This is a genomic window from Lentzea cavernae (assembly GCF_014653695.1).
Lineage (GTDB): Bacteria > Actinomycetota > Actinomycetes > Mycobacteriales > Pseudonocardiaceae > Lentzea > Lentzea cavernae.
In genome coordinates this window covers 1-377,560 of record NZ_BNAR01000008.1, presented here as the reverse complement: position 1 = coordinate 377,560, position 377,560 = coordinate 1, and the positions used below count along the sequence as shown (strand labels likewise).

At 69.3% G+C, this 377,560-nt stretch carries 379 protein-coding genes, 8 tRNA genes and 1 riboswitch; of the genes, 188 read left to right on the top strand and 199 right to left on the bottom strand.

From position 1 onward, the window contains the following. Positions 1–241 precede the first annotated feature (241 nt). Positions 242–1,231: a LacI family DNA-binding transcriptional regulator gene (locus IE307_RS27050; protein ID WP_191302152.1), complete on the bottom strand. Its 990-nt coding sequence runs from the start codon at positions 1,229–1,231 to the stop codon at positions 242–244. Between the two features lie 111 nt (positions 1,232–1,342). Between IE307_RS27050 and IE307_RS27045 the strand changes: the two genes are divergently transcribed. From IE307_RS27045 to IE307_RS27025, 5 genes are read left to right on the top strand one after another with little or no spacing between them, the layout of a single operon-like run. Beyond that, complete coding sequence (locus tag IE307_RS27045; protein ID WP_191302151.1) at positions 1,343–2,596, top strand: ABC transporter substrate-binding protein; 1,254 nt, start codon at positions 1,343–1,345, stop codon at positions 2,594–2,596. Continuing rightward, positions 2,593–3,462, top strand: a complete 870-nt coding sequence (locus tag IE307_RS27040) for a carbohydrate ABC transporter permease (protein WP_229905095.1) — start codon at positions 2,593–2,595, stop codon at positions 3,460–3,462. The genes IE307_RS27045 and IE307_RS27040 overlap by 4 nt, the downstream gene beginning before the upstream one ends. Then, positions 3,459–4,280: a carbohydrate ABC transporter permease gene (locus IE307_RS27035; protein WP_191302150.1), complete on the top strand. Its 822-nt coding sequence runs from the start codon at positions 3,459–3,461 to the stop codon at positions 4,278–4,280. Before IE307_RS27040 ends, IE307_RS27035 begins: the two co-directional genes overlap by 4 nt. 31 nt (positions 4,281–4,311) lie before the next feature. Next, positions 4,312–5,418 carry a glycoside hydrolase 5 family protein gene (locus tag IE307_RS27030; RefSeq protein ID WP_229905094.1) on the top strand — a complete coding sequence of 369 codons (1,107 nt, stop codon included), beginning with the start codon at positions 4,312–4,314 and terminating at the stop codon, positions 5,416–5,418. A gap of 6 nt (positions 5,419–5,424) precedes the next feature. Then, entirely contained in the window at positions 5,425–8,334 is a 2,910-nt protein-coding gene (locus tag IE307_RS27025) for an alpha-mannosidase (RefSeq protein WP_191302148.1), read from the top strand. A 2-nt stretch (positions 8,335–8,336) separates the two neighbouring features. Here the strand turns inward: IE307_RS27025 and IE307_RS27020 are convergent, their stop codons facing one another. Both IE307_RS27020 and IE307_RS46965 read right to left on the bottom strand, forming a co-directional pair. Further along, on the bottom strand, positions 8,337–9,404 hold the full coding sequence (locus IE307_RS27020; RefSeq protein WP_229905093.1) for an RNA-guided endonuclease InsQ/TnpB family protein: 1,068 nt from the start codon (positions 9,402–9,404) through the stop codon (positions 8,337–8,339). Between the two features lie 10 nt (positions 9,405–9,414). Then, positions 9,415–9,510, bottom strand: coding sequence for a helix-turn-helix domain-containing protein (locus tag IE307_RS46965; protein ID WP_229905092.1), 96 nt, complete (start codon positions 9,508–9,510; stop codon positions 9,415–9,417). Positions 9,511–9,615: 105 nt separating this feature from the next. Between IE307_RS46965 and IE307_RS27015 the strand changes: the two genes are divergently transcribed. The 4 genes from IE307_RS27015 to IE307_RS27000 all read left to right on the top strand — a co-directional run bounded on the left by IE307_RS27015 (position 9,616) and on the right by IE307_RS27000 (position 13,928). Continuing rightward, positions 9,616–10,515 (top strand): glycoside hydrolase family 18 protein, encoded by a 900-nt coding sequence (locus tag IE307_RS27015; RefSeq protein WP_191302147.1) that lies wholly within the window; start codon positions 9,616–9,618, stop codon positions 10,513–10,515. A 116-nt stretch (positions 10,516–10,631) separates the two neighbouring features. After that, positions 10,632–12,092 carry a PKD domain-containing protein gene (locus IE307_RS27010; RefSeq protein WP_191302146.1) on the top strand — a complete coding sequence of 487 codons (1,461 nt, stop codon included), beginning with the start codon at positions 10,632–10,634 and terminating at the stop codon, positions 12,090–12,092. A gap of 13 nt (positions 12,093–12,105) precedes the next feature. Continuing rightward, entirely contained in the window at positions 12,106–13,569 is a 1,464-nt protein-coding gene (locus IE307_RS27005; protein WP_191302145.1) for a PKD domain-containing protein, read from the top strand. Positions 13,570–13,751: 182 nt separating this feature from the next. Beyond that, complete coding sequence (locus IE307_RS27000; RefSeq protein ID WP_191302144.1) at positions 13,752–13,928, top strand: hypothetical protein; 177 nt, start codon at positions 13,752–13,754, stop codon at positions 13,926–13,928. Between the two features lie 69 nt (positions 13,929–13,997). Here the strand turns inward: IE307_RS27000 and IE307_RS26995 are convergent, their stop codons facing one another. The 3 genes from IE307_RS26995 to IE307_RS26985 are packed head-to-tail and all read right to left on the bottom strand — an operon-like array spanning position 13,998 to position 17,949. Further along, on the bottom strand, positions 13,998–14,960 hold the full coding sequence (locus IE307_RS26995; RefSeq protein ID WP_191302143.1) for an ABC transporter substrate-binding protein: 963 nt from the start codon (positions 14,958–14,960) through the stop codon (positions 13,998–14,000). 12 nt (positions 14,961–14,972) lie between these two features. Beyond that, positions 14,973–16,925 carry an ABC transporter permease gene (locus IE307_RS26990; RefSeq protein WP_191302142.1) on the bottom strand — a complete coding sequence of 651 codons (1,953 nt, stop codon included), beginning with the start codon at positions 16,923–16,925 and terminating at the stop codon, positions 14,973–14,975. A gap of 1 nt (position 16,926) precedes the next feature. Continuing rightward, positions 16,927–17,949, bottom strand: a complete 1,023-nt coding sequence (locus tag IE307_RS26985; RefSeq protein ID WP_229905091.1) for a quaternary amine ABC transporter ATP-binding protein — start codon at positions 17,947–17,949, stop codon at positions 16,927–16,929. 238 nt (positions 17,950–18,187) lie between these two features. Between IE307_RS26985 and IE307_RS26980 the strand changes: the two genes are divergently transcribed. Continuing rightward, positions 18,188–19,126, top strand: coding sequence for an ABC transporter substrate-binding protein (locus tag IE307_RS26980; protein ID WP_191302140.1), 939 nt, complete (start codon positions 18,188–18,190; stop codon positions 19,124–19,126). Between the two features lie 9 nt (positions 19,127–19,135). Here the strand turns inward: IE307_RS26980 and IE307_RS26975 are convergent, their stop codons facing one another. Beyond that, positions 19,136–20,890, bottom strand: coding sequence for a hypothetical protein (locus IE307_RS26975; RefSeq protein WP_191302139.1), 1,755 nt, complete (start codon positions 20,888–20,890; stop codon positions 19,136–19,138). A gap of 19 nt (positions 20,891–20,909) precedes the next feature. Here IE307_RS26975 and IE307_RS26970 point away from each other — a divergent pair, with 19 nt between their 5' ends. After that, on the top strand, positions 20,910–21,671 hold the full coding sequence (locus IE307_RS26970; RefSeq protein ID WP_191302138.1) for an alpha/beta hydrolase family protein: 762 nt from the start codon (positions 20,910–20,912) through the stop codon (positions 21,669–21,671). Positions 21,672–21,746: 75 nt separating this feature from the next. On the opposite strand, the gene IE307_RS26965 is transcribed toward IE307_RS26970, so the two are convergent. Together IE307_RS26965 and IE307_RS26960 are read right to left on the bottom strand one after the other, a co-directional pair. After that, entirely contained in the window at positions 21,747–22,277 is a 531-nt protein-coding gene (locus IE307_RS26965; protein WP_191302137.1) for a hypothetical protein, read from the bottom strand. Positions 22,278–22,452: 175 nt separating this feature from the next. Then, positions 22,453–22,526, bottom strand: a tRNA-Pro gene (locus IE307_RS26960). Positions 22,527–22,589: 63 nt separating this feature from the next. On the opposite strand from IE307_RS26960, the gene IE307_RS26955 reads away from it, so the two are divergent. Then, positions 22,590–22,660: transfer RNA gene (locus tag IE307_RS26955), tRNA-Gly, on the top strand. 51 nt (positions 22,661–22,711) lie between these two features. Here the strand turns inward: IE307_RS26955 and IE307_RS26950 are convergent. Continuing rightward, positions 22,712–23,260 (bottom strand): NAD(P)-dependent oxidoreductase, encoded by a 549-nt coding sequence (locus IE307_RS26950; protein WP_191302136.1) that lies wholly within the window; start codon positions 23,258–23,260, stop codon positions 22,712–22,714. 57 nt (positions 23,261–23,317) lie between these two features. On the opposite strand from IE307_RS26950, the gene IE307_RS26945 reads away from it, so the two are divergent. The 3 genes from IE307_RS26945 (at position 23,318) to IE307_RS26935 (ending at position 24,498) form a co-directional block, all read left to right on the top strand. Further along, entirely contained in the window at positions 23,318–23,617 is a 300-nt protein-coding gene (locus IE307_RS26945) for a winged helix-turn-helix transcriptional regulator (RefSeq protein ID WP_229905090.1), read from the top strand. Next, entirely contained in the window at positions 23,614–23,949 is a 336-nt protein-coding gene (locus IE307_RS26940; protein ID WP_191302134.1) for a VOC family protein, read from the top strand. The genes IE307_RS26945 and IE307_RS26940 overlap by 4 nt, the downstream gene beginning before the upstream one ends. Before the next feature lie 174 nt (positions 23,950–24,123). Continuing rightward, positions 24,124–24,498 carry a histidine triad nucleotide-binding protein gene (locus IE307_RS26935; protein WP_191302133.1) on the top strand — a complete coding sequence of 125 codons (375 nt, stop codon included), beginning with the start codon at positions 24,124–24,126 and terminating at the stop codon, positions 24,496–24,498. Here the strand turns inward: IE307_RS26935 and IE307_RS26930 are convergent. Continuing rightward, the gene (locus tag IE307_RS26930; RefSeq protein ID WP_191302132.1) at positions 24,495–25,103 is read right to left on the bottom strand and encodes an MBL fold metallo-hydrolase; all 609 of its coding nucleotides are present in this window, start codon (positions 25,101–25,103) and stop codon (positions 24,495–24,497) included. The two genes, IE307_RS26935 and IE307_RS26930, sit on opposite strands and share 4 nt — an antisense overlap. Beyond that, the gene (locus tag IE307_RS26925) at positions 25,100–25,765 is read right to left on the bottom strand and encodes a 2-phosphosulfolactate phosphatase (RefSeq protein WP_191302131.1); all 666 of its coding nucleotides are present in this window, start codon (positions 25,763–25,765) and stop codon (positions 25,100–25,102) included. The genes IE307_RS26930 and IE307_RS26925 overlap by 4 nt, the downstream gene beginning before the upstream one ends. Positions 25,766–25,792: 27 nt before the next feature. Between IE307_RS26925 and IE307_RS26920 the strand changes: the two genes are divergently transcribed. Both IE307_RS26920 and IE307_RS26915 read left to right on the top strand, forming a co-directional pair. Beyond that, positions 25,793–26,254, top strand: a complete 462-nt coding sequence (locus tag IE307_RS26920; RefSeq protein WP_191302130.1) for a ribose-5-phosphate isomerase — start codon at positions 25,793–25,795, stop codon at positions 26,252–26,254. Further along, positions 26,254–27,054 carry an Fpg/Nei family DNA glycosylase gene (locus tag IE307_RS26915; protein ID WP_191302129.1) on the top strand — a complete coding sequence of 267 codons (801 nt, stop codon included), beginning with the start codon at positions 26,254–26,256 and terminating at the stop codon, positions 27,052–27,054. The genes IE307_RS26920 and IE307_RS26915 overlap by 1 nt, the downstream gene beginning before the upstream one ends. Before the next feature lie 57 nt (positions 27,055–27,111). Here the strand turns inward: IE307_RS26915 and IE307_RS26910 are convergent, their stop codons facing one another. From IE307_RS26910 to IE307_RS26890, 5 genes are all read right to left on the bottom strand, one after another. Further along, a complete protein-coding gene (locus tag IE307_RS26910; RefSeq protein ID WP_191302128.1) occupies positions 27,112–27,840 on the bottom strand; it encodes a hypothetical protein in 729 nt (242 codons plus the stop codon). Between the two features lie 57 nt (positions 27,841–27,897). Further along, complete coding sequence (locus IE307_RS26905; RefSeq protein ID WP_191302127.1) at positions 27,898–29,112, bottom strand: GNAT family N-acetyltransferase; 1,215 nt, start codon at positions 29,110–29,112, stop codon at positions 27,898–27,900. A 41-nt stretch (positions 29,113–29,153) separates the two neighbouring features. Then, positions 29,154–30,506, bottom strand: coding sequence for an aldehyde dehydrogenase family protein (locus tag IE307_RS26900; protein WP_191302126.1), 1,353 nt, complete (start codon positions 30,504–30,506; stop codon positions 29,154–29,156). Positions 30,507–31,019: 513 nt separating this feature from the next. Further along, positions 31,020–31,865 (bottom strand): DNA-3-methyladenine glycosylase family protein, encoded by an 846-nt coding sequence (locus IE307_RS26895; protein ID WP_191302125.1) that lies wholly within the window; start codon positions 31,863–31,865, stop codon positions 31,020–31,022. A gap of 58 nt (positions 31,866–31,923) precedes the next feature. Next, complete coding sequence (locus tag IE307_RS26890) at positions 31,924–32,532, bottom strand: mycothiol-dependent nitroreductase Rv2466c family protein (protein ID WP_191302124.1); 609 nt, start codon at positions 32,530–32,532, stop codon at positions 31,924–31,926. A 161-nt stretch (positions 32,533–32,693) separates the two neighbouring features. Between IE307_RS26890 and pepN the strand changes: the two genes are divergently transcribed. From pepN to IE307_RS26875, 3 genes are all read left to right on the top strand, one after another. After that, a complete protein-coding gene (gene pepN / locus IE307_RS26885; RefSeq protein ID WP_191302123.1) occupies positions 32,694–35,255 on the top strand; it encodes an aminopeptidase N in 2,562 nt (853 codons plus the stop codon). A 79-nt stretch (positions 35,256–35,334) separates the two neighbouring features. Beyond that, positions 35,335–36,435: a barstar family protein gene (locus IE307_RS26880; RefSeq protein ID WP_191302122.1), complete on the top strand. Its 1,101-nt coding sequence runs from the start codon at positions 35,335–35,337 to the stop codon at positions 36,433–36,435. Further along, positions 36,432–37,082: a GNAT family N-acetyltransferase gene (locus IE307_RS26875; RefSeq protein ID WP_191302121.1), complete on the top strand. Its 651-nt coding sequence runs from the start codon at positions 36,432–36,434 to the stop codon at positions 37,080–37,082. Before IE307_RS26880 ends, IE307_RS26875 begins: the two co-directional genes overlap by 4 nt. Before the next feature lie 45 nt (positions 37,083–37,127). Here the strand turns inward: IE307_RS26875 and IE307_RS26870 are convergent, their stop codons facing one another. From IE307_RS26870 to IE307_RS26860, 3 genes are read right to left on the bottom strand one after another with little or no spacing between them, the layout of a single operon-like run. Beyond that, the gene (locus IE307_RS26870; protein WP_191302120.1) at positions 37,128–37,607 is read right to left on the bottom strand and encodes a DUF5130 family protein; all 480 of its coding nucleotides are present in this window, start codon (positions 37,605–37,607) and stop codon (positions 37,128–37,130) included. After that, positions 37,594–37,839: an aa3-type cytochrome oxidase subunit CtaJ gene (gene ctaJ / locus IE307_RS26865; protein ID WP_191302119.1), complete on the bottom strand. Its 246-nt coding sequence runs from the start codon at positions 37,837–37,839 to the stop codon at positions 37,594–37,596. The genes IE307_RS26870 and ctaJ overlap by 14 nt, the downstream gene beginning before the upstream one ends. A gap of 20 nt (positions 37,840–37,859) precedes the next feature. Further along, positions 37,860–39,029, bottom strand: a complete 1,170-nt coding sequence (locus tag IE307_RS26860; protein ID WP_191302118.1) for an MFS transporter — start codon at positions 39,027–39,029, stop codon at positions 37,860–37,862. A gap of 303 nt (positions 39,030–39,332) precedes the next feature. Between IE307_RS26860 and IE307_RS26855 the strand changes: the two genes are divergently transcribed. After that, positions 39,333–39,836, top strand: a complete 504-nt coding sequence (locus IE307_RS26855; protein ID WP_191302117.1) for a DUF2345 domain-containing protein — start codon at positions 39,333–39,335, stop codon at positions 39,834–39,836. 20 nt (positions 39,837–39,856) lie between these two features. Here the strand turns inward: IE307_RS26855 and IE307_RS26850 are convergent, their stop codons facing one another. Beyond that, positions 39,857–40,429, bottom strand: a complete 573-nt coding sequence (locus tag IE307_RS26850) for an HNH endonuclease (protein ID WP_229693928.1) — start codon at positions 40,427–40,429, stop codon at positions 39,857–39,859. 247 nt (positions 40,430–40,676) lie between these two features. Between IE307_RS26850 and IE307_RS26845 the strand changes: the two genes are divergently transcribed. The 4 genes from IE307_RS26845 (at position 40,677) to IE307_RS26830 (ending at position 45,874) form a co-directional block, all read left to right on the top strand. Further along, complete coding sequence (locus IE307_RS26845) at positions 40,677–42,773, top strand: prolyl oligopeptidase family serine peptidase (protein ID WP_191302115.1); 2,097 nt, start codon at positions 40,677–40,679, stop codon at positions 42,771–42,773. A gap of 92 nt (positions 42,774–42,865) precedes the next feature. Further along, complete coding sequence (locus IE307_RS26840; protein ID WP_229905103.1) at positions 42,866–43,699, top strand: mechanosensitive ion channel family protein; 834 nt, start codon at positions 42,866–42,868, stop codon at positions 43,697–43,699. A 141-nt stretch (positions 43,700–43,840) separates the two neighbouring features. Continuing rightward, complete coding sequence (locus tag IE307_RS26835; RefSeq protein WP_229905088.1) at positions 43,841–44,224, top strand: globin; 384 nt, start codon at positions 43,841–43,843, stop codon at positions 44,222–44,224. 57 nt (positions 44,225–44,281) lie between these two features. Then, positions 44,282–45,874 (top strand): glycoside hydrolase family 13 protein, encoded by a 1,593-nt coding sequence (locus IE307_RS26830; protein ID WP_191302112.1) that lies wholly within the window; start codon positions 44,282–44,284, stop codon positions 45,872–45,874. Between the two features lie 58 nt (positions 45,875–45,932). Here IE307_RS26830 and IE307_RS26825 read toward each other — a convergent pair whose 3' ends face one another. Together IE307_RS26825 and IE307_RS26820 are read right to left on the bottom strand one after the other, a co-directional pair. Continuing rightward, positions 45,933–46,559 carry a DUF8010 domain-containing protein gene (locus tag IE307_RS26825; protein WP_191302111.1) on the bottom strand — a complete coding sequence of 209 codons (627 nt, stop codon included), beginning with the start codon at positions 46,557–46,559 and terminating at the stop codon, positions 45,933–45,935. After that, a complete protein-coding gene (locus tag IE307_RS26820) occupies positions 46,552–46,983 on the bottom strand; it encodes an acyl-CoA thioesterase (protein ID WP_191302110.1) in 432 nt (143 codons plus the stop codon). Before IE307_RS26820 ends, IE307_RS26825 begins: the two co-directional genes overlap by 8 nt. A 93-nt stretch (positions 46,984–47,076) precedes the next feature. On the opposite strand from IE307_RS26820, the gene IE307_RS26815 reads away from it, so the two are divergent. Continuing rightward, positions 47,077–47,574, top strand: coding sequence for a DUF2975 domain-containing protein (locus IE307_RS26815; RefSeq protein WP_191302109.1), 498 nt, complete (start codon positions 47,077–47,079; stop codon positions 47,572–47,574). A 133-nt stretch (positions 47,575–47,707) separates the two neighbouring features. Here the strand turns inward: IE307_RS26815 and IE307_RS26810 are convergent, their stop codons facing one another. The 4 genes from IE307_RS26810 to IE307_RS26795 form a co-directional block, all read right to left on the bottom strand. Further along, positions 47,708–52,645, bottom strand: coding sequence for an NAD-glutamate dehydrogenase (locus tag IE307_RS26810; RefSeq protein WP_191302108.1), 4,938 nt, complete (start codon positions 52,643–52,645; stop codon positions 47,708–47,710). A 382-nt stretch (positions 52,646–53,027) separates the two neighbouring features. Next, on the bottom strand, positions 53,028–57,257 hold the full coding sequence (locus IE307_RS26805; RefSeq protein WP_191302107.1) for a hypothetical protein: 4,230 nt from the start codon (positions 57,255–57,257) through the stop codon (positions 53,028–53,030). 18 nt (positions 57,258–57,275) lie between these two features. Next, positions 57,276–58,952 carry an energy-dependent translational throttle protein EttA gene (gene ettA / locus IE307_RS26800; protein WP_191302106.1) on the bottom strand — a complete coding sequence of 559 codons (1,677 nt, stop codon included), beginning with the start codon at positions 58,950–58,952 and terminating at the stop codon, positions 57,276–57,278. Between the two features lie 274 nt (positions 58,953–59,226). Beyond that, complete coding sequence (locus IE307_RS26795; protein ID WP_191302105.1) at positions 59,227–59,640, bottom strand: single-stranded DNA-binding protein; 414 nt, start codon at positions 59,638–59,640, stop codon at positions 59,227–59,229. 236 nt (positions 59,641–59,876) lie between these two features. Between IE307_RS26795 and IE307_RS26790 the strand changes: the two genes are divergently transcribed. From IE307_RS26790 to IE307_RS26780, 3 genes are read left to right on the top strand one after another with little or no spacing between them, the layout of a single operon-like run. Further along, positions 59,877–60,491, top strand: a complete 615-nt coding sequence (locus IE307_RS26790; protein ID WP_191302104.1) for a TetR/AcrR family transcriptional regulator — start codon at positions 59,877–59,879, stop codon at positions 60,489–60,491. Further along, positions 60,484–61,407 carry an ATP-binding cassette domain-containing protein gene (locus IE307_RS26785; RefSeq protein WP_191302103.1) on the top strand — a complete coding sequence of 308 codons (924 nt, stop codon included), beginning with the start codon at positions 60,484–60,486 and terminating at the stop codon, positions 61,405–61,407. The genes IE307_RS26790 and IE307_RS26785 overlap by 8 nt, the downstream gene beginning before the upstream one ends. A gap of 9 nt (positions 61,408–61,416) precedes the next feature. After that, positions 61,417–62,214 (top strand): ABC transporter permease, encoded by a 798-nt coding sequence (locus IE307_RS26780; RefSeq protein WP_191302102.1) that lies wholly within the window; start codon positions 61,417–61,419, stop codon positions 62,212–62,214. On the opposite strand, the gene IE307_RS26775 is transcribed toward IE307_RS26780, so the two are convergent. Next, positions 62,211–64,142: a bifunctional copper resistance protein CopD/cytochrome c oxidase assembly protein gene (locus IE307_RS26775; RefSeq protein ID WP_191302101.1), complete on the bottom strand. Its 1,932-nt coding sequence runs from the start codon at positions 64,140–64,142 to the stop codon at positions 62,211–62,213. The genes IE307_RS26780 and IE307_RS26775 overlap by 4 nt on opposite strands. Positions 64,143–64,177: 35 nt before the next feature. On the opposite strand from IE307_RS26775, the gene IE307_RS26770 reads away from it, so the two are divergent. After that, the gene (locus IE307_RS26770) at positions 64,178–64,702 is read left to right on the top strand and encodes a hypothetical protein (RefSeq protein ID WP_191302100.1); all 525 of its coding nucleotides are present in this window, start codon (positions 64,178–64,180) and stop codon (positions 64,700–64,702) included. On the opposite strand, the gene IE307_RS26765 is transcribed toward IE307_RS26770, so the two are convergent. Beyond that, a complete protein-coding gene (locus tag IE307_RS26765) occupies positions 64,680–65,843 on the bottom strand; it encodes an MFS transporter (protein ID WP_191302099.1) in 1,164 nt (387 codons plus the stop codon). The two genes, IE307_RS26770 and IE307_RS26765, sit on opposite strands and share 23 nt — an antisense overlap. 72 nt (positions 65,844–65,915) lie before the next feature. On the opposite strand from IE307_RS26765, the gene IE307_RS26760 reads away from it, so the two are divergent. Both IE307_RS26760 and IE307_RS26755 read left to right on the top strand, forming a co-directional pair. Further along, complete coding sequence (locus IE307_RS26760) at positions 65,916–66,995, top strand: LacI family DNA-binding transcriptional regulator (RefSeq protein WP_191302098.1); 1,080 nt, start codon at positions 65,916–65,918, stop codon at positions 66,993–66,995. Between the two features lie 129 nt (positions 66,996–67,124). Further along, positions 67,125–67,197, top strand: a tRNA-Arg gene (locus tag IE307_RS26755). Between the two features lie 294 nt (positions 67,198–67,491). Here the strand turns inward: IE307_RS26755 and IE307_RS26750 are convergent. From IE307_RS26750 to IE307_RS26730, 5 genes are read right to left on the bottom strand one after another with little or no spacing between them, the layout of a single operon-like run. Continuing rightward, positions 67,492–68,277, bottom strand: a complete 786-nt coding sequence (locus IE307_RS26750) for a DUF6339 family protein (RefSeq protein ID WP_229905102.1) — start codon at positions 68,275–68,277, stop codon at positions 67,492–67,494. Continuing rightward, complete coding sequence (locus IE307_RS46960; protein ID WP_229905087.1) at positions 68,277–69,173, bottom strand: hypothetical protein; 897 nt, start codon at positions 69,171–69,173, stop codon at positions 68,277–68,279. The genes IE307_RS26750 and IE307_RS46960 overlap by 1 nt, the downstream gene beginning before the upstream one ends. Continuing rightward, entirely contained in the window at positions 69,170–71,221 is a 2,052-nt protein-coding gene (locus IE307_RS26740) for a hypothetical protein (RefSeq protein ID WP_191302096.1), read from the bottom strand. Before IE307_RS26740 ends, IE307_RS46960 begins: the two co-directional genes overlap by 4 nt. Next, positions 71,221–72,222: a PD-(D/E)XK motif protein gene (locus IE307_RS26735; protein WP_191302095.1), complete on the bottom strand. Its 1,002-nt coding sequence runs from the start codon at positions 72,220–72,222 to the stop codon at positions 71,221–71,223. The genes IE307_RS26740 and IE307_RS26735 overlap by 1 nt, the downstream gene beginning before the upstream one ends. Beyond that, positions 72,219–74,930, bottom strand: coding sequence for a Z1 domain-containing protein (locus IE307_RS26730; RefSeq protein ID WP_229905086.1), 2,712 nt, complete (start codon positions 74,928–74,930; stop codon positions 72,219–72,221). Before IE307_RS26730 ends, IE307_RS26735 begins: the two co-directional genes overlap by 4 nt. Positions 74,931–75,106: 176 nt before the next feature. Between IE307_RS26730 and IE307_RS26725 the strand changes: the two genes are divergently transcribed. The 3 genes from IE307_RS26725 to IE307_RS26715 are packed head-to-tail and all read left to right on the top strand — an operon-like array spanning position 75,107 to position 77,073. Further along, the gene (locus tag IE307_RS26725; protein ID WP_191302094.1) at positions 75,107–76,222 is read left to right on the top strand and encodes a DNA cytosine methyltransferase; all 1,116 of its coding nucleotides are present in this window, start codon (positions 75,107–75,109) and stop codon (positions 76,220–76,222) included. Positions 76,223–76,227: 5 nt separating this feature from the next. After that, positions 76,228–76,677, top strand: a complete 450-nt coding sequence (locus IE307_RS26720; RefSeq protein WP_191302196.1) for a very short patch repair endonuclease — start codon at positions 76,228–76,230, stop codon at positions 76,675–76,677. 12 nt (positions 76,678–76,689) lie between these two features. Continuing rightward, entirely contained in the window at positions 76,690–77,073 is a 384-nt protein-coding gene (locus IE307_RS26715) for a hypothetical protein (protein ID WP_191302093.1), read from the top strand. Here the strand turns inward: IE307_RS26715 and IE307_RS26710 are convergent. Beyond that, complete coding sequence (locus IE307_RS26710) at positions 77,049–77,849, bottom strand: NmrA family NAD(P)-binding protein (RefSeq protein ID WP_191302092.1); 801 nt, start codon at positions 77,847–77,849, stop codon at positions 77,049–77,051. The genes IE307_RS26715 and IE307_RS26710 overlap by 25 nt on opposite strands. 88 nt (positions 77,850–77,937) lie before the next feature. Here IE307_RS26710 and IE307_RS26705 point away from each other — a divergent pair, with 88 nt between their 5' ends. After that, on the top strand, positions 77,938–78,699 hold the full coding sequence (locus tag IE307_RS26705) for an AraC family transcriptional regulator (protein WP_191302091.1): 762 nt from the start codon (positions 77,938–77,940) through the stop codon (positions 78,697–78,699). Here IE307_RS26705 and IE307_RS26700 read toward each other — a convergent pair. After that, a complete protein-coding gene (locus IE307_RS26700) occupies positions 78,656–79,561 on the bottom strand; it encodes a LysR family transcriptional regulator (protein WP_191302090.1) in 906 nt (301 codons plus the stop codon). The two genes, IE307_RS26705 and IE307_RS26700, sit on opposite strands and share 44 nt — an antisense overlap. A gap of 53 nt (positions 79,562–79,614) precedes the next feature. Further along, positions 79,615–80,397 carry a DUF3152 domain-containing protein gene (locus IE307_RS26695; protein WP_191302089.1) on the bottom strand — a complete coding sequence of 261 codons (783 nt, stop codon included), beginning with the start codon at positions 80,395–80,397 and terminating at the stop codon, positions 79,615–79,617. 80 nt (positions 80,398–80,477) lie between these two features. On the opposite strand from IE307_RS26695, the gene IE307_RS26690 reads away from it, so the two are divergent. Together IE307_RS26690 and IE307_RS26685 are read left to right on the top strand one after the other, a co-directional pair. Further along, positions 80,478–81,143 carry a response regulator gene (locus IE307_RS26690; protein WP_191302088.1) on the top strand — a complete coding sequence of 222 codons (666 nt, stop codon included), beginning with the start codon at positions 80,478–80,480 and terminating at the stop codon, positions 81,141–81,143. Continuing rightward, positions 81,140–82,870, top strand: coding sequence for a sensor histidine kinase (locus tag IE307_RS26685; protein WP_191302087.1), 1,731 nt, complete (start codon positions 81,140–81,142; stop codon positions 82,868–82,870). The genes IE307_RS26690 and IE307_RS26685 overlap by 4 nt, the downstream gene beginning before the upstream one ends. Here the strand turns inward: IE307_RS26685 and IE307_RS26680 are convergent. Next, the gene (locus IE307_RS26680) at positions 82,833–83,645 is read right to left on the bottom strand and encodes an NAD(P)/FAD-dependent oxidoreductase (RefSeq protein WP_191302086.1); all 813 of its coding nucleotides are present in this window, start codon (positions 83,643–83,645) and stop codon (positions 82,833–82,835) included. The two genes, IE307_RS26685 and IE307_RS26680, sit on opposite strands and share 38 nt — an antisense overlap. A 50-nt stretch (positions 83,646–83,695) precedes the next feature. Between IE307_RS26680 and IE307_RS26675 the strand changes: the two genes are divergently transcribed. Further along, entirely contained in the window at positions 83,696–84,256 is a 561-nt protein-coding gene (locus IE307_RS26675; protein WP_191302085.1) for an XRE family transcriptional regulator, read from the top strand. A gap of 7 nt (positions 84,257–84,263) precedes the next feature. After that, positions 84,264–84,533, top strand: a complete 270-nt coding sequence (locus tag IE307_RS26670; RefSeq protein ID WP_191302084.1) for a DUF2277 domain-containing protein — start codon at positions 84,264–84,266, stop codon at positions 84,531–84,533. Here the strand turns inward: IE307_RS26670 and IE307_RS26665 are convergent. Then, positions 84,530–84,745 (bottom strand): hypothetical protein, encoded by a 216-nt coding sequence (locus IE307_RS26665; RefSeq protein WP_191302083.1) that lies wholly within the window; start codon positions 84,743–84,745, stop codon positions 84,530–84,532. The two genes, IE307_RS26670 and IE307_RS26665, sit on opposite strands and share 4 nt — an antisense overlap. Positions 84,746–85,102: 357 nt before the next feature. Between IE307_RS26665 and IE307_RS26660 the strand changes: the two genes are divergently transcribed. Further along, positions 85,103–85,753: a hypothetical protein gene (locus IE307_RS26660; RefSeq protein WP_229905085.1), complete on the top strand. Its 651-nt coding sequence runs from the start codon at positions 85,103–85,105 to the stop codon at positions 85,751–85,753. 229 nt (positions 85,754–85,982) lie between these two features. Here the strand turns inward: IE307_RS26660 and IE307_RS26655 are convergent, their stop codons facing one another. Then, on the bottom strand, positions 85,983–86,633 hold the full coding sequence (locus tag IE307_RS26655; protein ID WP_191302082.1) for an HNH endonuclease family protein: 651 nt from the start codon (positions 86,631–86,633) through the stop codon (positions 85,983–85,985). 72 nt (positions 86,634–86,705) lie between these two features. Then, positions 86,706–87,656 carry a methionyl-tRNA formyltransferase gene (locus tag IE307_RS26650; RefSeq protein ID WP_191302081.1) on the bottom strand — a complete coding sequence of 317 codons (951 nt, stop codon included), beginning with the start codon at positions 87,654–87,656 and terminating at the stop codon, positions 86,706–86,708. Between the two features lie 93 nt (positions 87,657–87,749). On the opposite strand from IE307_RS26650, the gene IE307_RS26645 reads away from it, so the two are divergent. Together IE307_RS26645 and IE307_RS26640 are read left to right on the top strand one after the other, a co-directional pair. Continuing rightward, the gene (locus tag IE307_RS26645) at positions 87,750–89,000 is read left to right on the top strand and encodes a lysine N(6)-hydroxylase/L-ornithine N(5)-oxygenase family protein (RefSeq protein ID WP_191302080.1); all 1,251 of its coding nucleotides are present in this window, start codon (positions 87,750–87,752) and stop codon (positions 88,998–89,000) included. A 10-nt stretch (positions 89,001–89,010) separates the two neighbouring features. Continuing rightward, the gene (locus IE307_RS26640; protein WP_229905084.1) at positions 89,011–90,546 is read left to right on the top strand and encodes an amidohydrolase; all 1,536 of its coding nucleotides are present in this window, start codon (positions 89,011–89,013) and stop codon (positions 90,544–90,546) included. On the opposite strand, the gene IE307_RS26635 is transcribed toward IE307_RS26640, so the two are convergent. Together IE307_RS26635 and IE307_RS26630 are read right to left on the bottom strand one after the other, a co-directional pair. Continuing rightward, on the bottom strand, positions 90,524–90,835 hold the full coding sequence (locus IE307_RS26635) for an ArsR/SmtB family transcription factor (protein ID WP_191302079.1): 312 nt from the start codon (positions 90,833–90,835) through the stop codon (positions 90,524–90,526). The genes IE307_RS26640 and IE307_RS26635 overlap by 23 nt on opposite strands. A gap of 39 nt (positions 90,836–90,874) precedes the next feature. After that, entirely contained in the window at positions 90,875–91,735 is an 861-nt protein-coding gene (locus tag IE307_RS26630) for a hypothetical protein (protein WP_229905083.1), read from the bottom strand. A 100-nt stretch (positions 91,736–91,835) separates the two neighbouring features. Here IE307_RS26630 and IE307_RS26625 point away from each other — a divergent pair, with 100 nt between their 5' ends. Then, positions 91,836–93,308, top strand: a complete 1,473-nt coding sequence (locus IE307_RS26625) for a CYTH and CHAD domain-containing protein (protein WP_191302078.1) — start codon at positions 91,836–91,838, stop codon at positions 93,306–93,308. Positions 93,309–93,415: 107 nt separating this feature from the next. Further along, the gene (locus tag IE307_RS26620; RefSeq protein WP_229905082.1) at positions 93,416–94,906 is read left to right on the top strand and encodes a beta-N-acetylhexosaminidase; all 1,491 of its coding nucleotides are present in this window, start codon (positions 93,416–93,418) and stop codon (positions 94,904–94,906) included. Here the strand turns inward: IE307_RS26620 and IE307_RS26615 are convergent. Beyond that, on the bottom strand, positions 94,903–96,240 hold the full coding sequence (locus IE307_RS26615; RefSeq protein WP_191302076.1) for an aldehyde dehydrogenase family protein: 1,338 nt from the start codon (positions 96,238–96,240) through the stop codon (positions 94,903–94,905). The two genes, IE307_RS26620 and IE307_RS26615, sit on opposite strands and share 4 nt — an antisense overlap. 92 nt (positions 96,241–96,332) lie before the next feature. Between IE307_RS26615 and IE307_RS26610 the strand changes: the two genes are divergently transcribed. Genes IE307_RS26610 through IE307_RS26575 form a run of 8 tightly spaced genes read left to right on the top strand, consistent with a single transcriptional unit; the run spans position 96,333 to position 102,485 of the window. Next, a complete protein-coding gene (locus tag IE307_RS26610) occupies positions 96,333–97,793 on the top strand; it encodes a GAF domain-containing protein (RefSeq protein ID WP_505744283.1) in 1,461 nt (486 codons plus the stop codon). A 58-nt stretch (positions 97,794–97,851) separates the two neighbouring features. Continuing rightward, positions 97,852–99,126 (top strand): FAD-dependent oxidoreductase, encoded by a 1,275-nt coding sequence (locus tag IE307_RS26605; RefSeq protein WP_191302074.1) that lies wholly within the window; start codon positions 97,852–97,854, stop codon positions 99,124–99,126. Then, positions 99,104–99,646, top strand: a complete 543-nt coding sequence (locus IE307_RS26600) for a ribonuclease FAU-1 family protein (RefSeq protein WP_191302073.1) — start codon at positions 99,104–99,106, stop codon at positions 99,644–99,646. Before IE307_RS26605 ends, IE307_RS26600 begins: the two co-directional genes overlap by 23 nt. Beyond that, positions 99,643–100,230 carry a nucleoside/nucleotide kinase family protein gene (locus IE307_RS26595; RefSeq protein ID WP_191302192.1) on the top strand — a complete coding sequence of 196 codons (588 nt, stop codon included), beginning with the start codon at positions 99,643–99,645 and terminating at the stop codon, positions 100,228–100,230. The genes IE307_RS26600 and IE307_RS26595 overlap by 4 nt, the downstream gene beginning before the upstream one ends. A 46-nt stretch (positions 100,231–100,276) precedes the next feature. Then, positions 100,277–100,822: an RNA polymerase sigma factor gene (locus IE307_RS26590; protein WP_191302072.1), complete on the top strand. Its 546-nt coding sequence runs from the start codon at positions 100,277–100,279 to the stop codon at positions 100,820–100,822. Then, complete coding sequence (locus tag IE307_RS26585; RefSeq protein WP_191302071.1) at positions 100,819–101,532, top strand: hypothetical protein; 714 nt, start codon at positions 100,819–100,821, stop codon at positions 101,530–101,532. Before IE307_RS26590 ends, IE307_RS26585 begins: the two co-directional genes overlap by 4 nt. Positions 101,533–101,542: 10 nt before the next feature. Continuing rightward, positions 101,543–101,827: a DUF6412 domain-containing protein gene (locus IE307_RS26580; RefSeq protein WP_229905080.1), complete on the top strand. Its 285-nt coding sequence runs from the start codon at positions 101,543–101,545 to the stop codon at positions 101,825–101,827. A 40-nt stretch (positions 101,828–101,867) separates the two neighbouring features. After that, positions 101,868–102,485, top strand: a complete 618-nt coding sequence (locus IE307_RS26575; RefSeq protein ID WP_191302070.1) for a YidC/Oxa1 family membrane protein insertase — start codon at positions 101,868–101,870, stop codon at positions 102,483–102,485. On the opposite strand, the gene IE307_RS26570 is transcribed toward IE307_RS26575, so the two are convergent. Next, on the bottom strand, positions 102,467–103,993 hold the full coding sequence (locus IE307_RS26570) for a PucR family transcriptional regulator (protein WP_191302069.1): 1,527 nt from the start codon (positions 103,991–103,993) through the stop codon (positions 102,467–102,469). The two genes, IE307_RS26575 and IE307_RS26570, sit on opposite strands and share 19 nt — an antisense overlap. A 92-nt stretch (positions 103,994–104,085) precedes the next feature. Here IE307_RS26570 and pruA point away from each other — a divergent pair, with 92 nt between their 5' ends. Together pruA and IE307_RS26560 are read left to right on the top strand one after the other, a co-directional pair. Next, a complete protein-coding gene (gene pruA, locus IE307_RS26565) occupies positions 104,086–105,711 on the top strand; it encodes an L-glutamate gamma-semialdehyde dehydrogenase (RefSeq protein ID WP_191302068.1) in 1,626 nt (541 codons plus the stop codon). An 87-nt stretch (positions 105,712–105,798) separates the two neighbouring features. Next, positions 105,799–106,722 carry a proline dehydrogenase family protein gene (locus tag IE307_RS26560; protein WP_191302067.1) on the top strand — a complete coding sequence of 308 codons (924 nt, stop codon included), beginning with the start codon at positions 105,799–105,801 and terminating at the stop codon, positions 106,720–106,722. Here the strand turns inward: IE307_RS26560 and IE307_RS26555 are convergent. Further along, positions 106,702–109,116 carry a hypothetical protein gene (locus tag IE307_RS26555; RefSeq protein WP_191302066.1) on the bottom strand — a complete coding sequence of 805 codons (2,415 nt, stop codon included), beginning with the start codon at positions 109,114–109,116 and terminating at the stop codon, positions 106,702–106,704. The two genes, IE307_RS26560 and IE307_RS26555, sit on opposite strands and share 21 nt — an antisense overlap. 185 nt (positions 109,117–109,301) lie before the next feature. Here IE307_RS26555 and IE307_RS26550 point away from each other — a divergent pair, with 185 nt between their 5' ends. The 4 genes from IE307_RS26550 (at position 109,302) to IE307_RS26535 (ending at position 113,267) form a co-directional block, all read left to right on the top strand. Further along, positions 109,302–110,945 (top strand): bifunctional 3'-5' exonuclease/DNA polymerase, encoded by a 1,644-nt coding sequence (locus IE307_RS26550; protein WP_191302065.1) that lies wholly within the window; start codon positions 109,302–109,304, stop codon positions 110,943–110,945. 113 nt (positions 110,946–111,058) lie between these two features. Then, entirely contained in the window at positions 111,059–112,441 is a 1,383-nt protein-coding gene (locus tag IE307_RS26545; protein WP_191302064.1) for a carbohydrate-binding protein, read from the top strand. A gap of 56 nt (positions 112,442–112,497) precedes the next feature. Continuing rightward, positions 112,498–112,569, top strand: a tRNA-Val gene (locus IE307_RS26540). Between the two features lie 47 nt (positions 112,570–112,616). Further along, complete coding sequence (locus tag IE307_RS26535; protein ID WP_191302063.1) at positions 112,617–113,267, top strand: helix-turn-helix domain-containing protein; 651 nt, start codon at positions 112,617–112,619, stop codon at positions 113,265–113,267. Here the strand turns inward: IE307_RS26535 and IE307_RS26530 are convergent. Next, complete coding sequence (locus tag IE307_RS26530) at positions 113,249–114,076, bottom strand: hypothetical protein (protein ID WP_191302062.1); 828 nt, start codon at positions 114,074–114,076, stop codon at positions 113,249–113,251. The two genes, IE307_RS26535 and IE307_RS26530, sit on opposite strands and share 19 nt — an antisense overlap. A gap of 147 nt (positions 114,077–114,223) precedes the next feature. Here IE307_RS26530 and IE307_RS26525 point away from each other — a divergent pair, with 147 nt between their 5' ends. From IE307_RS26525 to IE307_RS26510, 4 genes are read left to right on the top strand one after another with little or no spacing between them, the layout of a single operon-like run. Continuing rightward, the gene (locus IE307_RS26525) at positions 114,224–114,649 is read left to right on the top strand and encodes a hypothetical protein (RefSeq protein WP_191302061.1); all 426 of its coding nucleotides are present in this window, start codon (positions 114,224–114,226) and stop codon (positions 114,647–114,649) included. 16 nt (positions 114,650–114,665) lie between these two features. Then, positions 114,666–115,241: a DUF3558 domain-containing protein gene (locus tag IE307_RS26520; protein ID WP_191302060.1), complete on the top strand. Its 576-nt coding sequence runs from the start codon at positions 114,666–114,668 to the stop codon at positions 115,239–115,241. 4 nt (positions 115,242–115,245) lie between these two features. Then, the gene (locus IE307_RS47485) at positions 115,246–116,586 is read left to right on the top strand and encodes a PPE domain-containing protein (protein ID WP_191302059.1); all 1,341 of its coding nucleotides are present in this window, start codon (positions 115,246–115,248) and stop codon (positions 116,584–116,586) included. A 9-nt stretch (positions 116,587–116,595) separates the two neighbouring features. Next, complete coding sequence (locus tag IE307_RS26510) at positions 116,596–117,375, top strand: ESX secretion-associated protein EspG (protein ID WP_191302058.1); 780 nt, start codon at positions 116,596–116,598, stop codon at positions 117,373–117,375. A gap of 3 nt (positions 117,376–117,378) precedes the next feature. On the opposite strand, the gene IE307_RS26505 is transcribed toward IE307_RS26510, so the two are convergent. The 7 genes from IE307_RS26505 to IE307_RS26475 all read right to left on the bottom strand — a co-directional run bounded on the left by IE307_RS26505 (position 117,379) and on the right by IE307_RS26475 (position 124,637). Continuing rightward, positions 117,379–118,539 carry a lactate 2-monooxygenase gene (locus IE307_RS26505; protein WP_191302057.1) on the bottom strand — a complete coding sequence of 387 codons (1,161 nt, stop codon included), beginning with the start codon at positions 118,537–118,539 and terminating at the stop codon, positions 117,379–117,381. A gap of 33 nt (positions 118,540–118,572) precedes the next feature. After that, the gene (secD, locus tag IE307_RS26500; protein WP_191302056.1) at positions 118,573–120,723 is read right to left on the bottom strand and encodes a protein translocase subunit SecD; all 2,151 of its coding nucleotides are present in this window, start codon (positions 120,721–120,723) and stop codon (positions 118,573–118,575) included. 43 nt (positions 120,724–120,766) lie between these two features. Beyond that, complete coding sequence (locus tag IE307_RS26495; protein ID WP_191302055.1) at positions 120,767–121,090, bottom strand: hypothetical protein; 324 nt, start codon at positions 121,088–121,090, stop codon at positions 120,767–120,769. After that, positions 121,090–122,040: a tetratricopeptide repeat protein gene (locus IE307_RS26490; protein WP_191302054.1), complete on the bottom strand. Its 951-nt coding sequence runs from the start codon at positions 122,038–122,040 to the stop codon at positions 121,090–121,092. The genes IE307_RS26495 and IE307_RS26490 overlap by 1 nt, the downstream gene beginning before the upstream one ends. A 45-nt stretch (positions 122,041–122,085) precedes the next feature. Beyond that, positions 122,086–123,513, bottom strand: coding sequence for a rifampin monooxygenase (gene rox, locus IE307_RS26485; RefSeq protein WP_191302053.1), 1,428 nt, complete (start codon positions 123,511–123,513; stop codon positions 122,086–122,088). Between the two features lie 139 nt (positions 123,514–123,652). Next, entirely contained in the window at positions 123,653–124,045 is a 393-nt protein-coding gene (locus tag IE307_RS26480; protein ID WP_191302052.1) for an NUDIX hydrolase, read from the bottom strand. A 10-nt stretch (positions 124,046–124,055) separates the two neighbouring features. Beyond that, entirely contained in the window at positions 124,056–124,637 is a 582-nt protein-coding gene (locus IE307_RS26475; RefSeq protein ID WP_191302051.1) for an FMN-dependent NADH-azoreductase, read from the bottom strand. An 82-nt stretch (positions 124,638–124,719) separates the two neighbouring features. Between IE307_RS26475 and IE307_RS26470 the strand changes: the two genes are divergently transcribed. Then, on the top strand, positions 124,720–125,193 hold the full coding sequence (locus IE307_RS26470; protein ID WP_191302050.1) for a MarR family winged helix-turn-helix transcriptional regulator: 474 nt from the start codon (positions 124,720–124,722) through the stop codon (positions 125,191–125,193). Here the strand turns inward: IE307_RS26470 and IE307_RS26465 are convergent. After that, a complete protein-coding gene (locus IE307_RS26465; RefSeq protein WP_191302049.1) occupies positions 125,190–126,377 on the bottom strand; it encodes an NAD(P)/FAD-dependent oxidoreductase in 1,188 nt (395 codons plus the stop codon). The genes IE307_RS26470 and IE307_RS26465 overlap by 4 nt on opposite strands. Positions 126,378–126,469: 92 nt before the next feature. Between IE307_RS26465 and IE307_RS26460 the strand changes: the two genes are divergently transcribed. The 3 genes from IE307_RS26460 to IE307_RS46945 are packed head-to-tail and all read left to right on the top strand — an operon-like array spanning position 126,470 to position 129,647. After that, positions 126,470–126,754, top strand: coding sequence for a hypothetical protein (locus IE307_RS26460; RefSeq protein ID WP_373306040.1), 285 nt, complete (start codon positions 126,470–126,472; stop codon positions 126,752–126,754). A 53-nt stretch (positions 126,755–126,807) separates the two neighbouring features. Next, the gene (locus IE307_RS26455) at positions 126,808–128,307 is read left to right on the top strand and encodes an AMP-binding protein (RefSeq protein WP_191302047.1); all 1,500 of its coding nucleotides are present in this window, start codon (positions 126,808–126,810) and stop codon (positions 128,305–128,307) included. 29 nt (positions 128,308–128,336) lie between these two features. Then, a complete protein-coding gene (locus tag IE307_RS46945; protein ID WP_229905078.1) occupies positions 128,337–129,647 on the top strand; it encodes a helix-turn-helix domain-containing protein in 1,311 nt (436 codons plus the stop codon). Positions 129,648–129,872: 225 nt separating this feature from the next. Here the strand turns inward: IE307_RS46945 and IE307_RS26445 are convergent, their stop codons facing one another. Continuing rightward, complete coding sequence (locus tag IE307_RS26445) at positions 129,873–131,111, bottom strand: helix-turn-helix domain-containing protein (RefSeq protein WP_191302046.1); 1,239 nt, start codon at positions 131,109–131,111, stop codon at positions 129,873–129,875. Positions 131,112–131,139: 28 nt separating this feature from the next. Between IE307_RS26445 and IE307_RS47325 the strand changes: the two genes are divergently transcribed. From IE307_RS47325 to IE307_RS26435, 3 genes are all read left to right on the top strand, one after another. Further along, positions 131,140–131,274, top strand: coding sequence for a hypothetical protein (locus tag IE307_RS47325; RefSeq protein WP_268250409.1), 135 nt, complete (start codon positions 131,140–131,142; stop codon positions 131,272–131,274). 118 nt (positions 131,275–131,392) lie between these two features. Further along, entirely contained in the window at positions 131,393–131,881 is a 489-nt protein-coding gene (locus IE307_RS26440) for a PH domain-containing protein (protein ID WP_308436402.1), read from the top strand. Further along, on the top strand, positions 131,878–133,428 hold the full coding sequence (locus IE307_RS26435) for a PH domain-containing protein (protein ID WP_229905077.1): 1,551 nt from the start codon (positions 131,878–131,880) through the stop codon (positions 133,426–133,428). Before IE307_RS26440 ends, IE307_RS26435 begins: the two co-directional genes overlap by 4 nt. Here the strand turns inward: IE307_RS26435 and IE307_RS26430 are convergent. Beyond that, positions 133,407–134,342: a GlxA family transcriptional regulator gene (locus IE307_RS26430; protein WP_191302045.1), complete on the bottom strand. Its 936-nt coding sequence runs from the start codon at positions 134,340–134,342 to the stop codon at positions 133,407–133,409. The two genes, IE307_RS26435 and IE307_RS26430, sit on opposite strands and share 22 nt — an antisense overlap. Before the next feature lie 77 nt (positions 134,343–134,419). Here IE307_RS26430 and IE307_RS26425 point away from each other — a divergent pair, with 77 nt between their 5' ends. After that, positions 134,420–135,679, top strand: a complete 1,260-nt coding sequence (locus IE307_RS26425) for an MFS transporter (RefSeq protein ID WP_191302187.1) — start codon at positions 134,420–134,422, stop codon at positions 135,677–135,679. Here the strand turns inward: IE307_RS26425 and IE307_RS26420 are convergent. Further along, positions 135,611–137,122, bottom strand: a complete 1,512-nt coding sequence (locus IE307_RS26420) for a helicase HerA-like domain-containing protein (RefSeq protein WP_191302044.1) — start codon at positions 137,120–137,122, stop codon at positions 135,611–135,613. The two genes, IE307_RS26425 and IE307_RS26420, sit on opposite strands and share 69 nt — an antisense overlap. Positions 137,123–137,194: 72 nt before the next feature. Between IE307_RS26420 and orn the strand changes: the two genes are divergently transcribed. From orn to IE307_RS26405, 3 genes are all read left to right on the top strand, one after another. Then, positions 137,195–137,800, top strand: coding sequence for an oligoribonuclease (gene orn, locus IE307_RS26415; protein ID WP_191302043.1), 606 nt, complete (start codon positions 137,195–137,197; stop codon positions 137,798–137,800). Between the two features lie 65 nt (positions 137,801–137,865). Continuing rightward, positions 137,866–137,938: transfer RNA gene (locus IE307_RS26410), tRNA-His, on the top strand. 58 nt (positions 137,939–137,996) lie between these two features. Beyond that, positions 137,997–139,622 (top strand): ABC-F family ATP-binding cassette domain-containing protein, encoded by a 1,626-nt coding sequence (locus IE307_RS26405; RefSeq protein WP_191302042.1) that lies wholly within the window; start codon positions 137,997–137,999, stop codon positions 139,620–139,622. A 4-nt stretch (positions 139,623–139,626) separates the two neighbouring features. Here the strand turns inward: IE307_RS26405 and IE307_RS26400 are convergent, their stop codons facing one another. Beyond that, entirely contained in the window at positions 139,627–140,781 is a 1,155-nt protein-coding gene (locus IE307_RS26400) for a L,D-transpeptidase (RefSeq protein WP_229905076.1), read from the bottom strand. Positions 140,782–141,050: 269 nt separating this feature from the next. On the opposite strand from IE307_RS26400, the gene IE307_RS26395 reads away from it, so the two are divergent. After that, positions 141,051–141,124 (top strand) — tRNA-Lys (locus tag IE307_RS26395). Positions 141,125–141,242: 118 nt separating this feature from the next. On the opposite strand, the gene IE307_RS26390 is transcribed toward IE307_RS26395, so the two are convergent. The 4 genes from IE307_RS26390 to IE307_RS26375 form a co-directional block, all read right to left on the bottom strand. After that, a complete protein-coding gene (locus IE307_RS26390) occupies positions 141,243–141,965 on the bottom strand; it encodes a mycothiol-dependent nitroreductase Rv2466c family protein (protein ID WP_191302040.1) in 723 nt (240 codons plus the stop codon). A gap of 20 nt (positions 141,966–141,985) precedes the next feature. Then, entirely contained in the window at positions 141,986–143,182 is a 1,197-nt protein-coding gene (locus IE307_RS26385; protein WP_191302039.1) for a trans-sulfuration enzyme family protein, read from the bottom strand. A gap of 70 nt (positions 143,183–143,252) precedes the next feature. Continuing rightward, positions 143,253–144,152, bottom strand: coding sequence for a pyridoxamine 5'-phosphate oxidase family protein (locus tag IE307_RS26380; protein ID WP_191302038.1), 900 nt, complete (start codon positions 144,150–144,152; stop codon positions 143,253–143,255). A 4-nt stretch (positions 144,153–144,156) separates the two neighbouring features. Next, a complete protein-coding gene (locus tag IE307_RS26375; protein ID WP_191302037.1) occupies positions 144,157–144,537 on the bottom strand; it encodes a DsrE family protein in 381 nt (126 codons plus the stop codon). Between the two features lie 145 nt (positions 144,538–144,682). Between IE307_RS26375 and IE307_RS26370 the strand changes: the two genes are divergently transcribed. Further along, positions 144,683–145,627 (top strand): PDR/VanB family oxidoreductase, encoded by a 945-nt coding sequence (locus tag IE307_RS26370; protein ID WP_191302036.1) that lies wholly within the window; start codon positions 144,683–144,685, stop codon positions 145,625–145,627. A gap of 3 nt (positions 145,628–145,630) precedes the next feature. On the opposite strand, the gene IE307_RS26365 is transcribed toward IE307_RS26370, so the two are convergent. Then, complete coding sequence (locus IE307_RS26365) at positions 145,631–146,197, bottom strand: TetR/AcrR family transcriptional regulator (protein WP_191302035.1); 567 nt, start codon at positions 146,195–146,197, stop codon at positions 145,631–145,633. A gap of 48 nt (positions 146,198–146,245) precedes the next feature. Here IE307_RS26365 and IE307_RS26360 point away from each other — a divergent pair, with 48 nt between their 5' ends. From IE307_RS26360 to IE307_RS26350, 3 genes are all read left to right on the top strand, one after another. Beyond that, positions 146,246–146,599 (top strand): MerR family transcriptional regulator, encoded by a 354-nt coding sequence (locus IE307_RS26360; RefSeq protein WP_191302034.1) that lies wholly within the window; start codon positions 146,246–146,248, stop codon positions 146,597–146,599. A 108-nt stretch (positions 146,600–146,707) separates the two neighbouring features. Next, on the top strand, positions 146,708–147,904 hold the full coding sequence (locus tag IE307_RS26355) for an MFS transporter (protein WP_191302033.1): 1,197 nt from the start codon (positions 146,708–146,710) through the stop codon (positions 147,902–147,904). Between the two features lie 129 nt (positions 147,905–148,033). Continuing rightward, the gene (locus IE307_RS26350; RefSeq protein ID WP_191302186.1) at positions 148,034–148,708 is read left to right on the top strand and encodes a class I SAM-dependent methyltransferase; all 675 of its coding nucleotides are present in this window, start codon (positions 148,034–148,036) and stop codon (positions 148,706–148,708) included. Here the strand turns inward: IE307_RS26350 and IE307_RS26345 are convergent. Continuing rightward, positions 148,689–149,282 carry a TIGR03086 family metal-binding protein gene (locus tag IE307_RS26345; protein ID WP_191302032.1) on the bottom strand — a complete coding sequence of 198 codons (594 nt, stop codon included), beginning with the start codon at positions 149,280–149,282 and terminating at the stop codon, positions 148,689–148,691. The genes IE307_RS26350 and IE307_RS26345 overlap by 20 nt on opposite strands. A gap of 46 nt (positions 149,283–149,328) precedes the next feature. On the opposite strand from IE307_RS26345, the gene IE307_RS26340 reads away from it, so the two are divergent. The 3 genes from IE307_RS26340 (at position 149,329) to IE307_RS26330 (ending at position 151,939) form a co-directional block, all read left to right on the top strand. Continuing rightward, the gene (locus IE307_RS26340; protein ID WP_191302031.1) at positions 149,329–149,769 is read left to right on the top strand and encodes a MarR family winged helix-turn-helix transcriptional regulator; all 441 of its coding nucleotides are present in this window, start codon (positions 149,329–149,331) and stop codon (positions 149,767–149,769) included. A gap of 9 nt (positions 149,770–149,778) precedes the next feature. Then, positions 149,779–150,969: an amidohydrolase gene (locus IE307_RS26335; protein WP_191302030.1), complete on the top strand. Its 1,191-nt coding sequence runs from the start codon at positions 149,779–149,781 to the stop codon at positions 150,967–150,969. Between the two features lie 163 nt (positions 150,970–151,132). After that, positions 151,133–151,939 carry a hypothetical protein gene (locus tag IE307_RS26330; RefSeq protein ID WP_191302029.1) on the top strand — a complete coding sequence of 269 codons (807 nt, stop codon included), beginning with the start codon at positions 151,133–151,135 and terminating at the stop codon, positions 151,937–151,939. A gap of 69 nt (positions 151,940–152,008) precedes the next feature. On the opposite strand, the gene IE307_RS26325 is transcribed toward IE307_RS26330, so the two are convergent. Next, entirely contained in the window at positions 152,009–152,635 is a 627-nt protein-coding gene (locus IE307_RS26325; protein WP_191302028.1) for a TetR/AcrR family transcriptional regulator, read from the bottom strand. Between the two features lie 99 nt (positions 152,636–152,734). Between IE307_RS26325 and IE307_RS26320 the strand changes: the two genes are divergently transcribed. From IE307_RS26320 to IE307_RS26310, 3 genes are all read left to right on the top strand, one after another. After that, the gene (locus IE307_RS26320; protein ID WP_191302027.1) at positions 152,735–154,207 is read left to right on the top strand and encodes a flavin-containing monooxygenase; all 1,473 of its coding nucleotides are present in this window, start codon (positions 152,735–152,737) and stop codon (positions 154,205–154,207) included. 25 nt (positions 154,208–154,232) lie between these two features. Beyond that, positions 154,233–154,841: a lysoplasmalogenase family protein gene (locus IE307_RS26315; protein ID WP_229905075.1), complete on the top strand. Its 609-nt coding sequence runs from the start codon at positions 154,233–154,235 to the stop codon at positions 154,839–154,841. 78 nt (positions 154,842–154,919) lie between these two features. Beyond that, a tRNA-Lys gene (locus IE307_RS26310) sits at positions 154,920–154,993 on the top strand. Positions 154,994–155,445: 452 nt separating this feature from the next. Here the strand turns inward: IE307_RS26310 and IE307_RS26305 are convergent. Further along, complete coding sequence (locus tag IE307_RS26305; RefSeq protein WP_191302026.1) at positions 155,446–158,394, bottom strand: AfsR/SARP family transcriptional regulator; 2,949 nt, start codon at positions 158,392–158,394, stop codon at positions 155,446–155,448. Positions 158,395–158,546: 152 nt separating this feature from the next. Between IE307_RS26305 and IE307_RS26300 the strand changes: the two genes are divergently transcribed. Beyond that, on the top strand, positions 158,547–159,740 hold the full coding sequence (locus IE307_RS26300) for a glycosyltransferase family 28 protein (protein WP_229905074.1): 1,194 nt from the start codon (positions 158,547–158,549) through the stop codon (positions 159,738–159,740). Continuing rightward, positions 159,737–160,084, top strand: coding sequence for a hypothetical protein (locus tag IE307_RS26295; protein ID WP_191302025.1), 348 nt, complete (start codon positions 159,737–159,739; stop codon positions 160,082–160,084). Before IE307_RS26300 ends, IE307_RS26295 begins: the two co-directional genes overlap by 4 nt. Here the strand turns inward: IE307_RS26295 and IE307_RS26290 are convergent. From IE307_RS26290 to IE307_RS26280, 3 genes are all read right to left on the bottom strand, one after another. Further along, entirely contained in the window at positions 160,028–162,133 is a 2,106-nt protein-coding gene (locus tag IE307_RS26290; protein WP_191302024.1) for an ATP-binding protein, read from the bottom strand. The genes IE307_RS26295 and IE307_RS26290 overlap by 57 nt on opposite strands. A 6-nt stretch (positions 162,134–162,139) precedes the next feature. Beyond that, positions 162,140–162,769, bottom strand: coding sequence for a helix-turn-helix domain-containing protein (locus IE307_RS26285; protein WP_191302023.1), 630 nt, complete (start codon positions 162,767–162,769; stop codon positions 162,140–162,142). Between the two features lie 328 nt (positions 162,770–163,097). After that, the gene (locus IE307_RS26280; RefSeq protein WP_191302022.1) at positions 163,098–163,751 is read right to left on the bottom strand and encodes a fasciclin domain-containing protein; all 654 of its coding nucleotides are present in this window, start codon (positions 163,749–163,751) and stop codon (positions 163,098–163,100) included. A gap of 176 nt (positions 163,752–163,927) precedes the next feature. Here IE307_RS26280 and sigK point away from each other — a divergent pair, with 176 nt between their 5' ends. Genes sigK through IE307_RS26265 form a run of 3 tightly spaced genes read left to right on the top strand, consistent with a single transcriptional unit; the run spans position 163,928 to position 165,644 of the window. Beyond that, complete coding sequence (gene sigK, locus IE307_RS26275) at positions 163,928–164,527, top strand: ECF RNA polymerase sigma factor SigK (protein ID WP_191302021.1); 600 nt, start codon at positions 163,928–163,930, stop codon at positions 164,525–164,527. Further along, positions 164,524–165,246: an anti-sigma factor gene (locus tag IE307_RS26270; protein ID WP_191302020.1), complete on the top strand. Its 723-nt coding sequence runs from the start codon at positions 164,524–164,526 to the stop codon at positions 165,244–165,246. The genes sigK and IE307_RS26270 overlap by 4 nt, the downstream gene beginning before the upstream one ends. A 47-nt stretch (positions 165,247–165,293) precedes the next feature. Then, entirely contained in the window at positions 165,294–165,644 is a 351-nt protein-coding gene (locus IE307_RS26265) for a VOC family protein (protein ID WP_191302019.1), read from the top strand. On the opposite strand, the gene IE307_RS26260 is transcribed toward IE307_RS26265, so the two are convergent. Continuing rightward, positions 165,634–167,292, bottom strand: a complete 1,659-nt coding sequence (locus tag IE307_RS26260; RefSeq protein WP_191302018.1) for a methyltransferase — start codon at positions 167,290–167,292, stop codon at positions 165,634–165,636. The two genes, IE307_RS26265 and IE307_RS26260, sit on opposite strands and share 11 nt — an antisense overlap. A gap of 18 nt (positions 167,293–167,310) precedes the next feature. Continuing rightward, complete coding sequence (locus tag IE307_RS26255) at positions 167,311–168,459, bottom strand: 4-hydroxybenzoate 3-monooxygenase (RefSeq protein ID WP_229905073.1); 1,149 nt, start codon at positions 168,457–168,459, stop codon at positions 167,311–167,313. 216 nt (positions 168,460–168,675) lie between these two features. Here IE307_RS26255 and IE307_RS26250 point away from each other — a divergent pair, with 216 nt between their 5' ends. From IE307_RS26250 to IE307_RS26240, 3 genes are all read left to right on the top strand, one after another. Then, positions 168,676–169,680: a fatty acid desaturase family protein gene (locus tag IE307_RS26250; protein ID WP_191302017.1), complete on the top strand. Its 1,005-nt coding sequence runs from the start codon at positions 168,676–168,678 to the stop codon at positions 169,678–169,680. 370 nt (positions 169,681–170,050) lie between these two features. Beyond that, complete coding sequence (locus IE307_RS26245; protein WP_191302016.1) at positions 170,051–171,304, top strand: hypothetical protein; 1,254 nt, start codon at positions 170,051–170,053, stop codon at positions 171,302–171,304. 51 nt (positions 171,305–171,355) lie between these two features. Beyond that, the gene (locus IE307_RS26240) at positions 171,356–172,057 is read left to right on the top strand and encodes an SDR family oxidoreductase (RefSeq protein WP_191302015.1); all 702 of its coding nucleotides are present in this window, start codon (positions 171,356–171,358) and stop codon (positions 172,055–172,057) included. Between the two features lie 3 nt (positions 172,058–172,060). On the opposite strand, the gene IE307_RS26235 is transcribed toward IE307_RS26240, so the two are convergent. From IE307_RS26235 to IE307_RS26210, 6 genes are all read right to left on the bottom strand, one after another. Beyond that, positions 172,061–173,257, bottom strand: coding sequence for a cytochrome P450 (locus IE307_RS26235; RefSeq protein WP_229905072.1), 1,197 nt, complete (start codon positions 173,255–173,257; stop codon positions 172,061–172,063). Positions 173,258–173,272: 15 nt separating this feature from the next. After that, entirely contained in the window at positions 173,273–174,055 is a 783-nt protein-coding gene (locus tag IE307_RS26230; RefSeq protein WP_191302014.1) for an ABC transporter permease, read from the bottom strand. Then, positions 174,052–174,987: an ATP-binding cassette domain-containing protein gene (locus IE307_RS26225; protein ID WP_191302013.1), complete on the bottom strand. Its 936-nt coding sequence runs from the start codon at positions 174,985–174,987 to the stop codon at positions 174,052–174,054. Before IE307_RS26225 ends, IE307_RS26230 begins: the two co-directional genes overlap by 4 nt. 10 nt (positions 174,988–174,997) lie before the next feature. Beyond that, positions 174,998–175,840, bottom strand: a complete 843-nt coding sequence (locus IE307_RS26220; protein WP_191302012.1) for a DUF4097 family beta strand repeat-containing protein — start codon at positions 175,838–175,840, stop codon at positions 174,998–175,000. Between the two features lie 68 nt (positions 175,841–175,908). Then, entirely contained in the window at positions 175,909–176,430 is a 522-nt protein-coding gene (locus IE307_RS26215; RefSeq protein ID WP_191302011.1) for a ribbon-helix-helix protein, CopG family, read from the bottom strand. A gap of 85 nt (positions 176,431–176,515) precedes the next feature. Next, entirely contained in the window at positions 176,516–177,178 is a 663-nt protein-coding gene (locus IE307_RS26210) for a nitroreductase (protein WP_191302010.1), read from the bottom strand. A gap of 96 nt (positions 177,179–177,274) precedes the next feature. On the opposite strand from IE307_RS26210, the gene IE307_RS26205 reads away from it, so the two are divergent. Continuing rightward, a complete protein-coding gene (locus IE307_RS26205) occupies positions 177,275–177,877 on the top strand; it encodes an FMN-dependent NADH-azoreductase (RefSeq protein WP_191302009.1) in 603 nt (200 codons plus the stop codon). On the opposite strand, the gene IE307_RS26200 is transcribed toward IE307_RS26205, so the two are convergent. From IE307_RS26200 to IE307_RS26170, 7 genes are read right to left on the bottom strand one after another with little or no spacing between them, the layout of a single operon-like run. After that, the gene (locus IE307_RS26200) at positions 177,874–178,332 is read right to left on the bottom strand and encodes a MarR family winged helix-turn-helix transcriptional regulator (protein ID WP_191302008.1); all 459 of its coding nucleotides are present in this window, start codon (positions 178,330–178,332) and stop codon (positions 177,874–177,876) included. The genes IE307_RS26205 and IE307_RS26200 overlap by 4 nt on opposite strands. Positions 178,333–178,342: 10 nt before the next feature. Continuing rightward, a complete protein-coding gene (locus tag IE307_RS26195) occupies positions 178,343–179,131 on the bottom strand; it encodes a TIGR02452 family protein (protein WP_191302007.1) in 789 nt (262 codons plus the stop codon). A gap of 43 nt (positions 179,132–179,174) precedes the next feature. Continuing rightward, positions 179,175–180,161 carry a glycoside hydrolase family 113 protein gene (locus IE307_RS26190; protein WP_191302006.1) on the bottom strand — a complete coding sequence of 329 codons (987 nt, stop codon included), beginning with the start codon at positions 180,159–180,161 and terminating at the stop codon, positions 179,175–179,177. Between the two features lie 52 nt (positions 180,162–180,213). Further along, positions 180,214–180,639 carry a universal stress protein gene (locus tag IE307_RS26185; RefSeq protein ID WP_191302005.1) on the bottom strand — a complete coding sequence of 142 codons (426 nt, stop codon included), beginning with the start codon at positions 180,637–180,639 and terminating at the stop codon, positions 180,214–180,216. 2 nt (positions 180,640–180,641) lie between these two features. Further along, on the bottom strand, positions 180,642–181,883 hold the full coding sequence (locus tag IE307_RS26180) for an SLC13 family permease (protein ID WP_191302004.1): 1,242 nt from the start codon (positions 181,881–181,883) through the stop codon (positions 180,642–180,644). Positions 181,884–181,916: 33 nt separating this feature from the next. Further along, positions 181,917–182,372, bottom strand: a complete 456-nt coding sequence (locus IE307_RS26175) for a (2Fe-2S)-binding protein (RefSeq protein WP_089922073.1) — start codon at positions 182,370–182,372, stop codon at positions 181,917–181,919. A 13-nt stretch (positions 182,373–182,385) separates the two neighbouring features. Then, entirely contained in the window at positions 182,386–184,599 is a 2,214-nt protein-coding gene (locus IE307_RS26170) for a xanthine dehydrogenase family protein molybdopterin-binding subunit (protein ID WP_191302003.1), read from the bottom strand. 111 nt (positions 184,600–184,710) lie between these two features. Between IE307_RS26170 and IE307_RS26165 the strand changes: the two genes are divergently transcribed. Then, positions 184,711–185,538: a DUF4082 domain-containing protein gene (locus IE307_RS26165; RefSeq protein ID WP_191302002.1), complete on the top strand. Its 828-nt coding sequence runs from the start codon at positions 184,711–184,713 to the stop codon at positions 185,536–185,538. On the opposite strand, the gene IE307_RS26160 is transcribed toward IE307_RS26165, so the two are convergent. Beyond that, entirely contained in the window at positions 185,528–185,962 is a 435-nt protein-coding gene (locus IE307_RS26160; RefSeq protein ID WP_229905100.1) for a MarR family winged helix-turn-helix transcriptional regulator, read from the bottom strand. The two genes, IE307_RS26165 and IE307_RS26160, sit on opposite strands and share 11 nt — an antisense overlap. A 60-nt stretch (positions 185,963–186,022) precedes the next feature. Between IE307_RS26160 and IE307_RS26155 the strand changes: the two genes are divergently transcribed. Then, a complete protein-coding gene (locus tag IE307_RS26155) occupies positions 186,023–186,394 on the top strand; it encodes a nuclear transport factor 2 family protein (protein ID WP_191302000.1) in 372 nt (123 codons plus the stop codon). Here IE307_RS26155 and IE307_RS26150 read toward each other — a convergent pair. Beyond that, entirely contained in the window at positions 186,360–187,883 is a 1,524-nt protein-coding gene (locus IE307_RS26150) for an ABC-F family ATP-binding cassette domain-containing protein (RefSeq protein WP_191301999.1), read from the bottom strand. The genes IE307_RS26155 and IE307_RS26150 overlap by 35 nt on opposite strands. Before the next feature lie 145 nt (positions 187,884–188,028). Here IE307_RS26150 and IE307_RS26145 point away from each other — a divergent pair, with 145 nt between their 5' ends. After that, positions 188,029–188,721: a class I SAM-dependent methyltransferase gene (locus IE307_RS26145; protein WP_229905071.1), complete on the top strand. Its 693-nt coding sequence runs from the start codon at positions 188,029–188,031 to the stop codon at positions 188,719–188,721. Here IE307_RS26145 and IE307_RS26140 read toward each other — a convergent pair. Beyond that, entirely contained in the window at positions 188,624–189,619 is a 996-nt protein-coding gene (locus tag IE307_RS26140) for a DUF418 domain-containing protein (protein ID WP_191301997.1), read from the bottom strand. The two genes, IE307_RS26145 and IE307_RS26140, sit on opposite strands and share 98 nt — an antisense overlap. Positions 189,620–189,750: 131 nt before the next feature. Here IE307_RS26140 and IE307_RS26135 point away from each other — a divergent pair, with 131 nt between their 5' ends. Together IE307_RS26135 and IE307_RS26130 are read left to right on the top strand one after the other, a co-directional pair. After that, entirely contained in the window at positions 189,751–190,845 is a 1,095-nt protein-coding gene (locus IE307_RS26135; RefSeq protein WP_229905070.1) for a sensor histidine kinase, read from the top strand. Further along, positions 190,842–191,474, top strand: coding sequence for a response regulator (locus tag IE307_RS26130; RefSeq protein ID WP_191301996.1), 633 nt, complete (start codon positions 190,842–190,844; stop codon positions 191,472–191,474). Before IE307_RS26135 ends, IE307_RS26130 begins: the two co-directional genes overlap by 4 nt. Before the next feature lie 2 nt (positions 191,475–191,476). On the opposite strand, the gene IE307_RS26125 is transcribed toward IE307_RS26130, so the two are convergent. Both IE307_RS26125 and IE307_RS26120 read right to left on the bottom strand, forming a co-directional pair. Next, positions 191,477–192,778 (bottom strand): purine-cytosine permease family protein, encoded by a 1,302-nt coding sequence (locus tag IE307_RS26125; RefSeq protein WP_191301995.1) that lies wholly within the window; start codon positions 192,776–192,778, stop codon positions 191,477–191,479. Positions 192,779–192,884: 106 nt separating this feature from the next. Beyond that, positions 192,885–193,517, bottom strand: a complete 633-nt coding sequence (locus tag IE307_RS26120; protein WP_191301994.1) for a hypothetical protein — start codon at positions 193,515–193,517, stop codon at positions 192,885–192,887. A gap of 270 nt (positions 193,518–193,787) precedes the next feature. Here IE307_RS26120 and IE307_RS26115 point away from each other — a divergent pair, with 270 nt between their 5' ends. The 4 genes from IE307_RS26115 to IE307_RS26100 all read left to right on the top strand — a co-directional run bounded on the left by IE307_RS26115 (position 193,788) and on the right by IE307_RS26100 (position 202,034). After that, positions 193,788–195,677, top strand: coding sequence for a DUF2075 domain-containing protein (locus IE307_RS26115; protein WP_191301993.1), 1,890 nt, complete (start codon positions 193,788–193,790; stop codon positions 195,675–195,677). A gap of 138 nt (positions 195,678–195,815) precedes the next feature. Continuing rightward, positions 195,816–197,207 (top strand): TIGR02677 family protein, encoded by a 1,392-nt coding sequence (locus tag IE307_RS26110; protein ID WP_229905068.1) that lies wholly within the window; start codon positions 195,816–195,818, stop codon positions 197,205–197,207. Beyond that, positions 197,204–198,268, top strand: coding sequence for a TIGR02678 family protein (locus IE307_RS26105; protein ID WP_191301992.1), 1,065 nt, complete (start codon positions 197,204–197,206; stop codon positions 198,266–198,268). Before IE307_RS26110 ends, IE307_RS26105 begins: the two co-directional genes overlap by 4 nt. Further along, positions 198,261–202,034, top strand: coding sequence for a TIGR02680 family protein (locus IE307_RS26100; RefSeq protein WP_191301991.1), 3,774 nt, complete (start codon positions 198,261–198,263; stop codon positions 202,032–202,034). Before IE307_RS26105 ends, IE307_RS26100 begins: the two co-directional genes overlap by 8 nt. Here IE307_RS26100 and IE307_RS26095 read toward each other — a convergent pair. Genes IE307_RS26095 through IE307_RS26085 form a run of 3 tightly spaced genes read right to left on the bottom strand, consistent with a single transcriptional unit; the run spans position 202,018 to position 205,999 of the window. After that, positions 202,018–202,539: a DUF6998 domain-containing protein gene (locus IE307_RS26095; protein WP_191301990.1), complete on the bottom strand. Its 522-nt coding sequence runs from the start codon at positions 202,537–202,539 to the stop codon at positions 202,018–202,020. The genes IE307_RS26100 and IE307_RS26095 overlap by 17 nt on opposite strands. Then, a complete protein-coding gene (locus IE307_RS26090; protein ID WP_191301989.1) occupies positions 202,536–203,684 on the bottom strand; it encodes an exonuclease domain-containing protein in 1,149 nt (382 codons plus the stop codon). The genes IE307_RS26095 and IE307_RS26090 overlap by 4 nt, the downstream gene beginning before the upstream one ends. Before the next feature lie 32 nt (positions 203,685–203,716). Next, entirely contained in the window at positions 203,717–205,999 is a 2,283-nt protein-coding gene (locus tag IE307_RS26085; protein WP_191301988.1) for a helix-turn-helix transcriptional regulator, read from the bottom strand. A gap of 84 nt (positions 206,000–206,083) precedes the next feature. Between IE307_RS26085 and IE307_RS26080 the strand changes: the two genes are divergently transcribed. Then, positions 206,084–207,136 carry a cytochrome P450 family protein gene (locus tag IE307_RS26080; RefSeq protein ID WP_191301987.1) on the top strand — a complete coding sequence of 351 codons (1,053 nt, stop codon included), beginning with the start codon at positions 206,084–206,086 and terminating at the stop codon, positions 207,134–207,136. Here IE307_RS26080 and IE307_RS26075 read toward each other — a convergent pair. The 3 genes from IE307_RS26075 to folP are packed head-to-tail and all read right to left on the bottom strand — an operon-like array spanning position 207,093 to position 209,203. After that, the gene (locus IE307_RS26075) at positions 207,093–207,377 is read right to left on the bottom strand and encodes a hypothetical protein (RefSeq protein WP_084401906.1); all 285 of its coding nucleotides are present in this window, start codon (positions 207,375–207,377) and stop codon (positions 207,093–207,095) included. The genes IE307_RS26080 and IE307_RS26075 overlap by 44 nt on opposite strands. Before the next feature lie 48 nt (positions 207,378–207,425). After that, a complete protein-coding gene (locus tag IE307_RS26070) occupies positions 207,426–208,364 on the bottom strand; it encodes a hypothetical protein (RefSeq protein WP_191301986.1) in 939 nt (312 codons plus the stop codon). A gap of 14 nt (positions 208,365–208,378) precedes the next feature. Next, positions 208,379–209,203: a dihydropteroate synthase gene (gene folP, locus IE307_RS26065; protein ID WP_191301985.1), complete on the bottom strand. Its 825-nt coding sequence runs from the start codon at positions 209,201–209,203 to the stop codon at positions 208,379–208,381. Between the two features lie 62 nt (positions 209,204–209,265). On the opposite strand from folP, the gene IE307_RS26060 reads away from it, so the two are divergent. The 3 genes from IE307_RS26060 to IE307_RS26050 all read left to right on the top strand — a co-directional run bounded on the left by IE307_RS26060 (position 209,266) and on the right by IE307_RS26050 (position 211,262). Next, the gene (locus tag IE307_RS26060) at positions 209,266–210,339 is read left to right on the top strand and encodes a DUF2786 domain-containing protein (protein WP_191301984.1); all 1,074 of its coding nucleotides are present in this window, start codon (positions 209,266–209,268) and stop codon (positions 210,337–210,339) included. Between the two features lie 91 nt (positions 210,340–210,430). Further along, a complete protein-coding gene (locus IE307_RS26055) occupies positions 210,431–210,913 on the top strand; it encodes a hypothetical protein (protein ID WP_191301983.1) in 483 nt (160 codons plus the stop codon). 76 nt (positions 210,914–210,989) lie between these two features. Then, the gene (locus tag IE307_RS26050; RefSeq protein WP_191301982.1) at positions 210,990–211,262 is read left to right on the top strand and encodes a GlsB/YeaQ/YmgE family stress response membrane protein; all 273 of its coding nucleotides are present in this window, start codon (positions 210,990–210,992) and stop codon (positions 211,260–211,262) included. Positions 211,263–211,819: 557 nt separating this feature from the next. Here IE307_RS26050 and IE307_RS26045 read toward each other — a convergent pair. After that, positions 211,820–212,647, bottom strand: a complete 828-nt coding sequence (locus IE307_RS26045; RefSeq protein ID WP_191301981.1) for an SWIM zinc finger family protein — start codon at positions 212,645–212,647, stop codon at positions 211,820–211,822. Continuing rightward, entirely contained in the window at positions 212,640–215,615 is a 2,976-nt protein-coding gene (locus IE307_RS26040; protein WP_191301980.1) for a DEAD/DEAH box helicase, read from the bottom strand. The genes IE307_RS26045 and IE307_RS26040 overlap by 8 nt, the downstream gene beginning before the upstream one ends. Positions 215,616–215,645: 30 nt before the next feature. Between IE307_RS26040 and IE307_RS26035 the strand changes: the two genes are divergently transcribed. Then, the gene (locus IE307_RS26035; RefSeq protein WP_191301979.1) at positions 215,646–217,112 is read left to right on the top strand and encodes an aromatic amino acid ammonia-lyase; all 1,467 of its coding nucleotides are present in this window, start codon (positions 215,646–215,648) and stop codon (positions 217,110–217,112) included. Positions 217,113–217,193: 81 nt separating this feature from the next. Then, entirely contained in the window at positions 217,194–218,153 is a 960-nt protein-coding gene (locus IE307_RS26030) for a zinc-binding dehydrogenase (RefSeq protein WP_191301978.1), read from the top strand. A 344-nt stretch (positions 218,154–218,497) separates the two neighbouring features. Here IE307_RS26030 and IE307_RS26025 read toward each other — a convergent pair whose 3' ends face one another. Beyond that, positions 218,498–218,782: a MoaD/ThiS family protein gene (locus tag IE307_RS26025; RefSeq protein WP_191301977.1), complete on the bottom strand. Its 285-nt coding sequence runs from the start codon at positions 218,780–218,782 to the stop codon at positions 218,498–218,500. Beyond that, on the bottom strand, positions 218,779–219,858 hold the full coding sequence (locus IE307_RS26020) for a WD40/YVTN/BNR-like repeat-containing protein (protein WP_191301976.1): 1,080 nt from the start codon (positions 219,856–219,858) through the stop codon (positions 218,779–218,781). Before IE307_RS26020 ends, IE307_RS26025 begins: the two co-directional genes overlap by 4 nt. Positions 219,859–220,006: 148 nt before the next feature. Between IE307_RS26020 and IE307_RS26015 the strand changes: the two genes are divergently transcribed. Continuing rightward, complete coding sequence (locus IE307_RS26015) at positions 220,007–221,695, top strand: acyl-CoA dehydrogenase family protein (RefSeq protein ID WP_191301975.1); 1,689 nt, start codon at positions 220,007–220,009, stop codon at positions 221,693–221,695. On the opposite strand, the gene IE307_RS26010 is transcribed toward IE307_RS26015, so the two are convergent. Next, positions 221,692–222,318, bottom strand: coding sequence for a TetR/AcrR family transcriptional regulator C-terminal domain-containing protein (locus tag IE307_RS26010; protein WP_191301974.1), 627 nt, complete (start codon positions 222,316–222,318; stop codon positions 221,692–221,694). The two genes, IE307_RS26015 and IE307_RS26010, sit on opposite strands and share 4 nt — an antisense overlap. 68 nt (positions 222,319–222,386) lie before the next feature. Between IE307_RS26010 and IE307_RS26005 the strand changes: the two genes are divergently transcribed. Beyond that, positions 222,387–222,827 carry an ester cyclase gene (locus IE307_RS26005; protein WP_191301973.1) on the top strand — a complete coding sequence of 147 codons (441 nt, stop codon included), beginning with the start codon at positions 222,387–222,389 and terminating at the stop codon, positions 222,825–222,827. On the opposite strand, the gene IE307_RS26000 is transcribed toward IE307_RS26005, so the two are convergent. From IE307_RS26000 to cspE, 5 genes are all read right to left on the bottom strand, one after another. After that, the gene (locus IE307_RS26000; RefSeq protein ID WP_191301972.1) at positions 222,824–223,723 is read right to left on the bottom strand and encodes an asparaginase; all 900 of its coding nucleotides are present in this window, start codon (positions 223,721–223,723) and stop codon (positions 222,824–222,826) included. The genes IE307_RS26005 and IE307_RS26000 overlap by 4 nt on opposite strands. Then, the gene (locus IE307_RS25995; protein WP_191301971.1) at positions 223,704–224,471 is read right to left on the bottom strand and encodes an amino acid ABC transporter permease; all 768 of its coding nucleotides are present in this window, start codon (positions 224,469–224,471) and stop codon (positions 223,704–223,706) included. The genes IE307_RS26000 and IE307_RS25995 overlap by 20 nt, the downstream gene beginning before the upstream one ends. Beyond that, a complete protein-coding gene (locus tag IE307_RS25990) occupies positions 224,471–225,085 on the bottom strand; it encodes an amino acid ABC transporter permease (protein ID WP_191301970.1) in 615 nt (204 codons plus the stop codon). The genes IE307_RS25995 and IE307_RS25990 overlap by 1 nt, the downstream gene beginning before the upstream one ends. Next, on the bottom strand, positions 225,082–225,960 hold the full coding sequence (locus IE307_RS25985; protein ID WP_191301969.1) for a glutamate ABC transporter substrate-binding protein: 879 nt from the start codon (positions 225,958–225,960) through the stop codon (positions 225,082–225,084). Before IE307_RS25985 ends, IE307_RS25990 begins: the two co-directional genes overlap by 4 nt. A 110-nt stretch (positions 225,961–226,070) precedes the next feature. Next, complete coding sequence (cspE, locus tag IE307_RS25980) at positions 226,071–226,277, bottom strand: transcription antiterminator/RNA stability regulator CspE (protein WP_191301968.1); 207 nt, start codon at positions 226,275–226,277, stop codon at positions 226,071–226,073. Positions 226,278–226,514: 237 nt separating this feature from the next. Here cspE and IE307_RS25975 point away from each other — a divergent pair, with 237 nt between their 5' ends. Beyond that, positions 226,515–226,730, top strand: a complete 216-nt coding sequence (locus IE307_RS25975; protein ID WP_191301967.1) for a hypothetical protein — start codon at positions 226,515–226,517, stop codon at positions 226,728–226,730. Positions 226,731–226,762: 32 nt separating this feature from the next. After that, complete coding sequence (locus tag IE307_RS25970; RefSeq protein ID WP_191301966.1) at positions 226,763–227,509, top strand: hypothetical protein; 747 nt, start codon at positions 226,763–226,765, stop codon at positions 227,507–227,509. A gap of 172 nt (positions 227,510–227,681) precedes the next feature. Here the strand turns inward: IE307_RS25970 and IE307_RS25965 are convergent, their stop codons facing one another. Beyond that, positions 227,682–228,764 carry a sugar ABC transporter substrate-binding protein gene (locus IE307_RS25965; RefSeq protein ID WP_308436400.1) on the bottom strand — a complete coding sequence of 361 codons (1,083 nt, stop codon included), beginning with the start codon at positions 228,762–228,764 and terminating at the stop codon, positions 227,682–227,684. Positions 228,765–229,008: 244 nt separating this feature from the next. On the opposite strand from IE307_RS25965, the gene IE307_RS25960 reads away from it, so the two are divergent. The 5 genes from IE307_RS25960 (at position 229,009) to IE307_RS25940 (ending at position 235,021) form a co-directional block, all read left to right on the top strand. Beyond that, positions 229,009–230,709 carry a S8 family serine peptidase gene (locus IE307_RS25960; RefSeq protein ID WP_191302179.1) on the top strand — a complete coding sequence of 567 codons (1,701 nt, stop codon included), beginning with the start codon at positions 229,009–229,011 and terminating at the stop codon, positions 230,707–230,709. Between the two features lie 167 nt (positions 230,710–230,876). Beyond that, positions 230,877–231,593, top strand: a complete 717-nt coding sequence (locus IE307_RS25955) for a helix-turn-helix domain-containing protein (protein WP_191301964.1) — start codon at positions 230,877–230,879, stop codon at positions 231,591–231,593. A 52-nt stretch (positions 231,594–231,645) separates the two neighbouring features. Next, entirely contained in the window at positions 231,646–233,106 is a 1,461-nt protein-coding gene (locus tag IE307_RS25950; RefSeq protein ID WP_191301963.1) for an alpha/beta hydrolase, read from the top strand. Positions 233,107–233,298: 192 nt separating this feature from the next. Continuing rightward, a complete protein-coding gene (locus tag IE307_RS25945; RefSeq protein ID WP_308436399.1) occupies positions 233,299–234,087 on the top strand; it encodes a chitosanase in 789 nt (262 codons plus the stop codon). 145 nt (positions 234,088–234,232) lie between these two features. Beyond that, on the top strand, positions 234,233–235,021 hold the full coding sequence (locus IE307_RS25940; protein ID WP_308436398.1) for a chitosanase: 789 nt from the start codon (positions 234,233–234,235) through the stop codon (positions 235,019–235,021). 59 nt (positions 235,022–235,080) lie between these two features. Here IE307_RS25940 and IE307_RS25935 read toward each other — a convergent pair whose 3' ends face one another. Together IE307_RS25935 and IE307_RS25930 are read right to left on the bottom strand one after the other, a co-directional pair. Then, positions 235,081–238,011: a glycine--tRNA ligase gene (locus IE307_RS25935; RefSeq protein WP_191302176.1), complete on the bottom strand. Its 2,931-nt coding sequence runs from the start codon at positions 238,009–238,011 to the stop codon at positions 235,081–235,083. Positions 238,012–238,129: 118 nt separating this feature from the next. After that, the gene (locus IE307_RS25930) at positions 238,130–238,678 is read right to left on the bottom strand and encodes a hypothetical protein (RefSeq protein WP_191301962.1); all 549 of its coding nucleotides are present in this window, start codon (positions 238,676–238,678) and stop codon (positions 238,130–238,132) included. Between IE307_RS25930 and IE307_RS25925 the strand changes: the two genes are divergently transcribed. The 4 genes from IE307_RS25925 to IE307_RS25910 all read left to right on the top strand — a co-directional run bounded on the left by IE307_RS25925 (position 238,650) and on the right by IE307_RS25910 (position 242,699). Next, the gene (locus IE307_RS25925) at positions 238,650–240,071 is read left to right on the top strand and encodes an LCP family protein (protein ID WP_191301961.1); all 1,422 of its coding nucleotides are present in this window, start codon (positions 238,650–238,652) and stop codon (positions 240,069–240,071) included. The genes IE307_RS25930 and IE307_RS25925 overlap by 29 nt on opposite strands. 116 nt (positions 240,072–240,187) lie before the next feature. Beyond that, a complete protein-coding gene (locus IE307_RS25920) occupies positions 240,188–240,673 on the top strand; it encodes a helix-turn-helix domain-containing protein (RefSeq protein ID WP_229905067.1) in 486 nt (161 codons plus the stop codon). Positions 240,674–240,751: 78 nt separating this feature from the next. After that, positions 240,752–241,999, top strand: a complete 1,248-nt coding sequence (locus IE307_RS25915) for a MurT ligase domain-containing protein (RefSeq protein WP_229905066.1) — start codon at positions 240,752–240,754, stop codon at positions 241,997–241,999. Continuing rightward, positions 241,992–242,699, top strand: a complete 708-nt coding sequence (locus tag IE307_RS25910) for a type 1 glutamine amidotransferase (protein WP_191301960.1) — start codon at positions 241,992–241,994, stop codon at positions 242,697–242,699. The genes IE307_RS25915 and IE307_RS25910 overlap by 8 nt, the downstream gene beginning before the upstream one ends. Here the strand turns inward: IE307_RS25910 and IE307_RS25905 are convergent. Then, on the bottom strand, positions 242,665–243,240 hold the full coding sequence (locus tag IE307_RS25905) for a TetR/AcrR family transcriptional regulator (protein ID WP_229905097.1): 576 nt from the start codon (positions 243,238–243,240) through the stop codon (positions 242,665–242,667). The two genes, IE307_RS25910 and IE307_RS25905, sit on opposite strands and share 35 nt — an antisense overlap. A gap of 115 nt (positions 243,241–243,355) precedes the next feature. On the opposite strand from IE307_RS25905, the gene IE307_RS25900 reads away from it, so the two are divergent. Next, positions 243,356–244,825, top strand: coding sequence for a flavin-containing monooxygenase (locus IE307_RS25900; RefSeq protein WP_191301959.1), 1,470 nt, complete (start codon positions 243,356–243,358; stop codon positions 244,823–244,825). On the opposite strand, the gene IE307_RS25895 is transcribed toward IE307_RS25900, so the two are convergent. After that, on the bottom strand, positions 244,826–245,860 hold the full coding sequence (locus IE307_RS25895) for a zinc-dependent alcohol dehydrogenase family protein (RefSeq protein ID WP_191302172.1): 1,035 nt from the start codon (positions 245,858–245,860) through the stop codon (positions 244,826–244,828). It lies immediately after the preceding gene. Positions 245,861–245,969: 109 nt separating this feature from the next. Between IE307_RS25895 and IE307_RS25890 the strand changes: the two genes are divergently transcribed. The 3 genes from IE307_RS25890 (at position 245,970) to IE307_RS25880 (ending at position 248,605) form a co-directional block, all read left to right on the top strand. Beyond that, a complete protein-coding gene (locus tag IE307_RS25890; protein WP_191301958.1) occupies positions 245,970–247,109 on the top strand; it encodes a carboxylesterase family protein in 1,140 nt (379 codons plus the stop codon). After that, a complete protein-coding gene (locus IE307_RS25885) occupies positions 247,106–247,864 on the top strand; it encodes a class I SAM-dependent methyltransferase (RefSeq protein ID WP_191301957.1) in 759 nt (252 codons plus the stop codon). The genes IE307_RS25890 and IE307_RS25885 overlap by 4 nt, the downstream gene beginning before the upstream one ends. 126 nt (positions 247,865–247,990) lie before the next feature. Next, entirely contained in the window at positions 247,991–248,605 is a 615-nt protein-coding gene (locus IE307_RS25880; protein ID WP_229905065.1) for a TetR/AcrR family transcriptional regulator, read from the top strand. Here IE307_RS25880 and IE307_RS25875 read toward each other — a convergent pair. Continuing rightward, positions 248,602–248,823, bottom strand: coding sequence for a DUF3618 domain-containing protein (locus IE307_RS25875; RefSeq protein WP_191301956.1), 222 nt, complete (start codon positions 248,821–248,823; stop codon positions 248,602–248,604). The genes IE307_RS25880 and IE307_RS25875 overlap by 4 nt on opposite strands. 109 nt (positions 248,824–248,932) lie before the next feature. Between IE307_RS25875 and IE307_RS25870 the strand changes: the two genes are divergently transcribed. Beyond that, a tRNA-Leu gene (locus tag IE307_RS25870) sits at positions 248,933–249,006 on the top strand. On the opposite strand, the gene IE307_RS25865 is transcribed toward IE307_RS25870, so the two are convergent. Next, positions 249,004–250,089, bottom strand: a complete 1,086-nt coding sequence (locus IE307_RS25865) for an ATP-binding protein (RefSeq protein WP_191301955.1) — start codon at positions 250,087–250,089, stop codon at positions 249,004–249,006. The two genes, IE307_RS25870 and IE307_RS25865, sit on opposite strands and share 3 nt — an antisense overlap. A 302-nt stretch (positions 250,090–250,391) precedes the next feature. On the opposite strand from IE307_RS25865, the gene IE307_RS25860 reads away from it, so the two are divergent. Next, a complete protein-coding gene (locus tag IE307_RS25860; RefSeq protein WP_229905064.1) occupies positions 250,392–251,006 on the top strand; it encodes a DedA family protein in 615 nt (204 codons plus the stop codon). 471 nt (positions 251,007–251,477) lie between these two features. On the opposite strand, the gene IE307_RS25855 is transcribed toward IE307_RS25860, so the two are convergent. After that, on the bottom strand, positions 251,478–252,524 hold the full coding sequence (locus IE307_RS25855) for an FAD-dependent oxidoreductase (protein ID WP_191301954.1): 1,047 nt from the start codon (positions 252,522–252,524) through the stop codon (positions 251,478–251,480). Between the two features lie 94 nt (positions 252,525–252,618). Here IE307_RS25855 and IE307_RS25850 point away from each other — a divergent pair, with 94 nt between their 5' ends. The 5 genes from IE307_RS25850 to IE307_RS25830 all read left to right on the top strand — a co-directional run bounded on the left by IE307_RS25850 (position 252,619) and on the right by IE307_RS25830 (position 256,378). Then, positions 252,619–253,365 carry a hypothetical protein gene (locus IE307_RS25850; protein ID WP_229905063.1) on the top strand — a complete coding sequence of 249 codons (747 nt, stop codon included), beginning with the start codon at positions 252,619–252,621 and terminating at the stop codon, positions 253,363–253,365. Positions 253,366–253,372: 7 nt separating this feature from the next. Next, positions 253,373–254,401, top strand: a complete 1,029-nt coding sequence (locus IE307_RS25845) for an LLM class flavin-dependent oxidoreductase (RefSeq protein WP_191301953.1) — start codon at positions 253,373–253,375, stop codon at positions 254,399–254,401. Between the two features lie 337 nt (positions 254,402–254,738). Continuing rightward, positions 254,739–255,266 (top strand): hypothetical protein, encoded by a 528-nt coding sequence (locus IE307_RS25840; protein WP_191301952.1) that lies wholly within the window; start codon positions 254,739–254,741, stop codon positions 255,264–255,266. A 22-nt stretch (positions 255,267–255,288) separates the two neighbouring features. Further along, entirely contained in the window at positions 255,289–255,756 is a 468-nt protein-coding gene (gene bcp / locus IE307_RS25835) for a thioredoxin-dependent thiol peroxidase (protein WP_191301951.1), read from the top strand. A 283-nt stretch (positions 255,757–256,039) separates the two neighbouring features. Beyond that, positions 256,040–256,378, top strand: coding sequence for a DMT family transporter (locus tag IE307_RS25830; protein WP_191301950.1), 339 nt, complete (start codon positions 256,040–256,042; stop codon positions 256,376–256,378). Between the two features lie 21 nt (positions 256,379–256,399). Here IE307_RS25830 and rdgB read toward each other — a convergent pair whose 3' ends face one another. Further along, positions 256,400–256,999, bottom strand: a complete 600-nt coding sequence (gene rdgB, locus IE307_RS25825; protein ID WP_191301949.1) for an RdgB/HAM1 family non-canonical purine NTP pyrophosphatase — start codon at positions 256,997–256,999, stop codon at positions 256,400–256,402. After that, entirely contained in the window at positions 256,996–257,760 is a 765-nt protein-coding gene (gene rph, locus IE307_RS25820; protein WP_191301948.1) for a ribonuclease PH, read from the bottom strand. Before rph ends, rdgB begins: the two co-directional genes overlap by 4 nt. Positions 257,761–257,809: 49 nt before the next feature. Here rph and IE307_RS25815 point away from each other — a divergent pair, with 49 nt between their 5' ends. Further along, positions 257,810–258,304 carry a DUF2231 domain-containing protein gene (locus IE307_RS25815; protein WP_229905062.1) on the top strand — a complete coding sequence of 165 codons (495 nt, stop codon included), beginning with the start codon at positions 257,810–257,812 and terminating at the stop codon, positions 258,302–258,304. Here the strand turns inward: IE307_RS25815 and IE307_RS25810 are convergent. The 4 genes from IE307_RS25810 to IE307_RS25795 are packed head-to-tail and all read right to left on the bottom strand — an operon-like array spanning position 258,262 to position 260,771. Further along, complete coding sequence (locus IE307_RS25810; protein WP_191301946.1) at positions 258,262–258,678, bottom strand: OsmC family protein; 417 nt, start codon at positions 258,676–258,678, stop codon at positions 258,262–258,264. The genes IE307_RS25815 and IE307_RS25810 overlap by 43 nt on opposite strands. Next, positions 258,675–259,442 carry an MBL fold metallo-hydrolase gene (locus IE307_RS25805; protein WP_191301945.1) on the bottom strand — a complete coding sequence of 256 codons (768 nt, stop codon included), beginning with the start codon at positions 259,440–259,442 and terminating at the stop codon, positions 258,675–258,677. The genes IE307_RS25810 and IE307_RS25805 overlap by 4 nt, the downstream gene beginning before the upstream one ends. Before the next feature lies 1 nt (position 259,443). Then, positions 259,444–260,193, bottom strand: coding sequence for a glutamate racemase (gene murI, locus IE307_RS25800; RefSeq protein ID WP_191302168.1), 750 nt, complete (start codon positions 260,191–260,193; stop codon positions 259,444–259,446). Positions 260,194–260,204: 11 nt separating this feature from the next. After that, positions 260,205–260,771, bottom strand: a complete 567-nt coding sequence (locus IE307_RS25795; RefSeq protein ID WP_229905061.1) for a rhomboid family intramembrane serine protease — start codon at positions 260,769–260,771, stop codon at positions 260,205–260,207. A 78-nt stretch (positions 260,772–260,849) separates the two neighbouring features. Here IE307_RS25795 and IE307_RS25790 point away from each other — a divergent pair, with 78 nt between their 5' ends. Further along, a complete protein-coding gene (locus tag IE307_RS25790; RefSeq protein ID WP_191301944.1) occupies positions 260,850–261,710 on the top strand; it encodes an SMP-30/gluconolactonase/LRE family protein in 861 nt (286 codons plus the stop codon). On the opposite strand, the gene IE307_RS25785 is transcribed toward IE307_RS25790, so the two are convergent. The 8 genes from IE307_RS25785 to clpS form a co-directional block, all read right to left on the bottom strand. Continuing rightward, positions 261,700–262,284, bottom strand: coding sequence for a maleylpyruvate isomerase mycothiol-dependent enzyme family protein (locus tag IE307_RS25785; protein ID WP_191301943.1), 585 nt, complete (start codon positions 262,282–262,284; stop codon positions 261,700–261,702). The two genes, IE307_RS25790 and IE307_RS25785, sit on opposite strands and share 11 nt — an antisense overlap. A 95-nt stretch (positions 262,285–262,379) precedes the next feature. Then, entirely contained in the window at positions 262,380–263,330 is a 951-nt protein-coding gene (locus IE307_RS25780; protein ID WP_189158898.1) for a PLP-dependent cysteine synthase family protein, read from the bottom strand. Positions 263,331–263,338: 8 nt separating this feature from the next. Then, on the bottom strand, positions 263,339–263,611 hold the full coding sequence (locus IE307_RS25775) for a MoaD/ThiS family protein (protein ID WP_030479225.1): 273 nt from the start codon (positions 263,609–263,611) through the stop codon (positions 263,339–263,341). Between the two features lie 31 nt (positions 263,612–263,642). Beyond that, entirely contained in the window at positions 263,643–264,053 is a 411-nt protein-coding gene (locus IE307_RS25770) for a M67 family metallopeptidase (RefSeq protein ID WP_268250407.1), read from the bottom strand. An 85-nt stretch (positions 264,054–264,138) separates the two neighbouring features. Next, positions 264,139–264,435, bottom strand: a complete 297-nt coding sequence (locus IE307_RS25765; protein WP_191301942.1) for a hypothetical protein — start codon at positions 264,433–264,435, stop codon at positions 264,139–264,141. A gap of 17 nt (positions 264,436–264,452) precedes the next feature. After that, the gene (locus tag IE307_RS25760; protein WP_191301941.1) at positions 264,453–265,364 is read right to left on the bottom strand and encodes a P1 family peptidase; all 912 of its coding nucleotides are present in this window, start codon (positions 265,362–265,364) and stop codon (positions 264,453–264,455) included. Then, positions 265,361–265,918: a DUF2017 domain-containing protein gene (locus IE307_RS25755; protein WP_191301940.1), complete on the bottom strand. Its 558-nt coding sequence runs from the start codon at positions 265,916–265,918 to the stop codon at positions 265,361–265,363. The genes IE307_RS25760 and IE307_RS25755 overlap by 4 nt, the downstream gene beginning before the upstream one ends. Further along, entirely contained in the window at positions 265,915–266,214 is a 300-nt protein-coding gene (gene clpS, locus IE307_RS25750; RefSeq protein ID WP_030479230.1) for an ATP-dependent Clp protease adapter ClpS, read from the bottom strand. Before clpS ends, IE307_RS25755 begins: the two co-directional genes overlap by 4 nt. A gap of 79 nt (positions 266,215–266,293) precedes the next feature. On the opposite strand from clpS, the gene IE307_RS25745 reads away from it, so the two are divergent. Next, positions 266,294–267,577: a nicotinate phosphoribosyltransferase gene (locus tag IE307_RS25745; RefSeq protein WP_191301939.1), complete on the top strand. Its 1,284-nt coding sequence runs from the start codon at positions 266,294–266,296 to the stop codon at positions 267,575–267,577. 1 nt (position 267,578) lies between these two features. After that, the gene (locus IE307_RS25740) at positions 267,579–268,118 is read left to right on the top strand and encodes an isochorismatase family protein (RefSeq protein ID WP_191301938.1); all 540 of its coding nucleotides are present in this window, start codon (positions 267,579–267,581) and stop codon (positions 268,116–268,118) included. Here the strand turns inward: IE307_RS25740 and IE307_RS25735 are convergent. The 4 genes from IE307_RS25735 to IE307_RS25720 all read right to left on the bottom strand — a co-directional run bounded on the left by IE307_RS25735 (position 268,115) and on the right by IE307_RS25720 (position 271,112). Continuing rightward, positions 268,115–268,771 carry a hypothetical protein gene (locus IE307_RS25735; protein WP_191301937.1) on the bottom strand — a complete coding sequence of 219 codons (657 nt, stop codon included), beginning with the start codon at positions 268,769–268,771 and terminating at the stop codon, positions 268,115–268,117. The two genes, IE307_RS25740 and IE307_RS25735, sit on opposite strands and share 4 nt — an antisense overlap. 125 nt (positions 268,772–268,896) lie before the next feature. Continuing rightward, entirely contained in the window at positions 268,897–270,075 is a 1,179-nt protein-coding gene (wecB, locus tag IE307_RS25730; RefSeq protein WP_191301936.1) for a non-hydrolyzing UDP-N-acetylglucosamine 2-epimerase, read from the bottom strand. A 66-nt stretch (positions 270,076–270,141) separates the two neighbouring features. Then, positions 270,142–270,333 (bottom strand): LAXTG motif-containing small protein, encoded by a 192-nt coding sequence (locus IE307_RS25725; RefSeq protein ID WP_191301935.1) that lies wholly within the window; start codon positions 270,331–270,333, stop codon positions 270,142–270,144. Positions 270,334–270,347: 14 nt separating this feature from the next. Next, entirely contained in the window at positions 270,348–271,112 is a 765-nt protein-coding gene (locus tag IE307_RS25720) for a choice-of-anchor protein CoaP (RefSeq protein ID WP_191301934.1), read from the bottom strand. Between the two features lie 296 nt (positions 271,113–271,408). Here IE307_RS25720 and xrtP point away from each other — a divergent pair, with 296 nt between their 5' ends. From xrtP to IE307_RS25685, 7 genes are all read left to right on the top strand, one after another. Then, positions 271,409–271,927, top strand: a complete 519-nt coding sequence (gene xrtP, locus IE307_RS25715; RefSeq protein ID WP_229905060.1) for an exosortase P — start codon at positions 271,409–271,411, stop codon at positions 271,925–271,927. Beyond that, complete coding sequence (locus IE307_RS25710) at positions 271,924–273,294, top strand: XrtP-associated glycosyltransferase (protein ID WP_505744281.1); 1,371 nt, start codon at positions 271,924–271,926, stop codon at positions 273,292–273,294. The genes xrtP and IE307_RS25710 overlap by 4 nt, the downstream gene beginning before the upstream one ends. 98 nt (positions 273,295–273,392) lie before the next feature. Continuing rightward, positions 273,393–273,965, top strand: a complete 573-nt coding sequence (locus IE307_RS25705) for a biotin transporter BioY (RefSeq protein ID WP_229905059.1) — start codon at positions 273,393–273,395, stop codon at positions 273,963–273,965. A gap of 10 nt (positions 273,966–273,975) precedes the next feature. Next, positions 273,976–274,638, top strand: a complete 663-nt coding sequence (locus IE307_RS46940) for a nucleotidyltransferase domain-containing protein (protein WP_229905058.1) — start codon at positions 273,976–273,978, stop codon at positions 274,636–274,638. A gap of 16 nt (positions 274,639–274,654) precedes the next feature. After that, positions 274,655–275,461 carry a TIGR04222 domain-containing membrane protein gene (locus IE307_RS25695; protein ID WP_308436405.1) on the top strand — a complete coding sequence of 269 codons (807 nt, stop codon included), beginning with the start codon at positions 274,655–274,657 and terminating at the stop codon, positions 275,459–275,461. A 168-nt stretch (positions 275,462–275,629) separates the two neighbouring features. Next, on the top strand, positions 275,630–276,013 hold the full coding sequence (locus tag IE307_RS25690; protein WP_191301932.1) for a hypothetical protein: 384 nt from the start codon (positions 275,630–275,632) through the stop codon (positions 276,011–276,013). A 36-nt stretch (positions 276,014–276,049) separates the two neighbouring features. After that, on the top strand, positions 276,050–278,053 hold the full coding sequence (locus tag IE307_RS25685; RefSeq protein ID WP_229905057.1) for an ATP-dependent DNA helicase: 2,004 nt from the start codon (positions 276,050–276,052) through the stop codon (positions 278,051–278,053). Here IE307_RS25685 and IE307_RS25680 read toward each other — a convergent pair. From IE307_RS25680 to ctaD, 8 genes are all read right to left on the bottom strand, one after another. After that, positions 278,022–278,618, bottom strand: coding sequence for a DUF8817 family protein (locus IE307_RS25680; RefSeq protein ID WP_191301931.1), 597 nt, complete (start codon positions 278,616–278,618; stop codon positions 278,022–278,024). The genes IE307_RS25685 and IE307_RS25680 overlap by 32 nt on opposite strands. Positions 278,619–278,666: 48 nt before the next feature. After that, a complete protein-coding gene (locus IE307_RS25675) occupies positions 278,667–278,939 on the bottom strand; it encodes a hypothetical protein (protein ID WP_191301930.1) in 273 nt (90 codons plus the stop codon). A gap of 8 nt (positions 278,940–278,947) precedes the next feature. Further along, complete coding sequence (locus IE307_RS25670; protein ID WP_191301929.1) at positions 278,948–279,253, bottom strand: helix-turn-helix transcriptional regulator; 306 nt, start codon at positions 279,251–279,253, stop codon at positions 278,948–278,950. 10 nt (positions 279,254–279,263) lie between these two features. Beyond that, complete coding sequence (locus tag IE307_RS25665; protein WP_191301928.1) at positions 279,264–279,836, bottom strand: DUF8817 family protein; 573 nt, start codon at positions 279,834–279,836, stop codon at positions 279,264–279,266. A 22-nt stretch (positions 279,837–279,858) separates the two neighbouring features. Beyond that, positions 279,859–281,241: a phospholipase D-like domain-containing protein gene (locus tag IE307_RS25660; RefSeq protein ID WP_191301927.1), complete on the bottom strand. Its 1,383-nt coding sequence runs from the start codon at positions 281,239–281,241 to the stop codon at positions 279,859–279,861. A 30-nt stretch (positions 281,242–281,271) separates the two neighbouring features. Next, positions 281,272–281,892, bottom strand: coding sequence for a peptidyl-tRNA hydrolase (locus IE307_RS25655; protein ID WP_191302161.1), 621 nt, complete (start codon positions 281,890–281,892; stop codon positions 281,272–281,274). A 56-nt stretch (positions 281,893–281,948) separates the two neighbouring features. Then, positions 281,949–283,163, bottom strand: coding sequence for a phosphoserine phosphatase SerB (gene serB / locus IE307_RS25650; RefSeq protein ID WP_191301926.1), 1,215 nt, complete (start codon positions 283,161–283,163; stop codon positions 281,949–281,951). A gap of 81 nt (positions 283,164–283,244) precedes the next feature. Further along, positions 283,245–285,032: an aa3-type cytochrome oxidase subunit I gene (ctaD, locus tag IE307_RS25645; protein WP_191301925.1), complete on the bottom strand. Its 1,788-nt coding sequence runs from the start codon at positions 285,030–285,032 to the stop codon at positions 283,245–283,247. Positions 285,033–285,165: 133 nt separating this feature from the next. Between ctaD and IE307_RS25640 the strand changes: the two genes are divergently transcribed. Both IE307_RS25640 and IE307_RS25635 read left to right on the top strand, forming a co-directional pair. Continuing rightward, positions 285,166–285,681 (top strand): DUF305 domain-containing protein, encoded by a 516-nt coding sequence (locus tag IE307_RS25640; RefSeq protein ID WP_229905056.1) that lies wholly within the window; start codon positions 285,166–285,168, stop codon positions 285,679–285,681. Between the two features lie 16 nt (positions 285,682–285,697). Beyond that, positions 285,698–286,492 carry a phosphotransferase family protein gene (locus IE307_RS25635; RefSeq protein WP_191301924.1) on the top strand — a complete coding sequence of 265 codons (795 nt, stop codon included), beginning with the start codon at positions 285,698–285,700 and terminating at the stop codon, positions 286,490–286,492. Between the two features lie 62 nt (positions 286,493–286,554). Here IE307_RS25635 and IE307_RS25630 read toward each other — a convergent pair whose 3' ends face one another. The 3 genes from IE307_RS25630 to IE307_RS25620 form a co-directional block, all read right to left on the bottom strand. Beyond that, positions 286,555–286,743 (bottom strand): hypothetical protein, encoded by a 189-nt coding sequence (locus IE307_RS25630; protein WP_191301923.1) that lies wholly within the window; start codon positions 286,741–286,743, stop codon positions 286,555–286,557. A 15-nt stretch (positions 286,744–286,758) separates the two neighbouring features. After that, complete coding sequence (locus IE307_RS25625; RefSeq protein ID WP_191301922.1) at positions 286,759–288,015, bottom strand: aKG-HExxH-type peptide beta-hydroxylase; 1,257 nt, start codon at positions 288,013–288,015, stop codon at positions 286,759–286,761. Between the two features lie 191 nt (positions 288,016–288,206). Next, a complete protein-coding gene (locus tag IE307_RS25620; RefSeq protein ID WP_191301921.1) occupies positions 288,207–288,359 on the bottom strand; it encodes a hypothetical protein in 153 nt (50 codons plus the stop codon). A gap of 158 nt (positions 288,360–288,517) precedes the next feature. Between IE307_RS25620 and IE307_RS25615 the strand changes: the two genes are divergently transcribed. Beyond that, positions 288,518–289,315 carry a FadR/GntR family transcriptional regulator gene (locus IE307_RS25615; RefSeq protein WP_191301920.1) on the top strand — a complete coding sequence of 266 codons (798 nt, stop codon included), beginning with the start codon at positions 288,518–288,520 and terminating at the stop codon, positions 289,313–289,315. A gap of 81 nt (positions 289,316–289,396) precedes the next feature. Then, on the top strand, positions 289,397–290,551 hold the full coding sequence (locus tag IE307_RS25610) for a hypothetical protein (RefSeq protein WP_229905055.1): 1,155 nt from the start codon (positions 289,397–289,399) through the stop codon (positions 290,549–290,551). 1 nt (position 290,552) lies between these two features. On the opposite strand, the gene IE307_RS25605 is transcribed toward IE307_RS25610, so the two are convergent. Both IE307_RS25605 and IE307_RS25600 read right to left on the bottom strand, forming a co-directional pair. After that, positions 290,553–291,596, bottom strand: coding sequence for a hypothetical protein (locus IE307_RS25605; RefSeq protein ID WP_191301919.1), 1,044 nt, complete (start codon positions 291,594–291,596; stop codon positions 290,553–290,555). A gap of 9 nt (positions 291,597–291,605) precedes the next feature. Next, positions 291,606–291,773: a hypothetical protein gene (locus tag IE307_RS25600; RefSeq protein WP_191301918.1), complete on the bottom strand. Its 168-nt coding sequence runs from the start codon at positions 291,771–291,773 to the stop codon at positions 291,606–291,608. A 116-nt stretch (positions 291,774–291,889) separates the two neighbouring features. Here IE307_RS25600 and IE307_RS25595 point away from each other — a divergent pair, with 116 nt between their 5' ends. From IE307_RS25595 to IE307_RS25575, 5 genes are all read left to right on the top strand, one after another. After that, complete coding sequence (locus tag IE307_RS25595; RefSeq protein WP_191301917.1) at positions 291,890–292,873, top strand: LacI family DNA-binding transcriptional regulator; 984 nt, start codon at positions 291,890–291,892, stop codon at positions 292,871–292,873. Positions 292,874–292,982: 109 nt separating this feature from the next. Then, positions 292,983–294,320: an ABC transporter substrate-binding protein gene (locus tag IE307_RS25590; RefSeq protein ID WP_191301916.1), complete on the top strand. Its 1,338-nt coding sequence runs from the start codon at positions 292,983–292,985 to the stop codon at positions 294,318–294,320. Continuing rightward, entirely contained in the window at positions 294,321–295,178 is an 858-nt protein-coding gene (locus tag IE307_RS25585) for a carbohydrate ABC transporter permease (RefSeq protein WP_191301915.1), read from the top strand. Continuing rightward, positions 295,175–296,008 (top strand): carbohydrate ABC transporter permease, encoded by an 834-nt coding sequence (locus IE307_RS25580; RefSeq protein WP_191301914.1) that lies wholly within the window; start codon positions 295,175–295,177, stop codon positions 296,006–296,008. Before IE307_RS25585 ends, IE307_RS25580 begins: the two co-directional genes overlap by 4 nt. 11 nt (positions 296,009–296,019) lie before the next feature. Further along, the gene (locus IE307_RS25575; RefSeq protein WP_191301913.1) at positions 296,020–297,501 is read left to right on the top strand and encodes a glycoside hydrolase family 13 protein; all 1,482 of its coding nucleotides are present in this window, start codon (positions 296,020–296,022) and stop codon (positions 297,499–297,501) included. 58 nt (positions 297,502–297,559) lie between these two features. Here IE307_RS25575 and IE307_RS25570 read toward each other — a convergent pair whose 3' ends face one another. Genes IE307_RS25570 through IE307_RS25555 form a run of 4 tightly spaced genes read right to left on the bottom strand, consistent with a single transcriptional unit; the run spans position 297,560 to position 299,725 of the window. Beyond that, positions 297,560–298,435 carry a hypothetical protein gene (locus tag IE307_RS25570; protein ID WP_191301912.1) on the bottom strand — a complete coding sequence of 292 codons (876 nt, stop codon included), beginning with the start codon at positions 298,433–298,435 and terminating at the stop codon, positions 297,560–297,562. Further along, positions 298,432–298,770 (bottom strand): type VII secretion target, encoded by a 339-nt coding sequence (locus IE307_RS25565; RefSeq protein ID WP_191301911.1) that lies wholly within the window; start codon positions 298,768–298,770, stop codon positions 298,432–298,434. The genes IE307_RS25570 and IE307_RS25565 overlap by 4 nt, the downstream gene beginning before the upstream one ends. A gap of 4 nt (positions 298,771–298,774) precedes the next feature. Beyond that, entirely contained in the window at positions 298,775–299,239 is a 465-nt protein-coding gene (locus IE307_RS25560) for a YbaB/EbfC family nucleoid-associated protein (RefSeq protein WP_191301910.1), read from the bottom strand. Further along, positions 299,240–299,725 (bottom strand): DUF6346 domain-containing protein, encoded by a 486-nt coding sequence (locus IE307_RS25555; RefSeq protein WP_191301909.1) that lies wholly within the window; start codon positions 299,723–299,725, stop codon positions 299,240–299,242. A 276-nt stretch (positions 299,726–300,001) separates the two neighbouring features. On the opposite strand from IE307_RS25555, the gene IE307_RS25550 reads away from it, so the two are divergent. The 9 genes from IE307_RS25550 (at position 300,002) to IE307_RS25510 (ending at position 308,355) form a co-directional block, all read left to right on the top strand. Further along, a complete protein-coding gene (locus IE307_RS25550) occupies positions 300,002–300,763 on the top strand; it encodes a DeoR/GlpR family DNA-binding transcription regulator (RefSeq protein ID WP_191301908.1) in 762 nt (253 codons plus the stop codon). 84 nt (positions 300,764–300,847) lie between these two features. Next, entirely contained in the window at positions 300,848–302,182 is a 1,335-nt protein-coding gene (locus tag IE307_RS25545; RefSeq protein ID WP_191301907.1) for an ABC transporter substrate-binding protein, read from the top strand. A 1-nt stretch (position 302,183) separates the two neighbouring features. Beyond that, positions 302,184–303,116, top strand: coding sequence for a carbohydrate ABC transporter permease (locus tag IE307_RS25540; RefSeq protein WP_191301906.1), 933 nt, complete (start codon positions 302,184–302,186; stop codon positions 303,114–303,116). Continuing rightward, complete coding sequence (locus tag IE307_RS25535) at positions 303,113–303,913, top strand: carbohydrate ABC transporter permease (RefSeq protein WP_191301905.1); 801 nt, start codon at positions 303,113–303,115, stop codon at positions 303,911–303,913. The genes IE307_RS25540 and IE307_RS25535 overlap by 4 nt, the downstream gene beginning before the upstream one ends. Continuing rightward, entirely contained in the window at positions 303,910–304,899 is a 990-nt protein-coding gene (locus tag IE307_RS25530) for a zinc-dependent alcohol dehydrogenase family protein (protein ID WP_191301904.1), read from the top strand. The genes IE307_RS25535 and IE307_RS25530 overlap by 4 nt, the downstream gene beginning before the upstream one ends. A gap of 119 nt (positions 304,900–305,018) precedes the next feature. Beyond that, positions 305,019–305,243, top strand: a complete 225-nt coding sequence (locus tag IE307_RS25525) for a hypothetical protein (RefSeq protein WP_191301903.1) — start codon at positions 305,019–305,021, stop codon at positions 305,241–305,243. Further along, entirely contained in the window at positions 305,222–307,096 is a 1,875-nt protein-coding gene (locus IE307_RS25520) for a sensor histidine kinase (RefSeq protein ID WP_191301902.1), read from the top strand. Before IE307_RS25525 ends, IE307_RS25520 begins: the two co-directional genes overlap by 22 nt. Then, positions 307,093–307,737 carry a response regulator transcription factor gene (locus IE307_RS25515; protein ID WP_229905054.1) on the top strand — a complete coding sequence of 215 codons (645 nt, stop codon included), beginning with the start codon at positions 307,093–307,095 and terminating at the stop codon, positions 307,735–307,737. Before IE307_RS25520 ends, IE307_RS25515 begins: the two co-directional genes overlap by 4 nt. Before the next feature lie 72 nt (positions 307,738–307,809). Beyond that, positions 307,810–308,355 carry a radical SAM family protein gene (locus tag IE307_RS25510; RefSeq protein WP_191301900.1) on the top strand — a complete coding sequence of 182 codons (546 nt, stop codon included), beginning with the start codon at positions 307,810–307,812 and terminating at the stop codon, positions 308,353–308,355. On the opposite strand, the gene IE307_RS25505 is transcribed toward IE307_RS25510, so the two are convergent. Genes IE307_RS25505 through IE307_RS25495 form a run of 3 tightly spaced genes read right to left on the bottom strand, consistent with a single transcriptional unit; the run spans position 308,342 to position 310,332 of the window. Next, positions 308,342–308,515 (bottom strand): DUF397 domain-containing protein, encoded by a 174-nt coding sequence (locus IE307_RS25505; protein WP_191301899.1) that lies wholly within the window; start codon positions 308,513–308,515, stop codon positions 308,342–308,344. The genes IE307_RS25510 and IE307_RS25505 overlap by 14 nt on opposite strands. Continuing rightward, positions 308,490–309,413 (bottom strand): helix-turn-helix domain-containing protein, encoded by a 924-nt coding sequence (locus tag IE307_RS25500; protein ID WP_191301898.1) that lies wholly within the window; start codon positions 309,411–309,413, stop codon positions 308,490–308,492. The genes IE307_RS25505 and IE307_RS25500 overlap by 26 nt, the downstream gene beginning before the upstream one ends. Further along, positions 309,397–310,332, bottom strand: coding sequence for an asparaginase (locus tag IE307_RS25495; protein WP_191301897.1), 936 nt, complete (start codon positions 310,330–310,332; stop codon positions 309,397–309,399). Before IE307_RS25495 ends, IE307_RS25500 begins: the two co-directional genes overlap by 17 nt. 23 nt (positions 310,333–310,355) lie before the next feature. On the opposite strand from IE307_RS25495, the gene IE307_RS25490 reads away from it, so the two are divergent. Next, on the top strand, positions 310,356–310,868 hold the full coding sequence (locus IE307_RS25490; RefSeq protein ID WP_191301896.1) for a GNAT family N-acetyltransferase: 513 nt from the start codon (positions 310,356–310,358) through the stop codon (positions 310,866–310,868). A gap of 60 nt (positions 310,869–310,928) precedes the next feature. Here IE307_RS25490 and IE307_RS25485 read toward each other — a convergent pair whose 3' ends face one another. The 6 genes from IE307_RS25485 to IE307_RS25460 form a co-directional block, all read right to left on the bottom strand. Then, positions 310,929–311,606 carry a polysaccharide lyase family 7 protein gene (locus IE307_RS25485; RefSeq protein WP_191301895.1) on the bottom strand — a complete coding sequence of 226 codons (678 nt, stop codon included), beginning with the start codon at positions 311,604–311,606 and terminating at the stop codon, positions 310,929–310,931. Positions 311,607–312,103: 497 nt separating this feature from the next. Continuing rightward, on the bottom strand, positions 312,104–312,670 hold the full coding sequence (locus IE307_RS25480) for a 1,2-dihydroxy-3-keto-5-methylthiopentene dioxygenase (RefSeq protein WP_191301894.1): 567 nt from the start codon (positions 312,668–312,670) through the stop codon (positions 312,104–312,106). Beyond that, positions 312,667–313,263, bottom strand: a complete 597-nt coding sequence (mtnB, locus tag IE307_RS25475; RefSeq protein WP_268250406.1) for a methylthioribulose 1-phosphate dehydratase — start codon at positions 313,261–313,263, stop codon at positions 312,667–312,669. Before mtnB ends, IE307_RS25480 begins: the two co-directional genes overlap by 4 nt. After that, on the bottom strand, positions 313,260–313,916 hold the full coding sequence (mtnC, locus tag IE307_RS25470) for an acireductone synthase (RefSeq protein ID WP_191301893.1): 657 nt from the start codon (positions 313,914–313,916) through the stop codon (positions 313,260–313,262). Before mtnC ends, mtnB begins: the two co-directional genes overlap by 4 nt. Then, positions 313,913–314,914 (bottom strand): s-methyl-5-thioribose-1-phosphate isomerase, encoded by a 1,002-nt coding sequence (locus IE307_RS25465; RefSeq protein ID WP_191301892.1) that lies wholly within the window; start codon positions 314,912–314,914, stop codon positions 313,913–313,915. Before IE307_RS25465 ends, mtnC begins: the two co-directional genes overlap by 4 nt. Further along, positions 314,914–316,014 (bottom strand): acyl-CoA dehydrogenase family protein, encoded by a 1,101-nt coding sequence (locus IE307_RS25460; RefSeq protein ID WP_191301891.1) that lies wholly within the window; start codon positions 316,012–316,014, stop codon positions 314,914–314,916. Before IE307_RS25460 ends, IE307_RS25465 begins: the two co-directional genes overlap by 1 nt. Before the next feature lie 140 nt (positions 316,015–316,154). Here IE307_RS25460 and IE307_RS25455 point away from each other — a divergent pair, with 140 nt between their 5' ends. The 3 genes from IE307_RS25455 (at position 316,155) to IE307_RS25445 (ending at position 319,415) form a co-directional block, all read left to right on the top strand. Continuing rightward, positions 316,155–316,358, top strand: coding sequence for a cold-shock protein (locus tag IE307_RS25455; RefSeq protein ID WP_030479286.1), 204 nt, complete (start codon positions 316,155–316,157; stop codon positions 316,356–316,358). A gap of 753 nt (positions 316,359–317,111) precedes the next feature. Further along, positions 317,112–318,308: a PI-PLC domain-containing protein gene (locus tag IE307_RS25450; protein ID WP_191301890.1), complete on the top strand. Its 1,197-nt coding sequence runs from the start codon at positions 317,112–317,114 to the stop codon at positions 318,306–318,308. Between the two features lie 30 nt (positions 318,309–318,338). After that, positions 318,339–319,415 (top strand): aminotransferase-like domain-containing protein, encoded by a 1,077-nt coding sequence (locus IE307_RS25445; RefSeq protein ID WP_229905053.1) that lies wholly within the window; start codon positions 318,339–318,341, stop codon positions 319,413–319,415. Here IE307_RS25445 and IE307_RS25440 read toward each other — a convergent pair. Continuing rightward, positions 319,381–320,205: a glycosyltransferase family 2 protein gene (locus tag IE307_RS25440; protein WP_191301888.1), complete on the bottom strand. Its 825-nt coding sequence runs from the start codon at positions 320,203–320,205 to the stop codon at positions 319,381–319,383. The genes IE307_RS25445 and IE307_RS25440 overlap by 35 nt on opposite strands. A 91-nt stretch (positions 320,206–320,296) precedes the next feature. Between IE307_RS25440 and IE307_RS25435 the strand changes: the two genes are divergently transcribed. The 6 genes from IE307_RS25435 (at position 320,297) to IE307_RS25410 (ending at position 324,281) form a co-directional block, all read left to right on the top strand. Further along, on the top strand, positions 320,297–320,875 hold the full coding sequence (locus IE307_RS25435) for a TetR/AcrR family transcriptional regulator (RefSeq protein WP_191301887.1): 579 nt from the start codon (positions 320,297–320,299) through the stop codon (positions 320,873–320,875). After that, positions 320,872–322,194, top strand: coding sequence for an FAD-binding oxidoreductase (locus IE307_RS25430; protein ID WP_191301886.1), 1,323 nt, complete (start codon positions 320,872–320,874; stop codon positions 322,192–322,194). The genes IE307_RS25435 and IE307_RS25430 overlap by 4 nt, the downstream gene beginning before the upstream one ends. 9 nt (positions 322,195–322,203) lie before the next feature. Further along, a complete protein-coding gene (locus IE307_RS25425; protein WP_191301885.1) occupies positions 322,204–323,028 on the top strand; it encodes an alpha/beta fold hydrolase in 825 nt (274 codons plus the stop codon). Positions 323,029–323,103: 75 nt separating this feature from the next. Beyond that, a complete protein-coding gene (locus tag IE307_RS25420; protein ID WP_191301884.1) occupies positions 323,104–323,553 on the top strand; it encodes a MarR family winged helix-turn-helix transcriptional regulator in 450 nt (149 codons plus the stop codon). After that, positions 323,550–323,945, top strand: a complete 396-nt coding sequence (locus IE307_RS25415) for a DUF5313 family protein (RefSeq protein WP_191301883.1) — start codon at positions 323,550–323,552, stop codon at positions 323,943–323,945. Before IE307_RS25420 ends, IE307_RS25415 begins: the two co-directional genes overlap by 4 nt. A 6-nt stretch (positions 323,946–323,951) precedes the next feature. Next, complete coding sequence (locus tag IE307_RS25410) at positions 323,952–324,281, top strand: hypothetical protein (protein WP_191301882.1); 330 nt, start codon at positions 323,952–323,954, stop codon at positions 324,279–324,281. Here the strand turns inward: IE307_RS25410 and surE are convergent. The 10 genes from surE to IE307_RS25360 form a co-directional block, all read right to left on the bottom strand. After that, a complete protein-coding gene (gene surE / locus IE307_RS25405) occupies positions 324,244–324,999 on the bottom strand; it encodes a 5'/3'-nucleotidase SurE (protein ID WP_191301880.1) in 756 nt (251 codons plus the stop codon). The genes IE307_RS25410 and surE overlap by 38 nt on opposite strands. 4 nt (positions 325,000–325,003) lie before the next feature. Next, positions 325,004–325,864 carry a 1-phosphofructokinase family hexose kinase gene (locus IE307_RS25400; RefSeq protein ID WP_229905052.1) on the bottom strand — a complete coding sequence of 287 codons (861 nt, stop codon included), beginning with the start codon at positions 325,862–325,864 and terminating at the stop codon, positions 325,004–325,006. A gap of 103 nt (positions 325,865–325,967) precedes the next feature. Beyond that, on the bottom strand, positions 325,968–326,153 hold the full coding sequence (locus IE307_RS25395) for a hypothetical protein (protein WP_191302200.1): 186 nt from the start codon (positions 326,151–326,153) through the stop codon (positions 325,968–325,970). A 24-nt stretch (positions 326,154–326,177) separates the two neighbouring features. Beyond that, positions 326,178–327,908, bottom strand: a complete 1,731-nt coding sequence (locus IE307_RS25390) for a beta-N-acetylhexosaminidase (RefSeq protein ID WP_191301875.1) — start codon at positions 327,906–327,908, stop codon at positions 326,178–326,180. A 46-nt stretch (positions 327,909–327,954) separates the two neighbouring features. Then, the gene (locus IE307_RS25385) at positions 327,955–328,764 is read right to left on the bottom strand and encodes an ECF transporter S component (RefSeq protein WP_191301873.1); all 810 of its coding nucleotides are present in this window, start codon (positions 328,762–328,764) and stop codon (positions 327,955–327,957) included. Then, positions 328,761–330,317 (bottom strand): ABC transporter ATP-binding protein, encoded by a 1,557-nt coding sequence (locus IE307_RS25380; RefSeq protein ID WP_191301871.1) that lies wholly within the window; start codon positions 330,315–330,317, stop codon positions 328,761–328,763. Before IE307_RS25380 ends, IE307_RS25385 begins: the two co-directional genes overlap by 4 nt. After that, positions 330,314–331,345 (bottom strand): CbiQ family ECF transporter T component, encoded by a 1,032-nt coding sequence (locus IE307_RS25375; protein ID WP_229905051.1) that lies wholly within the window; start codon positions 331,343–331,345, stop codon positions 330,314–330,316. Before IE307_RS25375 ends, IE307_RS25380 begins: the two co-directional genes overlap by 4 nt. 58 nt (positions 331,346–331,403) lie before the next feature. Then, a complete protein-coding gene (locus IE307_RS25370) occupies positions 331,404–332,189 on the bottom strand; it encodes a hypothetical protein (protein ID WP_191301869.1) in 786 nt (261 codons plus the stop codon). After that, the gene (locus IE307_RS25365) at positions 332,186–332,590 is read right to left on the bottom strand and encodes an SCO2322-related protein (RefSeq protein WP_229905050.1); all 405 of its coding nucleotides are present in this window, start codon (positions 332,588–332,590) and stop codon (positions 332,186–332,188) included. Before IE307_RS25365 ends, IE307_RS25370 begins: the two co-directional genes overlap by 4 nt. 8 nt (positions 332,591–332,598) lie before the next feature. After that, positions 332,599–333,837, bottom strand: a complete 1,239-nt coding sequence (locus IE307_RS25360; RefSeq protein WP_191301865.1) for a prenyltransferase/squalene oxidase repeat-containing protein — start codon at positions 333,835–333,837, stop codon at positions 332,599–332,601. 45 nt (positions 333,838–333,882) lie between these two features. Next, a riboswitch (adenosylcobalamin-variant (AdoCbl-variant) riboswitch) is annotated at positions 333,883–333,954 on the bottom strand. A gap of 91 nt (positions 333,955–334,045) precedes the next feature. Between IE307_RS25360 and IE307_RS25355 the strand changes: the two genes are divergently transcribed. Further along, positions 334,046–335,614 carry a DUF6461 domain-containing protein gene (locus IE307_RS25355; protein ID WP_191301863.1) on the top strand — a complete coding sequence of 523 codons (1,569 nt, stop codon included), beginning with the start codon at positions 334,046–334,048 and terminating at the stop codon, positions 335,612–335,614. Here IE307_RS25355 and IE307_RS25350 read toward each other — a convergent pair. The 10 genes from IE307_RS25350 to IE307_RS25310 form a co-directional block, all read right to left on the bottom strand. Then, complete coding sequence (locus IE307_RS25350) at positions 335,595–336,683, bottom strand: FAD-dependent monooxygenase (protein ID WP_191301861.1); 1,089 nt, start codon at positions 336,681–336,683, stop codon at positions 335,595–335,597. The genes IE307_RS25355 and IE307_RS25350 overlap by 20 nt on opposite strands. 92 nt (positions 336,684–336,775) lie before the next feature. Further along, complete coding sequence (locus IE307_RS25345; protein WP_191301859.1) at positions 336,776–338,908, bottom strand: terpene synthase family protein; 2,133 nt, start codon at positions 338,906–338,908, stop codon at positions 336,776–336,778. 143 nt (positions 338,909–339,051) lie between these two features. Next, positions 339,052–339,600 carry a Uma2 family endonuclease gene (locus IE307_RS25340; protein WP_191301857.1) on the bottom strand — a complete coding sequence of 183 codons (549 nt, stop codon included), beginning with the start codon at positions 339,598–339,600 and terminating at the stop codon, positions 339,052–339,054. 545 nt (positions 339,601–340,145) lie between these two features. Continuing rightward, on the bottom strand, positions 340,146–343,061 hold the full coding sequence (locus tag IE307_RS25335; RefSeq protein ID WP_191301855.1) for an AfsR/SARP family transcriptional regulator: 2,916 nt from the start codon (positions 343,059–343,061) through the stop codon (positions 340,146–340,148). Beyond that, the gene (locus tag IE307_RS25330; protein WP_191301853.1) at positions 343,052–343,642 is read right to left on the bottom strand and encodes a nitroreductase family protein; all 591 of its coding nucleotides are present in this window, start codon (positions 343,640–343,642) and stop codon (positions 343,052–343,054) included. Before IE307_RS25330 ends, IE307_RS25335 begins: the two co-directional genes overlap by 10 nt. A gap of 40 nt (positions 343,643–343,682) precedes the next feature. After that, complete coding sequence (locus tag IE307_RS25325; RefSeq protein WP_229905049.1) at positions 343,683–344,210, bottom strand: DUF742 domain-containing protein; 528 nt, start codon at positions 344,208–344,210, stop codon at positions 343,683–343,685. Next, positions 344,207–344,605 (bottom strand): roadblock/LC7 domain-containing protein, encoded by a 399-nt coding sequence (locus IE307_RS25320; RefSeq protein ID WP_191301851.1) that lies wholly within the window; start codon positions 344,603–344,605, stop codon positions 344,207–344,209. The genes IE307_RS25325 and IE307_RS25320 overlap by 4 nt, the downstream gene beginning before the upstream one ends. Next, a complete protein-coding gene (locus IE307_RS25315) occupies positions 344,602–346,692 on the bottom strand; it encodes a sensor histidine kinase (protein ID WP_191301849.1) in 2,091 nt (696 codons plus the stop codon). Before IE307_RS25315 ends, IE307_RS25320 begins: the two co-directional genes overlap by 4 nt. Beyond that, a complete protein-coding gene (locus IE307_RS47740; protein WP_433203837.1) occupies positions 346,692–346,802 on the bottom strand; it encodes an MFS transporter small subunit in 111 nt (36 codons plus the stop codon). The genes IE307_RS25315 and IE307_RS47740 overlap by 1 nt, the downstream gene beginning before the upstream one ends. Then, positions 346,799–348,253 carry an OFA family MFS transporter gene (locus IE307_RS25310; protein WP_191301847.1) on the bottom strand — a complete coding sequence of 485 codons (1,455 nt, stop codon included), beginning with the start codon at positions 348,251–348,253 and terminating at the stop codon, positions 346,799–346,801. Before IE307_RS25310 ends, IE307_RS47740 begins: the two co-directional genes overlap by 4 nt. Before the next feature lie 297 nt (positions 348,254–348,550). Between IE307_RS25310 and IE307_RS25305 the strand changes: the two genes are divergently transcribed. Next, on the top strand, positions 348,551–348,967 hold the full coding sequence (locus IE307_RS25305) for a DUF485 domain-containing protein (protein ID WP_191301845.1): 417 nt from the start codon (positions 348,551–348,553) through the stop codon (positions 348,965–348,967). 3 nt (positions 348,968–348,970) lie between these two features. Then, positions 348,971–350,551 (top strand): monocarboxylic acid transporter, encoded by a 1,581-nt coding sequence (locus IE307_RS25300; protein ID WP_191301844.1) that lies wholly within the window; start codon positions 348,971–348,973, stop codon positions 350,549–350,551. Here the strand turns inward: IE307_RS25300 and IE307_RS25295 are convergent, their stop codons facing one another. The 6 genes from IE307_RS25295 to IE307_RS25270 form a co-directional block, all read right to left on the bottom strand. Next, entirely contained in the window at positions 350,552–351,745 is a 1,194-nt protein-coding gene (locus IE307_RS25295; protein ID WP_191301842.1) for an FAD-dependent monooxygenase, read from the bottom strand. It abuts the gene before it with no gap. Positions 351,746–351,849: 104 nt separating this feature from the next. Further along, positions 351,850–352,497 (bottom strand): response regulator, encoded by a 648-nt coding sequence (locus IE307_RS25290; RefSeq protein ID WP_191301840.1) that lies wholly within the window; start codon positions 352,495–352,497, stop codon positions 351,850–351,852. After that, a complete protein-coding gene (locus IE307_RS25285; protein ID WP_229905048.1) occupies positions 352,494–353,882 on the bottom strand; it encodes a sensor histidine kinase in 1,389 nt (462 codons plus the stop codon). Before IE307_RS25285 ends, IE307_RS25290 begins: the two co-directional genes overlap by 4 nt. Continuing rightward, on the bottom strand, positions 353,882–354,370 hold the full coding sequence (locus IE307_RS25280; protein ID WP_191301837.1) for a phosphatase PAP2 family protein: 489 nt from the start codon (positions 354,368–354,370) through the stop codon (positions 353,882–353,884). Before IE307_RS25280 ends, IE307_RS25285 begins: the two co-directional genes overlap by 1 nt. A gap of 102 nt (positions 354,371–354,472) precedes the next feature. Further along, positions 354,473–355,015, bottom strand: a complete 543-nt coding sequence (locus tag IE307_RS25275) for a DinB family protein (RefSeq protein WP_191301835.1) — start codon at positions 355,013–355,015, stop codon at positions 354,473–354,475. Further along, complete coding sequence (locus IE307_RS25270) at positions 355,012–355,725, bottom strand: hypothetical protein (RefSeq protein ID WP_191301833.1); 714 nt, start codon at positions 355,723–355,725, stop codon at positions 355,012–355,014. Before IE307_RS25270 ends, IE307_RS25275 begins: the two co-directional genes overlap by 4 nt. A 57-nt stretch (positions 355,726–355,782) precedes the next feature. Between IE307_RS25270 and IE307_RS25265 the strand changes: the two genes are divergently transcribed. The 3 genes from IE307_RS25265 (at position 355,783) to IE307_RS25255 (ending at position 357,670) form a co-directional block, all read left to right on the top strand. Further along, positions 355,783–356,748 (top strand): prenyltransferase/squalene oxidase repeat-containing protein, encoded by a 966-nt coding sequence (locus tag IE307_RS25265; protein ID WP_191301831.1) that lies wholly within the window; start codon positions 355,783–355,785, stop codon positions 356,746–356,748. A 35-nt stretch (positions 356,749–356,783) separates the two neighbouring features. After that, positions 356,784–356,972 carry a hypothetical protein gene (locus IE307_RS25260; protein ID WP_191301829.1) on the top strand — a complete coding sequence of 63 codons (189 nt, stop codon included), beginning with the start codon at positions 356,784–356,786 and terminating at the stop codon, positions 356,970–356,972. Between the two features lie 179 nt (positions 356,973–357,151). After that, positions 357,152–357,670 carry a DinB family protein gene (locus IE307_RS25255; protein ID WP_191301827.1) on the top strand — a complete coding sequence of 173 codons (519 nt, stop codon included), beginning with the start codon at positions 357,152–357,154 and terminating at the stop codon, positions 357,668–357,670. On the opposite strand, the gene IE307_RS25250 is transcribed toward IE307_RS25255, so the two are convergent. Beyond that, positions 357,671–359,251: a sulfatase-like hydrolase/transferase gene (locus IE307_RS25250; protein WP_191301825.1), complete on the bottom strand. Its 1,581-nt coding sequence runs from the start codon at positions 359,249–359,251 to the stop codon at positions 357,671–357,673. It abuts the gene before it with no gap. Between the two features lie 78 nt (positions 359,252–359,329). Between IE307_RS25250 and IE307_RS25245 the strand changes: the two genes are divergently transcribed. Further along, the gene (locus IE307_RS25245; protein ID WP_191301823.1) at positions 359,330–359,992 is read left to right on the top strand and encodes a RibD family protein; all 663 of its coding nucleotides are present in this window, start codon (positions 359,330–359,332) and stop codon (positions 359,990–359,992) included. Here IE307_RS25245 and IE307_RS25240 read toward each other — a convergent pair. Continuing rightward, the gene (locus tag IE307_RS25240; RefSeq protein ID WP_191301821.1) at positions 359,973–360,374 is read right to left on the bottom strand and encodes a DoxX family protein; all 402 of its coding nucleotides are present in this window, start codon (positions 360,372–360,374) and stop codon (positions 359,973–359,975) included. The two genes, IE307_RS25245 and IE307_RS25240, sit on opposite strands and share 20 nt — an antisense overlap. Beyond that, positions 360,367–361,101, bottom strand: coding sequence for a CDP-alcohol phosphatidyltransferase family protein (locus IE307_RS25235; protein WP_191301819.1), 735 nt, complete (start codon positions 361,099–361,101; stop codon positions 360,367–360,369). Before IE307_RS25235 ends, IE307_RS25240 begins: the two co-directional genes overlap by 8 nt. Before the next feature lie 41 nt (positions 361,102–361,142). On the opposite strand from IE307_RS25235, the gene IE307_RS25230 reads away from it, so the two are divergent. Both IE307_RS25230 and IE307_RS25225 read left to right on the top strand, forming a co-directional pair. Continuing rightward, on the top strand, positions 361,143–362,126 hold the full coding sequence (locus IE307_RS25230; protein WP_191301817.1) for a zinc-dependent alcohol dehydrogenase: 984 nt from the start codon (positions 361,143–361,145) through the stop codon (positions 362,124–362,126). Further along, on the top strand, positions 362,113–362,805 hold the full coding sequence (locus IE307_RS25225; protein WP_191301815.1) for a creatininase family protein: 693 nt from the start codon (positions 362,113–362,115) through the stop codon (positions 362,803–362,805). Before IE307_RS25230 ends, IE307_RS25225 begins: the two co-directional genes overlap by 14 nt. On the opposite strand, the gene IE307_RS25220 is transcribed toward IE307_RS25225, so the two are convergent. Genes IE307_RS25220 through IE307_RS25205 form a run of 4 tightly spaced genes read right to left on the bottom strand, consistent with a single transcriptional unit; the run spans position 362,722 to position 365,816 of the window. Beyond that, the gene (locus IE307_RS25220; RefSeq protein WP_191301813.1) at positions 362,722–363,681 is read right to left on the bottom strand and encodes a lysylphosphatidylglycerol synthase transmembrane domain-containing protein; all 960 of its coding nucleotides are present in this window, start codon (positions 363,679–363,681) and stop codon (positions 362,722–362,724) included. The genes IE307_RS25225 and IE307_RS25220 overlap by 84 nt on opposite strands. Beyond that, entirely contained in the window at positions 363,681–364,460 is a 780-nt protein-coding gene (locus IE307_RS25215) for a class I SAM-dependent methyltransferase (protein WP_191301811.1), read from the bottom strand. The genes IE307_RS25220 and IE307_RS25215 overlap by 1 nt, the downstream gene beginning before the upstream one ends. Continuing rightward, on the bottom strand, positions 364,457–365,428 hold the full coding sequence (locus IE307_RS25210; protein ID WP_229905047.1) for a glycosyltransferase family 4 protein: 972 nt from the start codon (positions 365,426–365,428) through the stop codon (positions 364,457–364,459). Before IE307_RS25210 ends, IE307_RS25215 begins: the two co-directional genes overlap by 4 nt. Further along, positions 365,406–365,816, bottom strand: coding sequence for a 6-pyruvoyl trahydropterin synthase family protein (locus tag IE307_RS25205; protein WP_191302155.1), 411 nt, complete (start codon positions 365,814–365,816; stop codon positions 365,406–365,408). The genes IE307_RS25210 and IE307_RS25205 overlap by 23 nt, the downstream gene beginning before the upstream one ends. Positions 365,817–365,908: 92 nt before the next feature. Between IE307_RS25205 and ribA the strand changes: the two genes are divergently transcribed. Beyond that, a complete protein-coding gene (gene ribA, locus IE307_RS25200) occupies positions 365,909–366,544 on the top strand; it encodes a GTP cyclohydrolase II (RefSeq protein WP_191301807.1) in 636 nt (211 codons plus the stop codon). Between the two features lie 38 nt (positions 366,545–366,582). Next, positions 366,583–367,764, top strand: a complete 1,182-nt coding sequence (locus IE307_RS25195; protein WP_191301805.1) for an amidohydrolase family protein — start codon at positions 366,583–366,585, stop codon at positions 367,762–367,764. On the opposite strand, the gene IE307_RS25190 is transcribed toward IE307_RS25195, so the two are convergent. Genes IE307_RS25190 through IE307_RS25180 form a run of 3 tightly spaced genes read right to left on the bottom strand, consistent with a single transcriptional unit; the run spans position 367,722 to position 369,303 of the window. After that, positions 367,722–368,666 carry an NAD(P)-dependent alcohol dehydrogenase gene (locus tag IE307_RS25190; RefSeq protein ID WP_191301803.1) on the bottom strand — a complete coding sequence of 315 codons (945 nt, stop codon included), beginning with the start codon at positions 368,664–368,666 and terminating at the stop codon, positions 367,722–367,724. The genes IE307_RS25195 and IE307_RS25190 overlap by 43 nt on opposite strands. Further along, positions 368,666–368,827 (bottom strand): helix-turn-helix transcriptional regulator, encoded by a 162-nt coding sequence (locus IE307_RS25185; protein WP_191302154.1) that lies wholly within the window; start codon positions 368,825–368,827, stop codon positions 368,666–368,668. Before IE307_RS25185 ends, IE307_RS25190 begins: the two co-directional genes overlap by 1 nt. A 53-nt stretch (positions 368,828–368,880) precedes the next feature. Next, the gene (locus tag IE307_RS25180) at positions 368,881–369,303 is read right to left on the bottom strand and encodes a hypothetical protein (RefSeq protein WP_191301801.1); all 423 of its coding nucleotides are present in this window, start codon (positions 369,301–369,303) and stop codon (positions 368,881–368,883) included. A 149-nt stretch (positions 369,304–369,452) separates the two neighbouring features. Here IE307_RS25180 and IE307_RS25175 point away from each other — a divergent pair, with 149 nt between their 5' ends. Next, positions 369,453–370,301, top strand: a complete 849-nt coding sequence (locus IE307_RS25175; protein WP_229905046.1) for a serine hydrolase — start codon at positions 369,453–369,455, stop codon at positions 370,299–370,301. Positions 370,302–370,454: 153 nt separating this feature from the next. On the opposite strand, the gene IE307_RS25170 is transcribed toward IE307_RS25175, so the two are convergent. The 4 genes from IE307_RS25170 to IE307_RS25155 are packed head-to-tail and all read right to left on the bottom strand — an operon-like array spanning position 370,455 to position 372,675. Continuing rightward, positions 370,455–370,814 (bottom strand): VOC family protein, encoded by a 360-nt coding sequence (locus IE307_RS25170; protein WP_191301799.1) that lies wholly within the window; start codon positions 370,812–370,814, stop codon positions 370,455–370,457. Then, positions 370,811–371,158 (bottom strand): MmcQ/YjbR family DNA-binding protein, encoded by a 348-nt coding sequence (locus tag IE307_RS25165; RefSeq protein WP_191301797.1) that lies wholly within the window; start codon positions 371,156–371,158, stop codon positions 370,811–370,813. Before IE307_RS25165 ends, IE307_RS25170 begins: the two co-directional genes overlap by 4 nt. Positions 371,159–371,202: 44 nt before the next feature. Then, positions 371,203–371,745 (bottom strand): DUF6939 family protein, encoded by a 543-nt coding sequence (locus IE307_RS25160; protein WP_191301794.1) that lies wholly within the window; start codon positions 371,743–371,745, stop codon positions 371,203–371,205. Positions 371,746–371,784: 39 nt separating this feature from the next. Then, positions 371,785–372,675 carry a DMT family transporter gene (locus tag IE307_RS25155; RefSeq protein WP_229905045.1) on the bottom strand — a complete coding sequence of 297 codons (891 nt, stop codon included), beginning with the start codon at positions 372,673–372,675 and terminating at the stop codon, positions 371,785–371,787. A 22-nt stretch (positions 372,676–372,697) separates the two neighbouring features. On the opposite strand from IE307_RS25155, the gene IE307_RS25150 reads away from it, so the two are divergent. The 4 genes from IE307_RS25150 to IE307_RS25135 all read left to right on the top strand — a co-directional run bounded on the left by IE307_RS25150 (position 372,698) and on the right by IE307_RS25135 (position 377,516). After that, on the top strand, positions 372,698–374,092 hold the full coding sequence (locus IE307_RS25150; RefSeq protein WP_191301790.1) for an aminotransferase-like domain-containing protein: 1,395 nt from the start codon (positions 372,698–372,700) through the stop codon (positions 374,090–374,092). Positions 374,093–374,159: 67 nt separating this feature from the next. After that, complete coding sequence (locus IE307_RS25145; RefSeq protein ID WP_191301788.1) at positions 374,160–374,594, top strand: Fur family transcriptional regulator; 435 nt, start codon at positions 374,160–374,162, stop codon at positions 374,592–374,594. Between the two features lie 18 nt (positions 374,595–374,612). Further along, a complete protein-coding gene (gene katG, locus IE307_RS25140; RefSeq protein ID WP_191301786.1) occupies positions 374,613–376,832 on the top strand; it encodes a catalase/peroxidase HPI in 2,220 nt (739 codons plus the stop codon). A 57-nt stretch (positions 376,833–376,889) separates the two neighbouring features. Further along, positions 376,890–377,516, top strand: coding sequence for an amidohydrolase family protein (locus IE307_RS25135; protein WP_191301784.1), 627 nt, complete (start codon positions 376,890–376,892; stop codon positions 377,514–377,516). The last annotated feature ends 44 nt before the right edge of the window (positions 377,517–377,560 follow it).

The following is a 377,560-nucleotide window of genomic DNA, read 5'->3' as shown; positions in this document are numbered from 1 at the left end:
TCGGGGACAACTCCACGCTCTTCGTCCGCTTGACACCCCTACCTGCATGTGGCCCGCTCTTGGTACGACTTGGGACGAAACCACCACGCCAACGCAACCAACTAAGCAACGCGCATCCGCCCAACGCAACAGGCGTGCCATCAACCCGCCGACGGCGCGGGCCCGGTTTCGGATCAGATTGGCGGGGTCTGGGGCAGAGCCCCAGGAATCAGCAGGCACGGACCGCCCGCAACCCAACCACCTACGGACGCGAAGGCGCCCCACTACTCCCCCGAACAACCAACTCCGGCAACACATCCTCAACATCAGACGGCAGGGCCCCACCGATCACCGCCACCAAAGCCCGAGCCGCCCGAGCCCCGAACGCGAACGTGTCCCGGGACAACGCCGTCAACCGCCCGTGCTGACACAGAACCGAGTCATCCCAAGCCACGATCGACAACTCAGATGGCACCGCAACCCCCAACGAGGCAGCAACCTCAGCCCCAGCCACCGCCATCACGTCGTTGTCATAAACGATCGCCGTAGGCGGCTCGCCCAAGGACAACAACTCCCGAGTAGCCACAGCCCCGGACTCAGCCGTGTAATCCCCAGCCACCACAACACCGTCCACAACGGACGAAGAAAACGCGGCATCCCGCCGAACCGTGTGCAACAGGGAAGACAACCCGGCCACCCGGGCAATCCGCCGATGCCCCAACGACTTCAGGTACTCCACCACAGAAGTCATGGCCGCGTAGTCATCAGCCCAGACAGACGCGAGCGACCCGTGATGCCCGGCCCCGCCCACCACCACGGCCGGCAACCCCAGCGAGGACATCAACTCGACCCGCGGGTCCTCGACCAGCAGGTCCACCAGGAACACCCCGTCGACCCGGTGCTCGGCCCACCACCGCTGGTACAGCGCGATCTCCTCGTCGCGAGACGCCACCACCTGCAGCAGCAAGGCGCAGGACATCTCGGACTGCATCCCGGCGATCAACTGGAAGAAGAACGCTTCGTCGCCCAAGGCGCGGGGCGGCCGCACCAGCACCAGGCCCACCGCGTCGGCGGAGGCGGACGACAGCGCGCGGGCGGTGACCGACGGTCGGTAGCCCAGGGACGACGCTACGTCCAGCACGCGGGCGCGGGTCGAGTCGGACACGCCGGAGCGGCCGTTCAGCGCCAGCGAGACGGCGCCCTTGGAGACGCCTGCCGCTGCCGCGATGTCCTTGATGGTCGGCCTCTTCACCACACGCTCACCGCAACCGCACCCTGTCCAGAACCAGACAACAAGACGTTCGGAGGCTAGCCGGAGATAAACCGGTTTAGCTAGGGTCCGCGAGCAAGGAGGTGGGTGTCAATGAAGAGGCGCACGTTCCTCGCGGGCCTGGCGGCGGTGCCCGTGGCGGGATGCGGACTGTCCGGCACGTCCAGCACCAACACGGCGACCAACGGCCAGGTCACGGGTGAGATCACGTTCCAGACCTGGTCCCTCAAGCCCAAGTACACCGACTACGTCAACGGTGTCGTCGACGCTTTCCAGAAGCAGCACCAGGGCACCACCGTGAAGTGGGTCGACCAGCCCGCGGACGGGTACCTGGCGAAGGTCATGGCGGACGCGAGCGCGGGGAGTCTTCCCGACGTCATCAACGTGCCGCCGGACCTCAGCTTCCCGCTGGCCAAGGCGGGGCAGCTGGTCGACCTCGACGAGAGCCTGAAGGACGCCAAGCCCGAGTACCTCGAGAACGCCTGGCAGGCGTTCGAGATCCCCGGCAAGGGCGGGTGCTACGGCTTCCCCTGGTACCTCAACACCGGGCCGATCTTCTACAACAAGGCCCTGTTCAGCCAAGCGGGCCTGGACCCGGACAAGCCACCGACGAACTTCAAGGAGCTGGAAACCCAAGCCCTCAAGCTCGCCGAGAAGAAGGTCGCGATCCTCGGTCAGACCCCGAGCATCGCCGATTTCGGCCTGTACGGCGTGAAACTCTTCGAGAACGACAAATTCACGTTCAACGAGCCCAAGGGCGTCGAGTTCGTCGAGAGCTACAAGCGCATGTACGACGCGGGCGCGCTCATCCCCGAGGCGCTCACGCAGAACTACACCGGCGCCGGCGCGAAGTTCATGGCGCAGCAGACGGCGCTCAACCCCGGCAGCGCGTACGACCTCGGCAAGTTCAAGACCGACGCTCCCAGTCTCTACGCGAACATCGGCATCACCACGCCCATCACGAACACGGGCAGCGCCAACATGTTCCTGCACGGCGTGAGCGTGCCGAAGAGCAGCAAGAACCAGGCGACGGCGCTGGCGTTCGGCCGGTTCCTCACCAACGCCGAGAACCAGGTGAAGTTCGCCAAGCTCGCGTCGATCTTCCCCAGCACCAGCAAGGGCGGCGACGACCCGTACTTCACCACCGAGGACGGGACGGACGAGGCACGGGTCAGGGTGGCCGCGGCCAAGCAGCTCAAGACCGCGGTGAACTACACGCCGGTGCAGTTCAGCGACCAGATGCGCGAGGCGCTGCTCCAGCAACTGGCCGACGCGATGCTCGGCAAGAAGTCGCCGAAGCAGGCACTGGACGCCGCCGTCGACGAATGCAACAGGCTGCTTAAGTGACGCACCGCCCGTACACGCCGTGGCTGTTCCTGGCTCCAGGACTGGCCATCTGCCTGCTGTTCGTGATCTTCCCGTTCCTGAACATGATCGTGCTCGCGTTCACGGACGCGAGCGCACTGGGCGGCGGTCAGTTCACCGGCGTGGAGAACTTCGCGCGGATGGTCCAGGACCCCAAGTTCTGGGCCGCCGCGCGCAACAGCCTGCTCTACATGGCGGGGGTCGTCCCGCCGCTGGTGCTGTTGCCGTTGCTGATCGCGATGCTCGCGCAGAAGATCGTGCCGGGCATCGGGATCTTCCGGACGGCGTTCTTCACGCCGGTGATCGCGTCCACGGTCGTGGTCGGGCTCATCTGGACGTGGCTGCTCGACAGCCGCGGCCTGGTGAACAACCTGGTGGAAGCACTGGGCGGCAGCAGGATCGGGTTCCTGACCGACTCGACGCTGCTGCTGATCAGCTCGATGGTGGTGACGGTCTGGCGCGGCCTGGGCTACTACATGGTGATCTACCTGGCCGCGCTGGCGAACGTGCCGAAGGACCTGCACGAGGCCGCGATGGTCGACGGCGCGGGACCGGTCAGGAGGTTCTGGTCGGTCACCGTGCCGAGCCTGCGCCCGACGATGGTGCTGGTCGCGGCGCTCAGCGCGGTCAACGGGTTCCGCGTGTTCTCGGAGATCTACCTGCTCTCGGGCGGCACCGGCGGTCCGGGCGGGGCGAGCACCACGCTGGTCATGCTCATCCAGTCGGTCGGCCGCGGCCTCACCGGTGAGGTCGGCTACGCGTCGGCGCTGAGCGTGGTCCTGTTCGTGATCCTGCTGGGCCTGCTGCTGGTCACCCTGAAGCTCAACCGCAGGGAGGACCAGCTGTGAAGCGCGCCCACGCCTACCTGGCCCTGCGCTACCTCGGGCTGCTCGCCATCCTCGCGATCAGCATCGGGCCGTTCCTGTGGCAGTTCGTCACGAGCATCAAGGGCCCGAACGAGGACGTCTTCGTCCCCGACTTCATCCCGGACGACCCGACCTTCGGCAACTACGCGGCCGTGGCCGACGTCGTGCCCGTCTGGTCGTTCGCGCTCAACTCGCTCGGCGTGGCCAGCGTCAACGTCATCACGAACTGCCTCGGCGCGGCCATGGCCGGCTACGCATTGGCACGGTTGAAGTTCCGAGGACGCCGCTTCGCCGCGGTGATCTTCGCGAGCAGCATCCTGGTGCCGTTCGAGGCGATCATGATCTCGCTTTTCCTGGTGATGCGCGGGTTCGGGCTCACCAACACGCTCACCGCGGTCGTGCTGCCCGGCGCGATCGCCGCGCTCAACGTCCTGTTGCTGCGCAACGCCTTCCTCGCACTCCCCGCCGAAGTCGAGGAAGCCGCGATCATCGACGGCGCCAACGCGTGGCAGCGCTTCACCCGCCTCGCGCTGCCGTCGGTGAAGGGCACGCTGGTCGTGGTGGCGCTGTTCTCGTTCATGTTCAGCTGGGACGACTTCCTGTGGCCGCTCATCGTCCTGAGCGACCAGGAGAAGTACACGCTCACCATCGGCCTGGCGTACCTCCAGGGCACGTTCGTGCAGAACCAGCGGCTGGTGGCGGCGGGCACGATCATCGCCGTCGTCCCGCTGATCCTGCTGTTCCTGTTGCTGCAGAAGCACTTCTTCCGCGGAGTGGGAGAAGGCGCGATCAAGGGCTGACACCCCGAGGAGCTCAACCTTGCGTTTCGGCGTGAACTACACACCTTCCCAGGGCTGGTTTCACCACTGGCTCGACTTCTCCCTCGACGACGTCAAAGCCGATTTCGAGTCCATCGCGGGTCTCGGCCTCGACCACGTGCGGGTGTTCCCGCTGTGGCCGGTGTTCCAGCCCAACAGGGGCCTCGTCCGCCCGAAGGCCGTCGAGCAGCTCGCGCAGATGCTCGACGCCGCCCACGACACAGGGCTCGACGTCCAGGTCGACGTCCTGCAGGGCCACCTGTCCAGCTTCGACTTCTACCCGTCGTGGGTGCAGACCTGGCACCGCCGCAACATCTTCACCGACCCCGACGTGATCGACGGGCAGCGGTTCTACGTCCGCACACTCGCCGAAGCACTCAAGGACAAGCCGAACTTCCTCGGCTTCACCCTGGGCAACGAGGTCAACCTGCTCACCGAGTCGAACCCGTGCTCGCCCGAGCAGGCCGGCGAGTGGATCGACGTGCTGCTCGCCGAGTGCGAGGAGGCCGCACCTGGCCACCCGCACGTGCACTCCGAGTACGACGCCGTCTGGTACGAGATCGAGCACGCGTTCCTGCCGGAGCACGCGGCCACCAAGGGCGCGATGACGACCGTGCACTCATGGGTCTTCAACGGCACCGCGCAGCGCTACGGGCCCATGTCCCCAGAGAGCGTTCATCACGCCGAGTACCTCGTCGAGCTGGCGAAGGCGCACGCGAAGGACCCGCAACGGCCCGTGTGGCTGCAGGAGGTCGGCGCCGCCCAGCCCGAGATCAGCGCCGAGCAGGCGCCGCGGTTCGCTGAGCAAACGCTTGCGAACGTGCTGACCTGCTCGAACCTGTGGGGCATCACGTGGTGGTGCTCGCACGACGTCGACCGTGCGTTGGTGGACTTCCCCGAACGCGAGTACGAGTTGGGGTTGTTGACGACGGAACGCAAGGTCAAGCCGCTCGGCGAGGCGATCGCCCGGATCGTGCGCGAGGCAGTGCACGAGCCGGCCGGCCGCACGCCGATCAAGCTGCACGGCGACCGGCCCTCGTGGGGACCGGGCGGCGCTTTCTTCGAAGAGTGGATGAGCCTCGCGCGCGACGGCGTGCGGGCCTCGATCGAGCTGGGGTGACGAGACGTGCACGACGAACGCGCGCTGCTGGAAGAACGACTCAACCGCACGCTGAAGGAACGCATCCGCCCGGCCGTCTACGGCGAGACCGCGCCGCTGGAACTCGCCGTCTGGACGGTGCCGGACGAGCCCGTCCCCGTCGCTGAAGCCCTCGGCGCCACCTACGAACCGGCCCAGGTCGGCGACGCCTGGGGCGCGCCGTGGAGCACGAGCTGGTTCCGGCTGACCGGCAGCGTCCCGGAGGCGTGGAAGGGAAAGCAGGTCGAGGTCGTGCTGGACCTCGGCTTCACCCACCCCGGCCCCGGTTTCCAGTCCGAGGGCCTCGCCTACACCGCCGGCGGGATGCCCATCAAGGGCATCGAGCCGCGCAACACCTACCTGCCCGTCGACGGCCGCGAGGTCCTGTTCTACCTCGAGGCCGCGGGCAACCCGACGATCCTCGACTTCCACCCGTTCCTGCCGACCACCCTGGGCGACAAGCAGACGGCGGGCACCGAACCGCTGTACAAGATCCTCAAGGCCGAGCTGGCGGTGTTCCAGCCGCAGGTGTGGCACCTGATGCTCGACATCGAGGTGCTCCAGAGCCTCATGAAGGAGCTCCCGGACCACGACCCGCGCCGGCACAAGGTCCTGCACGCGCTGGACCGGGCGATGGACGCGCTGGACCTCAACGAGGTCGCCGCGACCGCCGACCTGGCCCGCGAGGAACTGGCCGGGGTGCTGGCGCTGCCCGCGAACGCCTCCGCGCACAAGGTCTCCGCCATCGGCCACGCGCACATCGACTCCGCCTGGCTGTGGCCGCTGCGGGAAACGGTCCGCAAGTGCGCGCGCACGTTCTCCAACGTCACCAAGCTGATGGACGAGTACCCGGACTTCTACTTCGCGTGCTCGCAGGCCCAGCAGTACGAGTGGATGAAGGACCACCACCCGCACGTCTGGGACCGGGTCCGCGAGAAGGTCCGCGGCGGGCAGTTCGTGCCGGTCGGCGGCATGTGGGTCGAATCGGACACGAACATGCCCGGCGGTGAGGCGATGGCCCGCCAGCTGGTGCACGGCAAGCGCTTCTTCCTCGACAACTTCGGCGTGGAGACCGAGGAGGTCTGGCTGCCGGACTCGTTCGGGTACAGCGCCGCGCTCCCCCAGCTGATCAAGCTGTCGGGCTCGCGCTGGTTCCTCACCCAGAAGCTGTCGTGGAACCAGATCAACAAGTTCCCGCACCACACGTTCTGGTGGGAGGGCATCGACGGCACGCGGATCTTCACCCACTTCCCGCCCGTCGACACCTACAACTCGTCGCTGTCCGGCGAGGAACTCGCGCGCGCCTCACGCCAGTACGCCGAGCACGCCAAGGCCTCGCGCTCCCTGGTGCCGTTCGGGTACGGCGACGGCGGTGGCGGCCCCACCCGCGAGATGATGGAGACCGCCCACCGCGTCGCGAACCTCGAAGGCTCGCCGACGGTGAAGGTCGAGCCGCCGCGCGAGTTCTTCCAGGCCGCGCAGGACGAGTATCCGGACGCACCGGTGTGGGCGGGAGAGCTGTACCTGGAGAAGCACCGCGCCACCTACACCACGCAGGCCAAGACCAAGCAGGGCAACCGCCGCAGCGAACACCTGCTGCGCGAGGCCGAGCACTGGTCCGTCGCCGCTGCCCTGCAGGGCGCCGACTACCCGTACGACGAGCTCGACCGGTTGTGGAAGACCGTGCTGCTGCACCAGTTCCACGACATCCTCCCCGGCAGCTCGATCGCCTGGGTGCACCGCGAGGCCGAGGCGACGTACGCCCGCGTGGCGTCGGAGCTCAAGGCCCTGACCGCCCGGGCCATCGACGCGGTGAAGGGCGACGGCGACGACGAGCTGACGTTCGACGTGCTCGGCGGCGACGCGCCGGAACCATTCGTCGCACCGGTGGACGGCGTGCTGGACAACGGCCGCCTGCGCGTCACGATCGACGCCGACGGCATCGTCGAGTCCATTCTGGACCTGGAGGAGGACCGCGAAGTCCTGCCGCCGCACGGGTTCGCGGGCATGCCGCAGCTGCACCGCGACAACCCGAACCAGTGGGACGCCTGGGACATCGACCCGTTCTACCGCAACTGGAAGGCCGACCTGATCCCGTCCGAACGGATCGACTCGGAAGACGGCGTCGTGGTCAGGGCGAAGTTCGGCGACTCGGTGCTCACCCAGACCATCCGGCTGCGCGAAGGCGCCAAGCAGGTCGACTTCGACACCGAGGTCGACTGGCAGGAGCGGGAGAAGCTGCTCAAGATCGCGTTCCCGCTCGACCTGCGCGCCGAGGTCTCCACCTCGGAGACCCAGTTCGGGCACCTGCACCGCCCGGTGCACACGAACACCTCGTGGGAGGCCGCGAAGTTCGAGATCTGCGCCCACCGCTACCTGCACGTCGGCGAACCCGGCTACGGCGTCGCGGTGGTCAACGACTCGACCTACGGCCACGAGGTCACCCGCACCACCCGTGACGACGGCGGAACCACCACGACCGTGCGCCTGTCCCTGCTGCGCGCACCGAGGTTCCCCGACCCCGAGACCGACCAGGGCGAGCACCGCTTCCGCTACGCCCTCGTGGTCGGCGCGGGCATCCCGGAGGCGATCGACGCCGGGTACCGCATCAACCTGCCGCCGCAGACCGTCCGGGGCTCGCAAGCGCCAGAACCGTTGGTGCGCACGGACAACCCCGCGGTGAGGGTCGAGGCCGTGAAACTGGCCGACGACAGGTCGGGCGACGTCGTCGTCCGGCTCTACGAGGCGCACGGCGGCCGTGCCCGCGCCTCGATCAGCACCTCCTTCGCCCACACGGCGATCCAGGAGACCGACCTGCTCGAACGGCCCCTGGCCGAGCAGTCGGCAGAGGTGGTGCTGCGCCCCTTCCAAGTGATCACCCTGCGATTCACGAGTTGACTTCACCTCCGCGCATGGAGACGGGAGGCCACGACCCTCACGGGTCGGGCTTCCTGTTTCGCAGGCAACCGCCTCGCCGGCTGTCGCCGGGTTGGTCTCACGTCGCCTCCACAGGCAGCAACCGCCAGCCCGGCGGCCAGTACGTTCTTCGCCGCGTTGACATCACGGTCATGCGCCGCGCCGCAGCCGTCACACCGCCAGTCACGAACGTTCAACGGCATCGACTCGGCTTTCTGCCCACAGGCCGAGCAGATTTTGCTGGATGGGAACCATCTGTCGACCGCGATCACCGTGCGGCCGTACCACTGAGCCTTGTACTCCAGGAAGGCGCGAAAGTCGGACCACGCGGCATCCGACATCGCTCTTGCCAGCTTGCCGTTGCGCAGCATTCCGGACACGTTCAAATCCTCGATCACGATCGTTTGGTTCTCACGAACGAGTCGAGTGGACAGCTTGTGCAGGAAGTCGCGTCGGCGGTCCGCGATGCGCGCGTGGATCCTCGCCACCTCGCGCCTCGCCTTGTCCCGGTTCGCCGAACCCTTCGTCTTCTTCGCCAGTCGCCGCTGAGCCCTCGTGAGCTTGGAACGCTCACGTACCTCGTGCAGGGGGTTGCTGACCTTTTCACCTGTGGACATCGTGACGAGCGACGAAAGGCCGACGTCGACACCTACGGCAGCGTGGATCACCGGGTGAGGGGGAGTGCTCGTCTCCACCACAAGAGAGATGAACCAACGACCGGCCTGGTCACGCGACACCGTGACTGTTTCGGGAGCGCTTCCCTCCGGGAGCGGACGCGACCAGCGAATTGCAAGCGGTCGATCCATCTTGGCCAAGGTCAACTCACCGTCACGCCAGCTGAACCCCGCCTTGGTGTACTTCGGCGAAGCACGGGACCGCCTGCGGGACTTGAAGCGCGGATAGCTCGGTCTCTTGCCGAAGAAGTTCGCGAACGCGACGTGGAGGTGTCGAAGCGACTGTTGCAACGCGACCGCAGAGACCTCGTTGAGGAAGCTCAACTCCTCGGTTCTCTTCCACTTGGTGAGCATGGCCGAGGTTTGAGCGAAGTTCACGCTGCGTTGCTCACAACGCCATGCCTGTGCACAACAGCTCATCTTGCTGCTGAGCAGTCGGGTAGAAGCGGTACTTGTACGCCCGCTTCAGCAGTTCAGCCGGCACATCTCACAACGTATTGCAAAGCAACGTGGACGCGGACCTCGGGTGTCCACACCGGACTTTCTCCAAAGGCTGAAGAACCCTGCAATTCAACCGATGGGAGTTTCGATGAAGAAGCTGTTCCTCGCCCTGCTGCTGGTGGCGCTCGCCGCGCCACCGGCCCAGGCGGCCACCCAGAAGCGAACCGTCGTCTACTACCAGACCCAGTACAGCAACGGCGCGACCGGAACGTACGTCTCGCCCAAACCCCTGCTCGACCGCGGCACCGGAGTCACGGACGTGCTCGTCGCCGCGATCCACCCCAACGACAACAGGATCGTCCACCTCAACGACCACCCGCCGTCGCACTCGCGGTACACGCAGATGTGGCAGGACCTCGCCGCGATGCAGTCCCGCGGCGTCAACGTGATCGGCATGGTCGGCGGCGCCGCGCAGGGTTCGTTCCAGCGGCTCGACACCCAGTTCGACACCTACTACCCGCTGCTGCGCGACACGATCCGCACCTACAAGCTCAACGGCGTCGACCTCGACGTCGAGGAGCGGATGTCGATCGCGGGCATCCGGCGCGTCATCGACCAGCTGAAGACCGACTTCGGCACGAACTTCATCGTCACGCTCTCCCCTGTCGCCTCAGCGCTTTGGGGCGGCGGCAACCTCTCCGGCTTCAACTACGAGGAGCTGTACCGCAGCCACGGCTCGAAGATCGCGTGGTTCAACGGCCAGTTCTACAACGGCTGGGGCAACGCCGGCAGCACCGCGCACTACGACCAGATCGTCAGCCGCCGGGTGATCCCGGTGAACAAGGTCGTGCTCGGCGTGCTCACCAGCACGGCCAACGGCGGGTCGGGCTACGTGACCATGACGACCCTGAAGAACACCGTCACGAGCTTGAAGACCAAGTACACGAACTTCGGTGGTGTGGCGGGCTGGGAGTACTTCAACTCGCTGCCCGGCGGCACCACGGAGCCGTGGAGGTGGGCGGCGGACGTGACGGCCATGCAGAAGTAGGCCGAACAGAGCAATTCAGGCCGGGTGTGCAACGAACACCCGGCCCGAAGCGATCTAGGGCCGGGGAACCTCCGGCCGTTCGGAGGCTGGGGTCTGGGGACTTGGGGGAATTTCGCATGCCTTCTGCAAGGTCAGTGGTGGTCGCGGCCGCCGTGCTGACGGGGGTGCTGGTGCCCGGTGTGGCACACGCGGCACCGCCGTCGAACGACGACTTCGGTTCGTCCACGCAGGTCACCGCACTGCCGTTCAGCGATCAGCAGGACATCGCCGGCGCGACGAGGGCACCGGACGACCCGTACTGGTGCCAGACCTCCGTCGAACGCTCGGTCTGGTACTCCTACACCCCCGCCGAGGACGTGCTGCTGCGCGCCACTACCGCGGGCAGCAGCCAGAGCATGATCATGTCGGCCAACACGGGCCTGCGCGGTGAGCTGCGCGGTGTGGACGAGGCGTGCAGCACCGGCGCGACGTCGCCGATCACGTTCCGCGCCAAGGCCGGCACCACGTACCAATTCGCCGTCGGCAGCGGTGGCGGCACGCTGAAGTTCTCGCTCGACCAGGTCGCCCCGGCGGCCAACGACGACTTCGCCCAGGCCCAGCCCGTCACGCTGCCGTTCACCGCGCAGCCGGACGTGACCGTGGCGTCCTTCGAGGCCGACGAGCCCGAGTCGACCTGCGTGTACGAAGAGCAGCGGGCATCGGTCTGGTACTCCTACACGCATTCGGGCGAGGCGCTGTCCGTGGTGCCGAAGGTCCAGGGCAGCACGGCCGCGGTCACCGTGTACTCCGGCTCCGACATCACGAGCCTCAACGAGGTCACCTGCGCCGACGGCAACGTCGTGCAGCGCGCGGTCTTCCGGGCCGCTCCCGGCACGACCTACTACCTGCGCTTCACCGCCGCGCACCGCAACTACCAGCCGATCTCGGTGAGCTTGACCGAGGCGCCGCCACTGCGGCCGTACATGGGCCTGAGCGGCGACGGGAACACGGTCTACAGCGACATGGTGTTCAACGCCGACTCGAACGGCGACATCGACGGTGAGCTGACCGCGGAGTGGGACTTCGGCGACGGCACGACGCTCCCGGCCCAGCAGGGTCCTGTGCACCACCGGTACCAGGCAGACGGCACCTACCAGGTGACCTTGAAGGCGACCTCGGCCGACGGCCGCACCGGCACCGCCTCCGGTGAGGTCAAGGTCGAGACCCACGACGTGGGCATCACCAAGTTCGCCGTCCCGACGTCCGCGCGGGCGGGCCAGAGCAAGCCGATCACCGTGCACGTGGCGAACACGCGGTACCTCGAAAAGGCCACCGTGACGCTGTACCGGTCCAACGGTTCGTCGTGGACCGAGGTCGGCAAGTCGACGCTCGACGTCCCCGCGCACCCCACGCGCAAGGTGCAGTTCCCGTTCTCCTACACGTTCACCCCCGAGGACGCGGCGTTGGGCAAGGTGTCCTTCCGCGCGGTGGTCACGCTGCCCTACCCGGCGCAGGACGCCCGCAAGCTGGACAACGAGGTCATCGCGATCGCCACGACCGTGCGTCCCGCCGCCGTGACCAACTCGGCCATGAACTGACCTGGGGGACAACATGAGGATCTTCATCGCCGCGGTGACGGCCGCCCTGGCCACCGCGCTGCTCCCCGGTGTCGCGCTCGCAGCGGCTCCGCCCAACGACGACTTCGACAACGCCACGACGATCACCGCGCTGCCGTTCAGCGCGAAGACGAGCACCGCGGGCGCCACCAAGTCCACCGACGACCCGACCGCGTGCCACTACTGGGGCGAGTCGACGGTGTGGCTGCGCTACACCGCGCAGGAGAACGGGTTCCTGCGAGCCTCGACCTCGGGCGGGCCCGCCTTCGGCGTCTACACCGGCAGCCGCGGCGCGCTCGCGCTGGTTCCGGGCGCCTGCAGCTACAACACCGGGTTCTCCGCCGACGTGTTCCCGGTGACCGCGGGCACGACCTACCACTTCGCGCTCATCGAGAACTACGCGTGGAACGGCCGTGAGTTCGGCTTCGAACTCACGACGATCTCCGCTGCCGCCAACGACAACCAGGCGTCGGCGGCGGTCACCGGTTTCCCCGCGACGCTCGAGGGCGACCTGCGCCGGGCGACCGCTGAGCCGGACGAGCTCACGGCGAGTTGCGGACCCGACGCCGGCCAGTCCGTCTGGTTCCGGTACACCCCGGACCGCACGCGCTCGGTGCAGCTGAAGCGGACGGGCTACTCGTCCCCGGTCCTGAACGTCCGCCGTGCGACGGACCTGTCCGAAGTGGACTGCGCGGGCACCTCCGATTACCAGGGCCTGGTGTTCACCGCGACCGCTGGGCAGAGCTACCTGATCCGAGTCGCCCAGGGCGTCGAGGACGCGGGCCAGTTCGAGCTGAGCCTCGCGAACGCCCCGGCCATCAAGCCCGTGGCCGACCCGAACCCCGAACAGCCGTCGATCTTCGACGACATCACGTTCTCGGTCGGCTCGGGCGACCCGCTCGGCAAGCCGCTGGTGAGCGGCGAGGTCCAGTTCGGCGACGGCGCCACCGCGCCGATCACCGACTCGGAGACCGTCCAGCACCGCTATGCCAAGGACGGCAAGTACACCGTCCGCGTCACCGGCACCACGCAGGACGGCCGGACCGGCAGCTCCGAGCAGGTGCTGGAGGTGGCGACGCACGACGTCAAGCTGTCCGGCCTGTCCCTGCCGGCCACGGCCCGCGCGGGCGAGACCAAGCGGATCAAGGTGTCGGTCGGCAACACCCGGTACGACGAGAACGTCCGCGTCGCCCTGATGCGCAAGTCGGTGCACGGGTACTACGAGGAGGTCGGCTACCTGACGCAGCGCGTGGCGGCGTCGCCGTCGGGCAAGGTCGAGTTCCCGTTCGCCTACACCTACACCGCGGCTGACGCGGCGGCGGGCGAGGTCACGTTCAAGCTCGTGGCGTCGCTGAACAACTACGACTACGACGACGCGCAACCGGCGGACAACGAGATCATCGCCGTCACGACGGTGCGCGCGGCGGCCAAGACGACCGCGAACGCACGAATCAGCTAGTCCCAGAACGACCAGAGCCCTCCTGCCACGACCCCTCAGGTCGTGGCAGGAGGGCTCTTTCGTCTGCTCACCGCCCCGGAGTAAGGGGTTCGCGGCGATGCCTTAGGTGATCGTCCGATGTGAGGCCCCACCCCTCAGGAGCAATCTCATCGTTGTCAGCAACGGACTGAGGAGTGAGTCAGATGGAGTGGACGCCCGAGGCGATCAAGGCGGAGATGGACTACCGGCAGGAAGCGCTGCGGGAGGACGCCCGCCGCGTCCAGGAGTACTACCGCAACGGCGGGAAGCCGCGGTCGTGGTGGCACCGGATGACGCACCGCCACGAGCCTGAGGTCCCCGCCGGGCCCCGGGCTGCGTGATGCCGGAAACAGCGAAGGGGGTGTGGTTCCTCTCGTCCAGGAACCACACCCCCACGACCCGTTGTCAGGTCAGGCCTTGGGCAGCCACGCCTTGACCTTGTCGGCGTTGGCGTCCGCCCACTTCTTGGCGGCGTCCTCGGGCTTCATCTTGTCCTCGGCGATGTACTTCGCCACGGTGTTCTGGTCCTCGTTGGTCCACTTGAAGTTCTTGACCAGCTGGGCGGCGGGACCGTTGGCGTCGGCGAACTTCTTCGACACGATCTTGTCGAGGTCGTAGTCGGGGTAGTCGCAGGCGATCTTCTCGGCGTCGGCGTCACACCCGGCGGCGTACGGGGGCAGCTTCACCTTCTCGAGCTTGACCTCGTTGAGCAGCCACTGCGGCGAGTAGAAGTAGCCGATGACCCACTTCTTGTCCTTCTCCGCCTGGCGGAAGGCCTGGATCAGCGCGGTCTCGCTGCCGCCGTAGACGACCTTGAAGTTGAGGTTCAGGTTCTTGACCAGGGCCTCGTCGTTGGTCACGAACGACGGGTCGCCGTCGAGCAGCTGGCCCTTGTCGCCGGACTCCGAGGTCTTGAACTTGTCGGCGTACTTGTTGAGGTTGTTCCAGTCCAGGATGTCGGGGTGCTCCTTGGCGAGCCACGGCGGCACGTACCAGCCGATCTGGCCCTTCACGCCAGTGGAACCCGCGCTGACGGCCGTCTTCTGCTCGTCGATGTACTTCTTGCGCAGGTCGTCGTGGCCCCAGTTCTCGACGACGGCGTCGACCTCACCGGTGCCGAAGCCCTGCCAGGCCACCTCTTCCTTGAGCTCCTTCTTGGTGACCTTGCACTTGAGCTCCTTCTCGGCCACGTACGCGAGCACGGCCGCGTTCGCCTCGTAACCGACCCACGGGTTGATCGCGAGGTTGAACGTGCCGCAGTCGCCGGTCGCACCCGAGGAGGTGTCACCGACCTTGGCGCCACCGCAACCAGCCAAAACCACGAGAGCCACGAGCCCTGCGCTCACGGTTCCCAGCACGCTGTGCCTAGCCACTTTCCGAACCTCCTAGTTGGTCCACCGCTTGGCGGCCGCCTGGGTGAGGCGGTCGAGCATCACGCCCAGCACGACGATCGCGAGACCGGCCGCGAGCCCCTTGCCGTACAACTGGCCCTGCGAGAACCCGGCCACCACGTCGTAGCCGAGCGCGCCGGCGCCGACGAGACCGCCGACGACGACCATCGAGAGCACGTAGATCAGTCCTTGGTTGGCGGCGAGGGTCAGCGCCCCGCGGGCCATCGGCAGCTGCACCTTCACGATCGTCTGCCAGGAGCTCGACCCCAGCGCGGTCGACGCCTCGACCGTCGCGGGCGACACCGCCCGGATGCCGTCGGCGATGATCTTGATGGCCACCGGCGCCGCGAACACCACCGCGGCGATGATCGCCGTGAAGCGCGACGCGGAGAACAACGCGAGGAACGGCACCAGGTAGACGAACGCGGGCATGACCTGAGCCGCGTCGAGGACCGGCCGGATGACCCGGTCGGCGCGCCTGCTGCGGCCCATCCAGACACCGACGACGATCCCGAGCGCCATCACCAGAACGGTGGCGACCAGCGTGGACGCCAGCGTGATCATCGAGTCCTGCCACAGGCCGGTCGCGATCAGCAGGGCCACGCACACGGCGGAGACGATCGCCGACCGGACACCGCCGATCATGAACGACAGCACCGTGATCACCAGCGCCACCAGGAACCACGGCGACTCGGCCAGCAACACCTGCAGCGGGTTGATCAACGCGAACGTGACGAAGTCCTTGAAACCGCCGGTGAGCACCGGAAGCGAGTCCTGCGCCCACTCCGTCACGGCCGTCGCGCCCTTGTTGATCGAGCTCCCGATCTCCACGTCCGACTGGAACTCCGCCGCCCACAGGTAGGTGTACGACAGGTACACGCAGACGGCCGTCACACCGGCGCCACCGAACAGCGCCCAGCGCGGGAGCGTGCGGCGCTCCGACGCGGCGGCGGTCGTGACGCGGTCCAGCACGATGGCCAGCACCACGATCGCGAGGCCCGCGTTGAACGCCGTGCCGACGTCGAGGGTCTGCAACGCCTTCACGACGGTCTTGCCGAGCCCCGGCGCGTCGATCAGCGCGGCGATGGTGACCATGGCCAGCGCGGCCATGATCGTCTGGTTGACGCCGAGGACGATGGTCTTGCGCGCGGACGGCAGCAGCACCTTCACGAGCGTCTGGTTCCGCGTCGCGCCAAGGGATTCGCTCGCCTCGACGGTGGTGCGCGGCACCGAGCGGATGGCGTGCGCGGTGATCCGGATCGCCGGCGGGGCGGCGTAGATCAGCGTCGCGATCGTCGCGCTCGCCGGGCCGATCAGGAAGAACAACGTCAACGGCGCCAGGTAGACGAACGTCGGCATCGTCTGCATGAAGTCGAGCACCGGCGTCAGCACGCGGTTGGCCCGGTCGGACAGTCCCGCCCAGATCCCCAGCGGAATGCCGACGAGCAACGAGATCACGACCGCCGCGAGGGTGAGCGAGAGCGTGTCCATGCTCTCCTGCCACAGACCCTGCAGGCCGAGGAACACGAAGCCCGCGACGGCGAGCAGCGCGATCCGCCAGCCGGCGACCGCGAGGCTGACGAAGCCCGCGATCGCGACCACGCCGAGCCAGCCGATCACCGGTACGGGCCTGCCGAACGACGGCTGCGCGATCAGGGCCTGGACGAAGGTCACGAACTCGTCGATGACGAGCCGGATCTCGTTGAAGAAGTACAGGAACACGGGGTTCGAGTTCCTGGACGCGCCGACGGCGTCGTTGACGTCGTTGATCCACCGGTGCAGCGGGGTGAGGTCGGCGGCACCGAGCGAGAGCGTCCAGGTGTCGCGCAACACCACCCAGAGCACCAGCCAGGCGAGGACGATCCCGCCGAAGATCAGCGACTTCCGGTGCCGGAACAGGCGCGGTGGCTGCTGCGGGGCCGCGGTGACGGCGGTGACGGCGGCCATGTCACGCCTCCCCGGCCACGACCCCGAGGATCTCCTCGTTCGCGACCACACCGAGCAGTTCGCCGTCCCGCACGACCTTCACCGGCTTGTCGGCGCCCAGCACGCTGCGCACCGCCTCCCGCACAACGGTTTCCGGCGCCAGCTCGGGGCCGTCGAGGTCGTCGTCGGGCCGCGGCGGACGCATGATCCACTTCAGCGTCAGCACGTTCGAGCGCGGCACGTCCTTCACGAAGTCGCGCACGTAGTCGTCCGCCGGAGCGCCGACGAGCTCGTCGCCGGTGCCGACCTGCACGACCTTGCCGTCGCGCATGATCAGGATGCGGTCGCCCAGCTTGAGCGCCTCGCTCAGGTCGTGGGTGATGAACACCATCGTCTTGCCGACCTCGCGGTGCAGCCTGATGACCTCGGACTGCATGTCGCGCCGGATCAGCGGGTCGAGCGCGGAGAACGGTTCGTCGAAGAACAGGACGTCGGGGTCGCCCGCGAGTGCGCGCGCGAGACCGACGCGTTGCTGCATGCCGCCGGAGAGCTGGTCGGGATAGGACTTCTCGTAGCCGGCCAGGCCTACTAAATCGATTACTTCCTGGGAGCGCTCCCCGCGTTTCACGCGCGGTACCCCGCGGATTTCCAGGCCGTAACCGACGTTGTCGGCGACGGTCCTGTGCGGAAGCAGACCGAAGTGCTGGAACACCATGGAGAACTTGTTCCTGCGCAGGTCGCGCAGACGTTTCGCGTCCGCCTCGAGAATGTTCTCGCCTTCGAACATGATCGTGCCCGCGGTCGGTTCCACGAGCCGCGTGAGACAACGGACCAGTGTGGACTTGCCCGAACCGGACAATCCCATCACCACGAACATCTCACCGGGAGCGACGTCGAAGTCGACGCCCCGAACTGCGGCAACAGCGCCGGTGCGGTCCATCAACTCCTGCCGCGACAACGCTTTCAGCTCGTCCGAGGCCGCCACTCGCGGTGCGTTGGGGCCAAACACCTTCCACAGGTCCCTGACCGAAATCACGGGATCCACGCCACACCACTCCGACCTGTTGCGGACTGCGCACACCGTTTCTCGATGCGCGACAGCATTGACCTTCGCACGAGTACGGTCAAGGGCTGATACAAATCTGATCCTTTGTGGACAACCGGTCATCCCATGACTTGACTCCGTCTGATCGATCGGGAAAAAGTGCGGTGAGCGGTCTTCTGCACCGCTCTTCCCCTCCGATGAGGAGCTGTTCGTGCAAGCCCCCAGAATCGCTCTCGCAATGACGCTCGTGTTGACGATTGCCGGATGTGGCGGCGGATCAACGGCATCGCCGCGATCCAGTTCGGCGGCACCGACCGAGCCCTGCGACTCCATCACCATCGCGGTCAACCCGTGGGTCGGCTACGAGGCGAACGCGGCGGTCGTCGCGTACCTCGCCGAGAAGCGACTCGGCTGCAAGGTGACGAAGAAGGAGGTCGACGAGCAGACGGCCTGGCAGGGCCTCGACTCCGGCGAGATCGACGTGATCCTCGAGAACTGGGGTCACGAGGACCTGAAGCAGAAGTACATCGACGAGAAGCGCACCGCCGTGCGCGTCGGCCCGTCCGGGAACAAGGGCGCCATCGGCTGGTACGTGCCGCCGTGGATGAAGAAGGAGTTCCCGGACATCACGAACTGGCAGAACCTCAACAAGTACGCGGACAAGTTCAAGACCGCGCAGTCCGACGGCAAGGGCCAGGTGCTCGACGGCGACCCGTCGTTCGTGACCAACGACGAGGCCCTGGTCAAGAACCTGAACCTCAACTACAAGGTCGTCTACGCGGGCAGCGAGGAGGCCAGCATCAAGGCCTTCCGCCAGGCGCAGGAGAAGAAGACGCCGCTGATCGGCTACTTCTTCGAACCGCAGTGGCTGCACCTCGACATCGAGCTGGTCAAGATCGACCTGCCCGAGTACACGGCGGGCTGCGACGCCGACCCGGCCAAGGTCGCCTGCGACTACCCGCGCTACGAGCTCGACAAGATCGCGTCCAAGAAGTTCGTGGACAAGGGCGGCCCCGCCGCCCGGCTGGTCCAGAACTTCCAGTGGAGCAACGACGAGCAGGACACGGTCGCGTCGTTCATCGCGAAGTACAAGATGTCGCCGGACGAGGCGGCGAAGCGCTGGGTCGAGGCGAACCCGGACCGGGTCGACGACTGGCTCACGAAGGCGAAACCGTAACTAAAGGCCTCAACTCGTGCCCCGGGACCACCACTTCTCGTCCGGGCCGGAGATGTCCTCGACGCTCAGCCTGCGCACCGACCCCGCCCGCTTGAGCCGGGCCACCAGCTGATCCGCGCGTTGCGCGAGCCGGCGGTAGATCTCCACGGCGGAGGTCTCCTGCCGGCTCTGCCGCCTTTCGACGGTGCGCCAGTTCCCGAGGAACTCGAGCGTCAGGTCCGCGACGGCCTGCCCGGCGTGCGCCGTCAGCGTGTCGGCGGGCGAGGCGAACCGTCCCGCGTGGAACGCCAGGTTCCTGGTGACGTAGAGCCACTCCAGCAGCGCCGCGGCGGTGTCCTCCTGTTCCCGCAGCCAGGCGGCGAGGACCTTCGAGTCCGCGAGCCTGCCGCGCCACAGTTCCGCGAGGTCCTGGACCAGACCGCCCTCGCTCTCGGCGAGCGCGGTCAGTGCCTTCTGGGCAGCGTCGAGCTCCGCGGCCGGGCGGTTGTGCGGGGTCAACACGTCCAGCCACGCGTCCACCGACTTCAGGTGGTGCTTCACGCCGGTGGTCGGCACGTGCGCGTCGAGCGGTTTGCGCAGTTCGGTGTCGTGGGTGGTGACGACGACGTGCAGGCTGACGAGGTGCTGCCGCAGCATCTGCAGCGCACAGCCCTTGGCCAGCCACGCGATCTTGCTCGGATCGAGCCCCGTCGCCTCCAGCGCGCTCCACGCGAGCCCGGCGCTGGCCATCGGCGCGTCGACCTGCCGTGCCAGGTTCGCGACCCGCATCGCACTGCGCAGCTCGGCCGGCCAGTGCGCGGTGAGCGGATAGGCGTTGCCGACCGTGCGCTGGTGCTCGGTGCCGCGCGTGACCCGCCCACCCGGCCCGCTGACCTGCCAGAGCGGCGCGATGTGCAGCTCGGTGAGCCGCTCCCCCGCCGCGTACTGGTCTAGCACCTCGCTCAGGACCCGCCGGCCGCGTTGCGCGGCGGTGTGCACGTCCGCGGCCTCGACCGGCAGCCGCACCAGCACCGACGACCCGGTGACGGCGCCCTTGAGGAAGTCGTCCTTCGGCAACATGGTGCGGTGCAACGGTTCCTGCCGCGCTTGCGGCAACAGCTCGTCCAGGTGCCGGAGCACCCGCGCGCCCCGCACCACGAGCGCCACGACGTGCCGCTGCTCCCGCGGCCACAACACCTCGGCCAGATCACCGGGCTTCTTCAGCCACCGCAACAGGTCCGTGCGGAGATGCCGGCCGTCCCGCCCGTGCACCGCCACGACCACCGCGACCTCGGCGATCATCCTGGCGCGCAGCGGAAGCGCGACACCGTTCCACAGTGGAGCGATCCACCCCTTCACGGCGTTCTCGAGCGCCACCGGGTCGAGCTTCGCGGCAGCCGCGGCCGTGACCTGCGGATCGAGCTTCTGCCCGTCTTGGACGATGGCCGCGTCCACGCTCTTGAGAACCCTGCGCGCCTGGGCGAGTTCCCCGGCCCCTCCGTGCACGTACGCGGGTTTCGCCGCGTCCACGCACGCCAGCGAGGTGGTGACGACGCGCCGCAACAGGTTCCACCGCGGCTGGTCCTCCGTCGCATGGCTCTCCAGCGCCGTCCGAGCCCGCGTGACAGCGAGAACAGCACTGTTGAGACCGGCCACGTGCTCACCGAGGTGCGCGTCGGGGTCGAGCGCGCGCAACACCCCCTGCAACAGCGCCCGCTGCCCGCGATCGAGCCCGGCGTCGTCGAACGCCCGCCGCAGCCGGCCGTCGAGGTACTGATAGCGCACGTGACGCACCATAGAGGGCATGGACAACCGGAAAGCGGTCTTCGAGGGCATCGACGGCCAAGCACTGGCGGGCCGTCTCGAACTGCCCGCCGGTGACGTGGTGGCCACCGCCGTGTTCGCGCACTGCTTCACCTGCGGCAAGGACTCGGTGGCGGCCACGCGCATCTCCCGCGGGCTCGCCGAACGCGGCGTGGCCGTCCTGCGGTTCGACTTCACCGGCCTCGGCCAGTCCGACGGCGACTTCGCCAACACCACGTTCACCTCCAACGTGGACGACCTCGTCTGCGCCGCCGGCCACCTGCGCAACACCATGGGCGCCCCGAGCGTCCTCATCGGACACTCCCTGGGCGGCGCGGCCGTCCTCGCGGCCGCACACCAGATCCCCGAGGTGCGCGCGGTCGTGACGATCGGCGCCCCGTTCGACACCTCCCACGTCGAGCACCTCCTCGGATCGTCCAAGGAGCAGATCGAGGCCCACGGCGTGGCCGAGGTGCTGCTGGCCGGGCGTCCGTTCCGGATCAGCAACGGCTTCCTGCACGACATCAACCAGCAGAACCAGACGGCGTGCATCTCGGGCCTGGACCGCGCGCTGCTCGTCATGCACTCCCCGCAGGACGACACGGTGGGCATCGACAACGCCCGGCTCGTCTTCGACTCGGCCCGCCACCCCAAGTCGTTCGTGTCGCTGGACGGTGCGGATCACCTGCTGACGGATCGGGGGGACGCGGCTTACGTGGCGGAGGTGCTCACGGCGTGGGCGAGCCGCTACCTGGTGAGGTGAGCCGAGTCGGCTCGATGTCCCGCGCGCGGACCAGGACATTCCTGCCGCGCGCGAGAACGGTCTGTGCGGCTGGCCCTAGCCGAAGATTCCAGCGAGTGCGGTCTCGTACTCCTTGGCCTGAGTCGGCGTCAGCTGCTTCGACACCCGGACCAGCACGCCCCCGGCGACGTAGTCGTACTCGGCGAGCATCGGCGTCTGCTTGCCGAAGGACTGGATGTAGTCCATGCGAGCCTTGGCCGCGGCCGCGTCGGCGAACACCTCAACTCCTCCGCCCCGAAGGGTGTCGTTCTCCTTGGTGATCGCCACTTCACCTTCTTCGGCGATGCGGGTGTCGGTGAACGCGGTCTTGGACGTGTAGCCATTCGGTCGTCCGAGCAATTTGTTCGGGTCGTCCTCGGGCGTGAAGACCTTGGTCAGCTTCAGACTGGGAACCTTCTGCGCCAGCGCATTGGTGACTTCCTCAGCTGTCTTCGGCGTCGCGGGCTTGTTCTCGACCGGGGCGACCGGTGCATCGGCCGTGCCGGTGGGGCTGTTTGTCGCCGGTGAGCCGCACGCGGTCGCGGTGAGCAAGGTAGCGGCGAGGAGACCAGCGGCAATGCGGTTCATGGGAGATCCTTCGTCGAGCGAAGGTCGATCGTTACCCGGCGTGTCCCCTCCTGCCCGCAGCAGGACATGTGACTGGACAAGGCGGATTCACCGCCAATGGCACCTAAGTGGATGAGTACGGATCAGGGCCGGCACTCCAAGCGGAGATGCCGGCCCTGATCCGTACTGACAACCGTCGGGGCGACAGGATTTGAACCTGCGACCCCCCGCTCCCAAAGCGGGTGCGCTACCAAACTGCGCCACGCCCCGGTTGCAACCAGCTTACCGCCACCCGCTAAGGTAGTGCCTGCAGCCCCTGAAGAGGGGCGGCATGCGGGCGTAGCTCAATGGTAGAGCCCTAGTCTTCCAAACTAGCTACGCGGGTTCGATTCCCGTCGCCCGCTCTGACGAAGGCCCGAGTGCGTCGCGCACTCGGGCCTTTCTCGTGAGTCAGGTCACGCGGATGCGACGCCGATCTGGGTGCGCTGGTGTGCGGGGCGGTCGATCTCGTCGGCCACGGCCAGGGCGAAGTCCTCGTAGGTCAGTTCGTCGGACGGGTCGACGGCGCTCAGGCGGTAGCGACCGGTGGGCGTGCCGCCGAAGTTGCCCGCGGGGCTCATCACCAGCCAGTCGGCGTCGGAGGCGGCCAGCACGTCGACGCCCGCCGCGTGGCCCAGGCAGAACGGCTTGAACTCGGCCGGGAAGTCCGGGGTGTCGATGACGCGCACGCCCGGTGCGGTCTCCATGAGGGTGTAGATGCCGATCACGATGATCCGGCCTGCGCCGGACTCGACCAGTGCGCGGGACACCTCCGCGTAGAACTCGGCCGGGTCGCGGGAGAGGTCGACCACGGCGCTCACCGCGATGTCGTGGCCTGCTGCCACTTCCGCCCGCACACCGGGGTCGCGGCCGATCCTGGTCACCTCGTGGCCGCGGGCCTCTGCCGCGGCCGCGATCTGCCTGCCCGCCTTGCCGGATGCTCCGAAAACAACGATCTTCGCCATGGGCGCGAAGGTAGGGTCCTGGTGGCCGGTTCCCGCAACGATATCGGGGGTGAGCAGGTGGAATGCACGCACGAGCTGCCGTACCGGATCGGTGACAAGTGGACCGCGCACGTGCTGCGGGCGTTGCAGGACGGCAGGCGCCGGTTCACCCAGGTCCGGGCCGAGATGCCCGGGGTGACGCCGAAGGTGCTCGCCGAGACGTTGCGGGCGATGGAGCGCGAAGGGACGGTTTCGCGCGAGGTGTTCGTGGAGAACCCGCCGCGGGTCGAGTACGAGCTGACCGCGCGGGGGCGCAAGGTGCTCGGACTGCTCGACCTGTGTTGTGACTGGGCCCGAGAGAACCTGGTGGATACGTGAGGCTGCAGCAGATCGTCGTCGACAGCAACGACCCGGGCAAGCTCGTCCGGTTCTGGGCGGAGCTGCTCGGGGGTGAGCCGGTGAACCGCGAACTCGGGTGGGCGCACGTCGAACCGCCCGGTGGCGTGCGGATGTCGTTCCAGCCGGTGCCGGAGCGCAAGGACGTGAAGAACCGGCTGCACCTCGACTTCGAGGTCGACGACATCGAGGCCGCGGTCGTGAAGGCGGTCAGCTTGGGCGCCACCCGCGAAGGCGTGGTCGTCACGGACGAGCAGGGCAGCTTCCAGGTCATGCGCGACCCGGAGGGCAACGAGTTCTGCTTCGTGCGCTGAGCACCCAGCGGCTTCGAGGAAGCCGGGGGAACTAGTGGACGGCGCGCCAGAGCGCCTCACCGAAGCGGATCGCGAGGACCACGAGCAGCACGCCGATCGCGAAACTGATGAGGCACCGCACGATCACCCGCAGATTGGCGCCCTTCACGCGGCCATGATTCATCGTCGGCGGGCATGAACGACAGGGTCCATCGGTACCAATACGATGCGGGCGTGACCGACTGCCTGTTCTGCCGCATCGTCGCGGGCGAGATCCCGGCGACCGTGGTGACGGAGACCGACACGACGCTCGCGTTCCGCGACATCGACCCCAAGGCGCCCACGCACGTGCTGGTGATCCCCAAGGAACACCACACGGCGATCGGCGACGTCGACCCGGCGCTCGCGGGCGAGATCCTCGCCACCGCGCACCAGGTCGCGAAGGCCGAGGGGGTCGACGAGTCCGGGTACCGGCTCGTCTTCAACACAGGCAGGGACGGCGGGCAGACCGTCTTCCACGTGCACTGCCACGTCCTCGGTGGGCGCGGCCTCACCTGGCCTCCCGGCTAGCCCTGCTCTGGAACGGCCATCTCCCGCACGAACCGGGCGTCGACCGGGTTCCCGTGGCCGGGCACGACGATCCGCGGGTCCAGCTCCAGCAGCCGGTCGAGGACGTGGCGCCAGTTCGACGGCGTCGCGTCCGGACCTGCCTGGGCGGGAGCGCCCTGCTCCACCAGGTCGCCGGCGAACACGACACCGGCGTCCGGCACGTGCACGACCACGTCGTGCGAGGTGTGCGCGGGGCCGAAGTGGTGCAGGTCGACGCGGCGGCCGCCGACGTCCAGGGTGACGGTGTCGCGGAACGTGTGCGTGGGCGCGACGAGCCTGCCCTCGAACGGGTCGTCGTAGTACCGGGCGCGTTCGGCGAGCAGGCTGTCGTCCACAACGCAGTCCTCGTGCGCCCACACCTCGCACGGCAGGAACGCCTCGGTCGCCAGCACGTGGTCGAAGTGGTTGTGCGTCAACACGATCCGCGACGGACGGACCTCGCACGCCCACGCGGGGTCCATGCCCGAGTCCACGAGCAGCGACTCGCCCGCCCCGGTGACGAGGCCGAGGGTCAGGTCCAGCTCGGTGTGCCGCCGGACGAACACGCCGTCCGCGATCTCGATCACCTCAGCACCCCGTCGACCAGGACGGGAACCGCGCTGCTCACGTTGACCTCGACGGCGAGGGCGACGTCGGCGGCGTGACCGTTCTCGATCAGCTCCCGCCCCGACCCGCACTCCCGCACCGCGGTCACGACGTCGGTGTGCCGGAACGCCGAGGCCGCGAGCTGGGCCTCCGGCGACGCCGTGCCGTTCAGCGCCGCCAGCACCGCGCCCGCGCCCAGGTGGTCCTCGACGCACGGCCGGAGCGGTCCGAACTCGCGCGGGCCGGACTTCAGGACGTCGAGCCCCCACCGTTCGCCGCCGGGAACGACACCGATGGTCTCGCCCAGTTCCCGCGCCCGCCGCGCGACCGCCTCGGCGTTGCGCAGGCACGCCGCGAGCACGTGGGCTCCGGTCTGGCCGGCGAGGGTGCAGAGGTTCGAGCCGTTCGGCGACGGCAGCTCGACCAGCCCCGTCGCGCCGACGAGCGACGCCGGTCGCAGCGTCCGGCCGGAGGCGGGTCTCCACCGGGACGGCCGCACCTGACCACCGTTGCCGACCACCAGGTCGACGGACGTCGTGAACGACAGCACGTCGACGACGACCAGCACGTCGCAGTCCCTCAGCGCCTCGACGCCCTCGGGCCCCCACTCCAGCCGCAGCCGGTACCCCTCCTGGCTGAACACGCGCCCCAGCGTGCCAGACTCCGTGACGTGCGCGTTTATCTGGCAGCAGACCACGCGGGCTTCGAGCTGAAGTCCCACCTGTCCACGGCCCTCACCGAGCAGGGGTACGAGGTCGTCGACGTCGGTGCCCACTCCTACGACGCCCAGGACGACTACGTGTCGTTCTGCGTCGACGCCGCCGAGAAGGTCGTGGCCGACCGCGCCGGTGGCGGGGACGCCCTCGGCGTCGTGATCGGCGGCTCGGGCAACGGCGAGCAGATCGCCGCGAACAAGGTGAAGGGCGCTCGCGCCGCGCTGGCGTGGAACGTCGACACCGCGCAGCTCGCCCGCCAGCACAACGACGCCCTGCTCGTCGGCATCGGCGCTCGCCAGCACACGACCGAGGAGGCGACCGAGATCGTGTCGGCGTTCCTCCGGACGTCGTTCTCCGGCGAGCCGCGCCACCAGCGCCGCATCGACCAGGTCAGTGCCTACGAGACCAAGGCCTGATGCCCGAGGGCCACACGCTGCACCGCCTCGCGCGGCTGCACCAGCGCCGGTACGCGGGCAGGCTCGTGTCCGTCTCCAGTCCGCAGGGGCGCTTCGCGGCGTCCCTCGTGGACGGACGGAAGCTCGTCCGCGCCGAGGCGCACGGAAAGCACCTGTTCCACGTGTACGGCCCGGACGCGATCGTGCACGTCCACCTCGGCCTGTACGGCACGTTCACCGAGTCGCCGCTGCCGGTCCTGCTGCCCGTGGGCCAGGTCCGCATGCGGATGACCGGGGAGACGCACTGGACGGACCTGCGCGGCCCGACGGCGTGCGAGGTGCTGAACAAGGCCGAGGCCAAGGCGATCCGCGACCGGCTCGGGCCAGATCCGTTGCGCCGCGACGCCGACCCGGACCGCGCCTACGAGCGGATCATCCGGTCGAAGCAGTCGCTGGCCGTGCTGCTGATGGACCAGAGCGTCCTCGCGGGCGTCGGCAACGTCTACCGCGCCGAGGTGCTGTTCCGGCACAACGTGAACCCGCTGCTGCCCGGGAACAAGGTCAGCCGGGAGCTGTGGGACGCGATCTGGGCCGACCTCGTCGTGCTGATGAAGGACGGCGTGAAGGTCGGGCAGATCAACACCGTGCGCCGCGAGCACATGCCCCGCGCCATGGGCCGTGCGCCGCGCATGGATCGGCACGGCGGTGAGGTGTACGTCTACCGCCGTGCCGGGGAGCCGTGCTTCGTCTGCGGCACCGAGGTGCTGACCACCGAACTGGCCGCTCGCAACCTCTTCTGGTGCCCTGTCTGTCAGCCCTGATTTTTGGGGTGGGGTGGCTTTGGAGGTGCGGCTGGAAAGTGCTCAGTTGATGAGCACTTAGAAGTCGAAGCCGCCCATGTCGCCGAAGTCGAAGCCTCCGGCGTCGCCCGCGTCGGCGACGCTGCCCATGTCCCCCATGCCGGCGTCGCCCATGCCCATGTCGCCCATGCCGTAGTCGCCGACACCGTGCATGCCGGAGAACATGGCGTCCATCAGCAGGAACGTGCCCACGCCCCATGCGCCGGCCACGAGCGCGGGCTTCCACCACGGCTCGGAGTACCAGCCACGCGGCACCGGACGTCCGGCGACCATGCCACCGGGGTAGTAGTAGGGCGTGCCCGAACCGGACTGCGGCGACGCGGCGTACTGGTGGCCCTCGACGCTGACCTGGCGGTCCTCGCTGACGGCACCGGCCTGCTTCTGGGCCGCGCTCTCGGGCAGCGCGGGGCCGGGGTCCATGTCCATGGCCTGCCGGGCCGCGCGCACGTAGTGCAGGCCTTCCATCGCGGTTTCGGTGACCAGCTTGGCCTGCGGGATCGTGCGGGCCTGCTCCATCTGCGAACCGGCGGCGGTGAAGCGCTCGGACGCGTCGGCCATGGCCTGCGTCGCGGCGGCGTTGCTGCCGGTGAGGCTCATCACCTGCCCGCCCAGCCGCTCGACCCACCGGCGCGCTTCCGCCTTGGCGTCGTCGAGCTCCCGCGCCTTGCGCGCGTTGCTCTGGCTGACCAGGTAGAACACACCCGCGACCAGCAGTACCAGCACTACGACCCACACGATGGTGCCCACGGCTTTACCTCCCACAGCAGGTAATCGGTCAACGAGCGACCACGGCCGTGAGTTCCGTCAGAACACCTCGGGGCAATGTGGCTCACGTGTGCCGAGGAACGCCATCGTCAGCGCGTCCACGTGTCCTGGCGTGTGCTCGACCACGCGGTGTGCATGCCTGAGCACGGAAAGCCGTGCACCGCCGAGGAAAGCACTGCCGAGCGCGGCGACGTCCAATGACACATCCGCCGAGTCCTCGGTGCGCGTGACCGTCGCTTCACCGCCCTTGACCGTGAAGCGCCAACGGCCGGAGTTCCACGGGCAGAACGAGTCCTCGACCTCCAGCACGCTGTCCACATCGGACGAATACGCGCGCAGCGGAAGCGCACGGTCGACGTCGACGATCCGCACCCAAAGCGCGTCGGAGGCCTCGCGGCGGACCTTCCGCGGGTTGTCGACCATGTGCAGGATCGGGTCGTCCCAGGCGGTGTAGAAGGAGACCTTCGACGCGAGGTCCATGTCCAGCACGAACCGGTACAGGTCGGCGTAGGCCTGATCCGTCTCGCAGACCAGCTCGCGCACGTGCAGCTCGTTGGCCGGGCCGGTCGGGTCGCCCTCGTACTTGACCCGGAACACCACGTAACCCTCGGGGTGCAGGCAGTAGCGGTAGGACGTGAGCCCGCCCCGGTCGACCTCGCGGTCCCCGAGCTGCACGTCCCAGGTGTGCTCGACGCGGCTCAACCAGCCGACCTTCGTGCGCCACACCCGTTCGTAGAACTCGCGCATGACCGGCAGCGCTTCTTCCCGCGACACCTGACGAACTCGTGCGTCACTGATGTGCACGTTGGGATGAAACGGCATACGCGTCGGCATGGTGAGCATGGCGATGCTCGTCGTGTACTCGCCGTAGCCGTACCGGCGGTAGATCGAGCCTTCGGACGCCCACAGCATCGCGAGCGCCTCACCGTTCTCGTGCATGCCGTGCAGCTGCGTCTTCATCAGCAACGACGCCACGCCACGACGCCGATGGCCGGGCTTCACCCCCACCACCGTCACCGCGCCCGCCGGCACCTGGCGGTCACCGGGAACCGTGATCTCGCGACTCAGGATCCCGGCGGTGCCGATCATCTCGTCGCCGTCGAACACCGCGTGCGCCCTGTCCGGTTCGAGGACCTTGAGCCATCTGCTGTCCTCCGCCGTGGGGTCGCCGAGGAACGCCCAGGCCATCACCCCCTGGAACTCCGGGAGGTCGGATTCGGTGATGGTCCGGATGCTCAACGCCGAGTCAGCCATGCCCGCAGTGATACGCGGGTGCGGCGCGACTCGCAGCCCAATTACCGCTGGACGGACTTGACCTCGCAGAACTCGTCCAGCCCGAACCGCCCGAACTCGCGGCCGGTGCCCGACTGCCGGTAGCCGCCGAACGGCGCGCTGGTGTTGAAGGCGGCCGCGTTGATGTCGACCTGCCCGGTGCGCAGCTTCCTGGCGACACGCAGGGCGCGGTCGGTGTCCGCGGAGAACACGGCACCCGCCAGCCCGTAGATGGTGGAGTTCGCGATCCGCACCGCGTCGTCCTCGTCGGTGTACGGCATGACCGACAGCACCGGCCCGAAGATCTCCTCCTGCGCGATCGTCATCTCCGGCGTCACGCCACCGAACACCGTCGGCGTGACGTAGAAGCCCTGCGGCAGAGGGGCTTCGGGCCCGCCGGCGGCGAGCGTCGCACCTTCCTCCACACCCTTGCGGATGTAGGCGACCACACGATCGCGCTGCGCCTTCGACACCGCCGGCCCGATGCGGGTCGTCGGCTCGGCCGGGTCGGCGGAGACGTACTTCTTCGCCGCCTGGACGGCCAGCTCGACGGCCTCGTCGTGACGTTCAGCGGGCACCAGCAGCCGGGTCCACGCGCTGCACGCCTGACCGTTGTTCATGAACGAGTTCGCGACCGCGATCTTCACCGCCCTCCCGAGGTCGGCGTCGTCGAGCACGACGCACGCCGACTTGCCGCCCAGCTCGAGCGCCACCCGCTTGACCGTCTCGGCGGCCACGGCCGACACCCGCCGCCCGGCCTTCGTGGACCCGGTGAACGACACCATGTCCACGTCCTCGTGGGCGGCCAGCGCCTCGCCGACCACCGGCCCGGTGCCGTGGACGAGCTGGAACACCCCGGCCGGGGTGACCGCGGTGATGATCTCGGCGAGCAGGTCGGCGGTCCCGGGCGCGAGCTCGCTCGGCTTGAGCACCACGGTGTTGCCCGCGGCGAGCGCCGGAACGACCTTCGCGATCATCTGCTGCAGCGGGAAGTTCCACGGCGTGATGGCGGCGACGACCCCGACCGGCTCGCGGAAGACCAGCGAGTTGCCGATCTCCTCCGGCTCGAAGTACCCGTCCTCCAGCACGGCGGCGACCCCCTCCGCGATGGCGATCGGGTTCGCGACCTGCACCTTCTGGCTGAAGGTGAGGGGCGTGCCCATCTCCCGGGTCATGGTCGCCGCGAGCTCGTCCGCGCGGTCGCGCAGGCCGTCGACGATCGCCCGGACGGCCTTCGCCCGCTCGTCCACCGAGGTCTCCGACCAGGCCGGGAAGGCCCTGACCGCTGCGGCGACGGCCGCGTCGACGTCGGCCGGTGTGCCCTCGGCGAGCGTGCCGACGACTTCCTCGGTGGCGGGGTTGACGACCTCGATCACGAGAGCCCTCCAGGTGGATGTGACACCACTGCGCTGACAACTCGCCAGCCTGTCACATCCGCTGGCGGCGGTCACGTCGGAGTAGTGGGCGGTGGGACTTCGGGGTGGTGTGGGGCGCCGGTTGGAGAGGAAGGGGCGCGAGGGTCGGAAGGGAAAGCGGCGGCGTGAGGCGTGGGTTGGTTAGGACAGCGGCAGCGAGAAGCGGGTGTGGAAGCAGCGGCAGCGAGAGGCGTCTGGCGTGCGGAAGCAGCGGAGAGGCGCCGGGCGTGAAGAAAGCGGCAGGGACGCGCCCGGTGCGGGAAAAGCAGCAGGACGGCACCCGGTGCGAGGAAAACGGCCGGGAGGCGCCGGGCGTGCGGAAGCAGCTGCGAGAGGACGCGGACCTCCGGGTGAGGCAGCCAAGGATGAGACCACAGGCTCCGGGTGAGACTGCCAAGGACAAGGCACGGGCCCGAGAGGGACATGGGCCTTGAGCGAAAGCAGTCAAGAAGGAGCCACGGGCCTATGGAAGGCTCACCGGACCGCAGCCGCCATCGCACCTCCCAGCCGCCGCTCCCGCAGCACGCGCAGGTGCACCGACGCCCACGTCCGATACGGCCGCCACGCCTCGGACACCTCGGCCAACGGTCTGCCGTACCGCTCCGCCACCTCGTCGGTGAGACGGGACTCGTTGTGCGGCACGGCGTCCGGAGCGTTCGCCCCGCGCAGCACGACCAGCTCGGCCGCGAACGGTCCCAGCCCCTTGACCTGCTGCACCGCCAGCACGGCGGCCGCCGGTTTCATGGCGCGCAGCGTCACGCCGTCCAGCAGGCCCTCCAGGGCGGCCTCGGCCACGGCCCGCAGGTACTCGGCCTTGCGGCCGGGCAGGTCCAGGTCGAGCGCCAGCAGCTCCGCGGGGGCCGGGAACACGCCGTCCCGCAGCAGCGAAGCCTTCAGCGCGGCCGCCTGCGACATCCGCACCCGCTGCGCCAGCACCGACCACGCCGCCGCCTCGTACGGCGAGTAGAACCCGCAAGGACGCAAGCCGGGCAACGAGGCTTGGGCCTCGGCGATCACGGGATCTCGCGCACCGACGTCGGGCCACGCCCGCCCGTCGACGTCCAGCGACAGGAACCGGCACACCTGCGCCGCGGCCAGGTCGAGATCGCCGGTGCCGGACAGCGACAGGACGGCAGTGGCGCCGTGCTGGGTCACGGAGACCGCGGCACGGCGCCACTCGCCTTCGACCAGGAACACCGCCCGCAGCGCCTCGCTCGAGTGCGCGGGCAACGCGGACGGTGTGAAGCCCTCCCAGAAAGCACGGGAGGTCGCCAGGGACCAGGGCCCCTGGACTGCGATTTCGACGCGGTGGTCTGCCATGTCGAAAACGCTAGCGAGCACCCCCGACAGAAAACTCGGCCGAGGAGCCCGGGAGACCTCAGCTGAAGTCCAGGTCACCCGTCCGAGTGCGCTTCAGCTCGAAGAAGTACGGGTAGCCGGCCAGCAGCCGGGCGCCGTCGAAGATCGTGCCCGCCTCCTCGCCCCGCGGGATCTTCGTCAGCACCGGGCCGAAGAACGCGACGCCGTCGATGTGGATGGTCGGCGTGCCGACGTCCATGCCGACCGGGTCCATGCCGCGGTGGTGCGAGGCCCGCAGCGCCTCGTCGTACTCGGTCGAGGTCGCGGCCTCGGCGAGCTCGGCGGGCAGGCCGGCGTCCTCGAGGGCCAGCGGGATGACCTCGGAGAAGTCCTTCTTGCCCTCGTTGTGGATGCGCGTGCCCAGCGCGGTGTAGAGCTTCGGCAGCACCTCGTTGCCGAACTTCTGCTCGGCGGCGATGGCGACGCGGACGGGACCCCACCCGTGCGTCATGAGCTCCTTGTACTGCTCGGGCAGGTCACGGCCCTCGTTCAGCACGGACAGGCTCATCACGTGGAAGCTCAGGTCGATGTCGCGGACCTTCTCCACCTCGAGGATCCAGCGGGAGGAGATCCAGGCGAACGGGCAGAGAGGGTCGAAGTAGAACTCGACCTTCGCCTTGTCGGTCATGCGTGCCCCTTAAGTCACTGTGAGCGGTTATCGCCCCATCAGCCCAACCAGATCACCCCGTCATCTCTTCCCGTGTGCCGGTTCCGTGATTGGATGCGGGAGTCATAACCATTCCCGACGACGTCAGCGCGTAACCAAACGCGTGGCAGACGAGGTGACCAGTGGCCGCGCCCAACCTCACCCGCGACCAGGCTCAGGACCGTGCTGAGCTGCTGGAAGTGGAGTCCTACCGGATCGAGCTGGACCTGACCGACGGCGGCGGAAAGCCGGGTACGGACACGTTCCGCTCCACCACCACCGTGGTGTTCCGCAGCCGGACTCCGGGTGCTTCCTCGTGGATCGACATCGTGGCGGCGACCGTGCACCGCGCTGTGCTCAACGGAAGCGAGATCGACGTCTCCGACTACCGCGAGGAGGACGGCGTCAAGCTGCCGGACCTCGCGGAGACCAACGAGCTCACCATCGAGGCCGACTGCCGGTACATGAACACCGGCGAGGGCCTGCACCGGTTCGTCGACCCGGTCGACGGCGGCGTGTACCTGTACTCGCAGTTCGAGACCGCGGACGCCAAGCGCATGTTCGCGTGCTTCGACCAGCCCGACCTCAAGTCCGTCTACTCCATGAAGGTGACGGCGCCGCACGACTGGAAGGTCATCTCGAACGGCGAGATCACCGCCACCGAGCCCGGCGAGGGCGGTGCGGACGTGCACACGTTCGCCACCACCAAGCCGATGTCGACCTACATCGTGGCCCTGGTCGCCGGTCCGTACGCCGAGTGGCGCGACGAGTTCGTCGAGGGCGACTTCACGATCCCGCTGGGCATCTACTGCCGTGCCTCGCTCGCTCCCCACATGGACCACGAGCGGCTGTTCACCGAGACCAAGCAGGGCTTCGGGTTCTTCCACAAGGCGTTCGGGGTGCAGTACCCGTTCGGCAAGTACGACCAGTGCTTCGTGCCGGAGTTCAACGCGGGCGCGATGGAGAACGCCGGCTGCGTCACGTTCCTCGAGGACTACGTCTTCCGCAGCCGCGTCACCCGCTACCTCTACGAGCGCCGCGCCGAGACCGTGCTGCACGAGATGGCGCACATGTGGTTCGGCGACCTGGTCACCATGCGCTGGTGGGACGACCTGTGGCTGAACGAGTCGTTCGCCACGTGGGCGTCCGTGCTCGCGCAGGCCGAGGCCACCGAGTACCGCCAGGCGTGGACGACGTTCGCGAAGATCGAGAAGTCGTGGGCCTACCGGCAAGACCAGCTGCCGAGCACGCACCCGGTCGCCGCGGACATCTCCGACGTGCAGGCGGTCGAGGTCAACTTCGACGGCATCACCTACGCCAAGGGCGCCTCGGTGCTCAAGCAGCTCGTCGCGTACGTCGGGCTGGAGAACTTCCTGGCGGGCCTGCGGGTCTACTTCGCCAAGCACGCCTGGGGCAACGCCACGCTGGCCGACCTGCTGGGCGCGCTGGAGGAGGCGTCGGGCCGCGACCTGTCGTGGTGGAGCGCGCAGTGGCTGGAGACGACGGGCCTGAACCTGTTGCGCCCCAAGTTCACCGTGGACGCCGACGGCAAGTTCACCGAGTTCGCCGTGCTGCAGGGCGGCGCGCGTCCGGGTGCTGGCGAGCTGCGCACGCACCGCATCGCGATCGGCGTCTACGACGACGACGGCTCCGGCAAGCTCGTCCGCACGCACCGCCACGAGCTGGACGTCACGGGCGACCGCACCGAGGTCCCCGAACTGGTCGGCGTGCACCGCGGCAAGATCGTGCTGGTCAACGACGACGACCTCACGTACTGCACGATGCGCCTGGACCCCGACTCGCTGGCCGCGCTGATCGACCACATCTCGGACATCGCCGAGCCGCTGCCGCGCACGCTGTGCTGGTCGGCCGCGTGGGAGATGACCCGCGAGGCCGAGCTGAAGGCACGCGACTTCGTCGACCTGGTGCTCGGCGGCCTCGGCTCCGAGACCGAGGTCGGTGTGGTGCAACGACTTCTGCTCCAGGCCCAGACCTCGCTGTCGTCCTACGCGGACGACTCGTGGCGCGCGGAGGGCTGGCGCCGGTTCGTCGCCAAGGCCCTCGAACTGGCGCAGGCGGCCGAGCCGGGTTCCGACCACCAGCTGGCGTTCGTGAACGCGCTGGCCTCGTCGGTGCTCGACGACTCCACTGTGGACGTCCTGCGCGGCTGGTACGACGGTTCCGCGGTCCTCGAGGGCCTCGACGTCGACACCGACCTGCGCTGGCGCCTGCTGCAGGCGCTCGTCGCGCACGGCAGGGCGGACCTGCCGGAGATCAACGCCGAGGAGGAGCGCGACCCGACCTCCACCGGCCACCGCCGTGCGCAGTCGACGCGCGCCCTGCGCCCGACCACCGCGGCGAAGGACGAGGCCTGGGACCGCGCCGTGAACGACGACGACCTGCCCAACGCGGTCAGCGAGGCGATCATCGCGGGCATCTCGCACCCCGGTCAGAAGGAACTGCTCGCGCCGTACGTCGAGCGCTACTTCGCCGACGTCAAGGGTGTGTGGGACCGCCGCTCCTCCGAGCGCGCGCAGTCGATGGTCGTGGGCATGTTCCCGGCGTGGTCGATCGCGAAGTCCACTGTGGAGGCCGCGGACGCGTGGCTGGCCGACGAGCACCCGCCGGCCCTGCGCCGCCTGGTGTCCGAGGGCAGGGCGGGCATCGTGCGCGCGCTCGCCGCGCAGGAGTTCGACCGCTCCTGACGAGCTGAAGTGGAAGCCCCGCAATGCGTTCGCGCGTTGCGGGGCTTTCGCGTAGCTTCGGGCGGCCTGGGGAGGTTTCTTGCCGCTGCCGATTCGCTACGAGGTCGTGCGCCACATCGAGGGTTACGACGAAGAAGTGCTGGTCCGGGCCGTCGACGCGGACGGCCTGTTCACCGGTGAAGTGCTGCCGGACCGAGAGCTCCTGGTGTTCCGCGGGGTCCTGCCGGAGACCGCCGCGCGGTTCGGCGAGCTCGTCGGGTTCGACGTGTACGACGGCCCGCACCACCTGCAGAGGTGGACGTTCGAGGACATTCACGTCCACGCTGTGACACCGGACGGCGAGGTGTTCGCCTCGGCATCCCTGTTGTGCCAGTCCTACTTGTTCGATCCGCTGCCCGACGTGGTGACGTACTGGCTGCTGGAGCCGGGGACACTGGATCGTGAGTGCACCTCCATCGACGGTTTTCCCCGCAAGGGGCACGACTACCGCGTCCATTGGCCTCCCGTGCGGCTCATCGGGTGCGAGGTCGCCGAGCCGACCAGACAGGTCATCGAGAGACCGCATCTGTGGGAGGGCTACGCGGAGTACCTCCGCGCACTGGACGTCCACGGCGACGAGCTGGCCACCGTGCCGTTCGGCCTGGACATCACCGACGTCCGGCGGTCACCGCTGGGTGCCGGGCTCCTCGACCTGACGTTCGCCCAGACTGCGCACTTCGTCGAAGGAAGGACGTTCCCGAAGGCCGGCTGGCGGCCGGTGTGGGAACTCTGGCGGGAGAGCGTTCCGGCCGAACCCGGTCTGTGGTCGCGGTACGGCACCGAGGGCCGATCGGCCTGGCTCGCACTGCTGCGTCACGGCGACGACCGGCCGCAGGGGTGGGGCGGCGGGGGTGTCTTCCACGTCGACGGCAGGCACGTCACCGACACGCCGAGCCTCTACCTCGCGCTGAACGAGGGACTGCTCGGTCCGGGACGTCTTTTCGGACGGACGTACTGGGAGGTGGAGGAGCACCTGCGTCTGTTGTGCTGCGGTCCAGTGCCCGGCGACACCACCGTGGTGTGGCACCACTCCGACGTCGCTCGTCACGCGGTCGCCGAGGAGTTCGACTGGATCGTGGCAACTCTGCGGCTCCACGTCGACCTCGTGCTCGAACCGTCCACATCAGAAGGAGAAGCATGATCGGCGAACTGGTGGAGCGCTGGCACCGCGGCTGGATCGCGGCCGACGGGCTGACGTCCGAGCACCGCGACGGCTACCTGGTGGTCCACGTGAACCGGCCGCACCGGGTGTTCGAGTGGATCGCGACGGACGACGCGGAGACCGCCGCGATGGCCACGATGGTGGCGGCCGCGAGCGAACCGAGCTGGCTCAGCGTCCCCACGCACGCGCCCGAGAAGGTGGTCGCGGACGTCGAAGCGGCGGGCATGATCGTGGCCCGGCCGGACGAGACGTTCATGCGGCGTGCGCTGGCGGGCCATCCCGCGCCGGAACCGCCCGCGGGCTACGAGGTGGAGGTCACCGGGGGCCCGGTGATCGGGGTGAGGGTGCTGGCGGACGGTGAGGTGGCGGCCAGCGGGTTGATGGCCGTGGTGGGCCGGGATGCCGTGGCCCACCGCATCGAGACCGCGGAGGCACATCGGCGGCGGGGGCTCGGCAGCGTCGTGATGGGCGCGCTGATCACGGAGGCACTGGACCAGGGCGCGGAGACCGGGCTGTTGTTCGCCTCCACCGCGGGCGTGCACCTGTACCTCAAGCTGGGGTGGGAGAAGATCTCCGACCTCGTGGTGGCCCAGAACGCGGCCGCGCGGGACGCGGTCAGCGCGTAGAAAACGCCCCCGGCGCGGTGCCGGGGGCGTTCTCGAGAACGATGATCAGGAACGCGGTGCGGTGCCCGCCTGGTCGGTCAGCATGCGCAGGCCCGACACGAGGCCGCCCGCGAGGTCGCCCTCCTTGAAGGACGCGACCATGCTCATCACCGCGAGCTTGGCGCCGCGGTCGGCGAGACGGCGGTGGGACTCCTCGCCCGTCACGACCTCGACGACGCGCTCGCCCGGCGACACGGCCACGAGGACGTGGTGCGACGGGCGCTCGGTGGAGCCGTGCAGCTCCTGCGCGCGCTCGTGGGCGTTCGAGCCGAGCTCGCCCAGGTACACGCTGAAGTCGAGGCCCGTGGTGCGGCTGGAGAGCGTCAGCGCCTCGTCCAGCTGCGCGAGCTGGGTCGGCGTGAACGGCAGCTCCGGCACGTGCGGCTCGTACATCTTCGCCGCGGACACCCGGCCGCTGTTCGTCACGACGGCCCCGAGGGGCAGCGATGCCGGGTCGACGGCCTCGATCGCCTTACCAGTTGCCACGTGCGCCTCCCTTGGCGGTCGAGCCCGCGGTACCGGGCTCAGCGGCGCTGTGGTGCTCCGCGCTCAACCCAGCGGGGTTCGCGCTCCACCACACCGGGGCGTAGCCCCACTCCTGGCCGGGCCGGTACCGGGGAATCCGGGTGGCCTTTGGCCTCACCGTCAGCAGCGTGATCACGCCGTAAATGGCCAGCGGGATCAGCGCGAAGACGAGAACGGTCTCCACGATGGTCACGGCGGGTACGGTAGCCGAACTCAGCCGCGCACGAGCGGCCGGGCCAGCAAGATCGCGGTGAATCCCACGATCGAGCCCGCCACGACGTAGACGGTGCCGAGCGACGTCGCCTCGGCCAGCGGTCCGGCGAGGCCCGCACCCAGCGGGGACAGGCCCCAGGCGAGCACCCGATAAGCACTGGTCACACGGCCCATCATCGGGCCGGGCGTGAGGCGTTGCCGCCGGGTCGCGGACAGCACGTTCCACCCCGCGGACGCCAGGCCGAACAGCACGCACGCGAACACCGCCACCACCAGCAGCGGGGTGAGGCCGAACAACGCGAACGCAGCGCCGAGCACCGCCAGGAACCCGACCATGACCCGGCCGGAACCCCACCGCCGCGCGAGCCGCGGGGAGAGCCAGGCCCCTAGCAGAGCTCCGGCCGCCATGGCCACGACGAGGAGCGGAACCACCGGTTCGGCGAGACCGAGTACCTGGATGGAGTAGAGCGCCAGCACGGCGTTGATCGCGGCCGCACACAGAGCTGTGATTGCAACGGCAACTACCAGTGACCGCAGGCCCGGGGTCCGCAGGAGGAACCGCGCCCCCTCGGCCAGTTGCCCGCGAAGATCACCCTCGGACCGTTCCGCGGCGACGTCCGGCACGCGGGACGCGAGCACCGCGGCGGCGACGAACGAGAGCGCGTCGAGGGCGAAGCAGGCGGCCGGGGCCCACCAGAACAGCGCCGCGGCGGCCAGCGGGCCGGCGAGGTCCATCCCGACCGTCTCGACCGCGACGAACCTGCCGTTCGCCGCCTCCAGCCCTCCAGGGCCCGCGAGCTCGACCAGCAGCACCTGGGACGCCGAGTCCGCGAACGTCTCCGCGGACGTCAGCACGAAAGCCGTGGCGCACAAGACGACCACCGTCGCGTGTCCGGTGTGGACCGCGAGCGCGAGCACTCCGGTCACCCCGGCGCGCAGCGAATGCGCCACCACGACAACGTTTCTGGGTCTCCAGCGGTCCACAAGGGCGCCGGCGGGCAGCGCGACGAGCAACCAGGGCAGCGTCAGCGCGACGGCCACAGCGGACACGGCGAGCGGACTGCGCGTGCTCGCGGCGGTGAACAAGGGCAACGCGACGACGCGCACGCCGTCGCCCGCGAGCGACACCGCCCAAGCCCCGGTGAGCGCTCGAAAACCCCGTTCGTGCACGCCTTTTGCCCTATGACGCACATCACGTTCCACCAGATTGGACACTACAGAGCGTGTCCATACCGGCCAGTAAGGCCAACGAGTGCTCTCGTGCGGCGCAGCGGTTACACCCGGTCAGGCCTCACCCGGTCGGAGGCGAACGGGTGCCGGTTTGGGGTCTTGTTCCCGGATCACTCACCTCCTAGCTTTTCACCTATACGGGTCTTGCGCACCCGCCCCGAACGAGTTGGAGGACACAAAATGTTCACGATGACCCCCTCCCAGGCCGTGACCTTCACTCTTCCGAGCTACAAGGACGACTCAGTGCGTATCACCGCCAGTGACTCCGTCCGGATCACGATGGACGACTCCGTTCGGATCACCGCCTCGGATTCGGTGCGCATCACGGCGAGCGACTCCGTCCGCATCACGATGAGCGACTCCGTGCGCATCACCGCGAGCGATTCGGTCAGGATCACGTGCGCCGACTCCGTCCGGATCACGGCCCACGACGACTCCGTCCGGATCACCGCTCAGAGCGATTCGGTCAGGATCACCGCGCACGACGACTCGGTCCGCATCACCATGGACGACTCCGTGCGCATCACCGCACACGACGACTCGGTCCGGATCACGGCGCAGCAGGACTCAGTCCGCATCACCGCGCATGACGACTCGGTGCGCATCACGGCGCACGACGACTCCGTGCGCATCACGGCACAGCAGGACTCCGTGCGCATCACCCTGGACGACTCGGTCCGCATCACCGCGCACGACGACTCCGTGCGCATCACGGCACGCCGGGACGACTTCTCCCTCGCGGCCTGACCCGGCGCGGACGCGGCAGATCAGGCCGCGGGTTCACCCAGGTACGGCAACCACTGAGGATCAGCCTCGGCCACCCCGGCGAGCAGCCGCCAGTGCGGGCCACGCGGCGCCGCGGGAACGACGCGCAGCCGCCAGCCCAGCTCCGACAGCAACTTGTCCGCCTTGCGGTGGTTGCACTTCGCACAGCAGGCGACGCAGTTCGTCCAGGTGTGAGGTCCGCCACGCGAACGCGGCACGACGTGGTCGATCGTCTCGGCCCGCCCGCCGCAGTAGGCGCAGCGATAACGGTCGCGGTGCATGAGCCCGGCACGGGTCATCGGCACACGGCCGCGATAAGGCACGCGCACGTAGGAGCTCAGCCGGATCACGGACGGCACGAGCACCTCGGACTTCGACGAGTGCAGCACCAGCCCGGAAGCGTCTCCGTGCACGACTTCGGCTTTCCCGCAGACCACGAGGACGACCGCGCGGCGCAGTGACAACGCCGTGAGCGGCTCGAACGTGGCGTTGAGCAGCAGGACCTTGCGTCTTCCCCAGGGGAAAACCGCCGGCGTCGGACCGGGACCTCCCCCATCTCGATCCCCATCCGGCACGACCCGCAGCTCGGGCTGATTTCGGCATGGGGGGACCGTCGGCGCCGCCTCGCCGTGCAGCGAGCCGCCGATAGGGGTCGGTTGTCGGTCTGGCACGCGACACCTCCACCGGTTCAGCCATAGGAGACCACACTTACCAGGAAAAAATCACGTGTGATAAGTGACGTGTCACGGATGCGTGATCGAACCTGGGGTGAACCAGCTCCCTATCGGAGATGGTTTTCAAGAGCCCGCTACCCTTGACAAGGTGACAGAGGCCCCTTCCACTCCACTGCCTGCGACGATCACCTACCCGATCGCCGAGCGGCTAAACCTCACCGAGCAGCTCCACGGGCGCGACGTCGCCGATCCGTACCGCTGGCTCGAGGACACGGCAGACCCCCGCACCGCGGAGTGGTCGCAGGCGCAGGACGTGCTCGCGCGCTCCTGGTTGGACGCGATGCCCGGCCGCGAGCGGCTCGACGCCCGGCTGAGGGAGCTGATGCGCACGGGATCGGTGTCCACGCCGAGCTGGCGCGCCGGCAGGGCGTTCTTCACCCGCCGCGGCCCCGAGCAGGACCACCCCGTCGTCGTGGTGCGCGAGACCGACGGCACCGAACGCGTGCTGCTCGACGTGAGCGCGCTCGACCCGTCCGGCAGCACCACCCTGGACGGCTGGTCCCCCAGCCTCGAGGGCACGCGCCTCGCCTACCAGGTGTCCGTGGGCGGCAACGAGCACTCGCTGCTGCACGTCATCGACGTCGAGACCGGTGAGCTCGTCGAGGGTCCCATCGACCGGTGCCGCTACTCCGCGATCGGCTGGCTGCCGGGCGGCGAGGAGTTCTACTACGTCCGCCAGCTCGACCCGGCGCTGCTGCCCGAGGACGAGAAGCTGTTCCACCGCCGCGTGTGGCGCCACCGCGTCGGCACGGACCCGGAGACCGACCTCAACGTGCACGGCGACGGCCAGGCGCACACGTTCTACTACACGCTGAACGTCTCGCACGACGGCCGCTGGCTGGTCGTGAGCGGTGCGCCCAGCACGATGAAGCACGACTCCGTGTGGATCGCGGACCTGCACGGCACCGGTGAGCTCAAGCCCGTGATCCTGACCGAGGAGGGCGTCCAGTGCTCGGCGTCCGTCGCGCGTGACGGCAGGCTCTACCTGCACACCAACCACGGCGCGCCCCGGCAGCGCCTCTGCGTCGCCGACCCCGCGAACCCCACCGAGTGGACCGAGCTGATCGGCGAGGAACCCGACTCGGTGCTCGACGGCGTGCGCTGGCTCGACGGAGACCTGGTCGTCCTGCGCACCCGGCACGCGGTGTCCGAACTGCACCTGCACGACGCCACGACCGGCGCGCACAAGCAGGAGATCCCGCTGCCCGGCACGGGTTCGCTGCACGGCATGTCCGTTGTGGACCCCCAGACGCCCCACGACCAGGACACGCTCTGGTTCGGGTGGACGGACTTCGTGACGCCGCAGTCGGTGTTCCGCTACTCCAGGGCCACCGGGGAGACGGTGCTGCACGAGGCCGCGCCTGGTCGCGTCGAACTGCCGGCCGTGACGACGCAGCAGATCGCGTACTCCTCGAAGGACGGCACGACGGTCCGGATGTTCGTCGTGAGCGGCGAGCAGAAGCCCGACCTGCCCCGTCCCGCGCTGCTCACCGGCTACGGCGGCTTCGCGATCGGCCGTGGTCCCGGCTACAGCGCGACCACGCTGGCCTGGGTCGAGGCGGGCGGCGTGTGGGTGCACGTGTCGTTGCGCGGCGGCGACGAGGAAGGCGAGGACTGGCACGTCGACGGCATGCGCGCCAACAAGCAGAACGTGTTCGACGACTTCCACGCGGCGGCGGAGCGCCTGGTCCGCGACGGGTGGACCACGCCCCAGCAGCTGTCGATCATGGGAGGCTCCAACGGCGGTCTGCTCGTGGGCGCCGCGCTGACGCAACGCCCCGAGCTCTACGCGGCCGTGGTGTGCTCAGCGCCACTGCTCGACATGGTGCGCTACGAGAAGTTCCTGCTCGGGCGGCTGTGGGCCGACGAATACGGGAGCGCAAGCGTTTCCGAGGAACTGGGCTGGCTGCTCTCCTACTCGCCTTATCACCAAGTGGTAACGGACGTTGAGTACCCTTCTGTGTTGTTCACGGTGTTCGAGTCGGATTCTCGTGTGGACCCCAACCACGCCAGGAAGATGTGCGCGGCACTGCAGCACGCTTCGTCAAGTGATCCGACCAAGCACCCCGTGCTGATCCGCCGCGAGACCGAGGTCGGTCACGCCGGACGATCGGTCAGCCGGACGGTGGCTCTCGCCGTGGACCAGCTGACGTTTCTCGCGAATGCCACAGGCATGGAGTTGTAGGAGGGCACCACCACGTGATGGCCACGAGTCCCGTGGACGACATCTCGAACAGGACCGCGCAGGCGGTCGGCTTCTTCGAGAAGTACGGCCCGATGATCCTGGCGGGCGCGATCAAGATCGTGGTGATCCTGATCGCCGCCTTCATCCTCCGGGCCCTGCTCCGCAAGGTCATCGACCGGATCACGATCCCCGGCAAGGAGGGCAAGAAGCCGGGGCTGCTCAAGCCGTTGCGGGAGCGCGCGCCCCAGGCGCTCGGAAACCTGATCTCCGAGCGCCGCGAGCAGCGCGCCCGCACGATCGGCTCGGTGCTGAAGTCGATCGTCACGATCCTGATCTTCGGAATCGCGTTCCTGGAGATCATGATCGTGGTCGGGCTGGACATCACGCCCGTGCTGACCTCGGCGGGCATCCTGGGCGTCGCCATCGGCTTCGGCGCCCAGAACCTGGTGAAGGACTTCCTGTCCGGCATGTTCATGCTGCTGGAGGACCAGTACGGCGTGGGCGACGTCGTCGACCTCGGCCCGTCGATCAGCGGCACCGTCGAGGCGGTCGCGCTGCGCACCACCACGATCCGCGACACGGGCGGCACCGTCTGGTACGTCCGCAACGGCGAGATCCTGCGCGTCGGCAACTCGTCGCAGGGCTTCGCGGTCGCCGTCGTCGACCTGCCGCTGAGCTACGGCGCGAACCTCGCCGAGGCCACCGCCGTGCTGGAGCGCAAGGCCGCGGACGCCGCCGAGAAGGAACCGCTCAAGACCGACATCACGGCCAAGCCCGAGGTGCTCGGCGTGGAGAAGTTCACCGTCGACGGCATCACCCTGCGGGTCACCGTGAAGACGCGTCCCGGCCGCCAGTGGGCGGTGCAGCGCAACCTGCGCGCGCAGCTCATGCCCGCCCTCGAGGACGCCGGTTTCACCGCCAAATGAGTTCAAACGCGGGCGCCGGGTGAGTTAGAACACCCATTCGAGACGATGATCACCCGGCGTCCTGCCAGTTCACACCCCTATGACACGGCCAACACCCGGGGCGGCCTGCGCCCGGTGGCCCGCGTGAGTCAGGATGGGTGTGTGGGAAACCCCGTGAGCTTCTTCGAACAGGTCGGTGGCGAGGAGACGTTCCACCGCATCGTCGCGCGCTTCTACGAAGAGGTGAAGTCCGACGAGGTCCTCCGCCCCCTCTACCCGGAAGAGGACCTCGGACCAGCGGAGGAGCGGTTCCGCCTGTTCCTGATGCAGTACTGGGGCGGCCCCCACACCTACTCGGACAACCGGGGCCACCCGAGGCTGCGGATGCGCCACATGCCGTTCACGATCGGTCTGGTCGAGCGGGACGCGTGGCTGCGCTGCATGAGGATCGCCCTCGACGAAGCCGGTCTGGACGAGGCTCACGACAAGCAGCTGTGGGACTACATGGAGATGGCGGCGAACAGCTTGATGAACAGCCCGTCCTGAGCGCCCATCACCCGTTCGGGTCCTTTAGCAGCGAGACGAATGGCAGGATGACCCCCCGTGCGACGATCCTCCGACCTCAGCCCCGAGATCGCCGAAGAGGCCGCCTGGTGGCGTGACGCCGTCTTCTACCAGGTGTACGTGCGCTCCTTCGCCGACTCCAACGGCGACGGCGTCGGCGACCTCGAGGGCATCAGGTCCCGCCTCGGCTACCTGGAGCTGCTCGGGGTCGACGCCCTCTGGCTCACCCCGTTCTACCGCTCGCCGATGGCCGACCACGGCTACGACGTGGCCGACCCGCGCGACGTGGACCCGCTGTTCGGCGACCTGGCCGCGTTCGACCGGCTGGTGGCAGACGCGCACGAGCACAACATCCGGGTGACGGTCGACCTGGTCCCGAACCACTCGAGCGACCTGCACGAGTGGTTCCAGGAGGCGCTGCACGCGGGCCCCGGCAGCATGGAGCGCGCCCGCTACGTCTTCCGCGAGGGCCGCGGTTTCGACGGCTCGCAGCCCCCGAACAACTGGACGTCGGTCTTCGGCGGTCCCGCGTGGACCCGCGTGCCGGACGGCCAGTGGTACCTGCACCTGTTCGCGCCGGAGCAGCCCGACCTCAACTGGGAGCACCCGGAGGTCCGCGCCGACCTGGAGCAGACCCTGCGGTTCTGGCTCGACCGCGGCGTCGACGGCTTCCGCATCGACGTGGCGCACGGCATGGCCAAGCCCGAGGGCCTGCCGGACATGGACATCCGCCCGCAGGCCCCCGGCGTGCTGTCCGACGACGTGCACGACCCGCGCTTCGACAACGACGGCGTGCACGAGATCCACCGCATGATCCGCAAGGTCCTGGACGGCTACCCCGGCACCATGGCCGTCGGCGAGATCTGGGTGAAGGACGACGAGCGCTTCGCCGCCTACGTCCGTCCCGACGAACTGCACCTGGGCTTCAACTTCCGCCTGGTGCAGGCGGGCTTCGACGCCGACGCGGTCCGTTCGGCGATCGAGCACTCGCTGGCCGCGGTCGCCCCCACCGGTACCCCCGCCACGTGGACGCTGTCGAACCACGACGTGGTGCGCCACGTGACGCGGTACGGCGGCGGTGCCCCCGGTGAGCAGCGGGCCCGCGCGATGACGCTGGTCGAGCTGGCGCTGCCGGGCGTCATCTACCTCTACAACGGCGAAGAGCTCGGCCTGCCGAACGTGGAGCTGCCGGACTGGGCCCTGCAGGACCCGACCTGGGAGCGCTCCGGGCACACCGAGCGCGGCCGTGACGGCTGCCGCGTGCCGATCCCGTGGGAGGGCACCAGCCCGCCGTTCGGGTTCTCCACGGCCGTGAACACCTGGCTGCCGCAGCCGAACGAGTGGGACCACCTCACGGCCGAGGCGCAGCTGGAGGACCCGGGCTCGATGCTCTCGCTGTACCGCGAGGCGCTGGAGCACCGGAAGTCCAACGCGGGCTTCGCCGGTGAGGAGCTCGAGTGGTACGGCGCTCCCGCCGGCTGCTTCGCGTTCCGGCGCAAGGGCGGCGGCCTGATCTGCGCCCTGAACACCTCGGGCGCGTCGGTGCCGCTGCCTCCCGGCAAGGTGCTGCTGTCGTCCGGTCCGATGGACGGCGACCAGCTGCCCCCGGACACGGCTGTCTGGCTCGTCTGAGTCTCCGCATGGAAGAGCGCCCCGGAACCTGGGTTCCGGGGCGCTTTTCGTTCGTGCGTCAGACGATCAGCGGCAGCATGGAGTGCCGGCGCCGGACCACGGCGCCGAAGCGTGCGTCGATCCGCAGCCACGAGTCGGTCGCGGTCACCCGGACCTCGCCGTCCTCGCCGAGGAAACCCATGCCCGACAACGCGAACAGCACGCGCAGCGGGATCTTGACGTCCAACCCGGACCCGCTGACCGTCAACACGGTCTGGTCGAGCAGCGAAGCCGGCGGCGTGCCCTGCGGCCCGGTGTTCTCCCGCGCCACCTCGACGCCTTCGTCGGCGATCTTCGCGACGACCTCGACGGGCAGGTGGTCGACCAGGAGCCAGCCCTCGGTGGGCGGCAGGGCCGTGCGCCACATCAGGTCCTTGGCCGGTCCGGGGTCGATGCGCTCGTCGCGCATGACCGCGAGCCCGGTCAGCAGCTCCGATCCGGACACCGTGACGTCCGCCGGATTCGCCTGTCCCGCAACGGTTCGCGTGGCGAGGGCGTCGAACGGCGTGGCGATCCACGCGTCGAGCATCTCCTCGTTGCGGTTGCGCAGCCGCACCACGGACTGCGCGTCGAGGCGCACCGCCCGCGCGGCGAACGCCCCGAGGTCGTCTCTCTCGGCCGCGTCGGCCAACACCAGCTCAGGCACCGTTTCCCCCTGCCCGCCACCCGGCGAGAAAGTCGCGCTCGGCCTCGGTGAGCCGACGCGGTCGTGCTGTCGTCACGTTGAAGGGCGCCATGAGCGTCTCCGCCTTGACCACCACCGGGCTGTTCACGTCGCGGCTGCCGCGCACCACGTAGTCGAGCGTCAGCGACGCGGACTTCAGTTCCCGCACCGACATCTCCACCAGGACGTCCTCACCGGTGAACACGATCGGCGCGAGGTACTCGACCACGAGCTTCGCCACGACCATGCCCTCGGCCAGTTCCTTGACCCCGTGGCGGGCGGCTTCGGTGAACAGCAGCTCGATCCGGGCCTCTTCGAGCAACGTCACCGTTTTCGCGTGGTTGACGTGGCCGAACGCATCCATGTCCGACCATCGCGGTCGCACACCAGTGACGAAGACACCCATGCGGGGACCCTACCGCTCACGAGTGGGCGAACCTTCACAGGACCTCCACACCAGCCGATTGAAAATCGATAGGCAGCTCTCGATACTCGATTCATGACCCGCGCACTGGTGTTCTTCCTGCAGGCACTGCTCGCCTTCGCGTTCCTCGGTGGACTGTTCGCCCAGGTCGTGGTGATCCCGGGGACCGCGGCGAACGAGGTCGAGAACTTCCCGCCGTACGAGTCGGTGCGGGTGCCGTTCGTGGTGTTCGCGATCGTCTTCATCGCCTGCCTGCAGGTCCTGGCGGTCGCGCTCGGGGGGATGCTGCAGCGGGCGGGTGAGGACACCGTGTTCGAGTCCGGCGCGCTCACGTGGACGAACGTCGCGATCGGCGCGATCACCGCGGGCGCCCTGGTGCTCGCGACGCTGTTCGTCTACGTCACGTTCGCCGAGATCCCCTCGCCCGCCGACGGCATGGAGGTCCTGGGGCTGTGGATGGGATCCGGCGCCGGCACCGTCGCGGCGACCGGTGTGGCGCTGCTCGTCGTGGTCGGGCGGAAGTGGCTCGGCAGGGCGATCGCGCAGCGCGCCGAGTTGGAGCAGGTCGTCTGAGACCGAGTCGGTGTCGTGGAGGGGATTCCAGGGCACCCGCGACACCGGGGCGTCGTGGAGGGGATTCCGCGGCGCCGCACAAGACCGGGGGCGCCGCGGAGAGTTCCGCGACGCCCCCGGTTCCTCGTTCCTGCTACCTGACCATGCTCCGCACCTGACGCGCGGCAACGGACAGCGTCGCCAGGTCCAGCTGGTGGACCCGGTTGATCTCCTCGAGCGCACCGCGCGAGCGGGCCAGGCGGGAGGCGTTGGCCTGCTCCCACTTGGCGATCTTCTCGCTCGCCGTGTCGTCCTCGTCGCTCGCCCGCAGCACGTCCACCGAGATGGCCCGCAGCGACGAGTAGAAGTCGTCGCGGAGAGCCAGGCGGGCCAGGGCGTGCCAGCGGTTGCCGCGCTCCAGGCTCGTCACCGAGTCCAGCATGTGGTCGATGTCGAGGTGGTCGGACAGCGCGAAGTACAGCTCGGCCGTCTCGCGGTGCGAGCGCTCCGGCCCCGCGCCGCCGGTCGGGCCGAACTCGCGTTCGGCCAGCTCGGCGATCTCGGTGACGTCGAACAGGCCGTACATGTAGAGCAGCGCGGCCACCTTGCGGGCCAGCTCCGCCGGGACGCCCTGTTCGACGTACCGGTCGGCCTTGCCCGCGACCACGTCCAGTTCCTTGCCCTGCAACAGGTCGAAGGCGTACGGGCTGAGCTCCTCGACCACGCCGCGGAAGCGGTTGATCGTGGACCCCACCGCGAGCGGCTGCGGGCGGTTGGACAGCAGCCAGCGCGACGCGCGGTCCAGCAGGCGGCGGGTCTCGAGGACCATGCTGTCCTGGACCTCCGTCGGCACCGCGGTGTCCAGCGCCTCGATCTCGCGCCAGATCGACGGCAGGTCGAAGACCTGGGTGACGACGGCGTAGGCGCGGACCGCGTCCGTCGCCGAGGCGCTCATCTCCTCGGCCAGGCGGAAGGCGAAGGAGATGCCGCCACCGTCGACGACCTCGTTCACGATCACCGTCGTGATGATCTGCCGCGCCAGCGGGTGGTTCGGGATCGCGGCGCCGAAGCGTTCGCGCAGCAGGCTCGGGAAGTAGTCCGGGAGCTTGCGGGTGAACGTGTCGATCGTCGGGATGTCGCTCGCGAGCAGCTCTTCCTTCAGCGTGAGCTTGGTGAACGCGAGCAGTGTGGCGAGCTCCGGCGAGGTGAGGCCCTGGCCGGCCTTCTCCAGCGCCTTGAACTCCGCCACGCTCGGCATCGCCTCCAGCTTGCGCTTGAGCGCGCCGCGGGCTTCGAGATCAGCCGTGAGGCGGGCGTGCACCGACAGCATCGGGGCCGCGTGCGCCCGGCTGACGCCGAGGACGTTGTTCTGCGAGTAGTTGTCCGCCAGCACGAGCTCGCCGACCTCGTCGGTCATCTCGGCGAGGACCTCGTTGCGCTGCTGCTGCTCCAGCGACCCCTCCCGGACCAGGTGGTCCAGCAGGATCTTGATGTTGACCTCGTGGTCGGAGCAGTCGACACCGGCGGAGTTGTCGAGCGCGTCGGTGTTGACCTTGCCGCCGTTGCGCGCGAACTCGATGCGACCTCGCTGGGTCAGACCCAGGTTGCCGCCCTCGCCGATCACCTGGACGCGCAGCTCACTGCCGTCCACGCGGATCGTGTCGTTCGCCTTGTCGCCGACGTCGGCGTGCGACTCGGTCGACGCCTTGACGTACGTGCCGATACCGCCGTTCCACAGCAGGTCGACCGGCGAGAGCAGGATCGCCTTCTTGAGCTCGGGCGGCGACAGCTTGGTGACGCCCTCGGGAAGCCCCAGGGCGACGCGGGCCTGCTCGGAGATCGGGATCGACTTGGCCGTGAGCGGGAAGATCCCGCCGCCCTCGCTGATCAGCGAGCGGTCGTAGTCGTCCCACGACGAGCGCGGCACGGTGAACAACCGCACCCGCTCGGCGAACGACGTGGCCGCCACCGGGTTCGGGTCGATGAAGACGTGCCGGTGGTCGAACGCCGCCACGAGCCGGATGTGCTCGGACAGCATCATGCCGTTGCCGAACACGTCACCGGACATGTCGCCGATGCCGACGACGGTGAACTCCTCGGTCTGCGTGTCCACGCCGAGTTCGCGGAACGAGCGCTTCACGCTCTCCCACGCGCCCTTGGCCGTGATGCCCATGGCCTTGTGGTCGTAGCCGATCGAGCCACCCGAGGCGAACGCGTCGCCCAGCCAGAAGCCGTAGCTCTGGCTCACGCCGTTCGCGATGTCGGAGAACGTCGCGGTGCCCTTGTCCGCCGCCACGACCAGGTACGTGTCGTCGGCGTCGTAGCGCACGACCTGCGGTGCGGGCACGACCTCGTTGTTGATCAGGTTGTCGGTGAGGTCGAGCAGGCCCGAGATGAACATCTTGTAGCAGGCGATGCCCTCGGACATGAAGTTCTCGCGGTCGATGCCGGGGTCGCCCGTGGGCGGGACCGGCTTCTTGACGACGAAGCCGCCCTTCGCGCCGACCGGCACGATCACCGCGTTCTTCACGGCCTGCGCCTTGACCAGGCCGAGGACCTCCGTGCGGAAGTCCTCGCGGCGGTCGGACCAGCGCAGGCCACCGCGCGCGACGCTGCCGAAGCGCAGGTGCACGCCCTCGACGCGCGGCGAGTACACGAAGATCTCGAACTTCGGCCGCGGCTGCGGCAGGTCCGGGATCGCCTGCGGGTCGAGCTTGACCGACAGGTACGGCCGGGCGTTGCCTTCGGCGTCGCGGAAGAAGTAGTTCGTCCGCAGCGTGGCGTTGATCAGCGTGAGCAGGCTGCGCAGGATGCGGTCCGCGTCGAGGCTCGTCACGTCGTCGATCAGCTTGCCGATCTCGGTGACCATGGTCTCGGTGTGCGCGGCCCGGTTCGCGTCGCTGAGCGCCGGGTTGAACCGGGCCTCGAACAACGCGACCAGCGCGATCGCCACGCTCGTGTGGCTGAGCACGGCGTCCTCGATGTAGTCCTGCGAGTACGGCGTGCCCGCCTGGCGCAGGTACTTCGCGTACGCGCGCAGCATCGCGGCCTGCTGCCAGGTGAGCCCGGCCTGCAGCACCAGCGAGTTGAACCTGTCGACCTCGGCCTCACCGCGCCAGACCGCGGCGAACGCGTCCTGGAACCGCACGCGCACGCCGTCGAGGTCGGCCTCGGAGAGCTGGGCCAGCGCGGCCTTGTCGATGCGCAGGCCGAAGTCGTAGATCCAGCACTGCACGCCGTCCTCGCGCGCGATCTCGTACGGCCGCTCGTCGACCACGATGACGCCCATGCGCTGCAGCATCGGCAGCACGTCGGACAGCGTGATGCCCTCACCGGTCACGAACAGCTTGAAGCGCCGCTCGCCCGGTTCGGCGTTCTCCGGCACGTAGAAGACCATGTCGAGGTCGCCCTCGACGAGCTTCTCGATGCGCCGGTAGTCCTCGAGGCCCGTGGCGGCGTTGAAGTCCTCCTTGTAGGCCTCCGGGAAGACCGAGGCGAACCGCTGCCCCTGCTCCGTGGCCGACTCGGCGCCGAGTGCGTCGCCGCCGACGGCCTCGACCATGCGGTCGTCCCAGCTGCGGACGGCCTCGGCGAGCTTGGCCTGGATCGCGTGGACGTCCGGCTCCAGCGTGCGCGCCGGTTCCGTGTGCACCATGAAGTGCACGCGGGCCAGCGCGGACTCGCCGATGCGCGCGCTGTACTCGAGGTTCAGCCCGCCGAGCTCGGCGAGCAGCACCTCCTGCATCGCGAGGCGGCTCGTCGTCGTGTAGCGGTCGCGCGGCAGGTAGACCAGGCACGAGAAGAAGCGGCCGAACGGGTCGCGGCGCAGGAACAGCCGCAGCCGGCGGCGTTCCGCGAGCGCGATGACGCCCGTGGTCGTCTGGTAGAGCGTGTCGGCGTCGACCGAGAACAGCTCGGTGCGCGGGTAGTTCTGGATCACCTCGAGCATCCGCTGGCCCGAGTACGACTGCAGCGGGAAGCCCGCGCGGTGGATCACCTCGCGCACGCGGCGCTCGATCACCGGGATGTCGAGGACGTCCTCGTGCAGCGCGGTGGTGCTGAGGATGCCGAGGAACCGGTGCTCGCCCGAGACGTTGCCCTCGGAGTCGAACGTCTTCACGCCCACGTAGTAGGGGTAGACGCTGCGGTGCACGCTGCTCTGCGCGCTCGCCTGCGTCAGCACCAGCAGCTCGGGGCTCAGGGCCTGCGCGCCGTTGTCCGGGCCCGCGGTGAGGCTGCGCGCGGCGAGGCTGTCCTGGCGCAGCACGCCGAGACCGCTCGCGAGCACGGCCCGCAGCGCCGGTTCGCCGTCCTCGCGCACCAGCTCGTACTGCCGGTAGCCCATGAACGTGAAGTGCCCGTCCGCGAGCCACTTGAGCAGCTTCGAGCCGTCGGTGGTGGCCTCGGACGAGTCCTTCTCGAGCTCGTCGGCGAGCTGCAGCGCCGTGGTGACCATGCGGTCGGTGTCCTCGACGACCTCGCGGACGTCGGTCAGCACCGTCTGCAGGCGCGTCTCGAGCTCGCGGGCACGATCGGGGTCGGTGATGAGGTCGACCTCGATGTTCATCCACGACTCGGCCAGCGCGTCCGCGGGCGGATCGGCCGGATCGGCGGTCGGCAGCACCTCGGTGCGCGCGCCTGTGACCGGATCACGCCGCACGACGACGATCGGGTGCACGACGCGCTGCACCTGCACACCGGCGCGCGTGAGCTCGGACGCGACCGAGTCGACGAGGTAGGGCATGTCGTCGGTGACGACCTGCACCACGGTGACAGGACACTGCCACCCGTCGGCACTGCGCGTCGGGTTGAGGATGCGCACCGCGGCGCGTCCGGGGACGCGGCTCTCGGCGAGCTGGTAGTTCGACCGCACCGCACCGACCAGGTCCACCGGGTCGTCGTCGTTGACTTCCTCGGCGGGCACGTGGCGGTAGAAAAGGCGGATCAGGTCAGCGAGTTCGGGGGCATTGGCGGCGGCCCGTTCGATCAGCTCGTCACGGACCTGCTCAGGACTGGCCGTTGGACTGCCATCACCCGCGGCGGGGGCCGCGGAGACGTCGTCGGTTCGGGTCGGGGCTCCAGTCGAGGTCATCTTCAGGCGACTCCACGCTATCCGGCACCTCTGTGTGCCGGGTCCGGCCCCACCATAGATGGGGTGGCGGGAATCACCGGCAACGGGAGGTGCTCTGACGGACCACTGAATCGTGGGCTGAATCGAGTCACATCATCAGTGGGGACAAGGCTTTCCGCATCCGTGGACGCGACGGGACGGCGGCTGTCTCCACCAGCCCCCGCGCCCCGCCGGTCCGCACATTCATCCGATCATGGGCTCCACGACGGCGTGACCACCGTGGAACCGCCGGACGTCACCGGCCCGCCCGCCACTGGTCACCGCCCGGCCGCTCACGCGACTCCCGGCCCTGCGTCCCGGCGAACGGGGTTGGGCAAGGCTTGAGGTGTGGCCCTGGCCACCCTCACCGCCCCGGCAGCGTCCAGCCGGGAGGCCCGTCCCCCCGGAAAGGACGAATCGGGCCGGTCGTCTCGGTGTCCGGTGCCACCGGGATGATCGGCCCCGTCTTCTCCTGCTCGGACTCCTGTGGGAAGGCGGACGGCCGGAACAGCGGGTCCGGGTTCTCCCCCGAAGCGCCCTGCTGCGGCCCGAACCGGTTCGCCCCGAACAACGCCTCCGAGCTGAACGGCGACTGCGCCGCCGGGTCCTGCCCACCGAACGCCGCGCCGGAACCGAGCGCCGCCTCCGACGAGGGCGTGACCCCGGCCGGCCTGTTCAGCTGGACGATGTACGACGCGCCCGACCCGAACAGCGTCTCCGCGGACGGCCCGTCCTCCGACTCGTCCTGGGACCGGCTCGTCCGGAACAGCGACTCCGAGCTGAACGCCGTTCCCGCCCCCGGATCCGAACCCGTCCGGACCTCGGCGGCCGCGCCGAACGACTCGTCGGTCCGGAAGTCGGTGGGGGCGCCGAACGGCTCGCCTGACCGGAAGTCGGTGGCCGTGCCGAACGACTCGCCTGGCCGAAGGTCGGTCGCCGTGCCGAACGACTCGCCTGGCCGAACGTCGGTCGCCGTGCCGAACGACTCGCCTGACCGGAAGTCCGCGGCCATGTCGTGCTCACCGGGCCGGAAGTCAGCGCCCGTGTCGTGCTCACCCGGCCGGAACGCCGAGTCCTCGGGCGGCTCGGCTTCAGCGGGGCGGTCCGGCAGGTCCGCGGTGGCGGCCTGGCCCCCGGTGTCGACGGCTGACCAGTCCGGGGCCGTCAGGTCCGAGGCGTCGAGCTGTTCCTCGTCGGAACGGCGGCCGGTCTCGTAGGCGACCAGTGCTTCGGCCAGCAGGTCGGCGAGGCTCATCTCGCTCGGCCTGCGGCGGCTGCTGGGGCGGCCCGTGCGGTCGTCGGACTCGGGACCCGTGCCGTTGGCCGGTTCCCCGCCCTCGGGCTTGGTGGCGAAGAAGTCGTACGGCGCGACCGAATCGGACTGCGCGTCGGCGCCGGAACCCGTCTCCACCGACGTGGCGGGGTCAGAACCCGGCCCCGTGCGATCCGCGGACCGGCCGGCCTCCGAGCCATGACCGAAATCCGTGCCGTAGCCGGAATCGGTGTTGCCGCCCGACCCCGTGCCGTAGGTCGACTCGAGGCTGTAGACGGGCTGGGCACCGAAGTCCGGCTGGGTGCCGAAGGTCGGCGTGGAACCGAACGACTGGCTGCCGAAGCCCGACTGGGTGCCGAACGAGGACTGCGCGCCGAAGCTGCTCTGACCACCGAAGGCCTGCTCGGTCCGCGGTTGCGCGCGCACCGGGGTCGTGGGGACGTCCGACGGGTCGTCGTCGACGTCCGCCGAACTGAGGAAGCTGGTCGACAGCAGGTCCGGTTCGGGAGCCGGCGGGATCTCGTCCGGAACTGGCACGGCCGGAACCGGGTCCGGCACGGGCGCGAGCGGCTGCCTGCCGGGCTCCGGGTCGGGGAGCTCCTCGGGAGCCGGAGTGGGGATCGACGCGGCGGGTTTCGGCTTCGGCGTGCTGAAGTCGAGGCTGCTGAAGTCGAGGTCGGGGAGCTTGCGCTCGTCCGGGTCGGCTTCGGAGGCGGGGAAGCCCCCGGCCGGGGTGTGCAGCGGGTAGGCCGGTTCGTCGACGTGGGGACCGAAGTCCGGGGCCGCCGGCGGACGCGAGAACGCCGCGGCCAGACCGGAACGCGTGCCGCCGTCCGCGTTGTTCTGGTCCGCGAGGCGCTCGGCGCGGCTGCGGGTGCTGGAGTCCGCGAAGTAGTTCGGCGACGCGTCTTCCGCCTGGCCGTTCTGACGCGGGCCCGACGGGGGTTCGACCCGCCACGACGGCGTGTCGGACTGCTGTTCGGCATCGCGGGCCCGGCGGCGGCCACCGGCCCGCAGACCCTGGGCCTTGAGCATGTCCAGCACGCTTTCCGGCTGCGAATTCGACTCGTCGTCGCGCGCGGCGGCCTCCGCACGGGCGGCTTCCTCGCGTTCCACGGCCAGGCGGGCGACCTCCTGGTGCGCCGCCTCCTGCCGGGCGACGTCGCGGCGCACGGCTTCCTGGCGCGCGGCCTCGCGGCGGATCTCCTCCTGGCGCACGGCGTCGAGGCGAGCGGCCTCCTGGCGAGCCGCGTCCAGCCGAGCAGCTTCTTGCCGCGCCGCTTCCACCCTGGCGGCTTCCTGGCGTGCCGCCTCTTCACGGGCGGCTTCCTGACGCGCGGCTTCTTGCCGTGCCGCCTCTTCGCGAGCGGCTTCCTGACGCGCGGCCTCTTGCCGTGCCGCCTCTTCGCGAGCCGCTTCCTGACGCGCGGCCTCTTGCCGTGCCGCCTCTTCGCGAGCCGCTTCCTGACGCGCGGCCTCTTGCCGTGCCGCCTCTTCGCGAGCCGCTTCCTGACGGGCCGCCTCGTGCCGCGCCGCCTCTTCCTGGCGGGCGGCCTCCTGGCGGGCGGCCTCCTGGCGGGCCGCTTCCTGGCGCGCGGCCTCCTCGGCGGCCTGGGCTTCGCGTTCGGCCTGGGCGCGTTGCTCGGCGCGGGCCTGGCGTTCGGCCTCGATCTGGCGGCGGGCCTCGCGTTGCAGCTCCATGAGCTGCTGCTCGACCTTGCGCTTGCGTTCCTGCTCGACGGTCAGCTGCGGCTGCTGTTCCGGCTCTTGCGGCGGCGGCTCGGGCGCCGCCGGTGTGATGGGGATTTCGGCGATGGTGGTGGGCCGGTCGTCGTCGATCTCGCCGGCGGCCACGCGGGCGGCGCGTCGCCGGCCGCTCACCATGGCGCCCGCGGAGGCGATCAGGCCCGAGGCGGGGACGGTGCGGTCGGAGGGGGAAGGGGAGGAAGAAGGCAGGGGTGCGGGTGGCGGTTCCACGGCTTCCGGGGTCTTGTCATCGGGCTCGCCGAACGGCTGGACCATGCGCCACCGGTCGGCGGCGTGTTGTCGTGCCGCGGACAAACCTTCCACGGTCATGTCTTCGGCAGCGCGCCGAGCGCGCTTGACCATCGGCCCGTCGCCCTTGCGGACCTGGACCGGGCGCCACTGCCGGAGTTGTTGCTTCAGTGCGGCGGACAGCACGCCGTCGGTGACCACCTGCATGCCCTCGACCGGCCTGAGCACGCTCGCGAGTTGCTGGTGCAGGTCGGCCGGCTGGCGGTGGACACCGGAGAACTCGGCGGCGAGCCGTGCCCTCACCGCGTAGACGGCGCGGGCGCGGCGGCGTTCGGCGGCGTGGGCGGAGCGCAGGTTCGTCAGCGCGTCGGCCAGGTCGCCGGACACCTCGTGCACGTCGGCCAGCGCGAGCAGGCTCTCCGCCAGCAACGTGTCGAGCTGGTGGCGTTCGGCGCTCGCGACGGCCTCGCGCAGCATCTCGCGGGCCAGCCCGACCCTGCCCGCGGGCAGGTGCACCCGCGTGGCCAGGGCCAGGCGCAGCCAGCCGGTGGCGGACGCCGAAGGCGCGCGCACCGGCCGGTCGAGCAGCGGCGCGCCGACGGCACTCGCGTCGAGCAGGCGGTTCGCGTCCATCAGCGCGAGAGCCAGTTCCAGCGTGAGCCGGCCCAGGCCCTGACCGCTGTCCGCGTCCGGGTCGGAGAACCTGCTCAACAGGTCGAGGCCCTCGCGCGCGGCACCGATGGCGGCGGCTATGTCGCCCCACCGCCGGTGCTGAGCCGCCTGCACCGCGCGGATCTGGCCGCGCAGCAGCAGCCGCGTGTCCTCGTCGAGCGTCGTGTCGGCGACGTAGAGCTGGTCGGCCTCGGCGAGCGCCCGCGTGGGTTCGTCGCCGCGCCCGACCGTCACGAGGCATTCGCTCGCCTGCACCAGGGCCGAGGCCCGCAGTTCCGCGGGCACGTCCGGTGCTTCCAGCACCGGCGTGACCGCCGCGAACCCCGTCAGCGGTGCTCCCACGGACCGTGCGCACGCCGCGAGCTCGACCCGCAGCAGCCACCCGGTCTCGTGCTCACCGGCGACCTCGGCGGCTTTCAGCGCGTCGATCGCCCGGTCGGCGAAGCGGACGCCGCGGCCCACGCGGTTGCCCGCGAAGACCACCAGCGACTCCGCTCGCAGGCGGTCGGCCTCGTCGCGGCGGGCCGAGGCGAGCGCGACCGCGCGCTCACCCAGCACCAGAGCGAGCTCCGGTGCGCGCCAACGCAGCATCCAGGCGGGCACGACCAGCGTGCTCACCTCGACGTTCGCCTGCGTCTCGCCCCTCGCCGCCACGACGTCGCCGTTGCCCTCTCAGTCCCGTGTCAGCTTGCGGTACGTGACACGGTGCGGCCTCGCGGCGTCCGCACCCAGGCGCTCGAGCTTGTTCTTCTCGTAGCCCTCGAAGTTGCCCTCGAACCAGTACCACTTCGACGGGTCCTCGTCGGTGCCCTCCCACGCGAGGATGTGCGTGGCGACGCGGTCGAGGAACCACCGGTCGTGGGAGATGACCACGGCGCAGCCGGGGAACTGCTCGAGAGCGTTCTCCAGCGAGCCGAGGGTCTCGACGTCCAGGTCGTTCGTCGGCTCGTCCAGCAGGATCAGGTTGCCGCCGAGCTTGAGCGTGAGCGCGAGGTTGAGGCGGTTGCGCTCACCACCGGACAGCACGCCCGCGGGCTTCTGCTGGTCCGGTCCCTTGAAGCCGAACGCGCTGACGTACGCGCGGGACGGCATCTCGACGTTGCCGACGTGGATGTAGTCGAGTCCGCCGGACACGACCTCCCACACGTTCTTCTTCGGGTCGATGCCGCCGCGGTTCTGGTCGACGTAGGACAGCAGGACCGTCTCGCCGACCTTCACGCCGCCGGCGTCGGGCTGCTCGAGACCGACGATGGTCTTGAACAGCGTCGTCTTTCCGACGCCGTTCGGGCCGATGACGCCGACGATGCCGTTGCGCGGCAACGTGAACGACAGGCCGTCGATCAGGACCCGGTCGCCGAAGCCCTTCTTGAGCTTGTCGACCTCGACCACGACGTTGCCCAGACGCGGGCCCGGCGGGATCTGGATCTCCTCGAAGTCGAGCTTGCGGGTCTTCTCCGCCTCGGCCGCCATCTCCTCGTAGCGGTCGAGACGCGCCTTGGACTTGGCCTGGCGGGCCTTGGCGCCGGAGCGCACCCACTCCAGCTCGTCCTTGAGGCGCTTCTGCAGCTTCTGGTCCTTCTTGCCCGAGATGGCGAGGCGCTCGGCCTTCTTCTCCAGGTAGGTGGAGTAGTTGCCCTCGTACGGGTGGGTCTTGCCGCGGTCGATCTCGAGGATCCACTCGGCGAGGTTGTCCAGGAAGTACCTGTCGTGGGTCACGGCGAGCACGGCGCCGGTGTACTGCGCGAGGTGCTGCTCCAGCCACAGGACGCTCTCCGCGTCCAGGTGGTTGGTGGGCTCGTCGAGCAGCAGCAGGTCGGGCTTGCTCAGCAGCAGCTTGCACAGCGCGACACGGCGGCGCTCACCACCGGAGAGCTTGGTGACGTCGGCGTCCGGCGGCGGGCAGCGCAACGCGTCCATCGCCTGGTCGAGCTGCGAGTCGATGTCCCACGCGTTCGCGTGGTCGAGCTCCTCCTGGAGCTTGCCCATCTCCTCCATCAGCTCGTCGCTGTAGTCGGTCGCCATCAGCTCGGCGATCTCGTTGAAGCGGTCCAGCTTCACCTTGATCTCGCCCAGGCCCTCCTGGACGTTGCCGAGGACGGTCTTCTCCTCGTTGAGCGGCGGCTCCTGCTGCAGGATGCCCACCGTGTAACCGGGGGCAAGGTAGGCCTCGCCGTTGCCGGGTGTGTCCAGCCCCGCCATGATCTTGAGCACGCTCGACTTGCCGGCGCCGTTGGGACCGACCACACCGATCTTCGCGCCGGGGTAGAACATGATCGTGACGTCATCGAGGATGACCTTGTCACCGTGCGCCTTGCGCACCTTTTTCATGGTGTAGATGAACTCGGCCATGGCGGCGATCGTAGAGCGGTGCCCAGAGGCTCCTGACCTCGGTCGCCGACAAGCAGGCGCCCACCCCCGGATCGAGCGTCACGCGACTCGGTGACCAGCCCGTTCCGTTCGAAGGTGAACAACTCTCGGCGATCGGTCCTCAGCGGCTCCGACCTACGAACTTCCCTCCTTCTTCGTGTTTCGCAGTACGTACATCTTCTCCGGCGCGCGGTGCCCGATCGGGTGGGTTCCCCGATATACGGCACCTGTTTGCCCCGAACGGATCAAGGTGGTGTCAGAAAGGGACGGGTTCCTCGGCGAGGTCCTCCCCGGCTCGCGGTTCAACGAGCGGGGCGGAGCCGAGTGACTGCACCCGGCTCAAGTCCAGTCCGACGTGCGACGCGTCCAGGTTGAACGCCTGCCGCTTCACGTCGTCCTTCTCGTAGGTGCGCATCCGCAGCTTGCCCTGGACGATCACGGGATCACCCTTGGACAGCGTGGTCTTCACGCTGTCGGCCAGCTTGCGCCAGCACGAGACGCCGAGCCACAAGGTCTCGCCGTCCTCCCACTCGCCCGTCGCCGTGTTGTACCGGCGCTCGGTGGAGTTGATGCGGAAGAACGCGTGCGTCTTGCCGTCCTCGCCGTGCTTGTACGTGATCTCGCTGACGACGGTTCCAACAACGGTGATCAGGGTGGAATTCCAGGACATCGGGCTTGCCTCCAGGTCGCGGGGGTTCGGGGTCCAGGTTGCTCCGGAGGCGGGTGGTGGCGGCGGGGCGGACGCGGATCTGTGGACAACTCGCGGGTTGTGGACAGGTCGAGATCTTGAAGCCCCTCGGACCGCCGAATTGTCAGGGCCGCGTGCTAGGGCGCTGCTGGAGCCGCGCGAGTGAGTGAGCGCCCACTCATTGACATGAGTGAGTACTCACTCATACAGTGGCGGACGTGTCAGAGGAACCACGCCGCCGCCGCGCCCCCGCGATGAGCCCGGAAGACCGCCGCGAAGCGATCGTCCAGGCCACGCTGCCGCTCGTCGTCAAGTCCGGTGCGAACGTCACCACCAGCCAGATCGCCGCCGCGGCCGGCATCGCGGAGGGCACGGTGTTCCGCGTCTTCAAGGACAAGGCGGAGCTGCTCGACGCGGTCATCGAGCGCGCGCTGCTCTCCGACGACGAAGTGGCCGCCATCAACGCGGTCCCCTCGGGCCTGGCGTTGCAGCAGCGGCTGGTCGTGGCGGTCAGCTCGGTGCTCGGCTACCTCGACCGCATGTGGGGCGTCATGGGCGCGCTGCGCGAGTCCGGCTGGCACCCGGACCACGACGACAAGACGAAGCACAAGGGCCCGCCGGAGGGCATGCAACGGATCTCCACCGCCGTCGCGGGGATCTTCGGGGACGCCGAGATGCGCACCACCCCCGAGCACGCCGCCCGCCTGCTGCTCGGTTTCGTCTTCACCAACCGCCTGCAGGGCAAGGGCTTCGGCGAGACGACGGTCGACCCCGAGCACCTCGTGGAGCTGTTCCTGCACGGCGCACTCAAACCAGGGGGGAAAGATGTCTGAGTTCATGATCGAAGCTCACGACGTGAGCAAGAGGTTCGGCGACGTGAACGCCCTCGACGGCGTGAGCGTGACAGCGAAGAAGGGCTCCGTGTTGGGCCTTCTCGGCCACAACGGCGCCGGCAAGACCACCCTCGTCAACCTCCTCACCACGATGCTGCCGCCGTCGGGCGGCAGCGCGAAGGTCGCGGGCTTCGACGTGGTGAAGCAGAGCCACGAGGTCCGCAGCCGCATCGGCCTGACCGGCCAGTTCGCCGCAGTCGACGAGCAGCTCAGCGGCCACGACAACCTCGTCCTGATCGCCCGCCTGCTCGGCGCGAGCCGCAAGCAGGCCCACGCGCGTGCGGACGACCTGCTGGAGCAGTTCGACCTCACCGACGCCGCCAAGCGCAACGCCAAGACCTACTCCGGCGGCATGCGGCGCCGCCTCGACTTGGCCGCGTCCCTGGTCGGCAACCCCGAGGTGCTGTTCCTGGACGAGCCGACCACCGGCCTCGACCCGGCCAGCCGCCTCGCGATGTGGGAGATCGTCGAGAAGCTCGTCGCCGACGGCACCACGGTGCTGCTCACGACCCAGTACCTCGACGAGGCCGACCGGCTCGCCGACTCGATCACCGTGCTGTCCCACGGCAAGGTCGTCGCGTCCGGCACCTCGGCCGAGCTCAAGGCCCAGGTCGGCCAGCGCACGGTGACCGTCACGCTCGACTCGGTGTCCGAAGTGGACACCGCACTGAAGGCCATCGGCTCCGTGGGTCTCAACCCCGTCGCGGAAGGCCTCACGCTCACGACCCCCGTCAGCGCGTCACGCGACCTTGCGACGGTCGTGCGCGCGTTGGACGACAACGGCTTGGAGGCGCACGAAATCGGCCTCAAGGAGCCCACTTTGGACGACGTCTACCTCACGCTCGCCGCGAACTAGGGGGAAATCATGGCGACACTGACCTGGCACGGCAGCAGCTACCCGACGCAAGTGCTGGTGCTGACCGGCCGCTCGCTGCGCGCACTGCTGCGCACGCCCGCACTCGTCTTCTTCAGCATCCTGCAGCCGTTGATCATGCTGACGCTGTTCAGCCAGATCTTCGGCAGCATCACGTCCACGGCCAACTTCCCGCCGGGCATGAGCTACATCAACTTCCTGCTGCCCGCGATCCTCGTGAACACCGCGATGCAGTCCTCTCTCGCGTCCGGCATCGGGCTCGTGCAGGACATGTCCAACGGTGTGCTCGCACGGTTCCGTTCGCTGCCCATCCGCCCGAGCACGGTCCTGTTGGCACGCAACCTGTCCGACGCGGTCCGCACCGCGTTCCAGCTGGTGCTGATGATCGCGTTCGGCGTCCTGGTCTTCGGGTTCCGGCCCGACGGCGGCATGCTCGGCACCCTCGCCGCGCTGGGTCTCGCGTTGATCGTCGGATGGGCGCTGAGCTGGGTGTTCATCGCGATCGCCGCCTGGGTCCGCAAGGCGGAGCTCATGCAGACCGTCGGCTTCCTGGCGATGTTCCCGCTGATGTTCGCGTCCAGCGCGTTCGTGCCGGTCAACGGTCTGCCCGGCTGGCTGCAGGCGATCGCCAAGGTCAACCCGCTGACCTACGCGGTTGACGCCGCCCGCAGCCTGGCGCTCGCCCACCCTGTCACGGGAGTGGCCGGCGCGCTGGTCACGAGCGGCGTGATCGCGGCGGTCGGAGCGTTCTTCGCGGTCCGCGGGTTCCGCAGGCCGCTGTCGGTCTAGTCCTTGCCGGCCATCTTCCGCAGCATCGCGTTGTAGGCCTCGAGGTCGGCATCTCCATCGGTGTCGGCCTTGCGGTCCAGCCGCTTCGCGTCCCGGCCGTCCTGCCGCGCCCACTGCGTGAGCAGGGCGACCATGACGACCAGCAGCGGGATCTCCCCCGCCGCCCACGCGATGCCGCCGCCGAGCCGCTGGTCCTCCAGCAGGTTCTGCACCCACGGCAGCGCGAGGCCCCGGTAGAACTGCTCGCCGATGACGGTCGCGGAGCTCATCAGGATGACGCCGAAGAACGCGTGGAACGGGATCGACGCGAACAGCAGCCCCAACCGGCCGAGCGGCGGCAGCTTGTTCGGTGACGGGTCCACGCCGATCACGGGCCAGTAGAAGACGTACCCGGCGAGGATGAAGTGGGCGTTCATCGCGATGTGCGCCCAGTGGAACGGCAGCGCGGCCTCGAAGAGCCCCGAGAAGTACAGGGCGTAGAAGGAACCGACGAACAACGCCAGCGCCACGAAGGGGTTCGTCAGCAGCCGCGCGACCGGTGACTGCACGAAGGCCAGCACCCACTCGCGCGGCCCCGGCACCTCCTTGTTGACCGGCAGAGCGCGCAACGCCAGCGTGACCGGCCCGCCCAGGACGAACAGGATCGGCGTCAGCATGGACAGCACCATGTGCGCTTCCATGTGCACGCTGAACATCGCCGGCGAGTACCGGCCCATGCCCGACGACGTCGCGAACAGCAGCGAGAAGCACCCCAGCAGCCAGGCGACGGTCCGGCCCACCGGCCACTTGTCACCGCGCCGGGTCAGCCTGCGCACGCCCAGCGCGTACAACGCGGCGAGGGCCAGCGCGGCGGTGCCGAAGATCAGGTCGAAGCGCCAGTCGAACAGGATGGCCGCGAGCGTGGGCGGCCCGTCGAGGTCGTAACCGATCGCGAGCTCGACTCGGCTGGGCAGTTCGGTGCTGCCGCCGGGAGGGGGCGTGCGGGCGAGCGCCACGGCCAGGCCGATGGTGAACATCATCAGCAGGACTTCGAGACCAGCGAGCTTGAGCAACGCGTGCGGCCTGCCGTCGACCACGCCCTTCACGCCGCGTTCGCGCTGGAAGTAGCCGAACACGCCGAGCACCAGCAGACACGCCAGCTTGCCGAGCGTGAGCCAGCCGTAGGCGGACGTCAGGAGATCGGCCGGTGTGATGCGCACGAGCGCGTTGACCACGCCCGAGACGGCCATGACGATCCAGCAGACCAGAGCGATCTTCGAGAATCTCGTCGCGGCGAGCGGGAGGTGCGCGCCGCCACGCCTGCCGTGCGCGAGCAACGCGATCAGTCCGCCCACCCACAGCACCGCGGCGACGAGGTGGAACAACAGGCTGTTGGTCGCCATGTCGTGCGAACCGCCGGACGACGAATGTCCCGTGACGGCGACCGGCACCAACGCGAAGATGGCACCGAACAGCAGGACAGTCGTCCATCCCCACGACAGCACCAGACGGCAGCCCAGTGCCAGCAGAGCCACGATGATCGCCGTCAGCAGCCACGCCTTCGACTGCTCCAGCAGCATCGCCGTCGCGATCATCTGACTGAAGGTGAACGAGCTCACCGGCCGGTCGATCGCGGCCGCCGTGGTGAACGGCACGGACAGCAGTGCACCGACGAGCCACACCAGCGCGAACCACCCGGCGGTGCGCATCGCCGCGTAACCGTCCGCTGCGAGCGTGCCGGACTTCTGCGGTGGCACGAGGAACGCCGCCAGGAGCAACGAGCCGATGGTCACCACCGCACCCGTCTCGGTCAGGACCCGCACGATCTGCACCCCGACCGGGGGGTTGCTCTCGAACGAGCTCAGCGCGACGGCGGCGAGGGCCGCCACCGCGAAGCCGATGACGACGAGGGGCACCAAACCCGTTCTGGTGGAGCGTTCGATTGGCACGCCCCGGAGCCTACGACCCTCTAGTGTTGCCCCGTGTGAGACGTTCTCTCCTCCTCCTGTTCGTGCTGGTCTCGCTGACCGGCTGCGCGTACTCGGTCCAGGGCGAACCCGTCGCGGCGCCACTGCCGCCCCTCGCCATCGCGACGCCGCGCAAGACCGCCGGCGTCGACCCGTGCTCGCTGGTGACGGAGAAGGACCTCAAGCCGCTCGGCACGCTCAAGTTCAAGCCCGTACCGCGGACCGAGCTGGCGAACTCGTGCCTGTTCACGCTCAACGAGGGCCCGTACGTGATGGTGGCGGTGCCCTACCGGTCGTTCGACGAGTCGAAGAAGTCCCAGACGGACGGCCGTGAGATCGAGACCGCCAAGCACGCCACATGGCTCAGCTGCTCCCGGCCGTCCACGGACAAGGACATGGTGTGCACGGCCACCATCGCCGTGACGCGCGAAGAGTCGTTGCTGGTCGCGATCGGCATGGGCGGCGACGCCACCGAGAGCAAGGCGAGCAAGGCGCTGGAGCCGATCCGCCAGGAAGCGCTCAAACGGATGCCGCCTGCCTAGCCGCCCTCCTGGCCAGCAAGGTCGTCGGGATGATCAGCGCCGTGACGAGCGCCACGAACCCGAGCGACACCACGAGTGAGCTGACGTGCGCGAGTCCGCCCACGATCGGCGGGCCCGCGAGGAACCCCGTGTAGGCGATGGTCGTCACCAGCCCGAGCTGACGTTCGCCGCCGCTGCCGTCGGCGCGTTTGCCAGTCTCGCTGGCCAGGTCCATGACCACGGGGAACGAGAACGCGAGCCCCAGCCCGGCCAGGCCGAACCCGACGTACCCGGCCACCGGCAGCGGGACCACCACCGCGAGCGCCAGACCCGTCGCGGCGAGACCACCTCCCGCGGCGAGCAGGCGGTGAGGGCCGAGGCGGCGTTGGATCGGCTCGCCGAACCACCGTGCGAGCCCCATCGTGACCGAGAAGCCCGCATAGGCGTATGCACCCGCCGCGTCACTCATGCCGCGTTCACGGACCATGAACAACGCCGACCAGTCCGCCGCCGCCCCTTCCGCGATGGCACTGCACAGCGCGATGCTCGCCAACAGCCAGAGGACTGGACTCTTGAGCACGTTCGCGCGTTCGGTGACTTCTTCCCTATAGCGCTCCCCTACTCCTCCGGGGATCTTCTTCGCGATGAGCGCGGTCACCAGTGCACCGGCGAACGCCACTAGGAGGAAGTGCTTCATGAGCGTCCAGTGCGCATGAGCGGCGGCGGCACTGCCCAAAGACCCGATGAGACCGCCAACGCTGAACCCCGCGTGGAACTGCGGCATCAACGGCCGCTGCAACGCGCGCACGACGACGACCGCGGCCATGTTCATCGACACGTCCATCGCGGCAATGCTCGCGCCAAGCGCGACAAGACTGAGCCCGAGTTGCAGCGGTGACTGCGACAACGCGAGCACGGGCAGAAGCAGCGGACTGAGGAGGCTGCTCCCTATCAGCACCCCACGCGACCCGTAGAGCGCGCAGACCCGTGCCGCCAACGGCGCCGTGAAGGCCAAACCGATGCTCGCCCCGAGCAACGCCAGCCCGAGACTGCCGACCTCCGCACCGACCTGCTCCGCGAGCGCGGGCACGCGGGAGGCCCAGGTGCCGAAGACAGCGCCGTTCAACAGGAACACGACGAACGTGGCCAGGCGTGGGGACATGGCCTCCAGCATGACTGAAGCGCTTCAGCAGCGCCAGCGGGCAGGGTGCGATCTCTCGCCTACGATGCGTGAGTGGACTCCGACCGCCGACGCAGGCCGACGCTGGACACCGTCGCCGCGGCCGTAGGGGTCTCCAGGGCAACGGTGTCGAACGCGTACAACCGGCCGGACCAACTGTCGTCGTCCCTGCGCGAACGCATCCTCGAAACGGCACGCACCCTCGGCTACGCGGGTCCCGACCCCGTGGCCCGCTCCCTGGCCACCCGCTCGTCCGCGGCCGTGGGCTTCATGCTGCCGGAGGGCCTGTCCGGCGCCTTCTCGGACCCGGCCCTGTCGATCGTGCTGGACGGCCTCGCCCAGACCGTCGACGGCCACGACCACAGCCTCGTCCTGATGCCGGGCGACGCCACAGGCGGCCCACGCCCGTCGATCGTCTCGCGCGCCCAAGCGGACGTGATGGTCGCCTACTCACTCCCCGACTCCGCCCCGGCCCTCGACGCCGTGGCAGCCCGCGGCCTGCCGCTGGTCGTGATCGACCAGCCAGTCCTGCCGGGCTCAGCGCGAGTGGAGGTGCAGGACTACGCCGGCACCTCCGCAGCAGCGTCACACCTCCTCGAACTGGGCCACACCCGCTTCGGCGTCCTGACGTTCGCCCTGCACCCGGACGGAGCATCAGGACCGGCCTCCCACGAGCGCCGTTCGGCCGTGCCGTTCCGCGTGAGCCGCGACCGCCTCGGCGGCTACCTCGACACTTTGGAAAAAGCAGGGGTGGAACCGGACAATGTCCCGGTGTGGGAGGCGCGCGGCAGTGATCGCGAACTCGGACGTCTGGGCGCGCGGTGGCTACTCACCCGCACGCCCCGCCCGAGCGCGCTGCTGTGCGCATCGGACCAACTCGCCTTCGGCGCCCTCCAGGCAGCCCGCGATTTGACGCTGACCGTCCCAGGCGACATCTCGGTCGTCGGCTTCGACGACGTCCCCGAAGCGGCCTACAGCGACCCCCCGCTGACTACTGTGCGTCAACCCCTGACAGACAAGGGCCGCCGAGCAGGCGAACTGGCCCTGAAGTTACTGGCCGGGGGCAGACCGCCCAGGCCCACGAGACTCGTCGTTTCCCTCGTGAAGAGAGCCTCAACGGCCCCACGGACGTGATCTGAGTCACGTTTAGACTGTTTTGATCACCCGTTTGGTCGTAGGGCGGAAACAGTCGATCGACTCCGGACGATGTGTCCGGTGGGGGCACCGGTGGCCACGCGTCGTGGTCGTCTGCGCACCCCTCCAGCCTCTGTAGCTCAGTGGAGAGAGCGAGGGACTTCTAATCCCGAGGTCGCAGGTTCGAATCCTGCCAGGGGCGCTGGAACATGCGGCCGCTGACCTGCACTGACAGGTCAGCGGCCTTCTTCTTGGTCGAGCTTGTAGTTGATCTTCGAGGCGTCGGAGGTGCGGCGCATGGTGCGAGCTATCGCCACGGTCGCACCTTGGCCGGCCGGAAGGCAGACCTCAAACTCGGCAGCACCAGCCGAACTTGTCACGGCGCAAGGCCTTGCAGGTAGATCGTGGCCCTACATCGGTCACGTCGGTTACGACGTCGGAGCGGCCTGTGACGGCTCAGTCGACCAGCTAGGCAGGTCAGCCGCCTCCTTTGTCTTCACACAGCGGCGAGTGTGTGCTCCTGCTGCTTCTTCGCCTGCACCGCCTGAACACTCTCGTGAGCGGCACGCGACAGCTCCGCGTCCAGGTGGCGATCCTCCATCGCCTCGAAGCACATGAACGGAGCAAGCCGGAGAAGACGTTTGAGGAAGTCGCGGAGGACCTCTCGCTCGTTCGCGCCACCGCGGTCCAGACCGCCCCACACCCGCAAGATCGCCTTGACCAGGTACGGACTCCCGCCCAGCGCTCGGCGACGCGCATAGATCTGGTCGAACGCGGCTTCACCCAGGATCGTCAGTGCCGAATGGGGGTCTTGCTCGCTCGGGTCGTGCACGAGGTGAGCTCGCCACCAAAGTCGGCCGAAGACGTGGCGAGTGATGTCCGACGCCTGCACGCGATCGCGTGGCGGGCCGGGGTAACGCCAGTAGGCGACGTCCGGGAGCAGGACGAGTGAGAGGAACGCCCAGACGTCGCCGGAGGCGGCTTCCGCCGGTACCAATCCCATCTCACCGTGCAGCATCCTTGCCAGCGCCAGGTCGAACCTGGATCGAGCGGATTGATCCGGCTCTCCCGGATAGCCGGCTTCAGTGGCCAGTGCGACCACCTTCGCACGCAGTTCGGCGAGCTCCGGGGCACCGACCCGATCGCCGCCTGTCGCGACGAACACCGCCGAGAGGTGAGTGGTGTCATGGCGGGCGGTCAGTTCGGGAAGGCCCAACTCGCGGTAATCGGCGTAGAGCGACTTGGCGTGCCAGGACAGGAGACGGGGGTACAGGCGACTCATCACGCCTCCTCAAAGATGCTGACAGCGGCCTGGATCTCGGTCGCGAAGAGGTTCGGGGACTGTTCACGTCGTTGGCGCAGGTGCTGGACGGACATGTGCGGGAACAGGTTCTCCAGGAGGCTTTGGAGTGTCGCGCCCAGGCTGTCCTCCGCGTACTCGCTGTCATGATTGAAATCGGGGTCTGCCAGCGCGTGCTCGATCATCGTCCTGGCGATGTCCGCGTACGCAGCGGCCAGGTACACCTTGTCGATCGGGCGAGGTGACGCGGCGTTCTGGAACGCAGTGACCACCGGCTTCTTCCGCTCGTTGACGAGCAGGAGCAAAGCACCCATCGTGGCGGTGTTCAGTTCTTCGCTGAGCTGCACGTGCCATGCGGAATCGGTGGGAAGCTGTGTGGCCTCGAAGTCGACCACCGCGATGGGGAACTGCGGCGCGTCGCCCTGGAGGTAGAGCGTCCGCGTGTGCGTCCACAGGACTGAACCACCGCGACGGGGACTTGCGATCGCGCCGGTCTCGCGTGACTCCGCCAGGACCAGTTGGGTGTCGAGCGTCAGCAGCCCTCCCAGCTGAGTGCCGGACAGTTCTACGTCGAGTTCGACGGTGTGCGCGCCTTCCCCGGACAACGGGACGCGCTGGGCCGTCCCACGGAGGCCTGATCCTGTCGCCGTCCACACGACGACGAGCGACAACTTCGCATCAGGGGTCAACCCGGTCGACGCGTGCACGGCGTCGAGATCGACGTGAACCTCGTTCCTGAGGTGAAGGCTCATCTGGTAGTCCCAGTCGGGCAGTGCCTCCGGCAGTTCGAATCCTTCCCCGTCGACGACGAGGACCCACTGTTGGGCTTTGACGGCCTCGTCGCCCGGCGTGCGGAAGGGAAGTGCTCGACGACTCACCTCGCGACCTCCGCTCGCTTCACCGCGACGCCGATCTCCGTCACCGTGTCAGGAGCGGGAACGACCAACAGCCGCCAGATGTCCGGACCGCCCGAAACAACGAGGCTGCTCGTGCGGTCGAACAACCCGTTCTCGTTCTCCCACCCGAAGAACTCCGGCCGAGCCGCGCCGATCGGGGGATCGGTCTCTCTCACACCATTGCCCGGCAGGAGGATCGAGAGCTGGGGCGATAACTGCTGTGTGCCACGCACAGGCAGACGGAACTCCTGCACGAGAACGACCTGTCCGTCACGGTCGTCGTAGTACGGCTCAGCGACGTAGTGCACCTTCGGGCGTGCCGCCGGCGCCTGAGGCGGAGGAGCAGCGGGGAGCGTGCCGGCCAGAGACTGCCAGCCAGGCCGCTCGTCGTGCACCGTCGTGTCGTGTGGAGGTCCGGTCCGATCATCCGAGACCCCGTGTTCACGGTGCTGGTGACCGTCGTCCCCTACGGACACGTCGGCCGCGGGGTCCGCAACCTGCGTTGAAGGTGTGCTCACGAAGGTTTCGTGCTCTTCGACGTCCCATTCGGCGTCCTCGTCCTCGGTCTGGACCGGGCCGGGCTTGGCCTTCCCGAAGCGCAGACCTCCTCCGATTCCCCACGATCCGGTCACCAGGCTGGAGAACTCCCGGCTCGCCGCTCCCAGCGGAACCTCCGCACCGGGTGACTTGACCTTGTCGTTGATCGCGACAAGCGCGTCGAGCTTCTCCTTCAAGCGGGTGAAGGTGACCTTCACGAACGTCTTGTTGTGGCCCTCCAGCGATTGCCATGCCCAGGCGTCGTGCGTGGGCGGTTCGGAGGCCGCGAACGTCGCGTCCATGTCCTCCGTCGCGCGGAACACACCGGCGTAGGACATGTACTCGGCCGAAGGCTTCGGCCCCTGGTGGTAAGTGACGACGAGTTCGGCCGTCCGCATCAGGCAGACGTGGTGCACGGCCTTCTCGATCCCCATACCGGAAGCGGCCGCGGTGGGCTCGGACGGCAGGACGAGCCGCTTCTCCAACCCGAGCCTGCCGAGCACACGTTTCGGCTTGTACGACTCGAGCACATGCCCCTTGTCCGAGGAGCACATGTTCTCGTAGGCCTCTACGAACATGTCGATCGGTTGAGTGGTTCGCGGATCGGGTACCACGACCGCAGACCCCTGATGCCTCACCGAGAACGACATGGGGGGCCGCCCGTTCGCGGTGGGCAGCATCTTCGGCCACAGGTTCCACAGGATGGTGTCGGCCAGGTAGCTCGTGGCCTCGTGCGGAGTGCGGTCGCCGAACTCGGGATCGATCACCACGATGCTGGTTCCGGTCTCGTCGGCCTCGAACGCGCGCAAGCCGAGTCTGTGGGCCATCACTTCGGCGTCCGGCCCGGTCAGAGGCTCGACCACGTCCCCCTCGTTGTTCCCCCACCAGTGCCGACCCGTGTAGCGCGTGGCCTTGTCGCCCTTGCCTTTGACATGGCTTTGCCAGAGCGCGCATCCGATGAGCCGGGTCTCGAAGCCTTCGTCGACACGGCACCGGGTGTGCACCAGCACGGCGCCGGACTTGGCGATGAGGTAGAAGATGCCCTTGCCGAATCCGAAGGTCCCACCTCCGAGCGCGGTGTCCCGCGGCTCCCCGATGTTGCGCACGAACGAGACGAAGTCGTGGTCCTGGGTGACCGCGCTGTCCGCTCGTGTCGGACCGCCGAGCCCGCTCGTCCCTCGATCCGAAATGGTCAGGATGTCGATCGTCGGTGCCGATAACGACGCCCTGAGAGGGAGGTGTTCTGTTCGAGGCGCTTCCCGCAGGAGTTCCTCACGCCAGACGGGGGCGTGAGCCGCGCTGATCGTCTGGTAGTCGATGCGGTAGTCGACTGCGCGGTCGGAAAGCCTGGCGTCCCAACTGTTCTGAGCCGACTCCCGCACCAGAACCGTCAGGAGGTCCAGCTCTGGCCGACCGAGCTGGTTGCGAATCCCTTCGGCCGCGCTCGCGCCATCAGGCGGAAAGGGCTGCGAGTACCACGCGACGTCGTTCATCAGTCCCCCCGAAGGATCTCGACAAGGCGGGCGTCGATCTGAGACTTGTCCAGCGGCTGTGTCATGACCGTGTCCAAGTCGATCGTGTAGTGGACGTCCCGGACCGGTTCGGGAATCGAGTCGGAGCGGACCCGCGGGAACGAATCGGTGATCTCGTACCACCGTTCCTCTTCGACGGTGAACCGAACCTCGCGGTACAGATCGGTGTCCCCCAGGTGGTAGCCCACCATCGACAACTTGGCGACGAACCCGCTCTCGTCGTCGGCAAGACGTCTGATCTGGTCGATCAGATCCACCAGCCGCAGCCCTTGCCCCTGCGATCGGGCGAGTCTGAACCACACCAGGTGGAGATCGCCTCCCTCAGGCGCTTCGAGCTGCGCGGTGCCGTGGACGCGGAATCGGCGCTCCTCCTGAGCCAGCGACGACTTCACCTCGATGGCATGAGGTTCCGCGAGGACGTCGTGCCTGGCACCTGTGGGTCCGAGCCACCAGTCGGTAGCGGTCGGCCACGATTCCAGCAGTCGACGAAGTACGACGAGTTCGCCGAACAACCCGGCCAGTTGCTCGGGACCGAGCTCCCCGGACGACTTCTGGAACAGGGCCCGCCATCGATCGAGAACCGAGTAAAGGGTCTTCAACGGTCGATCGGGTGTCCCTTGAACGGCTTGAAGCACATCTCCGCAAAGCCCTGTGAACACATCGTCGAGATCGGTGCGCGTGCAACACAGATCGGCGTATCGCACGTAGGAATCGCTGTCCTCAAGTGCGCGCTCTCGCAGACTCAGCGCCGACCCCTCTCCTCTCGTCCGCACGCGCTGGCTCGAGGACAACGGCACGAGCAGATGGCGACGACCTTCGTGATCGACGCCCACGTTGAGGTGGCCGTTGTCCGACTCGGACGGGAGTTCAGAGGTTCGGACCTTGTTCGGCGCGGAAGCGGCTTGTTCCTCCAGAGCGCGCCAGTGCTCGTCCAGCAACGCTCGGAAATCGTCGGCCGTCACCTCTCCTCCTCGTAGAGAACGGTGAGGTCCTCCTCTTCGATGTCGACCTTGGACAGGTCAGCGCTGACATAGGTCCACTTGACCGCGTTGTCCTGACCGCTCGGCTTGGGGAACACCAGTCCCACCCCGATCGCGTCCTCGACCAGGCCGAGCGGATCGCGCGACGCCTCGGTCTTCTTGTGGGGCGTGGAGTTCTTGTCGATCGCATAGAGGACGAGAAGTCCGGTCGACGGTAGCTGCGCGCGCCGAAGGTCCACTATCTGCGTTTCGGTGAGATCGCTCGCGCTTCCGGTGAACCGCAGATCGATGGCTGCGTCCCGGCGGCTCATCAACGTCTTGATGTCGACAGTTCCATCCGTGATGGCGCCTCGCAGCCGAGCACGCGTGTTCTGTCCGACCTGAACGTCGGGTGTGAACTCGAACATCCTGGTGTCCGGTCTGCCCAACGGGTTTCCAACGATCGCGACGTTCCATCGCCGTAGCGCGGACGCGGACGTGATTCGCCTCTTGATGTAAGCGGTGATCAGGCCCGTGTCGCATTCCTGGGACCGTTCGTGGAACCGGTAGGACGCGAGGAACTGCAGAATGCGTTCGTGTGAAACGCCCCTGAACAGGAACCGTCCTGAGGTCGTACCGGACTCCGGGGTCACCTGATCGGCGATCGAACCGGAGATGAGCTCCCTGGCCGCTCGCTGGTTGTTCCGCAGCCACTCCGGGTCCGTCTTGAAGTACCTGGTCTGAATGCGCTGGCCACCGTATGCGAACTCGGCCTTGACCGCGTCCCTCATCTTCGCCGCGGCGGTGACCCTCAACTTGGGATGGGTCCTGAGCCGCACCGCGAACTGCATCGGCGTCTTGTCCTCGACCATGTAGACGTCGATGTCACGCCGCATCTCGTTCTCGACGGTGGCGAGGTGGCGGAACCAGTCGCGGAGTTCGTCGGTCATCCAGATCCGAGGCAGGTCGGCATAGCCGTTGCGGTAACCGAACCAGCGGCCCATCTGCAGCAGCGTGTCGTACGCCGAGACGGCCCGCACGAAGTAACTCACCGCAAGACCCTCGAGGGTGAGACCGCGGGACAACGTGTTGCCGCCGACCGCGATGGCCGTTACCGGGCCGTTCTCGTAGTCGAGCCTGTCCTTGCTGCTGGAGTTGTCCATGACGATCTTGCAGGAGCGGATCGCCTCGGCCAACACCGGCTCGAGTTCGCTGAACTGGAGCGCGCGCTCACCGAACAGCGCGGCGTCGACCCTTCCGGTCTCCTTCTCCCAGATCGCTTGGAACTCGTCCAGCAGGTCCTGCTCACCCGCTTCGACCGCTCGCAGGCACTTCTCCCGAAGTCCTCGGAGCGGTGGTCCGAAACTGTTGTGCACCGACGTGTTCACACTCGTGTGGATCAGCATGGTGCAGTGGGCCTTGCCCTTGCCTCGCACACGTCGAGCCGCTGTGGTCAACCAGAAGTAGAGGATCGCGTCACGAAGGCTTCCCGAGATGGTCGGCATGAAGCCGTCGACCTCGGTCTTCGAAGCAGGCCGAACCAGGTGGACCTCGCCGTCGGGCACGTCGCGGATCATGTCGTGGCCGTCGAAGACGTCCTCGGGATCTTCTCCGTCCAGCGCATCGCGTCCGAAGAGCACCTCGGTGCCGAAGTGTCCCTCCGGTTGCGGGAGGTTGACGATGAAGTCCTTCGGATAGAGGTCCTCGGGCACCGACGGGTCGATCAGGAGGTTCGCGAACGGCGTCGCCGTGTAGCCGACGTACGCGGACTTCGGCAGCCGGTTGAGGATGCGGCAGATCAAGGGGTTGATCGTGCCGGTCGCGACGGTCGCCTGATCCGCCTCGTCGTCGATGATCAATGCCGGGGAATCGCGCAGGTGCTCCTTGGCCGACGCCAGCCACTGGTCGAACTTCTCCAGCACCGTCCGGTTCTTCTTGATGACGCAGAGCACGTGCTGTTTGTTCGCCGTGGCGAAATACGCGGCGGCGTTGGCAGGCGGGTAGAAGTCCTTGTCCGGGTCGGTGAGCTGCATCCAGCCCGACGGGTTGGGCTTGACCAGTTGCTGTTCCAACCTCAACTGCGTCTGCCTGCGCAAGCCGTTGTGGATACCCGCCAGCACGATGAACAACTTGTATCCGCGGTCAGCCGCTTTGGCCATGACCGCGGTGAAGTTCGTGGTCTTGCCCGATTGAACGTATCCGACGACCAGTCCGCGAGTGGAGAACGCTTTTTCCTTGGGATGACTGAGCATCGAGACGACCTTGGTCGACGCCGCGTCGAGATTCTCGATCGACGAGTCGGACCAACCGTCTTTGGCCAGCAAGCCCTTGATGGCGGGCCAGCACTTGTCCTTGGGGCGAGGCCCGGTGTACCAGGTGAAACGATTGCCGAGGACCACCGATCTCGGCTCCTCGCGCTCCTTGATCTTGATCGTCTCCTGCTCGTGGCGATCCCTGACCTGCTGCAGCAGCTCCTGGTCGCCGTTGAGGATCTCCATGTGCCTGATTGCCTCGTCCGGTGTCACGGACTCCAGCAAATGCAAGAAGACCTCGTACACCTGATCGAGCTTGGACGACACAGATCCTCCACCGGTGCGGGCAGAACGCGTTTCTGCAGGCACTTTTGAGCGAATTCGCTCCAGGCCCCTCATCTGCCAAGTAACATCTACGATCGCACAAGGCGAGCCATTCGTTACTCGAATCGCCACCATCTGGCCACAACTGGCCTCAGATGGAGTACAAGTGGACACCGTCCGCGATCTCACGCCACACCGGACAGTCGCACTAGGAGTGCCGACTCCGGCCGGCTAGCATGTGAACACAGGTTCGATCAACTGGTCGAGCCCGGGTCGCAGCGACCTCACCGGCTACGCAGAGTTGGAGCTCGATGTCCGATCGGTCCAGAGCCAGCGCGAAGACGCCACCGCTCAAGGTGATCGATCTGTTCGCTGGGTGCGGTGGCCTGTCCGAGGGGTTCCGCGAGTCGGAGCGGTTCACTCCCGTCGCCGCCGTCGAGAAGGATCTCTACGCCGCGGCGACGTACGCGGCGAACTTCGGCGAGGAGCACATCTACCAGGGCGACATCGCGGACTGGGTCAAGGGCGATCTGCCCGAGGCCGATGTCGTCGTGGGAGGCCCGCCGTGCCAGGGCTTCTCCAACCTCGGCGCCAAGCGTGAGGACGACGAGCGCAACGATCTGTGGGAACGCTACGTCGACACTCTGGTCAAGGTGAGGCCGAAGGCCTTCCTGCTCGAGAACGTCGACCAGTTCCTCAAGACGAAGCAGTTCGACGCGCTGCGGAAGCTGACTCAACGTGGTGGCGAGCTCAGCGACTACCGCATCGACTTCGGCATCCTGCGGGCAACGGACTACGGATCGTCCCAGCTCCGTCGACGTGCGATCGTGATCGGCACGCACCGCGACGTGGAGCAGATCCTGCTCCCGGCCGTCCAGGTCGCGCCTGAGGCGTGGCCGACGGTCAAGGACGCCATCAGCGATCTGAATCAAGCGGTGCCCGAGGCGCTGGTCGACCTGCCGCCTGGCCGCGAGTACGAGGTCTTCGGCCGTGTGGTCCCCGGTAAGTACACCGCGAACGAACTGCACATCACACGGAATTACCAGAAGCTGTCGAGAGATCGGTTCGAAGCGATCCCGGAAGGCGGGAACCGGTTCAACCTTCCCGATCACCTGAAGGCACCGTGCTGGATCAAGCACACGACCGGGTCCGGTGACGTGATGGGCCGGCTGAGGTGGGACAAGCCGTCGGTGACGATCCGCACGGAGTTCTTCAAACCCGAAAAGGGTCGCTACATCCACCCGACCGAGAACCGCGCGTTGACCCACCACGAAGCCGCCAGGCTGCAGGGATTCCCCGACACGTTCGAATGGTGCGGCCCCAAGCTCGAGATCGCGCGCCAGATCGGAAACGCGGTGCCGGTGCAGATGGCTCAATACCTCGCAGGGCACATCGCGAATGGTTTGGCCGACCGCCCGGCCGAGTGACCGACATGAGCATCGAACGTCCGACGAAAGCGGCCAACACCGGGGTCCGTCGCAGCATGCAGGGCAACAAGAGCCGCGACACGAAGCCGGAGTTGGCGATCCGCAGGCTGCTGCACGCGCGCGGCCTGCGCTATCGCGTCTCCCACCGACCTCTTCCTGGGGTTCGCCGGACCGCGGACATCGTGTTCACGCGACTCAAGGTGGCCGTGTTCGTCGACGGCTGCTTCTGGCACGGATGCGAGGAACACCACACCGTCGCGGCGACCAACGCGGCGTACTGGGCCGAGAAGGTTCGCCGGAATCGGGAGCGTGACCAGGAGACCGATCAGCTGCTGCGCGATGCCGGTTGGCTGCCGGTCCGGATCTGGGAACATCAGGACCCGCGGACTGCCGCAGAGCAGATATCAACTCTCGTCCAGTCGTCGGCCGAGCGCGGCGAACGACCGGGCCCCTGAATAATCAGGACCGTGGACAAGACGCGGTTGGGCACCTGGCTGGTCGTCGGCGTGCTCGTGGTGCAGACGGTGGCGAGCCTGCTGTGGAACCCCGGCGGCTCGCTGACCGGCATCGCCCTCGCCTTCAACGCCGTGGCCGCGGTGTCGGTGTTCCTCCTCGCCAGGAGAGGCGGCACGGCCGCCTGGGTGGTGGCCGGGTGGTGTGCCGGGTTCTTCGGGTGGCACGTGCTGGGGCTGGGTGAGCTGGCCGGCTGGTGGACGACCGGGCTGGAGACCGCGTTCCTGGTCGGGGACGCGTACCAGGTGTCGGTCGTCTACCAGGCGGTGCTGGCTACGGCGGCCGGGTTTGCCGTGCACCTGTTGTTGCCTCGTCAGCGCCAGGTTTCCGAGACGTAGGTGTCGAAGCTCTTGGCCGGGCGGCCCAGGAGGCGGGGGATGTCGTCTGTCGGGTTGGTCATCAGGCCGTTGCGCATGCCTTCGAACATGCCGTTCAGCTCCGTGGCGACCTCTTCGGGAAGCCCGTGGGACAGCAGGGCTTCGCGGTATTCGGCTGGGGTGAGTTCGGCCAGTTCGATGCGGCTACCGGTGGCCGCGGAGATCTTGGCCACCGCTGTGGTGAACGTGATGGATTCCGGGCCCGTCAGGTCGTAGGTCTGGCCCGCGTGGTCACCGAGCAGGGCGAGGGTGGACACTTCGGCGATGTCGTGGACGTCCACGAAGGGTTCTGGGGTGTCGTCGACGGGGAGGGAGAGGCGGCCTGCCTTGATCTCGGGGTGCCAGACCTGTTCGGAGAAGTTCTGGTTGAAGTTGTTGGCTCGCAGGATGGTCCAGGGGATGGGGCCGGAGCGGACGGCGTGTTCGGCTGCGTGCATGCCCTGGAAGATTTCTGGTGGGGTTTTGTCGAGGCCGCGGCCGGAGAGCAGGACGAGGCGTTGGACGCCGGAGGTTGTTGCCAGTTCTACGAACGGGGTGGCGGCGGACGGGTCTTCCGGGGCGATGACGTAGGCGGCTCGCACGTTCTGCAGGAACGGTTTCCAGGTGGTGTGGTCGTTCCAGTCGAAGCCGGTGGCGCGGGAGGCCTTGCGGGTGGTCGCGCCTGCCGCTTCGAGGGAGTGGACCACTCGGCGGCCCGTTTTGCCGGTGGCGCCGAGCACCAGGATCTCTTGGGTCATGGGGGTAGCCAACCGGGCGGGTGGGCGGGCGGGCCATTGGCGAGAGTTCATCGATGATGTTCGATCGTTCGGGCCGTATGTTGGGGGTATGGAGCCGTTCGACGAGCTGTTGCGCGGGATGCGCGCGGATGGTGCTGGGGTGCGCCGGACCGAGGTGGCCGGGAGTGCGGTGTTCGGCGGGCTCACGTTGTGCGCGGTGGCCTCGGGGGAGGTCGAGGTGCTGGGTGAGGTCGCGCGGGCCGGTGATGTCGTTGTGGTGCAGGGATCTGTTGCGGTGCGGGGGCGTGCGACGGTGGTCAGTGGCACGTACGACGTGATGGGGGCGGTGGCGCGGAAGCTCAGTGACATCCTGCCGAAGGCGCTGGTGGTGGGTGGGGAGAGCGGGTGTGCGGAGTTCTACTCGAGCATCGGCACGGGTGGGCCCGGTGTGGTGGCCGATCGGTTGCTGGACTGGCTGATGGTCTGTTCGCTCAAGGAGTGGTTCGACCGCGAGCACGGGGACGGGTGGCTGGGGGCTCGGGCGGACGCGGTGGTCGGGCCGGTCCTCAGGGCGATGCACGCGCATCCTGAACGGCCTTGGACGCTCGCGTTGCTGGCTCGGGAGGCCGGGGTGGCGCGCACGACACTGGCCAGCAGGTTCGCGAGGCTGGTCGGGGTGCCGCCGCTGACGTACCTGACGGAGTGGCGGATGGCCGTGGCGGCCGATCTGCTGGCCGAGTCGTCGGCGACGGTGGCGTCGGTGGCGCGCAAGGTCGGGTACGCGGACGCGTTCGGGTTCAGCGCCGCGTTCAAGCGGGTGCACGGGTTCAGCCCCAGCGCGTGTCGCAGCCGGTGCGCCGAGAGCGCGTGACGTCGACGCAGCACCGGACGAAGTCGCAGACCGCTTCGCCGGCGTCGGGCAGCCACGCGACGGCCACCTCGCTGGGGCTAACGCCGGTCACCGGGACGTAGACGATGTCCGGGCGGGAGTGGAAGTGCGGTGTGGACGCCGGGACCAGGGCGATGCCGTGGCCGCCGGCGATGGCGCCGAGGAACTCGTCGGGATGTTCCGTCACGGCGCCGACGCGGACCTCGTGACCGTCCCTTTCGGACAACGCCAGCCAGTGTTCGCGCCAGGTTCCTTCGAGGGCGGGGGCGACGATGACCGGGTCGTCCCGGAGTTCGCGGAAGTCGACCGAGGGGCGGCCGGCCAGCGGGTGGGCGGAAGGCAGTGCCACGCAACGAGGTTCGCTGAACAACGTCCGCACGCCGAACGACTCGTGGCCGGGGAAGGGCAGTCGCAGCAACGCGACCGGCACCTCCGCCGCCGCGAGGCCTGCCGTCGGGTCCGACCAGGGGGCCTGCCGCAGGTCGACGCGCCAGCCGGGGCGGAGTCTGCCGAACGCCGTGACGATGCCCTGCGTCGCGTCGTTCGCCGCGCTGGCCAGGAAACCGACGCGCAGCACGCGGGCGGTGCTCCTGGTCTCGCGCACCGCCGCGTCCCAGCCCGCGAGCACCGGCGGCACGCGCGCGGCGAGGGCGTGGCCCGCCTCGGTCAGCGTCATCCCGGTGCTTGACCGGGTGAACAGCCGCACGCCGAGCTGTGATTCCAGGTGCTTGAGCTGTTTGGTCAGCGACGGTTGTGACACGAAGAGCCGGTGCGCCGCGCGCGTGAGGTTGCCCTCCTCCGCGATGGCGGCGAAGTACCTCAGCAGCCTCGTGTCCACGTCCATGCGGCCAGGTTATGGAGACGGACATCAACCACAAGTGAGCACAGGCCACGAAATCACGGGTACGGCCACCCGTTCGGCGTGCACACCTTGCCGTCCCGCGGGATGACCGCGCCCTGCGGAACTCCGCCGGTGATGCGGACGATCTCGTCGTTGGCCACGCCGAACGTCTGCTGCATCATCACCGGCGCCGGACCACCCGCGACGGAACAGGGCGCGTGCCCCTGTCCGAACGCGTGCCCGACCTCGTGGTTGACCACGTACGTGCGGTAGGCGTCCAGGTCCGGCAGGAACGCGACCGCGCCGCGGATCCAGCGGGCCGCGCTCAGGTGGACGAGGTTGCCGTCACGGCACGAGACGTCGACCGGGATCTCGAACCCGCAGACCGCGCGCGCCGTCCGCTGGGACGTCAGCCGCACCCGCACCGAGGCGGCACCGGAGACCCGCTGCACGGAACGCTGGCCGCGCGCCGTCCAGCCGCGCGGGTCGGCCAGGGTGGCGTCCACGAACGCCGAGAAGGCCTGCTCGTCGACGGTGATGCCGTCCTCCACCTCGACGGCGTAGGTGCGCAACGGGCCCGTACCGACGACCGGTCCGTTGCCCGGCACCACGTGGAACGTGCCCGCGCCGGCGACCGGGAACTCCGGGCCGTCGGGCAGGTCCGAGCTCGACGCGTACACACGGGGCGGCGGTGGCGACGAGGACGGCACCGGAACAGGCGTCACCGACGAGGACGTGGTGGCCGGAGCCGCCGCGGGGGACGTTTCGCCAGCCAACTGGGCCGTCGTCAGCAACACGGCCGTCAGCCCGACGGCCACCAGAGCCAGGTGCACCTTCATGACGGCAACGCTCGCCGGAACTGATGAAGAACCTGTTTGCGTTCCGCTTGACTGCCGTGAAGGCCTGCATACTTCGCACTGTGTGTGCCCACATCCTCGTCGCCGAGGACAACGTCCACCAGGCGGAACTCGTCCGCCGGTACCTCGAGCACGACGGGCATTCGGTGGTGGTCGTCCACGACGGACGGGCGGCGATCGACGAGACGCGGCGCCGCAACCCCGACCTGCTGGTCCTCGACGTGATGATGCCGCTGGTCGACGGGATCGACGTGCTGCGCGCGGTCCGGACCGAGTCGGACGTGCCGATCGTGCTGCTCACCGCCCGGTCCACTGAGGACGACGTGCTGCTCGGGTTCGACCTGGGCGCCGACGACTACATCACCAAGCCGTTCCGGCCGCGGCAGATGGTCGCGCGGGTGCGGACGATCCTGCGGCGCACCGGCCGTGCGCGCGAGACGAACGCCGCGGTGCTCAAGGTCGGTGATCTGATCGTCGACCCGATCCGGCACGAAGTGCGCATCAAGGACGAGCTGGTGAGCCTCACGCCCGCCGAGTTCCGACTGTTGGCCAAGATGGCCGCACAACCGCAACGCGTGTTCACGCGCGAGCAGCTGCTGGACGACGGGTTCATCACCGCGCGCACGGTCGACGTGCACATGATGAAGCTGCGTCGCAAGATCGAGCAGGACTCACGGCGGCCGGAACGCCTCCTCACCGTCTACGGCATCGGGTACAAGCTCGTATGAAAAGCCTCCTCGTCCGGTTCTTCCTGTTCTCCCTGGTGATCGCGGCCTGTTCGATCGCCGTCACGGCGTGGCTCGCGAGCCAGGCGACGACCGGCGCCATCCGGCAGGAGCAGGGTGAGGCGCTCGAGACCGACGCCGCGATCGTCGACGAGCTGGTCAACTACGCGGCCACGCACAAGAACTGGGCGGACGCGAAGGCCGAGGTGGACGAGCTCGCGCGGAAGTACGACCGGCGCATCGCGCTGGCCGACCGCAACGGCAGGAAGCTCGTCGACACCGGTACCGAGAGCGCACCGCAGCTGCCCGTCACCCCCAGAGCGGTGGTCGATCCGCTCAACGTCAACGGCAAGATCGATCCGCGGGCGGTCGGGCCGTTCAAGCTCACCGACGACGAGTACCGGACCTTGCACGCCTACTCGGCGCAGCTCACCGAATGCAACAGCTTCATCACCATCGTGGACGCGCCCAACGGCAGGCCCCGGCTGTCCAACGACCAGCCCGGCAACCTGTCGAAGTGGGAGGACTGCAAGGTCGGCGACCGGCTGTACACCCTCACGGCCACGGAGACCGCCGCGTACGAGGAACTGCAGACCCTGTTCACCAAGTGCATCGCCGTGCGGGAGGGCGATCCGTCCATCATGGACAAACCGCCGAGCAGGGTGACGTTCGACTGGGAGGTCATGGCGGTGCGCGACTCCCCGCCGGACGTGGTGGGCTGCATGGACACAGCGCGCCGCGAGCAGCTCAAGCCGTACGTCGCCGAGCCGGCGCAGCTGTTCCTCACCCCGACCACCGGCGACGAGCCGCAGACGATCGACCTCTCGACGACCGGCACCACCCGGATCACGCTGGTGGCACTGGGAATCCTCGCGATCGCCGGGTTCGCGTCCTGGGTCACAGCGACCCAGCTCGTGCGGCCGATCCGCGCGCTCACGGCGGCCACCAAGCGCACCGCGGAGGGCGACCGGACGGCACGGGTCGACGGCGGGGCGGGCGAGATCGGCGAGCTGGCCAAGTCGTTCAACGCCATGTCGGAGAAGCTCGCCGAGACCGAACGGCAGCGGCAGGCGATGGTCAGCGACGTCGCCCACGAGCTGCGCACGCCGCTGGGCAACATCACCGGCTGGCTGGAGGCGACGCAGGACGGGCTGGCCGAACCGGACCCGCACCTGATCGGCATGCTGCTGGAGGAGTCCCTTCTGCTGCAACGACTCGTGGACGACCTGCACGACCTCGCCCAGGCCGACGCGGGCACGCTGCGGCTGCACCCCGAGCCGATCGCGCTCGACGACGTGGTGGACCAGGTCGTCAACGCGCAGCAGAACCGCGAGATCCTGCTGCGCGCCGAGACCACGCCGGTGCACATCAGCGCGGACCCGGTGCGGTTGAGGCAGGCGCTGGGCAACCTCGTCGCGAACGCCGTCCGCTACACCCCGCCGGGCGGCGAGGTCGTCGTGAAGCTGTTCCAGGCCGACGACAGGGCGGTCATCGAGGTGGCTGACACCGGTACCGGCATCGCGCCCGAGGACCTGCCGCACGTCTTCGACCGGTTCTGGCGGGCCGACAAGTCCCGCAGCCGCCGCACGGGCGGCAGCGGGCTCGGGCTCGCGATCACGCGGCACCTCGTGGAGGCGCACGGCGGCTCGGTGTCGGTCCGGAGCACACTCGGGCAGGGCTCGACGTTCCGGATCAGCCTGCCGGCAGGAGACCCAGCAGATCCATGTTGATCATCCCGGCGGCCTGCGCGCCCTGAGCGGCGGCGACGATCACGATGGCCGCCGGGTCCGTGACGTTGCCCGCCGCGTAGACGCCGGGGACGCTCGTGCGGCCCTTCGCGTCCGTGCGCACGAACCGTCCGACCATGGTCTCCTCGGTTTCGGCGCCCAGCGCCAGCAGGAACTCGTCGCGTGGCTTCATCGGTGCGGAGTACACGAGCGCGTCGGCCGGCACCCGCTTGCCGTCGGAGATCACGGCGACGAGCCGGTCGTCCTCGACCTCGACGGAGTCGACGGACGGGACGTGCGTGACGTCGTCCGACCACTGCCGGACCAGCGCCACCTTCATCTCCTCGCCGAACACCACGAGCTTCTGGTCGCGGACCTCGTAGCCGTGGCAGTACGGGCAGCCGAAGACGTCACGGCCCCAGCGGTCGCGCAGGTTTTCCGGCACCTCGTCCACCAAGCCGGTCGCGAACAGCAGGCGCTGGGCGTGCACCGTGCGCTCACCCAGTTCGACCGCGAACCCTTCGTCGGTCTTCGTCACACCGCGGACTTGGTCGTGGACGATCTCTCCGCCGTATCCCTCGACCTCGGCCCGTCCGTGCTTGAGCAGCTCCAACGGCGAGAAGCCGTCGCGAGAGAGGTAGTTGTGCATGTGCGCGGCCGGGGCGTTGCGCGGCTCGGCACCATCGACCACGAGCACGCTGCGGCGCGCCCTGGTCAGCATCAGAGCGGCGCTCAGCCCGGCCGCTCCCCCACCAATGATCACCACTTCGTAGGTCATGACCCAAGACTGCGGTCGACAGTCCAGTTTTGGCAAAGTAAGTTGCCGTTATGGCAACAACCGTGGGACAACGGCTCGCCGCGCTGCGAGCGGAGCACGACCTGACGCTGGCGGCGTTGTCCGAGATGACGGGCATCTCCAAGTCGACGCTGTCGCGGCTCGAGACCGACCAGCGCAAGCCGACGCTGGAGCTGCTGCTGCCGTTGTCGCGGACCTACCAGGTGACGCTGGACGACCTGGTGGGCGCGCCCGTGGTGGGTGACCCGCGCGTGCGGATGAAGCCGCGCGAACTCGACCACGGGCGCGTCGGCATCCCGCTGACCAGGTCGATCGGGCCGCTGCAGGCGTGGAAGATGATCCTCTCCGACGACGACCTGCACGAGCCGCGCGTGCACGAGGGCTACGAGTGGTTCTACGTGCTGAGCGGGCAGATCCGGCTGCGGCTCGGCGACAAGGAGGTCGTGCTGCGGGCGGGCGAGGTGGCCGAGTTCGACTGCCGCCAGCCGCACGCGCTGTGCAGCGCCGACGGCCGGCCCGCGGAGATCCTCAGCCTGTTCGGCAAGCAGGGAGAACGCATCCACACCCGCGCGGCGCCGCCGAACAGGTCATAGTGGGGGCATGTGCCGAAACATCCGGGTGCTCCACAACTTCGAACCGCCCGCCACGTCCGACGAGGTCCAGGCCGCCGCGCTGCAGTACGTGCGCAAGGTGGGCGGGTCGGTCAAACCGTCCGCGGCGAACCAGGCCGCGTTCGACAAGGCGGTCGCGGCCGTGGCGGCGGCGACGCAGGAACTGCTCGACGCGCTCGTGACGACGGCGCCGCCGAAGGACCGCGAGGTCGAGGCGGCGAAGGCGAAGGCCAGGTCGGCGGAGCGCTACGGGCGTTAACGCCGTTCGCGGGTCTCGAGGTACATGCAGATCAGCTTGGCCGCGACACCCGCGGAGCCGACGATGAAGGCCTGGTCAGGACCGAGCGTCACGGCGATCGCCCACAGCAGCAACGCGATCAGCACGAGGATCACGGTCACCTGGGCGGCGTGCGGCCAGTTGCCGGGGTGGATCTGCCACCCCGCCGGCTGCCACGCCTGCGGAACTTCCACGTCACCCGCCCTATCGGGTGAACGCTCCGCCTTGACCGTCATCGTGCTCCCTCGCCGTGATTCTTCCTGACGGACCCTATTCTCCCGAGTTGATCTTTCACGGAGTGTTACTTCTGCTGGTCTTGCGGTGAGCGTTCGGTGAGCGTCGGCGAACGGCAGACGAACGGTAGTGCGCGTGATCGGTTGCCGGTCCGTCACTGTCCGTTCGCAGATTGCGACCGAGGTCGCAACTGTGCGTGTCACCTGTTCGAGTGACTGTTCACAATGCGTGACCATTGGACCGTTCGGAGCAGCGCAATTTTTGTCAGACCCCTCGGATAACGTCAGGTGAAGCTCGCGGTACGAGGGGAGAAAACGTTGCCGGACAACAACGTCAGCGTCACCGCACTGTCGTTCACCGAGTACGTCATGAGCGGCCAGCGTGGACGCATCAACATCGTGTCGGAACAACGGGGGATGTACTTGGCCTCCGACACCAGGGTGTGCGGGTTCTACAACCCGATCCGCGACGCCATGCGACGAGCGGTCAACTCGACCGAGCCCGAGATCGAGCTCAAGAAGGCCGTCATGAACGCCAACCGCACCGGCCAGCCGCGGGCGTTCGAGGAGATCGCCGACGGCTTCCTGCCCTGGCTGACGGCGTTCAAGGCGACCGGCGTACCGGTGGAGGGGGCCACCTACCGCGCCGGCGAGCTCACCTTGAAGGTGCGGCCGCACCTCGGCCTGCGCAAGAAGGACGGCACGACGTACGCGGTGCTCGTGCACACCAAGGAGGTGCCGCTGACCAGGGAGGCGGCGAACGTCGGCCTGCGGGTCCTGCAGCACACGGTCGCGGACACGCTGCCCGGCGCCGTCCCGATGGTGCTCGACGCACGGCGCGGCAAGGCGTACCAGATGCCGGCGCGGACCAACCTCGGCAAGCTCGACGTGCTGATCGCCGCGGAGGCGATGGGGTACGTGACGCACTGGAAGCTGTCCGGCCTGTTCGAGTCCGTCCAGGTCGGGTAGGAGAACCGGCGACGCGCCCGGTCCGGGGGGAGCGGGCGGTGTCGCCGGTGCTCAGGGGGAGCAACGACGCGGTCCGTCTCAGGGCTGTGTCGTCAGCACCGAACAGGGGGCGGTGTCGCGGAGCACGGACCTCATCACGCTGCCGGGGGGCACGAGCCCGGGCTGTCCCGGGCCGCTGCCGGAGAGTGCGTGAGGTTCGTGTTCCCTGCGAACGCGGTTTCCGCCCTGCCTAACAGGTCTTGAGCAGCGTGGCCAGGGCGTCGTGCTCGGCCTGGTCGACGGTCAGCTTGTAGCTGATCTTCACGGCGATCCAGTGCTGCGCGTAGGTGCACCCGTACGCCGCGACCGGCGGCTTCCACTTCGCCGGGTCCTGGTCGCCCTTGGAGCGGTTGGACTTCGCGGTCACCGCGAGCAGCTGGATGCCGCCGAGGTCGTTGGCGAACGCCTTGCGCTGCTCGTCGGTCCACTTGTCGGCGCCGGAGCGCCACGCCTCGGCGAGCGGCACGGTGTGGTCGATGTCGACCTCGCCGGCCTCCTTGATCACCACACCGTCGTAGACGCTGTTCCAGGTGCCGGAGACCGCCTTGCAGTCCTTGTCCGACTTCACGTCGGCGCCCTGCTTCTGCAGCACGATCTCCCTGGTGTCGCAGGAGTTCCCCTGCGAGGCCCAGTGCGGGAACCGGTCGCGGCTATAGCCCGCCATCTTGCCCTCGGGCGCGATCGCGAGCGCGCCGAGATCGGACGAACCGGCCGGAGCGGACCCGGTCGGCACGGGCGTCGCAGGCGGGTTCTCCTGGGAGGACTGGAGATTCGTGAGGTACCAACCCAACGCCACGAGCAGCACGAAGACCACCAGTGACGTCACCGCCGCGCGATTCATGCGCCAATGATCGACCATGCTGATCACGGACCGGTCACCCGGTCCGTGATCAGCGTGTCGAACCGGTGTTCGCTACTGGGGACGCGAGGTCAGGTAGCCGCCCATGTGCTTGAAGTACTCGTGGGCCTCGAGCTCGGTGCCATCGGCGGTGCGAACCTTCTTGACCAGCAACGCCTTGCTCTTCCCGCGCCGCGCCTCGGTGCCGGCGACGACCGTGACGCCGTCGCCCTCGCGGTAGAAGATCCGGCCGGGGGTGCCGCCGTAGACCTCGGCGGAGACGTCCGCCTCGATGATCTCCAAGCGCTGGCCGCGGTGGAAGCAGAACGCGCTCGGGTACGGCGCGCACTGCGCGCGCACCAGGCGGTCCAGCTCCTCGGCGGTCCAGGTGAAGTCGATGCGCAGGTCCTCCTCGGCGCGCTTGTGGAAGAACGAGGCCTGCGAACGGTCCTGCTTCCGGAAGTCCGTGCGGCCGGACGCGATCTCGGCGAGGCCGTCGACCGTGATCGGGCCGAAGAGCTCCAGCGTCTTCTCGAACAGAACCGCGGTCGTGTCGCGCGGGCCGACGGGGACCGAGCGCTGCAGCACGATGTCGCCGGCGTCGAGGGTGTCGTCCATCATGTGCGCCGTCACGCCGACTTCCTTCTCGTCGTTGAGAAGCGCCCAGATCAACGGCGAGAAGCCCGCGTACTTCGGCAGCAACGAGTCGTGCACGTTCAACGTGCCGTTCTTGGGCAGCGCGAAGACCTGCGGTGGGATCCACGTCCGCCAGTTGCAGGCGACGATCACGTCGGGCTCGGCGGCCTTGAGCGCGTCGAGCAGCTCCTGGTCCTCCGGGCGTTCGCGGACGAGGACGTCGACGCCGTTCTCGCGGGCCAGGTCCTCGACCGAATCGCTCCAGACCTTCTCGTACGCACCCTCACCCTTGGGGTGGGTGACCACCAGGACGACCTCGTGCTCGGACGCCAAAAGTGCCTGCAGGGTGCGATGACCCCAGGTCTGGAACCCGAACATGACGACCCTCATGGGGGTGTCCTCCTTCATTCCGGTGCGATACGGTCAGGCTAACCTAACTGACGGCTTGCCAAGGTAGCTTAGGCTGCCCTAAGTTCGGGTCTCATGCATCCGATCTACGACATCGTCGGTATCGGGTTCGGTCCCTCGAACCTGGCGCTCGCCATCGCTCTGACCGAGCACAACGAGCAGGCCGAAACCCCCGTCACCGCGGTGTTCCTGGAACGCCAGCAGGCGTTCGGCTGGCATCGGGGCATGCTCCTGCCCGACGCCACCATGCAGGTGTCGTTCCTCAAGGACCTGGTCACCATGCGGAACCCGGCCAGCCGGTTCTCGTTCCTCTGCTACCTGCGGGACCGCGACCGGCTGATCGACTTCGTCAACCACAAGAACCTGTTCCCGCTGCGCGTCGAGTTCCACGACTACTTCGAGTGGGCCGCCGCGCAGGTCGACGACCTGGTCTCCTACGGCACGGAAGCCGTTGGCGTGGAAGCGATCCACGACGACCTGTTCGAGGTGACGACGGCCACGGGTGACGTGTACCACGCCCGCAACCTCGTCTTCGCCACCGGACTGCGGCCGACCGCGCCGGACGGCATCGAGCTGTCGGACCGCGTATGGCACAACAGCGAGTTCCTGCACCGAGTGGGCGGTTTGAAGGATCCGAAGCGCTGCGTCGTCGTGGGCGCCGGGCAGAGCGCCGCGGAGGCCGTGGCGTACCTGCACCGCGAGTTCCCCGGCGCCGAGGTGTGCTCGGTGTTCTCCCGCTACGGCTACTCCCCCGCGGACGACAGCTCGTTCGCGAACCGGATCTTCGACCCCGAGGCCGTCGACCACTACTACGACGCCCCGGTCGCCGTGAAGCAGCGGTTGATGGACTACCACCGCAACACCAACTACTCCGTGGTCGACGTCGACCTCATCGCGCAGCTCTACCGCACCGAGTACCAGGAGAAGGTGCTGGGCACCGAGCGCCTGAAGATGATGAAGATGACCCGGCTCGTCGCGGTCGAGGAGTCGGCCGACGGCGCGCGTGCGGTGATCCAGTCGCTCGTCACCGGCGAGCAGGAGTTCGTCGACACCGACCTCGTGCTGCTCGCCACCGGCTACGACGAGGCCGCACCGGTGCTCGGTTCACTGGAGGCGAGCTGCGAACGGGACGAGAGGGGCCGTCTCGTCGTGGGCCGCGACTACCGCCTGCAGACGTCGTTGCGCGGCGGCATCTACCTGCAGGGCGGCACCGAGCACTCGCACGGCATCACGTCGTCGCTGCTGTCCAACGTCGCGGTGCGGTCGGGCGAGATCCTGACGTCCGTGCTGACCAACACTCCTGTGCCGGTCCTCGCGACGGCGTAGAACTCACGGGGTGGAACTCGATCTGAAGCTGACGGGCTGCCGGGCGATCACGATGGACCCGGCACGCCCCGCCGCGCACACGATCGGCATCTGGCAGGGCCGGATCGCCGGGCTGGACGAGCAGGTGGCCGGCCTGCCCGCCGCCGAGACCGTCGACCTGGGCGGTGCCGTGGTGCTGCCCGGCTTCATCGACGCCCACACGCACCTCGCGTGGAACGGCCGCCGCACGATCGACATCACCGGCCTGGCGTCGGTCGCCCTGGTCCTCGACCGGCTCGCGGACGCGCCGGGCACCGGCTGGATCGAGGCGTCCGGCTACGACCGGCGGATCATGGACCGCCCGCTCACCGCCACCGACCTCGACCGGGTCAGCGGCGGCAGGCCGGTGTACGTGGCCGACCTGTCCGGGCACGCGTGCGTCGTGAACTCCGTGGTGCTGCGGCAACTTCCCGAGATCACGAGCGACGGCTGGCTGACCGAGAACGAGCAGTTGGCCGCGCGCACGTTGCGATTGCCGTACTCGCTCGACGAGATCACCGCCGAACTCCAGGCGAGCGCGCGGCAGGTGCTCTCCGAGGGCGTCACGATGTGCGCCGAGGCGGGCATCGGCGCGGGGCTGATCGCCAGCAGTCCTCTCGAAGCGGCCGCGTACCAACGCGCCCGGCTGCCGATCCGCGTGCAGCTCATGGTGTCCGCGCACGTCCTGCACGACGTCGCCGCCGATCCGGCGGACGGGATCCCGCGCGCGATCGACCTGGGCCTGCACACGGGTTTCGGCGACGACATGCTGTCGTTGGGCGCCATGAAGTTGTGGACCGACGGCGGCATGATCGCGCGCACGGCCGCGTTGACCGAGCCGTACGCGGGAACGGACAACTCGGGTCAGCTCGCCGAGTCCGAGGAGTTCATGCGGGCGGCGATCGTCGACGGCCACCACGCCGGGTGGCAGCTCGCGATCCACGCGATCGGCGACCGCGCGATCGACTTCACCCTCGACGCGGTGGCCGAGGCACAGCGGCAACGCCCGCGCGCCGACACGCGGCACCGCATCGAGCACTGCGGTCTGGTCCGTCCCGACCAGCTCGGCAGGATCGCCGAGCTGGGCGTGGTCCCCGTCGTCCAGCCGACGTTCTTGCACGCCTACGGCGACGACTACAGCGAGATCATGGGCCCCGGACGGGCGCCGTGGATGTACCGCGGGCGCTCGTTCCTCGACCACGGGATCACCGTCGCGGGCAGCTCGGACCGGCCGGTCGCGGACGGGGCCCCGTTGCGCGCCATCGAGTTCATGGTGCGGCGGCGGTCGACCGGCGGCCGGGAGGTGGGTCCGGGCGAGGCGGTCACCGTCGAGGAGGCGATCCGCGCGTACACGCTCGGCAGCGCCTACGCGTGCCGCAAGGAGGACGTGCTGGGCAGCCTCACGCCGGGCAAGCTCGCGGACCTCGTCGTGCTCGGCGACGACCCGCGCACGAGCGACGCGATCGCGGAGATCCCGGTGCTGGCCACGATGGTCGGCGGCACGCTCATGCCTCAGCGATCTTCTTGATCGCGGCGAGCCTCCGGTCCCACTGGGAGGCGAGCGAGGACATCCACGTGGCGGTGGCGTCGAGCGCGCTGGACCGGACGGAGAAGTTGTTCTCCCGGCCGGCGCGTTCGGAGGCCACCAGCCCGGCCCTCTCCAGCACGGCCAGGTGCTTCACGATCGCCTGCCGGCTCACCGGCAGCTCCCCGGCGAGCGTCGACGCCGAGACAGGGCCCTTGGCCGCCACGAGGTCGAGCACCCGCCGGCGCATGGGATCCGCGAGCGCGGCCAGCACGTCGTCGACCTGACTCACCCGCACACCCTTTCTGCAACCCGTCGGTTGCAGAACAGGCTACTGCAGGTGGAAGGTCGCGGCCAGCGTCGTGAGGCGGTCGGTGATGTCGGCGTGGACGTTCGCGCGGCGCACCCAGTTCTGGCTGCCCGACGCGGCGGACGGCGGCGTGCCGAGCGGCGAGACCGCGTCCGTCACGCCGTACTCCAGCCGGTAGGCGAGCACGGCGATCGCCGACTCGAGCCAGAACGACGGGTCCGGCGTGGGGATCTCGCCCAGCCCGACGCGGAACCACACGGGCATGCGCGCGTACTGCCCGAGCGCGTCGGAGATGCGCCGCGCGGCCGCGTCCCCGATCTCGTCACGGGCCTTGGCGCCCGCGAGCACGGCCTCGGTGCGCCACTCCTCGCCCGCGGCGTCCTCGTCGGCCTCCAGCCGCTCGGCGGCCCGCTGCGCGCTCGCCTCGTTCGCGTTGATCAGCCACTCCATCTGGCGCACCTCGTGCGACAGCGCGTCCCGCTCGAACCGCGGCACCCGCCCACCGTCCAACTTGGACCGGGCGTCGTCGCGGCGGGCCTTGAGCCCGTCGAACTCGAGCACCTCCTGCCGCAGCGCGACGCGTGCCGGGTCGGCGAGGATCTCCTGCTCGGCGTCCCACGCCCTGCGCAGCGCCTCGACCAGCGGCGCGATGTCGCCGGCGACGGCGTCCAGGTCGGCCAGCGGTCCGTCGCCGGCACCGGACAACCGGCGCTCCAGCACCACCAGCCGGGCGGAGACGCGCTCGAGTTCGGCCGTGAGCTGACCGACGTGGCTGATCAAGGTGGCGATCTGCGGCTCGACGACGTCGAGCCGTTCCTTCTCCGTGGGCACCCGGCCAGCGAACCGGACCTTGAGGACCGCGAAAAGCGGGTACCCGGCCATTACACGCATTAGAGGCGTGGTTCCGCCCGCCCGTGGAGCTCACTCTCACGCACAGTCACCACCCTGGGTGAACCCGGACAAAACGAGGTATTAATAGAAAATGGCGACCTCCGTTACTGAGACCGAACGCAAGTACGAGGCCCCATCGGACGCGAGTCTGCCGGACCTCACAGAGATCACCGGTGTGGCCACCGGGCCGGAGGAGTTCGACCTCGAAGCCACGTACTTCGACACCGGCGACTACCGGCTGGCGCGCGCCGGCGTGACCCTGCGCAGGCGCGTGGGCGGACCGGACGAGGGCTGGCACCTCAAGCTCCCGGCGGGCGGGGACTCCCGGCAGGAACTCCACGTTCCCCTGGGCCGCACGGTGAAGAAGCCCCCGAAGGACCTGTCCTCCCTGGTCCGGGCCCACACCCGCGGCCAGTCCCTCACCCCGGTGGCGGAGATCCGCACCAACCGCCGCCGCTGGCAGCTCAGCAACGGCAGCGGCGACATGCTCGCCGAGGTCGTCGACGACGTCGTCACCGCCCAGACCCTGGGCTCCTCCACCACGACCACCTCGTGGCGCGAGATCGAGGTGGAACTGGGCGAGAGCGGCGACCGCGAGCTCCTCGACACCGTGGAACGCCACCTGGGCGACGCGGGCATCGTCCCGTCGTCATCGAAGTCCAAGCTCTCCCAGGTGATCGGTGTGAAACGGGACTCCGGCCCCGCGCTGGGCAAGAAGCCGACCGCGGGCGACGTGGTCCTCGCCTACCTCTACGAGCAGCGGGCCGCCCTGCAGAACCAGGACCCGCGCGTCCGCCGCAACGAGGACGACGCCGTCCACCAGATGCGCGTGGCGACCCGCCGCACGCGCTCGGCCCTCCAGGCGTTCGGCAAGATCGTCGACCGCGAGCGGACCCGCGCGCTCACCGACGAGCTGAAGTGGCTGGCCTCGGTCCTGGGCACCTCCCGCGACCTCGAGGTCCTCCGCGCGCGCTTCGAGGACGGCCTGCACGCCCTCCCGCCGGAACTGGCCCTGGGCGACGTGGCCGCGCGCATGACCCGTTACTTCGCCCCGCTGGAGGCCAAGGCGCACGAGGACTCCGTCGCGGCGCTGGACAGCGACCGCTACTTCGCCCTCCTCAACGACATCGACGCGCTGCTCGCCTCGCCCCCGTTCACCTCCGCGGCCTCGGGCAAGGCGAAGGACGTCCTGCCGAAGCTCGTCGAGAAGGCCCGGCACCGCCTGGACGTCCGCATCAAGGCGGCGCTCGCCGAGAACGACAGCGACGAGCCGTTGCACGAGGCGCGCAAGGCGGGCAAGCGCCTGCGCTACTCGGCCGAGGTGGCGGAACCCGCGCTGGGCAGGCACGCCAAGGCCCTGCGCAAGCGCGCCAAGGACGTCCAGACGCTGCTGGGCGATCACCAGGACTCGGTGGTGGCCCGTCCGGTCCTGCTGGAGCTGGGCCGGGGCGACGAGAACGGGTTCACGTTCGGCCTGCTGTACGGCGCGGAGGTGGAGCTGGCGCACAAGACCGAGGCGGCTCTTCCCGCGCTGTGGCACAAGTTGAGCAAGGAACACCTCTGAGGCGCCGCACGAGATTGGTCTGAACCTTGACACCGGAACCCAGCCCCTGAAACGGTGATCGAACGCCGCCACCAGCAGCGGTGGTGATCGCCGGATCAGGAGTGCTGGTGTCCGAGACAGCTGACGTGACCACCCTGCAGGAGCTGCTCCCCCAACCGGTCCGGGTGCGGCCGAAGCCGGGAGTCACGTTCACCCTCACGCCGTCGGCCACGATCCAGGCGGACACCGAGGACGCCCGCCGACCCGCGGAGCTGCTGGCGGAGATCCTTCGCCCGTCCACCGGTTACCCGCTGCCGATCGAGACCGGCGCGACCGGCGTCGTGCTGACCGGCGGCGCGGACGAGAAGACCGGTGCCGAGGGCTATGAGCTGGACGTCACGACGACCCAGGTGGTCATCCGCGCCAACTCCGCGGCCGGCCACTTCAACGGCGTCCAGACCTTGCGCCAGCTCCTGCCCGCCGAGGTGGAGGCGAAGACCGAGCAGCAGGTCGCCTGGACCGTCCCCGGTGTCGCCGTCCTCGACCACCCCCGGTTCCACCACCGCGGCGCGATGCTCGACGTCTCCCGGCACTTCTTCACGCCGGACCAGGTCAAGCGCTACATCGACCAGGTCGCCGCGTTCAAGATCAACTACTTCCACCTGCACCTGACCGACGACCAGGGCTGGCGCCTGGAGATCAAGAGCTGGCCCCAGCTGACCGAGATCGGTGGCGGCACGGAGGTGGGCGGCCGCACCGGCAGGCTCTTCTACACCCAGGACGAGTACCAGGACCTCGTCGCCCACGCGGCGGCCAGGGGCATCACGGTCATCCCGGAGTTCGACATGCCGGGTCACACCAACGCCGCCCAGGCGAGCTACGCCGAACTGAACGCCGACGGCGAGAAGCGCCCGCACTACACCGGCATCGAGGTCGGCTTCAGCTCGCTGGCCATCCACGAGGACATCACCTACAGGTTCGTCGAGGACGTGATCCGCGAGATCGCCGCGATCACGCCCGGCCCGTACCTGCACATCGGCGGCGACGAAGCGCTGACGACCTCCGACGCGGACTACGCGACGTTCATGAGCCGCGTGCTGCCACTCGTGGAGAAGCACGGCAAGACGACCGTGGGCTGGCACGAGTTCATCAAGACCAGCGAGGACGTCCGGACGATCCCGCAGTTCTGGGGCACCACGACGACCGACGCGAACGTCGCGGCGGCGGTCGAGCGCGGGCACAAGGTCATCATGTCGCCGGGGAACCGCGTCTACCTCGACATGAAGTACGACGAGGACACCGAACTCGGCCTGAAGTGGGCGGGCCTCGTCGACGTGAAGGACTCCTACAGCTGGAACCCCGGCGCGTACCTCGACGGCGTGACCGAGGAGGACGTGCTCGGCATCGAAGCTCCACTGTGGACGGAGACCGTCACCACCCCGGCCGACGTCGAGCACCTGGCGTTCCCCCGGCTCCCCGTGGCCGCGGAACTCGGCTGGGCGCCGGCGGACGTCCACGACTGGGACCGCTTCGCCCCGCGGCTCGGCGCACAGGCGCCGCGCTGGAGGGTGCAGGGCATCAACTTCTACGAAAGCCCCCAGGTGCCCTGGAAGGGCTAGAAATAGCCCTGCCCGCGGTTCGAGTAGTTGACCACCAGGTGCTTCACGCGGCGGTACTCGGCGAGCACGGCGGTGTTCGCCGGGTAGGCGTAGTAGTTGTTGACCCACACCCGTTCGGCGCGCAGGTCGTGGCCGACGTTGTGCGCCAGTGCGACGTCGCGGCTCCAGATGCCGGCGCCGAGCTGGGCGGTGGCCTCGTTGGCGATCTTCAGCGCGTCGTCGCGGTCGTCGAACCTCGTGACCGACACGACGGGGCCGAGCACGTCGTCGGCGAACACGGCCGAGCGGTGGTCGCCCTCGAAGATCGTGGGCTGGACGTAGTGGCCCGAGGCCTCGCCGCCCGTCACCAGGCGCGCGCCCTCGGCCTTGCCGCGCTCCACGTACGCAAGAACTCGATCGCGCTGCGCAAGACTCACGACAGCGCCGACCATGGTGTCCGTGTCGAGCGGGTCGCCCACGCGCAACGCCTGCGTGCGCACGGTCGCGAGGTGCAGGAACTCCTCGTAGACGGCGGTCTGGATCAATGCGCGGGACGGGGCGGTGGCGATCTCGCCCTGGTTGGCCGCGAACATCACGAAGCCCTCGAGGGCCTTGTCCAGGAAGCTGTCGCGCTGCGCCGTGACGTCGGCGAAGAAGATGTTCGGGCAACGGCCGATGACGACGGGGTGGTCGTCCGAGCCGGTGACGACGTTGACAACGCCGGGCGGCAGCAGGTCGGCGATCACGTTCATCAGGACGTGGATCGAGGCCGGCGTCTGCAGGGCGGGCTCCAGGACCACGGCGTTGCCCGCGGCGAGGGCGGGAGCGAGCACGCGGCAGGCGTTCATCAGCGGGAACGTCCACGAGACGCGCTCGTGCACCACGCCGACCGGCTGGTACGAGCGGTAGTCGCAGGTGTTGCGGCCGAGCTGCTCGACCTCGCCGTTCTCGGCGCGGATGACGGCGGCGTACTGGCGGAACAGCTCGATCAGCATCGGCACGTCGGCGACCAGGGCCTCGCGGACCGGCTTGCCGTTGTCCCACGTCTCGGCGACGGCGAGTTCGGTCGCGTGCTCCTCGATGCGGTCCGCGATCTCGCACAGCACCGTGGCGCGCTCTCGGGGCGTGGTGTTGCCCCACGCGCGTGCGGCGCCACTGGCCGCGTGCAGTGCACGAGCGCGGTCGGCGTCGGTGCCGCGGGCGACCTCCGTGAAGACCTCACCGGTCACCGGCGTGACGTTCTCCACGTACTCGCCGTTCACGGGCGACACGTGGTCGCCGCCGATGAAGTGGTCGTACCTCGCTCGGTACGCGACCACGCTGCCGGGCTGCCCCGGCGCCGCGTACTGCGTCATTCTCGACTCCCTGCCAGAGACGGCCCACCGCAAGGACGGGGTGGGCAAAGTGAGAAAGTAGGCAGCAGAACGTTGCATGCTCGTTGCAAGCCGTGGATGGATCAGTGACCCACGAACCCGGGCAACACGCACTGTTGCTGAGCCGAGTCAGAGATGCCGTGTTGAGTGGTACTCACACGGTTGATTTGCCACGCTCAGTGATTTCCGCGTCGTGGCAACGGTCACTCGCCGCCAACGTCGATCCCGACCTGCACACCGCGCCGACCGTGTTCGCCGCCGACGAGCTCTGCGATCTGCGCGAACGGCATCCGCTGCACCCGACGCTGCCGTCGCTGCGCGAGACGCTGCTGGGCTTCGCGGAGGAGGCCGGGCACATCATGATCGTGGCGGACGCCCAGGGCCACATCCTGTGGTGCGAGGGCTCCAGGAACACCCGCAGCTACGCCGAGGACGTCGGCCTGGCGGAGGGAACGCTCTGGTCAGAGGGTGCGGCGGGGACGAACGGGATGGGCACCGCGCTGGCGGTGAACTCCCCCGTCACGGTCCACTCGGCCGAGCACCTCGTGCGGACCTACCACCACTGGACCTGCGCGGCGAGCCCCATCCGCGACCCCGACACGGGCACCACGATCGGGGTCGTCGACCTCAGCGGCCCGATCGAGACCGTCCACCCCTCGATGGTGGCGCTGGTGTCCGCCTCGGCCCGCCTCGCCGAGTCGGAGATGCTCGCGCGGATGCACTCGCAGGACGAGGAGCTGCGGTCGCGCAACATGCGGCACCTGATCGCGTTGCGCGGGGAACCGGGCGCGCTGCTCAGCCGCACGGGCAGGGTCGTCGCGGTCGAGCCGTACGGGTTGCTGCCGTCCCGCGTCGACGTCTCCGCGGACCGGGTGGAGCTGCCGGACGGCCGGGAAGCGGTGCTGGAACCGCTCTCCGACGGCTACCTGCTGCGCATCCCCCGGCAGCGGCACGTGCGGCGCAGCGTGCTGTCGCTGTCGTTCCTGCTGCCGGAGCCCAAGGTCGTGCTGGACGGCCGCGAGGTGCCGATCTCGTTGCGACACGCGGAGATCCTGTGCGCGCTGACGTTGCAGGGCAGGCTCACGGCCGACCAGCTCGCGCTGCGCCTGTACGGCGAACGCGGCAACCCCACGACCGTGCGCTCGGAGTTGCACCGGCTGCGCGCCCAACTGGGCCCCGACGTGCTCGCGACCAGGCCGTACCGGCTCACGGCGGACATCGAGGCGGACTTCCTCGCGGTGAGGGCCGCTCTGACGGCCGCCGACGTGCCGGTGGCCGTCTCCCGCTACCGCGGCTCGCTGCTGCGCCGCTCCGAGGCACCCGTCGTGCTGGCCGAGAGGGACGACCTGGCCACCGGCGTGCGCAAGGCCGTCCTGCAGCGCGGCGACGCGAACGCGCTGTGGACGTTCACCCAGACCGACTCGGGCGAACACGACGTCGAGGCACTGGAACAGCTGGTCAGACTGCTGCCGCCGGACGACGTGAGGCTCGCCCTCGCCACCGCGCGCCTGCGGAGGCTCGGGCAGGACGATTGACAAGTCTCGAAAACTGAATATCTTCCTTGCTAAGAGACTTAGTGGAGGGGGAGTTGTCATGCGCGTGCTCATCATCGGAGCGGGGACCGGAGGCCTGTGCCTGGCGCACGGCCTGAAGAAGGCCGGCGTGGGCGTGGCCCTGTTCGAACGCGACCGCACACCGCGGAGCATGTTGATCGGCTACCGCGTCGGGATCAGCCCCGACGGCAGCAAAGCGCTGCACAGCTGCCTGCCGCCGGACGTGTTCGCCGAGTTCGTCCGCACCACGGCCAGGCCGCCGAAGCACATCGTCATGCGGACCGAGAAGTACAAGGAACTGCTGGTCGGCGAGATCGACACGGAGCTCGACGACAGCCGCAGCGAGAAGTCGGTCAGCCGGATCGCGATGCGCACGGCGCTGCTCGGCGGCCTGGACGACGTCGTTCGGTTCGACAAGTCGTTCCGGCACTACAGCCACAACGACGACGGCACGGTCACCGCGTTCTTCGACGACGGCACCTCCGAGACCGGCGACGTGCTGGTGGGCGCGGACGGCGCGCAGTCCAAGGTGCGCAGGCTGCGCCTGCCGGACGCCAAGGTCGTCGACACCGGCATCACGTCGATCGCGGGCAAGCTGCCGCTGACCGACGAGACCGTGAAGCTGCTGCCTCCGCTGGCCGACGGCGGCATCACGCTGCTGTTCGGGCCGCAGGGCGAGTTCGTGATCATCCACGTGATGCGCTTCGACGGCACGGGGATCGAGGACGACTACATCATGTGGGCCTACGCCTCCGCGCACGAGAAGTTCCCGGACATGAAGGGCATGAGCCCGGCCGAGCTCAAACAGGTCGTGCTGAACATGACCCCGAGGTTCCACCCGGACCTGCGCAGGATGTTCTCGCTGGCCACTCCCGAAACCGTGTTCCAGATCAGGGTCCGCACGTCCGAGCGGCTGCAGCCGTGGGAGCCGAGCAACGTCACGATGATCGGCGACTCGGTGCACCTCATGACCCCGGGCCGCGGCATCGGCGCGAACACGGCGCTGCGCGACGCGGAACTGTTGTCCCGCAAGCTCGCCGAAGCCCATCAGGGCAAGGACGTCGTGCAGGCCATCGGTGAGTACGAGCGGGAGATGGTCGAGTACGGGTTCCAGGCCGTGGAGGCGTCGCGCGAGATGATGGACGGCCGCAGCCTGGCCCACAAGCCTGTGATCGGACGGGTCGTGTCGGCGTTCTCGCGGACGTTCCTGCGCGTGACCAACGCCGTGCCGCCGCTCAAGCGGAAGATGATGGCCGAGGACGCGGCCGAACGTGATCACGTAAGTTCGGCGCATGAGGTTGTTCGCGCCGGGTGAGGTCGTGGTGCGGCGCGAGGTGCTGCACGGCAAGGTCTGGTCGGAGATGCCGACGAGAGTGGTCGTCGACGAGCCGGGGCTGCTCGCGGTGTTCGTGGAGCCGGGCACCCGGCTCACCTACCCCGACCACCACCACCCGCACCCGTGGGACACGCCGACGCGCGGGTTCTGGCGCGGCCACGGCAAGCTCATGCTGCACCGCCCGCAGGACGCCTACTCCGTCGACCTGTTCTGGAAGGGCGAGGACCGCAGGTTCGGCAACTACTACCTGAACCTGCAGGCGCCCTACCGGCGCGTCGAGGACGGGTTCGAGACGCTCGACCACGCCCTCGACTACACCGTCGCCCCGGACGGCACCTGGGCGCAGCGCGACCTGGACGAGTTCGAGGAGCAGGTCGCGTCGGGCAAGTACTCGGCCGCGGAGGCCGGGGAGATCCGGGCAGAGGCGCTCAAGATCGAGAAGATGCTGGCGTCCGGTGAGATCTGGTGGGACACGGCCTGGGCGGCGTGGACGCCTTGAAGGTGCGGCCGCTCACGTTCGACACGCTCGTCGCCGAGATCGTCGGCCAGGTGTCGAAGGTCGACGGGCGGGTGCGCGTCCTCGTCGACGGCGCACCCGCCGCCGATCCCGGCAGGCTCGCGGACGCCGTCGTGGAACCGTTGCGCGCCTTGGGCCGCGCGGTGCGGCGGGTGTCCCTCGAGGACTTCCTGCGCCCGGCGTCGGTACGCCTGGAGCACGGCCGCACCGACTCGTACTCCTACCGGCACGACTGGTTCGACTACAAGGGACTGCAACGCGAGGTGCTCGACCCGGCGATGGACGGCAGGGTGCTGCCGTCGTTGTGGAACGCCGCCACCGACCGCGCCAGCCGCGCCGAGTACGCAGACCTGCCGGAGAACGGCGTCGTGCTCGTCGACGGCACGTTGATGCTCGACCGCTGGTTGCCGGCCGAGCTGACCGTGCACCTGTGGCTCTCCCCCGGTGCTTTGAAGCGCAAGACCACCGAGGAGTGGACGCTGCCCGCGTTCGACGACTACGACCCGGCGGCCGACCTCTTCGTGCGCTACGACCACCCGGAACGGCCAGGTCTGGTCGAGTCGTGAACCGACCGGCTCTCTGCGGACATGAGTGGAGCAGAGAGGAGGGTCCGTGACCGACGAGGAACTCTGGGGGCAGGTCCGGGCCGGCGACGGCGAGGTGTTCGGGCAGCTGTTCGAACGCCACGCCCAGGCCGTGTTCGCCTACTGCCTCCGCCGCACCGGCACGTGGGCCGTGGCCGAGGACCTGGTGTCCGTGGTGTTCATGGAGACGTGGCGCAAACGCGCGTCCGTGACGGTCGACGGGTCGCTGCTGCCGTGGCTCTACACCGTCGCACTGGGCGTCACCCGCAACCACCAACGCGCCCGCAACCGGTACAAGGTCGCTCTTGGCAAGGTTCCGCCGCAGCACGCGGACGACGACCACGCCGACGACGTGGCACGGCGCGTGGACGCGGAGGCCAGGACCAGGGCCGTGATCGCGGAACTGGAGAAGCTGCCCGCCGGGGACCGGGAGGTGCTGGAGATGTCCGCGTGGTCGGACCTCAGCCAGGCGCAGATCGCCCAGGTGCTCGGCATCCCGGTCGGCACGGTGAAGTCCCGACTCGCTCGCGCGCAACGCACCGTGCGTGGCGCATTGGTCGAGGAGGCACTGTGATCAAGCCCGACGTCCCGCAGATGGACCCGTTGCGGCTGCAGGTCCGCAAACACGCGCTGCTGAACGAGATCAGCTCGAAGCCGTCCCGCCGCTGGTGGCGCTTCGCCGTGCCCGCGACGGCGCTCGTGGCCGCGGTCGCCGTGACGATGGTGTTGTGGACGCCGACGAACCCGAACGCGTCCGCGTCGTGGACGGCCGAACCGAGGGCTCCCGGCGCGGACACCGAGGCGGCGGTCGCGGAGTGCCGGGAGATGATCGAGGAGGGTGACCGGCGCGAGAAGCCGCCGAACTTCCCCGAGGCGCCCACCGAGGTGTCGGTCGTGGACCAGCGCGGGATCATGACGCTGGCGCTGTTCACCGGCCCGCAGAGCGAGCTGATCTGCCGGCACGTCCAGGGCGGCTACACGAGCCTCACCGGCAGTGGGCGGGCCGAGGGCCTGGAGCAACTCGGCGACGAGTTGTTCAGGTCGTTCGGCGCCAGCATGCACTCGGAGCGCAACGGGCGGAACCCGACGCGCATCTTCAGCGGCATGGTGAGCCCGAAGGTCGGCAAAGCCCTCATCCAGACCGAGGACGGGCTCAGGGTGACGGCGACCATCGGTGAGGGCTGGCTGCTCGCGTGGTGGCCGAGCAAGGAGGACGCGACCCTCATCACGTTGTACGACCACCAGGGCAACGAACTCGGGACTCGACCAGCCATCGTTCGGTAGTCTGCGAGGCATGTGGCGGCCGGAGACCAAGCAGCGGGCGATGCTCGTGCTCGCGGTCTTCCTGCCTGCCCTCTACGCCTTCACGCTGTTCTCGTCTCCGACCGAGGTCGTCGCGGCCGTGACCGCGCTCGCCCTCGCGTTGATCGTGGTCGTCGCGCTGGTGCCGCTGTCGGTGGCACCGGCGCGGTCGCTCTCGATCCGCGAACGGGCCCAGCGCACGGCACAGCTGCGTCTGCGGAACCCTGACGCAGCAGGAAAATCCCGTCCCCGAGCACCGGGATGCCGGACGTTCTGACACGTCCGCACGTCCCCAACTCAAGACGGAGAAACCTCCCTTGTTCGCTGACCTGGGCGCCGCCCTGGCGAGCTTCGGCATGCCCGCGCTCGCCATCGTTCTGTTCACGATCGTCGTGCGGCTCGCGCTGCACCCCTTCTACCGCGCGGCCGTGCGCGGCGAGAAGGCCAAGGCCAAGCTCGCGCCGGAGATCCAGAAGCTGCAGAAGAAGTACGGCAAGGACCTGATGCGGTTCTCGGAGGAGTCGCAGAAGGTGTACAAGCGCAACGGCGTGTCGATGTTCGCCGGCATGCTGCCGATGCTCGCCACCGTCCCGTTCTTCATGGTCATCTACCAGGTGGTGACGACGCCGAACCCGTTGCTGGAGGGCACGTTGTTCGGCATCTCGCTCGGCACGCACTTCACGTCCGGGTTCGCCTGGGTGTTCTTCGTGCTGTTCGGTCTGCTCGCCGTCGTCGCGTATCTGACCGTGAAGTGGCAGCAGTCGCGGATGACCACCACGCCTCAGCCGGGGTTCATGACCGGGCTGATCAAGGTGCTGCCGTTCGGGACGATCCTGGTGGCCGCCTACCTGCCGCTGGCCGCCGGGTTGTACCTGCTCACCACCACGACGTGGACGATCGCGGAACGGGCGCTGCTCTACCGCATCCTGAGCTGAAGCTGGGCGATGAGCCGGACGAGCGGGTCGTCCAAGTCGAGGTCGATTCGCTTGAGCCGGTACCTCAACGTGTTGGGGTGCACGTGCAGTCGCTCTGCTGCCGCGCGCACGTCACCCAACGCGTCGAGGTAGGCCAGCAGTGACTTGGCGAGTTCGGGGTCGAGAGCGTCGATCCGCGGGTCTCTGATGCGCGGGTTGTCCTGCAGCAGAGCCAGGATCTCGCTCACCAGCACCTGGGAGCGGACGTCGGCGAGCGTCGCGACCTCGGCGTCGAGGTCGCGGGCCATCGCGTCCAGCACGCGTTCGGCCTCCTGGCGGGAGACCTGCGCGTCGTCCAGTGTGGACACCGTCGAGCCGACCGCCGCCTGCACCGCCGTGTGCAGGTGGCGGCGTGCCGTGGTGACGATCTCCCTGGTCAGGCTGAGGAGCTGGGCGTTCGGGGCGAGGTCCGGCAGCAGGACGTAGGTGCGTCCGCCGGACTCGCTGACCAGCGCGCTGCGCCGGTACGCCGCCGCGTGCACGGAGATCAGGCCGGTCATCTCGGCGCGGCGGAGCTCGTGTTCGCTGCGGTCGCCCTCGGCGCTGCGGACCGCGAACACCACGACGGCGGCGGGCTTCTTCGGGTCGGCGCCGATCTGGCCCGCGACCGTGGCGGCGTCCATGCGGCCGGTGAGCAGGGCGGCGAGGAGGTTCTCGCGGAACCTCGACGTGGGCTGGTTGCGCTGCTGGATCAGATGAGGGGCGGTGACGCGGGCCGCGCCGAGCAGCGCTCGTTCGGCCTGCGCGGTCAGCGGCTGGTCGCCCTCCTGCACCCAGATCGTGCCGAGCGGTTGCTGACCGGCGTGGATGCCGACGGCGATGCGCCTTCGGATGCCCAGCTCGGGGCGTTCGTCGATGCGCACGACCTCTTCGCCGGAGCGCAGCAGGTTGTAGACGCCCCACTCGCGCAACATCTTCAGATAGGGCTCGGGGCCCTGGCGGCCGAGGATCGACAGCCGGCGCAGTTCGTCGACCTCGTCGGACGAGCGGGAGTAGGCGAGCACGCGGCTCGCGGTGTCTTCGATGCTGACGATGCCGCCGGTCAGGGTGGCAATCGTTTGCGCGAGCGCGAACAGGTCGCCGAGCACTTCGCCGTCGTCGGTGGTCGTGGTCAGCACGCCCTTGGCCAGCGACTCCAGGTGGCCCCAGCGGACCTCGGGCCGGACCTCCAGCAACGCCACGCCCGCGTCGGTGGCGGCCTGTTCGAGGGCCTGGGAGCTCTCCTTGACCGCGACGGCAGCCGCTTTCGCCCGCCCTGCCGCCCTGATCAGCGGCAACGCGGCCCTGCCACGAGCACCGATCAGCAGGGCGAGATCACCTGCGGCGACATCGGGCGGGTCGTCCGGGTCCATGATCGCGACGTCGCGCACGACCACCTCCAGGCCACCGGGGGCGACCTGCAGTTCGACGAGCGGATCGCCGAGCGCGATGAGAACGTGGCGGAGACTCGACACTGTTCGATCGTACATCTGACCTGGTGAATCTTGGCCTGTTGAACAACCGAGGCCAGGTCGTGCGGACTTACGGTTTGCGTACCGAACAAGCCCATAAGGAGTTGCGAGTGGACGCGGTCACCCAGGTTCCCGCCCCGGTCAACGAGCCGGTCCTGCAGTACGCCCCCGGCACCCCGGAGCGCGCGGAGCTGCAGGCCAAGCTGGTCGAGCTGCAGAAGGAGCCGCTCGACCTGACGCTGACCATCGGCGGCGAGCAGCGCATGGGTGGCGGTGAGCGTGTCGACGTCGTCCAGCCGCACAACCACCGCTCGGTCCTCGGCACGCTGGCCGGTGCGACCCAGCAGGACACCGTCGACGCCCTGGCCGCGGCCCGCGAGGCCGCCCCGGCGTGGCGCGCGATGTCGTTCGACGACCGCGCGGCGATCATCCTGCGTGCCGCCGACCTGCTCGCCGGCCCGTGGCGCCAGACGCTGAACGCGGCCACCATGCTCGGCCAGTCGAAGACCGCGATCCAGGCGGAGATCGACGCGGCCTGTGAGCTGATCGACTTCTGGCGCTTCAACGTGCAGTTCGCCCGCACCCTGATGGCCGAGCAGCCGATCTCCTCCCCCGGTGTGTGGAACCGCACGGACCACCGCCCGCTCGAGGGCTTCGTCTACGCCATCACACCGTTCAACTTCACCGCCATCGCCGGCAACCTGCCGACCGCGCCCGCGCTGATGGGCAACGTGGTGCTGTGGAAGCCGTCGCCCACCCAGTCGTTCGCCGCGCACCTCACCATGCGGCTGCTGGAAGAGGCGGGCATGCCGCCCGGCGTCATCAACCTGCTGCCCGGTGACGGTCTCGCGGTGTCCGAGGTCGCTTTGAACTCCCCCGACCTCGCGGGCATCCACTTCACCGGCTCCACGCCGACGTTCCAGAAGCTGTGGGCGCAGGTCGGCGCGAACATCGCCAACTACCGCTCGTACCCGCGCATCGTCGGCGAGACCGGCGGCAAGGACTTCATCCTCGCGCACCCATCGGCCGACCCGGACGTGCTGCGCGTGGCCATGATCCGCGGTGCTTTCGAGTACCAGGGCCAGAAGTGCTCCGCCGCGTCGCGCGCCTACGTGCCGCGCTCGGTGTGGAACAAGATCAAGGACCAGTTCCTAGCCGAGGTCGACGCCCTGACCTACGGCGACGTCACCGACTTCTCGAACTTCGGTGGCGCGGTGATCGACCGCCGCTCGTTCGACAAGCTCTCGGGCGTGCTGCAGGCCGCTCGCTCCGACTCCTCGCTGGAGATCGCTGCTGGGGGCACGGCGGACGACTCGGACGGCTTCTTCGTTCGGCCGACCGTGCTCGTCGGCTCCGACCCCACGAACTCCGTGTTCACCACCGAGTTCTTCGGTCCGGTGCTCGCGGTCCACGTCTTCGAGGACGCCGACCACCTGACCGTGCTCAAGCAGATGGAGAGCGCGGCGCCGTACGGCCTGACCGGCTCGATCATCTCGCGTGACCGCACGGCCGTGGCGCACGCGCAGGAGGAGCTGCGGTTCGCCGCGGGCAACTTCTACGTCAACGACAAGCCCACCGGTGCCGTCGTGGGCCAGCAGCCGTTCGGCGGCGGGCGCGCGTCCGGCACGAACGACAAGGCGGGGTCGGTCCACAACCTGCTCCGCTGGGTCAGCCCGCGCTCCATCAAGGAGACGTTCGTGGCCCCCACTTCTCACCTCCACCCGCACCAGGGCTAGATCCGGCCCTTCTGAGTGAGGGGAACGTCGTTGCGCCACAAGCACTTCGACGTTCCTCTCACCTTTCACACCCCGAGGACGTGAACCATGTTGCGCTCCAGCCTTCTTTTCGCGGCCCGCAACGCGAGCGCCCGCAAGCTCGTCGAGTCGACGCCGCTGACCCGGCCCGTCGTGAACCGGTTCATCGCCGGTGACGACGTCTCCTCCGCGATCCGGGCGACCGCCGAGGTGCTCGCGGACGGGCGTCTGGTGACCCTGGACCACCTCGGTGAGGACACCTTCGAGGAGTCGCAGGCCAACGCGACCGTCGAGGCGTACCTGACGCTGCTGTCGCGGCTGGAGTCGCACGGGCTCACCGAGGGCGCCGAGGTGTCGGTGAAGCTGTCGGCCGTCGGTCAGTCGCTGGCCGTCGACGGCGAGAAGATCGCGCTGGAGAACGCTCGTCGCATCTGTGCCGCCGCCGGTGTCGTCGGCACGACCGTGACGCTCGACATGGAGGACCACACCACCACGGACTCCACACTGAGCATCCTGCGTGAGCTGCGGGTGGACTTCCCGTGGGTCGGCGCGGTGCTGCAGGCTTACCTCAAGCGCACCGAGCAGGACTGCCGCGACCTCGCGTACGCCGGTTCCCGCGTGCGGCTGTGCAAGGGCGCCTACCAGGAGCCCGCTTCCGTTGCGTACCAGGACAAGCACGACGTCGACCTGTCGTACGTGCGCTGTCTGAAGGTCCTCATGGAGGGTCAGGGCTACCCGATGGTGGCCTCGCACGACCCGCGGCTCATCGCGATCGCCGCCGACCTGGCGTCCGCCCGCTCGAAGGACTCCTACGAGTTCCAGATGCTGTACGGCATCCGGCCCGAGGAGCAGCGCCGCATCGCCGCCGAGGGCAACCGCATGCGCGTCTACCTGCCGTACGGCGACGAGTGGTACGGCTACTTCATGCGCCGTCTCGCGGAGCGTCCGGCCAACGTCGCGTTCTTCGCCCGCTCACTGCTCACCAAGAGCTGAGGCCGTCTCCAGGGCGAACTGCAGCTTCACCGGCTCGCCCGCCTCGCGGAGGATCTCGACCGCGCGGTGGGTGAGCTGGAGTGCCTTCTCCACCTCGTACCTCGTCTCCGCGCACAGCTTCCCGTAGATCGTCAACGCGTCGGCGTACCCGGCGTGCCGGTCGAGCTCGAGCCCGGCCAGGTGCCACAGCACCACGGCCGTGTGCGCGGTGTTGCGCGCTTCTTCCTTCCGTTCCGCGCCGCGGAGTCTGCACACGTGCTGCTGCAGAGCCGAGAGGTAGACGGTCGGCGCCGTCCTCGCCTTCAGCGTCGCGCAGGCGCCGACCGCGAACTCCGACATCCCCACGGCACGGACGTGGTGGTCCGATTCGGACAGTGCCCTCGCCAGGTTCTGCAGCGGTGGCACCAGTTGCGCGCCGAAGTACTCGACGAGTTGTGATGGCAGGCGGTGGCAGACGTCGAGGCACTCGTCGGCGGTCTGCAGCGCCCGATCGTCCTGGTCGCGCAGGAGCTGCTGCCGGGCCAGGATCGCCAGCGCGACCACGAGGCCCGCCTGGTTGCGGACCAGGTCGCAGGCGACCAGTTCCCGGTACACCGCAACGGCTTCCTCGGCCGCGCCGACGTCACCGACGACCTGGGCGACGTTGAGCAGGGCCGCGCCGAGGCCCTTGCGGTCGCCCGTCTCGCGCCAGAGCATCACGGCCTCGCGGGCGGTGAGCGCGGCGTCGACGTCGTCGGCCAGCTCCAGCAACGCCTTGCTGCGGTGCGTCAGCGCTTCGGCCAGCTCCTTGCCGAACGCGGCGGGGTTCACGACGGCGAGGCGGCGGAAGAGGTCGACGGCCTCCTTCAGCGTCTCGCTCGCGGCCCCGGCCCTGCCCAGGTCGGTGAGCATGGTGCCGGCCGCGACGAGGTTGCGGGCGAGCTCCGGTTCGAAGCGCGGGTCCTCCTGGGCGATCACCCGCCAGTTCGCGATGGCGAGCTGCATCGACTCGGCGGCGTGCTGCTTGTCGCCCTCCACGTGGAAGCGGCGGGCCATCGCGGCGGCGACCCTGGCGAAGTCGGCGCGGAAGAGCGCCGGGTGGTTCTTCGCGAGCTCCTGGAAGAGCCGGGTGGCGCGGCTGATCGCGGTCATCGCCTCCTGCTCGTGACCGAGCGCCTGGTAGCGGTAGCTGATCTGCTCCAGGGCCGACGCGAGCTGCGGGACGGTCTCCGGGTCCTCCTCCGCGATCTCGCGCCAGAGGCTGATCGCCTCCTCGGAGACGGCGAGCACCTCGTCGTCGCGCTGGGCGTTGATCAGTCTGAGCCCGAGGTCTCCCAGCGCGTCCGCGAGCAGCGGCCGGTTCTCCCGGTCCTGTTCCACGAGCTCGCGGTAGCACGCGACCTCGGAGCGGGAGGCCTCGACGGACTCCTGGCGCAGGCCGCAGACCATCGTGCGGGCGCTGAGCATCCCGTACATCTCGGCGCGGTCGAGGACGTCGCCGGCGCGCTCGACCAGCCGGCGGGTGAGGATCGACGGGAGGGCGTCGGTGGCGAACCGCTCGTCGCGGAAGACCTTGCGCGCGATGGCCTCCAGGGTGGCGGGGGACCCGATCTCGGCGGCGATGCGGAGGCTGTCGCGGGCCATGTCCCGCACCACCTCCGGGTCGCCCGTGATCAGCTCGTCGAGCCTGGGCCTGAGGTTCGGCCACCTGAGGGCGGCTCGCGCCAGCAGGTCCGGATCCGGGCTGTCCGGGGTGGCGACCGCCAGGTGGTCCTCGGCGATGCGGCCCGTCCTGCGGCCGTCGTCGCGCCCGAGGAGCTGCCGGACGAGCTGGGTGCGGTTCACGTCGCACGGGTCGCCGTGCACGGCCGTGAGCGCGGCCATGTGCAGGTCGAGGACCGTCTCCCCGGCGATGTTGGGCGGCGGCTCGTCCGGGGCGGTGACGTCGAGCTGCTTGGCGAAGTGCTGGCAGGCGAGCGTGAACGACTCCGCGCGGTCGTCGAGCGTCGGGGCCAGCTCGAGCGCGGTGACCTCGTGGTCGAAGTCCGCGATGCGCTGGCGGGTGGAGGACCACCACCAGCCCGTCGTCCTCGCCGCCAGCAGCACCCGCGTGCGCGCCGGGCCGTCGCGCAGCGTGTCCTGCAGCTGCCGGAAGACGGCCTGCCACGGGAGGCGGTCGGCGTCGTCGATCACCAGCAGCCTGCCGTGCTCGGCGTCGGCCCAGTGCTCGTCCCGGAAGTGCTGGAGCAGTCTCGTCTTGCCTGCGCCGGCCGGGGCGTGCAGCAACACGGACGCCCGGGGCGCGGGGCTGTCACGCCAGAGCGCGAGTGAGTGCGACTCGGATTCTCTGCCGTGGAAGGGGACCACCTGATGGGTGGGATCCAGCAAAGCGGCGACGCTGAGTGCTCGGTCCACCACTTCATAGTCGGTCGCAGGGGAGGTCCGGGGTAGCAAGACCACACCATCGTGGCCTTTTCCCGTTTTTCCTTCACACCATTGCTGACTGGCTTGGAGGAGCTCCACCGGTTAGCGGGGCCCTGCAAACGTTTCCAGTTCAGCCTCCGCTGAAACTGTCAGACCTCCTCGGCACAATCTGGGGTGTGCTGGTCGCTCTGGTCGTGGACGCGGACGGTGCGGGGCGGTGGCAGAAGCTGCACGCCGACGGGACTCCGGAAGGTCCCGTCATGGCAGCGCCTTCGGTCGCCTCGGCCGTCGCGTCGCTGGAGCGCGCCCACAGACCGAGGTGGGTGTGGGCGGACACGTCCGAGGTCTACCCCGTGCTGCTGCGTGCCGGCGTGCGCGTCGACCGGTGCTGGGACCTGCACCTGACGGAGGCGTTGCTGCTCGGCGTCGAGGGCAGGCACCGCGAGCCGAAGGAGCTCGCGGGGGCGTTGGCGCGGGTGCTCGGGCTGCCCGCCCCGGCCGACGTCGGGCCGCCCAAGAAGGACGACGCGCTGACGTTGTTCGGGCCGGAGCCGGTGGTGCTGCCGGGCGGCACGGACGAGCTGACGGCGGTGTCGCTGATCTTCCGCGCGCAGCAGCGGAATCCGGCGCTGGGGCTGCTGATCGCGGCGGAGTCGGCGTCGGCGCTGGTGGCGGCGGAGATGACGCACCACGGGCTGCCGTGGCGGGCGGACGTGCACACCAGGTTGCTGGAGGAGGTGCTCGGGCCCCGACCGGCGCCCGGCACGCGGCCGAAGTTGTTGCAGGACCTGGCGGATCAGATCCAGGAGGCGTTCGGCGGCCGAGAGATGAACCCGGACGCGCCGGCCAGCATCGTCCGGGCGTTCGCGCGGGCGGGCATCGAGGTGCCGTCGGCGCGGCGGTGGGTGTTGAAGAAGGTCGATCATCCTGCTGTGGCACCACTTCTCGACTACAAGGAGCGTGCACGGCTGTGGGTGGCGCACGGCTGGACGTGGCTCGACGCGTGGGTGTCGGACGGGCGGTTCCGGCCTGACTACGTCGTCGGGGGCGTTGTCACCGGGCGGTGGGCGTCGCGCGGCGGTGCGGCGTTGCAGATCCCGAAGCTGATGCGGCAGGCCGTGATCGCGGACGACGGCTGGTGCCTCGTGGCGGCGGACGCGTCCCAGCTCGAACCGCGCGTTCTCGCTGCCCTGTCAGGGGATTCGCGGCTGATCGAGGTGTGCGGGGACGACGACCTGTACGCCGCGCTGGCCGCGGACTCGTTCAAGGGCGAGCGGCCGCGCGCGAAGATCGCGATGCTGTCGGCGATGTACGGCGGCACGGCAGGCGAGGCCGGGGCGCTGCTCACCGTGCTGCGCAAGAGGTTCCCGGTCGCGGTCGGGTACGTGGAGGACGCCGCGCGGGCCGGTGAGCAGGGCAGGATGGTGCGCACGCGCCTGGGCCGCACGTCGCCCACGCCGTCGGCGGCCTGGCAGGAGCTGACCGGGGGCGCCGACGACTCCGGGGAGTCGTCGAGCTCGTCGCGGCAGGCGGCGCGCAACTGGGGCCGGTTCACCCGCAACTTCGTCGTGCAGGGCAGCGCGGCGGACTGGACGGCGGCGTTGCTGGGCGTGTTGCGCACCCGCCTGCCCGCCGACGCGCACCTGGTGTTCTTCCAGCACGACGAGGTGCTCGTGCACTGCCCGCGCGCCGACGCCGACGCGGTGGTCGAGGCGATCGCCGAGGCCGGGCGCGAGGCGACGCGGCTGGTCTTCGGTCAGACATCGGTGCGCTTTCCGATGAACGCAGTGCCCGTGACCTGCTACGCGGACGCGAAATAAGTCCAAACGAGACAGTGCCGTTTTGCGTCGTTAGTCCGAACGGGCGCTTGTTCTTGCACCGTGAGAGCGCTCTCATAAGTGGACTGCACCCGTGACAAGGAGGTCACTCGCGCATGAGGCAACGCCGCCGCATTCTCGCGGCCACGACAGCTCTTATTGCCGCGGTACCCCTGGCGATCGCCGCCATGTCCGCCAACGCTTCGATCCCACCCCCTGCTTCGGGATGGACGCAGGTGTGGGGTGACGACTTCAACGGTTCGAACGGATCGCTGCCGTCGAGCGCCAACTGGATCATCGACACCGGCCACGGTTACCCGGGCGGTCCCGCCAACTGGGGCACGGGCGAGATCCAGAACTACACGAACAGCACCAGCAACCTGAAGCTCGACGGCAACGGCAACCTGCGCATCACCGCTCTCAAGGACGGTGGTGGCAACTGGACGTCGGCGCGCATCGAGACCCAGCGCTCCAACTTCAAGCCCCCGTCAGGCGGCAAGCTCGCCATCGAGGGACGCATCCAGATGCCGAACGTCACGGGCGAAGCGGCCCTGGGCTACTGGCCCGCGTTCTGGACCCTCGGCGCGCCCTACCGCGGCAACTACTGGAACTGGCCGGGCATCGGCGAGTTCGACATCATGGAGAACGTCAACGGGATCAACTCCGTGTGGGGCGTTCTGCACTGCGACGTCGCCCCCGGCGGCGCCTGCGGCGAGTTCACCGGCATCGGCAACTCGCGGACGTGCCCCGGCTCGTCCTGCCAGACGGCGTTCCACACGTACCGCTTCGAGTGGGACGACGCGGCGAAGACGTTCACCTGGTTCGTCGACGGCCAGTCGTTCCACCAGGTGACGCAGGCACGGGTCGGCGTCAACGTGTGGAACGCGATGACGTCGCACGCGGGCCACTTCATCCTGCTCAACCTCGCCATGGGCGGCGCGTTCCCGAACGCGCTGAACAACAACCAGCCGACCCCTGTCGCGGCCACCCAGTCGGGCCACTCCATGGTCGTGGACTACGTGGCCGTCTACTCGTCTGGTGGCGGGACCACCACTCCCCCGACGACCACGACCACCACGTCGAACCCCGGCGGTGGGGGTTCCGCGTACAGCGACCTGCAGGCGGAGAACGCCTCCGAGCGCTCCGGCGGTTCGGTGTCCCCCGGTGACGGCGGCTCCGGAGTCCACCAGATCGCCAACGGCGGCTACCTGAAGTTCTCCGGCGTCAACTTCGGCTCCGGACCGGCCCGGCAGTTCTACGCACGGGTCGCGTCAGGAGCGGGCGGCGGGGTGAGCGGCCTGGTCGAGGTGCGGCTCGGCTCGCGCACGGCGACGCCCGTCGGATCGATCGCGGTCGGCAGCACCGGGGGCTGGGACGCGTGGAGGACCATCCCCGCGAACATCTCGAACATCTCCGGCACGCACGACGTCTACGTCACCTTCACGAGCGGGCAGCCTTCGCCGTACGTGAGCGTGAACTGGGTGAAGTTCGGCACCTGACCCCCTGGTTTGGTGCCGGGGTGTGCCCGTCCGCTAAGATGGCATCCGCACGACACGGATGATTAGCTCAGCGGGAGAGCACTACCTTGACACGGTAGGGGTCACTGGTTCAATCCCAGTATCGTCCATCCAGATGGCGCCGCATTCCTCACGGGATGCGGCGCCGTTTGCTTTGATGGACCCCGTGTACGCCGAACGTCCCGCTCCCGCCGGACTGGCCTGCCTCTGGACGAGCACGGTGTCGTCACCGGCCGTGCAGCGCGTGGTGCCGGACGGCTGCACCGACCTGATGTGGACGCCCGCCACCGGTGCCCTGGTCGTGGCCGGCCCCGACACCTCGGCCCAGCTCGCTTCCTTCGGACCCGGAACGTTGTACGGCGTGCGGCTGCCGCCCGGCGCGTTTCCGTCGGTGTTCGGAGTACCCGCGCATGCCGTGCGTGACCAACGGGTGCCGTTGTCCGAGCTGGTGCCTTCGGCTCGGCTGACGACGTTCTCCTCGATGGTCGACTTCTGCGCCTCGCGGGTCGTCGTGGATCCGGCTCTCGCCGCCACGGCTTCGTTGCTGCGATCCGGTGACGTCGGCGCGGTGGCCTGGGACATCGGGCTGAGCTCACGTCAGCTGCGGCGGCGTTGCCTGGACGCGTTCGGCTATCCGCCCAAGGTGCTGCAGCGGGTGCTGCGGTTCGACGCGGCGATGCGCCTGGCATGGGCCGGCGTGCCGTTCTCCACCGTGGCTTTCGAAGCCGGCTACGCGGACCAGGCGCACCTGGCCCGCGAGGTGAGGGCGTTGGCCGGGCTGCCTCTGGGTCAGCTGATCCGGCCGTAGCGGCGTAGGGTCAGCAGGGCGTCGACCGTGGCGATCGAACGCCATTCGAAGTCGACGACCGGCGTGAAGGCGGGGAACCCGAAGTTCCAGCCACCGTCCTCCTGCTGGCCCTGCTCGAGTGCGCTGAGGTCCTTCTCGAGTTCTTCCTCGGTGAACCACGCGCGGGCGAGGCTGGTGGGCTTCCGCGCGAACTCGTGCGGGTCCAGCCCTTCGCCCTCCGCATACCCCTCGGTGCTCTGCGTGAGGTGCTTGAGCTTCTCGGCGGCGAGTTCGGCACGGGCCCGGTCCGGCACCTCGTCGAGGAACATCGCCGCACCCCGCAGCTCGTACGGGTGGGTTTCCTGGAGTTGGTCGATGTGGAGCCAGCAGTAGTCGGTGGCCCTGTCGAGCCACGGGCCGGTGACTTCGAGGGCGTGCAGGGCGGCCGCGATCTGCGAGGTCAGGAGCAGGCCACCCTGGTCGTCGGCCGCGACCCACGGCGCCTTGGGGTGGTCCTTCGACGTGGACATGCCGAACGGCACGCTGCCGTCGGGACAGGTGTTCGTCAGCCAAGTCACGATCGATTCGGCCTGTTCGGGGGTGCCGACCTCACCGAATATCTGAAGCGCGCGGAGGGCGTGCAACGGCTGGCTGGTGGGCCCGCGGTGGTCGGGTTCGAGCCCGTACCCGTACCCGCCGTCATCGTTGCGGTAGGCCAGCACCGCCCTGACCACCGCGTCTTCGCTCCCGCCGTCGAAGGCGTGCTCGAACAGGCGCTGTTCCAGCGTGCGGGCGTTGTGCCAGAGGAAGGTCCTCGCTTGCTCGATCATGCGTCGAACCTATGCCGGTGGCGGCGCGGGGTCTTGAACGAATCGGCCATGTGACCTGATCTGCTGATTCGTTCGCCTCCTCCGGGAACCGGTCCTATGCGAAAATCCTCCAACAGGGGTGTGGAGTTCTGAGGGGAGCTGGCTGAGATGCTGATGTTCGACGCACTCGTACCCGTGAAGACCGCCGGGTCGGTCGGCAAAAGTATCGGCGCCGCCGTGGGCGCGGCCGCCGGAGCAGCGGCGGGCGCCGGTGCCGGTGGTGTGGCGAAGTTCAGCGTCGACCCGGACCAGGCGCAGAAGATGATCGACGGCCTGAAGGAGTCCCTGCGAAAGCTGCTGGAGCTGAGGAAGGACGGCGCGAAGCTCCAAGCCGCCGGGGCTCCCGGTCCCGACCCTTACAGCGGCTTTGCCACCCTCGCGATGCGCAAGACCGCAGGTACAGAGCCGGGTGGCTACCTGTGGGCGAACGAGCAGGCCCAGAAGGCATTGGAACAGACCATCAAGAACATCGAAAAAGCTCTCGCCGACTACCGGGCTACCGACGAAGCGGCTCAGACCGCGATGAAGGGCTGACACGATCTTGAAGCGCATGACCGCTCTTCTCACCGCCGTCCTCGCGTTCGGTGGGCTGGCCGGCTGCACAGGCAACTCGACCGGCGGCACCCCCACCACTCCCACTGAGACCGGTGCTGGGCAGACAAGCAGCACGCCGACGTCCGACGAGTCACCGTCAGGCCTCAGCATCGCCAAGTACGTCAGCAACCCGTGCGACATCCTCAAGCCCGATCAGGTAGCGACCTTGGGATCCGTGCGGGCAGGCGTGGCGTCGACCAAGGCGCTCGGTCCGGTATGTGTCTGGGATGGAACTGACCCGATCAAGAACTCCGGGTACGACGTCAGCGTGACCGAAGGCAAGGACTTCGAGGGCATGGTCACGCAGGCGAAGGAGAATCCCGTGTTCGTCGACAAGAAGATCGATGGCATCCGGGTCGTCAGCTCTGACGGCACCGACGGAGCGATGTACTGCTTGACCTCGATTCAGGTTTCCAAGACCGATTCAGTCACGGTGCAGATCGCCGCCGCCTCGGACGAACGAGCCACCAAGAAGCCGTGCCCCGAAACCGAGCGGGTAGCGCAGCTGATCATCACAAACCTGAAGGGATAGCTAGATGCCTGGGGATGAGCCGAACGTCACTGGTTTCGCCCTTCTTCCCTTCGCGGGTGGTGAAACGATCTACAAGTGGTTTGAGAACGGCAAAGGACCTGGTCAGAGCACCTCGCTTACCTCGGAGGGCTGGCGTGGTCTTTCGAGCGGACACGAAGATGTCGCTCAGCTGATCGAGAAGGCCGTGCGCGACTCAGGTGCCTCGTGGGAAGGTTCCGCTGGCGACGCGGCGCGTGGCGGTACCTCACCGCTTGCGACGTGGGCCACGGTCACCGGCGACTCGGCTACCCAGGCAGGAACGACCGCCGACACGGTCGGCAGCGCATACGCGGACGCCAAGAACTCGATGTCCAAGCCGCCTGCCGTCCCCGACAAGCCGTTCCTCAACGACCTGGCTCCCTGGGACACCGACTACGACGACGCGCTCGAAAAGAACCAGCAGGTCAGCGAGCAGAACATCCGCGCGTTCAACCAGTACGCGGGCGCTGTCAACGCAAGCATGAGCAACCAGCCGACGTTCATGGCGCCGACCGCCACCGACGGATCGGTCCAAGAGGGACCGCCGGACGGCAACTACAAGATCGACGAGGTCGGTCCCAACGGCAAGAACCCGCCGCCGATCGGGTCGAACCCGCCCGGTGGTACCGGCGACCGCAGCGGCAACGGCGGCACGGACTCGGGCCTGTCCCAGTGGACGCCTCCTGGCGGTAACGGTGGCAAGGACGACGGCACCAGCACGGCCGGCGTGGACGACCCCAAGTTCACCCCGCCGCCCGTGGACACCGGCCGTCCGCCGCCCAACATCGGTGTGCCGACCGTCCCGCCGGACGGCGTGTTCAACCCGAACGACCCGCGGCGCCCTGGCGGTCCGCTCGACCCGAACAACCCGCGCAACCGCCCCGGCGGCACCGGCAACCCCAACGGCCCCGGTGGCCGTGGCATCGGCGGGCCCGGTGGTGGCGCCGGCGGTGGTGCGGGCGGCGGTCGCGGTGGCGGCGGGCTCGGTGGGCCCGGCGGTGGACCTGGTGGCGGTGGCCTCGGTGGGGCCGCGGCGGCCAAGGGCATGGGTGGCCCCGGCGGTATGGGTAGCGGCTTCGGTGGTGCGGCCGGTGTTGCCGGTGGTGGTTCCGGTGGCGCTGGTGGCTTCGGGCCCGGTGGTGGCGGTGCGGCGGGTGCTGCCGGTCGTGGTGGCGCTGCCGGCATGGGTGCCGGAGGTATGGGCGCGGGTGGCGGGCGTGGCGACGGGGCGGAAGACTCCGAGCACAAGTCCGCTTCGTACTTGCAGGAGACCGAGGACATCTTCGGTGACGGAACGATGGTCGCCCCGCCGGTCATCGGCGGATAAGGGGGAAACGTGCTGCGGAGCAGGGTCGCAATCCCTGTCACGGCGCTCTACCAGGCGTGGCAGGCCGCGGGCCTGCCGACGATGCACCGTGCGCTGCTCACCCAGGTCGACTTCGACGAGGCGCTGCTCGAGTCGGGTGACGTGAGTGAGCTCGAACGGTTGCAGAGGTCGGCGTGGGCGCAGCTCGAGCAGTACGGGCTCGCGCGCGGCAACCAGGTCCACCCGGACCTGGCCAACGCGCTGCGGCTCGTGGTCGAGGCCGGTGTGGAGTACTGGGCGTTCTTCAGTCTGAAGGACGGCCCTCAGCAGAGCGTGCTGGTCGTGTCGAACGGCCAGGACGCGCTGCGGATCGTGCTCACGCCGGACCAGCAGTTCGTGCTCGAACCGATCAGGGCGGACGAGGCGCCGCAGGCGTTGATCGGTGCCCTGCCGCCCACCCCGGCGGGCAGGGGCACGCCGATCACGCTGCCCGAGGACGCGCTGAAGCAGAAGCGGCAGCCGTCCTACGAGGACACCGGGTCGTTCATGCAGCAGAGCCGGCCGACGAGCACGCCGAACGACCAGCTCGTCGCGCAGCTCAAGGAGATCATGGGCCAGCCGCGCACCGGCGGCGGTCAGCTCTTCTCGGCCAAGCGCGACCACCTGGGGCGCAAGCAGCGTTGCCTCCACCCGCTGACGTTCATCGACACGCCGAGCGGGCGGTACCTCGCGGCCAAGAGCGAGGGCTGGCTGCGGGTGCAGCCAGCCGACTTCGGCACGCTGGCCCACATGACGGCCACCATGCCGTAACTGTCAGGAGAACCGCAGCGCGTCCGGCCCCAGGTCGGCCGGGCTGCGGTGACCCGACAGTCCCAGCGTCAGGTCGAAGTCCGCCAGCAGACTCCGCAGCACGTGCTTCACCCCGACCTGCCCGCCGTGCGCCAGTCCGTACGCGAACGGCCGCCCGACCATCACCGCCTTTGCGCCCAGCGCCAACGCCTTCACGACGTCCGCGCCGGTGCGGATCCCGGAATCGAACAACACGTCGACCTGCTCCCCCACCGCCTCGACGATCGACGGCAGCGCGTCCAGCGACCCGACCGCACCGTCGACCTGACGACCGCCGTGGTTCGAGACGACCACACCGTCCATTCCGTACTCGACGGCCTTGCGCGCGTCGTCCGCGTGCTGGATTCCTTTGAGGACGATCGGCCCGTCCCAGTGCTCGCGCAGGAACGACAGCTGGTCCCACGACTTGTCGGTGCCGGTGAACAGCTGCACCCACCGCAGGATCGCCATCGGCAGGTCCTCCTCCGGCGACTTCTGCAAACCGGCGCGGAAAACCGGGTCGCTGAACGGGATCGCCGTGCCCACGCCCCGAAGGAACGGCAGGTAGGCCTGGTCCAGGTCGTGCGGCCGCCACGCCAACGTCCACGTGTCCAAGGTGACGACCAGCGCCGTGTACCCGGCCTTCTTCGCGCGGTCCAGCAGCGACGCGCACACGTCGGGGTCGTTCGGCCAGTAGAGCTGGTACCAGCGCGGCCCGTCGCCGGACGCCTCGGCAACCTCCTCGATGGTGTGCGAGGACGCCGTGGACAGCACCATCGGCACGCCGAGCTCGGCCGCCGCCCGAGCGGTCGCCAGCTCGCCGTCGGGGTGCAGGATCGACTGCACGCCAACGGGTGCGAGCATCACGGGCGCCGGCAGCTCGGTGCCCAGCACGGTGACACCGAGGTGCCGCTCGGTCGCGTTCGTCAGCATCCGCGGCACGAGCTGCACGCGCTCGAACGCGGAGCGGTTCGCCCGCACGGTCGCGCCCGAGCCCGCACCTCCCGCCACGTACCAGAACGGGCCCGGTCCGAGCCGGTCGCGCGCGGACTGCTCCAGCGCGTCCGGGTCGGTGGTGAACGGCGGCACCGCGCCACCGAGCCCCTGCAGGTAGATCTCGTTCTGGTACGAGGCGAAGGAGGTCATGCCCTCACTCTGCTATGAAACCGCCTGTGCGAGCTAGACCCGCGCGGCCGCCGGGCTCTTCGCGACCACACGGCGCGGCCAGCGCGATTCCAGCCAGATCGCGATCGGCGCGGCGGTGACCACTGTGGACACCGTGCCGGCCACGAGGCCGATCAGCAGCGCGACGGCGAAGTCCGCCAGCGAGCCGTCACCCAGCACGAGCAGCGCCGCCAGCACGAACAGCACGCCGATGCCGGTGTTCACGGTGCGCGGCACGGTCTGGACGACCGCGTCCGACACCACGTCCGGGTACAGCGCCTTCATCCGGGAGCCGCGGAGCTCGCGCAGGCGGTCGAAGACGACCACGGAGTCGTTGACCGAGTAGCCGATCACGGTCAGCAGGGCCGCGAGGAACACGCCGTCGGCCGTTTTGCCCATCCACGCGAACAGGCCCACCAGCACCAGCACGTCGGTCACCAGAGCGGCGACCGTGGCGAGGCCGAGGCGCCAGTCGAAGCGGACGGCTAGGTAGCCCAGCTGTGCGGTGACGGCGATGGCGAGGCCGATCAGGGCGTTGCGGCGCAGTTCGGACGAGAGCGACGGGCCGATGAGCTCATTGCTCGACTGGCGGGCGCCGCCGTCCACTGCCGAGGAGACGACCTCACCGATGCGGGACGACGTGGCGTCGTCGATGGGGCCGGTGCGCAGGGAGACCTCGTTGCCCGAGGAGGAGACGACCACGTCGGAGAAGCCCGCGTCGGCGAGAGCCGTGCGCACGCGGCCCGCGTCGATCGAGCCGCCCGAGGTGAAGTCGAGCATGCGGCCGCCGGTGAATTCGACGCCCAGGTTCAGGCCTCGGACGAACAGGCCGGCGAACGCCACGAGCACCACCACCCCGGCGCTGATCAGCCATCGCGAGGGGCGTCGGTAGAGAACGACGGACAGACGTTGGCGGACGAAGCCCAGCGTGTGCAGGCCGCTCAGGCGGGGGCGCCGGGCGACGAAACCGGTGCCCATGGCCCACACCACCAGCACGCGCGAGAGCACCAGGGCGCTGAACATCGACGCCAGCACACCGATGGTCAGCGTGACGCCGAAGCCGCGAACAGGCCCTGTGGCCAGCCAGAACAGCAGGCCGGCTGCCAGCAGCGTCGTGACGTTCGAGTCGGCGATCGCGCTCAACGCGCCGCGGAAGCCGTTCTCCGAGGCGCGCCGGAGGTTCGGTTTGCGGGCGTACTCCTCGCGGGCCCGTTCGAAGATCAGGACGTTCGCGTCGACCGCCATGCCGATCGCCAGCACGAAGCCGGCCAGGCCAGGCAAGGTCAGCGTCGCCCCCACTGCCAGGAGCCCCGCGTAGGCGACACCCGCGTAGCCGACCAGGGCGAGCACGGCCAGGAACCCGGCCAGCCGGTAGGCGACCATCAGGAACAACGAGGTCAGGGCGACGCCGATGATTGCGGCCTGGGCGCTGGCCTCGATGGCCTCGGCGCCCAGGGTGGCGCCGACGGTGCGCTGTTCGATCACCTCGACCGGCACGGGCAACGCGCCGGAGCGGATGACCAGGGCGAGTTCCTTGGCCTCCGGCTGGGAGAAGCGGCCGGTGATCGTGGTCGCGCCACCGGCCTGGCCGGCGCCGCAGGGGGTGTCGAGACTGACCTCGGGTGACGAGATCGGCTTGCCGTCCAGCACGAACGCGATCTGGCGGCCGGGGGTGCCGGACGGCTCGCAGGCCGCCTCCCCGGTGACCTTCTGCCAGGTCTTCGAGCCTTCGCCCTGGAACTGGATGTTGACCACGAAGCCCGCGCCCTGCGAGTTGCGCGTGGACTGCGCGTCGGAGATGCCCTCGCCGGTCATGACGGTCTCGCCGCCCCGCTGCACGGTGAGCTGCGCGGTTTGGCCGAGCACCTTCACGGCCTCTTCGGGGTCCTGGACGCCGGGCAGTTCGACGACGATGCGGTTCTCGCCGGAGCGGGCGATCACCGGTTCGGCCACGCCCAGGGCGTCGACGCGGCGGCGAAGGACCTCCAGCGACCGGTCGGCGGCGTCGGAGTCGCCCTTGGCCTCGAGCACGATCTGGGTGCCGCCCCGCAGGTCGAGGCCGAGGCGGGGATCGGTGGTGAGCAACAGGAATGCGGATGCGACGAGGACCCCGAGCGCTGTGAGGGCGCGCACGAGAAGACCCCGGCGCGCGTTGTCGCGCGACATGGGTGGATGAGCCTTCCGGGAGAAGTGGGTGCCGAAACGGGATTCAGCGACCGGAAGGCGGTGAACGAGCGGGCTGCGGGGTCCAGCGGATGCCCTCGGGCGTGCGGTGCACGCGCCGGGCGAGGGAGACGACGTACCGCATCGGCAGCGACGGCTTCGCGACCGGCGGCACGTCGGACGCGACCTGGGCCTGCGGGACCTGCGCGGCGTTCGGGTTGTGCGGCTTCGGCGAGGTGACCGGCAGGTTCGCGAAGTCGTGGCCGTGCCGGACGACGGAACCGGAGGTGGCGGGCTCGGCGGGGGCGGCGACGATGAACAGCTGTCCGAGGAACAGCAGGAACGCGAGCGCGACCGCGTTGCGACGCATCACCGCTTCCTGCCTCCACCGACGTAGACGAGCGCGCCCCCGATGACAGCGCACAACCAGGAAAGCACAAGTGGCTGCATCGTCGTAGCCCCGAACATCAACGCGACGGTCCAGCCGAGCAGGACCAGCGCGGAAACCGCGAGCAGCGACACCGTCACGGCGAGCTTGCGCAGGGTGAAGAGCAGCTTGAACGGACGCAGCCGCAACGCCACGACCAGGCAGCACAGCACCAGCGCGCCGGTGAAGAAGGACAGGTAGGGCGTCGGCCGGGGCATGCCGGCGACGAGCCCGAGTAAACCGCCGCCGATCAGCAGCAACGAGAGCGTGCGCAGCGAGCGCCACACCTGCACCTTGTTCAACTGCAGCGGCGCGGGCCTGGCCGAACGCCGCCGTTGCACGGTCGCGAGGTTCGCCTTCGAGTCCGCGTCGGACGGGTCGAGCTTGATCGCCGTGCGGTACGCGTGCTCGGCGGTGCCCCAGTCGCGCATGCGCAGCGCCGCGTCACCGAGCACCTGGAACGCCCGCGCCTCCGTCGGTGCGAGCTGGGAGGCGTGCAGAGCGGAGTCGAACGCCTCGACGGCGCCGTCCGGGGCGTCGGCCAGCACCTCGGCGAGCACGACGTAGCACCGCCAGTCGCCGGGTTTGCGGCGAACGGACTCCCGTGCCGCGACCGCCGCCTCCTGGTGCCGGCCGAGGTCGCTCAACGCCAGCGCCGCCAGCCGCTGGGGCCAGGCGGGCTCGCCGTCGAGGACCATCGCGCGCTTGGCCGAGTCGAGCGCCTGGTCCGCCTCACCGAGGTCGAGGTGGGCGCCGGCGAGGCGGCACCACGCCTCGGCGTGCCGGGGGTTCGCCGCCACGAGGGGCCGCAACAGGTCGATCGCCTGCCGCGGCTTCCCCGAGGCGGTGAGTTCCGCGGCACGCAGGAGCACCGCTGTCATCGGCTCGGACACGCCTCACAGTGTGACAAAGCGCCTCCGGCCCCCGAACGGGTGACCTCAGCCAGCCGTCCCGAACCAGCGCGCCAGCGCCTCGTCCAGACCCGTCTGGTCCTCGCCGACCCACGCCACGTGCCCGTCCGGGCGGATCAGCGCGGCGGGTGCGTCGAGGTCCTCGGTGACGTCCACGACGTGGTCGACCCGGTCCGCCCAGCCGCCGGCCGACAGGGTGCCGGACTGGTCGAGCAGGATGCCGCGACCGGCGCGCATCTGCTCGTAGAGCCCGCCGCGCTTCAGCCCGAGATCACCGATCCGCCGCCCCACCAGGTCGTTGTCCGACCCGAGGTCGTAGCGGACCGCGACCGCGATGACCTTCTCGGTCAGGTACCGGTTGACCTCCTCGAACCGCACGAGCTCGGTCAGCACCCGCCGCACCGACTGCGGTCCCGGCTCGACCTTCATCAGCTCGATCTGCGCGCGGGTGTTGTTCAGCACCTCCTCGGCCACCGGGTGCCGCTCGGCCTCGTAGGTGTCGAGCAACCCCTCGGGCGCCCACCCCCGCACGGCCGCGGCGAGCTTCCAGCCCAGGTTGAACGCGTCCTGCACGCCGAGGTTGAGCCCCTGGCCGCCGGTCGGCGGGTGGACGTGCGCCGCGTCGCCCGCGAGGAACACGCGGCCGGACCGGTAGCGCTCGGCCTGCCGGGTGGCGTCGCCGAAGCGGGACAGCCAGCGCGCCGAGTGCACGCCGAAGTCCGTGCCGGCCACGCGCACGAGCTCCCGCTTGACCTCGTCGAGCGTCGGCATGGCGGCGCGGTCGGAGTTCACGCCCTCCGCGGGCACGATGACGCGGTACGTCGCGGTGCCGCCGATCGGGCCGATGCCGAAGCGCTTCTGCGTCTTGCGGATCTCGAGCATCACCGGCATCACGTCTTCCCACGGGACGCCGATCTCCATCTCGCCGAGCAGCGTCTCGACCCGCGTGGGCTCGCCGGGGAAGTCGATGCCGGCCAGCTTGCGCACGGTGCTGCGGCCCCCGTCGCAGCCCACCAGGTACTTCCCCCGCAACGACGTGCCGTCCGACAGCTCGACGGTCACGCCCTCGTCGTCCTGCGCGAACGCGACGACCGTGCTGCCGCGCCGGATCTCGGCACCGGCTTCGACGGCGTGCTCGGTGAGCAGCCGCTCGATCTGCGGCTGCGGCAGGCCCAGGACGAACGGGAACTTCGTGTCCAGCCGCTCCGGCGCGGACCTCTCGATGCCGGCGAAGAACCCGGCGAGCGGGTGCGTCGTGCCCGCGTCCAGGAACCTGTCGGCGATCCCGCGCTGGTCCATCACCTCGATGCTGCGCGCGTGCAGCCCGAGCGCCCGGACGACCTTCGTCGGCTCCGCGTCCCGTTCCAGCACGACCACGCCCACTCCGTGCAGCCGCAGTTCTCCGGCCAGCATCATGCCGGTCGGTCCGCCGCCGGCGATGATGACGTCGATCATGGAGTGATCCCCATTTCCCCAGGTGGATGACGTTGGCCGGGAAATGATGAGGGACACCCGGGGTCTTGTGGCAAGACCCCGGGTGCGCTATATGTTGAAGTGGGAGGAGAGCAGAGCTCTCCTTTTTCTCGTTGACGGGTCAGCGAAGAAGCCCTGCCTCGTTCAGGTGGGCGAAGATGATCCGGTCGACCGGTGAGATCCGGTCCGCGTCCTCGGTGGTCAGCCAGGCGAGTTCCTCGATCTCGGCCGATGCCACCGGTTCCCCGTCGAACGACGCGGTGTAGCAGGTCATCCGCACGGTCACCCCCGACGTGTGGCCGTGCGCCTGCGCTTCGAACGTCCCCACGTACCGCGCCGAAGCGGCGTCGATGTCGACGGACAGCTCCTCGCGGATCTCGCGCACGAGCGTCTCGACGTCGGACTCCCCCTGCTCGCGCTTGCCGCCGGGCAGGTAGTACGTGTCCTTGCCTGCCGACCGGGTGCCGAGCACGCGGCCGTCCTCCAGGTGGATCCAAGCAACCTTGTCGATCACGCGACCGACATTAGGCCGTGGCCAGCTCCTTGACCACGCGGTGCGCGTCGGCCAGCGACTCGACGGCCAGCTCGCGGAACTGGTGCATCTGCGGCACGACGTCGGCCAGGGTCAGCTCGGCGTGCACGAACTCCAGGTTCTGGTCGAGGCCGACCATCGACAGCACCGCGCGCAGGTACGGCTCCTGGAAGTCGAACCCCTCACGCGGCGTGCCCGGCTTGTACGAGCCACCACGTGCCGACACGACGACAACGCGCTTGCCGCCCCACGCGAACGTGCCGTCCTCACGGGCGAAGTGCTCGGAGGTCGCGACCTGGTCGATCCAGGCCTTCAGGGTCGACGGGATCGAGAAGTTGTACATGGGCGTGCCGAGCAGGATCACGTCGGCGGCGTCGACCTCGGCGATCAGACCTGCGGCGATGCCCTGGTCGGTGCCGTCCTTGTGCGGGATCGGCGACGCGTGCAGGTCCCGGTAGGTGTAGCCGCCGGCCGGGTTCGCGGCGCGCCAGTTCTCGGCGAACGCGCCGGAGATCTCGCGGGTCACGGAGCCCTCGTACCGAATGCTCGTGTCGATGTGCAGCAGATTGGTCATACTCGGAACATACGAGCGAAGAAGTTCCGAGTCAAGATGTTCTGAGCCGAGAACATCTCTACCGGGATGTACGATGGGACACATGGAGGAGCAGCCGGAACTCGTCGAAGCCTGCTTGGAGAAGTGGGACTTCAACTGGCTGCTGCACCGCGCCACCCAGCGCGTCGGCGCCGCGTACGCCGAGGAGATCGCGAAGTTCGGGGTCTCGCTGCGCGGTCAGCTCGTGCTGCAGGCGCTCGCGAACGAGGAGATCCAGCGCACCCAGCTCAAGCTCGGCGCGATGCTCGGCCTCGACAAGACCACGCTGACGAGCGAGCTCGACAAGCTGGAGCGGGCAGGCCTGGTCCAGCGCGTGCCCGACCCGAACGACCGGCGCGTGCGCACGCCGGTCATCACCGACAAGGGCCGTGAGCTGCAGAAGGAGGCGGGCGACGCGCTCGCCGAGGTCGACCGCGCCTTCCAGGCCCGCTTCACCCACCAGGAGATGGCGATCATCCGCAGGGCCCTGCAGGACCTCTCGCGCGGCGAGGGCCCGATGCACGGCTCCTGCATCTAGACGAGCGCGCCGAGGTCCGCCTCGCGCAGCTGGTCCGGCGTCACGGTCGCCTGCGAGTCCACCAACGCCTTCAACGCCGTGCCGTGGTCCCAGACGTTGACGTTCATCGCCGCCCGCAGCCGTCCGCCGCGCAGCCAGAACGCGACGAACTCCCGCGAGGCCACGTCCCCGCGCACGACCAGCTCGTCGTCCCGACCGGCGAGGCCGCGGTACTCCATGCCCAGGTCGTACTGGTCGGTGAAGAAGTACGGCGACTTCACGTACGGCTCGTCGAACCCCATCAACGACCCGGCGGCGTGCGTGCCCTGGTCCTTCGCGTTCGCCCAGTGCTCGACGCGGACCCTTCCGCCGTGGCGCGGGTGCTCCTGCGCCGCGATGTCCCCTGCTGCGAACACGTCCGGGGCGGAGGTGCGCAGCACGGCGTCGACCGCCACACCGCCCTCCGCCAGCTCCAGTCCGGCCGCCTCGGCCAGTTCGAGGCGCGGAGTCGCCCCCACGGCCAGCACCGTCACGTCCGGCAGCAGTTCGGTGCCGTCACCGAGGCGCACGCCGGACGGGGAGAAGCCCTCGACACCCGTGCCCAGCTTGAACTCCACGCCGTGCTCCTCGTGCAGGCCGCGGAACATCGCGCCCATCTCGGGACCCAGCACGCGCACCAGGGGTTCCGCCAGCGGGTCGACGACCGTGACGCGGCAGCCGTGCGCGCGGGCGGCGGACGCCACCTCGCAGCCGATCCAGCCCGCGCCGACGATCACGACGTGCCTGCCCTCGCGCAACGCGGACCTCAGCGCGAGCGAGTCGTCCAGCGTGCGCAGCACATGTCCTTGCGCCCCAGGCAGAACGCGCGGGCGCGATCCGGTCGCGAGCAACAGCCGGTCGTAGGGCCGCACTGCTCCATCCGAGTCCACGATCGTGTGATCTCCGGGCCGCAGCTCCAACACGGACACTCCGAGCTGGAGGTCGATGTCGTTGTCGGAGTAGAAGCCCGGCTCGTGCACCCACGCCGGTTCGCCCGCCTTGCCGAGCAGAACGTCCTTGGACAGCGCGGGAAGTTCGTACGGGCGGTGCCGTTCGGTACCGAACACGATGATCTCGCCGCCGTAGCCGCGGTCTCGCAGCGAGCCCGCCGCGGAGGCGCCGGCGAGGCCCGTCCCCACGATCACGATGCGTTGCGGTTCCGCCATTTTCACCCCTCCAGGTGACCTGAACTCGTCCCACGTGCGACGCTATCCGCAGCTCGGCGCAGTCGCTCGGCGGAGAACGGAAAAGCTCCGTCATGACTTCCGGTGACGCACGTCTCTTCAACGTGAGCACCGGGCACACCGAGCCGGTGCGCCGAGCGAGCTGGAGGAAGAACCCCGTGGGAGCACAAGAGGAGTGGCAGGTGAGCTGCCGCGACATCGCTTCGCGCCGACGGGACATGACGGTGTTCGTCAGCCAGGGACACATAGTGATCACCGTGCCGCCGGGAGAGGCCGCCGTTCTGACGCCACTGGAGGTCGGCCGGCTGCGGGCGGCCCTGCGCGACGCCGTCGTGAGCGCGTCCAACACCGGCATGTGACCGCCGTCACACCGTTACCTACTCGCAAGTAGGTAGATGGCAGAGTGGCACGCATGGTGACCCGCGTGCTGCTGACCCTGGTCAAAGCCGGAGTGATCCGGCCGCTGGGCCCGCGAGGGCTCGCCGGCACCGTGCGCGGGTACCTGCACTGGGACATCACGCTGGCGTGGGGCTACCAGACGGGCGCCGGCAGGCACCCGGACCGCGCGGCGATCATCGACGACGACGGCGTGCTCACGTACGCGGAGGTCGACGAGCGCACCAGCCGGCTCGCACACGCCTTCCGCCCCCGGGAACGCGTCGGGCTGCTGTGCCGCAACGGCCGCGCCTTCATCGAGACCATGACCGCGTGCACGAAGGTCGGCGCCGACGCCGTTCTGCTCAACACCGGCCTCAGCCGGGGACAGCTGGCACAGGTCGCGCAGGACCAGAAGATCGACAGACTGGTCGCCGACCGCGAGTTCGCCGACGTGCTGCCGGACGTCCCGGCGTTCTTCACCGACGAGTTCGAGTCGCTGATCGCCGACGGACCCACGACGCCCCTGCCCCGCAGACCTCCGCGCGGCCGGCTGATCATCCTCACCTCCGGCACCACCGGCGCGCCGAAGGGCGCCCGCAGGCCGGAACCCGCGAGCCTCGCCCCCGCCGCCGCGCTGCTGTCGCGGATCCCGCTCAGGCACGGCGACGTCATCTCCATCACCTCCCCGCTCTTCCACGCCTGGGGTCTCGCCGCGTTCCAGCTCGGGCTCGTGCTCGGCGCCACCCTGGTGCTGCGCCGCCGGTTCGACCCGGCGCAGGCGTTGCAGGACGCTGGGAAGTGCACCGCGATGTTCGTGGTTCCCGTGATGCTGCAACGCATGCTGGAGACCTCGCACCGGCCGAAGCTGCGGATCATCGCCTCCAGCGGATCCGCACTTCCCCCGAAAGTCGCCGCCCGCACGCTTGAGGAGTTCGGGCCGGTGCTCTACAACCTCTACGGCTCAACGGAAGTGAGCTGGGCGAGCATCGCCACCCCCGAGGAGATGCTGCGCGAACCGGGAACGGCCGGAAAGCCACCTCTCGGCACCCGTCTAGCCATTGTGGACGATCAGGGCAAGCCCGTGGCGCCTGGTGGGACCGGGCGCATCTTCGTCGGCAACGAGATGCTGTTCGACGGCTACACCAACGGCACCAGCAAGGAGTCGCTGGACGGCCTGATGTCGACCGGCGACCTCGGCTACCTCAAGGACGGCCTGCTGTTCGTGGCGGGCCGCGACGACGAGATGATCGTCTCAGGGGGCGAGAACGTCTACCCGCACGACGTCGAGGACCTGCTCTCGACGCTCGACGGCGTCACGGAGGTCGCGGTGCTCGGCGTGCCGGACGACGAGTGGGGCCAGCGGCTCGCGGCGTTCGTTGTAGGCGCAAAAACCCTGACGGCCGAACAAGTACGGGAACACGTGAAGGCGAACCTCGCGCGGTACTCCGTTCCCCGGGACGTCTTCTTCGTCGACGAGCTGCCGCGCAACGCGGCCGGAAAAGTGTTGAAACGTCAACTCCGCGACGACCACTAGAGTCAGCCCCGAGTTGAGGGGGCTTGACCATGACGGTTCCCGGCAGGACCGCGGATCCGCGTTCCAACGCCGTGCACAACCTGCGCGAGGCGAGGATCGCACTGGACGAAGGCAGACCGGGCGAGGCACTGGAGCACGCCGAGAAGGCCGTGGCCGCGTTCTCGTGGCTGGAGGACGCCGAGGGCGTCGCGGAGGGGGTGCTGGCGCAGTCGGTGGCGCTGGGCAAGCGGGGGCTGTGGCCCGGCGCGCTCGACACGATCGACAAGGTGCAGGCGATCGCGGCGGCCAACCGCCACATCGGACTCCAGGCGCGCTGCAGCTTCTCCCGTGCCGTGGTGGAACTGCGTCTCGACTCGCGGGAGCGCAGCTTCAACTCCTTCGCCCGCGCACTGGGTCTCGCGGAGCTCACCGGTGACAACGAGCTGATCGGCTCGGTGCTGTTCGAACAGGCACGGGTGTTGCGCACGCAGTACCACGAGCACTGCATGATCCGCACCGACGAGAACCGCTGCAGCCTCGACGGAGAGCCGTGCGTGCGCAAGCTCCGCCGCGCGGAGGCGTTGTGCGCCCAGGTGCGCGACCGCTGGAAGACGCTCGGCGACCCGGTGCGGATGGCGATGGTCAACGTCCTGCTGACACACGTCCGCATCGATCTGGGTGAACTTGACCGCGCGCACCGCAGCTGGCAGCGCGCTGACCAGTTGCTTGCCGGAAGGAACCGCCCGGTGGCGCGGGCGGAGGCGTTGATGGCGCGGGCGCGGCTGAGCGCGGCGCGGGAGCGGCGCCCCGAGCAGATCGCCCAGCTCACCGAGGCCGCCGAGCTCGCGATGAGCTGTCTGGCACGGGAAGTCGCGGTGCACGCGCACCAGCAACTGAGTGAGGCGCACGAACGGTCCGGAGACTACGAACGCGCGCTGCGGCACGCGCGGCTGCAGTTGGAGCAGTACCGGTTGTGGGAGCTGCAGGAGGGCCGCGACCTCCTGCGGATGCGCGAGCACGACCTGTCGTCGCGACTCGTGGAACAGTTGGCGCACAAGCGTTTCGAGCCCAAGCGGGAGAACGCCGTGATGCGCGTCCCGCACACCGGCGAGCTGCACGAGACCGGTACCGCGGAACACACGAACACCCGCATCGCCCGCGCACTCAGGGCAGGGCTCACCAAACGCGGCATCGAGGTGCTGAGGCTCGTGGCCGCGGGAGCGAGCACGGCGATGATCGCGGAGTCCCTCGGCCTGTCGCCGAAGACCGTGCAGAACCACCTGCAGCGCATCTACACCACCCTTGACGTCAACGGGCGTGCCGGCGCGATCGTCTGGTGGATGAACCTGGCGGCGCCATAGTCATGCCCTGTCACGTCATTGACAACTGGTCCGAGCGGGCAGCACGACCATCGCCCGTTCGGACGCTTGCCGCACACCGGGTTCTGCCGGTTACCGGGTGATTTACCCAGGTACGCGCGGTGCAATTGGGTGATGTGATGGGCAACTTCTCTGTGTCATGCTCCGTTAACAAGGTGTCCGGTTCATGAGCGAGGGGCGGTCATGACGAGGCAACGCCGCCCGGCGCTAGTGCTTGCGCAGCGCGATGCGTGCCACGTCCCGCCACAGCAGCGGGTCGACGCCCTCGGGGTTGATGTGCTCCAGCAGCGCGGCGAGCGCGGTGCGCGCGCCGGCGCCACCGTCCGCGTCCACCTCGTCCGCCGCCCGCACGAGCAGCAGGTGGCACCGCAGCTGCTGTTCGGCGTCGAGGCGCCCAGTCCCGAGGGCGGCCTCCGCGAGTTCCCGCGCCCGGTCGACCTCGCCGTCGCGCAACGCGAGCTCCGCCCGCAGCGCGCGGGCGTGCGCGAGGAGGTCCTCGTGCCGCCGCACCGCCACGACCGTCGACTCCACCTCGTCCAGCAACGCGACCACGTCGTCGAGGTTCGCTCCCGGCGTGCGCAGCACGATGGCGGCGCCGGCGAGGCGGACGCGGCACCGGTAGCCGGGATCACCGTCGAAGTCGTCGAGCAGCGCGAGCGCCTCGCGGATGCAGTGCGCGGCCTCCATCCGGTCCCCCAGGCGATCCGCGACCTTGGCACGCACCCACCAGGTGGAGATCGCGAGCCGGTCGCGGCCGAGTTCGGGCAACCGCACGGAAAGCTGGTCCACGACCTGTTCGGCGTCGGCCAGCCGGCCCGCCGCGGTGAGCTCCGCGCACAACGCGATGAGAGCACGGGTGTGCACGCGACGCACCCGTTCGCCGTCACCGGACGCGAGCTCCACGGCCTCGCTCGCGGCCTTCACGGATTCGGCCGTCCGGCCGAGGCGCCGCAACGAAGATGCGCGCAGGATCTCCACGAGCGCGTCCACCGCCGGACCGGGAGACCACGACTTGCGCAGCTTCGCCGCCGCCAGCAGCAGACCCTCGTGGTCCCGCTGCCGGGCGAGCACGCCCAGGCGCGTCCAGCGCACGCACCAGCCGAACATCTCCTCGTCGGACCGCTTTCCCAGTGCCTCCAGCAGATCGACGGCGAGCACCAGGTCGCCGTCGTGGTAGGCGAGCAGCGCCTCGCACCACGTGAGCGCCTCGTCCTGCATCGCGGTGCCGTCGGAGTCGACCACGAGCTCGGACGGGTCGACGCCGAGCACCTCGGCGAGCCTGCGGACGACGGCCGGCGACGGGACCCGTTCGCCGGACTCGAGCCGCGACACGTAGCTCATGGAGACACCGGGGCAGGCGAGGTCCTTTTGCGACAGACCGCGTTGCAGCCGGACCGCCCGCAACCGCGCACCGAACCTCGTCAACGACTTCCTGCCCTCATCCACGGCCGCCACCTAACGAAGGAGCCCCTTCATGAAGTTGAACACTATCGCTCGCACCGTCGCCGCCGTGATCCTCAGTTTGGGCGCACTGCTGGCGATGTCCGGCGCGGCATCGGCTGACGAGACGGGCGCGGTCTTCACGCCCCCGTACTGCGCGCAGCCCTGATCGAACCGGACGGCCGTGGTGGTCCCGCCTCCCTCGCAAGCGGGACCACCACGGCCACCGACACACCAATTGACACACCTGACCACACCACCGCGGGCCGGTGAGGCACCCTTGAGGGGTGACTCCGCAACTGCGCACGCCTCGTCACCAGGTGAGCCCGAAGTCCGTCCTGCTGTGGACGATGCAGGCCGCCGTGTTCTGGCTCGTGCTGTTCGTGCCCCAGCTGATCGTGTTCCTGCTGGTGAGCAACCCGCCCACGTGGGAGCTCGCGCTCCTGGTCGCCACGGGCGTCATCGGCGTCGTGCACACCGCGGTCGAGCCGAGCTGGCGCTACCGCGTCCACCGCTGGGAGACCACGCCGGACGCCGTCTACACCCTCTCCGGCTGGCTGAACCAGGAGTGGCGGGTCGCTCCGGTGTCGCGCATCCAGACGATCGACACGAAACGCGGGCCGTTCCAGCAGATGCTCGGCCTGTCCACGGTCACGGTGACGACGGCGTCGGCCGCCGGCCCGGTGGAGATCGAGGGCCTGGAGCACGAGCTCGCGCAGAGGCTCGTGGTGGAGCTGACCAACACCACCCAGGCCACGCCGGGTGATGCGACGTGAGCACCCCCGCGGAGGTCCCGTCCGGGCTCCCCGCCGCGCCGGAGTTCGTCGAGCCGCTGCAGGAGTGGCACCGGCTGCACGTGCGGATGCTGGTCGTGCGGCCGCTCAACGAGAGCATCGCGATGCTGGTGCCGATCTTCGTGCTGCTGTTCACCGGCAACGGCGAGAAGTGGCGGCTCATCGCCAGCGGCGCGACGGTGGCGATGATCCTCGCGTTCAGCTACCTCATCTGGCGCACCACCCGGTACCGCATCACCGACGACCAGGTCGAGCTGCACACGGGGTTGTTGACCCGCAAGCAGCTCGCGGTGCCGCGTGATCGCATCAGGACGGTCGACCTCACCTCCAAACCGGGCCACCGGATCTTCGGGCTCTCGGCCGTGCGGATCGGCACGGGCCAGCAGGACGTGCCCGGCACCGACGGACTGACGCTCGACGCGGTGACGCAGCAGGAGGCCGAACGGCTGCGGTTGTTGTTGCTGCAGAAGGGTGTCGCGCCCAAGGCGGTCACAGCGGACGAACCCGGCGCGGAACCGGTGCCGCTGCCCGAGTCCGAGGTGATCTCGCAGCTCGACCTGAAGTGGCTGAAGTTCGCGCCGCTGTCGTTGTCGGGCCTCGTCGCGATCGGCGCCCTGTTCGGCGTGCTGTCCAACTACGCGGACGACCTCGGCCTGCACCCGGTGCAGGACCTGTGGGAGTGGCTGTTCGAGAACCCGAGCTTCGCGCTCTTCGCCGGGTTCCTCGTCGTGCTGGCCGTGGTCGGGCTCGTGCTGTCGATCCCGCTGTACATCCTCCAGTTCTGGAACTACCGGCTGACCCGCGAGCCGGACGGAACCCTGCGCGTGCAACGGGGTCTGCTCACCACCCGCTCGGTATCGGTCGAGGAGCAACGCCTGCGCGGCGTCGACATCCAGGAACCGCTGCTGGTGCGCGCGGGCAAGGGCGCGAAGCTCGCCGCGGTGACGACGGGCCTGGGCTCGAAGGGCGAGAGCAACCTGCTGCTGCCGCCCGCGCCGCTGTCGGTGGCGCACCAGGTGTCCCGGGACGTGCTGAAGGTCGGCAACGACCCGACGACGCTCCGGTTGCGCAAGCACCCGTTCGCCGCGTTGCGCCGCAGCGTGATCCGGCACGTGATGCCGTGGGTCGTGATCGCGGTGGGACTCGCCGTCTGGGCACCGTCGTGGGCGTGGCCGATCCCGGCCGCGATCGTCCCGCTCGCCGCGCTGGTCGGCTGGGACAACTACCGCTCGCTCGGCAACGCGCTGGACGAGCGCTACCTGGTGACGCGCAACAACTCACTGGTGCGCAGCACGGTCGCGTTGCAGCGCACCGGCATCATCGGCTGGCGCATCCAGCGGTCGTTCTTCCAGCGCCGCAGCGGGTTGATGACGATCGGCGCGACGACGGCGGCGGGCGCGGGCATCTACCACGTGACGGACGTCGGCGAGGCCCACGGGCTGGCGCTGGCCGACGAGGCGGTGCCGGACCTGCTGCGCCCGTTCCTGATCGACTCCACTGTGGACGGTCAAGCCGAGCGGAACGTCTGACGGTAGGCGCTCGGCGAGACCCCGATCGAGGCGGCGAGCTGCTGCCGCAGAGCCGCGCCGGTGCCGAAGCCTGCGTGGTTCGCGACCTGGTCGATCGGCAGGTCGGTCGACTCGAGCAGGTGCCGGGCCCGGTCAACGCGCTGCTGCGTCAGCCACTGGCCCGGTGACATGCCGGTCTCGGCGCGGAACCGGCGGGTGAACGTGCGCACGCTCATCCGCACCTGCCCGGCCATCGCGGAGAGGTCGAGTGGTTCTTGGAGCCGCTCCAAGGCCCACTCGCGGGCGAGCGCGGTGGAGGTGTCCGGGTAGCTCGGCACCGGCCGGTCGACGAACTGGGACTGGCCGCCCTGCCGCCACGCGGGCACGACGCAGTAGCGGGCGACCCAGTTCGCCACCTCGCTGCCGTGGTCGGACCTGATGACGTGCAGGCACAGGTCGATGCCCGCCGCGACGCCCGCGGACGTCAGCACGTCCCCGTCGTCGACGAACAGCACGTCCGGGTTGAGCCGCACCTGCGGGTACAGCGCGCGGAACTGGTCCGTGGTGCGCCAGTGCGTGGTGGCGGGCCTGCCGTCGAGCAGCCCGGCGGCGGCGAGCACGAACGCCCCGGTGCAGATCGACATGATCCGCCGCGCGTTCGTCGTCGTGAGCGCCTCCAGCACGGCCGGCTCGAGCCACCCCTCCCGTGCCGGCTGGTAGTGCGTGCCCGGCACGAGCACCGTGTCCGCGTCTTGGAGCGCCTCCAAGCCGTGCTCGGGCGCGATGGTGAAGCCGCCGGTCGTGGGGATCGGCCGGCGGTCCGGCGAGCAGACGACGACCTCGTACCGGTCCTCCAGCCGGGCGAACATGTGCGTCGAGCTGCCGATGTCGAACGCGACTGACTTCTCGAGCGCGAGAACGGCGATCCGGTGCATGGCCGGATTCTTTCACATGTTGGCCATCGGGCCACTGGTTGGAGCGTCGGCCATCACCGAACCTTGTCGGCGTGAGACTGCATTGGGCCTGGGTTGTGGCAGGGGTGTCCTTCATCGCGCTGGTGGGCGCCGCGTCGTTCCGCGCGGCGCCGGGTGCGTTGATCGAGCCCCTGCGGGCGGAGTTCGGGTGGTCGACGGCCACGATCTCGCTCGCCATCTCGATCAACCTGCTGCTGTACGGGCTGACCGCGCCGTTCGCGGCCGCGCTGATGGACAAGTTCGGCGTGCGGGTCGTGGTGACCTGGGCGCTGACCATGGTCGCGATCGGCAGCGGGCTGACGGTGTTCATGACCACGTCGTGGCAGCTGGTGCTGCTGTGGGGCGTCGTGGTCGGGCTCGGCACCGGTTCGATGGCGCTGGCGTTCGTCGCGACGATCACCGGGCGCTGGTTCGTGAAGCACCGCGGCCTGGTCACGGGCGTGCTGACGGCGGGTGGCGCGGCCGGGCAGCTGGTGTTCCTGCCGCTGGTGGCGTGGCTGTCCGCGACCTACGGCTGGCGGCCCGCGTCGCTGGTGATCTGCATCGCCGCGCTGGCCGTCGTGCCGCTGGCCGCGTTCTTCCTGCGCGAGTACCCGCGTGACGTGGGGCTGCTGCCGCTCGGCGCGTCCGAGGACACTCCCCCGCCGCCGGGCGGTGGTGCCGCTCGCCGTGCCATCGGCGGTCTGGTGCAGGCCGCGAAGACCCGGCCGTTCTGGCTGCTGGCAGGCGGGTTCGCGATCTGCGGCGCGTCCACGAACGGTCTGGTGGGCACGCACTTCATCCCCGCCGCGCACGACCACGGCATGCCGACGACGACCGCGGCCGGGTTGCTGGCACTCGTGGGCGTGTTCGACATCGTGGGCACGATCGCGTCCGGCTGGCTGACCGACCGCGTCGACTCGCGGCTGCTGCTGGCGGGCTACTACGCGTTGCGCGGTCTCTCGCTGATGCTGCTGCCGCAGCTGTTCGGCGAGTCGGCGCACCCGTCGATGCTGGTGTTCATCATCTTCTACGGCCTCGACTGGGTCGCGACCGTGCCGCCGACCGTGGCGTTGTGCCGCCAGTACTTCGGCATGTCCGGGCCCGTCGTGTTCGGCTGGGTGTTCGCCTCGCACCAGCTCGGCGCGGCGATCGCGGCCTCGGCGGCCGGGCTCACCCGCGACCACCTGGGCAGCTACGACCTGGCCTGGTACGTCGCGGGCGCCCTCTGCATCGGCGCGGCCGTGCTGTCAGCGTCGCTTGCGCGAAGTCCCGAAGAGCCCGCGCGTGATCTCACGCGCCAGGGCGCTGCCGGCTGACCGCAGGAACGACTTCACGGCGCTGTTGCCCAGCACCTTCTCGACCATCCCCGGTTCCTCCTTCTCCTGCCGCTGAGGTTCCGGGAAGTGTTCTTCCTGCGGTGGAGCGACCTTCTGCATCAGCTGCTCGTAGGCCGACTCGCGGTCGATCGTCTCCGAGTACTTGCCGTGGAGATCGCTCTGGGAGGCCGCCTGCTTGATGGCGTCGTTGCCGATGGTGTCCATCAACGAGCGCGGCGCCCGCAGGCGAGTCCACGCGACCGGGGTCGGAGCGCCCTTCTCGCTCAGCACGGTGATGACGGCCTCGCCGATGCCGAGCGACGTGAGGGCCTTCTCCAGGTCGTAGTGCGGTGTCGTCGGATACGTCTTCACCGTGCGCGCCAACGCCTTCTGGTCGTCGGGCGTGAACGCGCGCAAGGCGTGCTGGACGCGGGCGCCGAGCTGCGACAGCACGTCGTTCGGGATGTCGGTCGGCAGCTGCGTGCAGAAGAAGACGCCGATCCCCTTGGACCGGATGAGCTTCACGGTCTGGGTGATCTGGTCGAGGAACGCCTTGGAGGCGTTCGAGAACAGCAGGTGCGCCTCGTCGAAGAAGAAGACCAGCTTGGGCTTCTCGACGTCGCCCTCCTCCGGCAGCGTCTCGAACAGCTCCGCCAGCAACCACATCAGGAACGTGGAGAACAGCGCCGGGTTGCCCTGCAGCTCGGCCAGTTCCAGCAGGCTCACGACGCCCTTGCCGTCGCGTTCGCGCATCAGGTCGGCCGGGTCGAGCTCCGGTTCGCCGAAGAACCGGTCGCCGCCCTGCGCCTCCAGGTTGACGAGCGCCCGCAGGATGACCCCGGCCGTGGAGCTCGAGACACCGCCGATGCCCTTGAGGTCGGCCTTGCCCTCGTCGCTGGTGAGGTGCTGGATGACGCTGCGGAGGTCCTTGGTGTCGAGCAGCGGCAGGCCCTTCGAGTCGGCCCAGTGGAAGATCAGGCCGAGCGTCGACTCCTGGGTGTCGTTCAGGCCCAGCACCTTCGACAGCAGGATCGGCCCGAAGCTCGTGATGCTCGCCCGCAAGGGCACGCCGATGCCGCCGGTGCCGATCGACAGGAACTGCACGGGGAACGCCGTGGCCTGCCAGTCGTCGCCGGTGTCGGCGGCGCGGGTCTTCGTGCGGTCGCTGTCCTGGCCCTGCTGCGACAGACCGGACAGATCGCCCTTCACGTCCGCCATCAGCACCGGGACGCCGTTGTTCGACAGCTGCTCGGCGAGCAGTTGGAGGGTCTTGGTCTTGCCGGTTCCCGTTGCGCCTGCGACAAGTCCGTGGCGGTTGACCATGGACAACGGGATGCGGACGTGCGCGGTCGACTCGACGGTCCCGTCGACCAGCACGGCGCCGAGTTCGATGGCCGCGCCCTCGGACGCGTACCCCGCGGCGATCTCAGCTTGAGCCGTCATGCACGGGGAGCGTAACCAGGTTGCTGCACGCCGCCACTCGAAGTTGACGCTCCGCGCAGTAATGTTCCGGGGGTGATGGATCGTCTGGTGTGGATCGACTGCGAGATGACCGGACTCGACCTGGGCAAGGACGCTCTGATCGAGATCGCGGCACTGGTCACGGACGCCGAGCTCAACGTGCTCGGCGACGGCGTGGACATCGTGATCCACGCTTCCGACGAAGTGCTCGCCTCGATGCCGGAAGTCGTCGTGCAGATGCACGCCAAGTCGGGGCTGACCGAGGAGGTGCGCGCGTCCGCGGTGTCGTTGGAAGAGGCCGAGGCCGCCGTGCTGGCCTACATCAAGGAGTGGGTGCCGGACCCCCGGACCGCCCCCCTGGCCGGCAACTCCATCGCCACCGACCGCGGCTTCATCGCGCGCGACATGCCGGCGCTCGACGCCCACCTGCACTACCGCATGGTCGACGTGTCGTCGATCAAGGAGCTGTGCCGGCGCTGGTACCCGCGCATCTACTACGCGCAGCCGGGCAAGGGCCTCGCGCACCGGGCGCTCGCCGACATCGTCGAGTCGATCCGGGAGCTCGCGTACTACCGGCGGACGGCGTTCGTGCCGCAGCCCGGCCCGTCGACCGAACAGGCCCAGGCCGTGGCCGCTGACCTGCTGAAGAACGCTGACTGACCCCTGATTTTTATCTTGGTGGATGCCGTTGCTATGCTTTCCTCGCCGGTCAACGACCAGCAATGGTGGGTGTAGCTCAGTCGGTAGAGCACTGGGTTGTGATCCCAGGTGTCGCGGGTTCAAGTCCCGTCACTCACCCTTTGTCGAAAGGCCTCCGCTTCCGCGGGGGCCTTTCTTCACGTTTACGGGAGTCGTCATGACCACGCTCGTCGCCAAGGACCTCGCCGCCGGTCACGGTGATCGCGTCCTCTTCTCCGGACTCGACCTGGTGGTCGCTCCCGGTGACGTGATCGGCCTCGTCGGCGTGAACGGCGCGGGCAAGTCGACGTTGCTGAAGACCCTGGCCGGGCTGATCCCCGCCGAGTCCGGCCGTGTCTCGCTGAACCCGCCGTCGGCCAACGTCGGGCACCTCGCGCAGGAACCGGAGCGCTTCGAAGGGGAGACGGTCCGCGACTTCCTGGCCCGCCGCACCGGTGTAGCGGAGGCCCAGAAGGCCCTGGACGTGGCCACCGAGGCGTTGACCGCCGGCAACGACGAGGGCTACTCCGACGCGTTGGACCAGTGGCTCGCGCTGGGCGGCGCGGACCTGGAGGAGCGTTCGCTGGAGGTCGTCGCCGACCTCGGGCTCTCCGTGGGCCTCGACGCGCTGATGACCTCGCTGTCCGGCGGCCAGGCCGCCCGCGCGGGCATGGCGTCGTTGCTGCTGAGCCGCTACGACGTCTTCCTGCTCGACGAGCCGACCAACGACCTGGACCTCGACGGCCTGGAGCGGCTGGAGAAGTTCGTCACGGGCCTGCGCGCCGCCACCGTGCTGGTGTCGCACGACCGCGAGTTCCTGGCCCGCACTGTCACCAGTGTTCTGGAGCTCGACCTGCACCAGAACGCCGTGCACCTCTACGGCGGCGGCTACGAGTCGTACCTCGAGGAACGCGCCCGTGCGCGCCAGCACGCCCGTGACGACTACGAGGAGTTCGCGGACACCAAGGCCTCGTTGGAGGCCCGTGCGCGCATGCAGCGTTCGTGGATGGAGAAGGGCGTGAAGAACGCCCGGCGCAAGGCGGGCGACAACGACAAGAACGCCCGCAAGTTCCGCGCCGACGCCACCGAGAAGCAGGCCTCGAAGGCCCGCCAGACCGATCGCATGATCGAACGGCTGGACGTCGTCGAGGAACCCCGCAAGGAGTGGGAGCTGCGGATGGAGATCGCGTCCGCTCCCCGTTCCGGCGCGGTCGTGGCGTCCCTGCGGGCCGCCGTGGTCGAACGCGGCGGGTTCCGGCTGGGCCCGGTGGACCTGCAGATCGACTGGGCGGACCGGGTCGCGATCACCGGCGCGAACGGCGCGGGCAAGTCGACGTTGCTGGGCGCGCTGCTGGGACGGGTCGAGCTGGCCTCGGGCTACGCGACCCTGGGCTCCGGCGTCGTGGTCGGCGAGGTGGACCAGGCGCGCGGCCTGTTCCTGGGCGACCAGCCGCTCGTCGACGCGTTCGAGGAGGCCGTGCCGGAGATGAACCCGGCCGACGTGCGCACGTTGCTGGCGAAGTTCGGGCTGAAGGCGGCGCACGTCATGCGGACGGCGGCGTCGCTCTCACCGGGCGAGCGGACGCGGGCCGCGCTGGCGCTGCTGCAGGGCCGCGGGGTGAACCTGCTGGTGCTCGACGAGCCGACGAACCACCTGGACCTGGCCGCGATCGAGCAGCTGGAGTCGGCGCTCGACAGCTACACCGGCACGTTGCTGCTGGTCACGCACGACCGGCGGATGCTCGAGGCCGTGCAGGTGAACCGTCACCTGACCGTTGCGGCCGGCCAGGTGACGGTCTCCTAGAGCTCTAGCGGTTGCCCTGGACCCAGGTGGCCCACGGGACCTGCCAGTCGCCGAAGCCGTCCCACGGCTCCAGCACGGGACCGCCGGAGTTGGTGACGATCACGACGTCGCCCTGCTTGCTGTTGTCGAACACCCACTTGGCGTTCTCCGGCGACAGGTTCAGGCAGCCGTGGCTCACGTTGCGGTGGCCCTGGTCCCCGACCGACCACGGCGCGCCGTGGAAGAAGATGCCGCTGTTGGACATCCGGTACGCCCAGTCCACCGGCGTCTTGTAGCCGCCGTTCTCCAGCGCGAGGCCGTACGTGGTCGAGTCCATGATCATGTGGTCGTGCTTCTCCATCAGCACGTACGTGCCGATGGGCGTGGCGTCGGCGGGCTTGCCCATCGACGTCGGCATGGTGCGCACGACCTGGCCGTTGACCTTGGTGACCACCTGGTGCGTCTGACCGTCGGCCTCGTGGATGACCTCGTCACCGACCGTCGTGGTGATGACGCGGTCTTCCTGGCCGTAGATGCCGTTGCCGACGTGCTTGCCGTAGACCTTCACGTGCATGGTGATCTTGGTGCCCGACTTCCAGAACTTCTCCGGACGCCAGTGCACCTCCTTCTTGTTGAACCAGTAGAAGGCGCCCTCGACCTTGGGCTCGGTGGTGATCTCCAGCATCTTCTCGGCCGCGACCTTGTCGGCCACCGGCTCGTCGAAGTAGAAGGCCAGCGGCTGCCCCACGCCGATGGTCGTGCCGTCCTGCGGGTTCGTCGACACGTACGTGAGCGTGCGCGGCTTCACGGTCGTGAAGGTCGACTCCTTGGTCTCCGTCTTGCCGTCCTCACCGGTCGCCGTCGCGACGAGCTTGTACGCCTTGGAGTACCCGAGCGGTTCCGTGTTCGTCCACTGCGTCGACTCGGGGTTCATCTTCCCCTCGACGACCTTCCCCTCGGGGTTGGTCAGCTTGACGTCCGTCAGCTTCCCGTCCGCCGCCGTGGCGATGACCGGCAGCCCAGGCGACACGTCGGCCGCACCGTTGTTCAGCGCGAGCGTCAGCGTGACGGGCTTGGGCGGCGGAGGAGGAGGCGCACTCGACTCACCACCGCCACCCCCGGACGCGGTGTCGGCTCCTCCTGAACAGCCTGCGATCAGCATCACAGCGATTCCCGCCATGACCACCCCACGACCGCGCCTGCTCCACATCCCCATCGGCGTACTTCCGATCTGCTTGTCGCCACTCCCGAGACTGCCTGCACGCAAGGTGTTTCGCTGTCCCCCGATTAGGTGACGACACGAGGTGCCCCGAAGTTGCGCGAGTGGCCGGATCGTTACGTGGCCGATGCACCTCCCAAACCCGCCTGACCAGCCGATTGGGAGCGCGTGGAGGCGCTGTGCTAACGTTCTTCACGTCGGAAACGAGCAAGCCTCCGGCACACAAACAAGCGCCGCTAGCTCAGTTGGTTAGAGCAGCTGACTCTTAATCAGCGGGTCCGGGGTTCGAGTCCCTGGCGGCGTACTCCAGAGAAGCAGGCAGAGATTCGTCTCTGCCTGCTTCTCTGCTTTTCCGGGTTTCTCCCCATTCCCCGTTTCCGCACCACGGTTCGCGAACCGCGAGCGTGTTCGGCGGCCGAGGGCTACTTCTTGAGCCTGCGGCTTCCGGCGTGCCAGTCCTCGACCTCGCCGGTCTCCTGCGTCGTCACGCCGAACGACGGCAGCTGCGGTTGCTCGCGCAGGCTGCGCTTGAGCTCCGCGAAGCCCGGGAAGCGGGCCAGGCCGACGACGTGGTCCCACAGTTCGGCGGCCTGGTCCTCGTCCGGCATGCGGCTGATCACCGGGCCGAAGAAGGCGACGCCCCGCGGCGGCTCGAAGTGGATGATCGGTGTGCCGACGTCCTTGCCCGTCAACGACAACGCCTCGTCCGACTCGGCCTGGACCTCCGCGTCACGGGAGGTGTCGTCGAGGGCGGCGGTCAGCGAGGCCGGCAGGCCGGCTTCCGCCAGCGCGGCGGCGACCAGGTCCTGGTCCGCCTGCCAGCCGGGGGCGCGTCCCTCGTCGGGGCCGGATTCGAGGATCCTCGCGCCGAAGGCGGCGTAGAGGGGGCCGATCGCCTCGCGGCCGTGCAGTTCCCGTGCCGCCGACGCCACCCGCAGCAGGCGCAGGCCCGCGGTGTGCTGGGCCTCGTACTCGGCCGGGAAGTGGCTGTCGTAGTCGATTTGCGCGTTGATCAGGCGCAGGGAGATGAACCGCCAGTCGACCGTGTGACCGCGCTGCGCCTGGACGATCCTGATCCACTTGCTCGTCATCCAGGCGAACGGGCAGATCGGGTCGAAGTAGAAGTTGATGTCGGCGTCAGTCATCGCGTTCGTCCTTTCAGGACTCATGTCGGCTCTGGTGGGGCGAGGGCGGTGCCCAGTTCGGCGACGAGGTCGGCGGGCTCCTCGATGCCGGCCGAGAGCCGGATCAGCCCGTCGGTGATCCCGAGCAGCTCGAGCTGGTCCGCGGGCAGGGACCGGTGCGTGGTGGTGGCGGGGTGGACGAGCGTGCTCGCGACGTCGGCGAGGCTCGGGGAGAGCGGGATGGACGGCGCGAGGCGGCGGATCAGCTCGTCGACCGCGGGGCGGCCGCCGCGCAGTTCGAAGGAGAGCATGCCTCCTGTCCCCAGGGGGAAGAGCCGGGAGGCGGTCGAGGCGTGAGGGTGGTCGGGGCGTGACGGGTGGTGCACGCGCGCCACGGCCGGATGTGCGGCGAGGAACTCCGCGACCGTGGTGGCCGCGCGGGTGTGCGCCCGCATCCTGAGCGGGAGGGTTTTCAAGCCCAGCAACGCCATCCACGCGTCGAACGGGCCGAGCGTGCCACCGAGGTGGACGACCGAGCGGCGGATCCTGCCGACTAGGTCGCTGCCGCCCGCGACGATGCCTCCCATCGCGGCGGAGTGGCCGCCGAGGTACTTGGGGACGCTGTGCCAGACCAGGTCCGCTCCGTGTTCGAGCGGTCTGAACAGGGCGGGCGTGGCGAAGGTCGCGTCGACGACGACGGTGGTCCCGGTGCGGCCGGCGAGCGCGACCAGGGCGGGCAGGTCCGGTACCCGCACCGTCGGGTTGGTCAGCGCCTCGACGAGCAGGAGCCTGGTCCTCGGGGTGAGGACGCGCTCGACCTCGGCGAGGTCGGACGCGTCAACGAGCGCGGTCTCGGCGCCGAGGCGGGGAAGATCCGCCTCGAGCAGGTCGCGGGTGCCTCCGTAGGCGTTGCGGTCGGCGACGACGTGGTCTCCTGCCTCGGCCAAGGCGAGGACCGTGGCGCTGATCGCCGCCATGCCGGACGCCGTGGCGACCGCGTCCCGCGCGCCCTCCAGGTCCGCGACGGCCTCTTCGAGCAACCGGCCGTTGTAGTGGCCGAAGCGGTAGTAGGCGTGCCCGCGTTCCTCTCCGTCGAGAACCCGGTGCAGCGAGGCCAGGTCCGGGTAGCTGTGCACGGTGCTCTGGTGCAGCGCGGGCACCAGCGGTCCGCCCCGGCCGGAAGTGCCGTGGGCGCCCGCTCGTGCGGCGCGGGTCGTCAGGTGCGAGCGGTCGTTCATCGTCACCGTCCATCGAGGAGTCACCGGGACGGCCGCCGGCCTCGGGCGAGACCGGCGGCTCGTCGACGTTTCAGTTGAAGCGCGAGTAGACGGGCTCCGTCCACCCGGCGGGGAAGGCGTTCTCGGTCCAGACCGCCTCGGTGATCCGGAAGACGGTCTCGTGCCCGTTGGCGGGCCCGCTCCCGCCACCGGCGGACCGGCGCACCTGCGCCGTCCCCGTCAGCTGCAGGGTCGCCCCCGAGTCCCAGTCGGGGAACAGCAAGCCCGCCAGCGGGTTCACGCTGAGGTTGCCCGCGGTCATCATCATCGCGTTGCCCACGTAGTCCGGCCAGACCAGCTCAGCGGGCGAGACGACCTCCACGAAACCCGGGTTGCCACCGCGGTGCGAGACGTCCGCACCGCTTTCCACGGCGGTCGCGATGAAGAACGTGTCGGCGGTGGACACGAGGACCGACTGGCGCGTGTCGAGCACCTCGCTCCGCCGCGCCACGGGCCGGAAGCCCGCCGGTTCCTGCGTCATCACGCGGGCCTGGATGTACTTCGGGCAGTTGCCGAACGCCTGGTGCACGTCGATCTCACCGCCGCCGTCCACGGGCCGCCACCGGCCGTTGACGCGCAACCTCTTGCGCATCACCAGGTCGATGGCCAGCGTGCCCACGTCCGCTTCGTCCCGCAGCACGCCGGCCAACGGGTCTGTGGGCACCACGACCGCGTTCGCCCGCAACGTGTGCGGGCCGGCCGCGGACAGGAACCCCTCCTGGCCGACGAGGCTGGTGGCCCAGGGGCGTCCGTCGTGGTCCTGCGCGCCCAGCACGAGCATCTGCTGGCGTGTCAGGAAGTCGAACGCCCCGCGCGGGATGGCGTCGGAGATGATCGGCCGGACCCTCGCCGCCAGCTCGGAGGTTCCGGCCACCCTTTGCGCTTCGAGCTCGCCGGGGTGGAAGGCGAGCCGGTCGACGAGGCCGGTCATGACGTCAGAAGGTCAGGACGCTGTAGCCGGACACGACCAGTTCCCTGATGCTCGCGACACCGTTGGTGCCGGGCGCCAGGTTCTGGCTGATCTGGTCGATGTCCTCGTTCTCGACGCCCTCGGTCGCGCCGAAGACGACCGCGCACCCCTGCGACGCCACCGTGGCGACCTGCTTCTTCACCGCGGTGTAGAGCTCGTGCGCGGGGTGCTCCGGGTCCGCCAGCACGGCGGGCCAGCGGGTCGCCGCGCCCTGGAAGACGACGAGGGCCTCGCCGCCCTGCGCGAACTCCCACGCGGTGGCGAGCGCGTTGAAGACGCGACCCAGCGCCTCCTCGGAGCCGGTGGACGGGTCGGACAGCACCACTACGGCGGTCTTGCTGGTCATGAGAGTTCTCCTCGAGTTCCGGACTGGCCAACGCGATCCATAATTACCGAACGATCGGTAAAGTACAAGTGACCTCGATGACACCCGTTTGCTCGGGTCCTGTTTTTTACCGTACGTTCGGTAACAAGCCGACCGAGGAGCTGCCATGACCATCTCGCCGTCCATCACGACACCGGCCATCACGATCGCGGCGAGAACGCCGGTCGCGACGGGCGTGATCGCCTTGACGCTGGTGCCCGCCGACGGTCAGGACCTACCGCCGTGGCGTCCGGGCGCGCACGTCGACGTGACCCTGCCCAGCGGCCTGACGCGCCAGTACTCGTTGTGCGGCGACCCGGCCGACCGGTCGAGCTGGCGGATCGCGATCCTCCTGGCACAGCCGTCGCGAGGCGGTTCCGCGTGGATCCACGACCACGCGCGCGAGGGCGTTCCCCTCACCGTCAGCGCACCGAGAAACCTCTTCACACTCGAAGCCGCCGAGCGGTACGTGTTCGTGGCGGGCGGCATCGGCATCACACCGCTCCTGCCGATGATCACCGAGGCCGAACGGGCGGGCGTGCCGTGGACCCTCTGGTACGGCGGCAGGAGCAGGTCGTCCACGGCCTTCACCGACGAGCTGATCCAGTTCGGGGACCGCGTCCACCTGGTCCCCCGCGACACCGCGGGCCGCATCCCGATCACCGAGGTGCTGGACACGCCCGGCGCCGGAACCGCCGTGTACTGCTGCGGCCCCGAATCGATGATCGACGCGGTGCAGGACGCCTGCCGCGACTGGGAACCCGGCACGGTGCACGTGGAGCGGTTCACCCCGGAGGCGCAGGAGGGGACCACGGCGTTCGACGTCCACTGCGCGCGGTCCGGAGTGGACGTTCGAGTGGAGGAAGGCGTCTCGGTGCTGGACGCCCTGCTCGAAGCCGGCGTCGAAGCGGACTACTCGTGCGCGCAAGGGTTCTGCGGCACCTGCGAGACCCGCGTGGTCGAGGGCGTGCCGGACCACCGGGACGACTACCTCGACCACTCCGCGGCGCCGGACACGATGATGATCTGCGTCTCGCGCTCCCGGTGCGCACGGCTGGTGCTCGACCTCTGACCGTCAGCCCTTCTCCGGCATCAGGAGGCTCGGCATGAGCGCGATGCTCTCGGCGAAGGCCTCGTGGTCGCCCAGCACCCTCCCCAGCACCAACGCCCCCTCGATGCGCAGGAACGCGTCCTTGGCCGCGCGCAACGCCTCGCCGGGCCCGCGCCCCGCACGTTGCGACGCCTCGGCCATCGCGCTGATCCACGCCTGCGCCAACGACCGCGCGTGCTCCCGGACCCGTTCCGGTGTCCCGGCCAGCGTCATGGTGTCCAGCACGCAGGACAACGCTCCCGCACCGTAGAAGTCACCGAGACGGCGAGCGGTCTCGGCCATCCCCCGCGCGACGTCCTCGTCCTCGCGCATCGGCGCCAGGATCCACAGGAACCGCTCGCCGACCTTGGCGAGGACCGCCTCGGCCATCTCCTCCTTGCCGTTGGGGTAGCGGTGGTAGAGGCTCGCGCGCTGCAGTCCCGAGGCGGCCGACAGGTCACCGATCGCGGTGCCGTCGAAGCCCTTCTCCCGGAAAACCGCGATCAACGCGTCGAGCAGTTCGGCCTCGTCGATGGAAGGTGGTCGCGCCATGCCACGACATTACCGAACATTCAGTCAAATAGAGGCGGGAGCCGCGCGATGAGGATCAAAGAGCTGTCCGACAGGACCGGCGTGTCCTCCCGGCTGCTGCGCTACTACGAGGAACAAGGCCTCCTCAGCCCGAGGCGGCAGGAGAACGGGTACCGCGACTACGACGAGCCCCTCGTCGCCAGGGTCGAGCAGATCCGCAGCCTGCTCGACGCGGGCATGACGACCGAGATCATCCGAGCCGTGCTGCCCTGCCTCGCCGAGGCGGCGAGTTCCCGGTACCCCGCCCCGGACTTCCTCGACCGGGTCCGGGAGGAACGGGACCGCATGGCCGGCCGCCTCGACGACCTCGCGCGGAACCTCGAGGCGATGGACGCCTACCTCGACGCCGTCGCCAGCGGGTGAGAGACGCACGTCTCCCCCGAACCGCCTTGCCTTCTCACCGGTGTGAACGTTCGACGCTTGCCGAAGTACCGCACCAGCGGCACTTCGGCCCAGGCGGAGGAACCACTCATGACCACGATCCGGGAACGGACCACACCGGCCCAGGCGGAACGCCTGCCACTTCCGGCTCTCATCGCCCTGTTCACCGCGGGGTTCATCACGACGCTGACGGAGGCGCTGCCCGCTGGTGTGCTCCCCCAGATGAGCGCGGCGCTCGGCGTGTCCGAGTCCGCGACCGGGCAGACGGTCACGATCTACGCCGTCGCCACGTTCCTGACCGCGATCCCGGTCGCGGTCGCCACCGGCCACTGGCCCCGGCGCCACCTGCTGGTGGTCGCGCTCGCCGGCTTCCTCGTCGCCAACCTCGTCACCGCGGTCTCGTTCGACTACACCCTCACGATGGCCGCGCGGTTCGTCGCGGGCGCGGCGTCCGGCGTGACGTGGAGCCTGCTCGGCGGATACGCGCAACGCCTCGTGGGCGACGCGCTGAAGGGCCGGGCGATGGCCTTCGCGTTCGCCGGCACCCCGGTCGCGCTGTCGCTGGGCGTCCCGCTCGGGGCGTTCCTCGGTCAGGTCGTCGGCTGGCGGCTGACCTTCGGGCTCGTCACCGTCCTGTCGGCCCTGCTGGTCGTGTGGACGCTGTGGAAGCTCCCGAACCTCGCGGGGCGCAAGGCCGGGGAGCGCATGCCGTTGCACCGGCTGTTCCGGTTGAAGGGGCTGCGGACGATCCTGCTCGCCACCGGTCTCTACGTGCTCGCCCACACCGTCCTCTACACCTACGTGGCACCGGTGCTGGCGGACGTCGGCCTCGCGGACCAGGTCCAGTGGGTCCTCCTCGACTTCGGCATCGCGTCCATCGTCAGCATCTGGCTCACGGGCCTGCTGGTCGACCGGCACCACCGCACGCTCGTCGTGCTCAGCACGGTGTTCTTCGCCGTCGCCGCGGCGGCGCTGTCGCTGGGCACCGCCCACCCCGTCGTGGCCTACCTCGCCGTCGCCGTGTGGGGTCTCGCCTTCGGCGGTGTGGCCACCCTGTTCCAGTCGGCGTTGATGGCGGCGGCGGGCGAACACGCCGACGCGGCCCAGCCGATGATGGTGACGACCTGGAACATCGGCATCGGGCTCGGCGGGCTCGCCGGAGGCCTGCTCCTCGCGGGTTTCGGCACCGGATGGCTCCTGCTCGCCGTGGTGGCACTCGTGGTGACGACCGTGGTGATCGTGGTCTTCGCCCGCGGCCACGCCTTCCCGGGGCGGGCGAACCACTGAGGGCGGCCCTCCTGGAATCGCTACGGTCGAAGGAACATCGATCTGCTGGGGGCGGGCGTGAGCGGCAGGGACCTGTACGACGACATCGGCACCGGGTACTCGTCGGGACGGCGCACCGACCCGCGCTGGATGGCCGAGGTCCTCGCCGCGCTCGGCGGCGCCCTCCGCATCGCGGACGTCGGCGCGGGCACCGGTTCCTACGAGCCGCGCGACCGGACGGCGCTGGCCCTCGAACCGTCCGTCGAGATGATCCGCCAACGGCCTCCGGGCGCGAGCCCGGCCGTTCGCGCTGTCGCCGAAGCGTTGCCGGTGCGGGACGACTCCGTCGACGCCGCACTGGCCGTGCTCACGGTGCACCACTGGACCGACTGGCGCGCGGGCCTGGCCGAACTCCGCCGGATCGCGCCGCTGCGGGTCGTCCTCGCCTACGACACGCGCCGGCACACCGAGTTCTGGTTCGTCCGCGAGTACGTGCCGGAAATCGCGGCCCTCGAACTGACCCGGCCGTCCGCCGACGACATCGCGCACGAGCTCGGTGCCGGCACCGTCACGCCCCTGCCGGTGCCGTGGGACTTCACCGACGGGGTGTTCCCGGCCTACTGGCGGCGGCCTGCCGCCTACCTCGATCCCGGTGTCCGGCGTGCCTGCTCCGCGCTAGCCCAGACCGATCCCGGCGCCGTCGAGCGCGGCATCGGCCGGCTGCGCGCGGACCTGCACAGCGGCCGGTGGCACGAACGGCACCGGGACCTGCTCGGCCTCGACGAGTGGGACGCCGGCTTCCGCCTCATCGTGTCGCGTCGCTGACAACCCAGTCGGGTGAGCGCCCCAGGGCAGCCAGCACACGGCGCAACGGATCCGAGTCCTCGACCTCCAGCGCCGGGCCGAACGGGGCTCCGGGTTCGAGCCTGCCCGCGCCCGGCACGCTCAGCGCGATCCGCAGCGCGGGCTCGGCCAGTTCCGGAGCCAGGTCGTAGTCGGCGCCGAGCGAGCGCGCGACGTCCCAGCCGTGCACCACGTAGTCGATGAAGTGGAAGCCGATCGCCTGGATCGCGGGGAACCGCGACACCGGCTGGAACTCGGGCAGCACGAACTCCCGTTGCGGCACTTCGGGTTCCGCGAACGCGGCGAGGACGTCCCCGGCCGCCTCCGCGTAGTCGGCGCCGGGACGGACCTCCCAGGCCGCGAGGTCCGCTCCCCTGCCCCGTGCCGCGGCGGCGAAGCCGTGGTGCTGGGCGGTCATGTGGGCGAGCAGGTCGCTGAGCGTCCACTCGGCACACGGCGTGCGCCTGCCCAGGTCGTCCACCGACACCTGGGACACGATCTCGACGCTGGTCTCCACCGCGGTGCGGTGAAGAGCCAACAGTTCATTGATAAGCATGTGCTTACAATATGCAGATGCTTATTAGTGGCGCAAGGTCGGTATCATGCCGGACGTGGATGGCCGGCGACGTGACCTCGCGGCGATGATCGCGCCGCTGCAACGGGCGCTGGTCGCCGCCGAGCAGCCGGTGCTGCGCGCACACGGGCTGAGCATGTGGGGCTACGTCGTGCTCGACGCGCTCGAAGGCCAGCCGGTGCGCACCCAGGCCGCGCTCGCGGAGTTCGTCGGCGCGGACAAGAGCCGGATCATCGGCGTGCTGGACGAACTGGAGAACGACGGCCTGCTGGAGCGCCCGCGCGACCCGGCGGACCGGCGCGCGCGGCTCGTCACGATCACCGGCGAAGGCCGCCGCCGTCACCGCGCGGTCCAGGCGGAGGTCCAGCGGGGCGAGGAACGCCTGCTCGGCCTGCTGCCCCCCGCCGACCGGGAGGCGCTGCTGCGGTCGCTGGCCGTGCTCGCCGACGAACTGCCGAAACTGGACTGAGGAGACACGGTGCCCGACCTGCACGCGCTCTACCGCGACCTGCACCAGCACCCGGAGCTGTCGCTGCAGGAGTTCCGCACGGCCGCCGTGCTGGCAGACGAGTTGCGGCCGTTGGGTTACGAGGTCACGACCGAGGTCGGCGGCACCGGCGTGGTGGGGGTGCTGCGCAACGGCGAAGGCCCGATCGTGATGCTCAGGGCGGACATCGACGCGTTGCCCGTGCAGGAGGCGACAGGACTGCCCTACGCGTCAACGGCTCGCGCGACCACTGTGGACGGTGAGGACGTGCCGGTGGCGCACGCGTGCGGGCACGACATGCACGCCACGTGCCTGATCGGGGCCGCCGCCGAGCTCGTGCGCACCCGCGAGGAGTGGGCCGGAACGCTGCTCGTGGTGTTCCAGCCGGCGGAGGAGCTGGGCCAGGGCGCGCGGAACATGGTCGACGACGGGATGTTCGACCGGTTCGGCACGCCGGAAGTCGTGCTGGCGCAACACGTCGGCCCGTTGCCCGCCGGGATGATCGCGCACGGCAGCGGTCCGGTGCTGGCGGCGTCCGACTCGGTGCGCGTCACGCTGTTCGGGCGCGGCGGCCACGGATCGGCACCGGAGAGCGCGGTCGACCCGGTGCTGATGGCCGCGCACACCGTGGTGCGGCTGCAGGGAATCGTCGCGCGGGAGATCTCGCCGGCCGAACGGGCGGTCGTCACGGTCGGGCGGCTGCAGGCCGGTACCAAGGAGAACGTCATCCCGGAGACGGCCGAGATCGGCGTCAACATCCGGACGTTCAACGAGCACGTCCGCGGCATCGTTCGCGCCGCAGTTGAACGGATCGCTCGTGCCGAGGCCGCCGCGTCCGGCGCGCCGCGCGAGCCCGAGTTCGACTGGTACGACGGCACTCCCGTGCTCGTGTCCGACCCGGAGGCGACCACGCGGACGATGGCCGCGTTCGCCGAGCACTTCGGCATGCACAACCTGATCCCCGGCGCGGTGGTCAACGCCAGCGAGGACGTCGGCGTTTTCGGTACCGCGGCAGGGGTTCCGACCGTGTTCTGGTTCCTCGGCGGCACCGACCTCAGCACCCGCGAGCCCGGTCAGCCGGTCGCGATGAACCACTCCCCCGAGTACGCGCCGGACGTCGAACCGACGCTGTCCACCGGAGTCGACGCGCTCGTCGTCGCCGCGCGGACGTGGCTGCGGTAAACGTTTTCCGGTTTCCGGACGAGCGCGGAGTACCGCGCACCTCCTCCATCGTCCGTTGTGTCGCAGACGTTTCACATAGCGCACAAATAGGTTGTTACCTGGGCGTTCTGTTGCTTGGATGACCACGTCGGACACGACAGATTTCTTTGGGGGAAGTCGAAACATGCGTCTCAAGCGTGCAATCGCAGCTGTGCTCGGCCTCGCGGCGGTGGTCACCGTCGTCGGTGCGTCGCCGAGCATCGCGCAGGGGGAAGACCGATCCATCAAGGGTGTCGAGCGCGAGCAGGGCCCTAAGCCCCTCACGACCGACGGCCAGTCGTTCCTGGAGATCAACGGCGCCGGTCAGCTCGTGCACTGGCAGCGCTCCGGCGAGAGCTACTCCGGTCAGCTCCGCGGCTGGGGCTGGCAGGGCACCCGCGCCATCACGTCCCTGGACAACCAGTCGTTCCTGGAGATCAAGGGCGACGGTCGCCTGTCCAAGTGGACGTGGAACGGCGGCACGTACGTCGAGGCCGTCGTGGGCTCGGGCTGGAACAACGCCCGTCTCGTGACGGGCATCGCGAACAACCAGTTCATCGAGATCAACAACCAGGGCGAGCTCGTCTACTGGACGTTCGACGGCTCCAACAACCTCTCGAGGGTGCTCCGCGGTTGGGGCTGGGGCGCCACGAAGAGCATCACGGGTCTCGACCCGTTCGTGTTCTTCGAGCTCAAGGGTGACGCGCTCAACTCCCTGTCGTGGTGGGTCGACACGCAGGAAGGTCTGCGGGAGTTCCCGGAGGAGGTCGAGCCGGGCCAGCCGCAGCCGGACAACCGCTGGATGCGCCTGATCGCCGGTACCGACTCCGACCACTTCACCATCGTGGACACCGACGGCATCCTGGTCGAGTACACCCTCGACCCGTCCGACTACGTCTGGAAGCTCGCCGTGCGCGGCTCGGGCTGGCAGGGCACGCGCCTGATCGGCTGATCTGGCCGCTGTTCCTGTTGCAGGACAAGGCCCCGACCGGTTCGCCGGTCGGGGCCTTCTGCGTTCCGGTCAGCGGGCCGCGATGCCGTCGTACATCACGCGGCGGAGCGCTTCGCTTTGCGCCGCTTGGGCTTCCGGCGTGCGCAACGACGAGATGGCGGTGCCCAGGATCATGCCGTTGATGGCCCTGGCCGTGTTGTCGACGTCGAGATCCGCCCGCAGGTAACCGAGTTCGACGCCGTGCGCGAGGTACGCGGACGTCAGCGCGGCGGCGAGGTCGAACAGGTCGAGGATCCGTTCGGCCATCGCGCGGTCGATGCCGGGCGCCTCGAACAGCAGCAGGCGCGGCACGCGGGGGTCCTCGCCGAAGATGCGGCCCAGTGCCTCCCCGATGCGCGCGGACTGCTCGCGGTACTCAGCGAGCGTCGACACCGCGTCCGGCGCGTTCTCGGCCGTCAGGGCACCCGTGACGCGCGCGGCCAGGTCGTCCACCACGTGGTCGACGATGTCCCGCTTGTTCTGGAAGTAGCGGTAGAACGTGCCGTGCCCGATGCCGAGCCGCGCGGCGACGTCGGCGATCCCCGTGGCGTGGTAACCGCGTTCGGCGAAGCAGTCGAAGGCCGCGTCGATGATCTCCCGGCGCAGCTCCTGCTTCTTGCGCTCGGCGCGGCTGACGGGCTCGGCACTGGACGTCATGCGCGCAAGTCTATGACCTGCGGAGTCTTGTGATCACCTCAGAACTGACATACGGTTCCGAAACTGACACACCATTCCGTTCGATTGCGGGAGGCCGGGATGACCAGGCGGTACGACGCGATCGTGGTCGGCGCGGGCTTCGGCGGCATGGGCGCGGCGATCGAGCTCAAGCGCCTCGGTTTGCACGACCTGCTGATCCTCGAGCGGGAGGACGACCTCGGCGGCACCTGGCACGTGAACCGCTATCCGGGCCTGGCCGTCGACATCCCGTCGCCGACCTACTCGTACTCGTTCGAACCGAATCCGCACTGGTCACGCCTGTTCGCACCGGGCGAGGAACTCAAGCGCTACGCCGAGCACGTGGCCAAGAAGTACGGACTCCGGCCGTTGATGCGCTTCGGCGTCACGGTGACCGGCGCCCGCTGGCAGGACGACCACTGGCAGGTCGCGGCCGGCGGCGAGACCTTCACCGCGCGCTACCTGGTGACCGCCACCGGTTTCCTGTCGATGCCGAGGACACCGGACATCGCGGGCATCGAGTCGTTCCGGGGCGAGGTGGTCCACACCGCCGCGTGGAAGCCCGTCGACCTGACCGGAAAACGGGCCGGCATCATCGGCACCGGCGCCACAGCTGTGCAACTGATCCCCGAACTCGCCCGCGCAGCGTCCGCCCTGACCGTGTTCCAGCGCACACCGATCTGGGTCAGCCCCAAGCCCGACCACCCGATTCCTCCGCGCGTCCGGCAGTTGTTCACACGGCTGCCGTTCGCCCAACGGGCCGTGCGGTGGCTGGGCAACACGATCCTCGAACTCATGATGATCTCGGGAGTGGTGCACTACAAGCAGTTGCGCGTCGCGAACCGCCTCGCCGAACGGTGGTGCCGCGCCCATCTGCACCGCCAGGTCCGCGATCCGGACCTGCGCCGGAAACTCACACCGGACTACTCGTTCGGCTGCAAGCGACCCACGTTCTCCAACGACTACTTCCGCACGTTCACCAAGCCGCACGTGCGACTCGAAACCTCCGCCGTCGAACGCATCGACGAAGGCGGGCTCGTCACGGCCGCCGGCCGCACCGAGATCGACGTCCTGGTCCTGGCAACGGGCTTCGACCTCTGGGACACCAACTTCCCCGCGTTCGAGGTCATCGGCCGCGACGGCAAGGACCTGGGCAAGTGGTGGCGGCACAACCGCTTCCAGGCCTACGAAGGCATGACCGTGCCGGGCTTCCCGAACTACCTGTCGCTCAACAGCCCGTACTCCTACAGCGGGTTGTCGTACTTCACGACGATCGAGTGCCAAATGACCCACATGCGCCGGCTGTTCACGGCGATGCGCTCCCGCGGTTCGACGGTCTTCGAGGTCACCCAAAAGGCCAACGACGAGTTCCTCAAACGCATGCGCACGAAGGTCACACAGAACACCGTGTTCTCCCTGGGCCACTGCGCCACAGCACACAGCTACTACTTCAACCACCACGGCGAAGCCACCCTGCTACGCCCCACCTCCACGACCAGCGCCCACCGCGCCGCCGCCCGCTTCCCGCTGTCCCACTACGACTTTCTAGTCTGAGCACCACGACAACGAGGGGCGTCCGATGAAGAAGCAGGCGTACGCGATCGCCGCGGCCGTGGACTCGATCGCGGCAACGCTGCGCAGCACCACAACAGTGCGCAAAGTCACCAAAACATCCCTCATGCCCGCCCTCGCCGTCGCCTCGCCCCCGAGCGACCCCGGAATGGCCGTCGGCCTCACCGGCTCGTGGACAGGCGACATCGCCCTGCTAGGAGACTCCGACCAGGCGTTCCGAACAGGACTCTTCAGCTTCCTGGTGGCACACCTCGGTTACACCACCGCACTGGCTCGCCGCTCGGCACCGGGCACCCGCAAGGCGGTCGCCCCCATCCTCGCGGCATCAGCCGTCGGCGCCGCCGCGTTCGCCCGCGCGGCAGGCCCCCTGGGCAAGCCGGTGGGCCTCTACGTCCTCACCCTCGGCACCATGGTCGCCGCCGCCTCCACGGCCCGAGGCCCCGGCGCACGACGCGTTCTCGGTGGTGCGGCCCTGTTCGCGGCATCGGACGGCCTGCTCGGCGCGAGCCGGTTCGTCCTCAAGGGACGCGCGGCACGGGTGGCGTCGGCCGGGGTCATGCCGACCTACACGGCGGCCCAGTGGCTCCTGCACACGGGCTTCTCGCAACGCGGGTGACCCCGCGTGAAAACCCGTTGGATGCCCTGTGCTAACGTTCTTCACGTCGGAACGAGCAAGGCTCCGGCACACAAACAAGCGCCGCTAGCTCAGTTGGTTAGAGCAGCTGACTCTTAATCAGCGGGTCCGGGGTTCGAGTCCCTGGCGGCGTACTCCAGAGAAGCAGGTAGAGATCCGTCTCTACCTGCTTCTTTGCTTTTCCGGGGCACGAGACGCGACTCCCTGTCCCATGAGGACGGTTACGCCGAACGGTCTACCTGCGGATTTCTGGCCACCCCGGTGAAAACCCGGGTGATCGACTTGTGGCAGTATGCCCTCCTCATCGCTTGGAGGATCTCAACCTGATGCTCGCAATGATCAGCTTCAACTTGAGCACCGCCCTTGACCCGAGCACCGCCTTTGACCTCGTATGTTTTTGGATCGGCTACGGTTATTAACCGTCAGGCCCGGCGGCTCTTGTCGGTCGTGGACGGTCCCGTCTGGACCGCCACTTCTCGCCCGTCTTGAGAACAAGACGCGCGACACCGACCACGGTTCCCTGATCGGGACCACAGATCGAAGGCGGAGCCCTAGCGGATGACGCCGTGCGGATCCGCGGTGGAGCTCACCGCGGATCCGCACTCTCCAGATCAGCGCGGATGGTCGCCGCGAGCACGTCGTTCGGCGACGGCACCAAGGCAAGTGCCTGGCGCCACAGCACGATCGCGTCCTGGGGCCGCTCGGCCACGACTGACAGGTGGCCCAGCAGATGCCTGGACTTCACCTGGGTGAGCGCGTCCTGCAGCTGGTCGGCCAGTGACATGGCGTGCTCGGCGTGCTCACGCGCCGCCTCGAACTCCCCGAGGTCGAACTCGATGGCGGCGCGCACAGCGAGCGCGTGACACGTCTCGACCTGGTCGCCTGAGGTCTGGTGGGCCCGCAGGGCCTGCAGGCAGTACTCCAGCCCGGTGCTGGGCTCGCCCAATTCGTGGTGCAGAGCCGCCAGAGCCGTCAGCGTCGAACCCTGGCCGCGCACGTGCCCGATGTCCAGGCGGAGCCGCAGAGCTTCCAGATAAGCGGCCCTGGCGTCGTCGAAGTTGCTGAGCCGGTGGTACGCCATGCCGATTCGGTGGAACGCGAACGCCTCGCCTTCGTGCGCTCCGAGGCGTCTGTTGATCGCCAGCGACCCCTGGTGGTGGCGCAGGGCCTCGTGGTCGTCGCCGCGTTCGGCGTGGATGATGCCCAGGTTGTGCAGCACGGCGGCCTCACAGGGCTCGTGACCGACTTCCCGCGCCCTTTCCAGACTGGCTTGGAACTGCAGGTACGCGTCGTTGAGCCTTCCCACGCTGAGGTACATCAGGCCGAGGTTGTTCCTGGTTCCCATCTCCGCCTCGGGGAGGGTGCTCCTCGCCGCGGACGCGAGCACGAGTTCGTGGCAGGTCACCATGTCGTCGTGGTACCCGGACTTCTGCTCGTGGTACCCCGGTCTCTCCTTGATGTGCTGCGAGCGTTCGAAAACCTCCCGCAAGGCAGCCGGCAACCTCCACGCCTGCTCCTCCATGCCTTTGGTCGTCGCGGCCAGCCTCGTCGCCGCCACCAGGCTGCCGCGCTCGTACAGGCACCAGTCGAGTGCGGCCTTGTCCGTCGCGAAGGACAACGGAGGCAGGGCACCGGCGCCGTCGAGCGGAGGGACTGGCTGGCTCTGCGGGGACAACCGCCTGCTCACCGCGCAGCTCGTTTCGACGTACCACGTCAGCAGGCGCTCGACCGCGTCCCTCCGGTCGGCCGAGAGGTCCGCCTGGCGCACGCAGTCGCCGGCGTACTCGTGCAGCAGGTCGTGGAACCTGTAGCGACTCGCCACGTCGGTGTCGAGCAGGTTCACCCGGACCAGCAGGTTGAGGTGCTTGGTCGCCTCGTCGGGGGTGATGTTCGCGAGCGCCGCGGTGGTGTGGCCGCTCACGCGCGAACCGGGGTGCAACCCGAGGAAGCGGAACACCCGTGCCGTCTGCGGCGCCAGCGCCTGGTAGCTCCACGAGAACACGGCGGGCAGGCTCAGCAACTCGTCGTCCTCGTCGTGCACGGAGAAGAGGTCGCGCTGCGCCCTGAGCTGTTCGGTCAACTCCCCCAACGTCTCCAGCGGCCGGTCGGCCACGTGCTGGCCGACGATCTTCAGCGCCAGCGGGAGCCCTCCTGACAGCGCGGCGATGTCCAGCAGCCCCGGCTCGTCGTCCGTCGCCCGCGCGTCGTGGATCGTCGACCGCAGCAGCTCGACGGACTCGGCCGTGCTCAGCTCCGGAACGGCGACCGGGTGGACACCCTCCCTGATCGTGAGGCCGCGCAGGCGGTCGCGGCTGGTGAACAGGACGAAGGCGTCGGGGACGGCCGAGACCAGCGGGCGCACCTGCTCGGAGTCGCGCACGTTGTCGATCACCAGCAGCACCTCGCGGCCGAGGAGGGTCCGGCTGAGCAGCATGGGCCGCCGCTCCGGTTCCGCGGGGATCTGCTCCGTCGGCACACCGAGGCGATCGAGCAACTGGGAAATCGCGTTGTCCGCGGTCAGCGGGTCTTCCTGGCCGTAGCCCCGCATGTCCAGCAGCACCTGGCCATCGGGGAAGTCCGCCCGGTGCCGGTGCGCCCAGTGGATGGCGAGCTGGGTCTTCCCGACACCGGGCATGCCGTGCAACGCGACCATCGGCGTGGTGCCGTGCTCCCGCATGCGCAGGAACCCGTCGAGCTTGGCGAGCAGTTCGCCCCGTCCGGAAAAGCGGCCCGAGGCTCGGGGAAAGGCGTGCAGGAGCGGGAGGGGATCGGAAGCGGGCCGCACGTCGGCGGCCCCCTGGTCGAGCAGGCGCAGGTAGAACTGCGAGAGCTCGGCGGAGGGCTCCAGGCCGAACTCGAGGCTGTGCCTCTGGCGGTACCGCGAGTAGAACGCCGTCGCCCCGTGGCGATCTCCCATTCCGTCGAGCGCCTTCATCCGCTGCAGGGCGAGCGTGCCGTCCAGCGGATGCCTCTCCATCAGCGGAACCAGGTCCCGCAGGACCTCGGCGTACTCGCGGAGGTGGATCTCGGCGTGGAACAAAGCGTGGTACGCGTGCAGCAAATCGGTGCTCTCCATGGAGTCGCGCCGATGTTCGGCCCAATCGCCCTCGACGTCCGCGAGCGGGACTCCCGACCAGAGATCGATCGCCTCGGTCAGGCGCGCCTTGGCGGCGAAATGATCACCAATAGCACTCGCCGCCCGGCCTGAATCCGCGGTTTTGCGGAAATAGTGGTAATCAACGAGATCCTGGTCGAGATCCAGCCTGTACCCATCACCGTCTTTGATGACGACGTTGCGCTTGACCCCGGAATCCTTGAACGCCTTCCGGATTCGGCTCACCTGGACCTGCACCGTGCCGCGCACCTGGTCACGAGCCTTACCCGGCCACAACACCTGGACCAGCGTGTCCACCGGCACCGGCCGCCTCACGTTCAGCAGCAGCAGCGCCAGCAGCGCCCGCTGTTTCCTCGCGCCCAACGGGATGAACGCCGCCCCCACGCGCAGCGTCGTCTCCCCCAGGATCGTGAGCTTCACAGGGCCACCCCTTCCCTGCACATCACCGTAACGTTCGTCGACAGCTCCCCGGCACCATTCTGCAAGCGAACTGCAAGCCCATTGACAAAGTGCACCCGGATGCTCGAACGAGCCTGTCCAATTTCCCGCCGTATTGGAAAGTGAGTCGGTTCATGGGCGCATCCGAATGGCTTGACGTTCCGGTGGGCATCGATGCCCACCGGTGGGTGACGCGGCGCGACTGCCGCACCGTGCTCGCCGTCGTCCACACGGTCACCAGTGGCGAGAGGGTGCTGGAGGCGGTGGAGCTGCTGGAGAACGACCACCGGGTGCAGGTGGTGTTCACCAGAGCACCGGACGTCTTCGGCAATGGAGTGGAGGACCTGCTGCGCGCTACCGGAGGTGTGGTGCTGCCGTGGGAACAGGCGGTGCGCGAGGAGTTCGACCTGGCACTCGCGGCGTCGTTCGGCTCGCTGCACCAGGTGCACGCGCCCGTCGTGGTCATGCCCCACGGAGCCGGGTACGCGAAGGGGCACCGCAGCGCGACCGGCCGGCTGCACCCGTACGGGCTCGACAGCCAACGCCTGCTGCACAACGGAAGGCCGACTGCGCGCGTGGTCGTGCTGTCCCACGAGAACCAGCTCGACGTGTTGCGCGAGCAGTGCCCGGAAGCGCTCGGGGTGGCCGAGGTGATCGGCGACCTCTGCTACGACCGACTGGTCGCGAGCCTGCCCGCCCGCGCCGCCTACCGCGAGGCACTCGGTGTGGCACCCGAACAGGAACTGGTGGTGGTGACGTCCACCTGGGGCACCGGTTCGCTCTTCGGGATGCACCTCGACCTCGTCGCACGGCTGCTCGACGAACTACCGGCCGACAGGTTCCAGCTGGCCGCGCTCGCCCACCCCGGCGTCTGGTTCAGCCACGGCCCGAGGCAGGTCAGGGCGTGGCTCGCGGACTGCGTCGACGCGGGGCTGAGGCTGTTCACCCCCGAACTCGACTGGAGGGCGGCGCTGGTGGCAGCGGACCACGTCGTCGGTGACCACGGCTCCACGACGGCCTACGCGGCCGCCATCGGCAAGCCGGTCCTGCTGGTGGAGTCGCCGGCTCGGCTGGCGATCGCCGGGAACGCGCCACAGGCCCGGCTGCGGGAACTCGCGCCGACGCTGCGCACCGATCTTCCTCTGGCCGGTCAGCTGACCGGACGCTTCGACATCACCGGGGAACTGGCCGGGACCGTCACCTCGCGTCCGGGGCGCGCTGCCGGTAGCTTGCGTCAATCCTGCTACCGGTTGCTCGGCCTCACCGAACCGGGCGCGCATCGCGCGCTCACCGCTGTTCCCGTTCCCCAGAACTGGTGCCGATCGTGAAACTGGATCCTCTGGTGGCGACCGTGCGCGGTGCCGCCCTTCCCCGTTCCTGCGTGGTGGCGGACGTGATCCGCACGTCCGCCACCGACGCCACCACCGGACTCGCCGACGCGAGCAGGCTCTTCTCCGCCCTGCCCGGTCTGACGATGGTCGCCGTCGCCCTCCCGCCTGATCAGATCGCGTTCGTCACGCGGGAGCGGTACCTGTTCACCGCCGCGCGACAGCCGCACCTGGTCGAGGACGTCTACCTGTGGTGGGTGACCCGTCCGCGCGTTCCGCTGCCCAGGTCAGTCCAGCTCGGCCAGCCGTTCACGGACGGCCTCCGCCTGGGGAGAACCGAGTGACCTGAAGATCTCCTCGGCCGCGCGGAGGTGCTCACGCGCCTCCGCGGCGCGGCCCGACCTGCGGGCCACCTCGCCGAGCACGTGGAACGCCTCGGCCCGGCCGTGGTCCGATCCGAGCGCCTCCATGAGGCCGAGTCCTTCGCCCGCACGGCCGGCGGCGGCCACGAGGGCACCGGTGCGGCACTGAGCGGCGGCGAGGGCGACGACGGAACGGGCGTGGTTGTACGGATCCGTTGCTCCGAGCCCGCGGAAGATCTCCTCGGCGCGGACGAGGTGCGGCACGGCTTCCGGCGCACGGCCGAGCTCCACCAGGACGTGCCCGAGGTTGATCAGGTTGAGCCCGACCGATCGGGTCGCCCCCAGCGCGGTCGTGGCCTCGACGAGGAGCTCGAACTGGCCCAGTGCGGCCTCCGCCCGCCCGGTCTCCCGGTACAGCAGGGCGAGGTACTCCCTGGCGTCGCAGACGCCGCGATCATCACCCATGCGCGTCCACAGCTCCATGGACTCGGCCAGGTACCGCTCGGCCGCCTCGAAGTCGCGCGCGGTGGTGGACACCCGCCCGAGCCGCTTGAGCATGTCGGCCAAAGCGAACTCGTTGCCCCATTGGCGCGCGGCGGCGACACCCCGCTCGTCCACGTCCAGTCTGTCCCGGTAGTGCTTCCTGAGCAGGAACAGCGGCCACAGGACGTCGGACAGGTGCCAGGCGAGTTCGGCGAACCCGTGCTCGAACGCCGCCCGTCCCGCGGCGACGAGGTTCACGCGCTCGCGCTCCAGCCAGCCGAGCGCGTCGTCCCTGCAGCCGAACGACGGCACTGAACGAGGCGGGGAGGAGAACGTGTGCGGAAGTCTTCTGCGGTACGGCGTCAGCACCTCGTCGGCACGCATCGCCGCGGCCAGGTACCACTCGGCGATGCGCCGCAGCACGGCGACGCGTTCCTCCCGCGGGTCATCGGATTCGAGTCGCTGTGTCGCGTGCAGGCGCAGGAGGTCGAGGTAGCGGTACCTGTCCTCGGCGTGCTCGTCGAGGAGGTTCGCGTCCACCAACGGTTCCAGCAGCGAGTCCGCTTCCGCCGGGTCCTCCAGCACCGCGGACACGAGTTCCGGTCCGAAGTCGCCGCCGGGGTGCAGGCTCAACCGCCGGTACGCGGTGGCTGCCGCAGGTTCCAGCATGCGGTACGACAGGTCGAAGGTGGCTCTCACCGACAACTCGCCCGACGGCGAAAGGTTCGCGAGCCTCGACCGCTCGTCGACGAGTTCATCGTGAACACGACGCACGGACCACTTGGAGCGCATCAACAGCCGTGCGGCCGCGACGCGGATGGCTATGGGCAACCCGTCGCAGAGCGCCACGAGGTTCTCCGCGTGTTCCCGTTCTCTCGCCACGCGTTCGTCACCGACGACACCTGCGAGCATCGAGTACGCGGAAGCCGCCGGCAGCGGTCCCACCTCGACCAGACGAGCACCGTCGCCGACCAGACCAACCAGCTTGCTCCTGCTGGTGACCACCACCAGGCTCGTCGGCGACGCGGGGACGAGCACGCGGGCCTGTGCTGCCGACAACGCATTGTCGAGCACGACGAGCAGCGCCTTGCCCGCCGTCAGCGATCGGTAGAGCGCGACCTGGTCGGCCAGGTGCACTGGAACGCGCTCGGGGGAGGTGCCCAACGCGCGGAGGAACGAGCCGAGGGCTTCTCCGGGATCCGTGGGAGCGGTGGAACTGAAACCGTTCAGGTCGACGAACAGCTGCCCGTCCGGGAACTCCTCCTGCACGGACGCGGCCCACTGCAACGCCAGCGCGGTTTTGCCGACACCACCAGGTCCACTGAGGACGGTGACGCCGCCGGCCTGTCCGGTGTGCTGGACCGCTTGCAGCAGCTCGAGTTCCGCCAGGCGTCCGGTGAACTTCCGCGGCGGTGCGGGCAACTGCCGCGGGACCGGCGTGACGTCACCTTGGTGGATGTGCAGCCCGCCTCGGACGATCCCGGCCTGGACGCTCGTGCCGGTGACCGACCCCGACACCTGGTTCCTGGTCGTTCCGGCCTGGTCCACCACGACTCAGGCTGTCCCGTGATGCGGGCTGCCGGGCCCGCGCAGCCGGGTGTTGGCTTCCACCAGCAACGTGCGAATGGTCCCGAAGGCCAAGTGGTGCTTGGTGCTCAGCATGCGGATGCTCGCACCCGCCTCGTACTCCCGCCTCAGCATCAGACCCCCTTGGACGCGCATCGGATCATCGTCCCTCCGATACTTCAGCACCTCACCGAGCGGCGCTTCGCCAGGCAGCGGACCCGGTTCGGGTTCCACGGCGGGATCCACGCGGTCGACGACCTGTTCGGGCGTTACCCCACAAAAGTAGAGCAACGCCTCGACCTCGGGAAGGAAAACGTGTTCCTTTTTCGGCCGCACGCTCTGGGCGATGTCCTGGAGAATTCCCAGCGGGTCGGCCCGGTACAAGGTGGTAATGCGCACCAGCCGCCGCATGGATGGCCGCCAAGTGGCTTCCTCGTAGAGCCGGAGCGTGTCGGAGCTCACTCCGATCAACCCGGCGGCCTCTTCCCGGGAATAGCCGCACTCTTTCCTCAGCGCGGCCAGCCGCCGACCTAACGCCGGCCGATAGGCAGCAAGATCGCCAGCCAGATCAGCGGGTTCGTCCTGCTGATGTCTTGACAATTCCTTGTCCGATGGCATGGCTCCCCCGCGTCCCCTGTCGCGCCCAACGCCAAAGTTTGTCGCTCGCATGCGTCGTCCCGTTACTTCGCGATCTTGGAATCAGCTCGATCCCAACCGCGTCGAACCACCACGACCAGCCTTGACCAGGCACGACGAAAACGAATGGAGAGCAGAGCCTTTTGTTGCGGCGACGATAGCGCACGCGTTTCGACAATGCGAAATCGCGATCACCCGGACAGGTGCATTTAAGTGTCACCTTGTCGCGTTCAACCTTGATCAGTCCCATTAGAACGATCAAGGCACCCACATCGGTGACGTGAGTGCCTTGAGCGTTGAAGCGGGGGCGTCAGGAAGGCATCAGGACCGAGTCGATCAGGTAGACGGTCGCGTTGGCGGTGTGCACGCCACCGCAGATCACGTTCGCGTCGTTGATCTTCAGCGCGTCCTTGGTGCCGGTGACCTTCACGGTGCCGGTCTGCACGGTCTTCTGGTCGCCGGCGAGCTTGTCGGGCGTGATCTGGCCGGGGACGACGTGGTAGGTCAGGATCTTGGTGAGCAGCGCGTCGTCGGTCTTGAGCGTCTCGATGGTGGCGGGGTCGATCTTGGCGAACGCCGAGTCGACCGGGGCGAAGACGGTGAACTCGGCGCCGTTGAGGGTCGAGACGAGGTTGACCTTCGGGTTGAGCTTGCCCGAGACCGCGCTGACGAGGGTGGTGAGCAGCGGGTTGTTGCTCGCGGCGACGGCGACCGGGTCGGCGGCCATGCCGCTGACGGAACCTGCGCCGGAGGGGACCTGCTTGGCGTAGTCGGCGCAGCCGGGGCCGACGAGGTCCTTGGCCGGGTCGGCCATGGCCGCGGAGGACGAGGTCGCCGTGGAGGTCGGGGCGGCGCTGGACGAGGTGCCGCTGGCAGCCGTGTCACCCGAGCCGCACGCCGCGCCGAACAGGGCGAGTGAGGCGGCGCCGAGGGCCAGGACGGTGTTGCGGACGGTGCTGTTCATGTCGGGACATCTCCAAGGGTGATCGAACAGTTGCTGCCCGTGATTCGGCGCCCCCTGGCGGGCGGATGGGTGCGGTTATCGATCCGTTACCCGGTAGCTCTTGCTCATTCAGGACCGATCCATTTGCGGCGCTGCTCCGAACACCTGGTGGACAACGCGCTAGGAGAGGACCCGGGATGCCTGAGCGTGAGCGGGCGCTGCAAAGCCTGCAGAGCACCCCTCGTGACGTCGGCCCTACCGCCGACGACCTGCTTCCGCTGGTCGCGCGGGGCGACGAGGCCGCGTTCGAACGGCTCTACGACGTCGTGTCCGGCTCGGTGTTCGGGCTGATCAGACGAGTCGTGCGAGACCAGGCGCAGTCGGAGGAGGTGTTCCAGGAGGTGATGCTCGAGGTGTGGCGGACCGCGACGAGGTTCGATCCCCAGAGGGGTGGTGCCACCACCTGGATCCTCACGCTGACGCACCGCCGCGCCGTCGACCGCGTCCGGTCGGCGCAGGCCGCGAGCCACCGCGAGGACCGGGCGGCGCGCCTCGACCCGGCCAGGCCGTTCGACGAGGTGAGCGAGCAGGTCAACGGCAAGCTCGAGCAACGCCAGGTGCGCCGGTGCCTGAGCTTCCTGACCGAACTGCAGCGCGAGTCCGTGCTGCTCGCCTACTACCAGGGCTACTCCTATCCGGAGGTCGCGAGCCTGCTGGGCATCCCGCTCGGCACGGTGAAGACCCGGATGCGGGACGGCCTGATCAGGCTCCGAGACTGCATGGGGGTGACCGGATGAGGACCACATCCGCTGATCTGCACACGCTCACCGGCGCCTACGCCGTCAACGCGTTGTCGGACTTCGAGAGGACCGCGTTCGAGGCGCACCTGACCCGCTGCGAGAGCTGCGCGGTCGAGGTCGCCGAACTCGCGGCCACGGCGTCGCGCCTGGGCGCGGCGGTCGAGTTCGCGCCGCCGCCGCAGCTGCGTGCCCGTGTGCTCGCCGCCGCGGCCGAGACCCGGCAGCTGCCCCCGCACACGGCACGTGTGCCGAACCCGCGCCGGGTGCGCTGGGCGGGTGGGCTGCTCGCGGCCGCCTGCCTCGTCGCCGCTGTCTTCGTGACGGTGCAGTACACGCAGACGGGTCAGGAACGGCAGCTGGCGCAGCTCTCCAGCGAGTACAGCCGGTTCTCCGACTTCCTGTCGACGCCGGACGCGAAGCTCGTCAACGGCACCGCACCGAACGGGGCCACCGGCACGGCCGTCGTGTCGGCGAGCCGCGACGAGGCGCTGTTCCTCGCCAAGGGCCTGCCCGACCCCGGCGCCGACAGGGTCTACCAGCTCTGGCTGATCGGCGCCGACAACGATCCGCAGCCGGCCGGACTGCTCGACTCGCGGTCCGCACCCGTTGTGGTGAACGGGTTGTCCGGGGTGCAGAAGGTCGCGCTCACGGTCGAGCCGCGAGGGGGGTCGCCGAAGCCGACGTCGGACGCGGTGATGGCGATGCCGCTCGCCTGATCGAACCAGGGCGGTGGTTGTCCTGAACGCGGGACACCATCCCGCGCATGATCGGACGATGGCACGGCCTGGTGATCGACTGCCCGCAGCCGCGGGCGCTGGCGGAGTTCTACGAGGAGCTGCTCGGGATGGTCCGGGTGCAGGACGACGACGGGTTCGTCGTCATCGGTGACGCCCCGGACCGGCCCGGTGTGGCGTTCGCGCGGGTCGAGGGCTGGGTGCCGCCGAAGTGGCCGGACGAGTCCGCGCACATGCACTTCGACGTGCGCGTGGACGATCTGGCGGCGGCGGGTGAGGAGGTGCTGGCCCTCGGCGCGCGCCGGCTCGCCGGGGGTGGCGAGCGGTTCCACGTCTACGCGGATCCCGCCGGCCACCCCTTCTGCCTGGTCAGCTGGTGATCAGCCGGGCACGCATCACGTGCGCGTCCAACGGGAGCGCGTGCGTCTCGACCAGCTCGAAGCCCGCCTCCGCGAGCAACGCGCGGTAGTGCGACTCGGTGCGCTCGCGACCTCCGGTGTTGCACAGCATGTGGATGTCCCACGGAATCGCGAGCGAGTCGGCGTCACCGGCCTCGGGCAGCAGCCGCTCGATCACCAGCAGTTCGGCGTGTGCGGGCATGTTCCGCGCGCACGTGGCCAGGATGGTGCGGCACTGCTCGTCGTCCCAGTCGTGCAGCACACGGGACAGCAGGTAGACGTCGCCGGTCTCGGGGACGGCGCGAGTGAAGTCGCCGGGAACGAGGGCGACGCGGTCCGCGAGGCCGGCGAGGCGCGGCTGCGCGGCGGCCAGGGCGTTCGGGAGGTCGAGCAGAACGCCCCGCAGCGCCGGGTTGGCGTGCAGCACGCGCGCCAGCAGCTCGCCGTTGCCGCCGGCCACGTCGACGACCGTGCGGGCGGTGGAGAAGTCGACGACCTTGGTGACGCCGGTGAACATGGCGTTGCTCGCGGCCATGGACCCGTGGAACAGCTCCGACAAGGCCGGATCCGTCGCCATGTGGGCGAAGTGGTGGGCACCGAAGGCCTTCGCGTACGACTCCTCACCGCTGCGCACGGCCTCGGTGAGCTCGGCGAACGACCGGTAGAACGGGCCGCCGTACATCAGCGCGAGCGGCCGCATCGAGCCCGTCAGGTCCGACCGCAGCAGCTCGCCGAGGTCGGTGAGGCCGTGCTCGTCACCGGACAGGTGCACGAGGCCGAGCGAGCCGAGGTAGCGCAGCAGCCTGGCGAGGCTGTGGGGTTCGGTGCCGGTGGCCGCGGCGAGGCCCGCCAGGTCCGGGGTGGTCACGAGGTGGTCGAGCAGGCGGAGCTCGGCCGCGGTCGCGATGGCCTGCGTCGCCCACGCCCCGGTCAGCAGGCGCAGCAGCTCGGTGCCGGCGCACGACTCGCGCTGGTGGGTGGCCTGCACCTGCGGGAACCTGCCCGTGGCGATCAGTTCCAGGCGGCGGAACGCGGGGTCGGCGCAGCGCGCGTCGCGGAAGTAGAGCACCGAGTTGTTCTCGTAGCCGTTGTAACCACCGCCGTCCGGGCGCATGACACCGGCGATCATCGTGCGCAACCCGCGCAACAGCACGGGATCCGGCCTGCGGACGGCCAGGGCGACGTGGTTCTCGCGCTGGTGGCGTCGTTCGTCCTCGGCGATGTGCGCGAGCTCCGGCGGCGTCACCATCACGAAGATCTCCAGCTCGCACGGCCAGCCGTTGCGGTCGGAGACGGGCGCGCGCAGGATGCCGACCTTCAGGTCCGCGACCGGCACCGAGTACCGGGAGCTCAGCCGTTCGCGGACGATGACGCTCGGGGTCATCGTGCCGACGTCGATGCCGTGGTGCGCGAGCTCGTCCGCAAGTCCCGCAAGGGTTTCCGGGAAGATGAGCAACGCGGCGTGGTCCAGGGCGGCGTGCCGCGCCACGGCGTCGCGCTGGTCGGCGGGCAGCGACGGCAGGGCGGCGGCGAGCGCCGAACGCGTGTCGTGCGCGCCGAGGAGGGCGATCGCGGCGGTCAGGCGGTCGAGGTCGGCCGCGGTGATGACGGGGGTGGCTGTCGAGATCATGGTGGGGTTCCTGGTCGCTCAGATGCCGACGTAGTGCTCGGCGAAGAAGTCCTGGTGGGCACGGCAGTCGCGCAGGCTGTCCAGCCGGGCGCGGCGCAGAGCGCGGTGGAAGGCGTCCTCGTGCGGGTGCAGGAGGTCGATCATCCAGCGCGAGAACTCCTGCGCCCGCCAGACGCGGGGCAGGCAGGTGCGCGAGTACGCGGCCAGCGGCCGTTCGTCGTCGTGGCGCAGGGCGGAGATCAGGGCGGAGGCCAGCACCTCGGCCTCCATGATCGCCAGGTTGGCGCCCTTGGCGGCGGACGGGCTGATCAGGCTCGCGGCGTCGCCGACGAGGAACAGCCTGTCGTGCTGGATCGGGTCGGCGACCTCGGAGCGCAGCCGCACGATCCGCCGTTCGATGATCGGGCCCTGCTTGAGCTGCCCGAACTCGTCGGTGCGCATCCGGGTGTCCAGTGCCGCCCAGATCCGCTCGTCCGTCCAGGCCCCGGGGTCGTCGCCGGGAGGGACCTGGAGGTAGTACCGCGTCACCTCGGGGCTGCGCGCCATGTGGCCCGCGAAGCCGTCGTCGTGGATCGCGTAGGTGACCGCCGCCATGCTCTGCGGCGCCTCGGCCAGCACGGCGAGCCAGCTGACGCCGTGGTCCTGGGTGAGGCGGTGCGCCGCGACGGCCTGGCGCGTGATCCCGTTGCCGCCGTCACATCCGGCCAGGAACCGGCCGGAGACGACGTTCTCGCCCTGCTCGTCGCGGTAACGGATCGTCGCCGTACCGGAATCGACGCCGGTGGCGGTGGCGCCGAAGCGGATCTCGCCGCCGCGGTCGAGGTACTGCGCGACCAGGTCCGTGACGAGGTCCTGCTGCGGGTAGACCGTGTGCACCTCGCCCCGCCCGAGCCGGGAGTAGTCCAGTTCGAACTCGCCGTCCGCGCCCCGGAAGGCGCACACGCCGTGCGGTCGTCCTTTGTGGAGCATCCCGGCGCCGAGGCCGTGCCGGGTCAGCACCCTGGCGCTGCCCGGGCCGAGGAACCCCGCCCTCGCCCTCGTCTGCACCTGCTCGCGGCTCGCCCGTTCGACGACGAGGGTGGCAATGCCCTCCGCCCGCAACAGGTTTCCTAAGACAAGTCCCGCCGGCCCCGCGCCCGCGATGAGCACGGTGGTGTGGTCGACCACGCCTTCTGGTCCTCTCTGCCGATCGAGCCCGCATCGGACCCCTTGCGGCAGCACTGGACAGCAACGGGCAGGGCGCGGACCAGCGGCTCGCCGAGGATGATGATCATGATCACTCCATCGTGTCGGCGCTGGTGCGACCCGCGTGGTCGGTTGTGGTTGGTAACGACTTCATGGGCCGTGCATGACTTCGTCGCCGCGATCAGGCATTCTGCGCAAATGGCAACACGGCAGGCGAGCGACTTCGCCCAGTTGGCCGCCGAGATCAAGCAGGCTGGCCTGCTTGCCCGGCGGCGCGGCTACTACTTCACCCGGATCGGCGTGAACCTCGCGGTGTACGCGGCGGCCTGGGTGGCGTTCGCGCTGCTGGGCGACTCGTGGTGGCAGCTCGCCGTGGCGGTCGTGCTGGCGGCGATGAGCACGCAGCTCGCGTTCATCGGGCACGACGCCGGGCACAAGCAGATCTTCGCCTCGAAGAGGTGGAACGAGATCACCGGCTACTTCCACAGCGGCCTGGTCGGCGTCAGCTACGGCTGGTGGAACGGCAAGCACAACCGCCACCACGCCAACCCGAACCACGAGGACGAGGACCCGGACGTCGACATCTCGGTGCTGGCGTTCACCCAGCGTCAAGGTCTCGCCAAGCGTGGTCCGCTGCGGTGGATCGCCTCGCACCAGGCGTTCTTGTTCTTCCCGTTGCTGCTGCTCGAAGGTTTCGCGTTGCACTGGCACTCGATCCGCTACTCCGGCCGCGAGCGGTACGTGATGATCGCGAACGTCGTGGTGTACCTCGGGGTCGTGTTCTGGGTGCTCTCCCCCGTGTACGCCGTCGCGTTCATCCTGGTGCACCAGGCTTTGTGGGGCTTCTACATGGGATGTTCCTTCGCCCCCAACCACAAGGGCATGCCGGTGCTCTCCGCCGGTCACTCGCTCGACTTCCTGCGCAAGCAGGTGCTCACCTCGCGCAACATCCGGGGCAGCTGGTTCACCGACATCCTGCTCGGCGGGCTCAACTACCAGATCGAGCACCACCTGTTCCCGAGCATGCCGCGGCCGAACCTGAAGCACGCGCAGTCCATCGTCCGGAACTTCTGCAATCAGCGCGGGATCTCCTACGCGCAGTGTGGCCTGTTCCGCTCGTACGGCTACGTGCTGGAGCACCTGCACGAGGTCGCGACCTCGATGTCCGAAAACGGACAGAGGTCCGCCAAAACGCTCGCCTGACCCCCGCCGCGCTGATTTCCTCGGTTCGGGAGACCGAACTGGGGAGTTCACATGCGAAAAAGGCTATTTGGCGTGCTCACGGCCGGTGTGGCACTGGCTCTGGTCGCTGGCGGGCAGTCCGCGGCCGAGCCCGCCGCGGCACTGATCCAGCCCGATCCGATGCTCGCCTTCCTTCCTGCGGAAGCGCAGGTCGACTGGGCCGCGGTGCACCGGGGCCGGGAGGCCCGCAAGCAGTCACGCGTGGCTGCGAAGAGCGCGGGCCAGCCGTTGACCTACGCGGAGAAGGAGACCGGGCAGGGCGCCAAAGGTCGTCACGGTCGAGACGGACACCCCGACCGGCGGCCTCGACACGCTGCTCGCCGCGTTCGACGTGAACGGGAACCTGCTGGCCGAGCACGACAACCTCAAGGGCACGACCGACAGCCGGCTCCAGATCTCCGTCGGGGCGGGGCAGGACGTGTACGTGATGGTCGCCGCGGCCGGACCGGGCGGGATCCCGGCCGACCCGCTGACGCCCGGCACCGGCAAGCGGGTGCTCACCGAAGGCGCGTACGACCTGACGATCGCGACCGGCGGGGCAACGGACTCCGACCACTTCTCCGTCGACCTGAAGGCGGGTGACGTGCTCGGCGCTTCGGCGGCGGGCAGGGCGACCAGGGTCGTGATCCACGACCCCGCCGGTCGTGAGGTCTTCGGTTCGTCGCAGGACTTCAGCTTCCTGTACGCGGAGAACTCCCCGATGCCCGCCGGTGGCAACGCCGTCGCGGACTTCGTGGCGCCGAAGGACGGCCGCTACACCGTCGGCGTCGAGAACGGCGACGGTCGTTACGACGTGACGGTCGAGGCCTACCGCCCCGGCTCGGAGCTCAACCCGCGGCCGGACGTCCTGACGATCTTCCTCGACTTCGACGGGGCACGGGTCAACACCCGGATCTACGACCCCTCCGGTGGCAACCGCGACCTCTCGCCGTTGAAGAAGTTCCTGCCCGGCTGGGGTCTCACCGCGGCCGACGAGAACGCGGTCATCGACGGTGTGGTCGCGACCGTGCGCGAGAACGTCGAGAAGGACCTGGCCGCGAAGGGCACCAACAAGCGGTTCGCCGTGAAGGTCCTGAACAGCCGTGATCACGCCGACCCGTGGGGCAAGCCGAACGTCAGCCGCGTGGTGGTCGGTGGCTCGATCGCCGAGTCCGGCATCCAGACCGTCGGCATCGCGCAGTCGATCGACGCGGGCAACTTCGGCAAGGAGGAGACCTCGCTGGTGCTGCTCGACATCCTCAGCGCCCCCTCCGCCCAGACGGGCACGTCGCTGAACCGCTACATCACGCCGGCCAGCGACAAGATCGCGTTCATCGGCAGGGCGATCGGCAACATCACCGCGCACGAGGCGGGGCACATGTCCGGCAGCTGGCACCAGGACCAGTTCAACGCCCTCGACGCCATCATGGACCAGGGCGGCAACCCGAAGGGCATGTTCGGCGTGGGCCCGGACGCCATCGGCGGCACCGCGGACGACGTCGACGTCGACTTCCACGAGGACGTCCTCAACCCCGGTGAGGGTTTCACCGGGATCGAGGACTCCCTCAACCGCACCGCCTGGGCGTACACCCGAGGCGCCAACTGACGGTCCGATTCCCGCCAGAACATCGGCGGTGGTTCGACCAGGCTGATCCACATGGGATCACTTGCAGGGAAAGCGGCTCTCGTCACCGGCGGGAGCCGCGGCATCGGGGCCGCGGTCGCCGAGAAGCTCACCGCTCTCGGCGCCCGCGTCGCCGTCACCTATCAGAACACCAAGCCGGACAACGGTTTCGCCATCCGGGCGGACAGCGCCGACCCGGACGCCGTGGTGGCCGCGGTCGAGGAGACCGCGGTCCACTTCGGACGGCTCGACGTGCTGGTGAACAACGCCGGGGTCTTCCGGGTCGGTCCCCTGGAGGAACTCGGCCGTGAGGAGTTCGACCACACGATGGCCGTGAACGTGCGGGCACCGTTCCTCGCGGCCCGAGCGGCCGCACGGCACATGCACGACGGTGGCCGGATCATCAGCATCGGCAGCAATGTCGCCGTGTACGCGCCGTTTCCGGGCTTCGCGTTGTACTCGGCGAGCAAGACGGCGCTGATCGGGATGACGAAAGGACTTGCGCGCGAGCTGGGTCCGTTGGGCATCACGGCGAACGTGGTGAACCCGGGGCCGACGGACACCGACATGAACCCGGCCGACGGGCCGATGTCGGACACGATTCGCGGACTGACCGCGCTGGGGCGCTACGGAAAGCCGGCGGAGATCGCCGAGCTGGTCGCGGCTCTGGCTGGAGAGGCCGGTGCGTACGTCACCGGCGCCAGCATCAACGTCGACGGTGGTTTCACCGTCTGACGACTACGCCCAGGTGACGGGCAGGGCGTGCACGCCGTAGATGTTCATGTCGGTCCTGAGCTTCACTTCCCGTGCCGGGACGGCGAGTTCCAGCGCGGGGAAGCGGCGCAGCAGTCCCTCGAACCCGGCGCGCATCTCGATGCGGGCCAGCTGCTGACCGAGGCACTGGTGCACGCCGTGCCCGAACGCCAGGTGGCCACGGGCGTTGCGGTGCACGTCGAGCGAGTCGGCGTGCTCGTAACGCTCCGGGTCGTGGTTTCCCGCCAGCAGCGACAACACGACCATCGAACCCTCGCGGATGGTCTCGCCGAAGAACTCGATGTCCTCTGCCGCGTAACGGAAGAAGATGTCGCCGACGGCCAGGTAGCGCAGCAGTTCCTCGACGGCGTCGGGGATCAACGACGGGTCGGACCGCAGTGCGGCCAGCTGGTCCGGGTGCTCCAGCAACGCGAAGGTGCCCAGCGCCAGCATGTTCGCGGTCGTCTCGTGGCCCGCGAGCAGCAGCAGGAACGCCATTCCGACGAGTTCCTCGATGCTGAGGTCCTCGTCGCGGGCGAGGTCGGACAGCAGGTCGTCACCCGGTTCGGCGCGCTTGCTCGTGACCAGCTCGACCAGGTAATTGTTGATCGCCATGTAAGCGGCCATCTTGTCCTCGAGGTTCACCTGCCGTTCCATGAACTTGGAGGAGTTGTGCTGGAACGTGTCCCGGTCGGCGTACGGCACGCCGAGGATCTCGCAGATCACCAGTGACGGCACCGGAAGCGCGAACTCCTGGACGAGGTCGACCGGCGGGGTGAGCTTCGCCAGCTCGTCCAGCCGCCGTTCGGTGATCTCGACGATGCCCTCTTCGAGGGCCTTCATCCGCTTGACCGTGAACGCCCCGGTGAGCTTGCGGCGCAACCGGGTGTGGTCCGGCGGGTCCATGCTGATGAACAGGCCGGGGGTCTGCGGGACCGGCTCGGTCATCTCGGGCATGCCCGGCGTCGGGAACGGCACGTGGATGATGCCGAGGTCCTGCCGGCTGCTGAACCTGGTGTCCGCCAGCGCCTGCCGGACCGCCTCGTACCCGGTGACCAGCCATCCCTCGTGGCCGTCGGGGAAGAGCATCGGGCTGACCGGGCGGGTCTCGCGCACTGCCGTGATCTGGCTGGGCGGGACGAACGGGGTGACGTCGCGGTCCATGGGTAAGCCGTGCAACATGATTCAACTTCTCCTTCAGCGGGTGGATTCGCGATTGAAGAGCTTCTTGGACCAGAAGTAGCCGCCGAACCCGATGACGGCGCACCAGGCGAAGGCGATGTAGCCGCTGTTGCCGATCGGCGTGCCCATCAGCAAACCACGCAGGGCGTCGATGAACGGGGTGAACGGCTGGTACTCGGCGAACCAGCGCAACACCGTCGGCATCGAGTCGGTCGGCACGAAACCGTTGCCGAAGAACGGGAGCAGGATCAGCGGCAGGCCGACGTTGCTCGACGACTCGACGGACTTGCTCGCGAGACCGAGCGCGGCGGACAGCCAGATCATCGCGAACGACATGGCGATCAGCAGGCCGGCCAGCGCGAGCCAGTCGAGTGCGCTCGCCTGCGGCCGGAAGCCGATCGCGACGGCGACACCGAAGACGACCGACATGGCGAGAACCGTCTGGACGAGGCTGCCGACGACGTGTCCTGTCAGGACGGACACCCGTGCGATCGCCATGGTGCGGAAGCGGTCGACGATGCCCTCGGTCATGTCCATCGCGATGGAGATGCTCGTGCCCTGCACCGCGGCGGTGATCGACATCAGGATGATCGTCGGTGTCACGTAGTTGAGGTACTCGGCTCTGCCGCCGGACGGCCCTCCGAGCCCTGCGCCCAGGGTGCCGCCGAAGACGTAGACGAACAGCAGCAGGAAGACGACCGGCATGATCAGGAGCTGGAACGTCAGCGACGGGTAGCGGATCATCCGCTTGAGGTTGCGGCGCACCATCGTCGCCGAGTCGGTCAGTGCGTACGTCATGACTGGGTCACCTTTTCGGGGTTGCCGGTGAGGGCGAGGAAGACGTCGTCGAGGTCGGGCGTGTGGGTGCTGAGCGACTCGACGGCGACGGCGTTGCCGTCGAGCCGGTCGAGCAGTGCCTTGAGCGAACGGACGCTGCCGTCGCTCGGCACCCGCAGGGCGAGCGCGTCACCGTCGCGCGTGGCCTCGCCGACGACGCGGGTCGCGGCTTCGAGGTGGCGCAGATCGGTGAACTGCAACAGGACGTGCCCACCGGGCATGCGGCGCTTGAGCTCGTCCGCGGTGCCCTCGGCGACGATCCTGCCGTGGTCGAGCACCGCGATCCGGTCGGCGAGCTCGTCGGCCTCCTCCAGGTACTGGGTGGTGAGGAAGATCGTGACGCCGCTCGCCACCAGGTCCCGCACGATCTGCCACATGGTGCGGCGGCTGCGCGGGTCGAGGCCGGTGGTCGGCTCGTCCAGGAAGATCACCTGCGGCGACCCGACCAGCGTCATCGCGAGGTCGAGCCGGCGCCGCATGCCGCCGGAGTAGGTCGACGCGGACTTGTCGGCCGCGTCCACCAGGTCGAACTGCTCCAGCAGCTGCTCGACCTTGCGCCTGCCGTCGGCCTTGCCGAGGTGGTGCAGGTCGGCCATGAGCTTCAGGTTCTCGCGGCCCGTCATCAGGTTGTCGACGGCGGAGAACTGGCCGGTGACACCGATCGCGGCACGCACGGCGTCGGGGTCGGCGGCCACGTCGTGACCGGCGACGGACGCGCTGCCGCCGTCCGCTCTGATCAACGTGGACAGGATCTTCACGGTGGTGGTCTTGCCGGCGCCGTTCGCGCCGAGCAACGAGAAGACGGTGCCGCGCTGGACGAACAGGTCGACGCCCTTGAGCACCTCGTTGTCGCCGTAGGAGCGGCGCAGGCCGGTTGCCTTGATCGCGTTCATGGAGTTCCCCTCAGGCACGGCGGACGGAGATGTCGCCGAAGGACGTGTGGGCGGTGACCTTGACGGTCTGGGTGGAGTTGCCGGGGCCGTCGCTCACGTCGAGCGTGTTGGAGACGCGGCCGAACGAGGTCTTGGCGTCGATCCACGCGGCCGTGCCGTGGGCGATCCCGATCTCGATGCCGCCCATCGCGGTGTTCAGCGTGACGGAGTCGCTGACGACCTCGGCGACCTCGATGGACCCCATCGCGGTCCTGGCCTCCACCAGGGCCCCGGCGCGTTCGACGTTGATGTCGCCGTTGGCCGAACGGGCCCTCAGCTCGCCCTCGACCACGCCGACGTCGATGTGGCCGTTGGAGTTCTTGACGACCAGCGCGCCGTCGACCCTGCCGACGCGGATGTGCCCGCTGCCGGTCTTGACCTCGGCGTTGCCCGTGACCGTGCCGATCTTGACCTGCCCGGCGCCGGTGTCGGCCTTCAGCCGGCCGGTGCGGTCGAGGTTGATGTTGCCCGCGGACAGGTCGGCCTCGGTCTCGCCGAGCACCCCGGTGGTGCGGATGCTGCCCGCCGTCACGTCGAGGTCCACCTTGGACCCGGTGGGCAGCTCGATCACGACGTCGACCGACCTGGTCTTCCTGGAGAAGTCGAACGTCCGCTTCGGCCCGCGCACGATCAGCGTGCCGTCGGCGTAGTCGACCCTGGTCTTCTGCGCGGCCTCGACGTCCGAGGAGTCGGACGAGTCCGAGGGCCGCAGGTCGACCGCGGTGGTGGTGCGGTCGGTCGCGACGATCTGGACGTGGCCCGCGTAGACGTCGAGCAGCACGGAAATCGGATCCGGCGTGTCGTAAGAAGGCATGGCTGTCCCCTCAGAAGGTGTCGGTGGAACATCCCCGCAGGTCGGGGCGATGTGATGCCGGACGGGTGTTAGCGGACCCAGCCGATGAGGCGCTGCGAGCCGGTGAGGCTGTGGGCGATCGATTCCTCGACGGTTTCGCGCTTCGGGCTCAGCTGGGCGGACGCGGCACGCACGAGCCAGGCGTTGACCGAACGCCCCTCCTTGGCCGCGGCCTCGTCGATCGCGGCCTTGAGAGGTTCGGGCAGGCGGACGTTGATCCGCACGGTGGTGCCGTCGTCGAAGCCGGCCGCCACGTCCTCGGTGGGCGCGGCGGGAGCGGGCTCCGGCGCGGCGGCGGCCGGCTCGGGCGCCCGGCGCGTCACGACGAACTTCGGGTCACGGCCCCGCAGCAGCACCTGCACCGAGTCCGGTGCCAGGTCCGCGGTGATCTCGTCGGCGGCGGCGGACAGCGCTTCGAGCAGTGCCAGCCGGATCGCCGACTCCATCGTCACGGTCAACCGCTCGACCAGCGCACTCGCTTCGTCGCCGCCGGTCTCGACGGCGGTCAGCAGCTCGCGGCCGAGGGAAGCCACATACGGGGTCAGATCCATGGCATCACTATGGCACACGGTGGTGCCACCAGCAAGTAATTCTGGCTCAACTTGGCATCATTGTGGCTCACCGCAGGTCAGGGGCCTAATCGATGAACTCGACGGTCTCCGCGAACGGCGCCCGACCCGTCCGTGGCTCCACCACGGCAGCATTCTCGTACCCGATCGACAGGCCGCAGAAGAGCACGAGTCCCTCCTCCGGAGCCACGACGTCGGCGACCAGCGTGGCGAACTTCGCCCAGGCCATCTGCGGGCAGCTGTGCAGCCCCTCTCCCCTGAGGAGCAGCATCACGGTCTGCAGGTACATGCCGGCGTCGGACCACTGCGGCGAGCCCATGTCGCGGTCGAGGTAGCAGAACAGCGCCGCTGGGGCGCCGAAGCACTCCCAGTTCGCCGACGCCGCCCGTTGCCGCGCCTCCAGGTCGCCACGGGCGATGCCGAGCGATCCGTAGCGCTGCGCCCCGAAGGCCTCACGGCGTTCGCGGTACGGCGACTTCAGCTCCGGCGGGTACTGCCGGTACTCCGGCTCGTCCCACGGATCCCCCGCGGCGAGACGTTCCGCGGCGCGCTTCTTGAGCTCCGCCAGCGGTCGCCCGGTCACGACGTAACTGCGCCACGGCTGGATGTTCGACGCGGACGGCGCCCAGGCCGCCGCCTCCAGCACGCGTTCGAGCACTTCCCGCGCCACCGGCCGATCGGTGAACGCGCGCACCGCCCTGCGACTCGCGACGGCCTCATAGACGTCCATCACAACCCGGTCCCCTCACTTGACGTGGTCGTCTGGTTACAAGTGAGATGGTATCGATCGATACGATATCGAGCGATACGGAGTAGGAGAGACCACATGGCCACGCTGTTGCACGTCGACTCGTCCGTGTTCCCCGCTGACGCGTCCCACTCGCGGTCCGTCGCGGCGGCCTTCCGGCACGCCTGGGAGGAGCAGCACCCGGACGGCGTCGTGATCCACCGCGACCTCGCCGCGGCACCCGTCCCGCACATCACCGCCGAGGGCCACCTCGACACCGGGTCCGCCGCGTTCGCCGCCCGGCTCGTGCTGGTCGACGAACTGGAGCGCGCGGACGCCGTGCTGATCGGCGCCCCGATGTACAACTTCGGCATCCCGTCGACGCTCAAAGCCTGGCTGGACAACGTGATCCTGCTGGGCCGCACGTCCGGCGGGACCATGACGTGCCAGGGCAAGCCGGTCACCGTCGTCGCGAGCCGGGGCGGTTCCTACGAGCAGGGCACGCCGCGCGAGGGGTTCGAGTTCGTGCGGAACTACCTGCGGGCCGTGCTCACCGACAAGCTCGGGCTGGAGGTCGGTTTCATCGTCCCGGAGCTCACGATGGCGCCCCGCAACCCCGCGATGTCCGCACTGGTCCCGTTGTACGAGGCGTCCCGCGAGCGCGCGCTGGACGAGGCGGTCGTCGCGGCGAAGAGGCTCTAGCCCTCGGAGTGGGCGAGCTTGGTCAGCAGCACCTCGAGCTGGTCACGCTCGCCGCGGTCGAGGACGGACCCCAGCCGTTCGGACTGCGGCCCGGCCACCGCGTGGACCTCGTCGAAGAGCGCGAGGCCCGCCGGGGTGATCTCCACGGCGCGCGCCCGCCGATCCCCCGGCACGGCCTTGCGCACGGCCAGGCCCTTGCGCTCCAGGTCGTCGACGACGCGCATGATCCCGGCCTTGTCCGTGCCCGTCGCCGGCGCCAGGTCCCGCTGCATCGCGGGCCCGCCGTTGACGAGCTCCATCAGCACGGCGAAGTGCCGCAGTTCGATGCCGAGGGGCCGCAGCGACTCCCCCATGACCGCCGCCGCCCGCCAGTGGGCGCGGCGCAGCAACAACCCCAGCGCGAACGGCGACGCGTCTCCTGGACGGTCGGTCGCGCGCACGGGTTCGCTGGTCATGGGCGGAATGCTACCCATGCAGGGCGTCGGCGAACGCGCTGAACGTCGGCGCGCCCTTCTGCCGGTCGAGCACGGCGAAGACGACGTGGTCGAAGAACCGGTTGTCCCGCAACGCGAGCGCGAAGATCCGCGCGACGGTCGCGGGGTCGTTGCCGAAGACGCCGCACCCCCACGCGCCCAGCACGAGCCGGCGGTGACCGTGCGACGCGGCGACGTGCAGGACGCGGATGGTCCGCCGGAACAACGCGAGCGGGATGTCCTCGGCGCGTTCCGGCTGGTTGCGCAGGATCGCGGACCTGTTCGGCGCGGCAGCGGTGAGGAACGAGACCTCGTACGGCTCGGGCAGCAGAGTCCCCTTGTCGTCCTTGAACACCGGCACGCGCGGCGAGTAGATCACGCGGTCGGTGTAGGTGAGGTCCTCGTGCGCGCGGTGGTACGCGTAGAACTCACCCGCGGCGCGCAGGCAGAGGTAGAGCGCCGACGCACGCGCGACGCTCTCCTCCTGCGCCTGCGCACCGTTGAGGAACCCGCCGCCGGCACTGCGCGCGGAGGCGAAGTTCAACGCCGCCACGTCACCGCCGAGGCGGCGCGTGGCGTCCACAGTGGACTCGTTGGTGACCTCGATCCGGGCGTCACCGGTCTCCGGCGGGAGCGGCAGCACCTCGTCCGGCAGGTGCAGCCGGGTCCCCTCGACCGCGGGGGTGACGGCGATGGCGACCTCGCCAGCGGGGGTGGAGTAGGAGCCGCGCTCCGAGATGGCGACGGTGTCGTGGGCGATCGCTCGCAACCTTGCGCTCATGGTGCCCACGAGTCTGGCTGGCGCTCCCGTGCTCGCCAAGCGGTTAAACGCGCGCGTAGACCTCGGCGACGGCGCCGAACGCCGCCTTGGGCTCCCAGGTGCCGTCCTCGAGGACCTTCACGATGCCGGGACCTGCCATGTCGAGGTCGCGGCTCGGGTCGTCCGGCCGGTGCGTGTAGTTCCTGAGCGCGAACATGTAGACGAACGCGCTGTCGACGCCCTCGGCCTCGAAGGTCTCCAGCACCTCGCGCAGGTACGTGGCCTGCTCCTCCTCGTCGCGGACGTGGCCGTCCTTCACGCGGACCGGCAACCCGGCCTCGTCGTGCTCGACGATCTCCATGCTGCGCGGCGCCACGGCCCCCGACCCGTGCCACGCCGCCGTGCCGAAACCGGTGATGGCGACCGGTTTCCCCTGCGCCACCACGTTCCTGATGCTCGCCGCGTAGACGTCGGCGACCTCGGCGGACCGGATCAGCTCGAACGACTTGATGTCGAACAGGTCCCAGTCGGGGTTCTCGAACGGGATGCAGGCGTAGGTCAGCCTGCCCTGGAAGTGTTCCCGCACAACGCCGACGGCTTCGGAGAGGAACGCGCCGAGCTTCTCGCCGGCCTCCCGCATCCGTTCGGGCCGTCCCAGCAGCTGACCCAGGCGCTGCAGGACGTCGTCGCCGGGCAGGAAGCCCGAGTTCATGATGCTGAGCTCGACGCCCGTCACGAACACGACCTGCGCGCCCTGCCGCCGGACGCGCTCGGCCCTGCGCGCGCAGTCGGTGAACAGGCCGAGGATCTCGGGCGGCGTGAGCTCCAGCGGATACGGCGAGAACCAGATCTCCAGCCCCAGCCCGGCGGCGATCTCCGCGGCCTGCTCGAGCCGCTGCGGATCACCCCCGACGAGGTGGACGGCGTTGCAGTGCAGGTCGTCCCTGATCGCGGTCAGGTCCCGCCTGACCTCGCCGAGGTCGAACTCCTCCAGCGAAATGTCCCCGTGGCGCACGAAACCGGTGTCGTACGCGATGCCCTTGGCTCGCATGGCCTCAGACTATGCGAGAAAAGTGCGTGCGCGCAAGTTTGCGTGTGAGCAGTCAGGTCGGCCAGACGAGCAGCACCGGGCAGGTCGCGTGGTCGACCACGAACCGGGTCGCCGGGCCGAGGCTGCGCGGACCGGCGTGGCTCATGTCGCCGTCGCGACAGAGGACGAGCAGCGACGCGTCCTGTGCCGCCGCAACGACTTCGTGCTCGACCCTGCCGACGCGCGCCTCCCTCGCACACGGGCGCCCGAGACGTTCGGCGGCCGCGTCGAGGAGGTGCGTGGCGTGGTCGGCGGCGAGCCCGTCCAGGCGGGTGCCGGGGTCGAGCGACGGGTGGCGGCCGAACAACCCGGCGAACGCGCCGTGGGCCGCGCCGGCGACGTCGCTGACGTGCAGCAGCAGGAAGTCGTCGTCGTACGCGCGTGCCGCGTCGACGCAGTCCTGCCAGGTGTCGTCGGCGATCCACACGACCACCGTCATGATCATCCTCCGATCAGCTGAAGGGACGCCCACAGTGCCACGACGGCGCCGATCAGGGTGGCAGGCACGGCGAGCAGGCCGAGTTTCGTGAACTCCGGCAGGTGCACCTCGGCGTCGTGGTCGTGCACGATCCGCCGCCACAGCAACGTGGCGAGAGAGCCGGCGTAGGTGAGGTTCGGCCCGAGGTTCACGCCCAGCAGCACCGCGAGCACCACGCCCGGCCCCATCGGCGCGACCAGCGGCAGCAGCACGAGCACCGCGGGCAGGTTGTTGATCACGTTGGCGAGGACGGCGGCGACCGCGGCGACTCCGAGCAGCGCCAGCAGGTCGTTGCCGCCCGGGATCGCGAGCCTCAGCACGTCGTCCAGCCCGTTGTCGACCACGGCCCGGACCACGATGCCCAGGCCGAGCACGAACGCGAGGAACGGCAGGGAGGTCGCCCGCACCACCTTGACCGCGGTCGTGCGCTTCGTCGCGAGGGCTCGGACGGCCATGACGACAGCGCCCGCGCAGGCCGCCCACGCCGGGTCGATCCCGGTGGCCGACGCGACCACGAACCCCACCAGCGTCAGGCCGACCACGGTCAGGGCGAACACCGGCAGCTCGCTCGGAGGCTGCGTGACCGGGGCGTGCACGGGCGCGTCGAGGTCGGTGCGGAAGAACCGCCGGAACACCACGTACTCGATGGCGATCGCCACGACCCACGGCAACGCCATCAGCGCCGCGAACCGCGTGAAGCTCAGCCCGCTCGACGCGAACGCGAGCAGGTTCGTCAGGTTCGACACCGGCAGCAGCAGCGACGCGCTGTTGGACAGGTGCGTGCACGCGTAGACGTGCGGCTTCGGCCTGACGCCGAGCTGTGCGGCCGTCGCGAACACCACCGGCGTGAGGAGCACGACCGTCGCGTCCAGGCTCAGCACCGCCGTGGTCACCGAGGCCGTGACGAACACGCCGCCCAGCAACGTCCGGGGTCTGCCACCCGACGCGCGCGCCATCCAGGTGCCGCAGGCGTGGAAGAGCCCCTCGTCGTCGCAGAGCTGCGCGAGCACGAGGATCGCGGCCAGGAACCCGATCACGGGCCCCAGCCGCACCGCCTCGTCCACGACGTGGTCGAACGGCAGCGCACCGACGAGGACGACGAGCACCGCCGCCGGCACCGCGACCGCCGCCTCCGGCCAGCCCCACGGTCGGACGACCGCGCAGACGAGCACGGCGACCAGCAGCAACACGGACAGCGCCAGCACGGGATCCTCCTGCGCCGGCGGGCCCCGGCTACCTCACATCTTGGCCGCCGCCGACTTTATGGCCTGCCGGATGCGGAAGTAGGTACCGCACCGGCAGACGTTCGCGATCCGGTCGATGTCCTCGTCCGTTATCTCCTGCTTCGTCCGGAGAAGGGCCGCCGCGGCCATGATCTGGCCGGGCTGGCAGTAGCCGCACTGGGCGACGTCCTGCTCGAGCCACGCCTCCTGGACGGGGTGCAGGTCGTCACCGGACGCCAGTCCCTCGATCGTGGTCACCTCCTGCCCGGAGCACTCCGCGACGGGCGTGACGCACGGCTGGATCTCCGCGCCGTTGAGGTGGGACGTGCAGGCGCGGCAGACGCCGATGCCGCAGCCGAACTTGGGGCCGCGCACGCCGAGCTTGTCGCGCAGCACCCAGAGCAGTGCCATGTCGGCGGGAGCCTCGACGGTGACCGGCTTCCCGTTGACGATCATGGTGTAGGTAGGCACAGGGGACGCTCCTTCAGCGCGGGAACGGCTCGAAGTCGACCGGGAAGATGATCGGGAAGCTGCTCGGCACGATGCCGGTCGCCCGCGAGTAGGCGTTGGCGATGGCACCGACCGCGGCCGGCACGCCCAGCTCGCCCGCGCCGCCCGGTTCACCGGTCGCCGGCATCACGTGGATCCTCACGTCGAGCGGCGCGTCCTTCTGCCGTGCGTAGTGGAACTGCGAGAACGAGCCCTCCAGCGGAAGCCCCTTGTCGATGTGCAGACCGGCGCGCAGCGTGGTGGAGATGGCGTCGGTCAGGCCGCCTAGCATCTGCGCCTCGAGGCCGCGCGGGTTGATCGGGCGGCCGACGTCGACCGCGATCACGGCCTTGACCACGCGCGGGTTGCGCGGGTCGCGGGCGTCGATCTCGACCAGGCAGGCCGTGCACGACTTGTACTCGTCGTGGAAGCCGATGCCCTGCGCGAAGCCCTGGGGCATCGAGCGGCCCCACTGGCCCTCGGCCACGACCTTGTTGAGCACGGCCCGCTGGCGTGCGGTCTTGAGGAACTCGCGGCGGAACGCGACGGGGTCCTTGCCCATCTTCTTCGCGAGCTGGTCGACCAGGACTTCTTCCGCACCACGGGTGTTCGCGGAGTACACCGACCGCCACGAGCCGGTGTGCATGCGCAGCGGCACCTCGTTGAGCAACGAGGTCACCACGCCGAAGTTGTACGGCACCTTGCACGTCGTGAGGAACACCGTCTGCGCGAACGACAGGTTGCCCGCGACCGGCAGCTTCGCGGCGGTGGCGGTGAGGATCTCGCCGAGGCCGTGCCGGAAGTCGGTCTCGACCGACGCCACGCGGTGCTCGAACGTCAGCACGTTGCCCAGCCCGAACGTGGCCCGCAGCTTGTGGTGGCTGGCGGCGCGCGCCCGGCCGTGACGCATGTCGTCCTTGCGGTCCCACATGAGCTTCACAGGGCGCCGCAACGCCTTGGAGATCTGCGCGGCCTCCAGCGCGGCGTCGAAGAAGAGCCTGCGCCCGAAGGAACCTCCGCCCTGCATGACGTGCACCTCGACCGCCGATTCCGGCAGTCCGATGGCGGCGGCGATGGTCTGCTGCGCCACGATCGGCGACTTCAGCCCCGCCCAGATCTCGGCCCGGTCGTCGCGGACGTCCGCGATCGCCGAGTTCGTCTCCATCGGCGCGTGGCTGACGAACGCGAAGTCGAACTCCATGTCGAGGTGCTGGGTCAGCAGCGGCGGCACCACGAACGGCAGCGTGGCCGCCTGGAGCTTCGCGCGGATCTCCTTGTCCGACAACGCGTCGATCGTGCCGGGGTTCCAGGTGACCTTCAGCGCGTCCCGCGCGGCCATGGCCTGCCCGAACGTCTCGGCGACCACCGCGACACCGGTCGGCACGACCCCGATCGCGAGCACACCCGGCATCGCCTTCGCGGCCGCCGAGTCGACCGACCGCACCGAGCCGTTGATCGTCGGCGGGCGGCGCACGACCGTCGGCATCGCGCCGGGCACGTCCTGGTCGAGGGTGTACTTGAACTGCCCGGTGACCATCGCGCGGGCGTCGATGCGCGACTGCGGGGTGCCGACGAGCCGGTGCTCGCTCGCCGGTTTCGGTTGCGCGGCGAAGGTTCCGGTCAGCTGGGCGGCGGCCGAGGTCAGCAGCTCGTAGACGATCGGGCGCCCGTCCGGCAGGATCACCGCGCCGTCCCGTGTGGACAGTCGCTCGACAGCGACGCCGTGCTGCCGCGCCGCCGCCGCGAGCAGCCTGGCCCGCGCGGCCGCCGCCGCCTGGCGGACCGGGCCGTACACCGACCGCATCGTGTTCGAACCGCCCGTGAGCTGGTTCATCAGCAGCTCGGGCCGCGCGTCCGCGAGCGTGACGCGGACCTGGCCGAGCGGCAGGTCGAGCTCCTCCGCGACGAGCATCGCGCAGGCCGTGGTGATGCCCTGTCCGACCTCGGCGCGAGGCAGTTCGAGGGTGACGACGCCGTCCTCGCCGACGCGGAGCACGGCGAGCGCACCGGCCGTCGGAGTGCCGGCCAGGATGAGGACGTCGCCGAGATCCAGGATCTCGGCCGGTTGCGGCAGTGTCGGGATGACGGCCTCGGCCGTGCCGGGAACCGCGACGGTGAGCACCGGCGCGGCGACCAGGAACGTGAGGAACTGCCGACGACGCACCGGGACCTGAGCTCCAGGGACCGGGACTTCGTTGTCACAGGTCATGTACTCGTCAACGACATCTGATGGACACGGGTACGACCGTCAGCCGAATGGGTGCACGACCGAACAGCGGATCACCGTAACTGCGGATCTACGGGGAACGATCTGCCGTACATGAGACGATTAGCCATACTGCTGCTGGCACTTGTCCTGGTCTCTCCCACTCCGGCCCTCGCCGCGAACGCCCCGATGGCGATGCTCTTCTCGCCCACCGCCGAGGCCTCCGTCCCGCTGAACGAGCCGTTGCTCGTGATCGGCGGCGCCGTCAACGGCGAGTCGGGCGGCATCACCGAGGTCGACTTCTCCACCGACGACGGCACCAACTGGACCACCGTCGACGCGCACGGCGAACGGTGGTCGGTCGTGCTGTGGCCCTCCGTCCCGGGCCCGCTGACGATCAAGGCCCGCGCCCGCACCGCGTCCACGACCGGCCCGGTCACCGTCTCGCGCACGGTCCACGTCGGCGGCACGACGGTTCCACCGCTCGACGGCGACACCCTGCTCATCCTCAACGACACGCACAGCCCGACCATCAACGACCCGGACACCGAGGCCGTCGAACTGGGCGTGCGCCTCCGGGTCGACCGCGCCGGCTCGATCCCGGCCGTGATCGTCTACCGCGGCTCGTACACCGGACCCGTCACCGCGCGGATCTGGGCCGGCGGCGTGCTTCTGGCCGAGCAGGACGCCCCCAGCGCCGCCTACGTCCAGCGGATCACCTTCAGCACACCGGTTCCCGTGACTCCGGGCACCGAGTACGTCGTTTCGTACTACACGCCGTCCGGTGGCTACCGGGCGACGCAGGACTACTTCGCCGGCAACCTGGTGCAGACGCCGTTCACGCTGCCGGTGAACGCGGGCGTGTACCGCTACGGCGGCGGGTTCCCGACCGACACGTGGAACGCGAGCAACTACTGGGTGGAGCCGATCTTCAGGCCATAGGCACGCGGCGGCCGCGCACGCCCTCCGCGCCACCGGTCGCCTCGATCAACCTGATCAACGCCCGTTTCACGGCATCGTCGCCGTGCACGTCCAGCTGACGCCGGAGCCGGCGGCTGTCCTCGACCAGCCTCCGGCCCCGCTCCGTCAGCCGGGCACGCCGGATCCTGCTGTCGCCGCGGTCCTCGACGCGCTGGACGTAGCCGAGGCGTTCCAGCTCCAGCACCTGCTTCGAGGCCGCCTGCTGGGTGACGCCGAGCAGTTCGCCCAGCTCGGACACGGTCGGCTCGCCTTCGACGAGGTGCTGGATCACGTAACCGTGGGAGATGCGCACGCCCGTGTGCCCGATCTCGTGCAGCTGCTTGAGGATCGCGTCGTTCGCCGAGATGCCCGCGAGGTGGGCGAGTGTCGCGAGGTCGATGTCCATCAGGTCCACGGCGCAGATCCTGACATTGACAACCAAGGTTGTACAACTATGGTTGTGCACATGACTCCTGTTGAAGCCGCCCACGCCCTGCACCGCGCCCTGGAAGCCGGGAAGTCCGGTGACGAGCTGCGTCCGCTGTTCACCGCCGACGCGGTGACCGTCGAGCGCCCGAACCTGATCAAGCCGCACGGCGCCCGGTCTCCGTTGGACGAGATGCTCGCGAACTCCGACAAGGGCACCGGGCTGCTGTCGTCGCAGAAGTACGACGTGCACTCGGAGCTGGTCTCCGGCGACACCGCGATCCTGCGCCTGACCTGGACGGGCGTTCTGCGGGACGGGAAACAGCTCGTCGCGCACATCGCACAGTTCGTGGACACGCGCGACGGGCTGATCCGCTCTATCGAGACGTTCGACTGCTACGAACCATTCTGAGCTCCTCTCCCTGCCACCTCTGGCGCAGCAACCGGTCGTGCGACGCCACGACCACCGCGCCGGGGTAGTTGCCCAGCGCGGTTTCCAGCTCTTCCACCAGAGCGAGCGACAGGTGGTTGGTCGGCTCGTCGAGCAGCAGCACGTCGGACTCCTGGTTCAGCAGGCGGGCGAGCGCGAGCCGCCGCCGTTGCCCGACCGACAACGCGCCGACCGGTGTCGCGAAGTCGTTCTCGTGGAACAGACCCAGGGATTCGAGCTCGTCGCGGCTTCCTCCGAACGCTCTCAAGAGTGTCTGCTTCGGCTTGCGCACAACGGTTTCCTGCGGCAGGTACCCGACGACACCGTTGCGGACGGCCGCGCCGGGTTCGCGGACGCCCGCCAGCACGTCGAGCAACGTCGACTTGCCGGCGCCGTTCGGCCCGGTGATCAGCAACCGCTGTCCTGCCCCGACCTTCAGCCCACCGAACTCCAGGACCGTGCCCTCGCGCACCGCCGCGTCGAGCGGGGCGTTGAGGCGCAACGGTTCCGGCGGCTTCGACACCGGTTCGGCGCGCAGCCGCTCCAGCCGTTCGGACGCGCTGCGCACCCGAGTCCTGATCGACGCCTGCACGCGCCGCCCGTCGCCGTTGTACTTGCACTTGTTGTGGTCGGGGATCGCCCGTCCCGGCGCGACCCGGTGCGCCGTGGTGCCGCGCCACTCAGTCCAGTGGCCGATCTCGCCCACCCACTCCGCGTGAGCCTGTTCCCAGCGCTGCCGAGCCGCCTTCTTCTCGGCGACGTAGCCCGCGTACCCGTTGCCGTAGCGGGTGATCGTGCGGTTCTCGACCTCGGCGATCGCGGTGGTGACCCGTTCCAGCAGGAGCCGGTCGTGCGTCACGACGACCACCGTGCCCCGGTGCGCGCGAAGCCTGCTCTCCAGCCAGTCGAGCGCCTGGTCGTCGAGGTGGTTGGTCGGTTCGTCGAGCAGCAGCAGCTCCGGTTCTGCCGACAGCACGCCCGCGAGCGCCAGCCTGGCCCGTTCCCCGCCGGACAGCGTGCCGAGTGCGCGCCCGCGGCCGAGGTCCCCGATGCCCAGGGCGGACATCGCGGCCTCGACCCGCGCGTCGGCCGAGTAGCCGTCGCGCAGCTCGAACGCCGTCAGCAGGTCCCCGAGCTCGTCGAGCCTCTCCTGCTCCGCCGCCGCCTGGATCTGCTGCTCCAGCAGGCGGAACTCGACCAGGGCGGCGTCGACCGCATCGCCGATCATGGCGTCGTCCGGCAGGTCGAGCACCTGCCCGAGGTACCCGACGCCCTGCGCCACCACGGTGATCTCGCCGTCGTCCGGCACGTCCTGCCCGGCGATCAGCCGCAGCAGCGTCGACTTGCCGGACCCGTTCTCGCCGACCACACCGAGCCTCTCGCCCGGCCGGACCGTCAGCGACACGTCGTCGAGCACGCGCTTGTACGCGTAGTTCCTGGTGATCTTCTTGATGGTCAACTGAGCTGACATGGGTGACCCCCACCGCCGAAGGAAATCGGACATGGCTTGAAGGCGAGGTCAGCAGATCACCTAATCGATGTTGCCATACACCGTACGAGGCCGCAAGCGGATATACTCGCAGGGCATCTACCTGGGGGTTTGAGTGCAGCGAACCGTGCGCACGATCGACGACGTCATGGCATTGCTGGACGGCCTGTTCGCTCCGGAGGCCGACCGCTGGACCACCCGCGCGGGCGACTGGTGGGACGCCTTCTACGCGGACCGCTCGCGCGAGGTGCCGTTCTTCGTCGCCAAGCCGGACGAGAACCTGGCCGGGCACGTGCGACGCGGTGTGATCACCCCAGGTCGTGCTCTCGACATCGGCTGCGGACCCGGCCGCAACGCGATCTTCTTGGCGCGCAACGGCTTCGAGGTCGACGCGGTGGACATCTCGGCCACCGCCATCAGGTGGGCCACCGAACGCTCCGAGGGCCTGGACGTCCGCTTCCGGCACGGCGACGCGTTCGCGACCGAGGGCTCCTACGACCTGGTCTACGACTCAGGCTGCTTCCACCACCTGCCACCGCACCGCCGCATCGGCTACCTGGCGCTGCTCGACCGCGTGCTCGTCCCCGGCGGCCACTTCGCGCTCACCTGCTTCACCGCGGAGGAGGGCACCGCCACACCCGATGCCGACCTCTACCGGCAGTCGGGGCTCTCCGGCGGTGTCGGGTACACCCCGGACGAGCTGCGCTGGATCTTCCAGGACCTCACCGAGGTCGAGCTGCGCCGGATGAAGGAGGAACCTCGGGACTCGCCGGCGTTCGGGAAGGGCTTCCTGTGGACGGCGCTGTTCCGAAGGGGATGATCCGCCACCACGTGACGCACCGCCATGCCCACTCCGCCGGCCCGTACCTGAACCGCCGCATCCAGAAGTGGCTCAACACCGCCTGCACGACCCCGATCCCGAGTCCACAGAGGACCAGCGTCAGGTAGCTCGAGACCACTCCACTCACCGCGAGGACCAGCAGAGTCGCGAGCAGGTAGTTGGTCAACGCCATCTTCCCCATCGGTTCGAAGAACCTCCAAGGCCGCAACAGGAACAGCATCGCGAACAGAGGTGCGAACACCAGCCCGGTGAGCTGCGCCCTGCTCACCCCGGCGAGCCCCGCGCCGCCGTGGAACTGCCAGATCGCGGCGGGCACCGCGAGCACGAGCAGCGCCAGCACCACGGCGGGCCGGTTCATCCGGCCCAGCACGTCGTACTGCACCGCGGCCATGCCCAGCAGAAGCAACCCGGGGATGGGGAACGGGCCGAGCAGGAAGACGTTGAGCGACGCGAGCACCACGGGCACCACCAGGGCCACCACTCCCAGCGACAGCACCCACCGGCGCGCGAGGAACGACGCCGCCACCAGGAACAGCAGCCCGAACACGCCGTAGAACCGCAGCACCTCCCCCGGCTGCAGCAAGGCGTGGGCGAGGCCGAGCAATGTCAGGGCCACCAGCCGTCGCGCGAGCAGCAGGCGTGGCCGTGGGTGCGTGGACGCCGACCCGCGCAGGAACAGCGCGAAGCTCATGCCGAACAGCACCGCGAACGTCGGCGCGAACCGCTGGTCGAACGCGATCTGGAACAGGAACGAGTCGAGGTGGTCGGCGTTGCGGCCCGTCGGCTGGGGCATGCCGGTCATCTGCAGGATGTTCATGAACGTGATGCCGGCCAGTGCGAAACCGCGCAAGGCGTCGAGTTCGTGGATTCGTTTCACCCCACAAGTGCAGCGAACGAACACCCGTGTCCGGCAGGCGGAAAAGTCGGGTGTCGCCACCTGCGAAAGTAGGGTTGATCCCCTGCTCCAGTAGGTGATCCACGGCACAAACCGGCAGTATCGTCACTCGCGTGACACGGGCCGTGGATCTGGCACTGGTGCTGCTCGTGGCAGCGCTCGGCCTTTGGCGCGAGGTCACGATGCCCGCTCCGTCCCGCCTCGTGGCCGCGTCCGTGGCGTTCTACGTGGCGGTCCACCTGCTTTCGGCGGTGGCGCTGTGGTGGCGGCGGACGAATCCCGTCGGTTCGAGCCTGGTAATCGCTTTCCTCGCGCTGCTCACGCCGACCTACGCCTCGATGGCGTCCGCGTACTCCGTGGCCGCGCACGCCCCGCGCCATCGCTGGCTCGTGGTCACCCACCCCGTGACCTGGGCGATCGGTGCCGGGGTGTGGGCGATGCCGAACGTCGGCGACGGCTTCACCGGCCCCGCCCTCATCGTGATCGCCGGGCTCGCCGGTCTCTACGTCGGCGCGCGGCGCAGGCTCGTGCAGGCGCTGGTCGAGCGGGCCGAACGGGCCGAGAGGGAACGTGAGCTGCTGGCAGAGCAGGCGCGTGCCGACGAACGCACCAGGCTCGCCGGCGAGATGCACGACGTCGTCACCCACCGGCTGAACCTGATGGTGCTGCACGCCGGCGCGTTGCGGGTGGCCGCGAAGGACGACGGCGTGCGCAAGGCCGCCGAGGAACTGCGCACCGCGGGCTGCCAGGCGTTGGCCGAACTGCGCGACCTCGTCGGCGTGCTGCGCTCGGGCCGTGCCGCCCGCATCCCCGACGTGCTGCCCGACCGGCTCTCCCGCCTGGTCGCCGACTCGGCCGCCACCGGCCTGGAGGTCACGCTGACCGAACACGGCGACGCCGACACGATCTCCCCCGCCGTCCGCCGCACGATGTACCGGGTCGTCCAGGAGTCGCTCACGAACGTGCACAAGCACGCCCCCGGCGCCCACACCGAGATCACCATCCACTGCGGACCGAGCAGCGTCCGCGCCGTCATCCGCAACACCAGGCCGTCCGCGGTGCCGGACCTCGCGCTGCCCGGTTCCGGCAGCGGGCTGCTCGGCCTGCGCGGCCGGGTGGAGATGGTCGGCGGCACCCTCACCGCGGGCCCGACCGACGACGGCGGCTTCGAGGTGGACGCCGTCCTGCCCGCGTTCGTGCCGACATGACGTCGGTCCTGCTCGTCGACGACGAACGCATGGTCTGCGCGTACCTCCGCACGATCCTGAGCGCCGCCCCGGATCTCACCGTGGTCGGCGAGGCGTACGACGGCGCCGAGGCCGTGGAGGCCGTGCTGCGACTCCGCCCCGACGTCGTGCTCCTGGACCTGCGCATGCCCGAGGTGGACGGCCTGGCCGCGCTCGACCGCATCGCCCGACTCGACGCGCCGCCCAAGGTCGTGGCGCTCACGACGTTCGACGTCGACGCCTACGTCCTGCGCGCCATGAAGGCGGGCGCCGCGGGTTTCCTGCTGAAGTCCACCTCCCCGGAGGATCTGGTGGATCTCGTGCGCGTCGCGGCGGGCGGCCACACCGTCCTGTCCCCCGAGGCGACCCGCCGCCTGGTCGCCGCGTCGAGCGACGGCGACTCCGCCCGTGCCCGCATCTCCGGCCTCACGCGACGGGAGACCGAGGTGCTCGCGTGCCTCGGCGGCGGTCTGAGCAACGCCGAGATCGGCGCCCGCCTGCACCTCACCGAGGCCACCGTGAAGGGGTACGTGTCGAACGTGCTCACCAAGCTCGACTGCGACAACCGCACTCGTGCGGGGCTGCTGGCGCACGAAGCCGGCTTGCGCTGACCTCAGGCGGCCTTCATCTCGCGGTTGGTGGCGCGCCGCGTCCGCATCCTCAACAGGTCCAGCCGGCCCGCGGAGACGTACAGCACGAACGCGATCACGAGGGAGTTCACCCCGGACTGCCCGAACGGCAGGAGCTCACCCGCCACGGCCGACGCGGGCCAGATCACCACCGTGACGGGCACCCACGACGGCGCCGACCGCGGCACGTTCGGCCGCGTGGAGATGATCTCGCCGCGCCACCGCCGGACGACGTAGTACTCGGCGAGCATGATCCCGGCGACGGGCGGGAAGACCACGCCCAGCAACACCAGGAAGTGGCTGAACTGGTGCACGATGCCCGCGGCCGCGAGGACGCTGCCCGCGCACCCGACCACCACCGTCACCTGCGTCCGGCTGATCCTGATCGCGAACACGGCGTCGAAGAAGTTCACCAGCCCGAGCGAGGCCGAGTAGAGGTTCCAGTCGTTGATCTTCAACACCGCCGTGACCACGACCAGCGCACCGATCCAGCCGCCCGACTCGCTGATGACGCCCATGACGTCCGTCGTGCCCAGCCCGTGCGCGAGGACCACCCCGGCCAGCCCGATGACCCACTCCCCGGCCGTGATCCCGAGAACCGTCTGCTTGACGACGTCCCACCCGTTGCGGTGGAAGCGCGTCATGTCCGGCGCGATCGCCGCCCCCACCACGAAACTGCCGATGACCAGCGTGATCGCCGTCAGCATCCCGACAGCCGGACCCGGCGCGGGACTGCTGAGCACGACATCGTTGACATTCGCGAGCACGAGCCACAGCAGCAACAACAGGAACGCGGGCACGGCCACATAGGACGTCCACGCCATCCACCGCACGCCACAGGCCGCGATGACCGTGACGACGATCCCGAACAGCAACGACCACACCGGCACCGGCAACACCCCGGCGGTGGCGGCGAGCGTCGCCCCGGCCAGCCCCGTCTGCACCCCGAACCACCCGGTGCACGACAACGCGATGACCATCCCCAGCACCGCCGACCCGGCGTGCCCGAACCCGGTCCACCGGCTCAGGATGGCCGTGGAGAGCCCTTCCCGCTGCCCGATCACACCCACCGCGACCGCCACGACGCTGAGCAGCACGGCCCCGATCGTGAGCGCGAGGAACGCGTCCCAGAACCTCATGCCGAACCCCAGCGTCGCCCCCAGCAACAACTGGCTCAACGCCGTCGTCTGCCCGAACCGCTGAGTGGCCACCGACCACCATGAATGCCGCGCACGAACAGGAACACGGCTGAGGGCCTGATCATCACGCCCGAGACGAGCGGCCACGACCTTCCCTCCGCCCCGCGATCGACCACCCGGACAGTAATGGTCTAGACACGATCGGGCTATAGACACACCGCACATCCGAATGAACCTTCACACAGCGCCGCGCTTAAGTCATCGCCAACGCAATGCGCCGCCGCGCCACCAACCTCGTCTGGTGAACATCCACGCTCACCCCGAGCCCAGGCCGCCGCTCGAACCGGTCATAACTGCGACTCAACAGCCAGTGCGCCGCCACCGGAGTGATCAACTCCAACCGCATCTCGTCCCGCAACCCGGCCAACGCCTCCTCCGCCTGCCGAGTGAGGAACGCGTGCCGCGTCAGGCTCCCCCTGACCTCGTCGATCATGAACACCATCGCGTGCGGCACGTCCCCGTACGCATAACTGCACAGCAACGCCAGATACCCCGCGTCGATCGACCGGTCCCCGATCCAGCACTCACCGAACGTGAGCGCCCCCAGATCCCACCGCGGCCTCTCCTGGTGCCGGGCAGCCTCCCCGGCCCACACCCCGGGCCGTCCGGGCAACAGGTGCGCGAGAGCCGTCAGCAGCGCGGCACTGCGCCGGCTCGGCACCTCCCGCAGGTGCCGGACGACGTCCTCCCACAGCTCCTCGTTGTCCGCGAAGGGCCCGGCAACGGCACTGACCTGGAGCTCGACCTCCAGCGGGTCGGTGAGCTGCGGCAGGGGGCGCCCGGCGTCCACCACCGCCTGCTGCATGGGGGTCAGCCTCGTCCGCATGGCCGGAGATTAGGCCGATCGGCGCAACGCGACCCGTTCGGCGATCAACGCCACCACGGGGATCACCCCATCGTGATCACTTCCCGCACCTCGTCCGAGATCAACCGGACTTGCTGCGAAGCGACCTTCGCGCGATGACGGCCTGAGACCACCGGAGATCGACTAATCTCGGCGCTGCGGCCCGACGGACACCGAGCGTGACTGGTCCAGGCACCTCGTCGCTGTCCCCACCCGCATGTGGATTCCGCATGCTCAAGTGGGGGAACATTCGTGGCTCTCGTCCGTCAGAGCGCCGAGTCGCTGCTCGCCGACGCCTTGGCCGACCGGCTGCACACCGTGCTCGCGGAGCAGGCGCGGATCCAGTTCGAGGCCGGTGTCGGCAACGGCGAGGTGCGCTCCTGGCGCAACAGCCTGCCCGCGTTCCTGTCCGACCTCGTGGACGCCGGGCTCGGCCACGTCGAGGTGCTGCTGGAGCACAAGCTGCCGCACAGCCCGATGCGCGTGGACGTGGTCCTGTGCGGTCAGCACCCCGGAAGCGGTGCGCCGTCCTACGTGCTGGTCGAGCTCAAGCAGTGGTCGAAGGCGGAGCCGTACGGCGAGGACCTGGTGCGGATCGACCAGTACACCCAGCCCGTGCTGCACCCGGTCGAACAGGTCCGCAGGTACTGCGAGTACCTCGTGGACTCGACGCCGGCACTCGCCGAAAAGCCGGATTCCGTGCACGGTGTGGCGTACCTGCACAACGCGCGCGAGAGCGGGGTCTGGCGCATCTCTCAGTACGCGGTCGACGAGTTCGGCGAGCTGTACACCCTCGACAGCAAGAGCAGGCTGGTCGACCGGCTTCGCGCGCTGCTCGACCGCGACTCCGCGACGCGGGACGGAGCCCGCCAGGCCGCGGACGAGTTCCTCGGCATGCGTCACGCCCCGTCGAAGCCGCTGCTCGCCGCGGCGGCCAAGGAGATCCAGGAACGCGAGCAGTTCCTGCTCCTGGACCAGCAGCAGGTCGCGTACCGCCTGGTCACGATGGCCGTGGACAGGGCAAGGGCCTCCCGGACCCAGACCGTGGTGATCGTGCTCGGCGGGCCCGGCTCCGGCAAGAGCGTCATCGCCCTGAGCCTGCTCGGCGAGCTCGCGCGGCAGGGCAGGGAGGTCTTCCACGCGACCGGGTCCAGCTCGTTCACCAACACCATGCGCAGGCACGCGGGTCACCGCAATCCGCGGGTGCAGAAGATGTTCAAGTACTTCAACAACTTCATGGAGGCCGAGCCGCGCGACCTGCACGTGCTGATCTGCGACGAGGCCCACCGCATCAGGGAGACCAGTCTCAACCGCTACACGAGGCGGGAGGTCAGGGACAAGGCGCGCAGGCAGGTCGACGAGCTGATCGACGCCGCCTGGGTACCGGTCTTCCTCCTTGACGAGAACCAGACGGTGCGGCCCGGCGAGATGGGATCGCGGACGGAGATCGAGGCGGCCGCGGCGGCCGCGGGGTGTGCCGTGGAGGTGGTGGAGCTCGGCGGTCAGTTCCGCTGCGGCGGGTCCGAGTTCTTCGACGCGTGGGTCGCCGGACTGCTGGGGGTCAAGGGGAAGCCGACCCCCTGGTCCACCTTGGTCACGCGCACGGACGACGAGTTCGTGGTCCGCAGCGCGGAGTCGCCGCGGGAGCTGGAGTCGTGGCTGCTCGACCGGCAGGCCGGAAGTGGTGGCACCGCTCGCATCGCGGCCGGGTACTGCTGGAAGTGGAGCGATCCGGTCACGCGGGACGGGACGAAGGTGCTCGTGCCGGACGTGCGGATCGGCGACTGGCACCGGCCGTGGAACGTGAAACCGGAGAAACGGGTCCCGGACGCGCCCTCCGCGCACTTCTGGGCCAGCGACGAACGCGGGTTCGGACAGGTCGGCTGCATCTACACCGCCCAGGGGTTCGAGTACGACTGGGCGGGCGTGATCTTCGGGAACGACTTCGTCTGGCGCGGCGACCACTGGGAGGCGCGCCGCGGGCACTCGCACGATCCCGCTGTGAAGAAGGCCGACGATCTCCACTTCGGCCGGCTGATCCGCAACACCTACAAGGTGCTGCTCACCAGGGGCATGCGAGGTGTCTGCGTCTACTCCGAGGACCAGGAGACCCAGGAACACCTGCGGGCGATGACGCGATGACACCCGTCCCGCTTCGATGCCTGGCGCACCGGGTCGAAGTGGAGCTCGAGCCGGTCGGCCTCCTGGGAGGTTTTCCGGTCTGACGATGGCCCGCCCAGGCACCCAGAGGCTCCGGCGCGACAAGCTACGGTGGTGCAGGTGACGACGTTCCCACCGGTGCCTGCGGACCTGTTTCGCTTCACCACGACCGGCGACGCAGAGCTGCACACCGCGGTCCTGCGCGCGTTCGGCCTGGCGAACGAGCACCTCAAGACCGTGCTGAGCCTCGACGACGTGCAGCAACGGCTCAGGGAGGCCGGCTGGTCCGAGCCGGTGACGGACGACGAGCTGACCGCCTCCCTCACCTCCTTGCGCCAGTGGGGCCTGATCGACACGGCGCAGCAGCAGTACGGACTCACGAAGCTGGGCGAGGCCGCGTACGCGGGGCTGAAGCACGCGCTCGACACCCTGACGGGCAGCGGGTCGCTGCAGACCGCCACAGTCGACGCGATCGCCGCCCGGCTCGACGAGCTGAGCACACCACTGGACAACCAGCGCACGTTCACGGCGCTGATGGAGCTCGAAGGCCACCTCTCGGCCCTCAGGACCAACACCACGCGGTTCAACGCGGACCTGCAGCGGCTGCTGCGCGACGAGGACACCGACCTCGCGACCTTCCAGGACGTCAAGCGCACCACGATCACCTACCTGCGCGACTTCATCGCGGACCTGGACGCTCGCAAGCAGCAGATCCGCGACAGGATCAACGGCATCGACGCGGTCGCGCTGCACGAACGCGCGCGCAACGGCGCCGGCCTGCACCAGGACGAGAACTGGCTCCAGAACCGCGCGAAGGCCTGGGAGAGCCTCAGGACCTGGTTCCACAACGTGGACGAGTTGCAGGACGTGTCGCGCAAAGCCATCGTCCAGTTGCTCAGGGTCCTCGACCGGATCAGCGAGCAGCGTAAGAAGCCGACGAACACCGCCGCAGACTTCCGCGCGCTGGCGAAGTGGTTCGCGCGCACCGAGACCGAGGACGAGGCGCACGAGCTGTTCAACGCCGCGTTCGGGCTCTACTCCGCCCGGCACGCGCACCTCGCGCACGCCGACGGTGAGCTGCTGCCCAGTGCCGAGGCCTGGCACAACACGCCGCCCGTGCCCGTGTCGCCGCAGCTGCGCGCCACCGGGAAGCAGGAGCACATCGGTGCCACCGGCAAGGTCCGCAACGTCGACGAGGTGCGCCGCAGCCGCCGCGAGCAGGCGGAGAAGGAACGCGCCGAGCTCGAGTACGCGTGGTCGCAGATCCAGACCGACGGCGCGATCCGGATCTCCACGCTCACGAACCTCGACCACGACACGTTCCACCGGCTGATCGACCTGGTGGGGCGGGCGCTGGGCAGCGATCCGGACAGCACGGGCACGCGCTCGGCCGGGACGAGTGACGGGCGGATGCAGATCAACCTGCGCAACGCGCGCGGCTGGGCGACCATGACCACCCAGAAGGGCACGCTGAGCGGGCCCGACTACGTGATCGACGTGCAGAGCCGATGAGCCGCACGGGGAACCAGCTCGCACGGCTGGAGAGCGAAGAGGTGGCGCGTGGCGTTCGCCTGCTGCTCGCGCGGCCGTTGCTCGCCAACGGCCAGGATCCTGACGGCTTCGACCTCATCAGAAGGCGCCGCGAACCGATCACCAAGTGGTTCGACTACTACTGCGGCTGGCGTGTGATCGTCGAGCCGCGCGCCGGCTACGCGCGTCTGTTCAAGACGACGCAACGGCCCGACCGCACGCGACCGGCGTTCGACCGGCGGCGGTACGTGTTGCTGTGTCTCGTGTGCGCGGAGTTGCTGACCACGCCGGTGACAACGCTCGACGACCTGACGTCGCGCCTCAAGCAGGCCGACGACATGGAGTTCGATCCGGGCAGGCGCAGCGACCGGAACGCGTTCAACGGCGTGTTGACGTTCCTCGAAGAACACGGCGCGATAGAGGCCAACGAGCAGATTCGCGCGGACCCGACACTCATCACGCGTTTGCTCTCCTCACCGGTCGCACCCTCCACAGTGGACACGATTGAGGACCTGACGTACGAGTCGCGGTACGAGAACGCGCACCGCAGCCTGTGGCAGCGGCACTCCGTGATGCGCAGGCTCATCGACGATCCCGTGGTGTACAAGGAAGATCTGACGGCGAGCCAGCTCGCGTTCCTCGGCTCCCCCGCCGGCCGTAAGGTCGTGCAGACGGGGATCACGCTGGCCGGCTGCACGCTGGAGGAGCGCAAAGAGGGGTACGTCGTGGTCGACGCCGACGCGATCGCCACGGACACGAGGTTCCCGGACGACGACAACAACGCGAAGGTCGCCGCGTTGCTGTTGCTCGACCGGTTGGCGCTGGGTCCTGCCACCACGGAGGAACTGGCCGAGGAAGCACGCGAGGTGCTCACCCGGTTCCGCAACTGGGCCAAGGCCTACCAGTCGGACGGTGGAGCGAGCAGGCTCGCGGCGGACGGGCTCGAGCTGCTCGAAGCGTTCGGGCTCGCGCGCACGGAGAACGGCACCGTTCACAGGCTGCCCGCCGCAGCCAGGTACGCGGTCGAGGAGCCCAATGACTGACCGGTGGCAACCGAGCCGCGCCGGCATCATCAACGTCTGGCGCTACTACGACGAGATCTTCTCGTTCTACCAGGGCAGACTGCTGCTCAGGGGCCCCAACGGCACGGGCAAGTCGAAAGCGCTCGAGCTGCTGCTGCCGTACCTGTTCGACGCGAACCTGCGTCCGCACCGGTTGTCGACGTTCGGCAGTGCGGACCGCACGATGCACTGGAACCTCATGGGCGAGGGCAACCAGGGCAGCACGCGCGTCGGGTACGTGTGGCTGGAGTTCCAGCACGGCGAGCAGTGGTTCACGTGCGGTGCGCGTCTTCAGGCCACCACGAACACGTCCAACGTCGGCGCCACGTACTTCACGACGTCGCTCAGGGTCGGTGATCTGGCGCTGGTGAACGAGGCCGGGCGCCCGTTGACCACGACCGATCTCACCGCGGCGATCGGCGAACACGGTGTCGTGCACACCTCTCCTGCTGATTACCGCCACACGGTGCGGACGACGTTGTTCCCCGGCGTGAGCGAGCAACGGTACGACTCGCTGATCACGGCTCTGCTGCAGCTGCGCACGCCCAAGTTGTCCGAGCGGCTCGACCCGAGCGTGCTGTCCTCGTTGCTGTCCAAGGCACTTCCGCCGCTCGACCAGTCGGATCTCACCGAGATCGCCGAGGGCTTCGAACGGCTCGACCGTCAGCGCGAGGGGTTGCGGAGGCTCGACGAGGAGATCACCGCCGTCGAACGGCTCGCGGGCGTGCAGCGCGTCTACGCCCAGCGCGTGCTGGGCACGGCCTCGTGGGCGTTGGAGACCGCGACCGAGCAGCTCGACGAGCTGACCAGGGCCTCCAGGATGAGCGACCACCGCTACGAGCGCCAGATCACGCTCACCGACGAGGCGTTCGACCAGCTCGCGGCGCTGGGACGCGAGGCGAGCGCGGTCGACGCGGAGATCTCCGGCATCTCCGACCTGCCCGCGTACCAGGAGGGCAAGCAGCTCGACCTGTTGCGGCAGCAGCTCTCCGCCGCGTCCCTGCGCGCCTCGGAGGCGGCCGCGCACGCCGCGAAGCTCCGCGCGCGTGCCGTCGCCGACGAGGAACTGGCCGGGCAGGCCAAGTCCGAGGCGGCCGCACGGGCCGATGAACTGCGACGGTCCGTCGTCCTCGCACGGGAAGCCGCCGAGCGGGCAGGCATGCCGTCGGTGCTGGAGGAGATCGAGTCCGGCGCCGACGCGAAGGCGGGGCGTCAGCTGCTCACCGCGGCCGTCGAGTCGCGTTCGGCCGAGATCAACTCTCTCACGCGTGCCGTTGCCGCACACGAGAGAGCAGTCAACGCACGGAACGCCGCCCGCCAACGGCTCGAGGAGACCCGTGACGAGCTCGAGCTCGCCGCGGAGGCGGAGACCACGGCGCAGCGGACGTTCGAGCAAGCGTTTGCGAAGTTCTGCGCGGACGTCGACACGTGGGCGCGCGGCTGTTCCGAGCTGAACGTCTCCGAGCACCACGAGGTCGTCGAGGCGGCCGCTCTCGCCCGCGAGGAGTTCAGCCGCATCGAGGCGCGCCTGGACGAGACGCGCGCGGCGTTGAACAGCCAGCTGTCGCAGTACCGGTCCATCCGCGAGAAGCTCGCCAACCAGGTCGACGTGCCGCCGCCCGCGCCCTACACGCGTGACGGCGCCTACCGCGTCTCCGCGGCAGGCGCCCCGCTGTGGCGCCTGGTCGAGTTCCGCCCCGACACGCCGCCCTCCGTCCGCAGCGCGGTCGAGGCGGCCCTGGAGGCGTCGGGCCTGCTCGACGCGTGGCTCACACCGGACACGTCGTTCGAGCTGTCCGACCAGGACCGCTTCGCAGAGCCCTTGCTCTCCGGCCCGGCCCCCGGCACGACGCTGCTGGAGGTGCTCGCCACCGAGGACGAGCGCTGCCACCAGTTCCTCGACAGCATCGCCTTCGGTGAGACCGCGTCCGGCCACACGACCGCCATCGGCGCGGACGGGTCGTGGCGCCTGGGCAACGCCCACGGCCGCTGGAGCAAGCCCACCCACACCTACATCGGCGCCGACGCCCGCCAACGCGCTCGCGCGGGCCGGATCGCCGAGCTCACCGGTCTGATCGAGCAGCTCGCGACGGACCTGTCCGGTGTGGACGCGGCGCGCAACCAGATCGCCGTCCGCCGCGCGACCCTCGCCGGCGAGATCGCCCGCAAGCCCTCGACCGACCCGATGGAGATGGCCGAGGAACAGCGCACGAAGGCCCAGCTGCGGTGCGCGGCGCGCAAGGACGCCGTCGCCGCCGCGCTGCGCCAGGTGTCCGAGGCCGAGGCCGTCGTCGCCCAGCTCGACCAGAACGCGGAGGTGCCCGACGCGGACGTGCTGACGGCGTTCGGCACGGCGGCACACCGCTGGCTGGACGACCGCCGTGACGCCCTGTCCGCGGAGACGTTGTCGGTCGAGGCCGGCAGCCGTGCCTCGGTGAGCAGCGCGCTGGCCGACGAGGCGGAGGAGACGGCCTCGGCTCGTCAGCAGGAAGCCTCCGACCTCACCGTCACGCTGGAGACCGTCGAACGGGCCGCGGGCGCCGAGTTCCACACCCTCGACCAGCAGCTCATCTCGTTGCGCGCCAAGGCACTCGATCTGGCCGAGCAACGCGAACTGCTGCTGGACAAGCAAACGGGCCTGGCGCGCACCCTCGGCACGTTGGAGGAAAAGCGCAGGACCGACACCTCACGCGCCGCGGAAGCCACCGTCGCCCACGCGGCCGCCGACACGCGCTACCGCCACCTGACCAGCAGCCACCTGCCCGCCGACGCCGGCGAGGTGCCCGACGGCCCGGTCGACCCGCGCCTGATCCGCGACTCCGAGTCCCGCCTGGGCATGGCCGTGCACGAGGCCCAGCAACAACTCGCCGGCCGCATCGACCTGTCCCTGGACCCCGACGACGACGTCACAGTCCTCACCGCGACACTCGACGGCAAGCGCATGGGCGCCCACGCCCTGCTCCACACACTGCAGTCCGAACGCGACCGCATCCGCACCCACATCACCGACGTCGAACGCGACCTCTTCGACCAGACCCTCACCGGCGACACCCGAAGGCACATCGCCCAGCGCATCCAGGGCGCCTCCGAGCTGGTCGGCATCATGAACCAAGGCTTGGAGCGCGTCCAGACCGCCTCCGGCATCCGCGTGCAACTCGACTGGCAGGTAGACCCCCAACTGCCGCCGGGCACCAAAGAAGCCCGCGACCTCCTGCTGCGTTCAGACCTGAACGACCACGAACGCGAACTCCTGCACCAGTTCTTCCGCGAGCGCGTGGAAGAGGCACGCGCACACGACTCCGCAACGGGCTGGGAACAACAACTCGCCCAGGTGCTCGACTACACGACGTGGCACCAGTTCGTCGTGAAGGTGGACAGAGGCGAAGGCTGGGTCCCCGTCACCAAACGCGTGCACGGCGCCCTCTCCGGCGGCGAGAAGGCCATCGTCTTGCACCTCCCCCTCTTCGCCGCGGCGGCCGCGCACTACCACGCCACCCCTCACGCACCCCGGCTCATCCTGCTGGACGAGGTGTTCGTGGGCGTCGACGCCACCAACCGAGGCCAGCTGCTGGAGCTGCTGGTCAACTTCGACCTCGACCTGGTGCTCACGTCGGACCACGAGTGGTGCGACTACCGGGAGCTGACCGGCATCGCCATCCACCAGCTCACCACCGGCACGGACGGGGACGACGCCGTGACGACCGTGCGCTTCACGTGGGACGGCCACAGCCTCACGGCTGATGACTGAACAACGCCAGCAGCTCTCGTTGAGCGTCGGTGAGCGGGAACGCCGTGTTGGGCCGCGGATAGATCTCTGCGGCCTCCCACAGTTCGTCACGGACGCTGGACGCGGTGCCGATTTTGCGTCCTCGCGCGCGTAAGTCGTCCATGAGCGCGGCGGCGTCGAACAGGTACACGGCTTCGATGACCAACGGCCGGGATGTGCCGACCGAGCTCGACGGCGCTGACTTCGGCCCGGCCAGCACGAGGTAGACCTCCGGCCCGTTCTCGTGCAGGTCGAGGATGCCTTCGCGTTTCGTGGACCACCGGACGTTCACGGTCCTGCCGTCGGCGAGCCGTCCGTCGACTCCCCTGTTGGCGTGCGGCACGAGCGCGATTCCGAGGATCCGCGCCGCGATCCAGTCGCCGAGGTGTCCGGGCAGCGCGGGCCTCCGGATGCACGCGGCCAGCGCGGCGTCGATGCGGTTCCGTTCACGGATGAGCTCCGCCACGCGCCTCACGTCCTCACTCATGCCGACCCGCTCAACTCGCCGAGCAGCCCGGCGAACAGGTCCTCGGACACCACCGGAATCCCGTACGTGCGCGCCTTGTCCGCCTTGCCCGACATCGAATCCGGATCAGCCGCGATCACCACCGCGGTCTTCTTCGTCACGCCGGCCTTCACGGTGAGCCCAGCCGACGAAGCTCGGCTCTCCCACACATTCCGGGCCTCCCGCATCTCCCCGGTGAACACCACGAGATCCCCGAGCGACAGCCGCACCGGCCTGCGCAACGAGTCAGCGACGTCCACCCCGAGCAACGACGCGACCAGCCTCAGATCGGCCTCCTCGTCCGCGGTCACCCGGCCGTCCTCCCAGGCGGCGTCGGCCAGAGCAGCGAGGTAGCCCCGGTGCAACTCCATCACCTGCGGCAGCCCAAGGTTCAGCGCAAGAGCCACTTCGAGCAGCTCCTCCTGCTCCTCCGAGGACAGATGCCGGTCGACCAACGCCCGGTCGAGCACGTCGAGGTACTCATCGCCCGACGACGTCTCCACGCGGGGCAGCAGCCGCACGAGCTTCGCCAAGAAGTGCTGTTCGGTTCCGTGTACGTGGCCGCGTTGCACGGCGAACGCGTTCACGGTGCGCGGCACGGTCAACCGCACCGGCTCCACATGCCCGATGCGGTCCACGCAGAGCGCCAGGAGCCCCGCAGACGCGCGCGCGTCGTGCAGTGCGGAGTGCGCGGTGCCCATCGGTACACCGGCCACTTCGCAGCACGCCGCCAGCGACCGCGACGACGCGCCGAGGTAGCGACCGGCGAGGTTCATGGTGCACAGTCCCGACTCCGCAGTGAACTCGTGGCCGAGCCTCGCGAACTCGGCCTGCAGGAACCGCAGGTCGAAAGACAGGTTGTGCGCGACGAGCACCCGTCCCGAAAGCCGCTGGGCGAGTTCACCGGCGATCCCGGCGAACTCGGGGGCGCGACGGGCCTCGGCAGCGCTGATGCCGTGCACGTGCTGGGCGCCAAGGTCGCGGCGCGGGTTGACGAGCGTGCACCACTCGTCGGTGCGGCGGCCGGACGCGTCGAGGTGCACGACGGCGACCTCTATCACCCGGTGGTGCTGACCTGGCGAAAGCCCGGTGGTCTCGACGTCGACGACCGCGTAGCCGTTGCTCATGCCGGACCTGTCGCTCGGACCCGTGCCGAGCGTTATCCCCAGCCGCCGAGGTCATCCGTAAGGACCAACGCGAGCTCACCGCGGGTCGTGATGCCGAGCTTCGCGTAGGCGTTGGACAGGTGGTTGTCGACCGTGCGCGCGGAGATCACCAACGACGAGGCGATCTCCTTGTTCGTCAGGCCCCGTGCAGCCAGCACGGCGATCTCGCGCTCTCGCGGCGTGAGCGGAGTCAACGTCATTCGCGTCAACGCCGGCGTGCGCGCCCCCTCGCAGTGCGCCATCAACCGCCCGAACAACGCGCGGTCACCCGCCTCCGCCGCAGCTTCCGCAGCGAACAGTAGGAAACCCGCCTCCTCGAACCGCGAAGCCACCCCGACCAACGCGGCAGAGTCGTTGCGCACCAACGCCTCCGCGTGCGCGGCGTACACCGGCACCAACAGTCCGGTGGTCATCGCGGCGAGCTCCTGCAGCCGTGCGAGAGCCTCAGCGGCGTGACCGAGACGCACGGCTTCGTGCAGAAGCATCGCCTCCGCTGCGTACTCCCCGTACGCGCGCACGTCGGCGGCCGCGTCGAATGGCGACACACCGCCGGCCCAGATCCGGGCCGTCCACAACCCGAGGAGGTACGGCCGCATCCCCTGCGGCACCAGCTCTTCCGCCTCGGCGAGCAGCGAGCGCGCGTCGTTGCCCAGCATCGCCTCCACCTGCGCTAGCAGGCACAGCTGGACGAACGGCTGGGCGGGCCGCGCCTCCCGCAGCAACCTCCGCGCCTCCCGCAGCCGCCCACCGGCCAGCGCCATCCCGGCCAGCGACACCGCCCAGGTCGACCGCATGGAGTCCCACTCGGCCTTCTCCTGATGCGCCTGCACGGCAAGGCGTTCCGCTTGCGCCAGGTCGCCGTGCGTGGCGTGCACGAACGCCTCGGCGAACACCGTCGTCGTCGCGCCCAGCCCGGCCTCCGGGTTCGGCGGGATGACCGGGAACGGGCCCACGTACCGTCCCTGCACCACGTCGACCATCGCGAGGATCGCGGCCTCGGCGGGTTCGGTGTAGGAGAGCAACGCGCGGACCTCGTCGTACTTGCCCGCGTAGAACAGGAGCACGGCTCGTGCGAGGTCGTCCTCCAGCATCGCCGCGGCTTCCTCGTGCCGCCCCAGGCCCCAGCCGAGGTTCAGGGCCCGCATGGTGCGCTGCTCCACCGAGTCGTCGTCCGTGGCGATCATCGCGAAGACCTCTTCGGCCTCCACCGGACGGTCGGTGAACAGCAGTACTTGGGCGAGCAGCCGTGCGGCCTCCACGCCGCCGCCGATCGACCATGCGGCGCGTGCGAGTCGTTCTGCCAGAACAAGACCACCTGTCGCGCTGGCGAGGTTCGCGGCTTTCAAGAGCAACGCGGGATCGTCTGCTGTCCCGCTGTCCAGACGCAACACCGCGACGCGCAACGGGTCGTCGAGCACGGAGGCCAGGTACCGCTGATGGTTGCGCTTGCGCAGAGGAGGGCACTGCGCGCGCAACACCTCGCCGTACAACGGATGCCCGAGCCGCAGTCCCTCGTCGGTCACGGTCACGAGCCCGTCCAACGCCTCCGACGCGGCCAGGTCCATCGGTTCGCCGAACGCGAGCAGCTCCAGCACCCGGCGTTCCTCGGCCGGCACGACGGCGAGGTGGGCCTCGATCAGCTCCACCAGCCGTGGCGACAGCGGCAGCGGACCGTCCAACGACCACACACCGCCGTGTGACACCCACTGCGCGGCGAAGTGCATCTCTCGCAGCAGCAACATGTTTCCGGCGGATGCTGTCCACAGCCGATCGGCCGTCGCGCTTTCCAGCACACCGCCGAGCACGGTCTCCAGCACCTCGACGACCGCGGCACGGCCGAGCGGTTCGAGTTCGATGCGCGGAAGCAGTTCGTCCTTCCAGAGCGCCACCACCGGGTCGGGCGCGCGTTCGCCCGAACGCAACGTCGCCACCACGACGGCTTCCCGGTGCTGGACGAGCTGGTGCAGCAGTCCGGCCGACGCGTCGTCGAGCAGATGAACGTCGTCGACCGCCACGACTCGACCGCGTAACACGGCCCGTGCGGCGGTCAGCATGGCCAATGGCGAGGGGTCGACCGACGGCAAGAAGGGCGCCAACACGCCGAGTGGAATCTCCGACATCGCCGCCGTGGCACGCAACCGGACGTCGCACCCGACCTCGTCCAACAGCCGTGTCTTGCCCACGCCCGCAGGACCCGCCACGATCAGGCCCGCGCCGCGCACCGCACGCCGGACCGCGGTGAGCTCGGCGTCCCTCCCCACGAACGGCCACCCCATGACGTCAGGCTAGGTGATCGGCGCCGCAAAGGTGGGTGATGCCTTACTCATGCCTCTGAACAGCGCGAACACCACGATGACGGCATGAGCTTCTACACGGATCCAGCCCCGTACTTCGACGAGTGGCGCGCACGGGGACCCGCGCTGGTCGAGACCCCGGACGGCCAGAGGTCGTGGATGATCAGCCGCTACGACGACGTCGTTCAGGCTCTCAGCCACCCCGGCCTCAGCAGCGCCCTTTTCCTCGGCGGCATGCTGAGCCACACGGACCCGCCGGAGCACACGCAGCTACGCAAGCCTGTCGCGCGCGCTTTCTCCACACGGCGCATGGAAGCGCTGCGCCCGCGCATCGAACAGATCGCCAACGAACTCCTCGACGCGTGGGAGGACGCGGAGGAGGTGGACGTCATCGAGACGTTCGCCCATCCGCTCCCGATCACCGTCATCTGTGAACTTCTAGGTGTGCCCGAAGAGGACAGAGACGAGATCCGGACGCTCTCCACCGAGCTGGTCGTCCCCGCGACCATGACCGAGGCCTTCGGCAGGTTCGCGGCGTACGTCGAGCGGCTCCTGAAGACGAAGGAGCCCGGTGACGACGTCATCACCGAGCTCCGCGACGAACCGAACCTCGTGATGAACCTCGTGTTGCTCATCACGGCAGGACACGAGACGACCGTGCACCTCATCGGCAACGGCCTGCTCGCCCTGCTGCGCGACCCGGACCTGAAACGGTCGCTGGCGGACGATCCGATCACGGTTCCGGAGGCCGTCGAGGAGTTCCTGCGCCTCGACGGGCCACTGGCTCTGGGGGTGGGTCGTGTCGCCACGTCCGACGTGATGATCGGAGGGGTCACGATTCCCAGATCTTCGCAGGTCACCATCTCGTTGGGAGCGGCGAACCGGGATCCGTCCCGGTATCCCGATCCGGACGTGTTGCAGCTGGGCAGAGACCCACACGTCGGGTTCGGTCACGGGATCCACTACTGCGTCGGGGCGCGGCTCGCTCGCATCGAGGGTGAGATCGCGTTCGGAACGCTCCTGAGGCGTTCCCCGGAACTCGTGCTCGCCGCTGAGCCCGAGTGGCGGGAGTCGTTCATCCGAGGCTTGGGATCATTTCGCGTGCGACCGAAGCCCTGACGGCGGCACGGGCGGCCGACAGGTCGTCGACCGCGTAAATCTCGGGACAGGACGCGATGACGAGATCCTTGTCCGACGCGACCGTCAGCAAAGAAACTTTCTCCGTCAACGACTTCGCTTGCCGGACAACTCCCTTGGCGTCCACGCGGATCAACGTGACCCACGTCTCTGACCAGGGAAAGTCCGCGACGGCGCTGGATTTTCGCAGGCCTTCCACATCGAACTCGGCAAATCTGGGCATGACACCAAGATAACGAGTCGAGGTAGCGGAAAGGCAAAGATCACCCTTTCACCGCAATGCAGCCAGCAGATGGGACAGGTTGACGCCGGCGGCGTCGGCCAACCGGCGCACGACTTCCGGAGCGGGTGCCAACGGGTGCGTCTCGCGGGTGAACGGCAGGCCTTCACCACCCGAGAACTTCGACTGCGGCGTGACGGGCGCGAGGATCGGGTAGACGCGCCAGCGCGGCACCTTCGAGTCGGCCATGGCGAGCGTGTTCTCGTGCCACAGCATCACGGCCGATGACCGGATGTTGCGCGCGAGGACGCAGCCGTGGCCCGTGAGCGTGATCGCGCGCGCAGCGGCCCGCACGGCGTTGCGGAACTCGCCCTCGACGACCCACACGCCGTTCATGAACTCCGCGGTGAAGCCCTCGGTCTCCAGCGCGGCGATCGTCTCGGCGTGCTGGTCGTCCGCCGCGGCCGTGGCGAGCTCGATGACCTCCTGCACCTCCGAGGCCGTAACGACGCGCGCACCGGCCTCCGTGGAGTGCTGCAGGAGCCGTTCCACGTGACGGTCCTCCGCGTAGGCCGCCCACTCCTGGGCCTTCTCCCACGCCGACCGTGCGATGACATCGGCCTCGGAACCGCCGCGCAGCCGTGCGTCCTGCAGCAGCTGTGCGAGCACCACGGCGATGACAGAGCTCAACAGCGCGTCGTCGCGTGATCCTTCGTCCTCGGGCACGAGAGAGACGACCAGGTCACGCAGGTCGGCACGCCAGCTCTCGTCGCCCGCCCACACGCCGATGGCGAGCAGGTTCAGGTAGTGGTCCGCGAGGGCCATCCGCACGAGCAACGGCTGGGTGCCGGCCTCTCGTGCGTCGCGGCGCGCGGTCGCCTTCATCTGCTGTCGTTCCGCGGGATCCACCACGCTCACGCGGATCTTGTCGAGTTCGTCGAGGAAGTCGTCCCACCGGTCGTCCGAAAACCGGGCGAAGACGTCGTCCACCTGATACCTCCAGCTCACAGTCGAGCGACGGACTCGAGTACTCGTCTGGTGCGCGCCACCTCGTGCGCGCGAAAGACCGCGGCGCCCGCCAACGCCGCGATCGCAGTCGCGACGAGGGTGCCCTCGACGCGCTCGTGCAGTTCCACGCCGAGGGTCTCCCCGACGAAGTCCTTGTTGGACAGAGCCATCAGCACCGGCCACCCGGTCGCGACCAACGCGTCCGTGTGCCGCACCAGCGCGAGGCTGTGCCACGTGTTCTTGCCGAAGTCGTGTGTGGGGTCGATCAGCACGCTCTTGCGAGGCACACCGAGCGCGACCACCCTCTCCGCGCGCTGCGTCGTCTCCGCGATGACGTCCGCGACGAGGTTCGGGTAGCTCACCCTATGCGGACGCGTGCGGGGCACCGCACCGCCCGTGTGCGAGCAGACGTAACCGGCGCCGTACTCCGCGGCGACCTCGGCCAGGTGCGGGTCCGCGCCCGCCCACGTGTCGTTGAGCAGGTCGGCACCGGCCTCGCAGACGAGCCGGCCGACGTCCGCGCGCCACGTGTCGCTGCTGATGATCAGCTCCGGGTACGCGTCGCGCACGCGGGCGATGAACGGCACGACCCGGCGCACTTCCTCGCCCGAGTCGACCAGGTCGCCGGGGCCCGCCTTCACGCCGCCGATGTCCACGATGTCCGCGCCCTCGGCCACGACGCGGTGCACGGCCTCCATGGCCACGTCCTCGGCGTAGGTGGCGCCCCTGTCGTAGAACGAGTCGGGGGTGCGGTTGATGATCGCCATCACCAGCGCGTGCTCACGGACTACGGTCCGGCCGCGGAACTGGAGCTCGATCACATCCCGTGTCTACCAGGTGGTCCCCGACCTGTGCACATGGCGGACGTCTCATACTGCGTGACGTGGAACTGGTGAAAGCGGTCGACGCGCTCTGGCAGCGCGGCTGGCTGCCGTACGACGTGCGCGAGATGGTGGCGCGTTCGCTCGATGAGTCCGCCACCTCTCTCGTGGTGGACGTGATCGCTCTGTCTTGTTCGCCGCATGCCCCGGAGACGGTGCATCCGCGGTGGAAAGGTCAGTTGGACGAGATCGGCGCCTCCGTGTGGTGGGAGGGGGAGCTGCTGCAGGCGTGGGCGACACGGCACATCGAGACGCTGTCGTACGCGAACCGCACGGCGGCTGAGCTGCTGAAGCTCCTGGGGCGGATGCCCTCGTTGCCGCAGATCCTGCCGTTGCCGGGCGACGTGCTGATGTCGGCCGTGCGCGCGGGGCTGGACCCGAAGGTGCTCAACCGGGTGCGCGGGCTGCTGGCGAAGGCCGAGTCGACGGCGTTCCCCGAGGAGGCCGAGGCGCTGTCGGCCAAGGCCCAGGAGCTGATGAACCGGTACGCGCTGGAGCGGGCGATGCTCGACGCGGACCTGCCGGCACTCGCCACCTCGCGGCGGTTGTGGCTCGACAAGAGCTACTTCAAGGAGAAGTCGCAGCTCGTGCACGTGGTGGCGGAGGCGTTCCGGTCGCGGGCGGTCGCGTACGACGGGTTCGGGTTCGTCGCGCTGGTCGGGGACGAGGTGGACCTGGAGAGCGTGGAGCTGCTGTCGACGTCCCTGCTCGTGCAGGCCACACGGGCGATGGTCGCTGTGGGTGGCAAGGCCGGGAAGGGCAGCGAGGCGCGCTCACGGCCGTTCCGGAAGTCGTTCCTGGTGGCCTACGCGTCGCGGATCGGGGAACGACTGGAGGCCATGACGGCCGCGCCGGACTCCCCCGACTCGCCGGACGACCCGATCGTCTCGGACGAGCGGTTGCTGCCGGTGCTGGCGGACCGCAAGAAGGCCGTGGACACGTTGTTCGAGGAGATGTTCACGCGGACGCGGACCTCACGCGTGACGGTCCGCTCGGCCGCCGGCTGGGGTGCGGGGCGCAGGGCCGCGGACAGGGCCGACATAGGTACCGGCCGAGGAGCCGTGACGGCGGGCTAGCCACCCCATCGGGTGAACTCCCCGCATCACCGGGGCCTCCAGGGGCCTCACCCCGGAAAAACCGTCAGACCCCGTCCCTAACGTCGACCCCATGACATCCACCTTCCACAACGAGGTCAAGCTCGGCGAGGTCAACTACCGGCTGAGCGCGACGACCGACTCCGACGACTCGATGGTGCTCGACCTGCTGGGGTCGCTCGACTCCGGCGAGGTGATCGCGGACGGCCGCCTGCGCCTGCCGGTCGAGGGCGGCACCACGATCGGCAAGCTCCTCTCGCGCGTCCTGGGCGCCCACACGCGCCTGCGCAGCCGCCCCACCCGCCACGCCAACGCCAACCAGCCCTGGACCGAAGCCCTCGACACCGCACTGCGCACCACCTGGCTCACCCCGTCCGACGCCGGCTCCCCGAAGCTCATCAGGTCCCTGGCCGACGAGATGGAGCGCTCCCCCACCGCCATCCGCGCCCGCCTCGCGCGGGTGGGCTGCGACCCGGACGTCCCGGGCCGCGAACTCTCCGCGACAGCCGCCGTGCTGCTAGGGGGGAACTCAGGGGCGGGTCAGGGGAAGACCTGATTCGCGAGACCCCCCGCCCGGCGGACCCTGGAGTGGCAGGCACCAGAGTCAAGTGCAGTGTCACAGGGGGTACACAGTGGAAATCGGCGGCTTGTTCACCGCGCTCCTCTTCGGCGCGATCATCGGCGGCCTCGGCCGCCTGGTGATGCCGGGCAGGCAACACATGTCGCTGCTCGCGACCATCCTCGTGGGCATCGTCGCGGCCCTGCTGGGCACCGCGGCGGCCACCGTCCTGGGCGTGGCCGACACCCCGGGCATCGACTGGATCGAACTGGCCCTGCAGGTAGGCCTCGCCGGCGCCGGCGTGACCCTGTGGTCCAACCGCTCCAGGCAGAAGCTCCCCCACTGACCCTCCGGGCACGGGCGGCCCCACGCCGCCCACCCCCTCACCCACACCCGCCCGCCGACCCGAGCCGCCTCGCCTTCCGCGCGCCCCCACGCCACCGCGCCCGGACCGCACAGCGCCCAACGGGTCCGGCGGCCCACCGGCCGCCGACCGGTACCGCCGAGCACCGTCACGCCTCTGGCCGTCACAACCCGGGCCTCGCTGCCGTTCCGCGCCTGAACGCGCTCGGACTCCAGTGCCCCACCGGGTGCGCCATGGCATCAAGCGCGTTGCGCGCGGTCCCGGCTGCTTCTCCCGCGCCTGCGAGCAATCAGGCAACACCGTTGCGCTCAGGCACGATCTGCCGCCCTCTTGCAGAGGCAGCCACTGGCGCGCATCCGCAGCTGGAAGACGGTCCCGGCGAGTCGGTGTTCCTGCGGCTCGGCCGGATCTGATCATGCGGGCCACCGGGTGCCCCGTATGAGGGCGTGGCGACGCCATCTCCGGGGCGCTCGCCCGCGCCTCTCACCGAACGAATTTGGAGGCCAGCCACCCATCACCCCCTCCCCGGGACATCACACCTAGTCGCCTGGCGGCAGGGAGAGGTAGGCCGGGCGCAGCAGGTCCACCAGCGACGCCTTGCCCACCGTGATCGGCACGGCCTCGAGCTGGTCGAGCACGGCGTCGGCGCGCACCACCGCGGTGGGGTCGCCGAGGTTGATGCTCGTGGCGGTCTGCTTCTGCCAGAACGTGTCGAGGCACTTCGTCAGCGGCGGCGCCTCCTCGCGAGCGATGGCGGCGCGCGCCGTTCCTCGCAACGTGCGGAGGCGTTCGAGCAGTTCTTCACGGCCGCGCCCGCGCCAGGCGAGGATCTCGAACGGGTCGTTGTCGAACGACTCGGCCAGCAGGTAGCAGGTGGCGGCGAGGTGTTTGCACGGCACTTCCCAGTCCGGGCAGGTGCAGTCCATCGTCAGCTCGCGCTGTGTCGCGGGGAAGAGCTGCAACCCCAGCGACGCGAACAACGTCTCGATGTCGGACGGCATCTCGCCGGCCAGCAGCTTCGCCGCATAGAGGGCTTTGCCCGCGAGGGCGTGCTCGATGCGTTGCCATTCCTGGCCCGTGAACGACTTGATCGCGACCCGCGTCTTGTACGGCGTGGGCCGCGAGCCCTGCACCAGGGCGATGACCATGCTCGTGGACAGCGACAACGACAGGACCTGGCCCTGCCGCGCGTAGTTGCGGCCGCGGGTCAGCCTGCCGCCCATGCCGAACGACTCCAGCACCTCGATGAAGCGCCGCGACCACCAGGTGGCGCCGATGTCTCCGCGCTTGCTCACCGCCTTGATGCCGTTGTCCACCTTGATGGTCTTGCCGTAACGAGGGCCTTCACCCGACCAGTGCTCACTCACCGACGGCCTCCCCGGACAGCGTCAGCAGGTCCCTCAGCTGCGCGGTGGACAGGTCGGTGAGCCAGTTCTCACCGGCGCCGACCACCAGCTGGGCCAGAGCGCGCTTCTCCTCGATCATGGCGTCGATGCGCTCCTCCAGCGTGCCGATGCAGACGAACTTGCGCACCTGCACGTTGCGGCTCTGACCGATCCGGAACGCGCGGTCGGTCGCCTGGTCCTCCACGGCCGGGTTCCACCACCGGTCCAGGTGGATCACGTGGTTGGCGGCGGTGAGGTTGAGCCCGGTGCCGCCTGCCTTGAGCGAGAGGAGGAACAGCGACGGACCTTTCTTGTCCTGGAAGCGTTCGACCATGCGGTCGCGGGCGGCTTTGTTCGTGCCGCCGTGCAGGAACATCACCTCGGTGTCGAAGCGCGCGGCCAGGTACGGCACGAGCATGCTGCCGAACTCGGTGAACTGCGTGAAGCACAACGCCTTGTCGCCCTCGGCGAGCACTTCCTCCAGCACCTCCTCCAGGCGGGCGAGCTTGCCGGAGCGGCCGGCGACGCGGGAGCCGTCGCCGAGGAAGTGGGCCGGGTGGTTGCAGACCTGCTTGAGCTTCGACATGGTCGCGAGCACCAGGCCCTTGCGGCCGATGCCTTCCGCTTCCTCGATCTTCTCCAGCATGTCGTTGACGACGGCCTGGTAGAGCGAGGCCTGCTCGGTGGTGAGGTTGCACAGCTGGCGCATCTCGACCTTGTCCGGCAGGTCGCTGATGATGCGCGGATCGGTCTTCACGCGGCGCAGCACGAACGGGTTCGTGATCTTGCGCAGGCGGGCGGCGGCGTCCTGGTCGTTGTGGCGCTCCACCGGGACGGCGAAGCGGGCGCGGAACGTGTTGACCGTGCCGAGCACACCGGGGTTGGCGAAGTCCATGATCGACCAGAGCTCGGCCAGGCGGTTCTCGACGGGCGTGCCGGTCAGCGCGACGCGGTGCCGCGCGTTGAGCCGGCGCACGGCCTGGGACTGGCGGGTGGCGCTGTTCTTGATGTTCTGCGCCTCGTCGAGCACCACGCGATCGAAGGTGAGGTCGCTCAACGCGTCGGCGTCGCGGGCGGCGAGTGCGTAGGTGGTGAGGATGAGGTCGTTGCTCTCCACGGCTTCGCGCAGCGAGTCGCCGTCCAGGCGGTCGGCGCCGTGGTGCACGTGCACCTTCAGCTCCGGGGTGAACCGCGCCGCCTCGCGTTGCCAGTTGCCCACGACGGACATCGGGCACACCAGCAACGTGGGAGGCCTCGTGCCGTGAGAGCGGTTCAGCGCTTCCAGTGCCAGCAGCTGAACGGTCTTGCCGAGGCCCATGTCGTCGGCCAGGCACGCGCCCAGCCCGATCTTGTCGAGGAACGCGAGCCAGGCCAGTCCGCGCTGCTGGTACGGGCGCAACTGGGCGCCGAAGTTCGCCGGCGGCTCAACGGGTTCAAGCTGCTCGTCAGCTTTGCCGGACAGCAGGTCACCGAGCCAGCCGTCGGCCTCGACCGCCATCAACGGCAGCGGCAGGCTCTCGTCCTCCTCGGTGAGTCCACTGTGGAGCATGACTTCGGCCGCGGTCATCTGCCCACCGCCGCGCCGGAGGAACGCGAGCCCTGCCGCGAGCCGCTTCTGGTCGACCTGGACCCACTGGCCGCGCACCTTGACCAGCGGCACCTTCGCCCTGGCGAGCTCGGCCAGTTCGGCGTCGGTGAGCGATTCCTCGCCGAGGGCGAGCTCCCACTTGTAGTCCACGATGGACTTGAGGCCGATCTCGCTCTCCTTGGCGACGGTTCCAGCGGTGCCGCGGCTCTTGGTGGTGAGCTTCAGGCCCAGCTTCGTCGTCTGCTGCCACCACGACGGCAGCAGCACGCCGAACCCCGCCTGCGCCAGTACGGGCGCCGCCTGCAGGAATCGGTACGCGCCCTCCGCGCCGACCTCCATCTCGGCCGGGTGCGAGCCGCGCAGCGCCTCGTCGAGATCGGGGTGCAGCTTGCTCGCGCGGCCGAGGTCGGCCAGCAGGTGCTCCTGCGGCGCCGGGATCCAGCGCCGCAGCACGCCGTCGTCCGCGAACCAGACCTGGTGCGCGGGCACGAGGACGCTCGGCTCGTCGACGGCCTGCAGCAGGAACTCGACGGCCCACTCGTCCTCGTCGCGCTGCTCGGGCGACCGCAGTCGGAAGCACGTGCGCACCGGGCTCTCGCTGCCCGCGCTGCCCCTCCAGCGGTCCAGCTGTTCGCGCAGTTCGTAGAGCTCGACCGGGTCCGCGTCGAACGCGGGCTCACCGGTGAGCGCGGCGAGCCACGACTCCGCCGTCGTCTCGCGGCCACGCCGTACCGGGGCGAGGGCCGTGCCGCTCAACCGGCTCCGCACCTGTTCGTCGACGGCGTTCGTGAGTGCCGCGCGCACCAGCTCCGCCGGGTCGCTGGCGATCTCCTCGCACCGGCAGGCGGGCGGCATCGAGGCCTGCAGCGCCGCGAACCGCGCCGAGTCCGTGCCCGACAGCACCGGCGCCCACCGCGCGACGGCCCGATCCGGCGCGACCGAGGGGAGCACACGGCCGCGGTCGACCAGATCGGCGGCGAACCCGGCGACGTCGAACACGAACCGCGCGGAGTCGCTCAGCCGCGTCTCGGCACCGATCTCCGGGATGCCGTCGAAACGGATCGTGGGCACGCCCCACTGCCGCAGCTGCACCTTGCCGCGCGGCGCCCGTCCGGCCGTCAGCGGGTCGCGGACCAGCTCAGGTGACGCCATGGGTCCCGACGCGAACGACGGCAGCAACAGCGCCCGCGTGGTCGTTTTGTGTGGTTCCTGCCCGAGCGCGGCGGCCAACGACTCGGGCGGTGCCGCGAACGGGTGTAGCGCGTCCCGGCGCGTGCTCTCGCTGCGTGCGGGCAGCACGGAGTCCTCGGCCCACAGCGAGAGGACGCCGTCGGTCGTGCACAGGCCATGCAGTACGAGCACCTTCGAACCCTATGTGCTCACATTGGCGCCATGGTCGAAGACTCCCCTGTCGTGCTGGACGGTCAGTCCCTCAGCGCCGACGACGTGGTGCGCGTCGCGCGGTACCACTCCCCGGTGACCCTCCACGCTGATGGCCTCGCACGACTCGAAGCGTCGTGGGGCGCGAGCCAGCGCCTTGTGGTGCGACGACAGGTGTACGGCCGCACGACGGGCGTCGGTGCGAACCGCGACCAGATCATCAGCACCGAGGGCTGGGCCGAGCACGGCCTGCGCCTGCTGCGCAGCCACGCGGGCGGGCTCGGCGGCATGCTCCCCGAGGAGCAGGTGCGCGCCATGATGGTCGTGCGCCTCAACCAACTGCTCGCGGGCGGCGCCGGCGTGCGCAGAGCCGTGGCCGACGCGCTGCTGGCCGCCCTGAACAGCAGCTGCTACCCCGGCGTGCACGAGTACGGCGCCATCGGCACGGGCGACCTCACCGCGCTGGCCGAGACCGGCCTGACCCTGCTCGGCGAGCGCTACTGGCTCGGCTCCACGCAGACCCCGGACCCGATCGAGCTCGACTCGGGCGACGCGCTGGCGTTGATCAGCAGCAACGCCCTGACGATCGGCATGGCGGGCCTGGCCTGGCAGGACGCGCACCAGCTCCTGAAGGCCACCCACGTCGTCGCCGCGCTGTCGTTCCTCGCCGTCGACGGAGCCGCCGAGGCCTACGACGAACGCGTCCACCTCGGCCGCCCGCACCCCGGCCAGCTGGCGGTCGCCGCCGAGATGCGCCGCCTGATCGGCGACCCCGAACGCCCGGCCGCGCGCATCCAGGACCCGTTCGGCTACCGCTGCTTCCCGCAGATCCACGGCCCGGCCGTCGACGCCGCCACCGACCTCGCCCGCGTGCTCGACGTCGAGTTCAACGCCGCCGCCGAGAACCCGCTGATCGTCGCCGACCAGTTCGGCGAGGAGGACGACGCCGCGTACCACCACGGCGCCTTCCACAGCGCGTACCTCGGCCAGGCGCTCGACCGGCTCCGCCTCGCGATGCTGCACACCGGCCACATCTCGACAGCCCGCCTGGCAACGCTGGTGGAGCCGAACTTCACGGGCCTGCGCCCGTTCCTCGCCGAGGGCGTGCCCGGCAGCTCGGGCGTGATGATCCTCGAGTACAGCGCCAACTCGGCCCTGGCCGAGGTCCGCACCCTCGCCGAACCCGCGAGCATCGGCAACGCCGTCGTGTCGCGCGGCCAGGAGGAGAACTCGAGCTTCGCCTTCCAGTCCGCCTCCCAGGCCCTGCGTTCGCTCAGCGCGTTCCGCCTGGTGCTCGCGTGCGAGGCCGTCGCCGCCGTCCGCGCCCTGCGGCTGCGCGGCATCAAGCCGTCCACGCCTGCGCTGCGCGCCGCCTTCGAGGCAGCCGAGTCCAAGCTCAACCCGGAGATGTCCGACCGCCAGCTGAGCCCGGACGTCGAGGTCGCCTCCGCACTGCTGGACGACTTCGCCACCTGCTGACTCCGGCCCTTGATCTCCACCAACCTGGAGCTCTTACGGTGAGATGCGACCAGGTTGTTCGAGGTGGGGGATGTGGTTGTGGTGCGTGCTGTCCGTGTGCACGAGTTCGGCGGGCCCGAGGTGCTCCGCGTCGAGGAGGTCCCCGAACCGATGGCCGGCCCGGGCCTGGTGGTGGTCGGCCTGGAGGCAGCCGACGTGATCCTCCTCGACACGCTGCTGCGCGGCGGCTGGGGCGGCGAGTACTTCCCGCTGACCCTCCCCTACGTGCCCGGCGGAGGCGGCGCGGGCCACGTGCTCTCCGTAGGCGAGGGCGTGGACCCGGCCTGGCTGGGCCGCCGCGTCATCAGCCGCGGAGCCGGGGGCTACGCGGAGAAGGTGGTGTTCGGGGCCGGGGAGATCGTCGCGATCCCCGACGGCCTGAGCGCCCCGGAGGCCGCGGCGATGGTGCACGACGGCGCCACCGCACTGCTGCTGGCCCGCCTGGTCGAGATTCCCAGGGGCGAGTGGGTCCTGGTGGCCGCTGCGGCGGGCGGCGCGGGTTCGCTGCTGGTGCAACTCCTGCGCGACGCCGGCGCACGGGTGATCGCGGCTGCCTGCGGTGAACGCAAGCTCGCACTGACCCGCGAACTGGGCGCGGAGCTGGCCGTCGACTACTCGGTGGACGGCTGGAAGGACCAGGTCCGCGAGGCGACAGGCGGTGTCGGCCTCGCCTTCGACGGCGCGGGCGGAGCACTCGGCAGGGCCGTGTTCGAGGTGGTGGCCGACGGCGGCCGCTTCGTCACCTACGGCAGCTCGGACGGGTTCGCCGACATCGATCCGGACCTGGCCGGCCGGCGCCGGGTGCGGGTGGACGACGTGCTGGCGGCCGGGGCGCCCGACCCGGTGACGTTGCGCGGGCTCCTGACCGACGCGCTCGCGCTTGCCGCGGCTGGGCGGCTCCGGCCGGTGATCGGGGCGACGTATCCGCTGGAGGAGGCCGAGAGGGCTCACCGGTCGCTCGAGGAACGCGCCACCCTCGGGAAGTCGCTCCTGCTGATCTGACCGCTCCCCACCCGCCTTGCCGGACAAGGTCGGGGTGGCTGGTGGGCGACGGATGGGTGGCGGCAGCCGGCGAGTGGCGGCAGCAGGTGGGTGGCGGCGGCAGGTAGGGAGTGGCGGCAGGTAGGGAGTGGCGGCAGGTAGGGAGTGGCGGCAGGTGCGGGTGGCGGCAGGTGCGGGTGGCGGGGCGCCAGCCAGCAACGGCGTGAAGCGGCGGGTGATCGATAGCGGGCGGAATGTCGGCAGGCAAGATCCGGGCAGCCGGGCAGCCAGACAGCCGCAGCCAGGCAGCCGGCGGCGGGGGTTGCGTCGCCCATCCCCGGTGCGGCGCAACCCCCGCCGGGCCGTCAGCCGCCTGCCACGCTGGGCAGGATCTGGATCTCGGCGCCCGCCGGGAGCGGGGTGTCCGGGCCTGCCAAGCGGCGGCACTCCTCACCGTTGACGTAGAAGTTCACGTAGCGGCGCAGGCCCGCCTGCTCGTCGCGCAGGCGGCGGTCGAGGCCCGGGTAGGTGGCTGCCAGGACGTCGAGGGCGGCGCCCAGGGTGGCCGGGGGTGGGACGTCCACGTCCAGGTGGGCGGCGCCGGCTGTGGTGGTGCGCAGGACGCCGGGGATCAGGACCGTGACCTTCACGTGGGGATCACCGCTGCTCGGACGGACATGACGTCGGGGAGGTGGGCGGCGACGCGGTGCCAGGTCTCGCCCTCGTCGGGGCTGGCGTAGACCTCGCCCGAGCGGGAACCGAAGTAGACGCCGGGGACGTCGGCGTCGTCGGTGCACAGGGCGTCGCGCATGACGGCTGTCCAGAAGTCGTCCGGGAGGCCCTCGCCCAGGGCCTGCCAGGTGTCGCCGGCGTCCTGGGAGCGGTAGACGCGGCACTTGCCCTCTGGTGGGAAACGGCGGCCGTCGGCCTCGATGGGGAACGTGAAGATCGTGTCCGGGTCGTGGGGGTGGACGACCATGGCGAAGCCGAAGTCCGTTGGCAGGCCGGAAGCGATGGACTGCCAGGTGTCGCCTCCGTCGTCGCTGCGGTAGACGCCGTGGTGGTTCTGGGCGTAGAAGCGCGACGGGGCGGCCGGGTGTTGCGCGACCTTGTGGACGCATTGGCCGAATTCCGGCCACGGGTCGGGGAAGAAGTACGCCTTGATGCCCTTGTTGCGGGCCTCCCAGGACTTGCCGCCGTCGGCGGTGCGATAGACGCCGCCGGTGGACATCGCCACCAGCACGCGGTCGGGGTCGACCGGGTCGGGCACGATCGTGTGGACGGCCTGGCCGCCGAAGCCCGCCTCCCACTCCGGGCGGTGCGGGTGGTTCCACAGGCCCTCGACGAACTCGAACGAGCGGCCGCCGTCGGAGGACCTGAACAACGCCGACGGCTGCGTGCCCGCCCACACCACGCCCGGCTGCGAGGCCGGTGCGGGTTGCAGCTGCCAGACGCGTTCCAGGGCCGCGTCCTGCACGGGGAACGCGATCGGTGGCGTCGGGGACTCCTCCCACGTGGCCCCCAGGTCGTCCGAAATGGACACGCCGGGGCCGAAGTGCGGCGAGGCGACGCCGGCCAGCAGGCGGGCGCCGGCACGCGTGTCGAACGCGACCGCGTACACCTCCTGCATCGCGTGGTGCGGACCGTCGACCTCCCACGAGACGCGGTCCTCGCTGCGGGCGAGCCACAGCCCCTTGCGCGTACCGATCGCCACAACCACCGTCATCGCAACGACGCCTCCAGACTCGAAGAGATGTGATGCGGAGCACGTTACGCCGGGGGTCCGACAATTTCCGGGCGTGCGGGAAACCCCACGTAGACCCGCAAGTTACTCACTGGTAGCGTCCGAGCGCAGAGACGCAAGGAGGCGCACAGTGCTGCTCGACCCGAACCACTACGACCCGGCCCACCTCGACGACGAGACCCGCCGCCTGCTCAGGGCCACGGTCGACTGGTTCGAGGCCCGCGGCAAGCGGCAGCTCATCGCGGACGCGCAGGACAAGGTCTGGTACACCGAGTTCCTCGACTTCGTGAAGCGCGAGAAGCTCTTCGCCACCTTCTGCACGCCGAGTTCGGTGGACGGCACCAAGCGCTGGGACGCCGCCCGCAACGCCGCGTTCAGCGAGGTGCTCGGCTTCTACGGCCTGCAGTACTGGTACGCCTGGCAGGTCACGGTCCTCGGGCTCGGTCCCATCTGGATGAGCGGGAACGAGGAGGCCAAGCAGAAGGCGGCAGCACTCCTCGACTCAGGCGCGGTCTTCGCGTTCGGCCTCTCCGAGAAGGAGCACGGCGCCGACGTCTACAGCACCGACATGATCGTCACGAAGACGGACACCGGCTACACGGCGACCGGCGGCAAGTACTACATCGGCAACGGCAACGTCGCCGGCATGGTCAGCGTCTTCGGCAAGCTCGCGGACTCCGACGAGTACGTCTTCTTCGCCGTCGACAGCCAGCACGAGAACTTCCACCTCGTGAAGAACGTCGTGGACAGCCAGATGTTCGTGAGCGAGTTCCGCCTCGACGGCTACCCGATCACCGACGCGGACGTCCTGCACCGCGGCCCCGACGCGTTCAGCGCGGCGCTCAACACCGTCAACGTCGGCAAGTTCAACCTCTGCACGGCGAGCATCGGCATCTGCGAGCACTCGTTCTACGAGGCGATCACCCACGCGCACAACCGGATCCTCTACGGCAACCCGGTCACGGACTTCCCGCACGTCCGCCAGAACTTCGTCGACGCGTACGCGCGCCTGTCCGCCATGAAGCTCTTCGCGGACCGCAGCGTCGACTACTTCCGCAGCGCCGACGAGAACGACCGCCGCTACCTCCTCTTCAACCCCATCACCAAGATGAAGGTGACGAGCGAGGGCGAGAACGTCATCGACCTGCTCTGGGACGTCATCGCGGCCAAGGGCTTCGAGAAGGACACCTACTTCACCCGCGCCACGGCCGACATCCGCGCGCTGCCCAAGCTCGAGGGCACCGTCCACGTGAACCTGGCGCTGGTGCTCAAGTTCATGCCGAACTACCTGTTCAACCCGGCGCAGTACGACGAGGTCCCGACGCGCCACGACGCGACGGACGACGACTTCTTCTGGCACCAGGGTCCCGCGCGCGGCCTCGGCAAGATCCAGTTCCACGACTGGGAGCCGGTCTACGCCGAGCACGCCCACCTGCCGAACGTGAAGCTGTTCCACGAGCAGGCCAAAGCCATCAAGACCCTGCTCACGAAGGCCGCCCCGGACGAGGCCCAGCAGAAGGACCTCGACTTCCTGCTGAACCTCGGCCACCTCTTCACCCTGGTCGTCTACGGCCAGCTCGTGCTGGAGCAGGCGAAGATCACCGGGACCGACCAGAACGTCCTCGACCAGATCTTCGACGTCCTGGTGCGCGACTTCGCCGGCTACGCGACCGCCCTGCACGGCAAGGCCAGCAGCACCGAGGCCCAGCAGCAGTGGGCGATCGGGCAGATCCGCAAGCCGCACGTCGACCAGGCCCGCTTCGACGCCGTGTGGCAGCAGGTGGAAGCGCTCTCCGGCCGTTACGAGATGCGCCCCTAGGTCTGGTAGCGCTCCAAGCCCGCGATCATGAGTTCGAGCCCGAACTCGAACTCCTGGTCGTGGTCGTAGGTCCCCAGCTCGTCCATCACCCCGGCGGACAGCGGGAACGCCGACACGTCGGCGTCCTCGTAGGGCGACAACGCGATCCCGCCCAGTTCCGGCGAGGTGGCGACCTCCCGCATCAGCGTGCCCAGCAGGTACGACACCATCGCGCGCATCATCCCGACGGCGACCTCGCCCCGGAAGCCCGCGCGGTCGAAGTTCATCAGCGCCGCCTCGATGGTGCGGAACCCGGCCTCGCTGCTGAGCCTGCGCGTCGCCAGCATCACGAACGCGCGGGGGTGCCGGCGCGCCAGCTCCCGCACCGCACGCGCGTGCGCCCGGATGTGGTCACGCCAGTCGTCGCTGTCCACGTGGTACGGCCGCGCCTGCCCCATGATCCGCTCGGCCGCGAGGTCCACCAGCACGGCCTTGTTCGGCACGTGGTTGTACAGCGACATCGTGCCCGCGCCCAGTTCGGCGGCGAGGCGCCTCATCGAGACGGCCTCGACGCCCTCCCGTTCGATCAGCCGCACCGCCGCATCCACGATGCGGGCGCGGGTCAGCGGTTCACGGGACGACACTGGCGAAGACCACGTGACGTGGAGTAGCTTCCCTGCGACGTACGGCGTACGTAGGAGGGTCGGCCGGAATGACCGAGTCCAAGGCGCTCAGAGCGCTGCGTGAAGCGATCGTCTTGGAGCACGTCGAGTCGCAGAACGACCACGACTTCGACACCTCTCTGAACACGTTTCCGCACCCCCGGTACGAGATCATGGCGTCCGGCCAGGTCTTCGAGGGCGTGGACGCGGTCCGCGGCTACTGGCAACGCACCCGTGCGGCGTTCCCCGACCAGCGCAGCAAGGTCATCGACGTCCACCACGCGGACGACGCCGTCATCATCGAGTTCGAACTTCAGGGCACGCATCTCGGCAGCCTCATCGGCGAACAAGTTACCGGACGGTCGTTCAAGGTCAGGATGGTCGGTTTCTTCCTCTTCGACAAGGACGTCCTCACCTGCCAGCGCGTCTACGGCGACACCGCGACCGTGATGGCGCAGCTCGGCATGCTCGAGGTTCCCGAGCAGTTCTAGAAGACGACCCGCACCTCGCCGACGACCTGTCCGCCCCCGAGCACCGGCACGGACAACAGCTCCTCCGCGGGCGACACGTCGACCCCCATCTCCGCCAGCGCCCTGAGCCCCACGGCCGTGGTGGCACGGGGGTTGCCGTCGAGCACCTTCACCGCGACGGCGTGCCCGGCGGCGGTCGCCAGCACCAGCACGCCCTCCGCGCCACCCTTCGCCACCACCCCCGGCAGCCGCTGCATGACCACGGTGTTCACGTGCCCGGTCCCGCCGACGTACTCGGGATGCCCGCGCATGGCCTCGGCAACCGGCGTGCGCACCAACCCCTGCATCGCGCGCGCCAACCCGTGCAACGACAAGCCGTACACGGGCGCACCGCAGCCGTCGATCGCAGTGTGCACAACGGACTCCCCGGACAGGTCCTCCACCGTCCGCATCACCAGCCGCTGCAACGGATGCGCCGGGTCCAGATAGGTCTCCACCGGCCACCCCGCCTCGACGCACGCCGCCAGCATCGCCGCGTGCTTGCCGGAGCAGTTCATCCGCACCCGAGAGGGCTCCGCCAGGCGTTGACGCGTCGGCTCGTCCTCCGGCCAGGAAGCAGGGCACCGCAACGACTCCACCGGCAGCTCGCCGAGCAGCCGCAGCACCAGCTCGACGTGCCGGTCCTCCCCCGTGTGCGACCCGGCCGCGATCGCCAGCGCGGGCCCGGCCAGCGGCGCTCCCGCGGACAGGCAGGCCAGCGCCTGGAACGGTTTCATGCACGACCGCGGCAGCACCTGGTCGTTCACCGCGCCCACGGACACGCCCACCTCGCCGGACGGCAGCAGGCCGACGACGCTGCCGTGGTGCAGGCTCTCCACGAACCCCGACCGGGTCACCTCAGCGAGCAGTGCGGGCACGGGAAGCCTCCAGCCGGCGGGCCAGCCAGGACAGCGCCAGGTTGACCACGAGGTAGACGAACGCGACGACGAGGAAGGTCTGGATCAGCAGACCGTTGTAGTTCGCGAGCACCCGCCCGTTGAACAACAACTCCGTGTAGGACACGACGTAGCCCAGCGAGGTGTCCTTCAACAGGCTGACGGCCTGGGTGACGAGCAACGGCGTCATGTGCCGCACGGCCTGAGGCAGCACCACGAACCGCGTCACCACCCCGTCCGGCATGCCGAGCGACAACCCGGCCTCGCGCTGACCGGGTTCGACCGACTCGACACCCGCCCGGAAGATCACCGCGTAGGACGCCGCGTGCGACAACGCCAGCGGCACCACGAGCTTCCAGAACAGCGGCAGGTTCACCCCGAACGACGGCAGCACGAACAGCATCACGTACACGAGCAGCAGCACCGGGACAGTGCGCATGATCTCGGCATAAGCGCGGGTGAACCGGTTGGGCCGCAACGCGAGCAGCAGCCCGCCCGCCGCGGCCAGCACTCCCGTCGCGCCCGCGGCCAGCACCGTCGACCCGAGGCCCTCGAGCAGGTAGCGCCAGATCGGCCAGGTCAGGTAGGGCCTCCACCGGTCGGCGTCCAGCTGGCCACCGGCCGCGAACTGCCGCAGCCCCAGCGCCACCAGCCCGGCGAGCACCGCGGCGGAGACCACCGAGGTCCAGAGGACCCTGCGGCGGAACCGGGGTCCGGGAGCGTCGAACATCAGGCGAACCGCCGTTCCAGCACCCGAGCCCCGTACCCGATCCCGGCCGCCATCACCAGGTAGCAGAGCCCGACGCCGGTGAAGACCAGCAACGGCTGCGCGAGCTCCAGGTTGATCCGCTGCGCGGCACGGGTCATGTCCACCACGCCGACGACACCGGCCAGTGCCGTGGCCATCGTCAACGCGATCGCGATGTTCGCCAGCGGCTGCACGACGCGCCGGGAAGCCTGCGGCAGGACCACGTGCCGCAACGACTGCGGCACCGTCAGCCCCAGCGCCCGCGCGGCCTCGCCCTGCCCGGACGCCACCGAGTTCACGCCCGACCGCAGCGCCTCCGCGACGAAAGCCGCCTCGTACAGCGCGATCGCCGTGAAGGCCGTCCAGAACAGGGGCATCTTCACGCCCACCTCGGGCAGCCCAAAGACGAACAGCACCAGCCACGCGAGCAACGGGATGTTCCGCCACACCTCGACGTACACGGCGCCGACAGCCCGCAGCAACGGCACGGGAACGATCCTCAGCACGGCGACCAGCGACCCGACGAGCACGGCACCGGCGAACGACAGCAGGGTCAGGGCGACGGTGTTCAGGAAACCTTCGAGGACCAGGCTCATGAGGCGATCGCGGGTGGCGCCGGCGCCTCGCCGGTGACCACGGTGCCGATCGTCTGCTTCCAGACCTCCTGCCACAACCCCGACTTGCCGATCTCGCGCAGCCAGTCGTTCACGAACTTCGTGAACTCGGCGTCGCCGTGCTTGATGCCGATGCCGTACAGGTCCTCGGTGAACGGCTCGCCGACGAGCCGCAGGTCCGCGTCCTTCGACGCGTCGGCCACCAGGATCGCCTGGTCCTGCACGTACGCGTCGCCGCGACCCTGCTTCAGCGCCGTCAGGCACTCGGGGTCGGAGCCGAACTCGAGGACCTCCGCGGTGGGGGCCACGTCCCGCACCGCCTTCACGCCGGGCGTGTTCGCGCCGACGATGACGGTCTTGCCGGCCAGATCGGCGGGTTTCGTGATGCCGGTGCTGCCCTTGGGGACCGCGATCGACTGCCCGGACCGGTAGTACGGACCGGCGAACGACACGCGCTCGGCCCGTTGCGGGGTGATCGTGTACGTCTGGACGATCACGTCGACGGTGCCGTTGGCCAGCAGCGGTTCGCGGGTCTCCGAGGTGGCGGTGAGCAGGTCCGTCGAGGGCTTGCCGAGGACGTACTGCGCGAGCAGCTTGCCCAGGTAGGCGTCGAAGCCGGTGAGCTCGCCGCTGACCGGGTCGAGCTGGGACAGCAGCGGGGCGTCCTGGGAGCCGCCGATCAGCAGCTCACCGCGCTTCCTGATGCGGTCGACGGCGGAGCCGGGAGTCACCTGACCTGCGTAGACCGGTGCCTTCGTCAGCAGGGCGTCGATCTTGCCCCCACCGGGCACCGCGCTCTCACCGCCGGAGCACCCGGCCACGAAGAGCAACAGAGCGGCTACGAGCAGTCTCCCCATGCCGCGAAACTACTGATCGTGTTCGACCGAGCACAAGACGCACCGAAGCCGCCTGTCCGATACAGGACAGACGGCTTCGGTGTCAGATCAGCTGTGCTGACCGGTCAGACTCAGACGGCGCGGACGCCCTGGGCCTGCGGGCCCTTCTGGCCCTGACCGATCTCGAACTCGACCCGCTGGTTCTCCTCGAGCGACTTGTAGCCGCTCGACTGGATCTCCGAGTAGTGGACGAACACGTCGGCGCCACCGTTGTCGGGGGAGATGAAGCCGAAGCCCTTCTCCGCGTTGAACCACTTGACGGTGCCCTGTACTGCCATCTTGCTACTTCTCCTCTAACAGGTGCCGGATCGCGCTCGCGACCACCGGGTCAAGTCACAGCGACGTCTTCTCCGGAACCTGGAGAACCCGCGCGCTCGCAACCTCGTTCCGCGAGCGGGGTAATCCACGAACACGAAACGTACGACCGCAGACAGTCAACCATGCCTCCCCGCTCTCAGTCGAGCCATCGATTTCGCTGTTATCGTGAGATCCCGAACGACCACGCGGAGGTCCCCGTGTCCGAGCTGACGACGTTGTCGATCACGGTCACCGTCGCCCCTCCGTCCGCGGGCGGCCTGGCCGCGTTCGTCGTGGGCCACCTGCCCGCCGCCGCGCCGAAGGAGCGCGGCGAGGGCCGCAGGTCCGTGGTCAACAAGATGACCGGTGACGTTCACGGCACCCTGTTCCAGATCGGGCACGTGAACAACATGAACCTGCCGGACGGCCGGTAACCTGGAGGGTCCTTGACCCAGGGGGCCGTGGCTTGACCGGCAGCGAACGACTGCTCTTCTTCTTCATCGGCTTGGTGACCACGTTCGTGTTCATCCGGATCAGCGTGCGCTTGATCAGGGCGAAGGTGCGCTGGTGGCCGGGCAACATCGTGGCGGGCGACACACACGTGCACCACGTCGTGTTCGGCACCGTGCTGCTGCTGTTGTCCAGCGTCACGAGCCTCGTCATCCCGGACGACATGCACGGCGCCAGGCTGGCCGCGGCGGCCGGTCTCGGCGTCGGCGCGGCGCTGGTGCTCGACGAGTTCGCGCTGATCCTGCATCTGAGAGACGTCTACTGGACGAAGGCGGGCCGGCTGTCCGTGGACGCCGTGTTCCTCGCCGTCGGCCTCACCGGGACGTTCCTGCTGGGCGCGCGCCCGTTCGGCTACGACGAGGTGCTGCAGCTCAACCCGGAGACGACGCCGGCGTCCACGTTCACGCTCCGGGTGATCGCCATCGGGGTGAACCTGTGCTTCGCCATCGCGGCGCTGCTCAAGGGCAAGATCTGGACCGGCCTGCTCGGCCTGCTCGTGCCGGTGGTGCCCGCCGTGGGCGCCGTGCGGCTCGCACGGCCAGGCTCACCGTGGGCGCGCTGGCGCTACCCGGAGGGGTCGCGCAAGCTGAGCCGCGCCTACCGCCGCGAGGCGCGGATCCGGCAGCCGATCATCCGGGCGAAGATCGCCGTCCAGGAGTTCATCTCGGGACGTCACGACCTGCCTGATCAAGACAGGCCGTGACGGGCGAGCGCCGTGACGTGAAAACTCGGCGTACCGTTTCACGCTCAGCAGGACGCCTCGCGGCACCGCCCCCACGCCCCCGTACGACTCCGGTATGAGGGCGTGGGGGCGGCACCGCGAGGCGCCCGCCTGACCGCGAAACGGCCGGCGAGTTTTCACGCCACGGCGCTCCTCACCCTCCGAGGATGTCCTGCTGGGCACAGGCCTGGGCCAGTTCACCGGCGCACAGCTCGGCCGGCTTCACGATGCCCTCGGTGACCAGCGTGCGGACGGTGTCCTTCTTGATCAGCGTCGCGCCGAGCAGCACCGACTTCATGTCGCGCCGCGAGACGGGATCCCTCAGGTTGCCGGTGGCGAGGTCGTCGGCACCCTCGAGGTCCCCGCGGGCGATGGCGATCGCCAGCCGGGCTGCGGCCTCGGCCTCGTCGCGCACCGGCTTGTAGACGGTGATGCACTGGTCACCCGCGAGGACGGCCCGCAGACCCTCCACAGTGGCGTCCTGACCGGTGACCGGGACCCTGATGTTCTTCTTCTTGAGCACGCCGATGACCGCGCCGGCCAGGCCGTCGTTGGCCGCGACCACGCCGTCGACCTTGCCGCCGTTCTCGCTCAGGATCTGCTCGAACAGCTTGCCGCCGAGGTCGTTGTTCCAGTCGGCGACCGGCTGGGTCTTCACGAGCTTGAGCGAGCCGCTGTCGTACTTCGGGGCGAGCCTCGACTTCTGGCCCTGGGCGAAGAGCGTGGCGTTGTGGTCGGTCGGCGCGCCCTGGATCTCGATGATCTGGGCGCCCGGTTTCTCACCGAGGCAGCCGAGCAGGCCGTCCGCCTGCAGCTGGCCGACGTTCACGCTGTCGAAGCCGACGTGGTACTCCGCCTGGCCGCCGAGCGTCACGCGGTCGTAGTCGATGACCGGGATGCCCGCGGCCTTCGCCTTCTTCTGCACCGCGAGGCCGCCCGCCGCCGACAACGGCGTGATCATCATGACCTTCACCTTGCGGCGGATCATCTCGTCGGCGATCTGAGCGAACTTCGCCTCGTCGCCCTCGGCGTTCTCCATGAACGGTTCGATGTCGGCGTAGTTGAACGCCTGTGTGAGCAGGGGGCGATCTTGCTCTTCCCAACGCGCGGATGTCGTTCGGTCGGGAAGGATTACCCCGACGATTGGTTTGGGACCGCGCGTAGGCAGCGTCGGAGAGCCCTGACCAGCATCACCACAGGCTGTCAGGAGAAAGAGCAGGCACGCCGACGATGCCATTACCCGTCTTCGCATAAACGCGGAGTTCAGTCCTTGAATCTTGTTAAGTCAAGATTTCTTCTCATAACATCACGCTCCGCTTCCGATCGGCTACAGTTCGATTCCGTACGAAAGGCGCTGATGCGTGGCGCAATTTCGTGCCAGTGTGACGGCCTTGGGCGGCAATCGGGGACCGCTCCGTGTTGTTGGATCCAGCCCTGACCGGGTGTGAGGAGACAGCTAGGTGAGAACGCGTAGAACCGTGATGGCGGTGGCGGCAACGGTGTCGCTGATCGCCGCGGGTACTTCGGCGGCGGGGGCCGCACCGGCCTCCACAGGGCCGACCACGGAGTACACCGTCCTTCTGGAAGAACCCGGAAACCGCGACTTCGCGATCGACGCCGTGGAAGCGGCGGGCGGCGAGGTCGTGCGCAGCAACGACGCTGTCGGTCTGCTGACGGTCAAGGCGCCCGCGAACGGCTTCGCGGAGAAGGTTTCCGCGTCGAGCGCGATCGTCGGCGCCGCTCGCGCCAAGCCGATCGGCCACGCGCCGGCGGCGAAGGCCGAGAAGGCCAAGCGGGACAACGTGGAGAAGGAGAACAAGAGCGAGAAGCCGAACAAGGCTCCCGCCGCGCAGGGCTCGACCGCCGGCATGGACCCGCTCGACGGGGACCTGTGGGGGCTGAACCTGGTCCGCTCCAACATCGCGCGGGCCAAGCAGGCCGGTGACAAGCGCGTGTACGTCGGCATCCTCGACACCGGTGTGGACGGTTCGCACCCGGACATCGCGCCGAACTTCAACAACGAGCTCTCGCGCAACTTCACCGTCGACATCCCGAACGACGCCGACGGCGGCGTGTTCGACGGTCCGTGCGAGTTCCGCGGTTGTGTCGACCCGGCCAACTGGGACGACGGCGGCCACGGCACGCACGTCGCCGGCACCATCGGCGCCGCTGCCAACGGTTTCGGCATCTCCGGTGTCGCGCCGGGCGTGTCGCTCGTCAACATCCGCGGCGGCCAGGACGCGGGTTCGTTCTTCCTGAACCCCGTCGTCGACGCGCTCACCTACGGCGCCGACATCGGCCTGGACGTCATCAACATGTCGTTCTACGTCGACCCCTGGTACATGAACTGCACCAACGACCCCACGGCCTCGGCCGAGGAGCAGCTGGAGCAGCGCACGATCACCGCGACCGTGCAGCGCGCGCTGAACTACGCGCACCGCAAGGGCGTCACGCTGATCGGTGCCGGTGGCAACAACCACGAGGACCTGGGCAAGCCGCGCCAGGACGTGCAGAGCCCGAACTACCCGCCGGGTCACGCCCGTCCGCGTCCGGTCGACAACGCGACGTGCCTCAACCTCCCGACCGAGGGCAACCACGTCATCTCCGTGTCCGCTCTCGGCCCGTCGACCGCGAAGGCCGACTACTCGAACTACGGCGTCGAGCAGACCGCGCTCTCCGCTCCGGGTGGTTACTTCCGCGACGGCCTCGGCACGCCGTGGTACCGCACCAACGAGAACCTGATCCTGTCGACCTACCCGCGCAACGTCGCTCTCGCCGAAGGCGCGATCGACGAGGCCGGCAACATCACTCCCGCCGGTGAGGCCGCGGGCGTGAAGAAGGCCGTGCAGGGCGACAAGGTCGGCTACTACCAGTACCTGCAGGGCACCTCGATGGCCGCCCCGCACGCCGCCGGTGTCGCCGCGCTGGTCGTGAGCGAGTACGGCAAGAAGGACAAGAAGAACCCCGGCCTGACCCTCGACCCGGACAAGGTCGAGAAGGTCCTCTACAAGACCGCGATCCAGCGCGCCTGCCCGAACCCGCGCACTGTCTCGTACGTCAACGTGGGCCGCACGCCGGAGTTCGACGCCACCTGTGAGGGCGACGCGAAGTTCAACGGCTTCTACGGTCACGGCATCGTGGACGCCTACGGCGCCGTCACCCGCGGCAAGCAGTTCCTGTAGTCACCACGCGACGACAAAAGGCCCCCGGTGTCTTGCCGGGGGCCTTTTGCGTGCGACGAAAGTGGACTCCCCGCCCAACCTTCGACTGAACGTTCTGGCGCGCCTTGACCGTGCCGTAGCGGCATGGTTTCAACTGGGTCCTGTCAGCAACCGGGGAGGAGGACGTCGTGGCGTGGAGCACCAGTCAGCTGGCCGATCTCGCCGGCACGACGTTGCGCACGATCCGGCACTACCACGACGTGGGCCTGCTCGCCGAGCCGGAACGCCGCGCCAACGGCTACAAGAGCTACGGCGTGCCCCACCTCGTGCGGGTGCTGAGGATCAAGCGCCTCACCGATCTCGGGCTGTCGCTCACGCAGATCGCGGACCTCGGTGACGGGGACGAACATCCCCGCGAGGCGTTGCGGGAGCTCGACACCGAGCTCGCCGCGCAGATCGAACGCCTGCAGCGGATCAGGGCCGAGCTGGCACTGGTGCTGCGCCAGGAGGTGCCGACCGACCTGCCGCCGGACGTCGCGGTGATGATCGAGAACGCGAAGCTGTCGCCGCAGGACCGCTCGTTCACCGTGGTGCTGGCCCAGCTGCTCTCGCCGGAGACGCTGGCGAGGTACGCCGGGACGCTGAAGGACTACGCGCGGGATCCGGCGGTCATCGCGTTCGACACCCTGCCGGAGGACGCGGACGACGCGACCCGGCAGGCCGTGGCGGACGCCATGCGCGAAATGCCGTACATGGCGCAGATGCGGGCCGCGTTCCCGGATCCGGCCGGCCTGTGGAACGACGCGCCGCGCGGCGTGGAGCACGCGAGGCGGACGGTCGTGAAGGTCATGGTCGAGCTCTACAACAAGGCCCAGCTGGACGTTCTCGTCCGCATGAGCAGCTGAGCACTCATTTGTGGCGCACCGAGAGAGTGCGTCGTCGGGGAGGTATTTGCCAATGCGAAAAACGTTGTCGCTGGCCGCGGTCGTGACCGCCGCCGCGGGGCTGGTGGCGGTGCCGGGGGTGTCGTCCGCCACCACGCCGAAGCCCGAGGTGCAGTGGGTCTCCTGTCCCGCTGACGTGGCGCTGCCCGGCCTGGAGTGCGGCAAGCTCCAGCTGCCGCTCGACTACCGCAAGCCCGAAGGCCGCAAGACCGAGGTGATGATCACCAGGCTGGCCAGCAAGAACCCCGCGAAGCGCAAGGGGATCCTGCTGACCAACCCCGGCGGGCCGAGCGAGGGCCTGACGTTCCCGGCCGTGCTGAAGGCGGTCGGACTGCCGCAGGACGTGCAGGACGCGTACGACATCATCGGCATGGACCCGCGGGGCCTGGGCTACAGCTCACCGTCCACTTGCGACATGACCGACGAGCAGATGGCGGACGGCAGCGTGCCTCCGTACGCCAACAACTCGGCCGAGGTGCGCCAGCGCGCCGAGGAGGTCAAGAAGATCGCCGAGCAGTGCCTCAAGTCGGCCTCGGCGGGCGCGCTGCCGTACAACACGACCCAGAACATCGCGCGTGACTACGACTCGGTCCGTGCGGCACTGGGCGAGAAGAAGGCGTCGTTCCTCGGGTACTCGTACGGCTCGTACCTGGGTTCGGTGTACGCCACGCTGTTCCCGAAGACCTCCGACCGCGTCGTGATCGACAGCAACCTGCCCAAGGGCGGCTGGGACGTCGAGGGCGGCCGGCTGATGGGCCGCGGCGTCGAGGACACGTTCCCGGACTTCGCGAAGTGGGCCGCGGCGCACCCCGAGTACAACCTCGGTACGACGCCGCAGCAGGTGCGCGCCAAGTTCTTCGACCTGGCCGCGCGACTGGACAAGAAGCCTTCGGTGGAGGGCATCGACGGCAGGCTGTTCCGCTTCCTCACCTTCACGGCCCTCTACGCCACCGGTGACGAGGCTTTCGCGAAGCTCGCCGCCTCCTACCAGGCGTTCGACACCGGTCAGCCGCAGCCGCCGCAGGAGTACCCGGAGGTCCCGCGCGTCCAGGCCCTGCTGGCGGGCCGCCTGAACGTGATGTGCGGTGACTCCGCCTGGCCGTCGTCGGTTCGCACCTACGAGCGCAACGTGGAGATCGACCGCCTCCGCCACCCGATGTTCGGCGCGGGCGCCGCGAACATCCAGCCGTGCGCCTTCTTCCCGAAGCCGGTGGAGAAGCAGGTCCTGCCGTCCGACCGGGGCCCGCGCAACGTGCTGCTGGTGCAGAACGAGCGCGACCCCGCGACCCCGCTGGTCGGCGCCCAGTCAACCCGCCGGGCGTTCGGCGACAGGGCCGCGATGATCACCATCGACCAGGGCGGGCACGGCGCCTACATCTTCGGCAAGAACAAGTGCGCCAACGACAAGGTGACCGAGTACCTGCTCGGCGGCCAGCGTCCGAACGACACGAAGTGCGCTGCTGAAACCAGCTGATTCCAGACAAAGGGCCGGTTCGCTCGCGAGCCGGCCCTTTGTCGTGCGCGCCGGATGCCCCGGAATGCACCGCCTGGCAACAATTGTCCGTTTCGCGAATTAGTAAAGACTCTTGCCAATAAAGGTCTGCACCCCTTACCGTGGCTCCCACGCCGCCCGGGCCCCCACAATCCCTGCCCCGGAGGGAAATTCGTGAAGATCACTGGTCGCATCGCGGCCGCACTGCTGACGTGCGCCGCACTTTTCACCACCACGGTTGGTACCGCGTCCGCGGCCAACCTGGACGAACCGCGCCTCAAGGACATCGCGATGCAGATCGTGTCCAGCGCGGAGAACTCCTCCACCGACTGGAAAGCGCAGTTCGGCTACATCGAGGACATCGACGACGGCCGCGGCTACACCGCCGGCATCATCGGCTTCTGCAGCGGCACCGGCGACATGCTCGACCTCGTCGAGCTCTACAAGTCCCGCAAACCCGGCAACGTGCTGGAGAAGTACCTCCCCGCACTGCGCAAGGTGAACGGCACGGAATCGCACTCGGGTCTCGACCCGAACTTCACCAAGGACTGGAAGACCGCGGCGAAGGACTCCACCTTCAAGGCGGCACAGGAGTCCGAACGCGACCGCGTCTACTTCAACCCCGCCGTGGCGCAGGGCAAGGCCGACGGCGTGCGCGCCCTGGGCCAGTTCGCTTACTACGACGCGATCGTCGTGCACGGCGACGGCGGCGACAAGACCAGCTTCAGCAACATCCGCAAGCGCGCGCTCGGCAAGGCGAAGCCCCCGTCACAGGGCGGCAACGAGACCACGTGGCTCAACGCCTTCATGGACGCCCGCGTGTGGGCCATGAAGCAGGAAGCGGCGCACGAGGACGTGTCGCGCATCGAGACCGCGCAGCGCGTGTGGCTCAAGGCCGGCAACTTCGACCTGAAGACGCCGCTCAAGTGGAAGGTCTACGGGGACAGCTTCTCCATCAACTAGGCCTGCCGTTTCACACATGAGAAGTGGAGGGCGCCCTGATCAGGGCGCCCTCCAGCTTCGTCAATTTGTAAACAATCTTGCCGATCGTGGTCCGGACCCCTTACCGTTGCCACACCGCCGCCCGGGACATCCCGGGAGGAACCGCGTGAAGACCACAGGCCGCATCTTGGCCGCAGTTCTCACCTGCGTCGCGCTCGCCACCGCGACCACGGGCACCGCGCAAGCGGCAGACCTGAACGACCCGCGCCTCAAGGACATCGCGATGCAGATCGTGTCCAGCGCGGAGAACTCCTCCACCGACTGGAAAGCGCAGTTCGGCTACATCGAGGACATCGACGACGGCCGCGGCTACACCGCCGGCATCATCGGCTTCTGCAGCGGCACCGGCGACATGCTCGACCTCGTCGAGCTCTACAAGTCCCGCAAACCCGGCAACGTGCTGGAGAAGTACCTCCCCGCACTGCGCAGGGTCAACGGCACGGACTCCCACGCGGGCCTGGACCCCAACTACACCAAGGACTGGAAGACCGCGGCGAAGGACTCGGTCTTCAAGGCAGCGCAGGAGTCCGAACGCGACCGCGTCTACTTCAACCCGGCCCTGCGCCAGGCCAAGGCCGACGGCGTCCGGGCCCTGGGCCAGTTCGCGTACTACGACGCGATCGTCATGCACGGCGACGGCTGGGGCAGCCTGGACTTCACCGGCATCCGCAAGCGCGCCTTGGCCAAGGCCAAGCCGCCTTCGCAGGGTGGCAACGAGACCACGTGGCTCAACGCCTTCATGGACGCCCGCGTGTGGACCATGAAGCAGGAGCCGGCCCACGAGAACACCAGCCGCGTCGACACGGCTCAGCGCGTGTGGCTCAGGGCGGGCAACCTCGACCTGAACACCCCGCTGAAGTGGAAGGTCTACGGCCAGAGCTTCGAGATCAAGTGACCCCGTGAACGAAAGGAGGGGCGTCCCGGTCGTGAGACGCCCCTCCCCTTCTCGCAGTCCTACAGCTGGGTCCAGTCCAGCACCGGTGCCGCGAAGTCCCGGATCGAAGCCAGCAACCCGAGCCGAGCCGCCTTCACCTCCTCGTCCTCGGCCATCACGAGCACCTCGTCGAAGAACGTGTTGATCGGCCCGGTCAGCCCCTCGGCCACGGCGAAGAACGCAGCCAGCCCGACAACATCCCGCGAAACCTCGTCGAACGCCTTGTGCAGCGCCACTTCAGCGGGCTCCGACAGCACCGAGGCGTCATAAGAAGCCTCGACAGCCCTCGGCACGATCCGCCGCACACGCTGCAACGCAGCTGCCAGCGCGTCGAAGGACTCGTTGCCCGCCAACGACTCCAGCTGCGTCAACGTCTCGTCGGCCAGCACCGGCGAGTCGGCCAGCGGCAGCACGGCCTGCACGAACCGGTGCTCGTGCCCACCGTCGAGCAACGCCTGCTCGTACCGGCGAACCGCGAACTCACGCGCGGTCTCCAACGCCTCGGCGGAGACTTCGAGCCCCTCAGCCGCAAGCGAGAGCGCCACCGGCAGGGTGATCGCCCGCAGGTCCGGGAACGCCCGCAGCACGGTCACCGCGCCCAAGGCGGCCCGCCGCAACCCGAACGGGTCGGACGACCCGGTCGGCTGAGCACCGATCCCGAACAACCCGGCCAGCAGGTCGAACCTGTCCGCCAGGGACAGCAACGCACCGGGCACCGACGAGGGCAGCGAGTCACCGGCCGACCGCGGGAGTTCCATCTCCCACAGCGCCAACGCGACCTCGGAGGTCTCCCCCGCCCGCGCCGCGTACTCGCGAGCCATCACACCGGCGAGCGACGACAGCTCGATCACCATCTGCGACCCGAGGTCGAACTTGGCCAGCGCGCCGGCGCGGTCCAACGTCTCCCGGTCGACATCGACCACAGACCCGAACCGCCCCGCGAGCGAAGCGATGCGCCCAGCGCGGTCCGCCATGGAACCGAGCTTGTCCGCGAACGTCAGCTTCGCGAGCCCGGACTTCATCTCCTCCAGCGGTGTCTTGAGGTCCGCACGCCAGAAGAAAGCGGCGTCCTCGTACCGCGCGCGCAGCACGGCCTCGTTGCCCGCCCGCACCAGATCGGCGTCCACGGACCCGTTGGCCACGGCCACGAAGTGCGGCAGCAACGACCCGTCCGCGGCACGAACCGGCAGGTACCGCTGGTGCTTGCGCATCACGGTCGTGAGGATCTGCGCGGGCAGCTCCAGGTACCGCTCCTCGAACGACCCGAGGATCGGCGTGGGCCACTCGACCAGGTTCGTGACCTCGTCCAGCAACCCGTCGACCTCGACGACGCCACCGACGGACGCGGCGAGTTCCTGTGCCGCCGCGACGATCGAGGCGGCGCGCACCGACGAGTCGGCCTGGATCCCGTGCGACTCCAGGAACTCCAGGTAACCGTCCGCAGTGGACACCGAGACGACCGGCTCGTCCACCGTGCGGTGCACGCGAGTCACCGTCCCGGAGGCGAGCGAGGACACGGCGACCGGCACCTGCGTCGAGCCGAGCAGCGCCAGCAGCCAGCGGATCGGCCGGGTGAACGACAGCTTCGGGTCGTTCCACTTCATGTTCTTCTCGGAACGCAGGTCCGAGACCACCTCGGCCAGCAGCCCGCTCAGCACCTCGACGGCACCGCGCCCGGCGTCGGACTTGGTCAACGCCACGAACTCGACGTCGTTCTCGACCACACGCCCCAGCGCGGACACCTCGACGCCCTGACCGCGCGCGAAGCCCTGCACGGCCTTCGTCGGGTTGCCGTCCGCGTCGAACGCGGCGGACACACGCGGGCCACGCACGGTGCGTTCGGCGTCAGGCTCACGCGGCGAAACGGCGGGCACCAGCACGACGATCCGGCGCGGCGTGCCGTGCACGGTCACCTCGCCGAACGTCAACCGCGTCGCCCCGAGCTTCGACGACACGGCCGCACGCACCGCGTCCACGGTCCGCAGCACCTCGTGCGGAGGAAGTTCCTCGGTGCCGATCTCGAACAGCAGCGTCGCCGGCGCGAGAACTTCCTCGAACGACGACGGCTTCTCGACCGCGGCGGGCAGCGTCGCCACGCCGAGCGGGTGCCCGAGCTCGGAACGGCGCTCCGCCCACAGGGTCGCGACCTCACGCGCGAGTCCGCGCATCCGGCCGAACGCACGGGCGCGCTCGGTCGTGGAGATCGAGCCGCGGGCGTCCAGCACGTTGAAGATGTGCGAGCACTTGAGGACGAAGCTGTGCGCCGGAACGGGCAGGCGCGCGTCGAGCATGCGCCGGGCCTCGGTCGCGAACTCCTCGAAGAGGCGCTTGTTCGCCTCCACGTCCGCGTCGTCGAGGTAGTACCGCGACATCTCGTACTCGGCCTGGCCGAACGCCTCGCCGTAGGAGATGCCGGGCGCGTAGGCGATCTTCTTGAAGTGGTCGACGCCCTGCAGCGCCATCATGATCCGCTCGATGCCGTAGGTGATCTCCACCGACACCGGGTCGAGCGTCATGCCGCCGGCCTGCTGGAAGTAGGTGAACTGGGTGATCTCGAGGCCGTCGAGCCAGACCTCCCAGCCGAGGCCCCAGGCGCCCAGGGCGGGCGAGGCCCAGTTGTCCTCGACGAACCGGACGTCGTGGCCGCGCACGTCGATGCCCAGCGCCTCGAGCGAACCGAGGTAGAGCTCCTGCGGGTCGCCCGGGTCGGGCTTGAGGATCACCTGGAACTGGGTGTGCGTCTGCAGCCGGTTCGGGTTCTCGCCGTAGCGGGCGTCGTCGGGCCGCACGGACGGCTCCACGTAGGCGACGCGCCACGGCTCGGGACCGAGCACCCGCAGCACGGTGGCCGGGTTCAGCGTTCCCGCCCCGACCTCGGTGTTGAACGGCTGCACCACGATGCAACCTCGGTCGGTCCAGTACTTGGTCAGCGCGAGCAGCGCGTCCTGCATCGTCAACACGGCGAAGAGTCTACGAAACAGACAAAACCGCTGGTCAGGGGGCCTGGATCCGAGGGGCTCAGCCACTGTGTCACGCTTTGCACAACCGAGTGGACCGCCCGCACGTCTACTAGGTGTACCCGAATGCGCCGAGAGGAGTGGGTGTGGACAACCGGCCGCCGCGGCCGGGAGACCCGAACGGGAATCCCAGGCGACCCTCTGCCACCCCGCGTCCCCAGGCGGGCCAGCCCCGCCGCCCGCAGGTGCCGCCGCGGGGCTCCGAGCCCCCGCGCAAGCAGCCGAACCGGGCCGAACCCCCACGTCGGGAGCCTCCGAAGCGCTCCGAGCCGCCGCGCCGCGAGTCCGCGAGCCGCAGCGAGCCGCCCCGCCGCGAACCCCCGAAACGCACCGAGCCGCCGCGCCGCGAGTCCTCGAGCCGCGCCGAGCCGCGCCGGGTGTCCGTCGGCCGCACCGACCCACCGCGCGCCGCGAGTCCGGTCGCCGACCGCCCCACGGTCCGCACCACCCCGGCGAAGGCGAGGGCCGAGTCCCCCGCGCCCCGGCCGCGACCGAGGCCGAGGCCCGCGGCGGCCCGCCGCCCGAGCAGGACCCAGCGCGGCGCCTCCACCGGCGCGAAGATCTTCATCAGCATGCTGTCCGCGACGATCCTGCTGGTCACCGGCATCGCCTGGCAGAACCTGACGGCGCTGACCGACGGCCTGACCAAGCAGGACCTGAACCTCGCCGACGCCGGTGAGAAGCCCGCCGACGGCGCGATCGACATCCTGCTGGTCGGCATGGACAGCCGCACCGACTCCAAGGGCAACCCGCTGCCGCAGAACATCCTCAACGAGCTGCAGGCGGGCGGCACCGACGACGGCGGCTTCAACACCGACACGCTGATCCTGCTGCACATCCCGAACGACAGCGGCAAGGCCTACGCCGTGTCGTTCCCGCGCGACTCCTACGTGAAGATCGCCGGCGGCTACGGGCGACACAAGATCAACTCCGCCTACGGGTACGCCAAGAACGACGCGGCCGAGAAGCTGCAGGGCAGCGGCAAGGCCGGGCCCGAGGTCGAGATGGAGTCGCGCAAGGCGGGCGCGAAGAACCTCATCGAGACCATCCAGACCCTGACCGGCGCGACGATCGACCACTACGCCGAGGTCAACCTGGTCGGCTTCTACGACATCACCAAGGCCATCGGCGGCATCGACGTCTGCCTCAACACCAAGGTCCGCGACAGCTTCTCCGGCGCGAACTTCCCCGCGGGCCAGCAGACGATCGAGGGCAAGAACGCCCTCGCGTTCGTCCGCCAGCGCCACGGCCTGCCGATGGGCGACCTCGACCGCGTGGTGCGCCAGCAGGTCTTCATGGCGGGTCTCGCGAAGAAGATGCTGTCCGCGGGCGTGCTCACCGACAGCACCAAGCGCAGCGAGATGATCAAGGCCGTGAGCGGCGCGATCGTGCTCGACGAAGGCTGGGACATCACCAAGTTCGCCCTGCAGATGAAGGACATGACGGGCGGCAACATGACGTTCCAGACGATCCCGACCGGCAACCCCGACCTGCAGACGCCCGAGGACGGCTCGGCGGTCGAGGTGACCGAGTCCGAGGTGCGGGCGTTCGTCAAGGGCCTCGGCAAGGCCCCGGCCACGTCGAACCCGGCCGACCCGAAGGTCGACAAGTCCGCGGTGACCGTCGACGTCCGCAACGCCTCCGGTCAGCCCGGCCTCGCGGGCCAGGTGCTGGAGTCGCTCGTCGCGAAGGGCTTCAAGGGCGGCCAGACGGGCAACGCCGACGCGTTGACGAAGTCCGTCGTCCGCTACGGCAAGGGCGGCGAAGCGGGTGCGAACGCCGTCCAGGAGGCCCTCGGCGGCATGAAGGTCGAGGAGGACGTCAACGTGCCGGTCGGCGCCGCCCGCGTCTTCCTCGGGTCGGACTACTCGGGCCCCGGCGCGCAGGGTTTCACGGGATCCGGAGTGCTCGCCCTGGACGGTGCGCGTCAGCAACCGGCTGACCCCGCGGCCCCTCCGCCCATCTCCGCGGACGGCGTGCGCTGCGTGAACTGATACTCAGAGTAGAGATGTATCCCCCATTCGGGGGGTTCTACTGGCAAGTTGCGTAAGCGACGAAGCACTACCGCCTTCCATCACCGTGAGACCCGCTCACGGGGTGGAGGACCAGAGTGCAGACTGCGAACGGCCAAATCGACACAGCGGCGTACCAGCGCGTGCTCGGTGATGAGATCCGCAGCCTTCGCAAGCAGCGCGGATGGACCCGCAAGGAGCTCAACAAGCGGCTGCAGACGGAGATCTCGCTGCAGACGCTGGCGACCTACGAGCTGGGCACGCGGCAGTGTTCCGTCGTGCGCCTCGTGGAGATCTGCCACGCCCTAGACGTCCCTGCGCACGAAGTCCTCGCTCGTGTGCACGAACGCTTCTTCGGCGACACCCCCGCCGGCCACCTGTCGCTGAGCCTCACGGCGATCGCCGCCGCCGACAACCCGCGGATCCTGCCGCTGCGGCGCTGGGCCGCCGGACGGCTGCACGCGTTGCCCCCCGGCGCCTCGCCCGACGTGCACCTCGACCTGCCCGCCCTGGAGAACATGGCGCAGCTGTGCCAGCTGCCCACGGTGGAGCTGATCCGGATCCTGCGGGGGCTGAGTCGCTAGTTGTACCGAACCCCCGTTCACACCAACGCAACGACCGTCCGGAAAGGGCCGGACGGCACCGCCGGTAGAGTCGCCGGGGTGAACGATTCCCCCGCCCGCCTCCCCCTGCGCACCGCAGCCGCCGTGAAGCTGGGCAACCTGAGCTCCACGCTGTCCCAGAAGATGGGTCTCGGCGCCGGCGGCATGATCGGCGGCCGGGTTGCGCTGAAGCTCGACCCGCAGGCACTCAACCGCCTCACCCAGGGCCGCCGGGTCGCCGTCGTGACGGGCACCAACGGCAAGACCACCAGCACGATGATGCTGGCGAGGGCCGTGGGCGCGCTGGGCGAGGTCGCCACGAACCACAGCGGCGCGAACATGCCCGACGGTCACGTCACGGCGCTCTCGAAGCAGCCGGACGCCCCGTACGCGGTGCTGGAGTGCGACGAGGCCTACTTCCCGGCCGTCGCGGGCGCCAGCAACCCGTCCGTCGCGGTGATCCTGAACCTGAGCCGCGACCAGCTCGACCGGGTCGGCGAGGTCCGCACCATCGAGCGGTCGCTGCGCGACGCCGTCAACAAGCTGCAGAACTGCACGATCATCGCGAACTGCGACGACGTGATGGTGACGAGCGCCGCCTGGAACGCGCCGAAGGTCGTCTGGGTCGCCACCGGCACCGGCTGGCACCACGACTCGGCGAGCTGCCCGCGTTGTGGCAACCCGATCCGCTGGCAGGGCGAGCACTGGCACTGCACGGGCTGCGACCTCGCCCGGCCGCACCCGAACTGGATCACCGCCGACGAGGCGATGATCACGCCGGAGCACCAGAAGCTCGAGCTGCGCCTCACGCTGCCGGGCAAGTTCAACCAGGCCAACGCCGTCATGGCGTCGGCGGCCGCACACGCCATGGGCGTGCCCGCGGACGAGGCCGTGCGCCGGCTGCGCAGCGTCTCGAACGTGAGCGGCCGCTACCGCACGATCCAGCGCAACGGCCGCAGTGCGCGCCTGTTGCTCAGCAAGAACCCGGCGGGCTGGAGCGAGACCCTGACGGTCGTCAAGGAGGCCAACCACCCGGCCGTCCTGGTGATCAACGCCAACGAGGCCGACGGCCGCGACCTGAGCTGGTTGTGGGACGTCCCCTTCGAGCGCCTGCAGGGCCGCACGGTCATCGCGTCCGGCGAGCGCGCGACCGACCTCGCCGTCCGCCTTACCTACGCCGAGGTCCAGCACTCGATCGTGCCCGACCCCCTGAAGGCCATCGACCAGATGCCGCAGGGCGCGGTCGAGGTCATCGCCAACTACACCGCGTTCCGCGACTTGAATGCCAGGGCTGCCGCTGATGAGTGAGTCGACAATCCAGATCGCGCTCGTGCTGCCGGATCTCCTCGGCACGTACGGCGACTTCGGCAACGCCGTGGTCCTCGAGAAGCGCATGAAGTGGCGCGGCGTCAAAGCCGAGATCGTGCCGATCAACTACGGCCAGCCGGTGCCGGACTCGTGCGACATCTACGTCGTCGGCGGCGGTGAGGACACCGCGCAGACGCTGGCGGTCAAGCACCTGCGCGAGCACCCCGGCCTGCAGCGCGCCGTCACGAAGAACGCCGTGGTGCTGGGCGTCTGCGCCGGCATCCAGATCTTCGGCGAGAGCTTCACCCGCGCCGACAACGTGACCCACCCCGGCATGGGCCTGATCGACTCGTCGTCGCACGCCGGCGGGAGCCGCGCGATCGGCGAGGTCGTCGCCGAGCCGATCAACGGCCTGTTCGCCGGACCGCTGATCGGGTTCGAGAACCACCAGGGCCGCACCACGCTGGGCCCGGCCGCCCGGCCGCTCGCGAACGTGAAGGTCGGCACGGGCAACGACGGCAGCGTCGAGGGCGCCGTGCAGGGCCGGATCGTCTGCACCTATCTGCACGGCCCGGTGCTGCCGCGCAACCCGGCGCTCGCGGACATGCTGATCGAGTGGGCCACCGGCACGAAGGTCGCGCCGATCGACCTGCCCGCCGTCGCCGCTATGCGTGCGGAGCGGGTTCGGGCAGCTTCCTAGCGACGCCCGGCCAGATCACGTTCATCACGTAGTCGGTTGCGAGCGCAGGTCCCACCGAGGGCCTGCGCTCCATCCACACCGCGAGCCGTTCGGTCGCACCGACGACGATCTCCGCGAACGCCTCCGCCTCCAGCGGGTCGATCTCCGGCGTGAACGACGCCAGCACGGCACCGATCATGTCCGTCTGCTGCTGGCGGATGCCTTCCACCTCTTCCTGCGCCGACGGCACGGCCACGGCCGCCTCCTGCCGCAGCAGCGCCCACGACCTGCGGTGCTCGTCGATGAACTCGAAGAACGCCAGCAGCCCCAACCGCAGGAACTCCTCCGGCCCGGCCGCACCCGCGATCGCCGCCGCCGTCTTCTCGCGCAGCTCCGTGCGCGCACGGTGGATGCAGCCGATGAGCAAGCCTTCCTTCGAGCCGAAGTACTCGTAGAGCATCGGCTTCGAGACGCCGACGCGTTCGGCGATCTCGTCCATCGACGTGGCCAGATACCCCTGCTCGGCGAAGATCTCCTCGGCGACGGTGAGCATCTGCGCCATGCGCTGGGCCTTGGGCATGCGGCGGCGCGGAGCAGTCACGAACGGAGTCTACCGCTCGTAACTTACTTCGAGTAACCTACTGCGAAGTAGCCACCGCGAGCGGAGGGACCTCCCCATGCATCGAGAGACGAAAGTGCTCGTCATCGGCACCGGCTTCTCCGGCCTCGGCATGGCCATCGAGCTGAAGCGCCGCGGCGAGCACGACTTCGTGGTTCTCGAGAAGGCCGCCGACCTCGGCGGCACCTGGCGGGACAACTCCTACCCCGGCTGCGCGTGCGACGTGCCGTCGCACATGTACTCGTTCTCGTTCGAGATGAACCCGAAGTGGTCGCGGATGTTCGCCCAGCAGGGCGAGATCTTCGGCTACCTGCAGCGCGTGGCCGAGAAGTACCGGCTGCGCCCGCACATCCGCTTCAACACCAAGGTCTCCGGCGCCCAGTGGGACGACGAGGCCAAGCGCTGGCACGTGACGACCGAGCAGGGCGACACGTACACCGCGCAGGCACTGGTGGCGGGCGTCGGCGCGTTGCACATCCCGAACATCCCGGAGCTGCCGGGCATCGAGAACTTCGGCGGCAAGACGTTCCACAGCGCGCAGTGGGACCACGACTACGACCTGACAGGCAAGCGCGTCGCCGTGATCGGCACCGGGGCGTCGGCGATCCAGTTCGTGCCGGAGATCGCCGGCCGGGTCGGGTCGATGAAGATCTTCCAGCGCACGCCGCCGTGGATCATGCCCAAGGCCGACCGGTCGATCAACGGCTGGGAGCAGAAGCTGTTCCGCGCCCTGCCCTTCACGCAACGCGCCTACCGCAACTTCGTCTACTGGACGCGCGAGTCGTCCGCGCTGGGGTTCGCGGTGAACCCGAAGATCATGCAGTTCGCGCAGGGCATCGCGGTGCGGCACCTGAAGAAGCAGGTCCCGGACCCGGCGTTGCGGCGCAAGCTCAAGCCCGACTACACCATGGGCTGCAAGCGGGTGCTGATCTCCAACGACTTCTACCCCGCGCTGGGCTACCCGAACGTCGACCTGGTGACCGACAAGGTCTCCGAGGTGCGGGAGAAGTCCATCGTGGACAGTGCGGGCGTCGAGCACGAGGTCGACGTCATCATCTACGGCACCGGTTTCCACGTCGTCGACTCGTTCGACTACCTGGACATCCAGGGCAAGGGCGGCGTCGACCTCGCGAAGCAGTGGCGCCAGGAGGGCATCGAGACCTACTACGGCATCACGGTCTCGGGCTTCCCCAACCTGTTCTTCCTGCTGGGCCCCAACACCGGACTCGGGCACAACTCGGTCGTGTTCATGATCGAGTCCCAGATCCGGTACATCGCGCAGTGCCTCCGGCTCCTCGACCAACACCGCGCAGCGGAGCTGGACGTGCGGTTGGAGGCCCAGCAGGAGTTCAACACCGAGATCCAGCGCAAGCTCACCAAGGGCGTGTGGACCCAGGGCGGCTGCAAGAGCTGGTACCTCGACGCGCAGGGCGTGAACCGCACCGTGTGGCCGGGATTCACCTGGCGGTACTGGATGCGGACCAAGCGCGTGCGCGCCGAGGACTACGTGCTCACCGCTGCCAAGTGATCACGGCTTCACGATGACCTTCAGGGCGGTCCGCTCGTCCATCGCCTGGTAACCCTGGGCGACGTCGGCGAGCGAGACCGTCCGGTCGAACACGGGACCGGGGTCGATCCGCCCGGCCAGCACGTCGGCCAGCAGCTCGGGCAGGTACGCCCGCGCGGGAGCGACACCGCCGCCGATGGCGATGTTGCGCCCGAACAGCTTGCCCAGCGGCAGCCCCGGCATCTCGTGCGGCACACCGACGTACCCGATGCGGCCGCCGTCGCGCACGATGCCCATCGCGGTCTCCCAGGACTGCTCGGTGCCGACGCACTCCAGCACCGCCGCCGCCCCGAGGCCGCCCGTCATCTCCTTGATGCGCTCGATCGCGGCCTCACCGCGTTCGGCGACCTGGTCGGTGGCACCGAAGAGCCGCGCGATCTTCGCCCGGTCCTCGTGGCGTCCCAGCGCGATGATCCGCTCGGCGCCGAGCCTCTTGGCCGCGAGCACGCCGCACAGGCCCACGGCGCCGTCACCGACGACCGCGACCGTCGCACCGGGACCGACACCCGCGCCCATGGCGGCGTGGTGACCGGTGCCCATGACGTCGCTCAGGCTCAGGAACGCGGGCAGCAGCTCGGCCGGCGCGTCCGAGGGAACGCGGACCAGCGTGCCGTCGGCCTGCGGCACGCGCACGGCCTCGCCCTGGCCGCCGTCGCTGCCCTTGCTGCCCCAGAAACCGCCGCTGCGGCACGACGTCTGCAGCCCGGCCTGGCAGTACGCGCACGTGCCGTCGCTCCACACGAACGGCGCGATCACGCGGTCGCCGACCTGGACGCTCTTCACGTCACCGCCGACCTCCTCGACGACGCCGAGGAACTCGTGCCCGATCCGCTGTCCGTCCGCGCGCTTGGCCACACCGCGGTACGCCCACAGGTCGCTGCCGCAGATGCACGCGAGCTCGACCCGGACGACGACGTCCGTGGCTTCCTGGACGGCCGCGTCCGGCACCTCCTCGACGCGGATGTCCCGGGTGCCGTAGATCGTCGTAGCCCGCACGGGCGCCTCCTCCAAGTCGTTGAACAACCTTTGCATCGTGCTCCTGGTCGGCGCTTCCCGCCGAATCGAGACGCTGTGGAGTTCGTTACGCGTGCCTAGTATCGGGAGCGTGCAGATCACCTCCGACGGCCTCGTGCGGGCCCGCGGCATCCGTTATGCGACCGCTTCCCGTTTCGCCGCGCCGCAGCCGCTCGCCTGGGACGGCGTGCGCTCCTCCGAGCGCGGCCCCGCCTGCCCGCAGCCGCCGTCGTCGCTGGCCGCGGTGGTGGGCAACTCGGTCGAGGGGCTGTCGTTCGACGAGCACTGCCACGTGCTGAGCGTGACGGCTCCGGCGGACGCCTCCGGCCTGCCGGTGATGGTCTGGTTCCACGGCGGCGCCTACGTGACCGGCAGCGGCGAGTCCACGAAGTACGACGCCTCGTTGCTCGCGGCGGAAGGTGTCGTGGTCGTCAGCGTCAGCTACCGCCTCGGCGTTTTCGGTTACCTGCAGGACAACCTGGGCCTGCTCGACCAGCTCACGGCGCTGCGGTGGGTGCGGGACAACATCAGCGCGTTCGGTGGTGACCCGTCGAACGTGACGGCGTTCGGGCAGTCGGCGGGTGCCGACTCCGTGTACGCGCTGATGCTCGTGGACACCGAGAACCTGTTCCACCGCGCGATCCTGCAGAGCGCGCCGCTGGGCACGCGCAGCCCGGAGCGGGCCGACATGACGGCCGCGCTGCGTTCGTCCATTTCGGTCGGCGCCTCCACCTCCGCCGAGGACGTGCTGGCGGCTCAGACCGCCGCCGTCGCCGAGGTCGGACCGAAGTTCGCCCCGTCGGGCGGCATGCCGTTCGCACCGGTGCTGGACGAGGTCGACCTCGCCGCGGCCGCCTCCCGCGTCGAACTGCTCGTGGGGCACACGGCCGACGACGGCAGCCCGTACGTGCAGAGCCGTGAGCACTGGGAGGCCGTGACCGAGTTGGTCTTCGCCCTCGGCGCTCGCGACCTGGCACGGGACTGGGCGGCGGCAGGCGGTCAGGTCGCCACCTACACCTTCGGGTGGGCACCGGCCGGCGCCCCTCTGGGTTCGTGCCACTGCATGGACCTGCCGTTCCTGTTCGACCCGGACGGCTGGCGCGGCGCCGGCATGCTCGCCGGGCAGGAACCGGATCCCGTGCTGGCCAAGACCATGCGCGGCGTCTGGACCGGGTTCGCGCGAAACGGGATGGACGCGCTCCCGTCGCGCTCGCTTGAATTCGGCGTGTGACCGACCGCGAGCACCTGCGCACCACGTTCGGACAGGACGCGGCCCGCTACCACCGGGCCCGTCCCGGCTATCCTGCCGAGCTGTTCTCCCTGCTGTCCGGGCCCCGGATCCTGGAGATCGGGCCCGGCACCGGCCAGGCCACGCTGCCGCTGACGTCGCTCGGTGACGTGACGGCCGTCGAGCTGAGCCCTGATCTCGCGGCCCTCGCCCGTGTGCACGCGCCGGCGGCCGAGGTGGTCGTGGCGGACTTCGAGGTCTGGCCGTTGCCCGAGGAGCCGTTCGACCTCGTGGTGTCCGCGACGGCGTTCCACTGGCTCGACCCGGCCACGCGGATGGCCCGCTGCGCGGCGGCGTTGCGTCCCGGCGGGGTGCTGGCCGTGATCTCGACGCACCACGTCGCGGGCGGGACCGAGCAGTTCTCCGTGGACGTGCAGGAGTGCTACGAGCGCTGGGACCCCACGACGCCACCGGGTCTGCGGCTCTCCCCCGCGGCGGACGTCCCCCGCGAGTTCGATGAGAGCGCGTTCTTCGGCGAGCCCGAGTTCCACCGGTACGAGTGGGACCTCGCCTACAGCACCGAAACGTACGTCGACCTGCTGCTCACGTACTCGAACCACATCACGCTGCCCGACCGGGACCGGTTGGTCGCGGACATCGGCCGGCTGATCGACACGCGCTACGACGGCCGGATCGTGAAGCGCTACATGACCCAGCTCGCTTTTGCGCGGTCCTCTCGCGCGGACCGCGCAAGATAGAACTCACAACAACACGATGCAACAACCGGGTGCTGCTCACCCTGCCAGGTGGGCAGGACGCCTAGGATGTTCCGCCAAAGGGGCGGGGAGACACGCGCGTGCCGTGTCCTTGTACGAGGAGGTGGCATGGCCGTGTCGACAACGGCGTTCAACGAGGGCAGGACCCCGCAACGGGGCCGCCCTCGCGACGCCAGCAGGGACGACGCTTTACGCCAGGCAGCGCTCGAGGTGATGGCCGAGGTCGGGTACCGGGCCCTCACCATGGACGCGGTGGCGGCCCGTGCGAGAGCGGGCAAGGCGACGATCTACCGGCGGTGGGAGTCGAAGCTCGATCTCGTGATCGACACGTGCACCCAGCTCGCCACGCAGAACCTCGCGGCACCGGACACCGGTTCGCTGGCCGGGGACCTGCGCGAGTTCCTCTCGTCGTTCGCCGCGTTCCTGTCCGGACCGATCGGCAAGGCCGCCCAGGCACTCGTGGGCGAGCTCCCGCACGAGCCCGAGCTGGCGACGGCGTTCCGCGAGACGTTCCTGATCTCCCAGCGCGACGTGCTGCGCGGCATCCTCGACCGGGCCGCCGAACGGGGCGAGCTGCGCGCTGACGCCCCGCGCGGCATGGCCGTCGAGATCGCGGGCGCCGCCCTGATCTACCGGCTGATGCTGACCGGGGACCCGCTCGACGAGCCGTTCGTGGAGAAGGTCGTCGAGCAGGTGCTCCTGCCGTTGGTGCGGAACAGCTAGCGGAACAGCTTGCGCACCAGCGCGAAGCCGACCACCGCGCCGACCGCGATCAGCGTGTACTTGACCTTGGGCTGGCTCAGCACGTCGAGCACGGACGACTTGCCCTGCTCGACGAGCTTCTGCGGGTTGGCCCGCTCGCCGAGCTCGTCCAGGGTGGCGGCCAGCGCGGTGCGAGCCTGTTCGATCTCGCGCTGGATGGTGTCGGGATCGCGAGCCACATGTCCTCCTAGCAGCGGTTCTACCGCCAACCGTAGTGGACGGCGGGTGGCGCGGCTTCGCGCGACCCGCGAGAGCGAGTCCGTGGCAGGGCTATAGGCTTCCCCGCGAGGGGTCGTAGCCCAATTGGCAGAGGCACTGGGTTTAGGTCCCAGCCAGTGGGGGTTCGAGTCCCCCCGACCTCATTGACCAGCGGTTTCAGCGGTTCGCCGCGGGGTCTGCCCGCGGCGGGCCTGCTCCGCGAGCCGTTCCCTGCCGTAGAGCCTGATCGACTCCAGCTGCTCGAACCGGCCGCTCCCGGTGAACGTGAGCAACGACTTCGACACGAGCGCGGACAGCAGCACCAGCACCCGGTCCGTCGGCAGGTCGCACGCCTGCACCGCGCCGTCGAGCCCGAACCCGCCCGGCCCCTGCGAGATGCACCGGAACACGTGCTGCTCCTCGGCGCTGAGGTGGTCGTAGCTCCAGCCGATCGCGGCGCGCAGGCTCCGGTGGCGTGCGGCGGCGGTGCGGTTGCCGCGGTTGAGCAGCTCCAGCCGGTCGTCCAGCCGCGCCAGGAGCTCCTCGACGGTCAGCACCGTCACGAGCCGTGCCGCGAGCTCCATGGCCAGCGGCAGGCGGTCCAGCCTCGCGCACAGGGCCGCGACCGCGTCTCGTCCGCCGAGCCGCAGACCCACCTGGTTCGCTCGGGCGCGGTCGGTGAACAGCTCCACGGCGTCCCCGAGCGACAACGGCTGCACCGCGAACAGCACCTCCCCCGGCAGCCGCAGCGGTTCCCTGCTGGTCGCGACGACCGTCAGACCGGGACAGCCGAGCAGCAGCGGTTCGAGCACCGCCGCGCACTCCGCCGCGACCCGCTCGCAGTTGTCCAGCACCAGCACCGTCTTCCGCCCGCTGAGCGCGCGCACCAGCGTGCTCAGCACGGGCTCTTCGCTCCGCTCACCGAGCGCCGCCGCACACGCCCGCGCCACGTCCACCTCGGCGGCGAGCTCGACCCACGTCGCCCCGTTCCCGGCGAACTCCTTGACCAGCCTGCTCTTCCCGACACCCGCCGGACCGACGAGCGTGAGCACGCGCGCTTCGTTCCTCCTGAGCCGGCCCAGTTCGGCGTCCCGGCCGATGAAGCTGTCCAGCGCCGCGACGGGCTCGTTCACGCGCTGCCGGTAAGCCCGCTGCCGGCACGCGTTCGAGCAGTACCGCGCGCGTCTGGGCCGGGAGGTGGCGGCCGCGGTGCCGCAGAACGCGCACGTCTCCACCTGGTCTGCCATCGAAAAGATCGTAGTCAAACGATCCTGTCGCCGGAAAGGCCTTTCCGCCGCTTTGTGGACGAACGGACCGCGCTGTTTCCTTTGTGGACGAGGAGGATCATGAAGAATGTTCGGATATGGTCGGCGTGAGCACTCTCACCCTGAGCTCTTGGACCGCACTCGGAACTGACCCGTTCCTGTTCGGACGCAAGAACTCCTCTGCTTCCGAGGGTTTTCCCCGACCCGGAGGTGGGGTTTCCCCCACCCCAACATTGCGGGTTACCCCAATGTCCCCACCCCCATCCATCCGTAACTTGGACGACATGAACTTGGTCGACTGGGTCACCGACCTGATGCACGCGGCCGGCGCACCCGGAGCGGCGTTGGCGATCGCGCTGGAGAACCTGTTCCCACCCCTGCCCAGCGAGGTCTTCCTGCCCCTGGCCGGCTTCACCGCGGCCCAGGGCAAGATGTCGCTGTTCGACGCCATCGCCTGGACCACCTTCGGCTCCGTCGCGGGCGCACTCCTGCTGTACTGGATCGGCGCCCTGCTGGGCCGCGACCGAGTCCGCCACATCGCCTCCCGCATGCCCCTCGTGCGAGTGTCCGATGTGGACAAGACAGAGGCCTGGTTCCTGCGCAACGGCTACCGCGCGGTCTTCTTCGGCCGCATGATCCCGGTCTTCCGCAGCCTGATCTCGATCCCGGCCGGCGTCGAACGCATGCGATTAGCGCCGTTCCTCGCCTACACCGCCGCCGGCAGCCTCCTGTGGAACACGGCGCTGATCCTCGCGGGCTACCTGCTGGGCGACAACTGGCACCTGGTCGAGCAGTACGTGGGCATCGGCTCGAAGGTCGTCCTGGGCCTCGCAGTCGTGGCCGTGGCCGTCTTCGTGGTCACCCGCATCTCGAAGAAACGAGCCGACACGAACGCCTGACCACCCTGCCGTTCTCGGCTTCGGCCCGCGGGCCGTCCGCGACCTTCAGGCTGTCCCCAGGCCCCGCCCACGAACAGCAGCGCGCCTGCCGCCCCGACGGCTCACGATCGCAGCGCGCCTGCCGCCCCGACAGCGTTGGCCGACGGCCCGGCGCCACGACATAGCTCTGCGGCCCCGATTGTCTTCGTGGTCATCCGCGTGTCGCGGAGACCAGCCAGCACGAACGCCTGACCGCGCCGCCGGTCCCACCCGGTCCACGGACCGGTTTGCGAGCTCCACGCTGTGCTGGAACCTCGCTCCGCCTACGAACAGCAGCGCTCCACCCAGTTCCCCAACAGCGCTGGCCGACGGCTCATACCCCGAGGCATCCATTCACAGCCACGACGGTCGCCACGGCGACCCGCGTGTCGAAAAAGCCAGCCAGCCCGAACACCTGATCCCGGCGCTTCCAACCTCAACCCCGGTCCACCACTAACCCGCGGCCTTCACACCGTCCAAATACCCCACAAGCTCCCGAACAGCAGCCCGCCCAGCCCGATTGGCCCCGATGGTGCTGGCCGAAGGCCCATACCCCACAAGATGGATCCGCGGATCCGACACCACACGGGTGCCGTCCACCTGAATCCCGCCACCGGCGGCCCGCAGGTGCAACGGCGCGAGGTGGTCGAGGTCATGCCGGAACCCGGTGGCCCACAAGATGATGTCGGCATCGAAGCGCTCCCCGGACGCCCACTCCACACCGGCGGGAGTGATGCGCTCGAACATCGGCTTGCGGTCCAGCACACCAGCGGCCAGACCGGCACGCGTCTCGTCGTTCAGGGCCAGACCGGTGACGCTGACGACGCTGCGCGGGATCAGGCCTGCCCGCACGCGTTCCTCGACCATGCCGACCACCCAGCGGCCGTAGTCCTCGGTGAACGGGCCCTCCCGCCACACCGGTTCGTGCCGCGTGACCCAGCGGGTCTCCGCTGCGAAGGGAGCGAGTTCCAGCAGCAGTTGCGTGGCCGAGGCGCCGCCGCCCACGACCACGACGCGCTTGCCCGCGAAGTCGGCGGGGCCCTGGTAGTCGGCGGTGTGGACCTGGCGGCCCTGGAACGTCTCCTGGCCCGGGTAGTGCGGCCAGAAGGGGCGGCGCCAGGTGCCCGTCGCGTTGATCAGGCCTCGGGTGGTCCAGACGCCGTCGGTGGTCTCGACCTTGAGCAGCGCGCCGTCGTTCACCACCTGGGTGACGTTCACCGGCCTCACCACGGGCAGGTCGAAGAGCTGTTCGTAGCGGGCGAAGTAGGACGGGATCGCCTCGTTCGCGGGTTCGTCGGGTGCGGGCTGCTCGAACGGCATGCCGGGCAGCTCGTGGATGCCGTGCACGGTCCGCATGCGCAGGCTCTGCCAGCGGTGCAGCCACGCGCCGCCCGGAGAGGGGTTCGCGTCCAGCACGACGTGGTCGACACCGCGCCGCCGCAAGAAGTAGGAGGCGGACAGGCCCGCCTGTCCCGCGCCGATCACCACCACGTCCGTCACACCACGGTCAACGTGACGGCACGGTCACTCCGTCTCACCTGTGATCTACGAAACATCGGGCGAAAGGTCATCGTTCTCGCTAGCTTCCGGGGCCGTGCACCTACTTCTGACGACGGCCCTGCTCGCGGCACCCACGACGGCACCCGTTCCCGAACCGACGGCCTCCTACGCGGTCTACGACCGGATCACGCACCAGGTGACCGGCCGTGACGTGCACAAGCAGATCAGATCCGCCTCGCTGGTGAAGATCCTGATAGCGATCGAACAGTTGGAGACGCGGGGCGACGACCCGCGCATCGAACCCATGTTGCGGGTCAGCGACGACAACGCGGCCAGCGAGCTGTGGGTCGAGAACGGCTGGGAGCAGCTCGTCGTGCGCACGGCCGAGCGGCTGAAGCTCAAGGACACGCGTCCGCCGGAGAAGCGCGGCATGTGGGGTTACACGGCCGTGAGCGCGCATGACGTCGTGAAGATCTACAAGTACCTGCTGGAGGACGCCAGGCCGAACGTGCGGCGCACGATCATGGGGCACCTGCAGCGGACCGAGAAGTGCGCGTCGGACGGGTTCGACCAGTCGTTCGGGCTGCCGTCCGCCACCTGGAAGCCCGCGTTCAAGCAGGGCTGGTCGGGGTTCGGCGACCCCGCGAAGCCGTGTGTGGACAGGCCGCGCCCGCGGATCCAGTGGGACCTCGACACGAAGTCGCCGGCCCTGCACACGTCCGGCACGTGCTGGTTCAGCGTCGTCGCGGTGCTGACGCTGCACCCCGAGGGCACCACCTACGAGAAGGCCGCGAAACGAGTTACCCGTCTCACGGAAGAAGTGACGAAGTATCGGTGTTGATCGATGTATGAGCCGTCTGAGTGAGATCCCGCTGTCCGTACTCGACCTCGCGCCCATCACGTCGGGGTCGGACGCGACGACCGCGCTGCGGAACTCGCGGGAGCTCGCTCAGCAGGCAGAACGCCTCGGCTACCACCGCTACTGGTTCGCCGAGCACCACAACATGCCCGGCATCGCCTCGTCCGCTCCGGCCGTGCTGATCGGGCACATCGCGGACGCCACCGAGTCGATCCGCGTCGGTTCCGGCGGCGTGATGCTGCCCAACCACGCCCCGCTGGTGGTCGCCGAGCAGTTCGGCATGCTCGAGGCGCTGCACCCCGGCCGCATCGACCTGGGCATCGGGCGCGCGCCCGGCACCGACCAGAAGACGGCGCGGGCGCTGCGGCGCACCGAGGCCGGTCTGTCCGCGGAGAACTTCCCGCAGGAGCTGACCGAGCTGATCCAGTACTTCGAGGGCACCGCCGAGCTCAACGCCGTGCCCGCCGCGGGCAACAAGCCGCCGATCTGGCTGCTCGGCTCGTCCGGCTACAGCGCGCAGGCCGCGGGACTGCTGGGCCTGCCGTTCGCGTTCGCCCACCACTTCAGCGCCCAGAACACGTTGCCTGCGCTGGAGTTGTACCGCCGTCACTTCCGGCCGTCCGAGGTCCTCGACGCGCCGTACGCGATGGTGTGCGCCTCGGTGCTGGTCGCCGACACCGACGAGCAGGCCCGCTACCTCGCGGGCCCGGGAGCGCTCTCATTCGTGAAGCTGCGCCAGGGCCGTCCGGGCCCGCTCGCCACGCCGCAGGAGGCCGCGGACTACCCGTACACCGAGATCGACCAGCTGGTGGTGGAAGACCGCATGTCCACCCAGGTCATCGGATCCCCCTCAACGGTCCGCTCCGGACTGGACGAGTTGATGGAGTCGACAGCGGCCGACGAGCTGATGGTGACGTCGATCGTCCACGGGCAAGATGACCGTCTGCGTTCGTTCGAACTCCTCAGCGAGATCGCCGAACGGACGCCTTCACTGGGCCGTTCAGCCGCACATACGTGAGTCGGCTAGGCGTGACCTTCACGTTTTGTACGCCACGCGCTGCTCTGAACGGGTGAAAACCGGCTCCGCTTGTAGCGCGTGGCACACAGTGGGCGATGATCGGTGTGAGCGCGCACGCCCCCCGACGCGCTCCCTAGCTTCACCCGGTGGCCTCGGCCACCAGGACGGCGTGGGGCCGGCGCACTTGTGGCGCCGCCCACGCCGCCCATCACGAGTCGGCCACGGCCCTGCACCAGGTCCGCTTCTTCAGGCCACTTTCGTTCGCACTCCCCCTCGGACACCGTCACAGTTGACGTGAGTCGCTCACACCCACCGCCGGGGTGGGAAAGGGGAGTTCGTGAAGTTCGCCAAAACGGCCGCGGGCCTGTGCCTGTTGCTGGCCGTGGCGGGATGTGCGGGCCCCAGTGTCGCCGTCACCCCCAACGAGAACCTGACGGTCGAGCAGCGAGCCGAGACGCCCAGCGCGTCCGGTGCCGCCGCGTTCGGCACGCAACGCGTGTGGGCCTCGGGCCTGTCCGTCGTGGTGTCTGCTCCCCGTTCGCTCACACCGTCCGAAACGGCCGTTCCCCCCGCCAAGCGCACGGCGGTCTTCACGATCACCGTCTACAACGGCTCCAAGGCGCCCTACAGGTCGTCCCAGCTCGCCGTGAAGGCCACAGCGGACGGCAACCCGGCCCCGGAGCTAGTCGACTCCGTCCAGGGCCTCAACGGCCTCGCCGCGGCGGTCGCCGAACTCCCGCCGGGCCGCGACACCCAGCTGCAGCTGGCGTTCGCGGTGCCCGAGGGGCCCGTGGGAGTGCAGCTGACCATCCAGCCGGGCGGACAGGGCCAGGACGCGCCCACGGTCTTCGAGGGCCAGGCCTAGTCTCCGGAATAGTCTCTGGGGCATGACCAGTCGTCTCGAACCTGGTGACACCGCGCCCGCGTTCACGCTGCCCGACAGCGAGGGCAAGCCGGTGTCCCTGTCCGACTACCTCGGCAAGTCCGTGGTCGTGTACTTCTACCCGGCCGCGAGCACCCCGGGCTGCACGAAGCAGGCCTGCGACTTCCGCGACAACCTCGGCGCCCTCGCCGACTCCGGCTACGAGGTCGTCGGCATCTCGCCCGACAAGCAGGAGAAGCTCGCGAAGTTCCGCGACGCCGAGGGCCTGACCTTCCCGCTCCTCGGCGACCCGGACAAGAAGGTCCTCATCGAGTGGGGCGCCTTCGGCGAGAAGCAGAACTACGGCAAGACCGTCCAGGGCGTGATCCGCTCGACGTTCCTCGTCGGCCCCGACGGCAAGGTCGTCAAGGCCATGTACAACGTCCGCGCCACCGGCCACGTCGCCAAACTGCTGCGCGAACTCCCCGCCTGATTTCCCACGCTAGTGAGGCCGCCGTCGCTTTCACCGCGACGGCGGCTTCTTCTTCAGGTATGGTCGAACGGAGGGCGCGCGACAACGCCGCCCCTGTTCCGGTGAGGGTGATATACCGTGTGTCGTTTGACGGCACCTAACGGCCCCGACATCCCGTCTGATTTCACCTTGCGAGTCCACTTCCCCGCACGCGGCGGCTGACCAGGGCTTTCCGCCCACCTGTCATCCGTTCTCTTCAACACGCACGCCTCAGGCCGCGTGCATTTCGCGCTGGGAAAATTCAATGCTCAAGTGGATACTGCTTGCCCTCGCCGTAGGCGCGGAGGTTTTCGCGACCCTCTGCCTCAAATACTCCGAAGGCTTCACAAAACCGTGGCCGGTGGCCGGTCTGGCGGCCGGCTTCATGACGGCCCTCTACCTGGAATCGCTCGTGATCAGAATGGGCCTGCCGGTCGCCATCACTTATGCGATCTGGGCGGGCGCCGGCATCGCGCTGGTGGCGATCACGAGTCGTGTGCTGTTCTCCGACCCGCTGAACCTGGCCATGCTCGCGGGCATGGCCCTGATCGCCGCTGGCGTGTGCGTCGTGTCGGTGGCCTCACACGCGCAGGCCACCGCATGACCTCGTTGCCACGACGAGAAACTAGACCAGCTTGCGCAGGTGCGGGACCAGGAGCTTGAGGGCGCGGCCCCGGTGGGACTCCGCGTCCTTCTCCTCCGCCGTCATCTCAGCCGAGGTGACGGCGGATCCCTCCGGCACGAAGATCGGGTCGTAACCGAACCCGTTGGCACCACGACGAGCCCGCAGCAACGTGCCGCGCCACTCGCCGCGAACGACGACCTCGTCGCCGCCAGGAACGACAAGAGCCACCACCGAGACGAAGGCCGCACCGCGGCGCTCGTCCGGCACGTCGCCGAGCTGTCCCAACAGGAGGTCCAGGTTCGCGTCGTCATCACCGTGACGACCGGACCACCGCGCGGACAGCACGCCGGGCATGCCGTTCAGCTCGTCCACGGCAAGCCCGGAATCGTCGGCGACGGACACCAGACCGGTGGCGGCAGCGGCGTCGCGGGCCTTCGCCAGCGCGTTGCCCTCGAAGTCCGGCGCGGTCTCGGGCGCCTCGGGGAACTCCGGCACGTCCGAGAGCGACAGCACCTCGATGCCGTCGAGCGACTCCGCCACGACGATGCGCTGCAGCTCGCGGAGCTTCTTCGCGTTGCGGGAGGCCAGCAGCACCTTCATCGCTTGCTCGCCTTGGGCTCCGGCAGCACGCCGGGGTAGGGCGCGGACAGCGCCTCGGCCTGGAGGCGGTTCAGCTCCGCGCAGCCCTGCAGCGCGATGTCGAGCATGCGGTCCAAAGTGGAACGCGCGAAGGTGGCGCCCTCGCCGGTGCCCTGGACCTCGATCAACGTGCCCGCGTCGGTGGCGACGACGTTCATGTCGACCTCGGCCCGCGAGTCCTCCTCGTAGGGCAGGTCCAGCCGGACCCGGCCGTCGACCACGCCCACGGACACGGCGGAGACCGCGCACGACAGGGGCGACGGGTCGGCGAGGCGGCCGGCCGCGCCCAGGTAGGTGATCGCGTCGGCCAGCGCCACGTAGGCGCCGGTGATCGCGGCCGTGCGGGTGCCGCCGTCGGCCTGGATGACGTCGCAGTCGATGACGATGGTGTTCTCGCCCAGGGCCGCCAGGTCGATGCAGGCGCGGAGAGAACGGCCGATCAGGCGCGAGATCTCGTGCGTGCGGCCGCCGATGCGGCCCTTCACGGACTCGCGGTCGCTGCGGCTGTGGGTCGCGGAGGGGAGCATCGCGTACTCGGCGGTCACCCAGCCGAGGCCGGAGCCCTGGCGCCAGCGGGGCACGCCTTCGGTGACACTCGCGGCGCAGAGCACGCGGGTGTTCCCGAACTCGATCAGGACCGAGCCCGCGGGCCAGGTCTGATATCCACGCGTGATCCGGATGTCACGCAACACGTCGTCGTTTCGGCCGTCGGTTCGCACCACGCGCCCTACCCTAATGAACCCTGCGGAGCGCCATGGCGTAGGGAGAGACATGCTGACGATCGACGGTATTCCGCTCCACCCGTTGCTGGTGCACGCGGTGGTCGTGCTGTTGCCCCTCGCGGCGCTCGGTTCCATCGCGATCGCGCTGGTCCCGCGCTGGCGGCAGAAGTACGCGTGGCCCGTTCTGGGGGTCACGCTGGCCGGTGTCGCGGCCGTTCCGGTGGCCAAGCAGGCCGGCGAGGACTTCCAGGCCGCGCTCGCGCGCAACGGCGTGCAGAACCCCGCCATCCAGGTGCACGCGGACCTCGGCGACATGCTGCTGCCCATCGCGCTCGGCTTCGGCGTCGCGGTGATCGCGCTGGTGGTGGCCGGGCGGCTCGCGGACCGCGAACGCCAGGCGGAGGCACCCACCACGAAGACGTGGCGGGTGGTCTCAGTCGTGGTGTCCGTGCTGGTCGTGCTGCTCGCGGTCGGGACGACGGTGCAGACCGTGCGCGCCGGTCACAGCGGGTCGGAGGCCGTCTGGAGCGGTGTCGGGAGCTGAAGCGGAGCAGTCGCCGACTGCTTCAACGTCCGCGTGACCGTGCAGAGCTGCTCCACGGCACGCCGGACGACGGTTTCCAGGGCCTCCGGGTCGTCCACGGCGGACAGGTCGTACGAGAGCGTCACCGGGATGGAGATCACCTCGTTGCCGCTCTCGGACTGGACCGCGTCCGCGACCGCTGTCAGCTCCTCGCCACCTGTTCTCCTGAGGATCAACGTCTCCGACGTGACCATCGCGCAGCCGGCGGCGGCCGCGACCAGCAGTTCGACCGGGCTGAACGAGCCCTCCTGGCCCTTGCGCCCGATCCGCACCGACGCGCCGCGCCCGTTGGAAGCGACGAACTCGTGCTCTCCGACGCGTTCGATCTCGATCATGTCCGCTCCCCCACCTCGTACCGGCCGCCCTGCACGACCAGCTCACCGGGCCCGCCGAACGCCGACAGGGCCTCCTGCAGCACGGCCTCCCGCGACGTCCACGGCGGCACGTGCGTGACCAGCAGTCGTCCTGCCCCCGCCCGCGCGGCCAGCTCGCCCGCCTGGCGCCCTGACAGGTGCAGGTCCGGCTGGCGGTCGGGGGCGTGCGTCCAGCTCGCCTCGCTCAGCAGCACGTCGACGCCGGCCGCCAGCGAGTCCAGCGCCTCGCACGGCCCACTGTCGCCGGTGTAGGCCAGCGACACCCCGCCGCACGAGATGCGGAACCCGTAAGCCTCGCAAGGATGTGCCACCACGGCGGAGTCCACGGTGAACGGTCCTATCTCGACCGTCGAGCCCAGGCCGTGGAACGAGAACACGTCGGTGAAGTCCAGCGACGACCGCTCGGCCTCATTGGGCGCGTAGGCCGCGACGAACCGCGAATGTGCTTCGGCGGGCGCGTAGACCGGCAACGGCGTGGAAGGCGGCTCCGGGTGGTACTTCCGCGCCACGTAAAGGGAGGACACGTCGACGCAGTGGTCGGGGTGCAGGTGCGAGAGCACCAGGGCGTCCATCGAGAACAGCGGCCGTTCCTCCTGGAACCGCGACAGCACGCCGTTGCCGAACTCCAGCGCCAGCGTGAACCCCTCGGCCTCCAGCAGGTAGCCCGAGGCGGCCGCGCCGGGGCCGGGGATGCTGCCGGAGCAGCCGAGCACGGTCAGCAGCACATCAGCCCCACTGTTCGAAGGTCGGCAGGAACCGGGCGGCGAGCTTCGCGAACCGCTCCGGCGGACCGGTGCAGGTCACGCGGTGCACAGCGGGTTCGGACGCGAACTCGTCTCGCTCGGTCAGCAGCCGCACGACGTCCTTCACCGTCTCCTCGGCGCTCGACACCAGCGTCACGTGCTCCCCCATGACGATCTGGATCACGCCCGTCAGCAACGGGTAGTGCGTGCACCCCAGCACCACGGTGTCGACCTCGGCGCGCTGCAACGGTTCCAGGTACGCCTGTGCCAGCCCGAGCACCTGCCGGCCCGAGGTGATGCCGCGCTCCACGAAGTCGACGAACCGCGGGCACGCCGCCGCCGTCACCGTCACGTCGCGCGCGGCCTGGAACGAGTCCTGGTAGGCGTGCGAGTTGATCGTGCCGACCGTCGCGATCACGCCGACGCGGCCGGAACGGGTCGTCATCACCGCACGGCGCACCGCCGGGAGGATCACCTCGACCACCGGCACGTCGTAGCGCTCACGGGCGTCGCGGAAGCAGGCGGCGGACGCGGTGTTGCACGCGATCACCAGCATCTTCGCGCCCTCGTCCACGAGCCGGTCGCAGATCTCGAGGGCGTGCTTGCGCGCCTGCGCGATCGGGAGCGGCCCGTAGGGACCGTTCGCCGTGTCGCCGATGTAGTGGATCGACTCGCCCGGCAGCTGGTCCATGATCGCGCGGGCGACCGTCAGGCCGCCGACGCCCGAGTCCATGATCCCGATCGTCACGCGGTGAATGTAGCCGGTGTTGTACTGCGACGGTTGTCACGAGACACGCCCCACGCAGCCAGAACTCCGCCGATTGCGCCGAACAGGTGGCCTTCCCACGACACGCCCGGCTGACCGGGCAGCACTCCCCACAGCGCGGCGCCGTACAACGCGAACACGCCGACGGCGATCACCAGCTGCAGCCACGAGCGCGCGAAGATCCCGCGCACCAGCAGGAACGCGAGGAACCCGAACACGAGACCGGACGCGCCGATGTGGCTGCCGGGGCTGCCGAACACCCACACGCCGAGCGCGCTCGACAACCAGATCACCGCGGTGATCTGGAAGAACTGCTTCAACCCGCCCGAGGTCGCGAGGAACCCGAGCAGCAGCAACGGAACGGCGTTGCCGGTGAGGTGGCTCCAGTCGCCGTGGATCAACGGCATCCACAGCAGGTTGTCCCACTCGCTGAAGTCGCGCGGCCGCACGCCGTCGTCCTCCAGCGAACTGCCGGTCGCCACGTCGAAGACCTCGACGACGTAGAGGAACCCGACGAACCCCGCCACCACGAGCGCCGAAAGCACTGGGTGCGGCGGTATTACCCGTTTCGCAAGCGCGGTGCGGTCCACGGCTCCAGCGTACGTGGCGATTAGGGTGGTTGGGTGTCGATCGAAGTAGCGGTGCGCGCGTCGGCCCAGCTCGGCGAGGGGCCGACCTGGGACCACAGCAGTTCCACCTTGCTGTGGGTGGACATCCTCGCCTCCGAGGTGCACCGGTACGCACCCGCGCGGGACGACGACGCGGTGCTCTCGGTGCCCCAGCACGTGGGCGCCGCCAAGCCGCGCGCGCAGGGCGGCATCGTCTGCAACCTGCGCGACGGCATCGCCCTCATCGACCGCGACGGCGCCAAGAGCTGGCTCGTCTACTGGGCGCGCGAGGGCGTGCGCGGCAACGACGCCGGCATCGACCCGTCGGGCCGCCTGTGGGCCGGCACCATGCGCTACGACCAGGCCGCCGACGAGGGCTGGCTCGCCAGGGTCACCGGCGACGGCGCCGCGAAGGTGATGCTGGACAAGGTGAACACGAGCAACGGCGTCGGCTGGAGCCCGGACGCGAAGCTCATGTACTTCATCGACACGCCGACCCGCCGCATCGACGTCCTCGACTTCGACAACGCCACCGGCACCGTCGCGCACCGCCGTCCGTTCGCCCACGTCGGCAACACCGACGGCTGGCCGGACGGGTTGTGCGTCGACGCCGACGGGTGCGTGTGGGTCGCGCTGTGGGGCGGGCACGCGGTGCGCCGGTACACGCCCAGAGGTGAGCTGGACCGAGAGATCGAGGTGCCGGTCGACAACCCGACCGCGTGCTGCTTCGGCGGGCCGGACTTCACCGATCTCTACGTCACGTCTGCTCGTGTGGGACTGTCCGATCAGGCGTTGATGGAGCGGCAGCTCAACGGGTCCGTGCTGGTGCTGCCCGGTGTCGGCCAGGGCGTGCCGGGGACCGCGTTCAACGGCTGAACCCGTCTGCCACCCAGCGCCAGCCGGTCTGCCGCTCGCGGCCGGGCAGGCTGACGCGGTCGGTCGCCCACAGCAGGCCGGTCCAGGGGTCCACGTCGAGGTCGTCGTGGGGGAACATCGCCTCGAGCACGCGAGCGCAGACGTCCCGCGGCGGGTCGAGGCTCAGACCGAGGCCCCGTGCCATGTCCTCGCCGTGCACCAGCGCTTCGACGCAGCCCATGCCGGCGAAGTGCGCGGGGCCGGCCAAGCCGGTGGGGTGGTAGGCGCGCCCGGACGGCTCCGTCGTCCGCACCACCGAGGCGAGGATCCGGCCACCGGTCACGGCGAACTCCAACACCTCGGCCGGGCTCGCCCCCTCGTCCGCGACGGCGAGAAAGCGCACGTAGCGGGAATCCGGCTGGGCGACGAGTTGCGCCGCGTAGGACAGCAGGCAGTCGCCCACGTGTTCGGCGGTGGTGCGGCAGTTCCAGTCCCCCGTGCCGGGCGGGACCACCCAGTCGCGGCCGGTCGCGGGGCCGAGCGCGTCGGCCAGGCAGGAGAGAGCCGTGTCGAGGTCATCAGCGGTCACCGGCATCGCCGCAGGATAGTGGCAACGCTCACGCAGGGGTCCCCCCGAGCTGGGATCCCCTGCGTCACAACGTACCCGGCACCACCGACAAGATCGTCGGGCTACGCCCAGAGGTGGCCGTCGAGCCTCGCCGCGGCCTCGTCCAGCGTCCCGGCGTACGCCCCGGTCGACAGGTACTTCCACCCCGCGTCCGCCACCACGAACACGATGTCGGCGGACTTCCCCGCCACCTCGGCCTTGGTCGCCACGGCCAAGGCCGCGTGCAGGATCGCGCCCGTCGAGATGCCGGCGAAGATGCCCTCGGTCTCCAGCAGCTGCCGGGTGCGGCGCAACGCGTCGTAGGACCCGACGGAGTACCGCCCGGTCAGCACCGACTCGTCGTACAGCTCCGGCACGAAGCCCTCGTCGAGGTTGCGCAGGCCGTAGACCAGCTCGCCGTACCGGGGTTCGGCGGCGATGATCTGCACGTCCGGCTTGGCCTCGCGCAGGAACCGGCCGACGCCGACCAGCGTGCCCGTCGTGCCGAGCCCGGCGACGAAGTGCGTGATGGAGGGCAGGTCCGCGAGGATCTCCGGGCCGGTGCCGCGGAAGTGCGCTTCGGCGTTCGCCGGGTTGCCGTACTGGTAGAGCATGATCCAGTCCGGGTTCTGCTTGGCCAGTTCCTTCGCCGTGGCGACGGCCTGGTTCGACCCGCCGGCGGCGGGCGAGAACACGATGCGCGCGCCGTACGCCTGCAGCAGCTGCTTGCGTTCGGTGGAGGTGTTCTCGGGCATCACGCAGACCAGGCCGTAGCCCTTGAGCTTCGCGGCCATGGCCAGGGAGATGCCGGTGTTGCCGGACGTCGGCTCCAGGATCGTCGCGCCGGGACGCAGCACGCCGTCCCGCTCCGCCGCCTCGATCATGGCCAGCGCGGGCCGGTCCTTGATCGAGCCGGTCGGGTTGCGGTCCTCGAGCTTCGCCCAGATGCGCACGTTCTCCGACGGCGACAGGCGGGGCAGGCCCACCAGCGGCGTGCCGCCGAGCGCGTCCAGGAGCGAGTCGTAGCGGGCCATCGGGAAGATCAGCCGCCCGCGACGGCCGGGAGGATGGTGACGTTGTCGCCGTCCTTCACCTCGGCGGCGAGGCCACCGGAGAAGCGCACGTCCTCGTCGTTGACGTAGACGTTGACGAAGCGGTGCAGCGTCCCTTCCTTGACCAGACGGGCCTTGAGGCCGCCGTGGTTGTTCTCCAGGTCGTCGATGACCTCGGCGAGCGTCGTACCGGCAGCGGACACCGACTTCTCGCCCCCGGTGTGGGTGCGCAGGATGGTCGGGATCGACACGGTGACTGCCATGGTGGTTCTACCTCCGGGAAACGGGTGCAACTCAGGATTCGATGATCTTGACCGGTTCCTCGGTCACGACACCGTCGACGATGCGGTACGACCGCAGCTCGTGCTCGATCGGGTCACGCGTGGAGACCAGCACGTAATGGGCCTCCGGCTCGCCCGCGAACGAGATGTCGGTGCGGGACGGGTACGCCTCGGTCGCGGTGTGCGAGTGGTAGATGACCACCGGCACCTCGTCGTTCGCGTCCATCTCGCGCCACACCTTGAGCTGCTCGGCCGCGTCGAACCGGTAGAACGTCGGCGACCGCTCCGCGTTCTCCATCTCGATGAAGCGCTCAGGGGTCGCGGACCCGTACGGCCCGGCGATCACCCCGCACGCCTCGTCGGGATGGTCGCGGCGCGCGTGGGCCACCATCGCGTCCACCAGGTCACGGCGAATCACCAGCACGCCTTCATCCTACGGGCTGGCGAGAGTTGTCTCGGAATGCGAGATACCTGCGCGAAGGGACTTGTTCGCGCAGGTCAGCGGGCCTTCACCGACGCCGGCTGAGCACCACGACGACGTAGAGGGCGAGCAACGCCACCCCGCGCCGCCGTTGCGCCTGGTCGAGCCCGCGCCACGCGGCCAGTTCGGCCCAGGCGGCGAGCGGTGTGGCGGCGACACCCAGCTTCATCAGCACCTTGCCCACGCCCGGCGGCACCAGGAACGCCAGCGCGAACAACCCGGCGGGCGCGACCACCGCCAGCTCCCTGCCGGGGATCTCGCGCGGCGCACCGGGCGGCGCGAGCTCGGAGACGACACCTGCTGCTTGATCGATCACATCGGCCATGGCGGGTGGTTACCCACTCAGAGGTCGCGGAACGCCGTCACGCCGTTCAAAGACGTCGCCTCGCGCACACCGGACACCACGGCCCCGGCGAACACCTCGGCAGCGGCGGTGCACAGCGCGTCCAACGCGAACGCGCGCGGCCCCTCCAGTGGCACGGCACCCGTGGCCAGCGCGAACACCGTGTCGCCGTCGAACATCGAGTGCGCGGGCCGCACGGCGCGGGCCAGGCCGTCCTGCGCGGCCATCGCGAGCCGCTGACACTCCGCTTTGGACAGGTCTGCGTCCACCGCGACCACGCCGATCGTGGTGTTGAGGCCCTCGGGCTTGCGTTCGGGCAGCACCACCGGCCGGGCGCCCAAAGACGGCAGCCACGGCAGGCCGGAGGCGCGGTCGACGACCTCACCGGCCGCGTTCACCACGGCCAGCGCGCCGATCCGATGCGCGCCGACGGTGGCCGAGGCGACGCCGACGCCACCCTTCAGCGAACCGACCCTGGCACCGGCACCAGCGCCGACGCAGCCCAGGTCGAAAGTCTCCGACGCAGCCTCACAGGCCGCGTACCCGAACGAGGAGTCCGGCCGGTTGCCCCACTCCGACATCGGCAGGTCGAAGATCACCGCGCCCGGCACGATCGGCACGACGTGGTGCGGCTGGGCGCCCACCTGGAAGCCGATCGAGCGTTCCGAGAGCCAGCGCATGACGCCGTCCGCAGCCGCGAGCCCGTACGCCGAGCCGCCGGACAGGCAGATCGCGTGGACCTGCTGGACCAGGTTCGCCGGGTCGAGCAGGTCGGTCTCGCGGGTGCCGGGCGCGCCACCGCGCCCGTCGACGGCCCCGACCGCGCCTTCGGGCACGAGGACGACGGTCGTGCCCGTAGCCCAGCCCGGTCCGACCCGGTGGTGGTGGCCGACGAGGACGCCGGGAATCACGGCAGCATCGCCTCGACCAGGGTGTCCTGCACCCAGGTCAGCCAGTGGTAGACGCCTAGGTGCGGCGATCTCGGGTCCTCCGGCGGCAGCTCGTCCGGCATGTCCTCGGTGACGTCCAGGGCGGTCCCGAGGGCCAGACGCACGTCGTTGAGCGACGCCATCCAGGCCTCGGCCTGCGCGATCGTCAGCCGCAGCTCACCGCCGTCGGGCGAGCAGGTCTGCAGCACGGTCTCGGCCGCCGCCGTCTTGTGGTCCAGAAGTTCCGGCTCGTGCAACGAGCGCAGCGCCGACGCCGAGTTGACCTCGTCCGGGTCCGGCGCGTCGTCGTCGAGGCGGTGGAAGTCGGGCAGCAGCCTGCCCAGGATCGGGTCGTCGGGAGCCTCCGACGGGCCGGTCCTGATGCCCGTCAGCTCCGCGAGCTCGTCCTGGGGCGCTTCCTCGGCGCGGGCCAGCAGCATGTCCTGGATCTGGCTGACCAGACCGCGCACGACCGCGGCCTCCTGCCGGTCCAGCGTGCCGACGACCACGTCGCCGTCGCGCTTCCACCTCTTCACGAGGCCCGCTGCATGGTCGCCCAGAGCCCTGCCGCGTGGAGTTTCGCCACGTCGGCCTCCACCTTGTCCTTGGTGCCCGATGTCACGATCGCCTTGCCCTTGTGGTGCACGTCGAGCATCAGCTTGGTCGCATGGTCCCTGCTGAACCCGAACAGCTTCTGGAACACGTACGTCACGTAGGACATCAGGTTTACCGGGTCGTTCCAGACCACGGTCTGCCAGGGTCGGTCCTCGGCGGCGACTTCCTCACCGACGGCCTCCGGCTGCGTCCGTTCCTGTTCGACGGGCGTGGTCATACCGCCAATGGTGTCATGTTCGCCGCAGTGACGGAGACCGCGTGCGGGTAAACCGGATGCGAGCTTAGGGTTGGTGACCATGAACTCGACGGCCTTGCTGACCGACCACTACGAGCTCACGATGCTCGCGGCCGCGCTGCGTGACGGCACTGGTGACCGTCCGTGCGTGTTCGAGGTCTTCGCCCGCCGGCTCCCCGACGGGCGCCGCTACGGCGTGGTCGCGGGCACGAACAGGCTGCTCGAAGCGATCAAGGACTTCCGCTTCGGCGACGAGGAGATCGAGCAGCTGCGCCGCAACGCGGTGGTCGACGATTCCACTTTGGAATGGCTCGCGAACTACCGGTTCTCCGGCGAGATCGACGGCTACCCCGAGGGCGAGCTCTACTTCCCCGGCTCGCCGGTGCTGACCGTGCGCGCCTCGTTCGCCGAGGGGGTCGTGCTGGAGACGCTCGCCCTCTCGATCCTCAACCACGACAGCGCGATCGCGTCCGCCGCCGCCCGCATGGTGACCGCGGCCAACGGCCGTCACATGATCGAGATGGGCTCGCGCCGCACCCACGAGGAAGCCGCCGTGGCGTGCGCCCGCGTGGCCTACCTGGCGGGCTTCCACGCGACCTCGAACCTCGAGGCGGGCCGCCGGCACGGCATCCCGACGGCCGGCACGTGCGCGCACGCGTTCACTCTGCTGCACGACACCGAGGAAGAGGCGTTCCGCAGCCAGATCGAGGCGCTGGGCGTCGGCACGACGTTGCTGGTCGACACCTACGACATCTCCGAGGGCATCAAGACCGCGGTCGCCGTCGCCGGCCCCGAGCTCGGCGCGATCCGCATCGACTCGGGCGACCTCGGCGTGATGGCCAGGCAGGCGCGCGACCAGCTCGACTCGCTGGGCGCGAAGAACACCCGGATCGTCGTGTCGAGCGACCTCGACGAGTACGCGATCGCCGCCCTGCGCGCGGAGCCCGTGGACGCGTACGGCGTGGGCACGTCGGTCGTGACCGGCTCCGGAGCGCCGACCGCGGGCATGGTCTACAAGCTGGTCGAGGTCGACGGCAGGCACGTCGAGAAGCGCAGCACGTCGAAGCAGTCGCGCGGCGGCTGGAAGAAGGCGCTGCGCCGCCACAAGGACACGGGCACGGCCATCGAGGAGGTCGTGTTCCAGGCCCCGTCGGAACCCGAGCTCGGCCCGCACGACAGGCTGGTGCAGATCCCGCTGGTGCGCGACGGGAAGCTCACCGACGACGTGCCCACGCTGGAGCAGAGCCGCGAACGCCTGCGCGCGGCGCTGGTGAGCGTGCCGTGGGAGGGCCTCAAGCTCTCGCGCGGCGAGCCCGCGATCCCGACGATCTACCTGGAGAGCTGACATGACCAAGGCACTGATCGTCGTCGACGTGCAGAACGACTTCTGCGAAGGCGGATCGCTCGCGGTGGCGGGAGGTGCCGCCGTCGCGGCGGCCATCTCGCAGCACATCGCCATCTCGGCGTACGACCACGTCGTCGCGACGCGCGACTACCACGTCGATCCCGGCGCGCACTTCTCGCTGACGCCCGACTTCATCGACTCGTGGCCGGTGCACTGCGTCGCGGGCTCGCCCGGCGCGTCGTTCCACCCGGAGCTCGACGTGTCCGGGATCGAGCAGGTGTTCTCGAAGGGCCGGTTCGCCGCCGCCTACTCGGGTTTCGAGGCGGAGAACGACCTGGCGGGCTGGCTGACGGAGAGGGGCGTGACGGAGGTGGACGTGGTCGGCATCGCGACCGACCACTGCGTGCGCGCCACCGCCCTCGACGCGCACCGCAACGGCTTCCGCACGACGGTGCTCGTCGACCTGACGGCGGCGGTCGCCCAGACGACCCGCGACGCCGCCGTCGAGGAGCTGCTCGCCGCGGGCGTCGGTGTCTCCTAAGGAGTCGGTGAGCAGGCCACCGTGCCGACGGTGATGCTTCCCGCGTAGCCGGACGACGGTTCGAAGGTGATCTTCAGCAGCGTCATCGAGATGCTGCCGTCGTTCGGCACCGGGAACACCGTGTCGGTGAACTTGGCCCTGGCGAGCACGGTCCCGTCGCCCGCCTTGACGTCGTGCACGTACCCGGACGGGATCTGCTGCGGCAGCCCGGTCCACCCGGACATGCCCTTGAGCTCCCAGCCGGCCGACGTGCCCTTCTCGGTGGCGTCGCAGGTGATCGACCACTCGGCGATCTTGAGCCGCGGCCCCCTGACGCCCGTGAGCGCGGACAGCTCGAACCCGGAGCCCTTGGCCACGGACTTGGTCGTGGTCAGCAGCTCGGCCGGGTTCACCACCTCGGTCGTGCAGGTGGAGCTGGTCTCGCCGATCTTGAGCCCGGTCCTGCTCACCGCGGGGCTGGCGCCGGTGACGGTGCCCGCCACGTCCGGGTTCACGTCGCACACCGCGAGGGGTGCCACCTTGAACGCCTGGCCGGCCTTCGCGAAGTCCGCGGAGCCTGCCGACGCGGTTCCGGGCGGGTTCGCCGCGAGCGCGGGGGCCGCGGTCGCGAACGCCAGCGCGACCACAGCGCACGCGATCGAACTCTTGCGCATTTTTCGCATTGCCTCGATTCCCACGGCCCGATAATGGTTGTGCCGCGGGGCGCTGATGACAACCGAGGACCTCATATCACCCGTTCGTGTGGGCAATTACCCGGTTGAGTGACATTCGTTCTTGGTCAGCGGGATCCCACGCCGACCAGGGTGGCGTACGGCTCCCGGCGCGGCAGGGCGGTGGGCAGGCCCGCGAGCCTCTCCAGCGCGGAGCACACCCGGACGGCGGCACGCCCGTCGCCGAACGGGTTGCGCCCCAGGGGAAGCCGCAGCCGGGAGCCGAGCACCCAGCCCGCCTCGGCGAGGATGCGGGTGGTGTCGGTGCCGACGAGCCAGGCGCACCCGGCGTCGACGGCGAGCATGCGTTCGGTGGTCTCGCGCAGCACCAGCACGGGCACGCCGAACGTGGGCGCCTCCTCCTGGATGCCACCGGAGTCGGTCAGCACGAGGGCGGCGCGCCTGAGGACGCGCACCAGGTCCGGGTAGTCGAGCGGGTCGGTGATGACGACGCGCTCGTGGCCGCCGAGGTGCGACACGACCTGTTCGCGCACACCGGGGTTCGGGTGCGCGGGGAGGAGCACGTGCAGGTCGGGGTGGCGGTCGGCGATGGCGCGCACGGCGTTGAGCACGCGCATGAGCGGGCGGCCCCACGACTCGCGGCGGTGCACGGTGACGAGCATGAGCCGGCCGCCGGTGGCGTCCAGGCCGCGTTCCAGGGCCGCGAGGTCCGGGCTGGACGCGGGCAGGTCAGCCGACGCGACGCGCTGCACGGCGTCCACGACGGTGTTGCCGGTGACGACGATGTGGCTGTCCGGCAGGCATTCCGAGTTCAGCGCGTTCGCGGCGTCGTCGGTCGGCGCGAGGTGCAGCGACGCGATGCGGGAGATCATCTGCCGGGTCCCCTCCTCGGGGAACGGGCCGTACAGGTCACCGGTGCGCAGACCGGCTTCGAGGTGCGCCACGGGGATTCCGCGCCAGTAGGAGGCGAGCGCCGCGGCCAGGGTCGTCGTGGTGTCGCCCTGCACGAGGGTGACCGCCGGCTCGCGCTCCTGCAGCACGGCGTCGAACTCGGGCAGCAGCCGGGAGACCAGTTCGGCCTGCGTCCCGGTGCTGCGGGGCACGTCCAGCCGCACGTCCGGCACCAGGTCGAACGCGCCGAGCGCCTGCTCGACCATGCCGGAGTGCTGTCCGCTGTGGACGATCGTGGGACGGAGGCCGGGGTGCCCCCGCAGTGCGATGGCGACCGGGGCGATCTTCAGTGCTTCTGGCCGCGTGCCGGCCACGAGCAGAACCTCTTTGCTCACCGTTGTCCTCTCTCGGGGAGACCGGGAGGTCCGCCTGGGGCCGGGGGCAACCCCAGGCGGACCGATTCAGCCGGCTCGGTTCGGTCTGGTCTGGACGGGGACCGCGCGGCGCTTCTGCCTCGTCAGGTGCAGCACGACCGCACCCGCGACGAGCAGGACGATTCCCGCGACGATCCACCACGTCACGTCCGCGCCGGTGACCGCGAGGGCACCCACGCCCGTGCTGACACCAACGCCGGTACCAGGGACCTTGTACATCCGCCGCTCTCCGTTCAGGCCGCGGGCAGCGACGCGCGGCGGCGCAGCGCCACGAAGGCGACCGGAGCGGCGACGACGCCGAGCAGGCCCAGGCCGATCCAAAGGCCGGCGCCCGACGCCATCGGGATGGGCAGGCCGGCGGGACCGCACGTGGCGGACGACAGGATCACGTCGCCGGTGCCGATCGAGCCGAGCACGCCCTGCAGCAGCTTGATGTGAATCGCGTTCACGGTGAGGCTGCCGTCGTTGTTCTTGACCTGCTCGTTGAAGATCACCTCGGCGATCTTGATGCCGGCCAGCTGCACGTCGAGCTTGGTGTTCGCCGCCGGATCCGCGTTGACCTGGCCGAGCTTGCCGAGGTTGACGCCCGCGAGCTTGGACTTGCCGGACAGACCCTTCTGGGTCGCCGTGCACTCCGCCTCCACCAGTTCGGCGGAGATCTTGCCGGTGACCTTGGAGAGCAGGTCGAGCCGGACGTCCGCGGTGCTCGCCCGCGAGTACACGCCGCCGGAGTTCTCGTCCCGCGACGCCGCGGCGTTGATGACACCGGTCTTCAGGATCCCGGTGAGATCGACGCCGGCGAACGTGTTCTGCGTCGGCCCGTTCGCGTTGGCGGCGGCGAACGGCTCCGCGTTGACCGCGGGGCTGCCGAGCAGCGTCACGTTGAGCCTCGCACCGTAGGCCGAGGCGTCCCCCGGAGCGGCCGAAGCAGGTGCGGCACCGACCAGGAGCGCGGCGATCGCGACGACTCCAGCCAGTCCCGTCATTCGGACACGCATGAAACTCCTTCCCTTGATTCCTCCGGCCCCCAGGGCGCGCTGATACCAATCTGGTTTCACGCTTTCCGGGGGCAATTACCGGCATCGGCGTTCTTTCGAGGGAACTGAGGGTTACTCCCCGTATCGAGCGACACGACCACTCGACTTGCCCAATCGGGGCCACTCATCGTGGGGTTTTTGATCAATTTCCGGTCACGGCGTCACCCGATCCGGGGGTGAGGGATGACGTTGCGTCTACCGATGGAACGTCAAGTAGCCCGTCTGGGCGCTCCCTCATCGGTGGAAAGGATCTTCGGGTGACGCTTGCCCTGCGCCGCGCCACATTCCCGAGCCGGGTGACGGTGGTCGTCCTGCTCGCCGTGGCCGCGGGACTCGTGTTCGCGCACCGCCTGTACCGCACGGCGGAGATCTCGCTGTCCGGCGCCGTCCTGAGCGTCATCAGCTCGTACGGCGTGCACGTGGTCCCCGACCGCCAGACCGTCTACTTCGGACTCGGCTCGGACACCCCGCTGGGACTGCGGATGACGCCGGAGTGCACGTCCGCGTTCCTGGTGCTGCCGCTGATCGTCGTCGGCGCGGTGATGATCGCGTTGCGCCCGCGCATCCAGAGCCGCGTGCTGTTCGCGCTCGGGGTCGCCGGGTTCGCGGTCGTCGTCGTCAACCAGTTCCGCGTGCTGACGCTGGTGGGCCTGGTGAACTGGCTGGGCGTCGACACCGGCTACTACTGGGGTCACACGCTGCTCGGGTCGATGGTGAGCGTGTTCGGTGGCGCGGCCGCGTTGGTCGCGTTCGTCTGGCTGGCCACGCGGAAGTGAGCCTCGACCTCGTCCTCGGGTTCACGCAGGCGCTCGCTCTGACGATGAGCGTCGCCTTCGTGACGTACGTGTTCGTGATCGTGATCCCGTACCTGCGGCGCAAGCCCGCGCCCGTCGGGGAACCCTCGTCGTTCGAGTGGCACTTCTTCGTGCCGTGCCGTGACGAGGAGGCCGTCATCGGCGGCACGATCCGGTACCTGCGCGACACGTTCCCCATCGCGCACGTGTGGGTCATCGACGACGACTCCGACGACCGCACAGCCGGCGTGGTACGGACGTTGAAGCGCAACGGCGGCATTCGCGATCCGCAGATCCACCTCGTGCAACGCCAACGGCCCTATGCCCGCACCGGCAAGGGCAACGCGCTGAACGACGCCTACCGCACGTTGAAGATGTGGATGGGCCGTCGCGCGGACGCCGACAGCGCGATCATCGTCGTGGTGGACGCGGACGGCCGTCCCGCGCCCAACTGCCTGGAGGTCTGCGCGGCGACCCACCTCTTCGGCAACCCGCGGATCGGCGCCGTGCAGGTCGACGTGCGGATGATCAACGCGGGCGAGCGGCAGCCGGGGGTGACGCGGTGGCGGCGCGCGTTCGGCGCCGGGCTCGTGCGGATGCAGGACCTGGAGTTCCGCACGGCCATCGCGGCGATCCAGATGTCGCGCGGCGCCACGGGCACGATCTCCATGGGCGGCAACGGCCAGTTCACCCGTCTGTCCGCTTTGGACTCGATCGCGGGACCGACCGGAAGCCCTTGGCGCGGTTCGCTGCTGGAGGACTTCGAACTCGGCGTGCACCTGCTGACAGCGGGCTGGCACACGGGTTTCTCGTTGGACACGCACGTGAACCAGGAAGCGCTGTACTCGTTGCGCCGGTTCCTCGCCCAGCGCACCCGGTGGGGTCAGGGAACCATGCAGTGCATGCGTTATCTGCGGCGCATCTGGGACTCCGACCACCTGACGACCCTCGGTGCCGCCGAAATGATGTACTACCTCGCCCAACCGTGGATGCAGTTGCTCGGCACGCTGATCTACCCGATCCCGATGGCGATGATGGCCTACCGGTTCGCGGTGTCGCCTTCCGAAGTCGTCACGTGGTTCTTCGACGGCGCGTGGATCCTCTTCACGGTGTACGGCGCGTTCGGGCTGTTGCCGTTCGTCCTGTGGGGGCCGGTGTACCGCGCGCGTTGCGTCGACGTCGGGTTCTGGAAGTCCATCGCGTACGGGTTCGGTTACGCGCTGTACATCTACACCTTCTACATCACGTCGTGGCGCGCGCTGATCCGTTTGGTGCGGGGCAACAACGGTTGGACCAAAACGCGGCGCAACGAGGACCGCGTGGCGGGCAAGGTCGCCCTGGACGTCTGAGAAGCGTGTGTGACCGGTCACTTTGTAGAGATCGAACAAAGACGTTCTCGAGTCTCCGTGGTTAACCTCGGTTCACTCGATTCCGCCTGGGAGGGAACGTGACTCTCGCACTCGCGCCTCGTCGCACCGTGCTCGCCGACTTCGTGCCGGGGGCACTGGTCCGCGACCTGACCCTGGTCGTCGCCGGTGCCGCCTTCACCGGTCTCGCCGCCCAGGTGGCGCTGCCGATCCCCGGCAGCCCTGTTCCGCTGACCGGCCAGACGTTCGCCGCACTGCTCGTCGGCGCCTCCCTGGGCTGGCAGCGCGGGGCGACCTCGATGCTGCTGTACCTGATCGCGGGCGTCGCGGGCGTGCCGTGGTTCCAGGGCGGTTCGTCCGGCGTCCCGGTGTCGCTCGGCTACGTCGTCGGCTTCGTCTTCGCCGGTGCCCTCGTCGGCTACCTGGCCGGACGCGGTGGTGACCGCACGCCGTTGCGCACGATCGGCACGATGGCGCTGGGCAACCTCGCGATCTACTCCGTCGGTGTGCCGTGGCTGATGGCGGCGGCGGGGATGTCGTTCGGCAAGGCCCTGGCCGTCGGCGTGCTGCCGTTCCTGATCGGCGACGCGCTGAAGGTCGCGCTGGCCGCGGGTGTGCTGCCGGGAGCCTGGGCGCTCGTCCGCCGCCGGTAGCTTGGACCGGGTGATCACACCCGGGGAGTACTTGTCGTACCTGGACGCGCGCCTGCCGGGCCTTGTGGCAGGCGCGCATCTGTACGGATCGCACGTGCTCGACGACGTGGTGCCCGACTCGGACCTCGACGTCGTGATCGAGCTGTCGTCGCCCGCCGAGGTGCCCGCCTTCGAGGGTGCCGACGTGGCGGTCGTCCTGGCGGGCTCGTTGGAGAAGCCGGTCTTCGACGTGACGCCGCTGGCCGGGGAGATCACTCCCGTGCTGTGGCAACAGCTGCGGACCGTCGGTCAGACCGTGCGCGGCACACGCCCCTCATGCCCCGGCACCGCCGCCGACGTCGAGGCGTACTGCCGCGACAACCTCGTGAGCTACTGGAAGCTCGACTTCGACCGCTTCCGCGAGGTGCTGCCCTCCCTGGACCTCGCGACGACCATTCCCCGCGAGTCGCTGCTGTGGGTGGGTCTGGGTCCGGCCCGGTTGTGGCACACGATCCGGACCGGCGAGATCGTCAGCAAGTCGCGCGCCGGCGAACTGGCCGCCGCCCGCTGGCCGGACCTCCCGGTCCTGGACCTGGTGGCGTCCCGGCGGGGCTCGGACGTGCCGCTGACCGTCGCGCACGCCGAGGCGTCCCTCGAGTTGTTCGACCGGATCATGGCCGACGTAACGACGTGAGGCCCGAAGCCGAGAAATCCGCGTGACGACGCATACCCCCGAAGAGCTGGGCTGCCTCGTGGGCGGCCCGGCCCGCGCGGCCGAGGTCGCCCTGGCCCGCCTGCTCCAGGCAGGCCTGGTGCGCATCTCCCGCGAGGGCGTGGTGAGCGCCGTCCACGTCCCGGGCCACGGCCCGTCCACGCCGCTGGAAGCACAGATCCTGCAGCACGCCCGCTACGGCCGCCCGCTGCACGACGTCCTGCACGGCGCGGCCCTCTCGGCGGAGGGTGCCGGCCTGCGCGGCCACCTCGCCGACCGCCGCCTGCTGCGCCACCGCCGCTCGTGGCGCCCCCGCCTGTACCCGTGGCTGTTCCTGCTGGGCTTCGCCCTGCTCGGCGTGGGGTTCCTCGACTGGCTCTGGCCGGAGGTGGTCAGCCCGGTCGAGGACCTCGTCAACGGCCGCGTCCCCGGTCTGCCGGACTGGAAGTACTACGCGACCGGCGCCCTGCTGATCGTCTGGGCCACGCTGCTGTCGACCCGCGACCCCGGCCGGCTGCGGACCAGGTCCGGCTACGTCGCGGTCAAACGGGCCGAGCGGCGCGTGAGCCCGCAGGACCCGCTGGGCGCCGTCGCGGTGCGCGGGCTGCGCGGCAGGGTCAGCGGGCTCGCGGTCGCGGGCATGTTCGGGCTCAGCGCCGCCGCGATCGGGCTGCTGCCGCACCGCGACACGTCGTCCAGCAGCAGTTGTGGCAGCGGGTGTTCGTCGAGTTCGTGCGGCAGTGATGGTGGTGGTGACGGCGGAGGCGGCTGTGGTGGTGGGTGCGGTGGAGGCGGCGGCGACTGAGCGACGGCGTCACAGCCCGATGTCCGGAACCGCGCAGCCCTCACCCCGCAGGCCTCTCACCCGCCGCCCACCTGCCGCGCCCGCCAACCCGCCACCGCCGCCTCCCGGCCGTCCGCGTCCCGGTGGCTGAGCGGTAACGGCGAGGACGGCGAACCCGACAGGCGCGGCATGACCAAGTGGGACGAGCACGGCGTGCTGGCCAAGGTGAGGGCCGCACTGGATCAGGACGGCCGGCCCTACATGACCGCCTACCAGCTCGCGATCAAGGTGGAGCGCGCCCATCCCGGTTTCGCGGCGCGACTCGGAAAGGTGCTGGGCGGCGCGGGCGTTGGAGTCCGGAACAGTCTCGCCGAGTACCTGGGTGCCCAGCTCGCCGGCCGCATCGACCGTGAGGGCGCCGCATTTCCCGTGGAACGCGCGTACCTGTCCGACGACGAGATCCGTGAGATCCGCTTCGCCGGTCCGGACGGGAACGACTTGGTCAGCAGCGTCACCGGCAGCGGGTACAACCTCTCCCTCTACCGCTGGAGCGGACCGGTCAGCGACTCCTGACCGGGACTGTCGGACCTGCCGGGTACGGTCTGTCCCGTGCCTGAAGTTCCCCCCACCCTGAGCCTGCTCGAGTCCGCCGTCCACGCCGTCGGCGGCGCGGAGCGCCCTGGTCAGGTGGAGATGGCCGAGGCCGTCGACCACTCGATCCGCACGGGCGAACACCTCGCGGTGCAGGCGGGCACCGGCACGGGCAAGTCGCTCGCGTACCTGGTGCCGTCCATCCGGCACGCGGTGGCCGAGGACGAGACGGTGGTGGTCTCGACGGCCACGATCGCGCTGCAGAGGCAGCTGGTCGACCGGGACCTGCCGCGGCTGTCCAAGGCGCTCAAGAAGGACCTGGGCAGGGAGCCCACGTTCGCGATCCTCAAGGGCCGCAGGAACTACCTGTGCATGCACCGCGTGCACAACGGCGCGCCCGACGAGCCGGAGGACGACGCGCTGTTCGACCCGTTCGCCGTGTCGAAGCTCGGGCGCGAGGTGAAGCGGCTGCACGAGTGGTCGTCGGACACCGAGACCGGGGACCGCGACGAGCTGGTGCCGGGTGTCAGCGAGCAGGCGTGGCGGCAGGTCAGCGTCACGGCCCGCGAGTGCCTCGGCGTGAGCAAGTGCCCGATCGGGTCCGACTGCTTCGCGGAACGGGCCAGGGCGGAGGCCGGCAAGGCGGACGTGGTGGTCACGAACCACGCGATGCTCGCCATCGACGCGTTGGAGGGCTACCAGGTCCTGCCGGACCACGACGTGGTGGTGATCGACGAGGCGCACGACCTGGTCGACCGCATCACCTCGGTGGCGACGGAGGAACTGAGCGGCGCGAGCGTCTCCATGGCGGCGCGCCGGTGCGGGCGGCTCATCGACCAGGACATCGCCGATCGGCTGGCCGAGGCGAGCGACGGGCTGGCGATGATCCTCGAGGACATGCCGTCGGGCCGGCTCGACGCGTTGCCGCGAGCCCTCGCGGGCGCTCTCGCCGCCACGCGCGACACCGCCCACAACTGCATGTCGGCCATGGGGTCGGAACGCAAGGAAGACCCGGACGCGGCGACGGCGCGCAAGCTCGCGCTCGCCCTCCTCGAAGAGGTCCACGACTGCGCGGTGCGGGTGCTGGAGGCGTTCGACGAGGAACACGACGTCGTGTGGATCTCCGGCGATTTCAACCAGAAGGCCCCGTCCATCAGGGTCGCCCCGCTCGGTGTCGGCGGGCTGCTGCGGGAGCGGCTGTTCGCCAAGCGCACCACCGTTCTGACGTCTGCGACGCTGACGCTGGGCGGCGCCTTCGACACGATGGCGCGCCAGTGGGGCCTGCCGCCGTCGGAGAAGGTCCGCAAGATCGAGGGCGCGGCGACCGAGAAGGACATCGACGGTCCGAAGTGGACGGGTCTCGACGTCGGCTCGCCGTTCCAGCACGGCACGAGCGGAATCCTCTACGTGGCGAAACATCTGCCGCAGCCGGGGCGTGACGGGCTGCCGCAGGAGTACCTGGACGAGATCGAGGGCCTGGTGAACGCGGCGGGTGGCCGGGCGCTCGGGCTCTTCTCCTCGACGCGCGCGGCGAAGCAGGCCACGGAGGCGTTGCGGGACAAGCTCGAGCACCCGATCCTCTGCCAGGGCGACGACGCGACGGGCCTGCTGGTCAAGAAGTTCGCCGAGGACGAGCGCACGTGCCTGTTCGGCACGCTGTCGCTGTGGCAGGGCGTGGACGTGCCCGGCCCGAGCCTGCAGCTCGTGATCATGGACAGGATCCCGTTCCCGCGCCCGGACGACCCGCTGGCCTCCGCCCGGCAGAAGGCGGTGAGCTCCCGCGGCGGCAACGGCTTCCTGACCGTCGCCGCCACGCACGCCGCCCTGCTGATGGCCCAGGGCGCGGGCCGGTTGCTGCGGTCGATGTCGGACAAGGGCGTCGTGGCGGTCCTCGACCCCCGCATCGCCACCGCTCGTTACGGCGGTTTCATCAGGGCCTCACTCCCCCCGTTCTGGACTACCTACGACCCCGAGGTGGTCAGGGCGGCCCTCAAGCGCCTGGACGCGGCTCAGACGAAGTGATCCGCTCGACCAGTTCGTCGCGGTAGGCCTGCGCCTCCGGCAGTTCCGGCTCGGTCCCGTCGGCGTGCTTCAGCGCGCCTTCGAGGATCTTCAACGCCTGCCGCTCGTCCCCGCGGGCGTCGGCCTGCCGGGCGGCGTTCTCCATGGCCTTCGCGAGCTTGGTCTTCGCTTCGGCTTCCTGAACGCCCTTGCTGATCCGGACCCAGTTGCCCCCCGGATCCACCACGACGAACCCGGTGTACCGGTCGTTGCGCAGCCGCGGCCGGGTCATCCGCGGAATGCCGGAGATCAGCACCTTCCCGTGCACCGCGCGCATCGCCGCCGCGAACGCCTCGTACAACGGCCCGGTGTCCTCGACGATGACCACGCACGTGCTGTGCGAGTTCTCCGGAACGTGCCCCGGCATCCCGTAGAAGTGCAGGTTGATGTCTTCACGCTTCAGAGCGACATACGGGTTCGGCTTCATTTGCCTGTACGTCTTCGTGAAGCCGAGCATCTCGTAGAACGCCGCCATCTCGTCGATGTCGACACAGGGCAGAAGCGGGATTGTCAGTTCGTTGGCCACCGCCCGAAGCTAAGCCCGGACCAGCCAGAACGACACGGAGCTATTTGCTCAAGCGAACAGCAACACGATTCCGCCCAGCAGCATCAACGCCGACACCACGGCGACCGCCAGCACCCGTCCACGCGATGTTCCGGCGTGCTTCAAAGCAATCCCCAACGGACCGACCACGACAGCTCCCTTCGAAGGCATGACAACGGCAGCCCGCACAGCCCCGAACGCCACCGACAACGGCGACATGCCGAGTTCGCGCGCGCCAACAACATCCGCTTCCCACTGCTCGCGATAGCGCTCATCAGGCGCCACCAGGCGCACCAACGACAACGCGACTCTCATTGCGCCGCCCGCGGTACAAATCTCGGGGCAGGAGCAGCCCGCGCCACGACCTTGCGCGCCTCCGCCGCCCCTTCGGCCGTCAGCCGGTACATCCGCCGGCGCGGCCCACGCCGTTGCGCGTCGTCGTCCCACGCGGAGGTGACCCACCCGGCCCGTTCCAGCCGGTCGAGCAGCGGGTAGACGCTGCCGGACGGCCTGCCGGTGAGCTTGATGATCTCCAGGCCCCAGCGCGGCTCCTCGGCCCCGAGCAGCACCTCGAGCACGTCGACGGTGGCCTTGCCGATGCGTTGCAGTGGCTCCACACCACTAAGACTACCTATGTAGATTAAGCCGTTCAAGCAGCTCTTCGCGGAACTCCAGCGCTGACGCCCGCTCCTCCTCCGAGGCGTGCACCTCCCGCACCAGCGCCCCTTCGAGGATCTTCAACGCCTGCCGCTCGGCCCCGTGCGACCCGGCCAGCGTCACCGCGTTGGTCAACGCCCGCGACAGCCCGTTGCGCGTGGCCTCCCGCTCGCGCACGGCCGGCACCACCCGGATCCAGTTGCCGCCGGGGTCGACGAAGAGGAACCCGTCGCGCCGGGGCCTGGTCATCCGCGGGATCCCCGTGACCAGCACCTGCCCGTAGACCGCGCGCATGCCGTGGGCGAACGCCTCGTACAGCTCACCGGGGTCCTCGACCTGGATCAGGCACGAGCTGTACGACTGCTCGGCCTCGTAACCCGGGATGCCGAAGAAGTGGAGGTTGATCTCCTCCCGCCGCACCGACAGGTACGCGTTCGGGCGGTACTGCCGGTACGTGACCGTGAACCCGAGCATCACGTAGAACTCGGCCACCTCGTCGATGGAGGCGCACGGCAGCAGCGGGATCGTCACCTCGTTGGCCACCCGGCCACGCTAGCGCCGCAGGTCAGCCGTCGACCAGCAATCCACGTAACGGTCCTTGCAATCTTCCGGCACGGCGGGACACCCCGGGAAGCTCCGTCACCCTGCCCGCTCCCTCGAGCTCCCGCCGCCACACCTCGTCGACGACCTCGTGCACGGGCTTCCCGGACACGTCGGTCCCGAGGTGTTCCTCCCACAGCCGCAGCCGCGTGGCGCGCACGACTTCCGCGTCGTCCGTCACGACGTTGACCTCGGTGTCGTTGAACAGCGAGTGCTCGTTGAGGTTCGCCGAACCGACGGACATCCACTTGTCGTCCACAATGCACAGTTTGGCGTGCACGTAGACCGGCGCGTCACCGTGGGAGACCAGGGTCGCGGCGAGGACCTGATCGTCCGAACCGGCGTCGAGCAACCGGCCGAGCTGCCCGCGGGTGGTGTCGGCGCCGTTGCTCGGCTTCTGCGGCAACACCAGCACCAGCCGGAACTCCGGCGACGGCGGGTTGTGCAGCTTCTCCAGGAGCACCTCGGTGATCTCCGGCGACCACAGGAACTGGTTCTCCACGTACACGAACGACTCCGCCGCGCGCAGGGCGCGCAGGTACGAGTCGAGCAGGCTGAAATCGCCGTGCGGCGAGAAGTCGTAGGTCTTCTCCGGAATCGTGCGGACCAGCTGCACCGACGACGACCCGGCCTCGGGCGGCACCTCGGGCGCGGGCAGGGTCTCCCCCGCGATCTCGAGCCAGCGCGCGGCGAAGTGCGAGGCCACCTCCGCGACGACGGGACCTTCGAGCTTCGCGATGTGGTCGTGCCAGCCGAGGTCGCGCGGCGGGTGGTCCGGCGAGTCGTGGCGGTCGCCCTCCACCGCGGTCATGTCGAGGCCGCCGACGAACGCCACGTCGTCGATGATGACGATCTTCTCGTGGTGGCAGTGCAGGGTTCGTTCCCGCGCGTCGAGCTCGCACCGCACCGCGCCGCACTCCAGGAACGCCTTCTGGGCCGCGGCGGCGCGCTTGCGCGTCGGTTCGAAGAACGGCACGGGCGGGCCTGCCCACAGGAGCACGCGCACCGGCACCCGTTCCGCGGCCGCCGACAGCAGCTCGCGCAACTGCGGCGCACCCGGCTCGCGGGTCAGCCGGAAGTCCGGCGACGCGTGCCAGTTCGCGATGTGCACGTACTTCCGCGCGTTCTCGATCGCCTCGGCGATCACCGGGAACGCGTTGGCCCCGTCGACCAGGACCTCGATCCTGTTGCCGTGCTGCACCGGCCGGCGCGGCGTGAACCACCCCGCGCCGTCGCCTTCGAGCACGTCGCCCCACCCCAGTCGCCGCAGCCTTCGCGTGTGATGGGAGCACAGCAGGTTCTCCAGCCCGTCTCCGAGCCGGGCGTCGAGAACGTCGAGGAAGCCCACGAGACGCGGATTTACCCGATTCGCGCGCTTCTAAACCGCGAGTACCGTCGTCGTGCCCGGTTCGACCTCGGTGAAGCCCGCGTCCCGCACCGCCATGACGTCACCGCGGTGGATCAGCGAGTCCCACTCGGCCACGGACGGCGTCCGCACGGCACAGCGGTAGTCCAGCGCCGCCCACGCCTTCAGCTCCGTCTCCGAGAGCGTCGGCGCCAGCAGCATCGACGCGTGGCCCACCTGGGCCGCGAGCTTGCCGGCCGACATCTCCACGCGCGGGTTCACGTACAGCAGCCGCGCGCCCTCCGGCACCGCTCCCGGCTCGTCGACGGGCAGGTCGGAACCGGAGATCTGCAGCTTGGCGACCTCCCGGGGCGTCTCGGACACCAGGACGGGCAGCAGCGAACGGACCGACGCGCCGTCCACGGTGATCGTCACGCCCGGCAGGTCCTGCACGGCCTCCCACTGCACGCCGCGGGCCCGCCGAGCCACCTTGCGGATCCGCCCGGCCACCCACGCCCGGACGGCCTCGTGCCACTCGCCGTCGACGTCGGCGCGCGGGTCGAGGCAAACCGCGACCGCCGAAGCGGCCGCGGCCTCCAGCAACGCCGTCCTGGACGGCGGGTCGACGCGTTCGATGCGCAGCACCATCGGCATCGCGCGGACTTCGGACTCCTCGGCGTAGTTCCGGGAGGCGATCAGGTCGAGGATCGTCACAGCCGGGTCAGCTCCAGGCCGTCGGCCGCGTCGGCGGCCTCCACCTCGGCGCGCGTGACGCCGAGGATGAACAGCACGGCGTCGAGGAACGGGTGCGACAGCGCCGTGTCGGCCACCTCGCGCAGCGCCGGCTTGGCGTTGAACGCGATGCCGAGGCCCGCCGCGTTGAGCATGTCGATGTCGTTCGCGCCGTCACCGACCGCCACGCACTGCGCCAGCGACACGCCGACCTCCTCGGCGAACCGGCGCAGCGCCACGGCCTTGCCGGGCCGGTCGACGATGTCGCCGACGACCTTCCCGGTGAGCTTGCCGTCCACGACCTCCAGCGTGTTCGCGGCGCAGAAGTCGAGCTGCAGCTCGTCGGCGAGGCCCGTGATGACCTTCGTGAACCCGCCGGACACGACACCGCAGAAGAACCCGAGGCGCTTCAACGTCCGGATCGTCGTGCGCGCACCGGCCGTGAGCTCGAGCGACGCCCCGACCTCGTCCAGCACCTTCTCGTCGAGGCCCTCCAGCAGCGCGACCCGGCGCCGCAGCGACTCGGCGAAGTCGAGCTCGCCGCGCATCGCGGCCTCGGTGATCTCGCGCACCTGCTCCTCGCACCCGACGTGCGCGGCCAGCATCTCGATCACCTCGCCCTGGATCAGCGTGGAGTCGACGTCGAACACCACCAGGCGCTTGGCCCGGCGGGTCAGCCCGGCCCGTTCGACCGCGATGTCGAGGCCCACCCGGACCGACACCTCGGCGAGCGCGGACCGCAGTGCGGCGTCGCTCTCCATCGTGTCGTCGGCGACGGAAACGCGCAGCTCAAGACCCGTGACGGGGTAGTCGGCGACGCCGCGGATCGCGTCGATGTTCACGCCGAGCGACGCCAGCCGGCGCGCGACCTCGGTGAACGCCTTCGCCGTGACCGGGCGGCCGAGCACGATCAGCACGTGCGACGACTCCAGGCGCGAGCTGCGCTTCGAGTCGGCGCCGATCTCGATCTCCACGTGCATCGAGACGGTGGCCATGGCCTGCTCGACCGACTCCTGCAGACCCTCGGGGTCGTGCTCGGTCGAGACCAGCGCGCCGAGCACCAGCCGGCCCCTGATCACGACCTGCTCGACGTCGAGCACCTCGACGCCGTGCCTGGTCAGCACGGCGAAGAGCACCGAGGAGACGCCAGGCTTGTCGGGGCCGGTCACGGTGATGAGCACGGGCGTTTTCACGTCGTCGTCTCCTCGTAGAACGCGACGAGCCCCGACCGCGCGAAGCAGCCGGGGCTCGTCGTTGAACCTGTGAAGAGCAGGTTACTTGTGTTCGTCGTCGTCCTTCTCGGAGGCCGTACCCGACTTGATCGCGGACGCCGCCATCTCGGACAGCGCCGGCTTGGCGTCCTTGTGCTGGATCGTCTTGCCGGTGAAGGTCACGTGGCCCTCGTTCCGGATGCGTTCGATCATGTGCGGGTAGTGCAGCTCGAACGCCGGGCGCTCCGAACGGATCCGGGGCAGCTCGGTGAAGTTGTGCCGCGGCGGCGGGGACGACGTCGCCCACTCGAGCGAGTTGCCGTAACCCCACGGGTCGTCCACCGTCACGACCTCACCGAAGCGGTAGCTCCGGAAGACGTTCCAGATGAACGGCAGCGTCGACGCGCCGAGGATGTAGGCACCGATCGTGGAGATCATGTTGAGCGTCGTGAAGCCGTCGGACGCGAGGTAGTCGGCGTACCGGCGCGGCATGCCCTCGTTGCCCAGCCAGTGCTGGACGAGGAACGTCGCGTGGAAGCCGAGGAACGTCGTCCAGAAGTGCAGCTTGCCGAGCGGCTCGTCCATGAAGCGGCCGGTGATCTTCGGGAACCAGAAGTAGATGCCCGCGAAGGTGGCGAACACGATCGTGCCGTAGAGCACGTAGTGGAAGTGCGCGACGACGAAGTACGTGTCCGACACGTGGAAGTCGATCGCCGGGGCGGCCAGCAGGATGCCGGACAGACCACCGAAGAGGAACGTCACGATGAAGCCGATGCTGAACAGCATGGGCGTCTCGAACGTCAGCTGCCCCTTCCACATCGTGCCGATCCAGTTGAAGAACTTCACACCGGTCGGGACAGCGATGAGGAACGTCATGAAGGCGAAGAACGGCAGCAGCACGGCGCCGGTCGCGTACATGTGGTGCGCCCACACCGCGACGGACAGGGCCGCGATGCCGAGCGTCGCGTAGACCAGGCCGTTGTAACCGAAGATCGGCTTGCGGCTGAACACCGGGAAGATCTCCGACACGATGCCGAAGAACGGCAAGGCGACGATGTAGACCTCCGGGTGCCCGAAGAACCAGAAGAGGTGCTGCCACAGGATCACACCGCCGTTGGCGGGGTCGAACACGTGGGCTCCGAGATGCCGGTCCGCCAGCAGGCCCAGCAGGGCCGCGGTCAGGATCGGGAACGCGAGCAGCACCAGCACCGACGTCACCAGGATGTTCCAGGTGAAGATCGGCATCCGGAACATCGTCATGCCGGGCGCGCGCAGGCAGACCACCGTGGTGATCATGTTCACCGCGCCGAGGATGGTGCCGAGACCACCGACCACCAGGCCGGAGATCCACAGGTCGGCACCCGCGCCGGGCGAGTGGATGGCGCTCGAGAGCGGCGTGTACGCGAACCAGCCGAAGTCAGCCGCGCCACCGGGCGTCACGAAGCCCGCCATCACGATCAGCCCACCGAAGAGGTAGAGCCAGTACGAGAAGGCGTTGAGCCGCGGGAACGCCACGTCGGGCGAGCCGATCTGCAGCGGAAGCACGAAGTTCGCGAAGCCGAACACGATCGGCGTCGCGTACAGCAGCAGCATCACGGTGCCGTGCATCGTGAAGAGCTGGTTGAACTGCTCCTGGCTCAGGAACTGCATGCCGGGCCGGGCCAGCTCGGTCCGCATCAGCATGGCCATCGCGCCGCCGACCATGAAGAAGGCGAACGACGTGACCAAGTACATGATGCCGATTTGCTTGTGGTCCGTGGTGCGGAACATCCGCAGCAGGAAGGACCCCTTGACCGCGGTGCGCGTCGGATAAGGACGCGTTGCGATCGGCTGCGGGGCTACGGCCGTCACGGTACCTCCAGGCCTTGGTGGGACCAGTAGTTCGGGAAACTCCCCGGATATTAGACGGAGCCGATCAGCTCCATTCGGGTGGGCCACAGCCGGTGGCCAGCGGCGTAGCGCACGTCACACGTATCCTGCCGCCGTGCTCCGATTGCTCGCTGTCGCTTCTGTCCTGTTGCTGGCCGCCTGTGGCACCCCCGCCACGCACAACTCGGCGGACGTCCAGTTCGCCCAGGGCATGGTCCCGCACCACGAGCAGGCCCTGGAGATGTCAGCCCTGGTCGCGTCCCGCACCGAGAACCCCCGCGTGATCGACCTGGCCAAGCGCATAGCGGACGCCCAGAAGCCCGAGATCGACCGCATGAACGGCTGGCTCCGCACGTGGAACGCCCCCGTCCAGGCGTCCTCCCACACCTCGCACGGCCACACCGAGTCGCACGGCATGGTCTCGCTGGGCAACCTCGCGGACCTGGACGACGCCGCCTTCGACCGCCAGTGGCTGTCCCTGATGATCCAGCACCACCGGGGCGCCGTGGAGATGGCCGAGAAGCACCTTGCGGCCGGCACCGACCCGCAGACCCGCAAGCTCGCGCAGGACGTCGTCGCTCACCAGGAGAAGGAGATCGCGGAAATGGAGTCGCTCCTCCCGCAGGGCTGATGCCAGCCTTCCAGCCGTGGATGCTTTGGAAGGCGTGCGCGCCGCCGTCTCTCTCGCGGCCTCTTACGGCGTTGTCTCGCACGACCCCGTCGTGCTGAAGGACGGCAGCAACGTCATCGTGCACCTGCGCCCGGCCCCGGTCGTCGCCCGCGTTGCCGCACGCACGGCCCTGGTCCGCCCGTCGGTTTCTGAGCACTTTGCCCGTGATCTGTCTGTGTCGGCGTTCCTGGACTCACGGGGTGTGCCGGTTGTGGCGCCTTCTGCCGAACTGCCGGCCGGGCCTCACACGTTCGACGGCTTCGTGGTCTCGTTCAGCACGTACGTTCCGCATTTCGCCGATGTGGAGTTGTCGCGGACTGACGTGCTCAAGCTGCTGCCTGACCTGCATGCGGAGCTACGGCTGTATCCCGGCTCGCTGCCTGCGCGTGGGCCTCTCGACGACGTCGACAACACGCTGGCCTATTTGGACGGTTCGGGCGTGTCCGGCCTCGAGCCGCTCCGCTCGCGGCGGGAGGAGCTGCTGGCTTCCTGGAACGCGCACTACAACGACGTCCAGCCGCTGCACGGTGACTCGCACTACGGCAATCTGCTGGTGACCTCGGCCGGGCCGTTGTGGCTGGACTTCGAGGACGCCTGGCGCGGTCCGGTCGCCTGGGACCTGGCTTGTTTGGCGGGTGCTCGTGGCTCCGAGGCGGCTCGCCGCGCCGTGGAGGTCTACGGCGGTGGGGTCGATCCTGCTGACGTGGAGTTCTGGCTGGAGGTGCGGATCCTGTTCGGCACGCTGTGGGGCCTGCTGATGGAGCACAGCTAGGCGCCCGGACGCTTCAATGCCGAAGGGGGCCTGCGAAGCGACCCCCTTTCAACGCCTGAAAGTCAGCTTTGCCGACCCTCGGCGGGCTTCACGACGTAGACCGTTCCCCCGGTCGGCATGCGCCGGAACCACTGAACGGGAGTGACCGGCTGGCCGATCACCGGACCCACACCAGGCGCGGGATGGGCAACAGGCATGCCGGCGTTGTGCGGGAACTGCGGCAGGCGTGAAGGCTGGTTCGGGGAGGTCATTGTTCCTTCTCGGGGTCAATGTGCTTCGGGCGACCCGACGATCGATGAGCGCAGTAGTGAACCGATTGCAGTTTTCAGGCGCTCCGCTGCCACTGCGGAGCTGACCTGCCATTCCTCGGTAGCCCGGACGAGCAACCGCCCGAACGTTTCCATCGCACCATCTTTACGCCACTGATCCAGAGTCCAACTGGCGTCGTGGTTGAGCCAGAAGATCTGAACGGGTCGTGCGGCCTTGCCCACCACTACTCGCCCTGAGGTCGCGCGCTTGTAGAACACGTCCGGGAGCAGGCGAAAGTGGCAGTTTTCTGAGATCTCAGACGATAGTGTGACATCGTCCACTTGAGACCGCACACCGCCCTCGCCTTTAAGATCAACTGTGTCGCCCACCAGGGCACGAAGCAGCCAGCGCGCGTCTGAACGCAAATCGTCTTCATGTGCGAGCAGCCACTGGCCGATCTCGTCGGCCCGCTCTCTTGCTTTAGTCAGCAATGAATCAGACCCGAGTTGTTCGGGGCCAATTGAAACACTGAACTGCGCAAGACAGTTGTAGGCGTGCCACGCCGCGAAGGTCTGTTCCAGTGGCCATCGCGCGTGCGACCACGAAGTCTCGAAATAATCCGCGTCTTCAGCGCTCAGGTCAAGAAAATCTTTTGCGATGGCGAGGTCGAAGAACTTTTCGTGTGCGCCTTCGTGGACAAGGGCTTCAGCCACTTCCATCGGCAGCGCGGGTTCGTCGATCAGCACGATGCCGGGGACGTACCGCGAGGACGCCGACACCAGGCCACCTGAAGTCTCACGCTTGAGCACCGCGAGCATGGAAACGTGGGCGAGCAAATCGTCAGCCATGTCCGGCGCGAACTTCTGCAGGAGCCGGACACCCTCGTCCACGATCTCCAGAGCGCGCTCGAACCTCTCGCCGTCGGCTTCGGTCAGCGGTTCCGGATGAACCCCGGACGGAGCGACGATGCGCAGCGGGGCTTCGAGCAACTCGGCCGCCGACGGGTCGGCCGCCACGGGCACGCCGGCGTCGCGGACCTTCATCGAGGCGACCCGGGGCAGTTGTCCGGGGTCCAGATCGCCGTGCCCGGCGAGCGCTCTGCCGATCTCGTATCGGACGATCGGGTGATCTGCGAGGTTGTCGGACAACTCGGTTCCCGGCGCGAACATCTCAGCAGCCAAGCGGTAGAGCGTGCGCCTCTCATCCACCAAAGCGGGCGCAGGAACCAGCGCCGCATGCAGCACATGCGTGCTCGTGGTGGGCGAACCCGTCATCAAACGACCCCGTACTCACGTCCCCCGACGCCAACGAGTCATGGCCGCACCACGGTGCGGCCGATGTTGGCGCGCAGCGTAAGGCACAGAGCGACTTGAGCGACACATTGGATTCCCCAACAAATTCAGGTGCCCCGGACATGTCCTGTGGGAGACGCGTCCGGGGCACGATCTTCAGGTTGATCTGGTCATCAGCCGAACATAATGCTGGTGACGTTCACGAAGCCGACGACGGCCAGCGTGACGACGGAGATGGCGATCATCGTGAGCACGGTGCGCCATCCGATGGCGGTGACGGCGACGGCGACGGCTGCTGCGATTCCGAGTGCACTCCCTGCGGACATCTAGTTCCCTCCCGACTAGGCGAGCACGGGCTCCCAGGTGTGGGCGGTCCTGGGCGTCTCGCCATGGTTTTAGGGTCCCGTGTTGTAGGTTGTCTGTCAACGGTCGCCAGGTTGCCAGACAAGTTGCAACCGACAGGCAACAGGCCTAAGCTGGACCAATGTCCGCCGACGACGTCCATCTCGGCGAGGGCTGGTCGCTCTCGCCTGATTCGCGACGCCCCCTTCCGGAGCTGATCGAGCAGAAGCTCCGGGAGCAGATCATCGGCGGCACGTTGAAGGCGGGTGACCGCCTTCCCACCGAGCCTGAGCTGGCCCGCAAGCTCGACGTCGCCCGGTCGTCCCTGCGCACAGCGCTGCAGAGGCTGCAGTTGCAGGGCATCGTCGAGGTTCGCCGCGGTCTGGGCTGGTACGTCCGCCGCACCGACCTCGCCGACGTCGACCAGAACCTCGAGGGCAGGCTCGCCGCGAAGCAGTTCTCCCACACCGATCTGCTGGAAGTGCGGATCGCGCTGGAGACCACTGCCGCGTCACTGGCCGCGGTACGCGCAGGTGACGGTGAGCTGGACGAGCTCGCGAAGCTCAACCGCCGCTACCAGCGCGCGCCTGTCGACGACACGCAGGAGGTGATCGAGTCGGACGAGGAGTTCCACTCGGCGCTGATCCGCGCGTCGCACAACGAGCTGCTGGAGCAGATGTACCAGGCGCTCGTGCCCGGCCTGCAGGACTGCAAGCGGCACGCTCACCCGTCCCGTGAGGTGCACAACCGCTCCGCGAACGAGCACGAGCAGGTGATCTGGTTCCTCCGCCGGCACGACGAGGTCGGCGCGAAGAGCGCGATGACCACCCATCTGCTCGGGCTGTACAACGACGTGGCCGCTGACGACACACAGCCCCGAGCCACGCTGAGCACTTACGTCGGGGTGTCAGACAACCCCATCTGGGGCACCTCGCGCTGAGCAGTTCCTGCTGCGTCACGGGCCGAAAGGGTCTGGCGCTGATCGTTCATCACTCCCACCATGTATGGACAACCCGGTGGAGTGAGGGGCGGCGACCAGGTGGTGATGGCGCGCAGGCACAAACAGGCGCTCGCCGTCGCGATCCTGCTCCTGGTCGTCGCGGCGGCCGATCTGACCGCGGTGCTGCTGTGGCAACCGACGTCGCGCAGCGTGTTGCACGACGTCCTGGTCGTGCTGTGGCCGTTGCCGGCTCTGGCGGGTTTCTTGCTGGGCTCCTACGAACTGTTCCTGCACCAGCGACTGGTGAACGAGATAGGCCGCATCTCCGGGCCGGGAATCGTCGAGCACCTGCTCCCGAGCGAGGTGCTCAGAACGTTCCTGTCCAGGATCTACGGCACCGGCCAGCAGAACGACGACGTGGTGTCCGGCGTGCTCGGCGGCAGCGGCATGCGCCCCAAGGGCGACGACCTGACGATCAGCACGCGCACCACGGTCCGGCTGGCACTTCAAGGCGTGGACACGAAGACCTACCACCTGACCACGACGCAGACGCACCACTTCCGGCACAGCGTCCCCGTCGACAGGTTCGTCATCTTCGCCACCAGCAACGCCACCCTGCGCGACACGATCAGCGCCGCGTGCCGCTACCCCTTGTTCGAGCTCTACTTCATGCCGGACGCGTCGCTGTTCCTCGACTCGGTCGACGACATCCGCGACTCCACCAAGATCACGATCGACTACCTCGACCACGACGGCAGGAACCGCTCGGCCGAACCGAGCCAGATCCCGCCCGTCGAGGTGCGCTTCGACCAGTGGTCGAACTACCTGACGTTCTTCCGCGAGGCCATGGCCCCGTTGCCCAAGCTCAGCCCCGTCGACCACATGAGCGACCTGCGAATCCTGGAGTGCGACCTCAGCGGCATCGCCGACGACCACGTCGTCCGCGCCATCCTCGGCCTGACCGTGTCGTCACGTTCCCTGCAGCGCACCAACGACGGCTTCGCGTACTGGCAGTCGCCTTATCCGTCCTATGTGGACACCATAAGTTTCGACGCGACCGAGCTGGCGGTCGACCACTCTCCCGGCCACGAGTTCCGCATCATGCCGTTCACGTTCCGGTCCGGGACGGAGGCGGCGCAGTGGTTGCAGGCCGAGCAGCTCGGGGACCTGGACGTGCGGTCGTGGATGCTGCCGGGGCACGGCGTGGCGTTGTTGTGGCGGGAACAGCGTCGCTGACTCACCAAATTGCCACGACGCCCTGTCCCTGCACCAACCACCGGTCGAGCGTGGTCGACAGGTGCCCTTGGTCGGTGTCGAGCATCAGGGACTCCATCCCGCCCAGAAAGGCGTGCACGACCACCTCCCGTCTGCCCGCCCTCAGCAGCTCGCGCACGTCCACGGTGATGCTCCGGACGAACATCGGCCGGTCCGCACACCAGTAGATGAAGTGCTCGCTGAGGTCCTGCGACCAGTAGAAGTACTGACGCACCCGAACCAGCTCGGTGCTCTCTCCACTGAGGTCGGCGACGAAGAGAGCGAGCTCGGAGCTCGCCATCCCGACAGGCAAAGTGATGTACCTGGACACCGCGTTCGCCGGCACCTTGCGGAACTCCACCCGTTTCGTTCCGCCGAGCGGCGGAACCACGTAGCACTCGAGCTGTTCTCCATACGTCTTCACAGCTTCGGAGAAGGGGGTCAACCGCGGCAGGGCGGTGACCTCGAACAGCTGCGGGCACACCGCGGACAACGCGGCCGAGTGCGTCGGCGAGGTCGTGGCCGCTATTAAGACCAAGCCTCGCCGCATGGTCGTCTCGACGAGGTTGCAGACGTGCACCACATCGCCCTCGACCTGCTCGATCCGCAACACCATCGACACGTCGAGGTGAGGGGGACGGGGCGAGAGCACGAGCGACACGAGGGAGGACTTGTCCCCCGAATGCGGCATGTGCCGGTCGAAGGCGGTCGCGGCGAGCTCTTCGGGCGAGGTCGAGTCCAGCACCAGCTGCCGGAGGGCCGGCGCTGTCGCTGTGTTCAGGGCGTCGAGCTTGCCGTCGATACCCCGCAACAGCTCGCCTTGTTCCTTGGTGCGCACCCACTCGAAGTAGATCGAGAGGAGCAGCACCAGCACGAGGTCCTTGGTGACAGACCCCAGGCTGCGCGCGACGGCGTCGCCGGCCTCGGGATTGAGGACGGCGGAGACGAAGATCCGCGGGACCGGCGTGTTGATCAGTGCGATCGTCGCGAGCAGGCTGCCGAAGTAGACGAGCACGCGTGATCGCATGGCATCTGATCAGTCAGCTGGCCGCACGTAGACGGTGCCGCCGCCCGTCGGCATGCGGCGGAACCAGTCGACGCCCCGCACCGGGTTGTCCTTCGACGCCGGGTTGAGCGGCCAGCACGAGCGCGGGTCGTCCTTCGGGACGGGAACCGGCACGGGCTTCAGCGGGTCGGTGGCCATCGTGGTCTCCCCTCGCGGATGGCATTCGAGCCTATCCACGGCCGGTCCCACAGGCGCCTGCCGAGCGGGTGAGCGTGGCTTGCAAACGGACGCAAGAAATTGCGTACACTTGCGGTATGACGCAACGGAGGTTGGCTGAGGTCGCGGCCAAGGTCGGGGTCAGCGAGGCCACTGTCAGCCGGGTGCTGAACGGCAAGCCGGGGGTCTCGGACGCCACTCGGAGTGCCGTGCTCACCGCACTTGACGTGCTGGGATACGAGAGGCCGACGCAGCTCAGGGGTGAACGGGCGAGGCTGGTCGGTCTGGTGTTGCCCGAGTTGCAGAACCCGATCTTCCCCGCGTTCGCGGACGTGGTGGGCAACGCGCTGGCGCAAAGGGGTTTCACGCCTGTGCTGTGCACCAGGACGGCCGGCGGGGTGACGGAGGCGGAGTACCTCGAACTCCTCTTGGAGCAGCATGTCAGCGGGATCGTGTTCGCCGGTGGGCTGTACGCGCAGAAGGACGCGAGCCATGGGCATTACCAGCAGATGATGAGCCGGAAGTTGCCTGCGGTGCTGGTCAACGCCGCTATAGACGATCTTGCGTTCCCGCGGGTGTCGTGTGACGACACGGTTGCGGTGGAGCAGGCGTACGGGCATCTGACGTCGCTCGGGCACAAGCGGATCGGGGCTGTGCTGGGGCCGTTGGACCACGTGCCGAGCCAGCGGAAGCTCGAGGCCATCAACAAGTGTGGTGGGGCGGATGTCGAGCACGCCATGTTCAGCCTGGAGGGTGGGCAGGCGGCGGCCACGAAGCTGGTGCAGCGCGGGGTCACGGCGATCATCTGTGCCAGCGACCCGTTGGCGCTGGGTGCGATAAGGGCTGTGAGGCGCGCAGGGTTGGACGTGCCCAAGGACGTGTCGATCATCGGGTATGACGATTCCGCGTTCATGACCTGCACTGATCCGCCGCTTACCACTGTGCGGCAACCCATTGAGGCCATGGGCAGGGCGGCGGTCGAACTCCTCGCCAACCAGATCTCCGGCAACGCGGTGGCGCCGGACGAGTTGCTGTTCGAGCCCGAGTTGGTGGTGAGGGCCAGCAGCGCGCCCGCTAGGTAACGAACGCAGTCAGCTTCTTGCGAGTTTTCGTCTGGATATTGCGTTCAGATGTAACGGGGACTTATGGTCGCCGTCACATCGACGCGCTCGCGAGAAGGGCGGCCCCACCATGAAGAAGTCCGCTGCCGTGCTGATCAGCGGTGTCCTGGCCCTGAGCTCAGCCAGCTGTGGGAGCGGTTCCACGACTGAGCCCGGCGGCAAGGTGCAGATCAACATCAATGGTCAGCCGCCGCAGACCCAGGCGTTCGACCGCAAGGTCTTCGACGAGGACGTCGCGGAGTTCGAGACAGCGAACCCGGACATCGACCTCGTGCCGCACGAGGGGTTCATGGACCCGAAGACGTTCAGCGCCAAGCTCGCCGGCGGGCAGCTGGAGGACGTCTTCTACGTCTACTTCACGGACCCGGCGGCGCTCATCGCCCGCAAGCAGGCCGCGGACCTCACGAACTACGTGAAGGACGTGCCGCACTACGGCGACATCAAGCAGGAGCTCAAGGACGTCTTCACGGTGGACGGCAAGGTCTACGGGCTGCCGACCGCGAACTACACGATGGGGCTGCTGTACAGCCGCACCAACTTCACCAAGGCGGGCCTCGACCCCGATGCTCCGCCGAAGACGTGGGACGAAGTGCGACAAGCAGCCAAGAAGCTCAAGGACGCCGGTGTCACCGGGTTCGCCGAGTACAGCAAGAGCAACCAGGGCGGCTGGCACTTCACCACGTGGATGAAGTCGGTCGGAGGTGACATCGCCAAGAAGGACGGCGACACCTACAAGGCCGACTTCAACAACGACAAGGGCAAGGAAGTCCTGCGCAGGCTCAAGGAGATGCGCTGGGACGACAACTCCATGGGCGAGAAGCAGCTCCTGGAGATCGGCGACGTGCAGAACATGATGGGCGCCGGGCAGCTCGGCATGTACCTGGCCGCGCCGGACAACGTCGCCGCGATCGTCAACCAGTTCAAGGGCAAGTACGACGACTACGGTCTGGCCGCGATCCCGGAGCAGAAGGGCACCCTGCTCGGCGGCGAGGGGTACATGATCAACCCGAAGGCCACGCCGGAGAAGATCAAGGCCGGCCTGAAGTGGGTCCAGTGGAAGTACCTGAACCCGGACCGCCTCGAGGGCAACCTGCAGAAGTACAAGGACCGCGGTCAGCCCGTGGGCCTGCCGATCCCGCCGATCGCCGACGTGTGGACCGGTGAGCCGCGCAAGAAGCAGGAAGACCTGAAGGCCAAGTACGCCACCATGCCGGTGAAGAACTTCCAGGCCTATGTGGACGGTTCCGAGAAGACCAAGGGCTCGCTCGAACCGCCGCAGGCGCAGCAGGTCTACGCGATCCTCGACTCCGTGGTGCAGGCCGTGCTCACCAACAAGGACGCCGACCACTCGGCGTTGCTCGCCGACGCCGAGACCAAGGTCAACGCCGTCCTGGCGCAGGTGAAGTAGGTGCGGCGCCACGTCACCGCGTACGGCTTCCTGAGTGCCGCGCTGGTCGTCTTCGCGGTGTTCTCCTGGTACCCCATCGTGCGCGGGGTGGTCCTGAGCTTCCAGCAGGTCAACTTCGTCACGAGTCCCGACTGGGTGGGCTGGGAGAACTTCGAGCGACTCTTCGCGGACCCGCTGTTCGGGGTGGCGTGGCGCAACACGCTGTACTTCACGGTTCTCGCGCTGATCATCGGTTTCGGAGTCCCGTTCCTGACGGCCGTGGTGCTCAACGAGCTGCGGCACGCCAAGGGGTACTTCCGGTTGCTGGTCTACCTGCCGGTGATGTTGCCGCCGGTCGTCACGGCCCTGCTGTGGAAGTGGTTCTACGACCCGGGACCCGGTCTGTTCAACTCCGTCCTCAGAGGACTCGGGCTGCCGACGTCGCAGTGGCTCGACTCCGCCGACACCAGCATGATCAGCCTCGTGCTCGTCATCACGTGGGCGAACATGGGCTCGGCGACGCTGATCTACCTGGCGGCGCTGCAGACCATCCCCGGTGAGCTGTACGAGGCCGCGGACCTGGACGGCGCGGGCATCGTCAGGAAGGTCTGGCACATCACGATCCCCCAGACCAAGTTCGTGATCCTGATGCTGCTGCTCCTGCAGGTCGTCGCGACCATGCAGATCTTCACCGAGCCGTTCATCATGACCGGCGGCGGGCCGGAGGAGTCCACGGTCACCGTGCTGCTCCTGCTGTACCGGTACGCCTTCTACTACAACGACTTCGGCACCGCGAGCGCGCTGAGCCTGATCCTCTTCGCGGTGCTGGGCGTCTTCTCCTTCCTCTACCTCAAGATCACGAAGAGGTCCGACGCATGAGGACCCTCACCAGAGGCACCGGAAAGCTCTACTGGGTCGTCCTCACGATCACGCTGGTCCTGTTCACCGCCGCGTTCCTGCTCCCGCTCGTCTGGGTGCTGCTCGGCGCGTTCAAGCCGCCGGCGGAACTGGCCCAGCAACCCCCGACGATCCTGCCGCAGACGTGGGAACCGGGCGCGTACGTCGACGCCTGGAACTACATGGAGCTCGGCAAGTTCTTCGTCAACACGCTCGTCGTCGCGATCGGCGCGTGGGCCGTGCAGATGGCCGTGATCGTCCCCGCGGCCTACGCGCTCAGCAAACTGCGGCCGGCCTTCGGCAACGCGATCATGGGCCTGATGCTGGCGACGCTGATGTTGCCGTCGACGGCCGTGCTGGTCCCGGTCTACCTCACGCTCGTCGACCTCGGCCTGCTCAACAACCCGGCGGGCATCTGGTTGCCGGCCGCGGCGAACGCGCTGAACGTCTACCTGCTCAAACGCTTCTTCGACCAGATCCCGGAAGAGCTCCTCGAAGCGGCCAGGATCGACGGCGCGGGCACCTGGACGACCCTCGTCCGCATCGTGCTGCCGATCTCCCGCCCCATCCTCGCCGTCGTCTCGATCTTCGCGGTCGTGGCGGCGTGGAAGGACTTCATCTGGCCGCTGCTCGTGTTCCCCGATCCGGCGAAGCAGACGCTCAGCGTTGCGCTTCAACGCTTCGCGCCGGACACCCCGATCAACCTCCTGCTCGCGGGCCTCGTGCTGGCGAGCCTGCCGATGGTGGCGCTGTTCCTGGCGTTCCAGCGGCACATCCTCGCGGGGCTCACCGCGGGCGGCGTAAAAGGCTGAAAGGACACCAGATGAGTTGGTGGCGCAACGCATCCATCTACCAGGTCTACCTGCGCAGCTTCGCGGACGGGAACGGCGACGGCATCGGTGACATCGCCGGCCTCCGCGCCAAGCTCCAGCACATCGCGAGCCTCGGCTTCGACGCGATCTGGCTCAACCCGTGGTACCCGAGCCCGCTGGCCGACGGCGGGTACGACGTGGCGGACTACCGCGACATCGAGCCGGTGTTCGGGTCGCTCGCCGACGCCGAGAAGCTCATCGCGGACGCGCACGGGCTGGGCATCCGGATCATCATCGACCTCGTCCCGAACCACAGCAGCGACCAGCACCCGTGGTTCAAGGACGGGCTGTGGGACCGCTTCCACGTGCGCGACTCGCAGGAGATCCCGAACGACTGGCAGTCGCGCTTCGGCGGGCCGGCGTGGAGCAAGCTCGACGACGGCCGCTGGTACCTGCACCTCTACGCCGCCGAGCAGCCGGACCTCAACTGGGAGAATCCGGTGGTCCACCAGGAGTTCGAGGACATCCTGCGGTTCTGGCTCGACCGCGGTGTCGACGGTTTCCGCATCGACGTGGCCGACGGACTGGTCAAGGACTTCAGCAGGCCCGACGCGGAGCTGCCGTACTCCGACCAGGACGGGGTGCACGACATCTACCGCCGGTGGCGCGAGATCGTCGACGAGTACGACGGCGACCGGATCCTCGTCGGGGAGATGTGGCTGCCGGACCCGGTGCGGTTCGCGCGGTACCTCCGGCAGGACGAGATGCACAGCGCGTTCAACTTCGACTTCCTGTGCTGTCCGTGGAACGCCGACGAGCTGCGCAAGGTCGTCGACAGCACGCTCGCCGCGCACGAACCCGTTGGCGCGCCGCCGACCTGGGTGCTCTCCAACCACGACGTCACCCGGCACGTGACCCGCTACGGCCGCGAGAAGACGGGGTTCTCCTTCGCGGACAGGCAGCACGGCGCCCCGAGCGACTTCGAACTGGGCACGCGCCGGGCTCGTGCGGCGATCATGCTCACGGCCGCGCTGCCCGGTGGCGTGTACGTGTACCAGGGCGAGGAGCTCGGGCTTTGGGAGGTCGAGGACCTGCCGGACGAGCTGCGCGAGGACCCGGTGTGGCACCGCTCCGGCTTCACGGACAGGGGTCGCGACGGGTGCCGCGTGCCGCTCCCCTGGTCCACTGAGGACGGTCCGAGCTGGTTGCCGCAGCCGGAGAACTGGCAGGACTTCTCGGTCGCGGTCCAGTCGGACGACCCTGAATCGATGCTCGCCCTGTACCGCGAGGTGTTCGCGCGGCGGCGCGGCATCGACGGCGACCTGGAGTGGCTCGACCTCGGCGAGGACGTGCTGGCGTTCAAGCGCGGCGAGACCACGTGCGTCGTCAACCTGTCCGGCGCGCCGATCGATCTTCCGGCCGTGCCAACGTTGTCAAGCATTCCGCTCACCAACGGCAAGTTGCCGCCCGACGCTGCGGCCTGGCTGAAGTAGCAAGGGGTTCGGGGGGTGACCGGCAACGGGCCACCCCCCGAATCGGAGCAGGTCGGGCTCAGCGCGTCGCGTACGGCGAGTCGTCGGCCTTCGCCGCCTCCGTGGGCAGGTTCTTCGCGATGCCGATCGCGGTGGTGTCCACGATGGCGTCCGCCGCGCCCTTCGGCATGATCGCCGCCAGTCCCGTCTTGCACTTCTCCAGGATCTCGAAGATCTTGTTGACGACCTTCGACAGGTTCCGGATCGTCGTGATCACCTTGTCGAGCCAGTCCGAGACCTTCTTGGCCCACTTCATGATCAGCCGGATGCCGTCGGCGATGATGCCCGGCGTCGCGAGTCCGACCGTGAGCAACGCGGCGGCCGCCCAGCGGATCAGCGCCTGCACCAGTTCGCTCATCGCCATGGAGATCAGGTCGCGCACGATCGTCCGCACCGTGGCGACGGCGACGCCCGCACCGGTCAGCGCGGCACCGACGCCCTCGGCTGCGAGACCGGCGGCCTTCACCCCGGTCGCCTCCGCCTTGGCCACGGCGGCGTACGCGGAGACCGCGGCACCACGCCACGCGCTGGTGTCGGTGTCGACCACGCGGGCCATGTCCTCGCCGGCCCTCTTGAGGTGATCACCGACGTTGCCCCAGGTGGCGGCGTTCTGGTTGATCACACCGGGATTGCCCGCGAGCGAGTTCAGCATGGACGTCAGCGGCTCGACGTGCTCGATGAACCACGCGAACGCCGACGACAGCAGCGTGCCGAACGGGTCGGTCAGGAAGCCCAGGGCGTCGATGCCCGCGCCGAGGACGTTGATGCCGCCCTCCGCCCAGTCACCGCGCTGGATCGCGGAGACCGCGTCCGCCGCCGGCTCGACCAGGTTGAGGCCCGCCAGGGCGCCCGGAGCGTCGGGGGCGGCGGCCACCAGGGGGTTCGGTGCGGTCATGACGTGAGCTCCCCGAGCTTCTCGACGATCTTCTTGAAGTTGCCGCCGAGCGCCTGGTCGACGGTGTCGTAGGTGTCGGCCATGCCGTTGACACCGTCCACAGTGGCGTCGACCACGCCGTGCGCGGTGTTCACGGCAGCGGTGCCGGCCGCCTCGATGGTGCCCATGATCGGCTCCAGCAACGGGCTGCAGAGGATCCCGTACGCGTTGGCGCCGTTGATGCTCGCCTGCCCGATGGCCTGCTGCGCCGTCTCGATCTGCCTCACGATGCCGTCGAGCCGGCCGGCGTGCTCGCGCATCGCCTGCGTCTGGACGTTGAACCCCGCCGCGGTCATGTCCTCACCACCCCTTGGTGTCGCGGGCGAAGTTGTGCCCGCCGAAGTCGTCGTCGTCAGGAGGACCGGTGGGACGCGGAGGCGTGCCGGGCTCCTCGGGCGGAGGCTCCGGGAAGCGCTCCTGGTAGCCGCCCATCAGCGCGTCCATGGTCGCGGAGTCGTCGCCGATGATCGGCGCCATGACCTCGTGCATCCGGGCCGCGATCTGCGCCTGGGCCGCCCGCATCGCGTTCAGGATCTCGGCGGAGAGGTGGGCGGGCTGCTTGCGCAACGCCGCGTCGTTCAGGTCCAGCGCCGACACGATGCCGTTCTGGTCGACGGTGACGGCCACCGATCCGTCAGATGAGCGCTGCGTCACCTGGACGGCGTTCGCGACCATCTTCATCTCGTCGGCCTGCCGGAGCTTCGTCTGGATCTGCTCGTTCCACTGACGCATCATCGCGTCGGGGTCGGCCCCTGCCGGATTCATCTAGTAGTCCCTCTCCTGTGCCTTCTTGCGACGGGACGCGACCGTTCCCACCACGGCCAGCGCCCCGATTCCACCGATCGCGAGGCCTCCGAGCACCGATCCGATGCCGAGCACAACACTCGGTTCGAAGTCGGCCCGGTACACCGGCGCGTTGTCCGGTCCGTTGCGAACCTCGCCCGAGCCGCGCTGCATCACGGGCACCTCGGTGCCCTGGTCGGACGGGGTGAGCTGATCCGGTTCGGCCGTCACCCGCGTCTGCCGCCCGCTCTCCCACGTGACGTCGGCCTGGCAGGTCCACCAGGTGCCGAAGCCCCGGATGCCGACCGGTCCGCTCGACGAGCAACCGGTCACGCGGGCGACTCCCCGATCCGTCACGGGTCTGCTGTTCGTCCCCGCGGTGGGATCGAACCTCGTGAAGCCCGTCAGTCCCAGCAGGACGCCGGCACCCAAGATCACGAGGGCGAACAACCCAGCGACCCACTTCATGCGTCTCGTCCCCTCGTCGGCCCTTGTTGGACTTTGCACCGAGTCGCCCGGTTCCACCGAATTCAGCAACGATCTGGGGGCCATCCGGGCACACCTGGACGGCGGTTCGGGCGTGCCCATTCTGGTCGACCTGCGTGAACGACCGGTCACCCACTGCGAGCCGGGCGAAAATCGGGCAGGATCTCACCCAGTTGTGGTACCGGCCACAATGTTTCGAGGGTGTTTCATCTATGCACGGCCCGAACGGGCAAACCGATAGCCGAGTGGGCAGGTGACATGCGAGCCGAGGAACGCAAGCGGCGCATCCTGGCCAGGGCCCGCGCCGACGGCCGCGTCGACGTGGTGGAGATGGCGCAGGAACTGCGCGTCGCTCCCGAAACGGTCAGGCGCGACCTGCGCGTGCTCGACGAGCACGGCCTGGTCCGCCGCACGCACGGTGGCGGTGTCCCGGTCGAGAGCGCCGGTTTCGAGACGGGTCTCCGGTTCCGCGCCGGATCGCACGTCCCGGAGAAGCGCCGCATCGCCAAGGCCGCGGCCGAACGGCTCGACGACGCCGAGACGGTCTTCATCGACGAGGGTTACACGCCGCAACTCGTCGCGGAGGCGTTGCCGACCACCAACCCGCTCACGATCATCACCGCGTCGCTGCCGACCGCGGCGGCGATGTCCGAGCACCCGTCGTGCACCGTCCTGCTGCTGGGCGGTCGCGTCAGGGGCCACACACTGGCCACTGTGGACCACTGGACCACCAGGATGCTCGGCGAGATGGTCATCGACCTCGCCTACATCGGGGCCAACGGCATCTCCCGCGAGCACGGTCTGACCACACCCGACCCGGCGGTCGGCGCGGTGAAGGCCAAGGCGCTCGGCGCGTCCCGCAGAAAGATCTTCGTGGGGACGCACACGAAGTTCGGCGTCTCCAGCTTCCACCGGTTCGCCGAGGTCTCCGATCTGGAGGCGGTCGTCACCGACAGCGGCCTCAGCGCGCACGAGGCCCACCGGTACACGTTGCTAGGCCCCAAGGTCATCCGTGCTTGATCGCCCCGAGCACTGACCGCCCTCTCCTTTGGGCGCACTTCCCCCTACTTCGACGCGCCCAAAAACCCTTGAAAGGAACCGACGATGTCGTCGATTCGCACACTCGGAGCCGCTACCGCCGTGTTGCTGCTCGCATCCGCCTGCTCGGGAGCCGGTGGTGGGGGCGGCGGTGAGAACTCGGTGAACGTCCTGATGGTGAACAACCCGCAGATGCAGGACCTGCAGAAGCTCACCGCGGACAACTTCACCAAGGAGACGGGCATCAAGGTGAACTTCACCGTGCTGCCCGAGAACGACGTCCGCGACAAGATCAGCCAGGACTTCTCGAGCCAGGCCGGTCAGTACGACGTGGCGACGATCTCCAACTACGAGACGCCGATGTACGCCAAGAACGGCTGGCTCGCGCCAATGGACGACTTCGTGGCGAAGGACAGCGCGTTCGACCAGGCCGACATCCTCGAGCCGATCAAGCAGTCGCTGACCGCGGCGGACGGCAAGGTCTACGCGCAGCCGTTCTACGGCGAGTCGTCGTTCCTCATGTACCGCAAGGACATCTTCGAGGCCAAGGGCGTCACGCTGCCCGAGAAGCCGACCTGGCAGCAGGTCGCGGAGGCGGCGGCGAAGGTCGCGACGCCCGAGGTGCGCGGCATCTGCCTGCGCGGCCAGCCGGGCTGGGGCCAGGTCATGGCGCCGCTCACGACGGTCGTGAACACCTTCGGCGGCACGTGGTTCACCAAGGACTGGCAGGCGCAGGTCAACGCGCCGGAGTTCAAGGAGGCCACCAAGTTCTACGTCGACCTCGTGCGCAACCACGGTGAGAACGGCGCTCCGCAGGCCGGCTTCGCCGAGTGCCTCAACAACATGACGCAGGGCAAGGTCGCGATGTGGTACGACGCCACGGTCGCCGCGGGCCTGCTCGAGGCCGACGACTCCCCCATCAAGGGCAAGCTCGGCTTCACCCAGGCGCCGGTCGTGAAGACCGACAGCTCCGGCTGGCTCTACACCTGGGCGTTCGGCATCCAGAAGGCCTCGAAGAAGCAGGACAACGCCTGGAAGTTCGTCTCGTGGGCGTCCGGCAAGGGCTACGAGGAACTGGTCGGCAAGAACCTCGGCTGGTCGAAGCTCCCCGATGGCAAGCGCTCGTCGACCTACCAGCGTCCCGAGTACAAGCAGTCCTCCGGCAGCTTCTCCGCGATGGCGGAGGCCGCGATCAAGAGCGCGAAGCCGCTCAACCCCGGTGTGCAGGAACGTCCCGCCCCCGGCATCCAGTTCGTCGGCATCCCCGAGTTCACCGACCTCGGCACCCAGGTGTCGCAGCAGATCAGCTCGGCCATCGCGGGCGCCACGTCCGTGGACGACGCGCTGAACAACGGTCAGGGACTCGCCGAGAAGGTCGCCGCGAAGTACAAGGGACAGTGACATGGCAGTCCTGACCCGTGAGGAGCGGCCGGTCGCCGACCGGCCGCCCCCGGCCCCCCGCAGGAACTACTCGAAGTGGGCGCGGCGCGCGCCCCTGCTGCCCGCCCTGATCTTCCTGATCATCGTGACGCAGCTGCCGTTCGTGGCGACGCTGGTCATCTCGTTCATGAAGTGGAACTCGCTCGACCCCACCAGCCGCGGGTTCGCCGGGTTCGACAACTACGTCAACGTCTTCACCGACCCCGACCTGCGCTCCTCGGTCGTCAACACGATCGTGCTCACGGCGTCGGTGGTGCTGATCAGCCTGGTCCTCGGGCTCGGGCTGGCGCTGTTGCTGGACAAGAAGTTCGCCGGTCGCGGGTTCGTGCGCACCATGCTCATCGCGCCGTTCCTCGTGGTGCCGGTGGCGGCGGCGCTGATCTGGAAGCACGTGCTCTACAACCCGGAGTACGGCCTGTTCAACGGAATCCTGAGCTGGCTGGGCTTCGAGGCCCAGCCGGACTGGATCTCGAACATGCCGATGAGCGCGGTCGTGCTGTCGCTGGTGTGGCAGTGGACGCCGTTCATGATGCTGATCCTGCTGGCGGGCCTGCAGAGCAAGCCCATCGAACCCGTTGAGGCCGCGACGATCGACGGCGCCTCGTCGTTCCAGATCTTCCGGTACCTGACGTTCCCGCACCTGCGCCAGTACCTGGAGCTCGGCGGGCTGCTCGGGTCGATCTACATCGTGCAGAACTTCGACGCGGTCTTCACGATCACGTCCGGTGGTCTGGGCACGGCGAACCTGCCGTACATGATCTACCAGACCTTCTACCAGGCCCACGAGTACGGCGAGGCCTCCGCGGCCGGTGTCATCGTGGTCGCGGGGTCGATCATCATCGCGACGTTCGCGTTGCGCACGGTGTCCTCGCTGTTCAAGGAGGAGAAGCGATGAGCAGGATCTGGGGTGTGCTCGCCTGGTTCGCCGGCATCGTCTTCTTCGCGCCCGTGGCCTGGATGTTCCTGACCTCGCTGCACAGCGAGTCGGACGCGGCGACGAACCCGCCGTCGCTCCTGGCGCCGCTGACGCTCGACGGCTACGAGGAGTTCTTCAACGCGGGCGCGTGGCCGCCGCTGATCAACTCGTTCAGCGCCTCGATCGGGTCGACGATCATCGTGCTGCTGCTGGCGATCCCGGCCGCGTACGCGTTGTCGATCAAGCCGGTGGAGAAGTGGACCGACGTCCTGTTCTTCTTCCTCTCCACCAAGATGATGCCGGTCGTCGCGGCACTGCTGCCGATCTACCTGATCGCGCAGTTCTCCGGGATGCTCGACAACATCTCGTTCCTCACGCTGCTGTACTGCTCGATGAACCTGCCGATCGCGGTGTGGCTCATGCGGTCGTTCCTCGCGGAGGTCCCCAAGGAGATCCTCGAGGCGGCCTCCATCGACGGTGCCGGGCTGGTCACGACCCTGCGCCGGGTGGTGGCGCCGATCGCGATGCCGGGCATCGCGGCGACGGCGTTGATCTGCTTCATCTTCAGCTGGAACGAGCTGCTCTTCGCACGGGTGCTGACCGGCGTCGTCGCCGGCACCGCCCCCGTGTACCTCACCGGGTTCGTCACCTCCCAGGGCCTGTTCCTGGCCAAGGTGTGCGCGGCCGCGGTCGTGGTTTCTCTGCCGGTGCTCATCGCCGGGTTCGCCGCCCAGGACAAGCTCGTCCAGGGCCTTTCGTTGGGAGCGGTCAAGTGAAAGCAGCAGTGATCACCGGCGTCGGGTCCGTCGAAGTGACCACTGTGGACGATCCCACGTGCGGTCCTCGCGAAGTCGTCGTCCAGGTCGCGGCCTGCGGGCTCTGCGGCACGGACCTGCACATCCTGCAGGGTGAGTTCGCGCCCACGCTGCCGGTCGTGCCGGGCCACGAGTTCGCCGGCACGATCGTGGAGATCGGCTCGCAGGTCAACGAGCTCGCCGTGGGTGACCGGGTCGCCGTCGACCCGTCGCTCTACTGCCACGAGTGCCGGATGTGCCGCTCGGGCAAGAACAACCTCTGCGAGCGCTGGGCCGCCATCGGCGTCACGACGTCCGGTGGCGCGGCGGAGTTCGCGAAGGCGCCCGTGGCGAACTGCGTGAAGCTGCCCGACCACGTGCGGACCGAGGACGCAGCGCTGATCGAACCGCTGTCGTGCGCCGTGCGCGGCTACGACGTGCTGCGGTCGCAGATGGCGTCACGGGTGCTGATCTACGGTTCGGGCACGATGGGCCTGATGATGCTGCAGCTCGGCAAGCTGACCGGCGCGTCGTCGATCGACGTGGTCGACCTGAACGAGGAGCGCCTCAAGACCGCCGTGCAGCTCGGCGTCACGAACGTCGCGACGTCGGCCGACGAACTGGACCGGCCGCAGGGCTGGGACGTCGTCATCGACGCCACCGGCAACGAGAAGGCCATCCAGGACGGCATCAACCGGGTCGCGAAGGGAGGCACGTTCCTCCAGTTCGGAGTCTCCGACTACTCGGCCCGCGTGACCATCGAGCCGTACAAGATCTACAACCAGGAGATCACCATCACCGGCTCGATGGCGGTGCTGCACTCGTTCGAACGGGCGGCGGACCTCTTCGCGACCGGAGTGCTGGACCCCGAGATCTTCATCAGCGACAGGGTGCCACTGGACGGTTACGCGAAGGCGTTGGACCAGTTCAAGGCAGGTGTGGGCCGCAAGATCCAGGTCCTGCCGTGAGCTGATCCGAGAAAGTTCTCAGAAGTTCGTGGGCACTCGTGTATCCAGACGAGTGCCCACGACTCTATTCGGGCATGTCGAAGTCCGGGCAGAAAGTAACGCCGCCGTACTTTTCGCACATGTCCGACGAAGAGCTCCTCGCCTGGTACGCGGAGCTTCAGGCGCGCGCGATGAACGCGCCGCCTGGGGACGTCGATTTCAACCACTCGCACAAGCCCGCTGAGCCGAAGACCGTGGAAGAGCTGCGCCACCGGATCATGACCTTCCAGGGCTGGCCGGGTGGCCTTTCCACCCTCGACGACGGTTCTCCGTTCCACGACCTGTGGCACTGGCTCAGCGACTGACCCGTCGCGAGGTCACCCTCGCGCGGGTCATCGGCTCGTTGGTGGCCGCCTGTGTGCTCTACGCCGTCGTGCACACAGCGGTCACCGGCGCGGTCTCGCATCCGCGGAACTGGCTGGTCGCGTTCGCCTGCACCCTGCTCGGTGTGCGCGTGATCGGCCACGTCCGCAGGTCGTCCGTCGGGTGGCTCCTGCTGGCCATGGGCGTGTTCGGCGCCGTCGCCATCGCGGTCGCGGGTCAGCCCGCCGACCACCCCGCCCGATGGGTCGAGGCGTGGGTCTGGTGGCCCACGTACGCGCTGTTGCCCACTGTGGCACTGGTCTTCCCGAACGGCAGGCCTGTGAACGACCGCTGGTGGATCGCCATCGGCGCGTCGCTGTTCAGCGCTCTCGCCGGCACCATCGGGATCGCCTGGGCCTCGTGGGGCGATCCCGCGTCGTTCCGGCAGTCGGGCGACGGCGGGCTCGCGAAGACGATCACGCTGGTCGCCGTGATCGTCGCCGGGATCTCGGTGCTCGCGGCGGTCGTGTCCCTGGCTCTGCGCTGGCGCAGGGCTGAAGGGGACGAACGCCGGTCGCTCGTGTGGGCGTTCGCGTTGCTGACGCTGGCGGTCGTGGCGACCGTGGTGGAGACGACGGACGGGCACGTCGCGTGGATCGTCGGTGTGCTGGCGTTTCCGGCGGCCGCGGTCATCGCGATCGTTCGGTACGGCCTCTACGACATCAGCCTGCTGATCCACCGGTCGTTGCTCTACGGCTCGTTGACCGTCGTGCTGCTGCTGGTCTACCTCGGCGTGATGGTCGGGGCGGGCGAGTTGCTGACCGACGACACCGAGGTGATCGGGGTCGTGGCCGCCGGTCTGGCGTTCGCGCCGATCCGCAGCTGGATGCAGCGCAAGCTCGACCTCTGGCTGTACGGCCAGCGCTCGGATCCTTACGCGACGCTGTCCATGTTGAGCGAGAAGCTCGAACGGTCGCAGGACGTGCTTCCGACCGTGGCCGCCACGGTCGCCGAGTCGTTGAAGCTGCCGTACGTGGCGATTCGCGGTGGGTCGGTGCTGGCCGAGCACGGGCGTAGTCGCGGGTGGCCGCAGTTGCGCTTTCCCATGACGTACCGGGGATCTTCCGTCGGTGACCTGGTCGTGGAGCCGCGTGCTCCCGACGAGCGGTTGACCGACCGCGAGCTGAACCTGTTGGTGGACCTCGCGCGCTCGACCGCCCCGGCCGCGCAGTCGATCAAGCTGACCGCCGATCTGCAGCTCGCGCGTGAACGGTTGGTGCGTGCGCGCGAAGAAGAACGGCTGCGGCTGCGGCGCGATCTGCACGACGGCGTCGGACCGGCGTTGGTCGGGATCCGGTTGCAGCTCAGGGCGTTGCGGCGCTCGCTGGGCGACGTGCTGGACCCGGTGCTCGCCGACGTCGACACCACGGCTGTCGAGGTGCGCAGCCTCGTGGACGGGCTGCGGCCGCCGATCCTCGACCAGGGCCTGGCCCTGGCCGTGCGCGACGAGGCCGCCCGCTTCAACGGGGACCTCCGCGTCGAGGTCGACGCCGAACCGATCGACGGGCTCTCCGCGGCCGTCGAGGTCGCCGCCTATCGGATCGTCGCGGAGGCGCTGACCAACACGGCCCGCCACTCCGGGGCGTCGAAGTGCGTGATCACGGTGCGGGCCGACGGCGACCTCGTGGTGGAGATCGTGGACGACGGACGCGGTGTCGCGGCCGGCTCCAGGCCGGGTGTGGGGCTGGATTCGATGCGAGAACGATGCGCCGAACTGGGTGGATCGTGCACAGTGGGGCCTGCGGAACCACACGGCACTCGGGTGGTGGCGCGGATCCCGTTGGAGGCCCAGTGACGCGCGTCGTGATCGCGGACGACCACCCGGTGTTCCGGCGCGGGCTGAAGGCGTTGCTGGAGTGCGAGGACGGCCTCGAGGTAGTCGGCGACGCGGCGGACGGCCAGGAGGCCGTGCGGGTCGTCCTCGACCTGCGGCCCGACGTCGTCGTGATGGACCTGCACATGCCCGTCCTGGGCGGGGTCGAGGCCGCGAAGCAGATCCAGGAGGCCCTGCCGGACGTCGGAGTCCTCGTGCTGACCATGCACGAGGACGACGAGCTGGTGTTCGCCGCGATGAAGGCCGGCGCCCGCGGCTACCTGGTCAAGACCACGGACGACGACGAGATCGTGCGCGCCGTGCAGGCCATAGGAGCCGGTGAGGCGATCTTCAGCGCCACCATCGCCCAGCGGATGATGGGCTACTTCACCGCCATCTCGTCGTCCAAGGCCGTGCTGTTCCCGCAGCTCACGGACCGGGAGCGGGACGTGCTGGAACTGATGGCCTCCGGCATGGACAACCCGTCGATCGCCCACCGGCTGACCCTGTCGGGCAAGACCGTGCGCAACCGCGTGTCCGCGATCTTCACCAAGCTCCAGGTGGCCGACCGCGCGCAGGCCATCGTGCGCGCCCGCGAGGCGGGACTCGGAAGTCCCACCTAGGTCGGGACAACGGTCACCTGACGACGGGACAGGGCCCCCGATTGGATTGGCGTATCCGCCAAAGGGGGCCCGATGGACATCACCTGGGACGTCGCACACGCGCGGCTCAGCCACGACCGAATGCTGCACGTCGCCCAAGCACTCATCTCGATGCGCCCGGAGACCGTCACGCTGGGCGGCGGGGAACCGCTCGGAGTGCCCGGTCTGTTCGAGATCGTCGAACTGTTCCGCGAGTCCGGCATCGACGTCGTCCTGCGCACGTCCGGCAAGTCGCTGCACCCGTCGATGGTGCGGACCCTGCTGGAGTCGTGCTCGCGCATCGAGGTGTGCGCGATGGCGTTCACCCACGCCATGCACGCGTTGCACCTGCTCGACACCGGAGCCGCGAAGCTCGACCGGCACGCCGTGTTCGGCCTCGACGCCACCGGCATCCGGCGCGGGTTCGACCGCCTGGAGGACTTCTGCGCCACCACCGCGTTCGAACTGCCCCGGCTGGGGTTCATCGCGTTCAGCGACACGATCGGCTCGGACCACGGCCAGTACCTGCAGTCGCTGGCACCTCAGACCGTGCGCGTGACGGTCGCGACCGCGAACACGTCGGTGGTCAGAGCGAGTTGAGCAGGGCGCGCCAGGCAGAGGTGGAGAACGCGAGTGCTGGACCGCTCGCGTTCTTCGTGTCCCGGACCAGGGCGTCCTGGGCCAGCGACACCTCCACGCAGTTGCCCGAACCGCTGCCACCGCTGTAGCTGCTCTTACGCCAAGTCCGTTCCTGGGACATCTGAATCCTCTCGCAGGGCACTGATGTACTCCATCAGCTTGCTCCGCGATTGTTCCTCATCCAGGGCAACGGCATCCAGCCGCTGGAAGAGTCGTCTCGCCCGTGCGACAGCGGTCTTGTCCTGTGCGAACACCTTCGCCATGTCGGTTTCGCAGTACACGACCGAGGGCGCCTTCTCGAATTCGTAGAGCACACACGGAGAGCGGAAAGCGGTGGCGTGCGCCGGCACGATCCGAAGGATGTGGGCGTTGAAGAGAAGACGCAAGTATTGGTCCTCACGAACCGAGGCACTGCCCAGACGCATCTGCAGTGCCAGCTCGTGCACGTAGAACAAGCACTCCGGACGGTTCGGCCGCTTGAGGATCGCCTGCCGCTCGATGCGCGCCCGCACGAACTTCTCGATGTCCTCCGGCGCCTCGATGTGGGAATCGACGAACAGCTCGCGTATGTAGTCCTCGACCTGCACGAGGCCCGGCACGGTCATCACGTCCAAGCTGATGATCTTCGTGGCCATCGCCTCGGTCATCGCGAGCGTGCGCAGATCGTCCGGTACCTGGGCGAAGAACAGGTCGAAGGCGTTGTAGTAGCGGCTTCGGAACTCGTTGGCGAAGTAGATGTCCTTGCCGCACGTCGCCAGGTACTGGACGAGGTCGACCTCGCTCGCGCGCACCTTGCCCAGTTCGATGTCCGACACCTTGCTCGGGTCCCAGCCCAGTTGCACGGCCATCGCACGGCCGTGGAACTCGGTGCACGACTCCCGCAGACGGCGCAGCTCGTCACCGAGATCCCGGCTGTACGGGGTGGAAATGCTTGCGGTCATGCCCAACGACGGTATGGCTTGGATCCGGTCCATGCCACTGGCTCGTTCGGGTGAAAAAGAGCTAGAAAACACCGCCACGAGCTGCGAAAACGTCCCCGATAGGCTGCATAGCGCCGATAGCGAGACGCAGCAGCACGCGCGCCTTACGAGGACATAGCCACCCAGCCATGACAACCCCGCGCTGGATCAGGTCCGCCTCGGACCCGACGAAGCCGTAGGTGCCCTGGAACGTCGTCCCCGCTCCCGTCCGCGTCGCCACCACGACCGGGAACCGGGCACGCGAGATCGCCTCCGCCATGCCGGCCGACACGTGCCCGACGCCAGCGGCCGCAACGACAACACCCTTGACGTTCAACCAGTCCAGGATCGAGCCGTCTTCGTCCACAGTGGCCTCGACGAGCGGAACCGCTGGGGCGTCGAGAGGTCGCGGCAACGCGGGCGCCCGGTGGGCGGGGTGGAAGTACCGCGGCGAGCCTTCGACCACCAGCCCCAGCGGTCCGGGGAACGAGGTGAAGGCGTTCATGAGGCTGCTGTGCGTCTTGCGCACCCACCGGGCGGCGTGGATCTCGTCGTTCAACACCAGCAACGACCCGCGACCACGCGAGTTCGGCGCCGCCGCGACGGCCACGGCGGCGGCGAGGTTGGCGGGGCCGTCCGCGCCGGGAAGCCCGGGGTGCCGCATCGCGCCGGTGACGACGACCGGTTCGTCGTGCGGCCACAGGCAGTCGAAGAAGTACGCGGTCTCCTCCAGGGTGTCCGTGCCCTGGACGACCACCACGCCCGAGGCACCCTCGGACACCTGCTTGCAGGCCCAGTCGAAGGCCTCCAGCAAGGTGACGAACGTGAGCGACGCGCCGGGAGTCGTCGCCAGGGTGGCGATCTCACCGACCTCGAGCCCCTGGACGAGGTCCTGGGCGCCCAAGGTCGGTGCCACAGCACCGGAGCCGGTCATCGTGATCGTGCCGCCGAGCGATGCCACCGCCACCTGTGAGCTCATGGGCTCACTCTAGGGTCGATCGCATGACCGAACTCGGATCAGTTGACTGGCCACCCGTCCCGATCAGGACCGAACGGCTCGTGCTGCGCGCGTCCGAGGCGGGCGACCGAGAGGCGTTCATCGAGCTGTTCTCGTCGCCGGAGGTGGGCACCTACATCGGCGGCGCACCGCCGCGGGACGAGGTCGAACGCACGGCGCCCGCGGTGCCGGGCCGGCGCACGGGCTTCTTCGTCGTCGCCCTCGACGGCGCGATGATCGGCATGGTCTCGTTCGACCCGCACCACGAGTCCGGCGAACCCCAGCTGGGGTACCAGTTCCTGCCGGAGTTCTGGGGGCAGGGCTACGCCTACGAGGCGTGCGTGGCGGCGCTCGACTGGTTCGCCACCGCGCATCCCGGCCAGCAGGTGGTGACCACCACCCAGACCGCCAACCTGGCCTCGATGCGCCTCGCGGCGAAGCTGGGGTTCACCGAGGTGGAACGTTTCCAGGGCTGGGGCGCCGAGCAGTGGTCGGGAGCGTGGTCCCCCCAGCGCTGACAGCGGTCCCGCTTCCGCGCGTCCCGCCGCGGCACGCGGAAGCGGGACCAGATCAGGGCGTCACTGGCGCCAGTAGGTGATGTTGCGGAAACGGGCCTCCGCGCGACCGCTGCCGTGGTGGTAGACGCCGTTCTTGAAGTAGCGCGTGGCCGGACCTTCGTCCTGGTGCGTCAGCTTCAAAGCACCGTTGTAGTACGTCTTCACGGTGCCGCGGCCACCCGCGACGGCGGTGTGCTCGACACGGATCTTGAACCACTTGTTGTAGATGCCCGTCGCGACGACCTGGTTGCTGTCCTTGCGCAACGTGCCACCGTTGATGTTGGCGACGTTGAGCATCACGTCGGTGGCACGCGTCCCGTCGGGACGGCTGCCGCGCAGGATCTGCACGACGGTGGGCCCGCTGACACCGGCCGGGATGTAGATCTCCCCCTCCCAGGCGCGCGACCCGCTGGAGTACTCCTGGTTGAAGCGGAGCTCGGTACGCGGATCCGTGGGGCTGCCGGCGGTGTGCGGCTGGTCGTAGTCGTACACCCACATCGTGTGGACGCCGCCTTCGAACTTGTACCGCGCACTGGTCGCCAGGTTGTGCGGCTTCTGAACGGTGTACGTGTACGGCGCGGACACCCACTGCGCGGACGGCGGCTGGGCGAGGGCCGCGCCAGCCGGCGCCACGAGCAGGGGTGCGGTCAACGCGAGGGCGAGCATCGAGCGTCGCGTGTGGAGTGCAGGGGTTTCCACGTTGAATCCCTCCGACCTTCGATAAGTGGTCTGTACCACTCTGGGGGCAGGGAGGCGGAGGGATCAATAGTTCGTTCAAATTCCGGAACAACGTTCAGGTAGGCGAACTTTTCACATTCTTGAAACGCCCCTGGGGAGGCCGCGATGCCGCAGGCGAGCCGTCCTTACCAAGAGGCTAGGGCGGTGGGTCCCATCACGAGTCGCGCCATAGCTCTTGCTGCATGCAGGTAGGGGTGTCAAGCGGACACGCTCTTCGTCCGCTTGACACCCCTACCTGCATGTGGCCCGCTCTTGGTGCGGCTCGTGATGGGACCCACCGCCAACGCAACCTTCTAAGCAACGCGCAGCCGCCCAACGCAACAGGCGTGCCATCAGCCTGCCGAGGGCGCTGGCCCCCATCTCAGATTGCCGGGGTCTGGGGCAGAGCCCCAGGGGAAGCACGCAACCGCAACAGGCCGCACGCACCCCAGCCCACAGCCGAAATCGCGAACCAGCCCTCAGCCCATCCCCGCACGCAACTCATCAAACGACGGAAACCGCGTAGCAATATCACTACCGGTGAAATTCCCGATCCACCCATCATCATCATGAAAGAACCGGATCGACACGTAATCCGGCTCGGTCCCCATGTCGAACCAGTGCGTCGTGTTCGCCGGAACGCTCAACAAATCCCCGGCAGTGCAGAACACCGCATACACCTTGTCCCCGATGTGCAGGTAGAAAACCCCTGCCCCACGGGCGAAGTACCGATCCTCGTCATCATCATGCGTGTGCTCGGCGAGGAACTTCCCGCGAAACTCCACAGCCTTGGCGCGATACTCATCCGTATCGGCCGGAGCCATCTCCATCGCGTCGACGTAGCCGTAGCTCTCCGTCTCACTGACGCGGGCGACTTCCTTCTCGTAGAGCTCCAACGCGTTCTCAGCGGTAACACCGTCCACAACGGACCAACGACTGAAGCGCACGCCGTGCTCCTTGAGCGCGGTGGCGATCTCCTCGGCGTCGGTGGTCCGCAGCACGGTCTCCTCGGGACCGGTTTCCGGCCACACGGTCAGCAGCGTCATGCGTTCCTCCCCGTAAAGATGTCCCGTGTCTCCACTTTGAAGCGCAGCAACCACTCCAGGCATTCCAGGCGGTGCCGGGCCTGCACCAGGTCGTCACCCCACACGTACACACCGTGCCGCGCCACGAGCAGCGCCGGAACCTTGGAGTCGAAGCCCTTCTCGAACGCGTCGCCCAGCTCGACCATGTCCTGCGAGTTCGGCACCACCGGGATGACGACCTCTTCGTGGGCGTACCGGCCGAAACCCTTGAGCATCTCGAGGTCCCGCAGGACCACGCCGCCGGGCCAGTGCTCGGCCGCCACGACGGGTGCCAGTGCGTGGACGTGCACGACGGCGCCCGCTCCGGCGACGCGGGCGATCCTGGCGTGCAGGCCGGCTTCGGCGGACGGGACCTTGTCGCTGTTCACGGCGTTGCCGTCGGTGTCGATCACGACGCTGTCCCCGGCGGTGATCTCTCCCTTGTCGACGCCGCTGACCGTGACCGCCAGCCGCAACGGATCACGTTGCAGGACAACGGAGAGGTTGCCCGAGGTGCCGCGCATCCAGCCCATCTGCGCGTACCGGACGCACTCGCGGGCGAGCTCCGCCGTCACGAGAGCTCCCAGACCGTCGGGTGGGGCGAGAAGTCGGCGTTGGCGTACGGCTCGCCGGCGCGCGCGACGCCGACCGTCTTCCAGCCCGCCTCCTGCGCGGCGTGCAGCTCGGCCGGGACGTCGCTGTAGAAGGTGATGTCGTCGGACTGCAGCGTCTCGGCGATCTTGTGGTACGACGCGGCTTCGCGCTTCGGGCCGGCGTTGACCGTGTCGAAGTGGTGCTCCAGCAACGGGGTCAGGTCGCCGTCGGTGGTGTGCTGGAAGAACGCGACCTGGCCCGCGACCGAGCCGCTCGAGAAGATCGCGAGCCGCACGCCGTCGTCGTGCCACTTGCGGATCGCGGGGACGACGTCCGGGAAGAACTCCGCGACGAGGTCGCCCTGCGCGTAGCCCTGCTGCCAGATGAGGCCCTGCAACGTCTTGAGGGGCGTGACCTTCTGGTCGGCGTCCATCCAGTCGTGCAGCGCCTTGACGACGTCGTCGTGGCCCGACAGTTCCTTGATCTGCTTGACGGCGTCGGCGACCACCGGGTCGTCACCGTGCTGCTCGATCCACGGCCCGAGCCGCGGGCGCGCGTAGTCGTAGAGGACGACCAGAACCTGGTCCGTCGCGCTCAGCGTGCCCTCGATGTCGAGCACGACCCACTTGCTCACCGCTGTTCTCCCTCGTAGTACTCGTCGAGCTCCCCGGCGTTGAAGACGCCCCGGTCCGTCACCACGGTCGTGACGAAGCGCGGTGGCGTCACGTCGAACGCCGGGTAGTGCCCTTTCACCCTCGGCGTGGCACTCGGTCTGCCCAGCACCTGCAGCACTTCCGCGCCGTCGCGGAACTCGATCTCCACGTGGTCCGCGGTGGGCGCGTGCGGATCGGGTGCCTGCACTTGGGCGTGGAACGGTACTCCGAACGCGTGCGCTGCCACGGCCAGACCCAGTGTGCCGACCTTGTTCACGACGTGCCCGTCCATGGTGACCCGATCCGCCGCCGTGACCAACGCGTCCACCTGGCCGCTTTGCAGGACGGCGGCGCCCATGCCGTCGGTGATGAGCGTGGTGTCGACGCCCATCTCGATCAACGTCTCCGCGGTGAGCCTGGCTCCCTGCAGGTACGGGCGGGTCTCGGTGCAGAAGAACTTCAGCGTCTTGCCCTGCTCCTGCGCGGCCCTGACCGTCTCCGTCAGGTACAGGTCGGCCCAGCAGTGCGTCATCACGGTGGCGTTGTCGGGCAACAGGTTCGCGGTGTGCTCCCCCAGCGCCTGGCTCTTGGCGCGGTACCTGCGGTCGCCTTCCAGAGCGCCGTTCAGGGCGTGCGCGACGTCCTGTGCGGCGTCCACGTGCTCCAGCACGACCTTGGTGGCCTTGCGCAGGGCGTTGTTGGTGCGCCTGGTGTTCTCGAGCATCCGCGCGGTGTCCGCCAGCCGGGCGCGGGCCTGTGCGAACGGCAGGTGCCCGACCGCCCTGGCCTCGAGCACCATGCCGTACAGGACCGCGAAGTACGGGCCCGAGGACTGGGTGACCATGTCCTCGACCGCCCGCCCGACCTCCCCTGCCGTCCGGCACAGCACCCAGTTCCGTTCGAACGGGAACTGCCGGCGGTCGAGGATCAGCACGCCCTCGTCGGTGAGCCTCACCGAGTCGGCGAGCACCGGCTGCATCAGCTGTACCCGGTGTAGGCGGGGCGCGCGCCGGTCAGGAAGTGCTCGCCGACCTCGCGGGCCTTGTAGACGACCGGGTCGTGCAGCGTGAGCGTGCGCGCGTTGCGCCAGAACCGGTCCACGGCGTACTTGGCGGCTGTACCGCGTGCGCCGACCTGCTCGAAGATGCGGCTCGTGACCTCGTTGACGAGCTTGGTGCTGACGACCTTGGCCTCGGAGATCGTGACGGCGACCTCGCCGCGCTTGGCGGGCGTGAGGTTCCGGCCGAGCTCGGTGGCCTCGTGCAGCTGGCGGGCCGCCTCGTCCGCGAGCAGCCCGGCCGCGCGCGTCTGCGACACCATCTCGCCGTACGCGACGACGATGTACGGGTCCTCGGTGGCCGCCTCGACGCCGCTGACGAACCACGGGCGGGTCTTGGTGCGGGTGTAGTCGGCGGCCTCGGCGAGCGCGCCCTCCGCGATGGCCACGTAGAGCTGGGCGAGCACGAGCTGGAAGCCGATCGCCGCGAGGCTGACGCGCGGGTCCTCGTTGACCGGCTGGACGCCGAGGACTTCCGTGACCGCGACGTTCTCGAAGTTCACGCCACCGGACGCCGTGAGGCGCTGACCGATGTTGTCCCAATCGTCCAAGTAGGTGATTCCGCTCGCTTTTCCGTCGAGCAGGAAGGTCAACTTCTCGCCGTTGTCCGTGCGCGTCGCGCTGACCACGAGGCGGTCGGCGACGGCGGCTCCGGTGGCGAAGGTCTTCCGTCCGTTGAGGACGAAACCGTCGTCGGAGGGGCTCAGTTCGAGGGCCGCGTCGAGCGGGTTGCTCACGCCCGCCCAGAACTCGTCGGGCTGGACGCTGAACTGCGCGTCGAACAGCCCGCTGCGCCAAATCTGCAGGTAGTGGTACCCGAGGAGGTGGCCGGCGTTGGCGTCGGCGGCCCCGACGACCCGCCCGATCCGCTGCTGCTGCGCCCAGTCCCGGACGTTCAGCAGGCCGCTCTGCCGGAGCAGTTCCACCTCTTTGGTGGGTGGCTGGTTGGCCCGGTCCCTGTCCGCCGCGTCGGACCTGAGCGTCGCCGCAACCTCGTGCGCGACGTCCAGCCAGTTCGTCATCCCTGCTCCTCTCGGGGGTACCTGTTTCAACTTACTTCGTCACACCACCGGGCTAACCACGATGTGAGAGAGACCTGCGCCTGGCAGACTGCCCGCGAACCTCGCTCTGGCGGGGGTCCATCATCTAGGGAGCAATCGGTATGGCGCAGGGCACCGTTAAGTGGTTCAACGGCGAGAAGGGCTTCGGATTCATCGCGCAGGACGGCGGCGGTCCGGACGTGTTCGTCCACTACTCGCAGATCTCCGGCTCGGGCTTCAAGTCGCTTGAGGAGCAGCAGCGCGTGGAGTTCGAGATCGGCCAGGGTCAGAAGGGCCCGCAGGCGCAGGACGTCCGCGCCATCTGATTTGAGCTCTTCAGGGCCCGCCAGGCTTCGGCCTGGCGGGCCTTTTGCTGTTCTGAACTGCGGTTTCTCGAAATTGTCAGACCTGCCTGTCATGGTGATCACGTGCTCCACTCCTGGAGCCCACGACCACCGAAAGGCCGGTTCCGCCGTGCGCATCGTCGCCTCGTTCCGCAGTGAGCTCGCGAGTCAGGTCCCGGCCAGGAGGCTCGGCTGGGCGCTCGCTCCTCGGGGGTGTGCGGAGGGTGCGGCGCACGGGGGCGTTTCCGCGGTGAGGCCTGGTGGACGACCTGGGATGACGAGGCCGCCGGGGCGTGGTCAGGGCTGAGACGAGCGCTGGGCCGAGTGCTGAGGGCGACACAGGGCCTCGACCGTCGGTCACGACACCAGTTCGGACCCGCCGGGCCGTGGCCAGGGCTGAGACGAGTGCTGTGACCAGCGCTGAGACGGCACAGGCGCCGCGACCCGTCGGTCACGACGCCTGCCTTACCCGCCGCGGGATGTCGACGACGAGGGCTCACGGGGAGCAAGTGGCAACCGAGGGAGTCGAACCCTGCGCGGCTTGTGAAGGCGGCGCCCGAGTACCGGCCCTAACCCTTCGGTCGGGCGACGGCTGCCGTGGAGTTGTACAGCGCTGACGAGCGTTGTTCTCTGCTCAAGAAGAGCGCTTCACGATGGGTGGGATACCCGAAGTGTTAAACGTCCAAACGCTTGAAACTGTTTCATGTTTCACTCGGGTGGGTGACTCTGGTCACCATGCGATACCTCCCTGCCATCGCAGCCCTGCTGCTCCTGCCCCTGGTGCCCGCCACCGCGCAAGCGGCCCCGGCGGGCACGTTCTACGTCACCGGCGTCCGCACCGGCCTCAACGTCGCCCAGAGCGGCAGTGGGGTGGCGCTGCACCGCCCCAAAGGCAACGAAGACCGCCAGCAGTGGCGGCTGAGCGACGGGAGGTTCGAGAACACCGACTCGCCGGGTCAGTGCATCACCCGTCAGCTCACCATGGGTTCGTGTTCACAAGGGGATACGGTTCACGCGCCCGTTCAGTTCGGTGATCAGTGGGAGTTCTTCGGCCTCGGCGGTGAGTCGCGCTGGTACCTGACGCCGGTGCAGAACCAGACGTCGCCCGCGCCGGCGGATCCGCGGCTGGACCAGATGACGTTCCTGACGGCCCACAACGCCTACGCGAACGGGGTCGACGGCGGGTTCGCGCCGCCGTTCGTCAACCTCGCCAAGAACCAGACGCGCGGCATCGTCCAGCAGCTGAACGACGGCGTGCGTGGCTTCATGCTCGACATCCACCAGACGGCGGACGGCGCGATCCTGTGCCACAACAGCTGCACGCTCGTGAGCAAGCCGGTGGCGCTCAACGTGGACGTGCAGCGGATGGTCGACTTCCTCAAGGCCAACCGCAGCGAGATCGTCACGGTCTTCCTGGAGGACTACGTCGACGCGAACACGTTGCGCGCCGAACTGCGGAAGGTGCAGGGGCTCAACGACGTCCTGTACCGGGCCGAGGGCGTGCAGCAGAACGGCTGGCCCACGCGCAGCCAGATGCAGGGCAGCGGCAAGCGGCTCATCATCTTCACCGATCACGGAAAGGACGGTCGCGAGGACTCGGGCGTGCTGTACCAGAAGGACTGGACGGTCGAGAACTACTGGTCGATGGGTTCGGGTCTCGGCGCCTCCGACTGGTCCTGCTACAGCCGATGGGATGAAAAACCGCTGACTGCGACGGGCGGCTTCCAGCCCTTGTTCGTCATGAACCACTTCCGGGACGTTCCGTTCACGAGCACCGCCACGGCGGACAACGGCAAGCTCGCGAACCGGGCGCAGCAGTTCTGCCAGCCCGCGGCCAGGAAGAAGCCGAACTTCCTCGCGGTGGACCTCTACCACCTGGGCGGCGCGGCACAAGCCGTCAGCCAGCTGAACGCATACGTATATAGGCCGTAGCCCAAATCGTGGGAGTTGTACGCTCCGCGCATGGCCTCGATCCTGTTCACGCGCGGAGCGCCCTCTCTCGACATCATCGACCAGGAAGGCCTGCGCGACGCCGCGCAGAAAGCCTTCACGGACGACCCCGGCGGCACCTTCGCGTACGGCACGAGCGTCGGCTACGTGCCGCTGCGCACCTGGCTCGCGGAGCAGCACGGCGTCGAGCCGGAGCAGGTGCTCGTCACCAACGGTTCGATGCAGGCCGACGCGTTCCTGTTCGAACTGCTCGTCCAGAAGGGCGACGACGTGGTGGTCGAGGCTCCGACCTACGACCGCACGCTGCTGAACCTGCGCCAGCGCGGCGCCAAGATCCACGCCATCGAGCTCGAGACCGACGGCATCAACGTCGACTCGCTCGAGAAGCTGCTCGAGAGCGGTGTGCGCCCGAAGCTCGCGCACATCATCCCGAACTTCCACAACCCGGCCGGTTACACGCTGTCCGAGGCGAAGCGCGCGCGGCTGCTGGAGCTCTCGGCCCAGTACGACTTCGTGCTGTTCGAGGACGACCCGTACGTGAAGGTGCGGTTCGAGGGCGAGCCGCTGCCGACGATGCTGTCGCAGGACCAGAACGACAAGGTCGTCTACGCGTCGTCGTTCTCGAAGACCATGGCGCCCGGCATCCGCTGCGGTTACCTGGTGGGGCCGAAGTCCGTCATCAAGTCCGTTCAGGACATCGCCACCACCACGTACATCTCACCGAACATGGTGGCGCAGTCGATCGTGAACTCGTACTGCCGTTCCGGCCGTCTCGACGAGTCGGTCGTGAACGTCCGCACGGCGTTGCGTGCGCGCAGGGACGCTCTTGTGGCTGCCCTGCAGCGTGAACTGCCGGAGGCGGTCTTCACCGCGCCGCAGGGCGGCTACTTCATGTGGGTCGAGCTGCCCGGTGTGTCGATCGACAAGCTCGTGCCGGTCGCGAAGGAGCACGGCGTCGAGTTCGTGAAGGGCTCCGACTTCCTGCTGGAGGGCGGCGACAACGCCATCCGCCTCGCGTTCTCGGGTGTCACGCCGGAGCAGATCGACGAGGGCATCACGCGCCTTGCGGCTGCTGTTCGGTCGCTCTGATCTGCGCTTCCAGGTGCTCCGGCAGCTCACGACGCTGCCGGAGCGCCTGACGCAGCCGGGGCAGTGCCGCCCCGAAGGCCCGCGGATCCTTCAGCGACGCCGCCAGTGCCCGGTCCACCGGGCGGCGCATCCACGCGGTGAGCACGGCGTTGCGTCGCTGCAGAACGTCCCCGCCCGGATCCCGTTGCGCGGCCGGGTGGTGGTGCGCCACCACGTCCTCGACGTAGCAGAGCGCCCACCCCGCCGCCGCGAGGTCCCACGACAGCAACGTTTCCTCGCCGCGGAAGAACAACACCGGACTGAACCCGCCCGCCTCGACGAACGCCTGCCGCCGCACGATCGCCGAGCAGGCCAGGAATCCCAGCACCGAGGGGCCCGCCACGCCGTTGCCCAGCGGGCTGTGGCGCAGCAGCGGTGTGATCGGATCCGGTTCTCCTGACGGTCCGACGAGCGTGCGCGCCGCGATGAGGCCGAGGTCCGGGTGCGCGTCGAAGATCGGCTCCGCCAGCTCGAACGCGTCGGGCGCCCACCACGAGTCGTCGTCCGCGAAAGCCACGAACGGTGTGAGCGCGGAACGCGCGCCGTGGTTGCGTGCGACCGCGCCGAGGTTCGACGGCGCTTCCATCACGGTGACCGTCGGGAAGTCCTTGCGCACACGGACGACCGTGTCGTCGGTGGAGGCGTTGTCCACCAGAATCACCGGAACCGCGAGCTCGCTCAGCCGCGCGAGAGTCCGCAGCAGGCTGTCCGCGCGGTTCCGCGAGGCGATGACGACCGTGGTCCGGGCCATGCAGTCATCTACCCCCAGTTTCAGCGCTCACACCTGACAGCAGCTGACACAAAATCTGGCAGATACTGACATTCTTCGCTACGGTGACGCCGTGGACACCTTGACCACGCGGGCCGCGAAGGACCTGCGCACCCGCCTCGCGATCCAAGAGGCGGCCATCGCCCTGTGCCTGGACCAGGGCTTCGCCGCGACGTCGACCAGGGCCATCGCCGATCGCGCGGGCGTCTCCGAACGCACGCTGTTCCGCACGTTCGGCACCAAGGCCGCGATCTTCTGGTACGACGCGTTCCTCAGCCGCGTCGTGCGCTCGCTCGTGCCGGACCCCGACCCCGTCGCCGCACTGTCGGCGGCCGTGCGCACGGCGATCGGCACGATCACGCCGGAGCAGTGGGCGCTGGAACTCGGCCGCCGCGCGGTGATCGTCAAGGAGCCCGACCTGATCGCGACCGGCACGCAGGAGCTCAACACCGGCGCCCTGCAGATCGCGACGATCCTGACGCCGCCGCTCGCCTCCCCCGCACAGGCCTTCGACCTGCTGCTCTTCGCTCGTTTCGCGGTGGCGGGCATGGGCGCGGTCCCGGTCCACGCGGACACCACACCGGTTGCCTGGGGTGCGGATCTGGAACGCGTGGTGCACAAAGCCGCGCACGGCGCGTTGGAGCGTTCATGAAGCTCATCACCGACCCGAACACCCTGGCCGGCCTCAGCCACGACGAGGCCGAGTGGGCGCCCGTGGGCACGCCGCACGCCGCGTTCCGCCCGCAGTCCACTGAGGACGTCCAGGAGGCCGTGAAGCACTGCGCCGACAGGTCGATCCCGATCGTGCCGCGTGGTGCGGGCACGGGTCTGTCCGGCGGCGCCAACGCGACGGACGGCTGCCTGGTCCTCGACCTGAGCAGGATGGACCGGATCCTGGAGATCGACCGGGACAACCTGCTCGCCGTCGTGCAGCCGGGCGTCGTCAACGACGACCTCAAGAAGGCCGTTGCGGCACAAGGACTCTGGTACCCGCCGGACCCGGCCAGCTCTCCGTGGTCGACGATCGGCGGCAACGTCGCCACGAACGCGGGCGGCCTCTGCTGCCTCAAGTACGGCGTGACGCGCGACTACGTTCTCGGCCTGGAAGCCGTGATGGGCGGGCCCGTCCCGTACGGCACGGCGGTGCGGCTCGGCAGGCGCACCACCAAGGGCGTCGCCGGCTACGACCTGACCAGCCTGCTCGTCGGCTCCGAGGGCACGCTCGGCGTCGTCACCGAGGTCACCGTCCGCCTGCGCCCGGCCCCACGGCCGGCCGACACCGTCGTCGGAGCGTTCGACAGCCTCGTCGCCGCAGGTCAGGCCGTTGCCCTCGCGACAGGCCGCGGCCTGCAACCCGCCGCGCTGGAACTGATCGACCGCGCGTGCCTGCAGGCCGTCGAGGACTGGAAGCACCTCGGCATCGAACCGGACACCGAGGCCATGCTCCTGGCCCGCGCCGAGACGCCCGCCGACGCCGACGGCCTCGTCGCGGCCTTCACCGACGCGGGCGCCGCCTGGACCGAGCGGTCCACCGACTCGACCGAGGCCGAAGCCCTCTTCGCCGCCCGCCGCCTCACCTACCCGGCACTGGAACGCCTGGGCCCGTTGCTCACCGAGGACGTCTGCGTCCCGCGCTCGGCCGTACCGGCGATGCTCGCGCGCATCGAGGAGATCGGCGCACGCCACGGCGTCCGCGTCGCCACCATCGCCCACGCCGGCGACGGCAACCTCCACCCGTTGCTGATCACCCCACCCGGCGACGAGAACGCGCGCATCGCGGCACAGGCGGCGTTCGACGACATCATCGACCAGGCCCTGGAACTGGGCGGCACCGTCACCGGCGAGCACGGCGTGGGCCTGCTCAAACGCGACGGCATGATCCGCGAACTCGGCCCCGAGGCGCACGCCGTCCACCAGGCCGTCAAGCACGCGCTCGACCCCCTGAACCTCTTCAACCCCGGCAAGGCCTAAGGAGTTCGCATGCTCGTTCCCGTTGACGGCGGCAACCTGACCGTCGAGATCCACGACGGCGACACCGCGCCCGTGCTGGCGATCCACGGCGTCAGCGGCAGCCGCAAGCTGTGGAACTGGGTCGCCGCCCACGGCATCTCGCTCATCGCCCCGGACCTGCGCGGCCGCGGCGACAGCGCCTCCCTGACCGGCGGCACCATGAAGCAGCACGCCGACGACATGGTTCGCGTCCTCGACGCCCTGGACCTCGACTCAGTGACCGTGGCCGGCATGTCGATGGGCGGCTACGTCGCCGTGGACCTGGCCGTGCGCCACCCGGACCGAGTGCGCGCGCTCGTGCTCGTGGACGGCGGTTTCCCCATGCCCATGCACGCGCAGATGACCGAGGAGATCCTCTCGGCGGCTCTCGCCCCTCAACTCGCCGCACGTGAGCGCACCTGGACCGTCGACGAGTACCTGGCAGTCCAGGCGATGGTGAACAAGGCCATCGACCCCACCGACTCGTTGATCCGCGAGTACTTCGCCCACGACCTGACTCCGGACGGCCACCTGGCGCTGTCCGGCGAGACGCTGCTCACCGACACGCGCGATGTCGTGTTCGGCACCTCGCGGTGGCAGGAGCTGACCGTGCCGACGTGGTTCGTGCACGCCGAGTGGAGCACCGGGCCGGGCAGCGCGCCCGCCTACAGCCCTGAGCAGGCGGCCGGGTTCCGGGCCGCGCTGCCGGTGTTGCGGGAGCCCGTGCTGATCGGCGGGGTCGACCACGGTGGCACGGTGATGACGGCGGCGGGTGCGGCTGTGACCGCCGAGGTGATCGCGGAGGCGCTGAAGTGAGCTACCGGCACCACGCCTGAGCTTCGCACCACACCTCTTGGACTCGAGCCTGTTCCCGAGATACCGTGTACACAAATGATTAGTACACCAAGCATCCCGGAGAACCCGCTCGAACTCGAGCGGCAGGTTTGCTTCGCCCTCGCCGTGGCATCCCGCACGGTGATCGCGGTCTACCGCCCGATCCTGGAGCCGCTGAACCTGACGCATCCCCAGTACCTGGTGATGCTGGCGCTCTGGGAGCGGTCGCCGCGCACGGTCAAGGACCTGAGCAGCGCCCTGCAGCTCGACCCCGGCACCCTCAGCCCGCTGCTCAAGCGGCTGGAGGCGATCGGGTACGTCGAGCGCCAGCGGGACAAGGCCGACGAGCGCGCGCTCGCGTTGACCCTCACGGACGAGGGCACCGAACTGCGCAAGGAAGCGCTCAAGATTCCCTTCAAGGTCGTGGAGCAGCTCGACATGACGTTCGAAGAGCTCGCGCAGCTGAACCAGGTGCTGCACAAGGTGATCGCGAAGGCCACCCGATGAACCCGGCGTTGAAGGCGTGGTACTACGCGGGCGGCAGGCTTCCGCAGGAGTACAGGCAGTTCGTCTACGACGACGTGACCGGGCCGAAGTGGTTGCTGCGCTTCACGGTGCGCAGTCTGGTGCAGGTCACGCCGTTGACCGCGGTCATCGCGCTGGCCCTGGTGTTCGGGCTCGGCTCGCCGTGGCCGCTCGCGATCGCGTGCGGTGGGCTCGGTTTCGTCGTGGGGCTGTACTTCGCGCTGTCCTATGCACCTGAAAGTGTGGACCATCGTCTGACGAAATACGGGTATCCCAGAGGTTCAGCAACCCAGGGGCGTCGAGAGCGGAACGCCTCACAGGACCGCGAGAAGCAGGCGAAGTACGACGCGGTCTGGCGGCGATCCGAGGGGTGACGACCTATGGCCTTGTCGAGCGACCAGTTCGAGTTCACGAGGCCACAGGCGCTCACACTCACGGCGGGCGTGCTGCAGCTCGCCTTCGGGTGGCTGGACCTGTTCGGGCTCAACCCCAGCTACCGCGTCGTCCAGCTCGGTGTCGGGGTGATGGGCATCGTGATGGCGTGGCGGCTCGTCCACGCGCGGATGTACGGGCTCCTGCTGTTGCTGGGGTTCGGGATCCTGGCGTTCTCCCTGGACGGCATCACGACCGAGGGTTTCCTCGGGGTGCGGACGGCGTTGATCGGGCTCGTGATCACGCTGGCCAGGCCGGCAAAGCGCGCTCCGGGCTGACGTCGCGCTCGACCGAACGCAGTGCCGTCAGCGTCGCGAAACCCTCTGCCAGCAACGCGGTGTCGGTGCCCGGCACGAGCGACTGCTCGGCGTAGACGTGCACGAGTTCGACCTCGCCGTCGCCCCTGTCGTCCACGCGGCTCTGCACGGTGCCGAACCGCGCGAGCTCGGCCCAGCGGAGCCCGCGCACGCCGGCGATGTTCGGCACGTTGAGGTTCAGCACCGAGGCGTCCGGCATGTCCAGCAGCACCGGCAGCACGACGCGCACCACCTCGCCCGCCTCGTCCCACAGCGGTTCGGGTTCGTCCAGCCCGACGTCGAGCGACACCGCCATCGACGTCACGTCGTTGAGGTGCCCGGTGAGCGCCGCGCCTACGGTGCCGGAGTGCAGGACCGCGCGGCCCACGTTCGCGCCGAGGTTGATCCCGGACAGCACCACGTCGGGCTTGCCGCCGAAACCGCCGCGGCACGCGATGAGCGAGATCAGCCCCGGATGTGCCGCGACGGCGTAGGCCTCCACGTCGAGGCCGGGCAGCGAGCGGCGTTCGCTGACCACCCGGCCCGAGTCGCCGATCGCCGCGACCGACGCGCTGGTGCCGCTGGCCTGCGAGACGGGCGCCGCCACCACCACGTCCAGGCCGGAGTCCAGGGCGGCGGCGGCCAGGGCGGCCAGGCCGGGCGAGTCGATTCCGTCGTCGTTCGTGATCAGCGCGCGCATCCGCTCATTCCTCGATCGGCTCCAGTTCCACGCGTTTGCTCAGCTCGCGCACGGCCTCTCCGCTGCCGCTGCCCAGGCCGTGGCGCGTCACGTTCACCGCGCCGGCGGCCGCGCCGAGCTTCACCGCGTCCGTCAACGACATACCCAGCGCGAGGCCCGCTGAAATCCCCGCGGTCATCGAGTCGCCGGCGCCCCGCGTGTCGACGGGCTCCAGCTTCGGCATCTTCACGAGGTACAGCTCGTCCTCGAGCAGCGCCAGCGCCGGTTCGTCGGCACGCGACACCACCACTCCGTGCACGCACGAATCGGCGATCTCCCGGGCCTTCTGGATGAGCTTGGGCAGCTCCTCCTCGCCCAGTTCCTCGTGCGACACCTTCACGACGTGCGGGCCACCGCGCACCGCTTCGGCGAGCCGGTCGTGCGCCAGGTCGACGATCACGCGGCAGCCGTTGCTGGTCAGGTCGGAGGTGAGGCGGTAGTACGTCTCGTGGGGCAGCACGCGGTCGTCGGACGGTCCGCTCAGCACCGCCGTGCCCGCGCGGATCCCTTCGACCAGCGCCAGCTCGTACACGTCGTCGAGCTCGTGGCGGGACAACGCGTCCGGGAGCATCTCGACCATCTCGGACCTGCTGCCGTCACGGCGGTCATGCACGTAGGAACCGTTGCGCGCGGCCACTTCACGTGCGCGCAAGTCGACGTTCTCGCCTTCTAACAGGGTGCGCAGCACACGGCCTGTCTCGCCGCCGAACGTCGCGCAGACGACGGCCTCGACACCGAGGGCGGCGATCATCCTGGACTGCCAGAAACCCTGGCCGCCGGCGTGCAGGTGCACGTCCGGCTCGCCATCGAGGTCCTCGACGGTCACGGTCAGTTGGGGGGACGGGGCAAATACGGCAACTCGGGCATCCACGACACACTGGTACCCGGTGCGGGCGAACGATATTCGCCCGCACCGGATGAATCAGACATCACGCCCCGGAGCCGCCGGTCGGGTCGTCCCCGTCCTGCGGTGCGGGCGCACCGCCCGGCCCCATCTTCTCGTCGGCGCGCCACTCCCCCGGCTGCGTCATCTCGCGGTACTCGTCGACCTCCTGGGGAGTCGGGTCGACACCGGCCTCTTCGGCGAACTCCTCGGCCACTTCAGGATCAGTCATGGTCGAGCGAGTACCCCGGAGGCCTCAGCAAACGCCTCCGTCGCGCCAGACGCCCCACTGGCCGGTGGTGCCGGGCTCCTCGCCCCGCGTCCACCACCCCGCGGTCCACTTCTTGCCGTTGTGCGACACGACGTTGCCGCCCGTGTAGACCTTGTCGCGCTCCCACGCGGGCTGCGTGCACGGACCGGGGCCCGGCCCGCCGCCGGTGTCCCACGGGACCTGCGTGGACTTGTAGAAGTTGATGCCCATGGTCGTCCAGCGCGGGCCCTGGTTGCCCAGGCGCACCTTGAACTGGTCCCAATTGTGCGTCGACCACGGCGACCAGGCCAGTTCGGCGATGGCGCCGAGCCTCGGGAACGCCATGAACTCGATGTCCTGCCCCGTCACGATCGTCTCGCTCCACAGCGGGGCCTCGACGCCGTGCACCGCGGACTCCGGAACACCGCTCAGGTGCGTGCCGGGGTTCCAGTCGTAGGCGGTCTGGACCTCGATCAGGCCCGCCCACGACAGGCCGAGCGGCGTGCTGGAGTTGTACTTCATGTCCAGGTACGCCTTGTTCGCGGGCGACATGATGACCTTGTTGCCGCGCGCGGCCGCAGCCTGCACCACGGCATTGGACGTCGAGGTGCCCCAGTACTGCGGGATGGTGGCGGTGTCGGTCGTGGTCTTCACGAACTCGTGCCAGCCCAGCGCCGTCTTGCCGTACTTCTTCACGATCGGCAGCGTGCGGTCCATGAACGTCTGGTAGTCCGCGTCGGGCGTCGAGTGCGCCTCGTCGCCGCCGATGTGGAAGTACGGGCCGGGCGTGAGCGCCGCGATCTCGCGGATCACGTCGTCCACGAACTGGTAGGTGAGCTCCTTGCCCACGCACAACGAGGAGTAGCCGACCTCGATGTCCGTGCGCAGCGCCGGGGCCTGGCCGTTGCAGTTGAGCTCCGCGTAGGACGCCAGGGCGGCGTTGGTGTGGCCGGGCAGGTCGATCTCGGGGATCACCGTGATCTTGCGCGAGGCCGCGTACTGCACGATCTCGCTGTACTGCGCCTTGGTGTAGTAGCCACCGGGTCCGCCGCCGACCTGCGTGCTGCCGCCGTACGTGGCCAGGCGCGGCCAGCTGTCGATGACGATCCGCCAGCCCTGGTCGTCACTGAGGTGCAGGTGGAAGTAGTTGATCTTGTACAGCGCGAGCTGGTCGATGTAGCGCTTGACCGTCTGCACCGGGTGGAAGTGGCGGGCCACGTCGAGCATCGCGCCGCGGTGGGCGAAACGCGGGTGGTCGACGACCAGGGCACCCGGCACGGTCCACGGCCCGGCCTGCGCGGTCGTGCTCTCCACCTTGGCCGGCAACAGCTGCCGCAGCGTCTGCACGCCCGCGAACAGGCCTTCCGAGGTGTTCGCGCGCAGGACGATCGAGTTCGCCGCGACGTCGAGCTGGTAGCCCTGCTGGCCCACCGAGCCCGGTGCGCCCGAGAGCAGCAGCGAGATGCCGTCCGACGGGGTCCCGGACGTGTCGGAGACCGGGAACGCGTAGCCGGTCGAGGGGCGCAGCACCCCGGCGAGGAAGGTGCCGACGTCCCGCGCGGCAGGGGCTGTGTAGATCTTCGTGGCGGTCGTCAGCGTGTGCGTGACACCACTTCTGGCCTGCACCGACACCGGAACCGGCACCAGGCTCTGCAGTGGTTCCGCGGCTTGCGACTGCGCGCTCACGGACAGCGCTGCGGTGACAGCGATGACCGCGGCGAGAACACGAGTTCTCACGACTCCTCCTCACGAGTCGGGGGCGGCGACCCTGCCTCCAGCGTGCTCAAACATCCCTTTTGCCGTCAATGGTCTGGGCCAATTCTTTGTTCGAGACAGGCTGGAAAGCAGCCTTCCGGGCGGCTCTGCGCAGCGTCCGGAGCAGCACGGGCGCCGTCACCGCGACGAGAACGGCGGTCGTGACGGCCCGCATGAGGTCCCAGCCGAGCGACGTGGCCAGCGTGAAGGCTGCCAGCCGCACCAGGTTCGTGCCCGGTGAGGAGTCCGGGTCGAAGCTGACGGACGTGCCCTCGCCGACCGCGAACGGCCAGAACGACAGGTTGAGCAGGAAGCCGTAGACGAGCGAGCTCACGACGCCGTAGAACGCCAGCAGCGCGATCTCGGCCTTGCCGCGCCACTGCGGCAGGAGCCCGGCGCCCAGGGCCACCCAGGCCGCGCCGAGCATCTGGAACGGCAGCCACGGCCCGACCCCGCCGGTCAGCAGCGCCGAGGCGAACAGCGTGGTGTTGCCGAGCACGAACCCGAACCCCGGCCCGAACACGCGCCCGCCGAGCACCATCAGGAAGAAGACCGTCTCGATGCCCGCGGTGCCCGGTCCGAGCGGCCGGATCGCGGCGCCCAGCGCGGACAGCACGCCGAGCATCGCGATCGCCTTGGAGTCCATGCCCTTGTCGCTCAGCTCGGCCAGCACGACCGCGAGCACCAGCGGCAGCAACAACGCGAACGTCCAGGGCGCGTCGCCGCCGCGCGCGATGTCGCTCGACGGCGCGACGAACAGCGGCCAGGTGAACGCGGCCAGCCCGATCGCCCCCGAGACGACCAGCGCGGCCGCCGAGCGCCTCCTGATCGCGATCACAGGGCCGCCTCGACGTCCGCGACCGTCAGCCACGGCCCGAGGACCTTGCTGACCTGCGGCGCGAAGATAGGTGACGACGTCACGACCTCGCGCGCCGGACCGTCCGCGACGACCTCGCCCTCGGCCATCACGATCACGCGGGTGGCGTACTCGGCGACGAACTCGACATCGTGCGTGGCGAGGACCGTGGTGGTGGGCAGGTTCTTCAGGACTTCGGCGAGCGCTTCCTTGGCCGGGTAGTCGAGGCCGCGCGTCGGTTCGTCGAGCAGCAGGACCTCCGGGGCGCCGGTCAGCATCACCGCGAGCACCAGCGCGAGCCGCTGGCCCTCCGACAGGTCGCGCGGGTGGGCGTCCTGCGACACGGAGGCGAGGCTGTCGAGAAGGGTCCGGCACGTTCCGGCGGGCCGGCCGGTCTCGGTGTCGGCCTGGGCGCACTCCTGCGCGACCGTTTCGAGGTAGAGCAGGTCGGAAGGCTGTTGCGGCACGAGCGCGACGGTCTGTCGGCGTTGCGCGGGCTTGAGCGTCCTGGGGTCGGTGTCTTTGACCGTGACGGTGCCGGACGTGCGTTTCCCGCTGCCCTGCACCGCCCAGAGCAGCGACGACTTGCCGGAACCGTTGCGGCCCATGAGCGCTATCCGCTCGCGCTTGCCCGCGGTGATCGACACCCCGCGCACGGCGTGAACTTCTCCATACCGCACAACGACATCGCGTGCTTCGAGGACGGTCTCGGTCTTCGCGATGGCCTCGGGCTCCGGTTCGGGGAGGCGGGCGCGCAGCGGTGCGGCCAGGCGGCGTGCGTCGCGGACCGAGACCGGGACCGGCTCCCAGCCGGCGACCTGGGCGAGCCGGACGACGGGCGGCGCGACCGGTGCCGTCGTGAGGATCTCGCCGACGCCGCCGATCCTCCCTTCCGGCAGGAGGAAAGCGCGGTCGGCGTACTGCGCGACGCGTTCGAGGCGGTGTTCGGCGATCACGACCGTCATGCCGAGGTCGTGCACAAGTCGTTGCACGGCAGCGAGAACGTCCTCGGCGGCGCCTGGGTCAAGTGCGGAGGTGGGTTCGTCGAGGACGAGGACCCTCGGGTGGGCGGTGAGCGCGGCGCCGATCGCGACCCGTTGCTGCTGGCCGCCGCTGAGTGTCGCGAGTGGACGGTTTCGGAGCGCGGCCAGGCCCAGCAGGTCCAGGGTCTCCTCGACGCGCTTGCGCATCACGTCGCCGGACAGGCCGAGGGACTCCATCGAGTAGGCGAGCTCGTCCTCGACGTTGTCCGCGACGAAACCCGCGACCGGGTCCTGGCCGACGAACCCGACGACGTCCGCGAGCTCCCGCGGCGGGTGCGTCGCGGTGTCGCGGCCGTCCACCAGCACGCGTCCGGCCAGGGTGCCGCCGCTGAAGTGCGGGACCAGGCCGTTGATCGCGCGCAGGAACGTGGACTTGCCGGAGCCGGTGCGGCCGACCACCAGGCACAGCTCGCCCTCGGGGATCTCCACGGAGAGGTCCGCGAGCACGGGCCGCTCGGCGTAGGTGATGGTGACGTCCTCGAACCTGATCATGTTTCCCTCGCGATCACCACGGGTGCCAGCGCCAGGAGAACTCCCAGCGCGGGGACCAGCGGGAGTTCCGGTGCCTGCAGGGGGACCGTGGACGGCGACAGTGCCGGATCGGCCGAGAACACCAGCACGACCGCCCCCGCGACGCCGCTCACCGCCACCCCGATCGCCCTGGGCGTCCACCGGTCCGGCCGGTACCGGGTGCGCGGCACGCGGCGAGCCCCGACCTTGAGGCCCGCGATCGCCAGCACACCGCCGGCCACGAGCAACGGCCAGCCGGTGTAGGCGCCCGCGAGCAACCCGTACGTGCCGATGCAGATCCCGAAGAGCCCCGCCAGCACCAGCGCCCCGGTCAGCGCCCGATCCCCGCGCGAGATGCCGGCCGTGCGCCCGTACCCGCGCGAGTCCATGGAGGCGGCGAGCACCAGCGAGCGGTCGAGCGCGTCCTCCAGCACCGGCACCAGCATCGTGCGGATCGCCCGCGCGCCTTTCGCCGTGTCCCCGCGGAGCTGCCGGGCCCTGCGCACCGACCGCGCGGACGCGACCAGTTGCGGCGCGACGGTCAGCGCCACCACCACGGCCACGCTCACCTCGTACAGCGCGGCCGGCAACGACCGGAGCAGGCGCTTGGGGTTCGCCAGCGCGTTGGCCGCGCCGACGCAGCTGAGGATCGTCGCGAGCAACAACCCCTGGTACAGCGCGAAGACCATGCCCTCCGCCGTGACCGGGCCGCCGACGCGGATGCCCTGCGCCCAGTCCGGGAGCGGGACCTGCGGCAGGGTGAAGAGCACGGTCGGGCCCGTGACGCCGCCCAGCAGCGCGTGCACGAGCACCCGCAGGCCGATGATCAGCAGCCCGAACTTGAGGAACACGCCGTAGGTACCGGCCCACGGCGTGTTCGCGCGGCACGTCACGACGACCACGCCCGCCACGGCGAGGACCAGGCCCAGCAGCAACGGGTTGGTGGTGCGGCTGGCGGCGGTGGCGAGGCCGAGTGCCCACAGCCACCACGCGCCGGAGTGCAGCTTCACGCCCCGATCACCGCTCCCGCGACCACGCGCCGGATGCTGCCGAGCGCTGAACGCGGCCTCATTCCTCTTCCGCAGCGCGGCGCCGACGGGCCACGAGCACCCCGGCCACCACCAGTGCCGCGATCACCAGCACCCCCAGCAGCGTCCACAGCCAGCCGGTGCCGGACTTCTCCTGCACCTGCCGGGACTTCTCCGCGACAGCCGGAGCCGACGTCTGTCCCGCAGCCGACGACGACGGCCCGCTCGACGAAGGCGCAGCCGACTCCGAGGAAGACGGCGGCGCGGCCGTCGACGAAGCAGGTGCGGTGGTCGTCGTGGTCACCGCGGGCGGTTGCTGCTGCCCAGGTGGTTGCTGTGCCGGAGGCTGCTGAACCGGTGGTTGCGCGGGTGGTTGCTGGGGTGCGGGCGGGGCGGGAGCGGCGGGCGGGGCGATGCCGGGTTGTTCCCCGGCGCCGAAAGCCCATCCCTGCACGGTTCCGCGGGCCGGCACGTAGGTCGCCGCGCCCTGGTTGCTGTACGTCCACGAGCCGCCTGCCGGTGCGTGCCAGTACGACCAGTACGCGGTGGCGGGTGAGGCGTTGACGCACTTGTCGGCGTCCGTGCCCGGCCTTCCGTTGATGCGGCAGACGAAACCGGCCTGCCGCGACGCGTAGGTGTAGCCGAAGCCGGCCGCCGTCAGCGCCGCGGTCCCGGAGGCCGGGCTGCCCGGCGCGCAGCCCTGCTGCACGCCTCCGCCGAGGCCGCGGTAGTCGACGACGACGGTCACGCCGTCGCATCCCGCGGCCCGCGCCGGCACCGGTGCGAACGCGATCACCAGTGCCAGCGCGAAGAAGAGCCTCCTCACGGAGTGGCCGCCGGGGCGACGCCCGCGCCGAACGACCAGCCCTCGACGGTGCCCGGAGCCGGGTTGTAGCCGCCGGCGCCCGAGGAGCTGTAGGTCCAGGAGCCGCCGGGCGTCGCGTGCCAGTACGACCAGTACGCGCTGGTCGTGGGCGTGGTGCACGGGTTCGGGAGCAGGTTGATCCGGCACACGAAACCGGGCTGGCGCGGCACGAACGAGTACGTGAAGCCGGCGCCGGTCAGCGCGGTGAGGCCGGTGGTGGGATCGCCCGCGGCGCACCCGGTCTGGACGCCTCCGCCCAGCGCGGCGAAGTCCACGACGACCTTGACGCCCTCGCACGGCGCGGCGGAAGCCGGTGACGTGACGGCGAACGAGCTCGCGACCAGCGCGAGGACAGCGAGCATGCGGCGCATCACGCACCTACCTTCCGGCGACGGGAGACGAGCAGGAGAACGGCGCCCGCGAGCACCGTGGAGGAACCGAGCAGCGTCAAGGGCACGGCCTGGCCGGGCCCCGTGGCGGCGAGCGGCGGAACGGCCGGGGTGTCGGGACCGGCCGGAGCGGGCGCGGGCGGCTCGGACGAGGCCGGCGGCTCCGGCGAAGGGGACGGCGACGGAGAGGGCGACGGTGGCGTGGTCGTGGTGGGAGGCGTTGTGCCGCAGTCGATCGCGGGCACACCGGCGGTCGCGGACGACGCCGACACGTCGGCGAGGCTCACGCGGGCGAGGCCGAGCATCGCCTGCGCGGTGGCGCGGATCGCCGGGTATTGCTCATAACCCGCGGCGTCATAGGCAACGGCACCGCGTTGCGCCTCGGGCCCGGAACAGCCGACCTGCAACGACCGCAGGTACGCGACGGCCTCGTCCGCGTCCGCGGCACGACCGCCCGCGACGAGCGCGCCGATCGCGAGACCCGTGCTGTTGGCGTTGGACCCGGCGGTGGCCGACGGGAACCCGCCGTCCGCCTTCTGCTGTCCCGCGAGCCACGTCAGGGCCTTCGGCGAGGCGGTCTTCTCGCCCACCGCCAGCAGGGCCTGCAGCACCATCGCCGTTCCGTCCACATCGGACTTGCACGTCGGCTGCGCGAACGCGATCGGGAAACCGCCGTCCGGGCACTGCGTGGAGACCTGGTACGCCACCGCCTCGTCCGACGGCAGGCCCGCGCGCTTCAGCACGATGATCGCCAACGCCTGCGTGAACGCGTTGGTCTGCTCCGCGGCGGGGTCCGCCGACGCGTCGCGGTAGCGGCCCGACGCGTCCTGCAACGGCGCGAGCCGCTCCAGCAGGTCGACGCCCGCGAACGCGTGCGGGTCGGTGCCGAGCGTCTGCGCGACGAGCGCGAGCTTCACCAGGCCACCGACGTACGACTCGGTCTCGCCGTCACCGACGAGGAACTCCAGCTGCTCGGGCCGGGCGAGCCAGGCGGCGGCCTTCGTGGCCGTCGACTTGCCGACCCCCGCGGCGGCCAGCGCGTAGACGCCGTCCGCGGTCAGACCCGGATCGGGCAGGTCGGGGCCCTGCACCAGGTGGTCGCCGCCGGCGAACTGGCCGGCCAGCCACGTTCCCGCCGACGGCGGCTCCGCTGCCTGTGCCTGCGGTGTCGCCACCAGCGCGGTCGCCATCACGGCGACCAACGCGGATCTCCTGATCACTACGCCTCCCTGCCCGCTGTCCTCGACGGGTTGGTGGAGCTACCGCACGCCACGGGCAGTCGGACTATCACCGTTGCGGGTCAGTGCCGGAGTTGCACCGGCTTCCCCCGCGGCGTGCGGATGCTGTTGTCAACCCAGGATCGTGCGGGAGGGATCAATTCGAGTCAAATGGCTGTGAGCTGGACCATTGATCGGCACAATCGGGGACGTGGGGGAATTCGAGAAGCTGATCACCGGCGCGGCTCCGTCGATCGAGGCCCTGATCCCGGCTGGACCGGCGGCGGAGCTGGGCCGGCACACCGCGCGCAGGAGGCCCGACGACTTCTACGCCGGATCGGTCGCGCAGAAGGCGTTGCAGCTGTTCCCCGGCCTGGTGGCGGAACGGCTGCTGGGCGCGCTGGAGCTGGCCGTGGCCCGGCTGGACCTCACCGCGCCCGCCGGCCTCGTCGCGGGGTTGCGGCCGTTGCCGGACGGCAGCGGCTTCGTGCTGGTGTCGATGAACGGCCAGAGCGCGATGGCGACCCCGATGACCATGGTGAACGCGGTGCACCCCGGAGCCGTCGATCTGATCGTGGAGCAGGTGCGCGCGCTGTCGCCGGACCAGAGCGGTGTCACGGGTGACGAGGCGGGTATCGCCGCCCGGCGCGGAGCCGCGCACCTGGCGGTGGCCGTGGTGGTGTCGAGGGCGGTGCTCAACGCGCTCGGCACGCCCACCGCGGCTGATCCGGCCGCGGTCGTCGGGATCGCACTGGGCGCGACCGTCGAGCTCCTGCCGGACGTCCCCTTGCCGCTCGCGTACGCGCAGGCGGTGCTGGAGAAGCGGCGGGCCGAGTACCAGGGCTCGTCCTGGAACACGACGGTGCCGGTGTTCGACCACGAGTTCGTGTTCGCGGAGGAAGCGAGCCTCCCCGGCACCGACTTCACGACGACAGGGGTCGTCACGGCGATCGACACCGGTTTCGCCGTGCGCACCGGACTCGCGCAGGGCTCCGTGGCGGTGTCGGTGCGCGTGACGCTCGACGAGCCGGGAGAGCCGGAGATCGCGCAGTGGGACGAGGTCGCCGAGGCGAGCTTCACCGCCGTGAAGGGCGACGCCCGGCTCGGTCACAGCGGGATGCCGCCCTGGCCGGGTGAGTTCCGCGTGCGGGTCCACGCGCACGGCCGCGACGGGGACGACGACGAGAGCCACCACCTGCTGATCTGGCCCGCCCCGCACGCGGAACCGCTGGTGCACAAGAAGACCGACCGGGTCGGCCACCGCCTGCGCGGCGAGCCGGAGCCCCCGGTGACCCTCTCCCCCGAGGCCTCACTGCGGTGGTTGCCGGCCCTGCTCGGGGTGGCGGCGACCGTCACCGTCGTCACCGGTCTCGGCGTCGACGACGTGGTGGGCGCCTTCGAGGAGAACGCGATCGCCGTCGAGATCGACGGTGGCGTGGTCGTGCTGGAGCTCGACAACTACGTCGGTACTCGCGGTGAGGTGCTGGAACGTCTCTCCCGCGGCGGAAAAGCGGCCAGCCACTTCTGGAACGTCAACAGCGACAGGTGCCTGTCGTTCGCGCGGGGCGGCGGCGTCCTGTTCTCGGCCGAACCGTGGGAGGACACCGACTTCGGCGACGACCCGGAGGTCGTCGCCGCCCTCGACGGGCTCGATTTCGGCGTGTGGCGGCACAAGGAGGCCAAGGGGATCACGGCGGTCACCCGCTTCACCGGCACCGTGCTCCCCCAGGACGACCTCACCGCCGCGGTCCGGGAACTGTTCAGTAGCCGGGAAGACTGAGGCTGTTCACGACCTCGGCGAAATCGTCGGTGGGCGCGCCGCCGTTGGCCTGGTTCCTCAGCGCGATCTCCTGGTTCGCGAGCACGTACGGCCGCAGGACCTCCTCGTAGCGCTGGAAGGCGTTCACCGGGTCCTTGGCGAGCTCACCGGCGAGCACGTACGCGCCGACGAGCGCCATGCTGGTGCCCTGCCCGGACAACGGCGAACCGCAGTACCCGGCGTCGCCGAGCAGCACGACGTTGCCGCGCGACCAGGAGTCCATCCGGATCTGGCTCATCGAGTCGAAGTGGAAGTCCGGCGCCTCCCACATGTGCTTCAACGCGGTCGGCCACGCCCACCCGGCACCCTCGAACTTCTCGGCCAGCAGACGGCGTTGCGCGTCCACGTCGCGGTGGTCGAAGTCCACCTCGCCGTAGAAACCCATGTAGACACGGCATTCCGCGTTCGACCGGGCGCTCATGATGCCACCGCCGACGACCTCGCCCTGCTGGAACGTCTGCCAGTGGTCGAGTCCGAGGAAGTTCGGCGCGGTGAAGACGGCGAGGTTCATGCCGAGGTGCGTGATGAAGTCCGCCTCGGGCCCGAAGACGAGCCTGCGGACGTTGGAGTGCAGGCCGTCCGCGCCGACGACCACGTCGAAGTCGCGCGGGGCGGCCTTCTCGAACGTGACGCGGGTGCCGTCGATCGAGGTGATCGTGTCGTCGAACAGGTACTCCACGCCGTCCACCGCGTCGAAGAGCATCCGGGCGAGGTCGTCGCGCAGCAGCTCGACGTCGGGACTCGCCAGGTCGCCGCCGCTCAGGGTGTGCGTGGTGGAGCGGAACAGCTCGTTGCCGTCGGCGTCGACCACGTTCATGCCGCGCATGTTGGTGCTGGACGACCGCAACTGGTCGCCGAGGCCCATGCGTTCGACGACCTCCAGCGCCGGACCGCGCACGTCGATGGCCTGGCCACCGGGCCGCATGCCGCGATGGCGCTCGACCACCGTGACGCTGAAACCGTGGTGCCGCAGCCAGTACGCGAGCGCGGGTCCGCCGATGCTGGCGCCGGAGATCAGGACGTTCTTCACGGTGGTTCCCCCTGTGAGTCGGTGATGCCCACAAGGTGCCGTCCGGCGCTGACCGTCCGCTGACCATCGGCGGTCAGCGCCTGACAGCGGCTCTAGATCCCGGCTTTCAGCCGGTACGCCGACGTGCCGAGGCCCGAGGGCCCCTGCTGGAACGCCGGGACCGCCCCGGCCTCGTCGTAGCGGTCGGTCTCCTCGTGCCAGTGCACGATCCCGACGATCCAGTCCTTCAGCTCGTCCGCGTACCGGGTCAGGCCGGCCCGCGCGCCGGCGTCCAGGGAGAGGTCCTCGAACATCTTCGGCAGGTCGGTGCCGACGGACTTCACGAACTGGCCGAGCCGGGCGTCCATCAACGCGTAGGTGATCTCGAAGGCGCGTGACTGGGAAACGCCGAGGAAGTTCTCCACCACGCGGACCATGTTGTGGACCTCGCCCTCGTGCTGGATCTCCTTGCGGTACGAGAAGACGTCGTTGAGCATCGTGCAGTAGTCCATGGCCGACCGCTCCATGGTCTGCACGACCCGCGTTCCCCACAGCTGCGCCGGAACGGTCGCGGAGTGCGAGAAGCGCGAGAGCGACGTCGTCAGCTCGGAACCGAAGGTGCTGCGCCGCATCTCCACGTAGTCGACGGGATCGGGGATGCGGTTGAAGTGCATGTTGACCACTTCCCACACCCACGCGTCGAGCATCGCGTCGATGGTCTCCCGGAACGTGGCGCGGAACGCGGGCGTCATGGGCGCCGCGGTCCGCTGCCACAGGTTCGCCAGCGAGAGTTCCATGGCGTTGGCCGGAACCAGGGTCTGCACGAGGTCGAGGGGCATGCAGGACTTGAGGCGGGCCGTCTGCGTCTTCAGCCCGAGCAGGTTGCGGGTCGTGCCGAACCACAGCGGGTAGGCGTCGTCGGCGTAGGTGCCCCAGGTGAGCCAGCAGCCGGACAGGAACAGCTCCTGTTCCGTCGCGTCGGGGTCGATGCCCGCCGAGCACAGCGGGAAGTCGAACCCGCGCACCTTCTGCTCGTCCCAGATGCCCTCGCTCGTCATGCCGTTCTCGACGGCCCACGCGACGACGTCGCCCCTGGCCTGGTCGAGGTGAGGGCTCAGGGTCAGCGTGAACGGCGTCCGGAACTCCGGCAGGGCGTACGGCTCGACGACCTTCGGCGTGCTGGAGAACTGCCTGATCCGCTGCGGCATGGTCTTGGCGTACGAGCCGAGGACGCCGAGCTGCGGTTTCGGGGCCTTGTTCATGTACCGCGACGACCGCAGGTGCCACTCGTGGCCGCCCGCCTGCCAGTCCTGCAGGCCCTTCACGTAACCGAGGACGGCCGCGCGTCCGATGGGGTCGATCGCGTGCTCGTCGAGCAGGATCGGCACCTCGGTGAGCGCGGTGTGCTCGAACTGGTGCAGCCGCGAGGTCAGCAGGTCGTTGACGGCCTCGGCTGCCTGCTGGGTCGGCAGGTCGAGGAACTTCTCGAACACCAGCACGCCGTTGGAGAGCTCGCCCTCGTCCAGCACCTCGCGTTCGTAGGAGAACAGGTCGTTGCGCAGGTGCACGGCGTCGCTGAACGTGTCCCTGAGGACCCCGATGGGCCGCGACGACGCGATGCGCGCGGGCACCTCGAGGCCGACGGCGTGCTCGACCAGGTTCGCGCTCCACGGCGCGCCACCGACCTTGCGCCGCATCTCGATGTACTCGATGGGGTTGGACAGCCTGCCGGAGCTGATGTTGAGCAGTTCCCACATCGACTCGTCGAGCAGGTGCTTCGTGTTGGCGGCGAAGCGTTCGCGCCAGTCGAGCGAGTGGTTTCCGGCCGTGCGGCGCCAGAGGTCCGCGAGGCCCTTCTCGACCGGGTTCTCCGGCGTGGCGGTGATGGCGCCGTTGACCGGCATGAACAACGGCAGCCGGTCCAGGTACGCCTGCGCGCCCTTGACGTCCGGGTCGCGCTTGTAGAGCTCGACGAAGTGGTCGTCGAAGTAGAAGACCCAGACGTACCAGTCGGTGATGAGGTCGAGCGCCTCACCGTCGCAGTCGGGGTGCGTGTACGCGCAGAGCAACGCGTAGTCGTGCGACTCCAGGTCCTCGCCGGTCCAGATGACCGTTCCGTGCTGCGGCACGTCGATCATGTCCATCTCGTGCGCCCAGGCGCGCGTGTGGACGCGGGCGCGTTCGAGGTTCGGGTTCAGCCGGGCCGGGTGGGGCGTGTAGAACTCCGGCAGCTGGAACGGCTGCATGTGCGTTGGACCTCCGCGCGTCGGGCTGGGCGCTTCCCACGCAACAGCCCGGCGCACGAGAACGCCAGATGGTGAAACCATGATCCACACGTGCGTGGACGGGTGTCGCCCGTTCAGCCCAACCGGATCTGTTCGGCGCGTACTCAGCGCACGAGCGACTGGGCGCTCAACTTCACCGCGAACGGGAATTGGAGCTCGATGATCTCCTCACCGTCGGACCGCGCCTGTTCGACGTAGACGCCGTTTTCGAGGTGCAGGCACCGCAACCACGGAGCGTCGTAATCGATCATCCAGTAGTTCTCGCACCCGACTTCCTGGAACTTCGCCCGCTTGAGTTCGAGGTCCACGTGCCGCGTGCGGGGCGACAGGACCTCGACCGCCAGCACCGGCGGCCCGATGAGCGCCTGCCTCGAGAACTGCTCGCGCCGGCCCACCACCAGGTCGGGGATGAAGACCGTGTCGTCGGCGAGCACGACGTCCACCGGAGCCGGGAGGACCTCCAGCTCCGGAGGGCAGGCAGCGGTCAGCGCCACCAGCAGCCGGGCGACGACGCGCTGGTGCACGGGGCGGGGTGAGGGGCTCATGACCAGCACCCCGTCGACGAGTTCGAAACGGTGCCCGTCATCAGGCATCGCCTCCAGGTCCGCCCACGTCAGCGGTCTGCCGTGGGGAAACGTCGGGACACCACCCATGGTGCGTTCCACCCCCGTGTCGAGGCCACTGTCCGCCGGACGGATCCCGGCGATGCCATTAGACAAGACTGGTCCGATTCTCACGACTCGCAAGCCCCTTTTGGCCGACCACGCACCACTGCACGCACACGTCTCCGTCACCGCCGTCCCGCTGGGTGAGCGTCGGCTGGTCCTGCCGTGGACGGCACCACCCGGACGGAGCAGCGAGATGGTTTCAATCGAACAAGTGGCTAATTTCTGATCAATTTTCGGGCGATTTTTGATAACGCGTCCCGCCCCGCCAATTGCCCGCGAATGCGACCCTAACGGAATCTTACGAGCGAGCCAAGCACTCCGTTGGAGCAATAGCTCACGAGTACCTCACACCGCGTTGATCAAAACACGCCGCTCTCATTCTCGTGAATGGGCGTGATGGCGGTGGGGACGGCGTGGGGACGGGCTCGCCCACCCTCGGTGGCGTCACCACCGAGGGGAGCAGGAGATGCGCAGGACGAGGGACAGGGTGGCCCAGTGGGCGGCGTTCGCGTTGCTGGCGGCGGCCGTGATCACCGTGGTGGTGCTGGGGCTTTCGCTCTAGCGAGCGTCTCGCGGACGAAGGCGAGGGTTCGGGGCTGGTGGCCGCGCTCCGCGGCCTCCACCGCCTGCTCCGCGTAGCGGACGGCCGCCTCCCGGTCGCCGAGCTCCAGGTGCGCGGCGGCGAACTGCTGGAACACGCGTTCGTCGCTCCACCAGCGGCGCACCTTCTCGAGCCCCTCGAACCGCTTCAGGTAGCGGATCGACTCGGCCGGGCGGCCGCTCGTCAGGGCGTCGAGCGACAACGACATCAACAGCGTCATCTGCCCGACGTGGTCGCGGACCTCCCTCATCGCCGCCAGCACCGCTTCGTCGTCGGGCAGGTTCGTGTACTCCCGGCACAGCCTCGCGACGTCGCGCGCCAGTGCGCCCGCGGCGGTGAGGTGACCCATCTCGTAGCGCCAGCGGGCGAAGTCGGCCAGGGCGAGCGCCTCACCGCGGCGGTCACCGCACTCCCGGAAGCCCGCGAGCGACCGCTCCATGCAGGACAGGCACTCCTCGTCCTGGAAGGCGTCGAAGTGCGCGTGGGCGATGTTGTTCATGGTCACCGCGAGCTCGCGGACGTCGCCGTGAGCCTCCACCAGCGCGGCCGCTTCCCACATGTGCGCGAGGGCCTGCTCGTTGCGCCCCTGTTCCGCGTGGCTGATGCCGATGTTGTGCAACGCGAGGGCGATTCCGGTGGGCGCGCCGGCCTTGCGCATGAGCGCGAGCCCCTGTTGGAAGTACTCCATCGACTTGTCGTAGTCGCGTCGTTCGCGCGCAATCATGCCGAGAAACCCCAGCGCTGACGCCTCGCCACGCAGATCACCGATCTGCCGCAGGATGACGAGCGCCTCGCGCAGGTGTTCCTCTGCTTTCGGGTTGCCGTCGTCCATGTACGCGGAACCCAAGCCGCGCAACGCCTCCGCCCGGGCCTTCAGGTCACCGAGCGCGTGCGCGGCCGCGAGCGCGACGCTCAGCACCTCGACGCGTTCCCTCCCCGATCCGTGCAACCACAGGTAGGGCGCGAAGTTGCTCGGCAACTGCCAAGCGTGCCGGTAGTGCCCTTCGTAGGCTGCCAGGTAGACGGCAGCCTTGAGGTTGCGCCGTTCCGCCTCCTGCCACACGATCGCCTCCACCGGTGTGGCGAACACCGGTGGATCGACGAGGTCGCGGGTGACCGCGGAGTCGAACCTCGGCCGGCCGGGGGCGATCCTGCGGGCGGAGTTCTCCACGCCGCGCAGGTAGAAGTCGAGGATCCGGGTGATCGCCTCGGTCCTCTCCGCGGGCTCCACGCAGACCTTCGCGTGGTCGGCCAGCAGGTCGTGGAACCGGTAGCGGCCGTTCTCCTTCTGCTGCACCAGGTGCGCGTCCAGCAGGTCGTCCAGCAGCCGCTCGGCCTCCACGCGGGTCGTGCCGATCACCGCCGCCGCCAGGTACGCGTCCCAGTCCTCCCCCGTGTGCAGGCCCAGCAACCGGAACAGGCGCTGCTGGTCGGCGGGGAGTTGCTGGTACGACAACGAGAACGCGCCCGCGACGCTGCGTTCGCCGGCGGTCAGCTCGGTCAGCCGGTGCTCGGTGAGGCGGCGGACCAGGTCCTTCGCGGACCACGCCGGGCGGGTGCGCCAGCGGGCGCCGACGATCCGGACGGCCAGCGGCAGGTATCCGCAGAGGCGGACGATCTCGCGGCAGTCCTCGCCGGTCCTGCGGGCGATGCTCGCGAGCAGGTTCAGCGAGTCCTCTTCGGACAGCACGTCCAACGAGATCGTGCGGGCGGCGTCCAGGTCCACGAGCCTGCGCCTGCTGGTGACGAGCACCAGGCCCGTGCCGGGCAGCAGCGGGCGGACCTGGGCGGCGCTGCCCGCGTTGTCGAGGACCACGAGTGCCTTGCGGTGGGCCATTTCCGCGCGCCAGCGGGCGGCCCGCGCGTCCAGGCCGTCCGGGATGCTCTGCGCGGGCACGCCCAACGCGGTCAGCAACGCCAGCAGCGCGTCGGACGGGGTGCGGGGCTCCACCCCCGCGGTGTAGGAGTGCAGGTCGACGAAGAGCTGTGCGTCCGGGAAGCGGGAGGCCAAGCGGTGGGCCGCGCGGACGGCCAGCGTGGTCTTGCCGATGCCCGCCATGCCGTCGATCGCGGTGATCGCGACGCACCCGGACGGCACGGCGGCGAGGATCTCGTCCAGGTCCCCGGCGCGGCCCGCGAAGTCGGCGATGTCGCCGGGGAGGTCGTTGCGGGCACGGGGTCTGTTGTCGGCCGTGAGCACCTGCCGGTGGGCCTCCTGCAGGTCCTTGCCGGGGTCGAGGCCGAGTTCGCCGGCGAGCCGACCGCGGATGTCGTCGTACGCCCGCAACGCCTCGGTCTGCCGGTCGCAGCGGTGCAGGGCCACGACGAGCTGGGCCCACAGCCGTTCGCGGACCGGGTGCTGCCGGGTGAGCGACCGCAGTTCGGGGACCAGCCGCTCGTGCGCGCCGTCGCGGAGATCGGTCTCGATCCGCGCTTCCAGGGTCGCCAGGTACTTCTCGGTCAGCGCGGGCACGTGGTCGCGTTCCAAGGTGTCGCTGCCGATGTCGGCGAACGGGCGCCCGCGCCACAACGCCAGGGCCTCCCGCGGCCCCAGCAGGTCGAACCGGTGGACGTCGACCTCGTCGGGCCGCACGTCCAGCACGTAGCCGCCGGGCCTGGTCAGCACCAACGACGGCAGCACCTCGCGCAGGCGGCCGACCGCGGTCTGCAGCGCGTTGCGGGTGCCGCCGGCCAGCTCGACCAGCTCGTCGACCGGAACGACCTGGCCGGGCCGCAGCAGCAGCGCGGCGAGCACCACGCGGCGCTTGCCCGGCGGGACGTGGACGTGGCGCCCGTCGAGCACCACCTCCAACGGCCCGAGCAGGCCGAACGACCTCACGTCCACTGACCCCAGTGCACGACCTCGTCGAACGCCTTGCGCTTGCGCCGCAGCGGCGAGGCGCCCTCGGAGATGCCCTCCTCCGCCGGGTGCCCGATCGCGATCATGCCGATCGGCACGTACGCGTCCGGCACGCCGAAGGCCGCGCGCAGCTCCGGCCACGTCTCCTCGTCCGTGCCGAAGAAGACGGCCCCCAGGCCCTCGTCGACGGCGGTCTGCAGGATCAGCAGCGCGGCCATGCCCGTGTCGATGTCCCAGTACGGCACCGGCCAGCGGTCCTCGTCGCCGAGCGAGGTCCAGGCCTTGTCCGGCTGGGAGTAGCGCTCGAGGTAGACGGACTTGGCGGCGAACGGGATGACGACGACGGGCGCCGTCTTCGGATCCTCCCCGGCCCACCACTCGAACATCTCGCGCAGCCGCTGCAGCTGCTCGCCCTGCAGCACGAGGAACCCCTGCCCCTGCGAGAACCCCGCCGACGGACCGCGCACGGCGTTGCGCATGATCCGCTGGACGCTCTCGTCGCTGACCGGCTCGTCGGTGAACTTGCGCACCATCCGCCGGCGACGGACCACGTCTTGGAACTCCACGGCTACCCCCAGTCGTCTCGACTCGACCGTAGCGCAGAGATCAGAGCCGGCGCAGGCCCGCCAGCACGCGTTCGAGCAGCATCCCGTCCGGCCTGTCGCCGCCGTAGGACGACGCAGTGCGGTGCACGTCGATCAGCCCGTGGCCCGCCATGTCGCCGAGCAGCACCTTGGTGACGCCCAGCGGCAGGCCGCGCAGGGCGGCGATCTCCGCCACCGAGCGCGGCTGCAGGCACAGGGCCAGCACGTCCTGGTGCTCCGGGCGCACGGCCGTGGCCGAGAACTCGTTCACCGACACCAGGGTCTCGATCTCCAGGTGCACGTCGGACGTGGTGCGGCCGCCCGTCCACGCGTAGGCGCGCACGATCGACGACGAGTCGTACCCCGACTCCACCGAGGGCAGCGGCGGGACCTCGTCGTAGGGCAGGGTCGCGTACGGGTCCGGCTCCGGCGGCGGTTCCGGTGCGCGCTGGGCCTTCTTCTTGCCGCGCTTGCGGATCCGGTCGCTGTCGAAGCTGAACCCGCTCATCAGGTCACCGAAGTTGACCTGATCGTCCTGCTCCCGGCTCACAGGAGCTCAGCCCGCAGCTCCGGCGTGAGCAGCTGGCCCACCTGCCGCACGACGACGGTCATCTCGTAGGCGATCTGGGCGACGTCGGCCGAGGCCGACGCCAGCACAGCGAGGACGGAGCCGTCGCTGATCGAGGACAGCAGCATCACACCGCGGTCCATCTGCACGACCGTGCGGACGACCGCCTCACCGGCGAAGCACTGCGACGCCGAGTCGGCGAGGGAGACCACGCCGGCCACGATCGCCGCGAACTGCGGCGCGACGTGCGCCGGCAGCTTCGATGACGAGATCAACACCAGACCGTCCGCCGAGATCACCACGGCGTGCTCGATGCCGGGCGTGCGTTCGGCGAAGTTGGTGACCAGCCAGCCGAACTGGTCCACCTGCGTGCTCATCGACTCTCCTGGTTTTCGGGAAGGCCGCGTTGCACACCGCGCTGGAAGGCGTTGAGGAAACCTCTGGCCGACTCCGGCGTCTGGCGTGCGGGTGCGGGGGGAGGCTGCGTGGCGGCGGCCTGCGTCGTCTGCTGGAACCACGATGCCTGCTGCCGTTCGATCGCCTCCCCTCGGAAAGACTCCCAGGACTCTTCCCGCGTTGGTGCCAGTTCGGCCGGAACCAACACGATCGCGCGAGTCCCCTTGCCTTGTTTCGCATCCAGACGTACCACGATCTGGTGGCGCGCGGCGAGCCTGCCGACGACGAAGAGCCCCATTTCGCGGAACACCTGGACGTCCACACCCTCGCCCGCGGCCTCCAGGCGCGCGTTCACGGCCGTGAGCGACTCGGGGTCGATGCCGATGCCGGTGTCGGCCACGTCGATCTGGACGATGCCCCCCGCCTCGATGGACGCGCTGATCGAGACCTGGGTGTGCGGCGGCGAGAACGCCGTCGCGTTGTCGAGGAGCTCGGCCAGCAGGCGGACCAGGTCGCTCGCCACGTACCCGACGACCTCGGCGTTGGGCGCCGTGTGCACCATCACCCGCTGGTACTGCTCGATCTCCGCGGCCGCCGCGCGCAGCACGTCGGTGAGCGGGATCGGCTTGTGGAACCGCCTGGCCACGTCGCCGCCGGAGAGCACCATCAGGTTCTCGTTGTTGCGGCGCATGCGGGTGGCGAGGTGGTCGAGCTTGAAGAGGTTCGCGAGCTGGTCCGGGTCCTCCTCGTACTTCTCGAGCTCCTCCATCAGCTTGAGCTGGCGTTCGACCAGGCTCTGGCTGCGGCGCGAGAGGTTCACGAAGATGTTGCGCATGTTCGCGCGCATGGTGGCCTGCTCGATGACCGACTTCACGGCCTGCTGGTGCACCGTGTCGAACGCGCGCGCCACCTGGCCGAACTCCTCGGTCGTGTCGACCGGGACCGGCTCGATCTCCGTGCTGCCGCGACCGGTCGCGACCATCTCGGGGAGCTTGGTGCGCGCCACGTCGAGCGCGGAGCGGCGCAGGGCGTTGAGCGACCGCAGCAGGTAGCGGCCGACGACGAACCCGATGGTGGCGGCCAGGACGAGGCTCGCGAACAGGATCGCGGACGCGGCACCGGCGGCGTCGCTCGACTCGTCGCGCAGGCGGTCGGCGGTGGAGCGCAGGTCGTCCTGCAGGCCCGTCACCACGGTGCCCATCGACGTGACGACGGCGTCCGTCGCCCTGGTCCAGTCCGCGGCCGCGATCGGCAACGGCGGCTTCGGCCTGTTCGCGCCGGTGCCCGTGGCCGCGGCGTCCGAGGTCGGGTGCAGCACGGCGGCGGCCAGCATCGTGCGCTGGGCCTCGGTGTCCGGGCCGCTGAAGTTCTTGCCGTAGACCTTCATCTGGTCGGGTGTCGCGAGGGCCGCGAACTCGTCCGCGATGTAACCGAGCTTGACGTTCGACTCGACCAGCGCGCGGACCTCGGCGTTGGTGAGCTGGCCCCGGGCGAGCCCTGACAGCACGACGGCCTGCTGGTAGAGCACCTGGTCGCGGACGTGCACCACGTGGTGCAGGCCCATCGCGGTGCGCAGCAGGGCGGCGTCGCCGAACTCGCTGGCCATCACCTCGTCGACGTCGAGCAGCGAGTCGGTGAGCTCGGTGTAGATCTTGATCACCGCGGGGATGTCGTTGCTGCTGCGGTCGCGCAACACCGTCAGGTCGCCGATGCGGTTCTGGACGTCGTAGATGCGGGCGGTCACGACCTCGCTGAGCGAGGACTTGCCGATCTGGTCGCGCAGCACCACGCGGGCGTCGTCGGTGCGCTTGCTCTGCTCGGAGAGGAGCTCCGGGCCGACGCCCTCGGCGACGATCCGCCGTTCCGCCTGCACGCCCTCGATCACGGGGATGAGAGCCGCGCGGACCTTCACGAGCCGTTGCAGTTCCGCGTAGGACTCGGCGCGCTCGATCTGGGAGTTGATGAGCACGACGCCGGCGCCCACCGCGATGGTGACCGGAACGATCAGCACCGCGGCGAGCTTGACCGGCAGGCGCCAGTTGCGCCAGTTGGCGAGCGACTTGAACATCAGACGAAGAGCTTGGCCGCGTTCAGGAAGAGCCGGTAGAGGCCGTAGGCGAGCGGGAGACCCACCCACAGCCACGCACCGATGAGCAACAAACGTTGCTGGGAGCTCACTTCTTCACCACGCCTTCCGCGTCGTCCTTCTCAGCCGACTCTGCGACGTCCGCCGCCTCGGCCTCGTTCCACTTGGCGACCGTGTTCTCGTCGTCCGCCTGGGAGGTGGGCTCACCGGTCTCGTCGGCCGTCTTCGGCTCGTGGAACTTCGGGTCGACCGGCTTGATCAGCTCGTTCGCGACGAAGCCGACGACCAGCAGCGCGATCATGATGTAGAACGACGTGGCGTACAAGTCGGGACCGGTGTGCCCGGCCTTCTTGCCCGCGTCCGCGATGGCGTTGACGATCAGCGGCCCGAGCACGCCCGCCACCGACCACGCGGTCAGCAGGCGGCCGTGGATCGCGCCGACCTGGTAGGTGCCGAACAGGTCGCGCAGGTACGCCGGAACGGTCGCGAAACCCGCGCCGTAGAACGACAGGATCACCATCGCCGCGATCACGAACAGCGGGGTGCTGGTCGAGCCGACGGTCAGCAGCACCAGGTAGAGCAGCGCGCCGACGCCGAGGTAGAGGCGGTAGATGTTCTTGCGGCCCACGACGTCCGAAGTGGACGACCAGACGAACCGGCCCGCCATGTTCGCGGCGGAGAGCAGCGCGACGAAACCGGTGGCGGCGGTCGCGGCGACCGGCGTCGAGGACTCCTTGAAGAAGTCGACCAGCATCGGGGCGGCCTTCTCCAGGATCCCGATGCCCGCGGTGACGTTGAAGCACAGCACGACCCACAGCAGCCAGAACTGCGGCGTCTTGATCGCGTTGTTGGCCGAGACGTTGTGGGTGACGGTGACCTTGTTGGGCTTGGCCTTCAGCAACGCCTCCTTCTCCGCCGTGAACTCACGAGAGGGCAGGCGGATCAGCAGCACGCCGAGGCTCATGAAGACCGCGTAGGCGATGCCGTGCACCAGGAAGGCCTGGCCGATGCCCGACGTGGTGGAGCCGAACGCCGAGAGCATCGAGGTCGACCACGGTGACGCGATGAGCGCGCCGCCGCCGAAGCCCATGATCGCGATGCCGGTCGCCATGCCCGGCCGGTCGGGGAACCACTTGATCAGCGTCGAGACCGGCGAGATGTAGCCGATGCCCAGACCGATGCCGCCGACGAGGCCGTAGCCGAGGACGACGACCCAGTACTGGCCGGCCCACACGCCGAGCGCCGAGATCAGCAGACCGGAGCAGAAGGCGATCGTGGACATCAGCATCGCCCAGCGGGGACCCCTGCGCTCCACCGTCGTGCCGAGCACGGCCGCGGAAAGGCCGAGCATCACGATGCCGAGCTGGAACGGGAGTGCGGACTGCGTTCCCGTGATGCCAAGCGATTTCTCCAGGGGCGTCTTGAAGACGCTCCAGGCGTACGCCTGACCAATGGAGAGATGAATCGCCAGAGCTGCGGGCGGAACGAGCCAGCGGTTCCATCCGGGAGGCGCGACCTGACGTTCGCGCGCTAAGAACCCCACTTTATCCCCAACCGTCACCAATAACGCGGACCGATCGATCCTAGGCCAGGTGCACACGTGCGACAACGGTCTTGACGAAGGCTTCAGGTGTTGCACACCTCGCAACTTCCGCACTCACGCTTGGTACAAGACCCGGTTCAAACCATTTGAGACGAATGAAAAGCCGGTTTTCAGTCCGGTTCCAGTCCGGTCGACCTCCGACATTGGTCCGGTTTCGTCCGGTTCCGGCCGGTCCGCGACGTTGACTGCACACGTGAGAGCGTTAGAGTGAGCGCCGCACACGAGGGGCAGGGGTACATGACCAAGGCGATGAGGTCGCCTGGCGAAGCGCACCACGAGTACCGGGAAACCAGGGGTTTCGCGTCGTTCGACGACCCCGAGGCTTTGTCGTACGTCGATTCCGACGGCAACCCGAACTTCGCGCTGATTCAGCAGACCGATGAATTCCGCGTCTTGCGCCGTCGACTCACGACGTTCATCTTCCCGATGACCGCGCTTTTCCTGGCGTCCTACCTGACCTTCGTACTGCTGTCCGCGTACGCGAAAGACTTCGTCAGCACCAAGGTGATCGGCGTGATCAACCTGGGCATCCTGCTGGGCCTCGGACAGTTTGTGACTTCGATCATCATCACGCTCGGTTATGCCCGTTACGCAAAGCGACGGCTGGACCCGCAGCGCAAATTGCTCGCAGAGATGACGGGCGTCGAGGAGTAAGGCATGCCCACCACCGGCAACCCGGTGCTGAACCTCAGCGTCTTCGCGGTGTTCGTCCTGATCACCCTGTACGTCGTGTACCGGTTCAGCAGCCGGAACACGACGGCGTCGGACTACTACGCCGCCGGCAGCTCGTTCACCGGCGCGCAGAACGGCGTGGCGCTGTCCGGCGACTTCCTGTCCGCCGCGTCGTTCCTCGGCATCTCCGGCGGCATCGCGGCGCACGGCTACGACGGCTTCCTGTACTCGGTCGGCTGGGTCGTCGCGTGGCTCGTCGGCCTCCTGCTGATCGCGGAGGGCCTGCGCAACACCGGCCGCTTCACCGTCGGCGACGTGCTGGCGTTCCGGATGAGGCAGCGCCCCGTCCGCGCGGCCGCGGCGAACGCGACCCTGGTGATCTCGTTCTTCTACATGATCGCGCAGATGGCGGGCGCCGGCGGTCTGATCGCGTTGCTGCTCAACGTGTCCTCGAAGTGGGGCCAGGCGCTGCTGATCGCGCTCGTCGGCATGGTCATGGTGCTCTACGTGCTGCTCGGCGGCATGAAGGGCACGACCTGGGTGCAGATCATCAAGGCCGTCCTGCTGCTGCTCTGCGTGACGATGATGAGCATCTTCCTGCTGGGCAAGTTCGGCTTCAGCCTGTCGGCGATCATGCAGCAGGCCACCGAGAACAACAAGCTCGGCGAGGCCGTGCTGGACCCCGGCGCGAAGTACGGCTTCAGCGCGATGTCCAAACTGGACTTCGTCTCCCTGGCGCTGTCGCTGGTGCTGGGCATCGCGTCGCTGCCGCACGTGCTGATGCGCTTCTACACCGTGCCCAACGCCTCCGAGGCCCGTCGCTCCGTCGTGTGGGCGACGTGGACGATGGTCATCTTCTACCTGTGCACGCTGGTGATCGGCTTCGGCGCGATGGCACTGGTCGGCACCGACAAGATCGCCGCCGCACCCGGTGGCGAGAACTCCGCCGCACCGCTGCTCGCGTTCGAGATCGGGGGCGCGGTGCTGCTCGGCATCGTGTCCGCCGTCGCGTTCGCCACGATCCTCGCGGTCGTCGCGGGCCTCACGCTGGCGGCCTCCGCCTCGTTCGCCCACGACGTCTACGCGAACGTGATCAAGCGCGGCAACGCCGAACCGCGCCGGGAGATCCGGGTGGCGCGGCTGACCGCCGTCGTCGTCGGCATCCTGTCGATCATCGGCGGCATCGCGGCGAACGGGCAGAACGTCGCGTTCCTCGTGTCGCTGGCGCTGGCGCTGGCCGCCTCGGCGAACCTGTCGACGATCCTCTACACGATCTTCTGGCGGCGCTTCAACACCACCGGCACGCTGTGGAGCATCTACGGCGGCCTGGGCTCCTGCCTGGTGCTGATCATCTTCTCGCCGGTGATGTCGGGCGCCAGGACGTCGATCTTCCCGGACGTCGACTTCGCGTGGTTCCCGCTCGGCAACCCCGGGCTCGTGTCGATCCCGTTCTCGTTCCTGTGCGGGTTCCTGGCGACGATCTTCTCGAAGCGCGAGCCGGAGATGGACGCCAAGGCGGCGGAGATGGAGGTCCGGGCGATCTCGGGCATCGGCGCCCGCACCTGATCACGCCCTGGAGTCCGGCAGCCCGTCGTAGTCCGGCAGGTCGACACCGTTCAGCGCGCGGTCGACCAGCGCCATGAACGCGTCCATGTCGGGCTCCGGCCCCGGCTCGGAGTCCGGATCGGGAACGGCGAGGCTCGCCACGTGCATCCGGCCGATCTCCTGGCTCGCCTCGACCATCGGGCGCAGGCGAGCCTCGTACCCCGCGAAGCCCTTCCCGGGGTCCCACCCGGCGGCGGCCAGCTCTCCGGCGAGGACGTAGGCACCGACCAGGGCCAGTCCGGTGCCCTGACCGGACATGGGCGACGGGCTGAACGCCGCGTCACCGATCAGCCCGACCCGGCCGTCCGACCAGCGGTCCATGACGACCTGGGCGACCTGGTCGAGGTAGAAGTCCGGGGCGTCGTCCACGTGGGCGAGGATCCGGGGCGCGAGCCAGCGCAGGCCCGCGGCCCGTTCGCGGAGCAGGCGCTTCTGGCCTTCGACGTCGCGGTGGTCGACGTCGAACCCGGCGGCGGGGAACGAGAACATCGCCATTGCCTTCGTGGCGTCCTTGAGGGGCCGCAGACCCGCGGAACGGCCTGTCGCGCCGTCCTTGTGGTCGATCATCCAGCGGTCGATGCCGAACTCGTTGGGCACGGTGAAGAAGGCCAGCACGAGCCCGAGGTGGTGCAGGTACCTTTCGCGCGGCCCGAACACCGCCGCGCGCAGGGAGGAGTGCAGCCCGTCGGCCCCGATGACCAGGTCGAAGCGCCTGCTGCCACCGCTCGCGAAGGTCACGTCGACGCCGTCGGCGTCCTGGGTGAGCTCGGCGATCCGGTCGCCGAACACGTACTCGACCTCGTCGCGGGTGTCGTCGTGGAGCACCTGGGACAGGTCCCCGCGCAGGATCTCGATGTCCGCGATGTACCCGTCGCCGCCGTCGTCCTCGGCGTTGAAGGTCTCCAGCACGGTCCCTTCGGCGTCCACGCCGTGCGCGCCGGCGGTGTCGGTGCAGGCCGCGCGCACCTCCGCGTCCAGTCCCATCCGCCGGATGACCTCCTTGGTCACCCCTCGCGCGTCCACGGCCTGGCCTCCCGGCCGCAGCCCCGGCGCCCGTTCCACGACGGTCACCTCGGCTCCCCGCCTGTGCAACCAGTGGGCCAGCGCGGGTCCCGCGATGCTCGCCCCTGCCACCAACACCCTGACACCGCTCACCGCGGCCTCCGATCGCCCGTCCGAGGAAGGTCCGAAGTGTACGGAGATCTGGACCAGGTGCGACCGTTTTCGCTTGTACGGCAGCACATACCGGCACGATTCGGTCAGGCCGGGATGATCCCCGACTCGTGGGCGATGATCGCGGCCTGCACGCGGTTGCGGACGCCCAGCTGGCGGAAGATCGTGCTGACGTAGACCTTCACGGTCCCCTCGACGACGTGCAGGCGTGCCGCGATCTCGGCGTTGGACAGGCCGGCACCGACGAGGCCGAGCACCTCGCGCTCCCGTGCCGTGAGGACCTCGATCCGTTGCGTCGCAAGCGGACGCGGGTGGGAGCGGGAGAGCTGGTCGACGACCCGCTTGGCCACCAGCGGGGACAGGAACGCGCCACCGCCCGCGACCGCGCGGACGCCGGAGATGATCTCCTGCGGGTCACCGGTCTTCAGCACGAACCCGGCCGCGCCCTCCCCCAGCGCCCGGCTGATGTACGCGTCGTCCGCGAACGTCGTGAGCACCAGCGTCTTCGTGCCCGGATGGCACTCGCGGATCACCTTGGCCGCGTCCAGGCCGTCGAACACGGGCATGCGGATGTCGAGCACGGCCACGTCGGGCCGGTGCCGGGCGACGAGGTCGATCGCCTCGCTGCCGTTGCACGCCTCCGCGACCACCTCGACGTCCCCGGCGGTCGCGAGCACGGCCTTCACGCCGAACCTGACCACCGGCTCGTCGTCCGCGAGCACGACCCTGATCAACCGCTCCTCCTGGCGAGCCACTGCTTGGACACGAGCCGATCATCCCGGAAGCACAGCTGGTGCAGGTCGTGGCGGTCGCCGTCGAACGGGTTGGCGTGCGTGCTGTAGTAGCGGCATTCGGTGCCGGGCGGCGCGGTGACGCCGAGAGGGTTGTCGACGCGGGTGCGCAGCGGCAGGTCCAGGGCCTCCTCGTGCTGCCCGATCTCCGCCCGTTCGAACTGCTGCGGCGTCAGAACGGACGTCACCGCGTCGAACACCATGTAGCCCGGCACGCCGATCGCGATCCCCGCGCACACCACGGACGTGATCAGGACCGTGCGCCGGGCGCTCTTGCGAAGCTCCTCCTCGGTGCGTTCGCGGCGGACGTGCGTGGGCGTGGTCCGGGCCCGCGGGCGTTCCGGGAGCTTCGCCCTGACCTCGAACCCGCCGTCGTCGCTCGGCGCGGCCTCGAACCAGCCGCCGACGAGCGCGACGCGTTCGGCGAGACCCACCAGGCCCTTGCCGCTGCCGACCGCCTGCGCTCGGGGCGCGGGGCCGTTCGTGATCCGCAGTTCGAGGTTCGCGGTGAGCGTGACGGTGACCTTCGCGCCGGGCGCGTGCTTGATGACGTTCGTCAGCGCCTCGGCGGTCACCCGGTGCACGGTCCTCGCGATGATGCCGTCGATCGCCGTCCCGCGGTTGTTGACGAGGTCGACGTCGAGCCCGCTCCTGGCGACGACCTCCTCGATCGTCGCGACGGGTTCGTCCTCGTCGGCCCGCAGCACCTGCATGACGTCGGCGAGCCGTTCGGCGGCGGCCGTGACGCTGGCTCGCGCGGTCTTGGCGGCCTCGCGTTGTTGTGCGGTGAGGGTCGGTTCCAGTTCCAGCGCGCCGACGAGGAGTGCGGCACGGGCGAGCTCGTGGCCCACCAGGTCGTGCATCTCGCCCGCGAGCCTGGCCCGTTCGGCGCCGCGGGCGTTGTCGACGCTGCGCTCCAGCAGGGCCGCGTGCTCCCAGCCGACCTCGCGCAGTTCGGCGAACCGGCGGCGGAACCGCCCGAACGCCCACGGCACCACGCCGAGCACGCCGACCCCGGAGGTGACGGCGAGCGCGGTGTCCGAACCACCGCGCTCGGTCAGGGAGACGACGACACCGGCGATCTCGGCGACGGTCAGCGCGATCGCCGTCGGCCTCGGGTCCGCGGCGTGCCGTCCGGCGAGGAAGCTGAGCAGTGCCAGGGCGGGAGCGAGCGCCACCACCCTGACGTCGAACTCGACGGTGACGAGGTAGCAGACGATCCACGCCGCGAGCCCGGTCCCGAGGGCGACCGCCGGCCGCCTGCGCACGAACGCGAACGCCACGACGAACAGGACCAGGTAGAGCAGAACCTCCCACACAGCGCTCATCATCGCAGTCGCTGCATCACCACGGTCGGTGCGTCCGTCTCCTCGCGCTTCACCGGCATCTTCTTCTTCAACAGCAACGCGATCCCCCACGACACCAGCGCGCCGAGCGCCAGCCCGGCCATGACGTCGTGTACATAATGGACACCCACGACGACGCGCGAGGCCGCCGCCGCGATCGCGCACACGGCGGCGATCCAGCCGTAGGTGCGGTGCAGTGCCCAGATCGCCATCGCCGACGCGCCCGCGATCGTGGAGTGGTTGCTGGGGAACGACCAGTCACCGGGCGCCGGGCACTCCGCGATCGACGGCGCCGTGCGGCACGGCCGTTCCTCCTGCACGACCAGCTTGACGACCTCGCTGACCGCGTAGGCCACCACCACACCGGCTCCGGCGAGGAACGCACGCAGCCTGTGCTGGAACCACAACAACAAGAACATCAACGCGAACACGCCGAGCAAAGCGTCGGTGCCCACAGTCAGCCAAGTCACCCAGCCGAAACTACGAAAGTTCCAGTTCGCGCACCCCTGCCGTTCGGAACCGGCTTTCCCTTACTTTCGACAAGGGTGCGGGCTCGCGAACCCGTGGCCGAGCTACGTCCGGAGAGCGTTCGCCGCGGTGAGGACCACGTCGTAGTAGCCGTCCGGGTTGTCGGCGCCGGAGCGGCCGTCGATGAGCTCCCGCACGACGTCGCAGTGCCCGGCGTGCTGCGCGGTCTCGGCCACGACTCGGGTGAGCAGGTGCCCGAAGGTGGTCTGCCTGCGGTGCTCCGGCCACCACTGCACGGAGGCGGGCGCGTCCAGAGGCAGTTCCGCGATCGACTCGTCGGAGTGCTTCCAGGCCGCCCGGTACAGGTCGACGACGTAGTCGCGGCTCTCGGTGGGCTTGACCCACATGTCGCCGTTCTCCCAGATCGACCTGTCCTCGACCCACGGCAGCGTGAACGACGCCGGACGGCCCGCGCTCGTGCCGAGGTAGCCGAGCTCGATCCCGACCAGGTGCTTCACCAGGCCGAGCAGGTTGGTGCCGCTGGGCAGGAGCGGGCGGCGCACGTCGTACTCACTCAGACCGTCCAAAGAGGACAGTACTGAGTCGCGTGACTCCTGGAGGTAGTGCCGGAGGTCCTCGGCGATCATGTTCCGACCTTCACTTCCTTCGGGTCCGCGACGGTTTGCCGCGGTGGGGGCAGGACGTCGGGCGCGGTGCCCCACTGGCTGTACACGGCGGTGAGGCGCCGGGTCTGGCGGTCGGCGGACGGCGTGCTCTGCTCGACCCGGACCACCCGGTTCTCGTCGTCGACCTCGACGACGAGCCGCACGTCGCCGTTCGTGTGACCGCCCGAGTGCGGCACACCGCCCGCGGTGAACACGTACCGGTCGCCGTCCCGTTCGGTGAGCCGCAACGTGTCGCGGTCCGTGTCCCCGAACAGGTTGCCGGGGTGGTAGTCCTGCGTGGCCATGGAGAGGTCCCTCGAGTACGGGCCCACCCACGGCGCGTCGTTGAGGCCCATGCCGGAGAACGTCTTGCCGGGCGGCAGGACGAGGTCGCTGTGCTGCAGGTAGCCGTCGTCGCCGACGGTCAGCCAGCGGTAGTCGGTGCTGCCGTACTTGCTCTCGCGGTGCGCCGTCACGTCCGCCTGCGGGGTGGCGCCGGCGCTGCCGACGTGCTGCACGCCCGCGTAGGTCTGCTGGCGAGGGTCTTCGCCCTCCACCTGGATCTGGACGTCGAACCGCACCGACCCCTGCTCCTGGATCTCCTGCCGCCATCTCTTGAGCAGCGCCGCGGGGTCGGCGGGCTCCGCGGCGCACGCGGTCAGCACCAGCAGCAGGGCCAGGACGAGACGCATGCCACGAGTCTGGCAAAACCCGCTGCCTCCGACGCCGGGAATGAGAAGGTCGGGGACGTGCAAAAACTGATCATCGCCGCCCTGCTCGGCGCCTCCCTGGTCACCACCGCGGCACCCGCCTCGGCCGGCACCGCCCATCGCGTCGACGCCGCCGCCGGGTGGCTCGCGAGGCAGATGGCCGACGGCGAGCGCCTGGAGACCGAGTTCGGTGGGGTGAAGTACCCGGACCAGGGTCTGACCATCGACGCGATCTTCGCGTTCGCCGCCGCCCGCACCGCCGACGACTACGCCGACCGCGCCATCGCGTGGCTCGCGAAGCCCGAGGTCTCGGGCGCCTACCTGGGTACCGACGGCGAGTCCTACGCCGGCGCGCACGCCAAGCTGGCCGTGGCCGCGCGGGTGAAGGGCAAGAACCCGCGCGCGTTCGCCGGCGTCGACCTCCTCGCCGGGCTCAAGGCCCTGCGAGCGCCCTCGGGCCGGTTCACCGACCGCTCGCAGTTCGGCGACTTCTCCAACGCCTTCACCCAGTCCTACGCCCTGCTCGCCCTGGGCCGTGACGCGTCCGGTGCCGCCTACCTGGCCGCGAGCCAGTGCGCCGACGGCGGTTTCCCGGTGACGTTCGAGACCTCGCCGTGCGTGAGCGACGTCGACGCCACCGCGATCGTCGTCCAGGCGCTGCGCTCGCAGGGCAAGCCGGTCGGTGCCGCCGTGACGTGGCTGAGGTCGAAGCAGCAGGCCGACGGCGGGTTCCCGAGCGCGCAGGGCGGGTCGAACGCCAACAGCACGGGTCTCGTGGCCCAGGTCGTCGGAGGCGTCGCGGCCGTCAAGGCGCGTTCCTACCTGAAGTCGGTGCAGGTCGGGTGCGGTAGCGCGGACAAGGGCGCGATCGCGTTCGACGCGTCCGGGTTCGACAGGGCCACCGCCACCCGTGCGACGGCCCAGGCCGTGCTGGGCCTGACCGGCGCGAACCTCGTGACGCTGCGCAGCGGTGGTCCGGATGGAGCACCGGCGCTGTCCTGCTGACGTTTGCGCGTCCGGTTCCACGGCAATCAGAGGGCATGAGCGAACACCAGTTCACGACGCCCGAGGGTGGCGGCGAGCCCGTCGACGAGGAACCGGACGCGATCGCGGTGGTGGAGGACGGCGAGCACGTCACCGCCGCCGAGGAGACCGCGATGCACATCGAGGAGTCCGAGGAGGGCGGCGGCCGCGTCGACCGCCCCGGCGACGGCTACCTCGACAGCTGATTCAGCTCGACTGATGAGCCACCATCGGGTGATTTACGCACAGTTACGCGCAAGTCAACGCGTTCTCGCTCGAATGTCGCTCGAGCATCGCTCAAGCGGCCGTCCCTCTAGGACACAAGCTGACCGCAAGTGGTCATACAGTCCTTCTTGTCGGGACGAACGAGCGAAGGACGAGAGCGATGACCACCACCGAGACCCTCACCGGCGAGCGCGCTGACCTCCTCGAGGCCCTGCAGCAGAACCGCTGGTTCCTGAGGTTCACCGCGCAGGGTCTGAGCGACGAGCAGGCTGCGTTGACCCCCACCGCCAGCGAACTGAGCGTCGGCGGGCTGATCAAGCACGTCTCGACGGTCGAGGCGAGCTGGATCAAGTTCATCGAGGAGGGCACCTCGGCGATGGAGCCCGACCCCGAGTCCGAGCCCTACGCGAGCCACGAGGCGAGCTTCCGCATCGCCCCCGGCGAGACGCTGCAGGACCTCCTCGCGCGCTACGAGGAGGTCGCGGCCTACACCGACGAACTGATCAAGACGGTCGACATGGACCTGTCGCACCCGCTGCCGTCCGCTCCGTGGTTCCCCGAGGGCAAGAAGTGGACGGCGCGCCGGGTGCTGGCGCAGGTCGTCGCCGAGACCTCGCAGCACGCGGGCCACGCGGACATCATCCGCGAGACGATCGACGGCCAGAAGACGATGGGCTGATCACGCCTTCGGCGGGGAGAAGGCCGAGAGGAACTGGTCCCGGAAGTCGCTCATCCGCGACACCGGGGCCGACCCTCCCGGCTTGATCCCGTCGTCCCACTTCCAGGACTCGGCCTTCTGCACCACGGCCGGGTCCTTGGCGACGATGGTGATCGGCACGTCCCGGGAGGCTCCCTCACCGGTCACCATCTGCGCCGGCTGGTGGTCGCCGAGGAACACCATCACGAGGTTCTCGTCGCCGTAGCGCTCGAGGTACGAGATCACGGACTCGAGCGAGTACGAGACGGAGTGCGCGTAGTCGGCGCGCACGGCCGCCGGGTCGCGGCCGAAGATGGACTCCGGCGGGTCGTTCGAGGCGGGCATGGTCGCGTAGACCGAGCCGTCGCCGAGCTTCTCCCAGTCCACGAAGTCCGGCGTCGGCGACCACGGCGCGTGCGAGGACACCATGGGGATCGCCGCCATCACCGGGCCGTGTTGCTTCGAGCGTTCGTTGCGCTGGAACGACTCCAGCGTGAACTGGTCCGGCGTCGTCGCGTAACCGAAGCGCGGGCCCTGGTAGCCGAGGTCCTGTGCGGCGTAGATCTCGTTGTAGTGGAAGAAGTCGCCTTCCGGCCACGCCTGCGTGATGCCGGGAACGACCCCGACCGAACGCCACGACGACTCGCGGAACGCGCGCGGCAGCGTCAGCCGGTCGGAGGCCACGAGGTTGCGGTAGCGCTGCTGGTTGTCGATCCACAGCCCGGACAACAGCGTCGCCTGCGCCATCCAGCTGCCACCGCCTGCCGTCGGCGAGGTCAGGTACGCCGACTTCGCCGTGTACCCGGCCGCCTTCAGCCGCGAGTCGCCGTCGGCCAGTTTCGAGGCCACGTCCGGCAGGTCGAGCGCCGACTTGCCGTAGCTCTCCACGAACGTGAAGACGACGTCCTTGCCCTGCAACGAGGACAGCAGATCGGGGCGCCCGCGGAACGCGTCGACCGAGGCCTCCGCCGCGAACACCTCCTTGTCGTTCAGCCCCGCCTGGACGCGCCGGGCGTGGTCGACCAGCGACGTGGCGGCGGCGTCGGAGTAGACCGGGACCCCGGGAACGGCGAGCGAAACGCAGGCCACGGCCAGCAGTGCCACGGCGCGGATCGCGACCGGGCGCCGTCCGGCGGCGACGGAACCCAGCCGCAGCACGGAAAGCGACGCCAGGCAGACGATCCCGGCGACCAGTGCCACCGCGAGCCCCACGGCCAGCACCGAGGCCAACCGGCCGAACGTCACGTCCACGAAGTCGATGGCGGGCACGAGCAGCGGCCAGTCCAGGACGAGGTCGAACGGCCGGTACAGCACCATGTCGAAGCCGATGTCCATGATCTTGACGACGGTGAACAGCCCGAGCGCGACACCGCCTGCGATGGCCGCGGGCCTGCGGAACCGGTCCGGCAGCAGCACCAGCACCATGACACCGACGAGGCCTTCGAGGGGCACCCGCAGGAACGCCTCGAAGGAGAACTTCTCGAGGTCGCTCGGGGCGATGAGCACGAACAACACGAACAGCCCTGCCAGGACCGTCATCGTCCGCCGCAGCAACGTCTTCACCGAACACCCCTTTTCCGAAGCCCATGAGGTAAACGCGCCGGGGCACGCCACCGGTTCAACTGCTCTAACATCGGCCACGTGACCCGCCCGCACGTTCTGCTCAGCGTCGCCGTCAGCCTCGACGGCCACATCGACGATCGCGGGACCGAGAGGTTTCCGCTTTCCAACGCCGAGGACTTCGACCACGTCGACCGGTTGCGCGCGGAGTCGGACGCGATTCTGGCCGGAGCCGAGACGTTGCGCCGCGACAACGCGCGACTGCTCGTCTACAGCGATGAACGACGAGCGCAGAGAACAGCCGACGGCAAACCGGAGTTCCCGTTGCGCGTCACCGTCACCAGGAGCGGTCAGCTGGACCCTGAGCTGCGCTTCTGGCACTGCGGCGGCGATCGGCTGGTCTACACGAGGAGCGCGGGAACCACCGTCGACCACCTCGCCGAGACGAAGACCTTCAGCGAATTCTCCGAGATCGTCGACGATCTCGGAGCGCGTGGCGTGAGAAAGCTCATGGTCGAAGGCGGCACGAGCATTCACACCGCGTTCCTGCAAGCCGGACTGGCCGACGAGATCCGGGTGGCGGTGGCACCGATGCTGATCGGACAGGCGACGGCCCCGCGTTTCGTGAATCCCGCCGAATTCCCCGGTGGACCGGCACGCCGGTTCCACCTGGAGGACGTCACGAAAGTCGGGGACGTCGCGGTGCTCCGCTACTTCCCGAAAGTCACTTCCGAACGAGCTTGAGCGCACCGAAGATCTGCTCGCGGCGGTAGACCGCGATCACCAGCGCCCACACCATGAAGATCAGCGGCATCGTCGCGTCGTCGATGCCGCCGTTGGTGACGAGGAGCATCTCGGTGAGCGCCGCACCGGCCATGATGCCCGCCAGCGCGAGTGCCGCGAGGCCGCAGATGGGCGGGATGAGCAGGCCGATCGCGGTGCCGATCTCCAGCACACCCGTGAAGTAGCGGAACCACTGGCCGAAGCCGATGTCGTCGAACTTCGCGACGAACGAGTCGGTGAACAGGGCGTAGCCGTTCATGAAGAACTGCACGGCGAGCGCGATCTGCAGGATCCAGACGACGACGTTGCCGACCTTCGCCGCGATTGAGGTCTGCTCAGACATGCCGGGATTCTCCCACCGCGACGGCGCTGTTGTTCCACAGCCACAGCACATCGCGACCGAACGACCACACCAGCGATGCCAACGCGAGACCGACGAGCACCCCGGCGAACGGCAGCAGGCCCGACGCCGCCACGACGAGGAAGATCCCCTGGACCGCTGCCACGACCTTGCGGGCGTAGCTGGCGGGCAGCGGCGCGTTCATCCAGCGCAGGCGCCACGAGGCGGCGACGAACACGTACCGCATGAGCCCGATCGCGAGCACCCACGGCCCCATGTGCACGGCCACGTACGCGCTGAGCACCAGGATCAGGAACGCGTCGACCTCCATGTCGAACCGGGCGCCCAGCGCGGTCGAGGTGCCCGTGCGGCGGGCGACCTGGCCGTCCACCCAGTCCAGCGACAGCGCGACGGCCGCCAGCGTGACGACCAGCGCGACCGGGACGTCCTGCCCGGCGCGGTCCGCGACCAGCGCGGTCACGGCGCCGACCATCAGGCCGCGCCCCAGCGTGACCCGGTCAGCCGGTCCCAGCGCCGAGGTGCGGTGCCGTTGCATGCCGTAGCCGAGGAACGCCCAAGTGGCGAACCCGTAGGCGAGGCCGGCGGCCCAGCCCATCGGGCCGAGACCGGCTGTGGCACCGACCACGCCCAGCGCGAGGACCTGGAGTCCCGCCCAGATGGCAGGCTCCCGCAGGACGGGTGCCGTCCTGGTGTGCTGAAGTGTGATCATCAGGTGCCCCTAACGAACTTCGTGCGGCGGAGGTGTTGTGAGTGACACGTACGGCGAGTGCCTTTTGGCTCAATGAATCCGGAAACGGGGAGGTTCGGCAGGTCGCGCTGGCCGAGCCCGGGCCGGGCGAGGTCGAGGTGCGCACGCTGTTCTCGGGCGTGAGCCGCGGCACGGAGACGCTCGTGTTCCGCGGCGGGGTCCCGGAGAACCAGTACTCGCAGATGAGGGCTCCCTTCCAGGAGGGCGACTTCCCGTGGCCGGTCAAGTACGGGTACCTCAACGTGGGCGTCGTCGAACACGGACCTTCGCACCTGAGCGGGCGCACGGTGTTCTGCCTCTATCCACACCAGACTCGTTACGTGGTCCCGGAAACGTCGGTGACGCTCGTGCCGGAGGCGGTTCCCGCCGCCCGGGCGGTGCTGGCGGGGACGGTGGAGACCGCGGTCAACGCCGTGTGGGACGCGCGTCCGCTGGTCGGCGACCGGATCGCGGTGGTCGGCGGCGGCATGGTCGGGTCGAGCATCGCGGCGGTGCTGGCGACGTTCCCCGGCGCCCGCGTCGAGCTCGTGGACGCCGATCCGGCACGCGCGGAGATCGCCCGGCGGCTCGGTGTCGGCTTCGCCCTGCCGGGCGACGCCCTCGACGGCTGCGACCTCGTCTTCCACGCCAGTGCGACCGAACCGGGCCTCACCACCGCGCTGAACCTGCTCGCGCCGGAGGGCCGGGTCATCGAGCTGAGCTGGTACGGAGACAAGAAGATCTCCGTGCCGCTGGGCGAGTTCTTCCACTCGCGCCGGCTCACGATCCGCAGCAGCCAGGTGGGCGTGGTCGGCCGCCCGGACCGCACCTACGCCGAACGCATGGCCGTCGCGCTCGACCTGCTCGCCGACGACAGGTTCGACGCGCTGATCACGGGCCACAGCGCGTTCGAGGAACTCCCGGACGTCATGCCGGAGCTGGCCGACGGCGCGATTCCGGCGCTGTGCCACCGGATTGACTACGGTCAGGCCCATGTTCCCGAGTGACACCACGGCCGACGTCCGCGGCAAGAGCGTGGCCGTGCTCCCGGTCGGCAGCACCGAGCAGCACGGCCCGCACCTGCCGCTCGCCACGGACGCGGTGATCGCCTGGACCGTCGCGTCGGAGATCGCCGCGAGGTACCCCCAGGTCCGGCTGCTGCCGCCGATCCAGTTCTCGTGCTCGCAGGAGCACGCCGACTGGCCCGGCACGGTCAGCATCTCCGCGCGCACGCTGATCTCAGTCGTCACGGACATCGCGGACTCCTTGCGGCGCAACGGTGTCACGAACGTCGTGCTGGTCAACGGCCACGGCGGCAACTACGTGCTGTCGAACGTCGTGCAGGAGGGCGAGGGCCTGGCCCTGTTCCCCGGACGGGACGACTGGGCGTTCGCGCGGGAGAAGGCGGGCATCGAGACCTCGGCGTACAGCGACATGCACGCGGGTGAGCTGGAGACCTCGATCCTGCTGCACGCGCACCCCGATCTGGTCCGTCCCGGCTACGAAAGCTCTGACCACCTGGCGGAGGACCGGCGGCACATGCTCACCCTGGGTCTGGCGCCGTACACGTCCTCCGGCGTCATCGGGCGGCCCTCCCTCGCGTCAGCGCGCAAGGGCGAGCTCCTGCTCGCGGGCCTGGCCGAGTCGTTCCGCCACCACCTCGACCTGTTCGGTCCTGCGGCGTGACAGGAACAGCACGACCCCGCCGGGCAGTGCGGCGATGAGCGCCAGCACGCCGTAGACGATGCCCGTGGTGAAGCCCTGCGCGGCGCCCAGCCCGGCGGCGCCGAACGCCACCGCGAGGAACGCCTCGCGCGGGCCGAACCCGCCGATGTTGACCGGGATCGCCATGATCAGCAGCGCCAGCACCACGACCGGCGCGAGCTGGGCGATCGTGGCGTCCGACCCGGCGGCGCGGGCGGCCACCAGGAACATCGCGACGTACCCGGCGACCGTGGCGGCGGACAGCCCGATCACGGCCGGCCACGTCCGCAGCGACAGCAGCCTGATGCCGTCGGCGAGCGTGTTGACCAGCACCCGGCGCACCGGCCCGACCTGCCAGCCGACGACCGCCGCGAGGGCCAGACCCGCGAGGACGAGCGCGACCGTGGTGCCGTCCGGCGCCAGGTCGAGGCCGGGCGCGGGGTGCGTGAGCAGCACCGCGAGCCCGATCCCGATGAGCACGACCTGGCCGGCCATGCGCTCGAAGAACACGGCGCGCACGCCCCGTCCGACGTCGCCCGACTCACGGCCGTGGTTGACCGCGCGGTGCACGTCACCGAGCACGCCCGCGGGCAGCACGGCGTTGACGAGCTGGGCGCGGTAGTAGTCGCTGACCGCGGCGCGCAGGGTCAGCGGCAGGCCGAGGCGGCGCGCGACGAGCACCCAGCGACCCGCGCTGAGCACCGTCGTCACGAGCCCGATCGCCAGTGCGGCGGCGACGGAGAACGCGTCGATCGCGCGCAGTCCGTCGAGGAACGCCCCGGTGCCCAGGCGCACGCCCAGGGCCACCAGGATCCCCAGTGCCAGCACCAGGCGGAGCCACGGCCAGAACTTCTTCATCACACAGCTCCCGGTAGTGCCAGCAGGTCGACGTGGTGGACCACGACGGAAGCCTCTGACCTGCGGCGCAGGTACTCGGAGACCTCCGACATGAGTGCGGGTTCCTGCTCCACCGCGGCGTCGACCCAGCCCTTCAGCCATTCCTGCTGCAGGGCGTCGCCGTTCATGCGCCAGGGGCTCTGTGCCGTTCGAACCGAGGCTCCGGCCGCCACGAACGCCTCTTCGGCTGCGGCGGGGGCATCGGGCCCGAGGAGACGACGACCGTCCACGACGCGGCGCTGGTGGGCGTTGAACGCGTCCTGGAAGGCGGCGTCGAGCGGCTCGGCCGGGTCGAAGTCGATCCGGCCTGCCACCGAGAGCGTGAACAGTGCGGGCACATGAGCTTCTACGCAGGCCATGGCCAGTTCGTTCATCTCTTCGGCGGTGAGCAGGTCGAGCAACGCGGAGCACGTGACGAGGTCGGCGCCCGCGAGGTCGGTGGCCTTCAGGGACGTGAGGTCGCCCTCACGCGTTTCGGCGGTGACGTCCGGCAGCTCGTTCATGCCGGCCTCCGCCAGCCCGAGCAGCCGGGGGTCGCGGTCGTGCAGCACCCAGTGCTGCGCGCCGCCGAGCCTCCCGGCGAGCCAACGTCCCATCGATCCCGTTCCACAACCGAGGTCACGGATCGTCAGGGGGTTTCGGTTCACCAGAGTTTCGCGGACCACGTCCACGAGCTCCGTCGAGCGTGCGGTCGCGTCGGCGGTTTCCCGCAGTGCCAGCCATTCCGGGGCGAAGGTCATGGCCGGAGCGTAGCCAGCACCCTCCGCAGGTCCTCTGTGGATTCGTCCCATGTGGACAGAACGGTCCGCCGGGCGAGGGCCCTGGAGCGCAACCCCGACCGAAAATCTTGATCTTGGAACCAGCGTGTTAGTGCAGCTTCCAATGCATTTTCGTCCCCGGCCGGAATGAGTAGGCCGCCATCACCGAGCGCGTCCGGGACAGCGCTCGCGATGACCGGCAGACCGTGTGCGAGAGCCTCGGTGACGACCATGCCGTAGGTCTCGGCGCGGGAGGCCAGCACGAAGAGGTCGGCACTGGCGTACGCGCTGGTCAGCGCCTCACCGGCGAGCGGTCCGGGGAAGCTGACGCGGTCGTCGCGGGGAAGCTCCCGCAGGAACGGCCGGTGCGGGCCCACGCACGTCAGCCGCCAGTCGCGTTCGATCCGCCGCAACGCGCTGACCAGCAGGTCGTGGCCTTTGCGAGGTGTGATGGACGCGACGCAGAGCAGGTGGTGGACGCCGTCCGTGCCGTGTGCGAGCGGCGCCGGATCGGTGCCGGGGACGACGACGTGGACGTGGCCGAGCCCGTGCCTAGCCCTGATGTCCCGCGCGGCGGTCGGGCTGGTCGCGACGACCGCGCTCGCGGCCCGCAGGACCTGGCCTTCTTTCTCGTTCAGAACCGCGGCGACCCGCGGGTCGAGGCCCGTCTCGTCGGCCAGCGGGAGGTGCACGAGCACGGCGAGCCTAATCCGCCGGGCGTGAGGGACGACCACCTCGGGCAGACCGCATCCGACCAGGCCGTCGAGGAGCACGACGTCCCCGTCCGGGATCGCCGCAAGCGCTTGCTCCAACGCCCTGGTGTCGCTCGGGCGCGGCCAGTCGCCAGCGACGGTCACGCGGTTCAGGCCCGCGCTCACGCGCAGGTCGTAGACGTTGCCGCCGCTGGGACTGCCCGGGTCCTCGACGTCAGCCGGAAGGACGAAGTGCACGTTCGTAGGCCGCCCACGCCACATGCGACTCGTGGAGTGTGACGGCGATCGCATCGATCCCGTGAGCGCCCTCACCCAGCGCGCCCTCGGAGATCTTGTCCGCGAGCTGGTCGGCGATGTGCTTCGCGAGCCACTCCGTGGACGTGTTGATGCCCGCGAACTGCGGTTCTTCGTCCAGGTTGCGGTAGTTGAACGCGGCCAGGACCTTGTTCAGCTCCTGGGTCGCGAGTCCGATGTCGACAACGATGTTGTCCGAATCGAGCTCAGCCCGTTTGAACGTTGCGTCCACCAGGAACGTTGCTCCATGCAGACGTTGTGCCGGCCCGAAGACCTCGCCGCGGAAACTGTGGGCGATCATCACGTGATCGCGAACGGTGATGCTGAACAGGGTGACCTCCGCTGTGCGGTCGGGTTACGGTGCGACCTCCATCCGAGCGTAGCTGCACGTTCGGAAGGCGCCTGGCGACAAGGGGACCCGAGATGTTCGAGCAGACCTTCAACGAGGAAGACGTGGCGGAGTCCGACCTGGTGACACGCCGTGGCACCTTCCGCGCAGTCGCGTTCCGCGCGGACGGTCACGAACACATGGCTCTCGTTTACGGCAAAACGAAGCTGCGCGAGAACGTGCTGGTGCGCATCCACTCCGAGTGCATGACCGGTGACATCTTCGGTGCGATGCGCTGCGAGTGCGGCGAGCAGCTCGACGCCGCGCTGAACACCATCGTGCGTGAGGGCAGCGGCATCCTCGTGTACCTGCGTGGGCACGAAGGCCGAGGAATCGGTTTGGTGTCGAAGATTCGCACGCACGTGCTGCAGGACCAGGGACTGGACACGTTGGACTCGGCGACGTCGCTCGGCCTGCCCGTCGACGTGCGCGACTACACGCCCGCGGCGCGCGTGCTCAAGCATCTGCGCGTGCAGTCCGTGCGACTGATGTCCAACAACCCGGACAAGATCGCGGCTCTGGAGACGAACGGGATCACGGTCACCGCACGGGTGCCGTCGCTGATGACGCCCAACCAGCACAACATCGCGTACCTGACCGCCAAGCGCGACCGGCTCGGTCACGACCTGCCCCAGGTCGAGGGGTTCACGACCCTGCCGCACGCCCGCTGACCGTTGCTTTCCCAGCATGTGGAGCGCAGGATGTGCCCATGCTGGCGCTGCGGGCAGGGCGTGCGTTCGACGGTGAGCGGACCGTCGCCGGCCCCGTCACGGTCATCACCGAGCACGGCAAGATCAAGGCTCTTGAGCAGGGCCATCCCGACGTTGCGGGTGCCGAGGTCGTCGACCTCGGCACCGCCACCGTCCTGCCCGGACTGATCGACACCCACGTGCACCTGTGCGCGGACAGCGAGAACGGCGCGCTGGACCGCCTGCCCGAGTTCACCTCCGAGCACCTCGACGCGGTGATCGCGGACGGCCTCGACCGCCACCTCCGTGCCGGCGTCACGACCGTGCGCGACCTGGGCGACCGCGCGTGGGCCGTGGTGGACCAGCGCGACCGGCACCGGCAGCGCGTGCTCGCCTCCGGCCCGCCCATCACGAGCCCTCGTGGTCACTGCTGGTCGATGGGCGGTGAGGCGTCCGGTGACGAGGCCCTGCGCCAGGCGGTGCGCGAGCGCGCCGAACGCCGGACGGACGTCGTCAAGGTCATGGCCAGCGGCGGGTTCGCGACCCCCGGCACGATCGTCGACGACTGCCAGTTCACCGAGCACGAACTGCGCGTGGTGGTCGAGGAGGCCCATTCGCTCGGCCTCCCGGTGACCGCCCACGCCCACAGCCTCACGGCCGTCCAGCGGGCCGTGGCCGCGGGCGTCGACGGCATCGAGCACTGCACCTGCCTGTCCGGCGGGGCGATGGTCGTCCCCGTCGAACTGATGGACTCGCTGGCCGAGGCCGACATCGCCGTCTGCCACACGCTCGGTGCCACGCTGGAGCCGCCTCCCCACATCCGGGAGGCGTTCGCGCGCATGGGGATGAGCCTGGCGGCCAAGATCAACGCGGTCGGCCGCATGTACGACCACGGTGTGCGCACGGTCTCCGGGACGGACGGCGGCATCGGCGCGGGCAAGGCCCACGGGATCACCGCCCACGCGCTCGGCGACATGATCGAGGCCGGCGTGCCGAACTCGGTGGTGCTGGCGAGCGCCACCAGTGAGGCGGCCAGGGCGTGCGGCGTCAGCAAGGGCGTGCTGAAGCCCGGCTGGGACGCGGACATCATTGCCGTGCAGGGAGATCCCATGCGGGACATCACGGCGTTGCACCACGTGACGACCGTGGTGATCGGTGGTCAGATCGCGACGACCGTCTTGCCGATCGACCGCCGCGAGTAGACGTGGTCGACCGCGTCGAGCGCCTCCGACAGCGGGAACACCTCGCCCACGGCGGGTTTCACGTCACCCGCCTCGATGAGCACGCGCAGCTCGTCGAAGATCTCGCCACGCTCCTGAGACATCAGCGGCACGAACTTCTGCTTGACGAAGAGGTTCAACACCAGCGAGAACAGCGACTTCTCGAACCCTCCCGTCACCGCTCCCCCCGTCTCCGCGCCGACCAGGACGACGCGGCCGCCCTCGACCGTCGCCTTGCGCAGCCTGGACAACGTCCTGCCACCACCGCAGTCGAGGATCAGGTCGTACGTGCCGGTGAAGTCCGCGACCGTGTGGTCGAAGACCTCGTCGGCGCCCAGCGATCGCACCAAGCCGACCTTGCTCGTGCTGCACACACCGGTCACGTGCGCGCCCAGTGCTTTCGCGATCTGGACGCCGTACGACCCGACGCCACCGCCCGCACCGAGCACCAGAACCCGTTGCCCCGCTTGAACTCCGCGGAGCCCCTGCAGCGCCGTCCCGCCCGAGATCGGCACCGCGGCCGCCTCGGTGAACGAGATCCCCGCCGGTTTGCGCGCCAGCCGTGAGACCGGCGCAACGGCGTACTCGGCGAACGACCCCTCGCACGTGCCGAACACCTCGTCGCCGACCTCGAACCCGGTGACGTCCGGCCCGATCTCCTTCACGACACCGGAGACGTCGCGGCCCGGCACGGGCGACTTCGGCCCGCGGAACCCGAACCCGAGGAACCGCACCAGGTACGGCTTCCCCTCGAGCAGGTGCCAGACGCCCATGTCGACGCCCGCCGCCCGCACCTCCAGCAGAACCTCGCCCTTCCCAGGCACAGGCACAGCGAGCTCACCGAACACCGCCGATCCGTATCTTCGTTGCACGACAGCCTTCATCACTCCTCCTCCGGGTACTGGAACACCTCTTCGAGCGACACCCCGAACACACGCGCGATCTTGAAAGCGACTTCCAGCGAGGGCGAGTACTTCCCCTGCTCGATGGCGATCAACGTCTGCCTCGTCACGCCGACGGCCGCGGCGAGATCGGCCTGCTTCATCTCGTCCCGCGCGAACCGCAGGGCGCGGATGGAGTTGGTGACCTTGGTGGGCTTCACGCCATCCCCCGCCGGTAGAGCGCGATCTTCGCCAGCGAGCCGAGCACCGCGGACAGCACGAAGGACAGGTAGAGCACGTTCGCGATCCAGAAGTACGGCGCCTCGACCACCGCGAGCGCCATCGCGGAGACACCGCCGATGACGACGAACGACTGGCCGACGTGGTCGCCGAACCGGCCGATCTCGCGGTCGCGCTCGTCGGCCTGCAGCCCGTCGTCGCGCGCGGCGATGCCGAACCAGATGCCCGACACGATGCCGGCGACGATTCCGAGCCCGATCGTCCAGAGAAGCGGTGTGACGTACGGCGCATCCACCAGCGGCCGGCCTGCCGCTCCAGTCAGCACAAGCACGACGTACAAGGCATATCCGGCCACGGCGATAACAGCTAATGCCCACGCCTGCTTCTCTTCGAACGCCATGGTCCCGCTCCTGATGTCAAAGAAACCTGACATCACCAAGGTAAAGCGAACCGGACACCGTGTCAAACATCTTTGACTTAACCTCACCTGGATCGGCGCGTCCGTATGGCGGTCGACCGCCTCCGATCGGACCCATTAGCGTGCGGCCCATGCTCCGTCCGATCCTCGTCGCGTGCGCGCTCGCCCTCACGGCGTGCGGCCACGCAGTGACGGCGGAACCGCCCGCCGCCGCGCACACGCCGGCGGCGGCGCCCCTCGTCGCGACCCCCGAGGTCTGCCCGCTGCCCGACAGCGGGTTCGAGTGCGACTTCCAGAAGCGCCTGAAGGCCGCGCAGGACTACGCCGAGACCAGGCCGGGCTCCGTCGGGTTCGTGCTGCGCGACCGCAAGACCGGCGCGGTCTGGCGCAACGACCACGCGAGCGACATGACGTGGACCGCCTCGACGATCAAACTCGCGATGGTCGTGAACCTGCTGGAGCGCCACCGCGCCGGCAAGATCAAGCTGTCCGCCGGGGACCGCACGCTGATGAACGCGATGCTGCACACGTCCGACGACGACGCGGCGGACTCGTTGTGGAAGAAGTACAACGGCACGACGTTCAACGCGGCGTTCGGCAAGTACGGCATGACCGATTTGGTGCCACAGAAGGGTTACTCGCCTGCGTTCCCCTACTGGGGCTTCGAGAAGTGCACGGCGAACGACCTCGACCGCCTCATGAACTACGTCCTCGACACCGTCCCCGCCGACGACCGCGAGTACATCGTCGGGCAGATGCGCGAGGTCGGACCCGTGCAGCAGTGGGGTGTCTGGGGCCCCGACTCCGGCGCGAAGAACGGCTGGTCGGAGGAGGACGGCGGCTGGGTCATGAACTCCGTCGGGTTCGTCGGGCAGGACGAGCGGTACACGCTCGCGATCATGAACAACCTGCAGGGCGAGGGCGCCTACGACGACGGCCGTGCGACGGACACGGAGATCACGCGCATCCTCTTCCGCTGAGCGTCAGCGGGGTGGCGGTTGCCGGCGTGAGAACCGACCACTGAGGACACCACGGGATCGCCGTGCCGGAACTGCGCGCGCAGGCCCGCAGCGGTGACGGCTCCGTCACCGTGGCACCGTCGGGGGCGGTGCTCGGGTTGCGCCGGCGCTCCGTCAGCCCTGAACGGACTCCCACAGGCAGAGCACGGTGCCCTCGCTGTCCTTCACGTACTGCGACACCCCGTAGTCGCCCACGCGCTCCTTGGCGTTGAGCACCACGCCGCCCGCCTCCTCGACCTTGCGCGCCACGTCGTCGACGCTCGGCACGTCGATGATCAGCACCGGCCCCCGCACGAACTCGGTGCGCGGCGAGATGCCCCCGTCCGCGTCGTTCACGTCGACCGGCTCCCCGTCCGTGTCGACGAGCACGTAGTCGAACGGCAGCCGCTGCGCCGACCAGCCGAAGACGTCGCGGTAGAACGCCGTCGCACGAGCGAGGTCGTCGGCGGGCAGCTCGAACTTGACCCTGGTCATCGCGCGAGGTCCGGCACCTGGGCGACGAGCTCCTCCGGCGCCGACAACCGCCACGCCTCGAAGACCAGCTCCTTCATCTCGTCGGCCTCGACGCCCTCCAGGTACACCACGACCCAGCCGAAGCCGCCGGCCGTGAACTGCACCTCGAACACGTCCGGCCGCTCCGCCACGAGCGCCAGCTGCTCGGACAGCGTCTGCTTCAGCCCGACCGTCTGCGTGCGCGGCCAGTAGTAGCCGAACACCTTGCCCCGCACGCGGAACGTGTCGTACTGCTGCCCCGACGAGCGCTTCGCCTCCGCGAGCCCGTCCACGATCTTGAAGAGCTGCTTGTTCGATGTCGCCACTGCCGACCCCCAAAGCCGAAGAGCGGAAAGTATAAATCCGGCTTTCAGGACGCGTGCGCCTCGAGCCTCCCGAGATGATCAACGATCAGAGCGGCGTGGGACAGCGGCGTGCCGAGGTCCTCGACGTCACCGTTGGTCGTGTAGTCGAGCAGCACGACATCGGCCGACGAGGCCAACTCCCGCAAGCGCGCGACCTCGGCCCGCAACCGGTGCTCCAACACCCAGCGGTAGGCGGGTAAGTAGATCTCCTGCCGAGCCGTCAGGTAGTCGAGAAGCCGCTCTCCCGCCACGCCCGCCCGGTGCCCCCGCACCTGCCCGAAGCGCCGGACCGTGCGCTTCAGCCCCTTCATCGACGTCACCGCGAGCTTCGACGGGTCGACGTCCGCGCTCTCGAAGACCTTCAGCGCCTGCCACAACCCCTCGACGGACTCGCTCGTCACGCCGGGCGACAACGGCACGGGAATCCGCCCATGCGGGAAGAACGGGCTGAAGCGCACCCACGGCTCAGGGCCGCGGGAGGTCACGTCGATGACCACCGCGTCCGGGCGCTTCACCTTGCGACGCTTGCTCGCGACTTCGATCGGCATGGGTCGAGGATGGCAGGAGGGTCTGACAATTCCGGACGGTCAGCGCACCGGCTGGGCCATCGCGGCTGTCGTCGACGGGACACGACTTCGTTGGGTCAGCACCACGCACACGAGCACGACGGCCGCGGTGGCGAGAGCAGGCCAGCCGACCGGTTCGCTCAGCACCAGTGCCGACCACATCAGCGTCAGAACCGGCTGGGCCAGCTGGATCTGGCCGATCTTCGCCACGCCGCCCGCGGCCAGGCCCGCGTACCAGGCGAAGAAGCCCAGGAACATCGAAATCAGGGCCACGTAAGCGAAACTGAGCCACACGACGCCGTCGGCGCGCGAGAAGTCCGCTGTGTACAAGGAAACCGGGATCGTCACGGGCAGCGAGACGACCAGGGCCCAGCAGACGGTTCGGGCGCCGCCCAGTTCGCGGGAGAGCGCGCCGCCCTCGGCGTAGCCCAGGCCGCACAGGACGACGGCGATCAGCAGGTAGACGTCGGCCAGGCCCAGCGAGCCGGAGAAGCCCCCGCCGGTGGCCACGAACGCCAGCACGGCGAGCAGGCCCGCGCCGCTGGAGAGCCAGAACGCGACAGGTGGGCGTTCGGAGGCGCGCACGACCGCCCAGATCGCCGTGGACATGGGCAGCACGGCGATCACGACGGCGCCGTGGGCCGAGGTTTGCGTGGTGAGGGCCAGGGACGTGAAGAGCGGGAAGCCGATGACGATGCCCAGGGCGACGACGACCAGGCGGCGGATCTGCGTTGCCGTCGGGCGGGGCGCACGCGATAACGCGAGGTAGCCGATCGCGAGGACGCCGGCGACGAGTGCGCGGCCGAACGCGACGAACCACGGGTCCAGACCCGCTACCGCCAGGCGGGTGGCCGGCAGGGAGAAGCTGAAACCCAGCACGCCGAGCGCGCCGAGTGTTACCCCCGCTGGCACGATAACGTTACTCTTGGCTCTCATGAATGAGGATAACGCAGCCGTCCGCGTTATCGAGGACCTGAGAGCGGCGGCACGTGCCGGTCGTGCCGGCGACCGCATGCCCTCGGTGCGCGACCTGATGGCGCGGCACCGGGCCTCGCCCGCGACGGTGCAGCAGGCGATCCAGCGCGTGGCCGCCGAAGGACTGGTCGAGGTGCGGCCCGGCCGGGGCAGTTTCGTCGCGCCGCGCGCGGCGGCGTCCAGTCAGGACCTGTCGTGGCAGGCCGTCGCGCTCGGCGAGGGCAGGCCGGGTGAGGACCTGGTGGCGAACCTCGTCGCGGTGCCGAAGCCCGAGGCCATTCCGCTGACCAGCGGGTATCTGGACCCCGACCTGCAGCCGACCGACGCGCTCGGCGCCGCGCTCAGCCGGGCCGCGCGCCGGCCCGCTTCGTGGGGGCGCGTGCCGGTCGAGGGCAAGGAGGAGCTGCGCGCGTGGTTCGCGAAGGAGGCCGGTGGCGAGCTCAGGGCCGGTGACATCACGGTGTGCGCGGGCGCCCAGGAAGCGCTCGCGACGGTGTTCCGCGGGCTCGGTGACCGCGGTGACGCCGTGCTGGTCGAGTCGCCCACCTATCTCGGCGCGATCGCGGCCGCGCGCGACGCAGGGCTCAAGGTCGTTCCCGTGCCGGCGGACCAGGACGGTGTGCGGCCGGACCTGCTGCAGGCCGCGTTCGAGCGGACCGGCGCGAAGGTCTTCTACTGCCAGCCGTTGCACGCGAACCCGCACGGCGCCGTGCTGTCCGACGAGCGACGTGCCGAGGTCATGCGGATCGTGCGCCGCGTGGGCGCGTTCCTGGTCGAGGACGACTGGGCGCGCGGCTTCACGGTCGACGGCACCGCGCCGCCGACGCTGGTCTCGCAGGACACCGACGGTCACGTCGTCTACGTCCGCTCGCTCACCAAGGTCGCCGCGCCCGGACTGCGCGTCGCCGCGATCGGGGCCCGCGGACCGGCGGGCACGAGGCTCAAGAACACCCGCTCCCGGCAGGACCTGTACGTCGCGGGGCCGTTGCAGGAGGCGGCGATCGACTTCGTGACGTCCCCGGTCTGGCGGCGGCACCTGCGCACGCTCCAGCAGTCGCTGAGGTCCCGGCGGGACGCTCTGGCGCGGGCGATCGCCGAACACCTGCCGGAGTTCGAGGTCGCGAGGTCGTCCGGCGGGCTGCACCTGTGGGCCGCGCTGCCGGACGGCGTGGACGACCTGGAGCTGACGACGGCCGCCGCGGCCCGCGACGTCGTGGTGATCCCCGGACGGGTGTGGTTCGCCGCTGAACCACCCGGCGGTTTTCTTCGTTTGACCTATGGCGGCGCACCCGAGCACGTGCTCGCCGAGGGTGTTCGGCGACTGGCCGACGCGATGGCGGCCGTGCGGCGGTGACCGTTTCGGGTGAATGGCATCGTTCGTTAACTTGACTCACTCCAGAAAAGACGGCAGGGTGGCGACCGTGCCCACGGCTTCGGATTTCGAGCGCATGCTGCGGGGAGCGTCCCTTCGGGTGACGGCTCCGCGGATGGCCGTGCTGTCCGCGGTGCACTCCCACCCGCACGCCGACACGGACTCGATCATCGGTGTCGTGCGTCAGAACCTCGGCGCGGTCTCCCACCAGGCCGTGTACGACGTGCTCCGCGCGCTGACCGGAGCCGGCCTGCTGCGCCGCATCGAGCCCCAGGGCTCGGTCGCCCGCTACGAGGCGCGCGTCGGGGACAACCACCACCACGTCGTGTGCAGATCCTGCGGTGCCATCGCCGACGTCGACTGTGCGGTCGGCCACGCGCCCTGCCTGGACGCATCCGACGACCACGGGTTCGTCATCGACGAGGCCGAGGTCATCTACTGGGGCTCCTGCCCCGAGTGCACGACCGCCGCGAAAAGTTCCTGAACACCCGGAAGGATTCCCGTGTCCGACAGCACTGACGCCAAGGTGAGCGAGTCGAAGGGTGAGTGCCCGGTCGCCCACAGCCGGCGCAGCCACCCCAGCGAGGGCGGCAGCAACCGAGACTGGTGGCCGAACCAGCTCAACCTCCGGATCCTCCGCAAGCACCCCGTCCAGGCGAACCCCATGGGCGGCGACTTCGACTACGGCCAGGCGTTCCTGACCGTCGACCTCGACGAGCTGGCGCGCGACGTCGACGCCGTGCTGACCGAGTCGAAGGACTGGTGGCCCGCGGACTTCGGGCACTACGGCCCGTTCATGATCCGCATGGCGTGGCACAGCGCGGGCACCTACCGCACCCACGACGGCCGCGGTGGCGCCGGCGCGGGCATGCAGCGCTTCGCGCCGCTCAACAGCTGGCCGGACAACGGCAACCTGGACAAGGCCCGCCGCCTGCTGTGGCCGGTCAAGAAGAAGTGGGGCGCCAGGGTCTCCTGGGCCGACCTCATGATCTTCACGGGCAACCGCGCGCTGGAGACCATGGGCTTCGAGACCTTCGGCTTCGCCGGCGGCCGCAACGACGTGTGGGAGCCGGACGAGGACGTCTACTGGGGCCCGGAGACCGAGTGGCTCGGCGGCGACACCCGCTACAGCGGTGAGCGCGACCTCGAGTCCCCGCTCGCGGCCGTCCAGATGGGTCTGATCTACGTCAACCCCGAGGGCCCGAACAGCAACCCGGACCCGCTGTCCTCCGCCCGCGACATCCGCGAGACGTTCAGCCGCATGGGCATGAACGACGAGGAGACCGTCGCGCTCATCGCCGGTGGCCACACCTTCGGCAAGGCGCACGGCGCGGGCGACCCGTCGCTGGTCGGCTCCGAGCCCGAGGGCTCGCTGATGGACGCGCAGGGCTTCGGCTGGATCAGCACGCACGGCACCGGCAAGGGCCGCGACGCCATCACCTCCGGCCTGGAGGTGACCTGGACGCAAGAGCCCACCAAGTGGACGAACCTGTTCTTCAAGAACCTGTTCGAGTTCGAGTGGGAGCTCACCAAGTCCCCGGCCGGCGCGCACCAGTGGAAGCCGAAGGGCGACGCGGGCGCCAACACGGTGCCGGACCCCGAGGACGGCACGCTCAACCGCCAGCCGATGATGCTGACCACGGACCTCGCGCTGCGGATCGACCCGATCTACGAGCCGATCTCGCGCAAGTTCGCGCAGGACCACAAGGCGTTCGCCGAGGCGTTCTCCCGCGCGTGGTTCAAGCTGACGCACCGCGACATGGGCCCGATCCAGCGCTACCTCGGCCCGCAGGTGCCGCAGGAGGAGCTGATCTGGCAGGACCGCCTCCCGGTCCGCGACCACGAGCTCATCTCCGCCGACGACGTCGCGTCGCTGAAGGCGAAGCTCCTCGAGTCCGGCCTCTCGGTCTCGCAGCTCGTCAAGACCGCGTGGGCCTCGGCCGCGTCGTTCCGCCAGAGCGACAAGCGCGGCGGCGCCAACGGCGCCCGCATCCGCCTCGAGCCGCAGCGCGGCTGGGAGGTCAACGAGCCCGACCAGCTCGCCCAGGTGCTGCGGACGCTGGAAGGCGTCCAGGAGGCGTTCAACAGCTCCGCGACCGGCGGCAAGAAGGTCTCGCTGGCCGACCTGATCGTCCTCGGCGGCGCCGCGGCGATCGAGCAGGCCGCCAAGGCCGCGGGCCACGACGTCGAGGTGCCCTTCCTCGCCGGCCGCACCGACGCCACCCAGGAGCAGACCGACGCCGAGTCGTTCGCCGTCCTGGAGCCCAAGGTCGACGGCTTCCGCAACTACGGCGGCAAGGCCACCCCGCTGCCGTCGGAGTACCTGCTGATCGACAAGGCCAACCTCCTCGGCCTCTCCGCACCGGAGATGACCGTGCTGGTCGGCGGCTTGCGCGTGCTGGGCGCCAACCACGGCGGCTCGACGGCCGGCGTGCTCACGGCCAAGCCGGAGACCCTGACCAACGACTTCTTCATCAACCTCCTCGACATGGAGACGGAGTGGAAGTCGGTCAGCGAGGACGAGGAGAACTTCGAGGGCCGCGACCGCGCCACCGGCGCCGTCCGCTGGACCGCCACCCGCAACGACCTGGTGTTCGGCTCGAACTCCGAGCTGCGCGCCATCACCGAGGTCTACGCGAGTGACGACTCCGCCTCGAAGTTCGTCACGGACTTCGTCTCCGCGTGGACCAAGGTCATGAACGCGGACCGCTACGACGTCTGACAGTTCGCTTTTCCGGTACCCCAGGCCGTTTCCACGGCCTGGGGTACCTTCGTCTTCGTGGGGGTCCGGATCTCGGGAACAGTTCTGCCGTCGCGCGAGCAGGTCTCGTTCGTCGTGGACGGTGACCGGTTGCGCGCCGAACCCGTGTCCACTTCGGACTCCCTGTGGCTGCTGCCGGGCCTGGTCGACGTGCACTCGCATCCCGGCATGGAGAAGCCCGGCGACGCCTACTCCCACACGATGTTCCGCGACCACATGCTCGCGCACCGCGCCGCAGGCGTGCTGACCGTGCGCTCCCCCGGCTCGCCCGACCCGGTCGCGGACCGCCCGGACGACCTCGACCTGCCGCGACTGGTGCGCGGCGGCACCTGGCTCGCCCTGCCGGGCCTGTTCTTCCCCCTCTACGGCAGGCGCGTCACCGAGGAGTCGCTGGTCGCCGCCGCTGTCGAGGAGGCCGCCGCGACGGGGTGGTGCAAGGTGATCGGCGACTGGATGCCCGACGATCCCCCGGTGCCACTAGGCGCTGTCCTGCAAGTTCGTCAGGTGAGAGACGCGGGCGAGAGTCCCGGAGGCGGTGCCGCCGCCACGCCCTCATACCGGGCGTATTCGGGCGTGGCGGCGGTGCCGTCTCCGGGGCCCTCGTCCGCCGCTGTCGCCCGACGAGACTTGCAGGACAGCGCCTAGCTTGAGTTTTAACCTGTTCGGCGGGGTCGCGGGTTGCTGGATCT

Excerpts from the sequence above, each read along its gene's own strand:
- IE307_RS27045 (WP_191302151.1), top strand. The coding sequence starts at position 1,343 with ATGAAGAGGCGCACGTTCCTCGCGGGCCTGGCGGCGGTGCCCGTGGCG.
- IE307_RS27015 (WP_191302147.1), top strand. The coding sequence starts at position 9,616 with ATGAAGAAGCTGTTCCTCGCCCTGCTGCTGGTGGCGCTCGCCGCGCCA.
- IE307_RS27010 (WP_191302146.1), top strand. The coding sequence starts at position 10,632 with ATGCCTTCTGCAAGGTCAGTGGTGGTCGCGGCCGCCGTGCTGACGGGG.
- IE307_RS27005 (WP_191302145.1), top strand. The coding sequence starts at position 12,106 with ATGAGGATCTTCATCGCCGCGGTGACGGCCGCCCTGGCCACCGCGCTG.
- IE307_RS27000 (WP_191302144.1), top strand. The coding sequence starts at position 13,752 with ATGGAGTGGACGCCCGAGGCGATCAAGGCGGAGATGGACTACCGGCAG.
- IE307_RS26990 (WP_191302142.1), bottom strand. The coding sequence starts at position 16,925 with ATGGCCGCCGTCACCGCCGTCACCGCGGCCCCGCAGCAGCCACCGCGC.
- IE307_RS26980 (WP_191302140.1), top strand. The coding sequence starts at position 18,188 with ATGACGCTCGTGTTGACGATTGCCGGATGTGGCGGCGGATCAACGGCA.
- IE307_RS26970 (WP_191302138.1), top strand. The coding sequence starts at position 20,910 with ATGGACAACCGGAAAGCGGTCTTCGAGGGCATCGACGGCCAAGCACTG.
- IE307_RS26965 (WP_191302137.1), bottom strand. The coding sequence starts at position 22,277 with ATGAACCGCATTGCCGCTGGTCTCCTCGCCGCTACCTTGCTCACCGCG.
- IE307_RS26950 (WP_191302136.1), bottom strand. The coding sequence starts at position 23,260 with ATGGCGAAGATCGTTGTTTTCGGAGCATCCGGCAAGGCGGGCAGGCAG.
- IE307_RS26935 (WP_191302133.1), top strand. The coding sequence starts at position 24,124 with ATGAACGACAGGGTCCATCGGTACCAATACGATGCGGGCGTGACCGAC.
- IE307_RS26915 (WP_191302129.1), top strand. The coding sequence starts at position 26,254 with ATGCCCGAGGGCCACACGCTGCACCGCCTCGCGCGGCTGCACCAGCGC.
- IE307_RS26905 (WP_191302127.1), bottom strand. The coding sequence starts at position 29,112 with ATGGCTGACTCGGCGTTGAGCATCCGGACCATCACCGAATCCGACCTC.
- IE307_RS26895 (WP_191302125.1), bottom strand. The coding sequence starts at position 31,865 with ATGGCAGACCACCGCGTCGAAATCGCAGTCCAGGGGCCCTGGTCCCTG.
- IE307_RS26890 (WP_191302124.1), bottom strand. The coding sequence starts at position 32,532 with ATGACCGACAAGGCGAAGGTCGAGTTCTACTTCGACCCTCTCTGCCCG.
- IE307_RS26875 (WP_191302121.1), top strand. The coding sequence starts at position 36,432 with ATGATCGGCGAACTGGTGGAGCGCTGGCACCGCGGCTGGATCGCGGCC.
- IE307_RS26840 (WP_229905103.1), top strand. The coding sequence starts at position 42,866 with ATGATCCTGGCGGGCGCGATCAAGATCGTGGTGATCCTGATCGCCGCC.
- IE307_RS26820 (WP_191302110.1), bottom strand. The coding sequence starts at position 46,983 with ATGGGTGTCTTCGTCACTGGTGTGCGACCGCGATGGTCGGACATGGAT.
- IE307_RS26815 (WP_191302109.1), top strand. The coding sequence starts at position 47,077 with ATGACCCGCGCACTGGTGTTCTTCCTGCAGGCACTGCTCGCCTTCGCG.
- IE307_RS26810 (WP_191302108.1), bottom strand. The coding sequence starts at position 52,645 with ATGACCTCGACTGGAGCCCCGACCCGAACCGACGACGTCTCCGCGGCC.
- ettA (WP_191302106.1), bottom strand. The coding sequence starts at position 58,952 with ATGGCCGAGTTCATCTACACCATGAAAAAGGTGCGCAAGGCGCACGGT.
- IE307_RS26795 (WP_191302105.1), bottom strand. The coding sequence starts at position 59,640 with ATGTCCTGGAATTCCACCCTGATCACCGTTGTTGGAACCGTCGTCAGC.
- IE307_RS26785 (WP_191302103.1), top strand. The coding sequence starts at position 60,484 with ATGTCTGAGTTCATGATCGAAGCTCACGACGTGAGCAAGAGGTTCGGC.
- IE307_RS26780 (WP_191302102.1), top strand. The coding sequence starts at position 61,417 with ATGGCGACACTGACCTGGCACGGCAGCAGCTACCCGACGCAAGTGCTG.
- IE307_RS26765 (WP_191302099.1), bottom strand. The coding sequence starts at position 65,843 with ATGTCCCCACGCCTGGCCACGTTCGTCGTGTTCCTGTTGAACGGCGCT.
- IE307_RS26750 (WP_229905102.1), bottom strand. The coding sequence starts at position 68,277 with ATGAGTCGCCTGTACCCCCGTCTCCTGTCCTGGCACGCCAAGTCGCTC.
- IE307_RS26740 (WP_191302096.1), bottom strand. The coding sequence starts at position 71,221 with ATGAACGACGTCGCGTGGTACTCGCAGCCCTTTCCGCCTGATGGCGCG.
- IE307_RS26730 (WP_229905086.1), bottom strand. The coding sequence starts at position 74,930 with ATGGTGGCGATTCGAGTAACGAATGGCTCGCCTTGTGCGATCGTAGAT.
- IE307_RS26725 (WP_191302094.1), top strand. The coding sequence starts at position 75,107 with ATGTCCGATCGGTCCAGAGCCAGCGCGAAGACGCCACCGCTCAAGGTG.
- IE307_RS26720 (WP_191302196.1), top strand. The coding sequence starts at position 76,228 with ATGAGCATCGAACGTCCGACGAAAGCGGCCAACACCGGGGTCCGTCGC.
- IE307_RS26710 (WP_191302092.1), bottom strand. The coding sequence starts at position 77,849 with ATGACCCAAGAGATCCTGGTGCTCGGCGCCACCGGCAAAACGGGCCGC.
- IE307_RS26705 (WP_191302091.1), top strand. The coding sequence starts at position 77,938 with ATGGAGCCGTTCGACGAGCTGTTGCGCGGGATGCGCGCGGATGGTGCT.
- IE307_RS26700 (WP_191302090.1), bottom strand. The coding sequence starts at position 79,561 with ATGGACGTGGACACGAGGCTGCTGAGGTACTTCGCCGCCATCGCGGAG.
- IE307_RS26695 (WP_191302089.1), bottom strand. The coding sequence starts at position 80,397 with ATGAAGGTGCACCTGGCTCTGGTGGCCGTCGGGCTGACGGCCGTGTTG.
- IE307_RS26685 (WP_191302087.1), top strand. The coding sequence starts at position 81,140 with ATGAAAAGCCTCCTCGTCCGGTTCTTCCTGTTCTCCCTGGTGATCGCG.
- IE307_RS26680 (WP_191302086.1), bottom strand. The coding sequence starts at position 83,645 with ATGACCTACGAAGTGGTGATCATTGGTGGGGGAGCGGCCGGGCTGAGC.
- IE307_RS26675 (WP_191302085.1), top strand. The coding sequence starts at position 83,696 with ATGGCAACAACCGTGGGACAACGGCTCGCCGCGCTGCGAGCGGAGCAC.
- IE307_RS26670 (WP_191302084.1), top strand. The coding sequence starts at position 84,264 with ATGTGCCGAAACATCCGGGTGCTCCACAACTTCGAACCGCCCGCCACG.
- IE307_RS26655 (WP_191302082.1), bottom strand. The coding sequence starts at position 86,633 with ATGAATCGCGCGGCGGTGACGTCACTGGTGGTCTTCGTGCTGCTCGTG.
- IE307_RS26650 (WP_191302081.1), bottom strand. The coding sequence starts at position 87,656 with ATGAGGGTCGTCATGTTCGGGTTCCAGACCTGGGGTCATCGCACCCTG.
- IE307_RS26645 (WP_191302080.1), top strand. The coding sequence starts at position 87,750 with ATGCATCCGATCTACGACATCGTCGGTATCGGGTTCGGTCCCTCGAAC.
- IE307_RS26630 (WP_229905083.1), bottom strand. The coding sequence starts at position 91,735 with ATGGCCGGGTACCCGCTTTTCGCGGTCCTCAAGGTCCGGTTCGCTGGC.
- IE307_RS26625 (WP_191302078.1), top strand. The coding sequence starts at position 91,836 with ATGGCGACCTCCGTTACTGAGACCGAACGCAAGTACGAGGCCCCATCG.
- IE307_RS26615 (WP_191302076.1), bottom strand. The coding sequence starts at position 96,240 with ATGACGCAGTACGCGGCGCCGGGGCAGCCCGGCAGCGTGGTCGCGTAC.
- IE307_RS26605 (WP_191302074.1), top strand. The coding sequence starts at position 97,852 with ATGCGCGTGCTCATCATCGGAGCGGGGACCGGAGGCCTGTGCCTGGCG.
- IE307_RS26600 (WP_191302073.1), top strand. The coding sequence starts at position 99,104 with ATGAGGTTGTTCGCGCCGGGTGAGGTCGTGGTGCGGCGCGAGGTGCTG.
- IE307_RS26580 (WP_229905080.1), top strand. The coding sequence starts at position 101,543 with ATGTGGCGGCCGGAGACCAAGCAGCGGGCGATGCTCGTGCTCGCGGTC.
- IE307_RS26570 (WP_191302069.1), bottom strand. The coding sequence starts at position 103,993 with ATGTACGATCGAACAGTGTCGAGTCTCCGCCACGTTCTCATCGCGCTC.
- IE307_RS26560 (WP_191302067.1), top strand. The coding sequence starts at position 105,799 with ATGTTGCGCTCCAGCCTTCTTTTCGCGGCCCGCAACGCGAGCGCCCGC.
- IE307_RS26545 (WP_191302064.1), top strand. The coding sequence starts at position 111,059 with ATGAGGCAACGCCGCCGCATTCTCGCGGCCACGACAGCTCTTATTGCC.
- IE307_RS26535 (WP_191302063.1), top strand. The coding sequence starts at position 112,617 with ATGGACCCCGTGTACGCCGAACGTCCCGCTCCCGCCGGACTGGCCTGC.
- IE307_RS26530 (WP_191302062.1), bottom strand. The coding sequence starts at position 114,076 with ATGATCGAGCAAGCGAGGACCTTCCTCTGGCACAACGCCCGCACGCTG.
- IE307_RS26525 (WP_191302061.1), top strand. The coding sequence starts at position 114,224 with ATGCTGATGTTCGACGCACTCGTACCCGTGAAGACCGCCGGGTCGGTC.
- IE307_RS26520 (WP_191302060.1), top strand. The coding sequence starts at position 114,666 with ATGACCGCTCTTCTCACCGCCGTCCTCGCGTTCGGTGGGCTGGCCGGC.
- IE307_RS47485 (WP_191302059.1), top strand. The coding sequence starts at position 115,246 with ATGCCTGGGGATGAGCCGAACGTCACTGGTTTCGCCCTTCTTCCCTTC.
- IE307_RS26505 (WP_191302057.1), bottom strand. The coding sequence starts at position 118,539 with ATGACCTCCTTCGCCTCGTACCAGAACGAGATCTACCTGCAGGGGCTC.
- secD (WP_191302056.1), bottom strand. The coding sequence starts at position 120,723 with ATGTCGCGCGACAACGCGCGCCGGGGTCTTCTCGTGCGCGCCCTCACA.
- IE307_RS26495 (WP_191302055.1), bottom strand. The coding sequence starts at position 121,090 with ATGCGTCGCAACGCGGTCGCGCTCGCGTTCCTGCTGTTCCTCGGACAG.
- rox (WP_191302053.1), bottom strand. The coding sequence starts at position 123,513 with ATGATCGACGTCATCATCGCCGGCGGCGGACCGACCGGCATGATGCTG.
- IE307_RS26475 (WP_191302051.1), bottom strand. The coding sequence starts at position 124,637 with ATGACCAATCTGCTGCACATCGACACGAGCATTCGGTACGAGGGCTCC.
- IE307_RS26470 (WP_191302050.1), top strand. The coding sequence starts at position 124,720 with ATGGAGGAGCAGCCGGAACTCGTCGAAGCCTGCTTGGAGAAGTGGGAC.
- IE307_RS26465 (WP_191302049.1), bottom strand. The coding sequence starts at position 126,377 with ATGGCGGAACCGCAACGCATCGTGATCGTGGGGACGGGCCTCGCCGGC.
- IE307_RS26460 (WP_373306040.1), top strand. The coding sequence starts at position 126,470 with ATGACTTCCGGTGACGCACGTCTCTTCAACGTGAGCACCGGGCACACC.
- IE307_RS26455 (WP_191302047.1), top strand. The coding sequence starts at position 126,808 with ATGGTGACCCGCGTGCTGCTGACCCTGGTCAAAGCCGGAGTGATCCGG.
- IE307_RS46945 (WP_229905078.1), top strand. The coding sequence starts at position 128,337 with ATGACGGTTCCCGGCAGGACCGCGGATCCGCGTTCCAACGCCGTGCAC.
- IE307_RS47325 (WP_268250409.1), top strand. The coding sequence starts at position 131,140 with ATGAAGTTGAACACTATCGCTCGCACCGTCGCCGCCGTGATCCTCAGT.
- IE307_RS26430 (WP_191302045.1), bottom strand. The coding sequence starts at position 134,342 with ATGCACCGGATCGCCGTTCTCGCGCTCGAGAAGTCAGTCGCGTTCGAC.
- IE307_RS26420 (WP_191302044.1), bottom strand. The coding sequence starts at position 137,122 with ATGACGGCTCAAGCTGAGATCGCCGCGGGGTACGCGTCCGAGGGCGCG.
- IE307_RS26405 (WP_191302042.1), top strand. The coding sequence starts at position 137,997 with ATGACCACGCTCGTCGCCAAGGACCTCGCCGCCGGTCACGGTGATCGC.
- IE307_RS26400 (WP_229905076.1), bottom strand. The coding sequence starts at position 140,781 with ATGGCGGGAATCGCTGTGATGCTGATCGCAGGCTGTTCAGGAGGAGCC.
- IE307_RS26390 (WP_191302040.1), bottom strand. The coding sequence starts at position 141,965 with ATGACTGACGCCGACATCAACTTCTACTTCGACCCGATCTGCCCGTTC.
- IE307_RS26385 (WP_191302039.1), bottom strand. The coding sequence starts at position 143,182 with ATGAACGACCGCTCGCACCTGACGACCCGCGCCGCACGAGCGGGCGCC.
- IE307_RS26380 (WP_191302038.1), bottom strand. The coding sequence starts at position 144,152 with ATGACCGGCCTCGTCGACCGGCTCGCCTTCCACCCCGGCGAGCTCGAA.
- IE307_RS26375 (WP_191302037.1), bottom strand. The coding sequence starts at position 144,537 with ATGACCAGCAAGACCGCCGTAGTGGTGCTGTCCGACCCGTCCACCGGC.
- IE307_RS26370 (WP_191302036.1), top strand. The coding sequence starts at position 144,683 with ATGACCATCTCGCCGTCCATCACGACACCGGCCATCACGATCGCGGCG.
- IE307_RS26365 (WP_191302035.1), bottom strand. The coding sequence starts at position 146,197 with ATGGCGCGACCACCTTCCATCGACGAGGCCGAACTGCTCGACGCGTTG.
- IE307_RS26360 (WP_191302034.1), top strand. The coding sequence starts at position 146,246 with ATGAGGATCAAAGAGCTGTCCGACAGGACCGGCGTGTCCTCCCGGCTG.
- IE307_RS26355 (WP_191302033.1), top strand. The coding sequence starts at position 146,708 with ATGACCACGATCCGGGAACGGACCACACCGGCCCAGGCGGAACGCCTG.
- IE307_RS26350 (WP_191302186.1), top strand. The coding sequence starts at position 148,034 with ATGGCCGAGGTCCTCGCCGCGCTCGGCGGCGCCCTCCGCATCGCGGAC.
- IE307_RS26345 (WP_191302032.1), bottom strand. The coding sequence starts at position 149,282 with ATGCTTATCAATGAACTGTTGGCTCTTCACCGCACCGCGGTGGAGACC.
- IE307_RS26340 (WP_191302031.1), top strand. The coding sequence starts at position 149,329 with ATGCCGGACGTGGATGGCCGGCGACGTGACCTCGCGGCGATGATCGCG.
- IE307_RS26330 (WP_191302029.1), top strand. The coding sequence starts at position 151,133 with ATGCGTCTCAAGCGTGCAATCGCAGCTGTGCTCGGCCTCGCGGCGGTG.
- IE307_RS26325 (WP_191302028.1), bottom strand. The coding sequence starts at position 152,635 with ATGACGTCCAGTGCCGAGCCCGTCAGCCGCGCCGAGCGCAAGAAGCAG.
- IE307_RS26320 (WP_191302027.1), top strand. The coding sequence starts at position 152,735 with ATGACCAGGCGGTACGACGCGATCGTGGTCGGCGCGGGCTTCGGCGGC.
- IE307_RS26315 (WP_229905075.1), top strand. The coding sequence starts at position 154,233 with ATGAAGAAGCAGGCGTACGCGATCGCCGCGGCCGTGGACTCGATCGCG.
- IE307_RS26300 (WP_229905074.1), top strand. The coding sequence starts at position 158,547 with ATGGGCGCATCCGAATGGCTTGACGTTCCGGTGGGCATCGATGCCCAC.
- IE307_RS26285 (WP_191302023.1), bottom strand. The coding sequence starts at position 162,769 with ATGCCATCGGACAAGGAATTGTCAAGACATCAGCAGGACGAACCCGCT.
- IE307_RS26280 (WP_191302022.1), bottom strand. The coding sequence starts at position 163,751 with ATGAACAGCACCGTCCGCAACACCGTCCTGGCCCTCGGCGCCGCCTCA.
- sigK (WP_191302021.1), top strand. The coding sequence starts at position 163,928 with ATGCCTGAGCGTGAGCGGGCGCTGCAAAGCCTGCAGAGCACCCCTCGT.
- IE307_RS26270 (WP_191302020.1), top strand. The coding sequence starts at position 164,524 with ATGAGGACCACATCCGCTGATCTGCACACGCTCACCGGCGCCTACGCC.
- IE307_RS26265 (WP_191302019.1), top strand. The coding sequence starts at position 165,294 with ATGATCGGACGATGGCACGGCCTGGTGATCGACTGCCCGCAGCCGCGG.
- IE307_RS26260 (WP_191302018.1), bottom strand. The coding sequence starts at position 167,292 with ATGATCTCGACAGCCACCCCCGTCATCACCGCGGCCGACCTCGACCGC.
- IE307_RS26250 (WP_191302017.1), top strand. The coding sequence starts at position 168,676 with ATGGCAACACGGCAGGCGAGCGACTTCGCCCAGTTGGCCGCCGAGATC.
- IE307_RS26240 (WP_191302015.1), top strand. The coding sequence starts at position 171,356 with ATGGGATCACTTGCAGGGAAAGCGGCTCTCGTCACCGGCGGGAGCCGC.
- IE307_RS26235 (WP_229905072.1), bottom strand. The coding sequence starts at position 173,257 with ATGTTGCACGGCTTACCCATGGACCGCGACGTCACCCCGTTCGTCCCG.
- IE307_RS26230 (WP_191302014.1), bottom strand. The coding sequence starts at position 174,055 with ATGACGTACGCACTGACCGACTCGGCGACGATGGTGCGCCGCAACCTC.
- IE307_RS26225 (WP_191302013.1), bottom strand. The coding sequence starts at position 174,987 with ATGAACGCGATCAAGGCAACCGGCCTGCGCCGCTCCTACGGCGACAAC.
- IE307_RS26220 (WP_191302012.1), bottom strand. The coding sequence starts at position 175,840 with ATGCCTTCTTACGACACGCCGGATCCGATTTCCGTGCTGCTCGACGTC.
- IE307_RS26215 (WP_191302011.1), bottom strand. The coding sequence starts at position 176,430 with ATGGATCTGACCCCGTATGTGGCTTCCCTCGGCCGCGAGCTGCTGACC.
- IE307_RS26210 (WP_191302010.1), bottom strand. The coding sequence starts at position 177,178 with ATGGACGTCTATGAGGCCGTCGCGAGTCGCAGGGCGGTGCGCGCGTTC.
- IE307_RS26205 (WP_191302009.1), top strand. The coding sequence starts at position 177,275 with ATGGCCACGCTGTTGCACGTCGACTCGTCCGTGTTCCCCGCTGACGCG.
- IE307_RS26200 (WP_191302008.1), bottom strand. The coding sequence starts at position 178,332 with ATGACCAGCGAACCCGTGCGCGCGACCGACCGTCCAGGAGACGCGTCG.
- IE307_RS26195 (WP_191302007.1), bottom strand. The coding sequence starts at position 179,131 with ATGAGCGCAAGGTTGCGAGCGATCGCCCACGACACCGTCGCCATCTCG.
- IE307_RS26190 (WP_191302006.1), bottom strand. The coding sequence starts at position 180,161 with ATGCGAGCCAAGGGCATCGCGTACGACACCGGTTTCGTGCGCCACGGG.
- IE307_RS26185 (WP_191302005.1), bottom strand. The coding sequence starts at position 180,639 with ATGACGGTGGTCGTGTGGATCGCCGACGACACCTGGCAGGACTGCGTC.
- IE307_RS26170 (WP_191302003.1), bottom strand. The coding sequence starts at position 184,599 with ATGACCTGTGACAACGAAGTCCCGGTCCCTGGAGCTCAGGTCCCGGTG.
- IE307_RS26165 (WP_191302002.1), top strand. The coding sequence starts at position 184,711 with ATGAGACGATTAGCCATACTGCTGCTGGCACTTGTCCTGGTCTCTCCC.
- IE307_RS26160 (WP_229905100.1), bottom strand. The coding sequence starts at position 185,962 with ATGGACATCGACCTCGCGACACTCGCCCACCTCGCGGGCATCTCGGCG.
- IE307_RS26155 (WP_191302000.1), top strand. The coding sequence starts at position 186,023 with ATGACTCCTGTTGAAGCCGCCCACGCCCTGCACCGCGCCCTGGAAGCC.
- IE307_RS26150 (WP_191301999.1), bottom strand. The coding sequence starts at position 187,883 with ATGTCAGCTCAGTTGACCATCAAGAAGATCACCAGGAACTACGCGTAC.
- IE307_RS26130 (WP_191301996.1), top strand. The coding sequence starts at position 190,842 with ATGACGTCGGTCCTGCTCGTCGACGACGAACGCATGGTCTGCGCGTAC.
- IE307_RS26120 (WP_191301994.1), bottom strand. The coding sequence starts at position 193,517 with ATGCGGACGAGGCTGACCCCCATGCAGCAGGCGGTGGTGGACGCCGGG.
- IE307_RS26105 (WP_191301992.1), top strand. The coding sequence starts at position 197,204 with ATGAGCCGCACGGGGAACCAGCTCGCACGGCTGGAGAGCGAAGAGGTG.
- IE307_RS26100 (WP_191301991.1), top strand. The coding sequence starts at position 198,261 with ATGACTGACCGGTGGCAACCGAGCCGCGCCGGCATCATCAACGTCTGG.
- IE307_RS26095 (WP_191301990.1), bottom strand. The coding sequence starts at position 202,539 with ATGAGTGAGGACGTGAGGCGCGTGGCGGAGCTCATCCGTGAACGGAAC.
- IE307_RS26090 (WP_191301989.1), bottom strand. The coding sequence starts at position 203,684 with ATGAGCAACGGCTACGCGGTCGTCGACGTCGAGACCACCGGGCTTTCG.
- IE307_RS26085 (WP_191301988.1), bottom strand. The coding sequence starts at position 205,999 with ATGGGGTGGCCGTTCGTGGGGAGGGACGCCGAGCTCACCGCGGTCCGG.
- IE307_RS26080 (WP_191301987.1), top strand. The coding sequence starts at position 206,084 with ATGAGCTTCTACACGGATCCAGCCCCGTACTTCGACGAGTGGCGCGCA.
- IE307_RS26075 (WP_084401906.1), bottom strand. The coding sequence starts at position 207,377 with ATGCCCAGATTTGCCGAGTTCGATGTGGAAGGCCTGCGAAAATCCAGC.
- IE307_RS26055 (WP_191301983.1), top strand. The coding sequence starts at position 210,431 with ATGACATCCACCTTCCACAACGAGGTCAAGCTCGGCGAGGTCAACTAC.
- IE307_RS26035 (WP_191301979.1), top strand. The coding sequence starts at position 215,646 with ATGGTCGAAGACTCCCCTGTCGTGCTGGACGGTCAGTCCCTCAGCGCC.
- IE307_RS26020 (WP_191301976.1), bottom strand. The coding sequence starts at position 219,858 with ATGACGGTGGTTGTGGCGATCGGTACGCGCAAGGGGCTGTGGCTCGCC.
- IE307_RS26005 (WP_191301973.1), top strand. The coding sequence starts at position 222,387 with ATGACCGAGTCCAAGGCGCTCAGAGCGCTGCGTGAAGCGATCGTCTTG.
- IE307_RS25995 (WP_191301971.1), bottom strand. The coding sequence starts at position 224,471 with ATGTTCGACGCTCCCGGACCCCGGTTCCGCCGCAGGGTCCTCTGGACC.
- IE307_RS25990 (WP_191301970.1), bottom strand. The coding sequence starts at position 225,085 with ATGAGCCTGGTCCTCGAAGGTTTCCTGAACACCGTCGCCCTGACCCTG.
- IE307_RS25985 (WP_191301969.1), bottom strand. The coding sequence starts at position 225,960 with ATGGGGAGACTGCTCGTAGCCGCTCTGTTGCTCTTCGTGGCCGGGTGC.
- cspE (WP_191301968.1), bottom strand. The coding sequence starts at position 226,277 with ATGGCAGTACAGGGCACCGTCAAGTGGTTCAACGCGGAGAAGGGCTTC.
- IE307_RS25965 (WP_308436400.1), bottom strand. The coding sequence starts at position 228,764 with ATGGCATCGTCGGCGTGCCTGCTCTTTCTCCTGACAGCCTGTGGTGAT.
- IE307_RS25960 (WP_191302179.1), top strand. The coding sequence starts at position 229,009 with ATGGCGGTGGCGGCAACGGTGTCGCTGATCGCCGCGGGTACTTCGGCG.
- IE307_RS25950 (WP_191301963.1), top strand. The coding sequence starts at position 231,646 with ATGCGAAAAACGTTGTCGCTGGCCGCGGTCGTGACCGCCGCCGCGGGG.
- IE307_RS25935 (WP_191302176.1), bottom strand. The coding sequence starts at position 238,011 with ATGCAGGACGCGCTGCTCGCGCTGACCAAGTACTGGACCGACCGAGGT.
- IE307_RS25925 (WP_191301961.1), top strand. The coding sequence starts at position 238,650 with ATGCTGTCCGCGACGATCCTGCTGGTCACCGGCATCGCCTGGCAGAAC.
- IE307_RS25910 (WP_191301960.1), top strand. The coding sequence starts at position 241,992 with ATGAGTGAGTCGACAATCCAGATCGCGCTCGTGCTGCCGGATCTCCTC.
- IE307_RS25905 (WP_229905097.1), bottom strand. The coding sequence starts at position 243,240 with ATGGCGCAGATGCTCACCGTCGCCGAGGAGATCTTCGCCGAGCAGGGG.
- IE307_RS25900 (WP_191301959.1), top strand. The coding sequence starts at position 243,356 with ATGCATCGAGAGACGAAAGTGCTCGTCATCGGCACCGGCTTCTCCGGC.
- IE307_RS25880 (WP_229905065.1), top strand. The coding sequence starts at position 247,991 with ATGGCCGTGTCGACAACGGCGTTCAACGAGGGCAGGACCCCGCAACGG.
- IE307_RS25865 (WP_191301955.1), bottom strand. The coding sequence starts at position 250,089 with ATGGCAGACCAGGTGGAGACGTGCGCGTTCTGCGGCACCGCGGCCGCC.
- IE307_RS25860 (WP_229905064.1), top strand. The coding sequence starts at position 250,392 with ATGAACTTGGTCGACTGGGTCACCGACCTGATGCACGCGGCCGGCGCA.
- IE307_RS25845 (WP_191301953.1), top strand. The coding sequence starts at position 253,373 with ATGAGCCGTCTGAGTGAGATCCCGCTGTCCGTACTCGACCTCGCGCCC.
- bcp (WP_191301951.1), top strand. The coding sequence starts at position 255,289 with ATGACCAGTCGTCTCGAACCTGGTGACACCGCGCCCGCGTTCACGCTG.
- IE307_RS25830 (WP_191301950.1), top strand. The coding sequence starts at position 256,040 with ATGCTCAAGTGGATACTGCTTGCCCTCGCCGTAGGCGCGGAGGTTTTC.
- rdgB (WP_191301949.1), bottom strand. The coding sequence starts at position 256,999 with ATGAAGGTGCTGCTGGCCTCCCGCAACGCGAAGAAGCTCCGCGAGCTG.
- IE307_RS25815 (WP_229905062.1), top strand. The coding sequence starts at position 257,810 with ATGCTGACGATCGACGGTATTCCGCTCCACCCGTTGCTGGTGCACGCG.
- IE307_RS25810 (WP_191301946.1), bottom strand. The coding sequence starts at position 258,678 with ATGATCGAGATCGAACGCGTCGGAGAGCACGAGTTCGTCGCTTCCAAC.
- murI (WP_191302168.1), bottom strand. The coding sequence starts at position 260,193 with ATGGACTCGGGCGTCGGCGGCCTGACGGTCGCCCGCGCGATCATGGAC.
- IE307_RS25785 (WP_191301943.1), bottom strand. The coding sequence starts at position 262,284 with ATGCCGGTGACCGCTGATGACCTCGACACGGCTCTCTCCTGCCTGGCC.
- IE307_RS25780 (WP_189158898.1), bottom strand. The coding sequence starts at position 263,330 with ATGGCCCGCTACGACTCGCTCCTGGACGCGCTCGGCGGCACGCCGCTG.
- IE307_RS25775 (WP_030479225.1), bottom strand. The coding sequence starts at position 263,611 with ATGGCAGTCACCGTGTCGATCCCGACCATCCTGCGCACCCACACCGGG.
- IE307_RS25765 (WP_191301942.1), bottom strand. The coding sequence starts at position 264,435 with ATGGCCGATGTGATCGATCAAGCAGCAGGTGTCGTCTCCGAGCTCGCG.
- clpS (WP_030479230.1), bottom strand. The coding sequence starts at position 266,214 with ATGACCACGCCCGTCGAACAGGAACGGACGCAGCCGGAGGCCGTCGGT.
- IE307_RS25745 (WP_191301939.1), top strand. The coding sequence starts at position 266,294 with ATGAACTCGACGGCCTTGCTGACCGACCACTACGAGCTCACGATGCTC.
- IE307_RS25740 (WP_191301938.1), top strand. The coding sequence starts at position 267,579 with ATGACCAAGGCACTGATCGTCGTCGACGTGCAGAACGACTTCTGCGAA.
- IE307_RS25735 (WP_191301937.1), bottom strand. The coding sequence starts at position 268,771 with ATGCGCAAGAGTTCGATCGCGTGCGCTGTGGTCGCGCTGGCGTTCGCG.
- IE307_RS25725 (WP_191301935.1), bottom strand. The coding sequence starts at position 270,333 with ATGTACAAGGTCCCTGGTACCGGCGTTGGTGTCAGCACGGGCGTGGGT.
- IE307_RS25720 (WP_191301934.1), bottom strand. The coding sequence starts at position 271,112 with ATGCGTGTCCGAATGACGGGACTGGCTGGAGTCGTCGCGATCGCCGCG.
- IE307_RS25690 (WP_191301932.1), top strand. The coding sequence starts at position 275,630 with ATGACCAAGTGGGACGAGCACGGCGTGCTGGCCAAGGTGAGGGCCGCA.
- IE307_RS25655 (WP_191302161.1), bottom strand. The coding sequence starts at position 281,892 with ATGCCGATGGTGCTGCGCATCGAACGCGTCGACCCGCCGTCCAGGACG.
- IE307_RS25630 (WP_191301923.1), bottom strand. The coding sequence starts at position 286,743 with ATGACCTCCCCGAACCAGCCTTCACGCCTGCCGCAGTTCCCGCACAAC.
- IE307_RS25625 (WP_191301922.1), bottom strand. The coding sequence starts at position 288,015 with ATGACGGGTTCGCCCACCACGAGCACGCATGTGCTGCATGCGGCGCTG.
- IE307_RS25620 (WP_191301921.1), bottom strand. The coding sequence starts at position 288,359 with ATGTCCGCAGGGAGTGCACTCGGAATCGCAGCAGCCGTCGCCGTCGCC.
- IE307_RS25615 (WP_191301920.1), top strand. The coding sequence starts at position 288,518 with ATGTCCGCCGACGACGTCCATCTCGGCGAGGGCTGGTCGCTCTCGCCT.
- IE307_RS25605 (WP_191301919.1), bottom strand. The coding sequence starts at position 291,596 with ATGCGATCACGCGTGCTCGTCTACTTCGGCAGCCTGCTCGCGACGATC.
- IE307_RS25600 (WP_191301918.1), bottom strand. The coding sequence starts at position 291,773 with ATGGCCACCGACCCGCTGAAGCCCGTGCCGGTTCCCGTCCCGAAGGAC.
- IE307_RS25595 (WP_191301917.1), top strand. The coding sequence starts at position 291,890 with ATGACGCAACGGAGGTTGGCTGAGGTCGCGGCCAAGGTCGGGGTCAGC.
- IE307_RS25590 (WP_191301916.1), top strand. The coding sequence starts at position 292,983 with ATGAAGAAGTCCGCTGCCGTGCTGATCAGCGGTGTCCTGGCCCTGAGC.
- IE307_RS25580 (WP_191301914.1), top strand. The coding sequence starts at position 295,175 with ATGAGGACCCTCACCAGAGGCACCGGAAAGCTCTACTGGGTCGTCCTC.
- IE307_RS25575 (WP_191301913.1), top strand. The coding sequence starts at position 296,020 with ATGAGTTGGTGGCGCAACGCATCCATCTACCAGGTCTACCTGCGCAGC.
- IE307_RS25570 (WP_191301912.1), bottom strand. The coding sequence starts at position 298,435 with ATGACCGCACCGAACCCCCTGGTGGCCGCCGCCCCCGACGCTCCGGGC.
- IE307_RS25565 (WP_191301911.1), bottom strand. The coding sequence starts at position 298,770 with ATGACCGCGGCGGGGTTCAACGTCCAGACGCAGGCGATGCGCGAGCAC.
- IE307_RS25560 (WP_191301910.1), bottom strand. The coding sequence starts at position 299,239 with ATGAATCCGGCAGGGGCCGACCCCGACGCGATGATGCGTCAGTGGAAC.
- IE307_RS25555 (WP_191301909.1), bottom strand. The coding sequence starts at position 299,725 with ATGAAGTGGGTCGCTGGGTTGTTCGCCCTCGTGATCTTGGGTGCCGGC.
- IE307_RS25550 (WP_191301908.1), top strand. The coding sequence starts at position 300,002 with ATGCGAGCCGAGGAACGCAAGCGGCGCATCCTGGCCAGGGCCCGCGCC.
- IE307_RS25545 (WP_191301907.1), top strand. The coding sequence starts at position 300,848 with ATGTCGTCGATTCGCACACTCGGAGCCGCTACCGCCGTGTTGCTGCTC.
- IE307_RS25540 (WP_191301906.1), top strand. The coding sequence starts at position 302,184 with ATGGCAGTCCTGACCCGTGAGGAGCGGCCGGTCGCCGACCGGCCGCCC.
- IE307_RS25535 (WP_191301905.1), top strand. The coding sequence starts at position 303,113 with ATGAGCAGGATCTGGGGTGTGCTCGCCTGGTTCGCCGGCATCGTCTTC.
- IE307_RS25525 (WP_191301903.1), top strand. The coding sequence starts at position 305,019 with ATGTCCGACGAAGAGCTCCTCGCCTGGTACGCGGAGCTTCAGGCGCGC.
- IE307_RS25510 (WP_191301900.1), top strand. The coding sequence starts at position 307,810 with ATGGACATCACCTGGGACGTCGCACACGCGCGGCTCAGCCACGACCGA.
- IE307_RS25505 (WP_191301899.1), bottom strand. The coding sequence starts at position 308,515 with ATGTCCCAGGAACGGACTTGGCGTAAGAGCAGCTACAGCGGTGGCAGC.
- IE307_RS25495 (WP_191301897.1), bottom strand. The coding sequence starts at position 310,332 with ATGAGCTCACAGGTGGCGGTGGCATCGCTCGGCGGCACGATCACGATG.
- IE307_RS25490 (WP_191301896.1), top strand. The coding sequence starts at position 310,356 with ATGACCGAACTCGGATCAGTTGACTGGCCACCCGTCCCGATCAGGACC.
- IE307_RS25480 (WP_191301894.1), bottom strand. The coding sequence starts at position 312,670 with ATGACGCTGCTGACCGTGTGGCCGGAAACCGGTCCCGAGGAGACCGTG.
- IE307_RS25465 (WP_191301892.1), bottom strand. The coding sequence starts at position 314,914 with ATGCAGCCGGTGCTCGCCGACTCGGTGAGGCTCACCGACGAGGGCGTG.
- IE307_RS25460 (WP_191301891.1), bottom strand. The coding sequence starts at position 316,014 with ATGACGAACTGGCTGGACGTCGCGCACGAGGTTGCGGCGACGCTCAGG.
- IE307_RS25455 (WP_030479286.1), top strand. The coding sequence starts at position 316,155 with ATGGCGCAGGGCACCGTTAAGTGGTTCAACGGCGAGAAGGGCTTCGGA.
- IE307_RS25450 (WP_191301890.1), top strand. The coding sequence starts at position 317,112 with ATGCGATACCTCCCTGCCATCGCAGCCCTGCTGCTCCTGCCCCTGGTG.
- IE307_RS25445 (WP_229905053.1), top strand. The coding sequence starts at position 318,339 with ATGGCCTCGATCCTGTTCACGCGCGGAGCGCCCTCTCTCGACATCATC.
- IE307_RS25440 (WP_191301888.1), bottom strand. The coding sequence starts at position 320,205 with ATGGCCCGGACCACGGTCGTCATCGCCTCGCGGAACCGCGCGGACAGC.
- IE307_RS25430 (WP_191301886.1), top strand. The coding sequence starts at position 320,872 with ATGAAGCTCATCACCGACCCGAACACCCTGGCCGGCCTCAGCCACGAC.
- IE307_RS25425 (WP_191301885.1), top strand. The coding sequence starts at position 322,204 with ATGCTCGTTCCCGTTGACGGCGGCAACCTGACCGTCGAGATCCACGAC.
- IE307_RS25420 (WP_191301884.1), top strand. The coding sequence starts at position 323,104 with ATGATTAGTACACCAAGCATCCCGGAGAACCCGCTCGAACTCGAGCGG.
- IE307_RS25415 (WP_191301883.1), top strand. The coding sequence starts at position 323,550 with ATGAACCCGGCGTTGAAGGCGTGGTACTACGCGGGCGGCAGGCTTCCG.
- IE307_RS25410 (WP_191301882.1), top strand. The coding sequence starts at position 323,952 with ATGGCCTTGTCGAGCGACCAGTTCGAGTTCACGAGGCCACAGGCGCTC.
- surE (WP_191301880.1), bottom strand. The coding sequence starts at position 324,999 with ATGCGCGCGCTGATCACGAACGACGACGGAATCGACTCGCCCGGCCTG.
- IE307_RS25395 (WP_191302200.1), bottom strand. The coding sequence starts at position 326,153 with ATGACTGATCCTGAAGTGGCCGAGGAGTTCGCCGAAGAGGCCGGTGTC.
- IE307_RS25380 (WP_191301871.1), bottom strand. The coding sequence starts at position 330,317 with ATGATCAGGTTCGAGGACGTCACCATCACCTACGCCGAGCGGCCCGTG.
- IE307_RS25365 (WP_229905050.1), bottom strand. The coding sequence starts at position 332,590 with ATGCTCGCTGTCCTCGCGCTGGTCGCGAGCTCGTTCGCCGTCACGTCA.
- IE307_RS25345 (WP_191301859.1), bottom strand. The coding sequence starts at position 338,908 with ATGCAGCCGTTCCAGCTGCCGGAGTTCTACACGCCCCACCCGGCCCGG.
- IE307_RS25340 (WP_191301857.1), bottom strand. The coding sequence starts at position 339,600 with ATGGGTGGTGTCCCGACGTTTCCCCACGGCAGACCGCTGACGTGGGCG.
- IE307_RS25320 (WP_191301851.1), bottom strand. The coding sequence starts at position 344,605 with ATGAGCACGCAGGTGGACCAGTTCGGCTGGCTGGTCACCAACTTCGCC.
- IE307_RS25315 (WP_191301849.1), bottom strand. The coding sequence starts at position 346,692 with ATGTTCAAGTCGCTCGCCAACTGGCGCAACTGGCGCCTGCCGGTCAAG.
- IE307_RS25305 (WP_191301845.1), top strand. The coding sequence starts at position 348,551 with ATGACCAAGGCGATGAGGTCGCCTGGCGAAGCGCACCACGAGTACCGG.
- IE307_RS25300 (WP_191301844.1), top strand. The coding sequence starts at position 348,971 with ATGCCCACCACCGGCAACCCGGTGCTGAACCTCAGCGTCTTCGCGGTG.
- IE307_RS25285 (WP_229905048.1), bottom strand. The coding sequence starts at position 353,882 with ATGAGCGCTGTGTGGGAGGTTCTGCTCTACCTGGTCCTGTTCGTCGTG.
- IE307_RS25275 (WP_191301835.1), bottom strand. The coding sequence starts at position 355,015 with ATGATCGCCGAGGACCTCCGGCACTACCTCCAGGAGTCACGCGACTCA.
- IE307_RS25270 (WP_191301833.1), bottom strand. The coding sequence starts at position 355,725 with ATGCGTCTCGTCCTGGCCCTGCTGCTGGTGCTGACCGCGTGCGCCGCG.
- IE307_RS25260 (WP_191301829.1), top strand. The coding sequence starts at position 356,784 with ATGAGCGAACACCAGTTCACGACGCCCGAGGGTGGCGGCGAGCCCGTC.
- IE307_RS25255 (WP_191301827.1), top strand. The coding sequence starts at position 357,152 with ATGACCACCACCGAGACCCTCACCGGCGAGCGCGCTGACCTCCTCGAG.
- IE307_RS25240 (WP_191301821.1), bottom strand. The coding sequence starts at position 360,374 with ATGTCTGAGCAGACCTCAATCGCGGCGAAGGTCGGCAACGTCGTCGTC.
- IE307_RS25235 (WP_191301819.1), bottom strand. The coding sequence starts at position 361,101 with ATGATCACACTTCAGCACACCAGGACGGCACCCGTCCTGCGGGAGCCT.
- IE307_RS25225 (WP_191301815.1), top strand. The coding sequence starts at position 362,113 with ATGTTCCCGAGTGACACCACGGCCGACGTCCGCGGCAAGAGCGTGGCC.
- IE307_RS25220 (WP_191301813.1), bottom strand. The coding sequence starts at position 363,681 with ATGAAGAAGTTCTGGCCGTGGCTCCGCCTGGTGCTGGCACTGGGGATC.
- IE307_RS25215 (WP_191301811.1), bottom strand. The coding sequence starts at position 364,460 with ATGACCTTCGCCCCGGAATGGCTGGCACTGCGGGAAACCGCCGACGCG.
- ribA (WP_191301807.1), top strand. The coding sequence starts at position 365,909 with ATGTTCGAGCAGACCTTCAACGAGGAAGACGTGGCGGAGTCCGACCTG.
- IE307_RS25195 (WP_191301805.1), top strand. The coding sequence starts at position 366,583 with ATGCTGGCGCTGCGGGCAGGGCGTGCGTTCGACGGTGAGCGGACCGTC.
- IE307_RS25190 (WP_191301803.1), bottom strand. The coding sequence starts at position 368,666 with ATGAAGGCTGTCGTGCAACGAAGATACGGATCGGCGGTGTTCGGTGAG.
- IE307_RS25185 (WP_191302154.1), bottom strand. The coding sequence starts at position 368,827 with ATGAAGCAGGCCGATCTCGCCGCGGCCGTCGGCGTGACGAGGCAGACG.
- IE307_RS25180 (WP_191301801.1), bottom strand. The coding sequence starts at position 369,303 with ATGGCGTTCGAAGAGAAGCAGGCGTGGGCATTAGCTGTTATCGCCGTG.
- IE307_RS25175 (WP_229905046.1), top strand. The coding sequence starts at position 369,453 with ATGCTCCGTCCGATCCTCGTCGCGTGCGCGCTCGCCCTCACGGCGTGC.
- IE307_RS25170 (WP_191301799.1), bottom strand. The coding sequence starts at position 370,814 with ATGACCAGGGTCAAGTTCGAGCTGCCCGCCGACGACCTCGCTCGTGCG.
- IE307_RS25160 (WP_191301794.1), bottom strand. The coding sequence starts at position 371,745 with ATGCCGATCGAAGTCGCGAGCAAGCGTCGCAAGGTGAAGCGCCCGGAC.
- IE307_RS25150 (WP_191301790.1), top strand. The coding sequence starts at position 372,698 with ATGAATGAGGATAACGCAGCCGTCCGCGTTATCGAGGACCTGAGAGCG.